The sequence below is a fragment of the Pseudomonas sp. AOB-7 genome, assembly GCF_003696305.1.
Taxonomy (GTDB): domain Bacteria; phylum Pseudomonadota; class Gammaproteobacteria; order Pseudomonadales; family Pseudomonadaceae; genus Aquipseudomonas.
Genome location: NZ_RFFK01000001.1, coordinates 390665 through 832993, shown reverse-complemented (window position 1 = coordinate 832993; position 442329 = coordinate 390665). Strand labels below are relative to the sequence as shown.

Here is a 442329-nt window from a genome sequence, read left to right as displayed (position 1 = left end):
CCTTGCGCGCGCGCTTGGTGGCAACGGGCTTGCCGGCACGCGGGGCCTTGCCGACCTTGGCTTCCGGGTCGAGCAGGGCAATGATGTCGCGCAGGGACTTCTGATATTCGCCCATCAGGGTGCGCAACTTGCCTTCGAATTCCAGTTCCTTTTTCAGCTTGTCGTCTTGCGACAGGTTCTTCAGGCGCTCTTGCAGCTCCTTGATGGCTTCTTCGGTGGCGCGGTATTCATTGATCAGCGACATGGACTTTACCTTGGCGTGAATAGGTTTAAAAAGTGAGCAGTGAGGCAATAATAGTCACGCACTTATAACAAGTAAACAGTGTCGGAGAAAATAGCCGTGGTGCACTGCAAGGTTTTGTAACCACGGGCTTTAATTTAAACCGGGTATTTCCGCGCTGGCCGAAGTTGCCTGTTTTTCCGCCGCCTCGATATTTTTCCGCGCCCGGTCAGGGGGCCACGGGTGCCCGGCCCTCCGCGCTACTGCAGTTTCCCCGGCTTGTCGCTAGAATGGCCGACTTTTGCGCCGTCATTGGGGGTTTGTATATGCGCACGTTCAGACTGGTCATCGCCTGCCCGGATCGCGTCGGCATCGTCGCCAAGGTCAGTAGTTTCCTGGCGACCTACAACGGCTGGATCACCGAAGCGAGTCATCATTCCGATACCCAGAGCGGCTGGTTCTTCATGCGGCACGAGATTCGCGCCGATTCCCTGCCGTTCGAGCTGGAGGGCTTCCAGCAGGCCTTCGCGCCGATTGCCCGCGAATTCTCCATGGAGTGGCGCATCACCGACTCGGCGCAGAAGAAGCGCGTGGTGCTGATGGCCAGCCGCGAGTCGCACTGCCTGGCCGACCTGCTGCACCGCTGGCACAGCGACGAGCTCGACTGCGCCATTCCCTGCGTGATCTCCAACCACGACGACCTGCGCAGCATGGTCGAGTGGCACGGCATCCCCTACTTCCATGTGCCGGTCGATGCACAGGACAAGGCACCGGCCTTCGCCGAGGTGGAGCGCCTGGTCAAGCAGCACCAGGCCGACGTCATCGTCCTGGCGCGCTACATGCAGATCCTGCCGCCGGCACTGTGCGCCGAGTACGCGCAGCGGGTGATCAACATCCACCACAGCTTCCTGCCGTCCTTCGTCGGCGCCAAGCCCTACCACCAGGCTTCGCTGCGCGGGGTCAAGCTGATCGGCGCCACCTCGCACTACGTCACCGAGGAGCTGGACGCCGGGCCGATCATCGAGCAGGACGTGGTGCGCGTCACCCACCGCGACGATATCGAGGAAATGGTGCGCCTGGGCAAGGACGTGGAGAAGATGGTGCTGGCGCGTGGGCTACGCTATCACTTGGAAGACCGGGTTCTGGTGCACGACAACAAGACGGTGGTGTTCGACTGATCTTGCACCGTGGGCCGAACCGATGCTCGCCAGAGGAGATCGCCCATGCTCAAGTCCATCAAGGTGCGGGACTACATGACCCGCCATCTGGTGACCTTCAGGTCGGATACCGATCTGTTCACCGCCATCAACCGCCTGCTGGAGCACCGTATCTCGGCGGCGCCGGTGGTCGATTCTCAGGGCCACCTGATCGGCCTGCTGTCGGAGGGCGACTGCCTGCGCGGCATCCTCTCCGGCGCCTACTACGAGGCCATCGGCGGCAACGTCAGCGCCTACATGACCGCCGAGGTCGAGACCATCTCGCCGGAGGCGGACATCATCGAGCTGTCCGAGCGCTTCCTGCGCGGTCGGCGTCGGCGCCTGCCGGTGGTCGAGGACGGTCACCTGATCGGCCAGATCAGCCGCCACGACGTGCTGCGGGCGGTCAAGGAGTTCGCCCAGCATGAGCAGGGCAAGCTGGAAGCCGGTTAGAGCCTGTTCAAAGTCTGCTGCGCGTCGGTACTGATGCGTTAAAAACAGGCTTGGAATGCTCATTTACAACTCGTAAAGTCGCCCGCGACTCCGACCGTTCCTCGCCTGTTTTGACCAGCCGAAGGCTGTTACTAGCGTAGCGCCTTGCATTGCTCTAGTTCGCGAGACTTTGAACAGGCTCTGAGTGAGGAGGACTTGATGAGCGATCCACTGGACAAGGCGACGTCCAAGGCGCCGCCGACCCTGGGCGAGGGCTGCGTGCGCCGCTACGACCCGGACGCCTTGAGCGAGGACGACGGCACCGAGTTCGCCGAGGCCGCCGAATTGTGGCGGCAGCTGCAGGAACAGGCGCCGCCTGAGCCTGAGCCATAACGACCAAGGGCGCCGTGGCGCCCTTGGTCTCGTTTCGCGTACTCAGATGCGGAAGCTGTCGACCAGTTGCTTGAGGCGCGCGGCCTGTTGCTCCAGGTCGCCGCAGGCGCGCAGGGTGGCCTGCAAGTTCTCCACGCCTTCCTGGTTGAGGGTGTTGATCTCGATGATGTCCATGTTCAGCGACTCGATCACCGAGGTCTGCTCCTCGGTGGCGGTGGCCACCGACTGGTTCATCCCGTCGATCTCGCCGATGCGCGCGGTGACCGTGCCCAGGCGTTCGCCGGCCTGGTTGGCGATCGCCACACTTTCCTCGCTGTAGCGCTGGCTCTCGGTCATGGTGGTGACCGACTCGCGCGAGCCGACCTGCAGCTCCTCGATCATCTTCTCGATTTCCTGCGCCGACTCCTGGGTGCGGTGCGCCAGGTTACGCACCTCGTCGGCGACCACGGCGAAGCCGCGGCCGGCCTCGCCGGCGCGGGCGGCCTCGATGGCGGCGTTGAGCGCCAGCAGGTTGGTCTGCTGGGAAATGCTCTTGATCACCTCGAGAATCTGGCCGATGTCCACGGTCTTGCTGTTGAGCATCTCGATCTTGGCGCAGGCGTCGCTGATCTTGTCCGACAGCTCGCTCATCGAGGAGATCGCCTGCTGCACCACCTTGCCGCCGTCCTCGGCCTGATGGCGGGCGTCGGAGGCCTGGGTCGAGGCGTCGGCGGCGTTACGCGCGATCTCTTGGGCGGCGGCACCCAGCTCGTTGATCGCCGCAGCCACGCTGTTGGTGCGGCTGGCCTGCTCGTCGGAGTTGGCCATCGACGAGTTGGAGGCGTTGACCACCAGCTTGGCCACCTCGTTGACCTGCACGGTGGCCGAGGACACCTCGCGGATCGAGCTGTGGATGCGCTCGACGAACTGGTTGAAGGCGCGCGCCAGGGCGCCGAACTCGTCGTTGGACTGGATCGCCAGGCGCTTGGTCAGGTCGCCCTCGCCCTGGGCGATGTCCTGCATGGCCTTGCCCATGGTGTTGAGCGGCTGCATCAGCACGCGGATCAGCACACCGAGCAGGGCGATGATCAGCACCACGGCGATGACGGTGGCGACTATGGCCGAGGCGCGGAACTCGGTGAGCATCGCGTAGGCCTTGGCCTTGTCGATGGACAGGCCGACGTGCCAGTCGACCGAAGGTAGGCCCTTGACCGGGGTGAAGGTGAGGATGCGGGTGTTGCCGTCTTGTTGCGCCTCGCTGAACTCGCTGCTGATGCGCGGAGTGTTCTGCGGGTAGATGTCCTTGAGGTTCTTCATCACCAGGTTCTTGTCCGGGTGCACCAGGATCTTGCCGTCGGCGCTGACCAGGAAGGCGTAGCCGATGCCGTCGAAGTCCAGGGCGTTGATGATGTCGACCAGGGTCTGCAGGCTGAGGTCGCCGCCGACCACGCCGGCCGGCTTGGCCGGGGTGGCGATGGTGATGATCAGCTCGCCGGTGGCGGCGTCGACGTAGGGTTCGGTGAGGGTGGAGCCGCCGGCGGCCATGGCATCCTTGTACCAGGGCCGGGTGCGCGGATCGTAGCCCTCGGGCATGTCGGCGTCCGGGCGCATGGTGAAGTCGGCGTTCTCGGCGCCCAGGTAGGTGAAGGCGAAGGAGGAGGTCAGCGCCTTCTGCTCCAGCAGCTTGACCACGCGATCCGGGCTGTTGTCGTTGACGATCGACTGGGCGGCGCTTTCCACCAGGAGGATGCGCCCGGACAGCCAGTTCTGGATGTTGCTGGCGGTCACGTCGCCCATTTCATGCAGGTAGCTCTCCAGGTCCGCACGGATGGCGTTGCGTTGCAGGTAATCGTTGTAGAGGGTGAACAGGGAGAAGGCGACTATCACCACCAGCGATGCTGCGAGCAGGATCTTGTGGCTGAACTGCAGGTTTTTAGTCATGTTGTCTTGCGTCCGGAAGGCTCTGGAACCAGTCTTGTGTTCCACGAAGCCGCCAGTGGGGCGGTTCGTGGGAGATTGTGGCGAAGGCAATTCGCCTTTGGTCTGATGCCTATGTCGGCATACCTGCAGTAAAGCTTTAACCCAGGGGATGGCAAAGATGCCTTTGATTTCGCAGTTCGTACTGGGCGCCGGCAGCGATGGCCAGCCCGTCGGCCAGCCGTTGCGCCTGGCCAACCGTCACGGTCTGATCGCCGGCGCCACCGGCACCGGCAAGACGGTGACCCTGCAGCGCCTGATCGAGACCTTCAGCGACGCCGGCGTGGCGGTGTTCGCCGCCGACGTCAAGGGCGACCTGTGCGGCCTCGGCGCTGCCGGTGCGCCGCAGGGCAAGGTCGCCGAGCGCATCGCCAGCATGGCCTGGCTGCAGCACCGGCCGCAGGCCTATCCGCTGTGCCTGTGGGACGTGCACGGGCAGAGCGGCCACCCGCTGCGCACCACCTTGAGCGAGATGGGCCCGCTGCTGCTCGGCGCCCTGCTGGAACTGACCGACAGCCAGCAGGCGGCGCTCTACGCCACGTTCAAGGTGGCCGACCGCGAGGGTTTGCTGCTGCTCGATCTGAAGGACCTCAAGGCGCTGCTCGGCCACCTCAAGGACAACCCGCAGGTGCTCGGCGAGGACAGCGCGCTGTTCACCAACACCTCGGCGCAGGCGCTGCTGCGGCGCCTGGCCAGCCTGGAGCAGCAGGGCGCCGAGGCGCTGTTCGGCGAGCCGGCGCTGCAACTCGAGGACCTGCTGCACCCCGATCGCGACGGCCGCGGCCGGGTTCACCTGCTCGACGCCAGCCGCCTGGTGCACGAAGCGCCCAAGGTCTACGCGACCTTCCTGCTGTGGCTGCTGGCCGAGCTGTTCGAGCAGCTGCCCGAACGTGGCGACGCCGACAAGCCGGTGCTGGCGCTGTTCTTCGACGAGGCGCACCTGCTCTTTCAGGGCACGCCCAAGGCGCTGCAGGAGCGCCTGGAGCAGGTGGTGCGGCTGATCCGCTCCAAGGGCGTGGGGGTGTACTTCGTCACCCAGTCGCCCAGCGACCTGCCGGACGACGTGCTGGCCCAGCTCGGCCTGCGCATCCAGCACGGCCTGCGCGCCTTCACCGCCAAGGAGCAGAAGGCGCTGCGCGCGGTGGCCGACGGTTTCCGCCCCAATCCGGCGTTCGACAGCCTGGGCGTGCTGACCGAGCTGGGCATCGGCGAGGCGTTGGTCGGCACCCTGGAGGAGAAGGGCACGCCGGCCATGGTGCAGCGCGTGGCCATCGCCCCGCCGCAGTCGCGCATCGGCCCGCTGAGCGAGAGCGAGCGCGCCGCCCTGGTGCGTCAGTCGCCGTTGGCCGGGCGCTACGACAAACCCGTCGACCGTGAATCGGCCTACGAGCTGCTCACCGCCCGCGCCGCCCAGGCCAGCGCCGAGGCGCCGGCCCAGCCGAGCGGACGGCAGAAGGCCGCGGCGCCGGAGCAGGGGCTGGGGCAGATAGCCGGCGAACTGCTCGGTGGGGCGATGAAGTCGGCGCTGCGCCAGGCGGCCAACCAGCTCGGGCGGCAGCTGGTGCGCGGGCTGATGGGGTCGCTGCTGGGCGGCAGGAGACGCTAGCCGGCGAGGGCAGGGTGGACAGGGCGAAGCCGGGTCCACCCTTTACCGGCGCGCCGGATAAGCCTGGCGGCATGTCCGGCCTGCGCAATCGCGGTAGTAGCGAAGCGGCGATGAAAGGCTAGTTCGGCAGAGGGCCTGGCACTATTCGCTGGCGGCGTCTTGCTTGTCCTGACGTTCTTTTTCGATCTTTTCGATTTCCTTATCGAAGGCCTGGTCGAGCAGGCTGGGTTTCTTGCGCCAAGGTTTGCGGTCGGGGTCCGGCTGCGCGGCGTAGGTGATGACTTCCCCGCCGTATACATCCTTGTAACGCTGCGCCTGGCGCTCGAGTTCGGCGCGCAGTTCGTCTTTCGTCACTGGGTTTACCTATATGGTCTGGCGATCGACCCGCATGACGCGTGAAGCACTCCGCTTCACTGCTGCGGTCAGGGATCAATCTAGGGTGCTGCTGATGGTTTCGTTCGGCGAATACTTTGCAAAGTGTCAGAGCTTGCAAGTTTCCCGTTCTTATTCAGTTACTTATGTGTATGTAACTTTTTATAAGTGAAGTTGCGAGAGGCAACTTGCGCGCCATTATCGCGAAGTGTCGGCGAATGTCCAGCGCTCAGTTATCGAGTGCCTGGTACTCCAGGCTGAACAGCAGCCGGCAACTTTGCCCCGGCGCCAGCAGTTGCAGGCCCGGGCGCCCCGGCAGGTGGTGGGCGTTGACCGGATGGCTGACCGGCTCGAAACAGAAGAAGTTCTGCTCCTGCGGGCAATACAGCAAGAAGAACTCGGCGCCCTCGGCGTGGCAGAGCAATTGATAGCCGGCCTCCGGCTGTACGATAAGCGCGCTGCCCGGCCAGCCAGTAAAGGCATTGTCCAGCGTCTGTGCCGGCAGGGTGGCAAGTTCGGCGAAGTTTCAGGCCGCGGGTAACTCGGCCAGTTGAGTGGAGAGTTTGTCGGCGTCGCACAGCCATACTTGCCAGGCCTGCGCTTGCAGGCGGGTATGTGCGGTGCGGGTGAGATAGGGATGCAGGCCGAGGCCGTACCAGGTCGGCCGCTCGCCGAGGTGGGTGGCCTGCAGGCGCAGGCTCAGGCGCCCGTCCGCCAGTCGCACCTGCAGGCGCGCGCGGTAAGGGGAAGGGCTGCAGGCTGTCCAGTTGCAGGGTGGCGCTGTCGGATGTCGCATCAACCAGCTGCCAGGCGCTCAAACGGGTCCAGTTGACCAGGCTGGCGCCCAGTTCGGGGGCCAGGGTCAGGCGGGTCAGGCTGTCGTGCCGGGTCAGCAAGGTGGTCGGCATCTGCCGCTCCGGTGTCGCTATTTGTCGGGAATTCATAGCGTCATCGTACAACTGCTGGGCTATGATTGCGGCTTAGCCGTCAGCCGAGAGCGCTCCTGCCATGGAAACCCCCAACGCCCAACCCCGCGCCCGCCGCAAGCACCGTAGTCTGGCCCAGGAGTTGGTGGCCGAGCTGTCGCAGCGTATCCGCGACGGTGCAATCAAGCGCGGCGAGAAGCTGCCCACCGAGTCGGCGATCATGGAGGAGCAGGGCGTCAGCCGCACCGTGGTGCGCGAGGCGCTGTCGCGGCTGCAGGCCGCCGGTCTGGTGGAAACCCGCCACGGCATCGGCACTTTCGTGCTCGACACCCCCAGCCCCAGTGGCTTTCGCATCGACCCGGCGACCATCGTCACCCTGCGCGACGTGCTGGCGATTCTCGAATTTCGCATCAGCCTGGAAGTGGAGTCCGCCGGCCTGGCCGCGCAGCGCCGCAACGAGGCGCAACTGAAGGCCATCCGCGAGGCGCTGGACGCGATCAGCGAGAGCGCGGCGCACGCCAGCGACGCGGTGTCGTCGGATTTCCAGTTCCACCTGCGCATCGCCGAGGCCACCGGCAACCGCTACTTCACCGACATCATGAGTCACCTGGGCACCAGCATCATTCCGCGCACCCGGGTCAATTCCGCCAGCCTGGCGCGCGACGACCAGGCGCACTACATGGCGCGTCTTGCGCGCGAGCACGAGCAGATCTTCGAGGCCATCGCCCGCCAGGACTCGGAGGCGGCGCGCGCCGCCATGCGGCTGCACCTGACCAACAGCCGCGAGCGCCTGCGTCAGGCGCACGAGGCCGCCGAGGCCGAGGCGCTGCACGGCTGAGCCATGGCTAGCGGCGGTAGGCCAGCAGGACGATGCCGCCGACCACGATCAGCCCGCCGACCACCTGCAGGGCGCCGAGCAGCTGATCGAGAATCAGCCAGCCGAACAGCATCCCGGCCACCGGCTCCATGTTCATCACCGGCGCGTTGCGCGCGATATCCAGGCGCGGCATGCATATGAACAGCACCGAAAACGCCGTGCCGTAGAGCAGTACCAGGCAGGCCAGGGCTACCCAGCCGACCGCTGCATCGGGCAGGCCGAGGCCACCGGGCAGGGCGCCGCTGGCGCCGGCCAGGGCCGAGGCGCTGAACACCACCGCCATGGTCAGCATGCTGCGCACCCGCCCGGGCATCGCCGACAGCCGGTGTTCAGTAATCCACAACGCAACGGCGAATACCGCCGCTGCGGTCAGGCTGAACGACACCCCTTCGATCCAGCGCGCATCGAGCTGGGCCTGACCGGCCAGGCGCGCCGGCACGTCCAGCACCAGCACCAGGCCGAACAGGATCAGGCCCATGATCAGCGCCGCGCGGCCGGTCGGTCGTGGGCCGCCGAGGGCCCAGGTGAGCAGCGCCAGGAGGATCGGCGAGAGGTTCACCACCAGCAGCGCCAGGCCCACCGGGATGCGCGCCACCGCCGAATAGATGCAGAAGCTCTGCACCGCGATCAGCAGCCCCAGCACCAGCTGCCAGCCCCAGGTCTGGCGGCTCAGGCGCAGCGAGTCGCGTTGCCACAGCACCAGGGCGGCGAGCACCAGCAGGGTCACCCCAGAACGGCAGAGGATCGCCAGCAGCAGGCCGGCGTAGTGGTCGAAGGCGATACGCGCGGCGATATGGTTGCCGGCGAAGGAGCAGGCCAGGGTGGCGAGGATCAGCGCGGCGATATGCCGGGGGAACGGGGCGGCGTGCATGGCGTGGCGTTACGTCCTTATAAAGCAAGAGCCGCCAGGTGGCGGCTCGGGGTGAATGGGGCAGGCCTCGCTTCCGCAGAACGGGAGTGGAGCGGGCGCGGGTTCAGAGCACCACGCTGGGTAGCCACAGCGAGATGGCGGGGATGTAGGTGACCGCCATCAGCACCGCGAACAGCGCGGCGTAGAACGGCAGCAGCGCTTTCACCGTGCTCTCGATGCTGACCTTGCCGATGGCGGCGCCGACGAACAGCACCGCGCCCACCGGCGGGGTGATCAGGCCGATGCCCAGGTTGACCAGCATGATCATGCCGAAGTGTACCGGGTCGACGCCGAAGGAGGTCACACCGGCAGCAGGATCGGCGTGAGAATCAGGATCAGCGGCGCCATGTCCATCAGCGTGCCCAGGGCCAGCAGCATGAAGTTGACGCACATCAGGATCACGTAGCGGTTGTCCGACAGGGTCAGGAAGGCCGTGGTGATCTTCGACGGAATCTGCATCAGGGTCATGATGTAGCCGAAGCTGGCGGCGAAGGCGATCAGGATCATCACGATCGACAGGGTGCGCACGGTGCGGTGCAGCATCTTCGGCAGTTCGCTCCACTTGTAGTCGCGGTAGATGGACATGGTCACGAAGAAGGCCCAGACCACCGCCACCGCGGCCGACTCGGTGGCGGTGAACACGCCGCTGAGGATGCCGCCGAGGATGATCACCATGGTCATCAGGCCCCACAGCGCCTCGACGCAGATCTTCAGCGCCTGGCGCAGCGGAATCACCTCGCCCTTGGGGTAGTTGCGCTTGCGCGCGAACAGCAGGCACAGCGCGGCCATGGTGAAACTGAGCAGCAGGCCCGGGCCGATGCCGGCGACGAACAGCGCGGCGATCGACACCGTGCCGCCGGCGGCCAGCGAGCGAACAAGGTGAGAAACGGCTGGGCACGCGCACCCTTCGTCTCTTGTGACCAATGTTGTATGACAACGTATCTCGCATGAATTCGGGCCAGCGCCCTGGGTAAGGTGCCCGGACTCCCGAGGGGCAGAGCATGAGTCGAGAAACTTCCGATTCGCGCGCCGCCCCTGATCGACGTGGCCAAGGTGGCCGGCGTGTCGCCCATTAGCCTGTCCCGCGCCCTGGGCTGTCCCGAGGTGGTCGGCTTCGGCGACCTGTCCTGCGCGGCGCACACCCATCCGCCGCTGACCACCGTGCGCATCGACGGCCTGCGCATCGGCCGCACCATCGCCGAACCGGCGCTGGTGCACCAGTCGTTGCGCCTGGATGTGGGGGCGAGGTGATCGAGCGGGGGAGTGGGTGAGGGGAGTCGAGCGAGGGGCAGTCGATAGCGCCCTCGATGGGCCCCCGCGCGCCCCAGGTTATTTGGCGGCCCAGTCTCCGATCAGCGGCTATTTAGCTTGATCGCAATAAGATCACCACACTGAACAGCTGAATTTGACCTGACAGTCGCGGGCCTCAAGGCAGGTAACTGTCAGATCAACTCACGATCACTGCAAATTAGCGACATCTGGTCCGCATGTTTCTGACAACGGCCAATTCTTTGCAGCCCGCAACCGCCTAAGACACCGGCATTGCCCGGTCAAAGATGCTGTTTTGATCGTCATCCTTTCCCGTAGTAAAAGCCGCTCCCTCAATGTGATAGACCGTCGGCTCTTCGGAAAAATATTCCTGCAGGCCGAGCATGAACAGCCGATGGTCTTCGCTCGCTTCGAAGCCCGGCGTGTGGTCCTCGAGTGAAGCCCAGCGCACGATCAGGTTGAACCGCTCGGGGCTTTCGATACCGGGCGCGAGCATGTGGCCGCCATACCCCTTGGCGCGGCGGAGCAAAGGTGCAACCTCGGCAAATGCGCGTTTGAAGGGTTCAATCTGTTCTTGGTGAACGGGCAGCAGTGCGATTTCATAAATCATTGCGGTATTCCTCTAGAGTAAGTTCGGCAGTTGCACCTATGCCCTTACGGGGCGAGCGAGGGCTCGACGGCAATCGCGATTTTTCCGCGAAGACCATTGTTGGGCGTCTCCAGCAGCGCGTGTGCGCTTGAAATGTCAGCGAGCGAATAGATCGCGCCAACATGCGGCCGCAGCTGGCCGCGCTCGACCAAGGCGCTCAGCTCATCGAGCTTGCCGCGGTTCTGGCGGGTGAAGACGAAGTGGTAACTGGCGTTCTTGCCCCAGGCCTGAATGAGGTTCTGCGGCTTGGCGATGTCCACGATCGAGACCACGCGGCCGAGCTGGGCGAGCGCGTCGGGGCTACGGGTCAAGGTGTCGCCGCCGATGGTGTCGAAGATCACATCGACGCCCTGGCCATCGGTTTCCCGCAGGATGGCGTCCACGTAATCCTCTTGTTCGTAGTCGATGACCACGTCGGCACCCAGCCCACGGGCGAACTCGAAGTTCGCTTCGCGCACGGTGGTGAACACCCGCGCGCCAATGGCCTTTGCCACCTGGATCGCGACATGGCCCACGCCACCCGCGCCGCCGTGGATCAGAATGCTTTCCCCGACCCGGAGCGATACACGCCCGACCAGGGCTTCCCATACCGTCCCGCCTACCAGCGTGAGGCTGGCCGCCTCGAGATGGCTCAGCGATGCCGGCTTCTTGCCGATGATGCTTTCGGAGGCGACGTGGTACTCGGCATAGCTGCCATCGCCTTCGAAGATTTGCGTGGTGTACCAGACTTCGTCGCCTGGCACGAAGCTCGTCACCCCTGGGCCGACGGCTTCGACGACGCCGGATACGTCATGCCCGGTAATGGCGGGGAGAGGCACGTAGTCGACATAGTCGCCCCGACGTACCTGGTAATCCAAGGGGTTGATGGAGGTTGCGTGAACCCGCACCAGCACTTGTCCTGCATCCGGCACCGGCTTGGGTACGTCACGCAGCTCGAACGATTGCGGGCCGCCGAATGAGTTGAGAATTTGCGCTTTCATGGTAGTTCCTCGTTTCTGGAAAAAGGGATATAGGGAATTTTCGATATATAGAGCCAAAGAATTAACGGGTCTTTCCTGCGATCTCTCTATCGTGAGCGCTTCGGTAAAAAGGGATATCGAGAATTATCGATGTTGTGCGTGAAAAAATTACAACTCTTTGCCTATGATCTCGGCCAGAGCACGGATGTTGGCTTCATTGCGCTTGTAGTAGGTCCACTGCCCAATACGACGGACTTCGACTAGTCCCACTCGCTGCAGCGTGGCAAGGTAATCGGACACTGTCGACTGCGACAGACCGACACCTTCCTGAATACTGCTGACGCAGACGCCCACGGTATGAACGTCCCCTTCATCCTGTGGAGGAAAGTTCTTCACCGGATCCTTCAACCCCTTGAGGATTTCAAGGCGGGTCGGATTTGAGAGGGCTTTGAATACATTGATCAGTTCCATGGCGCGATAATATCGAGATTCACCGATATGTCAATGCGAAAATCATCCGCCCGTCGGACGGCTAATCCCAAGGGGCCGCCTCCAGGGGCAGTCGAGTTGCGCAGCACATCCCAAATTGGCCAGCCTCTCGACGGGGGCTCGATCTGCACTCGCCTTTTACCGCCCGCTCGCCGTCGAGGTCATTACTGCGCCCGTCTGAATGAGGCTGACGCTCCCGCCTGTGAGAGCCTCAATCGTGCCAGCGAGGTGCCTTGGAACGGTTCAAGTTCGGTTCGACACGCCGATCGCCACCGGCGAGATGCTCACCAGCCCGGCCGAGCACAGGGAGTTCATCCGCCGGCGCGCCGCCGACTTCCTAATGCCCGATGCGCCACGGGTCGGCGGCAGCACCCCGTATCTGCGCATGCAGACCCTGGCCTAGCAGGCCGGCATGAGCTTGGCGCCGCATTTCGCCATGGAGCTGCGCGTGTACCAGGCGGCCAGCCATAGGCGTGAGCTCTGGGGTGGGCGATCAGGTGCGCAGAATGGCGTTGATCGCGCTGGGCTTGGGCCGCAGGGCGCTGAACATCTGCCAGAGGACGAAGGCCAGGGCCAGGCCGAGGAGGCTGCCGGCGATGGGGGTGGCGAAGAAGTCGGCGAAGTTGCCATCGGAGAGCATCAGGCCGCGGCGCAGGTTGGTCTCGGCCATCGGCCCGAGGATGAAACCGATGATGAACGGCGCCGCCGGCAGGCCGGCCTTGACGAGGCCGTAGCCGAGCAGGCCGAACAGCAGGATCGAGCAGACATCGAACAGGCGGCTGGACAGGCCGAAGGCACCGACCACGCAGAGCACCAGGATGATCGGCAACAGGATGTGCTTGGGCACGTCGAGCAGCTTGATGGACAGTCGCAGGCCGTAGAACTCCATGAACAGCATCATCACGGTGGCGACCAGCAGGGCGGCGAAGATGCTGTACACCAGCGGGCCCTGGCTGATGAACAGCAGCGGGCCGGGCTGGAGCTTGCTGGCGAGGGCGGCACAGACTTGCAGCACGCCGAGCAGGGTCAGAAAGCCGGCCCGCAGCAGGGGCGGGGTGGCGGTGTCGACGCCCTGGTGGTCGGGCAGTTGGTAGGCCATCACCTCACGGCTTTGCAGAACGGTGTGATTGCTGGCGAGGGTCTGGACGTCTACCAATGCGAACCCGAAGTCCCGGCCGCGTTGCTCGAGTTGGACAACGCGGTGCTGCTGCCGCATGTCGGCAGCGCTAGCGTCGAGACCCGCCAGCAGATGGCCGATCTGGTCCTCGACAACGTGCGTTGCTGTATCGCCAGCGGCCAGCTGCTGACGCCGCTGTAACCCATTCGCGTGACGGCGCCCGCCGCCACGCTTATCGCCGCAACGCCACAAGCGTAGCGGCCGCTTCTCCCGAAACCTCACCTGCAGCACCGGCGCGCCACAAGCGCGCCGGGTTTTTTCCTGCCTGCCATTCAGGCGAACCTGACCAGGTTCAGCGCCGGCAGCGGCCCACCGGGAAACTGCGCCAGCCGGCCCTGTTCGTTGCCGCCGAGGTCGAGGGCGAAGAAGCCCAGGCGCTCGATCAGCGCCGCCACCGTCACCTTGGCCGCGGTGTCCTCTCCGGAGACGAACAGCACGCGGCGGCCGCCCTCGGCCTGCGGGTCGCCAGTCAACAGCGCCGGTTGCAGGTGGTTGAAGGCCTTGACCAGGCGCGCGCCAGGCAGCAGATCGCCGACCACCGCGCTGGAGGCGCGGCCGCCCAGATCGACGGCCCGGAAGGTCGGCGCCTCGATGGGGTTGTTGGCGTCGATGACGATGCGCCCGTTCCAGGGCCCGAGGCCCTCCACCGCGCCGGCCAGCTTGGACCAGTTGACCGCGAGAAACACCAGGTCGGCGCGGGCCGCCTCTTCGCGGCTCACGGCCCTGACCTTGGGGCCGAGTCGCTCGACCAGCGCCGCCAGGCTGTCCGGCCCGCGGCTGTTGGCGATGACCACGTCGATGCCGGCAGTTGCCAGGGCCTGGGCGATGGCCGTGCCGATGGCGCCGGCGCCAATGATGCCGATGTTCATATAAAGCCTCCTGAAATTCTGGATCCCTCTCCCTGTGGGAGAGGGTTGGGGTGAGGGTAGTCGCGACTGGCTGCCGAGCCGGCGGCGTCAGGCGGTAAAGCCGCCGTCCACCAGCAGTTCGGCGCCGGTGACGAAGGCCGCCTGCGGGCTGGCCAGGTAGGCCACCGCGCTGGCGATATCGTGGCCTTCGCCGTAGCGGCCGACGGCGATATGGGGGCGAACGAAGTCGGCCACCGGGCCGTCGGCCGGGTTCATGTCGCTGGCGGTGGGGCCCGGGTGCACGGTGTTGACCGTGATGCCGCGCGGGCCGAGGTCGCGCACCAGGCCGCGGCTGAAGCCGGCCACGGCGCCCTTGGTGAGGGTGTAGGCCGAGGCAGTGGCGAAGGCGGCGTACTGCACCATGGAGCTGCCGATATGGATGATGCGTCCGCCCTGGCCCATATGCTTGAGCGCTTCCTGGGTGGCGACGAACAGGCCGGTGACGTTCACCGCGAGGATGCGCTGGAAGTCGGCGAAGGCGATCTCTTCCGGTGCGCCGAGCACGCTGATGCCGGCGTTGTTGACCAGGATGTCGACCTTGCCGAAGCGCGCGGCCACCTGCTGCACGGCGCTGCGCACCGCCTCGGGGTCGCCGGCGTCGGCGGCCAGGGCGATGGCCGTGCCGCCGGCGGCGAGAATCTCATCGACCACCTGTTCGGCCCGCTCGGGGGAGGCGTTGTAGGTGATGGCGACGCTGGCGCCATCGGCGGCCAGGCGCTTGGCAATGGCCGCGCCGATGCTGCGCGAGCCGCCGGTGACGATGGCGATCTGGCCGGAGAGGGGGAGGGTGCTGTTCATGGTTCGAGCCTCGATGTGTGGTTGGTGAGGCTATGAAACGCCTTTGCAGTTTTGCGCAGTAGCTGGTAATGGCTAGAATCACCTTCAAGCAATGCTTGAATATAGCTTGCGCACCCAATCGGCTCTGGTGCGCCATGCGCACCAGACCGGTAACAGCTCGCCCGCTACGCGACAGGAACCCCGTCCCATGGAAAGCCTGGCCAACCTCGAATCCTTCGTGCGCAGCGCCGAGCTCGGCAGCTTCTCCGCCGCCGCTCGGCGTCTGGCGCTGACCCCGGCGGCGGTGAGCCGCAACGTTGCCCAGCTGGAGCGCCACCTGGGCGTGCGCCTGTTCCTGCGCAGCACCCGCCGGCTGAGCCTGACCGAGGCCGGCGAGCGCTTCCTCGGCAACGTCAGCGGCGGCCTGGCGAGCATCCAGGCGGCCATCGCCGACCTCAGCGGCGCCGCCGGCGAGCCGGCCGGCACTCTCAGGCTCAGCGCCGCACCGGCCTTCGCCCGCGATCACCTGTTGCCGCTGATGCCGGCGTTTCTCGCTCGCTACCCGGCGGTGCTGCCGGACTGGCACCTGGACAATCGTCAGGTCGATCTGATCGGCGAGGGTTTCGACGCCGCCATCGGCGGCGGCATCGAGCTGGCCCCCGGGGTGGTGGCGCGGCGCCTGGCCCCGGCGCATCTGGTGACGGTGGCGGCGCCCGGCTATCTGCAGGGCCGCGCGCTGCCGCGGCACCCTGGCGAACTGGCCGAGTTCGACGGCCTGCTGATGCGTTCGCGGCAGAGTGGCAAGCTGCGCCAGTGGCAGTTGCGTCATGCCAGCGGCGAGGAAGCGGCGCTGAATCTGCGCCCGCACCTGCTGCTCGACGATCCCGAGGCGCTGCGCCACTGCGCGCTGCTCGGCATGGGCGTGGCGCTGCTGACCATGGCCGACGTCGCCGAGCACCTCGAGCGCGGCACGCTGCTGCGCCTGCTGCCGGACTGGCATGTCGATGCCGGGCCGATCTCGCTGTATTTCGCCAGCCAGCGCCTGCTGCCGGCCAAGACCCGCGCCTTCGTCGACTTTCTCACCGCGCACTTCGAGACCGAGCAACTGGCCCGACGTTTTTGTGCAACGCAGTGATCCGTGCTTGCCCTGTCCTGGTGGTCAGGCTCTACACTCTGTGGTTTTTCCGCAGGCAAGGACTCCACCGTGCAGTCGGTCATCTCCATTTCACAACTGAACAAGACCTACGCGTCGGGCCATCCGGCGCTGCAGGGCATCGACCTGGACATTCGCCAGGGCGAGATCTTCGCCTTGCTCGGCCCCAACGGCGCCGGCAAGACCACCCTGATCAGCATCATCTGCGGCATCGTCAATCCCGGTAGCGGGCAGGTGCTGGTCGGCGGCAAGGACATCGTCCGCGACTACCGCGCGGCCCGCGCGCAGATCGGCCTGGTGCCGCAGGAGCTGGTCAGCGACGTGTTCGAAACCGTCTGGGCGACGGTCAAGTTCAGCCGCGGCCTGTTCGGCAAGAAGCCCGATCCGGCCTACCTGGAGCAACTGCTCAAGGACCTGTCGCTGTGGGACAAGCGCAACGCCAAGATCATGGAACTGTCCGGCGGCATGAAGCGCCGGGTGATGATCGCCAAGGCACTGTCCCACGAGCCGCAGATTCTGTTTCTCGACGAGCCCACCGCCGGCGTCGACGTCGAGCTGCGCCGCGACATGTGGAACATGGTGCGGCGCCTGCGCGAGCGCGGCGTGACCATCATCCTCACCACCCACTACATCGAGGAGGCCGAGGAAATGGCCGACCGCATCGGCGTGATCAGCAAGGGGCGGATCATTCTGGTGGAGGACAAGCAGGTGCTGATGCACAAGCTGGGCAAGAAGCAGCTGAGCCTGCAGCTGCAGCAGCCGCTGGCCGGCGTGCCGGCCGAGCTGGAACGCTACGGCCTGGAGCTGGTCGACCAGGGCCATGCCCTGGTGTTCACCTTCGACGCCCAGCACGAGCACACCGGCATCGCCGAGCTGTTGCGCGACCTGGCCCAGCACGGCATCGACTTCAAGGACCTGCAGTCCAGTCAGAGTTCGTTGGAGGAAATCTTCGTGTCCTTGGTCAAGGAGTCGCGCGCATGAACCTCTATGCCATCAAGGCCATCTACCTGTTCGAGCTGGCGCGTACCTGGCGCACCCTGCTGCAGAGCATCGCCACGCCGGTGATCAGCACCTCGCTGTACTTCGTGGTGTTCGGCTCGGCCATAGGTTCGAGCATGACCCAGGTGCAGGGGGTGAGCTACGGCGCCTTTATCGTGCCGGGGCTGATCATGCTGGCGCTGCTCACCGAGAGCATCTCCAATGCCTCGTTCGGCATCTATATGCCCAAGTATTCGGGGAGCATCTACGAGCTGTTGTCGGCGCCGGTGTCCTACCTGGAAATCCTCGTCGGCTATGTCGGCGCGGCGGCGACCAAGTCGGTGATCCTCGGCATCATCATCCTGCTCACCGCGCGCCTGTTCGTCGACTTCGAGGTGCAGCACCCGCTGTGGATGGCGGCCTTCCTGGTGCTCACCGCGCTGACCTTCAGCCTGTTCGGTTTCATCATCGGCGTGTGGGCCGACGGCTGGGAGAAGCTGCAGATAGTCCCGGCGCTGATCGTCACGCCACTGACCTTCTTAGGCGGCGCCTTCTATTCGATCAGCATGCTGCCGCCGGCCTGGCAGACGGTGACCCTGTTCAACCCGGTGGTGTACCTGATCAGCGCCTTCCGCTGGAGCTTCTACGGCGTCTCCGACGTCAACGTCGGCCTCAGTCTGGCGATGATCCTGGGGTTTCTGGCGCTGTGCATTTTGCTGGTGGGCTGGATCTTCAAGACCGGCTACCGGCTCAAGAGCTGAGGTCGCCGGCAGGCACGCCGGGGCGCTGTCGGGAGGCGTCCCGGATTGCATCCGGGCTGCGGGGCTGATGCCAGCCGTATCGCGAAACGGAGGCTCGGCGCAGGGTGGATCGCGCTTTATCGATCCACCGCTGTGGTGGATGTAAAAAGCGACATCCGCCCTACGGAGCGAGGTGTGCCACGGGCGATCCAGGGCATCTGCAGATCGCCCACAAGCGGGCTCCTACCGGGCGAATCGGGGTGGCCCCTTATTTCACCCGCAACTCGCAATCGAAGGTCTTGGCCGGCGCCACGTCGGTTTCCCAGGGGCGCTGGTAGGTCAGCAGCAGGCGACCCTCGCCGCGCTCGCGGGTCTGGAAGCGCCAGGTGGATTTACCGGCGGCGCCGACCAGACCGGCGTCCTCCGGGTTGCTGTAGACCTCCGGGCCGAGGCTCTGCAACACGCTCTCGGCGCCGTCGCGCAGCACCCAGCGAAAGCCGGTGGTGGGATTGCTGGGCAGGCTGAGGATCAGTTGCTGGCCCAGGTCCAGGCTCAGCGGGCATTTGTTGCCCTGCTCCTGGGTCAGGGTCTGGGTGCTGGGCTTCTGCGCGCAGGCGGCGAGCAGGGCCAGGCTGGCGAGGGGCAGCAGGCGGAAGGCGGCGGTCATGACGGATTCCTGTCGGCGAAACGCCCCCAGCATAGCCGCATTGGCCAGGAGCAGGCCACCGGGTAGGTTGGCGCTGAGCGCAGCGAAGCCCAACAGGGAGCGCGCAGCGCTCCGCCCGACGATTCCTGCCGCCGCTTTTGCTTGAAGCTTGCCGCTTGCCGCTGCTTCTACTCGAACAACACCCTGGCCACATCGCTGTAGCGCCTGGCGAAATGCACGGTCAGGCCTTCCTTGAGGTAGTCCGGCAGCTCCTCGTAGCTGCCGCGGTTGGCCTCCGGCAGGATCAGTTCGAAGATCTTCTGTCGCCGCGCGGCGATCACCTTCTCGCGCACCCCGCCGATGGCCAGCACCTGGCCGGTCAGGGTCAGCTCGCCGGTCATCGCCACGCCCTTTTTCGCCGGTTGGTTGCGTGCCAGCGACAGCAGCGCGCTGGCCATGGTGATGCCGGCGCTGGGGCCGTCCTTGGGCGTGGCGCCTTCCGGCACGTGCAGGTGGACGAAGGCCTGGTCGAAGAAAGCCGGGTCGCCGCCGTACTGCTTCAGGTGCGAGCTGACGTAGCTGTAGGCGATCTCCGCCGACTCCTTCATCACCTCGCCGAGCTGGCCGGTGAGCTTGAAGCCGCGGTTGAGGGTGTGGATGCGCGTCGCCTCGATCGGCAGGGTGGCGCCGCCCATGCTGGTCCAGGCCAGCCCGGTGATGACGCCGGTGCCGGCCAGCAGTTGCTCGTTGCGAAACACCGGCATGCCCAGGGCTTCCTCCAGGTCCTTGGCACCGATGCGGATCTTCGCTTCGGGATCGTCCAGCAGTTTCACCACCGCCTTGCGCACCAGCTTGCCCAGCTGCTTCTCCAGCTGGCGCACGCCGGCCTCGCGGGCATACCCCTCGATCACCGCACGCAGCGCCGCGTCGCTGATGGACAGGCGCGCCTTGGGCACGCCGGCCTTGGCCAACTGCTTGGGCCACAGGTGGCGCTTGGCGATGGCCAGCTTCTCCTCGGTGATATAGCCGGACAGGCGGATCACCTCCATGCGGTCGAGCAGCGGCCCGGGAATCGAGTCGAGGGTGTTGGCGGTGCAGACGAACAGCACCTTGGACAGGTCCAGGCGCAGGTCCAGGTAGTGGTCGAGGAATTCGACGTTCTGCTCCGGGTCGAGGGTCTCCAGCAGCGCCGAGGCCGGGTCGCCCTGGTAGCTGGCGCCCATCTTGTCGATCTCGTCGAGCATGATCACCGGGTTCATCACCTCGGCTTCCTTGAGCGCCTGCACCAGCTTGCCGGGCATGGCGCCGATATAGGTGCGGCGGTGGCCCTTGATCTCCGCCTCGTCGCGCATGCCGCCGACCGAGAAACGATAGAAGGGCCGGCCCAGGCTTTCCGCGATGGACTTGCCGATGCTGGTCTTGCCCACCCCGGGCGGGCCGACCAGCAGCACGATGCTGCCGGCGATCTCGCCCTTGAAGGCGCCGACGGCGAGGAACTCGACTATGCGTTGCTTGATGTCATCCATGCCGGCGTGGTGCGCATCCAGCACCTTGCGCGCATGGGCCAGGTCGAGCTTGTCCTGGCCGTAGACGCCCCAGGGCAGGTTCGTGGCCCAGTCCAGGTAGTTGCGGGTGACGGCGTATTCCGGCGAGCCGGTCTCGAGGATGGCCAGCTTGTTCAGTTCCTCGTCGATGCGCTTGCGCGCCTGCTCGGGCAGGGTCTTGCCCTCCAGGCGGGCGCGGAACTCGTCGGCGTCGGCACTGCGGTCGTCCTTGACGATGCCCAGTTCCTGCTGGATCAGCTTGAGCTGTTCCTGCAGGAAGAATTCGCGCTGACGCTCGCCGATCTTGCGGTTGACCTCGGCCGACAGCTCGTTCTGCAGGCGCGCCACCTCGACCTCCTTGCGCAGCAGCGGCAGCACCTTCTCCATGCGCCTGAGCATCGGCACGGTATCCAGCACCTCCTGCAGCTCGGCGCCCGGCGCGGTGGTGAGGGCGGCGGCGAAGTCGGTGAGCGGCGAGGGGTCGTTGGGGCTGAAGCGGTTGAGGTAGTTCTTCAGCTCCTCGCTGTACAGCGGGTTGAGCGGCAGCAGCTCCTTGATCGCGTTGATCAGCGCCATGCCGTAGGCCTTGACCTCGTCGCGCGGGTCGGCCGGCGCCTGCGGGTACTCCACCTCGGCCAGGTACGGCGGCTTGCGACTGAGCCAGCCGCGGATGCGCACCCGCGCCAGGCCCTGGGCGACGAACTGCAGCTTGCCGCCGTCCTCGCTGGCATGGTGCACGCGCACCAGGGTGCCGTGCTCGGGCAGCTTGTCGAGGTCGAATTCGCCGCTGTCGCCGGGCGGGGTGTCGACGTAGAACACCGCCAGGCAGCGGTGGTCGGTGTTGCCGACGCGCTCCAGGGTCTTGCCCCAGGGCTGCTGGTTGACGATCACCGGCAGCACCTGAGCGGGGAAGAACGGGCGGTTGTGGATGGGGATGACGTAGAGCTTGTCCGGCAGGCGCTGGGCGGGCAGCACCAGGCTGGTGCCGTGCGTCTGGGCGCCTTCTGCGGCGGCGTCGGGGGTGATGTCCTGATCGTTCATGGAGCACCTTTGCTTGCACGTTAAGTGCTAGATGGGGCGGTGCTCGGGGTTTTTCAACGGCTCTGTTCAAGCGAGATTCAGGCGAATCCCCTGCAGGCGTTGCTCGATCAGCGGCGTGAGCAGGGCGAAGCAGTCGGCGGGGGCCAGGCGCACCTGCGGCGCGTCGATCAGCTCATGGCGCAGGCGCTCGAGCAGGGCGTGCAGCGGCTGGTCCTGGCCCTGTTCGTCGAGGCGCTCGCAGAGAAAGCGCATCTGCATCTGCAGGCCGGGCGGGCAGCGCGAGTAGTTGGCCGCGCGCACCGCCAGGCCGCGCAGGCGGGCGAGGTCTTCCAGGGCGCGGCAGGCCTCGCCGAGACCGCGGATGGCCGGGTGTTCGTGCTGGTAGAGGCGGTCTTCCAGCTGCTCGATGGCTTCCAGCAGGGCCTCGATCAGCTTGCTGTGCGCCTCGAAGTCGGCGGGCTTGCGCCGCAGCTGCGGCCAGTGCTGCTGCAGCGCCGGCAGCTGCAGGCTGGCGCCGGGCCAGTTCAGCCACAGCGCATCGAGCTGGCGGGCCAGGGCGTTGCGCTGACTGACGCTGGCGATGTCTTGCTGCGCGCCGAGGCCGCGATGCTTCTGCAGCGCCTGCAGCAGTTCCAGGCAGCGTTGCAGGGTCTGGCTTTCCAGTTGGCCCAGGGCCAGGTGATGGCGGCGTTCGGCGCGCTGGCTGAGCCAGTGGCCGAGGGTCAGCAGCACGGCGCCCAGGGCCAGGGCGATAGAGAGTTCCAGATTCATGGGGCCTCGCTTGGTTGAATCCGCTGGCTGAGCCATGTCGATTGGATCTCGCTCAAGCAACTCTCCTGCCAGCCGCCGGCAATGCCCGGATTGCCTGGGCACGGCGGCTGCGCCGCGGCGCCGGCTGTGCCCATTAATGGCGCCTGGGCGGATTTCGCTGCCCAATCTGGTGCGTGCGTTGGAAAAGGTGCAACCCGTCCGCTGGTCGTGGGTTGCGGCGTTTTTTGCGATTAAGGAGTAAAGTGCAACCCTTGTTTTGTGCCGCCAGTCTTTCGCGATGCTGCAAGCCCGAGTGATCCGCCTGGATGAACAGGCCCATGTCCATGCCCACGACCATCACCAGCTGGTGATGTCCCTGGTCGGCCGCGCCGAATTCGAGGTCGGCGGCCGCGGCGGCGAGGTGTGCCGCATGCGCGCCTGCCTGGTGCCGGGCGACGCCGCCCACCAGTTCGCCGGCATGGGCGACAACCGCATGCTGATCCTCGACCTCGACGAGCAGGACACCCCCAGCGAAGACCTGGAGTTGCTCCACCGCCTGTTCGAGACCCCGCGCTATCCGGCGCTGGACGTCGATTTCCAGCACCTGCTGAGTTATGCCGGCGCCGAGCTGGAACGCTACGGCAGCGACTCGATCCTGGCCCGTTCCCTCGGCGGCGTGCTGCTGCGCGCGCTGCACCTGCGCCTGTTCGGCGAGCAGCGCTGGCGGCCGCAGGGCAGCCTGGATCTGCAGCGCCTGGACAGCTATATCGGCGAGCACCTGGCGCGGCGCATCAGCGTCGCCGAACTGGCCCAGGTGATGTGCCTGAGCCCCAGCCATTTCCACGCCCAGTTCAAGGACAGCGTCGGCCTCACCCCGCACCAGTACCTGCTCAAGACCCGCCTCGACCGTGCCGCGCGGCTGCTGCGCGAGAGCAAGCTGCCGCTGGTGCGGATCGCCGAGGAATGCGGCTTCTCGAGCCAGAGCGCGCTGACCACGGCGATGCGCCGCTACCTCGGCCTCACGCCCAAGCGCCTGCGCAGCGAATAGCGCCGCTGCTGGCCAATTGCCGCTGGCCGGTTCGCCGCCGGCCAGCTAGGCTGTCATCTCAGTACGCCAAACTCGGTTGCCAGGACGGCATGTAATCCTGTGAACGTCCGGCCTTCGGCTCGGGCCAAGGTACGCGCATGACTGGTTGCAATTCCCGCCTGCTCCCCCTCGTTCTGTTCGCCGTTCTGGTCCTGCACGGCTCGGCGCATGCCGCGGCGCTGCAGGCCGAGCTGGTGGACGCCGCCGGCCAGCCCCTGGCCGATGCGGTGATCAGCCTGCGCGGCCCGCTGGACGCGCCCCAGCTGCCGTCGCCGGCGCGCATGGATCAGCGCAACAAGCAGTTCCTGCCCCATGTGCTGGCGGTGCGCACCGGTACCTCGGTGTCCTTCCCCAACAGCGACGACATCCGCCACCAGGTCTATTCCTTCTCGCCGGCCAAGCGTTTCGAGCTGCGCCTGTACCAGGGCACGCCGAGCGAGCCGGTGCTGTTCGACAAGCCCGGGCTGGTGGTGCTCGGCTGCAATATCCACGACTGGATGCTCGGCTATATCTACGTCACCGACGACCCCTGGTTCGCCGTCAGCGACGAGCACGGCCGCGCCGCCATCGCCGAGCTGCCGGCCGGGCGCTACGCCGTGACCCTGTGGCACCCGGGCAACCCGCAGCTGCTGCCGCAGGCCACCGGAGAGCTGCAGTTCGACGCCCAGGCGCCGAGCCAGCGTTTCGTCCTGGCCAGCAGCGGCCCCGCCGAGCCACCCGCGCCGCCGGCGCCGAGCGCGTTCGGCGAGGCCTTCAGGAAAGCCGCCGAAGATGCTGCGCAGTAGCTTCCAGGCGCGTATCGCCGGCGTCCTCGTCCTGCTGTTGCTGGTGGTGATCGGCGCCCTCTATGTCGCGGTGAAGGCCGCCACCGATGCCGCAGTGCGCGCCCAGGCGCAGGAGCAGCTGAACGTCGGCAGCCGGGTCTTCGAGCAACTGCTGGCGCTGCGCAGCGACCAGCTGCAGCAGGCCGCCCAGGTGCTGGCGGCCGATTTCGGCTTCAAGGACGCGGTGGCCAGCGGCGATGCGCCGACCATCCGTTCGGCGCTGGCCAACCAGGGCGCGCGCATCAACGCCGGCGCCGTGTTCCTCCTGGGCCTGGATGGCAGCCTGCAGGTGAGCACCGACCCGGGCATCGATGCCGAGGCGCTGGCCCGTCTCGACGGCCAGTTGCAGTTGCCGCGGCGCGACGGCCCGCGGCTGTTCCTGCTGCCCATCGGCAGGCAGATCTACCTGCTGGTGGATGCCACGGTGAGCGCGCCGCTGCCGATCGCCCGGGTGCTGATGGGCTTTGCCGTGGATCGCGAATTCGCCCTGCAACTGCGTGAGCTGACCCACCTGGAACTGAGCCTGGTGGCCAGTCGCGACGGCGCTGCGCCGACCTGGATCAGCACCCTGCCGGGCAGCGCCCAGGCCCTGCTGGAGGCGCAGATGGAGGCGGCCGGCGCGATGCCGCAGCGCCTCGACGACGGCAGCGAGCACTACTTCGGCCAGCACCTGCAACTGGCCAGCGGCTCCGGCTACCGGGTCGAGGCGCTGCTGCACAAATCCCTCGGCGAGGCCGAGGCGGCGTTCGCGCCGCTGGATCGACGCATCCTGCTGATCAGCCTGGGGGCCATGCTCGCCTCGCTGGTCGGCGCGCTGTTGCTGGCGCGCAGCGTGTCGCGGCCGGTGCGCGAACTGGCCGCTGCCGCCCAGCGCATCGGCCGCGGCGACTACCAGCAGCCGGTGGCCCTGGCCCGCAGCGACGAGCTGGGCCTGCTGGCGCTGGCGGTCAACGACATGCAGCGCGGCATCGCCGAACGCGAGCGGCAGTTGGCGCACAACGCCCTGCACGACGCGCTGACCGGCCTGCCCAACCGCACCCTGGCGCTGGAGCGGCTGGGCAGCGCGATCACCGCCGGGCGACCCACCGCGTTGCTGTACCTGGGCGTGGGCAACTTCGCCGCGATCAACGAGAGCTGCGGCCAGGGCGGCGGCGACCTGGCCCTGCAGCAGCTGGCCCGGCGCCTGCAAGCGACCCTGCGCCCCGGCGACAGCCTGGCGCGCCTGTTGGGCGACGAGTTCCTCCTGCTGCTGGAGCAGTGCGATGGCGACAGCGCGGTGGCCAGCGCCGACCGCCTGCACCAGCTGCTGCTCAAGCCGCTGCGCATCGGCACCCTGGACGTCGCCCTGGACTGCCGTATCGGCATCGCCGCCTACCCGGCCGACGGTGACACGCCGGACGATCTGCTGCGCCGTGCGCGCATCGCCATGCAGGACGCCGCCCAGCACCCCGGTCGCCTGCAGCTCTACCAGCAGGGCCGCGACGCCGCCCAGCAGCGGCAGATCCGCCTGATCCGCGACCTGCGCCACGCCGCCGCGCAGGGCCAGCTGCTGCTGCACTACCAGCCCAAGCTGGACATCCGCGAGGGCCTCGTGCGCCAGGCCGAGGCGCTGCTGCGCTGGCAGCACCCGCAGCTGGGCATGGTCTCGCCCGGCGAATTCATCCCGCTGGCCGAGCGCACCGGCAGCATCCAGCTGCTCACCGCCTGGGTCATCGAGGAGGTCATGCGCCAGCTGCAGGAATGGGACGGGCGCGGCGTCTGGGTGCAGCTGTCGCTGAACATCTCCACCGAGGACCTGCTCGACGCCGACCTGCCGGCGCGGGTCGGCGCGCTGCTGGCGCACTACCGGGTGGCGCCGGAGCAGCTGATCTTCGAGATCACCGAGAGCGGCGTGATGCTCGACCCCGAGCGCGCGCTGCAGGTGCTGCACGGCCTGCGCGGCTGTGGCATCGGCCTGTCGGTGGACGATTTCGGCACCGGCTACTCCTCGCTGGCGCAGCTCAAGCGCATGCCGGTGCAGGAGCTGAAGATCGACCAGAGTTTCGTGCGCGAGCTGGACGACCACAGCGAGGACTCGGTGATCGTCCGCTCCACCATCGAAATGAGCCACAGCCTGGGCCTCAAGGTGGTGGCCGAGGGTGTCGAACTGGCGCCCAGTCTGAGCCTGTTGCAGCGCTGGCACTGCGACACCGCGCAGGGCTACCTGATCAGCCGGCCGCTGGCCGCCGCGGCCTTCGAGGCCTGGCTGGCGCAACCCTACCGTTCCCCCCTGGCCAAGGTGCACTGAAACATGCGACTCGCCTGTCTGTCGGGTCTGTGCCTGTGCGCCGAGCTGGCCGCCGCCGGCGAAGGTCGCCTGCTGGCCACCGGCGGCGCCACCAGCCTGGAGGGAACCGCCGGCGGCGGGATCATGCCCTGGGCGGTGCTGGCCGGTTACGGCGAGCGCGGCGAATGGGGCGCGGACGTGTTCGCCACCCGCGTCGAGACCGGCGACTACCGCCTCGACGTGGCCGGTGTGGCGGCGGCCTACGGCAACCGCATCGAGCTGTCCTACGCGCGCCAGCGCTTCGACCTCGGCACCCTGGCGCGCGACCTGCACTTGCCGGACAACAGCCTCAGCCAGGACGTGCTCGGCCTCAAGCTGCGCCTGGCCGGCGACCTGATCTACGACCGCCTGCCGCAGATTGCCCTCGGCCTGCAGCACAAGCGCCAGCGCGACTTCCGGGTGCCCAGCCTGGTCGGCGCGCAGCGTCGCGAGGACAGCGAAGGCTACCTGGCGGCCAGCCGGCTGATTCTCGGCGGCGCCTTCGGCTACAACCTGCTGCTCAACGCCAACCTGCGCTACAGCCGGGCCAACGAACTGGGCCTGCTGGGCTTCGGCGGCGACCGCCGCGACCGCCATTCCTGGCTCAAGGAGGGCTCGGTGGCGGTGCTGCTGGATCGGCACTGGGCGGTGGGCATCGAGTACCGGGAAAAGCCCGACAACCTGAGTTTCGCCGGCGAGAGCGACTGGGCCGATCTGTTCGTCGGCTACTTTCCGAACAAGCACCTGGCCCTGGTGCTGGCCTACGCGCGGCTCGGCGAGATCGCCACGCTGGACCACCAGGACGGCGTCTACCTGTCCGTGCAGGGGAGTTTCTGAACATGCGCCTGGCCATGCTCTGCCTGCCGCTGCTGCTGGCGGCCTGCGCCCAGCAGGCGCCGCGCGACGACGGCCTGTACCGCGCCCTGGGTGCGGAGCCGGGTATCGTGCGGATAGTCGAGGGCATGCTGCTGGGCAGCGCGCGCGATCCGCGCATCGCCCGGCACTTTCTCGATATCGACATCGAGCGCCTGCGCGACAAACTCATCGAGCAGCTGTGCTTCGAGAGCGGCGGCCCCTGCGTCTACACCGGCGACAGCATGGAGGAGAGCCACAAGGGTCTGCGCCTGACCCCCAGCGATTTCAACGCCCTGGTCGAGCACCTGCAGGACGCGATGGACGCCGAGGGGGTGCCGACGCCGGCGCAGAACCGCCTGCTGGCGCGCCTGGCGCCGATGCGTGGGCAGGTGATCGACCGCTAGCGAGCGGGGCGCCCGGGTTCAGGCGTAGTTCTGCGGGCTGAGCTTGCGCTCGATCAGCTCGATGAGGATGTGCAGCACCTTGATATGCAGCTCCTGCACGCGGTCGGCGTAGTCGCCGCCGGGCGCGCAGATGCACACGTCCGCCAGGCTCTCCAGCAGCGAGCCGGGCTTGCCGGTCAGGGCCACCACCTTCACCCCCAGGGCCTTGGCCGCTTCGGCGGCCTTGACCACGTTGGGGCTCTTGCCGCTGGTGCTGATGGCGATCAGCACGTCGCCGGCGCGGCCATGGGACTCGATATAGCGCGAGAAGATGTGGTCGTAGCCGAAGTCGTTGGCCACGCAGCTGATATGGCTGGGGTCGCTGATCGACACCGCGGCGATGCCGGGGCGGTTGTTGCGGTAGCGCCCGGTCAGCTCCTCGGCAAAGTGCATGGCGTCGCACATCGAGCCGCCGTTGCCGCAGGAAAACGCCTTGCCCTTGGCCTCGAAGCTTTCGATCAGCAGCTCGGCGGCCTGCTGGATATTGCCCAGGGTCTGCTCGTTGGCGAGGAAGGCCTCCAGCGCGCGCTGGGCTTCCTGCAGGCTGTTGCGGATATGTTCGATCATCGCGGGGCTCGCTCTCAGGGCAATTCGGGGCTGGAGTAAAACGCACTCAGCACTTTCACCAGGTGCTCCAGGTCGTGGCTGCCGGCCAGTTCGCGGATCGAGTGCATGGCGAAGGTGGGCAGGCCGATATCGACGGTGCGTACGCCCAGCTGGCTGGCGGTGAGCGGGCCGATGGTGGAGCCGCAGGCCATGTCGCTGCGCACCACGAAGCTCTGCACCGGCACCTCGTTCTCCAGGCACAGGTGGCGGAAGAAGCCGGCGGTCTCGCTGTTGGTGGCGTAGCGCTGGTTGCTGTTGATCTTGATCACCGGGCCGGCGTTGAGCTTGGGCCCGTGGTTGCCATCATGCTTGTCGGCATAGTTGGGGTGCACGCCGTGGGCGTTGTCGGCCGACACCAGCAGCGAACGCTGGATGGTCCGCACGAAGGCGTCGCCCTCCGGCAGCACGCGGCGCAGCACCTGTTCGAGGAAGGGGCCGTCGGCGCCGCAGGCCGAGCAGGAACCGACCTCTTCATGGTCGGTGCAGACCAGCACGCAGGTTTCCTCGTCGCTGGAGTCGATCAGCGCCTGCAGGCCGGCGTAGCAGGACAGCAGGTTGTCCAGGCGCGCGCCGGCGATGAAATCCTGATTGAGGCCGACGATGGCGGCGCTCTGGGTGTCGTAGAAACTCAGCTCGTAGTCCAGCACCGCATCGGCATTGAAGTCGTGCTCCATGGCCAGCTGTTCGCTGAGCAGGGCTCGGAAGTCGGCGGTCTCGCTGCTGGCCAGTTGGGCGAGGATCGGCGGCAGCTCGTTCTGCGGGTTGATCGCCCAGCCCTGGTTGGCCTCGCGGTTGAGGTGGATGGCCAGGCTGGGGATCACGGCGATGGGCTGGTAGAAGTCGATCAGCTGGCTCTCGACCTTGCCGTCGCGGCGGTAGGTCACGCGGCCGGCGAGCGACAGGTCGCGGTCGAACCAGGGGGCGAGCAGGGCGCCGCCGTAGACTTCCACGCCGAGCTGGAAGAAGCCCTGGCGCTGCAGCTCGGGGTTGGGCTTGACCCGCAGGCAGGGGCTGTCGGTATGCGCACCGACCAGGCGAATGCCGCCGTCGACGGTCGGGCGCTTGCCGAGCTTGAAGGCGATCAGCGAGGAGTCGTTGCGGGTCACGTAGTAGCGGCCGCCGGCCTCGGTGTGCCAGGGCGCGCGCTCGTCGAGGTGGCGATAACCGGCCGCCTCCAGGCGCATGGCCAGGCTGGTGGTGGCGTGAAAGGGGGTAGGCGAGGCGTTGAGAAAGTCGATCAGGCCTTGGTTCAGTTCTTCGCGCATAGGGACTCCGGGCAACGATGGCGCGAGTTTACCAATTTGCCTCGGCCTGTGCCGGCTGCGCGCTCGTTTGCGCACGATAGTTCGCGTCTATCGCGCTACCGGTGCCGGTGATGCGCGCGGCCTGGGCGGCACCGCGACAGCCTGCGGGGCCTGGCCGGGGTGCATCGCCGTGATCGATGGCTTGCCCGATGGCTTTCCCACGCCAATACTCAGACGGCATCCACCGCGCCCATGGAGGGCCTCATGCGTTCGCTGCCTATCGTTCTGCCGTTGTTGTTGCTGGCCGGCTGCTCGTCCTTTCGCGGTGACCCGGAACATGTCCGCCCGGTGCCGGCCGAGCGTCTGCTGGCCTTTCAGGAGGCCCGCGCGGGCAGCGCGCAGATCGTCGTCAATCGCGACTTCGGCATGCTGGGCGGTGGCTGCTACGTGGCCATCGAAGTGGATCGCCAGGTCGCCGCGCGCATCGGCGTCGGCGAGGTGGCGACCTTCCAGGTGCGGCCTGGCACCCACGTGGTGGGCATCACTTTGGACAAGCAGGACGACACCCTGTGCAGCATGGGCCGCCTGCTGCGCGAGTTGGCGGTGCCGGTCAAGGCCGGCGAAAGCCATGCCTTCCGTATCGTCAGCCAGAACAAGGGCGGCTTCGATATCCTGCCCGAAACTCACTGACGCTGAGTCTGGCCTGGTGGACTCGGGGCGTTTTCTCGCGCTTCGCCAAGTTATTTGACTTATTGTTTTTTCCGATACTTCGTATAAGAGCTTTTCTTCTTATGCGATAAATAAATTGCGTGTGCGACCAGCGGACTTGTCGGTCGTGAAAACAGTCACCAAAATAAAAAGTTGTCGGGCGGGGTTATTTATCGCATTGACTTGATTGTCAAGGGCCGGTTCTCGGCGCAGCGTTCGGTAGCGTTACCCTATGCGCCAGCAGTCGGTCGATCTCGTTTTGTCCACGCCATTGCAGGCGCGGAGCAATCTCGGCAGCAGTAGTGCGGTATTTGCCGCAGGGGTTCGGCGGTACTCTCGTTTCCTGCGATAGGGCAGCTTGAGCAGTTTCCACGATATCCGGCCAGAACACGGATTGGGAAAAGGACAAAGGAGTCGTATGGCTCTGTAAAGTTCATGGGGCCGGTATAAGTTAATTAAACTTACAGGACGCAGAAGATGCATACCATCCGAAACACATTGGTTGTGATGGATGTAAAGCAACCTGAACCAATAATACTAAATAGAGCTAAGTTGATTGCCAGTTCCACCCAGTCTCACCTGCACTTGCTGATTTGCGACAAAAAGAATGACGCCGATGCCCATCTGCAGGCGGTGGTGGACGACCTACGCCGTGAGGGTTTCAGTGTCACTGGCGAACAGGCATGGAGCCCGTGCGAGCACCGCACCATCATCGCCGTACAGCAGGCTCAGGGTTGCGGGCTGGTGATCAAGCAGCACCGCCCGGACAACCCGCTGCTCAAGACCTTCCTGCCGTCCGAAGACTGGAAGTTGCTGCGTCACTGCCCCTGCCCAGTGCTGATCGTCAAGTCGGCGATTTCCTGGCTCGGCGGCAGCATCCTCGCGGCGATCGACGCCGGCAACGAGGACATCAGCCACCGGCTGCTGCACGCCGGGATCGTCGGCCACGGCTACGATATCGCCCGCATGACCGGCGGTACCCTGCACCTGATGTCAGCCTATCCCTGTCCGCAGCAGATGGCGGGGGATCCGGTGTACCAGGTCAAGGAGAGCATTCGCTCGATGTATGTGGAACACTGCAAGGCGCTGCAGGCCGAATTCAATATCGAGGACGTCCGCCTGCATATCGAGGAAGGACCGGCGGAGTCGCTGATCCCGGCCATTGCCAGGCGCTTCGAGGTGGCGCTGTGCGTGATCGGCAGCGTGGGGCGCAGCGGTCTGAGCGGTGCGCTGATCGGCAACACCGCCGAGACGGTGCTCGACAGCCTGGACTGCGACGTACTGGTGCTCAAGCCCGAGGATGTCCTCACCCATCTCGAGGAATTGGAGGCGCCGGTGGTGAATGTCGCGCTCAGCCAAGCGATCCACTCCTGGCCCTACAGTCACAGCCCAGCGGCGCAGGAGTCCCCCTCGACGCAGGCCGGCTGCGAGATACCGGCGCCGAGGGTGGCGGCTGCGTCTGTCAGATCACCAGAACTCTAGGGGGCGTTCCGCTCTCCAGTGCACGCTCGCCCCGGTCGGCGAGCGTAGCGACTGGCCATGGCCGAGCTTGCAGAGGCGCCGGGAGTAGGGGCGGGGAGAGCCATGCGCAGCGCTTGCCGGCCTGTTTATCCTGAGCCAGGATGCGGCTTTTGCCGGAACCGGGATCGCCATGCGCCGCCTGCCTTCGCTCACCGCCCTGCGTACCTTCGAGGCCGCCGCGCGCCACGCCCACTTCGGCCGCGCCGCGGCCGAGCTGTGCGTCACCGACAGCGCGGTCAGCCACCAGATTCGCCAGCTGGAGGAGCAGCTCGGTACCGCGCTGTTCCAGCGCGAGGGCCGTCAGGTGCGGCCGACGCCGCAGGCGCGGCGTCTGTTGCACAGCCTGCAGCAGGCCTTCGAGCTGATCGGTGAGGCCTGCGACGAGCTGCGCGACCCCGGCTCGCAGGCGCAGCTGCGCATCGCGGTGACCGTGGAGCTGGCGCAGAAGTGGTTGGTCGGGCGCCTGGCCGATTTCGCCGAACGCCACCCGCAGATCACCCTGCACCTGCACGAGCAGCCACTGGAGGCGCCCTTGCCCGGTGCCGAGATCGACTTGGCGATCACCTACGGCACCGGCCCCGAGGACGCCAGCGCCTATTTTGTGCGGCCGCTGCCGACCCTGCAGTTCTTCCCGGTGTGCAGCCCCGGCCTGTTCAACCAGCTGCCGCTCAAGCACCCGCGCGATCTCGCCCGCCACTGCCTGCTGCACGACGACCAGGACGGCAAGACCTGGACCGCCTGGTTGACCACCCACGCCGGCGACATCCAGCCGGCGCGCCACCTCTACCTCGGCCATGCCGGGCTGACCATGGAGGCCGCCGCGCGCGGCCAGGGCGTGGCCATCGGCGACAACCTGACCAGCGCCGAGGACCTGGCCAGCGGCCGCCTGGTGCGCCCGTTCGCCGCCCAGGTGGCCTCGCTGGGGCAGTACGCACTGGTCTGCGAGCGTCTGCGCCTGGACAAGCCGGCGGTGGCCAGCTTCATCGAATGGTTCACTGATCAGCTGGTCGACCTGTGAATTGAATTCAGCTATCCCGCGATAATCGTCATTGGTCGCGGCCGCTCTGCCGCGGGTACTGTCGGGTCACTTCCAGCCAATGAGAGACCCGCACCATGGCCCGTACCCTGACCTCCCTGCCCAAGGCCGACGGCTTCCGCCTGCCCGGCGAATTCGAACCCAAGGCCCGCTGCTGGCTCGGCTGGCCGGAGCGCCCGGACGTGTGGCGCAACGGCGGCAAGCCGGCGCAGAAGGTCTGGGTCGAGATCGTCAGTGCCATCGCCAGCAGCGAGCCGGTCACCGTGTGCGCCTCGGCGGCGCAGTACGCCAACGCCCGCCGCCAGTTGCCGGCCCAGGTGCGGGTGGTGGAGATGACCTGCAACGACACCTGGTTCCGCGACAGCGGCCCGGCCTTCCTGGTCAACGACGAGTCCGGCGAGGTGCGTGGCGTGGACTTCGAGTTCAACGCCTACGGCGGCCTCGACGGCGGCCTCTACTACCCCTGGGACAAGGACGACCAGATCGCCCAGAAGATCCTCGAGATCGAGGGCCTCGAGCGCTACCGCGCCCCCTTCATCGCCGAGATGGGCGGCATCCAGAGCGATGGCCAGCGCACCCTGCTGACCACCGAGCAGTGCCTGCTCAACCGCAACCGCAACGCCCACCTGGGCAAGGACGAGATGACCCGGCGCCTCTTGGACTACCTGGGCGCCGAGCAGGTGATCTGGCTGCCGCGCGGCTGCAAGTTCGATGAAACCGACGGCCATATCGACGACCTGGCCTGCTTCGTCCGCCCCGGCGTGGTGGTGATGCAGTGGACCGACGACCGCAGCGACCCGCAGTGGGAGATCTACCAGGAGGCCTACGACATCCTGCGCAGCACCCGCGACGCCCGTGGCCGCGCGCTTGAGGTGCACAAGCTGCCGCAGCCGCGCGTGCTGGAGTGGACGGCGGCCGAGGCCGAGGGCCTGGATCAGGACGACGCCACCCACACCCGTCAGGCCGGCACGCAGATCTGCGCCTCCTATATCAACTACTACGCCGGCAACTCGGCCATCGTCCTGCCGCTGTTCGGCGACGCCAACGACCGCATCGCCCAGGCCACTTTGGCCGAGCTGTTCCCCAGGCACCGGATCCTCGGTATCGAGAACTCGCGGGAGATCCTCCTCGGCGGCGGCAACGTCGCCTGCATCACCATGCCGCAGTACGCCGCGCCCCAGCGCCAGGAGGTGTAGCCATGCGTCTGTCCGCACTCTGCATTGCCCTCGGCTTGTCCGCCGCCGCGCAGGCGGCGGAGCCCGCCAAGCAGGTCAATCTGTATATCTGGAACGAGTACCTGGCGCCGGACACCCTGGCGTCCTTCGAGGCCAAGACCGGCATCCGCGTGGTGGTCGATCACTTCGATTCGCTGGAAACCGTGGAAACCAAGCTGCTTACCGGCGGCAGCGGCTACGACCTGGTGCTGACCGCCGGCCAGCACCTGAGCCGGGCCATCGCCAGCGGCGCACTGCAGGAGCTGGACAAGTCGCGCCTGCCGCACTTCGCCGGGCTGGATGCGGAGTTCACCGCACATATGGCCACCTTCGATCCGGGCAACCGTTACGCCGGGCTGTACGTCTGGGGCACCACCGGCTTCGGCTACCAGCAGGAGGCCATCGCCGCGCGCATGAGTGACGCGCCGACCGGCAGCTGGGCGATGCTGATGGACCCGGCCGTGGTGGCGCGCTTCGCCGACTGCGGGGTGAGCTTGCTCAACGACCCCAACGAGGTGTTCGCCGCCGCCTTCCGCTACCTGGGGTTGGATATCAACCGGCAGAACCTCGACGACCTCAAGGCCGCCGAGGCCCACCTGGCCAAGGTCAGGCCGCATATCCGCTACTTCGACAACGACCGCAATATCAGCGACCTGGCCAACGGCAACACCTGCCTGGCGATGGCCTGGAACGGCAACGTCGCCATCGCTGCGGCGCAGGCCGAGCAGGCCGGCAAGGACTACCGACTGAGCTACCGCATCCCCCGCGAGGGCGCGCTGATCTGGTTCGACGCCATGGTCATCCCGGCGGACGCACCGCACCCCGAGGCCGGCCTGGCGCTGATGGACCATCTGATGAGCCCCGAGGTGATCGGCGCCATCAGCAACAGCATCTACTACGCCAACGCGGTGCCGGCGGCCGACGCCTTCGTCGACCCGGCGCTGCTCGCCGACCCCGGCACCTACCCGTCGGCCGAGCTGCGCGCCACGCTGTACAGCAAGAACGACAACGGCCGCGAGTTCAACCGCGCCCTGACCCGCGCCTTCAGTCGGCTGAAATCGGGCAAGTAGCGGCCCCTCAGCGGCTCAGCGGCAGGGCGGCACCCATCAGCGCGAACAGGCCGCCGCAGCCGCGATTGAAGCCGCGGCCGCTGCGCTCCAGCCAGGGACGGATGCGCTGCGCCATGCGCGCCAGCAGGTATTCCACCAGGCCTTCGACCAGGGCGAAAGTCAGCGCCATCACCGCGAACTGTTGCCACAGGCTGCGCGCCGGGTCGAGGAACTGCGGCAGGAAGGCGCCGAAGAACAGGATCACCTTGGGGTTGGACAGCGCCGCCAGCAGGCCCTGGCGAAACAGCGCGGCGGCGGGTTTCTGCGCGCCCTGGCCGGCGACCGTCAGGTGCAGCGCCGGCGCCCGCCAGAGCTGGATGCCGAGCCAGATCAGGTAGGCGCCGCCGATCCACTTGAGCACCAGCAGGGCATCGGCCGAGGCCTTGAGCAGGGCGGCCAGGCCGAACATCGACAGGGCCATCAGCAGGGCGAAGCCGAGCACGCCGCCGAACACCGTCCAGCTGGCCTTGCGGTGACCGTAGAGCGCGCCGTGGGTCAGCGCCAGCAGGCCGTTGGGGCCGGGCGTCAGCGACAGGCCGATCACGGCGACGAGAAACAGCAACCAGGTATGCAGGGCCATGATGCGATCCAGGGCGGCGGGAAGGTGCTGCGAGTCTGGCCCAGCGCGCTTAGCGGGTAAAGGGAGGGCGGCAGGGTGTGAAGGTTTGCTGTAGTGGCACTTTGCTCGTGTCTATCGTCGCTTTATTGCACAAGCGTGCTAGATTTCAGTCGCCAATAAGAATAAATCGCCCCATTCGCGTGCCTGCCAGGGAGGCTTCTCATGTTCAGCCAATTCCATCTGCAAGCCGACCGCCTGATGCTCGGCGTGCTCTGGCTCATCACCCTGTATGCCTTCGGCCTGGCCTTCTGGCACGACACCTGGGCCGCCGCGCTGGTGATCGGCGGCGGCACGGCCTCGAGCCTGAGTCTGCTGTACCGGCTGATCGGCGGCAGCCGCGCCTACCGCTGCCTGATGGGCGTGGCCTTCATGGTGCTGGCCGCGCTGCATATCCAGCAGAGCCACGGCATGCTGGAGATGCACTTCAGCGTCTTCGTGCTGCTGGCCTTTCTGCTCTATTACCGCGACTGGCTGCCGATTCTCTGCGCGGCCGCGGTCATCGCCGTGCATCACGTGGTGTTCTTCGCCCTGCAGCAGGGCGGCGCCCAGGTCTGGGTGGTGCGCGGCGACGGCGGCTGGCCGGTGATCTTCATCCACGCCGCCTACGTGGTGGCGGAAACCCTGGTGCTGCTGGTACTGGCCGTGCACGGTGCGCGCGAGGCGGCGGCCAGCGAGGACCTGCAGCGCACCTCGGCGCACCTGCTGCGCGAGGGCGAGCCGGTCGACCTGGCCTACCGCAGCGGCGCCGGCAATCGCCTGGCGCAGCGCTTCAACCGCTTTCTCGGTTTGCTCGATCAACTGGTCAGCCGGGTGGTCGCCGCCGGCGGCGAGTTGCACGACACCAGCCGTCACCTGAGCCGCTCCACCGCCGAGCTGAACCAGTGCGCCGAGGCCCTGCTGGGGGCCACCGCGCAGATGGGCGGCGCCATCGAACAGCTGACCCAGGCCGTGGTGCAGGTCTCGGCGGATGCCGAGCAGGCCGCGCACACCGCGCAGCAGGCCGACCGCGACGCCAGCGCCGGGGCGCAGGCGATCGGCGCCACGCAGACCGGCATTCTCGAGCTGGAGCGCGACCTGCAGGGCGCCGCCGGGGTGGTGCAGGCCCTGGCCGACAGCAGCCAGCAGATCGGCCGGGTGCTCGAGGTGATCGGCGCGGTGGCGGAGCAGACCAACCTGCTGGCGCTCAACGCCGCCATCGAGGCGGCGCGCGCCGGAGAACAGGGCCGCGGTTTCGCCGTGGTCGCCGACGAGGTGCGCCAGCTGGCGCGGCGCACCCAGCAGGCCACCGGCGAGATTCGCGAGCTGATCGCCAGCCTGCAGCAGGGCAGCGCGCGGGCGGTGGCGGCGATGCAGGCCAGCCACGCCGGGGTGGCGCGCTGCGTCGGCTACACCGAGCAGACCGTCGACCTGCTGGGCAACGTGCACCGCTCGATCGAGGCCATCCAGTCCATCGGCGTGTCGACCCGCGAGCAACTGGCGGCGACCAGCGAGGTGGGGCGGCTGATCCAGCAGGTGCGCAGCATCGCCGACGACACCGCGCGCGATGCCCAGGAGGTGGCGCACGACAGCCAGCGCCTGGAGCAGTTGGCCGGTAACCTGGGCCAGCTGTGCAGCGAATTCCATGTCAGCGGCGCGGCGCCGGTGGTCGCCGATGTCGAGGTGGTCGCCAGCGCCGAAGGCTATCGCTTGCAGCCGGCCTGAGCCTCAGGCCGGCGCCGGCTCGAAGCTGTCGGCCCGCGCCATCCGCCACATGCGTTCGTAGAACTCGCCGCCGATCTGCCCGCCGAGCAGCTCGCCGGGGGCGAGGAACACGTGCTGCTGGGAAAACAGCTTGATCTCGGTGGCGGACATGCGCTGCACCAGGTGCTTGGCGTCGATCTGCGCGGGGTGCTCGAGGCCGGCGGCGGCGAGCATCTCGGCCAGCGCCTTGAGCGTGTTGCGGTGGAAGTTGTGTACCCGCTGGGCCTTGTCCTCGACCACCAGGGCGCGCTGGCGCAGCGGGTCCTGGGTGGCCACGCCGGTCGGGCACTTGTTGGTGTGGCAGCTCTGGCTCTGGATGCAGCCGATGGCGAACATGAAGCCGCGCGCCGAGTTGGCCCAGTCGGCGCCGATGGCCAGCACCCGGGCGATGTCGAAGGCGCTGACGATCTTGCCGCTGGCGCCGAGCTTGATCTGGTCGCGCAGCTTGCAGCCGACCAGGGTGTTGTGGACGAACAGCAGGCCCTCGCGCAGCGGCACGCCGAGGTGATCGGTGAACTCCAGCGGCGCCGCGCCGGTGCCGCCTTCCTTGCCGTCGACCACGATGAAGTCGGGCAGGATGCCGGTCTCCAGCATGGCCTTGGCGATGGCCATGAACTCCCAGGGATGGCCCAGGCAGAACTTGAAGCCCACCGGTTTGCCGCCCGAGAGTTCGCGCAGCCTGGCGATGAACTGCAGCAGCTCGATGGGGGTGGCAAAGGCGCTGTGGCGCGACGGCGAGATGCAGTCCTGGCCCATGGGCACACCGCGGGTGCTGGCGATTTCCGCGGTGACCTTGTGCTTGGGCAGGATGCCGCCGTGGCCGGGCTTGGCGCCCTGGCTGAGCTTGATCTCGATCATCTTCACCTGCGGATCGCAGGCTTGGGCGGCGAAGCGTTCGGGGTCGAACTGGCCGTCGTCGGTGCGGCAGCCGAAGTAGCCGCTACCGAGCTCCCACACCAGGTCGCCGCCGTGCTCGCGGTGGTAGGGGCTGATGCTGCCTTCGCCGGTGTCGTGGTAGAAGTTGCCGAGCCTGGCGCCCTGGTTCAGCGCGCGGATGGCATTGGCGCTGAGCGAGCCGAAGCTCATCGCCGAGACGTTGAACAGCGACGCCGAGTACGGCTGGCGGCACTGCGGCCCACCGATCGGCACGCGAAAGCTGCAGGGGTCGCTCAGCGGCGCCGGGCGCATGGAGTGGCTGATGAACTCGAAGCCGTTCTGGTACACGTCGCTCAAAGTGCCGAAGGGCTTGTCGGCGCCCTCGTTCTTGGCCCGCGCGTAGACCAGCGAGCGCTGCGCGCGGGAAAACGGCAGCTGCTCGCTGTCGCCTTCGAGCAGGTACTGGCGGATCTCCGGGCGGATGCCCTCGACCAGGTAGCGGATATTGCCCAGGATCGGGTAGTTGCGCCGCACCGCCTGGCGCGTCTGCAGCAGGTCGCCGATGCCGATCAGGCTGAGTGCGGCGGCGAGCAGGGTGAAGGGCCACAGCCATTCGTGCTGGAGAAAGGGCAGGCTGGCCAGGGTGAACAGCACACAGAAGGCGAAAAAGGCGTAGCGGCTGAGTAGCGAGAGATTCATGTGGGCTCCGGCGTCCTGATGGCGCAAAGCTTCACTCTAGACGCCTGGCGCCAGTCCGGGTCAAGTCCGATGTGCATCGCGGTGGCTGCGCCGGGCCATCGCGCGCGTTCCAGGCAACCCCCTGCCTGTCGGCAGGGGGCGGGGGTTCAGCGGTTGACGCTCTTGAAGTTGTCGTCCGAAGGCTCCTTGGTATAGGCGCCGAGGTCGTGCACCAGCTTCGTGCTGCCGTTCATCAAGGTGCCGATGCGGCTTTCGGCGGTGCGCGCCGAGGCGGCCTGGTTGCTGCTGCCGCTGATCGGCGGCGGGTTGAAGCTGAATGACCAGAGGTAGTGCCAGACGGCGGCATTGTGCTTCTCGGTCTGCTGGGTGGCGTTGAAGTACCAGGGCTTGAGTTCGGTGAACGCGGTCATGTTCATCAGGCCGGTATTGGCGTCGCCGACGAACACCGTGCTGGTCACCGCCGAGGTGCGGTACGCCTCGAAGATCACCCCCTTGCCTTTCAGTTCGCTGACGTAGCTGCGGCACACTTCTCCGACCCAGCGATTGTTCAGCCAGCTCTTGGCTTGATTGGAATAGAAGGGGTCGAGCAGGGCCACGCGCTTCGGCAGCAGGCGGCTGTTGAGGCTGCCGGCGCTGACCGCATCGCTGATTTTCTTGGTCAGGACGATGGCCAGCTGGTTGCCCAGGGAGTGGCCGAGCAGGCGGATGTTGTTGCCGCTGTAGCTGGCCAGGTTGGCCTTGTAGTGATCGAACAGCAGGTCGCCGGCCGACTTGTTCGGACCGCTGCTGTAGACCCCGCTGCTGTTGCGCCAGCGCATGCCGCGCGGGCCGCTGGCGCTCCAGATCTTGGCTTCGGCGTCCTTCACCTCGCCCTCGTCGGCGAACTGGTTCCAGTACAGGATGCCGACGTTGTAGCCGGCGACGAGCCAGGCATGGGCCAGGTCCAGGTCCGGGCCGCCGGCATCCTTGCGGTTGAAGGTTTCGCGGTTCTTCCTCTGGGTAGCGCCGTTCTGCCAGCCGTGGATGTAGATGACGGTGGGCTTGCTGTTGCTGAAATAGGCATTGCTCTGGCCGGGCACGGCTTTCTGCCAGCTGTCGCCGTAGCCGAACCAGTACAGACCATGATCGAGGTTCTGGAAGGTGCTGTCGGGGAAGACGCCGACGGCGGCCTGGGTCAGGGAAGAGAAGCCCAGTACGAGCAGCAAGAGGAACTGGCGCATGGCGGGACCTTTTATTGTTATGAGGTGCCAGCAGCCTATAGATTGTCGGACAATTTCGAATCGCCCAAACGGGTGAGCGCTCCGCGCTTGGCGCCGCTGTGTGCGCCATGGCCCGTTGTGCTCATCTTTGCCTCAATAGCCGTTCTATTGTCCGCTAAACGCTTGTCAGCAGAGCGGACGAAGGCCCTGTGCCTGTGGCAAACTCAGCGGCCAGTAGCAGAACGTGGCAGCGTTCGGCCAGCCTTTTTACCACTTGGCCCTGTTGGCCAAGGTTCAGCGCATAACCGGCCGCTGCTTGCGGTCGAGAACAAGAGGAATGACCGTGCATAACGTCGTGATCAGTGGTACCGGCCTGTACACCCCGGCCAACAGCATTTCCAACGACGAACTGGTGGCATCCTTCAATGCCTACGTGCAGCAATTCAATGCCGACAACGCCGAGGCCATCGCCCGCGGCGAGGTCGAGGCGCTGACCGAGTCGAGCAGTGCCTTCATCGAGAAGGCCTCCGGGATCAAGAGCCGTTTCGTCATCGACAAGGCCGGCATCCTCGACCCGCAACGCATGGTGCCGCGCATCCCCGAGCGTTCCAACGAGGACTGGGGCATCCTCTGCGAGATGTCCGTGGCCGCGGCCAAGCAGGCGCTGGAGCGCGCCGGCAAGACCGTCGCCGATATCGACGGGGTGATAGTCGCCTGCTCCAACCTGCAGCGTGCCTACCCGGCGGTGGCCATCGAAGTGCAGGCCGCACTCGGCATCGACGGCTGGGGCTACGACATGAACGTCGCCTGCAGCTCGGCCACCTTCGGCATCCAGGCCGCCACCAACGCGGTGCAGACCGGCCAGGCGCGGGCCATCCTGATGGTCAACCCGGAAATCTGCACCGGCCACCTGAACTTCCGCGACCGCGATAGCCACTTCATCTTCGGCGACGCCGCCACCGCGGTGATCATCGAGCGGGCCGACCTGGCCACCTCCCCGTATCAGTGGGACATCCTCGGCACCAAGCTGCTGACCCAGTTTTCCAACAACATCCGCAACAACTTCGGCTTCCTCAACCGCGCCGCGGAAGAGGGCGTGGGTGCCCGCGACAAGCTGTTCGTCCAGGAAGGCCGCAAGGTGTTCAAGGACGTCTGCCCGATGGTCGCCGAGCTGATCGCCGCGCACCTGGCGGAAAACCAGCTCAACGTTGGCGACGTCAAGCGCTTCTGGCTGCACCAGGCCAACCTCAACATGAACCTGCTGATCGCGCGCAAGCTGCTCGGCCGCGACGCCGAGCCCCACGAGGCGCCGGTGATCCTCGACACCTACGCCAACACCAGCTCGGCCGGTTCGGTGATCGCCCTGCACAAGCACCAGGACGACCTGGCGGCCGGCAGCCTCGGCGTGCTCAGCTCGTTCGGCGCCGGTTATTCCATCGGCAGCGTGATTCTGCGCAAGCGCTGATCCTGCCAACACGGCTGCGGTGCGCGCGGCGCACCCTCGGGGAGAGCCATGACGGACGGCGATCTGCTGGAGCGTCTACTGGCCGGCGAGCAGCAGGCCTACCGCGAGCTGGTCGCCACCTACCAGGGGGCGATGCGCGCGGTGGCCTACGCCATAGTCGGCAGTCGCCATGCCGACGAGGTGGTGCAGGACGCCTGGCTCGCCGTGGTGCGCAGCCTGGAGGGCTTCCAGGGCCGTGCCAGTCTGAAGACCTGGCTGCTGACCATCACCGCCAATACCGCCAAGACCCGCCTCAAGCACAATCGTCGCGAGGTGCTGCTCGATGACCTGCCGGGCCCGCACGGCAGCGTCGGCGAGGAGCGTTTCTCCGATGACGGTCACTGGCTGCTGGCGCCGCATGCCTGGCACCAGGACAGCCCCGAGGCCCTGCTCACCGAGCGCGAGCTGCGCGAGTGCCTGGACAAGACCCTGGCCAGCCTGTCCGAACTGCAGGCCAGCGTGCTGGTGCTGCGCGAGCGTCAGGGCCTGGAGCTGGAGGCGATCTGTAATCTTCTCGACATCTCGCTCTCCAATGTCCGCGTGCTGCTGCATCGTGCGCGCCTGAAAGTCTTCGCCACCCTGGAGCATTTCGAGGAGACCGGGCAATGCTGAACTGCAAGGAACTGGTGGCCCAGTCCAGCGATTTTCTCGACGGCCAGCTGAGCCTGCGCCAGCGCCTGGCGGTGCGTGCGCACCTGGCCATGTGCGTGCGCTGCCGGCGTTTCATTCGCCAGCTGAAACTGACCCAGGCGGTGCTGCGCCAGCTGCCCGACGCTGCCGTGCCTGAACTGGACGCCCTGGCCGCGCGCCTGGCCGAGGCGCGGCGCAGGGGCGACTGAGGGCGCCAGGCCCTCGTACCTGTGCTCAGCTGCAGACCCGCGCGATGGCGCTGGCCAACTGCTCCAGGCGGCCGGCATCCAGCCCGGCGACGTTGGCGCGCCCGCTGCCGACCATATACACGCTGAATTCCTCGCGCAGGCGCTGCACCTGCACGGGCGTCAGGCCGGTGTAGGAGAACATGCCGCGCTGCTCGGCGATATGCGCGAAGCGCTCGCTCAACCCGTGCGGCGCCAGCGCCTCGACCAGACCGCGGCGCAGGCTGGCCACGCGCAGGCGCATGCTCTCCAGTTCGTCCTGCCACAGGCTCCGGAGCTCGGCGTCGCCGAGAATCTCGGCGACCACCGCGGCGCCGTGGGCCGGCGGTGTCGACCACAGGTTGCGGGCGATCGAGGCCAGCTGGCTGCGGATATCGACGAGCTTGCCGGCATCGCCAGCGCAGACGATCAGCGCGCCGGTGCGTTCGCGGTACAGGCCGAAGTTCTTCGAGCAGGAGCTGGTGATCAGCAGCTCCGGCAGCTCGGCGGCGAACAGGCGTACGGCCCAGGCGTCCTGCTCCAGGCCGTCGCCGAAGCCCTGGTAGGCGAAGTCGATCAACGGCAGCAGCTCGCGTGCCTTGACCACCTCCAGCACGCGCTTGAAGTCGCGCGGGCCGAGGTCGAAGCCGGTGGGGTTGTGGCAGCTGGCGTGCAGCAGCACCACGTCGCCCTTGGGCAGCTGGGCCAGCGCCGCGATCATCGCCTCCACGTCCAGGCGGTTGTCGGCGCCGACGTAGGGGTAGTGGCCGACCTTGAGCCCGGCCTCGGCGAACAGGGTTTCGTGGATCGGCCAGGTCGGGTCGCTCAGCCAGATGCCGCGCCCCGGCAGGCAGTGGCGGATGAACTCGCCGGCCAGGCGCAGGGCGCCGGTGCCGCCGGGCGTCTGCGTGGCGCCGGCGCGCCGGCCGGCCAGCAGCGGCGAATCCGCGCCCAGCACCAACTGGCTGAGGCGTTCGGCGAAGGCCGCATCGCCATGGCCGCCGACGTAGGTCTTGGTCAGCTCGGATTTGATCAGACGCTGCTCGGCCAGCTTGACCGCACGGGGAATCGGCGTCAGGCCCTGGGCGTCCTTGTACACGCCGACGCCCAGGTCCAGCTTGGCCGGGTGGCGGTCCTGGCGATAGGCCTCCATCAGGCCCAGGATCGGGTCGCCCGGCACCCGGGCAACCTTGGCGAAATGGCTCACTTGCGACCCTCGGCAGCGGCGGCGAGCACGTCGGTACGCGCGGCCATGATGAAGTCGTTGCGGTGCAGGCCGCGCATCTCGTGGCTCCACCAGGTGACGGTGACCTTGCCCCATTCGGTGAGCAGGGCGGGGTGGTGGCCGACTTCCTCGGCGATGGCGCCGACCGCGTTGGTGAAGGCCAGGGCGTGGCGGAAGTTCTTGAACAGGTACACGCGCTCCAGCTCCATATGGTCGCCGCGCACCTCGATGTTCCAGTCCGGAATCTCGCGGATCAGTTCGGCCAGTTCTTCATCGGACACCTTCGGCGCATCGGCGCGGCAGGCTTCGCATTGGGCTTGGGCAAGGCTCATGGGTTTTCTCCTGATTTTTTGTAGCCCGGATGAAATCCGGGGTCATGTCTGCGGGCGATCCCGGATTTCATCCGGGCTACTCGCCCCAGAGTTCCAGGGTGAGCGTAGGTTGGTTAGGCCGCCTTGGGCGGAAACTTCGGCGCGTGCAGGCCCATCCGCATGGCCTGGTGCACCAGCGCCATGATGTCCTGGTGGGCCAGCTCGAACAGGCGCTTGAGCTCGGGCAGGACGAAATACAGCGGCTGCAGGATGTCGATGCGGTAGGGCGTGCGCATCGCCTCCAGCGGGTCGAAGGCCTGGTGCTCGGGCACGTCGGACAGGGCGTAGAGGGTCTCCTTCGGCGAGGAGAGGATGCCGCCGCCGTAGATGCGCCGGCCGGCCGGGGTGTCGACCAGGCCGAACTCGATGGTCAGCCAGTACAGCCGCGCCAGGTACACGCGCTCTTCCTTGCTCGCCTGCAGGCCGAGCTTGCCGTAGGTGTGGGTGAATTCGGCGAACCAGGGGTTGGTCAGCAGCGGGCAGTGGCCGAAGATCTCGTGGAAGATGTCCGGCTCCTGCAGGTAGTCCAATTCTTCCGGGGTGCGGATAAAGGTGGCCACCGGAAACTGCTTGCTGGCCAGCAGCTCGAAGAAGGTCTGGAACGGGATCAGCGCCGGCACCCGCGCCACGCGCCAGCCGGTGCTGGCCTCGAGCACCCGGTTGATCTCGCCGAGCTGTGGGATGCGCTCCAGCGGCAGGCCGAGCTGTTCGATGCCGTCCAGGTATTCCTGGCAGGCGCGGCCTTCGATCACCTTCAACTGGCGGGTGATCAGGGTGTTCCACACCTGGTGCTCGGCGTCGGGGTAGTGGATAAAACCGCTGTCGTCCGGTTCCCGGGCCAGGTACTGCGTGCCTTTCATCGATGCCTCCTGCGGGGGCTGTTGTTCTTGTCTTGGACAAAGAAGTAACCCGAGTGCGTGGACAGGGGCAGGGGCGGGCAGGGGGATGGGCGGCAGTGGAACGGGTTAACCCGTAAAGAATGGATTACGGCTTCGGCGAAATGGCCGGATATCGCCTTGTCGCTGCGCTAGGCTGTCACATATTCTTGACGAAAATTACGCCGCCCGCGTCGATTTTCTCCCGGGGCGGCCCATAACCAGCCTGATCCGAGCCTTGCTATGCGTATCAAAGTCCACTGCCAGAACCGCGTCGGCATCCTGCGCGACATCCTCAACCTGCTGGTCGACTACGGCATCAACGTCGCCCGTGGCGAGGTCGGCGGCGAGCAGGGCAACGCCATCTACCTGCACTGCCCGAACCTGATCAACCTGCAGTTCCAGTCGCTGCGGCCCAAATTCGAGGCCATCCCCGGGGTGTTCGGCGTCAAGCGCGTCGGCCTGATGCCCAGCGAACGGCGCCACCTGGAGCTCAATGCGCTGCTCGGCGCGCTGGATTTTCCGGTGCTGTCGATCGACATGGCCGGCAGCATAGTGGCGGCCAACCGCAGCGCCGCCCAGCTGCTCGGCGTGCGCGTCGACGAGGTACCGGGCATGGCGTTGTCGCGCTACGCCGAGGACTTCGACCTGCCCGAGCTGGTGCGCGCCAACAAGGCGCGGATCAACGGCCTGCGGGTGAAGATCAAGGGCGACGTGTTCCTCGCCGATATCGCCCCGCTGCAGAACGAGCACGACGACAGCGAGGCGCTGGCCGGCGCGGTGCTGACCCTGCACCGCGCCGACCGGGTCGGCGAGCGCATCTACCACGTGCGCAAGCAGGAGCTGCGCGGCTTCGACAGCATCTTCCAGAGCTCGAAGGTGATGGCCGCGGTGGTCAAGGAGGCGCGGCGCATGGCGCCGCTGGACGCGCCGCTGCTGATCGAGGGCGAGACCGGCACCGGCAAGGAGCTCTTGGCCCGTGCCTGCCACCTGGCCAGCCCGCGCGGCCAGTCGCCCTTTATGGCGCTCAACTGCGCCGGGCTGCCGGAGTCCATGGCCGAGACCGAGCTGTTCGGCTACGGCCCCGGCGCCTTCGAGGGGGCGCGCCCGGAAGGCAAGCTCGGCCTGCTGGAGCTGACCGCCGGCGGCACGCTGTTTCTCGACGGCGTCGGCGAGATGAGCCCGCGCCTGCAGGCCAAGCTGCTGCGCTTTCTGCAGGACGGCTGCTTCCGCCGCGTCGGCAGCGACGAAGAGGTCTATCTGGACGTGCGGGTGATCTGCGCCACCCAGGTCGACCTGTCCGAGCTGTGCGCCCACGGCGAGTTTCGCCAGGACCTCTATCACCGCCTCAACGTGCTCAGCCTGCATATCCCGCCGCTGCGCGAATGCCTCGACGGCCTGACGCCGCTGGTGGAGCACTTCCTCGACCAGGCCAGCCGGCAGATCGGCTGCGCGCTGCCCAAGCTGGCGCCGGCGGTGCTGGACAAGCTGGCTCACTACCATTGGCCGGGCAACGTGCGTCAGCTGGAGAACGTGCTGTTCCAGGCGGTGTCGCTGTGCGACGGTGGCACGGTCAAGGCCGAGCACATCCGCCTGCCGGACTACGGCGCGCCGCAGCCCCTGGGCGAGTTCTCGGTGGAAGGCAGCCTCGACGACATCCTTGGGCGCTTCGAAAAGGCGGTGCTGGAGCGGCTGTACCACGATCATCCGAGCAGCCGCCAGTTGGGCAAGCGCCTCGGCGTGTCGCACACCACCATCGCCAACAAGCTGCGTCAGCATGGGGTGGGCAAGGAATAGGCTAGGCCGCGCTCACCGGGCGGGGGATCAGAACGGCGCCGGGCACTCGAAGCGCATCCGCGCGCCGCTCTGCGGGTGGGTCAGGCTCAGCATGCTGGCATGCAGGCACAGGCGCTGATGGGCGGCCAGGGCCTGTTCGTGGGCATAGAGGCGGTCGCCCAGCAGCGGATGGCCGATGGACAGCATATGCACGCGCAGCTGGTGCGAGCGGCCGGTGATGGGGGTGAGCTCGACCCGGCACCAGTCGCCGCAGCGCTCGAGCACGCGCCAGTGGGTCAGGGCGTGCTTGCCCAGCTCATGGTCGACCACGTGGCGCGGCTTGCTCGGCGGGTCGTAGCGCAGCGGCAGGTCGATGCTGCCGCTATCGCCCTCGAGCTGGCCCCAGCACAGCGCGGTGTAGGCCTTCTCGGTCTCGCGGTCGTGGAACTGGCGCGACAGCTCGCGGTGGCTGTCGGCGTCGCGGGCCAGCACGATGATGCCGGAGGTTTCCCAGTCCAGGCGGTGGACGATGCGCGCCTCGGGGTAGCCGTTGTCCTGCAGGCGGGTGACCAGGCAGTCCTTGTTGTCATCGGCGCGGCCGGGCACCGAGAGCAGCAGGGTGGGCTTGTTGATCACCAGCAGGGCGGCGTCCTGGTGGAGTATTTCGATCTGGCTAAGGGGCATGGGGCGTTCGCAGCGGTCTTGTAGGAGCGAGCTCTGCTCGCGAAGTCTGCTGGCTACCGGCGTTCGCGAGCAGAGCTCGTGCCTACAGGTGCCTGGGACTATAAACGAACACGGCGGCCGAAGCCGCCGTGAACCGGGCCGGTAGCTATCAGCGATCCGGCAGGGTGATGTTGAGCTCCAGGATCGAGCAACTGCCCTGGTTCTCCAGGGCGACCTGGACCTGATCCGAGTCGATATTGACGTACTTGCGGATCACTTCGACCAGTTCTTGCTGCAGCGCCGGCAGGTAGTCCGGCTGGCTGCGCTGGCCGCGTTCGTGGGCGACGATGATTTGCAGACGCTCTTTCGCGATCGACGCCGGGGTTTCCTTTTTGCGTTCGCGAAAGAAGTCGAAAATATTCATTTAGCGAGCTCCGAATAAGCGTTGCATGAGTCCTTTCTTCTGCACGTCGAGGAAGCGATGCGGCACTTCCTTGCCGAGCAGGCGTTCGACCGCGTCGCTGTACGCCTGGCCGGCGTCGCTCTGCTCGTCGAGGATCACCGGCACGCCCTGGTTGGAGGCCTTGAGTACCGCCTGCGACTCGGGAATCACGCCGAGCAGACGGATGGCGAGGATTTCCTCGACGTCCTCGACGCCGAGCATCTCGCCCTTGGTCACGCGCTCGGGGTTGTAGCGGGTCAGCAGCAGGTGTTCCCGGATCGGCTCCTCGCCCTTCTCGGCGCGGCGCGACTTGCTCGCCAGCAGGCCGAGCATGCGGTCGGAGTCGCGTACCGAGGAGACTTCCGGGTTGGTCACGACGATCGCCTCGTCGGCGAAGTACATGGCCAGGTGCGCGCCCTTCTCGATGCCGGCCGGCGAGTCGCAGACCACGTAGTCGAAGTTCTGCGACAGTTCGCCGATCACCTTCTCCACGCCTTCCTGGGTCAGCGCGTCCTTGTCGCGGGTCTGGCTGGCAGCCAGCACGAACAGGTTCTCGATGCGCTTGTCCTTGATCAGCGCCTGGGTCAGGGTGGCTTCGCCGTTGACCACGTTGACGAAGTCGTACACCACGCGGCGTTCGCAGCCCATGATCAGGTCGAGGTTACGCAGGCCGACGTCGAAGTCGACGATGACGGTCTTGTGCCCGCGCAGGGCGAGGCCGGTACCGATGGCGGCGCTGGTGGTGGTTTTACCGACACCACCCTTGCCGGAAGTAACTACGAGGATTTTGGCCAAGGTGATTCACCCCAAGAAATGAAGAAAAAGCGGGAATCCGTAGGCTGTTATTGGGCTTCCGGATGCCTTTTTGTGTCCCTGAAAATTGGCCGCAGTATCCGTTAAAGGCGGGTGATGTTCAACACGTCACCCGACAGGCTGACATGCACCGCATCGCCCCACAGCGGGTCGCGGCGCAGGTCTTCGGCGACCTTGTAATGACCGGCGATCGACAGCATTTCGGCGCCCATTTGCTGACAGAAAATCCGTGCCTTGCCGTTGCCCTTGACGCCGGCCAGGGCGCGGCCGCGCATGGGCGCGTAAACGTGGATGTTGCCGTCAGCGAGAAGTTCCGCCCCGGCGCTGACCGGGGCCAGGACGATCAGGTCACCGCCCTGGGCGTAGACCTGCTGGCCGCCGCGCACCGGGCTGGTGATGATCTTGCTCGGCTTGTGTTCGGGTTCGGCCGGCTTCTCGACCTTCTTCGGTGCCGGGTCGAGCGGTCGTTCGCGCGCGCCGGAGGGCGGCAGCACCGGCAGGTCCATGGCCTCGGCGGCGGCGATATCGGCCTCGCGGCTGGCGCGGATGGCCAGGGTGCGCAGGCCGTGGTGGCGGCACAGGGCCATCAGCTCGGCCAGGTCCAGTTCGCCTTCGCCGTCCGGCAGTTTGTCCAAGGCCAGCACCAGCGGGGTGTTGCTGAAGAAGGCCGGGGCCTGGGCGACCTTTTCCGCGAGCTGCGCGTCGAGGCGGGCCAGGTCGTTGTGCGCCAGCTCCATCACGGTGATGGCGAGCATGCTGCCCTTGAGCTGGAACACGGGGTCTTGGGCGAGGAGATCGGCTTGGCTCATGGGAGGGCGATGGGCCTTGTGGCGAGTCGGAAAGTTGCCCGGACTTATAGCGACTCGAGCTGCAAGCCGCAAGCCGCCGACACCCTGGCTTCCGAGTCGGCGGGAAAACTGCGTTAGAATGCGCGGCTTTGCTCGTGCTCGGAAACCTTTCATGGATCGCCCACGCTTTCGCGCCTATTTCCTTCATCCGCGCTTCTGGCCGCTGTGGCTCGGCCTAGGTCTGCTGTGGCTGGTGGTGCAGTTGCCCTATGCGCTGCTGCTGAGGCTCGGGCGCGCGCTGGGCTGGCTGATGTACCGCACGGCCGGCTCGCGCCGGCGCATCGCCGCGCGCAACCTGGAGCTGTGCTTCCCGCAGCTGAGCGCGGCCGAGCGCGAACGCCTGCTCAAGGAGAACTTCGCCTCCACCGGCATCGCCTTCTTCGAGATGGCCATGAGCTGGTGGTGGCCCAAGGCGCGCCTGGCGCCGCTGGCGCACATCGAGGGGCTGGAGCACCTCAAGCAGGCGCAGGCCGAAGGCCAGGGGGCGATCCTGATGGCCGTGCACTTCACCACCCTGGAGATAGGCGCCGCGCTGCTCGGCCAGCGCCACACCATCGACGGCATGTACCGCGAGCACAAGAATCCGCTGTTCGACTTCATCCAGCGCCGTGGCCGCGAGCGGCACAACCCCGACGCCAGCGCCATCGAGCGTGAGGACATCCGCGCCATGCTCAAGGTGCTGCGCGCCGGCCGCGCCATCTGGTACGCGCCGGACCAGGACTACGGGCGCAAGCAGAGCATCTTCGTGCCGCTGTTCGGCATCCCCGCGGCCACCGTCACCGCCACCAGCAAGTTCGCCCGCCTGGGCAAGGCGCGGGTGATTCCCTTCACCCAGCAGCGCCTGGCCGACGGCAGCGGCTACCGCCTGGTCATCCACCCGCCGCTGGCGGACTTCCCCGGCGACAGCGAGGAGGCCGACTGCCTGCGCATCAACCAGTGGATCGAGCAGGTGGTCAGCGCCTGCCCCGAGCAGTACCTGTGGGCGCACCGGCGCTTCAAGACCCGCCCCGAGGGCGAGGCCAGGCTGTACGGGAAGCGCAAGTAGCTCGCCTATACTCGAATAAACCCCAGGATCTGCCCCGATGACCGTCATTGCCCGCCCCCACGAGCCTGTCACCGGGCTGATCCTCTCCGGCGGCGGGGCGCGGGCGGCCTATCAGGTCGGCGTGCTGGCGGCCATCGCCGACCTGCTGCCGGATGCCGCGCACAACCCCTTTCCGGTGATAGTCGGCACCTCGGCCGGCGCGGTGAACGCGGTCGGCCTGGCCTGCGGGGCGCTGCATTTCAGCGAGGCGGTGCGACGCCTGACCGCGGTGTGGCAGGGTTTTCACACCCATATGGTGTACCGCAGCGACTGGCCGGGGGTGCTGCGCCAGGCGGCGCGCTTCGTCGGCCACAGCCTGCTCGGCCTGGGTCGCGAGGTGCCGGTGGCGCTGCTCGACAGCTCGCCGCTGCGCGAGCTGCTGGCGCGCGAGCTGGATTTCTCCGGCATCGCCGCGGCGGTGCGCCATCGCCAGCTGCGCGCCGTGGCGGTGACCGCCTTCGGCTACGAGAGCGGCCAGGCGGTGACCTTCTACCAGGGCCGCGCCACCATCGACCCCTGGTTCCGCCACCGCCGCGTCGGCGTGCCGACCCGCCTGCAGCTGGAACACCTGCTGGCCAGCGCCTCGATCCCGCTGCTCTTCCCGCCGGTGAAGATCAACCGCGAGTATTTCGGCGACGGCGCGGTGCGCCAGTCGGCGCCGATCAGCCCGGCGCTGCACCTGGGCGCCAGTCGCGTGCTGGTGATCGGGGTCAGCGGCAACGCCCAGCTCGAGCCCAGCCAGCCGGCGCCGCGCCCGCTCAGCAATCGCCCGCCGAGCCTGGCGCAGATCGGCGGCCATCTGCTCAACAGCACCTTTATCGACAGCCTGGAAAGCGATATCGAGCTGCTCGACCGGCTCAACCAGTTGAGCGGCCTGGTGCCGACGGAGCATCGCCCGCGCGGCCTTGGCCTAAACCCGGTGGACGTGCTGGTGATCGCCCCGAGCCGGCCGCTGGATCAGATCGCCGCGCGCCACCAGCGCGAGCTGCCGCGGGCGCTGCGCCTGTTCCTGCGCGGGCCGGGGGCGACCAAGGCGGGCGGCGCCGGGGTGCTCAGCTACCTGTTGTTCGAGCCCGGCTACTGCAGCGAGCTGATCGAGCTGGGCTACCAGGACGCCATGGCGCGCAAGGCCGACCTGTGCGCCTTTCTCGGTCTGGCCGAGGTGGCGCAGCCGGCCTGACACTGCGCCGGATCAGGCCAGCACGCCGTCGCGGAAATCGCGCAGGGCCTGCTCGATCTCCTCGCGGCTGTTCATCACGAACGGGCCGTACTGCACGATGGGCTCGTGCAGCGGCGTGCCGGCGATCAGCAGCACCCGTGCGCCCCGGGCGCTGGCCAGATGCAATTCACCCGCGTCGGACAGCCGCACCAGGCGTCCGGCGCTGACGGGTTGCGCGCTGGCCTCGGGCAGTTCGAGCAAGCCTTCGTAGACGTACAGCATCACCCGCTGGCCGTCGGCCAGGCGCGGGGCGATCCGGCTGCCGGGCGGCAGGCGCAGGTCGAACAGCTGCGGCTGGGTGTGCGGGCGCTGCACGGCGCCGGCCTGGCGGAGCTGGCCGTCGTCGAACTGGCCGGCGATCACCACCACCTCGACGCCGCCTGCCGTGGTCAGGCGCGGAATCTCCTCGGCCGGAATATCGCGGTAGCCGGGGTCGCCCAGTTTGTCCCTGGCCGGCAGGTTGAGCCACAGCTGGAAACCGCGCATGGCGCCGGACTCCTGTTCGGGCATCTCGCTGTGGACGATGCCGCGCGCGGCGGTCATCCACTGCACGCCGCCCGTGCCGAGCAGGCCGACGTTGCCCAGGTGGTCCTCATGGCGCATGCGTCCTTCGAGCATATAGGTGATGGTCTCGAAGCCGCGGTGCGGGTGCGGCGGGAAGCCGGCGATGTAGTCGTCCGGGTCGCTGCTGGAGAACTCGTCGAGCATCAGGAAGGGATCGAAGCGCTCCAGGCCGGGGCCACCGATCACCCGGTTGAGGCGCACGCCGGCGCCGTCCGAGGCCGGCTGGCCGGGTTGGATGCTGAGGATGCGGCGGGCTTGGATCATGGTGTGGACTCCGTCGGTCGAGGCGATGGAGATCATGCTACGCCGATCTTGTCGATCAAATAGCGCAAGTTTTGCGGGCTATTGATCGATCTGTTCGATGTTTCAGTGGGCGGGGCAGGGGCTGGCCGGGCGGCTTTCGCCGGGCAGTTCGAAATCCTCGATCAGCTGGCAGATGGCCTGGCCGTCGGCCGCGCATTGCGGCCGCGCGGCCCAGTCGGCGAGGGCGCGCTGCATCACCCCGGCCAGGCGCTGGCATTCGGCGATATGCGCCTCGAGCGCGTGCAGGCGCTCGCCGAGCAGTTCGCGCACCTCGGCGCAGGGCTCGGCGCCGCTGTCGGCGCGGGCGAGGATGGCCTGCACGTCCTTGAGGCTGAAGCCCAGGCGGCGAGCGCGGGCGATAAAGCGCAGGCGCTTGAGGTCCTCGGTGGCGTAAAGCTGGTAGCCGTTGTGCGGATCGCGCCGCGGTTTGAGCAGGCCGAGGTCGGTGTAGTGGCGCACGGTATCGCCGCTGACGGCGGCGGCCTTGGCCAGTTGGGCGACGCGCATGCTGCACTCCTTCTGCTGGCGAGAGGCCGTCAGCTTAAAACCGCGGGGCGGCCCCGCGGTCAACGGGTTTATCCCGCTGCTCGGCGGCCTGTCATTCGGCAATCTTCAGCTTGCGCGACTCGTGATAGAAGTAGCGCAGCTTCTCGTACTCGAACGGCGAGTTGAGCTGGCCGTAGCGGAAGCTGGTGTGCGCCCGCTCGTCCACCGCGCGCAGCGCCGTGATGCCGGGGTTGCGGCTGCTGGCGTCGGCCACGTCGAGGTAGTTGACCGCGCTTTCCAGGCTGTAGTCCGCCACCAGCCCGCCGGTGTCGCGCAGGTTGGAGGGGCCGAGCAGCGGCAGCATCAGGTAGGGGCCGGCCGGCATGCCGTAGTGGCCGAGGGTCTGGCCGAAGTCTTCGCGCAGCCGGGGCAGGCCCATCCGGCTGGCCGGGTCCCAGATGCCGCCGATGCCGAGGATGGTGTTGAACAGCAGCCGCGCGGTGCTGTTCATCGCCCGCTGGCCCTTGAGCTGCAGCAGGCTGTTGGCCAGGGTCGGCACTTCGCCGAGGTTGCTGAAGAAGTTGTGGATGCCGCTTTCCACCAGGTTCGGGGTGACGTAGCGGTAGCCGTCCACCAGCGGCAGGAACACCCACTGATCGAAGCGGTAGTTGAAGTGGTAGACGCGGCGGTTCCACGACTCCAGCGGGTCGTACACCTGCAGGGCGTCGTTGGAGGCGCGTTCGAACTCCTGCTGATCCAGCCCCGGGTTGAAACGCAGGTGCTGCAGCGGGTTGGTGAAGCCGTCGGGGTCGGCGTGGTGTTCGGCCAAGGCCGGCCCGCTGCCCAACAGCAGGGCGATCAGAATCCAGTGCTTAGCCACGGAAGAACTCCAGCATGGCGTCGCTGTTGACGCGGTAGTTGAGGTTGCCGCAGTGCCCGCCGCGCGGGTACAGGGTCAGGCGCTCGCCGAAGGCGCGGCGCAGGAAGCCAATGTCGCCGGGGCCGAGGATCAGGTCGTCGGCGTTGTGCATCACCGCCACCTTGTCGCTGCCCTTGAGGTAGTCCTCCAGCGCATAGAGGCTGGCCGCATCGATCAGCTGGTTGAGGCTGCCGCCGTCGTAGCGGGCGCGCCACATCGGCACCAGCTGTTCGGCGATGTAGCAGTCGAAGTCGCAGCGCAGCGCCAGCTGGAAGAAGGGGGTGAGGCTGGTGCCCTCGCTGATGCGATAGCCCTGCGGGGTGATCAGGCCGCGGCGGTTGAGCAGGTCCGAGCTGAACACTATGTCGGCGGCGGCGAAGCGGAATACCGTGCCGATGAGCATGGCCATCTGCTCGTCGGAGAGCTTCTCCTTGGACTGCTGGAAGTCGTAGAGCATGGCCTCGTTGATATCCAGGTAACCCTTCTCGTTGAAGTAGCGGGTCAGCTTGCCGAGCACCAGGTCGTAGAAGTTGGTGCTGTTGTCGATACCCTCGACCTGGGTCTGCACCAGGCGGTCGAGGTTGGTGATCGAGGTGTAGAGGTTGACCGGCGGGTTGAGCAGCAGCACGCGCTTGAAGTCGAAGGCGCGGCGGGTTTCGTCGAGCTGGCTGACGAAGGCGGCGTGCAGGCCGCCGAGGCTGTAGCCGGTGAGGTGGAACTCGCTGACCTCGAGCTTGGGGTGCTGGGCGCGCACCGCCTGCATGGCGCGGTACAGGTCGTCGGCATCGTCCGGGGTGTAGCCCGGGGTGGCGAAGCGCGAGGCGGCGGCCATGAAGTCGTAGCTGGTCGGCGACGACAGCTGCACCACATGGAAGCCGGCGCCGTAGAACAGCTTCTTCAGGTATTCCGGGGTGCCGCTGGAATAGTGCGCACCGGTGCCGGCGATGATGAAGATCAGCGGCGCACGGCCCTTCTGCTGGGCCAGGCGGTACTGCAGCTTGGTCACCGGCCAGAAGTTCTTCAGCAGCTCGAACTCGCGATCCGGACGGATGCGCACGGCGTAGTCGCGCTGGTCGATGGCGTCGTCGGCGGGCAACGCCGGGCGCAGCTGCGGCGGGGTGGTGGCGATGGTCGCCTCGAACGGGTTGGCCAGCGGAAAGCCGTAGCTTTCGGCGTCCACGTCCGCCGCTGCGGCGGACGCACAGAAGACCAGGCCGCCGAGCAGGGCGGCGAGTCGGGCAAGGCTGGGCATGTGCAAGTCCCTTTTAGGAAGAGAACGTCTCGATTGAACAGCCCGCTTATGACAGCAATAGCTGGGGCAAAGTGCCAGAACCGCCGTTTATCGAGGCTGTCCGGCCAGCGCGTCCAGCGCCTCGCCGGTCAGCCGGTAGACGGTCCAGTCGTCCTGCGGCGTGGCTCCCAGGCCTTCGTAGAAGCCGATGGCCGGCGTGTTCCAGTCCAGCACCGACCACTCCAGGCGGCCGCAGCCGCGACTCACCGCCAGGCGTGCCAGCTCGGCCAGCAGCGCCTTGCCGAGGCCGGCGCCGCGGGCGGCGGGACGCACGTAGAGGTCTTCCAGATACAGTCCGGGACGGCCGAGGAAGGTGGAGTAGTTGTGGAAGAACAGGGCGAAGCCGGCGGCCTCGCCGTCCACCTCGCCGATCAGCACTTCGGCGAAGGGGCGCGGGCCGAACAGGTGTTCGGTCATCTGCAGCGGATCGGCGACCACCTGGTGGCTGAGCCGTTCGTACTCGGCCAGTTCCTGGATGAAGTCGAGAATCAGCGAAATATCGGCGGGTTGCGCGGGGCGCAGGCTCAGCTTGGACATGGCGGCTCCTTGTGGATGCTGCCGAGTATGCCGCGGGTGCCCAGGGCTCTGGCAAGTCGCCGATCAGACGTGGTGATGCAGCCAGGCATGCCTGGGAATGGCCGACTCGCGCTTCTTCGCCTCCAGGTGCGCCCAGAACTTCTCGTGGAAGTAGAAGCCCACCGAGTTGCACAGCGGCTCGACCGCCGCCACCAGGCCGCTGACCGCGACGCTGCCGGTCAGCGCGTAGGCCACGCCGAAGGCGATGCAGAAGTGCATGATGGTGAAGGTCAGGGTCTTGAGCATGCTGCACCTCGATGAGAATCGTTTCGCGTCGAGAGCAAGGCTAGTCCCCCTGTGCAGCCGGGGGAAATGCGGGCTGTGCATGGCTTCGATAGTCGAAGTGCATGAGCGGGATGTTATTGAGGGTTTTGCTCTATTTGTCTCGCGGCGCCGCGCCCTGCCAAAGAGGCGCGCGCCATTGACAGGAGGTTGTTGCATGCCGGTCCGCGATCGCCCTGGCTCCACCACGGCGCCGCCGCCGCGGGTGGTGAACTGATGCTGCTGCGCCTGGCCGCCGATGCGCTGGTGCTGCTGCACCTGGCCTTTATCCTCTTCGTGCTGGGCGGCGGCCTGTTGCTGCTGCGTTGGCCGCGCCTGGTCTGGCTGCACCTGCCGGCAGTGGCCTGGGGCGCGGTGGTGGAGTTGTGCCACCTGCTGTGCCCGCTGACGCCCTGGGAGAACCAGTTGCGCCGCGCGGCGGGGCAGGCCGGTTACGACGGCGGCTTCGTCGAACACTACCTGATCCCGCTGATCTACCCGGCCGGACTGACGCCGCAGATCCAGCTGTGGCTCGGCGCACTGGTGCTGCTGGTCAACGGCGCGGTGTACGGCTGGCTGCTGTGGCGCTGGAGACGCAGGCCGTAGCGCCGATTTGCCCTGCCTATTCATAAGCCTGATGAAGGGCAGGCGGCACTATTTCCTTCGCTACACTGCCAGCCATTCCAACCGGACATTGAAAAGGCAGGCCCGCTATGCAAAACCGCATGATGATTACTGGCGCCGGTTCCGGCCTGGGGCGCGAGATCGCCCTGCGCTGGGCGCGCGATGGCTGGCGTCTGGCCCTGGCCGACGTCAACGAGGCCGGCCTGGCCGAGACCCTCAAGCTGGTGCGCGAGGCCGGCGGCGACGGTTTCACCCGCCGCTGCGACGTGCGCGACTACAGCCAGCTGACCGCGTTGGCGCAGGCCTGCGAAGAGCAGTTCGGCGGCATCGACATCATCGTCAACAACGCCGGGGTGGCGTCCGGCGGCTTCTTCAGCGAGCTGTCGCTGGAGGACTGGGACTGGCAGATCGCGATCAACCTGATGGGCGTGGTCAAGGGCTGCAAGGCCTTCCTGCCGTTGCTGGAGCAGAGCAAGGGCAAGATCGTCAACATCGCCTCGATGGCGGCGCTGATGCAGGGGCCGGCGATGAGCAACTACAACGTGGCCAAGGCCGGCGTGGTGGCGCTGTCGGAAAGCCTGCTGATCGAGCTGCGTCAGCAGGAGATCGGCGTGCACGTGGTTTGCCCGTCGTTCTTCCAGACCAACCTGCTGGACTCCTTCCGCGGTCCGACCCCGGCGATGAAGGCGCAGGTCGGCAAGCTGCTGGAAAGCTCGCCGATCAGTGCGGCGGATATCGCCGAGTACATCCACGCCGAGCTGGCCAAGGGCAGCTTCATGATCCTGCCGCACGAGATGGGCCGCATGGCCTGGGCGCTCAAGCAGAAGAACCCGCAGGCGCTCTACGACGAGATGGCCAACATGGCCGACAAGATGCGCGGCAAGGCCAAGCCGGCGGGTTGACCGAAAGGTCAGTTAATTGCCGCTGCAGGCTTGCCCGAGCGGGCCTGCGGGGGTAGGGTGGCCGATCCGGCCTGCCTGCCGTTCTGACCTTGGATAATCCGTGAAACCAGTCCCTCGGGCCCTGCTGCTGGTGGCCCTGGTGCTGGCGGCGATCAACCTGCGCCCCGGCATCACCTCCCTCGCCCCGCTGATCGAGCGGATCGCCGCCGAGCTGTCGCTGAGCCGCAGCTTCATCAGCCTGACCACCGCGCTGCCGGTGCTGTGCATGGGCCTGCTCGCCCCGCTGGCGCCGCGCCTGGCGCTGCGCTGGGGGCTGGAGCGCACCATCGTACTGTGCATGGCGCTGATCGCCCTGGCCCTGCTGGCGCGTCTGGCGGCGCACCAGAGTGCGGTGCTGATCGCCAGCGCCATCGCCCTCGGCGCCGCCATCGCGGTGGCCGGGCCGCTGCTGTCGGGTTTCATCAAGCGCTATTTCGCCGGGCAGATGGGCCGTGTGGTGGGCTGGTATTCCCTCGGCATGGCCATCGGCGGCGCCGCCGGCGCGGTGCTCACCGCGCCGGCCACCGCGCTGTTCGGCGATGCCTGGCACCTCGGCCTGGCGGTCTGGGCGCTGCCGGCGCTGCTCGGCGTGCTGCTCTGGCTGTGCCTGCCCAACCAGCTCGGCGCCGGCGAAGCGCCGGAGGGCGGTCTGCCCTGGCGGCAGCCGCGCGCCTGGCTGATCAGCTGTTTCTTCGCCCTGCAGGCCGGGCTGTTCTATGCCCTGGCCACCTGGGTGGTGGCGCGCTACCACGAGGCCGGGCTGAGCCTGCTGCGCAGCAACTCGCTGCTCAGCCTCTCGATGCTGATGGGCTTGCCCAGCTCCTTCCTGCTGCCCTGGCTGGCGCAGCGCTTCGATGCCCGCTACTCGCTGCTGCTGGCTTGCGGCGTGCTGAGCAGCCTGAGCCTGGCGATGATCAGCTTTGCCCCGAGCGTGGTCCCCGAGCTCTGGGCGGTGCTGATCGGCTTCGGTCTCGGCGGCTCCTTCGCCCTGTCGCTGGTGCTGCCGCTGTACGAGGCCGGCTCGCCGCTGGCGGTCAGCCGCTGGACCGCGATGATGCTGTTCACCGGCTACGGCCTGGCCTGCATGACGCCGATACTCACCGGCCTGGCGCGCGACCTGTCCGGCAGTTACCGCCTGCCGTTCGCCGCGCTCACCGGCCTGGCCCTGCTGATGACGCTGATCGCCTGGCTGCTCGGGCGCAGCCAGCGGCGCCAGCGGTGAAGAATTCGCGCCAGTTCCTTTCTTGCCCGCCGGGGCTGTGTTAGAAGGCGGTCTGTTTTTCCTGGAGTGCCGGTGTGGAGTCCGAATCCATCGTCTATGGCTGCATCCGCGACTGGCCCTCGGATGACCCCGAGCTGCGTCGCCTGCGCCGCGAAACCAACCACGGCGTGCTGGCCGAACTGCCGGCCGGCGACCTCTGGCCCTTCCTCGGCCGCGAGATGTTCTCCTTCTGCGAGCAGCCCGGCGCCGGCCTGTACCAGACCCAGGTGATCCACTTCGGCGCCAGCTACGGCGCGGTGGAGTACGAGTGGAACCTGTGGATCGAGGCCTTCGAGGCGCTGCTCAAGCGCCTGTACTGGGCCAGTGCGGTGGTGCACCTGGAAACCGAGCTCAATGGCGTGCACACCTTCCGCTGGGAATCCGACAGCGGCTTTCACAGCCCCCAGGAGGGCGCCCTGCGCGTGCGTTGCGCCTGGGAACGCGAAGGCATGCTGCGCGGCTGAGGAGGCGAACGTGCTCAACTACCTGTGGTTCCTGCTCGCCGCACTGCTGGAGATCGCCGGCTGCTACGCCTTCTGGATGTGGCTGCGGCTCGACCGCAGCGCCTGGTGGATAGTGCCCGGGCTGCTCAGCCTGGCGCTGTTCGCGCTGATCCTGACGCGGGTCGAGGCGGCGTTCGCCGGGCGTGCCTACGCCGCCTACGGCGGGGTCTATATAGTCGCTTCGCTGGCCTGGCTGGCGCTGGTCGAGAAGACCCGGCCGCTGGCCAGCGACTGGCTGGGCGCGGCGCTATGCCTGGCGGGCGCCGCCATCATCCTGTTCGGGCCGCGCTTCGCGCCGTCCTGAACCGCGGGCCAGAGCGCTGCGCTGCTTATAGAGAATCGAAGTAAAAAAGTTCCGCTGTCATGAAATCTTTATATATTGGCAACTGAGCTGAAATAACCCCTCGCCAAGATTCCCCCCAGCACGAACGAGCCCTGCGCTCGGGTGTTTTCAACACTAAAAGTCCAACAGGGGAATTTCTCGATGATCCGTAAGCACTTCGCCGGTTTCGCAGCCAGCGCCCTGGCCCTGGCCGTTTCCGCCCAGGCTTTCGCCGGCACCGTCACCACCGACGGCGCCGATATCGTGATCAAGACCAAAGGTGGCCTGGAAGTAGCGACTACCGACAAGGAGTTCAGCTTCAAGCTCGGCGGCCGCTTGCAGGCCGACTATGGCACTTTCGACGGTTTCTACACCCGCAACGGCAACAACGCCGACGCCGCCTACTTCCGTCGTGCCTTCCTGGAGCTCAGTGGCACCGTCTACAAGGACTGGAAGTATGTGCTGAGCTACGACCTCGCCCACAACGCCGGCAACAGCGACGACGGCTACTTCGACGAGGCGTCGATTGCTTACACCGGCTTCAACCCGGTCAACCTGCGCTTTGGTCGCTTCGATCCGGACTTCGGTCTGGAGAAGGCCACCAGCTCCAAGTGGATCACCGCCATCGAGCGTTCCGCCATCTATGAAATCGCCGACTGGGTCAACGGCCACGAGAACGGCATGGGCGTGCAGGCCAGCTCGGTTCTGGGCAACATGGCCTTCCTGTCCGGTGGCGTCAGCGCCAAGGACAGCAACGACACCGACGGCGAGAGCGTCAAACAGTTCAACGTGCGCGGCGTGTTCGCGCCGATGGCCGAGGCCGGCAATGTCCTGCACCTGGGTCTGAACTACGCCAACCGCGGTCTCGACGATGTCGCCGCAGACGGCCGTATCCGTCCGCGTCTGACCGTGCGGGGCGTGTCCACCAACGGCGGCAACGACGCCGGTACCAACGGCAACCGCGCCACCTTTGGCGGCTTCCAGGGCGTGGCTGGCGACTTCGACAACGACGCGGCCTGGGGTGCCGAACTGGCCTACGCCATGGGCCCGTTCTCGGCTCAGGCCGAATACCTGGCGCGCAAGCTGAAGGCCGACCGTGCCGGTATTGAAGACGTCGAAGCCAACGGTTACTACGCTCAGCTGGCCTACACCCTGACCGGCGAATCGCGCGGCTACAAGCTCGACGGCGCGAAGTTCGACAGCATCAAGCCGGAGAACAAGCAGCTCGGCGCCTGGGAAGTCTTCTACCGCTACGACAACATCAAGGTCGAAGACGACAACGTCACCGTGGCCACCGCCACCCGCGAAGTGGGCGACACCAAGGCCAAGCTGCACACCGTAGGCGTCAACTGGTACGTCAACGACGTGGTCAAGGTAGCCGCCAACTACGTCAAGGCCGAGACCGACAAGATCACCAACAACGTGGGTGACGACGACGGCGACGCTTTCGTGATGCGCATGCAGTACGCGTTCTGATTCAACGCCGACTCTGCTCCTGTTTGAGCCCCGCCTGATGGCGGGGCTTTTTTGTTGCTCGCCACCCCTGGCGGCCATCCGGCGGGCCGGTGCCAGGCGAGGTTAAAAATGGCGCCCGGGCTTTTTTTCGCCCACGGCACAGGCCAGACTGCGCCCATGCCGATCATGACCCTGCACCGACTTGCCGACCTGGATCCAGCCAGCTGGGACGCGCTGCTGCCCGACGCCCAGCCCTTTCTGCGTCACGCCTTTCTCGGTGCCCTGGAAGACAGCGCCAGCGTCGGCGGGCGCAGCGGCTGGCAGCCGGCGCACCGGCTGTGGCTGGACCGGCGCGGCACGCTGCGCGCCGCCATGCCGGCCTACCTCAAGCAGCATTCCTACGGCGAGTACGTGTTCGATCACGCCTGGGCCGACGCCTGCCGCCGCGCCGGCATCGGCTATTACCCCAAGCTGCTCGGCGCGGTGCCCTTCTCCCCGGTCGGCGGCGCGCGCCTGCTCGGCGATCCGCAGGCCGCCGGGCAACTGCTCGACGCCCTGGCCGCGGGCCTGCCCGAAGAGGGCCTGTCGAGCCTGCACATCAACTTCACCGCACCGGCCTGCGACGCCCTGCTGCAGGGCCGCACCGGCTGGCTGGAACGCCTCGGCTGCCAGTTCCACTGGACGAACCGCGGCTACCGCGACTTCCAGGACTTTCTCGAGGCGCTGAGTTCGCGCAAGCGCAAGCAGCTGCGCAAGGAGCGCGAGCAGGTGGCGGGGCAGGGCATCGACTTCGACTGGCGCCAGGGCGGTGAGCTGAGCGAGGCGGACTGGGACTTCGTTTACCAGTGCTACGCCAACACTTACCAGGTGCGCGGCCAGGCGCCGTACCTGACGCGCGCCTTCTTCAGCCTGCTGGCCGAACGCATGCCCGACGCCATCCGCGTGGTGCTGGCGCGCCAGCGCTCGCGTCCGGTGGCCATGGCCTTCAGCCTGCTCGGCGGCGGCTCGCTCTACGGCCGCTACTGGGGCTGCCTGGCCGAGTTCGACCGGCTGCATTTCGAGACCTGCTTCTACCAGGGCATGCAGTTGGCCATCGACCAGGGCCTGGCCCGTTTCGATGCCGGCGCGCAGGGCGAGCACAAGCTGATCCGCGGTTTCGAGCCGGTGATCACTCGCTCCTGGCATTACCTCTGCCATCCCGGCTTGCGCGCCGCGGTGGCGGATTTCCTCGCCCAGGAACGCCCCGGCGTGCTGGCCTACGCCGAGGACGCGCGGCGCTACCTGCCCTATCGCCAGGGCTGAGGGCGTTAGCGCTGGCCGGCTCGAACGGCCGTTCGCCGGAAGTTCCCCGGGCTGGAGCTTTCTGTAAAAACTCCAGAGCTTTTTGCAAGAAGCCCGCGCCGCTCTGCCACTAAATTCCGCCCTTCACTTTTCGTCACGACCGTTTTCCGGCCGCGCCCATTGGTCAGACCAGCGATGCTGAGCTAGACCGATAACAGCGGCCAGCACGGTGGTGGCGCGATTCGGTGGCCGCAGGCGTCAGCCAGGGAGGTCAGGGAGGGTGCCCAGGCACTTGCCGATGCAGTGACGATGCGGTGGAGATCCCACAGCGCCGGTTTCTGCCCTTGCCTGTGCCCGCCAATGCGCCGGTGCGACGAGTGACAGAGAGCGGAGCCCGGCACTCGCCACGAGCGGGTGCGTTTTGCCATTCAGGGCATGGGCGGTCGCCGATGCCCGATAACAACAAACGAGAGGGGAGCCCCCCAATGACAGCTAGTACTCCAATGCTCGTCACCTTCGTGGTGTACATCGCAGCCATGGTGCTGATCGGCCTGGTCGCCTATCTGCGCACCAAGAACCTTTCCGACTACATCCTCGGCGGCCGCAGCCTCGGCAGTTTCGTTACCGCGCTGTCCGCCGGTGCCTCCGACATGAGCGGCTGGCTGCTGATGGGCCTGCCGGGCGCCATCTTCATCGCCGGTATCTCGGAAAGCTGGATTGCCATCGGCCTGGTCATCGGTGCCTACCTCAACTGGCTGTTCGTCGCCGGCCGTCTGCGCGTGCAGACCGAGCACAACGGCAACGCCCTGACCCTGCCGGACTACTTCACCAACCGCTTCGAAGACAACAGCCGCATCCTGCGCATCTTTTCCGCCGTGGTGATCCTGGTGTTCTTCACCATCTACTGCGCCTCCGGCGTGGTCGCCGGTGCCCGTCTGTTCGAGAGCACCTTCGGCATGAGCTACGAGACCGCACTGTGGGCCGGCGCCGCCGCTACCATCGCCTACACCTTCATCGGCGGCTTCCTCGCGGTGAGCTGGACCGACACCGTGCAGGCCACGCTGATGATCTTCGCCCTGATCCTCACCCCGATCGTGGTGCTGATCGCCACCGGCGGCGCCGATGCGACCTTCGCCGCCATCGAGCTGAACGACGCCACCAACTTCGACATGCTCAAGGGCGCCACCTTCGTCGGCGTGATCTCGCTGATGGCCTGGGGCCTGGGCTACTTCGGCCAGCCGCACATCCTGGCGCGCTTCATGGCCGCCGAGTCGGTGAAGGCCATTCCGGCCGCGCGCCGCATCTCCATGACCTGGATGATCCTGACCCTGGCCGGTGCCGTGGCCGTCGGCTTCTTCGGCATCGCCTACTTCGCCGCCCACCCGGAACTGGCCGGCCCGGTCGCCGAGAACCCGGAGCGGGTGTTCATCGAGCTGTCCAAGCTGCTGTTCAACCCCTGGATTGCCGGCATCCTGCTGTCCGCCATCCTCGCCGCGGTGATGAGCACCCTGAGCTGCCAGCTGCTGGTGTGCTCCAGCGCCCTGACCGAGGACTTCTACAAGGCCTTCCTGCGCAAAGGCGCCTCGCAGACCGAACTGGTCTGGGTCGGCCGCGCCATGGTGCTGCTGGTGGCGCTGATCGCCATCTGGCTGGCCGCCAACCCGGAAAACCGCGTCCTGGGCCTGGTGTCCTACGCCTGGGCCGGCTTCGGTGCCGCCTTCGGCCCGGTGGTGATCCTCTCCCTGGTGTGGAAAGGCATGACCCGTAACGGCGCCCTGGCCGGCATGCTGGTCGGTGCCACCACGGTGATCGTGTGGAAGAACTGGATCGGTCTGGGCCTGTACGAGATCATCCCGGGCTTCATCCTCGCCACCCTGGCGATTCTGATCTTCAGCCGCATCGGCAACGGCCCGAGCAAGGCGATGCTGCAGCGTTTCGACGAAGCGGAGAAGGAATACCAGTCGGTCTGATCCCCTGGCAGTGACGACACAGGCGGTGGTTGCCTCGGCAACCACCGCCTTTTTTATGCCTGCGCAGGAAACGGTAGGCGCGGTCTCATACGCCCATGGGGGCCTCGGCGAGGCCGCAGTCACACCGCTTCCCGGGACCGGATCGGCTTTCGTTGTCGGCCGCCTTTGGCTAAGGTGGCATCCCCCGTTCCCCGATCCCGTACAGGTTGCCCATGACCGCGAAAGACCCGCTCCACGGCCTCACCCTGCAGGCCATCCTCAGTGCCCTGGTGGAGCGTCTCGGTTGGGAGGGGCTGGCCCGGCATATCGATATCCGCTGTTTCAAGCACGAGCCGAGCCTCAAGTCCAGCCTGGCCTTCCTGCGCAAGACGCCTTGGGCGCGGGCCAAGGTCGAGGCGCTCTATCTGCAACAGTTCCAAGACCGCCCCTAGGCGCGAGCCGCGTCGGCAAGGCGGGCGGCGCGATGAGGCGTCACCGCCAGCTGATCTGCGGCGCGCTCTGCGGCGCCTGGCACAGGGTGGCGCTGCCCGGTTCCAGGTAGGGCGCGAGGATCGGCGCCATGCCCTTGAGCACCTGCACCGGCAGCGCCGAGGTGAAGGTGAATTTCTCCGCCTCGCGGCCGGGGACGAAGGCGGTGAGGGTGCCGTAGTGGCGCGGGCCGAGGAAGAAGACGAAGGTGGCGGTGCGGTTCATCGCCCGCGAGCTGAGCACCCGGCCACCGGCGCCGACGCTCTCGATGCGGTTGTCGCCGGTGCCGGTCTTGCCGCCGAGCGTCAGGCTGCGCCCGTCCTGCAGCAGGAAGCTGCCCTGCAGGCGCCGCGCGGTGCCGCCCTCGACCACCTGCGACAGCGCGCCGCGCAGCGCCGCGGCGACTTCCGAGGACATCACCCGCTTGGCGCCGCGGGTATTGCGCTCGACGCGCGTCTCGTAGGGGGTGGCGGCGGCGAAGTGCAGTTCCTCGATGCGCAGCACCGGCTGGCGGATGCCGTCGTTCTGGATGATGCCCATCAGCTCGGCCAGTGCCGCCGGGCGGTCGCCGGAGCTGCCGATGGCGGTGGCCAGTGACGGCACCAGATGGGCGAAGGGATAGCCGAGGTTCTGCCAGCGCCTGTGGATGTCGGAGAAGGCCTCCACCTCCAGCATGATGCGGATGCGGCTGTCGCGGGCGCTCTTGTGCCGGCTGCGGAACAGCCAGCCGTAGACCTCCTGGCGCTCGTCGACGCTGGCGGCGACGGCGTCGCCGAAGCCGGCCTGCGGGTTCTCGATGAGAAAGCCCAGCAGCCACAGCTCCAACGGGTGCACCCGGGCGATGTAGCCCTGGTCCGGCAAGCTGTAGGCGCCGGGGCCGTAGTCCAGGTAGAGGCGGGCGATGCGCTGGTCGGTCAGTTTTTCCTGCGGTACCTGGGCACGCAGGAAGGCGGCGAAGGTGGCCTCGTCGGCCTGCGGCATCAGGTAGCGGTGCACCGCGGCCAGACGGACCGAGGTCTGCCGCAGGCCGCTGAGGAAGGTTTCCAGGCGCTGCTGCTCCGCCTGGCCCTGGTACTTGCGCCAGAAGCGCAGGAGGAAGGTGCGCCCCTCGCGGTCGGCGAAGCTGCGCAGGTATTCCTCGCGGCGCGGGTCCTTGTCGTCCTTGAGCAGTTCGGCGCTGCTCTGGTAGGTGCTGTAGCGCACCAGGTCGCGCATCAGGCGGATGAACGGCAGGTTGATCGACTCGCGCAGGGACTCGCGCAGGGTCGGGATGCGGCCGTTGTCCTCGCGGCGGAAGTTGCCGAAGGTGTGCAGGCCGCCGCCGGTGAAGAAGCGTTCGTACGGGCTGGCGGAGTATTTGCGCTCCAGCGCCGCGTCGAGCATGGCCGGCAGACTGGCGCCGGGGTTGCCGCGCAGGTAGTCGATCGCCCAGCGGCTAAGGTTGTCCTGTGGGGCTATGTCCAGCGCGCGCAGCTCCTCGACGCTCTTGCCGGCATGCCGCTGGTGCAGCTCGGCGATCATCTCCAGGTAGGTGGCCAGCACCCGCAGCTTGGCGGTGGAGCCCAGCTCCAGCTTGCTGCCCTCGTTGATGTCGAACGGCTGGTCGGTGCTGTCGGTCTGCACCCGCACCCGGCTGCCGGTGGCGGTGCGCTCGAACAGGGTGAAGCTGTAGCGCACCTCGGCGGTCTTTTCCGGCGACAGCAGGCGTTCGCCGAACAGGCCGATCTGCCCGGCGAACTCCGGCTCGGCCAGGCGCTGCAGGTAGGCGCTGGCCTGCTGCTGCAGGTCGCGCTGCAGGGTGCTGCGGGCGGCCAGGTCGAGGCGGTCGAGGTCGTACAGCGGCATGCCCAGCAGGTTGGACAGGCGCGAGCGGGCCACGCTGATGCCCTTGTCGCTCTCTACCGGACGCAGGTTGGGTTCCAGCTGCCAGTCACGGTAGCGCAGTTTCTGCGCCAGGGCGGCGTCGCGCAGGGCGCCGTCGATCAGCCCGCCGCCGGCCAGCAGGCGGATATGGCTGTCGGTCAGCGCCTCCATCTCCTTGCGGCCCTGGGCCAGGTAATAGGATGGGCGGCGCTGGGCGATCATCAGCGACAGCACCTGGCGCAGCGCCAGACCGCGCTCGGCCAGGCTGGCCTCGGGGGTACGGGCCGGGTCGAGCAGGGCGTTGCTGCGCTCGAAATCGGCGCCGTACCAGATGCGCAGGCCGTCGGCCAGGCCGTGCACCTCGCCGTGCCCCGGCGCGGCGGACAGCGGCACGCTGTTGAGGTAGTCGCGCACGATGTTCCGCCGCGCCTCCAGGGTCTGCGGGCCCTGCTGATAGGCGCGCACGCTGGCGGAAATCATCTGCCGCAGCTTTTCCCCGGCCGACAGGGTCAGGCCGTCGGGCGAGTGGCGGTATTTCTCCAGCTGGGTGGCCAGGGTGCTGCCGCCGGCGGACTGATCCTGCACGTCGAGCAGCTTGCCCAGCTGCGACAGCGCCGCCATGGCGAAGCGCGGCCAGTCCACCGCCGGGTTGGCCAGCGGCTGCTCGCTGTCGAGCAGGTGACGGTTCTCGATGAACAGCAGGCTGCCCACCACCAGCGGCGGGATGGCGGCGAAGTCGGCATAGCCCTGCTGTGGGTAGCGGAACTGGTAGAACGGCGTGCCGCGGCAGTCGGCGATGCTCAGGCCGCTCTGGCTCTTCTCGACGAACGGCGGGAAGAAGCCGCGGCGGCTATAGGCCATCAGCGCCGGGGAAAAACGCGCCTGCTCGCTGATCAGGAAGTCGCGCTGCTGCAGGCGCTCGAGCATCAGCGGCAGGTAGGCGTAGCCCTGGCGCTTGTCGAACGGCCCGTCGCTCGGGTAGACGATGGCCGGGCTCGGCCCGGGCTCGACGCGATAATTCAGGCTGGCGGCGTAGCGGCTCAATTCGCGGGCCTGAAAGTGCGCACTGCGCAACTCGAAGGCGAGCAGGGCGGCGGCGAGCAGCACCAGCAGCGGTACCAGCAGGTAGGGCAGCAGGCGCCAGCGCCGCGACGGCGGACCCGGCGTCGGTTCGGTCGCCGCGATAGCGTCCGACGCAAGGTCGCGCTGCTGAGGATCGGATTGCCATAATGCGCCCATAATCCACCGGCCTGGCCTGTCAGCTCACGGAAATCCCCCGGGTGAGCGCCGCCAGAAGGCGGGTCACCGCGTTTGCCTGATATCAGCTTAGACGCTGGCGCAGCGTCTAGAATCCACTTCACCGCAAAAATGCAGGAAATCGCCATGCAGCGCGATCATCGAGAACAGCTTCAGCAGAGCTGGCAGGCCAACGCCGATGCCTGGGCTGCCGCGGTGCGCGAGCAACGCATCGAGAGCCGGCGGCTGGTCACCGATGCGGCGATTCTCCAGGCAGTGCTGGCCCTGGCACCCAAGCGGGTGCTGGATATCGGCTGCGGCGAGGGCTGGCTGTGCCGCGGCCTGGCCGAACACGGCATCGAGCCGGTCGGCGTGGATGCTTCGGCGCCGCTGATCGAGGCGGCCCGCGCCGCCTGCGATGGACGCAGCCAGTACCGGGTCTGCGGTTACGCCGAGCTGGACAGCCAGGCCGAGGCGCTGGGCCGTTTCGAGGTGCTGGTGTGCAACTTCGCCCTGCTCGAGGAGCCGCTGCAGCCGCTCCTGCACAGCCTGCACGGGCTGCTGGCGCCGGGCGGCAGCCTGCTGATCCAGACCCTGCACCCCTGGCGCGCCAGCCACGGCGAGGCCTATCGCGACGGCTGGCGGGTGGAGGACTTCGCCGGTTTCGGCGAGGGTTTCCAGGCCCCCATGCCCTGGTTCTTTCGCACCCTGCAGTCCTGGCTGACGCTGATCGGCGAGACCGGCTGGCGCCTGGAGTGGCTGCAGGAGCCGCTGCACCCGGAGAGCGTGCAGCCGGTATCGCTGCTGTTGCTGCTCAAGCCGCTCTGAGCATGGAGTTGTTGCTGAACCTCGACGTGCCGGACCTGGCGGCGGCCGAGGCCTTCTATACCCACGGCCTGGGCCTGCGGGTCGGGCGCCGGTTGTTCGCGGGCAGCGTGGTCGAGCTGCTGGGGGCCGCGGTGCCGCTCTATCTGCTGCACAAGGCGGCGGGCAGCGGGCCTTTCGCCACGGCGAGGACGGGGCGCGACTATGGCCGCCACTGGACACCGCTGCATCTGGATGTCGTCGTCGACGACCTGGACGTCGCCCTGGCGCGGGTCCTGGCTGCCGGCGCGCGTCAGGAGGGCACGATCAGCGAACAGGCCTGGGGGCGGCTGGCGTTGCTCAGCGACCCCTTCGGCCACGGTTTCTGCCTGCTGCAATGGCGCGGCGACGGCTATGCGGAGGTGTGCGATGAAAGAGTGCAATGACGGTAACCGATTGATTCCCTGCCTGCGTTACCGTGATGCCCCGGCGGCAATCGACTGGCTGTGCCGGGTGTTTGGCTTCGAGGCGCAACTGGTGGTGCCCGACGCGCAGGGCGGTATCGCCCACGCCCAACTGCGCCGGGGGCGCGACATGCTGATGCTCGGCTCGCCGGCCGACTCGCCCCACGGCCGGTGCATGCGCCAACCGGACCAGGCCGCTGGTTGTACCCAGTGCCTGTACCTGGTGGTGGAGGACGCCGATGCCCTGTATGCCCGGGTTCAGGCGGCCGGGGTGGAGGTGGTCATCGAGCTGCGCGACGAGGACTATGGTGGGCGCGGCTTCACCTGCCTGGATATCGAAGGGCATCTGTGGAGCTTTGGCACCTATGATCCCTGGCGGTCATGAACAGGAGGAGCAGTGACGATGCGTACGCTTGAGTTGGCCGGCACCCGGGTGCCGGTGATCGGCCAGGGCACCTGGCACATGGGCGAGGATCGCCGCCAGCGGACGCGCGAAGTGGCGGCCCTGCGCGAAGGCCTCGAGCTCGGCCTGCGGCTGATCGACACCGCGGAAATGTACGGCGAGGGCGGCGCCGAGGAGGTGGTCGGCGAGGCCATCGCCGGGCGCCGCGAGCAGGTCTTTCTGGTCAGCAAGGTCTATCCGCACAACGCCAGCCGCCAGGGCGTGCAACAGGCCTGCGAACGCAGCCTGCGGCGCCTGGGTTGCGAGAGCATCGACCTGTACCTGCTGCACTGGCGCGGCCAGCACCCCCTGCAGGAGACGGTCGTGGGCTTCGAGCGCCTGCGCGAGCAGGGCAAGATCGGCGCCTGGGGCGTGTCCAACTTCGATCTGGACGACCTGGTCGAGCTGGACGAGGCGGCTTGCGCCGCCAACCAGGTGCTGTACAACCTCGAGGCGCGCGGCATCGAGTACGACCTGCTGCCCTGGCAGCGCCGCGCCGGCATGCCGCTGATGGCCTATTGTCCGCTGAGTCAGGCCGGCGCCCTGTTGCGCGAGCCGGCGCTGAGCGAAGTGGCCGCGCGGCATGCCGCCACGCCGGCCCAGGTGGCGCTGGCCTGGACCCTGCGCCAGGGCGGGGTGATCGCCATTCCCAAGGCCGTGGAGGCCGCGCACCTGCGCGACAATGCCGCGGCGGCTGCGCTGGTGCTGAGCGAGGACGATCTGGCCCTGCTCGACGCGGCCTTTCCTCCGCCGCAAGGCAAGCAGGGCCTGCAGATGGTCTAGGCGCAGGGCGCGCGCTAAGGCTTGACGTACCAGTAGTCGTACCAGAAGCCCATGACCTTGGCCGGGTATTTCAGCTGGCCGAGGCTGCCGTTGTAGCGGGCCAGGGCGCGGCTGAGATTGCCGTTCTCGCGCTTGAGGTAGTAGGCCAGGATGGTGCAGCCGTAACGCAGGTTGGTGGCGTTGTCGGTGAGGTTGTCCTGTGGCCGGCCCAGTTCGGCCTTCCAGAAGGGCATCACCTGCATCAGCCCCTGGGCGCCCACTGAAGAAATGGCGAAACGGTCGAAGTGGCTCTCGGCGTGGATCAGGGCGATCACCAGGTCCGGACGCAGCCCGGCCTTGCTCGCCTCGGCGTGCACCAGGCGCAGCAGCGTCAGGCGCTGCTGGTCGTCGGGGACATAGCGGGTCAGGCGGGTGGACATGTCCAGCAGCCAGACCTCGGCATCGAAGCGGTCGGCGAAACTGTCGGCCTGGCTCACCGTGCGTTGCAGCAGTTCGCGCAGTTCCGGCTCGGGCGCCTGGCGCAGGTTGGCCTCGGCGGCACTGACGGCCAGCAGCAGCGCCGCCAGCAGCAGTCGAGGCAGGGGCACAGGCGCCTCAGTTCACCACGGGATCGGCGGCCAGGCGGCCGGCGTCTTCCAGCAGGGCCTTGAGGAAGGCTTCCTGCAGTTCCGGGTCGTTGCGGGTCAGTTCGATCAGGCTCTGCTCCAGCTCGCTGGCTTCTTCTTCCAGGCCCAGGTCGGACAGGCGCTTGACCCGGTGCACCCACTGCGCCACGTCGTCGTCCTCGAGGTCGTCGAAGATCAGGTCGTGGGCCTCGCGCAGCTTGCCGCGCAGGGTGTGGCTGACCAGCAGGCTGGCCTCGGCGCGGGTCTCGTCGCGCTCGTCCTCGACGCTGAGCAGGAGCATGCCGAGACGGCCGATATCCTGTTCGGTGAAGGGGCTGTCCAGCAGGTTCAGGCGTAGCACGCCGCTGCGGTCGGTGAGCAGCTCGAAGCTCTGCTCGCCGGCCAACACCCGCACCGGACGCTCGGCCCAGGGCAGGCTGGAATATTCCATGCGGCGATCCTGCTGGACCTCTTCGATGCTCGCCAGGTTCTGCTCGGCGCGGCCGTTGGACTCGACGTTCATGAAGGGGTTGAGCCCGGCCATGCCGTAGCTGATCCAGTCGCGCGTCGCGCTGTCCGGCAGGCTGCCGAGCAGCACCACGTTGAGCACGTTGGCGCCGATCCCGGCGACCACCGCCACCGCGCCCAGTGGCACCTCGTACAGCTCGCGCCAGGGCTGGTAGGGGGTGTAGCGGTCGTAGCGGCGGGTGACCTCGAAGGCGGTGACCTCGAAGTTCTTCTGATCATGCACGCGCACCCGGCGCTGGGGCAGTTCCAATACCTTGGGTTCGCCCACGTCGATCTGCAGCTGGTGGTCCAGCAGTTTGCGTTCGACGCGCTCCTCGTGCTCGCTGCGTTGCGGCAGCTGGTTGGCGCAGCCGCTGAGGAAGAGGGCGCCGCACAGGGCGGCGCCGATGAGGCGAAGGCTGTTGCTCGTGTGCATGATGTCTCGGTGCGGCGTGATCAGCGGCTGATACGGGCTTGCAGGAAGGGCAGGATGTCGGCCAGCGGCACGGCCTGGGCTTCGGTCTCGGCGCGGCTCTTGTATTCCAGGTTGCCGTCGGCCAGGCCGCGGTCGCTGACTACCACGCGGTGCGGAATGCCGATCAGCTCCATGTCGGCGAACTTGATGCCGGGGCTGGTCTTCTTGTCGCGGTCGTCCAGCAGCACCTCGAAACCAGCGGCGGTCAGCTCGGCGTAGAGCTTGTCGGTGGCCTCGCGGACCTGCTCGGTTTCGTAGCGCAGCGGCACCAGGGCGATGTGGAAGGGCGCCAGGGCGTCGTTCCAGAGGATGCCGCGCTCGTCGTTGTTCTGCTCGATGGCCGCGGCCACCACGCGCGATACGCCGATGCCGTAGCAGCCCATGGTCAGGGTGACCGGCTTGCCGTTCTCACCCAGGACCTGGCAGTTCATCGCCTCGCTGTACTTGGTGCCGAGCTGGAAGATATGCCCGACTTCGATGCCGCGCTTGATCTCCAGGGTGCCCTGGCCATCCGGGCTGGGGTCGCCGGCGACCACGTTGCGCAGGTCGGCCACTGCCGGCAGCGGCAGGTCGCGCTCCCAGTTGACGCCGAAGTAGTGCTTGTCCTCGATGTTGGCACCGGAGGCGAAATCGCTCATCAGCGCCACGCTGCGATCGACGATGCAGGGGATCGGCAGGTTGACCGGGCCCAGCGAGCCGGGGCCGGCACCGATGGCGGCGCGAATCTCGGCTTCGCTGGCCATCTGCAGCGGGCTGGCGACCTGCTCCAGGTTGGCGGCCTTGATCTCGTTGAGCTCGTGGTCGCCACGGACGATCAGGGCGATCAGCTTGCCTTCCTCGGCAGCGTGCACCACCAGGGTCTTGATGGTCTTCTCGATGGCCAGGCCGAAGCCCTGCACCAGGGCGTCGATGGTCTTGGTGTCGGGGGTGTCGACCAGGCGCATCGCTTCGGTGGCGGCGCCGCGCGCTTGCTCGCGCGGGATGGCCTCGGCCTTCTCGATATTGGCGGCGTAGTCGGAGACGTTGCTGAAGGCGATATCGTCTTCGCCGGACTCGGCCAGCACGTGGAACTCATGCGAGCCGGTGCCGCCGATGGAGCCGGTGTCGGCCTGTACCGGGCGGAAATTCAGGCCCAGACGGCTGAACACGTTGCAGTAGGCCTGGTGCATGCGGTCGTAGGTTTCCTGCAGCGAGGCCTGGTCGGCATGGAAGGAGTAGGCGTCCTTCATGATGAACTCGCGGCCGCGCATCAGACCGAAGCGCGGGCGGATCTCGTCGCGGAACTTGGTCTGGATCTGGTACATGTTGATCGGCAGCTGCTTGTAGCTGTTCAGCTCGTTGCGCGCCAGATCGGTGATCACTTCCTCATGGGTCGGGCCGACGCAGAAGTCGCGCTCGTGGCGATCCTTCAGGCGCAGCAGCTCGGGGCCGTACTGCACCCAGCGGCCGGACTCCTGCCACAACTCGGCCGGCTGGATGGCAGGCATCAGCACTTCCAGGGCGCCGGCGGCGTTCATTTCCTCGCGCACCACCTTCTCCACCTTGCGCAGCACGCGCAGGCCCATCGGCAGCCAGGTGTACAGGCCGGAGGCCAGCTTGCGGATCATGCCGGCACGCAGCATCAGCTGGTGGCTGATCACCACGGCATCGGAAGGGGTTTCTTTCAGGGTCGAGAGCAGGAACTGACTGGTACGCATGTTTGGCCGTTCTGTCGGTTGCTAGGGCTTGGAATAGGGCGGCATTGTACGGTGCCTGTACAGTGGCGTACAGGACGGGGCGCCGGCAGATCGGCCGCGTGCCTGCGCAACGACGGCGATAAGCGGGAGGTCGAGGTGGCGGGATTGACTGCGGGGGAGGTTCAGGCGCTGATTCGCGCGGGGCTGCCGATGGCCGAGGATATCGATCTGCACATCGACCGGCTGGACGGCGAGAGCGTGCTGGCGCGGGTGCCCTTTCAGGCCAAACTGGTGCGTCCGGGCGGCACCCTGTCCGGGCCGACCATCATGGCCCTGGGCGATGCGGCCATGTACGCCATGGTGCTGGGCCGCCTCGGGCGGGTGGAAATGGCGGTGACTTCTAACCTCAATATCAACTTCCTGGTCAAGCCCAGGCCGGTGGACCTGCTCGCCGAGGCGCGCATCCTGCGCCTGAGCCGCCGCCAGGCGGTGTGCGAGGTCTCGCTCTATTCGGCGGGCAATGAGGACGAGTTGGTGGCGCATGTAACGGGCACTTACGCGTTGCCGCTTTGAACGCTTCGGTTAATTGAAGTGCAAAGAAAAAGCCCGGCGAATGCCGGGCTTTTTTAACTAGCTATCGAATAACGCAGGAGTTACAGCACTTCCAGCGGGTATTCGACGATCAGGCGGAAGTCGTTCAGGTCGGAGCCGTATTCAGCGTTCTGCACGCTGTTGGCGCGCCAGATGGAGCTGCGGATGCGGAACGACAGGTCCTTGGCTGCGCCTTCCTGAACGACGTACTTGGTTTCGAAGTTGAACTCGTGTTCTTTACCTTCTTCATCGAAACCTTCGACGTCGATATTATCGCCGTAGATGTAGCGAGTCATGAAGCTCAGGCCCGGTACGCCGTACTCGGCCATGTTCAGGTCGTAGCGAGCCTGCCAGGAACGCTCGTCCTTGCGGTCGAAGTCGGAGTATTGAACCGAGTTGGCCAGCCAGATGGTGCCGCCGCCGTCCACGCCATAAGCATAGGCGGTGTCGCCGGAGGAGCGCTGGTGAGCGACGGTGAAGGTATGGGCGCCCAGCGAGTAAGCCGCTGCCAAGCTCCAGATCTTGTTGTCGACTTCGCCCGACAGTGCCTGGCCGTCATCCCTGGTGCGGTAGCCGTTGAAGTCGAAGTTCAGGGCCTGATCTTCTGCCAGCGGCAGGTTGTAATTCAGGTTGATGTACTGCTTCTTGAAGTGATCTTCGACGTCGGAAGCGTGAATGGCGCCGCTGAAGTTGTCGGTGAAGCTGTAGCTGGCGCCAACGATATTGGCTTCGGTCAGGGCGAAAGTGTCGCGATCGGTGCTGACCTGGCTGCTCATGGCGGTGAAGCGGCCGGCGGTCAGTTCCAGGCCTTCGATTTCGTTGCTGGTGATCAGCGTGCCGGTGGTGGTTTCCGGCAGGATACGGCTGTCGTCGGTGCTGAACACAGGGCTGGCAGTGAACATGTTGCCGTGCTTCAGGACGGTGTCGGAAATACGGAACTTGACGGCGCCGCCGACTTCGGTCTGGGTATCGTCACCACGGCCGTCGCCAGTGGTGTCGAACAAGCCATTGCTGTGGCGGCCGCGGCCGCTGTCGAGCTTGATGCTGCTCAGGGAGTGAGCGTCGAAACCGACGCCTACGGTACCTTGGGTGAAGCCGGATTCGTACAGCAGGCGAATGCCCAGGCCGGTTTCTTCGCGATAACCATTCTTGGCGCCGGTGACGCTGTTGAAGTTTGCGCCGCCATTCTTGAAATCGCGGTTCATGTACAGAACGCGATTGAAGATGTTGAAGCTGCTGTCTTCAATGAAGCCGTTGGATTCGGACTGGCTGGACGCCACTGCCATTTGGGAAGTGCCCGCGGCTACTGCCAGGGCGATTACGCTCCACTTCATCACTTGCATCGTGATTGCTCCTTTGGTTTAGAAGAGTTGCGCTGCCCATCTAATTATTGTATGGGCGGCTCTTTCTTTTTGTGTCGGCGCTAACTTATAGCACGCAGCCAATGTTGGCGATAGTTGCAATCTATTCGTTGCGATTTCTTCACAGCAGTGTCGCAAAGGCTTATGAAGGATGTCGCAAATCTGTAGTTCTGCACTTGCGTCCCGTTGCGCCGACTGGTTCCGCGGTTTGAGGTGCCGGATACCGCTGTTATTGACCCGCTGCGCGGCGTGCCGAGCATTGCCCAAACCGATAGCAAAAGTCGTGCTCAAAACCCCAGTTCGGCGTTAAAAGCTCGCTTTTGCCGGCGGCCAGGGGCGCTTTGGTCCAGGCCGAGCCGGCTCCGCCGCGGGTTCGCCGTGGCCGCGTCGACGCTTTGCGGCGAAGGCGGGCGAGGCGCCTTGAGGCCCTTGGCGGCCGTATCGGAAGCCGCGTGCGGTAACGTGCGGCGGCGATTATTACGGTAGGAAACAAAATGGTGCACGCCTGCGGTGCGCGTCGCGCCGAGCTGCCTTGCGCTGGTGCGTGGCGGCGGGGTGAATTGTCGCCGCCGGCCGCGTATGCTGCGCGCCCAGTGCGCCGAGCTGGTCCGGCGCTAAGCTTGGTTGATGGCTTGATGCGAGGAGAGTCGCCATGTTCGTCCTGGATTCGCGTTTGCAGCAGGACTGCCTGCTGATCGGGGACTTCCCCCTGTGTCGTCTGTTGCTGATGAACGATGCCCACTACCCCTGGTTCATCCTGGTCCCGCGGCGCGAGGAGGTCAGCGAATTGTTCCAGCTGGATGCCGCCGACCAGACCCGGCTCTGGCAGGAAACCACCCTGCTGGCCGAGAAGCTCAAGGACACCTTCGCCGCGGACAAGATGAACGTGGCGACCCTGGGCAACCTGGTCAGCCAGCTGCATATGCACGTGATCGTACGGCGTCGCGAGGATGCCGCCTGGCCGGCGCCCGTCTGGGGGCGGCAGCCGGCGCAGCCCTACGCCGAGGACCAGGTGCAGCAACTCAAGGACAAGCTGCGCCTGGTGCTGACCGAGGATTTCCAGTTCGCCGGAGAGGCGGCATGAGCCTCGAGGCGCGGGTCATGGAGCTGGAGAGCCGCCTGGCCTTCCAGGACGACACCATTCAGGCGCTGAGCGACGAGCTGGTCGAGCAGCACAAGCGTATCGAGCGCCTGCAACTGCAGTTGGCGGCCCTGGCGCGGCGTCAGGAAGAGTTGCACGGGCAGGCGGGCGTCGCCGAGGACGAGGCACCTCCGCCACATTATTAAGCCCAACAAAAAATCCCAGGGAGCGATTTTGGGCGTCGCGCAGCGACGGCCAGAAGGGGGGCGCCAGGGATGCCAGGCAACAAAAAGCCCGCGATGATCGCGGGCTTTTTGTTGCTGCGAGGCTCAGCGCCGTGCGGGGGCGGCGGCGATCACGTCTTCGGCCTGCAGGCCCTTGTCGCGCTGCATCACCGAGAACTCTACGCGCTGACCTTCGACCAGTACGCGGTGGCCTTCGCCGCGGATGGCGCGAAAGTGCACGAAGATGTCTTCGCCCGAGTCGCGGGAGATAAAGCCGAATCCCTTGGAGGTGTTGAACCACTTGACCGTGCCGGTTTCGCGGTCGTCTTGCTCGCTGGTCGCGGCGTGCTGACCAGGTTGCGCGCGCGGGCTGCGTTGACTGCTCTGGCGCGGCTGCGGGCGCAGCTGGCTGGTCAGGTGCAGCAGGGTGGCGACGACGGCGATCAGCAGACTCAGCCAGATGGCGGGTTGGCCGCCGATATTCGGCAGCGGCGCGAGCAGAATCAGGCCCTGAACCACGGCGGCGAGGATCAGTAGGGCCGATGCCAGACCCTGCAGCTGCTGGCGGGCTGCGCCGAGGTTGAGCGCTTGCTGCGGCGCGAGCAGTAGGTTGAGCAGGCCGATCAGAGCCAGGTAGGGGGCGTCGGGGGTGGCGAGGAATGTGCCGGAAAAACTGGGAACGGCAGACAGCAGCAGGGCGGCAAACCCTGTCACAAGATGGGCAATCTTCAACATCTTCGATGAACTCACTGATTGAATGACGACTTAGGGTGCTGCGGAGGCGGCAAGTTCGCCGTGGCCAGCTGGACGGCCATGGCGCGCGCCGATGTATTGCGTCGCGCGCGCCGCAGGACAAGAGCGCGGCGCGCGGGGCGTATTTAACAGCAAAGGCAGGGGCTTCTCAAATCAAGCGCTTAGCATGCTTTCGCCGGTGGCGGGGTGAACCTGGTTGCGGCCATTGCGCTTGGCCTGATAGAGCGCGTCGTCGGCGCGGGTGAGCAGGGCCTCGAGGGTGTCGCCGGCTTCGGCCAGGGCGAAACCGAAGGAGGCGGTGATGCTGTCGAGCACCTGGTCGGTGCGGCGCACCTTGACCCGCAGGGCCTGGATCTTGTGGCGTAGCTGCTCGGCGAAGTTGCGCACGCCGGCGAGGTCGGTGCAGCCGCGCAGCACCACGCAGAACTCCTCGCCACCGTAGCGGGCGGCGAAGGCGCGCGGCGGCAACAGCTCGCGCATCAGCTGGCCGACGTGCTGCAGCACGCGGTCGCCCAAGGGGTGGCCGTACTGGTCGTTGAACTGCTTGAAGTGGTCGATATCGAGAATCACCAGGGCCAGGCCCTCGTGCGATTCGTTCAGTGCCTGCTCCAGCAGGCGGGTGAAGGCGTGGCGGTTGAATACGCGGGTCAGGCTGTCGAGGGTGGCGGCCAGGTGCGCGCGCTCCAGCTGGCTGCGCAGGTGCTTGATCTCCTCCTGGGCGGCGCGTAGGCGATAGAGGAATTTTTCCTGCTGATCCTGCATCAGCTGGGTGCTTTCCTGCAGCTCGCTGAGCACGCTGGGCAGGTCGTCGATGATCGGCTCCTGCAGGGCGCTGAGTCCGTGGTTGAGACTGTGCTGGTAGTTCTGGCTGCCGATCACGCTGCGCGAGACGTCGCCTTCGATGTCGTCGACCAGCTCGATCACCTGTTGCTGGCCGGCGCGCGCCTCGTCCAGTTCGGCGCGGATGATGTAGTCGCGAAACAGCTTGACCGCGGTATCCGGCGGGAAGACGTCGAAATCTTCCACGGCCTTGTCCAGGCGGCGGTTGAGTTCCGGCTCGCTACCCTTGCTGTAGGTGTACCAGAGGGCGTAATGCACCGGGTTGGGGGCGATGGCGTGGCGCATCATCAGCGGCACCGCCTGTTTCAGCAGGGTCGCCGCTTCGCGGGTGTCTTCCGGGTAGAGCTCGAGAATGCTGGGGGATTTGGGCGGCTGACTCATATGCGTCACGAAACTCGGTGGCGAATGGCCAGAGCATAGAACAGGCGGGGGGCGACTGCCTAATGAAAAGGCCCGGATCACCGGGCCTCGGGGCGGGTCATGCGGCGAGCAGGCTGCGCAGCATCCAGGCGGTCTTCTCGTGCACCTGCATGCGCTGGGTCAGCAGGTCGGCGGTGGGTTCGTCGCTGACCTTGTCCAGCAGCGGGAAGATGCCGCGTGCGGTGCGCACCACGGCCTCCTGGCCCTGCACCAGTTGCTTGATCATGTCCTCGGCGCTGGGCACGCCTTCCTCTTCCTTGATCGACGACAGGCGCGCGTAGGCGGCGTAGGTGCCCGGCGCCGGGAAACCCAGGGCACGGATGCGCTCGGCGATGGCGTCGACCGCCAGGGCCAGCTCGTTGTACTGCCCCTCGAACATCAGGTGCAGGGTGTTGAACATCGGGCCGGTGACGTTCCAGTGAAAATTGTGGGTCTTCAGGTACAGGGTGTAGGTGTCGGCCAGCAGGCGCGACAGGCCTTCGGCGATGGCGGCGCGATCCTGTTCGGCGATTCCGATATTGATTTCCATAGGGTTTTTTCCTCTCAGGTGAGCCCGGGGTGTCGATCCCTAGTGTTGGGCGGAGCCTAACACGGGACCACTCGGGGCAATCTTGGCTTATGTCAATGAAAGCCATGTTTAGAAGCTATCGATAACTTGCGGTTCACTTTTTATGCAGAAGCTTGGCCAGCAGCCTGGGGTAGGCCGCCGGTAGCAGGCGTTGGACGCGGTCGAGAAAGCGCGCATCGCTGCCGATCAGGATGCGCGGCTGGCCGGCCTTGATCCCGGCGACTATCGCCTCGGCCGCCTGCGCGGCGCTGGTGCGCGCGAGCTTGTCGAAATTGTGGGCGGCGCGCTCGGCGTCCTGCGAGCCGTCGATGCCACGGTAGAAGCGCGCGGAACGGGCGATATTGGTCTTGATCCCGCCGGGATGCACGCAACTGACCGCCACGCCGCGGCAGGCGACCTCCTGGCGCAGGGCCTCGGTGAAGCCGCGCACGGCGAACTTGCTGGCGTTGTAGGCGCCCTGGGTCGGCAGGCTGATGATGCCGAAGATGCTCGACAGGTTGACGATGTGCCCGCTGCCCTGTCGCAGCAGGTGCGGCAGGAAGGCCTTGCTGCCGTGCACCACGCCCCAGAAGTTGATGTTCATCAGCCACTCGAAGTCGTCGTAGCCGAGCGCCTCGATGGTCTGCGACACGGCGACGCCGGCGTTGTTGACGATCAGGTCGGCGCCGCCATGTTCGGCCAGCACGCGGTCGGCGAAGGCGTAGACTGCCGCGCGCTCGGCGACGTCCAGGGCGTGGCAGCTGACGCGCGCGCCGCTGCCGCGCAGGGCCTCGGCGTTGCGTTCGAGCTGCGCCAGGTCGATGTCGGCCAGGGCCAGTTGGCAGCCTTCGGCGGCCAGGCGGGTGGCCAGGGCCTGGCCGATGCCGGAGGCGGCGCCGGTGATCACGGCGACCTTGCCGGAGAGAGAGTGCATGGTGGCTCCTTGCGCGCGATGGTTGTCCATGGAGGCCGGAGCTTAGCCACTCGGGGCGGGCCGGCACAACCGTTTCAGCCGTGGGCCAGGTTGGGGTTCTGCTGCAGGGTGCGGTTGAACACCTCGACCCAGTGCGCGCTGAACTGCTGGCCGGCGAGGTTGTTGATCTCCAGGATGGCGCGCAGCAGCGGGCGCTTGCTCAGGGTCTGGTGGGCGCGTTCGTGGGTGCGCGCGTCGAAGGCGTCGGCGATGTGCAGGATCAGCGCGCCGGGGCTGATCTCCGCCTCACGCAGGCCCTTGGGATAACCGCTGCCGTCGGCGTGCTCCTGGTGCTGCAGGACGATCTCCATGGCCGGCGCCCAGTCCGGCATGCGCCTGAGCAGGTCGCCGGCCAGGCGCGGATGGCCCTGCATCAGGCGGCGTTCCTCGCGGCTCAGGTCGGCCTGCTTGTGCAGCAGCTGCAGCGGCAGGAAGGCCATGCCCAGATCGTGCAGGCAGACCGCCGCCGCCAGCTGTTCCGGGCGCTCGGCCAGGCCGCCCTGGGCGTTGATGCTCAGGCTCAGGTCGAGCAGGCGCAGGTTGCGGCCTTGCCAGTAGCGCGAGCGCTGCTCGGCGGCCTGGGTCAGGGCGGCGAAGAACTGTAGGTCGGGGTGCGCGGCGATGCCGTGGTGGGCCAGCAGGGCGTCGGTCTGGCTCTGCAGCGGCGCGGGCGGGGCTTGCAGGTGGGTGCTGGGGTCCAGTCGCTGCAGCAACTGGCGGCGGATTTCCCCCTGCTGGCTCGCCGGTGCCATGGCCAATGCCTGCAGGGCCTGGCACAGCTGGTCGAGCTGGGCGGCGCCGAGGCGTGCGTTGGGGCCGCCGAGGGCCTGGTCGATCAGGGCGCGCAGGTGGTCGAGGGTCAGCAGCAGGATGTCGCCGAGCAGGCTGTCGAACGCCAGGCGTTCCTCGCGCAGGGCGCCGAGCACGTCTTCCATGGCCTGCGGCAGCGGCATCAGCGCATTGAGGCCGACGTAGCCGAGGTTGCCCTTGAGCGTGTGCACCAGGCGAAACAGCTCGCGCAGCCGCTCGCCGCTGCTGGGTGCGCGCTCCAGTTCGATCAGCAGTTGTTCGCAGCGCGGGAACTGCTCGGCGGCGTCCAGGCGAAAGTCATCCAGCAGGTCGCTGGAGAGGTCGGCGAGGCGGGGCAGGGGCATGGCGGTTCTCCGCGACGAAGGCGCCCTTCATTATAGAAGCCATCCGCCGGGCGGCTGCGCCCCGGCGATTTACCCTATATAATCCCGCTCTTTTCAAGACGGGGCGCGCGGCTGGACGCTCGCCGCGGCGTGGCCTCTGCCCAGTGCGCAGGGCGCCGCCTGACCAATCCAAGACCTTTAGAGAAGCGAACCACGATCATGATGCGCAGCCACTATTGCGGCCAACTGAACGAGAGCCTGGATGGCCAGGAAATCACCCTTTGCGGCTGGGTGCACCGTCGCCGCGACCACGGCGGGGTGATCTTCCTCGACATCCGCGATCGTGAAGGCCTGGCCCAGGTGGTGTTCGACCCGGATCGCGCCGAAACCTTCGCCAAGGCCGACCGCGTGCGCAGCGAATACGTGGTCAAGATCACCGGCAAGGTGCGCCTGCGCCCGGCCGGTGCGGTCAACCCGAACATGGCCAGCGGCGCCATCGAGGTGCTGGGCTACGAGCTGGAAGTATTGAACGAGGCCGAGACCCCGCCGTTCCCGCTCAACGAATACACCGACGTCGGCGAAGAAACCCGCCTGCGTTACCGCTTCATCGACCTGCGTCGCCCGGAGATGGCCGAGAAGCTCAAGCTGCGTTCGCGCATCACCAGCAGCATCCGCCGCTACCTGGACGACAACGGCTTCCTCGACGTCGAGACGCCGATCCTGACCCGCGCCACCCCGGAAGGCGCGCGCGACTACCTGGTGCCGAGCCGCACCCACGCCGGCAGCTTCTTCGCCCTGCCGCAGTCGCCGCAGCTGTTCAAGCAACTGCTGATGGTGGCCGGCTTCGACCGCTACTACCAGATCGCCAAGTGCTTCCGCGACGAAGACCTGCGTGCCGACCGTCAGCCGGAATTCACCCAGATCGACATCGAGACCAGCTTCCTCGATGAAAGCGACATCATGGCCATCACCGAGACCATGGTGCGCAACCTGTTCAAGGAAGTGCTGGACGTCGAGTTCGGCGAACTGCCGCACATGACCCTGGCCGAAGCCATGCGCCGCTTCGGCTCAGACAAGCCGGACCTGCGTATCCCGCTGGAGCTGGTGGACGTGGAGGACCAGCTCAAGGACGTCGAATTCAAGGTGTTCGCCGGCCCTGCCAACGACCCGAAATGCCGCGTCACCGCGCTGCGCGTACCGGGCGGGGCGAGCATGCCGCGCAAGCAGATCGACGACTACACCAAGTTCGTCGGCATCTACGGCGCCAAGGGCCTGGCCTATATCAAGGTCAACGAGCGTGCTGCCGGCGTTGACGGTCTGCAGTCGCCGATCGTCAAGAACATCCCGCTGGACAACATCAACGTCATCCTCGACCGTGTTGGCGCCGTCGATGGCGATATCGTGTTCTTCGGCGCCGACAAGGCCAAGATCGTCAGCGAGGCCCTGGGCGCGCTGCGCATCAAGCTGGGTCACGACCTCAATCTGCTGACCTGCGAGTGGGCGCCGCTGTGGGTGGTCGACTTCCCGATGTTCGAGGAAAACGACGACGGCAGCCTGACCGCCATGCACCACCCCTTCACCTCGCCGAGCTGCAGCCCCGAGGAGCTGGAGGCCAACCCGGCCGCCGCGCTGTCGCGCGCCTATGACATGGTGCTCAACGGTACCGAGCTGGGTGGCGGCTCGATCCGTATCCACGACAAGGCCATGCAGCAGACCGTGTTCCGCGTGCTCGGCATCAGCGAAGAGGAGCAGCAGGAGAAGTTCGGCTTCCTCCTCGATGCGCTCAAATACGGCGCGCCGCCCCACGGCGGCCTGGCCTTCGGCCTGGACCGCCTGGTGATGCTGATGACCGGCGCCAGCTCGATCCGCGAAGTGATCGCCTTCCCGAAAACCCAGAGCGCCGCCTGCGTGATGACCCAGGCCCCGGGCATCGTCGACAACAAATCGCTGCGCGAGCTGCATATCCGCCTGCGCGAGCAGGCCAAGGCCGAATAAGCCTGTACAAGAAGCCTGGATTGCCAGGCTTCTTCGTTTTGGGGGCGCCCCCCCGGCAATTGTTCAATGAAAGAAACGGAGTGAGTTATGGCTGGTCATTCCAAATGGGCCAATATCAAGCACCGCAAGGGTCGTCAGGACGCCAAGCGCGGCAAGATCTTCACCAAGCTGATCCGTGAACTGACGGTGGCGGCCAAGCATGGCGGGCCGATCCCGGCGGACAACCCGCGCCTGCGCCTGGCGGTGGACAAGGCGCTGACCGCCAACATGTCGCGCGAGGTGATCGATCGCGCCATCGCCCGCGGCGCCGGCAACAACGAAGCCGACAACGTCGTCGAGTTCAGCTACGAAGGCTACGCGCCGAGCGGCGTGGCGATCATCGTCGAAGTGATGACCGATAACCGCAACCGTACCGCCGCCGAAGTGCGCCATGCCTTCAGCAAGTGCGGCGGCAACCTCGGCACCGACGGTTCGGTGGCCTACATGTTCGAGCGCAAGGGCCAGCTCAGCTTCGCTCCCGGCGTGGATGAGGACGCCCTGATGGAAGCGGCGCTGGACGCCGGCGCCGACGACGTGGAGATGGGCGAGGACGGCTCGGCGCTGGTGTCCACCAGCTTCACCGAGTTCCACGCGGTCAACGAGGCGCTGGCGGCCGCCGGCTTCAAGGCCGACGAGGCGGAAATCGCCATGATCCCCTCGATCAGCGCGCCGATTGCCGATCTGGAAACCGCGCAGAAGGTGATCAAACTGATCGACATGCTGGAAGACCTCGACGACGTGCAGAACGTCTACCACAACGCGGAAATCCCCGACGAGATCATGGATCAGTTGGGCTGAGCCATAGGACAGGCCGTGAGCCGGAAGTCGCCGCGGGCACTTCCGGCTTTTTCATATCTGCCCGCCGGGCATCCGCTACTGGGTGACGGCGGCCCGTCGGCGCCCCTATACTCGCGCCCTGGATAAATAGACAGTGTGACGCCTGGCGCGTCATCGATGGAAAACAGGCATGACGCTGATTCTGGGGATAGATCCCGGCTCGCGCATCACCGGCTACGGCGTGGTGCGCGATACCGGCCGTGGCTGCGAGTACGTCGCCAGTGGCTGCATTCGCACCGGTGACGGGTCCCTGGCCGAGCGCCTGCAGATCGTCTTTCGCGGCGTCGGCGAGGTGATCCGCAGCTATGGGCCGGTGACCATGGGCATCGAACAGGTGTTCATGGCGCGCAACGCCGATTCGGCGCTCAAGCTCGGCCAGGCGCGCGGCGCCGCCATAGTCGCGGCGGTGGAGGCGGGGCTGGAGGTGGCCGAGTACACCGCCACCCAGGTCAAGCAGGCGGTGGTCGGTACCGGCGCGGCGGACAAGCAGCAGGTGCAGATGATGGTCATGCACCTGCTCAAGCTGACGCAGAAGCCGCAGATCGACGCCTCCGACGCCCTCGGCATCGCCCTGTGCCACGCCCACCATCGGCAGAGCCTGATTCCCCACGGCCTGGCCGGCGCCAAGCGGCGCGGCGGGCGCCTTCGTTTGTAATCTAATTAAAGGACAGCAGTGGTGATCGGACGTTTGCGCGGCACCCTGGCGGAAAAGCAGCCGCCGCATTTGCTTCTGGATGTAAATGGCGTCGGTTATGAGCTGGAAGTGCCGATGACCACCCTTTATCGTCTGCCCTCGGTGGGCGAGCCGCTGTGCCTGCACACCCACCAGGTGGTGCGCGAGGATGCCCAGCTGCTCTACGGCTTCTTCGAGAAGCGCGAGCGCGAGCTGTTCCGCGAGCTGATCCGGCTCAACGGCGTCGGCCCCAAGCTGGCCCTGGCGCTGATGTCCGGGCTGGAGGTGGACGAGCTGGTACGCTGCGTGCAGGCTCAGGACGCCGCGGCGCTGACCAAGGTGCCGGGCGTCGGCAAGAAGACCGCCGAGCGCCTGCTGGTGGAACTCAAGGACCGCTTCAAGGCCTGGGAAAGCATGCCGGCCATCGCCACCCTGGTGGTTGAACCTCGCGCCGGGGGGGCAGTCTCAAGCGCGGAGAATGACGCGGTGAGTGCCCTGATATCCCTGGGCTACAAGCCGCAAGAGGCCAGCCGGGCCGTGGCGGCCGTCAAGGAGGATGGTTTGACCAGCGAAGATTTGATCCGTCGCGCCTTGCGCGGCATGGCTTAGTGGAACCCTATCGATGATCGAAGCCGATCGCCTGATTACCGCCAGCCCGCGCGAGCGCGACGAGCAGCAGGATCGCGCCATCCGTCCGCTGAGGCTGGCCGAATACATCGGCCAGCCCGGCGTGCGCGAGCAGATGGAACTGTTTATCCAGGCCGCCAGGGGCAGGGCCGAATCCCTCGACCACACCCTGATCTTCGGTCCGCCGGGCCTGGGCAAGACCACCCTGGCCAATATCATCGCCCAGGAAATGGGCGTGTCGATCAAGAGCACCTCCGGCCCGGTGCTGGAGCGCCCGGGCGATCTGGCCGCGCTGCTGACCAACCTGGAGGCCGGCGACGTGCTGTTCGTCGACGAGATCCACCGCCTCTCGCCCATAGTCGAGGAGGTGCTGTACCCGGCCATGGAGGACTTCCAGCTCGACATCATGATCGGCGAAGGTCCGGCCGCGCGCTCGATCAAGCTGGATTTGCCGCCCTTCACCCTGGTCGGCGCCACCACCCGCGCCGGCATGCTGACCAACCCGCTGCGCGATCGCTTCGGCATCGTCCAGCGCCTGGAGTTCTACGGCATCGACGACCTGGCGACCATCGTCACGCGTTCGGCCGGCATCCTCGGTCTGCCCATCGAAGAGCGGGGCGCCTACGAAATCGCCCGCCGCGCCCGTGGTACGCCGCGTATCGCCAACCGCCTGCTGCGCCGGGTGCGCGACTTCGCCGAGGTGCGCGGGCGTGGCCATATCACCCGCGACATCGCCGATCAGGCGCTGAACCTGCTGGACGTCGACGAACGCGGCTTCGACCACTCCGACCGCCGTCTGCTGCTGGCCATGATCGAGAAGTTCGACGGCGGCCCGGTGGGCGTCGACAGCCTGGCCGCGGCCATCAGCGAGGAGCGCCACACCATCGAGGACGTGCTCGAGCCCTACCTGATCCAGCAGGGCTACATGATGCGCACGCCGCGCGGGCGGGTGGTGACCCGTCACGCCTACCTGCATTTCGGCCTGAACCTTCCCAAGCGCCTCGGCGAGCAGCCGGGCGCGGATCTCTTCGCGGTGAGCGACGAATGACGAAAAAATTGTTACCAAGCCGGATTGGCAAGCAGCAGGGCGAGGACTAGAGTATGCGCGCGCAAAACGGAGTCCAGCCGTTCAGCCACCGTTGCCGGGTCTATTACGAGGACACCGACGCCGGCGGTATCGTCTACTACGTCAACTACCTCAAATTCATGGAGCGGGCTCGCACCGAGCGTCTGCGTGAACTGGGTTATGCCCAGTCGGCGCTGGCCGGTGAGGGCCTGTTGTTCGTCGTGCATTCGGCCGAGGCGCGCTATCACGCGCCGGCGCGGCTGGACGACGAGCTGACCATCAGCGCCGAGGTAATCGAATTGAACCGTGTCAGCCTGCGTTTTCGTCAACAGGTCAGGCGGGCCGCGGATGCTGTGCTGCTCTGCGAAGGGCAGTTCCTGGTGGCCTGTGTGCGCGCCGACAACTTGAAACCCCGGGCCATCCCCGAATCCCTGCGCCATGCGTTCGCCGGGGTGCAGGCGCCGGGCCTAATTGCAGCAGGAGAGTAAGCGTGGAAGCCAACGCCAACGCCGTTGACCATATGTCGATGTGGAGTCTGATCAGTAACGCCAGTCTGGTGGTGCAGTTGGTGATGCTCACCCTGGTGGCCGCCTCGGTCATTTCCTGGGTGATGATCTTCCAGCGCAGCAATGCCATTCGCGCCGCCAAGCGCGCGCTGGATGCCTTCGAGGATCGCTTCTGGTCCGGTATCGACCTGTCCAAGCTGTATCGCCAGGCCGGCAGCAACCCCGACCCGGATTCCGGTCTGGAGCAGATCTTCCGCGCCGGCTTCAAGGAATTTTCCCGCCTGCGCCAGCAGCAGGGCGTCGACCCGGATGCGGTGATGGATGGGGTGTCGCGTGCCATGCGCGTGGCCATCTCGCGCGAAGAAGAGAAGCTGGAAACCGCGCTGCCGTTCCTCGCCACCGTCGGCTCCACCAGCCCCTACATCGGCCTGTTCGGCACCGTATGGGGCATCATGAACTCCTTCCGCGGCCTGGCCCAGGTGCAGCAGGCCACCCTGGCCACCGTCGCCCCGGGCATCGCCGAGGCGCTGATCGCCACCGCCATCGGCCTGTTCGCCGCGATTCCCGCGGTGATCGCCTACAACCGTTTCGCCGCCCGCGGTGAAATGCTGATCGGTCGTTACTACACCTTCGCCGACGAGTTCCAGGCCATCCTGCACCGCAAGGTGCACACCTCGGACGACTAAGACGCGCGCATAGGATAGGTGTTAGCCATGGCGAGAATTCGCAACAGACGCAAACCGGTCGCCGAGATGAACGTGGTGCCCTACATCGACGTGATGCTGGTGCTGCTGGTCATCTTCATGGTCACCGCGCCCATGCTCAACCAGGGGGTCAAGGTCGATCTGCCCAAGGTCAGCAGCGAGGCGCTGCCGCAGGACAACAACGCCCAGGTGCTGACCATTTCCATCAAGGCCGACAAGACCTACTACTGGAACATGGGCAGCGAGGTGGACGTCGACACCGAGCAGGAGCGTGCCTCGACCCTGGAACAGATGACCCAGGCGGTGTCGGCGATCATTGCCGAGAACCGTCGTCAGGGTAAGCCGGTGCAGGTGTTCGTGCGCGGCGACAAGTCGGTCGACTACGGCACGGTGATGGCCGCCATGGGCGGTCTGCAGCAGGCCGACGTGGGCAACGTCGGATTGATTACCGAGGCGCCCTGATGCAGCACAGCGAGCGTTCGCCCTCGGAAAGCTACTTCTGGCCCGTGGTCTGGGCCGTGGGTCTGCACGTCCTGATGTTTGCCATGCTGTTCGTCAGCTTCGCCTTCAGCCCCGAGCTGCCGCCGGCACGCCCGGTGGTGCAGGCCACCCTGTATCAATTGAAATCGCAGAGCCAGGCAACCACCCAGACCACCCAGAAGGTGGCGGGCGAGGCGCAGAAGACCTCGGCGCCGCAGTTCGAGACCGAGCGTCTGGAGCAGAAGAAGGCCGAAGAGCAGAAGCTGGTCCAGGCCAAGGCAGCGGAACAAAAGAAAGCCGAAGAGGCTCGAAAGGCCGAGGCAGCCAAAGCCGAGGCGGCGAAGAAGGCCGAAGCCGAGAAGAAGGCCGCCGAGCAGAAACGCCAGGCCGACATCGCCAAGAAACGCGCCGAGGAAGAGGCGAAGAAGAAAGCCGCCGAAGAGGCCAAGAAGAAGGCCGCGGCCGAAGAAGCGAAGAAGAAGGCAGCCGCCGAGGCGGCCAAGAAGAAAGCGGCCGAGGACGCCAAGCGCAAGGCCGAAGAGGCGCGGCGCAAGGCGGCCGAGGATCAGAAAGCGGCGGCACTGGCCGAGCTGCTGTCGGACAACGTGCAGAACCAGCAGGCGCTGGCCGAGACCCATGGTGACCAGGTGGCGGGCAACCTCGACGACCTGATCATCAAGCTGATCACCGAGAACTGGCAGCGTCCGATGTCGGCGCGCCGCGGCATGAGCGTCGAACTGCTGATTCAGATGCTGCCCGACGGCACCATCGCCAACGCCAGCGTGTCACGCTCCAGCGGCGATGCGCCGTTCGACAGCTCCGCCGTGGCCGCGGTGCGTAACGTCGGCCGTATTCCCGAAATGCAACAATTGGATCGCGCTACCTTTGACTCCCTGTACAGGCAGCGTCGCGTCATTTTCAAACCGGAGGATTGAGCGCTGTGAATACCCTGATTCGTATGGCCCTGTTGGGTCTGATCATGCTGGTCGGCAGCGTGCAGGCGGCCGATCCGCTGGTGATCTCCCATGGCGCCGACCGTGCCACGCCGATCGCCGTGGTGCCCTTCGGCTGGCAGGGGGGCTCGGTGCTGCCCGAGGACATGGCCGAGATCATCGGCAACGACCTGCGCAACTCCGGCTACTTCGAGCCGATTCCGCGGCAGAACATGATCAGCCTGCCGACCCAGGCCAGCGAAGTCATCTACCGCGACTGGAAGGCCCTCGGCGCCCAGTACGTGCTGGTCGGCAGCCTGGTGCCGAACGCCGGTCGCCTGCAGGTGCAGTACGCGCTGTTCAACGTCAGCACCGAACAGCAGGTGATGACCGGCAGCGTCGGCGGCGGTACCGACCAGCTGCGCGACATGGCCCACCATATCGCCGATCAGTCGTTCGAGAAGCTCACCGGGGTCAAGGGCGCGTTCTCCACCCGCCTGCTGTACGTCACCGCCGAGCGCTTCGGTGCCAACAACACCCGTTACACCCTGCAGCGTTCCGACTACGACGGTGCCCGCGCGGTGACCCTGCTGCAGTCGCGCGAGCCGATCCTGTCGCCGTCCTTCGCGCCCGATGGCCGGCGTATCGCCTACGTGTCGTTCGAGCAGCGCCGCCCGCGCATCTTCGTCCAGCATATCGACACCGGCCGCCGCGAGCAGATCACCAACTTCGAGGGTCTCAACGGTGCGCCGGCCTGGTCGCCGGACGGCAATCGCCTGGCCTTCGTGCTGTCGCGCGACGGCAACCCGGAAATCTACGTGATGGACATGGGCAGCCGGCAGATGCGCCGCATCACCAACCATTACGCCATCGACACCGAGCCGTTCTGGGGCAAGGACGGGCAGACCCTGTACTTCACCTCGGATCGCGCCGGCAAACCGCAGATCTACAAGACCAACATCAACAATGGGGCGGTGGAGCGGGTAACCTTCGTCGGTAACTACAACGCCAACCCGAAGTTGTCGGCCGACGAGAAGACCCTGGTGATGATCCATCGCCAGGATGGTTTCACCGTGTTCAAGGTGGCTGCGCAGGACCTGGAAACCAAGCGCCTGCGCATACTTTCCGACACAAGTTTGGACGAGTCGCCCACTGTTGCGCCCAATGGCGCCATGCTAATCTACGCCACCCGCCAGCAGGGCCGGGGAGTCTTGATGTTGGCGTCCACCAATGGACGCGTGAGGCTCCCTCTTCCTACCGCTCAAGGCGAAGTTCGAGAGCCTTCTTGGTCCCCTTACCTGAACTGATGCGGCGCTACACCTTTATTGCTTAACACAACTGGGGTTCATTAGGAGTTACATGATGGAAATGCTGAAATTCGGTAAGTTTGCTGCACTGTCCCTGGCTCTCGCCGTCGCTGTTGGTTGCTCTTCCAAAGGCGGTGACGCTGCTGGTGAAGGCGCAGTCGACCCGAACGCCGGTTACGGTGCCAACACCGGTGCCGTCGACGGCAGCCTGAGCGAAGAAGCCGCCCTGCGCGCTATCACCACCTTCTACTTCGAGTACGACAGCTCCGACCTGAAGGCCGAAGCCATGCGCGCTCTGGACGTACATGCCAAGGACCTGAAAGGCAACGGCGCTCGCGTCGTTCTGGAAGGCCACGCCGACGAGCGCGGTACCCGTGAGTACAACATGGCTCTGGGCGAGCGTCGTGCCAAGGCCGTTCAGCGCTACCTGGTACTGCAGGGCGTTTCCCCGGCTCAGCTGGAACTGGTTTCCTACGGCGAAGAGCGTCCGGTTGCCACTGGCAACGACGAGCAGTCCTGGGCTCAGAACCGTCGCGTAGAGCTGCGCAAGTAAGCTGCCATGCGTAATTGCCGCTGTATCCTGACCCTTCTGACGCTCGCCCTGCCGCTTGCGGCGATGGCGGAAGTTCCCGTACTGGAAAGCAGCTCCATACCGCAAGGCAGCAGCTATCCACCGGCGGGTTATGGTACGGCCGGCTCCTACGCCGGGGGCGGGGCGCAAGCCCCGGCCTCGGCGCAGGGTATGCTGTTCAACCAGCTCGAGCAGATGCAGCAGGAAATTGCCCAGCTGCGCGGCATGCTCGAAGAACAGCAGAACGAAATCCAGCGCCTCAAGCAGGAGAGCCTCGAGCGCTATCAGGATCTGGACCAACGCCTGTCTTCCGGTGCTGGCTCCGCTGCTCCCGCACAGAATTCCGCCGCTGGCGCGATCAACGCCAACGGTACCCCGACGCCGCCTGCCGCCCAGCAGCAGGCCAGCGCCGAGCCGGGTGATCCGGCCAAGGAAAAGCTCTATTACGACGCCGCCTTCGACCTGATCAAGGCCAAGGATTTCGACAAGGCGTCGCAGGCTTTCACCGCCTTCCTCAACCGCTATCCCAACAGCCAGTACGCCGGCAATGCGCAGTACTGGTTGGGCGAGGTCAATCTGGCCAAGGGCGACCTGCAGGGCGCCGGTCAGGCCTTCGCCAAGGTCAGCCAGGCGTACCCGAGCCATGCCAAGGTGCCGGATTCGCTGTTCAAGCTGGCCGATGTGGAGAAGCGCCTGGGCAACAACGACAAGGCCCGCGGCATCCTCCAGCAGGTCATCGCCCAGTTTCCCGGCAGCTCGGCCGCGCAGCTGGCCCAGCGCGATCTGCAGCGCCTGCCGTAACGGCCACGACCTTTCAAGAGCCCGCGCTAGGCGCGGGTTTTTTATGCTCGGCTGTCGTGCTGTAGGCTGTGCCGGCGCACTCCAATGGGCGATGGCGGGGGGAAATATCGGCCGCGGCGTTTTTCGTTTAGAATCGCCAGCCCTGCAACGGGTGCGAAGTTTCAGCTCGGCTGATGCCTTCGCCGTGCGGGGTAACCAATCGCTGCCGCTACGTGCGGCAAGCATCCCGATTCAACGCAACGGAGGCGGATGGCCTGTTTCGTCATCACGCCCGTGGCCACTATGCAAACAACCCTGCGCATCACCGAGATCTTCTACTCGCTGCAGGGCGAGACGCGTACCGCCGGCTTGCCGACGGTATTCGTGCGCCTGACCGGCTGCCCCCTGCGCTGCCAGTACTGCGACACTGCTTACGCCTTTAGCGGCGGCGAGCTCGTTGCGCTGGACGCCATCCTCGACCAAGTGGCGGCCTACAAGCCGCGCTACGTCTGCGTCACCGGCGGCGAGCCGCTGGCCCAGCCCAATTGCATTGCGCTGCTCGAGCGCTTGTGCGACGCCGGCTACGAGGTGTCGCTGGAGACCAGTGGCGCGCTCGACGTATCGGCCGTCGATCCGCGGGTGAGCAAGGTGCTCGACCTGAAGACCCCAGGCTCGGCCGAGGTGCAGCGCAATCGCTACGAGAACATCGACTGGCTGACCGCCAAGGATCAGGTCAAGTTCGTCATCTGCTCGCGCGAGGACTACGACTGGGCGGTGTCCAAGCTGATCCAGTATCGCCTCGAGGCGCGCGCCGGCGAGGTGCTGTTCTCGCCCAGCCACCAGCAGCTGGACGCGCGCGCGCTGGCCGACTGGATAGTGGCGGACAACCTGCCGGTACGCCTGCAACTGCAGCTGCACAAGATTCTCTGGAACGACGAGCCGGGACACTGAGGATGAACGACAAGAAAGCGCTGATTCTTCTCTCCGGCGGCCTGGACTCGGCCACCGTGGTGGCCATGGCCAAGGCCGAGGGCTACGCCTGCTTCAGCATGAGCTTCGACTACGGTCAGCGTCATCGCGCCGAGTTGCAGGCCGCCGAGCGCGTTGCCCGGCAACTGGGGGTGGTCGAGCATAAGGTGATCGGTCTCAACCTCAACGGCATCGGCGGCTCGGCGTTGACCGATGCATCCATCGCCGTGCCGGAAACCCCCGGCGAGGGCATTCCGGTGACCTACGTGCCGGCGCGCAACACGGTGTTCCTGTCCCTGGCCCTGGGCTGGGCGGAAGTGCTGGGCGCACGCGATATCTTTATCGGGGTCAACGCGGTGGACTATTCGGGCTATCCCGACTGCCGGCCGGAATTTATCGAGGCCTTCGAGCGCATGGCCAACCTAGCGACCAAGGCCGGGGTGGAAGGGCAGGGCTTTCGCATTCGCGCGCCGCTGCAGCAGCTGAGCAAGGGCGAAATCATCCAGGCCGGCATGCGCCTGGGCGTGGATTACACGCTGACCGTGTCCTGCTACCAGGCCGACGACGACGGTCGCGCCTGTGGCAAGTGCGACAGCTGCCGCCTGCGCGCCGCCGGTTTCGTCGCCGCTGGCGTACCCGATGCTACCCGCTACGTTTGAAAAAGTTTTCGCGAAGTGTTGATTTCCTGAATTAAATCAGTATCATGCGCCTCGCGTTGGGTCGTTAGCTCAGTTGGTAGAGCAGTTGGCTTTTAACCAATTGGTCGTAGGTTCGAATCCTACACGACCCACCAGATCGCAAAAGCCAGTCGCAAGACTGGCTTTTTTTTGCTCTCGGAAAAGCCCCTTGGCCGATGCTGCCCCGCCTGTGGCGATGGGCAGCCAGGGGGTATACTCGCAGCTCGCTCAAGAGCGCCGCAGGTTCGATGATATGACGCAGATTTCCGAACGCCTTCTGGTTCAAGCCCACCTCGATGCCAAACAGCCCAAGCCTCTGACCGCCGAGGAAGAGGCCTTCTATCGCCGTGAAATCGCCGCCGAGCTGAAGAAGCAGAACGCGGTGCTGGTGGCGCACTATTACTGCGACCCGGTGATCCAGGCGCTGGCCGAGGAAACCGGCGGCTGCGTTTCCGACTCTCTGGAAATGGCCCGTTTCGGCAACCAGCACCCGGCGCAGACCGTGGTGGTGGCCGGGGTCAAGTTCATGGGCGAGACGGCGAAGATCCTCAACCCGGAAAAGCGCGTGCTGATGCCGACTCTGGAGGCGACCTGTTCGCTCGATCTGGGTTGCCCGGTGGACGAGTTCTCGGCCTTCTGCGACCAGCATCCCGAGCGCACCGTGGTGGTCTACGCCAACACCTCGGCGGCGGTCAAGGCGCGTGCTGACTGGGTGGTGACCTCCAGCTGCGCCCTGGAAATCGTCGAGAGCCTGATGGACAACGGCGAAACCATCATCTGGGCGCCGGACAAGCACCTGGGCAACTACATCCAGCGCGAGACCGGCGCCGACATGCTGCTGTGGGACGGCGCCTGCATCGTGCACGAGGAGTTCAAGTCCAAGCAGCTGCTGGACATGAAGGCGCTCTACCCCGACGCCGCCATCCTGGTGCACCCGGAGTCGCCGCAGAACGTGGTCGAGCTGGCCGATGCGGTGGGCTCCACCAGCCAGTTGATCAAGGCGGCGCAGACCCTGCCCAATTCCACCTTCATCGTCGCCACCGACCGCGGCATCTTCTACAAGATGCAGCAGCTGTGCCCGGACAAGACCTTTATCGAGGCGCCCACTGCCGGCAACGGCGCGGCCTGCCGCAGCTGCGCGCACTGCCCGTGGATGGCGATGAACACCCTGGAGCGGGTGCTCACCGGCCTGCGCGAAGGCAGTGGCGAGATTCATGTCGACCCGGCGCTGATTCCCAAGGCGGTCAAGCCGCTCAAGCGCATGCTCGATTTCACCCAAGCCGCCAGGCTGAAGGTGGCGGGCAACGCCTGATACGCCCGTGCAACCCGACAAAGCCCGGCACATGCCGGGCTTTGTGTTTTCAGTAGCCTGGATGCAATCCGGGTCTACGCTCAGGCCGCCCAGTTGCCCGGCAGGTTGACGAAATTCAGCAGTTCGCGCAGCCGGCCGTGGTCGCGGCCGTTGAAGGCGAAGGCCAGGCGGGTCAGGTGGCACAGTTCGGGTTCGTCGCGTTCCTGCTCGCAGTAAGGCTGCTGGCTGAAACCGCCCTGTTTGCACAGGCCGGCGAACTCCCCCTGCAACTGCTTGAGCGCGGCGTCGCTGAGCGGGTGGTTGAGGCGCAGGACGAAGCTGTCCTTGAGCCAGCGGCTGGAGTGGAAGTTGCGGTAGAACTGGGCGATTTCCTCGGCGGCGTCTTCGGCGCTGTGCACCAGGCGCATTAGGTTGAGGTCGCTGGGCAGGATATAGCCCTTGTCCGCCAGTTCCTGCTGGAGAAATTCGATGGCGCGCTGCCAGTAGCTGCCGCCCGGCTGATCCAGCAGCACCACCGGCACCAGTGGGCTCTTGCCGGTCTGGATCAGGGTGAGTACTTCCAGCGCCTCGTCCAGGGTGCCGAAACCGCCGGGGCAGAGCACCAGGGCGTCGGCCTCCTTGACGAAGAACAGCTTGCGCAGGAAGAAGAAGTGAAACGACAGCAGATGCTCGCTGCCCTGCATGGTGGCGTTGGCGTTCTGCTCGAACGGCAGGGTGATGTTGAAGCCCAGGCTGTTCTCGCGTCCGGCGCCCTCGTGGGCGGCAGCCATGATGCCGCCGCCGGCGCCGGTGATGACCATCAGGTCGTAGCGCGCCAGGGTCGCGCCCAGCTCGCGGGCCAGGGTGTAGACCGGGTGCTCGGCCGGCGTGCGCGCCGAGCCGAAGACCGTGACCTTGCGCCGGCGCTTGAACTGTTCCAGGGTGCTGAAGGCGTGCTCCATCTCGCGCAGGGTCTGCAGCATGATCTTGGCGTCCCAGCGGTTGCGGTCGGCCTGGGCCATGCGGATCACGGTGGTGAGCATGTCGCGGTACAGCGGCAGGTTCGGGCTGTTGCCGGGGGCGGAGAGGGCGAGCAGCTCGTCCACTTTGCTGGCCAGGTCGATGCCACTGGTCTGGAAGTGACGTGACAGGTAATCGTCCGGTTCGTAGGGCATGCAGCGTCTCCTTGATCGAATCCGCTCGGCACCTCCAAGTCCCTGAAAGCCCGAGCCTTTTCAGAGTATGGACGTCTGCGGACGATGGCGGAAGGCGCATCGGGCGCGAGCGTCGCTGGCCGCGCCGGTCAGATGGCGATCTGCTCGCCCGGTTCGGGGATGTTGGCGATCCAGTTCAGCTGCTGGCGCAGGGCTTGCTGCAGCGCCTGCATCTTCTCCAGCTCGCCGTGCACCAGGTACAGCTCGGGGTGGTGCTCGAAATGGCTGGCCCAGTCGAGCAGCTGCGATTGCCCGGCATGCGCCGAGAAGCCGCCCAGGGTATGCACCTTGGCCTTCACCGCGATGCGCTGGTGCAGCACCTTCACCGTACTGGCGCCGTCGACTATCAGGCGGCCGAGGGTGCCCTTGGCCTGGAAGCCGGGGAACACCAGGTGGCAGTTCTCGCGCCAGAGGTTGTGCTTGAAGTGATGGACAATGCGCCCGCCGTTGCACATGCCGGCGCCGGCGATGATGATCGCGCCGCTGTTGATCCGGTTGATCGCCATCGACTCCTCGGCGCTGGGCGTACAGCGCAGGATCGGCAGCCAGTCCTCGACTCGCTTGACCCCCTTGGCGGCCAGCGCGGCACGATCCTCGGCGGCGAACTGGTCGTGGAAGCGGCTGTAGATGGCGTTGGCGCGGATCGCCATGGGGCTGTCGAGGAACACCGCCTGTTGCGGCAGGCGGCCCTCCTGGTAGAAGCGCCCCAGGTAGTAGATCAGGTCCTGGGTGCGGCCGACGGCGAAGGAGGGAATCAGCACGTTGCCGCCCTCGCGGTGGGCCTGCTGCAGGATCGCCGCCAGCTCCTCCAGGGTGTCCTCGCTACGGCGGTGGTCGCGGTCGCCGTAGGTCGACTCCATCAGCAGCACGTCGGCCTCGCTCAGCGTGGTCGGCGCCTGCATCAGCGGCGAGCAGGTATTGCCCAGGTCGCCGGAAAACACCAGATGGCGGTGCAGGTGGTGGTCCTCGATCTTCATCTCCACTATCGCCGCGCCGAGGATATGCCCGGCGTTATGGAAGGTCACCTGCACCCCTTTGGCCACCTCCACCGGCGTGCCGTAGGCGTGGGTGCGGCGCTGGCCGAGCGCCTGCTCGGCGTTGGCCAGGGTGTACAGCGGCACGATCGCCGGCTTGCCCTGGCGCGCGCGCCAGCGGTTCTCCCACTCGGCGTCCTTCTCCTGGAGAAAGGCGGCATCCAGCAGCATCAGTTCGAGCAGCTCGCCGCTGGCCTCGGTGACATGGATGGCGCCGCGGTAACCCTCGGCCACCAGGCGCGGCAGCAGGCCGCTGTGGTCGAGGTGGGCGTGGGACACCACCACCGCATCCAGGCCGCGCGGGTCGAAGGGGAAGGCGCTGCGGTTGCGGTCCTCCTCCTCGCGGCGGCCCTGGTGCATGCCGCATTCGAGCAGCACCTTGGCGCCGTCGCGGCTCTCCACCAGGTAGCAGGAGCCGGTGACTTGGCGAATGGCGCCGAGAAAGCTCAGTAATGCCATGATCCTCATCTCCAGTAGGCGACGGCCCATCTTGCCGAGCCGCGCGGACGATGCCGTTGATGCAGGTCAGTATGGTCGCTGGCGCGCCGTTCGTCCGGGCGAGCCGGCCATGGCGCGTCGTCTGATTTACTGGAGAGGTGAGGGCGCGTCGTCTGGCGCAGATGCACGGCGAGGAAAGGGAGGGGCAGGCATGCCCAAGTTGATCCTGGAGATAGATGTGGATTTGTACCGCCTGCTGCAGCAGGCGGCGCGTACCAATCAGTTGAGCCTGGAAGACGAATGCCTGCGTCGTCTGGAGGGTGGCGTGCGCCGCTCGCGCTATATGGAGGCGCTGCTCGCCGAACTGCGCGCCGACGACGCGCAGCGTCGGGCCGAGAAGGGCTGAAGGCTTACAGGCCGCAGTCGGCCCTGTCGAACTGCTCGGTGGTTACCGGGCGGTTGCTGCGGTATTCGCTGAACTGGTAGCGCAGCTGCGCGCCCTGGGCCAGCAGCTGGCGATAACCCGGGTTGCGGCACACGCTGGCGGCCAGCTGGGCGCGCACCGTGTCCGGATTGCCGCGCATCTGCGCGGCGTGGGCCGGCCGGACGCTGAGGTGGTTGATCAGGGTGTGGCCTTCGACGGTGTAGCCCTGATCGAGAATGTCCTCGTTGATCGCCCGCGGCGTACCCTCGCTGCTTTGCCGGGCGACCTGCTCGAGGGCGCGGGTCAGTTCGAGCTCCTTGAGCGAGGCGGCCTGGGCGGCGACGGGCAGGGCCAGGGCGAGGACGAGGGCGGTAACGCGGGACATGCGGATTCTCCTGAACGAGTGCGGGTTTTGACCCGCCAGGCGCGGCCGGGTTCAGCGCCTGGCGCATCATAGCCTGCCCGGCTTTGTTAAACTGCCGCGTTTTTTCTGTCGAGCCCTGTTCGTGGACCAGTCCCATCCCCCGCATGCCGTCGCCCGGCTACGCGCCGAGCGCCTGGCGCGCAGCGTGAAACCCTTCGTCGCCCGTGGCTCGCGAGCCGAGCGCTGCCCGGCTTGCCGGGTGCAGCCGGATTACTGCCTGTGCGCCTGGCGCCCGCGGGTGGAGGCGCATGCCGGCATGTGCCTGGTGATGCACGACATCGAGGCGCTCAAGCCGAGCAACACCGGCTGGCTGATCGCCGACGTGGTGGCTGACACCCACGCCTTCGGCTGGACGCGCACCGCGGTCGATCCGGCGCTGCCGGCGCTGCTCGCCGAGCCGCAGTGGCAGCCCTACCTGGTGTTTCCCGGCGAGTACGCCGCCCCAGAGCGGGTGGTGGACGAGGTGCATCTGGCGCCGGGCAAGCGGCCGCTGTTCGTGCTGCTGGATGCGACCTGGACCGAGGCGCGCAAGATGTTTCGCAAGAGCCCCTATCTGGACGCGCTGCCGGTGCTCAGCCTGACCCCGGCGCAGCTGTCGCGCTACCGCCTGCGGCGCTCCACCCGCGGCGAGCACCTGTGCACCGCCGAGGTGGCGGCCATGTGCCTGGAACTGGCCGGCGACGCGCAGGCCAGCGAGGCGCTGGACTGCTACCTGGATGCCTTCAGTCAGCATTACCTGGCGGCAAAGCGGCGCCTGCCGCTGGATCTGGACGACGAGCTGCACCAGCGCCTGGCGCATTTTCGCTGAGCGCGGCCGGCAGCGGCTTGGGCCACAGCTGGGCCAGGAGCATGCCGGCGAACATCAGCGCGCAGCCCAGGTAGCCACGCAGCGCCAGCACTTCGCCGAGCAGCAGGGCGCCGGCGATGGCGGCGAACACCGCCTCCAGCGAGAGGATGATCGCCGCGTGCGAGGCGATGGCGTGCTGCTGCGCCACCACCTGCAGGGTAAAACCGACGGCCACGCCGAACAGGCCGCCATAGAGGATGGCCGGACCGGCTTTGATAATGCCGTCCAGGGTCGCCGTCTCGAAGACCAGCGCCAGCAGCAGGCTGATCGCGGCGCAGGTGGCAAACTGGATGAATGCCAGACGCAGCGGGTCGTGGCGGCTGGCGAAGAAGCCCACCAGCAGCACGTGCACGCCCCAGACGAAGGCGCCGGCCAGTTGCAGCCAGTCGCCGGAGGCGACGGTAAAGCCTTCGCCGACGCTGAGCAGGAACATGCCGAGCACCGCCAGGCTGGCGCCCAGCCAGATGCCCAGGCCGCTGCGCTGGCCGATCAGCAGGCCGAGGATCGGCACGACTATGACGTACAGCCCGGTGATGAAGCCGGAGTTGGTCACGGTGGTGAACAGCAGGCCGACCTGCTGCAGGTTGATCCCCAGCGACAGCGCCAGGCCCATCACCACGCCGCCGAGCAGCAGGCCGCGGCTCAGCGGCGCCGCCGGGCGTCGGCTGCGCCGTTGCAGCAGGGCCAGCAGCGGCAGCAGCACCAGGCTGGCCAGGGCGAAACGCAGGCCGGTGTAGAGGAAGGGGCCGATGCTGTCCATGCCCAGGCGCTGAGCGACGAAGGCGCTGCCCCAGATCATCGCGGTGATCAGCATCAACAGGTCGGCGCGCAGGGCTTGGCTCGGCATGGCGGTGTCTCGGCGGGCAAAGCGGCGAATCGTGCCGCAAAGCGCGGCGCTTGACCACCCCGTCACGGCTCGGCATGCTGGGCGCCGCCGTCGCTCCGTGTGGGGAGCCTGCCACGTCGAGTGCGCGGGCTTGAGCGGGTCGTGCGGCGCCAGGCGCTGCCATAATCAATGCAGTGCACTCATAACAAGAACAGGATCTGCCAATGGCCGCCTACGAAATCCTGATTGCCGACGACCATCCGTTGTTTCGCAGCGCCCTGCAGCAAGCCCTGACCCTGGGCCTGGGGCCCGAGGTGCGGCTGGTGGAAGCCGCCAGCATCGCCGAGCTGGAAGGCCACCTGGCCGCCAAGAGCGACTGGGACCTGGTTCTGCTCGACCTCAACATGCCCGGCGCCTACGGCTTCTCCGGTCTGGTGCTGCTGCGCGGGCAATACCCGCAGATTCCCGTGGTGATGATCTCCGCGCAGGAGGAGGCCTCGGTGGTCAACCGCTCCCGCGAGTTCGGCGCCAGCGGCTTCATCCCCAAGTCCAGCCCGCTGGAAACCATCCAGCAGGCCGTGCGCCAGGTGCTCGACGGCGATACCTGGTGGCCGCCGTTGGCCGAGGAGGGCGCGCCGGTGTCGGCCGAGGCCAAGGCCGCCAGCGCCGGCCTGGCCAGCCTGACGCCGCAGCAGTTCCGCGTGCTGACCATGGTCTGCGAAGGCCTGCTGAACAAGCAGATCGCCTATGAACTGAGCGTCTCCGAGGCCACGGTCAAGGCCCACGTCACCGCCATCTTCCGCAAGCTCGGGGTGCGCACCCGCACCCAGGCGGCGCTGCTGCTGCAGCAGATGGAGTCGATTCCGGGTTAATGGCCCGGGCGGGCGCAAGCGTTCGCCGTGTAAGACGGTGGACAAGCTTGCGGCATGTCCACCCTAGGCAATCGACGGCAGGACGATCTGATCGCTGCGCGCCACCCCGACGGTGAGCGCGCGGCACTGTTCGAGAAACTCGCGCATGGCCGCGGTCTGGTACTTCTGCTTGTGCCAGATGAAGTAGAACTGCCGGCGCAGATCCAGCTGCGGCGTCTCCACCGGCACCAGGCTGCCGCGGCGGAAGGCGTCGCGCAGCGCCAGGCGCGAGATGCAGCCGATGCCCAGGCCCGACTCCACCGCGCGTTTGATCGCCTCGGTGTGTTCCAGCTCCAGGCGGATGTTCAGGCTGCGCGGGTGATGGCGCATGGCCTGGTCGAAGGTCAGGCGGGTGCCCGAGCCCTGCTCGCGGAGAATCCAGGCCTCGTGCGTGAGCTCCTCCAGCGTCGCCGTGCCGCGCGCGGCGAGGGCATGCTGCGGCGCGCAGAACACCACCAGTTCGTCCTCCACCCAGGGCTGCACCTCGATGTCCGGATGCTGGCAGTCGCCTTCGATCAGGCCCAGGTCCAGCTCGTAGTGGGCGATCTGCTGCACCACGTGGGCGGTGTTGTGCACCTGCAGCTTCACCCGGCATTCGGGGTGGCGTTGCATGAAACTGCCGATCAGCAGGGTGGCCAGGTAGTTGCCCACGGTGAGGGTGGCGCCGACGTTGAGCGAGCCGAAGCCGCTCTTGCCGCCGAGCAGGCGTTCGATCTCGCGCGCCTGGTCGAGCAGCGCCACCGCCTGCGGCAGCAACTGGCGACCCAGGGCGTTGAGCGCCAGGCGCTTGCCGGCGCGGTCGAACAGCTGACAGTCGGAGTGGCGCTCCAGCTCGGTCAGCGAGGTGCTGGTGGCCGATTGCGACAGCGCCAGCGACTCGGCCGCGCGCGAGACGCTTTCCTGCTGGGCCACGGCGACGAAGACCTGGAGTTGTCTGAGAGTAAATCGCATATCGATATAACCGATAACCTATATCTTGATAATCCACTTAACAGATATTCTGCGCCCGCCTAGAATGCCGCGCAATTCGTCTTTTTTGGTTCCCGTCCGCGCGAGGAAGTCCGCATGAGCAATATGAACGTCGAGCGTGTGCTCAGCGTCCACCACTGGAACGACACCCTGTTCAGCTTCAAGTGCACCCGCGACCCGGGCCTGCGCTTCGAGAACGGCCAGTTCGTCATGATCGGCCTGCAGCAGCCCAACGGTCGTCCGCTGATGCGCGCCTACTCCATCGCCAGCCCGAACTACGAGGAGCACCTGGAGTTCTTCAGCATCAAGGTGCCGGACGGCCCGCTGACCTCGCAGCTGCAGCACCTCAAGGAAGGCGACGAGATCGTCATCAGCAAGAAGCCCACCGGCACCCTGGTGCTCGACGACCTGCTGCCGGGCAAGCACCTCTACCTGCTGTCCACCGGCACCGGCCTGGCGCCGTTCATGAGCGTGATCCAGGACCCGGAAACCTACGAGCGTTTCGACAAGGTGATCCTGGTGCACGGCGTGCGCTACGTGAACGAGGTGGCCTACCGCGAGTTCATCACCGAGCACCTGCCGCAGAACGAGTTCTTCGGCGAGGCGCTCAAGGGCAAGCTGATCTACTACCCGACCGTGACCCGCGAGCCGTTCGAGAACCAGGGCCGCCTGACCGACCTGATGCGCAGCGGCAAGCTGTTCGCCGACATCGGCCTGCCGCCGATCAACCCGCAGGACGACCGCGCGATGATCTGCGGCAGCCCGAGCATGCTCGACGAGACCAGCGAAGTGCTCGACGGCTTCGGCCTGAAGATCTCCCCGCGCATGGGTGAGCCGGGCGACTACCTGATCGAGCGCGCCTTCGTCGAGAAGTAAGACCGCAGCGAAAACGACAAAGCCGCCCATTGGGCGGCTTTGTCGTTGTAGGGCCGTAGGGTGCGTCGTGCGCACCAAACCTTCATGGAAGCCCGGGGATGGCCCCCGGCGGCGTTACAGACGCTTGGCCTCGAGGATCAGCACCGGCTCGCGCGGCACGTTCTGGTGCATGCCGCGGTTGGCGGTGGGCACCTGGGCGATCTTGTCCACCACCTCCATGCCGCGGGTCACCTTGCCGAACACCGCGTAGCCGAAGTCGCGCGAGCCGTGGTCGAGGAAGGTGTTGTCCTTGTGGTTGATGAAGAACTGGCTGGTGGCCGAGTCGCGTACCTGGGTACGGGCCATGGCCAGGGTGCCGCGCACGTTGTGCAGGCCGTTGTCGGCTTCGTTCTTGATCGGCGTGTCGGTGTCCTTCTGCTGCATCTGCGCATCGAAGCCGCCGCCCTGGACCATGAAGCCGGGGATCACCCGGTGGAACTGGGTGCCGGCGTAGAAGCCGCTGTCGACGTACTTGAGGAAGTTGGCGGTGCTGATCGGCGCCTTGTCGGCGGCCAGCTCCACCTCGATCTCGCCGAGGCTGGTGGTCAGCAGCACCTTGGGATTGTCCGCCGCCAGCAGGCTGGTGGAGAGCAGCAGGGAACAGGCGGCGAAGGCGAGTTGCTTGAGCATGATGGTCAGTTTTCCTTGTTGGCGGTTTCTTCGAGAAAGGCGAGCAGGGCGCTGTTGAAGCGTTCGGGTTGATCCAGCGGGGTGGCGTGGCGCGAATTTTCGATCACCAGCAGGCGCGCGTCGGGCATTTCGGCGACGTACTCGCGCTTGCGTTCGACCGGGGTGTAGTCGCGGTCGGCGCTGATCACCAGGGTAGGACAGGTGATGCGGCTCAGGCGTTCCCGCACGCCCCAGCCGATGATGGCGTCGAGGCTGGCCAGGTAGGCGCGCTTGTCGTTCTGCGGCCAGCGCTCTTCGATCTTGCGTCGCAGTTCGGCCTGCTCCGGCCTGGGGAACAGCAGCTTGCCCAGGGCCTTGGCGATGGTCTCCAGGCTGAGCAGGCGCGACAGCGTCCAGCGCTTGCCGATTTCCAGCCAGTCGCGCGGGCTTTTCGCCTTCACCTCCGGGCCGCTGTTGACTATGGTCAGGCTGCGCAGCAGCTCCGGGCGGTCGACGCCGAGCTGGAAGCCGATCATGCCGCCCATGGAAATGCCCACCAGGTGCACCGGCGGCAGTTGCAGGTGCTCGATCAGCGCGGCCACGTCATCGGCGAAATCGGCGATGCGATAGGTCTCGCGCGGTTTGTCCGAGCGGCCATGGCCGCGCACGTCGAGCGCCAGCACGCGGTAGTGCTGGCTGAGCACGGGAATCTGGTACTCCCAGTCGCGGGTGCTCGAGCCCAGGCCGTGCACCAGCAGCAGCGGCGCGCCGTGGCCGTAGTCCTCGTAGTGCAGCTGGCAACCGTCGTTGTCGAAGTAGGGCATGGCCGGGGTCTCAGTTGGGCGACTGTGGGGCGGCGAAGGCGGCATCCAGGGGGGCGGCGTCGAAGTTCTTGATCAGCTCGATGAGAATCTGCGTGGCCGGGCCGAGCACCCGTTCCTTGTTGCTGTAGAGGAAGAAGCGCGGCTTGCGCGTGCCGCCCTGGGCCAGCGGCAGCGGCTTGAGCAAGCCCTCGTCCAGCTCGCGGGCGATCAGGTGGCGCGGCAGCCAGGCGAAGCCCAGGCCGCTGCCGACGAAGGTGCGCGCGGTGGACAGGCTGCCGACGGTCCAGCGTTGTTCGGCACCGAGCCAGCCGCTGTCGCGCGGCTGCACCCGGCCGCTGTCGCGGATCACCACCTGCATCTGGGTTTCCAGGTCCTGGAAGCTCAGCTCGCGCTGCAGGCGGTGCAGGGCATGTTCCGGATGGGCCACGGCGATAAATTCCACCTCGCCCAGTTCCTGCGGCAGGTAGCCGGTGATGTTGAGGGCGCTGATGGCCAGGTCGGCGGAGCCTTCGAGCAGCACCTCCTCGACGCCGGACAGCACCTCCTCGCGCAGGCGCACGCGGCAGCCGCGGCTCTGCGGCATGAAGGCCGACAGCGCGCGGACGATATTGGCGGTGGGGTAGGCGGCGTCCACCACCAGGCGCACCTCGGCTTCCCAGCCCTGCTCCATATGGTGGGCCAGGTCTTCCAGCTGGCTGGCCTGCTTGACCAGTTGCCGCGAACGGCGCAGCAGCACGTCGCCGGCCTCGGTGAGCACCGCCTTGCGCCCGTCGATGCGCAGCAGCGGCACGCCGAGCTGCTCCTGCATGCGCGCCACGGTGTAGCTGACCGAGGATTGCGAGCGGTGCAGCACCTCGGCGGCCTGGGCGAAGCCGCCCTGGTCGACCACCGCCTGTAGGGTGCGCCATTGATCCAGGGTTACACGGGGAGCCTTCATTGCTTTGTCCTGTCTCTGCCGGCAAACGGGTTCTATCGCCGGCGATATCCACCTACACTGGCGCTTCCCCGTTGGAGAGCGTCGATGAAAAAACTCTGCTGCCTGCTGTTCGTCCTGTTGCCGCTGGGCGCCCATGCCTACCCCATTGAGCTGGACAAGCAGCTCAACGGTGCCGAGGTGTCCGCCAGCACCCAGGAGATCGACCACAACATGGCGGCGCTGATGCTCTACAACTATGGTCAGAGCGAGGCCGAATGCACCGCGGTGTTCCGCAACGGCCCCGAAGCGCCGCGGACCCGTCGGGCCGCGCTGGCGCCGGGGGCGAACACCAATCTGACGGTCAAGTTCACCCGCAGCGTGATTCGCCTGCGTGTCAGCCTGACCTGTGGCCTCAAGTAAGCAGAGCCTAGTGCCGGGTCGTAGATAAATCAACTTTGTCGATATATGTAAGCGGATATTTGCGCTTTTTAATCGATAGTTGCGACTCTAATCTCTGCTCCATCGATCTCTACCCACCTCGATGGAGTCTCAAACATGTCCCGTGTTCTGGTTATCGAAAGCAGCGCCCGTCAACAAGGCTCGGTGTCCCGCGAGCTGACCCAGCAGTTCATCGCCAACTGGCAGGCCGCCCATCCCGCCGACCAGATCCAGGTACGCGACCTGGCCGCCGAGCCGGTGCCGCACCTGGACGCCACCCTGCTGGGCGGCTGGATGACCCCGACCGAGCAGCAGAGCGAGGCGGAGAAGGCCGCGCTGGCACGCTCCAACCAGCTCACCGACGAGCTGCTGGCCGCCGACGTGCTGGTGCTGGCTGCGCCCATGTACAACTTCGCCATCCCCAGTACCCTGAAAGCCTGGCTGGACCACGTGCTGCGCGCCGGGGTCACCTTCAAGTACAGCGAAACCGGCCCGCAGGGCCTGCTCAGTGGCAAGCGCGCCTTCGTCCTCACCGCCCGCGGCGGCATCTACGCCGGCAGCGGCCTGGATCACCAGGAACCCTACCTGCGCCAGGCGCTGGCCTTCATCGGCATCCACGAGGTGCAGTTCATCCACGCCGAAGGCCTAAACCTGGGCAGCGAGTTCAGTGCCAAGGGGCTGGCCCAGGCCAAGGCCAAGCTGGCGGCCGTGGCCTGATCGCGACTCCACTCTCCTGAGCGCCCGCATCCGGGCGCGTTCGCCGGCCGGTGCCCGAGGGTGCGGGCCGGCTTTTTCGTCTGATCCGGGGCAAAACCGGAGACATTCACGCGGATCCTCCCGGATTGCGACCGCAGTCCACCCTGTTCGCGGCTGAGGCCGCAGCGACGGATTGTCCGGCATGGGCGAACGCGCTAAGGTCGCCGCCTTAGTTGCCTGGAGCTCGCCGTGCGCTACCTGCTGATTGTGACCCTGCTGTGGGCCTTCTCCTTCAGCCTGATCGGCGAGTACCTGGCCGGGGCGGTCGACAGCTACTTCGCCGTGCTCAGCCGCATCCTCATCGCCGGGCTGCTGTTCGTGCCGCTGACCCGCTGGCGCGGCCAGGCGCCGGCCTTCGTGCGCGGCATGCTGCTGATCGGTGCGTTGCAGTTCGGCGTCACCTATGTCTGTCTGTACCTGAGCTTCAACCTGCTGACGGTGCCCGAGGTGCTGCTGTTCACCATCCTCACGCCGCTGCACGTGACCCTGATCGAGGACGCCCTCAATCGCCGCTTCAACCCCTGGGCGCTGCTCGCCGCGCTGGTGGCGGTGCTGGGCGCCGGGATCATCCGCTACGACGGCGTCAGCAAGGGGTTCCTGCTCGGCTTTCTGCTGCTGCAACTGGCCAACTTCACCTTCGCCGCCGGCCAGGTGCTGTACAAGCACCTGCTGTTGCGCCACCCCTCCAGCGAGCCGCAGTACCGGCGTTTCGGCTTCTTCTACCTGGGCGCGCTGCTGGTGGCGTTGCCGGCCTTCCTGCTGCTGGGCAATGCCGAGCGCCTGCCGAGCACGCTGCTGCAGTGGAGTGTGCTCGCCTGGCTCGGCGTGGTGGCCTCGGGCCTGGGGCTGTACTGGTGGAACCAGGGCGCCAGCCTGGTCGACGGCGGCACCCTGGCGGTGATGAACAATGCACTGGTGCCGGCCGGCTTGCTGGTCAATCTGCTGATCTGGAACCATGACGCCGATCTGCTGCGCCTGGCCCTGGGCGGTGCGGTGATCGTCGCCTCGCTGCCGCTGGCCGGCCTCGGCCGGGCGCGGCTACTGCAGGGCAGGGTGGCCTGATGCACCTGTCCGGGCGTGGGGTGGCGCTGTCGGTGGGCGCCTCGCTGCTGTTCGCCGTGCTGCCCGGCTACGTGCAACTGCTGGCGCCGCTGGACGGCATCCAGATCTTCGCCCAGCGCGTGCTCTGGTCGATTCCGGTGGTGCTGTTGCTGGTGCTGCTGACCCGCCAGGGGGCGCTGCTGCGCGAGACCTTCGCCCGCCTGCGCCGCGAGCCGTTGCTGCTGGCCGCCTGGCCGCTGGCGGCGGTGCTGATCGGCGTGCAGTGGGGGCTGTTTCTCTGGGCGCCATTGGCCGGGCGCATGCTTGAGGTGTCGCTGGGCTACTTCCTCCTGCCGTTGGCCATGGTCCTGGCCGGGCGGCTGTTCTACGACGAACGCCTGCGCCCGCTGCAGCAACTGGCGGTGGCCTGCGCCGTGCTCGGCGTGCTGCACGAACTGTGGCGCAGCCAGGCGTTCTCCTGGCTGACCCTGGTCACTGCGCTGGGCTACCCGCCGTATTTCATGCTGCGCCGCTGGATGCGCCTGGACGCGCTGTCAGGCTTCGTGCTGGAGATGCTGATGCTGGCGCCCTTGGCGATCTGGCTGATCGTCGCTTACGCCCCGGTGGGCGCCTTCGAGGAGCGGGCCGCGCTCTGGCTGCTGGTGCCCGGCATGGCGCTGATCGGCACCCTGGCCTTCGCCGCGATGATGGCTTCCAGCCGCCTGCTGCCGCTGGGGCTGTTCGGCATCCTCAGTTACGTCGAGCCGGTGCTGCTGTTCGGCGTGGCCCTGCTGGTGCTCGGCGAGTCCTTCGATGCCGGGCAATGGCTGACCTACCTGCCGATCTGGCTGGCGGTGCTGCTGGTCGGTTGGGATAGCGCCCGGCTGCTGCGCAAGCAGCAGCGCGGGCACTGATCAGGCGGCGCTGCTGCGCGGCATGGGAATCTGCGTCGGCTGGCTGGCCTGCTTCTTCACCTGGTAGTGCAGCTGCACCGTGCCGCTGTTGAAGCGCCGCTGGTCGCTCAGCACCAGGCTGCGCTCCATGCCGCTGGCCAGCAGCGGAATGCCGGCGCCGAGCAGGTGCGGCACCAGGTTGATCACCACCTCGTCGAGCAGGCCGGCGGTGTAGCAGGTGCCCGCCAGGGAGCTGCCGCCGACCAGCCAGATGCGCTGGAACTTGGCTTCCTTCAGCGCCGCCACAGCCTGCCCCGGCGTGCAGTGGGTCAGCTGCACCTCGGTCGCTGCACGCGGCAACTGGGAGCGGGTGAGCACCACGCAGGGCTTGCCCGGATAGGGCCAGGGCCCACCGCGCTTGAGCAGCGCCTCGTAGGTGCCGCGGCCCATCAGCAGGGCGTCGATGCTGGAGTAGAAGTACTGGAAGCTGTATTCCTCGTCCGGTTGGCGCTGGGCTTCGAACCAGTCGAGGCGACCATCGGGGCGGGCGATATAGCCATCGAGGCTTGAGGTGACGTGGTAGATCAGCGAGGGGTTCATCATGCCTCCGCAACAAAGCGTCTTAGCATTGGAGCGATGCGTAGGCGACAAGTTCGGCGGGCGCCGCGACCGCTGGTCGGCGGCGCCCGGGGCTCTGGTTTAGTCCAGCACGTTCCTCAATACCTCATAGACGATCCCGGTGGCGATTGCCACCAGCACCACGTCGCGGCCCACCTGTTTCCACTCGTAACCCTCGTAATAGGGCAGGCGCGCCGACAGACGGCTGTCGAAGTTCTTGGCGATGCCCGGCGGCAGCGGCTTGCCGCGGGCCAGGTTCTTGGCGATGCCGGGCGGCAGGGCGGAGGTCGGGCCGATCAGCTGGCGGTTGTCGCCGAGCACGATGCGCACCTGGCCGATATCCACGGTCGGGCCACGCAGGTCGATCTGCACCTCGTCGTGGCCGCCGCCATGCTTGCCCTTGCCCGGCGGCGGGCTGGCCAGCAGTGGCGAGGCGACCAGCAGCAGGCTGAGGCCGAGCGCGAGGGGAGTTCGGGTTATGGCAGGCATGGGTAGGGCTCCAGCAAAGGGGTGTGCCGATTAGAACGCCGCGGCCGGGGCGGTTCAAGCCTCCGGCGTCGGCGCCGTTGGCGATTGTGACGGCAGTCTTTGACTCAGCGCCTGCAGGCCCTGGCGCAGGTCGTTGCCGGCCGGCTGCTGGTACAGCGCCAGGTCGAACTCCGGCAGCAGGGCCAGCAGGTAGTCGAAGATGTCGCTCTGGATGCGTTCGTACTCCAGCCAGTTGGTGGTGCCGGTGAAGCAGTAGATCTCCAGCGGGATGCCTTCGGCGCCGGGTTGCAGCTGGCGCACCATGCAGGTCATGTCCTGGCGGATCTGCGGGTGACTCTTCAGGTAGGCCTCGGCGTAGGCGCGGAAGGTACCGATATTGGTCATGCGCCGGCGGTTGGCCGAGGGGCCGTTCTCGGCCTTGTGCTCGGCGTTCCACTGGCGCAGCTCGGCCTGCTTGTGGCCGAGATAGTCGGTGAGCAGGCGCACGCCGGCCAGGCGCTGTTCCTCGGCGGCGTCGAGAAAGCGCACCAGGCCGGCGTCCAGGTGCAGGCTGCGCTTGATCCGCCGGCCGCCGGCCTGGGTCATGCCGCGCCAGTTCTTGAACGACTCGGCCATCAGCCGCCAGGTGGGAATGGAGACGATGGTCTTGTCGAAGTTTTGCACCTTGACCGTGTGCAGGCTGATGTCCACCACGTCGCCGTCGGCGCCGACCTGGGGCATCTCGATCCAGTCGCCGACGCGCAGCGAGTCGTTGCTGGTCAGCTGCACGCCGGCGACGAAGGACAGCAGGGTGTCCTTGTACACCAGCAGGATCACCGCCGACATCGCGCCGAGGCCGGACAGCAGCAGCAGCGGCGAGCGGTCGATCAGGGTGGCGACTATGACGATGGCGGCGAACACGTACAGCAGCATCTTGGCCAGCTGCACGTAGCCCTTGATCGAGCGGGTGCGCGCGTGCGGGGTGCGTGCGTAGAGGTCGAGCAGGGCGTTGAGCAGGGCGCTGAGGGCCAGGGTCAGCGACAGCAGGGTGAAGGCCAGGGCCAGGTTGCGCAGGAAGTGCTCGGCCTTGTCGCTCAGCTCCGGCACCAGCACCAGGCCGAACTGCACCAGCAGCGACGGCACCATCTGCGCCAGGCGGTTGAACACCTTGTTGTGGCGCAGGTCCTCCAGCCAGAACAGCGCCGGCTGGCGTGCCAGCAGCTTGCTCGCATGCAGGATCAGAAAGCGCGCCAGGCGTCCGGCCAGCAGCGCCACCAGCAGCAGCACCAGCAGGCCGGTGATGGCGCCCAGCCAGGGGTACTGGTCGAAGTGGTTCCAGAGTTGCTCGGCCTGGCTCAGCAGCTGATCCGTATCCATGGGCGAAAACTACCTGTCGATGCTCGGGAAGGGGCCAATTAGACCATCCCCATGGCATGGGTTCGCAACCTCGGCGGCGCCGCGTTGCAAAGAAATTCGGCCGCGGCGGCGGAAACCGTTAGGCTATGCACCGTTTTGTCGATTTTTCGAGGTAGTGCCCCCGTGTTTGCCCAATTCGCCCTGCATGAACGCCTGCTGAAAGCCGTGGCCGAGCTTAATTTCGTCGAGCCCACCCCGGTGCAGGCGGCAGCGATTCCGCCTGCGCTGGAGGGCAAGGATCTGCGGGTGATCGCCCAGACCGGCAGCGGCAAGACCGCCGCCTTCGTCCTGCCGCTGCTCAACCGCCTGCTCGGTGATGGCAACTCGCAGCAGCGCGTGAGCATCCGGGCGCTGATCCTGCTGCCGACCCGCGAGCTGGCCCAGCAGACGCTGAAGGAAGTCGAGCGCTTCGCCCAGTTCACCTTCCTCAAGGCCGGCCTGGTCACCGGCGGCGAGGACTTCAAGGTGCAGGCCGCGATGATGCGCAAGATCGACATCCTGATCGGCACCCCGGGGCGCCTGATCGAACATGCCAACGCCGGCAACCTGCCGCTGAACGAGGTCGAGGTGCTGGTGTTCGACGAGGCCGACCGCATGCTCGACATGGGCTTCGCCGAGGACGCCCAGCGCCTGGCCGAAGCCTGCGGGCCGCACCAGACCCTGCTGTTTTCCGCCACCACCGGCGGCAATGGCCTGCGCGAGATGGTCGCCAAGGTGCTCAAGGCGCCGCAGCACCTGATGCTCAACAGCGTCAGTCAGCTCAACGAGGGCACCCGCCAGCAGATCATCACCGCCGACCACAACCATCACAAGGAACAGCTGGTCGACTGGCTGCTGGCCAACGAGACCTATGACAAGGCCATCGTCTTCACCAACACCCGGGTGCAGGCCGACCGCCTCTACGGCAAGCTGGTGGCGGCCGGGGTCAAGGCCTTCGTGCTGCACGGCGAGAAGGACCAGAAGGACCGCAAGCTGGCCATCGAGCGCCTGCGCCAGGGCGCGGTCAAGGTGCTGGTGGCCACCGACGTGGCCGCCCGCGGCCTGGACGTCGACGGTCTGGACCTGGTGATCAACTTCGACATGCCGCGCTCCGGCGACGAGTACGTGCACCGCATCGGCCGCACCGGCCGCGCCGGCGGCGAAGGGCTGGCGATTTCGCTGATCTGCCACGGCGACTGGAACCTGATGTCGAGCATCGAGCGCTACCTCAAGCAGCGTTTCGAGCGGCGCACCGTCAAGGAGCTCAAGGGCAGCTACCAGGGGCCGAAGAACCTCAAGGCCTCGGGCAAGGCCGCCGGCAGCAAGAAGAAAAAGACCGACAAGGACGCCAAGAAGGCTGCGCCCAAGCGCAAGTCCGGCCCGCGCCCGGCCGGCAAGCCCTCGGCGCTGGTCAGCGAGGACGGCCTGGCGCCGCTCAAGCGCAAGAAGCCGGCGGCGGAGTAACCGGGCAGGAATGCCATGCTGTGGGTGGCGCTTTAGCGGCTAGTCGCGGCTCAAGCCCCTCCCACGGGGTCATCCACCCCGACGAAGCCGCCGGTCTGGTGCTGCCACAGGCGCGCATACAGGCCGCCGCGGGCGACCAGCTCGGCGTGGCTGCCGCTCTCGACGATGCGCCCCTGGTCGATCACCACCAGGCGATCCATGCGCGCGATGGTCGACAGGCGATGGGCGATGGCGATCACCGTCTTGCCCTGCATCAGCTCGTCCAGGCTGTCCTGGATCGCCGCCTCGACTTCCGAATCCAGCGCCGAGGTGGCTTCGTCCAGCACCAGGATCGGCGCGTCCTTGAGCAGCACGCGGGCGATGGCGATGCGCTGGCGCTGACCGCCGGACAGCTTGACCCCGCGCTCGCCGACCTGGGCGTCCATGCCGCGGCCGCCCTGGCCGTCGTCCAGTTGCGGAATGAAGGTGTCGGCGCGGGCCTTGTGCGCCGCCTCCAGCAACTGCGCCTCGCTGGCGTCCGGGCGGCCGTAGCGCAGGTTGTCGCGGATCGAGCGGTGCAGCAGGGCGGTGTCCTGGGTGACCATGCCGATCTGCGCGCGCAGGCTCTCCTGGCTCACCGCGGCGATGTCCTGGCCATCGACCAGGATGCGTCCGCTCTCCAGGTCGTACAGGCGCAGCAGCAGGTTGACCAGGGTCGACTTGCCGGCGCCGGACGGCCCGACCAGGCCGATTTTCTCGCCGGCGCGCACGTTCAGGCTGAGCCCGGCGATCACCCCGCCGGCCTTGCCGTAGTGGAAGTGGATGTCCTCGAAACGCACCTCGCCGCGCTCCACCCGCAGCGGCTGGGCGCCCTCCCGGTCGAGCACCTGACGCGGCTGGACTATGGTGTGCATGCCGTCCTGCACGGTGCCGACGTTCTCGAAGATGCCGTTGACCACCCACATCACCCACTCGGCCATGTTGTTGATGCGCAGCACCAGGCCCAGCGCCAGGGCGATGGCGCCGGTGCTGATCGACCCCAGGCTCCACAGCCACAGCGCCAGGGCGCCGGTGGCGACGATCAGCACGCCGTTGAGGCTGGTGATGCTGACGTCGAGCAGGGTCACGGTGCGGGTCTGCTGGTGCACCTTGTCCAGCAGCTCCTGCATGGCCTCGCGGGCGTAGCCTTCCTCCTCGCGGGTGTGGGCGAACAGCTTGAGCGTCATCACGTTGCTGTAGCCGTCCACCACCCGGCCCATGACCTTCGAGCGCGCCGCCGAGGCGGCGGCCGAGCGCTGCTTGATGCGCGGCACGAAATGGCGCAGCAGCAGGCAGTAGCCGACGATCCAGGCCAGCAGCGGCAGGATCAGACGCACATCCGCGGCGGCGAACAGGTACAGCGCGCTGCCGGCGTAGACCACCACGAACCACAGCGCGTCGACCAGCTGCATGGCCGACTCGCGCAGGCTCGGCCCGGTCTGCATGATGCGTTGGGCGATACGCCCGGCGAAGTCGTTCTGGAAGAAGCTCAGGCTCTGCTTGAGCACGTAGCGGTGGTTCTGCCAGCGGATCAGGTTGGTCAGCCCCGGGTTGACCGCCTGGTTGGCCAGCAGATCGTGCAGGCCGAACACCAGCGGGCGCAGGAGCAGCGCCACCAGCAGCATCCACAGCAGCTCGCCGCGGTACTGCTGGAAGAACTCGGCGCTCGGCGTGCGTTGCGCCATGTCGATCAGGCGGCCGAGGAACTCGAACAGCGCCACCTCGATCACCGCGGCGAAGAAGCCCATCACCAACAGGGCCAGCATCAGCGGCCAGACCTGGCGCAGGTAGTGCAGGTAGAAGCGCACCAGCCCGGCGGGCGGCTGCACGTCCGGGCTGGGTTTGAAGGCGTCGATCAGCGACTCGAAACGGCGGAACAGCATCGCAGGCATCCTGCCTTGATGAAGAGGGCTCGATGTTAGCGCGAGCCCGTCTCACTTAGCAGGGGTTTCTCCAGTTCGCCGGCCCAGGCCAGTAGCGGAACGGGCAGCTGCGGCTGCCAGATGCGCTTGAGCAGCACCAGCAGGTGCTCGGGTTCGCCGCGCTCGAAGGGCAGCCGCTCGATGTGCCGGTGCACCTGCCACTGGCCGTCCTGCAGGCGGGCGAAGTCGAAGCGGAAGGGGTGGAAGCCGGTCATGCCCAGACGCAGGTCGGTGACGATCAGGCGGTCGCCGATCTGGTCGTAGCGCAGCACGCCGTCGGTGAACCAGGCCAGGCGCTGGTGCGCGGGCGAGTCGAGCAACTGCTCGCGCAGCTGTGTGCCGCGCGGCAGGCGCTGCAGCTGCGGCGGAGCGTCGTCGAACCAGCCGACCAGGGCTTCGTGGTAGTGCTCGCCGTCCAGCACTATGACCCGCCACAGCAGGCTGTTGAGCGGCGTCGGGGTGATGAACAGCTGCTCGGCGACGATGCCCTGGCGCGCCAGTTCGGCCTCCACCCGCTGCTCGGCCATGTATTTGCCGGCCAGGCTGAAACCGATATAGAGCGTGGACAGCGCCAGGGCCACGGCCGGCACCCGCCAGGCCTGTTCGCGCAAGCCGTTGAACAGGCCGACCACGACCGCAACCAGCAGTGGCAGGGTATACAGCGGGTCGATGATGAACAGGCTGGACCAGGCGGTGGGAATCGGCATCAGCGGCCAGAACAGCTGGGTGCCGTAGCTGGTGAAGGCGTCCAGCACGGGGTGGGTGAACAGAATCAGCCAAACGGTGAGCAGCAGGCGCCGCCCCGAATAGCCGGGGTGAGGCCGAAAACGCCTGGCCAGCCAGGTCAACAGCAGGGCCAGACCGCTGAGGACGAACAGCGAATGGCTGAAGCCGCGGTGGTAGGTCATGTCCGCCACGGCATCGCCGTAGTCGATGACCACGTCGAGATCCGGCAGGGTGCCGAGCATGGCGCCGTACAGCAGCGCCTTGCGCCCCTGCCAGCGGCCGAGCAGGGCGCCCTGGATGCTGGCGCCGAGTACGGCTTGGGTGATCGAATCCATCAGTTGAGCTCGCGTGAGGGCAGGTCGCTACGTTAGCCGAGGCCGTGGCCGAATGCCGCGGAGAAATTTCAAGCAAAGGTTACAGCGTCAGCGGCTATCCTGACGGCCTGAATCTCGCGGATCCAAGCCATGCTGATCGTCTCCAACGCCGTCCACCTGCCGCTCGAGGAAATCGAGCTGAGCGCCATTCGCGCCCAGGGCGCCGGCGGGCAGAACGTCAACAAGGTGTCCAGCGCCGTGCACCTGCGCTTCGACAGCCAGGCCTCGTCCTTGCCGCCGTTCTACAAGGAGCGCCTGCTGGCGCTGGCCGACAGCCGCATCACCGCGGACGGGGTGGTGATCATCAAGGCGCAGCAGTACCGCACCCAGGAGCAGAACCGCGCCGATGCCCTCGAGCGTCTGGCCGAGCTGATTCGCAGCGCCGGCAAGACCGAGAAGAAGCGCCGCCCGACCAAGCCGACCCTGGGCTCGAAGCAGCGCCGCCTGGACGGCAAGAGCAAGCGCGGGGCGATCAAGGCGGGGCGGGGGCGGGTGGATTTCTAGTCCGTCGTGGTGCGCGCTTGCTTCAACCGCGCCTGGCCAGATAGGCCTGATAGTCGGGAATGCGGTACTCGTGCTGCTGCTCCAGCAGGCTGCTGCTGAGCAGGTAGTCGGCGCTGCTCTCGTTGCACGCCACCGGGATGTTCCACACCGCGGCGACGCGCAGCAGCGCCTTGATGTCCGGGTCGTGCGGCTGCGGCTCGAAGGGGTCCCAGAAGAACACCAGAATGTCCACGCGCTGCTCGGCGATGCGCGCGCCGAGCTGCTGGTCGCCGCCCAGCGGGCCGCTGATCATGCTTTCCACCGGCAGCCCCAGGCGCTTGCTCAGCAGCAGGCCGGTGGTGCCGGTGGCGAGCAGCTCGTGATGCGCCAGCTTGTCGCGCTGGCGTTCGCACCAGTCGAGGAGAAAGCCCTTGCAGTGGTCGTGGGCCACCAGAGCGATGCGTTTGCGCGCCGGCAGGCTGGCGCTGGTGAAGCTGATACGGCTCATCGGCATTCCTCGGTCACATCAGCCGCGCCAGGGCCCGGCAGTTGTCCAGCATGCGGTTGGAGAAGCCCCATTCGTTGTCGTACCAGGCCATCACCTTGAGCAGCTTGCCGCTGGCCTTGGTGTGGTTGGCGTCGAAGATCGACGACAGCGGGTTGTGGTTGAAGTCGCAGGACACCAGCGGCAGGCTGTTGTAGCCCAAGACCGGCGACTGTTCGCTGGCGGCCTTGAGCAGGGCGTTGACCTCCTCGGCGCTGGTCTCGCGCTTGAGCTGCAGGGTCAGGTCAACCAGCGACACGTTGATCACCGGCACCCTGACGGCCATGCCGGTGAGCTTGCCGGCCAGCTCCGGCAGCACCAGGCCGACCGCTTCGGCGGCGCCGGTCTTGGTCGGGATCATCGACTGGGTGGCCGAGCGGGCGCGGTAGGGGTCGCTGTGGTAGACGTCGGAGAGGTTCTGGTCATTGGTGTAGGCGTGGATGGTGGTCATCAGCCCCTGCTCGATGCCCAGCTCGCGGTGCAGCACTTGAGCCACCGGCGCCAGGCAGTTGGTGGTGCAGGAGGCGTTGGAGAGGATCTGCATGGCCGGCGTCAGCACGCCTTCGTTGACCCCGTACACCAGGGTGGCATCGGCGCCCTTGGCCGGCGCCGAGATCAGCACCTTGCGCGCACCGGCGGCGAGATGGGCGGCGGCCTTGTCGCGCTCGGTGAACAGCCCGGTACATTCGAACACCACGTCCACCTGGTGGGCTTTCCAGGGCAGTTCGGCCGGGTTGCGGATGGCGCTGACGGCGATGCGGTCGCCGTTGACCCACAGGCTCTCGCCATCGGCCACCACCTCGCCGGCGAAGGGGCCGTGTACGCTGTCGTGGCGCAGCAAGTGGGCGTTCATGGCGCTGTCGCCCAGATCGTTGATCGCCACCACCTGCAAATGCTGGCGATAATCCTCGGTATAGAGTGCGCGCAGTACGTTGCGGCCGATACGGCCAAAACCATTGATGGCGATTCGCAGGGTCATGGTGAGGGTTCTCGTGATTTTGTTGTTGGAATTACAAGATTATTCGCATGAGACTAGAAATCAAGCCTTTTGAATGGCAGTATTTTGTTAAAACTACAAACAGACGCTAGCTGCTAGCCTGGAGACCCCCATGCACCCCCGCGTTGTTGAAGTCACCGACCGCCTGATCGAGCGCAGCCGCGCCACCCGCCAGCGTTACCTGGCGATGATCCGCGCGGCTGCCAGCGAAGGGCCGCAGCGCGGCAAGCTGCAGTGCGCCAATTTCGCCCATGGCGTGGCCGGTTGCAGCGGCCACGACAAGCAGACCCTGCGCCTGATGGACGCGGCCAACGTGGCCATAGTTTCTGCTTACAACGACATGCTCTCGGCGCACCAGCCCTACGAGCAGTTTCCCGAGCAGATCAAGCAGGCCCTGCGCGAGCTCGGCTCGGTGGGCCAGTTCGCCGGCGGTGTGCCGGCCATGTGCGACGGCGTCACCCAGGGTGAGCCGGGCATGGAGCTGGGCATCGCAAGCCGCGAGGTGATCGCCATGTCCACCGCCGTGGCGCTGTCGCACAACATGTTCGACGCCGCGCTGTACCTGGGCGTGTGCGACAAGATCGTCCCCGGCCTGCTGATGGGGGCGCTGCGCTTCGGCCACCTGCCGTCGCTGTTCGTGCCGGCCGGCCCCATGACTTCGGGACTGTCCAACAAGGAAAAGGCCGACGTGCGCCAGCGCTACGCCGAGGGCAAGGCCAGCCGCGACGAGCTGCTGGCGGCGGAGATGGCCGCCTACCACGGCCCGGGCACCTGCACCTTCTACGGCACCGCCAACACCAACCAGCTGCTGATGGAGGTGATGGGCCTGCACTTGCCGGGCGCCTCCTTCATCAACCCCGGTACGCCGCTGCGCGAGGCGCTGACCCGCGAGGCGGCGCGCCAGGTCACCCGCCTGACCAAACAGAGCGGCCAGTTCATGCCGATCGGCGAGATCGTCGACGAGCGCTGCCTGGTCAACTCCATCGTCGCCCTGCACGCCACCGGCGGTTCGACCAACCATACCTTGCATATGCCGGCCATCGCCCGCGCCGCCGGCATCCTGCTGACCTGGCAGGACATGGCCGAGCTCTCCGAGGTGGTGCCGACCCTGGCCCACGTCTATCCCAACGGCAAGGCCGACATCAACCACTTCCAGGCCGCCGGCGGCATGGCCCTGCTGATTCGCGAGCTGCTCGCGGCCGGCCTGCTGCACGAGGAGGTCAACACCGTGGCCGGCCGCGGCCTGTCGCGCTACACCCGCGAGCCCTTCCTCGACGACGGCCAGCTGGTCTGGCGCGACGGCCCCAGCAAGAGCCTGGAGGAGAGCGTGCTGCGCCCGGTGGCGCGGCCCTTCTCGCCGGAGGGCGGCCTACGCCTGATGCAGGGCAACCTCGGCCGCGGGGTGATGAAGGTCTCCGCGGTGGCCCCCGAGCATCAGCTGGTGGAGGCGCCGGCGCTGGTGTTCGAGGATCAGCTGGAGCTGGTCGAGGCGTTCAAGGCCGGCCAGCTGGAGCGCGATTTCGTCGCCGTGGTGCGTTTCCAGGGCCCGCGCAGCAACGGCATGCCCGAGCTGCACAAGATGACCCCCTATCTCGGCGTGCTGCAGGACCGCGGCTTCAAGGTGGCGCTGGTCACCGACGGGCGCATGTCCGGCGCCTCGGGCAAGATCCCGGCGGCCATTCATGTCTGTCCCGAGGCCTTCGACGGCGGCCCGCTGGCGCGGGTGCGCGACGGCGACATCATTCGCCTCGACGGCCACAGCGGCGACCTGCTGCTGAAGGTCGACGCGGCCGAGCTGGCGGCGCGCGAACTGGCCGCTGCGCCGGCGCCGGCAGCGGGCTGCGGGCGCGAGCTGTTCGCCTTTATGCGGCACAACTTCAGCAGCGCCGAGCAGGGCGCCAGCGCCTTCACCGCCAGCCTGGAGTCGCTGACGTGAAGCTGGCGCTGGTAGGCGATATCGGCGGCACCAACGCGCGCTTCGCCCTGTGGCGCGACGCGCAGCTCGATAGCGTGAGGGTGCTGGCCACCGCCGATTATCCGACCCCCGAGGCGGCCATTCGCGCCTACCTGCAGGGCCTGGAGCTGCCGCTGGGCGCGGTGGACTCGGTGTGCCTGGCCTGCGCCGGGCCGGTCGGCGGCGACGAGTTCCGCTTCACCAACAACCACTGGCGCCTCAGCCGCAGCGCGTTCTGCCGCGACTTGCAGGTGCGCGAGCTGCTGCTGATCAACGACTTCTCCGCCATGGCCCTGGGCATGACCCGCCTGCGCGAGGACGAGCGTCGGCCGATCTGCCCCGGCCAGGCGCAGGCCGGGCGCCCCTGCGTGGTGATCGGCCCCGGCACCGGCCTCGGCGTCGGCACCCTGCTGGCCACGGCCGGCGGCGGCTGGCAGGCGCTGCCGGGGGAGGGTGGGCACGTCGACCTGCCCATCGCCACGCCGCGCGAGGCCGAGCTGTGGCAGCTGCTGTATCGCCAGCTCGGCCATGTGCGCGCCGAAGACGTGCTCAGCGGCGGCGGTCTGCTGCTGCTGTACCGGGCGCTATGCCAGCTGGACGGCGCCGAGCCGCGCCTGGCCTCGCCGGCCGAGGTGACGGCGGCGGCGCTGGCCGGCGATGCGCTGGCCGGCGCGGTGATCGAGCAGTTCAGCGTCTGGCTCGGTCGCGCCGCCGGCAACCTGGTGCTCAGCCTCGGCGCGCGCGGCGGGGTCTATGTGGTCGGCGGCGTGGTGCCGCGTTTCGCCGAGCTGTTTCTGGCCAGCGGCTTCGCCGCGGCGCTGCGCGACAAGGGCTGCATGAGCCATTACTTCGACGGCATCCCGGCCTGGCTGGTGACCGCCGAATACCCCGGCCTGATGGGCGCCGGCGTGGCGCTGCAGCAGGCAGCGGGGTAGGGTGCGCCATGCGCACCGCTTCTGCGATCTGGTGCGCACGGCGCACCCTACGACAATAAGGACGGCGGACTATGAGCCAGCCCGGAAAATCCATTCTCCTGGTCGATGACGACGCGGAGATTCGCGACCTGCTACAGACCTACCTGAGCCGCGCCGGCTTCGCCGTGCGCGCCGCCTGCGACGGTGCCGGCTTTCGCCAGGCGCTGTGTGCCGAACCGGCCGACCTGGTGATTCTCGACGTGATGCTGCCCGACGAGGACGGCTTCAGCCTGTGCCGCTGGGTGCGCGAACACCAGCGTTTCGCCCTGGTGCCGATCATCATGCTCACCGCCAGCTCCGACGAGGCCGACCGGGTGATCGGCCTGGAGCTGGGCGCCGACGACTACCTGGGCAAGCCGTTCAGCCCGCGTGAGCTGCAGGCGCGGATCAAGGCGCTGCTGCGTCGCGCACAGTTCAGCCAGGTGGCGGGCGGCGAGGTGCTGGCCTTCGACCAGTGGCGGCTGGACATGGTCAGCCACCGCCTGTTCCATGCCGATGGCGAGGAGGTGATCCTCTCCGGCGCCGACTTCGCCCTGCTCAAGCTGTTTCTCGATCACCCGCAGCAGATCCTCGACCGCGACACCATCGGCAACGCCACCCGCGGCCGCGAGGTGATGCCGCTCGAGCGCATCGTCGACATGGCGGTCAGCCGCCTGCGCCAGCGCCTGCGCGACACCGACAAGCCGCCGCGGCTGATCCGCACCGTGCGCGGCAGCGGCTACCTGCTGGCGGCCCAGGTGACGGCGCAGCATGGCTAGCTGGCGGCGCTGGTTGCCGGTGCCGCGCTCGCTGCTCGGGCGCATGCTGCTGCTGACCCTGCTGGTGGTGCTGCTGGCGCAGGCGTTGTCCAGTTTCATCTGGGTCTCGCAGTTGCGCGCCAGCCAGATGGAGGGCCTGCTCACCAGCGCGCGCAGCCTGGCGCAGTCGATGGCCGCCAGCGTCAGCTACTTCCGCTCGCTGCCGATCGGCTACCGGCCGCTGGTGCTCGACCAGTTGCGCAACATGGGCGGCACGCGCTTCTTCGTCTCGCTCAACGACAAGCCGCTGCAGATGCAGGTGCTGCCGCCGACGCCGCGCAAGCGCGCGGTGCTCGAGGCGGTCGAGGCCACCCTGCGCGAGCGTCTGGGCAGCGGCCTGGACATCTCCCTGCAGTTCGTCAGCCCGGAGGACCTGCGCATCTTCAACAGCGGCCTGAAACTCGACGAGCTGCCGCGTTCTTGGGCGCACTACGCGCTGAGCCTGGAGCCGCTCAATCCGCCGGTACTGGTGACGCAGATCCGGATCGCCGAGGGCGAATGGCTGTACCTGGCGTCCTTGCTGCCCGAGCCCTATGTCGGCCTGGAGCAGCAGGGCCTGCCGGCGCAGCAGCTGTGGTTCATCATCCTCACCAGCAGTTTTCTGCTGCTGTTCATCGGCATTCTGGTGCACTGGCAGAGCCGTCCGCTCAAACGCCTGGCGCGGGCGGCGCGGGAAATGTCGCTGGGCAGCGAGGTCGAGCCGCTGGCCGAGGCTGGCGGCAGCGAGGTGGTCGAGGTCAGCCGCGCCTTCAACGCCATGCGCGAGCGCATCGGCCGTTACCTCAACGAGCGCAGCCAGCTGTTCAGCGCCATCTCCCACGATTTGCGCACGCCGATCACCCGCCTGCGCCTGCGCGTCGAGCTGCTCGACGACGAGGTGCTGCAGGCCAAGTTCGGCCGCGACCTGGACGAGCTGGAGATGCTGGTCAAGGGCGCGCTGCAGTGCGTCAAGGACACCGACATCCACGAGAACATCGAGCCGGTCGACCTCAATCACCTGCTGCACGGGGTGGTCGAGCCCTACCTGGGTAACGGTCGGGTCACGCTCGCCGGCAGCGCGCTGGCGCCCTATCCGGGCAAGCCGCTGGCGCTCAAGCGCTGCATTGGCAACCTGGTGGACAACGCACTGAAATACGGCGAGCGCGCCCACCTGCAGATCGAGGACGACGGCCAGGCCTTCGTCCTGCACGTCGACGACGAAGGCCCGGGGGTGCCGGAACAGCGCCTGGAGCAGGTGTTCGAGCCGCATTTCCGCCTGGCCGGGCAGCAGCAGGGCTACGGCCTGGGCCTGGGCATCGCGCGCAATATCGCCCACAGCCACGGCGGCGAGCTGAGCCTGCGCAACCTGCGCGAGGGCGGCCTGCGGGTGACCCTGAGTTTGCCCAGGTAGGGTGCGCCCCGCGATCCGCCCTGTGGGAGCAGCTTCAGCCGCAGACGCCGCGGCTCAGATCCCCTGGGGAATCTCTTCGCCGCCGAGGGCGCTGAACAGCTCGGGGAGGAACTCCACCAGGGTCATCATCATCAGGGTGAAGCTGGCGTCCTGCTGCGCCAGGGCGTCTTCGCCGCCATCCTGTTCGGCCTGCTCCTGGAGAATGTCCTCGAAGCGCAGGCGCTTGATCACCAGCTTGTCGTCGAGCACGAACGACAGCTTGTCCTGCCAGGCCAGCGACAGCTGGGTGACCTGCTTGCCGGTGGACAGGTGCAGCTGGATTTCCTCGCTGGTCAGGTCCTGGCGCTTGCAGCGCACCACGCCGCCGTCCTCGTGGGTGTCGCGCAGCTCGCACTCGTCGAGCACGTAGAAGCCCTCGGCGGCCTTCTGCGTCTTCAGCCAGTCGGTGAGGGTGGCGGTCGGCGCGATCTTCACCGACAGCGGGCGCACTGGCAGCGAACCCATGGCTTCACGCAGGGTGGAGAGCAGGTCTTCGGCCTTCTTGGCGCTGGCGCTGTCGACCAGGATCAGGCCCTGCCTCGGCGCGATGGCGGCGAAGGTGCCGGACTTGCGGATAAAGGCGCGCGGCAGGAAGGCCTGGACGATCTCGTCTTTCAACTGATCGCGCTCCTTCTTGTACACCTTGCGCATCTGGCTGTTCTCGATCTCGTCGACCTTCTCCTTCAGCGCGTCGCGCACCACCGAGCCGGGCAGGATGCGTTCTTCCTTGCGCGTGCCGATCAGCAGGAAGTCGCCGCTGACATGCACCAGCGGCGCGTCGGCGCCCTTGCCGAAGGGCGCGCTGAAGCCGTAGGTGGTCAGCTCCTGGCTGGCGCAGGGACGCGCCGGCTTGCTCGCCAGCGCGCTTTCCAGCGCGTCGGCATCGAAGGGGATGTCCTGGGTGAGGCGATAGACCAGCAGGTTACGAAACCACATGAGCGGGAGACTCTCCATTGGCGTGATGGTCGCGGGGCGGCGCTCGGGCAGCAGGTGGCGCGCCGCGACGCGACGGGAAGGGGGGCGGGTGGTCGCGAGATCGCGGCCTGGCCGCCAGCGCAAAGCGCGCATTATTCTCCCCTCGCGGGCTCAGGCCAACCCTGGCATCGGGCCAGCGGGAAAATTCCCGGGTCTCGCCTAAGTTCTTGCTGGAGCGATAGAAATTTTTTGCATCGGGGCTTGCCAAGGTGCAGATCGCTCTCTAGAATGCGCCCCACTTCGAGAGTGAAGGGTGATTAGCTCAGCCGGGAGAGCATCTGCCTTACAAGCAGAGGGTCGGCGGTTCGATCCCGTCATCACCCACCAACCTCGCAGTTACGCGCAGCGGTAGTTCAGTCGGTTAGAATACCGGCCTGTCACGCCGGGGGTCGCGGGTTCGAGTCCCGTCCGCTGCGCCATTCTTCTCCTCGCTCCATCCCCTCCTGTGACGCCTCTTCGGCATTCGCCGAAAACCTCAGAAAATTCCTTTGTTTGCTTGAACTTATGCGCATCGCTCGGCTCCTATGCCGTAGCCAGTGATCGCGGCGGACTGCTAAGCTCGCGCTTTCACACGACGGCCTTTGGGCGCATCTACAAGGAACAAGCATGAAACAGCATCGTTTGGCGGCGGCGGTAGCCCTGGTGGGCCTGGTGCTCGCCGGTTGCGATTCGCAAACCAGCGAAGTCGAACTCAAGACCCCGGCGCAGAAAGCCTCCTACGGCATCGGCCTGAACATGGGCCGCAGCCTGTCCGAGGAAGGCATGGACGATCTGGACTCCAACGCCGTCGCCCAGGGCATCGAGGATGCGCTGGCGAAGAAAGAGCCGCGCATCAAGGACGAGGACATGATCGAGGCCTTCTCCTTCCTGCAGACCCGTGCCGAAGAGCGCATGGCGGCACTAAACAAGGAAGCGGCCGAAGCCGGCAAGAAGTTCCTCGAGGAAAATGGCAAGCGCGAAGGCGTTGTCACCACCGAATCCGGTCTGCAGTACGAAGTGGTGAAGAAGACCGACGGTGCCCAGCCCAAGGCAACCGACGTGGTGACCGTGCACTACGAAGGCAAGCTGACCGACGGCAGCGTATTCGACAGCTCGGTCGCGCGCGGCAGCCCCATCGACCTGCCGGTGGGCGGGGTGATTCCGGGTTGGGTCGAAGGCCTGCAGCTGATGCACGTCGGCGAGAAGTACAAGCTGTACATCCCCAGCGAACTGGCTTACGGCGAGCAGAGCCCGTCGCCGGCGATCCCAGCCAACTCGGTGCTGGTGTTCGATCTGGAGCTGATCGGCATCAAGGAACAGGCTGCCGCGGAGTAACACCCGGCAGTTCGACGCAGCGCCCCGTCTCGACGGGGCGTTGCCGTTTCTGACGGTCGAGAAATCGACCTGTGGGGCTTGTGTTCGGTCGCAGGTGTTACGCTTATGCACATTATGGGAAGCATTCCTAACAAGACCCCGTTACACCGACAGGCTCATCAAGTCAATTTTCAAGTGATTGATTTTATTGAATTTTGTGGGCTGGGCAAAAAATACCCGATCTGTCCGCAGGCCGCATGCCACGGGGCTTTGATAAGCTTGTCGAACGCCTGTTAACAGGTTTATCCACAGCTTCGGTGGATAAGCCGAGCAAGCCCAGGCGGCGCCTGGGTTACGAGGAGGACCGATGAAAACTCCGTGGAAACTGGCGCGTTACCTGCCCATGGCGGCGCGTTTCCTGCGCGAGGGACGCCTGCCGGAACTGCTCCGCGTCCTGGGCGACAAGCGCACGCCGCAGGGTGCCCGCTTCGCCGGGCTGCGCGAGGATCTGCGGCTGTTGCGCGCGCTGTGCCTGGCCTGGCTGAAGGGCGATTACCGGCAGATCAGCAGCCAGGCGCTGCTGATGGTGGTGGCTGCCTTGCTGTATTTCCTCTCCCCGCTGGATGCCATACCCGATTGGCTGGTGGGGCTGGGTTTCATCGACGACCTGGCCGTGCTGGCCTGGGTGCTGCGTACCTGGCGCGGCGAGCTGGACGCCTTCAAGGCCTGGCGGGCAGCGCAGACGCCCGAGCAGCTGGCGCTTATCGAGCGCTTGCCGCCTGCGCCGCCGGCGAGTCCGCAGCGCTCCTGAGCGCCTCCTCCAGCCATTGCTCAATCCGGCCCTGGTCGCGCAGCTCCACCAGCAGCGCGTCCAGGCGTTCGGCCGCCACCGGCAGGTGCGGCCCGTAGGCGCAGTGCACCTGATAGCGCTGTACCACCCAGGGACTGAAATCCAGGCGCAGTTGCGGGTGCTGGGCGAGCTTGTAGGCCAGGTTGCGGCGCATGTCGATCACCGCATCCAGGCGCTGCTTGTCGAGCATCTGCAGGCTGGTGTCGAGGTCGCGCACGTCCTGACGCAGGATGCGCTGGTCGGCGAAGGCTGCCATCAGTGGTGCGCTGTAGACGTAGCCGAGGCTGGTGCCGAGCACCTTGCCATGCAGGCTTTGCAGGCTGGTCAAGGGCGCCGTGTCGCGGTGCTGCAACAGCACGTCTTCCTCCTCGTACAGCGGCGGCGACCAGTGCAGGCGCTGCGGCTCGCCGACCCACTCGGGGTTCGCGTTGCAGATCAGGTGCAGGCGGCCCTGCTGCAGGTAGGTTTCCAGGCGGTTGTTCGGCGTTTCGATGAATTCCACCGGCAGATCCAGGCGCAGCGCCAGTTCCAGGCCGAGGCGGTGGGCCAGGCCACGCTGCAGGCGCTGCTGCTCCACGCCCACATAGGGCATGGCGTCGGCCGGGCCATAACCCCAGCGCAGGCTGTCGGCAGCGCAGGGCAGCGCCAGCAGGCTGCAAAGCAATGCGTAGAGTCTGCGCAAAAGAAACTCCCCCGCCCAGTGGGCTCTAATGCCAAAGCAGTATAGATCACGCCCCTGGCGGCGGCCGCCTGTTAAGATGGCCGCTCGCAAGGAAAGCGCCGAGGTCGTCGGTGCTGCTTTCCAACGGAGAGAGTCATGACAGTGCAAATCATTGCCCGCGACGGCGAGCCGGAGTACGCCGTGCTGCCTTGGGCTGACTATCAGGCGCTGCTGCAGGCGGCCGGGCGTCAGGGCGAGGCCGAGTCGGTTCAGGCGGTCGCGCCGAGCCAGGGGGCGCGGCCGGCGCTGGCGCAGTTGCAGGCCCTGCGCGAGGCCAAGGGCCTGAGCGCCGAGGCGCTGGCACGCAGCGTGGGCATCAGCCCGCATTACCTGGCCATGATCGAGCGCGGCGAGCGTCAGCCCGACGCCGCCATCCTGCGCGCGCTGGCCTGGGCGCTGGAGCTGGAGGGCTGGTCTTGAGCGTACGCATCAGCCGCCAGCACTGGCAGGCCCTGCTCGACGAACTGGACGACGCCCGCCGTCAGCGCCACCTGCTGACCTACCGGGCGCTGATCGAGCGTCTGGAGCTGCCCACGCCGGCCATGCAGACCCTCACCGCCGCGCTGGAGCATCTGGCCGCGCTGGATGCCCGCGCCGAGCGCCCGCTGCGCAGCGCCCTGGTGATCAGCCAGGGCGCCAGTCGCCTGCCGCGTACCGGTTTCTTCGACTGCGTCACCCGCTTGGGGCGCTTCAGCGGCGCCCCCGACGGCGTCGCCGCGGCTTCCTGGCATGCCGCCGAAGTGGTGCGGGTGTTCGAGTTCGATTATCCCGCGGATGTCTAGGCTGCTCTGGCGGTTGCGTGCAGGCCTGGGCTACTGGCTGGCCCGGCGCCTGTTCCACTGGCCCTGGCTGCTGCGCCAGCCGCGGGCCTGGCAGTGGCTGCAGGGGCAGTACGCGCGCCAGGCCAAGCTGGGCGACGTGCCGGCGCAGAGTTTCTACGGGCATATCCTGCTGTTTCGCGGTCAGGGCCTCGGCGCGCGCGAGGAGGGGCTACGCCTGCTGCGCCTGGCGGCCGAAGGCGGCGACGGCAAGGCCGCATACCAGTTGGGCGTGCAGGCGCTGCAGGGCGATGACCGCCAGGCTCCGGACGGCCAGGCCGCGGCCCACTGGTGGGAGCTGGCATTCGCCGCCGGCCATCCGCTGGCTGCCGCTCGTCTGCACCGCCTGTACCGCGACGGCGCGCCCGGCTTGGCGGCCGATCCCGAGCTGGCCGAGCGCTATGCGGCGCCCGACGAGGCGAGCGACTCAGGCCGATAGCCGCTCGAGGACATGCAGGCTGTAGCCGGGCACCGCCTTGGCCTGGCGTTTGGCCTCCGAGGCCAGTTCGGCCAACTGCGCGGCGTCCAGGTTCGGGCAGTCCTCGGCCTGCAGGCATACCACGCCGATGGAGAGCGACAGCAGGGCGAATTCCTGGCGTTGGCCCTGGCGATTGTGCGTGCTGAAGCAGCCGGCCTGCAGGTGTTCTTCGCGGTAGAAGCGCCGGCACTGGCTCTGGAAATCCTCGATCAGGCGGCCGAGCCTGTCGCGCCAGTCGGCCGAGCCGAGCACCAGGAGAAAGTCGTCGCCGCCGATGTGGCCGACGAAGTCGCGCGCCGGGTCGACCCGCTCGCTCAGGCACTGCGCCAGGCACAGCAGCACCTCGTCGCCCCTGGCGTAGCCGTAGAGGTCGTTGAAGGGCTTGAAGCTGTCGATGTCGACGTAGCAGATCGCCGCCGTGCGCCCCTGTTGCAGCAGGCGGGTTAGGCACTGCTGGATCGGTACGTTGCCCGGCAGCAGGGTCAGCGGGTTGGCGTGGCGTGCCTGCTGCAGCTTCTGTTCGGTGATCAGCTTGAGCACGTCGATCACCCGGCCCAGGCCGAGGTAGCGGCCGTTCTGGGTGATGATGAAGTCTTCCTCGATGCGCTGGCGCGCGCGGCTGGTGAGCAGGCGGCTGACCTTCTGCAGCGATTGCGCCAGTTCCACGGCGAGAAAGTCCTGGCTCATCAGCCGACTGATCGGCTTGCGCGCGAACAGGTCGGTGGCGAAGGGCTTGAGCAGCGCGTCGGAGAGCGAATGGCGATGGACGATGCCGACCGGTTGGCGCTGCTCGTCGAGCACTGCCAGGGAGTTGAGGTTGGCCTGGACGCGGAAGGCTTCCAGCACCTCGGCGATGGCGGTGTGCTGGTCGACCGCCGGCTGTTCGTTCAGCAGTGCGCCGAGGTCGCGACTTTCGTCGCCCAGGCCGACCTGGCCGCCCTGCAGGCGCGGCAGCAGCTGGCGGGCATCGCGCGGCGGCTTTTCCTGCGGGCGGCTGAGCAGGTAGCCCTGCACCAGGTCGACGCCCATCTCGGCCAGCACGGCCAGTTCCTCGGCCAGTTCGATGCCTTCGGCGATCACCTGGGCGCGCGAGGCTTCGGCCATTTTCAGGATGGAGCCGACGAACTCGCGCTTGACCGTGTCCAGGTGGATGCCGTCGATGAAATGGCGGTCGATCTTCACGTAGTCCGGGCGCAGCTCGGACCACAGGCGCAGGCTGGAGTAGCCGGCGCCGAGGTCGTCGAGGGCGATGGAAAAGCCCATGGCGCGGTAGTGGTGCAGGGCGTTGTCGAGCAGGGCGAAGTCTTCGGTGGGCGACTGTTCGGTGAGTTCGATCACCACCTGGCTCGGCGGAATGCCGAACGCCTGCAGCAGTTGCAGGGTACGCCCCGGCTGGTGACTGGGATCGAGCAGGGATTCTGGCGAGACGTTGAGAAACAGCTTGCCCTCCAGGCCCTGGGCGCTGAAGCGCCGGCAGGCGCTCTTGCGGCAGGCCATCTCCAGCTCGCTCAGGCGGCCGGCGTGGCGGGCCACGGCGAACAGCGTCAGCGGCGAGTGCAGCGGGCTGTTGGAGGGGCCGCGGGTCAGCGCCTCGTAGCCGAGGATGCGCTGCTCGGAAAGCGAGACGATGGGCTGGAACAGGCTGTTGAGGTCGCCGTGAGCGAGGATGATCCCCAGTGCGCTCAACTGCTCGGTGACGGTCATGGTGGTCTCGATCTGGCGAAAAAACGAAAGGGTCGACTTTTGGCCGACCCTCGCATTTCACGACAGTTCGGTGACGTTATGATGACGTCCGACGATTTGTCTCAGAACCTGTTTACGATCTGCTGCGCTTCGGCCCTGCTGTGTTAAAAACAGGCTCGGATGCTCATTTATAGCTCGTAAACTCCGCTTCCTCGCCTGTTTTTGCCTTGCATGGCTCTAGCTCGCGAGATCGTAAAGCAGTTTCTCAGTGCAGCGCCAGGGAGGGATTCAGCCCCAGGTAGTCGAGCAGGATGCGCCCGGACTCGGCCAGGTAGGCGTCGTCTTCCGGGGTGCTCTTGTCGTCTTCCGGCGGTAGGGCGTCCTCGTCTTCCTTCTGCAGTTCCTTGAGCAGTTCCTCGCCCTTGGCCTGGCGGCGGTTGTTCTCCAGCTTCAGCTGCTTGGCCTCGACTTCGGCCTGGCGTGCGCGACGGGTGTGTTCGTTGAGGCTGACGCGGGTCTCGGCCATCAGCTGCTTGGCCAGGGTCAGGCGGTCGCGGGTAAAGACGAAGTCCGGGTCGTTGGCGGTGCGCCGGTCATGCCGGGTGGTCAGCTCGGCGAGGAAGGGCTTGATCGGATCCAGCTCGGGTTTGATCGCCGGGCGGATGCTGTCCCAGGGCAGGGCGGCGGGCAGGGCGCTCTCGCCGATGTCCTTGGTGTCCATCACGTCCGGGTAGAGGATGTCGGGGATCACCCCCTGGTGCTGGGTGCTCTGCCCGGAGACGCGGTAGAACTTGGCCAGGGTCAGTTTCAGTTCGCCGTGGTTGAGCGGCTGGATGGTCTGCACCGTACCCTTGCCGAAGGTCTGGCCACCGAGGATCAGCGCGCGGTGGTAGTCCTGCATGGCGCCGGCGAAGATTTCCGAGGCCGAGGCGGACAGGCGGTTGACCAGCACCGCCAGCGGGCCGGTGTAGTAGGTGCCGGTGTTCTCGTCGGCGAGCACATCGACGCGGCCGTCGGCGTTGCGCACCAGCACGGTGGGGCCCTGTTCGATGAACAGGCCGGTCAGTTCGGTGGCTTCCTGCAGCGAGCCGCCGCCGTTGTTGCGCAGGTCGATGACCACGCCGTCGACCTTCTCCGCCTTCAGCTCGCTGAGCAGGCGTTTGACGTCGCGGGTGGTGCTCTTGTAGTTCGGGTCGCCGGCGCGGAAGGCCTTGAAGTCCAGGTAGAAGGCCGGAATCTCGATGACCCCGAGCTTGTAGTTGCGCCCCTCGTGGGTCAGTTCGAGGACCTTCTTCTTCGCCGCCTGCTCCTCGAGTTTGACCGCCTCGCGAGTGATGGTGACCACCTTGCTGGTCTGGTCGCTGGGCGCGTTGCTCGCCGGGATCACCTCCAGGCGCACGGTGGAGCCCTTCGGCCCGCGGATCAGCTTGACCACTTCGTCCAGGCGCCAGCCGATCACGTCGACCATCTCGCCGTTGCCCTGGGCCACGCCAACTATCTTGTCCGCCGGGGCGATCTGCTTGCTCTTCTCCGCCGGGCCGGCCGGCACCAGGCGCACCACCTTGACGTGCTCGTTGTCGCTCTGCAGCACCGCACCGATGCCCTCCAGCGACAGGCTCATGTTGATGTCGAAGTTTTCCGCGTTGTCAGGCGACAGGTAGGTGGTGTGCGGGTCGTAGGTGGTGGCGAAGGCATTGATGTAGGCCTGGAACACGTCCTCGCCGCGGGTCTGCTTGAGCCGCGCCAACTGGTTGTTGTAGCGCTTGGTCAGCAGTTCCTGGATGTCCTTGGTGTCCTTGCCGGCGATCTTCAGGCGCAGCACCTCGTCCTTGACCCGCTTGCGCCACAGCTCGTCGAGCTCGGCGCGGTTCGCCGCCCAGGGCGCCTTCTCGCGGTCCACTTCGAGGCTCTCGTCGACACCGAAGTCGATCTTGTCGACGCCCTTGGCCAGCTCGGTCAGGGCGAATTCCAGGCGCTCCTGCAGGCGCACCAGGTGGCGGCGGTAGATGACGAAGCCGGGTTCGAGGTCGCCGCTTTTCAGCAGGTCGTCGAACTTGTTGCGCCACTGGTTGAACTCGGCGATATCGGCGGCGGTGAAGTAGCTGCGCGCCGGGTCGAGCAACTTGAGGTAGTTGTCGTAGATCTGCAGCGAACGCTCGTCGTTCAGCGGCGGCTTGTTGTAGTGGTGGCGCCTGAGCAGTTCCACCACGTTGAGGCTGGCAATCACCTGCTCGCGATCCGGCTGCAGGTAGTCCCAGTCGGCGGCACTGGTGGTCTTGGCCGCCAACGGCAGGGCACTGAGGCCGAGGACGAGGGCGAGGGCGGTGCTTGCGAGAGAGCGCTTCATGCTGATTCGACGTAGTGGCAGGTGATAACGCATATTAGGCCGTAATTGAGCGCGCCAGGTTCCGTTGGCGCCAGGCGGGAGGCCGACGGTCGACGTCGGGCCCGATTTCACTTCCACTATGGGGGCAGCATGAAGGCATTGCAAGGCGTCGAGGGGCGGGCACAGTGGCTGGAACAGCCGGCGCAGGCGTGCGACGTGGGGCAGATTCGGGTCAGGGTGGCCGCCGCCGGTCTCAACCGCGCCGACCTGCTGCAGCGCGCCGGTCTCTATCCGCCGCCGCCCGGCGCCAGCGAGGCGCTGGGCCTGGAATGCGCCGGGGTCATCAGCGAGGTGGGGCCGGGTAGCGCCTGGCAGGTGGGCGACCGCGTCTGCTGCCTGCTGGCCGGCGGCGGCATGGCCGAGGAGGTGGTGGTCGATGCCCGTCACGCCCTGCCGGTGCCCGAGGGGCTGAGTCTGGTCGAGGCGGCGGTGTTGCCGGAGGTCTATGCCACGGCCTGGCTCAACCTGTTCCAGCTCGGCGCCCTGAAGCCGGGCGAGAAGGTGCTGCTGCATGCCGGCGCCAGCGGCGTGGGGTCGGCAGCCATCCAGCTGTGCAAGGCATTCGGCAGCCCCTGCTGGGTCAGCGTCGGTTCGCCCGAGCGGCTGGCCTATTGCGAGGGGCTCGGCGCCCAGGGGGGCGTGCTGCGCGGCGACGACCTGCAGGGCCTGCGCGATTTTGGCCCCTTCGATGTGATTCTCGACCCGGTCGGCGGTCAGTACGCGACGCTCAACCTGGAACTGCTGGCGCGCGACGGGCGCTGGATCAACATCGGCCTAATGGGCGGGCGCGAAGCCAAGCTGGACCTGGCACAGGTGCTGGGCAAACGCATTCAGCTGATCGGCTCGACCCTGCGCAACCGCGACGACCAGTTCAAGGCCGACCTGTTGCGCGACCTGCAGCAGCAGGTCTGGCCGCTGTTCGTCGAGGGCCGCTTGAAGCCGCAACTGGAGCGCAGTTTTGCGCTCAAAGACAGCGAAGCGGCGTTCGAGACACTCGCCGGTAATCACGTTGCAGGTAAAATCGCGCTGCTTATCGATCCCGATCTTGTCTGAGCAAGAGCTCTAGCCCGCGTCTGGCGCGGGCTCGGCCAGCGATTGGCTGATTCAATCAATATCATGGCCGTAATCAATAAGCTTTTTTTCGTTAGGCCGCTAAGATACGCCCTGTAAATTTTCAACCCTCACAGAAACCTCAGAAGGAGTCAGAGATGTCCCTCATCAACACTCAGGTTCAGCCGTTCAAGGCCAACGCTTTCCACGCTGGCGAGTTCGTCGAAGTCACCGAGCAGAGCCTGAAGGGCAAGTGGTCCGTGCTGATCTTCATGCCGGCCGCCTTCACCTTCAACTGCCCGACCGAGATCGAAGACGCCGCCAACAACTACGCCGAGTTCCAGAAGGCCGGTGCCGAGGTCTACATCGTGACCACCGACACCCACTTCTCGCACAAGGTCTGGCACGAAACCTCGCCGGCCGTTGGCAAGGCGCAGTTCCCGCTGATCGGCGACCCGACCCACGCCCTGACCAACGCTTTCGGCGTGCACATCGCCGAAGAAGGTCTGGCCCTGCGCGGCACCTTCGTGATCAACCCGGAAGGCGTGATCAAGACCGTTGAGATCCACTCCAACGAAATCGCTCGCGACGTCTCCGAGACCCTGCGCAAGCTGAAGGCCGCTCAGTACACCGCCGCCAACCCGGGTCAGGTTTGCCCGGCCAAGTGGAAAGAAGGCGAAGCCACTCTGGCACCGTCGCTGGACCTGGTTGGCAAGATCTAAATCTGCCAGCTCCCTTTCCGGTCTGTCACAGGCCGGAAAGGACCAACTCTGCGCTGTTTGGGCCATCAACCGGCCCTTGTGGTGCCCGATGCCCGGGCGCGATCCGTCCGGGCATTTTATTGCCTGCCATTCAGGGCAGGCCACTCAGCGGGCTGTCGCAGCGCGACGTTAAAAATTGTTCCCGACAATCTTTTAATCGCCCCGAATTCTTGTCATTGAGGACTCTCCACCATGTTGGACGCCAATCTGAAAACCCAGTTGAAGGCCTATCTGGAAAAGGTCACCCAGCCGTTCGAGATCGTCGCGTCCCTCGATGACAGCGCGAAATCCCAGGAGCTGCTGGGCCTGCTCCAGGACATCGTCGGCCTGACCGACAAGATCACCCTGAAGACCGACGGCAGCGATGCCCGCCGTCCGTCTTTCGCCCTGAATCGTCCGGGCGAAGACACCGGCGTTGCCTTCGCCGGTATCCCCATGGGCCACGAGTTCACCTCGCTGGTGCTGGCGCTGCTGCAAGTGGGCGGTCATCCATCGAAGCTGGATGCCGACACCATCGCGCAGATCAAGAGCATCGAAGGCAAGTTCGAGTTCGAGACCTATTTCTCGCTGTCCTGCCAGAACTGCCCGGACGTGGTCCAGGCGCTGAACCTGATGGCGGTGCTCAACCCCAACATCCGCAACGTCTCCATCGACGGTGCGCTGTTCCAGGAAGAGGTCGAGCGTCGCCAGATCATGGCCGTGCCGAGCATCTACCTGAACGGTGAGGTGTTCGCTTCCGGCCGCATGGAAGTGAAGGAAATCCTCGCCAAGATCGACACCGGCGCCGCCAACCGCGACGCCGAGAAGATGAGCGCCAAGCCAGCTTTCGACGTGCTGGTGGTCGGTGGTGGCCCGGCGGGTGCATCGGCTGCCATCTATGCGGCACGTAAAGGCATCCGCACGGCGATTGCCGCCGAGCGTTTCGGCGGTCAGGTGCTGGACACCATGGCCATCGAGAACTTCATCTCGGTGAAGGAAACCGAAGGGCCGAAACTGGTGCGCGCCCTGGAAGAGCACGTCAAGGAATATGAAGTCGACGTGATGAACCTGCAGCGTGCGTCGGCTCTGGTACCGGCCAGCAGCGAAGGCGGCCTGCACGAAGTCAAATTCGAGAACGGCGCTTCGCTCAAAGCCAAGACCGTGATTCTGTCGACCGGCGCACGCTGGCGCGAAATGGGTGTGCCCGGCGAGCAGGAATACAAGGCCAAGGGCGTGTGCTTCTGCCCGCACTGCGACGGCCCGCTGTTCAAGGGCAAGCGTGTGGCGGTGATCGGCGGCGGTAACTCCGGCGTCGAAGCGGCCATCGACCTGGCCGGTATCGTCGCCCACGTGACCCTGCTGGAATTCGCCGACAGCCTGCGTGCCGACGCCGTACTGCAGAAGAAGCTGGGCAGTCTGCCCAACGTGACCGTGATCAAGAGCGCGCAGACCACCGAGGTCAAGGGTGACGGTCAGAAGGTCACCGGCCTGGTGTACAAGGACCGCACCACCGAGGAACTGCACAGCGTCGAGCTGGAAGGCATCTTCGTGCAGATCGGCCTGCTGCCCAACAGCGACTGGCTCAAGGGCACCGTGGAGCTCAACCGCTTCGGCGAGATCATCGTCGATAGCAAGGGCGCGACCAATATCCCCGGCGTATTCGCGGCTGGTGACGTGACCACCGTGCCGTACAAGCAGATCGTCATCGCCATGGGCGAAGGCTCGAAGGCATCGTTGTCTGCCTTCGATCACCTGATCCGCCATAGCTGATCGGTTGCTGCATGAATGAAAAAGGCCACCCCTAGGGGTGGCCTTTTTTGTAGTACGCCGTGCGTGACCCTTATTCATCGGTGCGCGGCGCATCCTACAGGGATGGCATCGCTCAGCGCTTCAGACCGCCCAGGGTCAGCGGCATCTGACGGTTCACATCCTTGTACAGCAGGTAGCGGAAGCGGCTCGGGCCGCCGGCGTAGCAGGCCTGCGGGCAGAAAGCGCGCAGCCACATGAAGTCACCGGCCTCGACCTCGACCCAGTCCTGGTTCAGGCGGTACACCGCCTTGCCTTCCAGCACGTACAGGCCGTGTTCCATGACGTGGGTTTCGGCGAAGGGGATCACGCCGCCCGGCTCGAAGTTGACGATGTTGACGTGCATGTCATGGCGCATATCGCTGATCTCGACGAAGCGCGTGGTGCTCCAGCGGCCTTCGGTGCCGGGCATGACGATCGGCTCGATGTCCTGCTCGTTGGTGACGAAGGCTTCCGGGTAAGGCACGCCTTCGACCGGCTGGTAGGCCTTGCGCAGCCAGTGGAAGCGCACGGCCTGGCTGCCGTTGTTGCGCAGCGACCAATCGCTCTGCGGCGGGATGAAGGCGTAGCTGCCCGGCCGCATGGCGTGCTGGGTGCCATTGAGGGTCAGGCTGAATTCGCCTTCGACGACGAAGATCACGCCTTCGGCACTGGCGTCCAGCTCCGGCTTGTTGCTGCCGCCGTTCGGGCCGACTTCGACTATGTACTGCGAGAAGGTCTCGGCGAAGCCGGTCAGCGGGCGGGCAATGACCCACATGCGCATGTTGTCCCAGAACGGCAGGTGGCTGGTGACGATGTCACGCATCACGCCTTTGGGGATCACGGCGTAGGCTTCGGTGAACATGGCGCGGTCGGTCAGCAGTTGCTCCTGACCTGGATGACCGCCATGGGGGGCGTAGTAGTAGGGCGATTTGCTCATCGAGAGATTGCCTCGGCGGGTGAATGGCGCAGGGATGGCTCCCGGCGCGGAAAATGGGCTCCCATGCACTATAGGAATTCGCGGCTGGATTCGGAAATTAAATAGTAGAATGCCTGCCAGTGGCTTTCATGATGGGTGGCGACATGCTCGATCCCGTGCTGTTACGCAGTTTTCTCGCCGTGGTGCAGACCGGCGGTTTCACCCGCGCGGCCGCCAGCCTGCACCTGACCCAGTCCACGGTCAGCCAGCAGGTGCGGCGCCTGGAGGAGCAGCTCGGCGCCGAGCTGCTCGACCGCAGCGGCCGCTACGTGGTGACCACCACCGAGGGCGAGCGCCTGCTGGGTTACGCCAACCGCATCGTCGCGCTGATGGATGAAGCGATGCTGGCGCTGGGGCAGAGCGCGGTGGAGGGCGAGGTGCGCCTCGGCGTACCGGACGACTTCGCCGCCAACAGCCTGACGCCTTATCTGGCGGATTTCGCCGATGCCCATCCGGGTATCCGCCTGGAGATCACCAGCGGCCTCAGTCATGACGTGTGGCGCGCGTTCAATGCCGGCGAACTGGATCTGGCGCTGATCAAGCAGCGCGCCGGCAGCGCCAAGGGCCTGGCCAGCTGGGCCGAGCCGCTGGCCTGGCTCGACAGCCGCGCGCGGCCGGTGCTGGCGCGCAACCCGGTGCCGCTGGCGGTGTTCCCGCCCAACGGTCTGTATCGCCTGGAAATGACCCACGCGCTGGACGCCATGGGCAAACCCTGGCGCATCGCCTATGTCAGCAGCAGCCTGCCCGGGGTCAGCGCCGCGGCCGAGGGCGGCCTCGGCCTGACCCTGCTGCCGCGCCGACTGATCAGCGCCGCGCACCGCGAACTGGGCGAGGCCGAAGGCTTCGCCCCGGTGACGCCGGTGGAGGTGGCGCTGCATGCGCGCAACCAGCTGCCCGGCTATGCGCGGGAGCTGGCGGCGGTGTTGATCGAGGCCTGCGAAGGCATCATGAGCCGCTAGGGGGCGCGACACCCTAGCGCCAGCTGAGAATCGGCCAGCCGGCCTGCTCGGCATGGGCGCGCAGGGTCGGATCGGGGTTGACCGCGAAAGGCCTGTCCACCAGTTGCAGCAGCGGCAGGTCGTTGCGTGAGTCGGAGTAGAAGCTGGCGCCGGCCAGGTTCTCGTTCTGCTCGGCGAGCCAGGCGTGTAGCCGCGTCACCTTGCCTTCGCGGTAGGTCAGCACGCCCTGGGTGCGGCCGCTGTAGAAGCCGTGCTGCTGTTCCAGGTCGATGGCCAGCACCTCGTCGATGCCGAAGCGCTCGGCAATGGCGCTGACCAGAAAGTGCGCGGAGGCGGAGATCACCAGCAGGCGGTCGCCGGCCTCGCGGTGGGCGGCCAGGGTGCGGCTGGCGTCGCTGTAGAAGATCGGCTCGATCACGTCCTCGACGAAGGGCTCGACCACATGGGCGACCTCCTCGGCCGTGCGCCCCACCAGCGGCGCCAGGGTGAAGGCCATGTAGTCCTCCATGGCCAGCTTGCCTGCCGCGTACAGGTGCATCAGCTCCTGTTCGCGGGCGATGAAGGCCTCGCCATCGGCCCAGCCCAGCTTGGTCATTTCCACTGCCCACAGGCTGGCGCAATCGCCGTGGATCAGGGTTTCGTCGAGATCGAAGATTGCCAGGGCCATCACGCCACCTCCCGGATCGCATCGGCGCCTATGGCCAGGCTGACGCTCTGGCCGTCGTGGTGCAGGTCGGCGGCAGAGCGGTTGAGCACGTCCACCAGCAGCTCCACGCCACGGGCCTCGACGCGGTAGCGGATCACGTTGCCGAGCAGGCTGTGGCTGCGAATCCGCGCCTCGATGCCGCCGTCGGCGAAGTGGATGGCTTCCGGACGGATCGCCACGCGGCTGCCGATCGGCTGGCCGAGCAGGCGGCTGGCGGCGTCGGCGTCGAGCAGGTTGTAGTTGCCGATAAAACCGGCGGCGAAGGCATCGGCCGGTGCGGTGTAGAGGGTTTCGGCGTCGCCGCTCTGGACGATCTGGCCGCCGTTCATCAGCACGATGCGATCCGACAGGACCAGCGCCTCTTCCTGATCGTGGGTGACGAAGATGGTGGTCAGGCCCAGCTCGCGCTGGATGGCGCGGATCTGCTCGCGCAGGTGCTTGCGGATGCGAGCGTCCAGCGCCGACAGCGGCTCGTCGAGCAGCAGCAGGCGCGGGCGGGTGACCAGCGAGCGGGCCAGGGCCACGCGCTGGCACTGGCCGCCGGAGAGCTGCTGCGGGTAGCGCCCGGCGTAGTCGCTGAGCTCCACCAGTTCCAGCACCTCGGCGACGCGCTGGCTGGCCTCGGCGGCTGGGACTTTCTGCATGCGCAGGCCGAAGGCGACGTTCTGTTGCACGGTCATGTTGGGGAACAAGGCGTAGCTCTGGAACACCATGCCGATGCCGCGTTTCTGTGGCGGCATGGGCACCAGGTCCTGGCCGCCCAGCAGGATCTGCCCGCCGTCGACCGCGGTCAGGCCGGCGATGCAGCGCAGCAGGGTGGACTTGCCGCAGCCGGACGGGCCGAGCAGGGTGATGAACTGGCCCTGGCCGATCTCGATGTTGATGTCGGTGAAGATGGGCGTGGCGCCGTAGCTTTTATGCAGGCCGCGGATATTCAGAAAACTCATTGGTCGTTCCTTATCAAGCAATCTGGGTTTCGCAAGCTCAACCCAGCCTAGGATTTGTCCTTGTTCAGACGGTTGGCCGCCCAGGTCATCAGCAGCACGAACATGAAGTAGGAAATCACCAGGGCGCTGCTGAAATGGCCGCTGTCGTTGCGCATGTTGTACAGGTACACCTGCAGCGTCTCGTAGCGGCTGCCCACCAGCAGGTTGGCGAAGACGAATTCGCCGAACAGGAAGCTGAAGGACAAAAACACCGAGACCATCAGGCCCTTGCGCAGATTCGGCAGCACCACCATAAAGGCCGCGCGCCAGGTGCTGGCGCCGAGCAGGTGGGCGGCGTCCATCAGGTCGCGCAGGTTGATCGCCTGCAGGTTGTTGGTGATGGCACGGTACATAAAGGGCAGGGCGATGGTGAAGAAGCAGCCGATCAGGATCCACGGCGTGCCGAGGATCGGCAGCGGGCCGGCGGCGAACAGCTGCATCAGGCCGACCGAGGACACCACCGGTGGAATGGCGAAGGGCAGCAGGATCAGCACGTTCATCACGGCGTCCAGCTTGGGGAAGTGGTAGTTGACCACGAACAGCAGCGGCAGGATCAGCAGCAGCGCCAGTGCCAGGGCAGCGATGCACACCAGCAACGAGCGGCCGAAGGCGGCGAGAAAGCGTGCATCGCTCCACAGCGTCAGGTACCACTTGAAGGTGAAACCGCTGGGCAGGATGGTCGCCGACCAGCTGGTGGACAGCGAATAGACCAGGGTGCCGAGCAGCGGCAGCAGCAGGATCAGAAACAGCAGGTAGACCACCAGCTGGTGGAACAGCGGCGAGCGTTTTTCAGCGGGCGACATGGTAGCTCCGGCGCAGCAGCCATTGGTGGACGACGGTGATCAGGGTCATCAGGCCGACCAGCACCATGGCCAGAGCGCTGGCCATGTTCGGGTCAAGGAAGATGTCGCCGGAGACCATCGCCGCGATACGGATCGGCAGGATATTGAAGTTGCCGGTGGTCAGCGCGTACACCGTGGCGTAGGCGCCCAGGGCATTGGCCAGGAGGATGACGAAGGTGCCGAGCAGCGCCGGGGTCAGCACCGGCAGGCCGATATGCCGCCAGAACTGCCAGGTGCTGGCGCCGAGCAGCTCGGCCGACTCGCGCCAGTCCTCGCGCAGGGCGTCGAAGGCCGGGTAGAGCAGCAGCACGCCGAGGGGAATCTGGAAGTAGGTGTAGAGCACGATCAGGCCGGTCTTGGAGTAGAGGTTGAAGTCCTCGATCACCCCCATCTGCTTGAGCAGGATGGTCAGCGCGCCGTTGAAACCGAGCAGGATGATGAAGGCGAAGGCCAGCGGCACCCCGGAGAAGTTGCTGGTCATGTTGGAAAACGCCATGACGAAATCGCGCAGGCGACTGCTGACCTGGCGCAGCGAGTAGCTGCCGATGATGGCGATGACGATGCCGAACAGGCTCGACCAGAACGCGACCTCCAGACTGTGGCGCATGGCCTGGCGGTAAAAGGCCGAGGAGAAGGCCTGCTGGAAGTTACCCAGGCCCCAGCCTTCGGCAGTGTTCAGGCTGTTGCTCGCCACCCAGGCCAGTGGCGCGATCTGGAAGGCGAAGAAGAACAGGGCGAAGGGCACCAGGCACAACAGCGCCCAACCCTTGCTGGAAATGGTGGACTTCATGCGAGCAGCTCCCTGCACCAGGCTTTGTCGTGGGCTGCGCCGAGCAGCTGGCAGACGGTGCCGCACAGCTCGGTCTGCTGCGGGCGGGCTGCCGGGTCGAGGCTGAAGGCGCTGCCAAGCACGATCAGCGGCACTTCGCGCTCCTCCGGCAGCAGGCCGTTGTGGCTGCGGTCGGCGTTCATGCCATGATCGGCGGTCACCAGGATCTGGTAGCCGGCGTCGAGCCAGGTCTGGATGTACTCGGCCAGCAGCACGTCGGCCATGCGCGCGGCGTTGCGGTACTGCGGGCTGTCGAGGCCGTGCTTGTGGCCGGCGTCGTCGATGTTCATCGGATGCACCAGCAGCAGGTTGGGGCTATGGCGCTGGCGCAGGCTGTCGGCATCGGCCAGCAGGTGCGAATCCGGGTAATGGTCGGCGTAGTAGAAGTGGCCGTGCTGGATCGGCAGCGACTCATCGCTGGTGTGGCGATCGCGGGCGGCGACGAAGGGCGCACGGTTGTACAGCTCGCTGACCCAGTGATAGGCCGCGGCGGCGGTGCTCAGGCCGGCGTCACGGGCGTAGTGGAAGATGCTGCGCTGATTCGACAGACGCACCACATCGTTGTGCACGATGCCGCTGTCGATGGGCGCCACGCCGGTGAGGATGCATTCGTAGAGCGGGCGGGACAGTGCCGGCAGTGCGCAGTCGAGCTTGTACAGCGCAGCGCGCCCGGCCTGGCAGTAAGCCAGCAGGTGGCCCAGCGCATGCTGGGCCACCTGATAGCTCAGGCCATCCAGTACCACCAGGATGACGTTGTGCTTCATGGGGTTCTCTCGTTCGGTCGTAGCCCGGATGCAAGCCGGGGAGCATTCGACGCCTGCCCCGGATTGCATCCGGGCTACGTATCAAAGGTGGCGCGGCCGCATCAATTCATATTGATGATCACGTGCTCCTGCCACAGACGCGGCAGGGCCTTGGAGGTGGCTTCCCAGGCGGCGGCATCCTTGATCGGCTGGACCTTGGCGTACTGCTCTTGCGGCAGCAGCTTGGCCTGCACCTCGGCCGGCAGTTCGATGTGCTCGGCGCGGATCGGACGGGCGTTGCCCTTGGCCAGGTTGATCTGCCCGGCGTCGCTCAAGATGTATTCGCGGGTCAGCTTGGCGGCGTTGGGGTTCTTCGCCCACTTGTTGATAATGGTGCTGTAGCCGGAGATCACCGAACCGTCGGACGGGATCAGCACCTCGAAGCGCTCGGGGTCGATCTGGTCGCGGTAGGACAGGCCGTTGAAGTCCCAGACGATGCCGACTTCCACTTCACCCTTTTCCAGGGTCTGGATGGTCGGGTTGGCCAGCGACAGGCGACGCTGCTTGGCCAGTTCGCCATAGAAATCCAGCGCCGGTTGCACGTTGCTCTCGTTGCCGCCCATGGCGATGGCAGCGGCCAGTACGCCGTTCACGGCTTGCGCAGCGGTGCTCACGTCACCGGCAGAGACCTTGTAGGTGCCGGTCTTGAGGTCGGCCCAGGAGCGCGGAATGTCCTTGACCAGTTGCTTGTTGACGATGAAGGCGATGGAGCCGGTGTAGGCGAGCATCCAGTGACCGTCCTGGTCCTTGGCCCAATCCGGAATCTGCGCCCAGGTGCTCGGTTTGTACGGCTGGGTCACGCCCTGCTGCACGGCGATGGGGCCGAAGGCGGCGCCGACGTCGCCGATATCGGCGGTGGCGTTTTCCTTCTCGGCGGCGAACTTGGCGATTTCCTGCGCCGAGCTCATGTCGGTGTCCTGGTGCTTGAGACCGTAGAGGCGCGCGAGGTCAGCCCAGGTGTCTTTCCAGTTGGCCCAGCTGTCGGGCATACCCACGCTATTCACCGCGCCCTCGGCGCGTGCAGCCTGTTCCAGTGCCTGCAAGTCGGTGCCTTCGGCCATGGCGGAGGTCGCCAGGGCGATGGCCGAGCCCATCAGTGAAGCCAGCAGCAGTTGTTTCATCGGAAACTCCTTTGCATGAGAGTGTTGGTCTAGATCAGCAAGACCTGAGCCAATCTAGGCGCCTTCAATGACAGTTTTATGTCGGGTCGCCGGGGGCAGATGTCTAGGCTTGACCGGCTGGCGCGCTCAACAAGCGTAGACCATGGCTAAGTAACTGATTTCGCGGCCTGCGGACCTTGGCGGCGGTGGCATGCGGCGTGCTTGCAGCAGGGTTGTCATCTGCCGGTCATCTAGACTGCCTAGGCTGGTAAGCCGTCCGAGCACAAGACTTTTGCCCCGCGATGGGGCTGGACTAGTCCATAAGGGGAACAATTGATGCGCGAAGAAGCGCCGCGGGCCGTCACCGTCATCTGCCGCGCGTTGCAGGAGCAGATCGACCGCGGCCTGCTGCCCTCCGGTAGCAAGCTGCCGGCCGAACGCAAGCTCAGCGAACTGTTCGACACCACCCGCATCACCCTGCGCGAGGCGCTCGGCCAGTTGGAGGCGCAGGGCCTGGTCTACCGCGAGGAGCGCCGCGGCTGGTTCGTCTCGCCGACGCGGGTGGCCTACAACCCGCTGGTGCGCACGCACTTCCACGCCATGGTCGCCGAACAGGGGCGAGTGCCGGCCACCGAAGTGCTCAGCGCGCGGTTGATGCCGGCCAGTGCGCAGATCTGCCAGGTGCTGGAGCTGCCGGCGCTGTCCAGCGTCTACCAGGTGTGCCGCGCGCGGCGCATCGACGGGCGCCTGGTGCTGTACGTCGAGCACTACCTGAACCCGGCCTATTTCCCCGGCATTCTCGAGTTCGACCTGACCCGCTCGCTGACCGACCTCTATGCCAGCGAGTACGGCATCCACTACGGCCGCGTGCGCTTCGACATGGTGCCCACGGCGCTGCACGCCGAAGCCGCGGCCAGCCTCAAGGTGGCGCCGGGCAGCCCGGCGCTGCGCATTACCCGGGTCAACCGCGACCAGCACGGGCGCATCATCGACTGCGACCTGGAGTTCTGGCGCCACGACGCCATCCACGTCAGTGTCGAAGTGCCGGAGTAGGGGGCGCCGGTACCCCAGGGGCTACGGCTTGCGCGCGATCAGCACGGCGCGGGTCGGCGCCGGCAGGCCTTCTACGGTGCGGCTGTGGTCGGCCGGGTCGAGGAATTCCGGTAGCGACTGGAAGCGCATCCACTCGGTGGCGCGTTGTTCGTCCACCGAGGTGGTGCTGACGTCCACGCAGCGCACGTCCTCGAAGCCGGCGCGGCGCAGCCAGCGCTGCAGCGCCGGTACCGAGGGCAGGAACCAGACGTTGCGCATCTGCGCGTAGCGATCCTCGGGGACCAGCACCTGTTCGGCGTCGCCCTCGACCACCAGGGTTTCCAGCACCAGCTCGCCGCCCTTGACCAGCGCGTCCTTGAGATCCAGCAGGTGGTCGATGGGCGAGCGACGGTGGTAGAGCACGCCCATGGAGAATACCGTGTCGAAGCCCTGCAGCTTGGCCGGCAGTTCCTCGAAGGCCAGCGGCAGGTGCCACACCGGTTGCTCCGGCAGGTAGCGCTTCATCGCCAGGAACTGGCAGAGGAACAGCCAGTTGGGGTCGATGCCCACCACGCTGCCAGCCCCGGCGCCGAGCATGCGCCACATGTAGTAGCCGTTGCCGCAACCGACATCGAGGATGCGCTTGCCGGTCAGATTCAGATGTGGGGCGACGCGCTGCCATTTCCAGTCCGAGCGCCATTCGGTGTCGATGTGCACGCCGAACAATTCAAAGGGGCCCTTGCGCCAGGGAATCAACCCCTGCAATGCAGCTTTCAATTGTGCGCGGCTGGCCTCGTTGCAGGCGCCGCCGAAGGCAAAGCGCTGCGCCAGCTCCACTTCGCTCACTGTCACTGACGGCAGCGCCTGCACGGCGCCGTACCAGCGCGCCAGATCGCCGTGCCCTATGGCCAGCTTGGTATCGAGCTGACCGGGCAGATCGGCCGCCCAGTCCTGCAGCGCCGTGCCGGCCAGTTGAGCCTGCAGGGCGTCGAGGTCCAGATCGCGCATCATGGCAGGGCCACCAGCGAGGCGAAGTTCAGGCACTGGAACCAGGGCACCACCTGGCTGAAACCGGCGGCCAGCAGGCGCTTGCGGTGCTGCTGGAGGCTGTCCGGCAGCATCACCTTCTCGATGGCGCTGCGCTTCTGCGCGATTTCCAGTTCGCTGTAGCCGTTGGCGCGCTTGAAGGCGACGTGCAGCTCGGTGAGCAGCTCGTGCTCGGCGGCGTCCTCGAAGCGCAGCTTTTCCGAGAGGATCAGCGCGCCGCCCGGCAGCAGCGCCTGGCGGATGCGCGTGAGCAGCTCCAGGCGCCGCTCCGGCGGGACGAACTGCAAGGTGAAGTTGAGCGTGACCAGCGAGGCGGGTTGCAGCTCGAAGGCAAGAATGTCCGCCTCGATCACTTCCGCCGGCAGCAGTTCCTGGAACATGGCGTCCTGCGCTTGCAGGTACTCGCTGCAGCGCGCGACCATGGCCGGCGAGTTGTCCACCGCGATCACCTTGCAGCCATCGACGCGCACGTGGCGGCGCAGCGCCTGGGTCACCGCGCCGAGCGAGGCGCCGAGGTCGTACAGCAGGGTGTGTGGCTGGGCGAACTGACCGGCGAGTACGCCGATGTTCTCGACTATGGTCGGGTAGCCGGGCACCGAGCGCTTGATCATGTCGGGGAACACCCGCACCACGTCCTCGTTGAAGACGAAATCGGGCACCTCGGCCAGCGGCTGGGCGAATAGACGGTCGGGTTCTTGGCTCACGGGCGGTCGCAACGGGCAGCGGAAAAGGCCGGCATTTTAGCCAAGAGCGCGGCCGGGCTGAACAGGCACTACTTCAACTGGTCGGAAAAGAATTCGCCGGCGCCCTGCAGCGGGCCCAGCGGGTTGCGCTTGACCTCCAGGCGGCGGATGTTCGGCTCGCCGTTGCTGACCTTGTGCACCAGCTTGTCGTCGACCAGCACGAACACCGCGCGGAACACCCAACCCTGCAGCTCGCGGTTCTTGCGAAAGTTCAGCACGTCGGCCCAGAAGCTGCCGACCCGCTGGGTATCGGTCTTGGTGAACTCGAAGGCGTAGCCCACGCAGCGGTCCTTGGCCTCCAGGCAGCGCACCAGGCCGTCCGGCAGGTAGGCGATGGGCACGTTGGGCTGGACGAACATCAGCCGCACATCGATGAACGAGAGCATCTTGCCATTGCCATGGGCCAGCGGGTCGAAGCCCAGGGAAAACAGTTCGGCGCGGTCGGTCAGCCCCGGCACCGCCTGCGAGTAACGCATCTCGGCGTCGAGGTAGTCGCCGAAGGGCGACAGCGATTCGGCCCGTTCGCTGGGTAGCAAGCTGCCGCAGCCCGCCAACCCGGTCGTCAGCAGAATCAGCCCGACCGCCCGCCCGATGACTACCATATCGCTCACCCTGAAGTGGACTGCTCTGTAACTCCTATAGTCGATTTATGCTCGGCCTGCCGGCCCGTCCGCGGAACGGTTCAGGTGCGTCGATCGAAGGCCGAAGCGGTGATCCCCCATTGCCCCAGCCAGTAGGTCAGGATGATGGCATAGGGCGCGGCGGCGAAGCTGGCGACGAAGCGATCGATGCCGATCAGGCTGTCGGACAGCACGAACAGCGCCGCGCCGGCGGCGGCCAGATAAGTCGAGTGCGGCTGCAGCTCGGGGTTGCCGAGGCGGGCCAGGGCGCGCCACAGCATCAGACTGATGACCAGGGCGTAGCAGGCCACCGGAATCAACATCGGGCCCAGGCCGCTGGCGGCCAGCACGGCGAACATCGCGCCGCCGGCGCCGAGCGCCAGCAGCAGGGCGGGCAGGGCCGGGCGGCGGGTGTCGGAGAAGTAGGCGCGCAGGTAGGCCAGGTGGCCGAGGAGGAAGGCGCCGAGGCCGAACACGAACAGATCGCCCGGCCAGTCCAGCAGGATGTCACCGGCCAGGGAGCACAGCAGGCCGATGCCGATCCAGCGCCGGTAGGTGCCGGCCGGCGCCTGGCGCAGCCAGAGCAGCAGGGCGATCACCGGAATGCCCTTGGTCAGCAGGCTTAGTTGCGCATCGCCGCTGATCCGGCCGTAGAGAAAGATCGCGGCTCCCGCCAAGCCGAGCAACAACCAGCGCATAGTGAGGCTCCATCCAATGATCGAATGGCCGGCACTATGCCGGGCAGGCGTGGCGCTGCCAATGCGCAGCGTGCCAGGCCGAGTGGCGGATCGTGCCGCCGCTCGACCATTGCCCGCTTAGCGGGCATTGTTGAGCCTCGTCGTCGCCATGGAGGCTGTTGCAATGGATACACCCAGCGAGATCGGCGCCCTGATCGAACGCCTGTATCGCGAGGAGTCGCGCCGCGTGCTGGCGACCCTGATCCGCCTGCTGGGCGACTTCGACCTGGCCGAGGAGGCGCTGCACGAGGCCTTTCGCGTGGCGGTGGAACAGTGGCCGCAGGAGGGCGTGCCGGCCAATCCGCGCGCCTGGCTGGTGTCGACCGGGCGCTTCAAGGCGATCGACAACCTGCGCCGCCAGCGTCGTTTCCAGCCGCTCGACGAGCAGGCCGAGCTGCCCGACGAGGCGCCGCTGGAGGAGGGCGAGCTGCTCGAAGACGACCGTCTGCGCCTGATCTTCACCTGCTGCCACCCGGCGCTGGCCAGCGATGCCCAGGTGGCGCTGACCCTGCGCGAGGTGTGCGATCTGACCACCGAGGAGATCGCCCGTGCCTTTCTTGCCAGCCCCGCGACCCTGGCCCAGCGCATCGTCCGCGCCAAGAGCAAGATCCGCGATGCACGGATTCCCTACGAGGTGCCGGGGCGCAGCGAGCTGCCCGAGCGCCTGGAGGCGGTGTTGCGGGTGGTCTACCTGGTGTTCAACGAGGGCTACTTCGCCAGCTCCGGCGATTCGCTGACCCGCAGTCAGTTGTCCGACGAGGCTATTCGCCTGGGGCGGTTGCTGGCGGAGTTGCTGCCCGAGCCGGAGGTGCAGGGGCTGCTGGCGCTGATGCTGCTGCACGAGTCGCGCCGCGCCGCGCGCAGCGGCGTCGATGGCGAGGTGATTCTGCTCGAGGCGCAGGATCGTGGTCTGTGGAACCCCGAGCTGATCGCCGAGGGCGAGGCGCTGGTGCTGCAGGCCCTGCATTCGCGACGCTTCGGCCCATACAGCCTGCAGGCGGCGATTGCTGCGGTGCATGCCGAGGCGCCGAGCCTGGAGGCGACCGACTGGGTGCAGATCGTCGGCCTGTACGACGAACTGCTGCGCCTGACGCCCTCGCCGGTGATCGAGCTCAATCGCGCAGTGGCCCTGGCCATGCGCGACGGGCCTGAGGCGGGGTTGGCGCAGGTCGACCGGCTGCTGGCGGCCGGCGAACTGGACAATTACCACCTGGCCCATGCCGCCCGCGCCGACCTGCTGCGCCGCCTGGATCGCCGCGAACAGGCGCGTGCCGCCTACCGCCAGGCCCTGGCGCTGGCGCAGCAGGGGCCGGATCGGCAGTTTCTGCAGAAGAGGCTGGAGGAGTTGGAGGCACGCGAGGCGGACGACATGCCGTAGGGGCGCGCGGGGCCGCCTAGGCTTTGCGCACCATTTGCCACAGTTCGTCGCCCGGATAGGCATAACAGGTGGCGGGCATTGAACCCTCACCCCAACCCTCTCCCAGAGGGAGAGGAGCTTTTCAGCACTTAACCGGCCACCAGCACGCGAATCGCTTCCAGACGCAGGGCGGCCTTGTCGAACATCGCCAGGCTCTGCTCGCGCTGCTGGCGCAGGGCCTCGATCTCGCTGTCGCGCACGCTGGGGTTGACCGCCTGCAGGGCGACCAGACGCGCCAGTTCCTCGTCCAGCTCGGCGATCAGGCGGCGCTTGGCCTCGGCCACTCGCTCGACGTGGCGCGGCATGACCTTGGCTTCGGCGTCGTTGAGCTGCTTGGTCAGCACGTCGCGCTGGGCCTGGACGAACTTGTTGGCGCTGGCGCGCGGCACGCTTTCCAGCTGGTCATTGAGGGTTTCGAAGCCGACCTTGGCGGCCAGGTCGTTGCCATTGGCGTCGAACAGGCAGCGCAAGGCGGCCGGGGGCAGGAAGCGGCCCAGTTGCAGTTTGCGTGGGCCGACCACTTCGCTGACGTAGAGCAGCTCCAGCAGCACGGTGCCGGGCTTGAGCGCCTTGTTCTTGATCAGCGCCACCGCGGTGTTGCCCATCGAGCCGGACAGCACCAGGTCCATACCGCCCTGCACCATGGGGTGTTCCCAGGTGAGGAACTGCATGTCCTCGCGGGCCAGGGCCTGGTCGCGGTCGTAGGTCACGGTCACCGCCTCGTCGTCGCCGAGCGGGAAGCTGGCGTCCAGCATCTTCTCGCTGGGGCGCAGGATCAGGGCGTTGTCGGAGTGGTCTTCGCTGTCGATGCCGAAGGCGTTGAACAGCTCTTCCATGTAGATCGGCAGGCTGAACTGGTCGTCCTGCTCGAGGATGGCTTCGACCAGCGCCTCGCCTTCACCGGCGCCACCGGAGTTGAGTTCCAGCAGACGGTCGCGGCCGCTGTGCAGCTCGCCTTCCAGGCGAATGCGCTCGGCGGTGGCCTCGTCGATCAACTGTTGCCACTGGCCGTCGTCGCCGCTTTCCAGCAGCGGCAGCAGGCGCGGGCCGAACTGGTGCTGCAGGGCGTTGCCGGTGGGGCAGGTGGCGAGGAAGGCATTCAGCGCCTGGTGATACCACTGGAACAGGCGCTCCTGCGGGCTGTTCTCCAGGTAGGGCACATGGAGCTGGATACGGTGCTTCTGACCGATGCGGTCGAGACGGCCGATGCGCTGTTCGAGCAGGTCCGGGTGGGCCGGCAGGTCGAACAGCACCAGGTGATGGGCGAACTGGAAATTGCGGCCTTCGGAGCCGATCTCCGAGCAGATCAGCACCTGGGCGCCGAATTCTTCGTCGGCGAAGTAAGCGGCGGCGCGGTCGCGCTCGAGGATGCTCATGCCCTCGTGGAACACCGTGGCCGGGATGCCGGAGCGCACGCGCAGGGCGTCTTCCAGATCCAGGGCGGTCTCGGCGTGGGCGCAGATCACCAGCACCTTGTATTTCTTGAGCATCTTCAGCGTGTCGATCAGCCACTCGACGCGCGGGTCGAAGCGCCACCAGCGCTGCTCCTCGTCCACCTCGTCCTGGGCCTGGTAGCCGACTTCCGGGTACAGCTCGGCATGCTCGCCGACCGGCAATTCCAGGTACTCGATCGGGCAGGGCAGCGGGTAGGGGTGCAGCTCGCGCTCGGGGAAACCCTGCACCGCGGCGCGGGTGTTGCGAAACAGCAGACGACCGGTGCCGTGGCGGTCCAGCAGCTCGCGTACCAGGCGCGCGCGTGCGGCTTCGTCGCCGCCGTCGATGGCATCCAGCAGCTCGCGGCCCTCGTCGCCGAGGAAACCGCCGATGGCGTCGCGCGCCTGGGCGCTGAGCTTGCCGTGGTCGAGCAGTTCCTGCACCGCCTCGGCCACCGGACGGTACTGGCCGCTCTCGGCGCGGAAAGCGTCCAGGTCATGGAAGCGCGCCGGATCGAGCAGGCGCAGGCGGGCGAAGTGGCTGTCCTGGCCGAGCTGCTCGGGGGTGGCGGTGAGCAGCAGCACGCCGGGGATGACTTCGGCCAGTTGCTCGACCAACGAGTACTCGGCGCTGGCCTGTTCCGGGTGCCAGACCAGGTGGTGGGCTTCGTCGACCACCAACAGGTCCCAGCCGGCGGCGAATAGCGCGTCCTGGGCCTTCTCGTCGTCCTTCAGCCACTCCAGGGCGACCAGCGCCAGCTGGCAATCCTCGAAGGGGTTGCTGGCGTCGCTTTCCATGAAGCGCTCGGCGTCGAACAGCGCCACGTCCAGGTTGAAGCGCCGGCGCATCTCCACCAGCCACTGGTGCTGCAGGTTCTCCGGCACCAGGATCAGCACGCGGCCGGCGCGGCCGGAGAGCAGCTGGCGGTGGATCACCAGGCCGGCCTCGATGGTCTTGCCCAGGCCCACTTCATCGGCCAGCAGCACGCGCGGGGCGATGCGGTCGGCCACCTCGCGGGCGATGTGCAGCTGGTGGGCGATCGGCTGGGCGCGCGCGCCGCCCAGGCCCCACAGCGAGGATTGCAGCAGGCGGCTGTTATGCTCCAGGCTGTGGTAGCGCAGGGCGAACCAGGCCAGCGGGTCGATCTGCCCGGCGAACAGGCGGTCGCTGGCCAGGCGGAACTGGATGAAGTTCGACAGCTGCGTCTCCGGCAGGGTGACGCTCTGGTGCTGACCGTTGAGGCCGTGATAGACCAGCAGGCCGTCGATGTCCTCGACTTCCTGCACGGTGAGCTTCCAGCCCTCGAAATGGGTGATCTCGTCGCCCGGGGCGAAGCGCACGCGGGTCAGCGGGGCGTTGCGGGTGGCGTACTGGCGCGTCTCGCCGGTGGCCGGGTAGAGCACGGTGAGCAGGCGGCCGTCCTCGGCGAGGATGGTGCCCAGCCCCAATTCCGCCTCGCTGTCACTGATCCAGCGTTGCCCCGGTTGATACTGCATGCCTGTCTCCCCGCGTGAAAAAGCCGGCTATGGTAACGGATGCGCTGCCCGGGCCAAAGCGGCCATGGCACTTATGCCGTTCGACTCAGTCGAAAGTGTAGCGAGCGCCGCCTAAAGTCGCGGCTTGCGGGGCCGACAGCCTGACCAAAGGAGGTGCGATTACGTGTTACCACCTATCCCCCACAGCCTGGTGCCGGTCACTGCCTCGCAAGACGTGATCAAGCCCAAGCCCGAGATTCCGCCGGTGACGCCAGCCGAGGCCAGCGCCAAGGAAAGCGCGCTGAACCTGGACAAGCGCCACCCGCAGGAAACCGAGGAACTGCTGCGCGAAGAGCAGCGCCGCCGTCAGCGCCGCGGCTACACCCCCGAACAGCTGGCCGCGGCCGAGCCGGAGGAGGTGGAGCAGGCGCTGGGCGATCTGCCGCGCCAGGGATTATGGGTGGATGTGGAAGTCTGACAGACTGGCCGCCTGTGTCTTTCTCCGAGTCTGATCATGCTGTTTGCCGATTCCTTGCCCGAGCTGGCCGATGCCGAGCTGGACTACCAGCCGGGTTGGGTCGACGCCGCCGTGGCCGATGCCTGGCTCGCCGCCTTGGTGGACGAGACGCCCTGGCAGCAGCCGGAGCTGTTCATCCATGGCCGTTACCACCGCGTGCCGCGCCTGACCGCCTGGTACGGCGAGCCCGAGGCGCGCTATCGCTATTCCGGCAAGCTTCACCAGCCGCTGCCCTGGACGCCGTTGCTCGATGAGATTCGCCGGCAGATCGTGAGGGCCGTAGGCCAGCCGCTTAATGCCGTGCTGCTCAACTATTACCGCGATGGCCAGGATTCCATGGGCTGGCACAGCGATGCCGAAGCCGAGCTGGGGCGCAATCCGCTGATCGCCTCGCTCAACCTCGGCGGCAGCCGGCGCTTCGACCTGCGCCGGGTCGGCAGCACGCGCATCGGCCATTCGCTGACTCTGGAACACGGCTCGCTACTGGTCATGCGCGGGCCGACCCAGCATCATTGGCAGCACCAAGTGGCGAAGACGCGCCAGCCCTGCGCGCCGCGTCTGAACCTGACCTTCCGCCTGATCCGGTTTCCGCTATGAGCAACGACGACAAGCTGATCGACTTCGCCGCCGAACGCGGCAAGCGCATCCACGACCTCAACGACAAGCGTCTCGACGAGATGCGCCAGGCCTTCGAGCAGGCCCTGCCGCTGGCCAAGGCGAAGAAGAAGTCCAAGGGCAAGCCGAAAAAACGCTGAAGCCTCCTGCCCCTTTGCCGTCCTGGGCGGCGCTGCCGCCGTGTCCGCTCGCTCCGTGCCCCTCGATTGCTTGACCTGGATCAGTGTTGCCGCCTCCGGGGCGGCGGCCGCCGTCGCGCATTGACCCAGATCAATTGTCCTCCCGCCGCCGCTGGTAAGGTGCAGTCATCCCAGACAGGCAGGCACAACAGGAGGCAGCCATGTTCGTCGATACAGTGGTTCTCGCCGGAGTCGGCACGGTTGTTCTGATGGTCGCCTTTTTCGGCGGGGTCGGTTACTTCATCTGGAAGGATTCGCACAAGCGCAAGCCAAGCTGATCTTTTCGGTTTACAGGGCACGCAAGGCAATTCGGGCGACTTCGGTCGCCCTTTTTTATGGGCGTGCGTCGGGTGGGGCTGGACGCAAACTGCGTAGCTAGCTAATAATTAGCTTGTTTCGTAGGGCGCTATGACGCTCGTCTACGCTTTCCTCGCCCAGTCCTTGAAGCCGATTCCATGCGCGATGCCCTGCTGGCCTTCGTGGCGCCCAGTACCCAGGCCCTTCAGTTTGCGATCAAGACCCTGCTGGGCGGCGGCCTGGCGCTGTGGTTCGCCTTCCGTTTCGATCTGCCGCAGCCGCAGTGGGCGTTGATGACCGCCTTTATCGTCGCCCAGCCGCTGTCCGGCATGGTGGTGCAGAAGGGCCTGGCGCGCCTGCTCGGCACCCTGGTCGGCACCGTCATGGCGGTGCTGCTGATGGCGCTGTTCGCCCAGGCGCCCTGGTTGTTCCTGCTCGCCCTGGCGCTCTGGCTGGGGCTGTGCACCGCCGCCTCGAGCATGCTGCGCAGCGCCTGGAGCTATGCCTTCGTGCTGGCCGGCTACACCGTGGCGATCATCGGCTTGCCGGCCATCGACGCGCCGCTGACGGTGTTCGATCAGGCGGTGGCACGCTGCACGGAAATCTGCCTGGGGATTGTCTGCGCCACCGCGGTCAGCGCGGTGCTCTGGCCGCAGCGGGTCGAGCGCCAACTGGTGCAGCAGGCGCGAAGCGCCTGGCAGGCCGGCTCGAGCGCCGCGGCCTCGGCGCTGGTCGGCGAGGCCACGGCGCGCCAGGGCCTGCTCGAGGTGCTGGGGCGCATCGTCGCGGTGGATGCCCAACGCGAGCACGCCTGGTTCGAGGGCGCTCGCGGCCGCCAGCGCGCCCGTGCCTTGCGTGCGCTGTGTCGCGATCTGCTCACCCTGTTGCGCCTGGCGCGCGGCGTGGCGCGTCAGTGGCGGCAGTTGAGCGAGGCCGAGCGCCACGCCCTGGCGCCCTGGCTGGAGCGGGTAGGCGAGCAGCTGGCAGAGGGGCAGGCGCAGCAATTGCCGGCGCTGGCCGAGCAACTGCGCCAGGCCGCCGAGGCGCCGACGCTCAGCGCGGTGCAGCGTTTGTGCCTGGAGCGCCTGGCGTTGCTGGCGCTGCGCCTGGATACCGCCAGCCAGTCGCTGGCGGCGGTGGAGCGCGGCGAGAGCGGGCAGGCGTCGCCGGCGCTGTCCTGGCACAGCGACTGGCAGACCGCTGCGGTCTATGGCGCGCGCAGCGCCCTGGCCTTTCTGGCGCTGGCGGCGTTCTGGCTGGCGACCGGCTGGACCGCTGCCAGCGGCGCCTTGCTGTTGGCCTGCGTGGTCTGCAGCCTGTTCGCCAGCCGCGAGAACGCCGCGCAGATCGGCCTGCTGTTCATGCGCGGGATCTTCTATGCGCTGCCGCTGGCATTCGTCGTCGGGCAGCTCCTGCTGCCGCAGCTCAACGGCTTCGCCATGCTCGCTCTGGCCCTTGGCGTACCACTGTTCTTCGGCGCCCTGGGCATGGCCAAGCCGGCGCTGGGCGCCACCGCCACCTCGTTCAGTCTGCATTTCATCGTGCTCTGCGCGCCGCAGAACGACATGCACTACGACGTCGCCTTCTTCCTCAACGAGGCGCTGGCCATGCTGATCGGCGTCGGCTGTGCGGTGCTGGCGTTCAACCTGATCGGCGTGCGCAGCCCGGCCTGGCATGGCCGCCGTCTGCTGCGCGCCACCCTGCAGGACCTGGCCCGGCTCACCCGTCTGCCGCTGACCGGGGCCGAGAGCTGGTTCGGCGGGCGCATGGCCGACCGCCTGCTGCAACTGGCGCGGCACTATCCGGCGCTGCCCAGCCAGAGCCGCAGCCGTTGGGACGACGGGGTCGCCAGCCTGGACCTGGGCGATGAACTGCTGCACCTGCGCGCCTGCCTGGCGGCGGGCGACCGCGCGCTGGGCCTGGCCGAAACGAATTTTCTCGATCATCTGCGCCGACAGCTGTTGCTCGGCCCGGCGCCGTCGCGGGGCGCTGCCCTCGATGCTGCGCTGGACGACTTGCTCCAGGCCCTGCGCGGCGCGCCGCCGAGCATCGACCGGCGTCTGGCCGAGGCGGCCCTGCTGCAGCTGCACGGCGGCTGGCAACACTGGTGCGGGCAACAAGGAGAAGCCCATGGGCTTGCGTGAATGGGCGCTGGGCGGGGTGCTGCTCAGCCCCATGCTGCTTTATGCGCTGCTGGCGCTGCTGCTCACCGGCGCGCTGCGCCTGGCCCTGCAGCGGCTCGGTGTGGCGCGCTGGATCTGGCACGAGGCGTTGTTCGACTGTGCCCTATATGTCTGCGTGCTGGCGGCGCTGGTCGCCGTGTTGAGTTGATCAAGGAGATGTCCATGCGTGCGAGCATTCGCCTCGGCCTCACCCTGAGCCTGGTGGCGGCGGCCCTGCTGGCCGGCGCCTGGCTGTGGCAGCACTACCTGTATTCGCCCTGGACCCGCGACGCGCGGGTGCGCGCCGAGGTGGTGACCCTGGCCCCGGATTTGGCCGGCTGGGTCACGCAACTGAAGGTGCGCGACAACCAGCGGGTGGCGGCCGGCGAGCTGCTGCTGAGCCTGGATCGCGAGCGCTATCAGGTGGCCCTGGAACAGGCCCAGGCGGTGGCCGAGACGCGGCGCCAGCAACTGCTGCTGCGCGAGCACGAGGCCAGCCGTCGCGTGCGCCTGGGGCCGCAGGCGATCAGCGCCGAGCTGCGCGACAACGCCCAGATCAGCGCCGAGATCGCCCGCGGCGAGTATCGTCAGGCGCAGGTGGCGGTCAAATCCGCCGAGCTGGACCTGGCGCGCAGCGAGGTGCGCGCACCGCGCGCCGGCCAGGTGACCAATCTGCGCCTGGCCGAAGGCAACTACGTCAAGGCCGGCGAGCCGGTGCTGGCGCTGGTGGACGAGGCGTCGTTCTATATCCAGGCCTATTTCGAGGAGACCAAGCTGCCGCGCATCCGTGTCGGCGCGCCGGTGGACATCTGGCTGATGGGCGGCGACCAGCCGTTGCGCGGCGAGGTGGAGAGCATCAGCCGCGGCATCACCGACCGCAACGCCAGCCCGGACGGCCAGCTGCTGGCCGACGTCGAACCGACCTTCAACTGGGTACGCCTGGCGCAGCGGATTCCGGTGCGGATCAAGCTCGACGAGCTGCCCGAGGGCCTGCTGCTCAGCGCCGGGATGACGGCCAGCGTGCGGGTGGCGCAGTAGCCTGGGGCGACACCGGCGGCCACCGCGTACCGTCCGGCCAGCGGAACCCGGTGCCCGGGCGGCAGCTCTATACTCAAGCCAGGTCGTGCATGAGTCGGAGGCAAGCCGTGCCAACGTCGCGTTCCACCCACCAGGAACACCTGTGCCTTAACCGTGCGTTGCGCACTTTGAGCGGCTGCAACCGGGCGCTGCTGCGCGCCGAAAACGAAGCCAGCCTGCTCCAGGAGATCTGTCGGGTCATAGTCGAGCAGGCCGGTTACCGCCTGGCCTGGGTCGGCCGCGCCGAGCACGATCCGGCGCAAACCGTCACCCCCCTGGCCCATGCCGGGGTCGAACGGACCTACATCGACTCGCTGAATATCTCCTGGGGCGACAACGAACGCGGCCACGGCCCCTCCGGCACCGCGATCCGCACCGGCCAGCTGAGCCTGACCCACAACCTGCTGACCGACCCGAACACCGCGCCCTGGCGCGAAGGCGCCATCCAGCACGGCATCGCCTCGGTGATGTCGCTGCCGCTGCGGGTCGAAGGGCGGATCTTCGGTGCCCTCGGCATCGGCGCGCCGGAACCCGATGCCTTCGGCCCGCAGGAAATGGCGTTGCTCAGCGAGGCCGCCGAGGACCTGGCCTTCGGCCTCGAGACCCTGCGCGGCAAGGCGCGTCGCATCCAGGCCGAGCAGGAGATCCAGCGCCTCAATCGCGCCCTGTCGACGCGGGTGGCGGTCAACCATGCGCTGATCCACGCCGACGCCGAATCCGCGCTGCTCAAGGAAGTCTGTCGGGTACTGGTGGTCGACTGCGGCTACCGCCTGGCCTGGGTCGCCTATCGCCAGGAAGACCCCGCCGAGCCGGTACGCCAGGTCGCCTACGCCGGCGACGATCACGGTTTCCTCGCGCGGGCCGAGGCCTGGGCCGCCAGTGCCGAGGGCCAAGCCTACATCCAGCGAGTCGATGCCCGGCTCGAGGGCGGCCGGCCACTGGTCATCCGCAACCTCCCCGAGGAGCCGGTGGACGGGTTCCTGAGAGACGAGGCCAAGGAGCACGGCTTCGCGGCGACCATAGTGCTGCCGCTGCGAGTGGACGACCGGCTGATCGGCAAGCTGGTGATCATGGCCGCAGCGAGCGACACCTTCGACGAGCAGGAGGTCGAGTTGCTGTTCGCCACCGCCAACGATCTGGGCTTCGGCATCGCCACCCTGCGCACCCGCGATCGGGCGCTGCAGGCCGAGGCGACCATCAGGCGCATGGCCTATGCCGACGAGCTGACCGGCCTGCCCAACCGCCTGCGCCTGCGCGAGTTACTGGAAGCTGCGATCGCCGAAGCCAAGCAGGAACACCGGGCGCTCGGTCTGTTGCAACTGGAGGTCGGGCGCAACCAGGCGATCAACGAAACCCTCGGCTATCGCGAAGGCGACCGCCTGCAGCAGGCCATCGCCGCCCGCCTGGTACAGGCGGTGGGCGCCGGCAACAGGCTGGCGCGCATCGGCGAAAGCGAGTACGCCGTGCTGATGCCCAGCGGCGGCGCCGAGCAGGCGTCGCAACTGGCGCAGAAGATCCTGGTGGCGCTGTACGAACCGATCGACCTGAGCGGGCTGCTGCTCGATACCCGCGCCAGCATCGGCATCGCCCTCTATCCCGGCCACGGCACCGATCCGGACGCCCTGATCCGCCGCTCGGCCAGCGCCATGGATCAGGCCAAGCGTTCCAGCACCGGCTATGCGCTGTTCCAGGGCGGGATGGACCGCGAATGCGCCCAGCACCTGACCCTGATGAGCGAACTGCGCCGGGCGATCGACGGCAACCAGCTGCTGTTGCACTATCAGCCGAAACTGCAGATCGCCACCAACAAGGTGTGCGGCAGCGAGGCCCTGGTGCGCTGGCAGCATCCGCAGCATGGTTTGCTGCCGCCCAACGACTTCATCAAGCTGGCCGAGAGCGCCGGGCTGATCACCCCGCTCACCTACTGGGTGCTCGATGCCGCGCTGGGCCAGAGCTACGCCTGGCGCGAGGAAGGCGACGAGCGACCGGTTTCGGTCAACCTGTCGGCCCACGACCTGCGCGACCCCAAGCTGCTCGAACGCATTCGCGGCACCTTCGCCACCTGGGGCGCCGAGCCGAACTGGGTCGAATTCGAGCTGACCGAAAGCGCGCTGATGGACGATCCGGTCGCGGCGCTGGAGACCCTGACCCAACTGAAGAACCTCGACACCCGGCTGACCATCGACGACTTCGGCACCGGCTACTCCTCGCTGGCTTACCTGCAGAAGCTGCCGGTGGATTCGCTGAAGATCGACCAGTCCTTCGTCACCCGCATGCTCAGCGACGACGATGACTCGGCGAAGATCGTGCGCTCGATCGTCGAGCTGGCGCACAACCTCGAGCTCGAGGTGGTCGCCGAAGGCGTGGAGAACCAGGAGACCCTGACCCGTCTGGGCAACTTCGGTTGCGACATCGCCCAGGGCTTCTCGATCAGCCAGCCGCTGCCCGGCGACAAGTTCCGCGCCTGGGAAGCCCTGTCGGCCTGGCACTGAGCAAGCCCCCTACGACCGGCGTATTTCCCGTGGGGCGCAGCGAGGCTCGGCATCGGTTTCGCGGCCGAGACCGCTCCGGCGGCAGCACTGCGTGGCCGCCCCCTTCAGCCAAGCATCAGGCCCGTTCGACCCGCGCCGGCGTGCGGCGCATCAGCACCCTGCCGTGGCGGATTGATACCAGCGCATGGCCCTGACTGCGCAGCATCTCATAATCGTCCGGCGCCGAGAGGATCAGCAGGTTGGCCGGACGGCCCACTTCCAGCCCATACCCTTCACCCAGGTTCAGCGCGCGCGCCGAGTTGTCGGTGATCAGGTCCAGGCTGCGCTTGAGGTCGTCGTAGCCGAGCATGTGGCAGATGTGCAGGCCGGCTTCGAGGATGCGCAGGATGTTGCCGTTGCCCAGCGGGTACCAGGGGTCGACGATGGAATCCTGGCCGAAGCAGACGTTCATCCCGGCGCGGTCGATCTCTGCCACGCGGGTCAGGCCCCGGCGTTTCGGGTGGCTGTCGAAGCGGCCCTGCAGGTGGATGCTCTCGGTGGGGCAGGAGACGAAGCTGATGCCGCTCAGCTTCAGCAGGCGGAACAGCTTGGAGCAGTAGGCGTTGTCGTAGGAGCCCATCGCCGTGGCGTGGCTGGCGGTGACCCGCGCGCCCATGCCACGTACGCGGGCTTCCTCGGCAAGCACTTCGAGAAAGCGCGAGTTGGGGTCGTCGGTCTCGTCGCAATGCACGTCCACCAGACAGCCCGTGCGTTCGGCCAGGTCCATGAGGAACTTGATCGAGGCCACGCCCTGGTCACGGGTGTTCTCGAAGTGCGGGATGCCGCCGACCACGTCGGCGCCCAGCGCGATGGCCTGTTCCATCAGCGCGCGGCCACCCGCGTACGACTCGATGCCCTCCTGGGGGAAGGCGACGATCTGCAGGTCGATCAGCTGGCGGGTTTCCTCGCGCACTTCGAGCATGGCCTTGAGCGCGGCCAGGCTCGGGTCGGTGACGTCGACGTGGGTGCGCACGTGCTGGATGCCGTGGTCGACCAGCATGTCGATGGTCTTCTTGGCGCGCGTCTTGGTGTCTTCATGGGTGACCAGCGCCTTGCGCTCGGCCCAGCGCTCGATGCCCTCGAACAGCGTGCCGCTCAGGTTCCAGGTCGGCTCGCCGGCGGTGAGGGTGGCGTCGAGGTGGATATGCGGTTCGACGAAGGGCGGCACGACCAGGTTGCCGGCGGCGTCCAGGTCGCCTTCTGCTATGGGATGCAGGGCGTGCTGGGCGTCGATGGCGGCGATACGCGCGCCGTCCAGGGTGATGCGCTGCAGGCCGTCGCGGCCGCGCAGGCGGGCATTGTGGATGATCATAGGGGCGGGCTCCAGGGGCGGCGGTCAGCCTGGCGGCTGAGGGTGGCGCATAAGGTGCCGAGCAGGGGCTCGGCACCGGGTCCCGGCATTTGGCAGGCCGTCAGCCGATGCTCACCTGCGGCATGGCCGGCATGGTCACGGTCTGCTCGCTGGCCGGCGCCAGCACTTCGGCTTCGCCGTCGACCACCTGCTTGCCGTCCTGGTTGAACACGCGGGTGGCGATGCGCACGCGGTTCTTCGGCAGCTTTTCCAGCACTTCCAGCTGCACCGTCAGGCTGTCGCCGAGCTTCACCGGGCGGGTGAACTTGAGCTGCTGGCCGAGGTAGATGGTGCCCGGGCCGGGCAGGCGGCAGGCGATCGCTGCGCTGATCAGCGCGCCGCTGAACATGCCGTGGGCGATACGCTCCTTGAACAGCGTCTCGGCGGCGAAGGCGGCGTCCAGGTGCACCGGGTTGTTGTCGCCGGAAACGGCGGCGAACAGCTGCACGTCGCGCTCTTCCACCCGCTTCTCGAAACTGGCCTGCTGGCCGACTTCGAGGGCGGCATAGGGGATATTGGTGACCTGGGTCATGGGGACTCCTTGCGAGGTTGCCGACTGTGGCTCAGCGCCTGCTGCAGCCAGTCGATCAGGTGGGCGGTGACCTCGCCGCGGTTGCTCTCGTTGAGCAGCTCGTGGCGGGCCTCGGGGTAGATCTTCAGTTGCACGTCCTTGATGCCGGCCTGGCGCAGGGCATTCGCCAGGTGGCCCAGGCGCTTGCCGTCGCTGACCGGGTCGCGCGCGCCGCCGATCACCAGCAGCGGCAGGTCGGCGTCGATCTGCGCCAGGTTGGCCGGCGGGGTGATCTGCTGCAGGCCGTCGAGCAGGTCGCACCACAGCTGGGTGGTGCAGACGAAGCCGCACAGCGGGTCGGCGACGTACTTGTCCACTTCGGCCGGATCGCGGCTGAGCCAGTCGAAGGCGGTGCGGTTGGGCTTGAACGCCTTGTTGAACGAGCCGAAGGAGAGCCAGTCGATCAGCTTGCTGCGCCCCTTGGGGCCCAGGCGCCAGCGCTCGAAGCCGGCGATCAGCCGCGCGATGCGGTATAGCGCCACTGGTTGGTAGTTGGAGCCGGACAGCACCGCGCCCTGCAGGCTGCAGCTGTGCCCCATCAGGTAGGCCATGCCGATGTAGCTGCCCATGCTGTGGCCGAGCAGGAAGATCGGCGCCTGCGGATGCTGCTGACGGATATGGTGGTTGAGGGTGGCCAGGTCGCCGACCACCTTGTCCCAGCCGCCTTCGTCGGCGTAGTGGCCGAGCGTGCCGTGCGCCGCGCTCTGGCCGTGGCCGCGCTGGTCCAGGGCATAGAGCGCCACACCCGCCGCCACCAGCGCCTCGGCCAGGCGCGCGTAGCGCAGGCTGTGCTCGGCCATGCCGTGGGCGAGCATGACCACCGCCCGCGGCGGCTGCTCGGCATGCCAGTGGTTGACCTGCAGCGGCTGGCCGTCGCTGGCGTTCAGGGTGAATGCGTCGTGGCGCATGGCGAATCCTTGTGCCGGAAGTTGGCCGCATTGTGCACCGCGCACCGTGCGGCGCAAAGCCTGTCAGGGATTGGCGCTGTGGCGCCGCAGGATCTGCATGTATTCGCCGCTGGCATGCAGGTCGCGCAGGCCCTGCTCGAAGATCGCGCTCCAGTCGGTTTGCCCCGGCTGCGCCGGGACGAAGCCCACCAGCAGCGGGATGCGCTCCAGGGCGCGGCCGTGCCAGCGCAGCTGGCCGTGCAGTTGCGGGTCGCCGGCGATCAGGTATTCGCCGACCCGGCGCTCCAGCAGCACCAGGTCGAAACGCCCGGCGTGCAGCTTGCGCAGGTTGCTGATGTCGTCCACCGCTTCCTCCAGCACCAGCCCGGCGTCGAGGATGCGCTGCGGGTAGCCGTAGCCGCGGACGATGCCGAGCTTCTGCCCGGCCAGTTGCTGCAGGCGCTGGAAGCGCAGCTCGTGGCCCTGGCGGACGAACAGGCCGAGTTCGCTGTAGAACAGCGGGCGCGAGGCGATCAGGCCTTCTTCGCCGATCTCCCGGGGCCACAGCGCCAGCGCGCCCTGGTAGGTGCCGTTGCGCAGTTCGGCGCGCACCCGCGCCCAGGGCAAAAAATCGATGTGCGCCGCGTAGCCGCGCAGGGCGAAGGCGCGGCGGGTGAGGGCGACGATGCTGCCGCCGTCGTCCAGTTGCTGCGAGGCGTAGGGCGGGTACTCCAGGGTGGCCAGGCGCGGGCCGGGCTCGGCCTGGGCCAGGGCGCAGGTCAGCAGGAGTAGGCAGGCGAGTAGGGCGAGTGGCGGCATCGAGTTCGAGTTCGGGCTGGAGCGCTCATCATAGATGTTGCGCAACGAAAGTGCCGGGTGGGCTGCGAGATTCAGCCCATCAATGACGCCTTCGAGCTATTTGCGCAACGGCGCCGAGCTGCTACTTTCCGGGCAGTCCCGCAGCGCGGGCCAGACCATTTCAGGGGAAGAGGACAACAACAATGCAACCTGATTTCTGGAGCGACAAACGGCCGGCCGGCGTGCCCAACGACATCGACCTGGCCAGCTACAAGTCGGTCATCGAGGTGTTCGAGCGCTCGTGCAAGAGGTTCGCCGACCGCCCGGCGTTCAGCAACCTCGGTGTGACCCTGACCTACGCCGAGCTCGATCGCCTGTCCGCGGCCTTCGCCGCCTACCTGCAGAAGCACACCGACCTCAAGCCGGGCGAGCGCATCGCGGTGCAGATGCCCAACGTGCTGCAGTACCCCATCGCCGTGTTCGGCGCCATGCGCGCCGGGCTGATCGTGGTCAACACCAACCCCCTGTACACCGCGCGCGAGATGCGCCACCAGTTCAAGGACGCCGGCGTGCGTGCGCTGGTCTACCTCAACATGTTCGGCAAGCTGGTGCAGGAAGTTCTGCCGGACACCGAGATCGATTACCTGATCGAAGCCAAGATGGGCGACCTGCTGCCGAGCCTCAAGGGCTGGCTGGTCAACACTGTGGTGAAGAAGGTCAAGAAGATGGTGCCCGACTACCATCTGCCCCAGGCCATTGCCTTCAAGCAGGTGCTCAAGCAGGGCCACGGCCAGGCGCTGACCCCGGTCAAGGCCAGCCATGACGACATCGCCGTGCTGCAGTACACCGGCGGCACCACCGGGGTGGCCAAGGGCGCCATGCTCACCCACGGCAACCTGGTGGCCAACATGCTGCAGGTCGACGCCTGCCTGTCGCAGCTGGGCGACGACGGCAAGCCGCTGATGAAGCAGGGCCAGGAGATCATGATCGCGCCGTTGCCGCTGTACCACATCTATGCCTTCACCGCGAACTGCATGTGCATGATGGTCAACGGCAACCACAACGTGCTGATCACCAACCCGCGCGACATTCCCGGCTTCGTCAAGGAACTGGGCAAGTGGAAGTTCTCCGCGCTGCTGGGGCTGAACACCCTGTTCGTCGCGCTGATGGATCACCCCGAGTTCAGGAACCTCGACTTCTCCAACCTCAAGGTCACCAACTCCGGCGGCACCGCCCTGGTCAAGGCCACCGCCGAGCGCTGGCAGGCGATGACCGGCTGCACCGTGGTGGAAGGTTACGGCCTCACCGAGACCTCGCCGGTGGCCAGCACCAACCCCTATGGCGACAAGGCGCGCCTGGGCACCGTGGGCATCCCGGTGCCGGGCACGGCGTTCAAGGTGATCGACGACGACGGCAACGAGATGCCGCTGGGCGAGCGCGGCGAGCTGTGCATCAAGGGCCCGCAGGTGATGAAGGGCTACTGGCAGCGCGAAGAAGCCACTGCCGAGGTGCTCGACGCCGAGGGCTGGTTCAAAACCGGCGACATCGCGGTGATCGACCCGGACGGCTTCGTGCGCATCGTCGACCGCAAGAAGGACATGATCATCGTCTCCGGCTTCAACGTGTACCCCAACGAGATCGAGGACGTGGTCATGGCCCACCCGAAAGTCGCCAGCTGCGCGGCCATCGGCGTGCCGGACGAGAAATCCGGCGAGGTGGTCAAGCTGTTCGTGGTGCCGCGCGACGGCGGCGTCACGGTCGAAGAGCTCAAGGCCTACTGCAAGGAAAACTTCACCGGCTACAAGGTGCCCAAGCACATCGTGCTCAAGGACGCCCTGCCGATGACCCCGGTGGGCAAGATCCTGCGTCGCGAACTGCGCGACATCGCCTGAGCCGCAAGCTCCTCCGTCGTTCCGGCGGAGGAGCTCCCGCCTTCCATGCCGTGACGGCATTCCATTTGTGGTGATTTGGTAACCGAGCGGATGAGGTTCGGACGCCTTTCATCGAGCGCAATCCCCCTTCGCGCCCGCCCAAGACATCGGCGATGTGCGCTGCAATAGGCGAGCTAGAGGCGCTGCCTGGTTTTCAGGCGGGGTGAACTGCTTGTGACCGGTCGGTCTATTTTAGTCACTTTTATAACTGCGCGGCCCAGGTTGGGTGCTGGTCGGCCTTTGGCAAAGCTGCTACTCTCGGCGCGCTTTCGGGGCGTCTGGCCCATGGAAAAGCGAGCTAAACACACAACAAACAACCGCCTGCGCGCGGTGAAGATCAGCTGTTGCTTAGGAGTGGGCTTCCATGACCGAAAACTTCTGGAAGGACAAGTATCCCGTTGGGGTTGCTGCCGAAATCAATCCCGACCAGTACCCGAACATCCTCGCGGTGCTGAAGGAGTCCTGCCAACGCTTCGCCGACAAGCCTGCTTTCAGCAACCTGGGCAAGACCATCACTTACGGCGAGATGTACCAGCTCTCCGGTGATTTCGCCGCCTACCTGCAAAAGCATACCGACCTCAAGCCCGGCGACCGCATCGCCGTGCAGCTGCCCAACGTGCTGCAGTACCCCGTGGTGGTGTTCGGCGCCATGCGCGCTGGCCTGGTGGTGGTCAACACCAACCCGCTGTACACCGCGCGGGAGATGGAACATCAGTTCAACGACTCCGGCGCCAAGGCGCTGATCTGCCTGGCCAACATGGCCCACCTGGCCGAGCAGGTGGTGCCCAAGACCGGCGTCAAGCACGTGATCGTCACCGAAGTCGGCGACATGCTGCCGACCTTCAAGCGCCTGCTGGTCAATGCCGTGATCAAGCACGTGAAGAAGATGGTGCCGGCCTACCACCTGCCGCAGGCGGTCAAGCTCAACGACGCCCTGGCCAAGGGCCGCGGCCAGAGCTTCAACGAAGCCAGCCCGAGCAACGCCGATATCGCCGTGCTGCAGTACACCGGCGGCACCACCGGCGTGGCCAAGGGCGCCATGCTCACCCACCGCAACCTGGTGGCCAACATGCTGCAGGTCAAGGCGCTGATGGGCGCCAACCTGGACGAAGGCTGCGAGGTGCTGATCGCGCCGCTGCCGCTGTACCACATCTACGCCTTCACCTTCCATTGCATGGCGATGATGCTGATTGGCGGCCACAACATCCTGCTGACCAATCCGCGCGACCTGCCGGCGGTGGTCAAGGACCTGGCCAAGTACCGTTTCACCGGTTTCGTTGGCCTCAACACCCTGTTCGTCGCCCTGTGCAACAACGAGGAGTTCCGCAAGCTGGACTTCTCCAGCCTGAAGGCCACCTTCTCCGGCGGCATGGCCCTGCAGCTGGCCACCGCCGAGCGCTGGAAGGAAGTCACCGGCTGCGCCATCTGCGAAGGCTTCGGCATGACCGAAACCAGCCCGGTGGCCACGGTCAACCCGTTCAGCGCCATCCAGCTCGGCACCATCGGCATTCCGCTGCCTTCGACTCTGTGCAAGATCATCAACGACGAGGGTCAGGAACTGGCCATCGGCGAGATCGGCGAGCTGTGCGTCAAGGGCCCGCAGGTGATGAAGGGCTACTGGCAGCGCCAGGAAGCCACCGACGAGATCCTCGACGCCGACGGCTGGCTGAAGACCGGCGACATCGGCCTGATCCAGGAAGACGGCTACCTGCGCATCGTCGACCGCAAGAAGGACATGATTCTGGTGTCCGGTTTCAACGTCTACCCGAACGAACTGGAAGACGTGCTGGCGACCCTGCCGGGCGTGCTGCAATGTGCCGCCATCGGCGTGCCGGACGAGAAATCCGGAGAGGCGATCAAGGTGTTCGTGGTGGTCAAGCCGGGCGAGAGCCTGACCAAGGAGCAGGTGATGGAGCACATGCGCGCCAACCTCACCGGCTACAAGGTGCCCAGGGCCGTCGAGTTCCGCGACGTGCTGCCGACCACCAACGTCGGCAAGATCCTGCGCCGCGAGCTGCGCGACGAAGAGCTGAAGAAGCTGGGCAAGAAGTGATTCGCGCCAGTTGATGAGAACGCCACCTTCGAGTGGCGTTTTTTATTGGGCACCCTACTGGGGAAACATGGTCAGCCCTGCACCTGTTGCGCCCCGCGCCAGGCCACCAGCAGCACGCCGCCGACGATGCACAGGGCGGCCAGCAGCATCGTCAGGCTGCCCCGCTCGCCGAGCAGGCCGATGGCGATGGCTGCGCCGACTATCGCCGCGACCGAACCGATCTGGCTGAGAAACACCGCGCCGGCCAGTTTCTGCAGGACGAAGAACAGCGCATAGATGGCGGCGAACAGCAGCATCTGCGCGATCAGCAGGATGATTGCCGTCACGCTGTCCAGGCGCGGTGAGAACTCGATGCCGAACAATCCCATGGGCACCAGCAGCGCGGCGCCGCCGAGCAGCATGCCCGGCGCCAGCGACAGCGGGCTGGCGCCGCTGGGCCAGTAGCGCGAGCGATAGACATTGCCCAGTGCCAGGAAAACCGGCACGCAGAGCGCGGCCAATACCCAGAGCATCGGGCTGTCGCCGCTGTTGAGTTTGCCGAGCGCCAGCAGCAGGCTGCCGAGCAGGCCGACGCAGATGCCCAGCAGGCGGATACGGCTGAGACCTTCCATGCGCAGTGCCAGGGCCAGCAGATAGGTGATCAGCGGTGGAAAGGCCAGGCACATCGAGGCGAAGCCGGCACCGACATGGCTGATCGAGCTGAACAGCAGACCGTTGGGCAAGGCGATGCTCAGCAGCCCCGAGCCCAGGTAATAGCGCTGCAGGGGCGGGCTCAGGCCCGGCCGCTCGCCGCGCAGCCAAGCAAACAGGAGCAATAGTAGGCCGCCGCCGATCAGGCTCCAGAGCAGGTAGGCCATGGGTTGCCAGCCGGCATTGCCGGCCAGCTTCACCAGGTTGCCGGTCAGCCCTAGCAGGGCGCCGATGGCCAGAAGCAGGGCCAGGGCCGGAAGCGGCCGGAAGTGGGTGCCTGTCATGCAGATGCCTCCTTGGTGGGGAATACGCTACGATGGCAACATTCTTTTTGAAAAGTATCTTGATGGCAAGATAAATTGGAGGCGACATGCACGATCGCGCACAACTGGCTGCCGAGCAGTGGCAGCAGCAGCGCCCCGATCTGGACGGATTTTCCATGGCGGTTATCGGCCGTCTGGGCGAACTCAACCAGATAATCAGTCGTGATCATCTGCTGCCGTTCTTCGCCGAGCACGGGCTGCAGGCCGGCGAGTTCGACCTGCTCGCCACCCTGCGTCGGGCGGGCGAGCCCTTTGCGCTGATGCCCACGGCACTGTACGAGAGCGCGATGATTTCCTCGGGCGGCATGACCAGCCGTATTGATCGCCTGGAAAAGGCTGGGCTGATCGAGCGGCGCAAGCATCCCAGTGACCGCCGCGGCGTGCTGGTGGCACTGACCACGGCCGGTTTCGAACTGATCGACGGCATGCTCGCCGCCCACGTGGCCAACCTGCAGCGCGTGCTCTCAGGATTGACCGCCGACGAGCAGCGGGCGTTGCATGAATTGACCGGCAAGCTGCTGGCGGGACTTGGTCCGCGAGCGGAGGATTGATGTGCTGTGCTAGTACCCATCGGCGGACCGTTTGCTAATGCCATGAGCGGCCGCCCTACGCGGGCGTGGCGCAATCTGCGACAATCGCCGGCTGATTTCCCGACGACAGACCCAGCACGGCTCCGATGACCGACGCCAGCCTCAGCTTCGACCAACTGCACAAGAACCTCGACCAGGCCCTGCAGGCCGACCGCCATCGCCTGCGCCGGCAACTGCACGAGCTGCAGAAAAAACCGGACGAGGCCAAGCTGGCGCAGTGGCTGGAGCGCTTCCAGGCGTCCTGCGCCAAGGTGCTGGCGCGCCAGCGGAGCGTACCGCCGATGCGCTACGACGACGCGCTGCCGATCGCCGCCAAGCGCGACGAGATCAAGGCCGCGCTGGAGAAGAGCCAGGTGGTGGTGATCGCCGGCGAGACCGGCTCGGGCAAGACCACCCAGTTGCCGAAGATCTGCCTGGAGCTGGGCCGCGGCGTGCACGGCCTGATCGGTCACACCCAGCCGCGGCGCCTGGCCGCGCGCAGCGTGGCGACAAGGGTGGCCGAGGAGATCGGCACCAAGCTGGGCGAGCTGGTCGGCTACCAGGTGCGCTTCGAGGATCAGAGCACCGACAGCACGCTGATCAAGCTGATGACCGACGGCATCCTGCTGGCCGAGACCCAGCACGACCGCTTCCTGGAAAAGTACGACACCCTCATCGTCGACGAGGCGCACGAGCGCAGCCTCAACATCGACTTCCTCCTCGGCTATTTGAAGACCCTGCTGCCGCGTCGGCCCGACCTCAAGCTGATCATCACCTCGGCGACCATCGACCTGGAACGCTTCTCCAAGCATTTCAACGATGCGCCGATCATCGAGGTGTCCGGCCGCACCTACCCGGTGGACACCTGGTACCGGCCGCTGGCCGCCGAGGTGGACGAGGAGGGCGAGCGCCTGCTCGACGACCTCTCCATCGACCAGGGTATCCTCGCCGCGCTGGACGAGATCGCCGCCCATGAACGCGAGGTCGGCAAGCGTCCTGGCGACGTGCTGGTGTTCCTGCCCGGCGAGCGCGAGATCCGCGAGGCCGCCGAGGTGCTGCGCAAGGCCAACCTGCGCCACACCGAGGTGCTGCCGCTGTACGCACGACTGACCCCGGCCGAGCAGCAGAAGATCTTCGCGCCGATGCCGGGACGCAAGATAGTGCTGGCCACCAACGTCGCCGAGACCTCGCTGACCGTGCCGGGCATCCGCTACGTGATCGACAGCGGCACCGCGCGTATCAGCCGCTACAGCTACCGCGCCAAGGTGCAGCGCCTGCCCATCGAGCCGGTGTCGCAGGCCAGCGCCAACCAGCGCAAGGGCCGTTGCGGGCGGGTCGAGCCGGGCATCTGCATCCGTCTGTACAGCGAGGAGGATTTCCTCGGCCGCCCGGAATTCACCGACCCGGAAATCCTCCGCACCAACCTGGCAGCGGTGATCCTGCAGATGCTGCACCTGCGCCTGGGCAGCATCGAGGACTTCCCCTTTATCGAGCCGCCAGACGGCAAGGCCATCAGCGACGGCTTCAACCTCTTGCAGGAGCTGTCGGCGGTCAATCGCGAAAGCCAGCTGACGCCCATCGGCCGCCAGCTGGCGCGCCTGCCCATCGACCCGCGCCTGGGCCGCATGGTGCTCGAAGGCGCCAAGCAGGGCAGCCTGGAGGAGATCCTCATAGTCGCAAGCGCTCTATCGGTGCAGGATCCGCGCGAGCGGCCGATGGACCGCCAGCAGGCCGCCGACCAGGCGCACGCGCAGTGGAAAGACGTGGACTCGGATTTCGCCGCGCTGATCAACCTCTGGCGCGGTTTCGAGGAGCAGCGTCAGGCGCTGGGCGCCAACCCGCTGCGCAGCTGGTGCAAGAAGAACTTCCTCAACTACATGCGCCTGCGCGAATGGCGCGATGCGCACCGCCAGCTGGTGCTGATCGTCCGCGAGCTGAAGCTCGAAGGCGAACGCGGCATCGGTCGGAGCGGCCTCAGCCGCGAACCACAGCCGGCGGACAGCAAGGCCCCGCAACCGACCAAGGACACCCGCGTCAACGCCATCGCCCGCCAGCAGGCCGAGGTCAGCGAGGCGGCGGTGCGGGCGAAGAACTACGCCGCCGTGCACAAGGCCATTCTCGCCGGCCTGCTCAGCCAGATCGGCCAGAAGACCGAGGACGGCGACTACCTCGGCGCGCGCCAGCGGCGCTTCTGGATTCACCCGTCCAGCGTGATCGGGCGCAAGAAGCCCAACTGGGTGATGGCCGCCGAGCTGGTGGAAACCACCAAGCTGTTCGCCCGCATGGTGGCCAGGATCGAGCCGGACTGGATCGAGCCGCTGGCCGGCCATCTGGTGAAGAAGAACTATCTGGAGCCGCACTGGGAGAAGAAGCGCGGCCAGGTGGTGGCCTTCGAGCAGGTCACTTTGTACGGCATGATCGTGGTCGCTCGCCGCCCGGTGCACTACGGCCCCATCGACCCGATGGTTTCGCGCGAGCTGTTCATTCGCGAGGGCCTGGTGCGCGGCGAGATCAACAGCCGGGTGCGCTGCCTGACCGCCAACCGCCAGTTGCTCGAACGCCTCGACGAGCTGGAGGCCAAGTCGCGCCGCCGCGACATCCTCGCCGATGAAGAGACCTTGTTCGGCTACTACGACGCGCGCATCCCACAGGACATCTACCAGACCGCCAGTTTCGAGGCCTGGTACAAGAAGGGCAGCGCCGCCGACGCCGGGCTGCTGATCATGCGCGAGGAGGACGCCCTGGCGCGCGACGCCAAGGACGTCACCGCCGCGCAGTACCCGGACAATTTGCGCATCGGCGAGCTGCAACTGCCGCTGAGCTACCACTTCGAGCCCAACCATCCGCGCGACGGCGTGACCCTGCGCGTGCCGGCGCCGCTGCTGCCGCAACTGCAACCCGAGCGCCTCGAATGGCTGGTGCCGGGGCTGCTGGAAGCCAAGTGCATCGCCCTGGTGCGCGGCCTGCCCAAGGCGCTGCGCAAGAACTTCGTGCCGGTGCCGGACTTCGTCGGCGCGGCGCTGGACAAGCTGGTGTTCGGCCAGGGCTCGCTGCCGCAGGCGCTGGGCCAGGAGCTGCTGCGCATGACCGGCGTGCGGGTCTCCGACGAGGCCTGGGCCGAGGCCGCTGCCGGGCTGGAAAACCACCTGAAGATGAACATCGAGGTGGTCGACGCCCACGGCAAGTTCCTCGGCGAAGGCCGCGACCTGGCCGAGTTGACCGCGCGTTTCGCCGAGGCCAGCCAGGCCGCGCTGGCCATCCCGCAGCAGAGCGACAAGCCGAAAGCGGTGGAGGCCAAGGCCTTCGCCGAGGTCGCCGAGAAGGCCCAGCAGAAGATCGCCGGCCTCTCCATGACCGTCTACCCGGCGCTGGTGGAGGAGGCGGGTGTGGTCAAGGAAGGGCGCTTCCCGACCCAGGCCGAAGCCGACTTCCAGCACCGCCGCGCCCTGCAACGTCTGCTCCTTCAACAGTTGGCCGAGCAGGCCAAGTTCCTGCGCGGCAAGCTGCCGGGGTTGACCGAACTGGGCCTGCTCTACCGCGAGATCGGCCGCGTCGAGGCGCTGGTCGAAGACATCCTGCTGGCCAGCCTGGACGCCTGCATCCTCGATGGCGAAGCCAGCCTGCCGCGCGACGGCGCCGCCCTGGCGCAACTGGCCGAGCGCAAGCGCGGCGACTGGACGGCCCACGCCGAACGCATCGCCCGCCAGGTGCTGGAGATCCTCAAGCTGCACCATGGCCTGCAGAAGCGCTTCAAGGGCAAGATCGACCTGGCCCAGGCCATGGCGCTCAACGACATCAAGCAGCAGCTGGCGAACCTGGTCTATGCCGGTTTCGTGCGCGAGACGCCGGGCGAGTGGCTCAAGGAAATCCCGCGTTACCTCAAGGCCATCGAGCAGCGCCTGGACAAGGTCGGCGCCCAGGTGCAGCGTGACCGCGTATGGACCGGCGAGCTGAGCGGCTACTGGCAGCAGTACCAGGCGCGTGCGGCCAAGCACGCCCAGGAAGGCAAGCGCGACCCCGAGCTGACGCTGTATCGCTGGATGCTGGAGGAATACCGCGTGTCGCTGTTCGCCCAGCAGCTGGGTACGAAGATGGCGGTGTCGGACAAGCGCCTGAGCAAGCAGTGGAGTCAGGTCGAGGCCTGATGCCGAGAGGGCAGAGCCCGCCCAATCACAGTCGAGAGTTGTCAGTCATGTTCGAAATCACCCCCATCGATCCCGAGCACTACCGCCAGCAGACCCGCCGCAGCACGCTGCTGATCGCGGTCATCTTCCTGACGCTGGCCATGCTCTGCGCCACCGCCAGCACCCAGCTGTTCGGCACGCCCGGCGGCGACAATTTCCGCTGGAATCTGCTCGGCGTGCTGGCCGGCCTGGGCCTGACCGTCGCCTTGGTGCGCCTACAGCTGTGGTCGCGGCCCTTGATGACGGCGGCTGCATACGGCTGGAGGCTCAAGCGCAGCCTGATGCGCGTGACCAATGTCATGCACCACGTAAAAGCCGGCGTGGCCCAGGGCGACGCCAGCGCGATGAAGCTGCTGCGCTTCTATCACCTGGGTCTGACCCAGATGCACCAGCTCGACGGCAACTCCAGCGAGCTGAGCCAGATGGTGCGCGAGATCGACGCGCACCGCGAAGCCATGCAGGCGCAGGGGCTGGAACTGGAGCAGAACCGCCTCGATCCGGCCTGGCTGGAGCGGGTAAAGGGCTTTGCGGCCACGCGCTAAGAGCTGCTACTGGCGTTAACCCCAGGTTCAGCCTGACGCGACGACGTCTCGTCGGCGTTGTCGCACGCGCTGGCCGTGGCGCTTTGCCATCCACCCGCGCTTTCCCTAGACTCGGGCATATCGGTCCCCCTGTAGTCCCGAGAGTCGCCTTTGACGCTATCTGCAGTTCGTCCCCCGCTGGCTCGCCCAGGCGCCCTGCGCCGCTTCCTGCTGCTGCTTACGCTGTTGCCGGGGCTGGCCGGGGCGAACTGCGAACTGTCGCTGCGCTGGGATCACGACCCGCCCTTCAGCATGGAGCTGGAGGACGGCTCGGTCGGCGGCATCTATATCGACCTCAATCGCGCGGTGTTCGCCCGCCTGGGCTGCCAGGCGCGCCTGGTACGCCTGCCCTGGGCCAGGGCGCTGCTGGAGCTGGAGCAGGGCCGCCTCGACGTCCTGCCCGGCGCCTTCCGCAAGCCGGAACGCGAGGCCTACGCGCACTTCTCCGGCGTCATTCTCGAGCCGTCGCGCAATATCCTCTTCCTGCGCCGCGATGCGGCGCAGCGCTGGCCGCTGGATAACCTGCTGCAACTGCGCGACACGCCGCTGCGCCTCGGCGCGCAGATCGGCGTGTCCTACGGGGCGGACTACCAGACGCTGATGGCCGACGAGGCCTTCGCCAGCCGCGTGGTGCTCAGCGCCACTCGTCTGAACCTCTGGCAGATGGTCGCCCGCCGACGTATCGACGGCCTGATCGCCGACGAACACTCTGGTCGTTTCGAACTGCAGAGCCTGGGGCTGAGCGAGCATATCCGCCCGACCGCCGTGGTGGTGTCCAGCGACGCGGCGGAGGTGGCCTTCAGCAGGAAGAGCGTGCAGCCCGAGTTCGTGCAGAACTACGCCGCCGTCCTGCGCAGGCTGGTGGAGGACGGCAGCTACACCCGCATCGAACAGCGCTACCTGGGCCCCTGAGTGCGCGCGGCCATCGGCGCTGCACTGTCGGGCATGGCCCGATAAGGGCGATCACGACATCTGGCGCCGACCCTCCCGGGCGCAACCGGCTATTTGCTGGTCACCAGCACCCTGACCAGCCTCTGGGTCAGCGGCGCCACCAGCAGCACGGTAGGGAAGGCGAACAGCCAGGCCGTCAGCCAGGCGCTCAGCCAGAGTGTTGCGAACTGCGGCGCCAGTCCCGTGGCGCGCAGGGTGGCGATGCCCGAGACCAGCAGCGACATCAGGCCGGAAAGGATCAGGGCGAACAGCAGGGGGGCGTATTTCGGCGAAATCATCGAATGTTCTCCAGTGGTGGTGCCGGCACGCAGGCTCGGCGGGGTTGGGGCGAAGGTGTGGCTCAGGCCGGCAGTGCGGCCAGCAGACTGGCGCTCAGGTACAGGCCGAGGCCGAACACGCCATGGGTGGCCAGGCTTTTCAGGCAGTTCTTCAGCGGCGTCGGCGTGTGGCGCGAAACGATGCCGGCGCCCATCGCCGGCTGGATCAGCAGCAGCGGCACGGCCACGGTGACCAGGCCCAGCGCCAGGGCCGGCAGTAGTGAGGGACGCGCAGCCCAGCCCGGACCGGTGAGAACCAGCAGCAGGGCGGCGAAGAAGATGCCGGTGGCGTAGTGGACGAGCCAGCCCAGCGCCAGTTCGCCGCGAACCGGCGCCGTCCTGGCGATGGCGGCGTGACGGACCCGGCCGCGCAGCAGGTGGCCGACCCAGCGACCGACCAGGGCGAAACTCAGGGTGGCGATGCCCAGGCGCCGCAGGAGCAGCAACCAGGCGTCCATCACCAGGGTGGCGCCGGCGCCTATGGCGAATATCGGCAAGAGATCGTGCAGTAACGGGTTCATTTTGGGGCCTCACTCGGGTTGACCATTACTGGCTTCGATGTGAGGCTACAAGTTCAAGTGAACTTGAAGTCAAGGGGTGTGCATGGATATCGCCGAAGTCGCCAGGCGTTCCGGTCTGCCAGCATCGACGCTGCGTTTCTACGAGGAGAAGGGCTTGCTGCGGGTGCTCAACCGGCAGGGCGAGCGGCGCCGTTTCGCCGCGCAGGTATTGGATCAGCTGGCGCTGATCTCCCTCGGCCAGTCCGCCGGGTTCAGCCTGGACGAGATCCGCAACATGTTGACCAGCCATGGCGAGCCGCAAATCGATCGCCAGGCGCTGTTGGCCAAGGCCGACGAGATAGACGCCAGCATCAAGCGTCTGCGCGCCATGAGCCGGGGTCTGCGGCATGCCGCGGCCTGCCCGGCGCCGAGCCACGCCGACTGCCCGACCTTCCAGCGCCTGCTCAAGGCTGCTGCCGCCGGCGCCCATGCGCGCAAGACCGGTAGGAAGAAAGCACGCTAGTGCGTTGCCTGCGCTGCGTCGCAGCCATGACCCCGGCGCGCAGGGCCTGGGCGTAGCGGGGCCAGCCTAGGCCGGCCCCCACAGGCTGATCTTGCTCGAGCCGGCGATGTTGCTGCCGTAGTTGCTGTCGGTTTTCTCCGAGTTGTTGGCGGCGGTGCCCCAACTGCCGTGCTTGACGATGGCGAAGGCATGGCCGATGCCGGTGCCGCCGAAGTTGTTGGCCCCCGAGTTGACGGCGAAGTAGCGGCCATCCGCCAGCGTGCTGAGGCGGGGCTTGAGCGACAGCCAGGACTCGTCCAGAGCGACGTTGGCCAGCGGCAGCTGCGCGACGATGGTGGCGATGGCGTTGTCGTACTGCAGGGCGCTGGCGTTGCCCACCCAACCCCTGGCGATGAACAGGTTGACCGCCGCGTTGACGCCGATGCCGAGGGTGCGGGAGAAGGCCATGGCCACGCAGTTCTGGTGGTAGGGCAGCATGCCGCCGGCCGGCGAATGGTTGTTGAGGGCGACGTTCTGAATCAGGGCTGAAACCATCGCGGGTACCTCCTTGTAGGGGGAGCGGAGACAGGGCATGGGCCCGTCATGCAGCCTAGTCGCTGTCCGCGCGTTGCTCCCGGCGTGGCGATATGCGGCAGTGCGCCTCGCCTGTCCCGTCGCTGCTGGAGCGGGGCGAGTGGTCTCCCTGCCTGGGCGGCAGTGGTTTTGGGCGCCTCAGTGCAACCTGTAGCGCGCCAGGTCGTCCCTGCTCAGCAGGCGCAACTGGCCGGGGGCGGCGCGGTAGATGTCTTCGGCCAGGCCGATATCGACACCCATCTCGCGCAAGTAAGCGGCCGGGCTGAACGGCTGACTGCCGTGGGCGGCCTGCGCCTGGGCCGAGTCGCCGGCGGCGAAGGGCGGGCGACGCAGGGCGACGTGACCCTTGACGATCTTGCGCTTGCCGGCCGCCAGCAGGTAGACGCAGCTGCCCTGGCAGACCCCATCGGACGGCACCAGCGCCTCGAAGCCGGTCTCGCGCAGCAGGCGGCCCATGCGCATCGCCTCCGGGGCGCTGCCACCGATGCTGTCGAGCAGGACGATCTTGCGGCTGTAGCTGCCCGGATGGGCACGCAGGCCCTGCAGCAGTTTCTCGTAGTCGCCGGGGGCGATCTCTTCGGAAATCTTCGCCGCCAGCAGGCCGTCCCGCGCCTCGACCTCGACCCGGGCCTGCGCGCCGAGCGCGGCGAGGGCGAGGCTGCAGAGGAGGAGGGGGCGAAGCAGGCGCGGATTCAAGGGCGACTCGATGGGCAAGGGCGGTTGGCGTTGGCGACAGAAGATACCTGCCGCTGGCGCGCCGTGCTAGCTCGCCGCCGGCTCGGCGGGCGCCGTCGCGACCCGCTGCGCCCGCTGCACATGCCAGGCCCAGGCGAACAGGCCGAGGCCGAGCACGGCGGTGGCCGCGCCGATATAGCCGGTGACCGTCCAGCCCAGGCCGGCGCCGATGGCCAGGCCGCCGAGCCAGGGGCCGAGGGCGTTGGCGATGTTGAAGGCGGCGTGGTTGGAGGCCGCGGCCAGGGTCTGCGCGCCGGTGGCCACGTCCATCAGGTGGGTCTGCAGCGCCGGGCCGAGGGCGATCATGGTGCCCAGGGCGAAGATCGCCGGGGCCACGCTCCACACCGATTGCGCTGCCAGCGGCATCAACAGCAGCACCAGCGCGCTCCACAGCAGGATCCAGGCCACCGCCTTGAAGCGCAGGCGGTCGAACAGCCAGCCGCCGGCGCTGTTGCCGACGATGCAGCCGGCGCCGAAGAGCGCCATCGCCAGCGGAATCCAGCCCGGTTGCACGCCGGTCACCTGCAGCAGGGTGGGCGCCATGTAGGCGAACACGCAGAACATCCCGGCGAAGCCGATCGAACCGATGGCCATGGCCAGCCAGATCGGCGCGCGGTTGAAGGCACGCAGCTCGCCGATCGGGCTGGAGCGTTGCTCGTTGCGATCGGTCGGCAGGAAGATCGCCACCATGGCGATGGTGGTGATGGCGATCACCCCGACCAGGGCGAAGGCGTAACGCCAGCTCAGGCCCTGGCCGAGCCAGGTGGCCAGCGGGTTGCCGATCAGGATGGCGACGGTGAGACCGGCCAGCACCCGGCTCACCGCCTTGGCCCGCTTGTGCGGCGGCGCCATGTTCGCCGCCACCAGCATGGCGATGCCGAAGTAGGCGCCATGCGGCAGGCCGGCGACGAAGCGGAACAGCATCAGCGACAGGTAGTCCGGGGCCAGGGCGCTGGCGAAGTTGCCGAGGGCGAAGCAGCCCATCAGCAGCAACAGCAGGATGCGCCTGGGCAGGCGCGCACCGAGCAGTGCGAGGATCGGCGCGCCGACCACCACGCCGAGGGCGTAGGCGCTGATCACGTGGCCGACCTGCGGCTCGCTGATGCCCAGGTCGGCGGCGACGTTGGGCATCAGGCCCATGATGGCGAATTCGCCGGTGCCGATGGCGAAGCCGCCGAGGGCCAGGGCGAGTTGAATGAGAAGGATCGCGCCAGGCGACAGGTTGGTCGCGGCGGTGGCGGCGTGGTCGTTCATGAATAACCTTGGGCGGGGAGGGCAAACGGCCGGCGCATTATAGGCCCCCGACAGCGCGTCGGGGGATTGGCAATGGCTCTAGATCGGCGCTTTCGTCGAACTCGGGGAGCGTCAGCCGCGCGCGGGGATCTTCAGGCCGCGCTGTACGGCGGGGCGGGCGAGGAAGGCCTCGAGCACGCGGCGCACGTTGGCGAAGCGCTCGAACTCGACCAGCTCGCCGGCCTCGTAGAAGCCCACCAGGTTGCGTATCCAGGGAAAGGTGGCGATATCGGCGATGCTGTATTCGCTGCCCATGATCCAGTCGCGGCCTTCGAGGTGCTGGTCGAGCACGCCGAGCAGGCGCTTGCTCTCCGCCACGTAGCGGTCGCGCGGACGCTTGTCCTCGTAGTCGCGGCCGGCGAAGCGGTGGAAGAAGCCGAGCTGGCCGAACATCGGGCCGACGCCGCCCATCTGCCACATCAGCCACTGGATCGCCTGATAGCGCGCACCGGCAGCCTGCGGCAGCAGCTGGCCGGTCTTCTCCGCCAGGTAGAGCAGGATGGCGCCGGACTCGAACAATGCCAGCGGCTCGCCGTTCGGACCAACGGGGTCGAGGATGGCGGGAATCTTGTTGTTCGGGTTGAGCGAGAGAAACGCTTCGCTGAACTGGTCGTTGCTGTCGAAGCTGACCAGATGCGGCTCATAGGCCAGGCCGGTTTCCTCCAGCATGATCGACACCTTGACCCCGTTGGGCGTGGGCAGCGAGTAGAGCTGCAGGCGCTCGGGGTGCTGGGCGGGCCATTTGCGGGTGATGGGGAACTGGGCGAGGTCGGTCATGTGAACTCCATGGCGGATGGGACGGCGACGGGATGCGGGCGATCAGAACACGCAGGGTGCGGGCGAGGGAAATCGATCCTGCTGCTAATGCCCATCGACCCGGGCGATGCCGGCAGGTTCCCGATGCTCGGGCCGGGTATGGGCGCCAGCGTTGCGCCGGTCAACCGCCGGTTTCCTAAGCGCCGGCGAGGCGGGACATGGGGACGCGAGCCATACGGCGGTGAAGCGCCGGTTTCCTGGGAGCGGGCTAGGCGGTATGGTGCGAGCTTTCCTCCACCCGGCACGGAGCCCATCGGCATGAGTCTGCACGGTACCTACGATCCCCAGAACATCTTCGCCCAGATCATTCGCGGCGAAGCGCCCTGCTACAAGCTGTACGAAGACGACGAGGTGCTGGCCTTCCTCGACCTGTTCCCGCAGTCCTACGGCCACAGCCTGGTGATTCCCAAGCGCGCCGCCGCGCGCAATATCCTCGAGATCGACGAGGCCAGCCTGGCCAAGGTGATGGCCGTGGTGCAGAAGCTCACCCGCGCCCTGGTCGAGGAGCTGGAGCCGGCCGGGGTGCAGGTGGCGCAGTTCAACGGCGCGCCGGCCGGGCAGACGGTGTTCCATATCCATATGCACGTGATCCCGCGCTTCCCCGGCGAGCAACTGGGCATCCATGCGGCGAACAAGGCCGATCCGGCTGAGCTGGAAGCGCTGCAGGCACGGCTGGTCAAGCGTCTGCGGGGTTAATCGTAGGGGTGCCGCGCGCCCTGCGTCGCGACAGCGCGGCGCGTCAATCCATCTGGCCGCCGCGCCAGGCCGCGACCACTCGATTCCGCAACGCCTGCCGGTCCTGCAACTGCTCGACCGCCCGCTTGGCCAGCTCGCTCCAGTAGGGATCGACCTCGGCTTGGGCCGCCGACAGGCGCGAGGCCAGATTGGCCCAGGCCGGCGGCAGGCGCGGTGGATGGGCGGCGAAGCCGCCGTCACGGTCGCGCGCCAGGTAGCGCACGTGGCGGATGCCGGCCAGCAGGATGCGGCCATGGCACATCAGGCAGGGCTCGAGGCTGACGTAGAGGGTCAGGCCGCTGCGGTCGAGCTGCGGGTGCTCGGCTTCGAGCTGATCGAGCACCTGCATCTCGGCATGCGCGGCGCTGGCGTAATGCCCGGCGAACACCTGATTGCGGCCGCTGCACAGCAGTTCACCGGCGTCATCGACCAGCACTGCACCGACCGCGTAACAGCCTTCTTCCAATGCCAGCAGCGCCTGCTCGCAGCACAGCCTGGCCCAGGTATCTTCGGCACGGGTAACCGCTGGCGCCTGCTGCAGCAGGGCAAGGTGCTCGGGCTTCATCGCAGCCTTCCGGGATGGGACGATAGACAGTATGACCGCTCGCGCCGCCGGCGCTGCCCTACGACCATGGTGCAATAGGCGCCTGGGGGCGAAGACGGCGACACTGCGTCCGTCCCGATCCTGCGTGGTTTGGGTGCAAGCGTTTCTACATTCCTCTCCCGGAATGTCTTGAATGGGCGGGCGACCTTCTGGTCGCCCTTTTTTTGTCGCCGAAGAATGCCGGGAAAGCCGCTCAAGACCATGGTCTTAGAGCGGTAAGACCATGGTCGAATGGCCACACGAAGGGTCGGGGGATACAAAAGGCAGCATAAAAAAACAACTCGCCATCGAGGTATATCCATGAGTGCTGCGTCTCTTTATCCCGTGAGCCCGGAAGCGGCCGCCAGGACCCTGACCGACGAGGCCACCTACAAGGCCATGTACCAACAGTCGGTGGTCAACCCCGACGGTTTCTGGCGCGAGCAGGGCAAACGCCTCGACTGGATCAAGCCCTACACCAAGGTCAAGCAGACCTCCTTCGACGATCACCACGTCGACATCAAGTGGTTCGCCGACGGCACCCTCAACGTCTCCTACAACTGCCTGGACCGTCACCTGGAAGAGCGGGGCGATCAGGTGGCGATCATCTGGGAAGGCGACGACCCGGCCGAGCACCAGGAAATCACCTACCGCCAGCTGCACGAGCAGGTGTGCAAGTTCGCCAACGCCCTGCGCGGCCAGGACGTGCACCGCGGCGACGTGGTGACCATCTACATGCCGATGATCCCCGAGGCGGCGGTGGCCATGCTGGCCTGCGCACGCATCGGCGCCATCCACTCGGTGGTGTTCGGCGGCTTCTCGCCGGAGGCCCTGGCCGGGCGCATCATCGACTGCAAGTCGAAGGTGGTGATCACCGCCGACGAAGGCGTGCGCGGCGGCAAGAAGGTGCCGCTGAAAGCCAACGTCGACGACGCGCTGACCAACCCGGAAACCCACAGCGTGCAGAAGGTCATCGTGGCCAAGCGCACCGGCTCGGCGATCAAGTGGAACCAGCATCGCGACATCTGGTACGAAGACCTGATGAAGGTCGCCGGCAGCGTCTGCGCGCCGAAGGAAATGGGCGCCGAGGAGCCGCTGTTCATCCTCTATACCTCCGGCTCCACCGGCAAGCCCAAGGGCGTGCTGCACACCACCGGTGGCTACCTGGTGTATGCCTCGCTGACCCACGAGCGGGTGTTCGACTACCGCCCGGGCGAGGTGTTCTGGTGCACCGCCGACATCGGCTGGGTCACCGGCCACACTTACCTGATCTACGGCCCGCTGGCCAACGGCGCCACCACCCTGATGTTCGAGGGCGTGCCGAACTACCCGGACGTCACCCGCGTGGCGAAGATCGTCGACAAGCATAAGGTCAACATCCTCTACACCGCGCCGACCGCGATCCGCGCCATGATGGCCGAGGGCAAGGCCGCCGTGGCCGGCGCCGACGGCTCCAGCCTGCGCCTGCTCGGTTCGGTCGGCGAGCCGATCAACCCCGAGGCCTGGCACTGGTACTACGAGAACGTCGGCCAGAGCCGCTGCCCGATCGTCGACACCTGGTGGCAGACTGAAACCGGCGCCTGCCTGATGACCCCGCTGCCGGGTGCCCACGCGATGAAGCCGGGCTCCGCCGCGCGGCCGTTCTTCGGCGTGCAGCCGGCTCTGGTGGACAACCTGGGCAACATCATCGAAGGGCCGGCCGAAGGCAACCTGGTGATCATCGACTCCTGGCCGGGTCAGGCGCGCACCCTGTACGGCGACCACGACCGCTTCGTCGACACCTACTTCAACACCTTCAAGGGCATGTACTTCACCGGTGACGGCGCGCGCCGCGACGAGGACGGCTACTGGTGGATCACCGGCCGGGTCGACGACGTGCTCAACGTCTCGGGGCACCGCATGGGCACCGCCGAGGTGGAAAGCGCCATGGTCGCCCACCCGAAAGTCGCCGAGGCCGCCGTGGTCGGCGTGCCGCACGACATCAAGGGCCAGGGCATCTACGTCTACGTCACCCTCAACGCCGGCGAGGAGGCCAGCGAGCAGCTGCGTCAGGAGCTGCGCAACTGGGTGCGCAAGGAAATCGGCCCGATCGCCACCCCGGACGTGATCCAGTGGGCGCCGGGCCTGCCCAAGACCCGCTCGGGCAAGATCATGCGCCGTATCCTGCGCAAGATCGCCACCGCCGAATACGATGCTCTCGGCGACATCTCCACGCTGGCCGATCCCGGCGTGGTGCAGCACCTCATCGACACGCATCGGCAGATGCAAGCCGCCTGCGCCTGATCGGCAACGGCAACCCGAAAGCCCCGCCCGGCCACAAGCCCGGCGGGGCTTTCGTTTTGGGCGGGGTTCACCTTCGCCGACGGTTTTTGCAGGGGCGGCGAAGGCTTGGTGCGGACTTGCCAGGGAGCGCGATAGGCAAGGGCTAAGTTGTACATAGATAATGTCTTGTACAATTATTGTATCGATATGCATAATGGCGCTATGCCATTTTGCGCTGGCCATCGCCACCGGTGCCTTTTCCTGCCGGCGCTCCGAGCATCGCCGAGGGCCGTCAGCCCCGGCGCACTGTCTGCCCCTTGCGACTCAGAGGTCTCCATGTTTGCCAATCTCAGCATTTCCCAGAAGCTGTATGCGGGTTTCGGCGTCGTCCTGCTGATCATCCTGATTCTGGTGTTGTCGACCTGGCGCGGTTTCGCCGAGGTCGACAGCTCGGTCAAGCGCAATATCCACACCTACGATGTGCTCAACGCGTCGGCCTCGCTGCTGACCAGCCTGATCAATATCGAGACCGGCATGCGCGGTTTCGCCATCACCGGCGGCGAGCAGTTTCTCGCTCCGCTGAACGAGGGCGAGCGCAGCTTTCAGCAACACCTCGCGCAACTGCGCCGTCTGACCGCCGACAACCCCAAGCAGCAGCAGCGCCTGAGCCAGTTGCAGGCCCTGCACGATCAGTGGGAGCGCGAGGACATCCACGGCAATGTCGAGCTACGCCGCCAGGTGGTGGCCGGTGCGCAGTCGATGGAGGCGGTCATCGCGCAGATCAGCGCGGGGCGCGACAAGGCCAAGATGGACGCCATGCGCCAGCTGCTGGCCGATCTGCAGGCCGAGGAGAACGGTCTGCTCGCCCAGCGCAACCTCGCCATGCAGGCGGCCAAGTCGTCGTCGCTGGCAATTCTGCTGAGCGGCGGGCTGATTGCCGCGGTGCTCGCCATCAGCGTCGCCTTCGCCCTGTCACGCAGCATCGCCGGACGTCTGCAGCCGGTCGTCGACGTGGCGCGCAGCATCGCCGAGGGGCGTCTCGATACGCGCATCGAGCGCGCCGGCCGCGACGAGATCGGCGTGCTGCTGGACGCCTTCGCCACCATGCAGGAGCGCCTGCGCGAGATGATCGGGCAGATCCGCAGCGGCGCCGAGCAGCTGGTCGGCGCCGCACAGAACATCTCCAGCGCCGCCAGCCAGCTGTCGGTGTCCACTCAGGAGCAGTCCCACGCGGCGTCCAGCATGGCCGCCACGGTGGAGGAGCTGACCGTCAGCATCAACCATGTCGCCGACAACGCCAACGAGGCCCACAGCCTGTCCAGCGAGTCGGGTCGGCAGTCGTCGGAAGGCGGTACGGTGATCCAGCACACCCTGTCGAGCATGCAGCGCATCGCCGACACCGTGCAGGGCGCGGCCGCGCAGATCGGCGAGCTGGGCCAGCACTCGGACCAGATTTCCTCCATCGTCAACGTGATCAAGGAGATCGCCGACCAGACCAACCTGCTGGCGCTCAACGCGGCCATCGAGGCGGCACGGGCCGGCGAGCAGGGGCGCGGTTTCGCCGTGGTGGCCGACGAGGTGCGCCTGCTGGCGCAACGCACGGCCAATTCCACCCAGGAGATCGCCGAAATGATCAAGAAGATCCAGAACGGCACGCGCAATGCGGTGGGCAACATGGAGGTCGGCGTGCAGCAGGTCAGCAGCGGAGTGGAGCAGGCCAGCCAGGCCGGCAACGCCATCGTCAGCATCCGCGAAGCTTCGGGGCGCGTGGTCGGCGTGGTCGACCAGATTTCCCTGGCGCTGCGCGAACAGACCGTGGCCAGCCAGGACGTGGCGCGCAATGTCGAGCGCATCGCGCAGATGTCGCAGCAGAACAGCGAAGCGGTGGCGGACACCTCGCGTACTGCGCAGGCCCTTCAGCAGCTGGCGCTGTCCCTGGAAAAACAGGTGGCCTCCTTCCGGCTCTGATGGCGCGGAGCAGGCTATCCTTCGTCCGTCGGCCGCGGCGGTTCGCCGCCTGAGCCGAGGCGTTGCGCTTTTGTCAGTTACGAAGTGCCGGGCTCCCGCGACGGGCCCGCGCCAACGGTGGTCTTCGCCCCTGACCAGGATGCTCCCATGAACAGTGACAGCCGGAGTTTCTTCCCCCAACCCTTTCGCCCGCTCGGCTGCGCCGAGTGCCGCAACCCAGAGGCGCTGGGGTTCGACTTCACCATGGCCTTTCAGCTGATTCTGGATGTCGAGGAGCGGCGACCCTTCGCCTACGAGGCACTGGTGCGCGGCGTCAACGGCGAGTCGGCGGGGGAGATTCTCGGGCGGGTCAACGATGGCAACCGCTATCGCTTCGACCAGGCCTGCCGGGTCAAGGCCATCGAGCAGGCGGCTCGTCTCGGCCTGCACGAACTTCCCGATTGCCTGCTCAGCATCAACTTCCTGCCCAATGCGGTGTACCGCGCCGAGACCTGCATCCGCGCGACGCTGGAGGCGGCCAGGCGTTTCGAATTCCCCCGCGAGCGGCTGATGTTCGAGGTCACCGAGGGCGAGCAGATCCACGATGCCGAGCACCTCAAGCGGATCTTCGCCGAGTACGGCCGGCAGGGCTTCACCACCGCCATCGACGACTTCGGCGCCGGCTACTCCGGGCTCAACCTGCTGGCCACCTTCCAGCCGCATATCCTCAAGCTGGACATGGTGCTGACCCGCGGCATCGACCAGGACCCGGTGCGCCAGGCGATAGTCGCCGGCATCGTCCTGGTGGCCCGGCGGCTGGGCATCCGCATCATCGCCGAAGGCATCGAAAGCGCCGGCGAGCGCGACGCACTGATCGAACTGGGCATCCGCTACATGCAGGGCTACCTGTTTGCCCGGCCGCAGCTCGGCGCGCTCAGCCGGCCCTGAGCTGGGCACCAGGAAAAACGCCCCGCCGGCCGGGGGCCGAGCGGGGCGTTGTCGCGGCAGGCGGGGCTCAGAGCGCGCCGAATACCTTCTTCGCCAGGCTGGTGGCGGCGCCGGCCGGGTTCTGGCGGATGTTCGCTTCCTGCACGGCAATCATCTCGAACAGGCCGTTGAGCGCCTGCTCGGTAACGTAACCTTCCACCGTGCTGCTTTTGGCGTCGACCACGCCGAAGGCCGCGGCCTGGCCAGCGAAGGCGTTGTACTGCTGGGCCAGGCCGACCTGGTCGGTGGCCTGCTTGACGATGGGCAGGAACTTGGCGCGGATCTGCTCGCGGCTGCTCTGGTTCAGGTACTGGGTGGCGGAGTCTGCGGGGCCGGCGAGAATCGCCTTGGCATCGGTCAGGGTCATCTTCTTCACGGCGTCTACCAGCAGCGCCTGGGCCTGCGGCACGGCGGCTTCGGCGGCCTTGTTCATGCTCGCCTCCAGCTTCTCGACCTGGGCGCCCATGCCCATCATCTTCATGGTCTTGGCGGCCTTGCCGAGGTGGCCCGGCAGCTCGATGCGCACGTCCGGGTTGTCGCTGAAGCCGCCGGGCGTGCCGAGCTGCTTGACCGCCACCTGGGCGCCCTGGATCAGCGCGTCCTTGAGGCCGCCGCTGGCGTCCTGCTGGCTCAGGTCGGAGAGGGACAGGGCGAAGGCGCTGGCCGAGAGCAGCAGGGCGGCGGCGACTGTGGTGAGGCGAAGCATGGTGGTCTTCCTTGTGCGGGTGAGAGTGGGGCCAGCTTAACGGCTGCTGCAGGGCCTGCTCAACGCAGGGCGTCGACGCGGATGCGCAGCCGCTCCTTGGTGGATCAGGGCTTCAGACCCCGGCGGCGGCAAGAGGTTGCCTGGCCCGGCCATCGCCCTGCACGACGCGGCAGTGGGCAACGGCATTCGCGGCTGGCTATGATCCTAGCCCATGACTTCCCTGCCACCGCTTCGTCATCCCTGCCCAGCGGGCGTCTGCGACTGTCGGCGCGAACAGTTGCTGGACGCGCCGGGCGCCGACACGCGCATCCTGCTGCTCACCCGTCAGGAGGAGCAGCGCCTGCTCGAGCGCCTGGAGAACCTGCAGAGCCTGGAGGAACTCGAGCGCTTGCAGCAGCGCATGTTCGAGCAGCTCGGCATTGGCCTGCATATCGCTCCCGGCCATGGCGAGGTGCGCAGCATGCGCGGCATCGGCTTTCGCTTCGACGAGCAGCCGGGCCTGTGCCGCAAGACCCGCCAGGCGATCCCGGCGGCGATCCGCCGCGCCCTGGAGAAGCGTCCGGAGATCGCCTGGCGCCTGCTCGATGCGCACGATCTGTTTCGCGACAGCTGAGGCCACCCGTCTCGCCTCCAGGCGCGCGAGTGAACTCACGGCGCTCGCCCCGGTCTTTCTCCTGTCGGCCCGCCGGGGCGGCGCGGGTGGCCATTGGCCGGCTGGCTGAAGGCCTCCTCAGCGCGGCCCCGGTACCTCCGCTGCAGCCCATGGCGCTGCCTGTGGCCGACCTCGCACCGCGCCCGCCCGGCGGGCTTCGTTTTCGTCGCCACGTGAAGATCGCCCATGTCCCTATCCCGTCATTTCCCCGTTATCTCGACTCGACCCTTCGCCGCCTGTCTGTTCGGCGGTCTGCTGGCGCTCGCCCCTGTGGCGCAGGCCGAGGAGGCCGGCAATGCGCGCTGGGTCAGCGACAGCCTGAACACCTACGTGCGCAGCGGGCCGACCGACGGTTACCGCATCGTCGGCACGCTGAGTTCCGGGCAGAAGGTCGAGCTGCTGCGCAGCCAGGGCGATTACAGCCAGGTGCGCGCGGAGAACGGCAACGCCGTGTGGATTCCCAGCCGCGATCTGCAGGCCGTGCCCGGCCAGGCCGAGCGCCTGCCGCAGCTGGAGCAGCAGGTGGCCGAGTTGTCCGCCGAACTGAAAGGCATCGACGACGCCTGGAAGGCCCGCGTGCAGGGCATGCAGGAGACCCTGGACTCGCGCAAGCAACTGATCGACGAGCTGCAGGCGGCCCGCAGCGCGCTGGACAGCGAGCTGACCACGGCCCGCGCCGAGTTGCGCGATGCCCAGGCGCAGCTGGGCGAGGAGCAGCAGCAGGTGCTGATGCGCTACATGGTCTACGGCGGCGGCATCGCCGGCGCCGGGCTGCTGCTCGGGCTGATCCTGCCGACCATGCTGCGGGTCAAGCGCAAGCGCAACGATCAGTGGTTCTGAGCCCGGCTCAGGTGCGCGCCGTCAGGTGCCGGGCGATGCCGCTCTGCAACGGCCGCAGCCCCTGCGCCAGGCGCAGCCCGGCGCCGCGCAGCAGGCGCACGGGCAGGCGGTCGTCGGTGTACAGCTCCACCAGCAGATTGGTGGCCTGGTACAGCGGCCAGGTGGCCAGGCGCTGCCGGCGTTCGTAGCGCGCCAGCAGATCGCCCGCGCCGAGGTCCTGGCGCTTGTGCTGCGCGGCCAGCAGCAGTTCGCTCAGCCGCTGCACGCTGCCCAGGCCGAAGTTGAAGCCATGCGCGGTGACCGGATGCATGCCCACGGCGGCGTCGCCGATCAGCGCGCAGCGCCGGCCCACCATGCGCCGCGCGTAGGCGCCGATCAGCGGGTAGGCGTGGCGGCTGCTGACCAGCCGCATGGTGCCCAGGCGGCGCTCGAAGCGCCGTTCCATCTCCCGGGCGAAGGCCGTCTCGTCGAGCCCTTGCAGGCGTTCGATCTGCCGTGGCGGCAGGGTCAACACCACCGACGACTGGCGGCCATTGAGCGGCAGCAGGGCCAGGGTCTGGCCGTAGCCGAACCACTCCCAGGCCACCTGCTGGTGATCGCGCTCGTGCTGCATGCGGCACACCAGCATGCTCTTGCCGAAGTCCTTGAGCTGGGCGCCGATGCCGAGCTGGCGGCGGGTCTCCGAGAAGCGGCTGTCGGCGGCCACCAGCAGACGGGTTTTCAGTAACTGACCGTCCTCAAGAACCAGCTCCACCTCGCGTTCGCGCTGGCAGATGGCGCGCACGCTCGCCTCACAGCGCAATTGCACATCGGCGCATTCGCCCACGGCCTGGTAGGCGGCCCGGCGGATCGCCTGGTTGGCCACCAGATGCCCGAGGCGCTCGGCGCCGGCCTGCTCGGCGCGGATCTGCAGGGCGAACAGCGAGGGGCCGTCGAACACCTGGGCGTCGCGCAGCTCGGCGATGGCCTCGGCCGGCAGGCGCGCCCACAGGCCGAGGCGTTCGAGCAGCGCCTGCGAGGCCCGGGTCAGAGCGATCTCGCGACCGTCGAAGGCCGGCGCTGCCAGCGCCTGCTCGGCCTGGCGCTCCAGCACCACGACGGCCAGGCCCTGGCCGGACAGGGCGCGGGCCAGGCACAAACCGGCCGGGCCGGCGCCGATGATGGCGACATCGAAGATCATGCTGCTGCGCTCCGTGCGGATTCGGGAGCGAGTGAGTCTAGGCGGGGGCGTGGCGGCAAATATTGTCCCGGGTCATGCCGAGCGGCGGTTTGCGCCATAGCGAAATCCTAGCCCGTGATCCGAAGGCGAACCCGCAGGCCGCCCCTTGTGGGTATGTCGCTCAATCAGTACGCACGGGCTCCCCGGAGGACGTGCTGTGGAAAATCGCGCAGCGTTTCCACATTCCCTTGCCGGGGTCATGGCGCTGCAGGGCAAGCTGCGCGTTGCCCACCCCAGGCCTTGTCAGCGATTGGCGACTGCCCGGTTTGCCTGACACTGCTGCTTCGCCAGGTCGGCGTGCAGGCCGTTCAGGCGCTGCCGCAGGCGGCTGAGCTGGGGCTCGTCGGCCTGGGCGAGCAGGTCGGCGAACAGGTCGACCAGCGCCTGGCGACTGGTCGCATAGCTGGCCTGGTAGGCCTGGGTATGGAAGCTTTCGCGCTGTTGCAGCAGCGCGCGCATGCGCGCCTCGAACGCCTCGCCGCGACGCACCTCGAGGGTTTCGCGTAGCGCCTGCTGCCAGGCCAGGCGGTTGTCCAGCCAGACCCGGTTCTGCGCCCCCAGGCTGGCGGCCCAGGCCTCGACGCGGGCGCTCTGCGTGGCGCTCAAGTCGCCGAACCAGGGCTGCAGGCGCTGGTTCATGCGCTCGGCGCGTTGGGCGATCTGCTGCGGCAGCGGCGGTTCGACAAATTCTTCGCGCAGCTTGGCGTTCTGCTTGTCCAGCGCCTCGAACAGCTGCTCGACCTGGCGCGGGCTCAGGCCACGCAGCAGCTGCACGCTGCTCGGGGTGATTTCCACGGCGATGCGCTGCAGGGCCTGGTCGAAGGCCTGCAGTTGCGCGGCCAGCGCCTCGCTGTCGGGGGCGTCCAGCAGCGCCTGGTTGGCCTCCAGCCAGTCGAGGTAGCGCGGCAGCTCGACGCGGCAATGCCAGGCCAGGTGCTGCTGCACTTGCGGCTTGAGCCAGGCGCGCTGCTGCTCGTCGAGCGCCAGGTAGTCGTCCAGCTTCCACGGGATCAGCCAGTCCAGATTGCGGTAGGCCAGGTCGACCCGGCTGCAGGCGCCGAGCAGCAGGGCCAAGGCCAGCAGCAGAAGCAGGGGCTTGCGCAGCGACATGAGCGTGCTCTCTCGAGGGCGGAGACCTTGAGCCTAATGCCAGACGGGCAGGGCGCAAGAGGGCGGAAATATCCGCTTAAGAGTTCAGCGTTTCCTAGGGTGTGTCGCGCCCCGGCCATTCATCGCCCGCGTTGCGGCGCAGGGCGCTCCCTACAGATAAAAAAACCGCCCCGAAGGGCGGTTCCGCTTGCATCGGCCGGGTTCAGCCGCCGAGGTAGGCGTCGCGTACCTTGGGATCGCTGAGCAGGTCGCTGCCGCTGCCCTGCATGACGATATGGCCGTTCTCCAGCACATAGCCGCGGTCGGCCAGCTTCAGCGCCTGGTTGGCGTTCTGCTCGACCAGGAAGATGGTCACGCCGTCTTTGCGCAGCTGTTCGATGATGTCGAAGATCTGCTGGATGATGATCGGCGCCAGACCCAGCGACGGTTCGTCGAGCAGCAGCAGCTTGGGCTTGCTCATCAGCGCACGGCCGATGGCGAGCATCTGCTGCTCGCCGCCGCTCATGGTGCCGGCGCGCTGGGCGAAGCGTTCCTGCAGGCGCGGGAACAGCTGCAGGACCTTGTCCAGCTGCTCCTGGTTGTCGCCCTTGCTGCCGAAGAAGCCGCCCATGGCCAGGTTTTCCTCGACGGTCAGGCGGGCGAACACGCGGCGGCCCTCCGGCACCACCGCGATGCTCTTGCGCATGATGTCCGGCGTGTCCATGCCGACCAGTTCCTCGCCCATGTAGCGGATGCTGCCGCTGGTGGCACGCGGGCTGCCGCACAGGGTCATCAGCAGGGTCGACTTGCCGGCGCCGTTGGCGCCGATCAGGGTGACGATCTCGCCTTTCTGTACCTCGATGCTGACCTCGTGCAGGGCCTGGATCTTGCCGTAGAAGGTGGAGACCTTGTTGAAACTGAGCATGGTTAGGCTTCCCCCAGGTAGGCTTTGATCACGTCCGGATTGTTGCGGATCTGCTCCGGCGTACCGTCGGCCAGGGGGGTGCCCTGGTTGATCACGTAGATGTGGTCGGAAATGCTCATCACCAGCTTCATGTCGTGCTCGATCAGCAGCACGGTGACGCCGTGCTCGTCGCGCAGCACGCCGATCAGCTGCTTGAGGTCCTCGGTTTCGCGCGGGTTGAGACCGGCGGCCGGCTCGTCGAGCATCAGCAGGCGCGGGCGGGTCATCATGCAGCGGGCGATTTCCAGGCGGCGCTGCTGACCGTAGGCCAGGGTGCCGGCCGGGCGGTTGGCGAACTCGGTGAGGTTGACCCGCTCCAGCCAGTGCGCGGCGAAGTCCATCGCCTCGCGTTCGCTCTTGCGGAACGCCGGGGTCTTGAACAGGCCGGACAGGTAGTTGGTGTTGAGGTGGCGGTGCTGCGCCACCAGCAGGTTCTCCACCGCGGTCATGTCCTTGAACAGACGCACGTTCTGGAAGGTGCGTACCACGCCCTTGCGCGCGATCTTGTGGCCCGGCAGGCCCTCGATCTGCTCGCCGTCGAGGCGGATGCTGCCGCCGGTGGGCTGGTAGAAACCGGTCAGGCAGTTGAACACCGTGGTCTTGCCGGCGCCGTTCGGGCCGATCATGGAGACCACCTGTTTTTCCTTGACGCTCAGGCCCACCTCGTTGACGGCCAGCAGGCCGCCGAAGCGCATGGTGAGGCCGCTTACTTCGAGAATCGCGCGGCTCATTGCTTCAACTCCAGGTGGGGACGCTGCATGGGCAACAGGCCCTGCGGACGCCAGATCATCATCAGCACCATCAGGGCGCCGAACATCAGCATGCGGTATTCGTTGAACTCCCGCGCCAGTTCCGGCAGCAGGATCATGACGATGGCCGCGAGGATGATCCCCAACTGCGAACCCATGCCGCCGAGCACCACGATGGCGAGGATGATCGCCGACTCGATGAAGGTGAACGACTCCGGCGACACCAGGCCCTGGCGCGCGGCGAAGAAGCTGCCGGCGAAACCGGCGAAGCTGGCGCCGATGGTGAAGGCCGAGAGCTTGATCACGGTGGGGTTCATGCCCAGCGCGCGGCAGGCGATCTCGTCCTCACGCAGCGCTTCCCAGGCGCGGCCGATCGGCATGCGCAGCAGACGGTTGATCACGAACAGGGTCAGCAGCACCAGCAGCAGGGCGATCAGGTAGAGGAAGATCACCTTGTTCACCGAGTTGTAGGCGATGCCGAAGTACTCGTGGAAGGTCTGCATGCCCTCGGCGGCGCGGCGGTCGAAGGACAGGCCGAACAGGGTCGGCTTGTCGATGCCGCTGATGCCGTTGGGGCCGCCGGTGAGCTCGGTCATGTTGCGCAGCAGCAGACGGATGATCTCGCCGAAGCCCAGGGTGACGATGGCCAGGTAGTCGCCGCGCAGGCGCAGCACAGGGAAGCCGAGGATGAAGCCGAAGAACGCCGCCATCAGGCCGGCGATCGGCAGGCACACCCAGAAGCCCAGGCCGTAGTAGTGCGACAGCAGCGCGTAGCTGTAGGCGCCGACGGCGTAGAAGCCGACGTAACCCAGGTCGAGCAGACCGGCCAGACCCACCACGATGTTCAGGCCGAGGCCGAGCATCACGTAGATCAGGATCAGCGTGGCGATGTCCACCGCGCCGCGCGAACCGAAGAACGGCCAGGCCAGGGCGACCAGGATCAGGCCCATGATCGCCCAGCGCTGGGTCGAGGGCAGGGTGAGGAAGTTGCTCGCCTTGCTCGGCATGCTCGGCAGCTTGGGCGCGTGGGCCCAGGCGGCGCCGAGCTGGGTGCGGAACAGTTGCCAGAAGAACATGGCGATGGCGCAACCGGCGATGGTCCACAGCACGGCCGGGCTGGCACCCTGCACCTGCAGCTTGATGCCGACGGTGGTCAGCTTCAGGCCGAGCACCGGGTAGGCCACGGCCAGCACCAGCAGGGCGCTGAAGAAGGCGGTCTTTAGGCGATTGCTCATGGAGGGCGCACTCATACTTTTTCAACCTCCGGACGGCCGAGGATGCCGGTCGGGCGGAACAGCAGCACCAGCACCAGCAGGCTGAAGGCCACCACGTCCTTGTACTGGTCGCCGAAGATGTCGGCGCCGAAGGCTTCGGCCACGCCCAGTACCAGGCCGCCGAGCACGGCGCCGGGGATGCTGCCGATGCCGCCGAGCACCGCGGCGGTGAACGCCTTGATCCCGGCGAGGAAGCCCAGGTGCGGGTTGATCACGCCGTACTGCATGCCCAGCAGCACCGCGGCCACGGCGGCCAGGGTGGCGCCGATGACGAAGGTCAGGGCGATGATGTTGTTGGTGTTGATGCCCAGCAGGTTGGCCATCTTCAGGTCTTCGGCGCAGGCGCGGCAGGCGCGGCCGAGGCGCGAGCGGGAGATGAACATGCTCAGGCCGACCATCACCACGAAGGTGACGACGAAGATCAGCACCTGCATGTAGGAGATGACCACGCCGTTCATGGCGCTTTCACCGAAGATGAAGTTGCCTGGCAGCAGGTTGGGAATGGCCTTGTCCTTGGAGTCCTGGGCCAGCAACACCTCGTTCTGCAGGAAGATCGACATGCCGATCGCGGAGATCAGCGGGATCAGGCGGTTGCCGCCGCGCAAGGGGCGGTAGGCCACCCGTTCGATGCTGTAGCCGTAGGCGCTGGCGACGATGATGCTGGCGGAGAACGCCGCGATCATCACGATGGGCAGACTGTCGAGACCGAACATGGCGAGTCCGGCGATCACGATGAAGGCTACGTACGAGCCAATCATGTAAACCTCGCCATGGGCGAAGTTGATCATGCCGATGATGCCGTAGACCATGGTGTAGCCGATGGCGATCAGGGCATAGGTACTGCCAATGGTGAGTCCATTGATCAGCTGTTGAAGGTAGTGGTAAAGATCAGGCATTGCCTAACTCCTGGGCCCTGCGTAAAGCGGCGCTTGTGACGCAGCGCAAGACCGGAATTCTTCTAATAAACAAAGCCCACTGCGGCTGCAGTGGGCTTTGGGTTCAGGCGGGACTGTTACTTGGCTTCGGACTTGGTGCCGTCCTGGTGCCATTCGTAGACCACGAAGCTGAAGTCCTTCAGATCGCCCTTCTCGTCGAAGGCGAGGGTGCCGGTCGGGGTGTCGAAGCTGTTGGCGCGCAGGGTTGCGGCCACTTCGGCGGTGTCGGTGCTGCCGGCTTTCTCGATGGCTTCGGCAATCACCTGCACAGCGGCATAGGCCGGGAACACGAACGGGCCGCTCGGGTCTTCGTTCTTGGCCTTGAAGGCCTCGACCAGCGCCTGGTTTTTCGGATCCTGGTCGAAGGACTTCGGCAGGGTCACCAGCAGGCCTTCGGAGGCCGGGCCGGCGATGGCCGAGATTTCCTTGTTACCCACACCTTCCGGGCCCATGAACTTGACGTCCAGACCCTTCTCCTTCGACTGGCGCAGCAGCAGGCCCAGTTCCGGGTGGTAGCCGCCGTAGTAGACGAAGTCGACGCCGGCTTGCTTGAGCTTGGCGATCATCGCGGAGAAGTCCTTGTCGCCGGCGTTGATGCCTTCGAACAGGCCGACCTTGATGCCCTTGCCTTCCAGGGTCTGCTTGACCGCGGTGGCGATGCCTTCGCCGTACTGCTGCTTGTCGTGAATCACGGCGACGTTCTTCGGCTTGATGCTGTCGGCGATGAAGTTGCCGGCGGTCGGGCCCTGCAGGCTGTCCAGGCCGATGGTGCGGAACACCAGTTCATAGCCGCGCGCGGTGATGTCCGGGCTGGTGGAGGCCGCGGTGATCATCAGGATGCCTTCGTCTTCGTAGATGTCGGAGGCCGGTTGAGTGGAGCTGGAGCAGAGGTGGCCGACCACGTAGGAGATGCCGTCGTTGACGATCTTGTTGGCCACGGCGACGGCCTGTTTCGGGTCGCAGGCATCGTCGTAGACCACGCCTTCGAGCTGGGCGCCGTTCACCCCGCCGGCCTTGTTGATCTGCTCGATGGCCATCTTGGCGCCGATGAATTGCATCTCGCCGTACTGCGCCACGGCACCGGTCACCGGACCGGCCAGGCCGATCTTGATGGTGTCGGCTGCCATCGAATAGCTGGCCGCCCCCGCCAGAGCCATTGCCGCAAACAGTTTGGAAATCTGCTTAGTAGCCTTGTTCATGAGTGCTCCACTCTTATGTTTTTCGTTGTTGTAGTTCTTGCGGCCGAAGCTGCAGAACCGGGTCCGTTACCCCGGTCATGCCCCCGGCAACTGTACCGGAACAGTGTAGAGCGCGGATTTGCGCCTTGAAAAGCCGGCAGCTGGAGGCGAATCGCGGGGGTGTCGCTAAATTGCAAGGTATGTACAGAAAAACGGCGTGTCCCCAGTCGCTCAGCGAGCGTCCCGCGGTTGCCTGAAGAGTTGCCGGCGCTATCATTGCGCGCCTGCACTCATCGCCATCGACACGGGGCACACCATGACGGATCAATCTAGCACCCTCTATGCCAAGCTGCTTGGCGAAACCGCGCCGATTCGCTGGCAGGAACTGCAACCCTTTTTCGCCCGGGGTGCACTGCTCTGGGTCGAGGGCAGCGAGGATCTGGTGGCGATCGCCGAGGCCGTGGCCAGCAACGACCAGGCGCGGGTCGCCGAGTGGATGGCCCGTGGCCAGCTGGGCAAGCTGGAGGATGCCCGCGCCGAGGACCTGCTGGCGCGCGACCCGCAGCTGTGGGCGGTGGTGGTGGCGCCCTGGGTGCTGGTGCAGGAGCGGGCGACGCCCGCCAGCGTGCACTGAAACGGCGCGCTGCAGCGGCGCGATAGCCGGTCTAGACTGTCTCGGCGTTCCCGCGCGGAACGCTCAGACCCGTTACTAAGGAGTGGTGCCATGTTCGAACCCGGTCACCTGCATCGCCGCAATCCGCCCGGTATGGCCGGGCAGCCGAGCTATTCCATCGACTTCTATTACGAGGTGCGCCAGGACCCCAAAGAAGGCGCCATGCTGCACGGTCGCCTGGTCGGCGAGATCGACGGCAAGGCCTTCGAGGAAGTGTTCGAGATGCACCGCGACACCGCCTTCAACTTCGCCAGCGTGATCTCCCGGCTGGTGGTCAAGCACGGCCTGCACGCCAACGCCAGCCCGATCATGCGCGGGCACAAGGAATACGACGCCATCTTCGAGGACATCCGCAGCAAGCTGCACGCCAAGCCGGGCGAGGCGGTGAACCTCGATCATCTGGAGCAGGACGGGCTCTGAGCACCTACTGGCCGAGCGTTGTTCTTCATGCCCATCGCCGAGAACCTGATCGCCTTCACCCTCGCCGCCGCGCTGCTGACCCTGACGCCGGGCATCGACACCGCGCTGGTGCTGCGCACCGCCGCGGTCGAGGGGCGCCGGCAGGCGTTGCGCGCGGCGCTGGGCATCAACGCCGGCTGCCTGCTGTGGGGCGCGGCGGTGGCCTTCGGCCTGGGCGCGCTGCTGGCGGTTTCCGAGTTCGCCTACAACCTGCTCAAGTATTGCGGCGCGGCCTATCTGGCCTGGCTCGGGCTGAACCTGCTGCTGCGCCCGCGCAGCTCGCTGGCCCTCGCGCAGGCGAGCGGCAAACCCGACGCCAACTGGTTTCTGCGCGGCCTGCTGGGCAACCTGCTCAACCCCAAGGTGGGGATCTTCTACGTCTCCTTCCTGCCGCAGTTCATCCCCCAGGGCCAACCCCTGATCGCCTGGACCTTCGTTCTGGTGGGCATCCATGTGGCGCTCGGCCTGATCTGGGCGCTGGCGCTGATCGGCGCCACCCAGCCGCTCGGCCACTGGCTGCGGCGCGCGGCGGTGATCAGGTGGCTGGATCGCAGCACCGGGCTGATCTTCTTGCTGTTCGCCGCGCGCCTGGCCTTGAGTCGACGCTGAAGCGCTATCCTGTGCCCTCGCGACCAAGAACCAGGCGGTGACGATGGACCGGTTTCAGGAAATGCGGGTGCTGCTGGCGGTGACCGAGGCCGAGAGCTTCGCCGGCGGCGCCAAGCTGCTGGGCATCTCGCCGCCCAGCGTGACCCGCGCGGTCGCCGCGCTGGAGGCGCGTCTCGGCACCCTGCTGCTGGCGCGCAGCACGCGCAGCCTGCGCCTGACCGAGGCCGGCCAGCGCTATGTCGAGGACTGCCGGCGCATCCTGCTGGAGCTGGAGGAGGCCGAGGAGCTGGCCGCCGGCGGCAGCGTGCGCCCGCGCGGGCGGCTTACCGTGACCGCGCCGGTGATGTTTGGCGAGCTGTTCCTGATTCCACGTATCGCCCAGTACCTCGACACCCACCCGGACGTGGAGGTCAACGCGCTGCTGGTCGACCGCGTGGTGAACATGCTGGAGGAGGGCATCGACGTCGCCGTGCGCATCGGCTCGCTGCCCGAGGGCGATCATCCGGCGCTGCAGGTCGGGCAGATCCGCCCGGTGGTATGTGCCGCGCCGGCCTTTCTCGACCGTGTCGGCCGCCCGCGTCATCCGGATGAGTTGCGCGATGCACCCATCGTCATGTCCAGCGCCAGCAACCTGCTGTCGCACTGGCAGTTCATCGGCGCCGACGGGCCCTTCGGTTTCATGCCGCGTCCACGCTTTACCGTCAGCTCCAACCAGGCGGCGATCGGCGCCGCACGCCTGGGTTGGGGCTACACCCGCGTGCTGTCCTACCAGGTGGCCGAGGCGGTGGCGCGCGGCGAGATCGAACTGGTGCTCGAAGCCTTCGAACCACCGGCCCTGCCGGTGCACATCATTCACCAGGGCGGGCGCCAGGTGTCGGCCAAGGTGCGTACCTTCGTCGACCACTGCGCCGCCAGCTTTCGCGCCGATCCGGCCCTGCGCGCGGCCGGCGCACCACCCGCAGCATGAGCCATCACCGTGAAATGCAGGTGTTCCTCGCCGTGGCGCAGGCCGGCAGCCTGGCGGCGGCCGCCAGGGCGCTGCAGCTGTCGCAGGCCACGGTGATGCGTACGATTGCTGCGCTGGAGAGCCGTCTGGACAGCACCCTGCTGTTGCGCGGTCCGCGCGGCGTCAGCCTGAGCCCGGCGGGTGCGGCTTTCGCCGACAGCTGCCAGCGCATCCTGCAGCGGGTGGAGGAGGCCGAGCGCTCCGTGACCGGCCTGCACGCCAACCCCGCCGGGCAACTGACCCTGGCCCTGCCGCTGCTGATGACGCATCAGGTGCTGACGCCGATTGCCGTCGACTACCTGGCAGCCTTTCCCGAGGTGAGCCTGGCCACCCTGGCGCGCGAAGAGCCGCCCAGGTTGCTGGAGGAGGGCATCGACCTGGCCGTGGTGGTCGGCCATCTGCCCAGTTCGTCCGGCTTCGCCGTGCCGTTGGGGTGGGCGCGACCGCTGGTCTGTGCGGCACCTGCCTATCTGCAGCGCTGGGGCTGGCCCGCCAACCCGCAGGCTTTGCACGCGCACCGCACCATCGCTCGCTCTTCGACCGGGCATGCGGGGGAATGGCGCTTTGTGGACGGCGCGGTGAAGCTCGCGCCGCGGCTGACTTGCAGCACGCCGCAGGCGGCGATCCGCGCGGCGCTCGCCGGTTTTGGCCTGACCCGCTGCCTGAGCTACGAGGCCTATCAGGAGTTGCAGAGTGGGCAATTACAGGCGGTGCTGAAAAACTTCGCTACAGCGCCCGTGCCGGTGCAGCTGTATTACCGCGAGGGGCGCCGGGCGGCGGCGCGGGTGCGCAGCTTCCTCGACTTTGCCGTACCGCGCCTGCGCGCCCACCCGGCCTTTCAGGTCTGAGCTGATTGCGGAAAATGAAATAGTGGATTGCCAATAGTGGTGATTCTTATCGGGGTTGGATGGAGTGAACATGGCCCCCATCGTCGCGAAGGCCAGTTGTCTCGCGGAGACCTAAGCCCACCTCGAAGGAGTCATCGCATGTCCCGTCCCGCCATCAAGCTGTACAACTTTCCCCGTTCCGGTCACGCCCACCGCGCCGAACTGATGCTGTCGCTGCTGCAGTTGCCCACCGAGCTGATCTTCGTCGATCTGGCCAAGGGCGCGCACAAGACCCCCGAGTTCCTCGCCCTCAACCCCTTCGGCCAGGTGCCGGTGATCGATGACGGCGGCACCGTCGTCGCCGACTCCAATGCCATCCTGGTCTACCTGGCCAAGCGCTACGGCAACGACGACTGGCTGCCGCAGGAGCCGGCCGCCGCCGCACGGGTGCAGCGCTGGCTGTCGGTAGCCGCCGGGCTGGTGGCCTTCGGCCCTGCCGCCGCGCGCCTGGTCACCGTATTCGGCTACTCGTTCAACAGCGAAGAAGTGATCAACCGCGCCCACGCGCTGTTCACCGTGATGGAAGGCGAGTTGGGCGAAACCCCGTTCCTCACCGGCGACAAGCCGAGCATCGCCGACGTGGCCAACTACTCCTACATTGCCCATGCGCCGGAGGGCAACGTCTCGCTGGAGCCCTACCCGAATATCCGCGCCTGGCTGGCACGCATCGAGGCGCTGCCGGGGTTCGTGCCGATGCCGCGTACCGCCGCCGGCCTGCAAGCCTGAGTCACCGCCAGCTGCCAGGTTTACCCGGCGGCTCCTCTCGTGGAGGGCAGAACATGCAACAGCTTCCCAGCCATCGGCACTCGCCCTGGCACGCCGGTGAAAAGCAATTGCAGGAGAAGGTCGGCGTCGCCGAGCGCATGGAAGTGCTCGGGCAGAAGGTGATCCGCGACCATATGCCGGACCAGCATCGCGACTTCTACCGGCAACTGCCCTTCATGATCGCCGGTGCCGTGGATGGCGCAGGCCAGCCCTGGGCCACCCTGATCGAGGGCGAGGAGGGCTTCGTCACCTCGCCCGACCCGCGCCGGCTGGCGTTCGATCTCGCCGCCATGGCGCTCGACCCGCTCGACCCGGCCACCTCTGGCCTGGGCGCCGGCGAGGCCATCGGCCTGCTGGGTATCGAGCTGCACACGCGGCGGCGCAATCGCATCAACGGCCATATCCGCCAGGCCTCGGCGCAGCGCCTGGACATCGATGTGGAGCATTCCTTCGGCAACTGCCCGCAATATATCCAGCTGCGTGAATACAGCCGCTCTCCGGCTGGACGGGGTAGCGCGCGTCACGACGCCAGCGAGCTGGATGCACGCAGCGCGGCAATGATCCGCGGCGCCGATACCTTCTTCGTCGCCAGCTACGTCGAGCACGACGATGGCCGTCGTTCGGTGGACGTTTCCCACCGTGGCGGGCGCGCCGGTTTCGTGCGGGTAGAGGGCAATCGCCTGACCATTCCCGACTACGCCGGCAACCTGCACTTCAATACCCTGGGCAACCTCAGCGTCAATCCGCGCGCCGGCCTGCTGTTCGTCGACTTCTCCACGGGCGACGTGCTGCAGCTGGCCGGCCGCGTCGAGATCATTCTCGACAGCCCGTTGATCCAGGCCTTCGAGGGCGCCGAGCGGCTGTGGACCTTCGACGTCGAGCAGGTGGTGCTGCGCCCGGCGGCGGCTTCGCTGCGCTGGACCTTCCATGAGTACGCGCCGACCAGCCTGATGACCGGCACCTGGGCGCAAGCCGATGCGCGTCTGCGCGAACGCGAGCAGCGTAATCAGTGGCAGCGCTGGCGGGTACTGAGTCTGCAGCAGGAGAGCAGCGATATCCGCTCATTCGTGCTGGCGCCGGAGCAGGGCGCCGCACCGAGTTTCGCCGCCGGCCAGCACCTGCCCATTCGCATCAGCAGCGCCGCGGGCGAAACCCTGCTGCGCACCTACAGCCTGTCCAGCGCGCCGTCGGATGGCGTCCTGCGCATCAGCGTCAAGGCGCAGGGCGTGGTGTCGCGGCATCTGCACGAGCAGGTTCAGGTCGGGGATGTGCTGGAGGTGCGTGCGCCGCTGGGCAGCTTCACCCTCAACAGCGACACCCATCGGCCGCTGGTGCTGATCGGCGCGGGTGTCGGCATCACGCCGCTGCTGTCGATGCTGCGCGAACAGGTGGCGCTGGGGCGGGGCAGGCGCATCCATTTCTTCCAGGGCGCACGCACGCTGACCGACCTGCCGTTCCAGGCCGAGCTGCGCGAGCTGGTGCAACGTGCCAATGGCCTGCTCCACATCCACCGTGCCCTCAGCGCACCGGGCAGCGATGCCGTGCTCGGGCGCGACTACGAGCAGCAGGGACGTCTCGATCTGGCGCAGATCAAGGCGGCCCTGGCGTTCGACGACCATGACTTCTACCTGTGCGGCCCGGCCGCCTTTACCCAGGCGATCTACGACGGCCTGCGCGACTTGAATGTCGCCGACGCGCGCATCCACGCCGAGGCGTTCGGCCCCTCGACGCTCACGCGCCGCACGGACGGCCAGGCCGCCACCTTGGTGCAGCCGCCAGCGGCGAGCGAGCCGGTGCCGGTGTACTTCACCGCCTCGGCCAAGGAGGCGCGCTGGACGCCAGGCAGCGGCAGCCTGCTGGAGCTGGCGGAAAGCCGCGGCTTGAGCCCCGAGTTCAGCTGCCGCGGCGGTTCCTGCGGCACCTGCAGGACGCGTCTGGTCAGCGGCCAGGTGCACTACCCGAATCCGCCCGCCGAACTGCCGCAAGACGACAGCGTGCTGATCTGCTGCGCCGTGCCGGCGCAGAGCGAAGGCGGTACGCAGCCGCTGGTGCTGGATCTCTGAGGAGGCAGGCGAGATGAACGGGCAAACCCATCCCGCTCCCAGCTGGCGCGACAGCGCCCAGGCCACGCGCCACTCGTACTGTGCTCAGAGCGAGGTCGAGGCCGGGTATCTGCTGCCGCAACTGCTGGTTTCGGCGGAAATACCGACGTGCCGATCCTCCGTTTCGGCATTGGCGCGCTTATGGCGATGGCTGGCCGGGGGCAGCGCCAGTGCGCTGTCGTAGGGCGCGGTGTGTTCCACCCATCCGCTCGCTGGCGGTGCGCACGACGCACGCTGCGGGCCAGTAAGCGCCGGACCATTGCGAGCCGGTTCAGAGGCGCGATCGCCATAACCAGCCCGCCTGGGACGGCCTGTTAGCCGTTGGCCAGACCACGCCGCGCCATCCAGCGACGGTACTGACGGGAGCGCCGCATATCGCTCAGCTGCTGCTGGAGCAGCGCCCACAGCGGCGATACCCGCGGGTGGGTGTCGCGGCCCTGGCTCAGCTTGCGTAACTGGTGCTTGACCACGGCCATGTTGGCCAGCGACGCCAGCACCTTGTTGCCCCAGGTGATCGGCGGCAGCTGCGGCGCGTTGTGCTGCCCGCGCTGCCAGTCGCGCGGCAGGTTGGGGTCGATGGCCAGGGCGGTGCCGATGCCGACCATCTCGACGCCGCTGGCCAGCACCTGCTCGGCGACGGGCGCACGGCGGATGCCGCCGGTGACCATCACCGGCATGCTTGCCAGCGCACGAATCTCGCGGGCGAACTCCAGAAAATAGGCCTCGCGGGCCAGGGTGCGGCCGTCGCGGGCCTCGCCCTGCATGGCCGGCGCCTCGTAGCTGCCGCCGGACAGTTCGACCAGGTCCACCTTCAGCTCGCCCAGCAGCCTGACCACCTGCTGCGCGTCGTCGGCGCTGAAGCCGCCGCGCTGGAAATCCGCCGAGTTGAGCTTGACCGCCACCGCGAAGCCCGGCGCCACCTCGGCGCGCACCGCCTTGACGATCTCTAGCAGCAGGCGCGCGCGGTTTTCCAGCGAACCGCCCCATTGGTCGCTGCGCCTGTTGGTCAGCGGCGAGAGGAACTGGCTGAGCAGGTAGCCGTGCGCCGCGTGGATCTGCACGCCGCTGAAGCCGGCCCGTTCGGCGAGGCGGGCGGTGCGGACGAAGCGCGCTATTGCCTCGTCGATCATCGCCTGGGTCATCGCCAGCGGGGTGGCGAAGCGCTTGGACAGCTTGCCCAGCTCCAGCGCCACCGCCGAGGGTGCCCAGGTCGGCTGGCCGAGGTTGGCCTGCATCTGCCGGCCGGGGTGGTTGATCTGCAGCCAGAACTGCGCGCCCCGAGCACGACCGATGCGCGCCCAGTGCTCGAACCTGGCCAGCTGCGCATCGTCCTCCAGCACCACGCCGCTCGGGCCGGTCATGGCGCGGCTGTCGACCATCACGTTGCCGCTGATCAGCAGGCCGGCGCCGCCCTCGGCCCAGGCCTGGTAGAGGCGCAGCAGCTGTTCCGACGGCGCGTGCTCGGCGTCCGCCATGTTCTCCTCCATCGCCGCCTTGGCGATGCGGTTGGGGATGGTCGAGCCGTTGGGCAGGACAAGGGGGGCGAACAGGTTCATGGGGCGCTTCCTCGGCTGAAAGTGAGGCGACCTTAACCTTTAAGCTCACTTTAATGTCAATGAGCATTTGCACGCGATTCGCCCTGTCCATCGTCACCAACAAGCCCGGCACGCCAACCTGGGGCCGATCAGCCTGGTCGGCCAGTCGCTGTCCAAGGACTTCTGGGGCCAGGTGCTCAAGCTGCCGGTCAATACCGAGCTGGCGCGGGTGCGGGGCGTGGTCGGCTACAACCTGTCGAAGTGGCTGACCGCCATCGATTGTCGCGAGACCGGCAAGCGCCTCGTCTTCGAGATCGCCGACAGCGAAACCGGCAGGCTCGACCTCGTCTTCGAGGTGGAGAAGCTCGCCGAGCTGTCCAACGAACCCGAACTGGTGACCAACAGCTTCATCAATATCGGCCACGACGGCGAGCTGGCCTATGGCTACGCCGTTTCCCGGCAGCTGCGCCATGCCTCCAACTCGAACGCGGATTCGGTGAGCCTCAAGCTCGGCGATGGCAGCCTGTCGAGCTACATCGCGTCGCTGCAGCTGGGCAGGATGATGAAGGACGCATACGTGCCGGACTTCCAGAGCGCGCTCTATGCGCCCGAGCCCCTAGCGCAGATGCTGCGGTGAAAGGTTGGGTGGGCCGTGCGTCAGCCATCAACGGCTGGTGCGCGCGGCACCCCCCAGGCGATTGCAGCCTCAGGCGCGCTGGCCGGTTTTGCCGGCGCGTTTGGGCATCTCGCTGGTCTCGCCCAGGTTCATCTTCGACAGTACCCGCTTGGCGTTGGCCGCGCAGTCGAGGTCGTCCGGTTTGCTTTCGATTTCGTCGATCAACGCCAGCAGGTGCGTCTTGCTCTGCGCCAGGCGTTGTTCCAGTGTCTCGATGTCATGCACCTTGGCGTGCAGGGTGTCGAGCAGTTTGCTGTGCTCCCACTGCGACAGGTCCTGCGGCAGCAGCGTGCGCAGCTCGTCGAGGCTGAAGCCGGCCTGCTGCGCCGTGGTGATCAGGTTCAGCACCAGCACCGCCTCCTGCGGATAGCTGCGATAACCGTTGGCCTGCCGCTCCACCAGCCTGAGCAGGCCGATGCTTTCGTAGAAGCGAATGCGCGAAGCCGCAAGGCCGGTGCGCTGCGCCAGTTCGCCGATTTTCATAGCTGTGCTGCCCCTGTGCTGCAAGCCGGTTAAAGGTTTAAGCCCAACGTTAACCTTTAACTCGGCAACCGGCAGCACTGGCTCGCAAGGCTGCCAGCTCGTGCCTTTGCTTCGCGGGCGCGTCCTGGTTGTCCAAACGCCGGGACTCAAGACTTCAGCGCCGCCTCGATCTGTGCGATATCGATCTTGCTCATGCCCATCATGGCCTCGAACGCACGCTTGGCCGCCGCGCGATCGGGGCTGGCGATGGCGGCGGTGAGGACACGCGGGGTGATCTGCCAGGAGATGCCCCATCTGTCCTTGCACCAGCCACAGGCGCTGGCCTGGCCGCCGTTGTCGATGATCGCGTGCCACAGACGATCCGTCTCGGCCTGGTCGTCGGTCGCGACCTGGAAGGAGAAGGCCTCGTTGTGCCGGAACGCCGGGCCGCCATTGAGCCCGAGGCAGGGGATGCCCATCACCCTGAACTCCACCGTCAGCACATCGCCCTGCTTGCCGGCGGGGTAGTCGCCGGGGGCGCGATGCACGGCCAGCACGGCGCTGTCCAGGAAGGTCTCGGCATAGAAGGTCGCGGCTGCCAGGGCGTCGCGGTCGTACCAGAGGCAGATGGTGTTCTTGCTGGTCATCCTGAGTCTCCCGCCATGGGTTGAGACTCAGGAGTCTAGACGGCAGTGGGGCTGGCTTGTGTTTGCCTGGTTCGTCGTTACGGCTGCGGCTCTCTTATCCAGAATCTCTGAAACGGATCGAACGGGTGGTGCTTGCCGTCGTAGCGGATGGTCGTGCTGACCTTGCGAAGCGTGGGCGCCTGCCGGCCTGCACGAACATGAGCAGTAACCCTCAGATCGGCGTAGCCCTGGGCTTGCTTCGGCCCAAGGCCCAGCGTCGGGTCGGCCTGCTCCGATTCAAAACCGCTGTCCGGCACACAGGACATGCCCTGCGCTCGTGAGGAGTGGTTTTCGCCCCGTAGCGGTCCCTCGATCCCGCCGATAAATCTGCTTTCTGCTGGTATTGTGCAGAACCAGCTGCGCCTGGGCGGTCAGTCTGAAAAGCATGCAAGTCAATTTCTGTGGATAAGAGCATGAATAAACTATCTGAAATGCATGCTTTCGTGGCTGTAGTGGACACCGGGAGTATTTCCGAGGCCGCTCGTCGTTTGGGCACGGCCAAGTCGATGGTTTCTCAGCGCATTCAGCAACTGGAGAAACGTCTAGGATGCATCCTGCTGGAGCGTGGTCGGCAGACTCGCCTGACCGAGTCGGGTGAGGTTTTTTACCGTCATTGCACCGCAATTCTCGCCGATATAGAAAATGCCGAGAATGCAGTTCTGACGTCCCAGTCGAGTGTCCGCGGAGATCTGCGTATTGCAGCCCCGATGGCGTTCGGTATGCGATATCTGACGCCGCTTTTGGCGTCTTTTGCCAAGCAATATCCTGAGTTGTACTTGGACGTTGAGTTCGACGACCGGCGCGTCAACTTGCATGAAGAGGGCTTCGATGCGGCGGTGCGTATTGGTGAGTTACCGGACTCTTCGCTGGTGGCCAAAATCATCACACCCAACCGCCATATCATCTGTGCCAGCCCTGACTATCTGAATGCACATGGCACGCCACAGCTACCGCAAGACCTCGCTCAGCATTTCGCCTTGCTCTACGTTAATCGCGAACCACACGGCATGTGGACGCTACCGGTGAATGACACATTGGAGTCATTTCGCGTGCGCTGCCGGATGCGCACCAACTGTGGTCACCAACTCATGGAGGCGGCGAAAGCAGGCCTCGGGCTGGCTATATTGCCCACCTTTCTGGCCGCGCAAGCCATCGTGGACGGTGAACTGATAGAGGTGTTGGAGCCTTATGCCCCGCGAGGAGGCAATATTTCTGTGGTCTACCGTCAATCGCAAAAAAACTCGCCCAAGCTTCACGCGCTGAGCAGCTTCCTTAGCGAGCAGATCGGCAACCCGCCCATTTGGGATCAGATGCTGGCAACCAGTTCGCAATCCCGGCAGTGAGTCGTTCGAGAAAAACGAAACACCGATTCGATTTTTCCAGGCTTATGGCGAGGGTCTCTCCGACTTATCCTTTTTTCAGCTGAGCGCGCTATTCGCGTCTGACAGGAAAAGGATCGGTGTCGATGTTCCATACCGCTCGCCGTGTCGTGGCTGCCAGGGTGTATTCGGCTAACCCGCACTGGGCACTGGCTTAGCGCGTATTGGCAGGCCGGTAAAGGCTTATGGCCAGGCTACCGTTCAGAGCAACGATTATGAGATTGCCTGAAATTGCAGGTGCGAGAGTCAGTCACTGCGTTCACCCCGGTCCTCGAGCAGGCATTGGCCTGGTAATCGAAGCAATGGGGGAGAGTGTTCGTGAAGCGCTCGGCTTTCGCCCTGTCTATCGACTTGAGCCGTGGCCGGCGTAGTTGATCAGCCCTTGATCATGGCTCCGGTGCTATCCGTTAACCCTGCGCCGCCCTGGCGGCTTCTCCGGAGCAGGCCCGCTCTACGCATCCATACTGACTGGAACCGTGTGATGTCACGCTCACTCGTTTCGGTCCTCTCATTTGCTGGCACAGATCAATCGAGCCGCTCAAAACAATAATCGAGGCCTCCTGCAATGGCGATCAGCTACAGCTCAGGGATCAAGCATTCGGACTTTCAGGACCTGAGTGAACAGATTCGCTTTCAAAGCACAGAAGGCAAGATCTGGTTCGGCGAGCAGCGCATGTTGCTGATGCAGGTGTCGGCGATGGCTAATTTCCGCCGGGAACTCATCAATAGCCTGGGGATCGAGCGCGCCAAGGGATTCTTCCTGCGACTCGGCTACCAATCCGGACTAAAAGACGCCGAAATGGCCCGCAAGCTGAGGCCGAACAGTCCGGAGCTGGAAATGTTCCTGGTTGGTCCGCAGTTGCACTCCTTGAAGGGCATGGTCAATGCGAAGCCCATTCAGCTGGAAGTGGATCAGGAGGCCGGCCATTTCTACTGCGAGCTTGAGTGGATTGATTCCTTTGAGGTCGAGAGCTGCCTGACCGAGGTGGGCCTGATGGATGAGCCCGTCTGCTGGTCCTTGCTGGGCTATGCCTGTGCGTACAGCTCCTCGTTCATGAAACGCGAAATCATCATCCAGGAAACCAGCTGTCGCGGGTGCGGCGATGAGCGCTGCATCATCATTGGCAAACCCGCCGAGCAATGGGAAAACGCCGCGGAATTCAGACGCTACTTTCAAGCCGATCCGATCATCGAGGAGCTGTATGAACTGCAATCGCAGATCAGTTCGCTGCGCACATGTCTGGAGAAGCAAGAAGGCCAGTACTACGGTATAGGACGCTCTCCTGCCTACATGAAGGTCTGCAAGACGATCGACAAGGCAGCCAAGGGCAAGATCTCAGTCCTGTTGCTCGGAGAAACCGGCGTCGGCAAGGAGGTAATCGCACGGAGCGTGCATCTTCGCAGCGAGCGCGCCGAGCAAGCATTTGTAGCGGTGAACTGCGCTGCCATTCCGCAGGACCTGATTGAAGCCGAATTGTTTGGCGTTGAAAAAGGCGCTTATACCGGCGCCAATCAGACCCGCCCGGGGCGCTTCGAGCGCGCCAGCGGCGGGACCATCTTTCTGGACGAAGTGGTAGAGCTGACCCCCAGAGCGCAGGCGACCTTGCTAAGGGTGCTGCAAGAGGGGGAGCTCGAACGTGTGGGTGGCTCTCGGACCCATAAGGTCGATGTGCGAGTCATTGCTGCCACCAATGAGAGCCTCGCCGATGCAGTCGAGGCGGGCCGGTTTCGCGCGGATCTTTATTACCGCCTGAATGTGTTTCCAGTTCAGGTCCCCCCGCTGCGCGAGCGGCTCGAGGACCTGCCGCTGCTGGTCGAGCACTTTCTAAGCAAGTTTCATCTGCAGTATCACAAGCGCACGCTAGGTCTGTCAGACAAGGCTCTGGAGCTGTGTCTCAGCTACGCGTGGCCGGGAAACATCCGCGAACTGGAGAATGTGATCGAGCGCGGCGTCATCCTCACTGACAGCAATGAAACCATAGGGCAGGACGCTCTTTTTGCGGTCTTTCCAAAGGCAGGCAATCTGCATGGTGATCGTCTCAATGCCGATGGCGCGCTGGTTCAGGCTGAAGACACGGAAAGCGCAGCCGATTGGGTCACGCAGATCTTCGAACGAAACATAAGCCTGGAAGCGGTAGAAGAGCAGCTGATGCGACGGGCAATGGACCTTGCTCAGCAAAACGTTGCACAAGCCGCTCGAATCCTCGGGTTGACTCGACCTGCGCTGGCCTATCGTCTCAAGAAAAGTGGCATCCTTGATGAGGATGCGACTGAGTGAGTTCGCTTGCCTTCACGGATGGATCAAATTGATTGCGAAGTTTTTGTGACATTAACCAAATAATCAATGCGCTGCCATGATTTATCAAATGATAAATTACGCCGCTCTTCGATAAATAATGGACTTGATCAGAATTTCTTCCGTTACAAGCCTATCTTGCTGATAAATATGGGTTTTCTATAAGTTTTTCGGCGATGGCATACCCTTTGCTGAAGCACTGCCAGTTGCCGAGTACTCACCAGCACTTGGCGACGTACTAGGACTCATGCATCACAAACGGTAGTTAACGGAGAAGCTCATGAACATCCCCAAAATCAAGTCGCTGTTTGCAGCAATCACGCTCGCTGCGTGCATTGTGACTGTTACTCCCGTGGTAGCGCAGTCAACTAGCGAAGCACAGTCTGCGGCTTCGCTTTCGGTAGTCATGGAGTTCCTGGCCAATACTGCGCCCGATAAGGTTGAGGCTGCTGCCGAGAAGCTGGCGGCTCCCGACGCCACTTATGTTTCTCTCAACTTCGATAACCCGGAGTTAAGGAAAATCATGCCTTGGACGGGCACAAACAAGGGGCCGAAAGCCTTTAGTTCATTGTTCATGCAGGTCCAGGACTACTGGAAAATCGAAGACTTCACCATCAGCACCAAAATCTCCTCCGGAGAGGATGTGGCGATTTTCGGTAAGTTCACCTATCGGTCCGTGGCAGTCGACCAGGTATTCACGTCGCCGTTCTCCATCCATGCCAAGGTGCGTGATGGCAAGATGACCTATTTCCAGTTCATGGAAGATACCTACGCGTCTGCCAGCTCCTTCCGACAGTCTGGCGCCTGGACTGTGAAGACCTCTGCGAACGCAGCCCCCTTTACGGTGGCCGCGGATTAACGATTTCGATCGCGAGGACCAAGCCTTGTGCCGGCATCCCGGAGAGCGAAAGCACTCCTGGCGTGCCGGCAGATGGCGCCCGGAGGGGAGAACCCATCATTGCCAACCTCTCTCTACGCGTCAGGACAGGGTCCGATACTTCACACCAGGCAACACGCAGGAGTTAGCCATGAATATTCATACCCCGCACACCTCCCGACATGCGTTGAATTGGGTCGGTGGCGAGTGGATGGGCGCGGATACGATCCGTGGATCCATCAACCCTGCCACCTATGAGGTCATAGGTACCTATGCCGAAGGGGGTGTTGAAACCGCCGAAGCGGCCATCGCCGCGGCGAAACGCGCCATGCACGAGACCGATTGGGTGCACGATCGCAAGCTGCGTGCGCGCGTGCTCGACAACCTTGCAGACGCGTTCGAACGCAATCGGGGCGAGCTCATCAAGATCCTCTGCACCGAAAACGGCAAGATTCAACGCGAGGCCAGCTTCGAAGTCGATCTCTGCGCGCCGTCACTGCGATATTTTGCCGGTATCGCGCGCACTGAGGCCGGACGGGTCGTGGACTCCAAACCGGGCAGAATCGCGATGATGATGCGCCAGCCGATGGGCGTGGCGGGAATCATCGTGCCTTGGAATTCCCCGATAATCCTGACGGTACGATCACTCGCACCTGCGTTGGCGGCCGGCTGTGCGGTAATCGTCAAGGTGCCGGGCAAGAGCGCGCAGATCGCCTCGGCCCTGTCCAAGATCTTCAGCAACGTAACGGCACTGCCCCGCGGCGTGATTAATGTCTTTACCGACGAGACTGGCGATGGCGCCAAGCATCTCGTCGCCTCGCCGGAGGTGCCGATCATCAGCTTTACCGGTAGCACTGGCACCGGCAAGGCGATCGCGCTCAGCGCCGCACCGCACTTCAAGCGCGTTGGACTGGAGCTCGGTGGTAAGACGCCATCGATCGTGTTCGACGATGCCGATCTCGATCTCGCGCTACCCATCTTGGAAAAGTCAGTGACGGTGTTTGCGGGCCAGTTCTGTGTGACGGGGCAGCGGGTGATCGTGCAGGAAGGGATCGCCGACGAGTTTCGCAAACGCTTTGCCGAACGCCTGCGCGCGGTAAAGGTCGGGCCTGCGGCAGACCTGTCGAGCGACATGGGCCCGATGATCGACCGCGAGAACGTCGAGCGCGTCGATAACCTGGTTGAGCGCGCCATTGCTCAGGGCGCGCAGACCATTGTGCGAGGTGGTCCGGCGGTCGAAGGCAGGCTGTCGAAAGGCGCGTTCTTTCGCCCCGCGTTTCTCGAGGTGAGCGATCCGACGATGCCGATCGTCCAGGACGAGACGTTCGGGCCGGTGGTCACCATGCAGAGGTTTGCGACGGAACAGGAAGCCGTTGCGTTGGCCAACCACAGCATCTATGGCCTGGGAGCGAGCATCTGGACGCGCGATCTCTCCAAAGCGCTGCGGATCGCGCCCCGGATCGAAGCGGGTATGGTCTGGATCAACGAGTGGGGCGCACTCGGCGAAGACACCGAGGAGGGCGGCTCCAAGCAGTCGGGGCTCGGCCGCCTGAATGGTGTGGCTGCGATCGAGGATTTCACCGAGATCAGAACGATCACGCTCAACCCAGGCCTGATGGATGCCCACGTATAGGCAACGCATTCAAACACAATGATTCCGATTGCCTAAAAACCGAGGAAACAAAAATGAGCAAAATCACCAATATCCTCCTGGCAGCCAGCGCGGCATTCGCCACCTTGGCGGCAAACGTCAGCCTCGCCGAGGTCACCACGGCACATGCCAATAGCTACATCGCGACCGAGGACGGCGTGCAGCTGTACTACAAGGATTGGGGGCCGAAAAACGGTCAAGTCGTTACATTCAGCCATGGCTGGCCGCTGAACTCGGACAGCTGGGAAGCACAGATGCTGTTTCTGGCCGACAAAGGCTACCGGGTGATCGCCCATGACCGTCGTGGCCATGGCCGTTCCAGCCAGCCTTGGGAAGGCAACGACATGGATCACTATGCCGACGATCTGGCGGCCGTGATTGAGACCCTGAATCTTAAGGACGTCACCCTGGTCGGTTTCTCCACTGGTGGCGGTGAGGTGGCTCGCTACATCGGGCGCCACGGCACCAGTCGCGTGAAAAAAGCGGTGCTGGTCGCAGCCGTCCCGCCATTGATGCTCAAAACCGAGAGCAATCCCAACGGCGTGTCGATGGAGGTGTTCGATGGCCTGCGCAAGGCCTCATTGGACAATCGCTCGCAGCTTTACCTCGACATCGCGTCTGGACCTTTCTTCGGCTTCAACCGGGAAGGTGCCACCCCATCGCAGGGCCTGATCCAGTCGTTCTGGGTACAAGGTATGCAGGCTGGCCACAAGAATACCTATGACTCCATCGCGGCATTTTCAGCCACCGATTTCCGTGAAGACCTGAAGAAGTTCGACGTGCCGACTCTGGTGATTCACGGTGATGACGACCAGATCGTGCCTGTGGAGACCTCGGCGAAGGCTTCGGCAGCCCTTATCAAGGGCGCTAAGCTGATTATTTATGCCGGCGCGCCACACGGCTTGGCCGACACCCACAAGCAGCGCCTGAATCAGGACCTGTTGGATTTCTTGCAGAAGTAAGCCAGCAAGCATCCCGGCCGATTCGTCTCCATGTGCTGCCGAGGTTGCTGAGTTAATCAGCGCCCCCATGACCCGGTGCCGCATCTATAAACAGCACGTTATCCAGAGGAAATGGCAATGGCTAAAGTTTTAGTGCTCTATCACTCCATGTATGGCCACATCGAGACCATGGCGAACAAGGTCGCCGAAGGTGCCCGCAGCGTTACGGGAACGGAGGTTGTGATCAAACGGGTTCCTGAAACGATGAGTCCGGAAGCCTTTGCCGCGGCAGGCGGCAAGACGAATCAAAGTGCCTCAGAGGCATTGCCGTCAGACCTGGCCGATTTCGATGCCATCATCTTTGGCACCCCGACGCGCTTCGGCAACATGTCCGGACAAATGCGCAACTTCCTCGACCGAACAGGCGGGCTCTGGGCCCAAGGTGCTCTGGCAGGAAAGGTCGCCAGCGTGTTTACCTCAACCGGAACGGGCGGTGGCCAGGAGATGACCATTGCCTCCACCTGGACCACGTTGGCCCATCACGGAATGATCATCGTGCCGATCGGCTATACCACCCCAGCGCTGTTTGATGTCTCCAAGGTAGGAGGAGGTACTCCCTACGGTGCCTCTACCATTGCCGGTGGCGACGGTTCCAGGCAGCCAGATGAGCGTGAGCTGGAAATAGCACGTCATCAGGGCGAACACGTTGCTCGGATCGCATCAAAGCTACACGGCTAGAGCGAGAAGTACCTAGCCCCATAATGACCGAACGGCCCTTGACTCGACCGGTGGCACGCATCGATGCGCGCCGCTGGATCGATAGGGCCAAGGCTTTGAGCAGAGTATCCAACATGAGCGAGACGCAACCTGAAGCCGTAACCCTGGTGGTGCGCCATCAGGTTCGCCCAAACCACGTGCCGGGCTACGAGACCTGGTTGCGTCGCATCATCGCCACGGCCAACCAATGCCCCGGCCACCTCGGGGTGGACGTGATGCGTAGCTGGCGACCCGACGTGGCACAGTTCACATGCGTGCTGCGCTTCACCAGCTTAGAGCAGCTGCAAAACTGGATTCGCTCAGAACAAAGGCGCCAGCTAGTAGCCGAGGTCGTACCGCTTCTTTGCGATGGCGACCAGTTGGAGATCGCTCAAGGCAAGGATTTCTGGTTCGTACCGGAAACCGTTCAAGCACCTCCGCCACGCTGGAAACAAAGCTGCATAACCTTTCTCGTGATTCTGCCTCTGAGCCTGCTGATGCCGCTGCTTTGGCAACCGCTGTTCCAGCTTGTTCCCTGGCTCGGCGGTTACTTGCTGAGCAATGCACTCATCACTCTAAGTATCGTCCTGCTCGTGGTGTACCTGCTGATGCCCATGGCCACGCGCGCCTTTGGCGTCTGGTTGAGGTCTCACGACCATGAGAGGAACGATCCTGAGTCAGGATATTCACGATGAACGTCGCCGCAGCATCTGCGCTGCCGGCGGTTTGCTCGGCCCCGCCGGCGCCATCTGGTCCGCCTTGCGCCTTCTGCCGTCACCTTCAAGCTTGGCTCCGCTGGCCGTGCCGCTGATGCCTGGCCGGTAGCCGTCGTATCCGGGCAAAAGAGTCCCTGTGCACCAGCACGACCCTGGGCGCCGCAGCAATGTGCAAGTGAATAATCGCCAAGGCTACCGGAGCACGCTCGGCTGTTCCTGCTTCGCCTTTTGACCTTTGCCAGCCAGCGGTGAGCATCCATGAGAGGACTGCTGGGCTGTGCAGGGTAGTCAGGGGGTGAAGCTCACCACCGCCTATCAACGTTCAAATGATGAAGCAGGAACGACTTGGTTTCTTCATAGCGCCACTGCGCGCCGCTGCCTCATAAGCTCAGCAACTGGCTGTTTCGCGTACCGCAATTGAGAAATCTGCTATTGGGCACTACGACACCCCGGTGTAGACCTGAGGCCTGCTCCGGGGAATTGATTCACATCGATTAGATAGAGCACAGCGCACGGGCACCGTGTGGCTCATTACTTGCGCCTTGAGAGAGGACGAAAGCGTACTGCTCCAGCCCACCTCGCATCAAACGAATCCCGGCTTAGCGCAGCGTGCATGCTGCGAGCAAATCTTGCTGCAGCATGCAGCGCCGTTCAAACGGGTTTTCGCTGATCGTTAATCAAGAGGAAACGAGTCTCTCGTAGTCCGAGAAGGGCTTGAGCGCGCAATATTGCACGTGTAGCAGATTCTCTTTGACGTAAGGCAGCGCCTCGATGTATTCACGAGCCTCTTCAAAGGTCGCGGACTCCAGCTCAAACGCTGCACCGGGACCAGCGGCCAGCCCATGGACTGCGCGAACAATACCGTCAGCGAAGCCTTGCCAAACGTGCACTACCTCCGGTTTCGCCAGTCGCTTGAAGTCCTCTGCCGCTCCATCAGCACGGCGAGTCAGAATTACGAAGGTTTTCATAACGCCCCCTCCGCTTCCAACTGCTGCCGCTGGGGTGTTTCACCATAAGCAACGTGCGCCATTAGGCCGGTCTGGCCGACGGCCACATGCGGTTTAAGCTCGTTGCGGGGAGTGTAATCTCCTCCGTTTTGGGGCCGGAAGGGTATTGGCGCGTCTGTGAACAAATCCTCGAGACGGGTGCGCCAAGCCTCTTTGGCTGTGGTAGCACCTGCGGCGGTCAAGTTGCCAGTGCCGTATATGGCGAACGTAGGCAGCACATCGAACCCAGGAAAGTAGAGCGAGCCGTGCGTGATCGGAAACAGCAATTGCTCAAGTGGTCCGTTGATACCGCGCGGCGAGTAGTCTTCTGCGGGGCCGCCGACAGCGACCGACAACATGGCCCGCTTGCCCTTGAAGGCCCCGTCACCATAGCGGTAGGTGTTGCCAGCGTCCTTGTAGCCGTGGGCGAGTCCGGCTGCCCAGACGCGATCTATCCATCCCTTCATGATGGCCGGCATGCCGTACCACCAAAGTGGAAACTGGAAGATGACAGCATCTGCCGCTAAAACCTTGGCTTGCTCTGCCGCCACGTCAGGGCTTTGGCGGCGATGACGATAGGCGTGGGCGGACTCTGCGCCGAACGACAGCCGCTGAGGGTTGGCCCGCTCAGGAAAGTCGTGCTCGTCGAACGTTGCTTTCCAGCCCATGGCATATAGATCGGATTGCAGGACCTCGTGCCCTTGTGCAGTCAAGCATTCAACAGACACATCCACCAGTTGCCGCGTTAGCGACGAAGGCTCGGGATGGGCATAGATGATCAGTACTCTTTTCGACATGAAGGACCGCTCCGCTGTGATGTCGCTGGAGTGTCGCGGGGCTCGGACCATCTGTGAAATCGCAAAATTTTCCTGCTAGCATAAGTTCGATGGATACCAGACGCCTTGATCTCAATCTGCTTGTGACGTTGGAGGCCCTTCTCATCGAGCAGAACGTGACTAGGGCGGCTGCCCGTCTGCATTTGAGCCAGCCAGCGGTCAGCGCGCAGTTGAGCCGCCTGCGCGACGTCTTCAACGACCCTCTTCTGATCCCCGCGCAGCGTGGAATGACCCCCACCGTCAAAGCCTTGGAGCTGCTCGTCCCGCTTCGCCAAGCACTTGACCAAGTAAGGGCCACCGTAACTACTCACCTGAATTTCGAGCCCGCGACGGCGAGCCTGACGGTATCAATCGCCTGCACGGATTACGTGCAGGCGGCCTTGATCAAGCATCTCGTTGTCGCCATGCGGCGCGAAGCGCCGGGTGTCCGTATCGCACTGCGCATCCTGGACGTGCCACAGCTGGAGCTGCAGATGACCCGCGGCGAGGTGGATCTGGCCGTGATAAACATGAACGGGGCTCCGCCCGCACTGCGCTCGCAACACCTCTATGATGAGAGTTACGTGCTGATCGGGCGCCGTGGGCATCCAAGCCTGCGCGCGGACCTGACGGTGGAAGAGTTCGCGCAGCTGGAACATGTCGTGGTGTCACTACGCGGCGGAGGCTTCTCTACCTCGGTGGATAACGCCTTGGTAGCGCGGGGGCTGCGGCGTAATGTAGTTCTGTCAGCCTCGTCATTCCTTCCGGTGCCGGAGTTGGTCGCGCAGTCGGATTGTGTGGCCTTGGTTCCACGTCGTCTCGTAGAAGGTCGTGGCGAGCAGCTGCTGTGCGTAGCTCCCCCATTGCCGGTGGAGGGTTTTGCGATTGGCATGTTCTGGCATGAGCGGTCGGATGGGCACGCCGGCTTCCGATGGGTGCGTGAGTTCATCGCTCTCGTAGCCGATTCTCGGGCATCTATGCGAACAGGGTAGAACCCGGTTCAACTGAATCGCACAGTCTGGCTGGGGAGTTAGTCGCATTATTTAGAATGCGACCTCACGTAGCTCGCGCAGTCTCTGGTATTCGCGGCAGACATGTCTTCAAACTTGAAATAGTTGGCCGGTTGCTGCCTGTTACCTCTGCCTCCCCCAAACACTCAACCCATTCACCGCCAGCATCAGCACCAGCATGGCGAGGACCACCTTGGCCGCGCCCGGGCTTCCTGGAACAGGCTGAGCGATATATGGAGCATCTGCCCGAGGCCACCGGCTGAACATCGCCCCTGGCAAGCTTGGACGGATGCCCACCGAGCTCTATCGCTTATCGTTGTATATCGCCTCCAGCCACGATAGCGACGACGTGCTGGTAGTCGCCTGGGGCCTCGCCCTGAAACAGCTGCGCGAGTAGGGTGAACTGGGGCGAATCCCGCGTCGCTACGAGCAAGCTGGCGGGCAATAAACCTCCATGAGAGCGCGCTTTTCGGAGAAAAGATTGGGCCTTTGATCGGGCAGCGAAATGTTGTCTGCCAGCGCTCGCGGCTCGGCCGGGCCGGGCTACGCTTGATAATCGAGCGGGATGTCTTGTCATCGGCTTGCGCCCGGGGCGCTCGTGCCTTCCACGCAGTGCGAGGCGATTCCCGCTGACCAATCGGGCGGCACTGCGCCCTTGAGGTTCAATCAGGCGAGGAGGGGCAGCGATGAGCATCTTGCGAATGGGCATGCTGGCATTGATGGTATGCGTGCCGCTGACGACGTTATCGAACATTGCTCGCGCCGACGAGGTGCCGCTGGTTACCGGCGAGCAGTGGGTGCGGTCGTCGGAGCAACTGAAGAAGGTTTATCTCATCGGTATCGCCAATGCCTACCATCTGGAAGCGGCCTACCATGCATCGAACCCTCCGACCGATGATCAGAGCATGATCCCTCGTTTCGGCAAGGGCTTGAAGGGGCACACCCTCGACTCCGTGCGCGAGGGCCTGAACCAGTGGTACGCCGCCAACCCTGACCGCGTGAAACAACCCGTCATCGAGACCATCTGGTTCGAGATGGTCGTCCCCGGCCTTCAGTAGAGCAGGTAGCGGACATGAACATGAAGTGGCTTCTATCCTGTGTCGCCATCATCACTGCAGCGGCAGTGATTGGCTGTACCTCCATGACCTCCCAGCAGCAGGGAACCCTCAGCGGCGCGGCCATAGGTGCTGCGGCGGGGGCCGGTATCGCCGCCATTTCCGGCGGCAACGGCTGGACCGGAGCGGCGATTGGCGCCGTCGCCGGTGGAGTGGTCGGCAACATCAAAGGCGGCAAGCAGCAGAAGTAGGCGGGGCGGTTCCCACCGCGCAGCTATGCATCGGCCGCAATACGCCTGTGCCTCTTAGCGGGCGTTGCTCGTGCTGCATGCCGACGGTAGCGGACCGGTTCGAGGCTAATGGGCGGCCTGCTATTGCTTGTCGCGAGCGCCATCTGTGGCCCGAGTGTCGACGACGATGGCGCAAGGGCGCTTCGCACGCCTGGTGACGGTGCGCCGTGTGCTCAGGCGCTGACCCATCTCTGCCGCGCCCAACCACTCAGGCTGTCCACTGCCAGCACCAGCACCAGCATGGCGAGGATTATCGTGGCCGCCTGGGCTTCCTGGAACAGGCTGAGCGACACGTAGAGCATCTGCCCCAGGCCACCGGCACCGACGAAGCCGAGCACGCTGGCCATGCGAATGTTGTTCTCCCAGCGGTACAGCGTATAGGCCACCAGTTGCGGCCAGACGCCGGGCAGGGTGCCGTAGCAGAAGGCAGTGATGCGCCCGCCGCCGCTCAGGCGGATGGCTTCGGCCGGTTCGCGCGGGGTGTTTTCCAGCGCCTCGGCGAACAGCCGGCCGAGCACGCCGGCGGTGTGCAGGGCCAGGGCCAGGGTGCCGGCGTTGGGGCCGAGGCCGGCGGCCAGCACCATCAGCGCGGCCCACACCAGTTCGGGGATGGCGCGCAGGGCGTTGAGCAGCAGGCGTGTGGCATGCAGGGCAAAGCCGCCGAAGCGCCCGGCGGCCGGCAAGGCCAGGGCCAGGCCGAGCAGGGCGGCGAGCAAGGTGCCGATGGCGGACATGGCCAGGGTTTCCAGGGCGCCGCGGCCGATGGCCTGCAGGTGCGCGGCGGAGAAGTCCGGCTGCATAAAGCCGCCGGCGTACCTGGCCATCTGCGTCAGGCTGTCGCCACCGACCAGGCCGGCCAGGTCGATGCCTAGGTAGAGGAAGGAAGCGATCACCGCGGCGATCAGGGCGGCGAGCAGAATCAGGTTGCCGGTTCTCATAGCAGCCTCGCGCGCAGCAGGCGGCTGAGCTGGTCGGCCAGCAGCACCAGGGCGAGGAACACCAGCAGCATGCTGGCGACCTCGCCGCCGGCGAACATGCGCATCGACAGGTCGATCTGCTGGCCGAGGCCGCCGGCGCCGACGAAGCCCATCACCACCGAGGCGCGGATCGCGCATTCCCAGCGGTACACGGTGTAGGACAGCATCTCTCCCGCAGCATTGGGCAGCACGCCGTAGGCGAAGGCGCTCAGGCGGCCACTGCCGGCCAGCAGCAGGGCGCGGCTGGGGCGGGCGTCGACCGACTCGAAGATCTCCGCGTAGACCTTGCCGAGCATGCCGGCGTAGGTGATGGCGATGGCCAGCACCCCGGCGGTCGGGCCGAGGCCGACGGCGCGGACGAACAGCAGCGCCCAGACGATCTCCGGCACGCTGCGCAGGAAGATCAGCAGGCCGCGCACCGGCCAGCGCGCGAGATTCGCCCACCAGGCCGGACGGCCGCCGCGGTGCAGCGCCGACAGCGACAGCGCGCGGCTGGCCAGCAGGGCCGCAGGCAGGGCGATCAGCAGCGCCAGGCTCATGCCGGCGGTGGCGATGGCCAGGGTTTCCAGGGTGGCGCGGCCGAGCAGGGCGAGGAACTCGCCGTCGTGCGCCGGCGGCCAGAAGTCGGCAAGGAAGTTGCCCATGCTGCGGGCGTTGTCGCCGTCGAACAGCACGCCCAGGTTCAGCTCGCTCAAGCCGAGCCCCGGCCACAACAGCAGCAGCGCCAGCAGGGTGATCAGCAGCCGCGGCAGGGCGGCCGGGTCGCGCGGGGAGCGGCTCAGCATCGCGGGATCTGTACCGTGAGCGGCTGCACCGGCAGCGAGGCCGGCAGCGGCTGCAGTTGTTCGTTGGCGTACAGCGCCTCCAGCGCCGCCGGCTCGATGGCCGCCGGCGGCAGGTCGAAGACGATGCGCCCGTCGCGCAGGCCGATCACCCGCGGGAAATGTGCCAGGGCCAGCTCCACCGCGTGCAGGCTGGCCAGCAGGGTCATGCCGCGGCTGGCCGCCTCCTGGTTGAGCACCGCCAGGGTGTGGCCGGCCAGCACCGGGTCCATGGCCGACACCGGCTCGTCGGCGAGTATCAGCTGTGGCGCCTGGTACAGCACGCGGGCGATGCCGACCCGTTGCAGCTGGCCGCCGGACAGCTGGTCGCAGCGCTGGAACAGCTTGTCGGCGATATCCAGGCGCGCCAGGGCGGCCTGGGCGCCGGCGGCGTCGAGCGGGTGCAGCAGGTTGAGCAGGCCCTTGGCCAGCGGCCACTGGCCGAGCTTGCCGGCCAGCACCGCGGTGACCACCCGTTGCCGCGGCGGCAGCGGCGGTGCCTGGTGGATCAGGCCGATGCGCGCGCGCAGGCGTTGGCGGGCGCGGTTGCCGAGGCGCCAGGGATCTTCGCCGAGCAGTTCGAGCTGGCCGCTGCTGGGCGCCAGGTTGCTCGCCAGCAGGCGCAGCAGGCTGGTCTTGCCGGCGCCCGAGGGGCCGATGATGGCCACCCGTTCCCCGGGCGCCAGGCTCAGGTCGATGCCGTCGAGCGCGCGCGTGCCGTCGGCGTGGGTCAGGCCCACGCCGCGCAGGGCGATGCTCACTTCAGCAGGCCGGCGGCGCGAGCGGCTTCCTCGATGCCAGCGTAGTTCTCGACCTTGGTCTCGATAAAGCGGCTGGCGGCCTGCAGCTCGAGGATGGCCTTGTGCTCGGGGTTGGCCGGGTCGAGGGCGAGGAAGGCAGCCTTGATCTTGCCTTGCAGCTCTGCGTCGAGGTTGCCGCGCACGGTCCAGTTGTAGTCGTAGTAGGGCGGGGTGGTGGCGATCACCTTGACCTTGTCGACGTCGACCTTGCCGGCGGCGACCAGCTTGTCCCACACGCTGGCGTTGAGCACACCGCCGTCGGCCTTGCCGGCCTGGACCCAGGCGGCGGTGGCGTCGTGGGCGCCGGAGTAGGCGATGCGGCTGAAGAAGTCTTCCGGCTTGATGCCGTCCTTGAGCATGAAGTAGCGCGGCATCAGGCTGCCGGAGGTGGAGGACACCGAGCCGAAGGCGAAGGTCTTGCCCTTGAGATCCTGCAGCGATTTCACCGCCGGGTCGGCGCTGATGATCTTGCTGGTGAACTGCTCGTCCTCGGCGCGCTGCACCAGAGGCACGGCGTTGCCGGTCTTCAGGCGCGTCTGGACGAAGGTGAAGCCTCCCAGCCAGGCCATGTCGACGCGGTCGGCGGCCAGCGCCTCGACCACTGCGGCGTAGTCGGCCACCGGGACGAATTCGACTTTCATCTCCAGCTGCTGTTCGAGGTAGGCGCCCAGCGGCTTGAACTTGCGCAGCAGTTCGGTGGGGGCTTCGTCGGGGATGGCCGAGACCTTGAGGACCTCGGCGGCCTGGGTGAAGACGGCGGAAACGGACAGGGCGAGGCCGGCGGCGAGCGCCAGGGTGTGCTTGAGCATGACGGGTTCTCCGGTTCAATAGCGGGGAAAGCGCGCGGAGTATAGTGAGCCGAGGGCCAGGATGCAGCAGGCTTGCGCTGCCGCCGGCCTGACTCTGTGGTTAAGATGGCGTTTTTCCCCTGTTTCAGGAGCTGCTCGATGACCGCTACGCTGCCCGCCCTGGCCTTCGCCGGGATCGGCCTGATGGGCCTGCCGATGACCCGCCGCCTGCTCGCCGCCGGCTACCCGCTGACCCTGTGGAACCGCTCGACGGACAAGTGCGCGCCACTGCTGGCGCAGGGCGCGCACCGGGTGGAGACGCCGGCCGAGCTGTGCCGCGAGGCCAATGTGGTGATGCTCTGCCTGGCCAACACCGAGGTGGTGCGCGAGGTGGTGTTCGGCCCCGGCGGCATAGTCGAGGGCGCGCGGCCCGGCCAGCTGCTGGTGGATTTCTCCAGCCTGGAGCCGGCCGCCACCCGCGAGATGGCGGCGGAGCTTCAGGCGCGCACCGGCATGCGCTGGGTCGATGCGCCGGTGTCCGGCGGCACCCCCGGCGCCGAGGCCGGCACCCTGGCGATCATGGCCGGCGGCCGCGAGGAGGATGTGGAGCGGGTGCGGCCGATTCTCGCCCACCTGGGCCAGCGCCTGACGCGCATGGGCGAGGTGGGCGCCGGCCAGGTGACCAAGGTGTGCAACCAGATGATCGTCGCCTGCAACGCCCTGGTGATCGCCGAGGTGGTGGCCCTGGCGGAGAAGGCCGGGGTCGACGCCAGCCTGATCGCGCCGGCGCTGGCCGGCGGTTTCGCCGACTCCAAGCCGCTGCAGATCCTCGCCCCGCAGATGGCCGAGAGCCGCTTCGAGCCGGTCAAGTGGCACGTGCGCACCCTGCTCAAGGACCTCGACACCGCGGTCAAGCTGTCGCGCGAGCAGGGCAGCGCCACGCCGATGAGCGGCCTGGCGGCGCAGCTGATGCGCCTGCATGGCAGCCAGGGCAATCTGCAGCGCGACCCGGCCACTCTGGTCGAGCTGCTGCGCGGGAGCGAGGCATGAAGATCGCCGCCAATCTGTCGCTGCTGTTCACCGAGCTGCCGCTGCGCGAGCGTATCCAGGCGGCCGCGGCGGCCGGTTTCGACGGCGTGGAGATCCAGTTTCCCTACGAGCTGCCGGCCATCGCCCTGCAGGAGGCGCTGGCGCGTGCCGGCCTGCCCTTGGTGCTGATCAACCTGCCGGCCGGCGACCTGATGAGCGGCGGCGCTGGCCTGGCCGCGGTGCCGGCGCGTCAGGCCGAGTTCGACGCCGCCCTGCAGCAGGCCCTGACCTACGCCGCCATGGCGCGCCCGGCCTGCGTCAACGTGCTGCCCGGGCGCCTGGCCGCGGGCGTCAGCCGCGAGCAGGCACTGGATTGCCTGGCCGCCAACCTGCGCCAGAGCGCCGAGGCCTTCGCCCTGCTCGGCATCCGTGTGCTGGTGGAGGCGATCAACCCCATCGACATGCCGGGGTTCCTGATCAACACCCCTCAGCAGCTGGACGAGCTGCTGCGCGCGGTGAATCACCCGAATCTCGCGGCGCAGTACGACCTCTACCATATGGCCCGTCAGGAGCTGGACCTGGTCGCCGGCATGCGCCTGTTGGCCGGGCGCATCGGCCACGTGCAGTTCGCCGACTGCCCCGGCCGCGGTGCGCCGGGCACCGGCGAGCTGGCCTTCCTGGCGTTGCTGCGTGCGCTGCGCGAGAGCGGCTACGGCGCTTGGCTGGGGGCGGAGTACAAGCCGGGCGAGGCGGGTACCCAGGCCAGCCTGGGCTGGTTGCAGCCGTTCAGGGAGTACGCGGGCGGTGTTTGAATGGCGCTTTTCCGCGTCGCCGCTAAAGCCCCTCCCACCGTATCTGTGCCGCTGATGTAGGAGACGCTTCAGCGGCGAGCTTTTTTGGCTCGGCGTGTTTCGGTCGATAGGACGGAGCCCGGATGCACTCCGGGGATGGCTGGCGCTAGAACCGTGTGCCCACCCGCTCCAGCGGCCGGTAGTGCGGGGGGAACAGGCTGACGATCTCTTCCAGCGGCAGCGGCTTGCTGAACAGGTAGCCCTGCACCTGATCGCAGTCGCGCTCCTGCAGGAAGGCCAGTTGCTCGCTGGTTTCCACGCCCTCGGCCACCACCTTCAGGCGCAGGGCATGGGCCATGGCGATGATCGCGTGGACGATCTCGCGGTCCTGGCTGGAGGCAGCGAGGTCCTGGATAAAGGAACGGTCGACCTTGAGGGTGTCCAGCGGCAGGCGGCGCAGGTAGGCCAGGGACGAATAGCCGGTGCCGAAATCGTCGATCGACAGGCTCACGCCCAGGGCGCGAATGCTATCCAGCAGGCCGATGGCGCGGTTGATATTGCTCAGCAGCGCGCTTTCGGTGACCTCCAGCTCCAGGCTCTGCCCCGGGCAGCGGCTGTCGTGCAGGATCTGCGCGATGCGTCCGGGCAACTGGTCGTTGCCCAGGTTCAGCGCCGAGCAGTTGACCGCCACCTTCAGTCCCGGATAGCCCATCTCGTCCAGGCTGCGCAGGTCGTGGCAGGCGCGGCGCAGCACCCAGTCGTCGAGCTGGTCGATAAAGCCGTTGGTCTCGGCGATGGCGATGAAGCGCTCCGGGGTGAGCAGGCCGTTCTGCGGGTGGCGCCAGCGCACCAGCGCCTCCAGCTTGTGCAGGGCGCCGCTGCGCAGGTCGATGATCGGCTGGTAGAACAGGGTCAGGCCGTTGTCCTGTTGCAGCGCCTGGCGCAGGTCTTCCTCCAGTTGCAGCTCAAACGAGGCCTTCTGTTTCAGGTGCGGGTTGAAGAAGTGCACCACGTTGCGTCCGCTGCCCTTGGATTGGTACAGCGCCAGGTCGGCATGCTTGAGCAGCTCGTCGGCGCCGCCACCATCGCGCGGGAACAGGCTGATGCCGATGCTGGTGGTCATCACGATCTTGCGCCCGGCCAGCTCTATCGGTTCCTTCATCTGCTCCAGCAGACGCTGGGCCAGGACGCGCGGCGCGGCGTTGCTGTCGAGGCTGGCGACCACGCAGAACTCGTCGCCGCCGAAGCGGGCGATCAGGTCGCGTTCGCGCAGGGCGCCGCGGATGCGCTGGGCGACCACCCGCAGCAGGTCGTCGCCGGCGGCGTGGCCGAGGGTGTCGTTGATCCGCTTGAAGTGATCGATGTCGAGGAACATCACCGCCAGGCCGCGGCCGACTATGGCGTGTTCCTCCAGGGTGGCGGCGAACACCCGGTTGAAGCCGCGGCGGTTGAGCAGCTCGGTCAGCGGGTCGAAGTGCGCCGCCTGTTCCAGCGAGGCCTTGGCCTGGTCGAGCTGCGCCAGCAGGTGGTTGACCCGCTGCAGGTCGCGCTCCTTGTCGTCCAGCTTGCGGTTGGCCCAGGAAGCCACCAGGCTCAGGGCGACCACCGCCAGGGTGATGACGGCCACGCTCAGCCCCAGCTGCAGGCTGTTGTCGGCGCCCTGCACCTCGAGCGTGGCGCCTTGCGGCACCACCAGGTGCAGCGCCGCCATGCCGGTGAAATGCATGGCGGTGATGGCGGCGCCCATCACCAGCGCGGCCGAGTACTTCAGCCAGTGGCGGTAGGGTGCGCTGCTGCTGCGCCGATGATGGGCCAGCAGCTGCGCGGCGAGGCTGGCGCCGATGGCGATGACGATGGACAGGGCGAACAGCCCGCCGTGGTAGTAGGCCTGCGCCGTCGAGCGCATGGCGGCCATGCCGCTGTAGTGCATGGCGGCGATGCCCAGGCCGATGATCGCCGCGGCCAGGGCGCGGCGGCCGAGGCCGGCGTCGCGCTGGGCCATGCAGTAGAGGGCGAGCAGGGCGGCGGCCAGGGCCACCAGCAACGACAGCAGGGTGGTGGCCAGGTCGTAATGGATGGCCAGCGGCGCGCGGAAGGCCAGCATGCCGATGAAGTGCATCGACCAGATGCCGCCGGCCAGGCACAGCGCACCGACCAGGCCCCAGGCCAGGCGCATGCCGCGCTGCGGCACCTGGTCGAGGTGTTCGACTATCGCCAGAGTGCCCAGGCTGCCGGCCGTGGCGACCAGGTAGGCGAGCACCGTCAGCCAGGGATCGTGGCTGCAGTCCAGCAGCAGCTGGCCCTGCTCGGGCAGCTGCGCGAGAAACCGAATCGACCACCCATCCATAGCCACCCCCCGCAGTGCAGCCCCGACGCCCTCCTCAGTCAAGCACAAACGTGCCAAGTCAGTCGCTTTTACCGTAATCGTTGAGCGAGATCACCCGAGTCTTGCCGATGCGGTGGCGGTAGATCTCGCGCAGGTACTTGATCGCCTGCTTGACGCTGCCGCGGCTCAGGCGGATGTCGTTGATCGAGACGAACTTGTCGGCGTCGTGGATCAGCTCGCGGTACTTCTTCTCGTACATCGGTTTGATCGCGTACCAGTTGGTGTCGAGGATCTTCGCCGGGTCCTCGTGCTCGTTGAGCATGGCATCGAGCTTGGCCTCGTCGAAGTGCTCGGCGACGATGAAATCGAGCATGGCGTCGTCCAGGCTGTCGTCGAAGCGGTACTGGTCGCGGGCGAAGCAGCGCTTGATGTAGGCGACGATCAGGGTCAGGAAGTCGTCCGACAGGCACGGGCTCTTGACGATCAGGGTGGTCAGCGACAGGTTGGCCGAGGCGCCGATCACCAGGGCATAGCGCTTGAGCGTGGTGTTGGGGAAGAGGTTGTTGAGGTGGGTCTTGAGCCGGTTCAGGTCCATGTAGGACAGCTTGTAGTCCTTGGGCAGGGAGACGATGGACACCACCGAGGAGCAGTTCTTGAAGAAGTGCAGCTCGCTCAGCTGCGTCGCGTCGTAGCCGCTGGCCTTGTACTGCTCCAGGGCCTGGCGATAACGCTTGGACTCGATCGGCAGCAGGCTGATGCCCTCGATGGCCTGGGTCACCTTGTTGAAGTGCGGCAGGTCGATGGAGCGGAAGAACAGGTCGTCGATGTTCAGCCGCGGCGCGTGCTGCTCCTTGTCCAGCACGCGGAATTTCTCCGAGAGCTGCGCCGGCTGTTCGGGCACCACGGATTCGGCGTAGGCCACCGCCACCGGTCCGGCCAGGCTCATGAACAGGTCGTTGGCGTCGAGGCGGATGGTCTCGCCGATGTCGATGCCGGCGCGCCGGAAGTAGTTCTGGTCGTAGTCGCCGGTGACCGCCTGGGCGGTGAGGATGTTGAAGATCTGCTGCGAGATGTACTGGTTGGCGTGGCGCTCCATGGCGGTCACGTCGATGTTGTGGATGCTGCCGTCGCCGCTCTCCTCGGCGTAGCGCATGATGTCGTTGGAGATCAGCATCATCGCGTTCCACGGGCGGATGCGGCGCATCACGCTCTCGGCGCTGCTCTGCTCGTTGTCGAAGTTGTAGGAGAAGTCCCATTCCTCGGCCAGGTACTTGCACAGCAGGCGCCCGGCGTTGATGTGCAGGGCTTCGGACATCTCGCTGCGCTGGTCGGAGATGTTCGGCAGGATGCAGATGCCACTGGTGAAGATCGGCTCGAAGACGAAACCGTGGTCGCGCTGCGCCTCGTCGTCCACGTTGGCCTTGCTGTCGAAGGTCTTGCTCATGTAGGCGAACTGCTGCGCCAGGCCGAACTCCGAGGCCATGCCCGAGCCGGTGCCGCCGCCGGCGCTGAAGATATAGAAGTACAGGCGCGACTGGTTGGCCTTGATCCCGCAGGAGTCGATCAGGTAGCTGTGGATGAATTTCCAGTCTTCGTTGGAGAAGCGCTGGGTGTCCTTGTTGAGGATGATCTTGGCCAGGTACTGGCCGAGGATCGGCGCGTTGCCGGCGCCACCGGCATGCACCTCGGACAGGTCCATGATCTTCATCTTGCTGTAGTCGTCGAGAAAGCCGCTCATCTCGCCCTTGCGCGAGAAGCGGATGCGGCCCTCGATGTCCTTGTCCAGGTCGCCGAGCATCACCAGCGGCTCGATCAGGAACACCGGCTTGCTGCTCTTGTGTGGGGCGCGCAGCAGGTTGCTGCGAATCCAGCGGCTGGGCCGCGAGGCCTGCTCGGCAGCAGCGGTGGCCTCGCTGTGGAACTCCTCCAGGTAGAACTGGCGGGCGTTGTACACCAGCGAGGCGACGTCCAGGGCGATGTTCGAGCCGCAGCGGCCGAGGCCGATCAGACACACCGAGGGGAACTGCTGGATGCGGCTCGACTCGCCCTCGTCCAGTGGCTCGCCCAGGGGGAAGACCAGGTTGCGCAGGCCGTCGAGGTTATCGAGGATGCGCTCGATGTCGCGCTCGGTGAAATACAGGTACTGCTCGCCGGTATCGCCGTGCACCGGCAGCGCGAGCGGAGCGGGCGGCACCAGCAGGGTGTCGGCGAGATCGGCCAGGGTGGCTTCCTTGGCGGCGGCAACGGCGTCTTTCTTGGTTTTCATCGGTGACAGTCCGGCGAGTCGGTGGGGTATTGGCCATTGGCCATGAATTGGCCAGCACCATGGTTCTAGCACGGAATAAAGCGCTTCGCATTATTCCAGCTGGATATGGACGATTTTTTGGCGTCAACGCCCCATCGATGTGCATAAATCCAGCGAATAGTCGCAGACAAGCCGCGGCAAAGCCTCTAGATTGCCCCTCACCCAAGGTTCGGCCGGTGCTGCCAAGGTAGGCGCCACCGCGGTAGGCCCGACGTGGACAACAACAAGAGAGATTGCCATGCAGCCCAACCAGCAAGCGTCCAACGCCTGGCGCATCCTGTTCCTGCTATTCCTCGCCAACCTGTTCAACTTCTTCGACCGCACCATCCCCGCCATCATCATCGAGCCGATTCGCCTGGAATGGGGCCTCAGCGACCTGCAGCTGGGGCTGATCGGCACCGCCTTCACCATCGTCTACGCCCTGGCCGGGGTGCCGCTGGGGCGCATGGCCGACACCGGCGCCCGGCGCAAGATCATGGGCTGGGGCCTGGCCGCCTGGAGCGGGCTGACCGCGCTGAACGGCATGGCCTGGAATTTCTGGAGCTTCCTGCTGATCCGCATGGGCGTCGGCATCGGCGAGGCCAGCTACGCGCCGGCGGCCAACTCGCTGATCGGCGACCTGTTCCCGGCGCACAAGCGCGCGCGAGCCATGGGCATCTTCATGCTCGGCCTGCCGCTGGGGTTGCTGCTGGCCTTCTTCACCATCGGCGCCATGGTCCAGGCCTTCGACAGTTGGCGCGCGCCCTTTCTGATCGCCGCCGTGCCGGGGCTGATCCTCGCCCTGTTCCTGTTCTTTATCCGCGAGCCGGCGCGCGGTGCGGCGGAGAGCACCCGGGTCAGCAGCGCGCCGGTGGACAAGCCGCTGCGCAAGGTGCTGGCGATCCGTACCTTCTGGTGGCTGGTGCTGGCCGGGCTGGCGTTCAACTTCGCCTCCTACGCCTGCAACTCCTTCATGGTGCCGATGCTGCAGCGCTACTTCGGTCTGCAGTTGCAGGATGCGGCAATGGCCACCGGGGTGATAGTCGGGCTGACCGGCCTGCTCGGCCTGACCCTGGGCGGCTGGCTGGCGGACAAGGTGCACCAGCGCTGGGCCAATGGCCGTCTGCTGTTCGCGGCTTTCAGCATGCTGCTGGCCTGCCTCTGCACCGCCTGGGCGCTGAGTGCCGGGCGCATCGACACGGCGCTGTTCGTCGGCGTGTTCAGCCTCGGCTGGCTGTTCTCCTACAACTTCTACACCTGCGTCTACACGGCGATCCAGGACGTGGTCGAGCCGCGCCTGCGCGCCACCGCCATGGCCCTGTTCTTCGCCGGCCTGTACCTGCTCGGCGGCGGCCTCGGCCCACTGGCGGTGGGCTGGCTGTCGGATCACTACGCCCAGGCGGCCATGCACGCGGCCGGCGCCAGCGAGATAAGCGAGGCGTTCAAGGCCGTCGGCCTGCACGACGCCATGCTGCTGATTCCGGTGGCGCTGTTTCTCACCCTGCTGGCGCTGCTGCAGGCCGCCCGCTGTTTCCAGCAGGATGCGCTGCGCATGCGCGAGGGGTTGGCTGGGGCTGCTTTGGCTTGATCGCGGGATGGTGCGCGCGGCGCACCCTACGGGAGTAGGGGCGCCGTGTGAGCTTCGGGGGGAGGGTGCGCCATGCGCACCCATCTCAGGGCACCAGCAGGATCTTGCCGTCGCGCTCGCCGCTGGCGGCCGCGGCCACGGCGTCCTTGATATGGGCCAGGTCGTAGGTGGCGGCGACGCGGGTCTTCAGCTTGCCGCCGGCGATCAGCTGCACCAGCTCGCCGAACACCTTCATCTGCTCGGCCGGCGTGGCCTGCTGGAACCACTTGGCCAGCCAGAAGCCGCGCAGGGTGACGTCGCGGAACACGAAGGAGGCCGGCGATACCAGGCACGGCTGGCCGCTCATCATGCCGTAGTTGACCAGCACGCCGCCGTTGCACAGGGTCGCGGCGATATGGTCGGTGCTGGCGCCGCCCACCGCATCGATGCCCAGGCGCACGTCGGCGCCGCCGGTAGCCGCGCGCACGCGCTTGGCCAGGTCGGGGCCGTCCACCAGCACCAGATCGCCGCCTTCGGCCTCGACGCCGGCCACCGCCGATTCGCGGCGCACCACGTTGATGGTCTTGAAGCCGCGCAGCTTGGCCAGCTGGATCAGGTAGCTGCCGACGCCGGAGTTGGCGGCGTTCTGGATCACCCAGTCGCCCGGCTTGAGGTCGACGAACTCGCTGAGCAGCAGCGAGGCGGTCGGCGGGTTGACGGTGAGCATGGCCAGCTGCAGCGGGTCGGCGTCCGGCAGCGGGATCAGCTTGTCGGCTGGCGCATTGAGGGCGCTGACCCAGGTACCGCAGCCCACCGGCAGCAGCACGTTCTGGCCGACCTTGAGGTTGCCGACGCCCTCGCCGAGCGCTTCGACCCGGCCGACGCCCTCGTTGCCGCCGATGGCCGGCAGCGGCGGCAGCATGCCGTAGGCGCCGGTCAGGGTCAGCACGTCGGAGGGGTTGATCGGCGCGGCCAGCACCTTGACCCGCACCTGGCCGGCGGCCGGCGCCGGCAATTGCAGCTCGACCGCTTCGATCACGTCCTGCGGCACCGGGCCGCGTTGCTGGTATTGGGCTTTGAGCATGATGATTCTCCTGGGGCAGGCGCAGAAATGCGTGGAGCCAGTCTAGCCGCGCGCGGGCAAAGCGGAATGAATCGCCGTGCATCCACTCTGGTGATGGGCGGCCGGCGCCGTCTATGCTCAGGGCTCGTTCGAGTCAGGGACGTGGCATGTACAGATGCTGGGTAGGCGTGCTGTTGCTGTGGCTGGCCGCGGGGGCGTGCGGCGAGACGCTGCGCGTCGGTTTCGGCACGCACAAGCCGCCCTACGTGTTCGAGGGCGAGCCGCGCGGTCTGGAATACGAGCTGGTGGACCGCGCCGCGCGCCTGGCGGGGTTCGACATGGCGGCCTACTACGCGCCCATGGAGCGCCTGCACCTGATGCTGCGCCGCGGCGAGATCGACGCCATCACCACCACCAACGAACGCAGCGGCGTCGAGGCCTTCTACTCGGACATCTATATCCACTACCACAACGCCGCCGTCGCCCTGGCCGCGCGCGGCTACCGCATCGAACGCATCGCCGACCTGGGCGGCTACTCGGTCAGCGCCTTCCAGCGCGCCCGCCTACTGCTGGGCGCGGAGTTCCAACGCATGGCCGAGGGCAATCCGCGTTACCGCGAGGAGGCCCTGCAGATCAACCGCAACCGCCTGCTCTACAGCGGCCGGGTCGAGGTGGTGATCGGCGATCCGCGGATCATCCAGCATTTCAATCGCGAGGTGGCCGAGCAGGTCGACGTCAGCCAGCCGCTGGCCTGGTACCCGCTGTTTCCCCCCACCGCCTACCGGGTCGGCTTTCGCCTGGAGGCGCAGTGCCAGCGCTTCGACCAGGGCCTGCGCCAGTTGCAGTTGCGCGCGAGCGGTGCTTATCAGCTGATCGAGCGTCGCTACCTGAGCGACTGAAACCTGGCGAAACCTTTTGCGGGGCTGTCTCGACCCTACCGCTGTAGCACTATGCGGACTCGTTCCGCGACTCGCATGGAGGAGCCCCGATGTTGCGTCCACACCTGCTTGCCAGCCTTGGCCTGGCAGTGCTGCTGAGCAGCCAGGCGAGCCTGGCCGAGTCCCGCCAACTGCCCAGCGAGCTGGGGCAGCTGCAGATCGAGACCGTTGCCGAGGGGCTGGCCAACCCCTGGGGCCTGGCTTTCCTGCCGGATGGCCAGGGTTACCTGGTGACCGAGCGCCCCGGGCGCCTGCGCCGGATCGCTCCGGACGGCGCCTTGTCGGCGCCGCTGGGCGGCGTGCCCGAGGTGTTCGCGGTGGGCCAGGGCGGTTTGCTCGACGTGGTGCTGTCGCCGGATTTCGCCGCCGACCGTCTGGTCTACCTGTCCTACGCCGAGGCCGGTGACGGTGCGGCCGGCACGGCGGTCGGACGCGGCCGTTTGTCCGCCGATGCCACGGCGCTGGAGGGCTTCGAGGTGATCTTCCGCCAGCAGCCCAAGCTGTCCAGCGGCACGCACTTCGGCTCGCGCCTGGTGTTCGACCGCGACGGCCACCTGTTCATCGCCCTCGGCGACAACAACCAGCGCCCCACCGCGCAGGCGCTGGACAAGCTGCAGGGCAAGCTGGTGCGTATCCATCCCGACGGGCGCATTCCGGCGGACAATCCCTTCGTCGGCCGGGCCGGCGCCCGTGCGGAAATCTGGTCCTACGGCCACCGCAACCAGCAGGGCGCGGCGCTCAACCCCTGGAGCGGCCGCCTGTGGAGCCACGAGCACGGCCCGCGCGGCGGCGACGAGATCAACATCCCCGAGGCGGGCAAGAACTACGGCTGGCCGCTGGCGACTCACGGCATCAACTACTCGCTGCTGCCGATTCCCGAGGCCAAGGGCGAGGCCGTCGCCGGCACCGAGCCGCCGCACCACGTCTGGGAAAAATCGCCGGCCATCAGCGGCATGGCCTTCTACGACGCCGAGCGTTTCCCGGCCTGGCGGCACAACCTGTTCATCGGCGCGCTGGCCGGCCAGGCGTTGATCCGCCTGCAGCTCGACGGCGACAAAGTGGTGCACGAGGAGCGTCTGCTGCAACCGCTCAAGGCGCGCATTCGCGACGTGCGCCAGGGGCCGGACGGCTTTCTCTACGTGCTGACGGATGCGAGCGACGGACGACTGCTGCGCCTGGGGTTGGCGCGCGAGTAACGCGGGGGAGGGGGATGCCGGGTGCGCGCTGCGCACCCGCGGGCATTACTTCTTGCTGATGGTGATCTGCCGGGTGCCGCCGTAGGTCTGGCCGCTGACGCCCTTGGCGATCTGCTGGATCTCGCCGCCGCCCTGGAGGAAGGCCGCCACCTGGGCCTCGATGGACTCGCGGGTTTCCACGGCAGGGGCCGGCTTGCTGACTTTGCTGGTGGACGACTTGACGCGCAGGGTGGCCATGACCTTATCTCTCGACGATGGGCGGTCGGCCATTGTGCCTGATCGGGGCGCCGCCTGCTCGCCTAATCGTCTGGGACCGCTCTGGCGGGGCCGCTCGTCGAGGCCCTGGATGCCGGCTAATCGCTTGTTTTCAAGGCACTTAAAGCACTTCTCGACCGGCTGTCGATTAACCGCGCGAGCAACCCTGGCACAGCCGAACTCGGGTAGAATGGCCGGCTGTTTTGGCGAGGTGGAACGCGATGGCCTTAATCGGGCGGATGAATTCTTTGCAGGTGGTCAAGCACACCGACTTCGGTCTGTACCTGGACGGCGGTGCGGACGGCGAAATCCTCCTGCCCAAGCGCTACATCCCCAAGGGCGCGCCGAGCGAGGTGGACGACTGGCTCAACGTGTTCCTCTACCTCGACAGCGAAGACAAGCTGATCTCCACCACCCTGAAACCGAAGATCCAGCTCGGCGAGTTCGCCAGCCTCAAGGTGGTGGATATCAACCGCATCGGCCTGTTCCTCGACTGGGGCCTGGCCAAGGACCTGCTGTTGCCGCACTCCGAGGAGAAGCGTCCGCTGCAGCTCGGCGATTACTGCGTGGTCTACCTCTACCTGGACAAGCGCACCCGCCGCCTCACCGCCACCGCGCGTCTGGACCGTTATCTGGACAAGACCCCGGCCAATTACCAGGTGGGCCAGGAGGTCGATCTGCTGGTGGTCGAGCGCAGCGACCTGGGCTTCAAGGCCATCATCAACGGCCAGCACTGGGGCCTGATCCACAAGAATGAACTGTTCAAGTTCGTGCGCAACGGCATGCGCGAGAAGGGCTATATCAAGGAAGTGCGTGCCGACGGCAAGATCAGCCTGAGCCTGCAGCCGGTGGGGCGCGAGGCGGCCAGCGGCCTCGGCGAGCAGATTCTCGAACGCCTGCGCGCCCAGGGCGGCAGCCTGGCGCTGGGCGACAAGAGCCCGCCCGAGCTGATCGCCGAACATTTTCGCGTCAGCAAGGGCAACTTCAAGAAGGCCATCGGCGGCCTGTACAAGCAGGGCCTGATCCGCATCCACGACGACCGCATCGAACTGCTCGACAGCTGAGCCGCCAGCGGCTTGAGTCGCGCCGCGCCAACTCGCATAATGCCGCCGTCTTCCGCCGGTGTAGCTCAGTTGGTAGAGCAGCGCATTCGTAATGCGAAGGTCGCAGGTTCGACTCCTGTCTCCGGCACCATCCAACCCAAGGGCGTGCAGCGATGCAGGCCCTTGGCGTTTTCGGGCGTAGAATGCCGGGAACCTTGGTTCTGCCTGTGAGGTGCCCATGTTGCTCCGACTGCTGCTGCCGATCCTGCTCTGTGCATGGGCCTTGCCTTCCTGGGCCGATGTCACGCAGCCGATCCGGGTGATTCCCAAGAGCTATGTCAGCCCCGGCGCCAGCGGCAGTGTGTCTGGTTCGGCGCATTTTCAGCAGTACGATCTCTATGGCGGCCAGCGTCTGCCACAGGCGCCGCTGCGCGAGGAGAGCCGCTACGGCAGCCATGCCAGCGAGGTACGCGGCGGCATTCGGCAGAGCATCGAGTATCCCGGCGGTTTGCGTCTGGAACTGCAACCCGGCAGCGGCAGTTACCAGCAGCAGCGCAGCCGCTGAGCGCGGTCGGCCTTGCCGGGCGGGCGGGCGTGGCGTCAGCGCCGGCGCTCCGCGGCGTGGTGGGCGGCGGTCCCTTGTGGTGCGGGTTCGTTGCGGTCGATGACCACGCGGTTGCGGCCGCCGCTCTTGGCTTGATAGAGGCACTCGTCGGCGCGTTGCAGCCAGCTTTCCCAATGTTCGCCGCTGCGCAGGATGGCGCCGCCGATGGACACCGTCACCGGCCCGCCGGGGCTTTCCAGTTCACTCTCGACGCGCTTCAGCAGATGCTGGGCGGCGGCATGCAGGCCGTCGAGTTCGGTGTTGGGCAGCAGCAGGAGAAATTCCTCGCCGCCGAAGCGGAACAGGCGGTCTTCCTTGCGCGAACAGCGCTTGACCAGTTCGACGAAGGCCACCAGCACCTGGTCGCCGATGTGGTGGCCGAAGCGGTCGTTGATCTGCTTGAAGTGGTCCAGGTCCATCACCAGCAGGCCGAAGCTGTCGCTGTGGCGGCGGTGGCTGGACATGGCGATCTTCAGTTCCTCGTTCATCGCCCGGCGGTTGCGCGCGCCGGTCAGCGGGTCGTGGATGGCCAGCAGTTGCAACTGGTCGCGCTGGGTGCGGGTGCGGACGGCGAAGATGAAGCTGAGCACGCTGGCCATCATCCCGGTGACCAGGAAGGAGACCATCTGGTAGTGGCTGTCGAACACGCTGCCGGGCACCAGCAGGGCGTGCGCCACCAGGCAGGCGAGCACCAGGGCGGTGGCCAGCAGGGCCTTGCGGGGGGTGACCATGAAGAAGTTGAAGAGGATCAGCGGGTAGATCCAGAACAGGCCGTTGACCCCCAGGTTGATGGCGATCAGCGTGGCGCCGATGGAGAACACCGTGGCCAGGTAGATGCCCGGTTTGACCGTGTCGCGGGTGCGCCAGGCGTAGAACACGGCGAACAGGGTGGAGAGCACGATGATGGTGTCGGCTATGCCCACGAGGTAGTTGCCGTGCAGCAGGCGGTACACGGCGTAGGGTGAGATGCCCAGGACGCCGAACAGGCCCATCAGGGTGATGATCGACAGCTGGAAATCTTCGCGCAGGCGCTTGAGCAAGCGGGCAGTCTTGATGGCCATAAGCGTTCTTGTCGTTGTTATGTAGCAAGCATGCAGAGCTTTGACCGCTTATGGCAAGGGTAGATCCTGAGCAAAGTGCCAGCATTTGCGCCAGGCCGACGAGTCGCTCCGGCGCTTGAGGCCGGTTTGGTTAACCGCTGCGCATTTGCAACCGGCTGGCCGGTGACAGTTCGCCAGCGCCGCCGCATCATGGGCCGCCCGCCATCAGTTCAAGGATCTGCGCGTGTCCCAGTCATCGCCTCCATCCGTGGTATTCGCCGCGCAAAGCGTCGCCGGCCAGGTGCGCACGCACAACGAGGACGCCCTGGCCTGTCGCCCCGAGCTCGGTTTATGGGCGCTGGCCGACGGCATGGGCGGCCACGAGCGCGGCGAGGTGGCCAGCGCCCTGGCGCTGCAGGGCCTGATCGAGGCGTTGCAGCAGGGCGCCGAGCTGGCCGCGGCGGTGCACGCCGCGCACCGGGCGATTGCCGACGCGGCGGGGCCGGGCGCCGGGGAGGCGAGCATGGGCAGCACCCTGGTGGCGGTGCGCCTGGCGGGCGATGGATTCGAACTGGCCTGGGTCGGCGACAGCCGCGCCTATCGCATCGGCGCCGAGCGGATCGAGCAGCTCAGCCACGATCACAGCTGGGTGCAGGCCATGGTCGACGCCGGCCAGATGAGCGCCGAGGAGGCGCGCCAGCACCCGCGGCGTAACCTGATCCTGCAGTGCCTGGGTCAAGGCGAGCAGGCGCCGGAGGTCGGCCTGCTGCACGCCCGGCTGGCACCCGACGAACTGCTGCTGCTGTGCAGCGACGGCCTCACCGGCGAGCTGGACGACGCGGCGATCCAGCGCTGCTGCGCCGAGGCCGAGACCCTGGAGGCGATGGTCGAGCAACTGGTGGGGCTGGCCAATAGCCATGGCGGCAGGGACAATATCAGCTGCATCGTCCTGGGCCTCGCCCCGGCTGCCGAACCGCGCGAGGCGCCGCCCCGCGGCCTGCTGCGCAAACTGTTCAAACCCCGTCAATCCTGAGCGCCAGTCCAGCCGCATGAGTCAGCCTCCGATCAGCGTACCCGGTTACAGCATCCACGGCCGCCTGGGCAAGGGCGGCATGGCCGAGGTCTACCTGGCCACCGAGCAGGCGCTGCAGCGCCAGGTGGCGCTCAAGGTGCTGCTGCACCGCGAGGACCAGGCCTTCACCCAGCGCTTCATCCAGGAAGGCCATATCGTCGCCTCCCTGCAGCATCCGTCGATCATCACCATCTACCGCATCGACCAGCTGGCCGACGGTCGTCACTTTCTCGCCATGGAATACCTGGCCGGCGGCGACCTGGCCCAGTACAAGGGCCAGCGCCTGGAGCCGGCGCGCGCCCTGCGCATCGTCCGGCAGATCGCCAGCGCCCTGGCGCTGGTGCACGACCGCGGCCTGGTGCACCGCGATATCAAGCCCGGCAACATCCTGTTTCGCGACGACGGCACCGCGGTGCTCACCGACTTCGGCGTGGCCAAGCAGCTGCAGCTGGACAGCGAGCTGACCCAGTCCGGCATCGCCGTCGGCAGCCCGGCCTACAGCAGCCCGGAACAGGCGCAGTGCCAGGCGCTGGATGCGCGCAGCGACATCTACAGCCTCGGCGTGATCCTGCTGGAGATGCTGACCGGGCATAACCCCTTTCGCGGCGCCAACTACACCCAGACCCTGATGAACCAGTTGCAGCTGCAACCGCCGCCCCTGCCCGAGCCGCTGGGCGAGTGGCAGTGGCTGCTCGAGCGCATGCTGGCCAAGGACCCGGAGGATCGCTTCGCCGATTGCCACGTGCTGCTGGCCAGCCTCGACGAACTGCAGGACGCCGAGCAGGATCACACCCGCCTGAGCCCGGCGCTCGGGCCGGCGCCGCGCAGGGCCAAGCGTCGCTGGCTGCCCTGGGCCCTGCTCGGTGTGCTGCTGCTCGGCGCCGGCAGCGCCGGCGGCTACTACTGGCAGCTGCAGCAGCGCCTCGCCGGGCTGCTCGCCCTCGGCGAAACGCGCCTGAGCGAAGGCCAGCTGCTCGCCCCGGCGCAGGACAACGCCGACTACTATTTCCGCCAGGCGCTGGCCCTGGATGCCGATAACGCCCAGGCCGCCGACGGCCTGCAGCGGGTGTTGCAGGCGCGCATCCAGCAGTACCTGGAACTGGCCGAGCAGCGCCTGGGGGAGGGCCTGCTGATCCTGCCCGAGGACGACAGCGCGGTGCACTACTTCCGCCAGGTGCTTGGCTGGGAGCCGGACAACCTGCTGGCGCAGGCCGGGATCAACCGCGTGGCGCAGCGCTTCATCGAGCAGAGCGAGGCGGCCTATGCGCGGCGCGAGTACAACCTGGCGCTGGAGCAGATCAAGCAGGGGCTGGAGGCCGAACCCGACAACGAACGCCTGCTGGCGCTCTACGACGGCCACCAGCAGCGCGTGCGCAGCAGCCAGGCGGCGAGCCGGCCGCGCAGCGCGCCGCCAGCCCAGCAGAATCCGATCGAACGTTTGCTGAACAACCTTTTCGACTGATCCGAGGCGCCCGAGATGCTCAGATTGCAGTTCCTGGATAACCGCCAAGCGCCGGTCTGGCTGACCGAAGAACGCCTGACCATCGGCCAGGACAGCCGTAACCAGCTGGTGCTCGGCGATGCCGGGATCGCCAGCTTTCATGCCGAGATTCGCCAGGATCACGGTTACTACTACCTCAGCGATGCCAGCCAGGGCGCGACCTACGTCAACGACCAGCGCATCGGCACGCGCTTTCAGCTGCGCGACGGCGACCGCGTGCGTCTGGGCGGCGTCGAGCTGCTGCTGGTCGACCCGGCGAAGAGCGCGGCGCGTCCCGAGGTCGCCGCGCCGCGCTGGTTCCTCCAGGTGATCCAGGGCGAGCACCAGGGGCGCAAGTTCCATATCCACGGCTCGATGACCTTCGGCCGCTCGAGCAAGTGCGAGCTGTGCTTCGGCGACCCGGAGCTGTCGCGCCGGCACTGCGAGTTCTTCCTCAAGGACGACGTGCTGGAGGTCAAGGACCTGGCTTCGGCCAACGGCGTGACGGTCAACCAGCAGAAGGTCAGAACCGCCGTGCTGCAGCCGGGCGACCAGTTGAAGATGGGCTCGGTGAGCCTCTTGGTGATCGGGCCGAAGGTCAGCCTGAGCGAGACGCCGGACGAGGATGCCACCCAGTTCATGCGCGTGGCCGACCTGCCGCCGGCGTTGGCCGCCAAGGCCGCTGGCGGTGCCACGCAGATCGCGCCGGTACCGCAGGTGGCGCGCGCCAGCGCCAAGGCCGCGCCGGCGGCGGCCAATCCGCTGCGCGCCGCTCAGGCCAGGACGGCGCCCGCCACCGCGGCGCCAGCGGCCAGCGCCAGCAGGCTATGGCTGGGCGGCGCCTTGCTGCTGCTGATCGGCGCCGGCCTCGGCGCCGCGTCGATGCAGCTGCTGGGCTGAGCCGAAGGGGACACCCTTGGCATCGGTGGTACGCCGCCCGGGTTGGCGCGCGTGCCTCAGGCCGGCGCCAGGCGCCGGCGTTCGGCGCGGATCTCCGGCAGGTCGCTGCGCCGCAGGTAGAGGCGCAGCGCCTCGCCGAGGTTGACCCGCTCGTCGATGCGCTGCTCCTGCAGCCAGGCCAGGCTCTGGCGATCCAGGCGCATCAGGCCGTCTGCCTCGGCGTGCCAGACGTATTCGCAGGTCGGGGTGATGGTCTCGGCCGGCACGTCGAGGCCGAAGCTGTCCTCGGAGAAACGCAGCAGGTACTGGCCGGTCTTGGCGTTGAAGCCGACGAAGCCCTGCAGCTGGTCGGCGGCCTGGCAGATCTGGGCGGAGCTGATACTCATGGCAAACCTCGGGTTGCTGTGGGTTTGCACGCAAAACTAAGGGTTCTGGTTATCGGCGCAGCCTAGCGCGTGGCCGCGTGGCCGCGCGTTGCCGTGGATCAACAAAGGCGCGCGGCCAGGGCGGGCAGCACCTGCTCGCGCAGCAGCGGCGCCAGCTCGCCGTCGAAGGGCTGGCCGGCGGCGTACCAGCGCAGTTCCTCCAGCTCGGCCGCCGGTTGTACCGCGTGGGGCAGGGCGGCGTGGAAGATCTCCGCCTGCAGCCAGGTATCGGCCTCGTTGGCGGCGCTTGCCTGGAATCGGCCGAGCGGGTGCAGCGCCGCGTAGTCCAGCTGCAGTTCCAACTCTTCATGCAGTTCGCGGCGCAGGGCGGCCAGGGCATCCTCGCCGGCTTCGCGCTTGCCGCCCGGCAGCATGAAGAACCGGGTGTTGCGCTTGCGCACCAGCAACAGGCGGCCCCGTTGGTCGAACAGGCAGGCGGCGGCGATATGCAGGGTGGTGTTCATGGCGGGTGTCGCGAGTGTCGAGCAGGTGAGACCTCTGTCCCCTCGCCCATCAGTGGGTGAGGGGGCAAAGTGCTTAAGCGAGCGGAATCAGCCGGCCAGGCCGACGTAGACATTCTGCACGTCGTCGTGGCCGTCGATGGCTTCGAGGAAGGCTTCGACTTCTTCCAGCTGCTCCGGCGTCAGGCTGCTCACCGGGTTCTTCGGGCGGTAGCCGAGCTTGGCCGAGTTGACGGTGAAGCCCTGCTCCGGCAGCGCCTTGCACACGGCGTCGAGGTCGGTCGGCTCGGTGATGAACAGGGTCGCGCCCTCGTCATCGGGAACGAAGTCCTGGGCGCCGGCTTCGATGGCGGCCAGTTCCGGGTCGGCGCCGTCTTCGGTGCTGGCCTCGATCAGGCCGACGTGGTCGAAGTCCCAGCTCACCGAGCCGGAGGCGCCGAGCTGGCCCTTGCGAAACAGCACGCGGATCTCGGCCACGGTGCGGTTGACGTTGTCGGTCAGGCACTCGACGATCAGCGGCACCTGATGCGGGGCGAAGCCTTCGTAGAGGGTGCGCTCGTAGTTGATCACCTCGCCGGACAGGCCGGCGCCTTTCTTGATCGCGCGCTCCAGGGTGTCCTTGGGCATCGAGGCCTTCTTCGCCTGATGCACGGCCAGGCGCAGCTTGGCGTTGGTGTCCGGGTCGGCGCCGTTACGCGCGGCGATCATGATTTCCTTCACCAGCTTGCCGAAGATCTTGCCTCGGGCATTGGCGGCGGCTTCTTTGGGTTTGGCTTTCCACTGGGCGCCCATCTGGGGTCTCCTGGCCGATAGGTGAGACGGCGTCGCGGCGCGGGGCGGCCGGACGATCGGTTAGGCTGCGGATTCTAGTGCCTTGCGGCGCCGGCGGCACGCGCAATTTCCCGGATGGCGTTGGCGGCGGGGGAAGCGCCGGCGCAGCGGTTCTGCGCCGGCAGGCTGGGGCTCAGGCGTTGGGCGAGTGGCTGCCGAGCAGGGTCTGGCCGTGTTTCTTCTCGCGTTTGGCCATGCGTTTCTCGTGTGCCGTTTTCAGCGGCTTCTTCTTGCCTTCTTTGTGGGAATCCATGCTCTTGCTCATGGTCGTGTCTCCGGGAAGTTGGTCATTGACTGGGTAAATGCATTCGGGTCACTACCACCTCCTCGGCCCCTGCAGCCGGCTGTCATGCGTTATCGCCTTTCAAGCATAGCTGGCGGGCAACACCCTGTTGCGAATCGGCGACGGTCGTCGCGTGCGGCTTCTCTATGCTTGGCCTGTGTCGCCGTGACGCGTTCGAGGAGGTCGCCATGTCCCTTTTCCTGCATCGTTTCGCCACCGCGCTGGGCCTGCTGGTGCTGCTGGGCGGCGCCCCGGCGCTGGCGCACGCGGACGCCTTGCGCATCGGCATCATCGGCACCGGTAATATCGGCGGCGCGCTGGCGCGGCTGTGGGTCGAGGCGGGGCACGAGGTGATGATGTCCTCGCGTCATCCCTAGCGTCTGCAGCCGCTGGCCCTGGAGCTGGGCGAGCGCGCCCGGGTCGGCACCCCGCGCGAGGCGGCCGAGTTCGGCCAGGTGATACTGCTGGCGGTGCCCTACGCCGCCACGCCGCAGATCGGCCGCGACCTTGCCGGCGAACTGGCCGGCAAGGTGCTGCTGGATGCCGGCAATCCGCGCCCGGAACGCGACGGGCCGATGGCCGAGGAGGCCCGCGAGCTGGGCGCCGGCCTGGCCTCGCAGCGCTTTCTGCCCGGCGTGCGCCTGGTGCGCGCGTTCAACGCCATTTCCGCCCACAACCTGCGCAACCAGGCCCATCGCAGCGGCGAGAAACTGGCCATCCCGCTGGCCGGCGATGACGAGGCGGCGCTGGAGGTGGCGGCGCGCCTGGTGACCGATGCCGGTTTCGATCCGGTGATAGTCGGGCCGCTGGCCACGGCCAAGCGCTTCGACTTCGCCAGCGGCATCTCGGCGCGGATGCCGACGGCGCGCGAGTTGCGCGAGATCCTCGGGCTGTAGCTCCTGCGGACCGAATCCCCCGCAGCGCCGCCAGCGTCGCGGCTGAGGTCGCTCCTGCAGGGGCGATGAGGGCTACAGATTGCGCCAGATCAGCTGCACGCCGGCCAGCAGGATGCCCAGCCGGGCGATGCGGTAGAACCACTGGTGGTTGACCCGCGACTGCAGCCACAGGCCGCTCCACACGCCGAGCGGCACTATGGGCGCGAGCATCAGGCTCAGCAGCAGGTTGTCCCGGCTGAACTGGCCCAGGGCGGCGTAGGGCAGCAGCTTGGCCGCGTTGGTCAGCAGGAAGAACAGGTTGATGGTGGCGACGAAACGCAGCTTGTCCAGCTGTTGCGGCAGCAGGTGCATCATCACCGGCGGCCCGCCGGCATGGGCGACGAAGCTGGTGAAGCCGGCCAGGCTCGACAGCAGGGTGCCGCGGCCCTTGTGCAGCGGCCGCGGCGCCTGGTTGCCGGCGAGCAGGCCGAGGGCGACGAAGCCCACCGCGATCACCCCGATCAGCAGGCCGATGCTGCGCTCGTCGAACAGCTCGAAGGTCAGCGCACCGATGACGATGCCGATCAGCGCGCCGGGCAGCATCACCCTGAGGTTGGCCGCGTCCCACTTGCCCCAGTAGGCCTTCAGCCCCACCACGTCGGCCAGGCAGAGGATCGGCAGCATGATCGCCACCGCCTGCTTGGGCGAGGTGGCCAGCGCCAGCAGCGGCACGGCGATGCCGCCCAGGGCGCCGCCGAAGCCGCCCTTGGACAGCCCGGTGAGGAAGATCGCCGGCAGGGCGAACAGGAGGAAGTCGGACAGGCTCATGGCAGCGGCCGCGGCGAAGGAGGGCGCAGGGTAGCAAAGGGCGCGGCGCGGCAGAACGGCCAGCGGCACAGGACGGGCGATCAGCGCACTGTGTGGCGTTTTTCCGCGCTCACTGTGTCTGCCGCGCAGGCTATGTGCTTGTTCTAATGGCCGCTCCCTGACCGCGAGGATTGCCCCATGTCGCCCAAAGATCTGCTGCTGGCGCTGCTGGTGATAGTCGTCTGGGGCCTGAACTTCGTGGTGATCAAGCTCGGCCTGCACGAGATGCCGCCGATGCTACTCGGCGCGCTGCGTTTCCTGCTCGCCGCCTTTCCCGCGATTCTCTTCGTGCGCCGGCCACAGGTGCCGCTGCGCTGGCTGCTGGCCTACGGCCTGACCATCTCGCTGGGCCAGTTCGCCTGCCTGTTCTACGCCATGCATGTGGGCATGCCGGCCGGGCTGGCCTCGCTGGTGCTGCAGTCGCAGGCCTTCTTTACCCTGTTCTTCGCCGCGCTGCTGCTGGGCGAGCGCCTGCGCGCGAGCAACCTGCTGGGCCTGCTGGTGGCAGCCGCCGGGCTGGCGTTGATCGGCCTGCAGGGCGGCCAGGCGATGACCCTGGCAGGCTTCGCCCTGACCATTGGCGCCGCCGCGATGTGGGCGCTGGGCAATATCGTCACGCGCAAGCTGGGCCGGGTGAACCTGGTCGGCCTGGTGGTCTGGGGCAGCCTGGTGCCGCCGCTGCCTTTTCTGGGGCTGTCGCTGTGGCTGGAAGGGCCGGCGGCGATCGAAAGCGCGCTGCGCGGCTTCGGGGTGGAGGCGCTGCTGGTGCTGGCCTACCTGGCGTTCGCCGCGACCATTCTCGGCTATGGCCTGTGGAGTCGCCTGCTGTCGCGCTACCCGGCCAGCCAGGTGGCGCCGTTCTCGCTGCTGGTGCCGGTGGTGGGCATCGGTTGCGCGGCGCTGCTGCTGGGCGAACGCCTGGGCGCGCTGCAACTGGTCGGCGTGGCGCTGGTGATGGGTGGGCTGCTGATCAATGTGTGGGGCGGCAAGCTGCTGGAGCGGCTGCGCCTGTGGCGGGCGCAGGGGGCGGCGGGGCTGGAGTGACGGCGTCGGCCGGGGGCCGACGCCAGCGCCGCGCGGATCAGTCCTGGCGGCTGGTGACTTCCAGCAGGTGGTAGCCGAACTGGGTCTTCACCGGGCCCTGGACCACGCCGACCGGCGCGCTGAACACCACGGTGTCGAACTCCTTGACCATCTGGCCCGGGCCGAAGGAGCCCAGGTCGCCGCCGTTGCGGCCGGACGGGCAGGTGGAGTTGTCCTTCGCCAGCTGGGCGAAGTCGGCGCCGCCTTCGATGGCGGTTTTCAGTTCGTTGCACTTGTCTTCGCTGGCAACCAGGATGTGACGGGCAGTGGCGCGGGCCATGGGAATACCTCCGTTTGATTGAGGGGCAGAGCCTAACCGAATCGACCGGCCAAGCAAACGCCGCTGCCGCCTGTCCTGTGTCTGCAGCCTGTCGACTAAACTGTTGTCCAATGGCCTAGCCGCGGGCGGCGGGCTTGTGGCACCCACTTTCAGGAGGTCCGGATATGAATACCTTGACCATCGAAGGCTGGCGTAAGGGCAACGGTGAGCAGAAATCCACGCCCATCGGCACCTTTCACTTCCGCGTCAGCGAGGCCGATCACCTACGCCTGGAACGCGCCGAGGAAGAGCTGCAAAAGAGCGGCGGCAAGGACATGATGGTCGATGCCGACATGGCGGCGATGGAGCTGGTCACCCCGGCCGAATGCGGCCCGCTGTCCGATTGCCAGTGGCGGGTCTACCTCAGTGGCGAAGACCGTCGCGGCCAGTTCCACCTGGTCGGCCACCGCGCCAGCGACGGCAGCCTGGTCTACAGCAACGCGGTGATGGTCGACCAGCTCGGCTGATGCCGCCGCGGCCCGCGCTGCCGGATCGCCTCCGGCAGCGCGATGCCTTCACTGCTGCAGCCAGGCCTCGGCTTCCGCCTCGCGGATCGAGTCGAATGCCTTGATCGTCAGGCCGGGAATCAGCGCGCCTTCCATTTGGCTGGCGGTACGCAGCCACTGCTGATCGGCCACCACCGCCACGCGGTCGAACTGGCGGATAAAGCGCAGCAGCTGCGGGATGCGCGCCAGCTCGACGCCCACCGCGCCCAGGGTCGGCCACTCGAAGTTGCCGATGCGATAGAGCATGCGCCCGTGCTCGATACCTTCGGCGGCCTGGGTCAGCTCGTCGAGGGCGGCGCGCATGGCGTCGCTGTCCAGTTTGCCGGCGAAGTCCACATCGAGGCGCTGGTCGCCGTTGCGGGTTACCTTGAACATGGCGGTTCCTCCGTGAGGGATGGGACTATCACCATACGCCCCCTGGCGGCGCAGGGTAATGGGGCGGCCGATAAGCGCGCTGCGCCGCCGCCGGGGGGTAGGCCTGGACGGCGGTAATCGCGCATCATCTGTGCCGTCGGCTTGTTAAGGAGAGTTCCATGCGCTTGTCCCTTTCTGCACTGGTTCTGGCACTGGGCCTGTTCGCCGCGGCGGCGCAGGCGGCCGAGGAGGGTGCGCTGGTCGAGGCGATCAACGCCTATCGCGGCGAGGTGCAGCGCTGCGGCGTGCACGCCTCCGAGCCGTTGCCGCCGCTGGCCAGCGATGCGCGTCTGCTGCTGCCGGCGGCCGGCACCGGTGATCTGCAGCAGGCCTTGAGTGCGGCGGGCTATCCGCTGGTCAACGTGCAGGCCATCAGCCTGTCCGGCCCGCGCGATGCGCAGGCGGCGATGCAGGCGCTGGCGGAAAGTTTCTGCCGGGTGCTGCTCGACCCGCAGTTCGTCGACATCGGCGTCAGCCGCGCCGAGCGCGACTGGCGCATCGTCCTGGCGCGACCGCTGCTCAGCGGCCGCCTGGGCGATTGGCAGGCCGAGGGGCAGAAGCTGTTGGAACAGATCAACGCCGCCCGTGCCCAGGCGCGCCAGTGCGGCGGCCAAAGCTTCGTCGCCGCCGCGCCGCTGGCCTGGAACGCCGAGCTGGGCAGCGCCGCCGAAGCGCACAGCCGGGCCATGGCCAACGGCAACTTCTTCGCCCACCAGGGCCGCGACGGCCGCACCCCCGGCGACCGCGCCGAACTGGCCGGTTATGCCGGCGGCCAGATTGGCGAGAACATCGCCGCGGCGCTGGATACGCCGGCCAAGGTGGTCGAGGGCTGGCTCGCCAGCCCCGGGCACTGCGCCAACCTGATGCACCCGCAGTACCAGGACCTCGGCGCGGCCTACGCCAGCGACCCGCAGAGCGACGCGGGGATCTACTGGACGGCGCTGTTCGGCGGGCGCTGAGCCGGGGCTCAGTGGACGCCGAACACCTCGGCCAGATGCTGCTGGTAGCGGGCCACGTCGCGCTCGATATCCGGCTGCTTCATCACGTCGGTGCTGAGGAAGGTCGGCAGGGCAGTCATGCCGAGGAACTGGTTGGCCTTGTGGAAGGGGAAGTACACCGCGTCCACGCCCTTGCCTTCGAAGAAGTCGCTGGGGTCGTCGAAGGCCTGCTGCGGGGCGTTCCAGGTCAGCGACAGCAGGTACTGCTTGCCCTGCACCAGGCCGCCGCTGCCGTACTTCTGCGAGGCGTCGGAGCGGGTGCGGCCGTCGTTGGCGTAGAGGCTGCCGTGGCCGGCGGTGAACACCTCGTCGAGGTACTTCTTCACCGTCCAGGGCGCGCCCATCCACCAGCCGGGCATCTGGTAGATCACCACGTCGGCCCAGAGGAATTTCTCCACCTCTTGCGCGACGTCGTAGCCGCCATCGATGAAGGTGGTCTTGATATCGAACCCGGCGCGGTCGAGGAAGGCCGCGGCGGCCTCGTGCAGGGTGGCGTTGTACTGGCCGTTGGAATGGGCGAACTGCTTGCCGCCGTCGAGCAGAAGGATGTTTTTCATGGCTGTCTCCGCAAAAGAATGGCGGCAGGTTAGCGGCGCACCCGCGCGGGAAACAGAGTGGGTCAGGCAAATGATTGTTGAGTGAAAGGCACGAATGCCCGGATTTATACTGCGTTAGAGTGCGGCAAACAACGCTTTTGCAGGAGGTCTTGCATGCACGCCTTTATCCTTCACGCCCACACCAGACCGGAGCAGGCCGAGGCCTTCGAGCGCCTGTTCCGCGCCCATGTCGAGCCCAGCCGCGCCGAGCCCGGCTGCATCGAGTACCACATGCTGCGCGACGCGCAGGACCCCACGCTGTTTATCTTCTACGAGGTCTGGGCGTCGCCGGAGGCGTTCGCCGAGCACACGGCGCTGCCGCATATGCGCGCATTCCACGAGAAGCGCATGGACTACCTGCGTCGTGATTTCGAGGTTCGCCAGATCGAGATGCTTAGCCCGGCGGGTGCAGCGCGCGCCTAGTTCGCGATCTGTAGGAGCCAGCTTGCTGGCGACTGTTGTGGTAGCCCGGAGGCAATCCGGGACATACAGGCGCATTCCCCCCGGATTGCATCGGGGTTATCGGGGAACAGGCGAGGCCGGGCTCAGTGGCTATAGCCCGGCTTTTGGCGGATGGTCTTGAGCAGGTCGTCCGGGCTGATCTGGCCGACCACCTGGGTGGCGGCGCTGCCAGGCTGCGGCAGGCCGAGGATATGCCCCTTCATCTTGCCGACCACGTGCATCTCGCACGGCTTGCAGTCGAACTTCAGGGTCAGCACCTCATCGCCGTGGATCAGCTGCATCGGCGCGACGCGGGTTTTCACGCCGGTGACGCCCTTGGCCTGCTTGGGGCACAGGTTGAAGGAGAAGCGCAGGCAGTGCTTGGTGATCATCACCGGCACCTCGCCGGGCTCCTCGTGGGCCTCGTAGGCCGCGTCGATCAGCTGCACGCCGTGACGATGGTAGAAGTCGCGGGCCTTCTGGTTGTAGACGTTGTAGAGGAAGCTCAAATGCGCCTCCGGATAGACCGGCGCAGGAATGGCTTCGGCCTTGCGACTGCCGCGCGGATGGGCGGCGACGCGCGCCGCGGTCAGCGCCTCGATGGCCTCGCGGCGCAGCGCCTTGAGCTGCGAGTTGGGCACGAAGAAGGCCTGCGGCGCGTCCAGGGTCACGCCCTGGGCATGGTAGATGGTGGTGCCGAGCTGGGTGAGCAGGTCGCGCAGGCCGTCCAGCGCCTGCTCCGGCTTGTTGGCCGGGCCGAAGGGGCCGGGCAGGGCGACCTCGACGCTGACGCCTTCCTCGCTGGTGGCGGTCAGTTTCAACTGCTGCTCGCGCAGCTCGGCCTGCCAGCTGACGCCGATACGGCGTTCGGCGCTGGTACGTTGCAGCGCCTGCTGCCAGTTGTGGTCGAGGTTGCGCGACAACGGATGATTCGGGCGCAGGCGGAAAAGCCCCTCGGGCATCTCGTTGGGCTCGACGCGGTAGCGGTAGCGCTTCTCGCCTTCTTCCTCGAACTCGCCTTTTAGTTCGGCGATATTGGCGCGAAAACCCACCACCTCGCGCTTAACCAGCACGTTGAGGCCGTCGCCGTTGGACAGTGGCTCATGGGTGACGGCGATCAGGTCGCGCTTGCCCACCTTCTCGACATGACCAACGGAGAGCCCGGTAAAGGTCGGCGAGTCGAAGGCGCCGATGTCCACCTTGCGCTCGGTGACGAAATAGTCGGTGCTGCCGCGGTGGAAGGTCTTGTCCGGATCGGGCAGGAAGAAGTGCGCGGTGCGGCCGCTGGAGGCGCGGGCCAGGTCCGGGCGATCCTCGAGGATGGCGTCGAGCTCCTTGCGGTAATGGGCGGTGATGTTCTTCACGTAGCCCATGTCCTTGTAGCGCCCCTCGATCTTGAACGAGCGCACGCCGGCCTCGACCAGGGCGCGCAGGTTGGCGCTCTGGTTGTTGTCCTTCATCGACAGCAGGTGCTTCTCGTAGGCGATAACCCCGCCTTTTTCATCCTTGAGGGTGTAGGGCAGGCGGCAGGCCTGCGAGCAGTCGCCACGGTTGGCGCTGCGCCCGGTCTGCGCGTGGGAGATGTTGCACTGGCCGGAGAAGGCCACGCACAGCGCGCCGTGGATGAAGAACTCGATGGCCGCGTCGGTGGCCTCGGCAATAGTGCGGATTTCCTGCAGGTTCAGCTCGCGCGCCAGCACCAGCTGGGAGAAGCCGGCCTGATCGAGGAACTTGGCCCGCTCCAGAGTGCGGATATCGGTCTGGGTGCTGGCATGCAGCTCGATCGGCGGAATATCCAGCTCCATCACCCCCATATCCTGCACGATCAGCGCATCCACACCGGCGTCGTAGAGCTGGTGGATCAGCTTGCGCGCCGGCTCCAGCTCGTCGTCGTGGAGGATGGTGTTGAGCGTGGTGAACACCCGCGCGTGGTAGCGGCGGGCGAATTCCACCAGCTCGGCGATCTCGCTCACCTCGTTGCAGGCGTTGTGCCGCGCGCCGAAGCTCGGCCCGCCGATGTAGATGGCGTCGGCGCCATGCAGGATGGCCTCGCGGGCGATGGCCACATCGCGGGCAGGGCTGAGCAGTTCCAGGTGGTGTTTGGGCAGGGACATGGCGTTTTCTTTTATCCGGCGGCACGGGCAAGGCGCGCATTGTAGCCGCCTGCCGGGCGCAGGGCACGCCGAGCTGCCGGGTGGTGGAGCCCGCCGTGGCGACGGGCTCTGAAACCTGGGGCCTTACTGGCGCGGAGCGGGGCTGGTAGCGGCTGCGGCCGACCAGACGCGGTAGCGCACCTCGACATCTGCCGGGGCGTAGATCACCAGCGGCAGCTTGCTGTTGTAGCGCACCAGCATGGGCTCGCCACCGACCTGGACGAAGGCCGGCTTGCGGCTGCCGTCGGGGCAGGCCATCAGGGTGCTGACCGCCGGGCCGACCTGGCCCAACTGGTAGTAGTTGTAGCCCCAGCCTTCGACCGTCTTCTCCTGCCACTGGCCGCCGAGGCGCTGCTGGTTGCAGTCCACCTCCAGGGTCTTGCCGGCGATCAGTTCCACCTTGTGCTCGGCCTCGTTGGCCTGCGCCGGCAGCTCGATGACATGGCGGGCGTAGCCGTCGGCGGCGGCCGGGTAGGGCTTGAGTGCCTCGGGCGTGGCGGCGCAGGCGGCCAGCGGCAGGGCGCAGGCGAGGAGGGCGATCAGCGGCAGTGGGTTCGCGTTCATAAGAGTCCTTGCTTCACAGGCCTTGTGGGCCGTCCGTTGAGGGAAAACCGCCGGGGCGGCGGCGCAGCACAGACCCTTCTGGATAGGCGAAGTTCCGGAGCTTGGCAAGACGGCTGGTCAATCGCACAGGGTTTTCCGCCGCGCAGTGCAATGGGCGCCTCGTGCGGCCTGGCGCGCCTCGTGAGCGTGGCCGCCGGCCGGCGGCGGATAAAAAAAGACCGGCTGATTGGGCCGGTCTTTTTCTGGCTGCAGTGGCGTTGTCGTCATGCGCTGGTCTCGATCATCAGGGGCGCTGGATCAGGCCACGCGGCGCTCGATCAGGCGATCCGAACCACCTTCGGCGACGCGGTTCTCGATCAGGCGATCCGAACCACCTTCGGCGACGCGGTTCTCGATCAGGCGGTCCGAGCCACCTTCGGCGACGCGGTTCTCGATCAGGCGGTCCGAGCCACCTTCGGCGACGCGGTTCTCGATCAGGCGGTCCGAGCCACCTTCGGCGACGCGGTTCTCGATCAGGCGGTCCGAGCCACCTTCGGCGACGCGGTTCTCGATCAGGCGGTCCGAGCCACCTTCGGCGACGCGGTTCTCGATCAGGCGGTCCGAGCCACCTTCGGCGACGCGGTTCTCGATCAGGCGGTCCGAGCCACCTTCGGCGACGCGGTTCTCGATCAGGCGGTCCGAGCCACCTTCGGCGACGCGGTTCTCGATCAGGCGGTCCGAGCCACCTTCGGCGACGCGGTTCTCGATCAGGCGGTCCGAGCCACCTTCGGCGACGCGGTTCTCGATCAGGCGGTCCGAGCCACCTTCGGCGACGCGGTTCTCGATCAGGCGGTCCGAGCCACCTTCGGCGACGCGGTTCTCGATCAGGCGGTCCGAGCCACCTTCGGCGACGCGGTTCTCGATCAGGCGGTCCGAGCCACCTTCGGCGACGCGGTTCTCGATCAGGCGATCCGAGCCACCTTCGGCGACGCGGTTCTCGATCAGGCGATCCGAGCCACCTTCGGCGACGCGGTTCTCGATCAGGCGATCCGAGCCACCCTCGGCGACGCGGTTCTCGATCAGGCGATCCGAGCCACCTTCGGCGATGCGGCTTTCGATCAGGCGGTCGGCACCGCCCTCGGCGACAACAGGTTGGGCGGAAGAAGCGGCGAATACGTTGGCTGCCAGTACGGAGAAAGCGAAGCTGAGGATGAGTTGGCGTTTCATGGTGGTGTGCTCCGGGGTGGTTGCTGCTTGGGTATGGAGCAGATGGTACGCAGGTGAATTTTTAAGAGAACTTCATTGACCTGATGGTAACTATCGATGCCGGCAATGGTCGGCGGCACATCCCTGGCGTCGGCCTGACAAGGCATCCTCGGCCCCGTCGCCGGCGGATCTCGCCTGGACAAGCGGCGCTCGGTGCCAGCGTCACGTCGCGGACGGCGAGCTAGACTGACTGCATTCGGGCTCGGGCTGCCGTGCTCGGCATGCCGGGGCGCTCCCGGCCAGGAGGCGGCGGTGGATAAACGGCAAAGGCCTGGCGCCGGCCTCACACGGCGTCACTTTCTCTATGGCGGCGCCGTGCTCGGCGGTGGCCTGCTGGCCGCGCCGGCCCTGGCGCAGCAGCTCTGTCGGCCCACGACCGGCGATATCCTCGGCCCCTATTACCGCTTCGGCGCGCCATTTCTGGCGCAGCTGGCCGGGCCGGAAGAGGCGGGCGAACGGCTGGTGGTCAGCGGCACGGTGCTCAGCGCGGACTGCCGCACGCCGATCGCCAACGCCCTGATCGAAGTCTGGCAGGCCAACGGCGCCGGCCTGTACGACACCCAGACCCCGGGCAACTACACCGACAAGGGCCGCTTTCATCTGCGCGGCATGCTCTACACCGACGCCCAGGGGCGCTACCGCATCGAGACGGTGATGCCCGGGCGCTACCCGGTGCCGCCGAACCTGCCGGGGCTGGAGCAGTACGGCGGGATCACCCGGCCGGCGCATATCCACTTCCGGGTGATGGAGGCGCTGCACGTGCCGGTGACCCTGCAACTGTACTTCGCCGGCGACCCCCATATCGCCGAGGACCCCTGGGCCAGCCAGCACCCGGACAACGTCATCGCCCTGGGGGCGGATGGCCAGGGCCGGCGCGGGACATTCGATATCGTGCTGGCCAGGGGGTTCTAGACCGCGCAGCGCCGCAGGCGGTGCATCTGTCAGCCAACTCGGAGGTGTGGCATGGGCCGGATCAGCAGTTGCGAATTGCTCGAGTGGCAAGCGGCGGGGCGCAGTTTCACCCTGCTGGATGTGCGCCGCGAGGCGGCACGGCTGACGGATGCGGCCGCCATCCCCGGCGCGCACTGGCATGCGCCCGAGACGCTGCTCGCCTGGAAGGATTCGGTGCCGCGGGATAGGCCGGTGGTGCTCTATTGCGCCCATGGCCGCGAAATCAGCCAGGGCATCGCCGCCACCCTCGAAGCGATGGGGCTCGATGCCCGCTACCTGATCGACGGCTTCGCCGGCTGGCGCGACGCCGGTCGGCCCACCGCGGCCCTGTAGCGCTCGGGCTTGCAGCCAGCGCTACCGCTCGCCGCCCTGCCGGTGCTTCCGGTGGCCGGCTTGGGCTATGATGCGCGCCCTCGAATCACCCGGTCCCACCCCAGGTCAGCATGTCCGGCAACGCCCTCTATACCGACCTGTCGGGTTACTACGATCTGCTCTGCGCCGATATCGACTACCAGGCGCAGAGCCACTGCGTGCATCGCCTGCAGCAGCTGTTCGGCAACGGCGGCACGCGCCACCTCGACCTGGCCTGCGGCACCGGCCCGCATGTGCGGCATTTTCTCGACGCCGGCTATGCGAGCGGCGGCCTCGACATCAATCAGCCGATGCTCGATAGAGCCGCCCTGCGCTGCCCGGAGGCACGCTTTGCCCGGCAGGACATGTGCGGCTTCAGCGCGGACGAGCCGCTGGACCTGATCACCTGCTTTCTCTACTCCATCCACTACAGCGCCAGCATCGAGCGGCTGCAGGCCTGCATCGCCAGCGTGCATGGCGCCCTGGCCGTCGGCGGGCTGTTCTGCTTCAACGCGGTGGACAAGCACAAGATCGACAACGCCTCGTTCGTCTGCCACAGCGCCGAGCATGCCGACGGCCAACTGCGCTTCGGCTCCGGCTGGCACTACCAGGGCGAGGGCGAGCGGCAGACGCTGAGGTTGCGTATCGAACGAACGGTGGCTGACGCGACCCAGGTCTGGCACGACGAACACCCCATGGTGGCGGTGAGCTTCGCCGAGCTGCAGGCGCTGCTGGCGCCGTACTTTGAGGTGCAGGTGCTGGAGCACGACTACCAGAAGCTGCTGCCCTGGGACGGCGCCTCCGGCAATGCGCTGTTCGCCTGCGTCAAGCGCTGAGGCCGCGCAGCGTTTTCCACCGGCGTGCCCACTGCGCCGATCCCCGCGCGGCGGCAAGACGAGACTTCCCGCGCAAAAGCCGGATAATGGCGGCCATTTCGTCTCGCTGCTGTCTGGTACCCCGCATGGAAATCAAGGTCAACTTTCTCGACAACCTCCGTCTCGAAGCCAAGTTCGATGACTTTACGGTGATTGCCGACCAGCCCATCCGCTACAAGGGCGATGGCTCGGCGCCGGGGCCGTTCGACTATTTCCTGGCCTCCTCGGCGCTGTGCGCGGCCTATTTCGTCAAGCTCTACTGCCAGACCCGCGACATCCCCACCGACAATATCCGCCTGTCGCAGAACAACATCGTCGACCCGGAAAACCGCTACCAGCAGATCTTCAAGATCCAGGTCGAGCTGCCGGCGGACATCTCCGAGAAGGATCGCCTGGGCATCCTGCGTTCCATCGACCGCTGCACGGTGAAGAAGGTGGTGCAGGCCGGCCCCGAGTTCGTCATCGAGGAGGTGGCCAACCCGGACGCCGATGCCCAGGCCCTGCTGATGCCGGCGCTGACCGCAGGCCCGGGCACGCGCATCCTCGGCAAGGACCTGCCGCTGGAGCAGACCATCGCCAATATGTCGGGCATCCTCGCCGAACTGGGGATGAAGATCGAGATCGCCTCCTGGCGCAACATCGTCCCCAACGTCTGGTCGCTGCATATCCGCGACGCCCAGTCGCCGCTGTGCTTCACCAACGGCAAGGGCGCCAGCAAGGAGAGCGCGCTGGCCTCGGCGCTGGGCGAGTTCATCGAGCGGCTGAACTGCAACTTCTTCTACAACGACCAGTTCTGGGGCGAGGAAATCGCCAACGCGCCCTTCGTGCACTACCCCAACGAGCGCTGGTTCAAGCCGGGGCCGAAGGACGCGCTGCCGGAAGAGATCCTCGACGAGCATTGCCTGGCCATCTACAACCCGGACGGCGAGCTGCGCGGCTCGCACCTGTACGACACCAACTCCGGCAACAAGGCGCGCGGCATCTGCTCGCTGCCCTTCGTGCGCCAGTCCGACGGCGAGACGGTGTACTTCCCCAGCAACCTGATCGAGAACCTGTACCTCAGTAACGGCATGAGCGCCGGCAACACTTTGGTCGAGGCGCAGGTGCAGTGCCTGTCGGAAATCTTCGAGCGCGCGGTCAAGCGCGAGATCCTGGAGAACGAGCTGGCCCTGCCGGACGTGCCACAGCAGGTGCTGGCCAAGTACCCGGCCATCCTCGCCGGCATCCAGGGTCTGGAGGAGCAGGGCTTTCCCGTGCTGGTCAAGGACGCCTCGCTCGGCGGTGAATTCCCGGTGATGTGCGTGACCCTGATGAACCCGCGCACCGGCGGCGTGTTCGCCTCCTTCGGCGCGCACCCGAGCTTCGAGGTGGCGCTGGAGCGCAGCCTCACCGAACTGCTCCAGGGGCGCAGCTTCGAGGGCCTCAACGACCTGCCGCAGCCGACCTTCGAGAGCCAGGCGCTGACCGAGCCGAACAACTTCGTCGAGCACTTCATCGACTCCAGCGGCGTGGTGTCCTGGCGCTTCTTCAGCGCCAGGGCCGACTACGAGTTCGTCGAGTGGGACTTCTCCGGCCACGGCGAGGACTCCAACGCCCAGGAGGCCGCGACCCTGTTCGGCATCCTCGAAGACATGGGCAAGGAGGTGTATATGGCGGTGTACGACGACCTCGGCGCCAACGCCTGCCGCATCCTGGTGCCGGGCTACTCGGAAATCTACCCGGTCGAGGACCTGATCTGGGACAACACCAACAAGGCGCTGCTGTTCCGCTCCGACATCCTCAACCTGCACAGCTTGAGCGACATGCGCCTGAGGAGCCTGCTCAAGAGCCTGGAGCAGTGCGAGGTCGACGACTACACCGACATCACCACCCTGATCGGCGTCGAGTTCGACGACAACACGGTATGGGGCCAGCTGACCATCCTCGAGCTCAAGCTGCTGATCTACCTGGCGCTGAACAAGTTCGACGAGGCCAAGGAGCTGACCGAGGCCTTCCTCCAGTACAACGACAACACGGTCGAGCGCGGCCTGTTCTACCAGGCGCTCAACGTGGTGCTGGAAGTGCAGCTGGACGACGAGCTGGACATGGCCGACTTTGAGCCCAACTTCCGCCGCATGTTCGGCCACGAGCGGATGGACGCGGCCATCGGTTCGGTCAATGGCAGCGTGCGGTTTTATGGCCTGACCCCGACCAGCATGCAGCTCGAAGGCCTCGACAAGCACCTGCGCCTGATCGACAGCTACAAGAAGCTGCACGCGGCGCGGGCCAGGGCGGCTGGACTGTAACACCAAGGGACTTGAGGGGGAGCTGAACACGCGCTACGAACGATCATGCCGAGCCTGGCGTAGGGTGGATGACGCTCTTTTCATCCACCATTGGGGCGGCGGTAATCGGGCGTCCTGGTCATGTAGAGTGGAAAACCGCGCGGCGTTTTCCACCACAGCCCTTCATTCCCCAAAGCCCTGATCCTCAGGCGAGGGGCCTACGCACCAGTCCCTGTCGTAAATCCCCATTGCCACCGCCCGGTGAAAGCTCGAATAGGGCCAGTTCGCCAGGCGCTCGACGTGGCCGTGTTTCAGCGGGTTGTAGTGGATGTAATCGAAGTGGCGCTGGTAGTCCCGTTCGTCGCGGATCAGATGTTCCCAATAGCGCCGCTGCCAGATGCCACGTTCCCCCCGTCTGCGCTGCGTCGCAGTGGTGGGTTCGGTGGCCGGCAAGCGTTTGGCGAAGGCGAACTTGATCACCTTCCAGCGCAGGGCAAAGTCGGCATCGTCGGGTGGCAGCGTCCACAGGCAGTGCATATGCTCGGGCAGTACCACCCAGGCGTCGATATGGAAGGGATGACGTGCCCGAGTAGCGCGCACCGTCTCGCGCAACAGGTCGATTTCGCGAATCAGCAGATCGCTGCTGCGATCGCGCAGTTTGACGGTGAAGAAGTAGGTGGCGCCGGGAGCGAGGGCGCGGCGGTAGTCGGGCATGGCGGCTCATCCTTGAGCGGTGGGATGCTTGAACCATGGTGGACAAGCTTCGCGTTGTCCACCCTGCGAACTATTTGACGCTGTCCAGGCGTTTGTCGGTGAACACGCAGACCACCCCGGCGCGGTTGTGCATCACCTCGTGGTTGAAGTCGCAGTAAGCGGCAGCAACGCTGAGCGCCGCTTGCTCGCTGATCAGCTGGTCGTTGTCCGGGCGGAACCAGGCCATCTGCCCGGCCTTGCAGCGCTCGGCCTGCGGATCGGTGTTGTAGATGCACAGCTTGTTGGTGACATCTTCCTGTTCCTTGTCGAAGCAGGCCGTCAGGGAAAGAGCGGCAGCGCTGAGCAGGCAGAGGCGGGTGAGGGTATGCATGTGGGGCTTCTCCGCAGTGATTAAGTCGTGCGGCTTAGGGGAGCAAAGGTGCAGAAGGTTCCCTAGGCCGATTGCGCCGAGTGTGCGGGTGAGAATCCCGTCGTTGTTCGAGCCGGCGCCGAGTGTTGCCCGGCGCCGTTGTCTGGAGTCTCAGGCCGGTTCCGCGACCCGCTCAGTCTGCAACTCCCGCTGCAGTTCCACCACCAGCGCATCGACCCGACTCAGCGCCTGCGCCACCGAGGTGGCCAGCAGCTCGCCGCCCACTTCCTGGCCCTCGATGGCGATCTGGTGCACGCGGGTGATGCCGATAAAGCCGAGGGCGGTGATCAGGCTCGACTCCAGGTGGTTCATGTGCGCCATCGCCCCGCCGGCGTCGAAGCCGACCCCGCCGCGGGCGCTGAGGATCACGGCGTGCCGCGGCCGGTCGGACAGCAGCGGTACATAGGGATCGAGCGGCTTGCTGGCGTCGAAGGCCACGGTTCTGTCGGTGCGCACTATCTGGTCGATCCAGGCCTTGAGCGCGGCCGGCATGCTGAAGTTGTACAGCGGCGCGCCGATCACCAGCACGTCCGCGGCGATCAGCTCGTCGATCAGCCGGTCGCTCTCCGCCAGGGTGTCGCGCATCCACGGCTCGCGCTGCGGCTCCGCGGTGAAGGCGGCGGCGATCCAGTCGTGGTCGATGAAAGGTGGCGGGTTCTGGCCGATGTCGCGGTAGGTGAGGCTGTCCTGTGGGCGGCGGGCCCGCCACTGGCCAACGAAGTGCTGGCTGAGGTGGCGGCTGTGCGAGCCGTGCAGGTCCTTGCCGGCGAGGCCGGGGCGGGCGCTGGCGTCCAGGTGCAGGATGTGGGGCATGTCGCGTCTCCTTTACGAAGTTGAACTCATCTGTGTTTCGCAGCAGAATCAGGCTAAGTTGCGCCTGCATTGGCGACAAACGACGATTATTTTCCGTTACGGATGAGAAGGGTTCATGTATGGCGCAGCGCTGGTTACCTTCGCTATCGGCCTTGCGGGCCTTCGAGGCGGCCGCGCGCCACGAGAGCGCCAAGCGCGCCGCCGAAGAGCTCTCGGTGACCGCCACGGCGATCAGCCACCAGATCCGCGCACTGGAGGAATCGCTCGGCGTCGCGCTGTTTCTGCGCAAGCCCAGGCAGCTCGAACTGACCGCCCAGGGCCGCGAGCTGCGGCAGACGCTGGAAACCGCCTTCGACAGCATCAGCGCCACGGTCGAACGGCTCAGCGCGGTGCCCAGTCGCCAGGCCATCACCCTCAGCACCACGCCCGCGGTGGCGATGCGTTGGCTGCTGTCCTGGGTCTGCCTGCTGCGCGAGGCCCACCCGACCATCGACCTGCGCATCCACGCCTCGCACGAGCCGGTGGCGCTGGATGGCGTCACCGCGGACATCGCCATCCGCTACGGCGACGGCCGCTGGCCGGGGCTGGTGGCGGAGAAGCTGTTCGACAACAGCTTCATCCCCACCTGCAGCCCGCTGCTCGGCCTGCACGATGCCGCCGAGCTGCCCAGGCATTCGCTGATCCACTTTCGCAACCAGGCCGCGGTTTCCTCGCCGCTGGACTGGGCCCTGTGGCAGAAGCAGGCCCAGGTGCCGGGGCTGGACGTCAACGCCGGGCTGGTCTTCTCCGACGAGACCCACGCCGTCTCGGCCGCCATCGGCGCCCAGGGCGTGGCGCTGATGAGCCGCCAGCTGATCGAGGACGAGCTGAGGGAAGGGCGCCTGGTGCAGCCCTTCGGCCCGGAAATTGAGGGCAAGCCGTTCTTTCTGGTGTACCCGGAAAGCCGCAGGAACGATCCGACCATACGGGCGGTGAGGGATTGGGTGATGGCGGTGCCGGGTGGGTTGTGTACCTTGTAGGCTGCTGAGTTAGGGACGCTCCGAAATAGTCGTCATTGCCGCGCAGGCGGGACAGCGGCTTTATCGCTGAACAGCGCTTGCGCTGGCCCGAAGGGGAATAATCCAGAACTTCCGGAGTAACTGGGCTCCCGCCTTCGCGGGAGTGACGGTATATCGCCTTTCCAGAACTTCCCTAGAGGTGACTTTGGTAGTGCAAGGGGGGGCGATTTTTCATCCGCCATTTGGGGGATGGCTATCCCTTTACGCCTTTCGCCGCATCCATGCGGCTCACCCCCTGCGCAACGATTCCGCTCGGCCTCCTGAAGGGGCGTTTGGCGTCGTCTGCGAGATTGTGGATGGAAAAGCAAAAGCCGAATGCGACAGTTATTGCCGGAGGTGGTTTGGTTATCACGGTGGACAAGCTTTGCGTTGTCCACCCTACAGGACCGCAATCCTGTGTTCGGGCGTCCAGATCGTAGGGTGGATGACGCTTTTTTCATCCACCATCAGCGGTTATCCGGGCTACTCGCTTTCTCCCACACGCGGAGCGTGGGAACGATTCATGAGATACGGAGCGCAGCGGAGTAACAGCCGAAGGCTGGCCCGAAGGACGAGCGAAGCGAGTCAAGTGACTCGCCGTAAGGGCGAAACAAGTATGCGAGGGTGGCGGAGAAAATAAATTTCCCTTTTTCTTTCCTGTGCTACAGCGGGTGTTGTGTTAGTTTTGCTATGTATAAAAGTTCTTCAATTAGCGCTCGATAGATTATGCGAACATTCTTGATGTCGCTTTTTCGGCAGTTATATGTTATACGGTGCGCTGATAGGTTGCCGAGCTCCCGATAGGAGTCAATGTCTTTCTTTGATTCGGGAGATAGACCGATTTCTTTTCTTGACGTTGCTTTGTTGATTAGTGTCTTCAGGTTGTTGTAATTGCCTTCTTGGTCTTTGGCTTGTTCGCCTAGCCCAGTTTCTTCGAAGCAATGAATTAGTAGTATTTCTAACAGGCGCCTCATCATGAGGGAGCAGGCATCAAATAAATTGTTTTCGTAGCATGAGTTTATTTGTTGAGCAATTTTTATCAGGTAAGGTCTTTTGGTGTTCGTGAAAAGTATTTCTGGAAGGATCGAGTCGTCAGAAATAATTTCTTCGATGTCTGTTATGTCTGGAATCTCAAGCTTTATTTCGCTTCGTCTTTTAGGGGCTAGGCGAAAAGAGTTTTCTTGAGCTCCTTTAACAAACGACCGTGATTTTCTAATCTTCGATAGTAGACGGCTTGAGTTTGGTCGGGCAAAGCCTAGCGCAGTTAATACTGCGCTAAGGTCTTTTGCTTCAATCTCAGATTGATCCTTGTTTTCCGAAAAGTAGAAAGCGAGATATTCAGCTTTCTCAAGCTCAGTTCTGTCGTGTAGTTTTGCGATATTGGCGAAAACTTCTAGCTTCAAGGGCTAGGTTCCTATTCGTTGGACTTGCCATTCAACTGTGCTAGCAGTTTTCCAGCCTCTTCTACACCTGGAATAGTCAGCTTGCATGTTTTGGATGAGGAACCTTTTTTCCCATCCAGAAGAATAAATTCCTTTGCGTTTTTAAGGATTCCGGCGAAGTTTGAAGCGTCAAGACAGCTTTGTTCTTGGCAAAGCTGTCTGATTTCTTGCATGGGGACTTCGTTAATGCCTAGAGACCGTTTTCCCCAAAGGTAGACCAGTGCAGCATTAACTGTTTTTTTCGCAAGAGTGCCGCCGGGGATCCGTTTAAGCACCCTGACCTGATCGCCCTCCATATGAAGAACCCGATTGTACGTATCTGATGGATTCGCGGATGCAGGCTCTTCTTCTGTTGGCGCCTCTAGCAGAAGTTGGGGGCGCGGGGGCGACGGTTGATGCCCAACGATGGGGGCGTCAACCGTTCTCCTCGTCAAAGTGTCCAAGATGGCTTCTTTGAAGCTATTGATTTGCTCGGAGACGAACCCTTCGGAACCAGTAATCTCAAAGATTCCGTCACGGATAGAAAGATGAAACCTGGCTTCGTTACTACTCACTTGCTATTCCCTCAGTAAATGCTAGGTACAAGGCTCGCGGTCAATCGGCCCGTCTTCGTTACTCAATCCCAGCTCAACGCCCCACCAGTCTGATACTCGATCACGCGGGTCTCGAAGAAGTTCTTCTCCTTCTTCAGGTCCATGATCTCGCTCATCCACGGGAAGGGGTTGGTGGTGCCCGGGTATTCTTCCTTCAGGCCGATCTGGGTCAGGCGGCGGTTGGCGATGAACTTGAGGTAGTCCTCCATCATCGCGGCGTTCATGCCCAGTACGCCGCGCGGCATGGTGTCGCGGGCGTATTCGATCTCCAGCTGGGTGCCCTGCAGGATCATCTGGGTCGCTTCGTCCTTCATCTGCGCGTCCCACAGATGCGGGTTCTCGATCTTGATCTGGTTGATCACGTCGATGCCGAAGTTCAGGTGCATGGACTCGTCGCGCAGGATGTACTGGAACTGCTCGGCGACGCCGGTCATCTTGTTGCGGCGGCCCATGGAGAGGATCTGGGTGAAGCCGCAGTAGAAGAAGATGCCTTCCAGCACGCAGTAGTAGGCGATCAGGTTGCGCAGCAGTTCCTTGTCGGTCTCCACGGTGCCGGTGTTGAACTGCGGGTCGGAGATGGCGCGGGTGTACTTCAGGCCCCAGCTGGCCTTCTTCGCCACGCTCGGGATCTCGTGGTACATGTTGAAGATCTCGCCTTCGTCCATGCCGAGCGATTCGATGCAGTACTGGTAGGCGTGGGTGTGGATCGCCTCTTCGAAGGCCTGGCGCAGGATGTACTGGCGGCATTCGGGGTTGGTGATCAGGCGGTACACGGCCAGGGCCAGGTTGTTGGCCACCAGGGAGTCGGCGGTGGAGAAGAAGCCGAGGTTGCGCATGACGATGCGGCGCTCGTCCTCGGTGAGGCCGTCGGCGCTCTTCCACAGGGCGATGTCGGCGTTCATGTTGACCTCTTGCGGCATCCAGTGGTTGGCGCAGCCGTCGAGGTATTTCTGCCAGGCCCAGTCGTACTTGAAGGGCACCAGCTGGTTGAGGTCGGCGCGGGCGTTGATCATGCGCTTCTGGTCGACCTGCACGCGGGCGGCGGAGCCTTCCAGTTCGTCCAGGCCTTCCTGGATGTCGAGCTGGTCGAGCGCGGCCTTGGCGCGGGCGACCGCGGCGCTGTCGTCGGCGGCGACGGCGCGGGCTTCGTGGGCGGCGGCGTCGCCGGCCTGGTCGAGCTTGTCGAGGCTCAGGTCCGCGACCTGCGGGTTGTGCTTGCTTGCGGCGGCTGCTTCGGCGCCGTCTTCCTTGTCGAATTCATCCCAGCTCAGCATGGCTTGGCTCCTGCGTGAGGGCCGGTGAAAGGCCGGCCTGTATGGATATACAGATGTTTTGATTATGTTCCGTTGCGTACAGCGCGCAAGGGCAAAACGGGTACCGCTGGTCAGGGCGGCGGCGGGTGGCCTGCCGCTCTGGCCGGTGCCCCTCGACCCGGTGGGGAGAAGGGGCGGGAATTGGTGGGGAGGGGCTGTTCTGGTTGCTGTAGCAGCGGGTCGTTCCGCGAGATGCGCGGCTGAAGCCGCTCCTACAGGGCGCAATAGAACAGCTTTTTCCTCTCCCTAACCCTCTCCCGCAAGCGGGAGAGGGGATGTCGCTATAGAGCTTTATCAGACCTTCGAGCGCGTAGCTGAGCGAGTGAGCGCTAGGCGCCTGGTAGGTCGGAGCCCCTGAGCGTACGACTGTACGTGATGGGGGCCGACCTGCCAGGCAACAACGCGCGCGCCGCTCAGATCCGCGCGTCTGCCATCACTGACAAGCTTCGCAGTCCGGCTCGTCGATGGCGCACGCCTTGGGTACCGGGGCCGGCGCCGGGGCGGCTTGCTCCGGGGCCTTGGCCGGTGCGGCGCTAAGGCCGCTGTCGCCACCGCTGGACACCGCGTTGAGCTTGCCGGTGTTGATGGTGGACTTCTCGGTGCTGGTGGCGGCCAGGGCACGGAGGTAGTAGGTGGTCTTCAGGCCACGGTACCAGGCCATGCGGTAGGTCACGTCCAGCTTCTTGCCGCTGGCGCCGGCGATGTACAGGTTCAGCGACTGGGCCTGGTCGATCCACTTCTGGCGGCGGCTGGCGGCGTCGACGATCCACTTGGTCTCCACTTCGAAGGCGGTGGCGTAGAGGTCCTTGAGGTCCTGCGGGATGCGCTCGATCTGCTGCACGGAGCCGTCGTAGTACTTCAGGTCGTTGACCATGACGCTGTCCCACAGGCCGCGGTTCTTCAGGTCGCGCACCAGGTAGGGGTTGATCACGGTGAACTCGCCGGAGAGGTTCGACTTCACGTAGAGGTTCTGGTAGGTCGGCTCGATCGACTGCGACACGCCGGTGATGTTGGCGATGGTCGCGGTCGGCGCGATGGCCATGATGTTGGAGTTGCGGATGCCTTTCTGCACGCGCTCGCGCACCGGCGCCCAGTCCAGCGACTCGGTCAGGTCGACGTCGATGTACTTCTGGCCGCGGGCCTCGATCAGGATCTGCTGCGAGTCGAGCGGCAGGATGCCCTTGCTCCACAGCGAACCCTCGAAGGTGGAGTAGGCGCCGCGCTCGTCGGCCAGGTCGCAGGAGGCCTGGATGGCGTAGTAGCTGACCGCTTCCATGGACTTGTCGGCGAAGTCGACGGCGGCATCGGAACCGTAGGGGATGTGCTGCAGGTACAGCGCGTCCTGGAAGCCCATGATGCCCAGGCCGACCGGGCGGTGCTTGAAGTTGGAGTTCTGCGCCTGCGGCACGCTGTAGTAGTTGATGTCGATGACGTTATCGAGCATGCGTACAGCGGTCTTGACGGTCTTCTCCAGCTTGGCGGTGTCCAGCTTGCCGTCGACGATGTGGTTGACCAGGTTCACCGAACCCAGGTTGCACACGGCGATCTCGTCCTTGTTGGTGTTCAGGGTGATCTCGGTGCACAGGTTGGAGCTGTGCACCACGCCCACGTGCTGCTGCGGGCTGCGCAGGTTGCACGGGTCCTTGAAGGTCAGCCAGGGGTGGCCGGTCTCGAACAGCATCGAGAGCATCTTGCGCCACAGGTCCTTGGCGGCGATGGTCTTGAACAGCTTGATCTTGCCGTACTCGCAGAGGGCTTCGTAGTACTCGTAGCGCTCCTCGAAGGCCTTGCCGGTCAGGTCGTGCAGGTCCGGCACTTCGCTCGGGCTGAACAGGGTCCAGGGGCCGTCGTCGAACACGCGCTTCATGAACAGGTCGGGAATCCAGTTGGCGGTGTTCATGTCGTGGGTGCGGCGGCGGTCGTCGCCGGTGTTCTTGCGCAGCTCGAGGAATTCCTCGATGTCCATGTGCCAGGTTTCCAGGTAGGCGCACACCGCGCCCTTGCGCTTGCCGCCCTGGTTGACCGCCACGGCGGTGTCGTTGACCACCTTGAGGAAGGGCACGACGCCCTGGGATTTGCCGTTGGTGCCCTTGATGTAGGAGCCCAGCGCGCGCACCGGGGTCCAGTCGTTGCCCAGGCCGCCGGCGAATTTGCTCAGCATGGCGTTGTCGTGGATGGCGCTGTAGATGCCCGACAGGTCGTCCGGCACGGTGGTCAGGTAGCAGGACGACAGTTGCGGACGCAGGGTGCCGGCGTTGAACAGGGTCGGGGTGGACGCCATGTAGTCGAACGAGGACAGCAGGTTGTAGAACTCGATGGCGCGGTCTTCGCGGTTCTTCGGCTCTTCGATGGCCAGGCCCATGGCCACGCGCATGAAGAAGATCTGCGGCAGCTCGAAACGCACGCCGTCCTTGTGGATGAAGTAACGGTCGTACAGGGTCTGCAGGCCCAGGTAGGTGAACTGCTGGTCGCGCTCGTGGTTGATCGCAGCGCCCAGCTTGGCCAGGTCGTAGCCCTTGAGCTTGGCGTCGATCAGCTCGAACTCCACGCCCTTTTCCACGTAGGCGGGCAGCGCCTTGGCGTACAGCTCGGCCATTTCGTGGTGGGTGGCGCTGGCGGCCACGCCGAGGAAGCTCAGGCCTTCGGCGCGGATGTTGTCCATCAGCAGGCGGGCGGTGACGTAGCTGTAGTTCGGTTCGCGCTCGACCAGGGTACGGGCGGTCATCACCAGGGCGGTGTTGACGTCCTTCTCATTGACGCCGTCGTAGAGGTTTTTCAGGGTCTCGCGCTCGATCAGTGCGCCGTCGACTTCGGCCAGGCCTTCGCAGGCTTCGCTGATGATGGTCTGCAGGCGGCCCATGTCCAGCGGCTGCAGGCTGCCGTCGGCGGCGGTGATGCGGATGCTCGGGTGCGGCTGGGCGATTTCGCCGGCGCTGGCGTTCTTGCGCTTGGCGGCCTGGGCTTCGCGGTAGATCACGTAGTCGCGGGCGACCTTCTGCTCGCCGGCGCGCATCAGGGCCAGTTCGACCTGGTCCTGGATCTCTTCGATATGGATGGTGCCGCCGGACGGCATGCGGCGCTTGAAGGTGGCGGTGACCTGCTCGGTCAGGCGCGCGACGGTGTCATGGATACGCGACGAGGCGGCGGCGGTGCCGCCTTCCACTGCGAGGAACGCCTTGGTGATGGCCACGGTGATCTTGTCGTCGGTGTAGGGGACGACGGTGCCGTTACGTTTGATCACGCGCAGCTGGCCGGGCGCGGTGGCGGCCAGATCCGGGGTGGAATCGGCGCCCTGCGGCACGCTGGCCGGCGAGTTCTCGCGAGAAGTGTCGGTATGCATGAGATTCTCCACGTTTCTAGTTTATTTAGGCACGGCAAAAAAGTCCGTGCTCATTCCATTGTCGAACCCCATGTGCGGAAAGGCCGCCCATGGAGGGGAAGTACCATTTTGGTGCGAAGGCGCATGTGGCTGACCAGCTCCTGGGCTTCCTTGTATGCGGGGGGTGGTCATTGATACCTGACCACAATCCCTAGTGTTCTGCTGTAACGAAAGCACTCACACAGATGACGCTAAAAAATCCGCAGCTGCGCACTTGGGCTATGTCAGCGTTCAGTGCTGTCGGTGACGGAGAAGAGCTGCACTTTGCGTGCCGGAAAAGTCTCCTTGTGAGATGCCTTTAGAGGAAAGGCATGTCCGTGATGAAGACAAGCTAGACCCTACATATGGTGTTAAAAGCCTAACTGGGCACGCAATGTAGTGGTTGATCCGGGTTCTGGCAAGGCGAGGAGGGAAGGTTTTTGCTGCCGCTGTGGATAAGTCTGTGGGTAGGTCTGTGGATCATGCTGTGAAAAGATTTATGGGGGAGCTGCACGCTCTGGCCTATCCAGTGCGCCATGCCGCTGGTCGCAAATTTTCTGCCGATTTGGCTCGATCACAGAGATTAGCCAAACACAATATCTAGTGTTTCACATGTCGGTTCATATGCTCCTTGAGCACCTCGGTTGGCTACAATGCCGGCATTTTCCGGTCGCGGCAGTCGAGAGAGGATGAGGGCGTGGAGCAAGAAGCGTGGCAGATCCTGATTGTCGAGGACGACCAGCGCCTGGCGCAGTTGACCCGTGAATACCTCGAAGGCAACGGCCTGCGCGTGGCCATCGAGGCCGACGGCGCCCTGGCGGCGGCGCGGATCCTGGCCGAGCAGCCGGACCTGGTGATCCTCGACCTGATGCTGCCCGGCGAGGACGGCCTGAGCATCTGCCGCAAGGTGCGCGCCGGCTACCCGGGGCCGATCCTGATGCTTACCGCGCGCACCGACGACATGGACCAGGTGCTGGGCCTGGAGATGGGCGCCGACGACTACGTGTGCAAGCCGGTGCGCCCGCGCGTGCTGCTGGCGCGCATCCGCGCCCTGCTGCGGCGTCGCGAGGGCGTCGAAGCCGAGCGCGACGAGGGCGAGCCGCGGCGCCTGCAGTTCGGCCCGCTGGCCATCGACAACGCCATGCGCGAGGCCTGGCTGGGCGAGCAGGGCATCGAGCTGACCAGCGCCGAGTTCGACCTGCTCTGGCTGCTGGCGGTCAACGCCGGACGCATCCTCTCGCGCGAGGAAATCTTCACCGCCCTGCGCGGCATCGAGTACGACGGCCAGGACCGCTCCATCGACGTGCGCATCTCGCGCATCCGGCCGAAGATCGGCGACGACCCGATGCACCCGCGGCTGATCAAGACGGTACGCAGCAAGGGCTACCTGTTCGTCGCCGAGGCGGCGCAGGCCATGGCATGAACTCCATCTTCCTGCGCATCTACGGCGGCATGCTGGCCGCCCTGGTGCTGGTGGCGCTGCTCGGCGTCGGCACCCTGCACCTGGTCAACGAGGTGCGCGCCGACCAGTACCGCGAGGGCCTGGCGCGCGGCACCTTCCGCCTGATGGCGGACAACCTGGCGCCGATGAACGAAGTGGAGCGCAAGCGCGCCCTGGCGGTCTGGTCGCGCCTGCTCGGCATCCCGCTCAGCCTGCAGAGCCTGGATCAGGCGCAGCTCGACAGCAGCGCGCGCAACCGCCTGCAGCGCGGGCAGATCCTGGTGCAGCAGACCGGGCCGCACTCGGCCAAGGTCCACGGCCTGCTCAGCGAGGACGAGCCGCTGCTGCTGACCGGCGAGATCCAGCAGATCAGCGAGCAGCTGGCGCGCGCCACCAACTACCTGCTGATCGACGAGCTGATCCGCCACCCGGTGGACGAGCAGCCCAGGCGCCTGGCCGAGCTGAAGGCGGCCAAGCAGTTCGGCTTCGACCTGCGCCTGGTGCGCCTGCAGGACGCCGGCCTCGACCTCGACCAGCGTCGCCGCATCGACGAGGGCGACACGGTGATGGCCCTCGGCAAGGGCGGCGACTCCATCCACGTGTTCTCCGGCATAGTCGATACGCCCTGGGTGCTGGAGATCGGCCCGCTGTACCAGATGAACCCCTACCCGCCGCAGCTGCTGGTGCTGATCGGCGCCCTCGGCCTGAGCCTGATCGGCCTGATCGTCTACCTCCTGGTGCGCTCGCTGGAGCAGCGCCTGCGTGGCCTGGAGGGCGCCGCCACACGCATCGCCAGCGGCCGCCTGGACGCCCGCGTGCCGGCCCGCGGCGCCGACTCGGTGGGGCGCCTGGCGAGCAGTTTCAACGCCATGGCCGAGCACCTGCAGAGCTCGCTGAGCATCCAGCGCGAGCTGGTGCGCGCGGTGTCCCACGAGCTGCGCACGCCGGTGGCGCGGCTGCGCTTCGGCCTGGAGATGATCGCCGATGCGGGCAGCGAGACGGCACGGCGCAAGTACATGGACGGCATGGACAGCGATATCCAGGACCTCGACAAGCTGGTCGACGAGATGCTCACCTACGCGCGCCTGGAGCAGGGCTCGCCGGCGCTGAACTTCCAGCAGGTCGAGCTGCAGGCGCTGATCGACCAAGTGATCGAGGAGCTGGCGCCGCTGCGCGCCAGCGTGCGGGTCGAGCGCGGGGCGACCCTCAGCGTGCAGGAAGACGGCACCTGCTGGGTCGAAGCCGAGCCGCGCTACCTGCACCGGGCGCTGCAGAACCTGGTGAGCAACGCCATGCGCTACGCCGAGTCGCGCGTGCTGATCAGCTGCCAGGTGGGCCACAAGCGCTGCCGCATCGACGTCGAGGACGACGGCCCGGGCGTGCCGGAGGAGGCCTGGGAACGGCTGTTCAGCCCCTTCCTGCGCCTGGACGACAGCCGCACCCGCGCCTCCGGCGGACATGGCCTGGGGCTGTCCATCGTGCGGCGGATCATCTATTGGCACGGCGGCCGCGCGCAGATCGGTTGCAGCGCCAGCCTCGGCGGCGCGCGTTTCAGCCTGGTGTGGCCGCGGCGTCAGGGCGAGTAGGGCGGCGGCCGGTGCTGGGCCTGGTGCGCACGGCCTAGGCGGCCCCGCGACAGCCTGCGAGCCGCGCACCGTTATCCATCAACAGCTTTGGATGCCCCGCATAGCAGGGGGCGCCGCGCGCACCGCTTATAAGGCAGGTACGGCCACCAGGCTCAAAACCTTGCCCTCGAACAGCACGAACTGGCCGTCCAGCTCGGCACCGGCGCGCCAGTCCGCGTTGAGGTCGAGCAGTAGGCGCAGGCGCGCGCCGTCCTGATCCAGGTCGAGCACTTCGGCATCCTGGAAATAGAAGCGGGTCAGGGTCAGCGGGTAGAGCGCCTTGAACAGGCTTTCCTTGAGCGAGAAGCTCAGGCCGATGCGCTGGGCGCGGGCCGCGTCGTCCAGGCCGTCGAGGTGCTCCAGCTCTGCCGGGGTGAGGATCTCGCCCTGCAGGCGCAGGGCGCGCTCGACGGGCAGCTGCTGCTCCACGTCCAGGCCGATGGCGCGCCACTGCCGGGCATGGCCGACCAGCGCTGCGGCCCAGCCGTCGCCGTGGGTGATGGAGCCGGTTACGCCGCCTGGCCACTGCGGCGCACGGTCGGCGCCGACGGCCGGCACGCAGGCCACGCCGGTCAGGCGTCGCAGCGCCTCGCGGGCGCACAGGCGGCCGGCCAGGTATTCGCTCTGGCGCTTGGCCACGCCGCGCACCGGGGCGATCTCGCAGCGGGCGAAGTCGTCCGCGGCCAGTCGCGCCGGGTCGAAGCGGGTGCTGATCAGCCGCGTGCCGGGCAGCGGGCGGGGCAGCGGGTCGTGGTCGTCGAGGGGGCTGCAGCAGGCGGGGTGGTAGGCGTTCATGGCGCGATTGTGCCGCGGCGCGGACCGCCCAGTCATCCGCCGTTTACATTTCTTTGCAGGCAGGTAACAAAGCTAAACGGACGCTGCCCGGGGCTTTTGTCAGACTGGCCAGGCATTCCCCAGGGAGTGCAGGTGAGGTTGTAGTCAGTGCCTGGCACTGACGTTTTCTCCGAGTTCGAGAACGGTAGCCCGATTGGGCTGCCGTTTTTTTTGGGCGCTGCGTAGGGTGGATCACGCTTCACCGATCCACCGCTCTGGTGGATGTAAAAAGCGACATCCACCCTACGGCCTCCACCTCATGGCGCCGGGTGGTTATCGCCATCGCATTTGCCCTGTGGCTTTCGCCGGGGCAATTGCAGTCAAATGCCTGTGCGGGCAATCCGGCCCCGCGAGGACCATGGACGATGACCCAACAATCGCAATTCGCCCTGCTCGGCAAGAAGCGCTTCTTGCCGTTCTTCCTGACCCAGCTGCTTGGCGCCTTCAACGACAACATCTTCAAGCAGTCGCTGATTCTCGCCATCCTGTTTAAGCTCAACACCGGCGCCGACCGCGATCTGCTGGTCAACCTCTGCGCGCTGCTGTTCATCCTGCCGTTCTTCCTGTTCTCCGCCCTCGGCGGCCAGTTCGGCGAGAAGTTCGCCAAGGACGCCTTGATCCGCAAGATCAAGCTGGCCGAGGTGTTCATCATGCTCGCCGGCGCCGCCGGGGTGCTGCTCGACAGCCTGCCCTTGATGCTCGCCGTGCTGTTCGCCATGGGCACCCAGTCGGCGCTGTTCGGCCCGGTGAAGTATTCGATCCTGCCGCAGCACCTGAAGGAGGAGGAGCTGGTGGGCGGCAACGCCCTGGTGGAGATGGGCACCTTCCTGGCCATTCTCGCCGGCACCATCGGCGCCGGGGTGATGATGGCCAGCAGCAGCTACGCGGCCATAGTCGCCGGTTCGGTGGTCGGCGTGGCGCTGCTCGGCTACCTGGCCAGCCTCGGCATCCCGCGTGCGGCGGCGGCGATGCCGACGCTGCCGCTGGACTGGAACATCCTGCGCCAGTCCTGGCTGATCATGAAACTCGGCCTCGGCCAGCGTCCGGCGGTGTCGCGCTCGCTGGTGGGCAACTCCTGGTTCTGGTTCCTCGGCGCCATCTACCTGACGCAGATTCCGGCCTACGCCAAGCAGTGGCTGCACGGCGACGAGAGCGTGGTGACGCTGATCCTCACCGTGTTCTCGCTCGGCATCGGCCTGGGTTCGATGCTCTGCGAACGCATGAGTGGGCACAAGGTGGAGATCGGCCTGGTGCCGTTCGGCTCCATCGGCCTGACCCTGTTCGGCATGCTGCTGTGGTGGTTCTCCGGCGGTTTTCCCCAGGGCGCCGCGCCGCACGACTGGCTGGCGCTGCTGGGCCATGGCCAGGCCTGGTGGATTCTCGGCTGCATTCTCGGCATCGGCCTGTTCGGCGGCTTCTATATCGTGCCGCTGTATGCGCTGATCCAGTCGCGCACCGCCGAGCACGAGCGGGCACGGGTGATCGCCGCCAACAACATCCTCAACGCGCTGTTCATGGTGGCCTCGGCCATAGTCGCGATCCTCTTTCTCAGCGTCGCCGGGCTGTCGATTCCGCAGCTGTTTCTGGTGGTGTCGCTGATGAACGTGGCGGTCAACAGCTACATCTTCAAGATCGTCCCCGAGTTCAGCATGCGCTTCCTCATCTGGCTGCTGGGCCATTCGATGTACCGGGTCGAGCACAAGGGGCTCGACGCCATCCCCGACGAGGGCCCGGCGGTGCTGGTGTGCAACCACGTGTCCTTCGTCGATGCGCTGCTGATCGGCGGCGCGGTGCGGCGGCCGGTGCGCTTCGTCATGTACTACAAGATCTACGACCTGCCGCTGCTCAACTTCATCTTCCGCACCGCCGGCACCGTGCCGATCGCCGGGCGCAACGAGGACCTGCTGATCTACGACGCGGCGTTCAAGAAGATCGCCGAGTACCTGCGCAACGGCGAACTGGTGTGCATCTTCCCCGAGGGCAAGCTGACCGGTGACGGCGAACTCAACGAGTTCAAGGCCGGCATCGAGCGCATCCTCGAGGAGAACCCGGTGCCGGTGATTCCCATGGCGCTGCGCGGGCTGTGGGGCAGCTTCTTCAGCCGCGACCCACGCAAGGGCCTGTTCAAGCGCCTGTGGTCGCGGGTGTGCCTGGTGGCCGGCGCGCCGCTGGCGCCGGAGCTGGCGCGGCGCGAGGCGTTGCAGGCACAGGTGGCGGAGTTACGTGGCGATTGGCGGTAGCGAACGCTCGTGTGGGAGGGGCTTTCGGCTCGGGCATCCTGCTTCGCAATCCACAGGGATGTGGTGAATGCCGCAGCCCGTAGGGAACGGGCGCGGCGCTACCTCCTGCATCCATGCAGTCGTAGCCGCGATTCGCCGCCAAAGCGCCTCCCACGGAGCCGGCGCCCTCAATGGCTCAACTTGAGCCCGACCAGGCCGCAGAGAATCAGCGCCACGCTGGCCAGGCGCAGCAGCGCCATCGATTCGCCGAACAGGACGATGCCGGCGATCACCGTGCCCACCGCGCCGACGCCGGTCCAGATGGCGTAGGCGGTGCCCAGCGGCAATTCCTTCATGGCCAGGCCGAGCAGGCCGAGGCTGATGACGATGGCGGCGACGGTGAGCAGGCTGGGCAGGGGACGGGTGAAGCCGTCGGTGTATTTCAGGCCGACGGCCCAGCCGACTTCGAACAGGCCGGCGAGCAGCAGAATGATCCAGGACATGATGACCTCCAGTGGGGACTGAAGGGGCCGTCCCCGGGATGGTTCATCGCCGTTGCGGCAATGCGGAGGTCGTCCTCGCGTCGTGCAGTATTCTGCACATCTTCGAGGCCGGGGCAAGCTGCCCCGGATCAACGGAAGTTTTTGATTCAGCTGGCGCTTTTATCGGAATCCTGACTCATCCGACGATAAACCGTGGCCAGCAGCGGGCCGGACAGGTTGTGCCAGACGCTGAACAGCGCGCTGGGCACCGCCGCCAGCGGGCTGAAGTGGGCGCTGGCCAGCGCCGCGCCGAGGCCGGAGTTCTGCATGCCGACCTCGATCGACAGGGTCTTGCGCTGCGCCAGCGGCATGCCGAACAGGCGCCCGGCCAGGTAGCCGAGCCCCAGGCCGATGCCGTTGTGCAGCATCACCACCGCCATGATCAGCAGGCCGGATTCGGCGATCTTGCCCTGGCTGGCGGCCACCACCGCGGCGACGATGGCGACGATGCACACCACCGAGATCAGCGGCAGCACCTCCACCGCGGTCTTCACCCGTTCGCCGAGCAGGCGCTGGGCGATCAGGCCGAGGACGATGGGCAGCAGCACCATCTTGAGAATCGAGACGAACATGGCGCCGAACGACACCGGCAGCCATTCCGAGGCCAGCAGCCAGATCAACGCCGGGGTGGCGAGCGGGGCGAGCAGGGTGGTCACCGCGGTGATCGACACCGACAGCGCCAGATCGCCGCGGGCGAACCAGGTGATGACGTTGGAGGCGGTGCCGCCGGGGCAGCAGCCGACCAGGATCACCCCGACGGCGATTTCCGCCGGCAGGCCGAAGGTCTGGCACAGCACCCAGGCCACCGCCGGCATGATGCTGAACTGCGCCAGCACGCCGAGCAGTACCGCCAGCGGGCGCCGCGCCACTTCCCTGAAGTCCGCGCCCTTGAGGGTCAGGCCCATGCCGAACATGATCAGCCCGAGCAGCGGTACTATCCACGCCGTCACCGGCAGGAACCAGCTCGGCTGGAAGAACGCCAGCACGGCGAACAGCAGCACCCAGAGGGCGAAACTGTTGCCGATAAAGCGGCTGAGGGCGATCAGTGCATGCATGGAAGTGCTCCCCGGCAGTGGTGCAAAGCCGACAAGCCTACCAGCCCGCGGGGCGGCCCGCTTATGTAACCATTCGGTGACCTTTCTTCATCCCTTCGTTACCCGCCGTGGCCAAGGCCGTGGTTAGACTCGATTCCAGCGCAAGCACCACGACTTGCCCGCGAATAACAACAACAAGGTGTCTCTTCCCATGAAAGCGATCTCTCGCCTGACCACCGCCATTTCTCTCGCTGCCCTGTTGCCCCTGTCCGCCTCCGCCGGCGAAGTCGAAGTGCTGCACTGGTGGACCTCCGGCGGCGAAAAGCGCGCCGCCGATACCCTGCAGAAACTGGTCGAAGCCCAGGGCCACAGCTGGAAGGACTTCGCCGTCGCCGGCGGCGGTGGCGAAGCGGCCATGACCGTGCTGAAGACCCGCGCCGTGTCCGGCAATCCGCCTGCCGCCGCACAGATCAAGGGCCCGGACATCCAGGAGTGGGGCGAGCTGGGCCTGCTCGCCGATCTCAACGGCGTCGCCACCGAGCAGAACTGGGACGGCCTGCTGCCGCCGCAGGTGGTCGATGTGATGAAGTACCAGGGCGACTACGTGGCGGTGCCGGTTAATGTGCACCGGGTCAACTGGTTGTGGATCAACCCACAAGTGTTCGCCAAGGCCGGCGCCACGCCGCCGACCACCCTCGACGAATTCTTCGCCGCCGCCGACCAGCTCAAGGCGGCCGGCTTCATCGCCATCGCCCATGGCGGCCAGCCCTGGCAGGACGGCACCGTGTTCGAGGGCCTGGCCTTCAGCATTCTCGGCGCCGAGGGCTTTCGCCGGGCCTTCGTCGAGCAGGACCGCGCCACCCTGACCGGCGACAAGATGGTCGAGGTGTTCGCCGCCCTGCAGAAGCTGCGCGGCTACATCGACGCCGATGCCGCCGGGCGCGACTGGAACAGCGCCACCGGCCTGGTGATCGACGGCAAGGCCGGCATGCAGATCATGGGCGACTGGGCCAAGAGCGAATGGACCGCCGCCGGCAAGGTCGCCGGCAAGGACTACCAGTGCCTGGCCTTCCCCGGAACCCAGGGCAGCTTCGCCTTCAACATCGACTCGCTGGCCATGTTCAAGCTGAGCGACGCCGACAACCGCAAGGCCCAGGAAGACCTGGCGCGCACGGTGATGGGCACCGAGTTCCAGGAGTTCTTCAACCAGAACAAGGGCTCGATCCCGGTGCGCATGGACCAGGACATGAGCAGCTTCGACGCCTGCGCGCAGAAGTCCATGGCCGACTTCAAGGATGCCGCCGCCGGCGGCGGTCTGCAGCCGAGCCTGGCCCACGGCATGGCCGCCTCCAGCTACGTGCAGGGCGCGGTGTTCGACGTGGTGACCAACTTCTTCAACGACCCCAAGGCCGACCCCAAGCGCGCCGCCCAGCAGCTGGCGGCGGCGATCCAGGCGGTGCAGTGAGCGCTCGGGCCGCCTGGGCGGCCCTTCCCCCAGGGCGGGCGTAACCCGCCGGTTTCAAGCCTGTGATCCCAGGCGCATGCCCTCAAGCCTGCGCCACGGGATCGGCCGCGCCGCGTTTCCCTCTCTCAGGGGCAATGGGGCCGACCGCGCAACCTGCAACAACGGAGTGATCCATGAGTTCAAACGCAGTATTCGCCAAAGCGTCACCGCTGGATGCCCTGCAACGCTGGCTGCCCAAGCTGGTGCTGGCGCCGAGCATGGTCATCGTGCTGGTGGGCTTCTACGGCTACATCGGCTGGACCTTCCTGCTCTCGTTCACCAACTCGCGTTTCATGCCCAGCTACAACTTCGTTGGGCTGCAGCAGTACGCGCGGCTGTGGGACAACGACCGCTGGTGGGTGGCGAGCCAGAACCTGCTGATGTTCGGCGGCCTGTTCATCGCCATCAGCCTGGCCATCGGCGTGCTGCTGGCGGTGCTGCTGGATCAGCGCATCCGCCGCGAAGGCTTTATCCGCACCATCTTTCTCTATCCCATGGCGCTGTCGATGATCGTCACCGGCACCGCCTGGAAGTGGCTGCTCAACCCCGGCCTGGGCCTGGACAAGCTGCTGCGTGACTGGGGCTGGGAGGGCTTTCGCTTCGACTGGTTGGTGGACCCGGAGCGCGTCGTCTACTGCCTGGTGATGGCCGCGGTGTGGCAGTCCTCGGGCTTCGTTATGGCGCTTTTTTTGGCTGGTTTGAGAGGGGTGGACCAGTCGATCATCCGCGCCGCCCAGGTCGACGGCGCCAGCCTGCCGAGCATCTACCTGCGCATCGTGCTGCCGAGCCTGGGCCCGGTGTTCTTCAGCGCGCTGATGATCCTCGCCCATATCGCGATCAAGAGCTTCGACCTGGTCGCCTCGATGACCGCCGGCGGCCCCGGCTACGCCTCCGACCTGCCGGCGATGTTCATGTACGCCCACACCTTCACCCGCGGCCAGATGGGCCTCGGCGCCGCCAGCGCGATGCTGATGCTCGGCGCGGTGCTGGCGATCCTGGTGCCCTACCTGTATTCCGAACTGCGAGGCAAACGCCATGACTGATTCCGTCCTCGATGCGCGCCTGGCGCCGCGACCGGCGCGCCGGACCAGCGCCTTCAGCCTCAGCCGCCTGGCCATTCACGCCACCCTGATCCTGGCCTGCGCGGTGTACCTGGTGCCGCTGCTGGTGATGCTGCTGACCAGCTTCAAGACCCCGGACGATATCCGCACCGGCAATTTGCTGTCCTGGCCCGACGTACTCACGGTGATCGGCTGGGTCAAGGCCTGGGACGGCGTCGGCGGCTACTTCTGGAACTCGGTGAAGATCACCATCCCGGCGGTGCTGATCTCCACCCTGCTTGGCGCGCTGAACGGCTACGTGCTGGCCATGTGGCGCTTTCGCGGCTCGCAGCTGTTCTTCGGCCTGCTGCTGTTCGGTTGCTTCCTGCCGTTCCAGGTGATCCTCCTGCCGGCGTCCTTCACCCTCGGCCAGCTCGGCCTGGCCAACACCACCGAAGGCCTGGTGCTGGTGCATGTGGTCTACGGCCTGGCCTTCACCACGCTGTTCTTCCGCAACTTCTACGTGAGCATTCCCGAGGCGCTGGTGCGCGCCGCGCGCCTCGACGGCGCGGGGTTCTTCACCATCTTCGCGCGCATCCTGCTGCCGATGTCGGTGCCGATCATCATGGTCTGCCTGATCTGGCAGTTCACCCAGATCTGGAACGACTTCCTGTTCGGCGTGGTGTTCGCCAGCGGCGACACCCAGCCGATCACCGTGGCGCTGAACAACCTGGTCAACACCAGCACCGGGGCCAAGGAATACAACGTCGACATGGCCGCGGCGATGATCGCCGGGCTGCCCACCCTGCTGGTCTACATCCTGGCCGGAAAATACTTCCTGCGCGGCCTCACCGCCGGCGCCGTCAAAGGTTGAGGTAATAACCATGGCTACCCTCGAACTGCGCAACGTCAACAAGTCCTACGGCAGCGGCCTGGCGGACACCCTGAAGAACATCGAACTGGCCATCGACTCCGGCGAGTTCCTGATCCTGGTCGGCCCCTCCGGCTGCGGCAAATCCACCCTGATGAACTGCATCGCCGGCCTGGAGGAGATCAGTGGCGGGGCGATCCTGGTGGACGGCGCCGACATCAGTGGCATGAGCCCGAAGGATCGCGACATCGCCATGGTATTCCAGTCCTACGCGCTGTACCCGACCATGACGGTGAAGGACAACATCGCCTTCGGTTTGAAGATGCGCAAGTTGCCGCCGGCCGAGATCGAGGCCGAGGTGGCGCGTGTGGCCAAGCTGCTGCAGATCGAGCACCTGCTGGGCCGCAAGCCCGGCCAGCTGTCCGGCGGCCAGCAGCAGCGCGTGGCCATGGGCCGGGCGCTGGCGCGGCGGCCGAAGATCTACCTGTTCGACGAACCGCTGTCGAACCTCGACGCCAAGCTGCGCGTGGAGATGCGCACCGAGATCAAGCTGATGCATCAGCGCCTGAAGACCACCACGGTGTACGTCACCCACGACCAGATCGAGGCCATGACCCTGGGCGACAAGGTGGCGGTGATGAAGGACGGCATCATCCAGCAGTTCGGCACCCCACAGGAGATCTATAACGACCCGGCCAACCAGTTCGTCGCCAGCTTTATCGGTTCGCCGCCGATGAACTTCATCCCGCTGCGCACGCAGCTGCGCGACGGCCAGTGCTTTGGCCTGCTCGACTCTGGGCAGGCGCGCTGCGAGCTGCCGCTGGGCGCGGCGGCGGAGCTGGAAGGGCGCGAGCTGATCCTCGGCGTGCGTCCCGAACAGATTCAGCTGGCCGGCGCCGCTGCGGCGCTGCCGAGCCTGCGCGCCGAGGTCGAGGTGGTCGAGCCCACCGGCCCCGACACCCTGGTGTTCGTCAGCCTCAACCAGACCAAGGTGTGCTGCCGCCTGGCGCCGGACGCCGCGCCGCAGGCCGGCGCCAGCCTGGACCTGCAGTTCGATCCGGCGCGCGTGCTGCTGTTCGACGCCGCCAGCGGTGAGCGCCTGCGCCCGGGAAAGCGCCAGGCCACTGAGGGCAAGGTGGCGCAGTTGAAGAGAGGGTGAGCCGCGCCGCGGTATCGACGCGCCTTCTCCCGTAGGGTGTCGCGGGGCCGCCCAGGTCTTGCGCATCAACGAACCCGCCACTGCGGCGGTTAAGCGCAGTACTTCACACAATAAAAACAATCAGGAGCAACGATGAAGACCACACCGCAAGCTGCCTTTCACCCGCTCGGCCTGGGCGGCCCCGCGATACCCTGCCTGCTGGCCTTGGCGCTGGCCGCCCCTCAGGTGCAGGCGCTGGAGTTCACCGGCTATATGCGCAGCGGCGCCGGCGGTTCGGAGAACGGCGGCACCCAGTCCTGCTTCCAGCTGCCTGGCGCGCCCTCCAAGTACCGCCTGGGCAACGAGTGCGAGCAGTACATCGAACTGGACCTGCGCCAGGACCTGCTGACCCTGGACGACGGTTCGGTCTTCAGCATCGAGGGCATGGCTCAGCTGTACAACCAGTACGGCCACACCCCGAAGTTCACCGGCGACTATGGTTTCGCGCGGATGAACCAGATGTACGCCGAGTGGAGCAAGGTGCCGGCGCTGAACGGCGGTTCGCTGTGGGCCGGACGCCGCTTCTACAAGCGTAACGACATTCATATCAGCGACTTCTATTACTGGAACCAGAGCGCCACCGGCGCCGGTATCGAGGACTTCGAGTACGGCGGCCTGAAGTACAGCTACGCCTTCTCGCGCAAGGACAGCTACTTCCAGGAGCCCTATATCAACCGTCATGACTTCAACGTCGCCGGCTTCAAGGTCAACCCGGGCGGCGAGCTGGAGCTGGGCGTCAGCTACATCGACAAGCCCGACAGCACCGGCGCCAACAGCGGCTGGGCGGTCACCGCGCAGCACAAGCAGAGCGACTTCCTCGGCGGCGTCAACACCTTCGCCCTGCAGTACGGCCGCGGCCCGGGCACCGGCCTGGGCTATACCGGCGACGTCACCCTGGATCGCGACAACAAGAGCTGGCGCCTGGTGGAGTTCTTCGACTGGCAGGCCACGCCGCGCCTCGGCGGCCAGGTGCAGTTCGTCTACCAGAAGGACACCCGGCCCGACGGCGACGACCAGGACTGGCTGTCGGTGGGCGGGCGCACCAGCTACGCCTTCACCGAGCAGTTCAAGCTGGTCGGCGAGCTGGGTCACGATCAGGTCGACGCCACCGGCGGCACGCGCAAGCTGACCAAGTTCACCATCGCCCCGACCTGGTCGCCGGCCGGTCCCGGTTTCTGGGCGCGCCCGGAGTTTCGCCTGTACTACACCTACGCCAGCTGGAACCGCGCGGCGCAGCAGGCGGCCAGCCAGTTGGCGGCCGGCTCGGCGCTGTCCGACAGTGGCGCTTTCGACACTGCGCGTCACGGCTACAACTTCGGCGTGCAGGTGGAGCACTGGTGGTAAGCGCCTCGCGCCCGCTCGGCGCCGGCGGCGGCGGCGCCGAGCTGCACCCGCTGGCCGGGCTCTTTGCCGAGCCCGGCCAGGCGCGCCAGCGCTGGACGGTGCGCCAGGGGCGCGAGCTGCTGTTGCTCGAACACCCTCTGTTCCAGGCGGCGTTCAGCCGTCAGGGCGCGCAACTGCTGCATTTTCAGCCGCGCGGCCAGCGGCCCTGGCTGTGGTGCGCCGGGCACTGGCCGCAGGGCGCGGCGATTCGCGGCGGGGTGCCGATCTGCTGGCCCTGGTTCGGTCGCCATCCCAGCGAGAGCGGCTGGCCGTCCCACGGCTGGGCCAGGTTGAGCGAGGACTGGCAACTGCTGAGTTGCGACTGGGGCGAGCAGGGCGTGCGGCTGCTCTGGCAGCTCGAGCTGTGCGACTGGACGCTGCGTCTCGAGGCCGAACTGGGCGAAACCCTGGCGCTGCGCCTGGTGACCCGTCATCAGGACAGCGAGCCGTGCCGGCTCAGCCATGCGCTGCACGCCTACTGGCGCATCAGCGACGTGTCGCGGGTGGCGCTGCTCGGCCTCGACGGCGCCGCCGGCCATGACCTGCTGGCGCGCGCCGACTGCCGCCAGGAGGGCGAGCTGCGCATCGAGGACGGCTGCCACCGCATCTTCCGCCACGCCGGCCTGCTGCAGCTGCAGGACCTGCCCTGGCAGCGGCGCCTGGCCATCGACACCCGCGGCGGCGCCAACAGCGTGGTCTGGCATCCCGGCAGCCGGCCGCTGACCGAGGTTGGCTGGAACGAGAGCCTGGGCTTTCTCTGCGTCGAAGCCGCCAGCTGCGGCCCCGACAGTTTGTGCCTGCAGCCGGGGGAGGAGGGGGTGCTGAGCTTGCGCACGGGCCTGGTTTGAGGCCATTCCCGGATGGCATCCGGACTAGGGGCTAACGGCCGTATCCGTTGGGCGGCGGTGCGCACCCTAGGATGGCGCCGATACGCCAGTCTCCGGGTATGGCGTGGCGAATCCTGGGGCGCCCGGGGCCGCCTGGGTCGTGCGCACCACCCCTCTCCCGCCTATTCGCTGACCTGCCAGTCGTGCGCCTGCTGCTGCGCCTGTTCCAGCTCGGCGCGCCAGGCGTCTGCGCTGCGGCCTTCGAGCAGTTTCCAGCGCTGCAGCTGGGAACCGCATTCGTCCAGGCAGCGTTGTAGCCAGGCGATGCGCTGCAGGGTCAGCGGCGTGCAGGTCTGGCCGCCCAGATCGTCTTCCAGGTCGCTCAGGTGCGAGCGTCAGGCCTCGCGCAGGTACAGGCCATCCAGGCCGTCGCGCAGCGCCGTGCGCCACTGGTCGATAATGCCATCCAGCCAGGCCAGCACCGTGGCGCTGGCGCCGCGGGTGCTCAGCTCGCGATGCAGGCGCTGGTAGCAGTCCAGGGCGATGCGCTTTTCCAGCTCCAGCGCGGCCAGGGCGGCGCTCTGCCCGCGCCGGTGCTCCAGGCGCAGCAGATGGGCGTAGTAGCAGCGCGTCTCGAAGCGCTCGGCGCCATGGTGCTGCGGGCTCAGCAGGCCGTTGCTGTTGAAGCTGTGCAGCGGCTCGAAGCGGTACATATAGCCGAAGTCGAATAGGCGGATGCGGCCGTCGTCGAGCAGGTTGCCGGGGCACAGGTCCCACTCGAAGAAGCCCAGCTGCAGCAGCGCCCGCAGGCTGTCGAACAGCTGCAGCAGGCGCCGCTCGTCCCATTCGTCGATCGCCTCGCCGGCGATCCAGGGCGACAGCAGCAGGCCCTGGCGGTAGCTGGCGTAGCGGGTCTCGACGATGCCGGCCAGGGCCTCGCCCCAGTCCGCCTGGCGCTTGAGCGCCTGCAGTTCGCCGCGGCGCTGCACTTCGTTGAGAAAGGAGGTCTGACCGTCGGGGTTGCGCACCTTGCACGGGGTGCGTGCGCGCTTGAGCGTCCACAGCCGGCCGCCGGCTTCGAGCTGGTAGACCTCGGCGGTCAGCCCGCCGGCGAAATGGCGGCGCACCCAGGGGCTGTCTGGGCGGGTGGCCAGCAGCTGGTCGAGGGGCAGCGGGCAGTCGGCGGGCGAGCCCACCGCGAGTTCGGCGCCGCTGGCGGCGAAGGCCAGCTGGCTTTGGCGACGCTGTTGTTGCGGGGTCATGGCGATACCCTGAGGCGAGGAGGGAGGCCAGCATTGCAGCGCGCCGCCGGTCTGCGTGACAGGCGCAGAAGGGGCAGGGGTGCATACTTTTTTCAGGGAGGCGCTGGCAGACTACGCCCCCGCTTCTACGCCCTCGAGAGCGCGACCGGGGAGGATGTGGTGCTTGCCCTTTCGGTCGAGGATGACCGGGCTGGCAGAGCGCTCACCGGCTCGCCGCGGTTGTGGATCAAAAACAAGAAGCCACGAGGACAACAAGACATGAACAAGACGCTGCTCAGCGCCGTCGCCATCGGCCTTGCCGCCACCCTGAGCCATTCCCTGCCGGCCCAGGCCGCCATCGAGGAGGGCAAGCTGGTCATCTGGATCAACGGCGACAAGGGTTACAAGGGCCTGGCCAAGGTCGGCGAGCGTTTCACCGCCGACACCGGCATCGCCGTCGAGGTGGCTCATCCGGACAGCGCCACCGACAAGTTCCAGCAGGCCGCCGCCACCGGCAACGGCCCGGACATCTTCATCTGGGCCCACGACCGCCTCGGCGAATGGGCGCAGAGCGGGCTGATCTCGCCGATCACCCCCAGTGCCAAGACCCAGGGCGAGATCGAGGATTTCGCCTGGGACGCGGTGACCTACGGCGGCAAGCTGTGGGGCTACCCCATGGCGGTCGAGGCCATCGGCCTGCTCTACAACAAGGCGCTGGTGCCGACTCCGCCGGCCAGCTTCGACGAGGTGCTGGCGCTCAACGCCGAGCTGGCCAAGGCCGGCAAGCGCGCCATCCTCTGGGACTACAACAACACCTACTTCACCTGGCCGCTGCTGGCCGCCAACGGCGGCTACGCCTTCGCCGCCGCCGAGGGCGGTTACGACACCCGCCGCACCGGGGTCAACAGCGCCGGCGCCAAGCAGGGCGCGCAGACTCTCAAGGCGCTGATCGACGCCGGGGTGATGCCCAAGGGCGCCGACTACAGCGTCGCCGAGGCGGCCTTCAACAAGGGTGAGTCGGCCATGTTCATCAGCGGTCCCTGGGCCTGGGCCAACGCCAGGAAGAGCGGCATCGACTTCGGCGTGGCGCCGATTCCCGCGGTCGGCGACGCCCCCAGCCGGCCCTTCAGCGGGGTGATGGCCGCCGCGCTGAACGCCGCCAGCCCCAACCAGGCGCTGGCCGTGGAGTTCCTCGAGAACTACCTGCTGCAGGTCGAGGGGCTCAAGACCATGAGCGCCGACGTGCCGCTCGGCGCGGTGCCGAACAAGGCCTATATGGCCGAGCTGGCCAGCGACCCGCTGATCAAGGCCACCTTCGACAACGCCCAGCTCGGCCAGCCGATGCCCAACGTGCCGGAGATGGGCGCCTTCTGGTCGGCCATGGCGCCGGCGCTGAGCAACATCACCTCCGGTCGGCAGACCGTGGACGCCGCGCTGGACGACGCTGCCAAGCGCATCGCCAAGTGAAATCCGGTCGCCGTCGACGCCTGGCGTCGGCGGCGGCCCCGCTCCGAGGCTATAACCCTGATGTCCGTCGTCAATCTTTCCGCCGCCGTGGCCGCTACGCCCATGAAGCTGTTTTCCCTGCCATCCCTGCGTGCCGGCCTGCGTTGGAGCCTGTGGGGCCTGTTCAATGCGCTGGCGCTGTACCTGGTGGTGGCGCTCTACGCCCAGCAGCAGCTGGCCTTCGCCCTGCTCGGGCTGGTGGTCACCGGCATCGCCAGTTACGTGTTCATTAGTCGCCGCGCCTACGCCCATCGCTATATCTACCCGGCGCTGGCGGGCATGCTGGTGTTCGTCATCTTCCCGCTGCTGTACACCGTGGGCATCGGCTTCACCAACTACAGCGGCAGCAACCTGCTGAGCTTCGAGCAGGTGCAGCGCTACCACCTGCGCCAGACCTACCTGGCCGGCGAGCGCTACGCCTTCAGCCTGCACCGCGATGAGGCCGGCGAGCTGCGTCTGCGCGTCGACAAGGGCGAGCGCGGCGTGTTTGTCTCGGCGCCGCTGGCCGGCGATGCGGCCGGCGAGCCGCTGGCGCTGAGGGCCGAACGCGAACCCGGCGAGCTGGGCGCGGCACTGGCGCTGCGCGAGGTGATCCAGCGCCGCGCCGAGCTGGAACAGTGGGTGCTGCGCGGCAGCGACGGCGAGCTGCTGCGCCTGTACGGCCTGCGCGAGGTGGCGGCGGTCAAGCCGTTGTACCGCCTGCTGGAGGGCGGCGACCTGCTCAACACCCGCAGCAACGAGCGTCTGGAGGCCGACCATGCCACCGGCTTCTACCTCGACAGCCATGGCAACAAGGTGGCGCCGGGCTTCACCGTATTCGCCGGCACCAGCAACTTCGCCAAGGTGCTGACCGACCCGAGCATCCGCGGCCCCTTCCTCGAGATCTTCGTCTGGACCGTGGCCTTCGCCGGCCTCACCGTGCTCTTCACCCTGGCCGTCGGCCTGGTGCTGGCCAGCCTGCTGCAGTGGGACCTGGTGCGCGGCAAGGCGTTCTACCGGCTGATGCTGATCCTGCCCTACGCGGTGCCGGCGTTCATTTCCATCCTGGTGTTCCGCGGCCTGTTCAACCAGAACTTCGGCGAGATCAACCTGTTGCTCAACGGCCTGTTCGGCCTGCGCCCGGACTGGTTCAGCGACCCGACCCTGGCCCGCTCGATGATCCTGATGGTCAACACCTGGCTGGGTTATCCCTACATGCTGCTGCTGTGCATGGGCCTGTTGCAGGCCATCCCGCGCGACCTCTACGAGGCCTCGGCGATGGATGGGGCGACGCCTCTGGACAACCTGCTGAAGATCACCCTGCCGCTGCTGATCAAGCCACTGGCGCCGCTTTTGATCGCCAGCTTCGCCTTCAACTTCAACAACTTCGTGCTGATCACCCTGCTGACCCGCGGCGGCCCGGACATCATCGGCGCCACCACCCCGGCCGGCACCACCGATCTCTTGGTGAGCTACACCTACCGCATCGCCTTCCAGGACTCCGGGCAGAACTTCGCCCTGGCGGCGGCCATCGCCACGCTGATCTTCCTGGTGGTGGGCGCGCTGGCCTGGCTCAACCTGAAACTGTCGAAAGTCAAAGTCTGAGGACCCCGCCATGGCGATGGTGCAACCGAAATCCGTGAAATACCGCCTGTGGCTGACCCATGCCGGTCTGCTCGGCTTCATCGCGCTGATCGTCTTCCCGCTGCTGATGGTGGTGTCGATCAGCTTCCGCGACGGCAACTTCGCCACCGGCAGCCTGTTGCCGGACAACCCGACCCTGGAGCACTGGTCGCTGGCCCTCGGCATTCCCTACCAGCACGCCGACGGCTCGGTGACCCAGCCGCCGTTCCCGGTGCTGACCTGGTTGTGGAACTCGGTGAAGATCGCCTTAATCAGCTCGGCGCTGATCCTGCTGCTGTCGACCACCAGCGCCTACGCCTTCGCCCGCCTGCGCTTCGCCGGCAAGGGGCCGATCCTCAAGGGCATGCTGATCTTCCAGATGTTCCCGCCGGTGCTGTCGCTGGTGGCCATCTACGCCCTGTTCGACCAGCTCGGCAAGCACGCCGGCTGGCTCGGGGTGAACAGCCACGGCGCGGTGATAGTCGCCTCGCTCGGCGGCATGGCCCTGCATATCTGGACCATCAAGGGCTACTTCGAGAGCATCGACGCCTCGCTGGAGGAGGCCGCCATCGTCGACGGCGCCACCACCTGGCAGGCCTTCGTGCACATCCTGTTGCCGATGAGCGTGCCGATTCTCGCCGTGGTGTTCATCCTCGCCTTCATCACCAGCATCACCGAATACCCCATCGCTTCGGTGCTGCTGCTGGACGTGGACAAGCTGACCCTGTCGGTCGGCGCCCAGCAGTACCTGTACGAGCAGAACTACCTGTGGGGCGACTTCGCCGCCGCCGCGGTGCTCTCCGGCCTGCCGATCACCCTGGTATTCCTCTATTGCCAGAAGTGGATAGTCGGTGGGCTGACCGCGGGGGGCGTGAAGGGGTAGTGCCGTAGGGTGTAGCGGGGCCGCCTAGGCAGTGCGCACCAGGGTAACCACGTTTTTTGGTGCGCACGGCGCACCCTACGGGTTAGGCGTGATCAGCCGCAGGACGGTTGAAACCCGCCGCCCCGATACCGATGTAAGCTTCGCCAAAACCCGGACAACGATAAATAACGGGAGAGGATCATGACCACAGCGGCGCGTCCGCCCCTGCCCCTGATACCGGCCAAGCTGGCTGCGCCGGCGCTGCATCCCGGCCTGCTGCCGCGGCCGCGCTTCGACGAGTGGCTGCAGCGCCTGCCGCAGGTGCGCCTGGCCGTGCTGCAGGCGCCCAGCGGCTTCGGCAAGACCGTGCTGGCCAGCCAGTGGGCGGCGGCCTTCGCCGGCGCCGTGGCCTGGCTCAACCTCGACGGCAACGACAACAGCCCGCGGCAGTTCGGCCGCTACCTGCTCAACGCCCTGCATCGCCAGCTCGACGAGGGTTGCCCGCAGTGCGTCAATCGCGCCGAGCAGGGCGACGACGGTCTCGACGGCCTGTTCACCCGCCTGCTCGCCGAGCTGCCGGCCGAGCACCCGCCGCTGCTGCTGGTGCTCGACGAGTTCGAGGCGCTGCGCAACCGCGAGGTGATCGCCGCGCTGCGCTTCTTCCTGCGCAACGCCCCCGACTGGCTGACCCTGCTGGTGTGCAGCCGCGGTCTGCCGGATCTCGGCGTTGCCGAGCTGCGGGTCAAGCGCCAGCTGCTGGCGCTGGACGCCGCGCAGCTGGCCTTCGAGCTGGACGAGGTGCAGGCGCTGCTGGAGCTGGGCCTGCCGATCGCCATCAACCGCGAGCAGGTCGAGCGCCTCAACCGGCGCATCGGCGGCTGGCCCTGCGCGCTGCAGCTGACCCTGCAGGAGGTGCAGACCGGGCGCGGCATGGACCTGTTTCTCGAGGCCCTGCAGCTCGGCCATCCCTATATCCGCGACTACTTCCGCGAGCAGGTGCTCTACGGCCTGGACGGCGCCACCCAGGATTTCCTCCAGTCCACCTGCCTGCTCGAGCGCTTCAGCGCGGCGCTGGCCGACCGCCTGACCGACAGCTGCAACGGCCGCGAGATGCTCGAAACCCTGGAACGCAGCGGCCTGTTTATCCAGGCGGTGGATCCGCTGCGCCAGTGGTTCGCCTACCATCCGCTGTTCGCCAGCTTCCTGCGCAACGAGCTGTCCACCCACCAGCCGCAGCGCGTCGCCGAACTGCACCTGCGCGCCGCCGAGGCGCTGCTGGAGGAGAAGATGGCCGAGGAGGCCGCGCGCCATGCCCTGCTGGCGCGCGACCCGCAGCGGGTGGCGCAGATCCTCGAGGCGCATGGCCGGCATTTCTACCGCCAGGGCCGTCTGGAACTGCTACAGCGTTGCCTGGCGGTGCTGCCGGAGAGCCGCGTGGCCGAGTCGCCGCTGTTCACCCTGCTGCAGGCCTGGGCCTCGCAGAACCAGTACCAGAGCGATCAGGTCGAGCGCTGGCTGCAGGCCGGCGAGGCGGCGCAGCGCGAGCATTACAGCGCCGAGCAGTGGCAGCGTATCGAGGCCGACTACCAGGCGGTGCGCGCCCAGGTGGCGATCAACCAGGGCGATCAGCAGCGCGCCATGGCCTTCGCCCGCCAGGCGCTGGCCTTCGAGCCGCTGACCATGCGCACCTCCAAGGTGGCGGCGATGTCGGTGCTGGCCGAGGCGCACTTCGTCCAGGGCGAGCTGGCCAAGGCCCAGCAGCAGCACGAGGAGACCGTGCGCCGCGCGCAGCAGATCAACGCCTCGCACCCGGTGCTGTGGAGTCTCGGCCAGCTGTCGGAGATCGCCGTCGCCCAGGGCCATCTGCAGAAGGCCTACAACCTGCAGGAGCGGGCGCTGCAGTACATCGAGCAGGAGCAGTTGCCGGTCACCCCGATCATGGAGTTCATCCACCGCGTGCGCGGCCAGGTGCTGCTCGAATGGCACCACCTGGATGCGGCGGAGCAGTGCGCCCTGCAGGGCCTGGAGATCCTCGATGCGGTGGGCGATCACTGGTTTTTGCAGTGCTACGTGCTGCTCGCCCGCGTCGCCCATGCGCGCGGCCAGCAGAGCCAGTGCGCCGACTACATCGGCAAGCTGCAGAGCCTGCTGGCCGGCGACGACTACCATATCGACTGGCAGGCCAACGCCCATGCGGCGATGCTCACCTACTGGGACTCGACCCAGGACAAGGACAGCATCCGCCAGTGGCTTGCCACCGCGCCGCCGCTCAAGCCGGGGGCCAACCACTTCGCCCAGGGCAATGCGCGCAACCACGTGCGCGCCTACCTGGCGCTGAACCAGGGCGAGCGCGCGCTGCCGATCCTGCGCCAGCTGCAGCTTGACGCCGAGCGCCATCAGCTGGTGATGGACCAGAACCGCAACCATATCCTCCAGGCCCTGGCCTTCTGGCAGCGCGAGGAACGCCAGAGCAGCCTCGATCACCTGCACCAGGCGCTGACCCTGGCCAGCGGCACCGGCGCCATCGGCAGCTTCCTGCGCCTGGGCAAGCCGCTGATCGCCATGCTCAAGGCGCTGCAGCACGAGCGCCGCCTCGACGAACTGGAGCAGCAGCGCGCCGAGCGCCTGATCCAGCTGGCCCAGCAGCAGCGCGATTTCAGCCGGGCGATCCGCATCACCCTCGACGAGGCGGTGATCCAGGACATCATCAACCGCCCCGACGTGCCCGAGCTGATCCGCCACTCGCCGCTGACCCGGCGCGAATGGCAGGTGCTCAGCCTGATCCACGCCGGGCTGGCCAACGAGCAGATCGCCGAGCACCTCAACGTCGCCCCGACCACCATCAAGACCCATATCCGCAGCCTCTACCAGAAGCTCGCCATCACCCAGCGCAGCGAGGCGGTGCAGCTGGCGCGCAGCCTGCTGAGCAAGATCCAGGGCGAGTAGGGAATACCGCAGGGTGCGCCGTGCGCACCGCTGCGGGGTCGGGATAGCCGTCATATCTGTTGTTGCTTCGATAGGCGCGGGTAGCCTGGGCGGCCCCGCGACAGCCTGCGGCCTGGCCTCGCGCGCAGGGTTTCCATCCGCAAAACTCCTCCCCCTTGCCGGCCGCCAGCTACGCCGGCGAAAACCCCGCCGGGGAGGATGTGACGCGCAGCACCCTTGCCTAGAGTGGTAAGCACACCACGAACAACAAAAGGCTTTGCTGTATGGCTGTTATCCGCAAGGACTGGTGGCGCGGCGGCGTCATCTACCAGGTCTACCCACGCAGTTTTCTCGACAGCAACGACGACGGCGTCGGCGATCTGCCCGGCGTGCTCGCCAAGCTGGACTACATCGCCAGCCTCAACGTCGACGCCATCTGGCTGTCGCCGTTCTTCACCTCGCCGATGAAGGACTTCGGTTACGACGTCTCCGACTACCGTGGCGTCGACCCGCTGTTCGGTACCCTCGACGACTTCCGCGCGCTGGTGGCGGCCGCCCACGAGCGCGGCCTGCGCATCATCATCGACCAGGTGCTCAACCACTGCTCCGACCAGCATCCCTGGTTCGCGGAGAGCCGCAGCAGCCGCACCAACCCCAAGGCGGACTGGTTCGTCTGGGCCGAGCCGAACCCGGACGGCACGCCGCCGAACAACTGGCTGTCGGTGTTCGGCGGCTCGGCCTGGAGCTGGGACGGCCGGCGCAAGCAGTACTACCTGCACAACTTCCTGGCCAGCCAGCCCGACCTCAACTTCCACTGCGCGGCGGTGCAGCAACAGCTGCTCGACGACATGCAGTTTTGGCTGGAGCTGGGCGTCGACGGCTTCCGCCTGGACGCCGCCAACTTCTACTTCCACGACCAGGCGCTGCGCAGCAATCCGCCGAACCTGGACATCCGCGAGGGCGGCATCGGCGTGCGCGCCGACAACCCCTACGCCTACCAGCGTCACCTGTACGACAAGACCCAGCCGCAGAACCTCGACTTCCTGCGCCGCCTGCGTGCGCTGCTGGAGCGCTACCCCGGCACCGCCACGGTGGCGGAGATCGGCTGCGACGACTCGCTGCGCACCATGGCCGCCTACACCAGCGGCGGCGACACCCTGCACATGGCCTATTCCTTCGACCTGCTCACCGCCCAGTGCAGCCCGGCCTTTATCCGCCACACCATCGAGAGCATCGAGCGCGAACTCAGCGACGGCTGGCCCTGCTGGTCGGTGGGCAACCACGACGTGGTGCGGGTGATGAGCCGCTGGGCCCTGGCCGGCGAGGAGAGCCCGGCGCGTGGTTGCCTGCTGATGGCGCTGCTGCTGTCGCTGCGCGGCAGCGTGTGCCTGTACCAGGGCGAGGAACTGGGCCTGCCCGAGGCCGAGCTGGCCTATGAGGACCTGGTCGACCCCTATGGCATCCGCTTCTGGCCCGAGTTCAAGGGCCGCGACGGTTGCCGCACGCCGATGCCCTGGAGCCGCGACGGCGCCCACGCCGGCTTCTCCAGTGAGCGGCCCTGGTTGCCGCTGGACGAACGCCACCGCGCCCTGGCGGTGGACGTGCAGGAGGCCGACGCGGCCTCGATGCTCAACACCTACCGGAGCTTCCTCGCCTGGCGCCAGGAGCAGCCGCTGCTGATCGAGGGCGAGATCCAGGTGCGCCACCACGACGACGACCTGCTGGTGTTCGAGCGACGCCTGGGTGAGCAGGCCTGGCTGTGCCTGTTCAACCTCGGCGCCCGCGAGCGGCGTTACGACTTGCCGCTGATGGTCGAGCCGTTGGATGCGGTGCCGGCCAGCACTGCCGAGTTCCTCGGCAGCTGGGTACACTTGCCGGCCCACGGCTTCGGCTTCGCCCGCCTGCTGGGCTAGGGCCCCTGCGTTTGCAGGAGCCCCGGCTCCTGCAGGTTTATCAAGCTTTCCGGCCGGGCCGAGTCCATCGCTGCCCGGCCCCGTTCGAGAGGCATCCCATGGCCAGCCTTACCCTGCGCAACATCTGCAAGCACTACGACGGCACCGCCATCACCCGCAACATCGACCTGGACATCGCCGACGGCGAGTTCGTGGTCTTCGTCGGCCCCTCCGGCTGCGGCAAGTCCACCCTGCTGCGGCTGATCGCCGGGCTGGAGGAGATCAGCTCCGGCGAGCTGCTGATCGACGGCCAGCGGGTCAACGAGCTGCCGCCGATGGAGCGCTCGGTGGGCATGGTGTTCCAGTCCTACGCCCTCTACCCGCACATGACGGTGGCGGAGAACATGGCCTTCGGCCTCAAGCTGGCCAAGGTGGGCAAGGCGCAGATCCAGCGCAAGGTGGAGGAGGTCTCGCGCATCCTGCAGCTCGACGCGCTGCTCGAACGCAAGCCCAAGGACCTTTCCGGCGGCCAGCGCCAGCGCGTGGCCATCGGCCGCACCCTGGTGCGCGAGCCCAAGGTGTTTTTGTTCGACGAGCCGCTGTCGAACCTCGACGCCTTCCTGCGCGTGCAGATGCGCATCGAGATCTCGCGCCTGCACCAGCGCCTCAAGGCCACCATGGTCTACGTCACCCACGACCAGGTCGAAGCCATGACCATGGCCGACAAGATCGTCGTGCTCGAAGCCGGGCGCATCGCCCAGGTCGGCGCGCCGCTGGAGCTCTACCACTACCCGCGCAACCGCTTCGTCGCCGGCTTCCTCGGCTCGCCGCAGATGAACTTCCTCCAGGTGCGCGCGCTCAGCGCCAGCCGCGAGGCGGTGGAGATCGAACTGCCCGGCGGCTACCGCATGCAGGTGCTGGTCGACGGCACCGGCGTCGAGTCCGGCGAGCAGCTGACCCTGGGCGTGCGCCCGGAGCACTTCGTCGCGAGTGAGCAGGCCGACTTCGCCTTCTACGGGCAGATCAGCGTGGCCGAGCGCCTGGGCGATCACAACCTGATCTACCTGAGCCTGGAAGGGGTGGAGCACATCATCACCCTGCGCAGCGACGGCGACCGCCGCGTGGCGGTGGGCGAGACCTTCGCCGCCGGACTGATGGCCAACAAGTGCCACCTGTTCCGCGCCGACGGCCAGGCCTGCCCGCGGCACTACCGCGAGCCGGCGATCTACGGCTGAACGGGCACGGCATCGGGCGCTGGTGCGCTCGGCGCACCCCAAGGGTTAATCTGCGCGACTCATAGTCCTGCGCACAAGGAGCCGCCATGCAGTTGATCGGAATGCTCGACTCACCCTACGTCCGCCGCGTGGCGATCTCCCTGCAGCTGCTCGAGCTGCGCTTCGAGCACCGCGCCCTGTCGGTGTTCAGCACCTTCGACGAATTCCAGCGGATCAACCCGCTGGTCAAGGCGCCGACCCTGATCTGCGACGACGGCACGGTGCTGATCGACTCCGGCCTGATCCTCGACTACGCCGAGACCCTGGCCGCGCCGCGCAGTCTGATGCCGAGCGCGCTGGCGCCGCGCACGCAGGCGCTGCGCCGCATTGGCCTGGCCCTGGCCGTCTGCGAGAAGAGCGTACAGGTGGTCTACGAGCACAACCTCAGGCCGCGCGAGAAACTGCACCAACCCTGGCTGGAGCGGGTGACCGGCCAGCTGCACGCCGCCCTGCAGGCGCTGCAGGACGAGTGGGAAGGGCGGGTGCCCGAACTGAGCGAGGCGAACATCGACCAGGCCGCCGTCAGCACGGCGGTGGCCTGGCAGTTCGCCGTGCAGATGCTGCCCGAGTTGATCGACCCGGCGCGCTACCCGGCGCTGGTCGAGCTCTCGACCCGCGCCGAACGCCTGGCGTCCTTTCGCGCGGCGCCCCACGGGCTGGGGACCTGCAGCGACTCGGCTTGATACCCGGTGCGACGGGGATGTCGCCATGGTCGATGGGGGGCGGGCAAGGAGCTATGGGAGCGGGGGGCTTGGTCCAGAACGGGTTGTCAGCGCCTGCAAACTGGCCAGAGGCCTTAATGAAGGTTTCTACAAAGCGGTGGCGACTCAACAGCGAGCGCTAGCCGACTGAACAAGCAGGCCAGTGCTCGCCGCAACTCGGCAGCCAGTCACAGCGCAACCGTGCAGCCAATCCAGTCAGAGGCGATGTTCACCTCTCGTTGGATCGCTGCAGCAGCACGCCCAGCCCTGTGATGCCAAGTAGCACTGCTGCCAGTATCAGATTGATCGGGATCCCCAACTCACGCAAAGATTCGCTGGCATATACGTCTGTACCAGGGATTAGGTAGGCCACGAACAGACCAGGCCAGAAGCTTGCCGGTGCCAGTGCGGAAGCCCACACCTGGCCACGCCTCAGCGCGGCCAGGGAAAACAGGCTGACCAGCACCAGGGTGGTGAACTGCATGCCGATATGAAATCGCGCATGGCCTGGCCAATCCGGATTGAACAAGTGGCTAGCGTTGAATACGTCGGCGATGGCCACTATTGCCACGGTGGCGACAATAGCGAAACCAAGCATGGCTTTACCAAGCGATGAGCGAGTCATGATGGACGGCCTCACAGGCTCGGATAATCAATGAAGCCCGCATCCTCGCCGCCATACAAAGTGGCTCGGTCGGCTTGAGCCAGTTCGGCGCCTCGGGCAAATCGCTCCGGCAGGTCTGGATTGGCCACGAATGGGGTGCCGAACGACACTAACGCGGCCTCGCCGGCTTTGAGGGCCGCCTCGCCACCCTCTGCGTCATAACCACCGTTGGCGATCAATGGGCTGTTTATTTGCGGACCGAAAGTTGCCAGTACGTCACGCGGCCAGTGGGGGAAGTTGTCCAGCGGAAACAGTGCGCGCATCAGGTGCACATAACCGGGCTGCAGCTTATTTAACTCACCAATCAAGTAGCTGTAGAGCGCCAGTGGATCGCTGTCGATCATGCCGTTGAACGGAATCACCGGCGACAGCTTGATCCCCACGCGAGTGGAGCCCCACACCTCGATCAACGCCTGCATCACTTCGAGCACGAAACGGCTGCGCTTGGCGATGCTGCCGCCGTAGGCGTCGGTACGCAGGTTGGCCGAGTCCACCAGAAACTGGTTCGGCAGATAGCCGAACGCGGCATGCAACTCGACACCGTCAAAACCGGCACGCTTGGCGTTTTCCGCGGCGCGCTGGTAATCGGCGATGACCGCCTGGATTTCGCTCAAGCTCAGTGCGCGCGGCACCTCGTAATCCTGCATGCCGTCCAGGGTGAAGTGCTGTTGCCCCTGAATCGCGACCGCCGAGGGTGCCACCGGCAGCAGGCCGCCGCGCACACTGGAGTGGCCGACCCGGCCGGTATGCCAGAGCTGCGCGAAGATCTTGCCACCTGCCGCATGCACCGCCGCCGTCACCTGTTGCCAGGCGGCAATTTGCTTCTCGCTGTAGAGGCCGGGAGTCAGCGGACTGCCGACGGCATCTGCCGAGATATTGATCGCCTCGCTGATGATCAGCCCGGCACTGGCTCGCTGGGCGTAGTAAGTGGCCGTGGACGCCCGCGGCACCCCGGCAGCATCGGCTCGTGAGCGCGTCATCGGCGCCATCACCATGTGGTTGCGCAGATCAAGATCATGTAAGCGAGTCGGGCTGAGCAATTGAGCGGTCATGGGAAAGTCTCCAGGTTCACGCAGAGGGACATCAGGCGTGAACGGATCATCCGGCCCAGCATGTATAGGATAAAGTCACGAAATCAGGAATGATTGCTCCACCAATGGAGCAATGGAGTGCTGGATGAAGCTGCTCAATGACATGGCCCTGTTCGTCGAGGTGATCAAGGCCAACAGCTTTCGCGGCGCCGCCGAGGCGCTCGGCATACCCAACTCCACGGTCTCGCGGCGCATCGCCGAATTGGAAAGACGTATCGGCCTACGCCTGCTCAACCGCACTACACGGCGTATCGAACTCACCGAAGGCGGTCGTCTGTATTTCGAGCGCTGCCGGCGTATCGTCGACGAGGCGCGCCTGGCCCATGAAGAGATTTCCGAGCTTGTGGACAACCCGAGCGGCCTGATCCGCTTGTCCATGCCCATCGACTTCGGGGTGGTCTACCTGGCACCACTGTTGGCCGAATTCGCCGAGCGCTACCCGCAGATCCGGTTCGACTTGGACCTCACGCCCAAGCGCCTGGACCTGATCCGCGACCCGGTTGATCTGGTGATTCGTATCGGCGCCCTGCCTGACTCACAGTTGATTGCCCGGCCCCTTGGCACCCTGCAGCGCAGCCTCTTTGCCAGTCCGGGCTACCTGGCCCGGCATGGTGTGCCGGACAGCCCGGCAGCACTGCTGCAGCATGAGTGTCTGCGCATGCTTGATGCACCCTGGGTACTGCACGATACCCAGCAGAGACTTAGCGTGGCGGTAGAGGGGCGCTACTTGCTAAACAACATCGGCATGCTGCGTCGCCTGGCCCTGCTCGGCCAGGGAATCGCCATGCTGGTGGACGAAATGATCAGCGAGGATCTTGCCCAAGGCCGCTTGCATCGCGTACTGCCCGACTGGAAGGCGGAGGCCCTGCCGGTTTACGCGATTACCGAGACGCGTCTCGTGCCGGCCAAGGTGCGGGTGTTGATTGATTTCCTCTCGGACCAGTTCAACCGTGGCTGAAGGAAGCCAGCTGCATGCGCTTTGGCAATTGCTTGGCAAGAAAGCCGACCTGAGTCGCCTCGACTTTCTCAGTCACAGACCTTCAACCTCTATCCTCAGTTTTTGAACGACCAGTTCCGTCCGACTAGACAGTGGCCATTCGGCACGGTGTATCAGCCACAGAGTGTCCTCGACCAATCGTGGCCCCCTGATGACCTGGATACTGTCTGGACGTTGAAAAGCCAGACGTGCATAACGTGGTAACACAGTAAAGCCTAAACCTCGCGCTACAGGTTCAAGGATCAGACCAATCTGGTTGGTAAAGCCACGACAGGGGAGACTGCCGACGCCTGGTGCTTCAGGGAAGTAACGACTGAGCAGACGACTACCCATGGCTCGGCCGTCAGGGTGATCGATGAAACCTATGCGTTGCAGATCCTCCCAGCCCTCGACACGCTCTGAGGCTGGCGCGATTAGCTCCAATGGCTCCTCGGTGAAACGGCTCACGCAGAGGCGAGGGTCATCAGGCTTGAGTGTGACCAAGCCCAACTCGAAGCGATTTTCCAGTACGGCTTCGAGCACCTCTCTATCCGGGGCAAAACGTTGACGAATGATCAGACCGGGATTCGCCTGCTGCAAGTTCAGCAGCATGGGATAGAGGGCCAGCCCGATGCTGCCGGGACAGATCAAACCGATCTCTCCGCGCTGGTCATCATGCTCGGACAGGCGCTTGTGCAGACGCTGGTCGGCCGCGCTAACCTCCTCGCAATACTCCAGTAGCGCACGCCCGGCGGGAGTTAGTTCGAGCTGGCGAGGACGGCGTATCAGCAATGGACCGAGCCGTTCCTCAAGCTTCTGTACATGTTGACTGACAGCGGCCTGGGTCAGGTCCAGGTACTCGGCGCAGCGTGTGAAATTGCCCTGCTCAACCAGGGTCGCGAAGGTACGTAGCCACTGCGGACTAAGCATAACGATCTCTTATCAGGGTGATAATCTGGCGATAGTTTTTATTATGGCTACACCTTCCTAGACTAACCACAACCCAATCAGCAAGAGGTACAGGTTATGTCGCTCGTCTACCCGCGTAGCTTTTCTCATATCGGCCTATCAGTCACCGATCTAGACGCCGCCGTGAAGTTCTACACAGAAGTCATGGGCTGGTATCTGATCATGCCGCCGACCACGATAAGCGAGGATGATTCAGCAATCGGAGTCATGTGTACCGATGTATTCGGTGCCGGCTGGGGTTCGTTCCGTATTGCGCACCTGTCCACAGGCGATCGGATCGGCGTAGAGATTTTTGAGTTTCGTAATGCCGAAAGGCCACAGAACAACTTCGAGTACTGGAAGAGCGGTATCTTCCACTTCTGCGTCCAAGATCCAGACGTAGAAGGGCTGGCCGCCAAGGTAGTTGCTGCGGGTGGTAAGCAGCGCATGCCAGTACGCGAGTACTTCCCGGGTGAGAAGCCCTATCGCATGGTTTATATGGAAGACCCATTTGGGAACATTCTAGAAATCTATAGTCACAGCTACGAACTGATTTATTCGGCTGGGGCTTACCAGTAATGGCTGGCGGCCCAGTTGCAGAGAGCCTGGGCCACAGCATGCCTAATGATATCGGGCGGTTCCGGCCCTTGATGATGGCTCTTTGCGCCCGTCAGATCGGATGGCCAACGTCGCCAGCATCCGCATGCGCCTGGTTGCCAGCCATCAGTCCACGCACCGGTGCGCGCGGCTCCTGTTACGGGGTTATGCTCGGCGCTTCGTTGATGGTTCGGAAAGGATTGCGCCATGCACGCCCCGTCGTTTTTATCCACGGCCTGATCGGCAGCCTGCAGCTGCCCGAGCTGAGTGCCGCCTTCGCCCCGTGGCGGGCGTTGGCGCCCGATTTGCTCGGCTACGGCGCGCAGCGCCAGGTGCCGGTCGAGGCCATCGATCTGCCGGCGCAGGTTGAGCATCTGTATCGCGTGATCGAGGAGCAGTTGCCGGGAGAGGCGGTGCATCTGGTCGGTCATTCGGTGGGCGGGGCGGTCGCCATGCTGTTCGCCCAGGTCCATGGCGAGCGGGTGCGCAGCCTGGTCAGCGTCGAGGGCAATTTCAGCCTGTGTGAAAAGGGGGCAGATTTATTTATCGGGATCACTGTCCGCTTTTGGCCGGTTGCAGTCAGTGGCCACGGGCAGCCATGCCTCGGCATCTTTTCACTGGCTAGGGGCGGTATAGCGACCTCGCTGGTAGGTATACCTGCCCAGCCCTGGTGGAGCCTGCTGGGCGGTTTGCTGGGCGCCAGCGCGCTACTTTGCTATGTGGTACTTGCGCCCAAGATCGGCTTGTCCGCCTTGCTTCGTCTGGCTATTCCTCGTCATTGGTTATCGATCAGTTGGGGCTGTTGGGAACAGTTGAGAGGCCGGTGTCGCTCATCAAGCTGGGCGGAACGATGGTGATTCTGACAGGTCTGGCCATCGCTCTTTTCGGTGCCAGATGGTCATCGCTTATCCCCAGCTGAGTGCCTCCGCTTTCACTTTGTTTCGAATACCACCTCCGCAAGCACCAGCCCACAGCCAATTCATGAGGGCTTAGGTGTGGATGAAAATGACATACCCAAAGGGTTGCGTTCGGCCAGGTCGCGACGGCCTAGAGCGGTCAACTCTGGGCCGGTACACTGGAGTCTAACTGAGGGTTGGAGGGCTCTATAAAAGCCGGGCCGATTCAGTGCGCGTGTCGAGCCTTCTGCCAAACCGCTATGGCGAGATTCGCAGTAGCTGATTTATGACTCCCGGAGACCGTCTCTTATGAAACAAAGCTTGCCGCCGCTCAATTGGTTGCGGGCGTTCGAATCGGCGGCTCGCCACCTCAACTTCACCCATGCTGCAGAAGAGCTCAGCCTGACACAGGCCGCGGTGAGTCAGCAGGTCAAGGGGCTGGAAGTGAAGCTGGGCGCCGTGCTTTTCAAGCGCCTGCCCAGGGGGCTGGAGCTCAGCGAGGCCGGCCAGGCGTACCTACCGGCGGTTCATGAGGCCATTGAGCGCCTGGCCGCTGCCACCGATGAGATATTTGGCCAGGGGCACCGCAAGGTGCTGACCGTGCGCGTCAATCTGGTTTTCTTCATCCATTGGCTGGCGAGGCGTTTGCCCGAGTTTCGCAAGCAGCACCCCGAGATCAACCTGCATATCACCAGCAATATCTGGGTCGGCGACACCGACGTCGAGGCCGACCTGGAAATTCGCCACGGTCAGGGTAAATGGGCAGGTCTGAAAGCCGACCGATTGACCTGGGACTCTCTGGTGCCGGTGTGCTCACCGTCGCTGGCGACCGAGTCGAAACCACTGAACACGCCCGAGGATCTTGCGCGCCACGAATTGCTGCATGTTCTGGGGTACGAGGAAGGCTGGGGTTACTGGCTGAAGAAGGCCGGAGCAGATCGCGTGGATTCATCACAGGGGCTGCAGTTCGATACCTTGATCTCTGCTTTGAGGATGGCCGAACTGGGGCAGGGCGTGGCTTTGGCGCGCTCGTCCCTGGTCGAGCACATGCTCACTCAAGGCGCCCTGATTGCGCCCTTCGAGCAGCGCTTCACTACCCAGGAGGCCTTCTACCTGGTGTACTCCCCGCTTGCCACGGCGAACCCTCAGGCCCTGGCTTTCATTACCTGGCTGGTCTCACAGGCCCAGGCAGCGCATCTCGAAAACTGAGTTTCACCTGGCGCCTAGCGCGCCAGGCCTGCCTATCCTCCCAGATCCTTTCCTCGCAATCACGGGCGATACCAGAGCCTGCTTAGTCATAAGTAGGTTTATCCAGCCATAAAAAAAATCGTGTCATAGGGTTTTTTTTTATTGCTTTTCGCCTTTCGCCATTTTTCCCAAAGTACGACCCCAAGGCGTCGCCAGCTCCTCCGGTAAAGCAGGGGCTTGGTGTGTCGACGATCACTCACAACAACAAAAGCCCGCACTGCAGCGGGCTTTGCAAGCGATGGTGAATCATGGGACAGCTCAGCCAACTCCCCCTCAATGGCGTCAAGGTCATCGACTTCGGTCAGTACATCGCCGGGCCCGCCGTGGCCATGATCCTTGCGGATCTCGGCGCCACGGTCATCCATATCGATCCCCCCAGCGGGCCATTGTGGGACAGCCCGGCCAACGCCGTACTCAACCGCAACAAGCACTGCCTGCAGCTCGACCTCAAATCTGCCCAGAGCCTGCAAGACGCCAAGGCACTGATCGCCAGTGCCGACATCCTGATCGAGAACTTCCGCCCGGGCGTCATGCAGCGCCTGGGGCTGGATTTCACCGAGTTGCGCCGCCAGCGCCCCGAGCTGATCACGCTGTCCATCCCGGGCTTTGCCAGCAACGACGAGTTGCGCCGCGACTGGCGCGCCTTCGAGTCGATCATCGCGTCGGCCTCCGGGGTGTTCACCGACATGGGGCAGAACCGCGTGCTGATGGGCATCAACCCGAGCTTCTCGCCGCTGCCGCTGGCGTCCTCCTACGGCACCATGCTGGCGGTGTCCGCCGTGGTGCTTGCCCTGCAGGCGCGGCAACGCAGCGGCCTGGGCGATGAAATCGAGGTGCCCCTGGCCTCCGCGGTGATGGAGGGCCTGTCGTACAACTCGATCAAGATCGACGGCTATCCGTTGCGCTACAAGACCCTGCGCGAGAAGGAAATCGAGCGCCGGCGCGCCGAAAACTTGCCGATGAACCTCAGCTACGCGGATCTGCAGGAGTACCTCGATCCGTTCTACCGCACCTACGAATGCGCCGATGGCCGCAAGTTCTATGCGGTCTGTCCCTCGCATCGCTCCCACGCCAAGCGTTGCCTGCAGGCCATGGGGCTGTATGAGGAAATGCTCGCCGCCGGCCTGCCCAAGGTCGAAGACCCTTATCTCCCGATAGCGCAGTGGGAGGGCGATGCCTCGCTGGGTGTTTATCCGCTACCGGCGCACTGGGCCCAACGCATCTCGGCGCGAATGAAAGAAGTGTTCCTCACCAAGACTGCCGCCGAATGGGAAAAGATCTTCGGCGAAGGCCAGTTCCCCGGCGCCCCGCATCGCTCCACCCAAGAATGGCTGCACGATGAACACGCCAATACAGCCGGCCTGGTGGTCGAGGTCGACGACCCGCAATACGGCCGGATGAAGCAGCCGGGTGCAATCACCTGGTTGGAAGACAGCGCCGCCTTGATGCTGGCGCCCAGCCCGCGCCGTTCGGTCAGTGTCACTGAGGCCCTCGCTACGCTCGCAGAATGTGCCCCGGTGGCGCTCCCGGCGCCGGCCGAGAAGGCCGGCGGCTGGCTGGACGGGGTGCGCATCCTCGACCTGACCAACGTCATCGCTGGCCCGCACTCGGCTTCGTTCCTCGGCCGCTTCGGCGCCGATGTGATCAAGCTCGACCCGGCCACCCCCAACTATGACCCCTGGAACACCGTAGTGTTCGGCATGTCCTCGGCGCGCGGCAAACAGAGCATTCTGGTCGACCTGAACCAGGGAGATGGTCGCGAGGTGTTCAACACGCTGGTGCGCTCGGTGGACGTCATCGTGATGAACGCGCCTGATCGCCAACTGGCGCCCCTGGGCCTTGATGAAGCAAGCCTGCAGGCAGTGAACCCCGGGGTGATCTTCTGCCAACTGGACTGCTTTGGCGGCCCGCGTCGCGGCCCGCGTACCGATTACCTGGGCTACGACGACCTGATTCAGGCCACTACCGGCATCATGCTGCGTTTCGGTGGTGGTATGCAGACCCCGGAAGAGCATGCCCACGTCGGTACCATCGACGTCATGTGTGGCTTCGCCGCCGCTCTGGGGGTCGCCGCGGCGCTGTATCGCAAAGCGGCAACCGGTCAGGTCAGCCGTGCCCGCACCTCGCTGGCGTCGTTGGGCAACCTGGTGCAGATCCCCTTCTGCTTCGACTATGCGGGCAGGGGCCCCTTCAATGAGCCCTCCGGCCGTGATGCGGTGGGGTACAGCGATCTGTCGCGTTTCTACCGTACCGCCGACCACTGGCTGTACCTGGACAGCAGCGAGCAGGAACTGGAGCGTCTGGAGCGTATCCCCGGTCTGGCGGGCATCACCGCTGCCGATGACCGAGCGGCCTTCCTTAGCCAGGCGCTGGCCTCAGAAACGGCCGCCACCTGGCAGCAGCGCCTGCACGCCGCCGATATCGCCGCAGTAGCGCCGGACAACCTCGACAGCCTGCGCCAACGCTACAGCCGTCCGGCTGACGGCCGCCCCGGCACCGACAACGGCAGCTATTCGTTCAGCGTCTATGCCGATCACCCGAGCGGTCATTGCGTCACTCAGTTGGATCCCTACGCGATCCGGCCACGCCATGCGCCCATCCGCGCCCTGGCGCCGGCCGAGAAGTTCGGTGCATCGACCCGCCGCGTGCTGCAGGAATTCGGCTACAGCCAAGCCCAGATCGACGCGCTGATCGAGCGCAACTGCATCAGCGAAAGCTGGAGTGAGGAGTATCTGCCGAGCTAACCGCCCGGTGCCAGTTGTCGCCCTGGCAGGCCGCTGCCCAGCAGGCCAGGGCGATTTCCCCTGAAACGACCTTATGAGAAGCATCATGAATAACAAATACAAGAAAGCCACACCCGATGTTCATCGCCCTCTCTTCGACCGGCAGCGCTTTGGCGCCGAGCGATACGACGGATAACCCGCAATCCGTTTCCGCGCACTACGGCTCCCGGTGCCCGCTTAACGCGCGCCACCGTAGCCAGCCTACAAGAGGAGATTTTCGCGATGAGTAACATTAACCACGGCTCGGCCCTAGACGGGCGAGTATTCTGGCCTTCGATTGCCGTTATTCTCGGCATCACCATTCCCCTGGTCCTGTTTCCCGAGTCTGGAAACCTGGTCATCAAGCAGCTGTTCGGCTTCGCCACCGGCAGTTTCGGTTGGCTCTATCTGATCGCTGGCCTCGGCGCGGTGGTGTTCCTGCTGTGGCTCGCCCTGGGGCGCTACGGCCAGGTTCACCTCGGCCGTGCCGAGGACCTACCCGAGTTTTCCTACTTCAGCTGGGTCGCCATGATTTTCTGTGGCGGTATCGGTATCGCCATCGCCAATTGGGCCTGGGTCGAGCCGATCTACTACTTCGATAGCCCGCCGCTAGGCATCGCAGCCAAAAGCAAGGAAGCGGCCGAGTGGGCGCTGGCCTACGGGCAGTTCCACTGGGGCCTGACGCCCTGGGCCTTCTACTGCCTACCGGCGATTCCTATTGCCTACTCCATGTACGTTCGCCGTCAGCCAGGAGTGCGCCTATCAGTAGCAGCCCGAGGACTACTGGGCGACAAGGCCAACGGTTGGATGGGTACCTTGCTGGATACCGTGGTGGTTTTCGGCATCGTCGGCGGTGTAGGTACCTCGCTGGGGTTGGCAGTACCGCTGGTTTCGATGTTGGCTTCCGACGTTCTCGGCCTGCAGCCCTCCTTCGGCCTAGACATGCTGATTCTCGGCCTGTGGACCGCCTTGTTCGGCATGAGCGTGTGGTACGGCCTGAGCAAAGGCATCAAGATCCTCAGTGACATCAACGTCTATCTGGCGGTGCTGCTCCTGCTGTTTGTCCTGGCCATCGGTCCAACCCTGTTCATCATCAACGGCTGGTCCAATAGCGTCGGCCTGATGGTCAACAACTTCGTGCAGATGAGCCTGTGGACCGACCCTGTCGCCAAGGGCAGCTTTCCCCAGGACTGGACCATCTTCTACTGGGCCTGGTGGATCGCCTATGCGCCCATGATGGGTCTTTTCGTTGCGCGCATCTCCCGTGGTCGTACCATCAGGGAACTGGTGTTCGCCGAGCTGATCTGGGGCAGCCTGGGTTGCTGGGTGTTTTTCGCGGTGTGGGGTGGCTATGCCCTCGACCTGCAGCTCTCAGGGGCACTGGATGTCAGCGCCATTCTCAACCAGCAGGGTATTCCCGCCACTGTCCTGGCGATCCTGAAGACCATGCCCATGGCCGAGTTGGTTATCGCGGTCTTCGTTCTGCTGTGCTTCGTCTTCCTCGCCACGACTCTGGATTCGGCGGCCTACGTGCTGGCGTCGGTCACCTCGCGCGAGCTGTCCGGTTATGAGGAACCACGCCGCTGGATTCGCATCACCTGGGCGCTGCTGCTGGCGGTGGTTGGCATCGGCCTGATCAAGGTGGGCGGGCTCAAGGCGGTGCAAACCTCCACCATTATCGTGGCCCTGCCATTAATTCCGGTACTGGGCGTCCTCGCATGGTCGCTGCTGCGCATGCTCAATCAAGACTTTGGCAAGCGCCTGACTTCACCGACGCTGATCGTCGATAGCGTGGCTCCGACCAGCCAGAGCGGACCGGCCCATGGGAGTCCTGGCTATGCCTATGGCGCAGCCCCTAATCCCGCGGCACCTATGAGTTCCGACCAATAGCGTAAACGCCGGGCACCGTCACTGCCCGCGCTACACCAGACATTTCTCAGACAACGCATGGGATGGCCTAGCAGGTCCCAGGGGTCCTCTCATGCCTACACAACCTGGAGTGCACATGACCAATCAAGTGATACTGCCCCGCATCATGCAGTTAGGCGCCGGTGCCAGCGAGGCCATCCCGAACGTGCTGAGCAGTCTCGGCTGTTCGCGCCCGCTGCTGATCACCGACAAGATGATGGTTCAACTGGGGTACGCCGGACGTATTCAGGCCGCCCTGGCTGCAAGCGGTCTGAAGGCGGACATTTTCGCCGACACCGTTCCCGAGCCTACGGTCGATTCGATTCGGGCCGGGGTGGAGAAGGCGCGCGCAGGCGATTACGACAGCATCATCGCCTTGGGTGGAGGTAGCCCAATCGACAGCGCCAAGGCCATCGGCATCCTGGCCAAACTGGGCGGCGAAATGCGCGACTACAAGTTTCCGCGCAACGTCACCGAGACCGGCCTGCCGATCATCGCGGTGCCCACCACGGCTGGCACCGGCTCGGAGGTGACCCGGTTCACCATTATCACCGACGAGCAGAACGACGAGAAAATGCTCTGCGTCGGCATCGGCTTCATGCCCGTCGCCGCACTGGTCGATTACAGCCTGACGCTCAGTCTGCCGCCGCGTGTCACCGCCGATACCGGCCTCGATGCCCTGACTCACGCCATCGAGGCTTATGTAAGCCAGAAGGCCAACCTCTATAGCGACAGCCAGGCCCTGGCGGCCATGCGCCTGATCGCTCCGAACCTGCGCCGCGCCTACCATGACGGCTCCGACAAGGCCGCCCGCGAGGCCATGATGCTGGGCTCGACCCTCGCCGGCGTCGCCTTTTCCAGCGCTTCGGTGGCACTGGTGCATGGCATGAGCCGGCCGATCGGCGCCTTCTTCCATGTACCCCATGGCCTGTCCAACGCCATGCTGCTGCACAGCGTGACGGCCTTTTCCATCCCCGCCGCTGCCGAGCGCTACGCCGACTGTGCGCGGGCCATGGGGGTCGCCACCGGGCAGGACAGCACCGAGCAGGCCAACGCCAAGCTGCTCGCCGAACTACAGGCGCTCAATGACGAGCTGCAGGTTCCGACCCCGGAGCAGTTCGGCATCGACCGCGAGCGCTTTTTCCAACTGATGCCGACGATGGCGCAGCAGGCGCTGGCATCCGGCTCGCCGGGCAACAACCCGCGCGTGCCCACGGTTGGGCAAATGATCGAGCTCTACCGCAGCCTCTGGTAGGCCCCATTTCCCAACGTTCAGGCAGCGGCTCTGCGCCCTGTCGCTCACTTCTGAGGAGTCACCCAATGAACACAGTAGGACACCTGATCAACGGCCGGATCATCAACGACGCCGCCCGTCTGCAGGACGTGTATAACCCCTCCACCGGCGAGGTCAGCAAGCAAGTGGCCCTGGCTGCCAAGACCACTGTCGAGCAGGCCATCGCCGCCGCCGAAGCGGCCTTCCCGGAATGGCGCAACACGCCGCCGATCAAGCGCGCGCGGATCATGTTCCGCTTCAAGGAGCTGCTGGAGCAGAACGCCGAGCGCATCGCCCAGATGATCGGTGAGGAGCACGGCAAGATCGCCCATGACGCGCTGGGCGAGCTGCAGCGCGGCATCGAAAACGTCGAGTACGCCTGTGGTGCCCCGGAGCTGCTCAAGGGCGAGCACAGCAAGAACGTCGGCCCGAACATCGACTCCTGGAGCGAGTTCCAGCCGCTGGGCGTGGTGGCCGGCATTACCCCGTTCAACTTCCCGGCGATGGTGCCGCTGTGGATGTTCCCCATGGCCATCGTCTGCGGCAACTGCTTCGTGCTCAAGCCGTCCGAGCGCGACCCCAGCTCGACCCTGTTCATCGCCCAGCTGCTGCAGGAAGCCGGTCTGCCCGATGGGGTGATGAACGTGGTCAACGGCGACAAGGAAGCGGTCGACACCCTGCTTGGCGACCCGCGCGTGCAGGCCGTCAGCTTCGTGGGTTCGACGCCGATCGCCGAGTACATCTACAAGACCGCCAACGCCAACGGCAAGCGCTGCCAGGCCCTGGGCGGAGCGAAGAACCACGCCATCGTGATGCCCGATGCCGACATGGACAACGCTGTCAATCAACTGCTGGGGGCTGCCTTTGGCTCCTCCGGCGAGCGCTGCATGGCGCTGTCCGTGGCCGTCGCCGTGGGCGATGCAGCCGCCGACACGCTGATCGAGAAGATGCAGGCTGCCATGCAGTCGCTGAAAGTCGGCGCCTACTCGGACAAGAGCAACGACTTCGGCCCGGTGATTACCAAGGCCCATCAGCAGAAGGTGGTCGGCTACATCGACAGCGCCGAGGCACAGGGCGCGACGATCGTGGTCGATGGCCGCAACCCGCAGGTGGCGGGGCACGAAAACGGCTTCTTCGTTGGCGGTACGCTAATTGATCGGGTTAGCCCCGACATGCTCAGCTACAAGGAAGAGATCTTCGGCCCGGTGCTGCAGGTCGTACGGGTCGACAGCATGCAGGCCGCGATGGATCTGATCGATGCCCACGAATACGGTAACGGTACTTGTATCTTTACCCGTGATGGCGAAGCGGCTCGTTACTTCTCCGACAACATCAAGGTCGGCATGGTCGGCATCAACGTGCCCCTGCCGGTGCCCGTGGCCTATCACAGCTTCGGCGGCTGGAAGCGTTCGCTGTTCGGTGATCTGCACGCCTACGGCCCGGATGCCGTTCGCTTCTACACCAAGCGCAAGACAGTCACACAGCGCTGGCCGTCGGCAGGGGTGCGCGAGAGCGTCTCGTTCTCCATGCCAACGATGAAGTAACGCCGGTCGCTTAATACTCCACCAGAGCTGCACCTCCTTGATATCAGCGGGGCAGTTCTGGAGGAGCTACACATTGAATCGCCTCAGATTTTGTAGAGACCTCCAAGCCTCAATTAATGTCTTTTTAGCCACTGAAGAACCGTCCGCTTTTGGCCGGTAGCTGCCTCTCACGAGCGGCTGCAACCGGCCAATAGCGGACGGTCAGCTCCTAGTTAGGATTCCATCTCTTCGCGATAGAGAACCATCCCGGCGTGGTAGAGCACACCATCACGGAACTCGCCATCTGCGGTGAAGCCGGTATCGTCCACGTATTCGATATGGTCGCCCTCAAGCCAGTAGCGCCCCTGATAGGCACTTTTCTTCTTGCCGCGGGCCTCGTCGTAACGGCCACCGGCAAGCAGCTCGTGACGAATGCGGCCATCCGCGGTCACCCACATGCCAACGTACTTGTTCTGATCTCCCGACGGTTTCGCCATTTCGCTGATCCTCTGTTGGGGAAAGATGCGACTTGCCTTGCCTGGTATTGCGATGCAGCTGCGCGAGCCTGCGCGCAAGCTGGCCTCGCAGAAGGCCAGCCGCGACGTTGCTCAACCGTCAGAAGGGGCTCGCCGTGGGCCGCACGATCAGCTCGCTGACGTCTACGTCCGCGGGCTGTTCGACGGCATAGGCGATTGCTCGAGCTATGGCCTCGGCAGGGATGGCGATCTTGCGGAACTCCACCATTTCGGCGCGACCGCCCTCATCGGAGATGCTGTCAGCCAGCTCGGATTCGGTTACGCCAGGTGCGATGACGGTCACCCGGATGTCGCCGCCGACCTCCTGCCGGAGGCCCTCGGAAATGGCTCGCACGGCGTACTTGGTCGCACAGTAGACAGCCGCGGTCGGACTGACGGCGTATGCACCAATCGAGGCGATGTTGATGATCTGCCCGGCGCGTTGCTGCTGCATCAGCGGAAGCGTCGCTGCGATGCCGTGCAGCACCCCACGAATGTTGACATCGATCATGCGGTCCCACTCGTCCACCTTGAGAGCTTCGAGTTTGGAAAGCGGCATTACGCCCGCGTTGTTGATCAGGACATCGACCCGACCGAAGCGCGTGACGGTGAAGTCAATGAAGTCCCGGACGTCTTCTCTGCTGGTCACGTCGAGGGCCCGAAACGCGGCGGTCCCACCGGCTACCTGAATCTCGCCTGCAATCTGCTCGAGACGGTCAGTGCGCCGAGCACCCAGCATCACCTTCGCTCCGCGGCTGGCCAGCAGCCGTGCAGTGGCTTCACCAATACCGCTGCTGGCGCCAGTAATGACGATGACCTTGCCTTCAACATTCTTCATGGTCTTTTCCTCTCCGGTTCACTGTTCACCCGCAAGTGGGCCTGGAAAAAGATTAGGGTTAAGGGACTGGTAGTCGTTAATCGATTACTGCGCAGTTATTGCCTAATCCTGCATAAGTGCCGTTACTGGCTCACCAGCTCATAAGGCTTTTGCTCCCGTGCTGACCTAAGGGCTATTGCCCACCAGTTCAGTAGAACCAACATGCGTGCCATGGGAATTCTTGCCTGATCCGACAGACGACAAGATCCATTCTCATCCAATAGCGCCCACGGATTGGGCAGTGTGACTACGCTGCAGATGGGAACGGCGTGCTGCCCCGCCAGGACCTGGCGAAGCTGAGCTATGGCGTTCATGCCACCCGATTCACCGCCATAGCCAATGAAGGCCACCGGCCTGGCCTGCCAGCGAATCGTCGCCTGGTCGATGAAGGCCTTCAGTTCGGCGGAGTAACCATGGCTTTGTTCCGACGCGAGGATCAGGAAGGCATCGGCCCTGGCGAGTTGACCAAGCGCTGCTCGCTGCTGAGAGGTATCGAGCAGGCAGCAGTCGAATTCGGCGCGTTGCGCTATAACCACCGAGGCCCATCTCGCCAACGCAGGGCCGATCGCTTCTTCATCGTTTCCTTCGTAAATCAGGACCAGTTTGACCTTGCTGTTCATCGCATCCTCCCGACACATTTCCGCTTGCGGTGGCACGTCTGTTGCTGAATTTCGAGGTTCAGCTCGGGCTCTGGGAAACAGCGTAAGAGCGATGATCCGGCCGATATAGCCGGTCCTCAGGCATACCACTTGTGACGTGAATTCATATGAGACGGCTAGACATAAACTGCTTCGCCGAAATGAGCGTCTTCGTCAGGGTCGTCGAGGACGGCGGTTACACGGCAGCGGCCAAAAGCTGCGCGATGAGCCCCTCGGCGGTGAGCAAGCTGGTTTCTCGTTTGGAGAGCAGGCTCGGCGCCCGCCTGCTCAATCGCTCGACACGTCGACAACTGCTGACCCCCGAAGGGGCAGCCTTCTATGAGCGCTGCCTGACCATCCTGGCCGCTCTCGATGAGGCGGAGCAGGAGGCTGCAGCCAGCTCGGCGCCTCAGGGAATCGTGCGGGTCAACTGCAACGTGGACATCGGCCGACTGTATCTGCTGCCGCTGCTGAACGAGTTTCTCGAGCACCACCCAGGGGTCTCGGTAGAGGTGTACCTGAGCGACGAGGTCGTTGACCTGATCAGCTCCCGCGCGGACGTCGCGATCCGCAGTGGCCCGCTCAAGAACTCGAACCTGGTCGCCAGACGTTTGGGGGAGACTCGGACCCTGATCGTGGCATCGCCTGCCTATCTCGAAGCGCACGGCACCCCGCAGGTGCCGTCGGAGCTCGCGGCCCATAACTGCTTGGGGTTCACCTTCAGCCAGCCTTCCATGGAGTGGGGCCTCAGGGAAAAGAATGGCGAGGCGATCTCTGTGCCGGTGGCGGGCAACGCTCGAGTCAGTGATGGCAACGGCGTTCGCGACCTGGCGCTCCTGGGGCTCGGCCTCGCGCGCGTCGGCTTCTGTCAGGTCGAGCAGGATCTGGCCGCAGGCAGGCTTCTGCCGGTGCTGGAGGATTACCTGCCCACGGTGAAAACCGAGGTCCACGCGGTCTACGTGGGGCAAGGGGGGCGGTTGCCCACCAGGGTCAGAGTGTTCATGGATTTCCTGGCGGCCCACCTCACTATCCGTTGAGCGGATGACTGCTCCGCTTGCTGGCACCAGCCATCCCCGCGTCACGGCGCCTCGCAAGTTCGACCACAACCCGTCGCCATTCGAGTCCGTGGTCGTCGGACCTCGTGTCCCAGGCGCATCAAAAGCCGCGCAGATGCCCGGCTTCTTCTGGCCGCAATTCCCCGACAGGGTGGGCAGGCTCGCGACAGCAAAGGCGCCGGGACTGCGGGAGTCTGGCGCTCCATTGTTCAAGCAGAGGAGGCGGGCATGCGCCGCTATCAGAAAACCGACTTTCCGCTGGTCGAAACCCGACGTCATCTCGAGACGGGCCCGATAGTCCTGGTCACCTCCAGTTGGCGAGGTGAGCGCAACATCATGACCATGGGTTGGCACATGATGATGCAGTTCAGGCCTGCGCTATTCGGTTGCTACATCTGGGAAGGCAACCATAGCCATGAGCTGATCCGCCGAAGCCGGGAATGCGTGATCAACGTACCGACCGCCGACCTGGTCGAGGCCGTCGTCGCCGTGGGCAACAGCTCGGGCAGATCCTCCGACAAGTTCGCAACCTGTGGCCTGACCGCGGCGCCTGCAACGCGGGTGAAGGCGCCCCTCATCGACGAATGCTACGCAAGCTTCGAGTGCCGCTTGGCCGATGACAGCCAGATTGACGAGTACGGTCTGTTCATCTGGGAAGTCGTCAAGGGGCATGTGGCCTCGACCGTCACCGAGCCGGCCACGTTGCACTACCAGGGGCGAGGACAATTCCGCGTGGCCGGTCGAACCCTGGATCTGAGTGAGCGCTTCTTGCCCCAGAATCTCTGAGATCTGGGGTGGCTCAGGTTTGCCGATAGGCGCTGGGGGTGACGCCCACCTCCCGGCGAAACACTTGCGAGAAATGGCTCGGGCTGGAATACCCGACCTCCAGCCCAATGTCGATGACGCTGCGGTCGGTCTCGAGCAGCAGACTCCGGGCGCGGTTCATGCGCAGACGGATGAAATACTGCGAGGGTGAAAGGCCGGTGGCGCGTTTGAACATCCGGCTGAAGTAGTATTCGCTGAGGTCCGCGATCTGAGCCAGGTAGGCCAGGCTGAAATCTTCGGCAAGGCGCTCGTTCATCGCCTCGACCACACGGCGAAGCTTGTACGCCTGCAGCGCATTGGCTCTACGAGTTGGGCTGTGCGGATCCAGGTAATTGCGTACCAGATGCACCGCGAGCGCCTGGGTCAGGCAATTCACCACCAGGGCACTGGGTTGGTGTTCGTCGACCAGCTCTTTGCGTATCTGCTGCAGCATGGCGGTCACCCGCTCATCGCGGGCACCGGAGATATCGCGAAAGGTTACCGACCTTTCCTGATCGCCCAGCACCTCGCGTGCAGCCAGATCGATCAGCGGCAAACCCAGATAGAGGTGCATCACCTCGAAGCAATCGGCGCCGTGGGTTTGCCAGCGCATCTCATAGGGTTCGCTGGTGCTGGTCAGGAAGAAGTCGCCGACCTGTACCTCTGCCGCCTGCCATTGCCCGCCGAGTGAACGCTCCTCGACCCTGGCCGATCCGGCCAGAACCAGCACCAGCAACGGCTCCACAACCGCAGGGACCAGAACCGGGTCGGTAACGGTGTGATGGCTGTACAGCTGCATCACGGCGTCCTGCAACTGCGGGCGCGCCGGCAATAGGCGAGGCTTGCCCGGTAGGTGCTGCGGCATCGATTCGGCGGCGATGCGTTGCTGACCGCTGGCAGCGCGCTCGTCAGATTCGAGAGGGCCCACAGGTTCTCCATCGGCGATGCCCCGCGCAGGGGGCGGCACCGTTAGGGTAACGCAGCGCGCCGTTTTCGAGCAGGTTGCAGCGCTCGGTCCACCAGCCCGACTCTGGTGCGTCCAGGGCGATCGCAGCCCTGGCCGGATCGAGGCATGCGTGGCTGGAAGCCGGCTTGCCGTTTTCGACGCGCACGAACAGAACATAAGCCTGTTGATAGATTCGTCCCTTCAGCCTTGATCTCAGCGCTCGCCAGCGCAGGGGGCCGGCCCTGAATCATTTCTCTTCCCTCGAACGTTGATCCCATCTTATCCCGGGCTCAACGACAGGCCGTGAACACTCGCTTGCCCACAGGGAAATACAGGCGCAGCAGCCCTTCTCCAACAGGACCAGTTCAGCGCAAAACTCCGACATTGCCGGCAATTACCCCAAAGCCCGACTCATGGCATTGCGAGACAGTGAGCCTGTCGAAAACGACAGCGCCTGAGGGTGCTGGGCCGCGAATTTCTCGCTGGCTCGTGACGAAGGAGATCACCATGACTGTTATCAACAACACCGTTATCCAAGAGGTCGCCGGCAAAGTTGCACTGGTTACCGGTGCAGCCAGCGGTATCGGCAAGGCCATCGCACTGATGCTGCACGCGAGGGGAGCCAAGGTCATCGCCGAGGACCTTAACCCTGCCGTTGAGGAGCTCGCTCGCCCAGGGCTGGTGCCGCTGGTGGCTGACATCACCGAGGACGGAGCCGCCGAGCGCGCCGTCGGGCTGGCTGTGGAGAAGTTCGGCCGGCTGGACATCCTGGTCAACAACGCCGGCATCATCATCAACAAGCTGGTGATCGATATGACGCGCGAAGACTGGGAGCGTATCCAGGCGGTGAACGCCACCGCGGCCTTCCTGCATTCCCGCGAGGCGGTCAAGGCAATGATGCCGAACAAGTCGGGCGCCATCATCAACATCGCCTCCTACGCCTCCTACTTCGCCTTCCCGACCATTGCTGCGTACACCGCCTCCAAGGGCGCGCTGGCTCAGCTGACCCGCACCCTGGCACTCGAAGCCATCGAGCACGGCATCCGGGTCAATGCCATCGGCGTCGGCGACGTCATCACCAACATCCTCAACGACGTGGTCGAGGATGGCCCGGGTTTCCTGGCGCAGCATGGCGAGGCCGCCCCCATCGGCCGTGCGGCTCAACCGGAGGAGATCGCCGAGGTGGTGGCATTCCTCGCCTCGGATCGGGCCAGCTTCATCGTCGGATCGGTGGTCATGGCAGATGGCGGCATGACCGTTACGGCCGGTTGATCCAGCGAAGATGGCGACCAGTGCCAATCGGCACTGGTCGTACCGTCCAGCCGGAGAGTCCGCTAATGGTCGCGCCTGTCGCGGCCAAAGGATATCGGGCGCTTCCGGCCCTTGATGATGGCTCCTTGCGCCCGCCAGATCGGATGGCCAGCGTCGCCAGCATCCGCATGCCCTGGTTGCCCGTACCGGTGCGCACGGCGCCCGTTACGGGGTTATGCTCGGCGCTTCGTTCCATGGCCCAGAAAGGATTTCGCCATGCAGACTCCCGTCGTCTTTATCCACGGCCTGATCGGCAGCCTGCAGCTACCCGAGCTGTGCGCCGCTTTCGCTCCGGGGCGGGCGTTGGCGCCCGATCTGCTCGGCTACGGCGCGCAGCGCCAGGTGCCGGCCGAGGCCATCGATCTGCCCGCGCAGGTCGAGCATCTGTATCGCGTGATCGAGGAGCAGTTTCCCGGCGAGGCGGTGCATCTGGTCGGTCATTCGGTGGGCGGGGCGGTCGCCATGCTGTTCGCCCAGGCCCATGGCGAGCGGGTGCGCAGCCTGGTCAGCGTGGAGGGCAATTTCAGCCTGGACGACGCCTTCTGGTCGGCGGCGGTGGCGCGTATGTCGGCGCTCGAAGCCGAGGCAATGCTCGATGGTTTTCGCGCCGATCCGGGCGCCTGGCTGGCGCGTGCCGGGGTCGCCGTCGATGCTCGCAGCCTGGGTATAGCCGAGCGCTGGCTGGCCCAGCAGCCGGCCAGCACGCTGCAGGCCATGGCCTGTTCGGTGGTGGCGCTGACCGCCCCGGACGGCTATCGCGACGGCCTGCGCCGGGTCTTCGCCAGCCATCCCGTGCATCTGCTGGCTGGCGCCCGTTCGCGCGCCGGCTGGCACGTGCCGGCCTGGGCCGAGCAGGCCGCCGCCAGCCAGACGCAGATCGCCGACGCCGGCCACCTGCCGATGCTGGAGCGGCCGCAGGCCTTTCTCGACGCGGTGAGGCGCGCCTTGCAGCTGGCCTGACATTTTTTTCCGATCACTGTCGATTCGTCCATCGCCCGCTCGACTAGTCTTCAGAACCCCAGCCATGGGTTCAGTGTCAGCCGTAGGGAGACCCCTGCGCTACTTCGACTCGAACAAGGAGAAAGGCGATGCGTTTCATGGTGATAGTCAAGGCCACCGCGGATTCCGAAGCCGGTGTGATGCCCAGCGAGGAGCTGCTGGCGGCGATGGGGCGCTACAACGAGGAACTGGTGGAGGCCGGCGTGATGCTCGCCGGCGAAGGTCTGCAGCCCAGCAGCAAGGGCGCGCGGGTGCGCTTTGCCGGCAGTCAGCGCACGGTGATCGACGGCCCCTTCGCGGAAACCAAGGAGCTGATCGCCGGCTTCTGGATCTTCCGGGTGGCCTCGCTCGCCGAATGCATCGAGTGGGTCAAGCGCTGCCCCAACCCGATGCCCGGCGATTCCGAGATCGAGATCCGCCAGATATTCGAGGCCGAGGATTTCGGCGAAGAGTTCACCCCCGAATTGCGCGAGCAGGAAGACCGCATTCGCGCGCGCATCGGTATTGAAAACTAAGGAGAGTGCTGTGATGAAGATTCATACCTATCTGATGTTCGACGGCCAGTGCGAGGCCGCCTTCAACCGCTACGCGGAAGTTTTCGGCGGCCAGCTGGAGATGATGCGCTACGCCGACAGCCCGGAGGATATGCAGGTTCCGGCCGAGTACCAGCAACGCATCATGCATGTGTGCCTGACGGTCGGCGACCAGTTGCTGATGGCCTCCGACAATCTGCCGCAGTACCCCTATGAGGGCATCAAGGGCTGTTCCGTTTCGCTGCAGGTGGACAACGTGCCCGAGGCCGAGCGCCTATACGCCGCGCTGTCGGCTGGCGGTTCGGTGCAGATGGAGTTGCAGGCCACCTTCTGGGCCACGCGTTTTGCCATGCTCACCGACCGTTTCGGTGTGTCCTGGATGATCAACTGCGCGGTGGATAGCCAGCAGGGTTGAGCCGGACCGAGGCCGACCGGGTCGGCCCCGCGTCACCTCGGGCGGTGTCGGCCCGCGCATGTCGCGGGGCGCGCTGCCCGCCTGGCCCCCAGGTCGCCTGAAAACCGCGCGAAGCAGCCGAGGTCTAAGCTCAAGACAGGGCCGGCAAGAGGGCTTCGCGATGAAACTGCGCTATCTGCTGCTGGTGGGCCTGGCGGTGCCGCTGACGGCCTGCAGCGTGCACGTCGGCGGGCACCGTCCGCCTCCGTACTATGCGCCACCACCTCACGTCGAGTGGCGCTGGGATCCGGGTATCGACGCCTATGTGGTCATCGGCTGGCCGCACCTGTACTACCGCGACCACATCTATTACCGCTGGCACGACAACCACTGGTATTCCTCCGGCCGGCACGACGGCCCCTGGGCCAAGGGACCCAAAGGCGTGCCGCCTGGCCTGAACAAGAAGTACGGCAAGCCGGGACGCGGCGGTGGGGGGTACTGAGCCGGGGAGACGCGCGTTTTCCGGCGCACCCTATGGAGGGTGTCGGCCATCCGTAGGGTGGCGCGCGGTCGCCTGGGCCGTGCGCAGCAACGGATTCAACCGGCCAGCTCCAGCACCTCGCTTTCCTGCAACGGTTCGACCCCGGCGAGAAACTCCTCGCCCCAGCGGCGGATGTCGTTGAAGCAGACGATATCGAACAGCTCGCGCAGACGGGCCTGGGCCTCGCTTGCGGGCAGGTTCAGCGCCAGGTAGCAGGTCTGCGCCAGGTCGGCCGGATCGTGCGGGTTGGTCAGCAGCGCGCCCTTGAGCTCGGCCGCCGCGCCGGCGAACTCCGACAGCACCAGCACGCCACGTCCACCGAGCAGGCCTTGCGCGGCGACGAACTCCTTGGCTACCAGGTTGAGGCCATCGCGCAGCGGGGTGATCCACATGACATCGGCCATGGCGTACCAGGCGCTGACTTCCTCGAAGGGCAGGCTGCGGAAGAAGAACTGCAGCGGCGTCCAGCCGATGCGGGCGAAACGGCCGTTGATGCGACCGACTGCCTGTTCGATCTGCGTTTGCAGCTCGTCGTAGATGGTCATTTCCTTGGCTGCCGGCACGCACACGCTGACCAGGGTGACCTTGCCCAGCAGCTCCGGGTTGTCGGCCAGCAGCCGCTCGTAGGCGTTGAGCTTTTCCAGGATGCCCTTGGTGTAGTCGAGGCGCTCCACCGAGAGGATCAGCTTCACGCCCTGCATCTCCTCCCGCAGGTGGGCCATCAGCTGGCGAATCTTTGGCGCTTCCAGGGCATTGCGCACACGGTCGATGTCCAGGCCCACCGGATGCGCGCCGAGCCTGACCTGGCGGGTGCCGGTGTCCAGCGCGGTGGTCATGCGCTCCAGACCCACGGCGCAGCCATAGGTGATGAAGCGCGGCGCGCAGCTCTGCCGCTCCAGGGTCTTGAGCGGGAACACACCACGGGCGACGTCGACGAAGTTCTCCACCTGACGCGGAATATGAAAGCCGATGTAGTCGCACTGCAGCAGGCTGCCGACGATCTGCCGGCGCCAGGGCAGCACGTTGAACACGTCGGCCGAGGGGAAGTAGGTGTGGTGGAAGAAAGCGATGCGCAGGTCCGGGCGCAGCTCGCGCAGGTAGGCTGGCACCATCCACAGGTTGTAGTCGTGCAGCCAGACGATGGCGCCTTCGGCGGCCTCCAGCGCCGTGCGTTCGGCGAAGGCGCGGTTGACCTTGAGGAACACCTGCCAGTCGTCCTCGTTGAATATCGCGCGTTCCCAGAACGTATGCAGGGTCGGCCAGAAGGCTTCCTTGGAGAAGCGCTTGTAGAAGATGTCGACTTCTTCCTTGCTCAGCTTGACCCGCGCGGCGGTGAGCTTGGGATAACGTTCGGCGTCCACCGTGGTGTGGCTGTCGAACGGCTCATCGCCGTCCTCGTGTACGGCCCAGGCCACCCAGGAGCCGGGACGGCCGTCGCCGAAGAAGCTGAGCAGGGTGGGAATGATGCCGTTGGGCGAGGTGGGGCGGCGACGCTGCAGCTTGCCGGCGGCATTGCGGTATTCCTCATAAGGCAGGCGGTGATAGACCATCACCAGTTCGGCCTTGCCCGGTTGCGCGGCCTGGCGACGTTCGGCTGCGATGCCGTGCTCGCCGAGAAAGCCGAAATGGGCGAAGGCTTCGAGAATGCCGCCGCAGCCAGGGCGGCTGGCATGCAGGGTGCGCGAGTGGTTGGCGGTGGCTTCCAGCAGTGCGGTTTCCGACTGGCCGACGCATACACCGTGGAAACTGGCGCTGAGCATGGACAGGTCGTTGAGCGTATCGCCGGCTGCCAGTACCTGGTCGTGGTCCAGCTCCAGCCAGTCGGCCAGGGCCTGCAGGCTGCTGCCCTTGTTCACGCCCTTGGGCAGGAAGTCCAGGTACAGCTCGGCGGAGTACAGCAGGTCGCAGCCCAGCTCGTCGGCAATTTCGCGCAGCGCCGGGTTGGCCGCCTGTTCAGGCGTGCAGAAGTAGGAGCAGCGGCGCGCCTGCGGCACGTCCTGACGCTCCAGGCCGAACGGCTCGATGACGCTGGCTACCTGGGTTTCGCCGGGCCAGCGGGCATCGACCACGCTTTGCAGCTGTTGGATCGGTTGCAGGCTGTCGCCATGCACCAGAGTCGCGCCGACGTCGGCGATGATGTAATCCGGCTGCGGCAGCGTCGGGTCGGCCAGCAGCGGCAATACCGCCTCCAGGCTGCGCCCGGTGACATAGGCGAGCTTGATCTCGGGGTGGGCGGCGATGGTCTGATAAAGGCTCAGGCGATCTTCGGGGTCGCCAGCGAGAAAGGTTCCATCCAGATCGGTAGCTAATAGCATCGTTGTTTCTCCAGAAGTGGCCGCTGCGGTTTGGCGCGAATGCGCGCGGCCGACGGGCCGGGTTTCTGGCTGCTTGGGGTAGGCTCAAGGCCTTGCCGAAGCAGCCTTTAAGAACCCGTCCAAAGACTGCTGCGCGTCGGCCATGCTGCGTTGAAGTCGAGCTCAGAATGCTCATTTACAGCACGTAAACTCCGCTTCTTCGCTCGACTTCGCCTTGCCTGGCTCTAGCTCGCGAGTCTTTGAACAGGTTCTATGACTTCAGGACTGAATCGTCTCCTCCGTCGAATCATGGGGCGGCGCATCGGGCATCAGCTCCAATACCGTGGGGCTGGTGCGCAGCATGGGCGTGAAGTGCGCGGCGTCGCCGCTGACCAGATCGCTGACATGGCGCAGCCGGTAAAAGGTGTAGGCGGCCAGCAGGCCGAGGGTGCAGGCGAAGTACAGCGGCAGTGCGCTGGCACCCAGCTGCTCCATCAGCAAGCCGGCCAATAGCGGCCCGCACACCGAGCCGATGCCATTGACCATCAGTAAGCTGGCGGAGCCGGAAAGAATCTCGTCGCTGTGCAACTGGTCGATCAGTTGCGCGACGGCGATGGGGTAGATGGCGAAGGCCAGGCCGCCCCAGATGAAGATCGCGCCGAGCAGCAACGGGCCGGCTGGCAGCAGGCTCATGATCAGCGCCAGGGCGACTGCCAGTATCACCACCCAGAGCAGTACCTGGCGCCGGTCGTGGCGATCCGAGTAGATACCGATGGGCCATTGCAGCAGGGCGCCACCGAGAATGGTCGCGGTCATCAGCAGACCGACGCCGGAGGTATCGAAGCCGGCCAGGCTGGCGTAGACCGGCGCCATGCCCCAGAAGCCGCCCATGGCAAGGCCGGAGAGGCCGGCGGCGACTATCGCCAGCGGCGCAATATTCCATAGTTGGCGCAGGTTGCTCGGCGGCGTTTCCGGCAGGCTCGGCTGTGCCTGACGGGTGAGGGTAATGGGCATCAACGCGGCGCTGATGAGGATGGCGGCGATGGCGAACAGGGTGAACTGCACCGGGTCGGCCAGGTGCAGCAGTTGCTGGGCCAGCGCCAGGGCGCCGAGGTTGACCGCCATGTACACGGCGAACACCTGGCCGCGCTTCTCGTTGGGTGCCTGGGCGTTGAGCCAGCTCTCGATGACCATGTACAGCGTCACCAGCGCCAGGCCATAGAGCACCCGCAGACCCAGCCAGACCCAGGGATTTATCAGCAGCAGATGGAGCAGTGCGGCGATGGCAGCCAGTGCGGCACAACAGGCGAACGCGCGAATATGCCCGATGCGCTTGACCAGCGGAGTCGCCAGCCAGGTACCGAGGAGGAACCCAACGAAGTACCCGGACATGATCAGTCCGAGCATCGTGGTGGAGTAGCCTTCGGCGACGCCACGCAGGGTCAGTAGGGTGTTGAGCAGACCATTGCCAAGCAGGAGTAACGCGACCCCGCTCAGCAATGAACTGATGGGGGCAATCAGGGACCACATGGCGAACTACCCTAGGGGACTGTGCCGGTGATGGCAAGCAGGAAGTACGCCAATGAATAGCTGGGTAATTAATTAAGTTGTTGAAATATAAAAAGTAAATTTATCGACAAAAGGTCCATGGATTTTTTCTGCATGTGGCGGCGCACCCTGGCGGTGCAGGGCTCGGCCGATAGTCCCGGCGTGCCGCGAGCGGTGTTTCCTGCATGGGCCCGGAAAAAAGAGCCGGCGGCGCTGTAACGCCAGGCAGGCCGCCCCGTCCATTTCAGCGAGGGTGCCAATCCGGCCCCACGCAGGAAAACTTCTGGAGAATTGCCATGAAACAGCTCAATACCCTGACCGCCACCCTGGGCGCCGCGCTGCTCACGTCCGTCGCCTTCACCGCTCAGGCGGCGGGCAATCCCTTCGCCGCCGAGGAACTCGCCAGCGGCTACAGTCTGGCCGCGCACGAGAAGGGCCATGAGGGCAGCTGCGGCGAAGGCAAGTGCGGCGGCGAGATGAAGGCCGAAGGCGAGGGCAAGTGTGGCGAGGGCAAATGCGGCGGCGAGATGAAGGCCGACGGCGAAGGCAAATGCGGCGAGGGCAAGTGCGGCGCCGAGAAGAGCGAATAAGGCAGGGAACGGGGGACGGATCATGCAGGCTCGTTTCGTCAGCGGCGCCGGCCTCGGCTTGCGTCGTGGCCTGCTCGCCGCCTTGCAGGAGGACGGGGCGAGCGGTGCGGACTTTCTCGAAGTGGCGCCGGAGAACTGGATCGGCGTCGGTGGGCGCCTGGGCAGGCAACTGCGCGCGCTCAGCGAACGCCGGCCGCTGCTCTGCCATGGCCTGTCCCTCAATCTCGGCGGCTTCGCGCCGCTGGACCTGGAGCTGCTGCGGGCCATCAAGGCATTTCTCGATGCCCATGGCGTGCTCGGCTACAGCGAGCACCTGTCGGCCTGTGCCGATCACGGCCAGCTCTACGACCTGATGCCGCTGCCGTTCTCCGAGGAGTCGGTGGTGCGCATTGCCGAGCGCGTGCGCATCGTCCAGGACTTGCTGGAGCGGCCGCTGATCATCGAGAACGTCTCGGCTTACGCGCAGCTGCCGGGCGAGCTGGACGAGGCGAGCTTCGTTCGCGCGGTGCTGGAGCGCGCCGATTGCCAGCTGCTGCTGGACGTCAACAACCTCTACGTCAACAGCATCAATTTCAACTTCGATGCCCAGGCTTATACCGCCGCGCTGCCGAGCGAGCGCATCGCCTACCTGCATGTGGCCGGGCATTACGACCAGGCCGCCGATCTCAAGATCGACACCCACGGCGCGCCGGTGATCGACCCGGTGTGGGCCTTGCTGGCGCATGCCTACGCGCGTCACGGCGTGCGCCCGACGCTGCTGGAGCGCGACTTCAACTTCCCGCCGCTGGCCGAGCTGTACGCCGAGTTGGCGCAGATCCGCCGCCTGCAGGACGCGGCCGCGGGCGCGCGCAGGTACGGCACATGAGCGGCGTCGACCATCAGCGCGCCTTCGCCGCGCGCATCCGCCAGCCCGAGGCCGAGCCCCTGCTGCCCGGCATCGCGGCCGAGCGCATGGCGGTCTATGAAGAGCTGTTTTTCAACAATATCGAGGGTTTCGTCAGCGGCGCCTTCCCGGTGCTGCGTTCGCTGTTCGACGAGGCGCGCTGGCGCTCGTTGCTGCGCGCCTTTATCGCCGCTCACCGGGCGACGACGCCCTATTTTCTTGCGATCAGCCAGGAGTTTCTCGCCTGGCTGCAGCAGGGCTACCGGGCGCAGGCGGGTGATCCGCCGTTCATCCTCGAGCTGGCGCACTACGAATGGGTGGAGCTGGCGCTGGACGTCAGCGAGGCCGAGCTGCCGGACCGCGGCTGGTCGCCCCTGGCCTGGCCGCTGGCCTATGCCTGGCCGGTGCAGCGCATCGGCCGCGACTACCGCCCCGAGACGCCCCCGGCCGAACCCAGCTGCCTGCTGGCCTGGCGCGACGGCCAGGACAGGGTGCGCTTCATGCAGCTGGCGCCGTTCGCCTACCGCCTGGCGCTGCGTCTGCAGGCCGGCGAGGCGCCCGCTGCCGCGCTCGCGGCCCTGGCCGCCGAGCATGGCCTGGTCGCCGATGGCGACTACCTCGATAACGCCCGCGCGCTGCTGGACGACTGGCAGCGGCGCGCCATCTGGTTTCCTTCCACCGAGGACTGACCCTCATGCTCGCCGTGCTCAATCGATGCCAGGATGCCCTGGATGCCACCCGCCGCCTGGATTTTCTCGGCCCGCTGCTGCTGCGCCTGTACCTGGTGCCGGTGTTCTGGATGGCCGGTACGCGGAAACTCCAGGATATCGACGCCACCGCCGCCTGGTTCGGCAACCCGGACTGGGGCCTGGGCCTGCCGTTTCCCGAGCTGCTGGCCTGGGCCGCGGCGCTGAGCGAGGCGGGCGGGGCGATTCTGCTGCTGTTCGGCCTGGCGGTGCGCTGGGTGAGCATTCCGCTGATGGTGACCATGCTGGTGGCGATCTTCGCCGTGCACTGGCCCTATGGCTGGCAGGCCATCGCCGACCCCACGGCGCCCTTCGCCAACGAGCGGGTGCTGGCGGCGGCGGAGAAACTGCAGCGGGCACGGGCGCTGCTGCGCGAGCACGGCAACTACCAGTGGCTGACCGGCAGCGGCCAGTTCGTGGTGCTGAACAACGGCATCGAGTTCGCCGCCACCTACCTGGCGATGCTGCTGGCGCTGTTCTTCGGCGGGGCGGGGCGCTGGCTGAGCCTGGATTACTGGCTGGCGCGGCGCTGGCGGCGGCGGGCGCGGATCGACGGCGGGGCCTAGCCCGGGTGCAATCCGGGGCGGCGATGGTCGGGCTTCGCTGCGCTCGGCGCCAACCTACTCCTGGCGTAGTTCGACCAGCCATTCCTTGGGCACGTCGCGCTTGAGCGCCAGCTGGCACTGCTGGCTGTCGGGGTCGAAGACGATCACCGCCTCGCCCTTGTCGAGGGCGCGGCGCACCCGTTGCACGCGGGTTTCCAACGGGGTTTCGTCGCCGTTGTCGGTGCCCTCGCGGGTGACGAAGTCCTCGATCAGCGCGGTGAGGGTATCGGCTTGCAGCAGGTGAGCGGGGATCAGCACGGCAGGAAGGCTCCAGTCAAACGGCGCCCATGCTAGCGCGCGCGTCAGGCACTGTGCACCCGGAGAAAGCGCTCCAGGGTGCTGTAGAGCAGGCCGCTGTCCAGCGGTTTGCCGAGAAAGTCGTCCATCCCGGCGTCCAGGCCGTGCTGGCGGTGTTCGTCGAGGATATGCGCGGTCAGCGCGACGATCGGCACCGCCGCCAGCTGCTGGCTGCGCTCCAGGCGGCGGATCTGCCGGGTGGCCTCGAAGCCGTCCATCAGCGGCATCTCGCAGTCCATAAGGATCAGCTGGATGGCACCGGGGTCGCGGCCGTACTCGGCGACCGCGGCCTGGCCATCGGTGACCAGGCGCACGCTGTAGCCGCGTTTCTTCAGGAAACCCTGGACCACCAGCTGGTTCACCGGGTTGTCCTCGGCCACCAGGATGCAGGGGGCGTCGTGGTTGTCGCTGCGTATCTCTCTGAGCAACTGATGTACCTGTGCGCGGGGTTCTTCGTAGAGTTCGCCCAGCGCCTGGCGCAGGGCGTTGACCGCCATCGGCTGGGCCAGGTGCTGCAGGCGCAGGCCCTGGCTGGCCGGCAGCACCTGGCAGGCTTCGGGCGGGCAGACCAGCAGCACGCGCTGCTGTGGCTGCAGCTTGGGCCGCAGCGAGTCGAGCCAGTGGTTGACGCTGCCCGGCCAGGGCGCCATCAGCACCAGCAGCGGCGGCGCGGCGAAATCCTCCAGGTAATCCAGCAGGCGTTCCGGGGTCTGGCAGCGTTCGGTGCGCATGCCCCAGCGCCCGAGCAGGCGGCTGGCGGCGTCCAGGCCGAGGCCGTCGAGCGAGGCGAGCAGGGCGGTGCGCCCGGCCAGCAGGCGGCCGAGTTCGTCGGGCGCCTCGGCCGCGCTCAGCAGCGGAATGTCGAAGGCGAAACGGGTGCCCTGGCCGGGGGTGCTCTGCACCTCGATGCGGCCGTCCATCATCTCCACCAGCTCCTTGCTGATGGCCAGACCCAGGCCGCTGCCGCCGTAGCGGCGGGTGGTGCTGGAGTCGCCCTGGGCGAAGGATTCGAACAGCTGGGCCAGGGCCTGCTCGCTGATGCCGATGCCGCTGTCGCTGACGGCGAACACCAGGTGTGGCTGGCCGTGGCTGTCGCTGCGGCGGCTGACGCTGATCGCCACGTGGCCCTCGGGGGTGAATTTCAGGGCGTTGCTGAGCAGGTTCATCAGCACCTGCTTGAGCCGCGTCGGGTCGCCCTGGATGCGCCGCGGCACGCCGCCTTCGAGGCTGACGTAGAGGCGCAGGCGCTTGTCCAGAGCCTGGCCGGTGAACAGGCTGAGGGTCTCGGAGATCAGGTCTTCCAGGTCGAATTCGATCTGCTCCAGGCTGAGCTTGCCGGACTCGATGCGGGCGTAGTCGAGGATGTCGTTGATCACCGCCATCAGCGAGCTGCCGGAGCTGGAGATGGTGTCGACGTAGAAGCGCTGGCTGCGATCCAGCGGCGTCTCGCGCAGCAGCTGCAGCATGCCCAGCACGCCGTTGAGCGGGGTGCGGATCTCGTGGCTCATCTTGGCCAGGAAGCGGCTCTTGGCCTGGCTCTCGAACTCGGCCTGCTCGGCGGCGCGGCGCGAGCGGAAGCCTTCCTCCTTGAGCAGGTTGATGCGGTCGGCCAGGCCGATGGACAGGGTGATCAGCTCGATGGTCACGCCGATCTTCACCACCGTGGCGCCGAACACGCCGAACACTTCCAGGCCCAGCGAGCCGGTGGTGGCCTGGATGAAGGCGAACAGCAGGATGGCCCAGGCCAGGGTGTAGTAGGAACCGTAGCGCACGCCGCGGCGCCAGACGTAGACGCCGGTGAGCAACAGGATCAGCGACACCAGCGAGACGGTGACGCTGGCCAGGATGTTCCAGGCGGAAAGGCCGATCAGCGGTGCCGATAGCAGGATGCCGGCGCAGGCCAGCATCAGCAGGCGCAGGCCGGTGTCCAGGCGCGGGAAGTACTGGCGCGCGTGGAGGAAGTGGCGGCTGAACTGGATGGCGGTCAGGCAGTGCAGGTACATCAGGATGTAGATGCTCACCGACTGGAAGGCCACGTGCTCGGGCAGCAGCTTGAACAGCATGCCGTCGAAGCAGGCGGCGAGCAGGCCGACGTTGAGGTTGTAGGCCAGGTACCAGAGGTAGGCGGCTTCGCGCAGCGACAGGTAGAGGAACAGGTTGTAGCAGAACATGGCGAACAGCACGCCGTAGAACGCGCCGTTGAAGCCCATGAGGTTTTCCTGGGCCACCGCGCTGGCGCCGTAGGTGCTGAAGAACAGCGGCACGAACACCGTGCTGGTGGTGTCGACGCGCACCAGCAGGGTGCTGACGCCGGGCTCCAGCTGCAGCGGGAACCAGAAGTTGCGCACCTGCACCGGGCGCTGGGAGAAGGCGTAGCGGTCGCCACTTTCCTGTTCCAGGCGGCGGCCGTCGGGGCCGACGAGGAACACCTGTAGGTGGTCGAGCAGCGGGTAGTTGACCTCCAGGTAGCCGCCCAGCTCCCGCGTCAGGCCGTTGACCAGGCGCACCTTGAACCACCACACCGAGGCGTTCTTGCCTTGGTTGGCATGCTCGCCCGTGATGCGGCGGAAGGCGTCGTCGTCCAGCGCCAGTACCTGGTCGACGCTCAGCTGGCCGCCGACGTCCTCGTAGTAGCCGGTGTAGGGGCCGAGGGAAAGGCGCAGGTCGTCGCTATCCAGCGGCGCGGGTGGCAGGGCCCAGCTCGGGGACGTCAGCCAGAACAGCAGCAAAGCCAGGCACAGACGAGGCATCCGGAAACCTCAGTAGGCCACCAACAATGGCCGGGAATCATGTCCAACGTCGCGTCGCGACGGCCCGAAGGGTGACCGCCAGGGATGGCTGGCGGTTGCAGCGGGGGCGCTCGCGGCCCCCGGGGTTCTTTCGCGCCACTTTGCCCGGATGCGCGGGCCCCTTCAAGCGTCCTTGTCGTGCTGGCCGAGCAGGCTGTCCACCGGCGGGACGCGCGTCTCGCTTTCCATCTGCGCGTCGTGTTCGAGCTGGTGGCTGAAACGCTCCAGCGAGCCCTGCGCCGGCTGCGCGTCGCTGGCGAACACCGGCGGGCTGAGCAGGTAGGCAGTGAGCAGGCGGCTGAGCGCCTTGAGGCTGTCGATATGGGTGCGCTCGTAGCCGTGGGTGGCGTCGCAGCCGAAGGCCAGCAGCGCGGTGCGGATGTCGTGGCCGGCGGTGACCGCCGACTGCGCGTCGCTGTGGTAGTAGCGGAACAGGTCGCGGCGCACCGGGATTTCCTGCTCGGCGCCCAGGCGCAGCAGCTGGCGCGACAGGTGATAGTCGTAGGGGCCGCCGGAGTCCTGCATGGCCACGCTGACCGCGTGTTCGCTGGACTGCTGGCCGGGTGCCACCGGGGCGATGTCGATGCCGACGAACTCGCTGACGTCCCAGGGCAGCGCGGCGGCGGCGCCGGAGCCGACCTCCTCGGTGATGGTGAACAGCGGGTGGCAGTCGATCTCCGGTTGCAGGCCGTGCTCCTTGATGGTCTTCAGCGAGGCCAGCAGGGCGGCGACGCCGGCCTTGTCGTCGAGGTGGCGGGCGCTGATATGGCCGCTCTCGGTGAATTCCGGCAGCGGGTCGAAGGCGACGAAATCGCCCACCGAGATGCCCAGCGACTCGCAGTCGGCGCGGGTGGTGGTGTAGGCGTCGAGGCGCAGCTCGATGTGGTCCCAGCTGATCGGCAGGTTGTCCACCGCGGTGTTGAAGGCGTGCCCGGAGGCCATCAGCGGCAGCACGCTGCCGCGCAGCACGCCCTGGTCGGTGAACACGCTGACCCGGCTGCCCTCGGCGAAGCGGCTCGACCAGCAGCCCACCGGGGCCAGGCCGAGGCGACCGTTGTCCTGCACCTCGCGGACGATGGCGCCGATGGTGTCGAGGTGTGCCGACACCGCGCGGTCGCAGCGCTCGCAATCGCTCTGGCGGCCCTTGAGGGTGGCGCGGATGGTGCCGCGGCGGGTCAGCTCGAAGGGGATGTCGAGGTCGTTCAGGCGCTCGGCGACGTAGCGCACTATGGTGTCGGTGAAGCCGGTGGGGCTGGGGATGGCGAGCATCTCCAGCAGCACCTTCTGCAGGTAGTCGAGGTCGGGTTCGGGTAGTTGCGGCATATGGACTCCTCGGCGTTGCCATTGCCCCTCGCCCGTTTACGGGAGAGGGGGGCGGGGGAGAGGGCTACCGATCAGCGCTCAGCTGATCACCTGGCTCAGCGGGAACAGCAGGTCGACGAAGCGTTCGGCGGTCGGCTGCGGTTCGTGGTTGGCCAGGCCGGCGCGTTCGTTGGCCTCGATGAACACATGCTGCGGCTGGTCGGCGGCCGGCACCAGCAGGTCGAGGCCGACCACCGGGATCTCCAGGGCGCGCGCGGCCTTGATCGCCGCCTCGCGTAGGCTCGGGTGGAGGATCGCGGTGACGTCCTCCAGGGTGCCGCCGGTGTGCAGGTTGGCGGTCTTGCGCACGGCCAGGCGCTGGCCGGCCGGCAGCACGCTGGCGTAGTCGAGGCCGGCGCCGTGCAGGGTGCGCAGGGTTTCGGCGTCCTTGGGAATGCGGCTTTCGCCGCCGGTGGCGGCCTGGCGCCGGCGGCTCTGCGCGTCGATCAGCGCGCCGACGCTGTGGCGGCCGTCGCCGATGATCTCGGCCGGGCGGCGGATGGCCGCGGCGACCACCTCGTAGCCGATCACCAGCACGCGCAGGTCGTGGCCTTGGTGGAAGCTTTCCAGCAGCACGCGCTGGTCGAACACGCGGGCGCGCTCGATGGCGTCCTGCACCTCGCCCGGCGTGCGCAGGTCGACCGCCACGCCCTGGCCCTGTTCGCCGTCCACCGGCTTGACCACCAGGGCGCCGTGTTCGGCGAGAAAGGCGGCGTTGTCCTCGGCGCTGCCGGCCAGGCGCTGCGCCGGTACGGCGAGGCCGGCGCGCGACAGGGCGCGGTGGGTCAGGCGCTTGTCCTGGCACAGGGTCATGCTCACCGCGCTGGTCAGGTCGCTCAGCGATTCGCGGCAGCGGATGCGCCGGCCGCCCTGGCTCAAGGTGAACAGCCCGGCCTCGGCGTCGTCCACCTGCACCTCGATGCCGCGGCGCAGCGCCTCGTCGACGATGATGCGCGCATAGGGGTTGAGCTCGGCCTGCGGGCCGGGGCCGAGGAACAGCGGCTGGTTGATGCCGTTCTTGCGCTTGAGGCTGAAGGTCTGCAGCTCGCGGAAGCCGAGCTTGGCGTAGAGCTGCTTGGCCTGCTTGTTGTCGTGCAGCACCGACAGGTCGAGGTAGCTCAGGCCACGGCTCATGCCGTGCTCGATCAGATGACGGACCAGCACCTCGCCGACGCCCGGGCGGCTGCATTGCGGGTCGACCGCCAGGCACCAGAGGCTGCTGCCGTTCTCCGGGTCGCGGAAGGCGCGCTGGTGGTTGAGGCCCATGACGCTGCCGATCACCGCGCCGCTGTCCTCGTCCTCGGCCAGCCAGTAGGTGGGCCCGCCTTCGTTGTAGGGGGTGAGTTTCCCCGGCTCGATCGGCAGCATGCCGCGCATCTGGTACAGGCAGTTGATCGCCTGCCAGTCCGCCTCGTTCTGCGCGCGGCGGATGCGGTAACCGCGAAAGCCGCGGCGCGCCGGCCGGTAGTCGGTGAACCACAGGCGCAGGGTGTCGGAGGGGTCGAGGAACAGCTGCTGCGGCGCCTGCGCCAGCACCTGGTGCGGGGCGGCGACGTACAGGGCGATATCGCGCTCGCCGGGCTGCTCGTCGAGCAGGGCGGCGGCCAGTTCGCCGGCATCCGGGTAGGTGTGGCCGATCAGCAGGCGGCCCCAGCCGCAGTGCACGGCCAGCGGCTGGCTGGGCGGGGCGTTGTGATCCTCGGCCAGACGCGCCTGCAGGCGTTCGTAGGAGGGCGTCTGACCGCGCAGCAGGCGTTGGTTGTAGGCAGTGGTGCGCATTGGAATGGTCCTTTGCTGTCTGCAACGCCCGGATCGGATCCGGGCGTGAATGGAGTCGCGACAACCCCGGATTGCATCCGGGCTACGGCTGTGCCGGAGCGTAGGGTGGATGTCGCTTTTCACATCCACCCTAGGCGTTTACAGGCCTTGCTCGCTCAACCACAGGTTGAGCGCCGCCAGCTGCCACAGCTTGGAGCCGCGCAGCGGCGTCAGCTGGCCCTGCGGATCGGTCAGCAGCTGGTCGAGCATGGCCGGGTTGAACAGGCCGCGATCCTGGCTGGGGTCGAGCAGCAGGTCGCGCACCCAGCCCAGGGTGGCGCCTTCCAGGTGCTTGAGTCCGGGCACCGGGAAGTAGCCCTTGGGTCGGTCGATCACCTCGCCGGGGATCACCTGGCGTGCCGCTTCCTTGAGCACGTGCTTGCCGCCGTCCGGTAGCTTGAAGCGCGCCGGAATACGCGCCGACAGTTCCACCAGGCGGTAGTCGAGGAACGGCGTGCGCGCCTCCAGGCCCCAGGCCATGGTCATGTTGTCCACCCGCTTGACCGGGTCGTCGACCAGCATCACCGTGCTGTCCAGGCGCAGCGCCTTGTCCACCGGCGCGACGGCGCCGGGGGCGGCGAAGTGCTGGCGGACGAATTCGCCGGCCATGTCGCCGGTCAGCCACTGCGGCTGCACGCAGGCGGCGTACTCGTCGTAGTCGCGGTCGAAGAAGGCCGCGCGGTAGGCGGCGAAGGCGTCGTCGGCGCCGTCCACCTGCGGGTACCAGTGGTAGCCGGCGAACAGCTCGTCGGCGCCCTGGCCGCTCTGCACCACCTTGCAGTGCTTGGCCACCTCGCGCGACAGCAGGTAGAAGGCGATGCAGTCGTGGCTGACCATCGGCTCGCTCATGGCGCGGAAGGCCGCCGGCAACTGCTCGATGATCTCGTGCTCGTCGATGCGCAGCTGGTGGTGGCGGGTTGCGAAGCGTTCGGCGATCAGGTCCGAGTACTGGAACTCGTCGCCACGCTCGCCGCCGGCATCCTGGAAGCCGATGGAGAAGGTCAGCAGATTCTCTACCCCGGCCTCGCGCAGCAGGCCGACCAGCAGGCTGGAGTCGACGCCGCCGGACAGCAGCACGCCGACATCCACCGCGGCGCGCTGGCGGATCGACACCGCCTCGCGCATGCCGTCGAGCACGCGCTCGCGCCAGTCTTCCAGGGTGAAGGGGATTTCCTCGCGCTGCGGGCCGAACTCCAGCTGCCACCAGCTCTGCTGCTGGCAGTTGCCGTCGGCGTCGATGCGCAGCCAGGTGGCCGGCGGCAGCTTCTCCACGCCGGCGAGGATGGTGCGCGGCGCCGGCACCACGGCGTGGAAGTTCAGGTAATGGTTGAGCGCCACGGGATCGAGGGTCCTGGCGATATCGCCGCCCTGCAGCAGGGCGGGCAGCGAGGAGGCGAAGCGCAGGCGCTCGCCGGTGCGCGACAGGTACAGCGGCTTGACGCCGAGGCGGTCGCGAGCGATGAACAGACTCTGCTTGTCGCGCTCCCACACGGCGAAGGCGAACATGCCGTTGAGCTTGGGCAGCAGTTTTTCGCCCCAGGCGTGGTAGCCCTTGAGCAGCACCTCGGTGTCGCCGCCGGAGAAGAAGCGGTAGCCCAGCTCTTGCAGTTCGGCGCGCAGCTCGGGGTAGTTGTAGATGGCGCCGTTGAACACCATGGACAGGCCCAGGTCGCTGTCGATCATCGGCTGGCCGGAGGCTTCGGCCAGGTCCATGATCTTCAGGCGGCGGTGGCCGAGGGCGACGGGGCCCTGGCTGTGGAAACCGTGGGCGTCGGGGCCGCGAGGGGCCAGGTGATGGGTGATGCGCTCGACGGCCGCGAGGTCCGCGGGGCGTCGATCAAAACGTAGTTCTCCAGCTATTCCGCACATATTTTCCTTACCGGTATTGCCGTTGGGGAGGGGCTCGATGGTGGCCGAGCCTTTTACACCAAAACAAAAAAATGCTTTTATGTCAAAGTTTATGGTGCGATATATAGGTATGTATGAGCGATAAAAAAGTTCCTACTGAAATGGATTTGTCATCCGTGCTGGCCTTCGAAATGCCCCTGTTCCAGGCCTTGCGACGGCTGCAGCAGGCGGGCGAGGTGCACGCCAAGCGCCTGGCCCGTTTCGGCGGGCTGACGCCCATGCAGCTGCTGATCCTGCAGGTGCTGGCGAGCGAGACGCGACTGACCGCCAGCGCCCTCAGCGGGCGGGTCAGCCTGACCGCGGCGACCCTGTCCGGCATGCTCGACCGCCTGGAGGAACGTGGCCTGCTGCAGCGTCAGCGCGACGACCAGGATCGCCGCCGCCAGTGGCTGCTGATCAGCGACGCCGGCCGCGAGCTGATCCAGCAGGCGCCGTCGCTGCTTCCGCCGGAGTTCAACCGGCGCTTCGCCGCCCTGGCCGACTGGGAGCGCCACAGCCTGACTGCCGCGCTGCTGCGCGCCGCCGAGCTGTGCGGGGAAATGGATTGAGGCGGCGCTGGAAAACCGCTTTTTCCAGAAAAAATTCAAGCAGGGTGTTGACTTAGCGTCGTCGCCTGCATAAAGTGCGCGCCTCGCTAAGGCACATGGGTGGTTAGCTCAGCCGGGAGAGCATCTGCCTTACAAGCAGAGGGTCGGCGGTTCGATCCCGTCACCACCCACCATAGCGAATTCGGACGCAAGTCCGGCCGACGCGCAGCGGTAGTTCAGTCGGTTAGAATACCGGCCTGTCACGCCGGGGGTCGCGGGTTCGAGTCCCGTCCGCTGCGCCATTTTTCTCCGGTTCGAGCATGCTCGGGCCGAGATGGCAAACCCTAAGAGGTGCCATCAGATGCAACACTGCTTTATGAAACAGAGTTCCTTGGACGCAAGTCCAGCCGACACGCAGCGGTAGTTCAGTCGGTTAGAATACCGGCCTGTCACGCCGGGGGTCGCGGGTTCGAGTCCCGTCCGCTGCGCCATATACGGAAACCCGCTGATCGCAAGATCAGCGGGTTTTTTGTTGCCTGCCGTTCATCGCGGCCACCCTGGCACGACGGCAACATGTGCTGGCGGCAAATGTTCCTGCCCGCGGCTTTTCGTCATCTTGTCTTCATCCCGCCGTTCTAGCCTGATGGGCATGTTTCTTGTTTATCGTTGAACGGGTCATGCGGGAGGAACGAGCGATGGACGATTATCAGGAAGAACTGCTGGAACTGAGCGCCCTGGAGCAGGATGCGGTGGATGGCGTCGAGGACGCCACCGAGCTCTAACGGGCCATGGCGCCCCGCAATGGGGCGCCGGCCAGGCGGCTGCCGCTCGCTCTCGTAGCCCGGCTTTCATCCGGGCTACCCGCGCTCAGCGTGAAAGAGCGTCCAGCACCTGGCCGATGGCCGTTTCCAGTCCGGCGATGGGCGCGTCCTGGTTGTCTTCGATCACCACCAGACGGCTGCCGCCGTCGCTGATCGCCTTGGCCAGCTCCGCCGAGGGCTGGCGTGGGGCGAGCACGGCGGCGACCTCGTTGTCCCGCAGCTCGGCGCTCAGTTGCGCCAGGGTCTCGGCCGTCCATTCGGCGTCTTGCGCCACGCTCAGTTCGATGCGGTCGAGGTTGAGGCCGCCGATCAGGTAATCGAAGTGATCCGACAGGCTGGCCACGCCGAAGTTGTCCAGTTCGGCCAGGCGGCTTTCGCTGGCGGCGCTGAGCTTGAGCAGGCGCTGCTTGAGCGTCGCCAGGTTGGCCTCGATCTGCGGCTTGGCCTGCGGCGCCAGGCGGCCCAGGTCGGCGGCGATCACATCGGCCATGCGCCCCAGGTTGTTGATGTTGAGCCAGGGCTGGTTGGCCAGGGCGTCGCCGCCGTCGCTGCGCAGGGCGACGCCGGGCAGGGCGCCGTCCACCGGGCGCGCGCCGTCGACTTCGACGATGCGGATATTGCTGCGCCGCGCCAGGGGGTAGAGCGGGTCGTCCGGCCACAGCGAGCGCAGGGCGATCACCGCGTCGGCGTCGCGCGCGGCCTTGTCCAGCGCGCCCGCCCCGCGGCCGGCGAAGTACGAGGGTTGGCGGCTGGCCGGCAAGTTGGCCGGCGCGGCGCGTTGCAGTTGCACGGCGCTGCCGTCGAGCAGGCTGGCGCCGAGGCCGTAGGTGATCGGCAGGCTGGCGAGAATGCGCACGGGTTGCTGTTCGGCGTGCAGCGGGCCGGCGAGCAGGGCGCAGGCGGCGAGGGCGAGGCTCAGGCGTTGCAGGGTCATCCCAGGTTCCCTTTCAGGCTAGGCAGGATGCCGCGGGCGATGGCGGCGAGGGCGAAGGCGAGGCCGGCGACCATGATGATCGCGGCGCCGGAGGGGATCGGTAGTTCCAGGGCTATCGGCAGGAAGATGCCGGCCAGGGTGCTGCAGGTGGCGATCAGCACCGACAGCCAGAAGAAGCCCTTCAGCGACTGGCTGAGCAGGCGTGCGGCGGCCGCCGGGATCACCAGCAGGGCGCCGACCAGGATGGCGCCGATGACCTTGACCGCGGCTACGGTGACCAGCGACACCAGCATCACGAACAGGTAGTCCAGCGGCTTCACCGCGACGCCGCGCACGCTGGCCAGCTGCGGGTTGAAGCTGGCCAGCATGATGCGGTTGTACAGCGGCAGCGCCAGGCCCAGCACCAGCAGCGAGACCAGCGCCAGCACCGCCAGGTCCTGGGCGTTGACCGTCAGCACCGAGCCGAACAGCACGTTCTCCAGGATATGGATGTTGATCTTGCCGGCGAGCACCAGCAGCAGGCTGGCGCCGACCGCCAGCGACACCGAGAGGAACACCCCGATCAGGGTGTCCGGCGCCAGGCCGGTGCGGTTGCGCAGGTAGTTGAGCAGGATGCCGAACAGCAGACAGTAGCCGAACAGGCTGCCGTAGGGGCCGGTGTAGGGTTCGCCGAGCAGTATGCCGATGGCCACCCCGGTCAGCGCGGCGTGGCCGACCGCCTCGGAGAAGAAGGCGAAGCGCTTGACCACCACCAGGGTGCCGAGGCCGCCGAGCACCGGGCCGATCAGCAGGCCGGCGAGCAGGGCGTTGACCACGAAGCCGTAGGCCAGGGCCTCGGGCAGGTAGCCGGCGCTGGCCCAGGCCTGGATCGCCAGGCGGATGTCTTCGAAACTCATGACGAGGCCTCTTGCTGGCGCGGATGGCTGGAGAACAGTTCGAGCAGGCGCTCGGGGGTCAGCACCTGCTGCGGCGCATCGTCGAACAGCACGCGGCGGTTGAGCCCGGTGACGCGGTCGGCGAGACGGCCGACGGCCTGCAGGTCGTGCTCGATCCACAGCACCGTGGTGCCGGCCTGGCGCCAGTCGCGCAGCAACTGTTCGAACACCTGCACGCCGGGCTCGTCCAGCGCCGACATCGGCTCGTCGAGCACCAGCAGCTGCGCCTCGGGCACCAGGCCCTGGGCCAGCAGCACGCGCTGGCGCTCGCCGCCGGACAGCGCGCCCATGCGCCGCTTGCGCTTGTCGAGCATGCCGACCCGCGCCAGCGCCTGTTCGATGGCCGGGGCGTGACGCCGCGACAGGCCGAGGAAGGCCGGGCGGCGCTGGCACATGGCGGCCATGAAGTCGTCCACCGTCATCGGCAGGCCGCGGTCGAACTCCAGCGCCTGCGGCACGTAGCCGATGGTGCCGGGGCTGGCCGGCCAGTGCAGGCGCAGCTCGCCCTGGTGCGGCATCTGTCCGAGCAGGGTCTTGATCAGCGAACTCTTGCCGCCGCCGTTGGGGCCGACCAGGGCGTGCACGCTACCGGCGCGCACCTGGAAGCTGACGTTGTCGAGGATACGCGTGCGGCCGAGCGCCAGCTGCACCGCGTCGAACTCGATGGCCGGGCCGCTCGGGCGCGGCAACGCGTTCTCCAGTGCACTCATGCGCCGGAGTCCCGAATCGCCCGCACTACGGTGTCGAGGTTGTGGCGCATCTCTTCCTCGTATTTCTGCGGGCTGTAGTCGCCGTAGGAGATATGGGTCAGGGCGTAGAGCTTGACCCCGGATTCGCGCTGGATGGTGTCGACGTAGCTGGAGGGGAAGTCCATCTCCGAGAAGATCACCTGCACGTCGAGGTCCTTGAGCTGGTCGATGGTCTTCTTCAGCTGGCTGGGGCTGGGTTCGATGCCGTGGGCCGGTTCGACCACCGCGGTGACCTCCAGGCCGAACTCGCGCAGCAGGTAGTCGTAGGCGCCGTGGATGGTGGCCACCCGCAGCTCGTTGCCCGAGGCGGCGCTGAGCTGGCTCAGTGCCGTCGCGCGCAGGCCGCGCAGGCGCTTGCCGTAGGCGCGGGCGTTCTGGCTGTAGTACCTGGCGTTGTCCGGGTCGAGCTTGCCCAGCTCGCGGGCGATGTTGTTGATCTGCGCGATCGAGGCGCTGATGGAGAGGAAGGTGTGCGGGTTGACCACCTTGCCGGCGCCGCGCGCGGCCTGGCCGGTGGCGGCCAGCAGCGGCACGCGGGCGTTGGCCTCGATCACAGGAACGTCCGGCTTCTCGCTGGCGGCGATCATGCGGTCGGCGAAGTCATCGTGGCCGACGCCGTTGAGTACCACCACGTCGAGACCGCCGATGCGCTTGATGTCCTCGGCGCGCGGCTCGTAGGCGTGCGGGTTGAAGCCGGCCGGGATCAGCGGCACCACCTCGGCGCGGTCGCCGACTATGTTGCTGACGTAGCTGTAGTAGGGGTGCAGGGTGATGCCGATGCGCAGGCGCTGGCCGTCGGCGGCCTGGGCCAGGGCCGGCAGCAGCGCGGCGCCGAGCAGCAGGCCGCCGAGCAGGCGGCGCAGGGGGGCGGAGAGGGTCATCTGCGGGTCTTCCAAAGGGTCAGTGGCGATGCTGGCGGGTGACGCCGGCGTCGTAGTGGGTCACCACCTGCTGCCAGCCGGCGGCGCTCAGGGCGTCGTCGTGCAGCGCGGTCGGCGGCGTGGCGGCGCTGCGCTGGAGCCAGATGGTCGGCGTGTCGCCGCCGGGCAGCAGGAGGAAGGCGCCGGCCACCGCGGCGTCGCCGCTCAGGCCCAGGTAGGCGCTGCGCTCGCCGAGCTGCAGCAGTTGCCAGCGATGGCCGCCGCGCTTGCTCGCGCTGGCGTCGGCGACGAAGGGCGGCAGGCCCTCGTCGGCCAGGGCCTGCGGGCTGGGCAGGGCCTGCAGCTCGCCTTGCAGCAGGAGGATTTCGTCGTACGCCACGCCGAGGTCGGTGTGGATGCCCTGCTCGGCGGCATTGAGGTCGCGGCGGGCGTCAAGCTGGTGCCCGGCGACCTCCTGCTGCGGCGCCGGCTCGCTGCGCCAGACGATGACCAGCGCGGCGAGGGCGAGGATCGCCAGGCTGAGCAGCAGCACCTGCAGGCTCTCGTGGCCGGCGCCGGCCGGGCGTACCACCTGGGTGGTCATGGCGCGGCAATTTCCGTGTGGTCGATCTCCACCACGTGGCCGGGGCCGGCGTCGAACAGCACGTAGAACTCGCCGTCCGGGCGCTTGAAGCTGAGCCGGGAATCCTCGCCGAGCTTGCCGGGCACCAGCACCTCTTCCTCGTAGCTGATCACGTCGAGGGTCACGCCCGGGGCGCCGCTGCCGTCGGAGAAGCCGCCGGTGCAGACGATTTCCTCGCCGTCGCCGGCTTCGCACTGGCAGATCGGGTTGTGCGCCAGGGCCAGGGGGGCGAGCCCGACGCCGAGGACGAACAGGCCGATACGCAGGGTGGGGGTCATGGTTTGCCTCCTTGTTGCTTGAGCCAGGCGAGGGTCGTCGGCGACGCCTCGGCCAGGGGAATGGATGCCTGGTGCACCGTGCCGTCCCAGCCTTCGGCTGTGATCCACAGCTCGGCGTCGGGCTTGGTGCGCGGCGGTACGGGAATGCTGGCGCCCATGCGATAGGGGCTGCCGAAGAACAGCCCGCCGGCGGCGCGCAGGCTGCGCGGCTTGCCGATGCGCAGGTAGGTGGCCTTGACCTGCTCGCCGCAGCCCTGGCACAGCGCGGCGTTGAACGCCTTCATGTAGCCGGCCGGGCCTTCCAGCTGCGGCGGCAGATTGCGGAACTCGGCCAGGCGCAGGCTCCAGGGGCCGACCTGGACTTCGCCGATCTCGCGCTCGCCCAGGCCGCTGTCGCCGCGAAACAGCGCCACGTCGTGGAAATACTTGGGCATGAAGCCCAGCGGAATCAGGATCAGCAGCGCATTCAGGTGGAAGCGCCACCTGTGCCACCAGCGGCTCAGGGCAGAAGGCGCCGGGGCGGCGGTTGTGGCCTTGCTCATGGACGACCCTCCGAGACTTCGGCGATGGCGATGGGCGCCGCCCGGGTCGGCCGCGGGGCGCGTCTGACCACTGCGGCAGTGGCCTGCACGGTGCGTTTGCTCCAGATCAGCAGACCGCTGAGCACCATCATGCTCAGCAGCAGGCCGAAGAAGCACCAGATCAGCTTGACCCACAGGCCACCGAAGTCGCCGACGTGCAGCGGGCGCATGGACTCGGTGACGAATTCCAGCGCGGAGCGGTCGTCGAGCAGGCGCTTGGCGTCGATCTCGCCGTTGTAGGGGTTGACCGTCACCGACTGGAACATCAGCGGATACCAGCCGCGACCCGAGACGGTGATGTGGCCATAGGCATAGATGGGCAGGTCGATCGAGCTGGCCTCCAGGCTGGGCACGGCGCCCTGGGCGATGCTCACCGCCTTGTCCAGGTCGATGCGCGGCACCTCCCTGGCGCTGGCCGCCAGCGGCACCTCCTCGCGGCTCACCACCGGCGGCACGCCCTCGGTGGAGATGGAGATGTGGAAGTCGAACAGCAGCGCGCGGATCAGGAACCAGATGCCGGTGATGGATATCACCGCGATGAACCAGATCGACCAGATGCCGGACAGGCGATGGAAATCGCCCCAGAAGATCCGCGCGCCCTGGCCCACGCGCAGGCGTGGACGGAAGAAGCCTTTCCAGAATTTCTTGTAGACCACCAGCCCGGTGATCAGCGACAGCAGCATCGGAATGCCGGTCAGCGACACCAGGTACCAGCCCCAGCTGAAGCCGTTGGTGAAGGGCACCAGCCACCAGCCGTGCAGGGCACGGGTGAACTGGCGGAAGTCGAACTGCGGGCTGATGCCCTGGATCACCCCGGTGTAGGGGTTGACGTAGATCATCGGCGAGCTGCCGTCCGGGTAGCTGACCCGGGCGGTTAGGGCGAAGTGATCCTCGTCCGGGCGCTCGATGCTCTGCACCACCAGTTCCGGCTCGGCGCGCTGGATCGCCGCCAGCACCTGGCCGTAGCTGAGCCGCTCGGCGTCGTCCGACGGCTTGCTGGCGCGCACGTCCGGGTTGGCCAGCCAGACGATCTCCTGGCTGACCGTGGCCAGGGTGCCGGTGACGCAGATGATCAGCAGGAAGAACCAGACCGGCAGAGCCAGCCAGCTATGGACGAGAAACCAGAGTCTGGAGCGGGATTTCTTGGACATGGTCGCGGGGTCGTTGGCGCGCGCGGCGGGCCGGCGCGGAATGAATGGAGTAAGAAGCGACCGCAAACGCGGATGAAAAGGATTCTAAGTTGCAAACGATTGGCGATCAAGGTTGCCGTGCGCGATCAGCCCGCTCGGCGTTGCGCGCGCCGGTAGTCGCCGGGCGTTTGCCCGAGCCAGCGCTTGAAGGCGCGCTGGAAGGCTTCGGCGGAGGCGAAGCCGAGCAGGTAGGCGATCTCGCCGAAGGCCAGCTCGGTGTCGCGGATATAGGCCATGGCCAGATCGCGGCGGGTGTCGTTGAGAATGGCGCGAAACTGCGTGCCTTCCTCGGCCAGCTTGCGCCGCAGCGTCCAGCTCGGCAGTTGCAGGCGTCTTGCCAGCTCTTCCAGGTCCGGCTCGCGGCCGTGCAGCAGCGGGCCGAGCAACTGGATCACCCGTTCGCGCAGGCTGCGGGTGCGGGTCAGTTGTTCGCGTTCGCGCTCGCACAGTTCCAGCAACTGCTGCCAGGTGCCGGGGCAGTGCTCCGGGTTGCCCTGGGCCAGGCTGGCGGCGCTCAGGCGCAGGCGGTTGGCGCCGGCGGCGAACTCCACTGGGCAGCCGAACAGTGCCTCGTAGCGCTCGGCATAGACCGGCGCAGGGAACTCGATCTCGACTTTCTCCAGGGCCACCGGGCGACCGATCACCTGGCTCAGGTTGCTCTGCCAGCCGGCCAGCACCGAGTCGACCACGAAGCGGTTGTAGGCGTTGTACGGGCTGATGGAATAAAAATGCAGCCAGGCGCCGCGGCCGTCCTCGACCAAGCCCGAGCTGCCGCGGTAGTTGGCCGCGTACAGCGCCTCGAAGTCGGTCAGCACGCGCGCCGCCGCGCCCAGGTTGGGCGCCTGGGCGGCGCAGATACCGGCCAGACCGACCTGGCCGAGGCGGCTCAGGCGGCCCATGTCCAGGCCCAGTGCCGGGTCGCCGCACAGTGCGATGGCGCTGTGGCCCAGGCGCATGAAACGCGGGATCGACAGGCGTACGCGCGGCTCGCTCAGGCGCGCGGTGTCCAGGCCGAACTGCTCGAGCAGCGGCTGCGGGTCGTGCCCGCGTTCGCGCAGGGCTGCGGCCAGGGCCTGGGTGAAGCCGACCGAGAGGTCGCCGAGGCGAACGCGCGAGGCTTTCATAGCCACAGGTTGAGCAGTTGCGCGCCGCGGTCCTCGGCGCCCTGTTGCACCTGACCGGCGTCGAACGCCAGCCCCGCAGCCTGGCCGCTGCGCTCCCACAGGCGGCCGCGCAGGTGCACCTGGAGGCCGGCGCGTACGCCGTCGGCGTGCAGGTGCCGGGCCAGCTCGGCGCTGTGGCCGGCGCCTTCCAGGTCGCCGGGCATGGCCAGCAGCTCGACCTGCTGGCCGACCAGGGCGGCGCGACTGGCAGCCTGCCGGGCGTCGTCGCCGAGCAGCACGCCGAGGCGTCCGGCCGGTGTGTCGAGCACCTGCAGCGCCGCGCTCGGTGCGGCGCTCACGGCGCCTGCGGCAACGGCCTGGCGCTGCGGCTGGCCCAGCGGATTGCCGGCGCGGTCGAACACCAGGCTGACGTTGTACAGCGGCCCGCGGCCCACCTCGAGGCGGCCCAGCTCGACGCGCGGCTCGGGCAGGACGATGGAGCCGGCCACCAGGGTGATGCCGTAGTCGCGGGCCAGGCCGCCGAACAGCTGCTGGTAGTCCTGGGCCATGGCCCTGGCCTTGGTGCGCAGCAGGGCGTCGTCCAGGCGCGCGTCGCCCTCGGCGGCCAGCAGGGCGCGCAGGAAGGCCAGCGGGTTGCTCGCCGCCAGCCAGCGCAGGGCCTGGCGCCGATCCGCGGCGCGGTACAGCTCGTCCTTCTCGCCCACCGCCAGCAACCAGGTGCCGATATGTGCCGGCAGCACGACTACGGTGCGTTCGCTGAGCAGGCCCAGGTCGCGGGCCTGGTCGAGGTAGGCGGCCAGTTTCAGGCGCAGGCGGCCGAGGCTCTGGTAGTCGGCGGCGAACAGCTCGGGCTGGATGCCCAGCAGGTTGCCGCGCGGGCCGGGTTGGCCGCGGTCGAGGGCGAGTCGGCTGCGCAGGTCGGACAGGTAGTGGCCGCTGGGGCGCTGCTCGCACCAGTGGGCGTAGCTGCCGAGGCCGGCGAGCAGGGCGAGGGACAGGACGCTGAGGATCAGTAAACGCATGGCGGGGCTTTCGTTGGAGTTGCGCTGCAGGTTAGGTCGATTGGGCGGGCCTGCCAAGTCAGCTTGCTCATTTCGATCATTATCTTGTCAGTTTCGATCATTGAGCCGGGCTGGCGGGCTCTTTATCGTCTGGCCCCATAACCGACCGCGTGACCATGAGACCGCGGCAATCCGTGAACTGCACCGCGATGTGGAGAATTCCATGACTGCTCGTTACCCGCACCTGCTGGCCCCGCTCGACCTCGGCTTCACCACGCTGAGCAACCGCACCCTGATGGGCTCCATGCACACCGGCCTGGAAGAGAAGCCGGGCGGCTTCGAGCGCATGGCGGCCTATTTCGCCGAGCGCGCCCGCGGCGGCGTCGGCCTGATGGTCACCGGCGGCATCGGCCCGAACGAGGAGGGCGGTGTGTACGCCGGCGCGGCCAAGCTGAGCACGGTCGAGGAAGCGGAGAAGCACAAGGTCGTCACCCAGGCGGTGCACGAGGCCGGCGGCAAGATCTGCATGCAGATCCTGCATGCCGGGCGCTACGCCTACAGCCCCAAATCCGTCGCGCCGAGCGCCATCCAGGCGCCGATCAACCCGTTCAAGCCGCGCGAGCTGGACGAGGAGGGCATCGAGAAGCAGATCCAGGACTTCGTCAACTGCGCCGCCCTGGCCCAGCAGGCCGGCTACGACGGCGTCGAGATCATGGGTTCGGAAGGCTACTTCATCAACCAGTTCCTGGTCGCCCACACCAACCAGCGCACCGACCGCTGGGGCGGCAGCTACGAGAACCGCATGCGCCTGCCGGTGGAGATCGTCCGTCGCGTGCGCGAGGCGGTCGGGCCGAACTTCATCATCATCTATCGCCTGTCGATGCTCGACCTGGTCGAGGGCGGCAGCACCTGGGACGAGATCGTGCTGCTGGCCAAGGCCATCGAGGCCGCCGGCGCCACCCTGATCAACACCGGCATCGGCTGGCACGAGGCGCGCATCCCGACCATCGCCACCAAGGTGCCGCGCGCGGCCTTTACCAAGGTCACTGCCAAGCTCAAGGGCGAGGTGTCGATCCCGCTGATCACCACCAACCGCATCAACACCCCGGAAGTAGCCGAGCAGGTGCTGGCCGAGGGCGATGCCGACATGGTGTCGATGGCCCGTCCCTTCCTTGCCGACCCGGACTTCGTCAACAAGGCCGCCGAAGGCCGCAGCGATGAGATCAACACCTGCATCGGCTGCAACCAGGCCTGCCTGGACCACACCTTCGGCGGCAAGCTGACCAGTTGCCTGGTCAACCCGCGCGCCTGTCATGAGACCGAGCTGAACTATATCCCCACTCAGCAGGTGAAGAAGATCGCGGTGGTCGGCGCCGGCCCGGCCGGACTGGCAGCGGCGACCGTCGCGGCCGAGCGCGGCCACAGCGTGACCCTGTTCGATGCCGCCGGCGAGATCGGCGGCCAGTTCAACGTGGCCAAGCGCGTGCCGGGCAAGGAGGAGTTCTTCGAGACCCTGCGTTACTTCAAGCGCAAGCTGGAAACCAGCGGCGTCGATCTGCGCCTCAATACCCGCGTCGGCGTCGACGAGCTGGCGAGCGGCGGTTTCGACGAGATCGTCCTGGCCACCGGCATCGCCCCGCGCACCCCGGAGATTCCCGGTATCGAACACGCCAAGGTGATCAGCTACCTGGACGCCATCCTCGAACGCAAGCCGGTCGGCCAGCAGGTCGCGGTGATCGGCGCCGGCGGCATCGGTTTCGACGTTTCCGAGTACATCACCCACCAGGGCCAGGCCACCAGCCTGGACCGCGAGGCGTTCTGGAAGGAGTGGGGCATCGACGGCGCGCTTGAGGCGCGCGGCGGCGTCGCCGGTATCGCGGCTCAGCCGCACCCGGCGGCGCGCCAGGTGTTCCTGCTGCAGCGCAAGAAGTCCAAGGTCGGCGACGGCCTGGGCAAGACCACCGGCTGGATCCACCGCACCGGGCTGAAGAACAAGAACGTGCAGATGCTCAACTCGGTCGAGTACCTCAAGGTCGACGACGCCGGCCTGCATATCCGCATCGCCGGCGGCGAGCCGCAGCTGCTGCCGGTCGATACGGTGATCGTCTGCGCCGGCCAGGACCCGCTGCGTGAGCTGCAGCAGGGCCTGGAGGACGCCGGCCAGCGCGTGCACCTGATCGGCGGCGCCGACGTGGCGGCCGAACTGGACGCCAAGCGCGCGATCAACCAGGGCTCGCGCCTGGCCGCCGAGCTCTAAGCAAGAAGACGCCCCGCCTTGTGCGGGGCATTTTGTTTGTGGCCGACAATAACAAGGAGAAGCCCGATGTCCCTCGAAGCCCAACTGCAGCCCGCCGCCGCGGCTAGCCTGCAACGCTGGCACCAGCTTATCGCCGCCAAGGACCTGGGGCCGCTGCCGGAGTTGCTGCACCCGCAGGCGGTGTTTCGCTCGCCCATGGCGCACACCCCCTACCCGGGCGCGCAGGCGGTCAACCTGATCCTCAATACCGTGCTCAAGGTGTTCGAGGACTTCGCCTACCACCGCGAGCTGGCCACGGCCGACGGCCTCAGCGTGGTGCTGGAGTTCAGCGCCAGGGTCGCTGGCCGGGAGCTCAAAGGCATCGACATGATCCGTTTCGACGAGACCGGCAAGATCGTCGAGTTCGAGGTGATGATCCGCCCGATGAGCGGCCTGCAGGCGCTGGGCGCGGAGATGGCGCAACGCCTGGCGCCCTTTCTCGCCGCGGCCAAGCACTGAAATCCATCACAGTTTTGTTTTGCGGCTCGTCGCACTCTGCTGGGCGGCTGGTCGAGTGCCAAGCCCGTCACATTGCTGCGGCGGGTTTTTCCCCTAGACTTGGCTGAACAATGGACGGCGCCGGCAGCTCAGGCCTGACAAGGCCTTGTCGGCAGTCGTCCGTGCGCGCAGATGCCACCCGCGTTGGTCCAGAGGGAAGCCGATGAGAATGCAGAACAAGCCGCAGATGGTGGAAGCCGTGATGTTCTTCAGTGAACGCGGTATCTGCAAACAGATGCTGTTCCCCGAGTTCGAGGCCCTGCTCGACGGCGTGGTCAACATGCCCGAATTCGCCGACCAGCAGATGCGCGTGGCCTTCGTCACCATCAACCCGCGCCTGCTGGTCAAGGCGGCGGTGTTCTTCTACCTGGACTTCAACGCGGACGGCAGCCCCGACAAGGGCTGGAACATCCCCCTGCAGCACCTGGCCGAGCGCGCCGGGCGTGGTCCCGACCTGGGCGCCGGCCCCATCCGCCTGGCCTGCCGCAGCCAGTGCCCGGTGTCCTGGCACCAGATGCACCTGTGGGACCCTAGCCTGGCGCCGGGGCAGAACGATCTGGTGCTGCTGCGCGATGCGGTCAAAGGCAATAAGCTCGGGCTGCTGGTGGAAGACGAGAATGCCCAGGCGGTGGTCGCCGAGCGCCTGCAGATGGCGTCCGAGGACAAGTGGTACGCCCCCGATCCGGCCAAGGAAGTGGCCGATCAGTTGGCGCAGAAGATGGATCAGGAACACCGCCTGAAGACCGCCCAGCTGATCAAGCAGCAGCGCCTGCGCATCAGCAGCCTGAGCCAGCAGCACGAGGAGGAGCTGGCCAAGGCCAAGTTGGCCAGCGAGGAGCAGGGCAGGCACCTGCAGGCGCAGATCCAGGGCCTGCAGCAGACGCTGCGCCAGCAGGAGGAACTCAACGCCAGTCTCAAGGCGCAGCTGGCCGCCCAGGCCGAGAGCTTCCAGGCCAGCCGCGAAGAGCTGTCCGAACAGCTGCGTGCCCTCGAGCGCCACGGCCGTACCGAAGGCGACATCCTCCGCGCTCAGTTCGACGGCGAGCTGCAGGCCAAGGTTGCCGCGGCGGTGGTGGAGTACAAGGAGCAGATCGCCATCCGCGACGTCGAGCTGGCCTACCGCAACGAGCAGGATGCCCAGCTGCAGCAGGAGAATGCGCGACTCAAGCGCGAGCGCGACGAGTTCGCCAGCCAGGGCGGCGACCAGGTGCTTGAGCGCCTGGCCAAGCTCGGCGTGGTGTTCGTGGTCTACCATCCGGGCGCCGGTCACCTGACCATCCCGCTGCAGGACGTCGCCCGCTACCAGGACAACCCCATGGCCTATGCCGCGGCCAAATGCTTCGTCTCCGAGCCGCAGTACCGCCAGTGGCTGGCGCACTATCAGCAACCGACCTGCGATGCCAGCCTGCCCAGCGGCGAGCGCTGCGCCCTTCCCATCGACCGGATCGACTCGCCCAGTCGCTTCAACGCCGGCGACTCCAACTGCTGCGCGCGGCACAAGGCGGGTAGTCGCCTGCGTACCGTCGGCTGACCTTGGCCCTGCAATTCCCCGACTGGCGCCCGCAGGCGGCGCTGCAACCCGTGCATCTGGACTGGCTGGACGCGGCCGGCATCGAGCTGGCCTGCCTGCGTCTGGAGCTGATCGACCCGCTGGTGTCCGGCAACAAGTGGTTCAAGCTCGCCCCGCACCTGCAGGCCGCCGCTGCCGGCGGCGCAGCCGGGGTGATCAGCCTGGGCGGCGCCCATTCCAATCACCTGCATGCGCTGGCTGCGGCCGGCAAGCGTTTTGGCTTTGCCACCGTCGGCCTGCTGCGCGGCGAGCCGCAGCAGACGCCGACCGTCGTTGATCTGCAGGCCTGCGGCATGCAACTGCACTGGCTGGGCTACGGCGGCTACCGGGCGCGGCATCAGGCGGATTTCTGGCAGCCCTGGCTGCAGCGCTACCCGCGCTTTCATCCGGTCGACGAGGGTGGCCTGGGCCTGCTCGCGGCCGAGGGCTGCAGCGGCCTGGTGCAGATGGCGCGGGCGCAGCTGGCCGGTCTCGACTGGGACGACTGCGACGGCTGGTGGCTGGCCGCCGGCACCGGCACCACCCTGGCCGGCCTGGTGCTGGGCGAGGCGGGCCGCTGCCCGGTGTACGGCGCCCTAGCAGTGCCGGGTAGCCATGGTGTGGCCGCGCAGGTGAGCGCGCTGTTGCGCCAGGCCGGTCGCCCCGATCGGGGCTATCGGCTGATCGAGGCGGCGCGCGGCGGCTTCGCCCGCATCGACGACCCGTTGCGCGAGTTTATCCTGCGCAGCGAGCGGGCCAGCGGTCTGCTGCTGGAGCCGGTCTACACCGGCAAGGCGTTAATGGCGTTGCGCCAGTATGTCGAGGGCGGTTACCTTGCCCCCGGCAGTCGCCTGATCTTCGTCCATACCGGCGGTCTGCAGGGGCGGCGCGCACTGATGGGCGCCGCCGCCGACTACACTGCGGTCTGACCAGCGGAGCCTGGAATCCCCCATGAGTGAACCTCTCCACCCCGAACAGCTGCGCAGCCTGACCCCGCTCAACGTGCTGTCCGACCAGCAGTGGCGCGAGTTGCGCAGCCAGTTGGTGCCGCAGCCCCTGCTGGCCGGCCAACTGCTGTTCCGCCAGGGCGATCAGGCGCGCATGACCTACTACCTGCTGGCGGGCGAGCTGCAGTTGCAGGGCGCCGACGGCCAGGTGCAGCGTCTGCGGGCCGGCAGCGAGGCCAGCTGCCATCCCTTGTCGCCCAGCCTGCCGCGGTTGCACGAGGCGCGCGCGCTGAGCGACGTCAGCGTGCTGGCCATCGACAGCGCCACCCTGGACCGTCTGCTGACCTGGCGCCTGGCCTACCAGGACCTGCTGCTGGCGCTGCAGCAGAGCGGCGCGGACGTCGAGTGGCTGGAGCGCCTGCTGGACAACCCGCTGTTCGCCAAGGTGCCGCCGGCCAACGTGCAGAACATGCTCGGCCGCCTGCAGCGCGTCCAGCTCCCGGCCGGCAGCCGCGTGCTGGAGGAGGGCGCGGCGGGCGATTGCTGCTTTTTCCTCGAAAGCGGCCGTGCCGAGGTGATCCGTGGCGCCGGCGGCGATAGTCAGGTGCTGGCCGAGCTGGAGGTGGGCGCCTGTTTCGGCGAGGAGGCGCTGCTGGCCGACCGGCCGCGCAACGCCACGGTGACCATGCTCGAGGACGGCAGCGTGCTGCGCTTGGATCGCCAGGAGTTCTTCGCCCTGCTCAAGGCGCCGGTGGTGGCCGAGGTGTCCCTCGGCGAAGCGGCGCGCCTGCTGGCTCAGGGCGCGCAGTGGCTGGACGTGCGCCTGCTCGAGGAATACCAGCAGGCGCATGCGCCGCAGGCCCTGCACATGCCGCTGCAGCTGTTGCGCCTGAAGGCGCGTCTGCTGGACAAGGCGCGCACCTACCTGTGCTACTGCGACAGCGGCAAGCGCAGCGCCAGCGCGGTGTTTCTCCTCGCCCAGCTGGGTTACAGCGTCTACGCCCTGCGCAACGGCCTCGATGGCCTGCCGGCGGTGCAGCGCGACGCCCTGCTGTGCGAGAGCGGCGCCGGCTACCTGGCGCGTTCGGGCGGGCGCATCGAACGTAGCCGCTGAGCTGACGGCGGGGCGGTTGCGGCGCGCATGCAATCCGCGGAGGGCCGCAACCTGTCCCGGATTGCAGCCGGGCTACGGGCTGTCGACCGCCTGGGGCTCGGCCTGGCCCGGCCACTGGTCGCCGACCAGAAAGATCCGCTGCACTTCCTGCCAGCTGCCGTCAGCGGCTTCTTCCAAACTTACCAGTAACTGCGCGCCGGCCTGTGCCGGCAGGGCATCCAGCCATTGCTGCAGGCGTTCGCCCGACCAGCGCTGCTCGGCGTCCACCCGCGCCGGGGCCAGCCAGGCCAGGCGCGGCAGCGGCTGCCAGACGCTCGGCGGCTGCTCGCGGAGGAAGGCCGGCCAGTCGCGGCGGTGCAGCCAGCGTCCGCGCAGGTGCTGCGGCGAGGCGCCGCGCGGCGCGGCGCAGGTCTGCGCCCAGGGATAGAACAGGTAGCCGCCGAGCCACAGGGCGGCCTGGGTGTCGCCCAGTCGCAGGGCGTTGAGCGTGCTGCGCGCCTCGCGCCGCGAGGACAGCGGCAGCTGGCGCTGGCTGAGGTGGGCCAGCTTGAGGTCGAGGCGGTCGTGGCTGCCGGGGCCGAGCCACTGCGCGGCGTCGCCGCCGTCTTCGGCGGGCGGGCCGAGGTAGAACTTCACCGCCAGCTCCAGGTGGTGCTCGCCCTCGGCGTCGCGCAGCAGCAGGTCGAGCTCGCCCAGGGTCTGGCCGCTCTGGCGGATCGGCAGGTTGGCCGCCAGCACCTCGATATCCGGCGCGCCATGCAGGGCGAACTGCCACAGGCGTTCGTAGTACAGGCCCAGGCGGCGCACCGGATTGCCGGCCAGCCAGGCGCTCAGCTCGCCGTCGTCGCGGTCCAGCCGGCGCAGCCAGTCGGCCAGCAACGCCGGCTGGGTGCCCCAGCGGCTGGCCTGCAGCGGGTGGCGCTGCGGTTTGGGCGTCTGCCCGAGCAGCGGCGGCGACAGCAGCACCCAGGCCAGGTCGCGGACGGCGGGGCGGTGCAGGTGGCGGGGCAGATCGTGGAGGACATCGAGCGGGCTCATGTAAGCGAGCATAGCCCAGTGCGGTGGGCGGTTTGCTGCGGCCTCGGCCTTTGACCGATAATCGCCGTCTCTCCCTTCTCAAGTCTGGCGGGCATCCCATGGAGCAATTTCGCAATATCGGCATCATCGGGCGCCTCGGCAGCACGCGGGTGCTGGAGACCGTCCGCCGACTCAAGCGTTATCTCATCGACCGCCACCTGCACGTGATCCTCGAGGACACCATCGCCGAGGTGTTGCCCGGCCACGGCCTGCAGACTTCCTCGCGCAAGATGCTCGGCGAGGTCTGCGACCTGGTGATAGTGGTCGGCGGCGACGGCAGCATGCTCGGTGCGGCGCGCGCGCTGGCCCGGCACAAGGTGCCGGTGCTGGGGATCAACCGCGGCAGCCTGGGCTTTCTCACCGATATCCGCCCCGACGAGCTGGAGTTCAAGGTGGCCCAGGTGCTCGAAGGCCAGTACCTGACCGAGAACCGCTTCCTGCTCGAGGCCGAGGTGCGTCGCCACGGCGAAGCCATCGGCCAGGGCGATGCGCTCAACGACGTGGTGCTGCACCCGGGCAAGTCGACGCGGATGATCGAGTTCGAGCTGTTCATCGACGGCCAGTTCGTCTGCAGCCAGAAGGCCGACGGCCTGATCGTCGCCACCCCGACCGGCTCCACCGCCTACGCGCTGTCGGCCGGCGGGCCGATCATGCACCCCAAGCTCGACGCCATAGTGGTGGTGCCGATGTACCCGCACACCCTGTCCAGCCGGCCGATCGTGGTGGACGGCAACAGCGAGCTGAAGATAGTGGTGTCGCAGGACCTGCAGATCTACCCGCAGGTCTCCTGCGACGGTCAGAACCATTTCACCTGCGCGCCGGGCGACACCCTGCACGTGGCCAAGAAGGCGCAGAAGCTGCGCCTGATCCATCCGCTGGATCACAACTATTACGAGGTCTGCCGCACCAAGCTGGGCTGGGGTAGCCGCCTCGGGGGGCACGACTGAATGTCCCTCGACCCCCATCGTGGTTACGACCTGATCGGTGATATCCACGGCTGCGCGCGCACCCTGGAGCGTCTGCTGGAGCAGCTCGGCTATCGCCAGCAGGGCGGCGTGTGGCGCCATGCCTCGCGCCAGGCGATCTTCCTCGGCGACCTGATCGACCGCGGCCCCGGCATCCGCGAGGCCCTGCACCTGGTGCAGGCCATGGTCGCGGCCGGCCAGGCGCTGTGCATCATGGGCAACCACGAATTCAACGCCCTGGGCTGGAGCACGCCGGCGCCGCCGGGCAGCGGTCGGCAGTTCGTCCGCGAGCACAGCCCGCGCCACCAGCGCTTGATGCGCGAGACCCTGGCGCAGTTCGAGGCCTATCCGCAGGAATGGCGCGAGTTCCTGCGCTGGTTCTACGAGATGCCGCTGTTTCTCGATGCCGGGCGTTTTCGCGTGGTGCATGCCTGCTGGGACAGCGGCCTGATCGAGCCGCTGCGCGCGCAGTTCGCCGACGGCTGCATCGACGAGCATTTCGTCCAGGCCTCGGCGGTGCCCGGCAGCTTCGCCAACCTAGCCCTGGATCGCCTGCTGCGCGGCACCGACATGCGCCTGCCGCACGGCCTGACCCTGACCAGTGACGACGGCTTCACCCGTTCCTATTTCCGTACCAAGTTCTGGGAAGAGAATCCCGAGACCTACGGCGACATCGTCTTCCAGCCCGACGCACTGCCCGAACTGGCGGCGCAGACGCCTTTGACCGAACTGCAGAAGGACGAGCTGCTGCGCTACGGCGCACACGAGCCGTTGCTGTTCGTCGGCCACTACTGGCGCCGCGGCAAGCCGGCGCCGATCCGCGCCAACCTGGCCTGCCTGGACTACAGCGCGGTGGTTGGCGGCAAGCTGGTGGCCTACCGCCTGGACCAGGAGCAGCGCCTGGAGTCGGGCAAGTTCGTCTGGGTCGACGTGGATCCCGCGGAGGCGCCGCGATGAGTGCCGTGGCCGTGCTGCGCCTGCCGCTCGCCGCCGATCTGAGTGGTTTCGTCGCCCTGCTGCGGCGTCTGCAGGTGCCGCACCGGGTGATCGAGGAGGGCGGCGAGCAGGTGCTCTGGGTGGCCGGCGAGGAGTTGGCCGAACAGGTGCGCGAGCTCTATGCACGCTACCCGGATGGCGATGCCGCCGGCGTGGTTGCCGAACCCGTCGCGCCGGAGCGCGAGGGCATATTGCTGCAACTGCGCCGCAGTCCGCTGACTGGCGCCGTGCTGCTGCTGACTTTCATCGTTTTCGCCGTGACCGCGGCCGGGGAGAACTTCGCCGCCATCCGCTGGCTGAGCTTCGTCGACTTCCGTATCGACGGCGAGCACATCTATCTGACCTATCTGGATGCCACCTTGGGCAGCGGTCAATGGTGGCGCCTGATCACGCCGATGCTGATCCACTTCGGTTGGTTGCACCTGGCGATGAACAGCCTGTGGTACTGGGAGCTGGGGCGGCGCATCGAGTTTCGCCAGGGGGCCATCGGCCTGCTCGGGCTGACCCTGTTGTTCGGCCTGGCATCGAACTTCGCCCAATACTGGTGGGCCGGGCCGTCGTTGTTCGGCGGGTTGTCCGGCGTACTTTATGGCTTGCTCGGGCATTGCTGGATCTACCAGCGTCTGGCACCGAACGCTGCCTATCGACTGCCGCCCGGCGTGCTGGTGATGATGCTGGCCTGGCTGCTGATCTGCATGACCGGCATCTTCGAGTTGTTGCAGTTCGGCGCCATCGCCAATGCTGCGCATGTCGGTGGCTTGCTCACCGGCTGCCTGACCGGGCTGCTTGGCGGTATGCTGGCCCGACGTAGCGCTTGATTCGACTTTTTGACCTGTAGGGCGGGTGCAACCCGCCAGCTCGGCGTTTTGGCGGGTTTCACCCGCCCTATGTTTTACTTGGAGAGCTGTATGTCGTCCTTTCTCGATGCGATTGAAAACATCACCCCGGAAATCTACGAGAGCCTCAAGTTGGCCGTGGAAATCGGCAAGTGGCCGGACGGCCGCAAGCTGACCCAGGAACAGAAAGAGCTGAGCCTGCAGGCGATGATCGCCTGGGAAATGCAGAACCTGCCGGAAGAGGAACGCACCGGTTACATGGGCCCGCAGGAGTGCAGCAGCAAATCCGAGCCGGTACCCAATCTGCTGTTCAAGTCCTCGGATACCCTGCACTGATGAGTGAATTGGGACGTGGCTCGCTGAGCAAGATGAAGGCGCATTTGGATGCGCCAGTGCAATACGCCTTCCGTCTTGGCGACGAAGAAGTACCGGTCAACCCGCTGGTGGGCAAGCACCTGCGCCTGGAATACCTCGGCGCCATCCATTGCACGCACTGCGGGCGCAAGACCAAGACCAGCTTCAGCCAGGGTTATTGCTACCCCTGCATGCAGAAGCTGGCGCAATGCGACGTCTGCATCATGAGTCCGGAGCGCTGCCATTACGATCAAGGCACTTGCCGCGAGCCGAGCTGGGGCGAGCAGTTCTGCATGACCGATCACATCGTCTACCTGGCCAACTCCAGCGGCGTGAAGGTCGGCATCACCCGTGCCAGTCAGGTGCCGACGCGCTGGATCGACCAGGGTGCGACCCAGGCGCTGCCCATCCTGCGCGTGGCCACCCGGCAGCAGTCCGGTTTCGTCGAGGACCTGTTGCGTAGCCAGGTGGCGGACAAGACCAACTGGCGCGCGCTGCTCAAGGGCGATGCCGTGCCGGTCGATCTGCTGGCGATTCGCGAGCAACTGTTCGATAGCTGCGGTTCGGGCATCACCGAGCTGCAGCAACGCTTCGGCCTGCAAGCCATTCAGCCGCTGAGCGCAGCCGAAGTGCTGGAGATTCGTTACCCCATCGAGGCCTACCCGGCCAAGATCACCAGCTTCAATCTGGACAAGCAGCCCCTGGCCGAAGGTACTCTGCTCGGTATCAAGGGCCAGTACCTGATGTTCGATACCGGCGTGATCAATATCCGCAAGTACACCGCCTATCAGTTGGCCATCCACGAGATTGCCGCCTGACACCCGATTGCCACCGGCGCCCAGGGCGCCGCAGACGAGAGGCCAAGAGCCATGCGCACCGAACAATCCAAGACCATTTACCTCAAGGACTATCAGGTTCCCGATTACCTGATCGACGAGACCCACCTGACCTTCGAGCTGTTCGAGGATCACAGCCTGGTGCACGCGCAACTGGTCATGCGTCGCAACCCCGACGCCGGCGCTGGCCTGCCGAAGCTGGTGCTGGATGGTCAGCAGCTTGAACTGCTGGAGCTCAAGCTCGATGACAGCGAACTGGGCGAGGGCGACTACACGCTGACCGACAGCCACCTGACCCTGCAGCCGACGCAGGAACGCTTCGTGGTCGACAGCAGTGTGCGCATCCACCCGGAGAGCAACACCGCGCTGGAAGGCCTGTACAAGTCCGGCACGATGTTCTGCACCCAGTGCGAAGCCGAGGGCTTTCGCAAGATCACCTTCTACCTCGACCGCCCGGACGTGATGAGCAAGTTCACCACCACTGTCAGCGCCGAACAGCATGCCTACCCGGTGCTGCTGTCCAACGGCAACCCGATCGCCAGCGGCAGCGAGGAGGGCGGTCGTCATTGGGCCACCTGGGAAGACCCGTTCAAGAAGCCGGCCTACCTGTTCGCCCTGGTCGCTGGTGATCTCTGGTGTGTGGAAGACAGCTTCACCACCATGAGCAGCCGCGAAGTGGCGCTGCGCATCTACGTCGAGCCGGAGAACATCGACAAGGTGCAGCACGCCATGGACAGCCTCAAGCGCTCGATGAAGTGGGACGAGGAGGTCTATGGCCGTGAGTACGATCTGGACATCTTCATGATCGTCGCGGTCAACGACTTCAATATGGGCGCCATGGAGAACAAGGGCCTCAACATCTTCAACTCCAGCTGCGTGCTGGCCAAGGCCGAGACCGCCACCGACGCCGCCCACCAGCGGGTCGAGGCGGTAGTGGCGCACGAGTACTTCCACAACTGGTCGGGCAACCGCGTGACCTGCCGTGACTGGTTCCAGCTGTCGCTCAAGGAAGGCTTCACCGTGTTCCGCGACAGCGAGTTCTCTGCCGACACCCACTCGCGCACCGTCAAGCGTATCGAGGACGTGGCCTACCTGCGCACCCACCAGTTCGCCGAAGACGCCGGCCCCATGGCCCACCCGGTGCGCCCGGACGCGTACATGGAAATCTCCAACTTCTACACCCTGACCATCTACGAGAAGGGTTCGGAAGTGCTGCGCATGATTCACACCCTGCTCGGGCCGGAACTGTTCCGCAAGGGCTCGGATCTGTACTTCGAGCGTCACGACGGCCAGGCCGTGACCTGCGACGATTTCGTCAAGGCCATGGAAGATGCCAGTGGCATCGACCTGACCCAGTTCAAGCGCTGGTACACCCAGGCCGGCACGCCGCGTCTGGAAGTCAGCGAAGCCTATGACGATGCGGCGCAGACCTACAGCCTGAGCTTCCGCCAGAGCTGCCCGGCGACGCCGGGGCAGAGCGAAAAGCTGCCGTTCGTGATTCCCGTGGCGCTCGGCCTGCTCGATGCCCAAGGCGTTGAGTTGCCACTGCGCCTGCAGGGCGAGGCTGCCGCGCAGGGCACCAGCCGCGTGCTGTCGGTCACCGAGGCCGAGCAATGCTTCACCTTCGTGGATGTCGCCGAGCCGCCGCTGCCGTCGTTGCTGCGCGGCTTCAGCGCACCGGTCAAGCTGCATTTTCCCTACGACCGCGACCAGCTGATGTTCCTCATGCAGCACGATTCGGACGGCTTCAATCGCTGGGAAGCCGGCCAGCAGCTGTCGGTGCAGGTGCTGCAGGAGCTGATCGGCCAGCAGCAGCGCGGCGAGACCCTGCTGCTGGATCGGCGCCTGGTCACGGCGCTGCGCACGCTGCTCGAGGACGAAGCGCTGGATCAATCCATGGTCGCCGAGATGCTCTCGCTGCCGGGCGAAGCCTATCTCACCGAGATCAGTGAAGTAGCGGACGTCGAGGCCATCCACGTCGCCCGCGAGTTCGCCCGCAAGGAGCTGGCCAGCGCGCTGTTCGAGCCACTGTGGGCGCGCTACCAGGCCAACCGCGAAGTGTCCAAGGTCACCCCCTATGTCGCCGAGGCCGCCCACTTCGCCCGCCGCAGCCTGCAGAACATCGCGCTGTCCTATCTGATGCTCAGCGAGAAGCCCGAGGTGTTGGCGGCCTGCGTCGACCAGTTCGAGAACGCCGACAACATGACCGAGCGTCTGGCCGCGCTGGCCGTGCTGGTCAACTCGCCGTTCCGGGAAGAGCAGGGCAAGGCCCTGGCCATGTTCGCCGACTTCTTCAAGGACAATCCGCTGGTCATGGATCAGTGGTTCAGCGTGCAGGCCGGTTGCCCGCTGCCGGGAGGCCTGGAGCGGGTGCATGCTCTGATGCAGCACGAAGCCTTCACCCTGAAGAATCCGAACAAGGTGCGCGCATTGATCGGAGCCTTCGCCAACCAGAACCTGATCAACTTTCACCGCGCGGACGGGGCGGGCTACCGCTTTCTCGCCGACCAGGTGATCGCCCTCAACGCCCTCAACCCGCAGATCGCCTCGCGCCTGCTGGCGCCACTGACCCGCTGGCGCAAGTACGGCGCCGCCCGTCAGGCGCAAATGCAGGCCGAACTGCAGCGCATCCTCGCCTCCGGCGAGCTGTCCAGCGATGTCTACGAGGTGGTGAGCAAAAGCCTGGCCTAAGACGGGTTCTGCTGCACAAGAAGTGTTACCAGTCTCTGGCTGGTAACACTTTTTTGTTACTCAAAGAAATATGCCCTTCGCCTGTTATGCATTTGCACACTTAAGTTAGGGTCTTGGCCCTTGACTGAGTGGCGCTCTTGCTTGCGCGAAAACCCACGCGAGACCTCTAGCAAGGGGCATAAAGCGTCGGATCGTAGGACAAAAGACGCCACCGGCCAGGCGAATAGCTGACAGATTGGTCAGTGAATGATCAGTCACCGAAGGAAACACCGCCGATTGTCTAACTAGCGCCTTTGCGCTGATACGCCCGTTTGAATTGGCACCATGGTTGCAGTGCAGGACGGGATTCGGCCCCACGCCGCTGTGCCAGGGGCCGCTGCAATGCATTGGCGCAAGCCAAAACAAGCCGTCGTCAGTACGGCATATCGCCGTCCCGCCTGCGGGATCGCCCAAAAGAATGATCTGTCCACGGAGTAAAGTCTCGATGGAAATTAAGTCCCGCAAGCCCGTTCTGCGATTTGCCCCGGCCACCGCCGGCTTCGCGTTCGCTGGCGTCCTGCCGTTGCTGGTTGCCGCCCAGGTTCAGGCGGTGGAGTTCAGCTTCGCCGACAATGAAATCACCGGTTCCATCGATACCACCGTGTCCTACGGCCAGCTGTGGCGCGTGCAGGGCCAGGACAAGAGCAACAACGACATCAACACCAACGACGGCAACCGCAACTTCGATACCGGCCTGGTTTCCGAAGTGTTCAAGATCACCACCGATCTGGAAGCCTCGTATCAGAACTACGGCGTGTTCGTGCGCGGCACCGCGTTCTACGACACCCAGATCATGGACAAGCGCAACGACTACTACGGCGCCAACGATCCGGCCCAGCCGAGCCAGAATTTCCCGCGCGACGACAGCTTCACCTACGAGACCCGGCACAAGGCCGGCCGCGATGCGCAGATCCTCGATGCCTATGTCTACGGCAACTGGGACGTGGGCGATATGCCGGTCTCCGGCCGTCTCGGCAAGCAGGTGTTCAACTGGGGCGAAGGTCTGTTCTACCGCGGCGGGGTGAACACCACCAACCCGGTCGACGCCGCCAAGTTCCGCCTGCCCGGTTCGGAAGTGAAGGAAGTGCTGGTGCCGGTCGAGGCGCTGAGCTTCAACCTCGGCCTGACCGACAATCTGTCGATGGAAGCCTTCTACCAGTGGAACTGGAAGGAAACCGCGGTCGACCCGGTGGGCACCTATTTCTCCGAGACCGATCTGTTCGCCGATGGCGGCAATACCGCCTACACCACGGTCGATGCACTGTCCAATCCGCTGTTCCAGACCGTTTACAACGGCGCGGTGAATGGCGGTTTCGCCGGTCTGCCGGCTAATTTCGGCGGCTTGCAGGGCACCAACTATCTGGACAGCAACGGCGTGATCAAGGTGGCCAACGTCGGCTCCGACATCAATGCCAAGAACGATGGCCAGTTCGGCGTCGCCTTCCGTTATATCGCCGAAGAGCTCAACTCCACCGAGTTCGGCTTCTACTTCGTCAACTACCACGCCAAAGAACCGACCATCTACGCCGATATCAACTCCACCTACGCCGGCCTGAATATCGATCAGCTGGCCAGCCTGGGCAGCCTGCTGGGCGTCAGCGCCACCAGCTACGACGATCTGGTCAGTCAGGCCGCCAGCAACCCGGCCGCGGCTACCGTGCTGGGCCTGGTCAACGGCGCCGCCGCCGTGGACGTGGCCAACCAGGTCAACGCCCGCCGCGAGTACGCCGAAGATATCCGCATGTACGGCATGAGCTTCAACACCACGGTCGGCGAGGCCTCGGTGTTCGGCGAGCTGTCCTACCGGCCGAACCTGCCGATCGGCATCGCCACCACCAACGACCTGCTCGGCGACCTGCTCGGCCAGGCCGCCCACCTGTCTGCCGGCCGCCCGGTGAACATCGGCGGTCAGATGGTCGATATCGACGATCAGATCCACAACTCCACCCGCGTCGAGGCCTTCAACACCTCGCTGGGCACCATCTACAACTTCGGTCCGTCGCTGGGCTTCGACTCGCTGTTCGGCGTCGCCGAGCTGGCGTCCGAGCACGTGCGCGGCGACAGCCTGCAGTACGTCGATTACCAGGGCAACGTGCGCTACTACGCCGGCCGGCCGAACAACTCCTACGTTTCTGGCTATGACCGCGACGACCAGATCAACAAGAACGCCTACGGCTACACCCTGGTCATGTCCGGCACCTGGAACGACGTCTACGCCGGCGTCAACCTGTCGCCGTTCGCCGTGTTCAAGCACGACTTCGAGGGCAACTCGCACCAGACCGGCAACTTCGTCGAAGGCCGCATGGCCTACACCGTCGGCATGCGCGCCAGCTACCTGAACAGCCTGGAAGCCGAGATCCAGTACACCGAGTTCTACGGTGCCGGGCAGAACAACGGTTCGCGCGACCGCGACAACGTCGGCGTCAACGTCAAGTACTCCTTCTAACGATCCTGTCCACGATCTGCTGCGCGTCGGCTAAACGGCGTTGAAAACGACCTCGGAATGCTCATTTACATACGTAAACTCCGCTTCCTCGGCCGTTTTCGCCACCGTTTATCTCTAGCTCGCGAGATCGTAAACAGGCTCTAAAGACCCATAACCAGAAAAACAGCCGGGCGCCGCAGGGCGTTCGGCCAGACTCTTCACGGAGAATTACCATGCTGAACAAGCACAGGCTGATGGCCGTAGCCGTTGCACTGGCGTTTTCCGCCGGCACCGCACTGGCAGCCGTTTCCCCGCAGGAAGCCGCCAAGCTCGGCGATACCCTGACCCCCTTCGGCGCCGAGAAGGCCGGCAACGCCGCCGGCACCATCCCGGCCTGGACCGGCGGCATCACCCAGGCGCCGGCCGGTTACACCCGCTCGGGCCAGCACCACGTCAATCCGTTCCCGGAAGACAAGCCGCTGTTCACCATCACCGCGGCCAACCTGAGCCAGTACGAGGCCAACCTGACCCCGGGTCAGATCGCCATGTTCAAGGCCTATCCGGAAACCTACCAGATGCCGGTGTACCAGACCCGCCGCTCCGGCTCCGCGCCGCAGTGGGTCTACGACAACAGCATCAAGAACGCCACCAGCGCCAAGCTGGCCGATGGCGGTAACGGCTTCAGCAATGCCTATGGCGGCATCCCGTTCCCGATTCCGCAGAACGGCGTCGAGGCGCTGTGGAACCACATCGCCCGCTACCGCGGCACCTACATCGTGCGCCGCGCCTCGGAAGTGGCGGTGCAGCGCAACGGCGCCTACTCGCTGGTGACCTCGCAGCAGGAGGCGATGTTCAAGTACTACATGCAGAACGGCTCCTTCGCCGATCTGAACAACATCATGTTCTACTACCTGTCGTTCACCACCAGCCCGGCGCGCCTGGCCGGTGGCGCCACCCTGGTTCACGAGACCCTGGATCAGGTCAAGGAGCCGCGTCAGGCCTGGGGCTACAACGCTGGCCAGCGTCGCGTGCGGCGTGCGCCGAACCTGGCCTACGACACCCCGATCGCTGCCGCCGACGGCCTGCGTACCGCCGACGACACCGACATGTTCAACGGTGCGCCGGATCGCTACGACTGGAAACTGGTGGGCAAGAAGGAAATCTACATCCCCTACAACAACTACCAGGTCACCAGCCCGGACGTGAAGTACAAGGATCTGCTGCAGGTCGGCCACCTCAACCCGGCGCTGACCCGCAACGAGCTGCACCGCGTCTGGGTGGTGGAAGGTACGCTGAAGTCCGGCGCCCGCCACATCTATTCCAAGCGCACCCTGTTCCTCGACGAGGACAGCTGGCAGGCCGCGGTGGTGGATCAGTACGACGGTCGCGGCGAGCTGTGGCGCGTATCCATCGCCTACCTGAAGAACTACTACGACCTGCCGACCACCTGGTCCGCGCTGGACGTGTTCCACGATCTGCAGGCGCGTCGCTACCACGTGCAGAACCTGGACAACGAAGAGAACAACACCATCGACTTCAGCCAGGCGATTCCGGACGACGGTTATTTCAAGCCGGCCGCCCTGCGTCGTCGCGGCACCCGCTAATAGTCGTGTAGTCTCACGCGAAGGCCGCTACAGTAGTAGCGGCCTTTTCGTATCAGCTCGGCGAATGGGCCGTGCTCAAGCGGCTGCGGCCTTAACAAAACATAACGTCGCGCCGATTGTCAGGGCTTTCCGAAGCTCGCTAGGATGAGCGGCCTGCTAATCAGGCAGTACCGCCTATAACAATAAGGGGGAAGGTATATGAGTGAGCCCGTCATGCGGCGCACCCAGTCCGGTCTGGCGTCCATCCTGGCGCGCAAACCGGCGCTCCGTGTCCATTCGCCGCTGGCCAAAGCGCTCTCGCTGTGCAGTGTGCTGTCCGTGTTGAGCTTCGCCGCCGCGCCGCTGCAGGCCGAAACCTCGGCTGCCGCAGAGGCCGGCTATGCCATCGAGTCGCCCCAGGCGGTGCACAGCCTGCTGCTCGATGTGGTCAACACCGGCAAGCGCCTGGTCGCCGTCGGCGACCGCGGCCATATCCTTTATTCCGACGACCAGGGACAGAGCTGGACGCAGGCCAAGGTGCCCAGCCGGCAGATGCTCACCTCGCTGTTCTTCGTCGATGCGCAGCATGGCTGGGCTGTCGGCCACGACGCGCAGATCCTCGCCACCAGTGACGGCGGCCTGAGCTGGACCAAGCAGTTCGAAGACCTCGAGCGCGAAGCGCCGCTGCTGGACATCTGGTTCAAGGACCTGCAAACCGGCTACGCCATCGGCGCCTACGGCGCGCTGCTGGAAACCAGCGACGGCGGGCAGAACTGGGAAGACGTCAGCGACCGCCTCGACAACGAAGATGCCTATCACCTCAATGCCATCACCTCGGTGAAGGATGCGGGGCTGTTCGTCGTCGGCGAACTCGGTCAGATGTTCCGTTCCGCCGATTGGGGACAGACCTGGGAACGCATCGAGGAGCAGCCCTACGATGGCTCGCTGTTCGGCGTGCTCGGCACCGACCAGGCCGGCACCCTGCTGGCCTACGGCCTGCGCGGCCACCTGTTCCGCTCCACCGATTTCGGCGACAGCTGGCAGCAGATCGTCATCAACACGCCGAACAACGGCCCGCTGGAGTTCGGCCTGGCCGATGGCACCCTGCTGGCCGACGGCAGCATCGCCGTGGTCGGCCATGGCGGCACCGTGCTGCGCAGCACCGACCATGGGCAGAGTTTCAGCCTGATCAACCGTCCCGACCGCATCTCGCTGGCCGGGGTAACTGCACTGGATAACGGCAACCTGATCCTGGTGGGGCAGGGCGGCGTTCACCTCGCCGCCGCGACCGGCGCCGATCTGGGCCAACAATAACAAGCCGGGAGCCTTTGCATGACCAAGCATCAACAAACGCCTGCCTCTTTCCTCGAGCGGCTGATTTTCAACAATCGCCCGGCGGTGATCCTGATCTGCCTGCTGATCAGCCTGTTCCTGTTCTACCAGGCCGCCCAGGTACGCCCGCAGACCAGCTTCGAGAAGATGATTCCGCTGGGTCACCCCTATATCCAGAAGATGCTCGAGCACCGTAACGACCTGGCCAACCTGGGCAATACGGTGCGCATCTCGGTGGAAGCCACCGAGGGCGACATCTTCAGCAAGGAATACATGGAGACCCTGCGGCAGATCCACGACGAGGTGTTCTACATCCCCGGCGTCGATCGTTCCGGCCTCAAGTCGCTGTGGAGCCCCAGCGTGCGCTGGACCGAAGTGACCGAGGAAGGCTTCGCCGGCGGCGAGGTGATTCCGCAGACCTACGACGGTTCCGTGGAAAGCCTGGAGGACCTGCGCAGCAACATCCTCAAGTCCGGACAGATCGGCCGCCTGGTGGCGAACAACTTCAAGTCGAGCATCATCGACGTGCCGCTGCTGGAGTCCTACCCGGACCCCAACGACCAGAGCAAGCTGGTGTCCTTGGACTACCAGAAGTTCTCCCACGAGCTGGAAGAGAAGATTCGCGAGAAATACCAGGCGCAGAACCCCGACGTTAAGGTGCACATCATCGGCTTCGCCAAGAAGGTCGGCGACCTGATCGACGGCCTGTTCGGCGTGGCGCTGTTCTTCGCCGTGGCGATCGGCATCACCTTCGTCCTGCTGCTGTGGTTCACCCACTGCTTCAAGAGCACCCTGGCGGTGGTCATCACCACGCTGATCGCGGTGGTCTGGCAGCTCGGCCTGTTGCATACCCTGGGCTTCGGTCTCGACCCCTATTCGATGCTGGTGCCGTTCCTGGTATTCGCCATCGGCATCTCCCACGGGGTGCAGAAGATCAATGGCATCGCCATGGCCTCGGGTGAGGCGACCGACGCCCTGTCCGCCGCGCGCATGGCCTTCCGTCAGCTGTTCATCCCCGGCCTGGTGGCGCTGCTGTCCGACGCCGTGGGCTTCGTCACTCTGCTGCTGATCGACATCGGCGTGATCCGCGAACTGGCCATCGGTGCCTCGATGGGCGTGGCGGTGATCATCCTGACCAACCTGATCCTGCTGCCGGTAATGATTTCCTACATCGGCATCAGCAAGAAGGCGGTGAAGATCAGCCGCGAAGAGGCAGCCAAGGACCATCCGCTGTGGCGTGCCATCTCCAACTTCGCCCACCCGATGGTGGCGCCGATCTCCGTGGTGGTCGCCGTGGTGGCCCTGGCCGGCGGCGTCTGGTACGGGCAGAACCTGAAGATCGGCGACCTCGACCAGGGCGCCCCGGAACTGCATCCAGACTCGCGCTACAACCTGGACAACGACTTCGTCATCCGCAACTACTCGACCAGCTCCGACGTGCTGGTGGTGATGATCAAGACTGCCACCGAAGGCTGCTCCACCTATCCGGCCCTGGCCGCCATGGACGAGCTGATGTGGCAGATGGAGAACACCCAGGGCGTGCAATCGGCCATCTCCATGGTCACCGTGTCCAAGCAGGTGATCAAGGGCATGAACGAGGGCAACCTGAAATGGGAAACCCTGTCGCGCAACCAGGACGTGCTGAACAACTCCATCGCTCGTGCCGAAGGCCTGTACAACGCCGATTGCTCGGTGGCGCCGGTGCTGGTGTTCCTCGAGGACCACAAGGCCGAGACCCTGTCGCGTGCCGTGGCCGCCGCCGAGGCGTTCGCTAAGCAGCACAGCAGCGACGAGCTGCAGGTGGTGCTGGCGGCCGGTAACGCCGGTATCGAGGCGGCCACCAACGAGGTGATCGCCGCGTCCGAGACCACCATGCTGATCGCGGTCTACGCGGCGGTGAGCATCATGTGCCTGCTGACCTTTCGTTCGCTGGCCGCGACCCTGTGCGTGATCCTGCCGCTGGTGCTGACCTCGATCCTCGGCAACGCCCTGATGGCCTACATGGGCATCGGCGTCAAGGTCGCCACCCTGCCGGTGATCGCCCTCGGTGTGGGCATCGGCGTGGACTACGGCATCTACATCTACAGCCGCATGGAGACCTACCTGCGTCAGGGCCTGTCGCTGCAGGACGCCTACTACGAGACCCTCAAGTCCACCGGCAAGGCGGTGCTGTTCACCGGCGTGTGCCTGGCCATCGGCGTGGCGACCTGGATCTTCTCGGCGATCAAGTTCCAGGCCGACATGGGCCTGATGCTGACCTTCATGTTCCTCTGGAACATGATCGGCGCGATCTGGCTGCTGCCGGCCCTGGCCCGCTTCCTGATCAACCCGGAGAAGCTGCGCGCCAAGGGCTGATGCCTGACCTGCAGCAAAAGAACCGCGGCCCTTGGGCCGCGGTTTTTTTATGGCGCTGGGGTGCGCCGCGCCGCAGGGCGGATAGGCCGCCAGGCTCGTCCGTCAACCGGGGGGCGCTGGCGAAGGCACGCGCTGGCGCCGGTAGCCCGGATGAAATCCGGGGCCTTCGCCGGCAGCCGGTTCCGATGGATACGGGGGGGACGTCCTGCGTTGGCGAACTACCGACAACGGCTGCCGATCAAGGGTGGACGGCTACAGCGGATAAATGCCCGATAGCCGGTGCGCGCGGCGCACCCTACCCAAGCCTGCCTGCGATCGACCCTGGCGGCGCCGTGCGCACCCGCAATATCGCCGTCAGCGTGGGTAGAGCGGCGGCAGCGCGCTGCTTTCCTGCGTGGCGGTGCTCGGTTGCTGGGCGGCCGGCAGGTTGCGGATCGCTTTCCACAATTCCTCGCCCTGCCACTGCTGGCCGGTCTCGCTGTACAGCGCGCCGTTGAGGCCGTCGAGGGCGTCGGACAGCGGCACGTAGCGCGCCGCCATGTCGGCCAGGGTTTCCGGCTGCTGGCGCGCCCAGGCGTCGAGGGCGTGGCGGGTGGTCTGGGCATCGCCGACCAGGCAGGCGCGCTTGAGGTCGTCGAGCAGGGTGCGCGGGCTCGGGCCGCTTTGCGCGGCGCGTTGGATCGCCGGCTGGCGCCGGGCGTGCCACCACAGGCCGAAACCGAGCAGGCTGGTGCCGGCGAGCAGGGCGCAGGCCAGCTGCCAGGGCCACAACGGCGGGCCTTCGAGCACCTGCGTGGTCACCACGCTAGGGCTGGCCGGCTCGTCGCTGTGCAACTGCGGGTTTTCCGCCACCTGCAGGGTGCGCGCGGGCAGGGCGGTGCGTTCCAGGCTGTCGGTCTGGGTGTTCCACCACAGCACCTCCAGCGCCGGCAGCTCGAAGCTGCCGCTGCGGCTCGGCACCAGCGCCTCGCGGTCTTCGCGGCTGCCGATGATGCCGGTTTCGCTGCGCTGGTCGCTGAGCTGCGGCTGATCCGGATAACGGCGCAGGCCGTCGACCTGGGTGGCGGGCAGTGGCGGCAGCTGGGCGCTGGACAGGCCATCGACCTTGAGGATCAGGCGGCGGGTCAGCGACTCGCCGACCCGGCTCTGTCCCGGCTGCGGGTTCCAGGTTTCCGCCAGGCCCAGGGCGCGTGCCGGCAGCCAGGGGGCGTCGGCCGGGTACTCGGCCGGCTTGGCTTTGACCTGCAGCGGGATGTCCGGCGATTTGACCCGCGACACCTTGCCGGCGCGCGGGCCGAAGGGCAGGAAGTCGTCGCCGCGCGAGCGGTCGACCAGGGTGGCGCTGAACACCTGACCGGGGATGCTCAGCTCGCCGCTGCGCTGCGGGTAGATGGCGTACTGCAGCTCGATCACGCCGTGGCGCACGCCGCCGATGGTCTTCTCGTAGGTGCGCGGCTCGCCCAGTTGCTCGATGCGTGCATCCTGCATCTGCAGCGGGGTCAGGCTGCTGTCGTCGTACATCGACACCGAGTGGTAGATGCGCAGGGTCAGCACGGCCTGGGCCTGCACGTAGACGCTGTCCTGATCCAGGCTGGCGTCGATGAACACCGGCGCCAGCTTCTCGCCGTTGCCCGGCTCGCCGGTCGCCTGCACCTGCAGGGTGATGGGCAGGGTTTCGGCATCTTCCAGGCGGATCGGCGGGATCACCACCTCGCCGCTGTGTTTGGGTTGCAGGGTGAGGATCCAGCGCGTGGCGGCGCGCGGCGTGTCGCCGAGGTTGCTCAGGCGGTTGACCTGGCGGCTGCCGAGGATTTCGAAGTGCTCGTCCAGCGGACTCAGGTCCGGCCGGCCGAAACGGGTCGGGTCGGTGGACTCGAGGGTCAGCACCACGGTCTCGCCTTCGTTCAGGCGGGTGCGGTCGACGCTGGCGAAGAAGGCCTCGGCGCTGGCCTGGCCGGCCAGCAGGAGAAGGAGCAGCGTGGCTAGACGCTTCATCGGGAGGGTTCCTGACGCTGTTGCTGTTCGTACCAGAATTTTCGCCGCAACAGCTCGGCCGGGTCGTCCGGAATCTGTCGCAGCCATTGTTCCAGCGCTTGCTGGCGCTCGTCGGCCGAGCCCAGCTGTTCTTCCGCCAGCGGGCCTTCGGCGGTGCCGGTATCCGCCGCTGCTTCGTCGCCCGGCGCTGTCGAGGCGGCGTTGTCGTCACTCTCGCCCGGCTGCGGCTCGCCGTTGTCGCCCGCTTCGTCCGGGCGGTTCGCTTGCGCCGGTTGGCTCGGCGGCGGCTCGGCAGCCTGGCCGGCCGGGGCCTCGTTGGGCTCGCCGCTGTCCGCCTCCTGGCTCGGCGGTGGCGCTTGCGCGTTGTCGCCGGACTGCTGCTGCGCTTGGCGCTGGCGCAGCGCCTCCTCGACCAGGGCCTTGTTGTGCTGCGCCGCGCTCAGCTCGGGCTGGCGCTCCAGCGCCTGCTCGTAGGCGTCCAGCGCCGCCTCCAGTTCGCCGCCCTTGGCCAGGGCGTTGCCACGGTTGTAGTGGTCGGCGGCGCCGTCGCCCTGGGCGAAGCGCTCGGCGGCGGCGGCGTAGTCGCCGGCCTCGTACAGCGCCTTGCCCTGCCACTGCGGATCGGCGAAGCGCTGCGCCGCCTCGGCCGGGCGCTGCGCCTGGAGCAGGCGCTGGCCCTGCTGGTCCGGGCGCAGCCACAGGTCGTCGAACGTCACGGCCTGGCTGGTCTGCGGCGGCAGCATCAGCAGCAGGGGCAGACAGAACAGCCAGCCGCGCCGCCCGGCGCAGGCGGCCAGGAGCAGCAGCGGCAGCAGCAGCCAGTAGCCCTGGTCGATCCGCGCCTCGAGCTGGGTCGGCTCGCCGGCGGCACGCAGCGCCTGCGGGCCATCGAGCAGGCCGAGGCGGCGCAGGTCGTCGTCGTCGAGGCGGGCCTGGGCGTAGCGGCCGCCGTGGGCCTCGGCGACCTCGCGCAGGCCGGGCGTGTCCAGGCGCGGGATGAGGATGGCGCCGCGCTCGTCCTTGAGGAAGCTGCCGTCCTCCTGCACCACCGGCGCGCCTTCGCGGCTGCCGATGCCGAGGATCAGCAGCGGCGTGGCACGGCGTTCCAGCGCCTGGCGGATGCCGCTGCGTTCCTCCTCGTCGAGGGCGCTGGTGATCAGCAGCAGGCGGCCCTGGCCCAGTTGCGCCTGCTCGAGCAACTGCAGGCCGCGCGCCACGGCCAGATCGGCGCGCCGACCCGGTTCGGGCATCAGCGAGGGCTTCAGCGCTTCGAGCAGGTTGCGGCTGGTGGCCAGGTCGTCGGACAGCGGCACCAGGCTGTGCGCGCTGCCGGCGTAGACGATGATCGCGGTCTGCGCGTCGCGCCGGGCTTCGAGCAGGTCGAGCAGCTTGCGCCGGGCCTGTTCCAGGCGGTTCGGCGGGCCGTCCGCGGCGAGCATCTGCGGCGTCAGTTCGATCAGCACCAGCAGCGGGTCGGCCGGTTTCTGGTTGCTCTGCTCGACGCGCTGCCAGCTCGGCCCGAGCAGCGCCAGCACGGCCAGCAGCCAGGCCAGGCCGAGGGCCAGCCAGGGCAGCCGGCTGCCACGGCCGTTGCCGCCCGCCAGCAGGGTCTGATGGAAGGCGGCCGGCAGCAGCAGTTGCCAGCGTCCGCTCTGCCGCTCGCGGTGCCACAGGCGCCACAGCAGCCAGACCAGCAGCGGCACCAGCAGCAGCCACAGCGGGCGCAGCCATTGCGGCCAGAGCAGGCTCATGCCCGCCTCCGCAAGCGTTGCGGCAGGTCCGGCCAGAGCGTGCGGCTGGCCAGCAGCAGGCTGCCGAGCAGTGTCAGGGCCAGCGGCCAGGCGTACAGCGCCCGGGCCGGGCGGGCCAGGGTGGGTTGCTGGGCGACCGGTTCGAGACGGTCCAGGGTCAGCTCGATCTGGCTCAGCTCGGCCTGGCTGCGCGCGCGGAAGTACTCGCCGCCGGTGGCGTCGGCGATGGCGCGCAGGCTGGTTTCGTCCAGGTCGAGGGTGCTGAAGCCGAGCGCACCGAGCACGCCGCTTTGCTGCGGATCGGCGCCGATGCCGATGGTGTAGATGCGCACGCCTTCCTCGGCGGCCAGTTGTGCGGCGGTCAGCGGTTCGATCTCGCCGCCGTTGTTGGCGCCATCGGTGATCAGCACCAGCACGCGGCTCTGCGCCGGGCGCTGGCGCAGGCGCTTGACGGCCAGGCCGATGGCGTCGCCGATGGCGGTGTTCTTGCCGGCGATGCCGATCAGCGCCTCGTCCAGCCAGGTGCGCACCGTGTGGCGGTCGAAGGTCAGCGGCGCCTGCAGGTAGGCCTGGCTGCCGAACAGGATCAGGCCGACCCGATCGCCGCGGCGGTCCTCGATGAAGTCGCCGAGCAGGCGCTTGACCAGTTCCAGGCGGCTGATCGGCTCGTCGTCCCAGAGCATGTCGGCGTAATCCATGGAGCCGGAGACATCCACCGCCAGCAGCAGGTCGCGGCCGCTGGCCGGCAGCGGCAGCGGCTCGCCGACCCATTGCGGGCGGGCCGCGGCGCACAGCAGCAGGAGCCAGAGCAGGGCCAGCGGCGCCTGCTGGCGCCAGCTCGGCAGGCCGGCGCGGGCGCGGCGGCCGCTGAGCGCCTGCAGCTCGTCGAGAAAGGTCACGCGCAGCGCCGCGTCGCCGCTGTCGGCGGCCGGCAGCAGCAGGCGCAGCAGCCAGGGTAGTGGGGCGAGGGCGAAGACCCAGGGCCAGGCGAACTCAAACATGCTTGCGAATCCAGGTGGCGACGGCCTGCTCGAGCTCGTCGATGGCCTTGTCGCTGAGCGTGCACTGCGGCTTGTAGGCGCCTTCGACCAGCACCATCCAGCGCGTCAGGCCGGCGGCCGGGCAGCGGTTGTCGAGGAAGGCCAGCCAGGCGCGACTGCTCAGCACGTGGCTGTGGCTGTCCGGATAGCGTTCGCGGCACAGGCGCTTGAGCAGGGCGTTGAGCTGCTGCAGCCAGGGCCCGGCCGGGGCGCCGTCGTAGGGTTTGCGCAGTTGCGCCAGCTCCGCCAGGGCGGCCTGGCGCAGCGGCTCCAGCGGTGCCTCGGCGCGCACCTGGCGGCGGCGGACGCGCCAGCGCCGCAGCAGGCGCCACAGGCCCCAGCCGGCCAGCGGCAGCAGCACGGCCAGCAGCCACCAGCCGGGTGCCGGCGGCCACCAGGGCACCGGCGGCGGGTCGATCAAGGGCTGCAGCTGGTCGAGCGGATTCATGGCGCCTTCCTCGGGCGCAGGGCGCTGAGCAGTTCCTGCAGCTGTTCGATCAGCTCGACCTGGGTACTCAGCGGCAGCAGCGGCACACCGAGCTTCTGCGCCAGGCGTTGCCAGCGCGCCTCGCGGGCCTGCGCCTGGGCGCGATAGGCCTGGCGCAGGTCGCCGTTATGGGTGTCGAGTTCCAGCAGCGCGCCGCCCTGGGTGAAGCGCAGCAGGCCGGCGGCCGGCAGGGCGTGGTCGAGCGGGTCGGACAGCGGCAGCAGCAGCAGGTCGGTGTGGCGGGCGAGCAGGGCCAGCTGCTGCTCGGCGTTGTCGTTCAGCGCGCGCTCGTCGCACAGCACTATGACCAGGCTGCCGGGGCGCAGCACCTCGCGGGCGCGGCGCAGGGCCAGGCCGAGCGTGTCGCGCGCGGCGCCGGGCGGAGCGTCGGGGCCCAGCGCCTGGTTGGCGCGGGCCAGCAGGTTGAGCAGTTGCAGCAGGCTCTGCTTGCTGCGCCGCGGCTTGACCTCGTGGTGCTCGGTGTCGGCGAACACCAGGCCGCCGATGCGGTCGTTGTGCGCCAGCGCGGCCCAGCCGACCAGCGCCGCGGCGCGGGCGGCGAGCACCGACTTGAAGCACTGCCCGGAGCCGAAGAACAGCCGCTGGCTCTGTTCGGCGAGGATGAAGATGGGCCGCTCGCGCTCCTCGTGGAACAGCTTGGTGTGCGGTTCCTGGGTGCGCGCGGTGACGCGCCAGTCGATGTTGCGCACGTCGTCGCCGGCCTGGTAGACGCGCACCTGGTCGAAGTCGACGCCGCGCCCGCGCAGCTTGGAGTGGTGCAGGCCGATCAGCGGGCTGCGCCGCGCCGGGGTGGAGAACAGCGGCACCTCATGCACGCGATGGCGCATCTCGATCAGCTCGGCGAGATCGAGGTGGATGGCATTGGCGCCGGCGGGGCTGGACATGGTCTAGGGGGCGTTCCCGGATTGCATCCGGGCTACGGCAGTGCGGCCAGGGGTGCGCATTCAGGCCACCGCCACCACGTCGAGGATGCGCTGGATCACCCGGTCCTGGTCGATGCCCGAGGCCTCGGCCTCGAACGACAGGATGATGCGGTGGCGCAGCACGTCGAACAGCATCGCCTGGATGTCCTCGGGGCTGACGAAGTCGCGTCCGGCCAGCCAGGCGTGGGCGCGTGCGCAGCGATCCAGGGCGATGGAGCCGCGCGGGCTGGCGCCGTAGGCGATCCACTCGGCCAGTTCGGGGTCGAACTTGGCCGGGGTGCGGCTGGCCATCACCAGCTGCACCAGGTATTCCTCCACCGCGTCGGCCATGTACAGGCCAAGGATTTCCTTGCGCGCGGCGAACACCGCCTGCTGGCTGAGCCGGTGCTCCGGCTTGGTCTCGCCGTGCAGCGCCTCGCCGCGCGCCTGGGCGAGGATCTTGCGCTCCACCGCAGCGTCGGGAAAACCGATCTTCACGTGCATCAAAAAGCGGTCGAGCTGGGCTTCGGGCAGCGGGTAGGTGCCTTCCTGCTCGATGGGGTTCTGCGTCGCCATCACCAGAAACAGCGGCGACAGGTCGTAGGTCGAGCGGCCCACCGAGACCTGGCGCTCGGCCATGGCCTCGAGCAGCGCCGACTGCACCTTGGCCGGGGCGCGGTTGATCTCGTCGGCCAGCACCAGGTTGTGGAAGATCGGCCCCTGCTGGAACACGAAGCTGCCGGTCTCCGGGCGGTAGATCTCGGTGCCGGTGATATCCGCCGGCAGCAGGTCGGGGGTGAACTGGATGCGGTGGAACTCGCCCTCGATGCCTTCGGCCAGTTCCTTGATCGCCTTGGTCTTGGCCAGCCCGGGGGCGCCCTCGACCAGCAGGTGGCCGTCGGCGAGCAGGGCGATCAGCAGCCGTTCGATGAGTTTTTCCTGGCCGAGGATCTGGGTTGAAAGAAAATGTCGCAGCGCGACAAGCGCCTCACGGTGTTCCATCGTTAAGCTCATCCGGCGAGAGTGACCGGCGAGTCGAAGACTTCGCCGGGGTTCTGGGACCGCCACTTTAATGCAATCGCGGTCACCTAGACTAACGTTGATCCATAACCTTGTGGCGACGGTCACCCCCACCTCTTCACGCCCCCAGTCGAAAATGGAGCACAACCATGGCGTTCTTTACGGCGGCCAGCAAAGCCGACTTCCAGCATCAACTGCAAGCGGCGCTGGCGCAGCACGTGAGCGAGCAGGCGCTGCCACAAGTGGCGCTGTTCGCCGAACAATTCTTCGGCATCATCGCCCTCGAGGAGCTGACCCAGCGGCGCCTGTCCGACCTGGTCGGCTGCACCCTGTCGGCCTGGCGCATGCTGGAGCGTTTCGATCACGGCAAACCGCAGGTACGCGCGTTCAACCCCGACTACGAGAAGCACGGCTGGCAGTCGACCCACACCGCGGTGGAGATCCTGCATGGCGATATCCCGTTCCTGGTCGACTCGGTGCGCATGGAACTGAACCGTCGCGGCTACAGCATCCACACCCTGCAGAACAGCGTGTTCAGCGTGCGCCGCGACAAGAACGGCGAGCTGCTGGAGATCCTGCCCAAGGGCAGCCAGGGCGAGGGCGTGCTGCAGGAAGCGCTGATGTTCCTGGAGATCGACCGCTGCGCCAGCGCCGGTGAGCTGAAGACCCTGGAGAAGGCCATTCACGAGGTGTTCGGCGACGTGCGCATGAGCGTCGCCGACTTCCAGCCGATGAAGGCCAAGGCCCGCGAGCTGCTGGCCTGGCTAGACCGCGCCAAGCTCAAGGTGGACAAGGCCGAGCTGGACGAGGTCAAGGTGTTTCTCGGTTGGCTGCTGGACAACCACTTCACCTTCCTCGGCTACGAGGAGTTCACCGTGACGCCGAGCGCCGACGGCGGCACCCTGGTTTACGACGAGAAATCCCTGCTCGGCCTGTCCAAGCGCCTGCGCAGCGGGCTCAAGGCCGAGGAACTGCACATCGAGCCGGAAGCGGTGGCCTACCTGCGCGAGCCGCAGCTGCTGTCGTTCGCCAAGGCCGCCGTGCCCAGCCGCGTGCACCGGCCGGCCTACCCGGACTTCGTCTCGATCCGCGAGCTGGACGCCAAGGGCAATGTGGTCAAGGAATGCCGCTTCATGGGCCTGTACACCTCGGCGGTGTACGCCGAGAGCGTGTGGAACATCCCCTATATCCGCCGCAAGGTGGACGTGATCAAACAACGCTCCGGCTTCGACAGCAGCGCCCACCTGGGTAAGGAACTGGCCCAGGTGTTGGAAGTGCTGCCGCGCGACGACCTGTTCCAGACCCCGGTGGACGACCTGTTCGCCACCGCCCTGGCCATCGTGCAGATCCAGGAGCGCAACAAGATTCGCGTGTTCCTGCGCCGCGACCCCTACGGCCGCTTCTGCTACTGCCTGGCCTACGTGCCGCGCGACGTCTACTCCACCGAAACCCGGATGAAGATCCAGCAGGTGCTGATGGAGCGCCTGCAGGCCACCGATTGCGAGTTCTGGACCTTCTTTTCCGAGTCGGTGCTGGCGCGGGTGCAGTTCATCCTGCGCGTCGACCCGAAGAACAAGACCCAGATCGACCCCGTGCGTCTGGAGAAGGAAGTCATCCAGGCCTGCCGCTCGTGGAAGGATGACTATGTCAGCCTGATGGTGGAAAGCCTCGGCGAGGCCCAGGGCACCAACGTCCTGGCCGAGTTCCCCGGCGGCTTCCCGGCCGGCTACCGCGAGCGTTTCGCCCCGCACTCGGCGGTGGTGGACATGCAGCACCTGCTCAGCCTGAGCAACGACAAACCGCTGGTGATGAGCTTCTACCAGCCGCTGGCGCAGGGCGACCAGCAACTGCACTGCAAGCTGTACCACGCCGACACGCCGCTGCCGCTGTCGGACGTCCTGCCGATCCTGGAGAACCTCGGCCTGCGCGTGCTCGGCGAGTTCCCCTACAAGCTGCGCCGCGTCGACGGCCGCGAGTTCTGGATCCACGACTTCGCCTTCACCTACGCCGAAGGCCTCAACGTCGACATCCAGCAGCTCAACGACACCCTGCAGGACGCCTTTATCCATATCGTCGGCGGTGATGCCGAGAACGACGCCTTCAACCGCCTGGTGCTGACCGCCGCCATGCCCTGGCGCGACGTCGCCCTGCTGCGCGCCTACGCGCGCTACCTCAAGCAGATCCGCCTGGGCTTCGACCTGAGCTACATTGCCGCCACCCTGGTCAACCACGCCGATATCGCCAAGGAGCTGGTGCGCCTGTTCCGCACCCGCTTCTACCTGGCGCGCAAGCTCGCCGCCGAGGACCTGGAAGACAAGCAGCAGAAACTCGAGCAGGCCATCCTCGCCGCCCTGGACAACGTCGCGGTGCTCAACGAAGACCGCATCCTGCGGCGCTACCTGGACCTGATCAAGGCCACCCTGCGCACCAACTTCTACCAGGCCGACGCCAGCGGCGCGGCGAAGAGCTATTTCAGCTTCAAGCTCAACCCGCGAGCGATTCCGGAGATTCCGCGGCCGACGCCGAAGTTCGAGATCTTCGTCTACAGCCCGCGCGTCGAGGGCGTGCACCTGCGTTTCGGCGACGTCGCCCGCGGCGGCCTGCGCTGGTCGGACCGCGAGGAGGACTTCCGCACCGAGGTGCTCGGCCTGGTCAAGGCGCAGCAGGTGAAGAACGCGGTGATCGTGCCGATGGGCGCCAAGGGCGGCTTCGTGCCGCGCAAGATGCCGGTCGGCGGTAGCCGCGACGAGGTACTGGCCGAGGGCATCGCCTGCTACCGCATCTTCATCAGCGGCCTGCTCGACATCACCGACAACCTCAAGGACGGCGCCGTGGTGCCGCCGGTGAGCGTGGTGCGCCACGACGCCGACGACCCCTACCTGGTGGTGGCGGCCGACAAGGGCACCGCGACCTTCTCCGACATCGCCAACGGGATTGCGGCGGAATATGGTTTCTGGCTGGGCGACGCCTTCGCCTCCGGCGGCTCGGCCGGTTACGACCACAAGGGCATGGGCATCACCGCCAAGGGCGGCTGGGTCAGCGTGCAGCGCCACTTCCGCGAGCGCGGCATCGACGTGCAGAAGGACAGCGTCACGGTGATCGGCATCGGCGACATGGCCGGCGACGTGTTCGGCAACGGCATGCTGCTGTCGGACAAGCTGCAGCTGGTGGCCGCCTTCAACCACCTGCACATCTTCATCGACCCCAATCCGGACGCGGCCAAGAGCTTCGCCGAGCGCAAGCGCCTGTTCGATCTGCCGCGCTCGAGCTGGGCCGACTACGACGCGGGGCTGATCTCCGAGGGCGGCGGCATCTTCCTGCGCAGCGCCAAGAGCATCGCCATCAGCCCGCAGATGAAGGCGCGCTTCGATATCGCCGCCGACAAGCTGGCGCCGACCGAGCTGCTCAATGCGCTGCTCAAGGCGCCGGTCGACCTGCTGTGGAACGGCGGCATCGGCACCTACGTGAAATCCAGCAAGGAAAGCCACGCCGACGTCGGCGACAAGGCCAACGACGCCCTGCGCGTGGACGGCTGCGAGCTGCGCGCCAAGGTGGTGGGCGAGGGCGGCAACCTGGGCATGACTCAGTTGGGGCGCGTGGAATACGGTCTCAATGGAGGAGCGAGCAACACCGACTTTATCGACAACGCCGGCGGTGTGGACTGCTCCGACCACGAGGTCAATATCAAGATCCTGCTCGGCGAAATCGTCTCCGCCGGCGATATGACCGAGAAGCAGCGCAACAAGCTGCTGGTGGAGATGACCGACGACGTCTCCGAGCTGGTGTTGGGCAACAACTACAAGCAGACCCAGGCGCTGTCGCTGGCCGAGCGCCGCGCCCGTGAGCGGGTCGGCGAGTACAAGCGCCTGATGAACGCCCTGGAGGGCGCCGGCAAGCTGGACCGGGCGCTGGAGTTCCTGCCCAGCGACGAAACGCTCAACGAGCGCGCCGCCAACGGCCAGGGCCTGACCCGGCCGGAGCTGTCGGTGCTGATCTCCTACAGCAAGATCGACCTCAAGGAATCGCTGCTCAAGTCCCTGGTGCCAGACGACGACTACCTGGCGCGCGAGATGGAGACCGCCTTCCCGGCGGTGCTCAGCGCGAAGTTCGGCGACGCCATGCGCCGCCATCGCCTCAAGCGCGAGATCGTCAGCACGCAGATCGCCAACGACCTGGTCAACCATATGGGCATCACCTTCGTGCAGCGCCTGAAGGAGTCCACCGGCATGAGCGCGGCCAACGTCGCCGGCGCCTATGTGATCGTCCGCGACCTGTTCCGCCTGCCGCACTGGTGGGCGCAGATCGAGGCGCTGGACTACAAGGTGCCGGCCGAGCTGCAGCTGCAGCTGATGGACGAGCTGATGCGTCTGGGCCGCCGCGCCACCCGCTGGTTCCTGCGCAGCCGACGCAACGAGCTGGACGCCGCCCGCGACGTGGCGCACTTCGCGCCGCGCATCGAGGCGCTGGTCGGGCGCCTGGACGAGCTGCTCGAAGGCCCGGCGCGTGAGCAGTGGCTGGCGCGCTATCAGAGCTTCGTCGAGGCGGGTACGCCGGAGGAACTGGCGCGCGTGGTGGCCGGCACCAGCCACCTGTACACCCTGCTGCCGATCATCGAGGCGGCGGACGTCACCGGCAAGGACGCCAGCGAGGTGGCCACCGCCTACTTCGCCGTCGGCGGCGCGCTGGAGCTGTCCTGGTACCTGCAGCAGATCACCGGCCTGCCGGTGGAAAACAACTGGCAGGCGCTGGCCCGCGAAGCCTTCCGCGACGACCTCGACTGGCAGCAGCGTGCGATCACCGTGTCGGTGCTGCAGATGGCCGACGGCCCGCAGGAGATCGAGGCGCGGGTGGCGCTGTGGCTGGAGCAGCACCACCGCCTGGTCGAGCGCTGGAAGCTGATGCTGGCCGAGCTGCGCGCGGCCACCGGCACCGACTATGCCATGTACGCGGTGGCCAACCGCGAGCTGATGGACCTGGCGCAGAGCGCCTGAGCCATCCGCTGAAATGAACAAGCCCCGCCCAGTGCGGGGCTTTTTCATTCAGGTGGTGTGAGCTTTGCGTAGCCTGGGTTGAGCGCAGCGATACCCGGGATAGGGCGCTTTACATGACGTGTAGCGTCGTAGGGTGGATCACGCTTCACCGATCCACCATCACGCCGCCCCGGTGGATGAAAAAGCGTCATCCACCCTACGCAGGGGAGTGCGATCAGCGCAGCATCTGCTCCACCAGGCGCTTTTCCTCGGCCAGCTCGCGCTGACGGGCGTCGAGGCGCGAGGCCAGCTGGAAGTTGTTGCTGGCGCGGCGCTTGGCGAAGTCGAGCTGTTCGATGGCCTGGTTGTAGTCGCCGACCAGGGCGAAGAACTCGGCGCGGGCCTGGTGCAGGCCGATGGTGTTGCCGCTCAGGCCGCGCACCTCGGCGACCTGGTACCAGACGTCCGGATCCTTGGCGCGGTTCTTCAGCAACTCGTCCAGCGCCCGTTCGGCCTCGCGGGTGCGCTGCTGCTTGAGCAACAGGTCGATATGCGCCTGCTGCAGCGGGTAGTTGCTGGGATACAGCGCGAACATGCGCTCCTGGCGCCGCTGTGCGGCGTCCAGGTGGTTCGCGGCCATGTCCAGTTCGATCTGCGCCAGGTTGTAGACGATATCCTCCGGCGCCTTGCTCAGCAGGGGCGCCAGGGTCTGTCCGGCTTCGCCGAGCTGGCCGGTTTTCATCTGCGCCAATGCCAGGCCGTAACGCGCGGCGTCGAGGCCGGGGTTCTCGTCGAGCATGGCGCGAAAACGCTTGGCCGCCACCCCCGGGGTTTCCTCGTAGGTCAGCTGCACGCGGGCGCGCATCAGCTGGTAGCGCAGGCTGTCTTCGCGGCCCTGGGCCGGGTACTGCTCGGCGCGGTTGCGGGTATCGGCGATACGCGATTCGGACACCGGGTGGGTGAGCAGGAATTCCGGCGGCTTGGCGTCGTAGCGGTACTGGCGCATCAGCCGCTCGAACATCAGCGGCATGGCGCGCGGGTCGTAGCCGGCCTTTTCCAGGTTGAGCAGGCCGATACGGTCGGCCTCCTGTTCGTTCTGCCGGGAGAAGCGGCGCTGCTCCTGAATCGCCGCTGCCTGGGTCGACATGATCGCCGCCATGCCGGCATCACCGGCGCCGGCCGCCGCCGCGACTATGCCGGCGAGCATGGCCGCCATCACCGGCAGCTGCATGCGTTGCTGGGCCTCGACGCCGCGGGCGAAGTGGCGCTGCGACAGGTGCGCCAGTTCGTGCGCCATCACCGAGGCGTATTCGGCTTCGGTCTGCGCATAGAGGAACAGGCCGCCGTTGACCCCGATGATCCCGCCGGGCGCGGCGAAGGCGTTCAGTTGTGGGCTGTTGAGCAGCACGAACTCCAGGCGGCGATCCTGCAGCTGGCTGGTTTCCGACAGGCGATAGACGCTGGTCTCGACGAAGTCCTTGAGCTGCGGGTCGTCTAGCTGGGCCACCTGGCCGCGCAGCAGGCCCAGCCAGGCGCGGCCGAGCTGGTGTTCCTGCTGCGGCGAGACGATCGAGGAACTGGCGTCGCCCAGCGACGGCAGGTCACTGGCTCCGATCTGGCCGGCGAACAGGCAGGCGAGCGTCAACAGGGTAGGGCGCAGAAAAGTCATGCACTCAAGGCTCTCAGGCGGCAAAGGCGTTACTGTAGCCGGCCAGCTGCGGCGCTGGCCAGGGTTCTTCAGCCTTGGGTATCCTAGCCGCCTTTATGGAGTAGACGATGACAGACGTACCGGCCTTCGATGCCGAATTGGATGCCTGCGGGCTGAACTGCCCGCTGCCCTTGCTCAAGGCCAAGCTCGAGCTCAATCGCCTGGCCAGCGGCGCGGTGCTCAAGGTCAGCGCCACCGACGCCGGCTCGCAGCGCGATTTCCGCGCCTTCGCCAGCCTGGCCGGGCATGCCCTGCTGCACGAAGAGGTGGAGGGCGGGGTGTATCGCTACTGGCTGCGCAAGGCTTGAAACCGCTGTAGCGGCTTGAAACATATGCGCTGTCGCCGTTTGTTGGCCGTGCACGTCATTTTTCATGCGTCTGGCGTATGAGTGAGCCGGTATTGTCCCGGGTTAAGGAATTCTGATGGTCAAGGTTTTACGCGATTGGCTGCACCGCTACTTCTCCGACGAGCAAGCGGTGGTGCTGGCGGTGCTGTTGGTGCTCGGTTTCGCCGTGGTGCTGACCCTCGGCGGCATGCTCGCGCCGGTATTGACCGGCCTGGTACTGGCCTTCCTGATGCAGGGCCTGGTCAACGGCCTGGAGCGCCTGAAGGTGCCGCAGGTGCTCGCCGTGTGGCTGGTGTTCGCCCTGTTCCTGGGCGGCCTGACGGTGTTTCTGCTGGTGCTGATGCCGCTGCTCTGGCAGCAGCTGAGCACCCTGTTCAACGAGCTGCCGCGGATGGCTGCGGAGTGGCAGTCGGTGTTCCTGCTGCTGCCGGAACGCTACCCGAACCTGATCACCGACGCGCAGATCGTCCAACTGATCGACAGCATGCGCGGCGAGGCCGGCAAGTTCGGTCAGTGGGCACTGTCGTTCTCCCTGTCCAGCCTGCCGATGCTGGTCAGCATCATGATCTACCTGGTGCTGGTGCCGATCCTGGTGTTCTTCTTCCTCAAGGATCGCGAACAGATCGGCCAGTGGTTCCGTGGCTACCTGCCGCGCGAGCGCGCGCTGATCACCCAGGTGGCGCAGGAGATGAACCAGCAGATCGCCAACTACATCCGCGGCAAGTTCATCGAGATCATCATCTGCGGCGTGGTCACCTATATCGCCTTCGCCTACCTGGGCCTCAACTATGCCGCGCTGCTGGCGCTGCTGGTCGGCCTGTCGGTGGTGGTGCCCTATATCGGCGCGGTGGTGGTGACGGTGCCGGTGGCGCTGATCGGCCTGTTCCAGTGGGGCTGGAGCGACCAGTTCCTCTACCTGATGGTGGTCTACGGCATCATCCAGGCGCTGGACGGCAACGTGCTGGTGCCGCTGCTGTTCTCCGAGGCGGTCAACCTGCACCCGGTGGCGATCATCTGCGCGGTGCTGCTGTTCGGCGGCTTGTGGGGCTTCTGGGGAGTGTTCTTCGCCATCCCGCTGGCGACCCTGTTCAAGGCGGTGCTCAACGCCTGGCCGCGGATTGAGCCGGTGTCTGCCGAGTGAGAGACAAATAGAGCACGGACGGAAAAAAGGCCGCAATTGCGGCCTTTTTCGATAGCGGTGAGGGTCAGGCCTTGTGCAGGGCCTCGGCTGCCGCCAGCACCTCGTCGACATGCCCGGCGACCTTGACGCTGCGCCACTCCTGGCGCAACACGCCGTCTTTGTCGATGAGGAAGGTGCTGCGCACGATGCCCATGTATTCCTTGCCGTAGTTCTTCTTCAGCTGGTACACGCCGAACTGCTCGCACAGCTGGTGATCCGGGTCGCTGATCAGTTCGAAGGGGAACTCCTGCTTGCACTTGAAGCTTTCGTGCTTCTTCAGGCTGTCCATCGACACGCCGAAGATCTGCGTATTGGCCGCCTGGAACTGGGCGAAGCGAGCGCGGAAGTCCAGGCCCTCGGTGGTGCAGCCCGGGGTCGCGTCCTTGGGGTAGAAATACAGCACGACCTGCTGGCCCTTGAGGTCGGACAGCTTCACCTGCTTGCCGCTGGTGGCCTCGGCCTGGAAGTCGGCGACGGCTTGGTCGATGGCGACGGTCATGGGAGCTCCTTGAGGTTGGCTGTCAGGGATTCTGCGGGCGCCAGGGTTCGATCAGCGCGTCCAGGTTGAGGGCGTCGGCGAAGTCGAGGAACTGGTCGCGCAGCCAGCTGATCTGGGTGCCGGCCGGCAGGGTCACGGTCAGGGTGGCGTTGAGCATGGTGCCGCCGGTCTGCGGCGCCTGGTAGGTGTCGCAGGTCAGGCTTTCCAGCTCGACGCGGTGGTCGATGAAGAACTGGCACAGCTCGTTGAGGATGTCCGGGCGGTATACCGAGCTGACGTAGGCGACGTAGGGCAGGGCCTGCGGGCGCGCCTCGGCGGCGGCACTGCGGATCAGGTTGACCGAGAAGGCGTTTTTCTTCGCCAGCAGCGGCAGACTCGACTCCAGGCGCGCCAGCGCGTCCCAGCTGCCGGAGACCTGCAGCACCAGGGCACTGAACTCGCCGTGGCGGCTCAGGCGCGTGCTGACCACCGCGCAACGGTTCTCGTGGCAGGTGCGGCACAGCAGGTTGGTCAGCGCCATGGCGTCGGGGCCGAGGGCGCTGATGAGGAGAAATTGTTCGCGAACGAGAGGGGTGGACATGCAGCCTTCCTAAAGCGATGAACGGTCGGCGAGCGACAGCCGTCGACCAAAGGTAGCAGGTTAGCGAAAAGCACCGCCCAGGGGAATGCCGGCAAGCGCTTCCCGCGTGCGGCGAGACGGCCGTGCACGGCCTTGTCCGTTGCTTGTGCAGGACTGGTGGCGCCAGTACCATTACGGCTCAATTTTTCCGGCAGGAGCGGTTGCATGATTGCGGGCAGTATGGTGGCACTGGTCACGCCCATGGATGCGCAGGGTGGTCTGGACTGGGAGGCCCTGAGCAAATTGGTGGATTTCCACCTGCAAGAGGGCACCAATGCCATCGTCGCGGTCGGCACCACCGGTGAATCCGCCACGCTGGAAGTGCCCGAGCACATCGAGGTGATCAAGCGCGTGGTCGACCAGGTCGCCGGGCGGATTCCGGTGATCGCCGGCACCGGCGGCAACTCCACCCGCGAGTCGGTTGAGCTGACCCGCGCGGCCAAGGACGTCGGCGCCGACGCCTGCCTGCTGGTCACCCCCTACTACAACAAGCCGACCCAGGAAGGCCTGTACCTGCATTTTCGCCACATCGCCGAAGCCGTGGCCATCCCGCAGATCCTCTACAACGTGCCGGGCCGCACCGTCTGCGACATGCTGCCGGAGACCGTCGAGCGCCTGTCGAAGATCGACAACATCATCGGCATCAAGGAAGCCACCGGCGACCTGCAGCGCGCCCAGGACGTGCTGGATCGGGTGAGCAAGGACTTCCTCGTCTATTCCGGCGACGACGCCACCGCGGTGGAACTCATGCTGCTGGGCGGCAAGGGCAACATCTCGGTCACCGCCAACGTCGCCCCGCGCGCGATGAGCGAGCTGTGCGCCGCCGCCATGCGCGGCGAAGCCGCCATCGCCCGCGCCATCAACGACCGCCTGATGCCCCTGCACAAGGCGCTGTTCATCGAATCCAACCCGATTCCGGTGAAATGGGCGCTGCACGAAATGGGCATGATGGGCGACGGTATTCGTCTGCCGCTGACCTGGCTCAGCCCGCGCTGTCACGAACCGCTGCGCCAGGCCATGCGCCAGTGCGGCGTATTGGTTTAATCGAGGAATTTTACGCATGAAGCGACTGGCCGGATTGTCCGCCCTTGCTCTGATCGTCTCCAGTACCAGCGGCTGTGGCTGGCTCTGGGGTGAAGAAGGCTACTTCCGCGACCGCGGCAGCGATTACCTGGAAGCGCGGCAGACCGCGCCGATGCAACTGCCGGCCGATGTTCAGGCCAAGCGTCTCGACCCGCTGCTACCGGTGCCGGCGCAGGTGGCCAGCTCCGAGGCCAGCGGCAAGTTCGAGGTGCCGCGCCCGCAGAGCCTGCAGGTGCGTGCCGACGAACGCGAATTCAGCCTGCAGCGTAGCGGCGAGTCGCGCTGGATCGTGGCCCAGCGCGTGCCGGCCGAAGTCTGGCCGCTGGCCCGTCAGTTCTTCGAGGACAACGGTTTCCGTATCGCCGACGAACGCCCGCAGACCGGCGAATTCACCACCGCCTGGCAGCGTTTCGACGAACTCTCCGCGAGCATGGCGCGGCGCCTTAGCAGCCGCGTCTCCGGCGTCGCCCCGGATGCCGAAACCCGCGTGCGGGTGCGTATCGAGCCGGGCGTGCAGCGCAACACCAGCGAAGTCTTCGTCACCAGCGCCGAGCGTCCGGCCGGCAGCACTGCCGACGTCGCCTTCGCCGCGCGCAGCGGCAACGCCAGCCTGGAAGCCGCGCTGCTCGACGAAATGCTGGTGAGCATGGCGCGCAGCGTGGAGCAGGGCGGTTCGGTGTCGCTGCTCGCCGCCCGCGACTTCGATGCGCCCAGCCGCGTCAGCCTGAGCGAGGACGGCAACGGCAACCCGGTGCTCAACCTCGGCGCCGACTTCGACCGCGCCTGGTCGGGCGTCGGCCGTTCGCTGGAGCTGGCCGACGTGCGCGTCGACGACCTCAACCGCAGCCTCGGCCTGTACTACATCAACCTGGCCGAAGGGGCTCAGGTCAATGAGGAGAAGCCTGGCTTCTTCGGCCGCATGTTCGGCAGCGAGCCGAGCAAGGAAGAGCTCGAAGCCCGCGCCGAGCGCTACCAGGTGCGCCTGACGCCGGTTGGCGACGGCGTCCAGGTCACCGTGGAAAAAGACCTCAACACTATTGCCCCGGCCGATGTCTCGCGCCGCGTGCTGAGCCTGATCCAGGACAACCTCGGCTGATCGGCGCTCGCGCCACCTGCCGATAACCGATAGGCGAAACCCTCCAGGGGTTTCGCCTGTTTTGTTTGCCAGAAACGGAAATGCCGACATGAGCACACCCACCACCCTGAGCCTGAAGAAGATCTACTCGGGCAAGGTCCGCGACCTCTACGAAATCGACGACAAGCGCATGCTGATGGTGGCCACCGATCGTCTGTCGGCCTTCGACGTGATCCTCGCCGAACCTATCCCGGAGAAGGGCAAGATCCTCACCGCCATCTCCAACTTCTGGTTCGACAAGCTGGCCGGCCTGGTGCCCAACCACTTCACTGGCGACAAGGTCGAAGACGTGGTGCCGGCCGCCGAACTGCCGCTGGTGGAAGGCCGCGCGGTGGTCGCCAAACGCCTCAAACCGGTGGCCGTGGAAGCCATCGTGCGCGGCTATATCGTCGGCTCCGGCTGGAAGGAGTACCAGAACAGCGGCACCGTCTGCGGCATCGCCCTGCCGGCCGGCCTGAAGGAAGCGGCCAAGCTGCCGCAACCGATCTTCACCCCCTCGACCAAGGCCGCCGTCGGCGACCATGACGAGAACATCAGCTTCGCCCAGTGCGAAGCCATCATCGGCGCTGAGCTGGCCGCCCAGGTGCGCGACACCGCCATCGCCCTGTACAGCGCCGCCGTCGAATACGCCGCCACCCGCGGCATCATCATCGCCGACACCAAGTTCGAATTCGGCCTGGACGAAGACGGCACCCTGACCCTGATGGACGAAGTGCTGACCCCCGATTCCAGCCGCTTCTGGCCGGCCGACAGCTACGTCGAAGGCAAGAACCCGCCCAGCTTCGACAAGCAGTTCGTGCGCGACTGGCTGGAATCCACCGGCTGGAACAAGCAACCGCCGGCCCCGGCGGTGCCGGCCGAGGTGGCGCAGAAGACCGCCGACAAATACCGCGAAGCCCTGACCCGCCTCACGGCCTGAGGCCCAAGGCGAACGCTACAGCAAGGCCGGGCATCGCTCGGCCTTTTCACAAGCGCCTGATAGCACAAGAAAATTTTTCAAAATAAGCTTCGCCAAAGCGCATTCAGCTGTTATCATGCGCGCCGCTTGGGAAGATGCCGGAGTGGTCGAACGGGACGGATTCGAAATCCGTTGTGTCAGCAATGGCACCTAGGGTTCAAATCCCTATCTTCCCGCCATATATAAAACCCCTGAAGCTTTCAGCCTCAGGGGTTTTTGCTTTTCAGCGCCTAGCCCTGATTTGTCAGCCTGCCCATTTCTGTGAAACAAACCGCGCAATCGAGGGTTGGCACAGTGCCACTGTCTGCACTACTCTCCGGTCACCGGGCTAACGAAGTGGCCAACAGGCAGGATGCTGACCCCATACACTTCGTTAGCTCGGTATTCGATTTTCCCGTCGTGTGCAGCCTGCGCACGAACAAGACAAAGCCCTCGCTCGGAGGGCTTTGTCGTTTTGCTGCGGCGCGCGTTGCGTTGGCCGTCGAATAAAAGGCGTCCGTGCCGTCTCTCCATCCCCGCCCTTAGTCCTATCTGTTGCTTAGCCTAGGCGATAACTGGCGCTTTGCCATTATTTTGTTGGGCATCGCGGCGGCGGTCCTGGGCATAGCGTTGCAGCACCCACTGGCCGGCGGGGCGGGCGTGCAGTTGGTCGAGCAGGGCCTGGGTCTCGGTGTCGTGGCCGGCGATGTCGGCCCAGGGCGTGCCGGCTGGGGTGAACAGCGGGGCGAACAGCGCCGCGGCGGCGACATCGGCCAGGCTCAGGCGCTCGCCCACCAGGTAGCGCGCTGGGTCGCCGTCGGTCAGGCGTTCGATCAGGTCGAGCCCGGCGAGCAGTTCGGCCTGGGACTTGGCCACGCGCTCGGGCGTTACGCCGTAGAGCTTCTGCACGCCGTTGATCAGCACCGGCTTCATCAGGTCGCGCAGGCCCAGCAGCGGGCGGTAGACCTTGAGCATGGCGTGCATCACTGAGTCCCACTGGCGAATCTGTCCGTACAGCCAGCGGCGCACGTGCACGCCGAGGCGGTCGAAGCCTTCTTCCAGCTCCAGCACTTGGCGACGTTGTTCGGCGTCGTTTGGCAGCAGGGCGTGCTCGGGGTAGTGCTCTTCCAGATACAGGGCGATGGCAGTGGAGTCGCCGATGGTGCGCTCGCCGTCCTGCAGGATGGGCAGGGTGGCGATGCCGGCCAGGCGCTGGCTCTTGAGCCGGTGCAGGCCGGGGAAGAGGTTGTCGACCCGGTAGTCGAGGCCCTTGTGCTCCAGGTGCCAGCGGGTCTTCTCGCAGTAGTGGGAAATGGGGAACTGGTAGAGGGTGCGCATGGCGGCTCCTTGCAAGTGAGCTGCCGAGTGTAGGGGCAAAGCGCCTGACCACCCAGTCGAGTGGCGCGCGCCAGGCTTTGGTTGGGCGCCCCGCCAATGCGGCGGGGCGCTTGGCTCAGTCGGTGCGTTGCAGCTGCACCTTGTCGGGCTTGGCCGCGATCAGGTGTTCGGGCAGGTCGAGCAGGTCGGTGTCGTAGGTTTCCAGTGGCGGCGGGCGACGTTCGAAGCGGGCGCCGAGCACCAGCAGGCAGGGCGTCAGCAGCAGGGTCAGCGCGGTGGCGAAGGCCAGGCCGCCGGCGATGGCGCTGGACAGCTGGGTCCACCACTGGGTCGAGGGGGCGCCGAAGCCCAGGCTCGGGCTGAGCAGGTCGACGTTGACGCTGAGCACCATGGGCATCAGGCCGAGGATGGTGGTCACCGCGGTCAGCAGCACCGGACGCAGGCGCAGGCTGCCGGTTTCCAGCGCTGCCTCGCGCGGCTCCAGGCCCTGGCGGCGCAGCTGGTTGTAGGTGTCGATGAGGATGATGTTGTTGTTGACCACGATGCCAGCCAGGGCGATCAGGCCCATGCCGACCATGACGATGCCGAACGACTGGCCGTTGATCAGCAGGCCCATCAGCACGCCGGCGGTGGACAGGACGATGGCCGACAGCACCAGCGCCGCCTGGTAGAGGCTGTTGAACTGGGTGACCAGGATGATCGCCATGAGGAAGATGGCGACGACGAAGGCGGTCATCAGGAAGGTGGCCGCCTCGCGCTGGTCGGCGTCCTCGCCGGCGAACTGCACCTTGACCTCGGCCGGTACCTCGCCGAGCGCCTCGCGCAACGCCTTGAGCCGTTCGTCCAGGCGTGCGCCCTCGGCCAGGTCGGCCTGCAGGGTGATGGTGCGGTCGCCGTCGACCCGGCGCAGGGTGCCGACCTTGGGCGCCGGCTGCAGGTCGACGAAGTTGCTCAGCGGCACCTGGCCGGTCGGCGTGCTCAGGGTCAGGCGGCCGAGCTGGTCGAGCGAGCGCCAGTTGCCGGGCAGGCGCACGCGGATGTCCACCTCGTCGGTGGCGTCCTCGGGGCGGTAGGTGGCCAGCTTCAGGCCGTTGGTGATCATCTGCACCGCGTTGCCGACGCTGAGCACGTCGGCGCCGAAGCGCGCGGCGGCCTCGCGGTCGACCTTGATTCGCCATTCGATGCCGGGCAGGGCGCGGTCGTCCTCGATGTCGACGAAACCGCCGAGCCTGTGCATTTCGCCGCGGATGCGCTCGACCCACTGCTCGCTCAGCGCCGGGTCCATGGCGCTGATCTGCAGCTTGACCGGCTTGCCGTCGGTGGGGCCCTGTTCCTGCTTGCGGAACTCCAGCACCACGCCGGGGATGTCGGCGGTGCGCCGGCTCATCTCGGCGAGGATGTCCTTGGCCGGGCGACGCTGGTGCCAGTCGACGAACTGGAACTGCAGGGTGCCGATCACGTCGGCGCCGAGCTGGCCGTCCGGCTGGGCCAGGGAGCGCGCGTACAGCGCCTTGACCTCGCGCATGCCGAGCACCTGGCGTTCCACCTGCTTGAGCAGGGTGTCCTTCTCCTGTACCGACAGGTCGCCGCGGGCACGCAGCCAGATCTGCGCGCTTTCCGGCTCGACCTCGGGGAAGAATTCCACGCCGTGGTTGAAGCGGCCGTAGCCGACGTAGATCAGCGCGATCAGCGCGAGCATGCCGAGCAGGGTCAGGCCGGGGCGCCGGAGCAGCTTTTCCAGCAGCCGGCGGTAGGCGCTGCCGGCGCGGCTGGCGTGCTGCGCCTGCGGTTGGGCCGCGCCGCCGGTGACGGCGCCGAGCACCGGCAGGAACACCAGGGCCATGGCCAGCGAGGCCAGCAGACAGAGGATCACGGTGGCCGGCAGGTACTTCATGAACTGGCCGACCACCCCGGGCCAGAACAGCAGCGGCAGGAACACCACCAATGTGGTGGCGGTGGAGGCTATCACCGGCCAGGCCATCCGCGTGGCGGCATTGGCCCAGGCCTGGCGCGGGTTCTGGCCCTGGTGCAGGTAGCGGTCGGCCAGCTCGGAGACGACGATGGCGCCGTCCACCAGCATGCCGGCGACCAGGATCAGGCTGAACAGCACGACGATATTGAGGGTGAAACCGAGCATCCAGATCAGCAGGATGCCGCTCAGGAAGGCGCCGGGAATGGTCAGGCCGACCAGCAGCGCCGAACGCAGGCCCATGCTCGCCACTACCAGGATCAGCACCAGGACGATGGCGGTCAGCACGTTGTTGAGCAGGTCGCCGAGCATGCTCTGCACTTCCTGCGACTGATCCATGATGTAGCTGACTTCCACGCCCGCCGGCAGCAGCGGTTTGGCCTGCTCCAGCAGCGCCTTGACCTGCTCGATGGTCTCGATGATGTTGGCGCCGCTGCGCTTGGACACCTCCAGGACGATGGCCGGCTGGCCGTTGATGCGGGCGAAGCCGGTGGGGTCCTTGAAGGTGCGGCGGATGCTGGCGACGTCGGCGAAGGTGACCACGCTGCCCGCCACCACCTTGATCGGCATGCTCATGACGTCTTCGAGGTTCTCGATCACCCCCGGCACCTTCATGCTCATGCGTCCGGCACCGGTGTCCAGGCTGCCGGCGGCAACCAGGCGATTGTTGCGGCTGACCAGGTTGAACAGCTCGTTGTAGTCGATGCCATAGCTGTCCAGCACCTGCGGGTCGACGACGATTTCCAGCAGGTCTTCGCGGTCGCCGCCGATCTCCACCGACAGCACCTCGGCGATGCCTTCGATGTTCTCCTTCAGGCGCCGGGCGATGTACACCAGCTCGGTCTCGGCGATCGGGCCGGACAAGCCCACCGAGAGCACCGGGAACAGCGCCACGTTGACCTCGTTGACGGTCGGCTCGTCGGCCTCCTCGGGCAGCTTGCTGCGCGCGGTATCGACCTTCTCGCGCACGTCGGCCAGGGCCACCTTGGCGTCGAAGCCGGCGTCGAACTCCAGGGTCACCGAGGCATGCCCCTCGCTGGATACCGAGCGCATTTCCTTGACGCCCTCGAGGCTGCGCAGCTCCTGTTCCAGAGGACGCACCAGCAGGCGTTCGCCGTCTTCCGGGCTGATGCCTTCCAGGGTCACCGAGACGTAGATGATCGGGATCGCCACGTCCGGGTTGGACTCCTTGGGAATGGCGATATAGGCGACCAGCCCGCCGAGGATCAGGAAGGCCAGAAACAACAGGCTGGTGCGGCTGCGATCCAGTGCCGCGGCGATCAGGGCGTGCATCTCAGCTGCCCTCTGCGGCGAGTTGCGTGCGTACCTGCTGGCCCGGCTCGACGAAGCCCTGGCCGAGGGTGATCAGCGCCACCTTCGGCGGCAGGCCGCTGACCCAGGCGCCCTGGTTGTCGACGCTGATCAGCTGCACCTGGGTGAACTCCACGCGCTGCTCCTGGTTGACCCACTTGACCCCGTGGCGGCCGGTCTGGTCGAGGCTGAGCAGGGCCGGGGACAGGCGATGGGCCAGGGCCTCGCCGGTCTGGATATGCAGGGTGGCGCTGGCGCCGGCCAGGCGCAGGCCGGCGGGATTGTCCACCTTGACCTCGATGCGGAAGCTGCGCGAGCCGGGGTCGGCGGCGGCGGCGATAAAGTGCAGCTCACCTTCCAGTGTGCGGCCGTCGAGCAGCTCGACCTTGACCGGCTGGCCCAGCTGCAGCTGGGTCACCTGCTGCTGGGCGATCTGCGCGCTGACCTTGAGGCGGTCGATGTCCACCAGGGTCAGCAGGCTCTGCCCGGGCTGGACGAAATCGCCCAGCTCGACCTGGCGCTGGTCGTAGATGCCGGCGAAGGGCGCGACGATCCGCGTGTTGCGCAGCTGCAGGCGGGCGCTGTCGAGTTCGGCGCGGGCCTTGGCCAGCTCGCTCTCCAGGCGCATCAGTTCGTTGGCCGAGATCAGGCTGCGTTCGCGCAGGCGCTTGGCCGCGCTCACGTCGCTCTCGCGCTGGCGCACGTCGGCCTCGCTGCGCGCCACCTGGGCCGGGCGGTCGTCCGGCGACAGGCTCAGCAGCAATTGTTCGGCGGCGACGCGGTTGCCCTTGTCCTGATCCAGGCGCTGCACGCTGCCGCTGACCTGGGCGCGCAGCTCGACCCGGCGCCAGGCCTCGATCTGCCCCTGCACCACGTGCTGGCGTTGCATCGGCTCGGCCTGCAGCCACTGCACCTCGACCCGCGGCAGCTCGGCGGCCGCGGCCGGTTGGTCGGCCGTGGCCTCGTCGCGGGCGGCGAAGCGCTCGCCGCTGAGCAGCCAGAGCAGCAGCACCAGGATGATGAGGACGGCGATGATCCAGGGGCGTTTGCTGAGTTGGGTGAACATGGCGGGTTACTCGCTGAATGCGGGCGCTGGATGCAGCGCGGCGGCCTGACCCTGCAGGCCGGCGATGATGAAATCGGTGACGCGCTCGAAGTAGGCGTCCAGGGCAATCGGCTCGGCCCAATGGGCGAAGCCGCCGGAGGCGATGCGTGCCATCACCCCGTTGACGCAGGCCTCGACGCCCCACAGCAAGTGCTGGCAGTCGGCCGGCGATAGCTCGAGCTCGGCGAAGCTGGCCTGCAGCAACTGGTTGAACAGCGCCAGGTACTGGCCCTCAAGTTCGAGAAACTGCTCGCGGTAGGGCGGCTCCAGGCGTTCCTGAAAGGCCGGACGGTCGCACAGCAGGCACAGCTCGGCCTGCAGCGGGTCGGCCAGCAACTGCTCGAAGGCGCGGCGAATCACCCGGCGCATGGCCTGCGGCGCCGGCGCCTGCTGGGCGACGGCGCGCAGTTCGCCCAGATGCTGGCGTGAGCGATCCAGCACCAGGCGCGCGTAGAGCGCCTCCTTGCTGGGGAAGTGCTTGTACACCGTGCCCTTGCCGATGCCGGCGTGGCGGGCCACCTCGGCGATGGTGACGCGATCCCAGGACTGCTCCTGGAATAGCTGGCGGGCGGCTTCGAGCAGGGCGTTTTCCCGTTGCTGGAAGAGGTGATCCTGGTAGCGCATGGACTGTCCGCGGCGAGTTGTGACCGGCGGTCATGCTATGACTGCTGGTCACATCGAGCAAGTCGAGAGTTGTAACCGGGCTTGGCCGAGGCGGTGCGATGCCCAGCGGTTGTCGCAGGGCGCAGAGGGCTGAGGTAGCCTTGAGCCCGGTCAATTGCCGCCGACCTGGCGGCGCACTAGACTGCCTGGCATGAACGCCATGGCCCGCCTCTATCTGGTCTTGCTGCTGACGCTGGTGCTGCCCCTGCAGTCCCTGGCGGGCCTCCTGCCGCAGGGCGATCCCTGCCCGATGAGCCAGGGCAGCGGCCAGCCGGGCGACTGCTGCGACGACGAGGCGATGGCCGCTGGCGATCAACTGTGCGCCGAGATGTCGCAGTGCTCCAGCGCCGGAGCCTCGTTGCTCGGCAGCCAGCCGCCGCGGATGGACGGGCTGCTCGCTCCCTCGCGGCTTGCCTGGCAGGCTCTCGCCGATCCCCTGTCACGACCTTCGCTCGCGCCCTGGCGTCCGCCCCGGGCCTGATTCCCTCGCCAACCTCGATGCCCTCCGTGCAGCCCGGCTGCCGGCGGGGGGCTGTGCGTCCCGCGGACGCTGGTTTTCGACAGGAATCGACCGATGTCCATTGCCTATTCGCGCCTCGGTCCGCTGCTGGCCGGCGCCGTGTTGGCCAGCCTCGCCAGCATGCCGAGTCTGGCCCTGACCCTGGAGCAGGCCCTGCTCCTGGCCGGGCGTGAAGCGCCCAACCTGATGGCGCGCGCCGCCGAACTGGAGGCGGCGCGCCAGGCCGCCGTGCCCGCCGGCGAGCTGCCCGATCCGAAACTGCTGCTGGGCCTGCAGAACCTGCCCATCGAAGGGCAGGAGCGCTGGCGCCTGGATGCCGAGTCGATGACCATGCGCATGCTCGGCGTTATGCAGGAGGTACCCAACCGCGCCAAGCGCAGCGCCCGGGTCGAGCTGGCGCGGGCGGGCATCGACTCGGCCGCGGCCCAGGAGCAGGTCGAGCGCCTGCAGGTGCAGCGGCAGACCGCCCAGGCCTGGATAGTCGCCCAGGCCCTGGAGCAGCGCCTGCAGCTGTTCCAGGAGTTCTATGCGGAGAACCGCCTGCTCGAGCGGGCGGTGCAGGCGCGCCTGGCCGGCGGCCGCGGACCGAGCGCCGACAGCCTGGCGCCGCGCCAGGAGGCCCTGGCCCTGGCCGAACGCGAGGACGAGTTGCAGCAGCAGCGCAGTCAGGCCCGCGCCGTCCTGCGTCGCTGGGTCGGCGCGGCGGCCGACGAGCCACTGCGCGGCCCCTTGCCCGACTGGCCGGTGGACGAGGCGCGCTACCGCCATGCCTTGCCCCAGCACCCCGAACTGCAGGCCTTCGTCCCGCAGACCCGTGAGGCCGAGGCCCGGGTCAAGCTGGCCGAAGCCGACAAGCGCCCCGACTGGAGCTGGGAACTGGCCTATCAGCAGCGTGATCGTGCCTTCGGCGACATGCTCTCGCTGCAGCTGAGCATCGACCTGCCGGTGTTCGCCGGCAGCCGGCAGAACCCGCGCATCGCCGCCCAGCGCGCCGAGCTGCTGGCCCTGGAGGCCGAGCGCGAGGCGTTGCTGCGCGAGCATGCCCTGCAGCTGGCCATGGAACTGGCCGAGCACCGTCGCCTGCAGCGCGCCGTGGAGCGCAGCCAGGAGCAACTGCTGCCCCTGGCCGAGCAGCGGGTACGCCTGAGCCTGGCCGACTACCAGGCCGGGCGCGGCGAGCTGAGCGAGCTGATCGCCGCCCGCCGCGAGCGGGTGGAGGCGCAGTTGCGCCATCTGGACTTTCTCGAACAGCGGGCGCTGGTCGCTGCCCGCCTGCATTTCGCTTACGCCAATCATCAGGAGCGTGACCAATGAGCCCTTCACCGATCCAGGCCCTGGGCCTCGTCGTCCTGATTGCCGTCGGCGCGGCCAGCGGCTACTGGCTTGGCCGCCAGCAGCATGCACAACCGCCCGTGGCGGCCGACAGCGAGCGCCCGGTGCTCTACTGGTACGACCCCATGTACCCGCAGCAGCGCTTCGAGCAGCCGGGCAAGTCGCCCTTTATGGATATGGACCTGGTGCCGCGCTACGCCGATACGCAGGCCGGCGATGCGCCGAGCACGGCCATGGCGATCGACCCGCGCCTGACCCAGAACCTCGGCATGCGCCTGGCCCGCGTGGTGCGCGGGCCGCTGCATGGCGAGCTGGATGCGGTCGGCAGCCTGGGCTTCGACCAGCGCGACGTGGCCCTGGTGCAGACGCGCAGCGCCGCCTTCGTCGAGCGGGTCTACCCGCTGGCGCCCGAGGACCTGCTGGCGGCCGGCGCGCCGCTGGTCGATCTGCTGGTACCCGACTGGCTGGCGGCGCAGGAGGAATACCTGGCCCTGCGCGATCTCGACCAGCCGCCGCTGTTGGCCGCGGCGCGCCAGCGCCTGCAACTGGTGGGCATGCCGGCGGCGCTGATCGCGCGCCTGGAGCGCAGCGGCCAGGTGCAGCGGGTGTGGACGGTGACCAGCCCGATTGCCGGGGTAGTGCAGGAGTTGCAGGTGCGCGAGGGCATGACCCTCAGCGCCGGGCAGAGCCTGGCGCGGATCAACGGCCTACAGCGGGTCTGGCTGGAGGTGGCGCTGCCCGAGGCGCAAGCCAGCGCGATCGAGCCCGGCCAGCCGGTCGAGGTGTTGCTGCCGGCCCTGCCGGGGGAGAGTATCGGCGGCCGTATCGAGGCGCTGTTGCCCGAGGCCAACCTGGACAGCCGCACCCTGCGCCTGCGGGTGGTGCTGGACAACCCCGAGGGCCGCCTGCGCCCCGGTATGAGCGCGCGGGTGCGCCTGCAGCACAGCCAGGGCAGCGAGACCCTGCTCCTGCCCAGCGAGGCGGTGATCCGCAGCGGTCGGCGCAACCTGGTGCTGCTGGCCGAGGGCGAGGGCCGCTACCGGCCGCTGGAAATCCGCATCGGCCGCGAGCAGGGCGACCAGGTCGAAGTCCTCGAAGGCCTGAGCGAGGGCCAGCAGGTGGTGGTTTCCGGGCAGTTCCTGCTGGATTCCGAGGCCAGCCTGCGTGGCCTACTGGCCCAGGAACTGGGCCAGCCGGCGGCCGAGGTCAAGCTACAGCCGGCCCTGCATGAGGCCGAGGGGCAGATCGACGCCATCGAGGCCGATGGTCTGCTGCTCACCCATGGCCCGTTCAAGACCCTGGGCATGCCGGGCATGAGCATGTTCTTCCCGGTGGCCGATGCCGCCCTGCTGCAGGGCCTGCAGCCCGGCCAGCGGGTGCGCGTCGCGGTGCGCGAAAGCGATGAGGGGTTGCTGATCGAACGGATTCAGCCGCTGGCAGCCGCCGAGCATGGCGACCAGGAGGTACAGCCATGATCGCCGCGCTGATTCGCTGGTCCCTGGCCAACCGCCTGCTGGTGCTGCTGGCCACCCTGTTCGCCACCGCCTGGGGCGTCTGGGCGGTGCAGAACAGCGCCATCGATGCCCTGCCGGACCTGTCCGATACCCAGGTGATCATCCGCACGCCCTATGTCGGCCAGGCGCCGCAGATCGTCGAGAACCAGGTCACCTATCCGCTGGCCAGCGCCATGCTCTCGGTGCCGGGTGCCAGCGCGGTGCGCGGCTTCTCCTTCTTCGGCGACAGCTTCGTCTATGTGCTGTTCGAGGACGGCACCGACCTGTACTGGGCGCGCTCGCGGGTGCTGGAGTACCTCAGTCAGATCCAGGAACGCCTGCCGGCCGGGGCCAAACCGGCGCTGGGACCGGATGCCACCGGGGTCGGCTGGATCTACCAGTACGCCCTGGTCGACCGCAGTGGCCAGCACGACCTGGCGCAGCTGCGCGCCCTGCAGGACTGGTTCCTCAACTTCGAACTCAAGGCCCTGGCCAACGTCGCCGAGGTGGCGAGCATCGGCGGCATGGTCAAGCAGTACCAGGTGCTGCTCGACCCGATCAAGCTGGCCAGCCGCGGCATCACCCAGCAGCAGGTGGCGGCGGCCATCGGCGCGGCCAACCAGGAAAGCGGCGGCAGCGTGCTGGAACTGGCCGAGGCCGAATATATGGTGCGCGCCTCCGGCTACCTGCAGAGCCTCGCGGACTTTCGCGCCATCCCCCTGCGCCTGGACGCCGGCGGTGTGCCGGTGACCCTGGGCGAGGTGGCGCATATCCAGCTCGGCCCGGAGATGCGCCGCGGCATCGCCGAGCTGGATGGCGAAGGTGAGGTGGTCGGCGGCGTGGTGATCCTGCGCAGCGGGGCGAACGCGCGCAGCACCATCGCCGCGGTCAAGGCCAAGCTCAGTGAGCTGCAGGCCAGTCTGCCCGAGGGCGTGGAGATCGTTACCACCTACGACCGCAGCCAGCTGATCGACCGCGCGGTGCGCAACCTGGGCGAGAAGCTGGTGGAGGAATTTATCGTCGTGGCCCTGGTGTGCCTGGCCTTTCTCTGGCACCTGCGCTCCTCCCTGGTGGCCATCGTCTCGCTGCCGCTGGGGGTGCTGATTGCCTTTATCGTCATGCAGCAGCAGGGCATCAACGCCAACATCATGTCCCTCGGCGGCATCGCCATCGCCATCGGCGCCATGGTCGACGCGGCCCTGGTGATGATCGAAAACGCCCACAAGAAGCTCGAACACTGGCATGCCGAGCACCCGGACCAGCAGCTCAAGGGCGAGCGGCACTGGCAGGTGATAGGCGCGGCGGCGCTGGAGGTGGGCCCGGCGCTGTTCTTCAGCCTGATGATCATCACCCTGTCGTTTATCCCGGTGTTCACCCTGCAGGCCCAGGAGGGCCGCCTGTTCGGCCCCCTGGCCTTTACCAAGACCTACGCCATGGCCGCCGCGGCCGGGCTGTCGGTGACCCTGGTGCCGGTGCTGATGGGCTACTGGATTCGCGGGCGCATCCCCGACGAGCGGCGCAATCCGCTCAACCGTGGCCTGATTCGGATCTACCAGCCGGCCCTGGAATGGGTGCTGCGCTTTCCCAAGGCGACCCTGGGGCTGGCCCTGCTGGTGTTTCTCAGCGCACTGTGGCCGGCCAGCCAGCTGGGCGGCGAGTTCCTGCCGCCGCTGGACGAGGGCGACCTGCTGTATATGCCCACCGCATTGCCCGGCTTGTCCGCGCAGAAGGCCGCGCAGCTGCTGCAGCAGAGCAACCGCATGATCAAGACGGTGCCCGAGGTGGCGCGGGTATTCGGCAAGGCCGGGCGCGCCGACAGCGCCACCGACCCGGCGCCGCTGGAGATGTTCGAGACCACCATCCAGTTCAAGCCTCGCGAGCAATGGCGCCCCGGCATGACCGCGGAAAAGCTGGTGGAGGAGCTGGACCGCGCGGTGCAGATACCGGGGCTGGCCAACCTGTGGATCCCGCCGATCCGCAACCGTATCGACATGCTCGCCACCGGCATCAAGAGCCCGATCGGGGTCAAGGTGGCCGGCAGCGACCTGGCGCAGATCGATGCGGTGACCCAGGCGGTGGAGCGGGTGGCGCGCACGGTGCCCGGGGTCAGTTCGGCGCTGGCCGAACGCCTCACCGGCGGGCGCTATATCGATGTCGATATCGACCGCGTGGCGGCCGCCCGCTACGGCCTGAATATCGCCGAGGTGCAGGCGCTGGTGGCCGGCGCCATCGGCGGGATGAACGTCGGAGAAACCGTGGAGGGCTTGGCGCGCTTTCCCATCAACCTGCGCTACCCGCGCGAGTGGCGCGATTCCCTGAGCCGCCTGCGCGAGCTGCCGATCTACACCCCGGTGGGCAGCCAGATCACCCTCGGCACGGTGGCGCGCATTGCCATCAGCGACGGCCCGCCGATGCTGCGCAGCGAGAATGCGCGGCCCTCCGGCTGGGTCTATATCGACACCCGCGGCCGCGACATGGCCTCGGTGGTAGCCGACCTGCGCCAGGCCATCGCCGAGCAGGTGCGCCTGCAGCCGGGCATGAGCCTGAGCTTTTCCGGCCAGTTCGAGTTTCTCGAACGGGCCAATGCGCGGCTCAAGCTGGTGGTGCCGGCGACCCTGCTGATCATCTTCGTGCTGCTCTACCTGTGCTTCTCGCGACTGGACGAGGCGCTGCTGATCATGGCCACCCTGCCGTTCGCCCTGACCGGCGGCGTCTGGTTCCTCTACTGGCTGGACTACAACCTGTCGGTGGCCACCGGGGTGGGCTTTATCGCCCTGGCCGGGGTGGCGGCGGAGTTCGGCGTGATCATGCTCCTCTACCTGCGCAACGCCTGGGCCGAGCGCCAGGCGGCCGGGCAGGGCACGCCGGCGGCTTTGCTTGCGGCGATTCGCGAGGGCGCGGTGCAGCGGGTGCGGCCCAAGGCGATGACGGTGGCGACCATCATCGCCGGCCTGCTGCCGATCCTGCTGGGCAGTGGCAGCGGCAGCGAGATCATGAGCCGCATCGCCGCGCCCATGGTCGGCGGCATGCTTAGCGCGCCGCTGCTGTCGCTGCTGGTGCTGCCGGCGGCCTACCAGCTGTTGCGCCTGCGTGAGGTGCGCTAGGGTGCGCCGTGCGCACCGGGGCCAGCAGTGAAAGGCGGTGCGCCCATGCAGCGAGCTTCCCAGGAGGGGCCATGAAGACACAGGGGCATATTGCCTGGGCCGGCCAGGCCTGGATCGGTCCTGGAATCGGCCTGTTTCTCGGCCAGGCTGGGCACAACCAGGCGCACCGGCATATGGCCGTGCAGCTGGCCATCGGCCTGGATGGGGCCGTGCGGGTATGGGCCGCCGACGAGGCGCTGTGCGCGCAGGTGGTGGCGATTCGTGCCGGCACCCTGCACCGCATCGAGGCCGGCCGGCTGCTGTCGGTCTATCTCGACCCCTTCTGCGCCGAGGCCCGCGCCCTGGGCCTGAGCGAGCCGCTGCAGGGCCTCGAACTGGGCGAACCAGGCCCTCTGCTGCAGGCCCTGCAGCGGGGAGAGGGCGATGTGACCGAGTTGCGCCAGGCGCTGGGCCGTTATCTGCAGCTGCCGCCCGCGGCGTCCCTCGACCCGCGCCTGGCGCGGCTGCTGCCGCTGCTGGACGATCCCGACCATGACCTGCGGAGGCTGGCGCAGCAGGTGCACCTGTCGCCCAGCCGTTTCTCCCACTGGTTCAGCTCCAGCTGCGGCCTGCCGCTGCGCAGCTACCGCAAGTGGCACCGGCTGATCCGCGCCCTGCAGGCCATCGCCCAGGGCCATAACCTGACCACCGCGGCCCATGCCGCCGGTTTTGCCGATGCCGCGCATTTCTCCCGCAGCTTCCGCAGCCTGCTGGGCCTCGACCCATCCTCGGCCCTGGCCCGGGTGCAGCTGCACTCAGCGGAGCACTAAGCACAGCATCCGCTATTGCTCGGCAGCTTAGCCGTTTTGTTCAAGCGCCCCGAACCTCGCCGGCTGCACAGTGGCCCCAGTCACTTGCGAGGAGTTCGCCATGTCCGATATCCCCACCCCATTCAAGCTGCTGATCCGCTGGGGTAGCTATCCGTTGATCTTCGGCGGCAGCGCCATCCTGCTGCTGAGCCTGTTGCAGCGCGGCATCCCGGCCTGGCCGGCGAGCCTACCGATCGTCGCCCTGGCGCTGCTGGCGGTGGCCCTGCTGGAGCGCCTGCAGCCCTTTCGCTGCAGCTGGCTGGAGGACCATGACGACAGCCTGACCGATGCTATCCACCTGCTGGTCAACCTCGGCCTGATCCAGCTCGGCAGCCTGCTGCTGGGGCTGTTCGGGCCCTGGTTGAGCTTGGAGCTGTTTCCCCGGCACTGGCCCTGGTGGGCGCAGCTGCTGCTGGTGGCGGCGCTGATCGACTGCAGCCTGTACCTGATGCACCGCGCCAGCCACCGCTTCGCCTGGCTGTGGCGGCTGCATGCCCCGCACCACAGTGCCGAGCGCCTGTACTGGGTCAATGGCGAGCGTCGCCATCCCCTGAGCGCGCTGCTGCTGGCCGGTCCCGGTCTGGTGCTGCTGGCCCTGCTCGGCGCGCCGGCGCAGCTGTGCGCCACCTGGTTCGCACTGCTCACCGTGCACCTGGCCTTCCAGCACGCCAATCTGGACTACGACCTGGGGCCGCTGCGGCGCCTGCTGGCGGTGGCGCAGATGCACCGCTGGCACCACAAACGCGACTTCGAGGACGCCCAGGTGAATTTCGGCGAATTCCTGCTGCTCTGGGACTGGCTGCTGGGCAGTTACCACGACAGCGCCGAGCGCCTCGGCGAGGCCGAGGTCGGGCTGCGCGAGCGGGGCTACCCCAGGGGCTACCTGGGGCAGTTATGGCAGCCGTTTCGCCGGGCGTCGCAGGAGTAGGGTGCGCCCCTATGCCGGCGGCGAACGACGGTGCGCACGTCGCACCCTACGTGGCTCCGGCGGCCAACCGGAGCCGCGTCGGCTCACTGCCCGTTCGCCATCGACTGGTTTTCCAGCATCTGTTCCATCATCTGCATCATGTCCTGCATGTTCCGGTGCATGTCTTTCAGGCATTGCTGCTGCATGGGCGCATCCTTGGCCATCGGGCATTGGCTCTGCTGCATGCGCTGGTTCATCATGCCCATCTGCGAACGCATGGCCTGGCGGTGTTCGCTGCGGATTTTCTGCCGCTGCTGAGGGTCGGTGGTGCCGTGCATCTGCCGCATCATGTCCTGCATCTGCGACCAGTCCATCATCATGCCCTGGCCCATGCCTTGTCCCATGGGCATGCCTTGCTGGTTCTGCGCCAGCTGCTCCGGATGATGGGCCTGCTCGGCGAAGGCCGAGGCGGTGAGCAGGGTGCCGGCCAGAGCCAGAGCGGTCAGTGCGTTGCGTGAAGTGGTGTTCATGGTGATGCTCCTGCGTGGTTTACGGGGTGTGGCGAAGGCTGCCCAGGCGTACACGCTTGAGCAGAGCGGAATTGACGATCACCGACAGCGATGACAGGGCCATGGCGGCCGCCGCCAGGATCGGGTTGAGCAGGCCGAAGGCTGCGATGGGAATGCCGATGCTGTTGTAGACGAAGGCCCAGAACAGGTTCTGCTTGATCTTGCGCATGGTCGCGCGCGACAGCTGAATCGCGGCCACCACATCGCGCACGTCGTCGCGGATCAGGATGATGCTGCCGGTCTCCTTGGCCACGTCGGAGCCCGAGCCGATGGCGATGCCGATCTCGGCCGCGGCCAGGGCCGGGGCGTCGTTGACCCCGTCGCCGACCATGGCCACCACCTGGCCCTCGCCCTGTAGCTGGTGGATCACCGCGACCTTGTCGTCCGGCAGCACCTCGGCGATCACCCGGCCGATGCCGACCTGGCGCGCCACCGCCTCGGCGGTGCGCCTGTTGTCGCCGCTCAGCAGGACCACCTGGATACCGTCGGCCAGCAGCGCCGCGACCGCTTCGGCCGCCTCCGGCTTGACCGTGTCGGCCACGGCGATCACCCCGAGCAGGCGCTGCTCGACGCCGACCAGCATGGCGGTCTTGCCATCGGCTTCCAGGGCGACCAGAGTCGCCTCGGCCTCTGCGCTGGCGATCCCCTCGCGGGCGAACAGGCGCCGGTTGCCCAGCCAGACGGTGCGCCCTTCGACCGTGCCGGCGATGCCATGGCCGGCGATGCCCTCTATCCCACTGGCCTTCGGCAGGTGCATGCCGCGCTGGCGGGCGGCACGCACGATGGCCGCGCCCAGCGGATGTTCGGAGCCGGATTCGACGGCGGCGGCCAGTTGCAGCACCTCGTCCTCGACGGCGCCGCCGAAGGCTAGCAGGTCGGTCAGCTCGGGTTCGCCGCGGGTGATGGTGCCGGTCTTGTCGAACACCACGGTGGAGAGTTTCTCCGCCCGCTCCAGCACTTCGCCGCCGCGGATCAGGATGCCGTTATCGGCGCCCTTGCCGACCCCCACCATCAGCGCGGCGGGGGTGGCCACGCCGAGCGCGCAGGGGCAGGAGATGATCAGCACCGCGATAAAGGCCATCAGTCCCTGGGGAAAGCTGCCGGCCAGCCACCAGCCGAACAGCGCCAGGAAGGCCACGCCGACCACTGCCGGGACGAAGTAGGCGGTGACCTGATCGGCCAGGCGCTGGATCTGCGCGGTGCTGCCCTGCGCCTCTTCGACCATCCTGATGATCTGCGCCAGCGCCGTGTCGGCGCCGATCCGGCTGGCCTTGAAGCGGAACACCCCGCTGCGGTTGAGGGTGCCGCCGATCACCGCGCTGCCCGGGCGCTTGTCCACCGGCATCGATTCGCCGGTCAGCATCGACTCGTCGACGCTCGTCTGGCCTTCGCTGACCTCGCCGTCGGTGGGAATCTTCTCGCCGGGCTTGACCACCAGCATCTCGCCGACCATGACGTTTTCCACCGGCAGGTCGACTTCCTCGCCGTCGCGGAGCACATGGGCGATGGCCGGCTTGAGGTCGAGCAGGCGGCGCACCGCGGCCGAGGATTTCTTCTTGATGATCTCCTCCATGTAGCGGCCCAGCAGGACGAAGGCGATGATCACCGCCGAGACCTCGAAATAGACCTCGCGCTCGCCCACCTTGACCGGCAGCACCTCGGGAAAGAACAGCACCGCCACGCTGTAGAAGTAGGCCACCGAGGTGCCCATGGCGATGAGGAAATCCATGTTGATGTTGCGCGTGCGGATGGCATTCCACGCGCCCTTATAGAAGCTCCAGCCGCCGATGAACTGCACCGGCGTCACCAGCAGGAACAGCCACATGCCCCAGGTGAAGAACGGCAGCGCGTCGAACGGCACCCAGCTCATCAGCATGGCGCCGGTGGCCAGGCCGATAAAGGCGCCGGCGCGCAGCAGGGCCAGCGCCAGCACCCCGGTCAGGGCGATGGCCACGCGGGTCTGCATGGCTTTGAGTTCGGCCTCCGGCGACTCGAAGGTGCGCACGCAGCTGTCGCTGCAGAAGTAGTAGGTGCGCCCGCCGCGCTCGCGCGACAGCGCCGTGGCCTTGTCCACCATCATCCCGCAGATCGGGTCCTTGGCCAGTTGTCGGCCTGCGCTCGTCGGCGTGGCGGCAGCCGGCGCATGGCTGTGCTGGCAGGGCTGGGCGGCGCTGCCGGCGACGTAGCGCGGCGCATCGCGCAGGAACTCCTCGCGGCAATGCGCCGAGCAGAACCAGTAGCGGGTGCCGGCGAACTCGGCGCTGGCACTGGCCGCGGTAGGGGCGACGGCCATCCCGCACACCGGGTCGAGCACCTGTTCCTGGCCATCGGGCGCTGCCGTGGGCTGCGGCATGGGCAAGTGGTTCATGGTTGCTTCCTCGTGTCCGCGGCGGCGTGCGGGCGGGCCGTTGGCCAGGGCAGGAACGCCGGGGTGGCGTCGCGGTAGCGGCGATAGGTCTCGCCGAAGTGCACGAGCATCTCCTGCTCCTCACGCCTGGCCAGCTGCACGTACATCAGCAGCAGGACGGGGAGCATCAGCAGGGTCAGCAGGGTCGGCCACTGCAGCAGAAAGCCCAGCATGATCAGGGCGAAGGCCAGGTATTGCGGATGGCGAACGCGCGCGTAGGGGCCGCTGTCGGCCAGCTCGCCGGCCTGCTGCGCGCGATACAGCACGCGCCAGGCGCTGGCCAGCAGCCAGAAACCGGCGAAGATCAGCAGGTTGCCGAGGATATGCAGCGCGCCGAAGTGCGGATCGCCCTCTAGGCCCAGCAGGCTGTGCCACAGATGGCCGGCCTCGTGGGACAGCGGGTCGAGCTGCGGGTAGCGGCTCTGCAGCCAGCCGGCCAGCAGGTAGAGGGTCAGCGGCGCGCCGTACATCTCGACGAACAGCGCGACGATAAAGGCCGCGAAGCTGCCGAAGGTACGCCAGTCCCGCGCGCTGCTGGGCTTGAAGAAGCTGAAGGCGAACAGGATGAACACCAGTGAGTTGACTATCACCAGGCCCCACAGGCCGTAGGCCGAGCTTGTATGTTCCATAGGCTGTGCCTCCTGCTCAGTGGTGGTCGTGCGGGCCGTCTTTATCCCGACCATGGCCGCGGTGCATAAACAGATGCAGCAGCGGGCAGAGCAGCAGGATCAGATAGGGCAGGGCACCGAGCAGATGGGCTTCGTGCTCCTCCCAGAGGAGGAACAGGGCGATGGCGCCGAACAGCAGCAGGGCCGGCCAGAAACGCCAGGTAGTGGCCGCGGGGGCCGGACGCAGATCGTGAGACATGACGGACTCTCCAGGAATCGGAGGGAGCTTGCCGGCACGGCGAATGACCGGCGCGGGCAGGCTGCGCATTGCACTGGAAGAGGCGGGGTTACTCGTTGAAGCGCTGCAGTTGCAGGTGCAGGGGTGGCGGGAAACCGGGCGCGTGCGCGCAGGGGACGAGACGCAGCAGGCGGCCGCGCAGCCTGTCGGGCAGGGCGAGCAGGCCGGGCATGGCGATCAGCGCGGCCAGTGCCAGCAGCGACAGCAGTTGGTTGAAAAGGATGGTCTGCAGGGCGCTGCAGCTGTCGTCCAGCGCGCCGGCCTCAGCCGCGCCATGGCCGTGGGTGGTCTGCAGGAACGTGGCCGCTTCCTCGAGATTGAGAACGCTGGCCGATTCCTCGCCCAGCTGCTCATCCAGATGGACGTGGCTGCCGACATGGACGAGGGAGCAGCCGAGAAACAGCACGAGCCACAGCACCGCCAGGGGGCCGGCAAACCTCGAATGGCGCTGGCGCAGGGCTTGGATCATGGCGCGGGCCGCAGGTGGGTGAAAGTATTGTCAGTAAAGACCCGCCGCGTACGAGGCGCCTTGATCCAGATCAATGTCGCCGCTGGCCGTCAGCGCGCCACGCTGACCCCTTCCAGGCTGGCGAAGGAGGTGTCCTTGGCGGTCAGCAGGAAGTCGCGCATAAAGGGCGCATCCAGCATGTCGCTGCGGATCGCCGCATAGAGCGTGGCGAACAGGCCCTTTTCGCCCAGGCGCTTGGCGCTGACGTAGCCGCGCGAGCTGTACTCGTGCAGCGCCCAGTTGGGCAGGCCGCAGACGCCGCGGCCGCTGGCCACCAGCTGCATCATCATCACCGTCAGCTCCGAGGTGCGCACCTGCGCCGGCTCGACGTCGGCCGGTTCGAGGAAACGGGTGAAGATGTCCAGACGGTCGCGCTCCACCGGGTAGGTGATCAGGGTTTCGCTGGCTAGGTCCTCGGGCTGGATATAGGCCTTGCTCGCCAGGCGGTGCTGGTTGGCCACGGCGAGCATCGCCTCGTAGGTGAACAGCGGCACGTAGGTGATGCCGGCCAGCTCGATGGGATCCGAGGTCACCACCAGGTCCAGGTCGCCACGCGCCAGCGCCGGCAGCGGGGCGAAGGAGAAGCCCGAGGCCAGGTCCAGCTCCACCTCCGGCCAGGCATCGCGGAACTGGTCGATGGTCGGCATCAGCCACTGGAAGCAGCTGTGACACTCGATGGCCATATGCAGGCGGCCCGCGGTGCCACCGGCCAGGCGCGCCAGATCGCGCTCGGCACCGCGCAGCAGCGGCAGGGTGGCGTCGGCCAGCTGCAGCAGGCGTAGGCCGGCGCTGGTGAAGCGCACCGGCTTGGTCTTGCGCACGAACAGCTGCAGGCCGAGGCGTTCCTCCAGCTCCTTGAACTGGTGCGACAGCGCCGACTGGGTCAGGTGCAGGCGCTCGGCGGCCTCCACCAGGCTGTCGGTTTCGCGCAGGGCGTGCAGGGTTTTCAGATGGCGTAGTTCGAGCATGGCGGACTCACGGAACCTAGAGTGGATGACACTGTGTGTATCCACCGCCGGCGCGCGCCGCTCGATGGTGGATGGGGAAAGCCTCATCCAGGCTACATGAGTAATTCTATAGTTCAATACAAATATCTTGAGTTTGTCTCACTCGATGCGGATGCCGAGAATAGCGCCATTCCGATTTCCCTATGGAGCGTTCTGACATGGCCCTGTCCCATTCCCTCGGTTTTCCCCGTATCGGTCGCGACCGCGAACTGAAGAAAGCCCTCGAAGCCCATTGGCAAGGCACGCTCGACGAGACCGGTCTGCGTGCGGTCGGTCAGCGCCTGCGCGCCGAGCACTGGCAGCTGCAGAAGGACGCCGGCATCGAGCTGCTGCCGGTCGGCGACTTCGCCTGGTACGACCAGGTGCTCGGCCATTCCCTGGCGCTGGGCGTGATCCCCGAGCGCTTTCGTCCGGCCGCCGGCAAGCCGGGCCTCGATACCCTGTTCGCCATGGCCCGTGGCGCCGTTGGTAACCAGAGCGGCCACAGTTGCTGCGGCGGCGCCCACGCCCAGGAGCTGACCAAGTGGTTCGATACCAACTACCACTACCTGGTGCCTGAGTTTGCCGTCGACCAGCAGTTCGCCCTGAGCTGGGGACAGTTGTTCGAGGAAGTGGACGAAGCCCATGCCCTCGGTCACGCCGTCAAGCCGGTGCTGATCGGCCCGTTGACCTACCTGTGGTTGGGCAAGACCAAGGGCAGCGACTTCAACAAGCTGGAGCTGCTCGAACGCCTGCTGCCGGTCTACGGCGAGATACTCCAGCGCCTGGCCGCCCAGGGCGTGGAATGGGTGCAGATCGACGAGCCGATCCTCGCGCTGGACCTGCCGCAGGACTGGAAGAACGCCTTCGAGCGTGCCTACAACCTGCTGCAGCGCGAGCCGGGCAAGAAGCTGATCGCCACCTACTTCGGCGGCCTGGGGGACAACCTCGGCCTGGCCGCCAATCTGCCGGTGGACGGCCTGCATATCGACCTGGTGCGCGCGCCGGAGCAGTACCCGACCATCCTCGATCGCCTGCCGGCCTACAAGGTGCTGTCGCTGGGCGTGGTCAACGGCCGCAACGTCTGGCGCTGCGACCTGGACAAGGCGCTCGAGCTGCTGCGCCATGCCCACGAACGTCTGGGCGAGCGCCTGTGGGTGGCGCCGTCCTGCTCGCTGCTGCACAGCCCGGTGGATCTGGAACGCGAGGATCAGCTGGACGCCGAACTGAAGAGCTGGCTGGCCTTCGCCGTGCAGAAATGCCGCGAGGTCGCGTTGCTCGGCCAGGCGCTGGAGACGCCACAGGCGGCCGAGGTGCAGGCCGCGCTGGCGCAGAGCCGCGCGGTGCAGGCCGCCCGCGCCGCATCAAAGCGCATCCACAAGGCCGAGGTGCAGGCGCGCCTGGCGGCGATCCGCCCGCGTCATGCCCAGCGTCAGTCGCCCTTCGCCACGCGTAGCGCCAAGCAGCGCGCGCACCTGCAGCTGCCGCCGTTGCCGACCACCAGCATCGGCTCCTTCCCGCAGACCGCCGCCATTCGCCTGGCGCGCCAGGCGTTCAAGGCCGGCAAGCTGAGCGCGGCCGAGTACGCCGAGGCCATGCACAGCGAGATCCGCCACGCCGTCGAGGTGCAGGAAAACCTCGGCCTGGACGTGCTGGTGCATGGCGAGGCCGAGCGCAACGACATGGTCGAATACTTCGCCGAGCAGCTCGACGGCTACGCCTTCACCCGTTTCGGCTGGGTGCAGAGCTATGGCTCGCGCTGCGTCAAACCGGCGGTGATAGTCGGCGACCTGAGCCGTCCGCGGGCGATGACGGTGGACTGGATTCGCTATGCCCAGGGTCTGACCGCCAAGCCGATGAAGGGCATGCTGACCGGGCCGGTGACCATGCTGATGTGGTCCTTCCCGCGCGAGGACGTGCCGCGCGAGGTGCAGGCGCGCCAGCTGGCCCTGGCCATCCGCGACGAAGTGCTGGACCTGGAGGCGGCCGGCGTCAAGATCATCCAGATCGACGAGGCGGCCTTCCGCGAGGGCCTGCCGCTGCGTCGGGCCGCCTGGCGGGGCTATCTGGACTGGGCGACCGAGGCCTTCCGTCTGACCGCCAGCGGCGTGCGCGACGAGACGCAGATCCATACCCACATGTGCTACAGCGAGTTCAACGACGTGATCGAGTCCATCGCCGCCATGGATGCCGACGTCATCACCATCGAGACCTCGCGTTCGGACATGCAGCTGCTGGAGGCCTTCGAGCGCTTCGCCTATCCCAACGAGATCGGCCCGGGCGTCTACGACATCCACTCGCCGCGCGTGCCGGACAGCGCCGAGATGGCCGGCTTGCTGCGCAAGGCGGCCACGCGCATCCCCGTCGAGCGGCTGTGGGTCAATCCGGACTGCGGCCTGAAGACCCGCGCCTGGCCGGAGACCGAGGCGGCGCTGGTCAATATGGTCGCCGCCGCCAGGCAGTTGCGCGCCGAACTGGCCTGATCGGCGCTTCGCCCTGTCGGTTTGCCTGCGTTGGCGTTCCATGGGAGCCAGGGGCGTTGGGCTTCGTCGCAGGCTGCTCGACCCAACCTACGTCCGTAGGTTGGCGCTGAGCGCAGCGAAGCCCAACGCGGAGCCGCAGGGCGACCGCTCGTCTTCCTTCATCAAATTGTCATCGTTGTGTGGCAGCGCTCGCGAACGACTATCACCAGACTCGCGGTTCAGTGGGGTTCTGCGTTTCCGGTGTTTTCATGCGTCTATTTATTTTCCTGGCGGCGCTGCTGTGCGGCCTGCCGTCCTGGGCGGCGACTCGCTGCGAGCTCGAGCAACCGACCCGTTACGCGGACGTCGGCGACGTGCGCCTGGCCTACCAGAGCATAGGCAGCCAGCGCGACCCGGCGTTGCTGCTGGTCATGGGCCTGGGCGGGCAACTGATCCACTGGCCCGACGAGGTGGTCGAGCGCCTGTGCCAGCAGGGTTTTCGGGTGATACGTTTCGACAACCGCGATGTTGGCCTGAGCAGCTGGCGGCAGCCAGCGCCGACCATCAACCTGGGCTACGAGGTGCTGCGCTACCGCCTCGGCCTGGCGCCGGGCGCGCCTTACCGGTTGCGCGACATGGCCGACGACGCCCTGGGTCTGATGGACGCTCTGGGCGTCGCGGCTTTCCATGTGCTGGGGGCGAGCATGGGCGGCATGATCGCCCAGCACCTGGCCGACCTGGCGCCAGCGCGGGTGCTCAGCCTGACCCTGGTGATGACCAGCTCCGGCGCCCAGGGCCTGCCGGCACCGGACGAGTCGCTGCTGCGCCTGCTGGCGCGGCGCGAGGCGGGCAGCCGCGAGGCGGCGCTGCAGCAGCAGGCCGACCTGCTCGCCGCACTGGGCAGCCCGGCGGTGCGCGACGACCGTGCGCTGTTGCTGCAGCAGGCGCAGCTGGCCTACGACCGCGCCTTCAACCCCGAGGGTGTGCAGCGTCAGCTACTGGCGATCCTCGCCGAGCCGAGCCGGGTGGCGCTGCTGGGTCGCCTGCGGGTGCCGACCCTGGTGGTGCACGGCACCGCCGACCCGCTGCTGCCGGTGATGCACGGCGTGCACGTGGCGGCGCATATCCGGGGGGCCGAGCTCAAGCTGATCCCGGGGCTGGCCCATCGCTTTCAGGAGGCATTCAAGGAGCCGCTGCTGGCCGCGGTGCTGCCGCATCTGGCCGCGCACCGGCTGGATCTGGGGCTGGCAAGGCTTTGAAGATCGGCGAGCGTTTCCACTCGTTTGCACGATTTCAGGGGCGATTCGCGTAGCCGGTGGGGAAATCGCCGGCAAGCCAAATCATCAGCAAGCAGGCTCGAAGCGGCTAGGGTGCGGATCAGCGGGAGACGTTCAGAGTTCCTGATCCCGCTGGACTGTGCGGCGTTGCAGGTTGCCGATATGGTCGTTGCTATGGCGCAGCAGCTTGTTGGCCATGTTCACTCGATCGATATAGCGGGCTACAGCCAGTTCGGCGTCGTGGCGGGACGCAAAAGGCCCTTCCAGGGTGCCTTCTCGGGTCGAAAAGAAATATTGGCCGTTGACGGAACTCAGGCGGGAGCTGCGGTAATGCGTCCCAGGTTGGGCGTCGAGGCTGCGTTGACCGAACATAAAAAGGCTCTCCATCTACAGAGGCTGGATGATTTGAGTCTACTGCGCGCCTTGCGCCCTGCCGAGCGAAGCGACCAGTGGTCGAGGTTGTCGGCCTGATTGGTGCTTTTTGTCGATTTTTCCAAGATTTTGACGCCGGAAGTCTGACATTTTCAGAGGGAGGGCGGTACAGTTGTGCCGTGCAACGCCGCCTAACTGTTACTGTGCCGGTTGCGGTCCGCCTCCTAGAATGGCGCTTTGCGGCCCGAGCGACTTGCCGGGTCGCCCGCTTCGAGGTCGCCATGCATATCTCCTCCGGCCGTTGGCTCTACGGCCTGCTGCTCGCCCTGACCACGTCCGTGCTCTGGGGCATCCTACCGATCAAGCTGAAAGAAGTGCTGCAGGTGATGGACCCGGTCACCGTCACCTGGTACCGCCTGCTGGTGGCCGGCTCGCTGCTGTTCGCCTACCTGGCCGCGTCCCGCCGGCTGCCGCGCTTTCGCCCGCTGGGGCGCAAGGGCGCCTGGCTGCTGGCGTTGGCCATCGCCGGACTGACCGCCAACTACGTGCTGTACCTGGTCGGTCTCAATCTGCTCAGCCCCGGCACGACGCAGTTAGTGATCCAGGTGGCGCCGATCCTGCTGCTGGTCAGCAGCCTGTTCGTCTTCCGCGAGCGTTTCAGCCTGGGCCAGGGCATCGGCCTGGCGATCCTGCTGCTGGGCTTCGTGCTGTTCTTCAACCAGCGCCTGGGCGAGCTGCTGACCTCGCTCACCGCCTACACCGCCGGCGTGCTGATCGTCCTGGCGGCGGCCTTCGTCTGGACCTTCTATGGCCTGGCGCAGAAGCAGCTGCTGACCCTGTGGAACTCGGTGCAGGCGATGATGGTGATCTACCTGGCCTGCGCCCTGCTGCTGACGCCCTGGGCGCAGCCGCTGCAGGCGCTCGAGCTGAGCCCGTTGCAGGGCTGGCTGCTGCTGGCCTGCTGCCTCAACACCCTGGTCGCCTACGGCGCCTTCGCCGAGGCGCTGGCGCACTGGGAGGCCTCGCGGGTCAGCGCCACCCTGGCCGTCACCCCGCTGGTGACCTTCGCCTCGGTGGCCGTGGCGGCGAGCTGGTGGCCGGATCACGTGCAGCCCGAGCAGGTCAACTGGATCGCCTACGGCGGCGCCCTGCTGGTGGTGCTGGGCTCGGCGTTGACCGCGCTGGGGCCGTCGCTGCTGGCCGGGCTGCGCGCACGCAAGGCAAGGCGGCTGGCCAGGGCGTAGGGGGCGCCGCGCGCACCAGGAGCCGGCAATCCAGGCCAGCGCTACGCGCTGCCTAGGCCTTGACCCCCAGCGCCTCGGCCTTGCGCAGCCAGGCCTGGCGCTGCTCCTCGCTGGACGGTCGCACCGGGGCGAATTCGGCCAGGCGGCGGGTCTTGATCCCGCAGAAACCGAGGATGGTGCGCACCATCTGCCGGTGCGCCGGCGCGCCGTAGACCCAGCGGAAGTACCAGGGCGGGGTGTCCAGGGTCACCAGCAGGTCGGCGCTGCGCCCGCTGAGCAACTTGTCCCACAGCTGCGAGCGGTGGCGGTACTTGAAGGCGAAGCCGGGCAGCAACACCCGGTCGAAGAAGCCCTTGAGCAGCGCCGGCAGGCCGCCCCACCAGACCGGGTAGACGAACACCAGGTGCTCGGCCCAATGGATCAGGCGCTGCGCCTCGAGCAGGTCGGGCTCCAGGTTCTGGCTCTGGTCGTAGCCGTCGCGCAGGATCGGGTCGAACTGCAGCTCGCCCAGCTTCAGCTGGCGCACCACATGGCCCTGGTCGCGCGCGCCCTGGGCGTAGGCGGCGCCGAGGGCATGGCACAGGCTTTCGCGCTTGGGCGTGCCGAAGATCATCAGGATGCGTTTGCCGTCGCCTTCCAGCGGCGTGGCGCCGCTCTTGCCCTCAGTCATGTTTGCCGGCTCCGAGCATGTCCTGCGGCCGCACCCACTGGTCGAACTGGGCGTCGTTCAGATAGCCCAGTTGCAGCGCCGCCTGGCGCAGGGTGCTGCCCTCGGCGTAGGCCTTTTTGGCGATCTCGGCGGCCTTGTCGTAGCCGATATGCGGGTTCAGCGCGGTGACCAGCATCAGGCCGTTCTCCAGGTGCGCGGCCATTTGCACGGCATCCGGCTGCAGCTCGGCGATGCAGTGCTGCTGGAAGTTGCGGCAGCCGTCGGCGAGCAGGCGGATCGACTGCAGCAGGTTGTGGATGATCACCGGCTTGAACACGTTGAGCTGCAGGTGGCCCTGGCTGGCGGCGAAGCCGATGGTGGCGTCGTTGCCCAGCACCTGGCAGGCGAGCATCGACAGCGCCTCGCACTGGGTCGGGTTGACCTTGCCGGGCATGATCGAGCTGCCCGGCTCGTTGGCCGGCAGGCGCACCTCGGCCAGGCCGGCGCGCGGGCCGGAGCCGAGCAGACGCAGGTCGTTGGCCAGCTTCATCAGCGCCACGGCCAGGGTCTTCAGCGCGCCGGAGAGCTGCACCAGCGGCTCGTGGCCGGCGAGGGCGGCGAACTTGTTCGGCGCGCTGGTCAGCGGCAGGCCACTCAGCGCGGCCAGCTCGGCGGCGATGGCCTCGGCGAAGCCGGGTGGGGCGTTGAGTCCGGTGCCCACCGCGGTGCCACCCTGGGCCAGTTCGCATACCGCCGGCAGGGCGGCGCGGGTGGCCGCCTCGGCGTAGCCGAGCTGGGCGACGAAGGCCGACAGCTCCTGGCCGAAGGTGATGGGGGTGGCGTCCATCATATGGGTGCGCCCGGTCTTGACCAGGTGGGCGTGGCGCTGCGCCTGCTCCTGCAGGCCGTCGCGCAGCTCGGCGATGGCCGGCAGCAGGCTGTGCCTGACCGCCTGCGCCGCGGCGATGTGCATGGCGGTGGGGAAGCAGTCGTTGGAGCTCTGCGCACGGTTGACGTGATCGTTGGGATGCACCGGGCTCTTGCCGCCGCGCGTGCCGCCGGCCAGTTCGTTGGCGCGGCCGGCGATCACCTCGTTGACGTTCATGTTGCTCTGCGTGCCGCTGCCGGTCTGCCACACCACCAGGGGGAACTGCGCATCGTGGTCGCCACCCAGCACCTCGTCGGCGGCCTGTTCGATCAGCCGGGCGATATCCGCCGGCAGCTCGCCGCTGCGGCTGTTGACCCGCGCCGCGGCCTTCTTGATCAGCGCCAGGGCGTGCAGCACCGCCAGCGGCATGCGCTCGGTGCCGATGGCGAAGTTGATCAGCGAGCGCTGCGTCTGCGCGCCCCAGTAGGCCTCGTTGGGGACTTCGATGGGGCCGATGCTGTCGGTTTCGGTGCGGCTCATGGCGATCTCCGGGAGTAGGACGGCTGGCAGTTTAGGCCGTTGCGTCGGGCACTGGTTCCGCGGATTTTCTATCGCGACCATTACCAGCGGGCGTGGGTCGCGCCGAGCCAGCCGAGGGCGCCGTCCACCGGTACCCGCTCGCCCTTGGGACCGCGCAGCACGCCGTCGTAGCGACCGAACCACTGCTGGGTGTCGGCATGGAAGGGGCCCAGCTTGGGGCAGGCGCGGTGCAGCTGGCGCGGGCTGAAACGCAGCGCCACGCGCTCGTCCGCGCTGTCCAGGCGCCAGGGTGCCAGCGGCGCGTGGGCGCTCTGTTCGATGCTCAGCGGGCTGTCCAGGCGCTGCAGTTCGCCGCCGAACCACAGGGCGTTCTCCGACAGGCCGCTGTATTCCAGCCAGCCGGAGCCGAAGTTGCCGGCGATGCCGCCCGGTGCGGCGAAGGCAGCGCGTTGCCAGTGGCTGTTCAGCGGCCACACGCCGCGGCCGAAATCCAGGGCGGCGAAGCTCTGCCCGGGGGCGCAGCTGTACTGCTTGCGTCCCAGCTGCAGGCTGCCGGCGGCGGGTAGGCCGAGCTGGCGGCTGGTGGCGTGGAAGCCGCCGCCCTGCAGCGGCGCCACCAGGTTGACCGATTGCAGGTGGGCGGGGCGCTGGATGTCCAGCGCCACCTGCAGCGGCTGGCCGCCGATATCCGGGGCGGCGGCGGTCAGGCGCAGGCGGCCGGGATGCTCGTCGATGCGCAGTTGCAGGCGCGGGTGGTTGAAGGCGTGGCTTTCCAGCGGCAGGTCGGGCAGCTGGCAGCCGAAGGCGAAGGGGCGCAGCTGGGTGTGGGCGACGGCCTGGCCGCTGTCCAGGTCGAGGAAGTAGGCGGCGCCGTAGCCCAGGTAATCGAGGTCGGCCAGGGTCAGCGCGAGCATCCACTGCGGGGTGGTGATGCACCAGTGGTTCCAGCGTTTGCGCCGGCCCAGGTGGCCGCGCAGGGCGCAGTGCACCTGCGGTCGGCTCGACCAGCCGATGGCTTCGGCCAGCAGCCGACCCTTGCTGTCGCACAGCGGCTGGGGGGGAAACTCGGCGGGGCTGGCGAAACTGGTCATCGGGCACGTCCATGTGTGTGCGCAGGCTGGCGATCAATTGCCGGGGCGAGGAGTGCGCACGCCATTCGAATCGGGGGCGCACAGCATGCCGAGCACGTTCAAGCATGGGCAAGTGCTGGCATTTTGGCAACTGACCAGCGGGTGCGGCAGTGCGCAGGGGTTTTGTGCGCTGGCGCACGATGCGGCCGACTTGAGGTAAACCGGGCTTGGGCACAAAATGCCCCCAGCGCAGTCTACCCAGACTCACCCGTCACCCCCGGAAGCCTTCCCATGCCTCATCTATTCAAGCTGTGCACCGCCGTTCTGCTCAGTGCCTCGGCGTCCCTGGCCCTGGCCGATGCCGCCAGCCATGCCGCCGATGCCGAGCGTTTTCTCAAGCTGGCACATGCCGACAAGCTGACCGTGCCGGTGTATGGCCAGGTGCAGCAGATGTTCGCCCAGCGCTTCGCCCAGGCACCGGGCGGCAAGCAGGCGCTGCTGGAAAGCTATCAGGCCAAGGCCAATGCCGCGCTGGACAAGGCGGTGGGCTGGGACAAGCTCAAGCCGGACATGGTCAAGCTCTACACCAGCAACTTCGACGAGCAGGAGCTCAAGCAGCTGATCGCCTTCTACGAGTCGCCGCTGGGGCAGAAGGTGCTGCAGAAGATGCCGACCCTCACCGCACAGTCCGCACAGATCACCCAGAGCAAGCTGGAAACCGCCGTGCCGGAGGTGAACAAGCTGCTGGCCGAGATGAGCGACGAGCTCGGCGTGAAACAACCCTGATGGAGCCCACGATGTCCAAGCAAGACCTGATCGTCGCCGCGCTGGCCGATCTGCAGCCCGAACACCTCGCGGTGCTGGACGAGAGCCATATGCACAGCCGCGGCCTGGAGACCCACTACAAGGCGGTGATCGTCAGCCCGGCGTTCGCCGGCCTGAACGCGGTCAAGCGGCATCAGAAGGTCTACGCCACGGTCGGCGAGCTGATGGCGCAGATCCATGCCCTGGCCCTGCACACCTACACCCCCGAGGAGTGGGCGGCGCAGGGCGTGGCGCCGGCCTCGCCGACCTGCCGCGGCGGTCATTGACCCGGGCCGGATGAACGCCGGGGCCTCCCCGGCTATCGCTGCGCTCGACCCAGGCTGCGGAGCGTTGCAGCCGGGCCAGGCGACAGGCTGTCGCGCCTTGTCGCCAACTCGCCCCGGCGCTTCGCGGCTTTGTTACAATCCGCCTCGCGCCGGCCCACGCCGGCGCTTTCGTTTGGCTTCTCGATCCGGCGAGTTCGCGCCGATCGAGCCCCAGTCCGCCCTTTACGTGGGCGACTACTGAAGGACATTCCATGACTGACAAGATCGTCGTCGCGGCGCTGTACAAGTTCGTCTCCCTGCCGGAATACCAGGCGCTGCGCGAACCCCTGCTGCAAACCCTGCTCGATAACGGCATCAAGGGCACCCTGCTGCTCGCCGAAGAGGGCATCAACGGCACCGTCTCCGGCAGCCGCGCCGGCATCGATGCGTTGCTTGCCTGGTTCGCCGAGGACGCCCGTCTGGCCGATATCGACCACAAGGAGTCCTACTGCGATGAGCAGCCGTTCTATCGCACCAAGGTCAAGCTGAAGAAGGAAATCGTCACCCTCGGCGTGCCGGGCGTCGACCCCAACCAGCGCGTCGGCACCTACGTCGAGCCGCAGGACTGGAACGCCCTGATCAGCGACCCCGAGGTGCTGCTGATCGATACCCGCAACGACTACGAGGTGGCCATCGGCACCTTCGAGGGCGCCATCGACCCCAAGACCAAGTCGTTCCGCGAGTTTCCCGAGTACATCAAGGCCCACTTCGACCCGCGCCAGCACAAGAAGGTGGCGATGTTCTGCACCGGCGGCATCCGTTGCGAGAAGGCCTCCAGCTACATGCTCGGCGAGGGCTTCGAGGAGGTCTATCACCTCAAGGGCGGCATCCTCAAATACCTGGAGGAAGTGCCGCAGGAAGATACCAAGTGGCAGGGCGACTGCTTCGTCTTCGACAACCGGGTGACCGTGCGCCACGACCTGACGGAAGGCGACTACGACCAGTGCCACGCCTGCCGCACGCCGATTTCCGTGGCGGACCGCCAGTCCGAGCGCTACAGCCCCGGCGTCAGCTGCCCGCATTGCTGGGACTCGCTGCCGGAGAAGACCCGTGAAGGCGCCCGCGAGCGGCAGAAGCAGATCGAGCTGGCGCGCGCGCGCAACCAGCCGCATCCTCTGGGACGCGACCCCCGCCAACTGAACGAGGCCTGACCATGGCAAGCCGCCTGCTCTACGTGATGGACCCGATGTGTTCCTGGTGCTGGGGTTTCGCCCCGGTGGCCGAGGCCCTCGCCGAGCAGGCCGCAGCGGCCGGCGTGCCGCTGCAGCTGGTGGTCGGCGGCCTGCGCCGCGACCAGGGGGCCATCGACGCCGCGGCGCGGGTGCGTTACCTGGGCTACTGGCAGGCGGTCAACGCCAGCACCGGACAGCTGTTCGACTTCGAGCGCGGCCTGCCCGAGGGCCTGGTCTACGACACCGAGCCGGCCTGCCGCGCCCTGGTCACCGCGCGCAGCCTCGACGCGGCCAGCGCCTGGCCGCTGCTCAAGCTGATCCAGCAGGCCTTCTACACCGAGGGCGTCGACGTCACCCAGGCCGGCGTGCTGGTGCAACTGGCCGAGCAGGCCGGCATTCCGCGCATCGAGTTCGCCGAGGCCTTCGACAGCCAGGCCATGGTTGATGCCACCGCCGCCGATTTCAGCTGGGTGCAGGATCTGGGCATCGCCGGTTTCCCCACCCTGCTGGCCGAGCGCGACGGCCAGCTGGCGCTGCTGACCAACGGCTATCAACCGCTGGAGGTGCTGGCGCCGCTGCTCGGCCGCTGGCTGGAGCGCGCCGCCCATGCCTGATCGGTTGAGCTGGGCAGAAATCCGTCGCCTGGCCCTGCAGCACAAGAAAGCGCTGATCCTCGCCAACCTGGTCGCGGTGCTGGCCACCCTGTGCAGCGTGCCGATTCCGCTGCTGCTGCCGCTGCTGGTCGACGAGGTGCTGCTGCACGACGGCGACGCCGCGCTCAAGGTGATGGACAACTTCCTGCCGGCCAGTTGGGAGACCGCCGCCGGCTATATCGGCCTGATGCTGCTGCTGACCCTGCTGCTGCGCGGCTCGGCGCTGATCTTCAACGTGCTGCAGGCACGGCTGTTCGCGCGGCTGTCGAAGGACATCGTCTACCGCATCCGCATGCGTTTGATCGAGCGGCTCAAGCGCATTTCCCTCGGCGAGTACGAGAGCCTCGGCGGCGGCACGGTCACCACCCATCTGGTCACCGACCTGGACACCCTGGACAAGTTCGTCGGCGAGACCCTCAGCCGCTTCCTGGTGGCGGTGCTGACCCTGGTCGGCACCTCGGCCATCCTGATCTGGATGCACTGGCAGCTGGCGCTGCTGATCCTGCTGTTCAACCCGCTGGTGATCTACGCCACGGTGCAGCTGGGCAAGCAGGTCAAGCACCTGAAGAAGCTCGAGAACGACAGCACCGGCCGCTTCACCCAGGCGCTGACCGAGACCCTCGACGCCATCCAGGAGGTGCGCGCCGGCAATCGCCAGGGCTATTTCCTCGGCCGCCTCGGTGGGCGGGCACGCGAGGTACGCGACTTTGCCGTGGCCTCGCAGTGGAAGAGCGATGCGTCGAACCGCGCCAGCGGCCTGCTGTTCCAGTTCGGCATCGACGTGTTCCGCGCCGCCGCCATGCTCACCGTGCTGTTCTCCGACCTGTCCATCGGCCAGATGCTCGCGGTGTTCAGCTACCTGTGGTTCATGATCGGCCCGGTGGAGCAGCTGCTCAGCCTGCAGTACGCCTTCTACGCCGCCGGCGGCGCACTGACGCGGATCAACGAGCTGCTGGCGCGGCGCGACGAGCCGCAGTACCCGGGCCGCGTCGATCCGTTCAAGGGTCGCGACACCGTCGGCATCGAGGTGCGCGGGCTGACCTTCGCCTACGGCGAGGAGCCGGTACTGGATCGCCTCGATTTGTCCATCGCCCCCGGCGAGAAGGTGGCCATAGTCGGCGCCTCGGGTGGCGGCAAGAGCACCCTGGTGCAGCTGCTGCTGGGGCTCTACACGCCGCAGGCCGGCAGCATCCGCTTCGGTGGCAGCAGCCAGGAGGAGATCGGTCTGGACTGCGTGCGCGACAACGTCGCGGTGGTGCTGCAGCACCCGGCGCTGTTCAACGACACGGTGCGCGCCAACCTGTGCATGGGCCGCGAGCGCAGCGACCAGGCCTGCTGGCGCGCGCTGGAAATCGCCCAGCTGGCGCCGACCATCCAGGCGCTGCCGCAGGGCCTGGACAGCGTGGTCGGGCGCAGCGGCGTGCGCCTGTCCGGCGGCCAGCGTCAGCGCCTGGCGATTGCTCGCATGGTATTGGCCGAGCCCAAGGTGGTGATCCTCGACGAGGCCACCTCGGCGCTCGACGCCGCCACCGAATACGCCCTGCACGAGGCGCTGGCGCAGTTCCTCAACGGCCGCACCACGCTGATCATCGCCCACCGTCTGAGCGCGGTGAAGCAGGCCGACCGCGTGCTGGTGTTCGATGGCGGCAGCGTCGCCGAGGACGGCGACCACCAGCAGCTGATCGCCGACGGCGGCCTGTACGCCAAGCTCTACGGGCATCTGCAGCGCTGAGGCGCCGGCGCGTTGTCCGCCCGGCAGGGCACAGCTGATTCAGGGGGATCGGGGTGCGTGGCCGAGGCTTTACCCATCCACCGTTGCGCGCTTCAGCCTCGGCGCGGCGCCCCGATCCACTACGCATGCTCTTCCTCGGCCTCGCCGCGGCAGCTCGTCTGGCAGCCTGGCGAACCGCTCTGGCAAGAAAACCTTACGCATTTGCAGGTCTTGCCAGGCCGCATTCCCTGGTTTTTCAGGGTGTAAGGAAAACTTGCCAATACCTCGCTGAGATCGCCCCAACCGGGCGGTTGCGCCGCCTTGTTCGCCGTCTGCCATCGGGTTGTCATGGGTTCATTCAAACGCGCCTCACGGCGCAGCCCACAACAACAACGAGGAGGCGAAATGACCGCCGTGGCCAAGATCGAGCAGCACAACCCCATCGGTACCGACGGCTTCGAGTTCGTCGAGTTCACCGCGCCCAACGAAGAAGGCATCGCCCAGCTGCGCCAGCTGTTCACCGCCATGGGCTTCACCGAAACCGCCAAGCACCGCTCCAAGCAGGTCTGGCTGTTCCAGCAGAACGATATCAATTTCGTCCTCAACGGCAGCCCCACCGGCCACGTCCGCGCCTTCGGCGAGAAGCACGGCCCCAGCGCCTGCGCCATGGCCTTCCGGGTCAAGAACGCGGCCCAGGCCGCGGCCTACGTCGAGCAGCAGGGCGCCAAGCTGGTCGGCAGCCACGCCAACTTCGGCGAGCTGAACATCCCCTGTGTGGAAGGCATCGGCGGCTCGCTGCTGTATCTGGTCGACCGCTACGGCGACAAGACCATCTACGACGTCGACTTCGAATACATCGAAGGCCGCAGCCCCAACGACAACGCCGTCGGCCTGCAGCAGATCGACCACCTGACCCATAACGTCAAACGCGGGCAGATGGACGTCTGGTCCGGCTTCTACGAGCGCATCGCCAATTTCCGCGAGATCCGCTACTTCGACATCGAAGGCAAGCTCACCGGCCTGTTCTCCCGCGCCATGACCGCGCCCTGCGGCAAGATCCGCATCCCGATCAACGAGTCGGCCGACGACAAGTCGCAGATCGAGGAATTCATCCGCGAGTACCACGGCGAGGGCATTCAGCACATCGCCCTGTCCACCGACGATATCTACGCCACCGTGCGCCAGCTGCGCGCCAACGGCGTGGACTTCATGACCACCCCGGACACCTATTATGAAAAGGTCGACAGTCGCGTCGCCGGCCATGGCGAGCCGCTGGAGTTGCTGCGCGAGCTGAATATCCTGATCGATGGTGCGCCGGGCGACGACGGCATCCTGCTGCAGATCTTCACCAACACGGTGATTGGCCCGATCTTCTTCGAGATCATCCAGCGCAAGGGCAATCAGGGCTTCGGCGAGGGCAACTTCAAGGCGCTGTTCGAATCCATCGAGGAAGACCAGCTGCGTCGCGGCGTGATCTCCGAGGAGTGATGCCATGAGCCGTAAATGGATCAGCTTTCCCCTGCGCGAGGGCGAGTGCTCGCGTCAGGCGCACTGCGACCTGCCGCAGGGCACCTACGAGCGCGAGATGGGCCGTGAGGGCTTCTTCGGCCCCACCGCGCACCTGCACCACAAGCATCCGCCGACCGGCTGGATCGACTGGGAAGGCCCGTTGCGCCCGCACGCGTTCAACTTCAACGACATCCCCAGCGAGCGCGACTGCCCGCTGGCGGCGCCGCTGACCCTGCACAACGCCGATGTGAAGCTGCGCGTCTGGCGCACCCACGGTGCCATGCGCCACCTGGTGCGCAACGCCGACGGCGACGAGCTGCTGTTCGTCCACGAGGGTGCGGGGCACCTGTACTGCGACTTCGGCCATCTGGAATATCGCGACGGCGATTACCTGCTAATCCCCCGCGGCACCGCCTGGCGCATCGAGGCCAGCACGCCGAGCTACTTCCTGCTGATCGAGAACAGCGATGGCGCCTACCAGCTGCCGGACAAGGGCCTGCTCGGCCCGCAGGCGATCTTCGACCCCGCCGTGCTCGATCATCCGCGGCTCGATGAGGCGTTCAAGGCGCAGCAGGACGAGAACACCTGGCAGATCAGGATCAAGCGGCGCAACCAGATCAGCACCGTGACCTACCCCTACAACCCGCTGGACGTGGTCGGCTGGCACGGCGACAACACCGTGGTGCGGCTGAACTGGCGCGACATTCGCCCGCTGCTCAGCCATCGCTATCACCTGCCGCCGTCGGCGCACACCACCTTCGTCGCCAACGGTTTCGTGGTCTGTACCTTCACGCCGCGCCCGGTCGAGTCCGACCCGGGCGCGCTCAAGGTGCCGTTCTTCCACAACAACGACGACTACGACGAAGTGCTGTTCTACCACCGCGGCAACTTCTTCAGCCGCGACAACATCGAGGCCGGCATGGTCACCCTGCACCCCTGCGGCTTTCCCCACGGGCCGCATCCCAAGGCGCTGAAGAAGAGCCAGGAGGACCCGGCGACCTTCATCGACGAGGTGGCGGTGATGATCGACACCCGCCGCGCCCTGGAAGTGGCCGATGCCGCCGCTGCGGTGGATGTGGCCGAGTACGTCAACTCCTGGCGCGCGCCGGGTACCCAAGGTTGAACCTGTAGGAGCCGGCTTGCCGGCTCCTATGCCAAGAACGGAAATCGCATATGAAACTCGCATCACTGAACCAGGGCCGCGACGGCGTGCTCGTCGTGGTCTCCCGCGACCTGGCCCGCGCCGTGCGCGTGCCGCAGATCGCCGCCACCCTGCAGGCCGCGCTGGACGACTGGGCCGTGGCCCGGCCCAAGCTGGAGGCGGTCTACCAGCGCCTCAACGACGGTCTGGAGCAGGGCGCCTTCGCCTTCGATCAGGCCGCCTGCCACAGCCCGTTGCCGCGCGCCTATCACTGGGCCGACGGCAGCGCCTACGTCAACCACGTCGAGCTGGTGCGCAAGGCGCGCGGCGCCGAGATGCCGGAATCCTTCTGGCACGACCCGCTGATGTACCAGGGCGGCGCCGACAGCTTTATCCCGCCGCACAGCCCGATCCGACTGGCCGATGAGGCCTGGGGCATCGACCTGGAAGCCGAGCTGGCGGTGATCACCGACGACGTGCCGATGGGCGTCACGCCGGCCGAGGCGGGCGGGCATATCCGTTTGCTGATGCTGGTCAACGACGTGTCGCTGCGCAACCTGATCCCCGGCGAGCTGGCCAAGGGCTTCGGCTTTTACCAGAGCAAGCCGTCGTCGAGCTTCTCGCCGGTGGCGATCACCCCGGACGAGCTGGGCGAAAGCTGGAAGGATGGCAAGGTGCATCGGCCGCTGGTTTCGCATATCAACGGCGCGCTGTTCGGCCAGCCGGATGCCGGCGTGGACATGACCTTCAACTTCCCCACCTTGGTCGCCCACGCCGCCAAGACCCGCCCGCTGGGCGCCGGCACCATCATCGGCTCGGGCACCGTGTCGAACTACGACCGCAGTGCGGGTTCTTCCTGCCTGGCGGAAAAGCGCATGCTGGAAATCGTCGAGTCGGGCGAGGCGAAAACGCCGTTTCTCAAGTTCGGCGACCGGGTGCGTATCGAGATGTTCGACGCGGCCGGCCAGAGCCTCTTCGGCGCCATCGATCAGGTGGTGGAACAGTACGACGCCCGCTGATCCCTTGGAGCGTTTCGAGAGGAATCCGAGATGTTGAAGCTCTATGGCTACTGGCGCTCCAGCGCCGCCTACCGCGTGCGCATCGCCCTGAACCTCAAGGGCCTGGCCTATGAGCAGGTGCCGGTGCACCTGGTCAAGGACGGCGGTCAGCAGCACGGCGCCGATTACCGCGCGCTGAACCCGCAGCAGCTGCTGCCGCTGCTGGTGGACGAGGAGAACGGCGGGGTGCGCATTGCCCAGTCGCTGGCGATTCTCGAGTACCTGGAGGAAATCTTCCCGGTGCCGGCACTGCTGCCGGCCGACCCCGCCGAGCGCGCGCATGTGCGGGCGCTGGCGCTGCATATCGCCTGCGATCTGCATCCGCTGAACAACCTGCGCGTGCTGCAGTACCTGTCCGCCGAGCTGGGCGCCTCTGACGAGGCGAAGAACGCCTGGTACCAGCACTGGGTCGCGCTGGGACTGGCGGCGGTGGAGGAGGGCCTGGCGCCGTTCGACGGGCGCCTGTCGCTCGGCGCGCGGCCCGGTTATCTGGAAGCCTGCCTGATCCCGCAGCTGTATAATGCGCGGCGTTTTAACTGTGACCTTGCCGCGTACCCACGCATTCTCGCCCTGGCGGCGCGCTGCGAACCCCTGCAGGCCTTCCAACAGGCCGCACCGGAGGCGCAGCCCGACGCCCAGTGAGCCCGGCTGGCCTTGCCTGCCGTGCCCAGGCGAACCCGGCTCGATAAAAGCCTTGCATTCCGCTGCGCCACAAGCGCGGCGGGTCCGATTCCGTCACAGATAAAAACAAACAGGTGACGCATGACCCGTGAAAAACCGAAGAACCTCTGGCTCTCGCGCTGGGGTTTCATCCTCGCTGCAACCGGCTCGGCCGTAGGCCTGGGCAATATCTGGAAATTCCCCTACATCACTGGCGAATACGGCGGCGGCGCCTTCGTGCTGATGTACCTGGCCTGCATCCTGGCTATCGGCATTCCGGTGATGATGACCGAGATCGCCCTCGGCCGCCGCGGCCGCGGCAGCCCCATCGACGCCATCGGCCGGGTGGTCCGCGAGAACGGCGGCAACCCGCTGTGGAAGGCGGTCGGCGGCATGGCCATGCTGGCCGGTTTCATGATCCTGTGTTTCTACGTGGTCGTCGCCGGCTGGGCCTTCGCCTACACCTGGAAGATGCTCGACGGCTCGCTGGCCGCCAGCAGCGTCGAGGCGCTCGGCGGGGTGTTCGCGGCGCACAATGCCAACCCCTGGCAGCTCGGCGGCTGGAGCCTGCTGGTGGCGCTGCTGACCCTGTGGATCGTGGCCAAGGGCGTGCAGCAGGGCATCGAGAACGCGGTGCGCTGGATGATGCCGGGCCTGGCCCTGATGCTCATCGTGCTGGTCGGCTACGCCTTCACCAGCGGCAGTTTCAGCGCCGGTTTCGACTTCCTGTTCCATTTCGACGCCTCGAAGATCACCGGCGAGGCGCTGCTGGCCGCATTGGGTCATGCCTTCTTCACCCTCAGCCTGGCCTCGGGCGCCATCCTCACCTACGGCTCCTACATCCCCGACGGCCAGTCCATCGCCCGCACCACCTTTATGGTGGCGATCTGCGACACCTGCGTGGCGCTGCTCGCCGGCCTGGCGATCTTCCCGATCATCTTCGCCAACGGCATGAGCCCGAGCGCAGGGCCGGGGCTGATCTTCATGAGCCTGCCGCTGGCCTTCCAGCAGATGCCGCTGGGTACCGCCTTCGGCGTGCTGTTCTTCGCCATGGTGTCGATCGCCGCGCTGACCTCGGCGATCTCCATGATCGAGGCCACCGTCGCCTACCTGAACGAGAAGCACGGCATCAGCCGTCTGCGCGCCGCCGTGGTTTCCGGCGCGGTGCTGCTGCTGATCAGCCTGCTGGCGATGCTCTCGTTCAACCTGCTGGCCGGCTGGACGCCGCTGGGCAAGAACCTCTTCGACTGGCTGGACTACCTGACCTCGCGCTGGATGATGCCCTTGGGCGGCATCTGCATGGTGATTCTCGCCGGTTATGTGCTGCGCGGCGAGATCATGCGCGACGAGCTGAACCTGCCGCCGGCCGGCTACGCGCTGTGGCTGTTCATGGTGCGTTACGTCAGCCCGGTGCTGATCCTGGTGGTGTTCCTCCATGCGCTGGGCTGGCTGCTGTTCGACCCGGTGGCGCAGTGGTACTGGATCGCCGGCGCCATCGGTCTGCTGGCGGTGGCCGGCGAGGTGCTGCGACCGCGGGTGATGCCGGTGCTGGCCGGGCGCTGAGTCCTCTGCGCGCATCCAGGCGCAGCTCCGCAAGGGCTGCGCCTTTTTGCGTCTGGCCAAAGCGGTGGGGGCGCCGTGCGCACCGACGCCAGGGCTAATTGCCGCATACCCATGCCTGGCGGAAATCCGCCAATAGTCCGGCGTCAATAAGCGGATCGTTGCCGAATCGGCGGGGCGCCCGCCGACGGCAGGCTCCGCTCGGCAATCCGCTCTTGGCCAACTGCCAGCACTCAAGCCTCTGCCCGTGTCGGCCGATGTGCTGTCACAGGTCTGGCACAAGGGTTGCCTAGGCTATCGACCAGGTCGCGCTCACGAGGTGCGACCCTAATAAGAAGAACCTGGAGTTGCCCTGTATGTTCGAGCCTGCCGCACGTCTGTTCGCCAACCTTGCCGTCGGCAAGAAATTACTCATCGGCTTCGGTCTGGTGCTGTTGCTCACCGCGGCGATGACCGGCAGCGGCTTTCTCGCCGTGCAAGGGGGGTTGCAGGGGCATGCTCAGGTCGGCCAGCTGGCGCAGGTGAATCAGGAGATTCTCCAGGCGCGGCGTCTGGAGCGCAGCTTCGCCATCGAGTTGAGCCCGCAGAGCGCCGAGCGGGTGCGCGCCAGCCTGACCCAGGTGCAGGGCATGCTGGAGCGCCTGGCGCAGGGCTCCGCCGCGGTCGAGGGCACGCGCCTGCAGACCATGCAGCAGGCGGTCGCCGAGTACCTCAAGCAGTTCGACAACTACGTCGAGCAGCAGGACCGGGCGCGCGAAGCGCGGCAGGACATGCGCAACGCCGCCACTGAGGCGCGCGATCAGTTCGAGGTGATCGAGCTGGACATGTACGACGCGGTGCGCGAACTGCGCCTGCAGGGCGACAAGCTGCGCGGCAGCGATCCGCTGACCCTGGCCGAGACCGCCTCCGGTCTGAGCAAGCGCATGCTCGATCTGCGCGGTCACGAGAGCCTGTACATCATCGACGGCTCCGCCGAGGCGCTGGAGGAGTGGGAGTACGTCAGCGAAGACCTGCAGACCGTGGCCCGCAGCCTGATGATCTGGCTCGACGACGAGCAGAAGGCGGCGATCGAGACCGCGCTGCAGGCGCTGACCCTGTATCAGCGCTCCTTCCTCTACTACCAGCAGTTGCGCGAGCAGAACCTGGCGACGGAAAACGCCATGATCGAGCGTGCGCGCTCGGTGGTGGACCTGGCCGAGGCCGCCCAGGCCGGCGCGGAGCAGGCCATGCTCGACGACAGCCGACGCTCGCTGGTGCTGCTCGGCCTGATGGGCGCCGCCGCGGTGGTGCTGGGGCTGTGCGCCGCGCTGCTGATCACCCGCCTGATCGTCGTGCCGCTGCGCCAGAGCGTGGGCTTCGCCCAGCGTATCGCCGCGGGCGACCTGAGCCAGGACATTCCCCAGCAGCGCCGCGACGAGGTCGGCCAGCTGTTCGCCGCCATGCAGGGCATGACCCTCAGCCTGCGCACCCTGGTCGGCCGCATTGGCGGCGGGGTGGGGCAGATCGCCGCCGCCGCCGAACAGCTCTCGGCCATCACCGCGCAGACCAGCGCCGGGGTGCAGACGCAGAAGCTGGAGACCGAGCAGACCGCCACCGCCATGCACCAGATGGCCGCCACCGTGCAGGAAGTCGCGCAGAACGCCGAGCAGGCCTCGCTGGCGGCGCGCGACGCCGACCGGGAGGCGCAGCAGGGCAACCGCGTGGTGCAGCAGGCAGTGGATCAGATCGACGGCCTGGCCAGCGAGGTGGAGCAGTCCGCCGAGGCCATCGCCGCGCTCAACCAGGAAAGCGCGCGCATCGGCAGCGTGCTCGAGGTGATCCGCAACGTCGCCGAGCAGACCAACCTGCTGGCGCTCAATGCCGCCATCGAAGCCGCCCGCGCCGGCGAGCAGGGCCGCGGTTTCGCCGTGGTCGCCGACGAGGTGCGCGCGCTGGCCAAGCGCGCGCAGGACAGCACCGAGGAAATCGAGAGCCTGATCGCCGGCCTGCAGCGCATGGCCAAGGGCGCCGTGGAGCAGATGGACAGCAGCCGCGAGCTGACCCGGCGCACCGTCGAGCTGGCGGGCGAGGCGGGCGATGCCCTGGGGCGCATCACCCAGGCGGTGAGCACCATCGAGCAGATGAACCAGCAGATCGCCGCCGCCGCCGAGGAGCAGAGCGCGGTGGCCGAGGCGATCAACGAGAGCGTCACCCGGGTGCGCGACATCGGCGAGCAGAGCGCCACCGCCAGCGAACAGACCGCCGCCTCCAGCGCCGAACTGGCGCGCCTGGGCGTGGAGCTGCAGGAGCTGGTGCGGCAGTTCCGTACCTGAGTCGTGTCACCGCAGGGGCGTAGCGCACGCCACGTGCTGGAGGGCATTCGCAAGAGCGGTGGCAGTGGCTGCCCGAGTTGTGCCCAGCACCGGTAACGGAGGCGCGGTGCGCACGTGCGCACCATCTCGGCGGGTGTGGCTACCGCGAAAGCCGCAGCGAGTGGGGGGCTCCGCGAGCGCCAGCTCGGGCCGCACGGCGGTGCGCGCGGCGCACCCTATTGCGCCAGCTGGCGCAGATAGTCCAGTACGTCGGGGGCGCCGGCCAGGCGCAGGCCTTCGCCGAGGGCGGTGGCCTGGGGATGTTCCTTGGGCAACAGGAGGAATTCCGGCGCGCCGGCGGTCTTCAGCAACGACAGGCGCGCATAGGGCAGGCCGTTATCCAGCAGCAGGCCCATGAAGTGCGGGTCGCTCCAGGCTTCGCCCGGCATGGCCAGCACGTGGTAGCGCAGCTGCAGGTTTTCCAGCCCGCTGGCGCTCAGCCGGTAACGGGTCAGGTTGGCCGGCAGCAGCACCTCCAGGCCGCGCCTGCGGGCATAGACGATGGCTCCGGCGAAGGCTTCGCCCTGCTGCTCGCCCGCCCAGAAGGTGCGGGTGCCGTGCCAGCCGGCCTGACGCAGCTCGACGGCTTCGCCGGCGAGAAAACGCGGCAAGGCCTGGCTGATGGTCTTGACGAAATCCTTGTAGCTGATGATGCGCACCTGCTTGCAGTGCTCGCTCGCCGCATAGTCCTCGAAACTGGCGTAGCCGTGCTGGCTGCTCGCGTTGCAGGCGAAGCCGTCGACCAGGCGCAGGTCGAAGGCTTGCAGGTGTTGGCGTTCGGTCGTCACCACCTGGGTCAGGGCGGCATGGGCCTGGGCCTTGTCTTCCTGCACCGGGCCTGAGAGTGCACCGCGTGGCAGGTCGACCAGGCGCTGCAGGGGCGGGCCCTCGTGCCAGCAGATGCTTGTCCCGGGTGGCGGCAGCACCCGGAACGGCAGGCGCAGCGCGCTGGCCCGGGCGAATATCTGCCGCGAGCCGCGACCGATCAGCCCCAGGCGTTGGGCCAGAGCGGTCAGGCGGGTGCTGAGGGTCGAGGGCTCGGACAGGCTCATGGCCAACAGGTAGCTCCAAGGGCGTCTACAGCAGTGTGGCAGACGCCGGCAGCTCCTGCTTGCACGGCGCCGCGCGACGCGTCAGCGGCGGCGAGGTGGGTCTGTGGCAAAATAGCCGCATTCATTTGCGAGGGTGCCTCCATGCCCAGCTTGGTGCTGGATATTGCGTTATCGGCCGAACGGTTGCAGGCCGTCTACCGTGGCCATGCCAACCGGATTATGGCGCAAAGCCGCGACGGCCGCCGCGTCAGTTTGCCGGCCCACCATTTGCGGCCCTATCTGACCCATGAGGGGATCTATGGTTCCTTCGTACTGGAGTTCAGTACCGCCGGCGAGCTACTGAGCTTACGCCCTTTGCCCTGATCCGGCGCACCCGCCTCGCGCCGGTGGGCCGCGCGCGGCTATAATCGCCGGCCTGCCCACCCTCATCTATCGAGCTAAGCCTGCCCATGTACTCCCTGGCCCGCGAGCTGCTGTTCAAACTGTCCCCGGAAACCTCCCACGAGCTGTCCATCGACCTGATCGGCGCCGGCGGCCGTCTGGGCCTCAACCGCCTGCTGAGCAAGGCGCCGGCCAGTCTGCCGATCACGGTGATGGGCCTGCAGTTCGCCAACCCCGTGGGCCTGGCCGCCGGTTTGGACAAGAATGGCGACGCCATCGACGGCTTCGCCCAGTTGGGCTTCGGCTTCGTCGAGATCGGCACCGTCACCCCGCGGCCGCAGCCGGGCAACCCCAAGCCGCGGCTGTTCCGCCTGCCGGAGGCCGAGGCGGTGATCAACCGTATGGGCTTCAACAACCTGGGTGTCGACCACCTGCTGCAACGGGTGCAGGCGGCGAAGTTCAAGGGCGTGCTGGGGATCAATATCGGCAAGAATTTCGATACCCCGGTCGAGCGTGCGGTGGACGACTACCTGGCCTGCCTGGACAAGGTCTATGCCCACGCCAGCTACGTCACGGTCAACGTCAGTTCGCCGAATACCCCCGGCCTGCGCAGTCTGCAGTTCGGCGACTCGCTCAAGGAACTGCTCGAAGCGCTGCGCCAGCGCCAGGAGAACCTGGCCCAGCAGCACGGCAAGCGCGTGCCGCTGGCGATCAAGATCGCCCCGGACATGAGCGACGAGGAAACCGCACTGGTGGCCGCGGCGCTGCTGGAGGCGGGAATGGATGCGGTGATCGCCACCAACACCACTCTCGGCCGCGAAGGCGTCGAAGGCCTGGCCCATGGCGACGAGGCCGGCGGGCTGTCGGGTGCGCCGGTGCGCGACAAGAGCACGCATATCGTCAAGGTGCTGGCTGGCGAGCTGGGCGGGCGTTTGCCGATCATCGCGGTCGGCGGCATCACTGAGGGCAGGCATGCGGCGGAGAAGATCGCCGCCGGTGCGAGCCTGGTGCAGATCTATTCGGGATTCATCTACAAGGGCCCGGCGCTGATTCGCGAGGCGGTGGATGCCATTGCGGTATTGCGCAAATAAAGAGGGCTCCCGAAGGAGCCCCTGGGCTTGCGCCCGCCGCCCGGAGGGGGTCGGCATGGTGAAGTCGGAAGTGATCCTGATCAGCCGACAGCGTGAAGTTCGTTGAGTCGATGAATACCGGCGGTGCCGGTCAGCCCATCCCAGTTGTCGCCGCGGCCCTCGCGCCAGCCATTGAGCCAGGCTTGACGTACCGAAGGCAGGGTGAAGGGGCAAAGTTCGCGGGATTTACCATTGATGCCGTACTGATAGCCGCGCAAAAAAGCTCGTTCTAACGGATCACGCTTAAGTCTTCTCATAGGGTGTTGCCCTCACTGTTGACTGTTATGTCCCGTTGGCCTTGTGGCAAGGCCGGGCAGAGAGTCTTCTGCCTGCGAAAGTTCGCTGCCGGCGTGGCGAACTTTCTATGCCCTCGCCGTTGCAGCGAAAGCCTTGAGTAGTGTTCTAACGAATGCGCTGGGGCCTGTGAATGATCGATTTGTCATAAGGGCGTAACCTAAACGAGGGTGAGGCCATAAGGGCGCTGGGCATATGTCCAGCGTCTTCCGGCCAGGCGCCGTGGGGCCTGGCTGCAGGCGGCAGTGGCGTCATTGTGCTAGTGCAAATGAGACTGCTTGCTTATTCCGACGAAGGGTCGCGATGTGACGTTTTGTCACTTATTTTGAGTCGAGGCGCGCAGGTCGCGCCTCCCTGATTGCCATAGGCACTGGAAAGTCCATGTCGGATCGTTACGAAATCGTTCTCACCTGCCCCAAGGGGCTCGAAGGCCTGCTGCTGGAAGAGGCCAAGGCACTGGGCCTGGAGGAGGCGCGCGAGCAGACAGCCGCCGTGCGCGGCCAGGCCGAGCTGGAGACCGCCTACCGCCTGTGCCTGTGGTCGCGCCTGGCCAACCGCGTGCTGCTGGTGCTGGCGCGCTTCTCCATGAGCAACGCCGACGACCTCTACGAGGGCGTCAAGGCGGTGGACTGGCGCGATCACCTGGAGCCGGCCGGCAGCCTGGCGGTGGAGTTCAGCGGCCATGGCTCGGGCATCGACAACAGCCACTTCGGCGCGCTCAAGGTCAAGGACGCCATCGTCGACCGCCTGCGCACCAGCAGCGGCGAGCGCCCCAGCATCGACAAGCTCAACCCCGACCTGCGCGTGCATCTGCGTCTGGAGCGCGGCGAGGCGATCCTGTCCCTGGACCTGTCCGGGCACAGCCTGCACCAGCGCGGCTACCGCCTGCAGCAGGGCGCTGCGCCGCTCAAGGAAAACCTCGCCGCTGCGGTGCTGATCCGCGCCGGCTGGCCGCGCATCGCCGCCGAGGGCGGGGCCCTGGCCGACCCCATGTGCGGCGTCGGCACCTTCCTGATCGAGGCGGCGCTGATGGCCGCCGACATCGCCCCCAACCTGCGCCGCGAGCGTTGGGGCTTTTCCAGCTGGCTCGGCCACGTGCCGGCGCTATGGAAGAAACTGCATGCCGAGGCCGAGCAGCGCGCCGCCGCCGGCCTGGCCAAGCCGCCGCTGTGGATTCGTGGCTACGAGGCCGACCCACGGTTGATCCAGCCTGGGCGCAACAACGTCGAGCGCGCCGGCCTGTCCGACTGGGTGAAGATCTATCAGGGCGAGCTGGGCAGCTTCGAGCCGCGTCCGGACCAGAACCAGAAGGGCCTGGTGATCAGCAACCCACCCTATGGCGAGCGCCTGGGCGATGAGGCCAGCCTGCTGTACCTCTACCAGAACCTCGGCGAGCGCCTGCGCCAGGCCTGCCTGGGCTGGGAGGCGGCGGTGTTCACTGGCGCGCCGGAGCTGGGCAAGCGCATGGGCCTGCGCAGCCACAAGCAGTACGCCTTCTGGAACGGCGCATTGCCCTGCAAGCTGCTGCTGATCAAGGTGCAGACCGAGCAGTTCGTCACCGGCGAGCGACGCGGACGCGAGGAGGCGGAGCCTGCGGCCGAGGCAGCGCCGCAGGCACGCCTGTCCGAAGGCGGGCAGATGTTCGCCAATCGCCTGCAGAAGAACCTCAAGCAACTGGGCAAGTGGGCGCGCCGCGAGGGCGTGGAGTGCTACCGCCTGTACGATGCCGACATGCCCGAGTATGCCCTGGCGGTGGACCTGTACCGCGACTGGGTGCACGTGCAGGAATATGCCCCGCCGCGCTCGATCGATCCGGACAAGGCCCAGGCGCGTCTGCTCGACGCCCTGGCGGCGATTCCCCAGGCTCTCGGCGTGGCGCAGAATCGGGTGGCGATCAAGCGCCGCGAGCGGCAGAGCGGCAGCAAGCAGTATCAGCGCCAGGCCGCCCAGGGCCAGTTCATGGAGGTCAGCGAGGGCGGGGTCAAGCTGCTGGTCAACCTCACCGATTACCTGGACACCGGGCTGTTCCTCGATCACCGTCCGCTGCGCCTGCGCATTCAGCGCGAGGCCGCCGGCAAGCGCTTTCTCAACCTGTTCTGCTACACCGCCACGGCCACCGTGCATGCGGCCAAGGGCGGCGCGCGCAGCACCACCAGCGTCGACCTGTCGAAGACCTACCTGGACTGGGCGCGGCGCAACCTGTCGCTCAATGGGTTTTCCGACAAGCACCGCCTGGAGCAGGGCGACGTGATGGCCTGGCTGGCCGAGGATCGCAACGACTACGAGCTGATCTTCATCGATCCGCCGACCTTCTCCAACTCCAAGCGCATGGAGGGGGTGTTCGACGTGCAGCGCGACCACGTCGAGCTGCTCGACCTGGCCATGGCGCGCCTGGCTCGCGGCGGGGTGCTGTATTTCTCCAACAACTTCCGCAAGTTCCAGCTCGACGAGGGGCTGGCGGCGCGTTACCAGGTCGAGGAGATCAGCGCGCAAACCCTCGACCCCGACTTCGCCCGCAACCCGAAGATCCACCGCGCCTGGCGTTTCAGCGCGCGCTAGCGTGAGGTTGTCGGGCCTGCGTAGGGTGGATGACGCTCTTCTCATCCACCATAAGTGCATCGCCGGTGGATGGGTAAAGCGTCATCCACCCTACGCCCCGCCCACAGATCTTCAGCGCTTCGGCTGTTTGTAGGTCTCCAGCAGCACCTGGTCGAGGATCGAGGTGGCGCCCCAGGGTTTGGGGTCGTTGAGGATCGCCACCACCGCCCAGTCCTGACCGTTGCTGTCGCGGCTGTAACCGGCGATGGCGCGCACGTTGTTCAGGGTGCCGGTCTTGATATGCGCCTCGCCCACCAGCGGGGTGCGGCGCAGGCGCTTGCGCATGGTGCCGTCCAGCGCCACCAGCGGCATCGAGCTGCGGAACTCGGCGGCGTAGGGGCTGCGCCAGGCGGCCTGGAGGATGGCCGCCATCTCCCGCGCGCTGATGCGTTCGGCGCGCGACAGGCCGGAGCCGTTCTCCATCACCAGGTGCGGCGCGGTGATGCCCTTGCGTGCCAGCCAGCTGCGGATCACCCGTTGCGCGGCCATGGCATCGTCCTGGTCGGCGGCGGTGCGAAACTGCGCGCCGAGGCTGAGGAACAGCTGCCGGGCCATGGTGTTGTTGCTGTACTTGTTGATGTCGCGGACGATCTCCACCACGTCCGGCGAGTAGGCGCGCACCAGCAGGCGAGCCTTGTCCGGCACTTCGGCGAGGCGATCCTTGCCGAGGATTTTGCCGCCCAGCTCCTGCCAGATGCCGCGAACTGCGCCGGCGGCGTAGCTGGGGTGGTCGAGCAGCGACAGGTAGGTCTGCGCGCTGCAGCCGTCGGCCAACTGGCCGCTGACGATCAGGGTGGTGCCGTCGTACTGCTTCACGGCGTTGTAGCGCACGTCGGGCCAGGCCGGGCAGGGGCCGGCCTTGAGCAGCTTGACCTGGTTGTCGATGCGCACCGTGGCGATCGGTGGATCCATGGCGACCTGGACCTTGCCGCCTTCGGCGCGGGTGATGAAACGCTGCGCCTTGAGGTTGACCAGCAGCGAGTCGGGCGCCACCAGGAAGGGCTTGTTGGCGTCGCCGCCGTCATCGTTGAAGGCCGGCAGTTGCGGCGCGACGAAGAAGCTGCGGTCGAGCACCAGATCGCCCTGCACCTGACGCACGCCGTTGAGGCGCAGATCGCGCAGCAGCAGCCAGAGCTTCTCCATGTTCAGCTTGGGATCGCCGCCGCCCTTGAGGTAGAGGTTGCCGTGCAGCACACCGTCCTTGACCGGGCCGTCGGCGTAGAACTCGGTCGTCCACTGGTGGTTGGGGCCGAGCAGCTCCAGCGCGGCGTAGGTGGTCACCAGCTTCATGGTGGAGGCCGGGTTGACCGAGACGTCGGCATTGAACTGCAGGCCGCCGCCCTGGCCGGCCAACGGCAGGGTCACTACCGCCAGCGAGTGGTTGGAGATCTTGTTGGCCTTCAGTGCCTGCTCGACCTTGGCCGGCAGGGCGCCGCCGGCGGCGTGGCAGGTGAGGGCGAGGGGCAGGAACAGGGCGCTCAGCGCCAGTTGGCGAAACCGCTGGATCATGATGAAAAACCTTGCGCACTGAGGCGGCAACTGCGACGGGGCGGATCGGCTCGTTGGTCAAGCCGCGAGCGAGGGCGCTCGAATAACTGAAGTCAACGACAGCCAGCCGCCGGGAAAAGTTGCCGCACATTATGCCGCAAGGTGGCAGGGCAGCGAGCGACAAGTCGGGCGATCTGCTAGAGTGCCGCGCGTTATTACTTTTGAGGATTGTTTCATGGCGACCAACCGTTCCCGCCGTCTGCGCAAGAAGCTCTGTGTCGATGAATTCCAGGAGCTGGGCTTCGAGCTGACCCTGAACTTCAAGGCCGACCTGAACGACCAGACCGTCGATGCCTTCATCGACCAGTTCCTCGCTCAGGCCATCGCCGGCAACGGCCTGGATTACGTCGGCGGCGAAGACTACGGTCTGGTCTGCCTGGCCAAGCGCGGCTCGGTCGACGAGGCGCAGCGTAGTGCCGTCGAGGCCTGGCTGAAGGGCCGCGACGAGCTGCAGGGCTTCGAGATCAGCCCGCTGCTGGATGTCTGGTACCCGGAAAACCCGATCAACCAGGCGTGATCCGCGTTCGGCGCCGGGTTCTCCGGCGCCGCCTCCCCCGGATCAGCCGTTCGGCCGATCCGGGCCACGGCCGTCAGGCCAGCCCCGCCTTCTCCAGCAACGCCTGCTCGTCCACCGCATCGATCTGCTCGGCCAGCATGAACCGCTCGGCATAGTGCCGGTAGATGCCGGCGCGGATGAACAGGGCGAACAGCGGCGGGTCGATGTGCGCGCCCTTGCACATGCCGACCATGATGTTCAGCGCCTCCGACAGCGTCTTGCCCTTCTTGTAGGGGCGGTCCACCGCGGTCAGCGCCTCGAAGATATCGGCAATCGCCATCATCCGTGCCGGCAGGCTCATCTCGTCGCGCGTCAGGCGCTTGGGGTAGCCCGTGCCGTCCATCTTCTCGTGGTGGCCGCCGGCGATCTCGGCGACGTTCTGCAGGTGCTTGGGGAATGGCAGCCGGCCGAGCATGAGGATGGTCTGCACGATGTGGTGGTTGATGATGTAGCGCTCCTCGGCGGTCAGGGTGCCGCGGGCGATGCTCAGGTTGTGCAGCTCGCCGCGATTGAACTTGTGCGGCGGCACCTCCAGCTTGAAGCCCCAGGGGTTGTCCGGCGCGATCAGCTCCTGTGCCGGGCGCTCGATCAGGTGTTCGACCTTGTCCGCCAGCAGCGCTTCTGCCACCGGCAGGCTGGGCGCCGGGCTGCGCTGCTGACGCTTGGCTTCCTCCCAGGACACACCCAGGCGGTCGTCGAGGGTGCGTAGCCAGGTGCGTTCGGCGATCTGCTTGAGGCGCGCCTGGTCGGCCTCGGCCATGGCCTCGCCGCCGAGGTTGGTGCGCGCGACGAAGGCGAACTCCTCGTCCAGCTCGTTCAGCAACTGGTCGCGCAGCGCCGCCAGCGCGGCGTCTTCGCCACCCTCGGCGCGGCCCCGCCAGTAGGCGATCCAGGCGTCGCGCTTGAGCACCTCGAAGCGCATGCGCACCTCGTGGATGCGGTCGTACAGGGTCTCCAGCTTGGTCGCCTTGTCCACCACGTATTCCGGGGTGGTGACCTTGCCGCAGTCGTGCAGCCAGGCGGCGATATGCAGCGCCTCCCATTCCTCGTCGCTGGGCCGGTAGTCGCGAAAGGCCGGCTCGTCGCTGTCGGCGGCGGCGCGGGCGAGCATCAGGGTGATTTCCGGCACGCGCTGGCAGTGGCCGCCGGTGTAGGGACTCTTGGCGTCGATGGCGCCGGCGATCAGCTGGATGAAGGCGTCGAGTAGCTGCTTCTGCCGGGCCAGCAGGCGCTGGCTCTCGATGCACAGCGCGGCGCTGCCGGACACCGCGTCGACGAAGGCCAGTCGTTCCGGGCGCAACATGCTGTCGTTGCCGTCGCCGTGGTCGCGCTGCAGCAGCACCAGCACGCCGACGGTGTCGCCCTGGCGGTTGTGCAGGCCGGCGGCAATCAGGTGCAGGCGCGGGCTGTCCAGCGCCGAGAGCAGGCCGCGGAAACTGCCGGCCTGGTCGAAGCCCAGGGACATGGCGACGCTGGCGCCGCCGCTGGCCGGCCCGCGCAGCCAGTCGGGCAGCGCCGCGTCGTCCAGGGCGAAACCCTGCAGGCCCAGCTCGTCCAGGCCATGGGCTTGGCCGTCGAGCACCAGGCCCTGGGGTTCGAGGCGGCCGCTGTCGGCGTCGAGCAGGTAGATCACCCCGCCCTGCGCCTCGCTGATCGCCACCGTGGCGTCCATCACCCGGCGCAGCAGGGCGTCGAAGCGGGTTTCCGCGGAAAGGCTGGCGGCGATGTCGAGGAAGCGGCCGAGGGTGTCCTTCATCCGCGTCATCGACACCGCCAGCTGATCGACTTCTAGGATCGGCGAACGGCCGCTGGCCGGGTGGTCGAAGTCGAAGCGGCGAATCGCCTCGGCCTCCTGCACCAGCGCGCGCAGCGGCTTGACCACCAGACGCGAGGCCAGCCAGCCCAGCGGCAGGCACAGCAGCAGGGTGGTGAGGGTGATCAGCGCGCCCTGCCAGCGGATGCGGTAGGCATCGGCGAGCAGCTCGCGCTCGGGCACCAGCAGCGCCAGGTGCAGGCCCTGCGGGCCGCCTTCCTGGATATGCCGGTGGGCCATGGCCCAGCGCTGCTGGGCCAGCACCACGGTGCCCTGGTCCTGTTCGTTGAGTTCGCCGTCGAGCAGCTCGCCCAGCACCGGGTTGATCTCGCGCACCTTGACCAGGCGCCTGCTGTCGCCCTCGACGCGGATCAGCCGGCTGCTGTCGGGGTAGGCCACGGCGTTGCCCTCGGCGTCGGCCAGTACCAGGTCACTGTTGGGGGTGACGCGGTGGGCGGCGAGGGTGGCGGACAGGTCGGCCAGGGTCAGATCGGCGCCGAGCACCGCAGTCAGGCCGCTGCGCCGGGCCAGGGTGGTGCCGACCTCCTCAGTGGAGAAGAACACATAGGGCGCGGTGGTGATCTGCCCGCCGTCGCCGCGGGCGCGCTTGTACCAGTCGCGGCTGCGCGGATCGTAGCTCTCCTTGAGGCGCTGGCGGCGGCTGATCTGGTTCAGCGAGCCGTCGTAGAACAGGTAGTAGGCTTCGGTGCCGGTGGCGCTGCGGTCGATCGACCAGATCTGGTAGGCGGCACCCGGCGGTGCGTCGAAGCGCTGCTTGAGGGCGTCGCTGCGCAGCGGGCGGACCATGAAGAAGTCGCCGTCGTCGTAGCCCAGGTACAGCGAGCCGAGCTTGGGGTTGTCGCGCAGGGCCTGGACGAAGGGGCGCAGCAGAGCCAGGCGGGTGTCCAGGTCGTCGCCCTGAGTGGCCGGGTCGAGGGTCAGCAGGCTGAGCAGGTGGCGGATCGGCCGGTAGGTGCTGTCCAGGTCCTGCTGCACGTCGTGCTGGATGCGCTCGAACAGCTTGGCGCTGCTGGAGACGATCATCTGACTGGTCTGCTGGTAGTTGAACAGCCCCAGCACCACGCCGGTGAGCAGCAACAGGAGGGTGAACAGGGCGCTGATATGGACGTGTAACGGGAAGCGACGCTCGCGCGGAACGGCGGTCTTGGGCATCGCACTTCACTCCTTGGGTGGCGCTGCGGGCAGAGCAAGCATAGTGAAGAGTGGCCGGGCCTGCTTGGTCGTCGGCAGCCAGCGTGCTTCTGGTGCGCGCGGCCTAGCGGGCCCGCAACACTCCAGGCGTCGACGTTACGGCGATTGCTGCCCCTGTTGCAGCTTGTGCGGCTTGCTCAGTTGCAGGCGCAGGCCGTGCACCAGCAGGGCCACGGTCAGGGCCAGGGCGACGCCGATCAGCGCGTTGAGCAGGCGCACCTCGGCCAGGTGCCAGTCCTGCGCCAGGCTCTCGGCCAGCAGCACGAAGCACAGGCTGGTCTGCAGCACGAACAGGCCGTAGTGGTTGGCCTGCAGGGCGCGGCTGAGGATCACCAGCGGCAGCAGGGTCATCACCATCAGCGGCGGGTTCTGCAGGCTGTGGCCGAAGGCGATCAGCAGGCCGGCCGCGGCCAGGCTGGCCAGGCTGGCCTGCAGGGCGCGTACCAGGCTGCCCTGGAACTCCAGCTGCAGGGTGGTGATCACCGTCAGGGTCAGCCAGTAGCCGCGCGACAGGCCGGCCAGGTTGACGATCAGCCCGGAGGCGGCGAACGCCAGCACGCAGGCCAGCGCATGCAGGCGCCACTGCTGGCGCGGCAGGCGCTGGGCGTGGCGCTTGAGCACCTTGAGAATACTGATGAAGCGCGGCATGTACGGCCACATGCGCAGCCCGTGCAGGCCGCGCAGGCCGAAGGCCAGCAGCATCACCCAGAGCCCGCCGAGGATGAACAGCATGGCCACCGCATAGGGGTTATGCAGATTGCCGACGCCGAACTGGCCCTGGCCCAGGCACAGGCAGATGGCCAGGCCGATGCCCAGCTTGCCGGCCTCGCTGCCGAAGCGCTGCAGCCAGGCCAGCAGCAGGCCGAAGGCGGCGAAAATACTGAGGCTGACCAGCGGATGGCTGGCAGCCCAGAAGCCCAGGCCCGCGCTGCAGGCGCCGAGGCCGGTGAGCAGCAGCATGCGCAGCATGCCGAAGCGGTGCAGCGGGTTGGCCTGCGCGGCCTGGAAGGCGCCGGCCGAGGCCCAGAGAAAGCCGCTGTGGGCGGTGAACAGGCCGAGCAGCAGGGGCAGGGCGCAGCCAAACCCGGCGACCAGCGCCGGGCCCCAGGCCGGCGGCCCGGCATGCCAGGTGAAAGTGCTGCGGATCAAATTCTTCATAGGCCTGTTACACCGGGCTGGAACGCCCGGTCATCTCCCTCGCCATTTCCGTAGCGTAGCTGTCGGTCATGCCGGCGATAAAGTCGATCACCCGCATGAAGGAGCGGTACAGCGGCCAGCTCGGGTCGGGCGCATTGTTGCCGAGCAGGTCGAGGATGCGTCGGTGCTTGAACGACGGCGCGCGTCCGCCGTGTTGCTCCAGGGCGGCGCCGCAGAAGGCGTTGAGGAGGATTTCCAGGGTGGTGTAGGCGCCGATCTCATGCAGGGTCTTGCGTTTGTCGTGGAAGATCTTCTCGCGGGCCAGCGACTTGGCGCTCTGCACGCAACGCTTGGCCGCACCGTGCATATGTTCCACCAGGTCGCCCTGCAGGCAGCCGGCGAGCAGGTCGCGCTGCTGCTCGACGAAGGCGCCGGCGGCGGCGTTGGTCAGGTGTTCGATGGCCTTGCCGCGCAGGATCGCCAGCTTGCGCCGGCGCGAATCCTGGGGTCCAAGTTGACGGTAGGTTTCCGGAATATCGTCGCCAACCAGGTCGAGCAGCAGCGCCTCGACCTCGGCGTAGTCGAGCAGCCCCATCTCCAGGCCGTCTTCCAGGTCGATCAGGCCATAGCAGATGTCGTCGGCCGCCTCCATCAGGTACACCAGCGGGTGGCGCGCCCAGCGCTGCGCCTCCAGCTGCGGCAGCTCCAGCTTGGCGGCGATCTGCTCGAGCAGCGCCAGCTCGCTCTGGTAGCAGCCGAACTTGTGCTTCTTGTAGCCCTGGGCCTCGGCATGGCGCGCGGTCCAGGGGTACTTGAGATAGCTGCCGAGGGTGGCGTAGGTCAGCCGGGTGCCGCCGTCGAACTGGTGGTATTCCAGCTGGGTGAGCACGCGAAAGCCCTGGGCGTTGCCCTCGAAACTGAGAAAGTCGGCGCGCTCGGCCTCGCTCATGGCGTCCAGCCAGCCCCGTCCGGCGGCCTGCTGGAACCAGTGGCGGATGGCGTCCTCGCCGGAGTGACCGAACGGCGGGTTGCCGATGTCGTGGGCCAGGCAGGCCGACTGCACGACCATGCCCAGGTCGCTCGGTGCGCACCAGTCGGGCAGCTCGTCGCGCAGCATCTCGCCGACGCGCATGGCCAGCGAGCGGCCGACGCAGCTGACTTCCAGCGAGTGGGTCAGGCGCGTGTGGATATGGTCGTTGCTGCTCACCGGGTGCACCTGGGTCTTGCGCCCCAGGCGGCGGAAGGCGCCGGAGAAGATGATGCGGTCGTGATCCTTGTGGAAGGGGCTGCGGCCCAGTTCCGCAGAGCTGGGAGCGGGTTTGCCGAGACGTTCGCGGGTGAGCAGGGTGTGCCAATCCAAGGCCGATCCTCTCCGGAGATGAACAGAGCCCTAGCTTCGGCGTTCGCGCCGCGCGGCGCAAGCCGGGCGCGTGCTTCGCGGTTCTGCATGGCAGGTGGCTTTGGGGCGGTTGCATGAGGCGCTGCAGCCCAGGCATGGCGCGGGTACAGATCCTTCTTTGAGGGGATTCATTATTTACATATGTTTGTCGCGTCTATGCGCTTTTATTCTGGTGCGTGACGATTCTCTGTCTGTTTGCTGGAGTTGGACTTAAGTTAGGGTTGGGGTGGTTGGTTATTTGACAGTGGCTGGCGAAGGTGAGGGCGCTGGTTGCCGTGATTGAGCGTTTTGCCGCTTGGGAGAATGCCATGGACAGCTATTCGACCTGGCGTACCCTGCGCCCCGTTTGGACGAGGTGCTTCTGGCAGCTGTTCCACGCCCCTCCCTTTATCTGCTGATTGCCCGCGCAGCGCCCCTGCTGGAGCCGAGTCGACTCGCTCCGGTGCACCTGCCCATCGGCTGGTGTGGTCGCTGGCAGCTGTTCCGGCCCGGATGCCAGGTCGAGTCGACCCAATTTCAGGCGGACGGGTTCATTGCGCCTGCACGCGGGGCCGTATGCCTGCGAATAGTGGACGCACGAACATCAAGCCGGTATGGCCGAGTCAAGGACCGGGTGAGGTGCAAGAGGTCGCCACGCCCGTCGATCGGTCCACGGCGCCGCCGGGCCGTTGTCGCGGCGCGGCTTTCTCCATAGTGCGGCGCTGATCCTGGCGACCATTCCCTGGCAGGAGTTCCTGCCCGACCGGCCACCACTGCTTTGCGGCAAGCGCTCGATCCGCCGCCCGCCGAGCTTACCAACGCCGTTGCCGGTGAGGCCGGGCATCCGGCGCATCGGCGCTGGGCTCAGTTCGGCCGGCCGGCCGAGCACTACGAGTTGCAGGCTGCGCAGCGCGAGGGCTGGGTGTTCAATCCGGCCTATCCGCCGCAGCCGGTCTGGACCTATCAGGCCGCCTGACCGAATCTGCCCGTGCTGAGCCCGGTGGTGCATTCGCACTAGGGCGATCCGCCAGCCTTCGGCGACCGCCGTTTCGACCCCAACGACATGCTCTACTACGACCAGGTCAGCCCCGGGGCATCCCCGGCGACAAGGTGGTGGTCATCGGCAAGATCGAGCCATTGCTGCGGGTGGCGCGGCGCAAGGCTGTGTTCAACATCTCCGACCGTACTGTCTCGTGGGGGGGGGATGCGTTTGCGCGACTACAAGGGCAAGTACGTGATGCGCTGCCACAACCTGACCCACAAAGACCACTCGATGATGCTGCGTTGTGAGATCGTCTGAGCCAGCCGGAGGTTTGCCATGAATACGCGAAGCAAGGTACTGGCAGCGCTCGGCGTCGCCGCGTTCGGCTGGAGCAGTCTGCAGTTCATCCACCCGGCCTTCCTGAACCTACTGCGCAAAAGATTTTGAACAGTTTCTCAGAGGCCGGCGGCGTCGATGTCCACCAGCAGCAAGCGGCGGCCGTGGTCGATGAACTGCCCAGCGGTCAGGCAGTACTGGTTGCTAGTGGCGTCGCGGTAGGTGGTGGACAGGGTCAGGCGGCGCTCCTCCCAGCCCTCGGCGAGCAACTGGTAGAAGTAGGGGCGCCACGACCAGTTGTGGCCCAGGTAGCGGTCGTCGCTGTGCCAGGCCTGCTGGCGCCATTCCAGGTTGGGGGTGAGCTGGGTGCCGTGGCGGTCGCACTGGTAGATGCGCAGCAGCCAGGGGTAGTGATCCGGCGCGCGCAGGCGGGCGGCCGGCGCGCCGCTCTCGGCCCACGGGCGCAGCTCGTGCATCAGCTCCGTCAGTTGCTGGCGCAGGGTCATCAGCCGCGCGCGCTCGGCGAGCTTGTGCTGCACGTAGCTGTCGCGCAGACGGGCGAAGCGGCCGGCGAAGGCGTCGCTGGCGAACAGCTCGCGGGCAGGCTTGGCGAACAGGAAACCCTGGACGTAGCGGGCCCCGCATTCCAGGGCGAAGTTGAGCTCCGCTTCGGTTTCCACGCCCTCGGCGATGATCCAGCAGCCGGTCTTTTCCGCCATCTGCGCCAGCGCCTTGACCACCTCGCCGCTGGGGCCGCCGCGGGCGGCGGCCTGGAACAGGCGCATGTCCAGCTTGAGGATGTCCGGCTGCAGCGCCAGCACCCGGTCGAGTTGCGAGTAGCCGGCGCCGAAATCGTCGATGGCGATGCGCGCGCCGGCCTCGCGGTAGCGCGCCACCACGTCCGGCAGGCGTTGGCTGGCGCCGCCCAGTTCGGTGATCTCGAAGACGATGCGCGCCGGGTCGATGCCGCTGCGCTGCAGTTGCAGCAGGCTGGGCAGCGGCTGCGCCGGACGCAGGCGGCTGATCCAGCGCGGCGAGATGTTGAGGCTGAGAAACCAGTCCGCAGGCGCCTGGTGAAAGCGCGCCAGGGCATCCTCGCGCACCTGGCGGTCGAGGCGGCGCAGCGCCGCCGGCGGGGTCTTCGGGTCGGCGAACAGCGGGCCGGCGGAATGCGCCTGGCCGTTGGCGTCGCGCAGCCGGGCGAGCGCCTCGACCCCGGCGATGCGGCCGGTGGCGGTGTCGATAAAGGGCTGGAAGACGGCGAAGGGCTGTCCGTCGATCACCTGGGTGTCCTTAGCTGCGAGCATTGGGCCGCCACCGAGGCGGGCGGATCGCTCGATCTAGCAAGATCGCGGCCAGCCCAGGTCTAGACCAGCGGCATTCAGGCCTCGGCGGTGGGGCGGCGGCGCCGCAGCAGCGGGGCGACGATCAGCGCCAGGCGCAGCCAGCGCCGCCAGCCACGCTTGCCGCCGAGCAGGCCGGCCAGGGCCAGGGCGCCGCCGGCGAGCCAAAATGGTGCGCTGCCCTGACGCAGGCGCAGGCCGTAGTCGCGCGCCTGGCGCAGCGGCTGGCTGAGCTGCAGCGCTTCGTGGCGCAGCTCCTGGCGGTGCATCTCCAGGCGCATGCGCAGCACCGCCTTGCGCAGCTGCCGGCGCGAGGCGCCTTTGGGGAGGGGGGGCAGGCTCATGGCAGCAGTTGCTCGCGGTCGCGTTGCAGTTCTTCCAGGCTGGCGGCGAAGGGCGGCTCGGCGCGCTGCAGGCTGAGGGCCAGCCAGGCGCCGCTGGCCAGCAGGCCGGCGGCATAGAACAGGCACAGGCCGACGGCCACCGCCAGGCGGTGGCTGTCCCAGTAGAGGATCAGCAGCAGCGCCGACAGGCCGATCAGCAGCAGCAGGGCGAAGCCCAGGCACAGGCCGCCCAGCAGCAGGGCGCGCAGGGCCTGGTTGCGCTGGTCCTCCAGTTCGTGGCCGAGCAGCGCCAGATGGCCCTGCAGAAGGCCGAGCAGGGCCGCGCCGAGGCGGCGGGGGGAAGGGCCGCTCATGGCGCGCGCTCAGCGGCGGCTGAGCAGCAGGCCGAACAGCAGGCCCACCGCAGCCGCCAGGCCGAGTGCGCGCCAGGGGTGCTTGTGCACGTAGTCCTCAGTGGCGTCCACGGCGATCTTGCCCTGCTCGCGCAGGCCGGCTTCGGCGCGGTGCAGGGTCTCGCGAGCGCGGCCGAGGCTGTTGCGGATATCGTCGCGCAGCGCCTCGGCCTGTTCGCCGGCGAGGCTGGCAGTGTGCTGCAGGAGTTTTTCGGTGTCGCTGACCAGGGCCTGGAAATCTTCCAGCAGGGCATCCTGGCTGCTCGGGGTGGCGTTTTTACGGGGCATGGAGCGCGTCCTCTGCGTTGGGCATGTAAGGCTTACGAGTGCGTCGAGGCTCGAGGGTTCCGCAAGGGTAGTCGGTAAATGGCCAAGGGCCAGGCTGGTATAGCGCTTGCATTGTGCTGGTGCGCGAAGTCTCGGAACTGCCCCGTGTTGGGGCTTTTCCGGTCTGGGTCAGGAAGGCCGGTCGCAAGCCTAAGTTATTAATTAATAAGAAATTAGTACCAAGGAGCCAGAATCGAGCGGCGCCATTTCGGGGCCGTGGCCTGGCGCTTTATGTGGGCATGGCGGTACGAGTGGCTGCATTGTGGTGCGCGCCGGCTTGTCGATGCCTTGCTTTGGTGCTTTTTCCCCAACGCCGGAGTTTTCTTCGCAGATGGAAAACATCAACAGCGCCGTGGAAACCCTGATCCACGGCTCCAATACCCTGTTCATCCTGCTCGGCGCGATCATGGTGCTGGCCATGCACGCCGGTTTCGCCTTCCTCGAAGTGGGCACGGTGCGGCAGAAGAACCAGGTCAACGCGCTGTCGAAGATCCTCTCGGACTTCGCCATCTCGGCGCTGGCCTATTTCTTCATCGGTTACTGGATCGCCTACGGGGTGACCTTCCTCGAGCCGGCGGCGGTGCTGACCGAGAACCATGGCTACGGCCTGGTGAAGTTCTTCTTTCTGCTGACCTTCGCCGCGGCCATCCCGGCGATCATCTCCGGCGGCATCGCCGAACGCGCCAAGTTCGGCCCGCAGCTGTGCGCCACGGCGCTGATCGTGGCCTTCGTCTACCCCTTCTTCGAGGGCCTGATCTGGAACGGCAACTACGGCCTGCAGGCCTGGCTCCAGGCGCGCTTCGGCGCCGGCTTCCACGACTTCGCCGGCTCGGTGGTGGTGCACGCCATGGGCGGCTGGCTGGCGTTCGGCGCGGTGCTGCTGCTGGGGCGGCGCAACGGCCGCTATCGCGACGGCAAGCTGGTGGCCATGGCGCCGTCGAACATTCCCTTCCTCGCCCTCGGCTCGTGGATCCTGATCATCGGCTGGTTCGGCTTCAACGTGATGAGCGCGCAGACCCTCGACGGCGTCAGCGGCCTGGTGGCAGTCAACTCGCTGATGGCCATGGTCGGCGGCACGGTCGCCGCGCTGCTGGTCGGGCGTAACGACCCGGGCTTCCTGCATAACGGCCCGCTGGCCGGCCTGGTGGCGATCTGCGCCGGCTCCGACCTGATGCACCCGGTCGGCGCCCTGGTCACCGGCGCCATCGCCGGCGCGCTGTTCGTCTGGGCCTTCACCGCGACCCAGGTGAAATGGAAGATCGACGACGTGCTCGGCGTCTGGCCGCTGCACGGCCTGTGCGGCGTGTGGGGCGGCATCGCCTGCGGCATCTTCGGCCTGGAGGCCTTCGGCGGCCTGGGCGGCGTCAGCCTGGCCAGCCAGCTGATCGGCACCGCGCTCGGCGTGCTGGTGGCGCTGCTTGGCGGCTTCCTGGTCTATGGCGTGCTCAAGGCGCTGCTGGGCATTCGCCTGAGCCAGGAAGAGGAATACAACGGCGCCGACCTGTCGGTGCACAAGATCGGTTCGATCAACCTCGATTGAGCCTCGCGCCGCCGGCAGCCCCTGCCGGCGGCGCGCCTTTTGGCGCTACGGCGCCACTCGCTGCAGATCCAGCACGCAGATGCGCCCCGGCTCGGGGTAGTGCCAGTGCACGTCCAGGTCCCACAGGCGCGCGCCGTAGCGGCGCTCGGGCTCGGGCTGCTGGTAGGCCGGGCGCGGGTCCTGCGCCAGGCATTGTTCGATCAGTTCCACCAGCGGTTCGCCCAGGCGCAGGGCGTGCGCCTGCGCCTGCTGCAGCGCCTCGGCCTGCCAGGCCACCGGGATCAGTTGCGGCGCACCCTCGGCCATGGCGTTGCGCGCCTCGGGCAGGCAGTCGGCGTAGGGCACGTAGGGCTTGATATCCAGCACCGGGGTGCCGTCGAGCAGGTCGATGCCGGACAGGTGCAGGCGGCCCGGCTCGACCCGCTCCAGGCGCACCACCGACTGGCCGATGCCGTTGGGCCGGTGGGTGGCGCGGGTGCTGAACACCCCGACCGCCTGGTTGCCGCCCAGGCGCGGCGGGCGCACCTTCAGCCGCGGCTGCTGCTCCAGCGCTTGGTGGAAGAGAAACAGCAGCCAGACATGGCTGACCTGCTCCAGTCCCTGCACCGCGTCGCCCTGGTCGAACGGCGGCAGCAGCTCCAGCACGCCGCGCGCGGCCGGCGCCAGCTGCGGCTGGCGGGGGATGGCGAATTTTTCCTTGAAGCAGGAACGGACGAAACCGATCGGGGAAACGCTGTAGGTCATGGCGGCGGCATACGGGTCGGGGGCGGCCATGTTAACCCAGGGGCTCAGCCGAACAGCAGCCACAGGCCCCAGGCGATCAGCAGCAGCCCGCCCAGGCGCGCCAGCCACAGGCCCTGCGGCAGGCACTTCTCCAGCAGCACCCAGGCGCCGAGCGCCGCCACCCACAGCAGGTTCATCACCCCCACCACCAGCAGCAGGCCCATCAGCGCCCAGCAACAGCCCAGGCAGTAGCCGCCATGGGCCAGGCCCATGCGCAGGCCGCCGAGCGCCCCGTCGCGCCAGTTGCCGAGGAAGAACTGCAGCGGCCCGCGGCAGCGCGTCAGGCAGGCCGCCTTGAGCGGCAGCCACTGGTAGAGGCCGGCGCCGAGCAGCAGTAGCGCAGTGAGCTGAGTACTGGCGCTGCGCATCGTGTTGTGCACCAGGCTGAGCTGTTCCAGCCACCACTGCAGCGCGGTGGCGGCAATGGCGAAGACGCTCCACACCAGCAGATAGGCCAGGGCGAACAGCGCCACGGCCAGGTGCCGCCGCGGGGTGGCCAGGCGCCCGCGCAGCAGCGCCTGGTAGAGCAGCAGCGTGGGCAAGGCGCCGGGCAGCATCATGGCGACCATCATCACCGCCCACATGGCGAGCATCAGCAGGGCATCGCCCGGACTCCAGGGCATCGGCATGCCGCTCATCGCCGCATCCGCCATGCCGCCCGGCGCGCTCATGGTCAGGGCCATGCGCTGCAGCGCCAGCCAGGCGAGCGCGATCAGCGTCAGCAGGCACAACAGCCACAACGCCTGTTCCGCCGTCAGCGGGCGGCGAGGTACAACCGCGTTCAGGGCTGCACACCCTGGCCGGTGAAGTGCACTCGGGCCAGGTGGCTGTGGCCGCCGCTGGACTCCAGGTGCAGTGCGGCGTGGGTGCTGTGGCTGCCGCTGGCCATCTCCGCTTCGAGGAACTCGAAGCCCTCCGGCAAGACCAGGCGTGCCCGCTGCGGCCTGCCGTCGACCGGGCTGCGGATCGGTTCGCCACTGGCCTGCAGCACGCCGGGGATGTGCAGCGTGGCGAGGCGCGCGTCGACATCGATGCTGAGTTCGATGGGCACGAACAGCGGGTCGAACACCTGGCTCAGGGTGGTGCTGAAGACCTGGAACACATTGGCCCCGGGCTCGCTTTCCTGGCCGGAGAGGATGGTCAGCAGCGCCTGACGCTGCGCGGCGTCGGCGCGCTCGTCGATAAACAGCTGGACGCTGCCGTTACCCTTGTGGATGGCGCCGGGCCAGGCGAAGGTGGCGGCCCAGCACAGGCCGTCCAGGGGCGTGGCCTGGAAATGGCCATGGGCGATGCGCATCGCCACCACCGCCTCGCAGTTGCCGTGGGTGGGCGGGGCGCTGAACTGGCAGGGACAGCCCCAGTTGCAATTGCAGGAAATGAATTCGACGCCTTGCAGGCGCCAGTCGAGGGTGGCCATGAGCGGTCTCCTTCACCTCGAAGGTGAGTCAGATCCCCCATGGCTAATGCTAGTCGAGCATGGCCCGGCGCCGGCAGGCGCTGACCAAAGGCGCTTCGCTAGTCGATCACCCGGCAACCGGCGTCGCGAAAGGGCCCGGCGAAGCGCACCCAGCCTTCGCCGGGGCTGACCTGGGCGCAGGTCAGGTGGCCGTCGGCCTTGCTCTGCCAGAGAAAGAACGGTGCCGGCGCGGCCAGGCAGGCGGCGCTCAGGGCGAGCAGGGCGGTCAGTAGCAGCGTACGCATGGCGATGGTCTCCGCAAGACGAGAGGCAAACCCTAGCATGGTTGTCAGAAGCGTTCCTTCTCGCCCAGGTAGCGCCACTGACCGAGCGGCAGCTTGGCCATGGGCACGCCGCCGATGCGGATGCGCTTCATCGCCAGCACCGTCAGCCCCAGCGCCGCGCACATCTGCCGCAGCTGCTGCGGCTGCGGGTTCTTCAGGGCGAAACGCAGGCGCTGCTCGCTCTGCCAGCTGGCCTTGCACGGCGGGAACTGCACGCCCTTGTGCAGCAGGCCCTTCTTCAGGCGCTCCAGGCCGTTCGGCGCCAGCTCGCCGCTGACCTCCAGCAGGTATTCCTGTTCCAGCTTGTGGCCGTCCTCGCGCAGCTTGCGTTGCGTGCGCCAGTCCTGGCTGAGCACCACCAGGCCGCTGGCGCCGACCTGCAGCGGCAGGCTCTGCTCCTGGCGGAGGAAATGCCCATGCAGCACGCGCTGTGTGTGCGGGTCGTCGCTCCAGTGGTTGACGGCGGCCAGCGACTGCTGGATTCGCGCGTTGTCGGCGTCGGCCGCGCAGTTCAGCAGCAGGGTCACCGGCTCCACCGGATCGAGGCTGGCCTCGGGGTGCAGTTCGACGCGCTGGCCCTCGACCTTGAACTGCGGCGCCTCGACCACCTGGCCGTCGACGCTGACCCAGCCGCCGGTGATGTACAGGTCGGCCTCGCGCCGCGAACAGCCGAACAGTTCGATGACGCGTTTGGACAGGCGGACGGGTTCGCTCA

The 442329-nt window shown here is 66.7% G+C and carries 411 protein-coding genes, 8 tRNA genes and 12 pseudogenes (2 of these 431 only partly in view); 237 read left to right on the top strand and 194 right to left on the bottom strand.

Annotated elements, in window-relative coordinates; all coding sequences use genetic code 11:
* On the bottom strand, positions 1 to 244 hold the 5' portion of the coding sequence (mvaT, locus tag EA796_RS04045) for a histone-like nucleoid-structuring protein MvaT (RefSeq protein ID WP_021442678.1). Its footprint begins 131 nt before the window's first position; only the first 244 of its 375 coding nucleotides appear in the window; it begins with the start codon at positions 242 to 244; its stop codon lies beyond the left edge, outside the window.
* 302 nt (positions 245 to 546) lie between these two features.
* Here mvaT and purU point away from each other — a divergent pair, with 302 nt between their 5' ends.
* The 3 genes from purU to EA796_RS23275 all read left to right on the top strand — a co-directional run bounded on the left by purU (position 547) and on the right by EA796_RS23275 (position 2241).
* Positions 547 to 1398, top strand: a complete 852-nt coding sequence (gene purU / locus EA796_RS04040) for a formyltetrahydrofolate deformylase (protein ID WP_021442679.1) — start codon at positions 547 to 549, stop codon at positions 1396 to 1398.
* A gap of 45 nt (positions 1399 to 1443) precedes the next feature.
* A complete protein-coding gene (locus EA796_RS04035; RefSeq protein ID WP_021442680.1) occupies positions 1444 to 1869 on the top strand; it encodes a CBS domain-containing protein in 426 nt (141 codons plus the stop codon).
* Positions 1870 to 2067: 198 nt separating this feature from the next.
* Complete coding sequence (locus EA796_RS23275) at positions 2068 to 2241, top strand: hypothetical protein (protein ID WP_021442681.1); 174 nt, start codon at positions 2068 to 2070, stop codon at positions 2239 to 2241.
* A 42-nt stretch (positions 2242 to 2283) separates the two neighbouring features.
* Here EA796_RS23275 and EA796_RS04030 read toward each other — a convergent pair whose 3' ends face one another.
* Complete coding sequence (locus tag EA796_RS04030; protein WP_122107606.1) at positions 2284 to 4161, bottom strand: methyl-accepting chemotaxis protein; 1878 nt, start codon at positions 4159 to 4161, stop codon at positions 2284 to 2286.
* A gap of 157 nt (positions 4162 to 4318) precedes the next feature.
* On the opposite strand from EA796_RS04030, the gene EA796_RS04025 reads away from it, so the two are divergent.
* The gene (locus tag EA796_RS04025; protein WP_122107605.1) at positions 4319 to 5803 is read left to right on the top strand and encodes a helicase HerA-like domain-containing protein; all 1485 of its coding nucleotides are present in this window, start codon (positions 4319 to 4321) and stop codon (positions 5801 to 5803) included.
* Positions 5804 to 5944: 141 nt separating this feature from the next.
* Here EA796_RS04025 and EA796_RS04020 read toward each other — a convergent pair whose 3' ends face one another.
* Complete coding sequence (locus tag EA796_RS04020) at positions 5945 to 6157, bottom strand: hypothetical protein (protein ID WP_122107604.1); 213 nt, start codon at positions 6155 to 6157, stop codon at positions 5945 to 5947.
* A gap of 247 nt (positions 6158 to 6404) precedes the next feature.
* Positions 6405 to 7083: pseudogene (locus EA796_RS04015) on the bottom strand (aldose 1-epimerase).
* Positions 7084 to 7183: 100 nt separating this feature from the next.
* On the opposite strand from EA796_RS04015, the gene EA796_RS04010 reads away from it, so the two are divergent.
* Positions 7184 to 7939, top strand: a complete 756-nt coding sequence (locus EA796_RS04010; RefSeq protein ID WP_021444899.1) for a FadR/GntR family transcriptional regulator — start codon at positions 7184 to 7186, stop codon at positions 7937 to 7939.
* Positions 7940 to 7946: 7 nt separating this feature from the next.
* On the opposite strand, the gene EA796_RS04005 is transcribed toward EA796_RS04010, so the two are convergent.
* Both EA796_RS04005 and EA796_RS04000 read right to left on the bottom strand, forming a co-directional pair.
* Entirely contained in the window at positions 7947 to 8849 is a 903-nt protein-coding gene (locus EA796_RS04005) for a DMT family transporter (RefSeq protein WP_122107603.1), read from the bottom strand.
* Positions 8850 to 8952: 103 nt separating this feature from the next.
* Positions 8953 to 9761, bottom strand: a pseudogene (locus EA796_RS04000) (TRAP transporter large permease); the annotation flags it as partial.
* 189 nt (positions 9762 to 9950) lie between these two features.
* Here EA796_RS04000 and EA796_RS03995 point away from each other — a divergent pair.
* Positions 9951 to 10139, top strand: coding sequence for a hypothetical protein (locus EA796_RS03995; protein ID WP_371921448.1), 189 nt, complete (start codon positions 9951 to 9953; stop codon positions 10137 to 10139).
* 277 nt (positions 10140 to 10416) lie between these two features.
* On the opposite strand, the gene EA796_RS03990 is transcribed toward EA796_RS03995, so the two are convergent.
* The 3 genes from EA796_RS03990 to EA796_RS03980 form a co-directional block, all read right to left on the bottom strand.
* On the bottom strand, positions 10417 to 10767 hold the full coding sequence (locus tag EA796_RS03990; protein WP_122107602.1) for an antibiotic biosynthesis monooxygenase: 351 nt from the start codon (positions 10765 to 10767) through the stop codon (positions 10417 to 10419).
* Positions 10768 to 10811: 44 nt separating this feature from the next.
* Entirely contained in the window at positions 10812 to 11786 is a 975-nt protein-coding gene (locus tag EA796_RS03985; protein ID WP_122107601.1) for a zinc-dependent alcohol dehydrogenase family protein, read from the bottom strand.
* Between the two features lie 147 nt (positions 11787 to 11933).
* Positions 11934 to 12236, bottom strand: coding sequence for a helix-turn-helix transcriptional regulator (locus tag EA796_RS03980; protein WP_021445912.1), 303 nt, complete (start codon positions 12234 to 12236; stop codon positions 11934 to 11936).
* Between the two features lie 268 nt (positions 12237 to 12504).
* Here EA796_RS03980 and EA796_RS03975 point away from each other — a divergent pair.
* A pseudogene (locus EA796_RS03975) lies at positions 12505 to 12738 on the top strand (enolase C-terminal domain-like protein); the annotation flags it as partial.
* Between the two features lie 9 nt (positions 12739 to 12747).
* Here EA796_RS03975 and EA796_RS03970 read toward each other — a convergent pair.
* A pseudogene (locus tag EA796_RS03970) lies at positions 12748 to 13239 on the bottom strand (tripartite tricarboxylate transporter permease); the annotation flags it as partial.
* A 90-nt stretch (positions 13240 to 13329) separates the two neighbouring features.
* Here EA796_RS03970 and EA796_RS03965 point away from each other — a divergent pair.
* Positions 13330 to 13572: an NAD(P)-dependent oxidoreductase gene (locus EA796_RS03965; protein ID WP_371921455.1), complete on the top strand. Its 243-nt coding sequence runs from the start codon at positions 13330 to 13332 to the stop codon at positions 13570 to 13572.
* 131 nt (positions 13573 to 13703) lie between these two features.
* On the opposite strand, the gene EA796_RS03960 is transcribed toward EA796_RS03965, so the two are convergent.
* Both EA796_RS03960 and EA796_RS03955 read right to left on the bottom strand, forming a co-directional pair.
* Entirely contained in the window at positions 13704 to 14324 is a 621-nt protein-coding gene (locus tag EA796_RS03960) for an NADPH-dependent F420 reductase (RefSeq protein WP_371921454.1), read from the bottom strand.
* A gap of 63 nt (positions 14325 to 14387) precedes the next feature.
* Positions 14388 to 15137, bottom strand: coding sequence for a 3-oxoacyl-ACP reductase family protein (locus EA796_RS03955; protein WP_122107598.1), 750 nt, complete (start codon positions 15135 to 15137; stop codon positions 14388 to 14390).
* Positions 15138 to 15324: 187 nt separating this feature from the next.
* On the opposite strand from EA796_RS03955, the gene EA796_RS03950 reads away from it, so the two are divergent.
* The 3 genes from EA796_RS03950 to EA796_RS03940 all read left to right on the top strand — a co-directional run bounded on the left by EA796_RS03950 (position 15325) and on the right by EA796_RS03940 (position 18008).
* Positions 15325 to 16251, top strand: a complete 927-nt coding sequence (locus EA796_RS03950) for a LysR family transcriptional regulator (RefSeq protein WP_122107597.1) — start codon at positions 15325 to 15327, stop codon at positions 16249 to 16251.
* A 69-nt stretch (positions 16252 to 16320) separates the two neighbouring features.
* Positions 16321 to 17250 (top strand): ABC transporter ATP-binding protein, encoded by a 930-nt coding sequence (locus EA796_RS03945; protein WP_122107596.1) that lies wholly within the window; start codon positions 16321 to 16323, stop codon positions 17248 to 17250.
* A complete protein-coding gene (locus EA796_RS03940) occupies positions 17247 to 18008 on the top strand; it encodes an ABC transporter permease (protein WP_021446366.1) in 762 nt (253 codons plus the stop codon). The genes EA796_RS03945 and EA796_RS03940 overlap by 4 nt, the downstream gene beginning before the upstream one ends.
* A gap of 247 nt (positions 18009 to 18255) precedes the next feature.
* Here the strand turns inward: EA796_RS03940 and EA796_RS03935 are convergent, their stop codons facing one another.
* From EA796_RS03935 to EA796_RS03925, 3 genes are all read right to left on the bottom strand, one after another.
* Positions 18256 to 18654, bottom strand: a complete 399-nt coding sequence (locus EA796_RS03935; protein WP_122107595.1) for a protease inhibitor I42 family protein — start codon at positions 18652 to 18654, stop codon at positions 18256 to 18258.
* A 167-nt stretch (positions 18655 to 18821) separates the two neighbouring features.
* On the bottom strand, positions 18822 to 21218 hold the full coding sequence (gene lon, locus EA796_RS03930; protein ID WP_122107594.1) for an endopeptidase La: 2397 nt from the start codon (positions 21216 to 21218) through the stop codon (positions 18822 to 18824).
* 66 nt (positions 21219 to 21284) lie between these two features.
* Positions 21285 to 21989 carry a hypothetical protein gene (locus tag EA796_RS03925; protein WP_021446369.1) on the bottom strand — a complete coding sequence of 235 codons (705 nt, stop codon included), beginning with the start codon at positions 21987 to 21989 and terminating at the stop codon, positions 21285 to 21287.
* A gap of 277 nt (positions 21990 to 22266) precedes the next feature.
* Here EA796_RS03925 and EA796_RS03920 point away from each other — a divergent pair, with 277 nt between their 5' ends.
* From EA796_RS03920 to EA796_RS03900, 5 genes are all read left to right on the top strand, one after another.
* Positions 22267 to 23016 (top strand): AraC family transcriptional regulator, encoded by a 750-nt coding sequence (locus tag EA796_RS03920; RefSeq protein WP_031304255.1) that lies wholly within the window; start codon positions 22267 to 22269, stop codon positions 23014 to 23016.
* A gap of 137 nt (positions 23017 to 23153) precedes the next feature.
* Entirely contained in the window at positions 23154 to 23840 is a 687-nt protein-coding gene (locus tag EA796_RS03915) for a methylamine utilization protein (RefSeq protein ID WP_122107593.1), read from the top strand.
* Positions 23827 to 26166 (top strand): bifunctional diguanylate cyclase/phosphodiesterase, encoded by a 2340-nt coding sequence (locus EA796_RS03910; protein WP_122107592.1) that lies wholly within the window; start codon positions 23827 to 23829, stop codon positions 26164 to 26166. Before EA796_RS03915 ends, EA796_RS03910 begins: the two co-directional genes overlap by 14 nt.
* Before the next feature lie 3 nt (positions 26167 to 26169).
* Positions 26170 to 27021 carry a DUF3034 family protein gene (locus tag EA796_RS03905; RefSeq protein WP_122107591.1) on the top strand — a complete coding sequence of 284 codons (852 nt, stop codon included), beginning with the start codon at positions 26170 to 26172 and terminating at the stop codon, positions 27019 to 27021.
* Between the two features lie 2 nt (positions 27022 to 27023).
* A complete protein-coding gene (locus EA796_RS03900) occupies positions 27024 to 27443 on the top strand; it encodes a group 1 truncated hemoglobin (RefSeq protein WP_021442098.1) in 420 nt (139 codons plus the stop codon).
* Positions 27444 to 27461: 18 nt separating this feature from the next.
* On the opposite strand, the gene lpcA is transcribed toward EA796_RS03900, so the two are convergent.
* The gene (gene lpcA / locus EA796_RS03895; protein WP_122107590.1) at positions 27462 to 28049 is read right to left on the bottom strand and encodes a D-sedoheptulose 7-phosphate isomerase; all 588 of its coding nucleotides are present in this window, start codon (positions 28047 to 28049) and stop codon (positions 27462 to 27464) included.
* A gap of 14 nt (positions 28050 to 28063) precedes the next feature.
* On the bottom strand, positions 28064 to 29353 hold the full coding sequence (locus tag EA796_RS03890) for a M18 family aminopeptidase (protein WP_122107589.1): 1290 nt from the start codon (positions 29351 to 29353) through the stop codon (positions 28064 to 28066).
* Positions 29354 to 29596: 243 nt separating this feature from the next.
* On the opposite strand from EA796_RS03890, the gene EA796_RS03885 reads away from it, so the two are divergent.
* The 5 genes and pseudogenes from EA796_RS03885 (at position 29597) to EA796_RS03865 (ending at position 34881) form a co-directional block, all read left to right on the top strand.
* Positions 29597 to 30022: a 3-isopropylmalate dehydratase gene (locus EA796_RS03885; protein ID WP_122107588.1), complete on the top strand. Its 426-nt coding sequence runs from the start codon at positions 29597 to 29599 to the stop codon at positions 30020 to 30022.
* Between the two features lie 495 nt (positions 30023 to 30517).
* A pseudogene (locus EA796_RS03880) lies at positions 30518 to 31372 on the top strand (universal stress protein); the annotation flags it as partial.
* 319 nt (positions 31373 to 31691) lie between these two features.
* Entirely contained in the window at positions 31692 to 32579 is an 888-nt protein-coding gene (locus tag EA796_RS03875; protein WP_122107586.1) for a LysR substrate-binding domain-containing protein, read from the top strand.
* Between the two features lie 95 nt (positions 32580 to 32674).
* Positions 32675 to 33793 carry an agmatine deiminase gene (gene aguA / locus EA796_RS03870; RefSeq protein ID WP_122107585.1) on the top strand — a complete coding sequence of 373 codons (1119 nt, stop codon included), beginning with the start codon at positions 32675 to 32677 and terminating at the stop codon, positions 33791 to 33793.
* 2 nt (positions 33794 to 33795) lie between these two features.
* Entirely contained in the window at positions 33796 to 34881 is a 1086-nt protein-coding gene (locus EA796_RS03865; protein ID WP_122107584.1) for an extracellular solute-binding protein, read from the top strand.
* A 7-nt stretch (positions 34882 to 34888) separates the two neighbouring features.
* On the opposite strand, the gene EA796_RS03860 is transcribed toward EA796_RS03865, so the two are convergent.
* Complete coding sequence (locus EA796_RS03860) at positions 34889 to 35500, bottom strand: LysE family translocator (protein ID WP_021442106.1); 612 nt, start codon at positions 35498 to 35500, stop codon at positions 34889 to 34891.
* Between the two features lie 201 nt (positions 35501 to 35701).
* Between EA796_RS03860 and EA796_RS03855 the strand changes: the two genes are divergently transcribed.
* Complete coding sequence (locus tag EA796_RS03855; protein WP_122107583.1) at positions 35702 to 37240, top strand: methyl-accepting chemotaxis protein; 1539 nt, start codon at positions 35702 to 35704, stop codon at positions 37238 to 37240.
* 3 nt (positions 37241 to 37243) lie between these two features.
* On the opposite strand, the gene EA796_RS03850 is transcribed toward EA796_RS03855, so the two are convergent.
* Complete coding sequence (locus EA796_RS03850) at positions 37244 to 38854, bottom strand: FMN-binding glutamate synthase family protein (protein WP_122107582.1); 1611 nt, start codon at positions 38852 to 38854, stop codon at positions 37244 to 37246.
* A 146-nt stretch (positions 38855 to 39000) separates the two neighbouring features.
* Positions 39001 to 40074, bottom strand: a complete 1074-nt coding sequence (locus EA796_RS03845; protein WP_122107581.1) for a hypothetical protein — start codon at positions 40072 to 40074, stop codon at positions 39001 to 39003.
* Between the two features lie 322 nt (positions 40075 to 40396).
* Here EA796_RS03845 and EA796_RS03840 point away from each other — a divergent pair, with 322 nt between their 5' ends.
* Genes EA796_RS03840 through EA796_RS03830 form a run of 3 tightly spaced genes read left to right on the top strand, consistent with a single transcriptional unit; the run spans position 40397 to position 42396 of the window.
* The gene (locus EA796_RS03840; RefSeq protein ID WP_122107681.1) at positions 40397 to 41518 is read left to right on the top strand and encodes a beta-ketoacyl-ACP synthase III; all 1122 of its coding nucleotides are present in this window, start codon (positions 40397 to 40399) and stop codon (positions 41516 to 41518) included.
* A gap of 48 nt (positions 41519 to 41566) precedes the next feature.
* Complete coding sequence (locus EA796_RS03835; RefSeq protein ID WP_021443647.1) at positions 41567 to 42169, top strand: RNA polymerase sigma factor; 603 nt, start codon at positions 41567 to 41569, stop codon at positions 42167 to 42169.
* The gene (locus EA796_RS03830; RefSeq protein WP_122107580.1) at positions 42163 to 42396 is read left to right on the top strand and encodes an anti-sigma factor; all 234 of its coding nucleotides are present in this window, start codon (positions 42163 to 42165) and stop codon (positions 42394 to 42396) included. Before EA796_RS03835 ends, EA796_RS03830 begins: the two co-directional genes overlap by 7 nt.
* A 25-nt stretch (positions 42397 to 42421) precedes the next feature.
* On the opposite strand, the gene EA796_RS03825 is transcribed toward EA796_RS03830, so the two are convergent.
* The 3 genes from EA796_RS03825 to phhA form a co-directional block, all read right to left on the bottom strand.
* Complete coding sequence (locus EA796_RS03825; protein ID WP_122107579.1) at positions 42422 to 43618, bottom strand: amino acid aminotransferase; 1197 nt, start codon at positions 43616 to 43618, stop codon at positions 42422 to 42424.
* Positions 43615 to 43968, bottom strand: a complete 354-nt coding sequence (locus EA796_RS03820; protein ID WP_003241907.1) for a 4a-hydroxytetrahydrobiopterin dehydratase — start codon at positions 43966 to 43968, stop codon at positions 43615 to 43617. Before EA796_RS03820 ends, EA796_RS03825 begins: the two co-directional genes overlap by 4 nt.
* Before the next feature lie 113 nt (positions 43969 to 44081).
* The gene (phhA, locus tag EA796_RS03815; RefSeq protein ID WP_021443224.1) at positions 44082 to 44867 is read right to left on the bottom strand and encodes a phenylalanine 4-monooxygenase; all 786 of its coding nucleotides are present in this window, start codon (positions 44865 to 44867) and stop codon (positions 44082 to 44084) included.
* 258 nt (positions 44868 to 45125) lie between these two features.
* Here phhA and EA796_RS03810 point away from each other — a divergent pair, with 258 nt between their 5' ends.
* On the top strand, positions 45126 to 46679 hold the full coding sequence (locus tag EA796_RS03810; RefSeq protein WP_122107578.1) for a sigma-54-dependent transcriptional regulator: 1554 nt from the start codon (positions 45126 to 45128) through the stop codon (positions 46677 to 46679).
* Between the two features lie 27 nt (positions 46680 to 46706).
* Here the strand turns inward: EA796_RS03810 and EA796_RS03805 are convergent, their stop codons facing one another.
* The 4 genes from EA796_RS03805 to minC all read right to left on the bottom strand — a co-directional run bounded on the left by EA796_RS03805 (position 46707) and on the right by minC (position 49385).
* Entirely contained in the window at positions 46707 to 47342 is a 636-nt protein-coding gene (locus EA796_RS03805; protein ID WP_122107577.1) for an RluA family pseudouridine synthase, read from the bottom strand.
* A gap of 148 nt (positions 47343 to 47490) precedes the next feature.
* The gene (gene minE, locus EA796_RS03800; protein ID WP_021443221.1) at positions 47491 to 47745 is read right to left on the bottom strand and encodes a cell division topological specificity factor MinE; all 255 of its coding nucleotides are present in this window, start codon (positions 47743 to 47745) and stop codon (positions 47491 to 47493) included.
* The gene (gene minD / locus EA796_RS03795) at positions 47746 to 48558 is read right to left on the bottom strand and encodes a septum site-determining protein MinD (RefSeq protein ID WP_021443220.1); all 813 of its coding nucleotides are present in this window, start codon (positions 48556 to 48558) and stop codon (positions 47746 to 47748) included. It abuts the gene before it with no gap.
* 101 nt (positions 48559 to 48659) lie between these two features.
* The gene (gene minC / locus EA796_RS03790) at positions 48660 to 49385 is read right to left on the bottom strand and encodes a septum site-determining protein MinC (protein ID WP_122107576.1); all 726 of its coding nucleotides are present in this window, start codon (positions 49383 to 49385) and stop codon (positions 48660 to 48662) included.
* Positions 49386 to 49536: 151 nt separating this feature from the next.
* Here minC and EA796_RS03785 point away from each other — a divergent pair, with 151 nt between their 5' ends.
* Entirely contained in the window at positions 49537 to 50469 is a 933-nt protein-coding gene (locus EA796_RS03785; RefSeq protein WP_122107575.1) for a lipid A biosynthesis lauroyl acyltransferase, read from the top strand.
* Positions 50470 to 50506: 37 nt separating this feature from the next.
* Entirely contained in the window at positions 50507 to 51688 is a 1182-nt protein-coding gene (locus EA796_RS03780; RefSeq protein ID WP_122107574.1) for a patatin-like phospholipase family protein, read from the top strand.
* A 12-nt stretch (positions 51689 to 51700) separates the two neighbouring features.
* Here the strand turns inward: EA796_RS03780 and EA796_RS03775 are convergent, their stop codons facing one another.
* From EA796_RS03775 to EA796_RS03750, 6 genes are all read right to left on the bottom strand, one after another.
* Positions 51701 to 52555, bottom strand: coding sequence for a pirin family protein (locus EA796_RS03775; RefSeq protein WP_122107680.1), 855 nt, complete (start codon positions 52553 to 52555; stop codon positions 51701 to 51703).
* Between the two features lie 102 nt (positions 52556 to 52657).
* On the bottom strand, positions 52658 to 53101 hold the full coding sequence (locus EA796_RS03770) for a MerR family DNA-binding protein (RefSeq protein ID WP_122107573.1): 444 nt from the start codon (positions 53099 to 53101) through the stop codon (positions 52658 to 52660).
* 91 nt (positions 53102 to 53192) lie between these two features.
* On the bottom strand, positions 53193 to 53960 hold the full coding sequence (locus EA796_RS03765) for a VacJ family lipoprotein (protein ID WP_021443875.1): 768 nt from the start codon (positions 53958 to 53960) through the stop codon (positions 53193 to 53195).
* Positions 53953 to 55251, bottom strand: a complete 1299-nt coding sequence (locus EA796_RS03760) for a serine/threonine protein kinase (RefSeq protein WP_122107572.1) — start codon at positions 55249 to 55251, stop codon at positions 53953 to 53955. The genes EA796_RS03765 and EA796_RS03760 overlap by 8 nt, the downstream gene beginning before the upstream one ends.
* A gap of 87 nt (positions 55252 to 55338) precedes the next feature.
* Positions 55339 to 55827 (bottom strand): GNAT family N-acetyltransferase, encoded by a 489-nt coding sequence (locus tag EA796_RS03755; protein ID WP_122107571.1) that lies wholly within the window; start codon positions 55825 to 55827, stop codon positions 55339 to 55341.
* A 63-nt stretch (positions 55828 to 55890) separates the two neighbouring features.
* Positions 55891 to 56112 (bottom strand): DUF2061 domain-containing protein, encoded by a 222-nt coding sequence (locus tag EA796_RS03750; protein ID WP_122107570.1) that lies wholly within the window; start codon positions 56110 to 56112, stop codon positions 55891 to 55893.
* Between the two features lie 252 nt (positions 56113 to 56364).
* Here EA796_RS03750 and EA796_RS03745 point away from each other — a divergent pair, with 252 nt between their 5' ends.
* The 9 genes from EA796_RS03745 to EA796_RS03705 all read left to right on the top strand — a co-directional run bounded on the left by EA796_RS03745 (position 56365) and on the right by EA796_RS03705 (position 64915).
* Complete coding sequence (locus tag EA796_RS03745; RefSeq protein WP_122107679.1) at positions 56365 to 56733, top strand: DUF2784 domain-containing protein; 369 nt, start codon at positions 56365 to 56367, stop codon at positions 56731 to 56733.
* Positions 56734 to 56840: 107 nt separating this feature from the next.
* Positions 56841 to 57653 carry an SDR family oxidoreductase gene (locus EA796_RS03740; protein WP_021443870.1) on the top strand — a complete coding sequence of 271 codons (813 nt, stop codon included), beginning with the start codon at positions 56841 to 56843 and terminating at the stop codon, positions 57651 to 57653.
* Between the two features lie 100 nt (positions 57654 to 57753).
* On the top strand, positions 57754 to 58914 hold the full coding sequence (locus EA796_RS03735; protein WP_122107569.1) for a CynX/NimT family MFS transporter: 1161 nt from the start codon (positions 57754 to 57756) through the stop codon (positions 58912 to 58914).
* A 74-nt stretch (positions 58915 to 58988) separates the two neighbouring features.
* The gene (locus EA796_RS03730; RefSeq protein WP_122107568.1) at positions 58989 to 59417 is read left to right on the top strand and encodes a hypothetical protein; all 429 of its coding nucleotides are present in this window, start codon (positions 58989 to 58991) and stop codon (positions 59415 to 59417) included.
* 10 nt (positions 59418 to 59427) lie between these two features.
* Positions 59428 to 59760, top strand: a complete 333-nt coding sequence (locus EA796_RS03725) for a YnfA family protein (RefSeq protein ID WP_122107567.1) — start codon at positions 59428 to 59430, stop codon at positions 59758 to 59760.
* Between the two features lie 180 nt (positions 59761 to 59940).
* Positions 59941 to 61254: an OprO/OprP family phosphate-selective porin gene (locus EA796_RS03720; RefSeq protein ID WP_021444563.1), complete on the top strand. Its 1314-nt coding sequence runs from the start codon at positions 59941 to 59943 to the stop codon at positions 61252 to 61254.
* Positions 61255 to 61410: 156 nt separating this feature from the next.
* Positions 61411 to 62535: a GNAT family N-acetyltransferase gene (locus EA796_RS03715; RefSeq protein WP_122107566.1), complete on the top strand. Its 1125-nt coding sequence runs from the start codon at positions 61411 to 61413 to the stop codon at positions 62533 to 62535.
* A 464-nt stretch (positions 62536 to 62999) separates the two neighbouring features.
* Complete coding sequence (gene putP / locus EA796_RS03710; RefSeq protein ID WP_122107565.1) at positions 63000 to 64484, top strand: sodium/proline symporter PutP; 1485 nt, start codon at positions 63000 to 63002, stop codon at positions 64482 to 64484.
* Positions 64485 to 64696: 212 nt separating this feature from the next.
* On the top strand, positions 64697 to 64915 hold the full coding sequence (locus EA796_RS03705) for a VF530 family DNA-binding protein (protein WP_021445059.1): 219 nt from the start codon (positions 64697 to 64699) through the stop codon (positions 64913 to 64915).
* 40 nt (positions 64916 to 64955) lie between these two features.
* On the opposite strand, the gene EA796_RS03700 is transcribed toward EA796_RS03705, so the two are convergent.
* Positions 64956 to 68054, bottom strand: coding sequence for a transglycosylase domain-containing protein (locus tag EA796_RS03700; RefSeq protein ID WP_122107564.1), 3099 nt, complete (start codon positions 68052 to 68054; stop codon positions 64956 to 64958).
* A gap of 144 nt (positions 68055 to 68198) precedes the next feature.
* Between EA796_RS03700 and EA796_RS03695 the strand changes: the two genes are divergently transcribed.
* Genes EA796_RS03695 through EA796_RS03680 form a run of 4 tightly spaced genes read left to right on the top strand, consistent with a single transcriptional unit; the run spans position 68199 to position 70544 of the window.
* The gene (locus tag EA796_RS03695; RefSeq protein WP_031303464.1) at positions 68199 to 68879 is read left to right on the top strand and encodes a bifunctional 2-polyprenyl-6-hydroxyphenol methylase/3-demethylubiquinol 3-O-methyltransferase UbiG; all 681 of its coding nucleotides are present in this window, start codon (positions 68199 to 68201) and stop codon (positions 68877 to 68879) included.
* 2 nt (positions 68880 to 68881) lie between these two features.
* Positions 68882 to 69301: a VOC family protein gene (locus EA796_RS03690; protein ID WP_122107563.1), complete on the top strand. Its 420-nt coding sequence runs from the start codon at positions 68882 to 68884 to the stop codon at positions 69299 to 69301.
* Complete coding sequence (locus EA796_RS03685) at positions 69285 to 69704, top strand: VOC family protein (RefSeq protein WP_122107562.1); 420 nt, start codon at positions 69285 to 69287, stop codon at positions 69702 to 69704. The genes EA796_RS03690 and EA796_RS03685 overlap by 17 nt, the downstream gene beginning before the upstream one ends.
* Before the next feature lie 18 nt (positions 69705 to 69722).
* On the top strand, positions 69723 to 70544 hold the full coding sequence (locus EA796_RS03680; RefSeq protein WP_122107561.1) for an aldo/keto reductase: 822 nt from the start codon (positions 69723 to 69725) through the stop codon (positions 70542 to 70544).
* 14 nt (positions 70545 to 70558) lie between these two features.
* Here the strand turns inward: EA796_RS03680 and EA796_RS03675 are convergent, their stop codons facing one another.
* The 3 genes from EA796_RS03675 to EA796_RS03665 are packed head-to-tail and all read right to left on the bottom strand — an operon-like array spanning position 70559 to position 73828.
* Positions 70559 to 71131, bottom strand: a complete 573-nt coding sequence (locus tag EA796_RS03675; RefSeq protein WP_122107560.1) for a lytic transglycosylase domain-containing protein — start codon at positions 71129 to 71131, stop codon at positions 70559 to 70561.
* A 7-nt stretch (positions 71132 to 71138) separates the two neighbouring features.
* Positions 71139 to 72092 carry a hypothetical protein gene (locus EA796_RS03670; protein WP_122107559.1) on the bottom strand — a complete coding sequence of 318 codons (954 nt, stop codon included), beginning with the start codon at positions 72090 to 72092 and terminating at the stop codon, positions 71139 to 71141.
* Positions 72093 to 72112: 20 nt separating this feature from the next.
* A complete protein-coding gene (locus EA796_RS03665) occupies positions 72113 to 73828 on the bottom strand; it encodes a proline--tRNA ligase (protein ID WP_122107558.1) in 1716 nt (571 codons plus the stop codon).
* Between the two features lie 144 nt (positions 73829 to 73972).
* On the opposite strand from EA796_RS03665, the gene EA796_RS03660 reads away from it, so the two are divergent.
* Positions 73973 to 74380: a PaaI family thioesterase gene (locus EA796_RS03660; RefSeq protein ID WP_031303460.1), complete on the top strand. Its 408-nt coding sequence runs from the start codon at positions 73973 to 73975 to the stop codon at positions 74378 to 74380.
* Positions 74381 to 74460: 80 nt separating this feature from the next.
* Here EA796_RS03660 and EA796_RS03655 read toward each other — a convergent pair whose 3' ends face one another.
* Positions 74461 to 75741: an OprD family porin gene (locus tag EA796_RS03655; protein ID WP_122107557.1), complete on the bottom strand. Its 1281-nt coding sequence runs from the start codon at positions 75739 to 75741 to the stop codon at positions 74461 to 74463.
* Between the two features lie 670 nt (positions 75742 to 76411).
* On the opposite strand from EA796_RS03655, the gene EA796_RS03650 reads away from it, so the two are divergent.
* Together EA796_RS03650 and EA796_RS03645 are read left to right on the top strand one after the other, a co-directional pair.
* A complete protein-coding gene (locus EA796_RS03650; protein ID WP_122107556.1) occupies positions 76412 to 76843 on the top strand; it encodes an HIT domain-containing protein in 432 nt (143 codons plus the stop codon).
* Complete coding sequence (locus EA796_RS03645; protein ID WP_021445047.1) at positions 76840 to 77046, top strand: SlyX family protein; 207 nt, start codon at positions 76840 to 76842, stop codon at positions 77044 to 77046. The genes EA796_RS03650 and EA796_RS03645 overlap by 4 nt, the downstream gene beginning before the upstream one ends.
* A gap of 123 nt (positions 77047 to 77169) precedes the next feature.
* Here EA796_RS03645 and EA796_RS23270 read toward each other — a convergent pair.
* The 6 genes and pseudogenes from EA796_RS23270 to EA796_RS03620 all read right to left on the bottom strand — a co-directional run.
* Positions 77170 to 77388, bottom strand: a pseudogene (locus tag EA796_RS23270) (cold-shock protein); the annotation flags it as partial.
* Between the two features lie 99 nt (positions 77389 to 77487).
* A pseudogene (locus EA796_RS23550) lies at positions 77488 to 77799 on the bottom strand (cold shock domain-containing protein membrane protein); the annotation flags it as partial.
* A 171-nt stretch (positions 77800 to 77970) separates the two neighbouring features.
* Positions 77971 to 79038 carry a GGDEF domain-containing protein gene (locus EA796_RS03635; protein ID WP_122107554.1) on the bottom strand — a complete coding sequence of 356 codons (1068 nt, stop codon included), beginning with the start codon at positions 79036 to 79038 and terminating at the stop codon, positions 77971 to 77973.
* A 97-nt stretch (positions 79039 to 79135) separates the two neighbouring features.
* A complete protein-coding gene (locus EA796_RS03630) occupies positions 79136 to 79606 on the bottom strand; it encodes a Dps family protein (RefSeq protein WP_021445044.1) in 471 nt (156 codons plus the stop codon).
* Between the two features lie 133 nt (positions 79607 to 79739).
* Entirely contained in the window at positions 79740 to 80558 is an 819-nt protein-coding gene (locus tag EA796_RS03625; protein WP_122107553.1) for an SDR family oxidoreductase, read from the bottom strand.
* Between the two features lie 74 nt (positions 80559 to 80632).
* Positions 80633 to 81751: an HD domain-containing phosphohydrolase gene (locus EA796_RS03620; RefSeq protein WP_122107552.1), complete on the bottom strand. Its 1119-nt coding sequence runs from the start codon at positions 81749 to 81751 to the stop codon at positions 80633 to 80635.
* Between the two features lie 198 nt (positions 81752 to 81949).
* Between EA796_RS03620 and aspS the strand changes: the two genes are divergently transcribed.
* The 16 genes from aspS (at position 81950) to nadA (ending at position 95205) form a co-directional block, all read left to right on the top strand.
* A complete protein-coding gene (gene aspS / locus EA796_RS03615; RefSeq protein ID WP_021445491.1) occupies positions 81950 to 83725 on the top strand; it encodes an aspartate--tRNA ligase in 1776 nt (591 codons plus the stop codon).
* An 87-nt stretch (positions 83726 to 83812) separates the two neighbouring features.
* Entirely contained in the window at positions 83813 to 84562 is a 750-nt protein-coding gene (locus EA796_RS03610) for a YebC/PmpR family DNA-binding transcriptional regulator (RefSeq protein ID WP_021445490.1), read from the top strand.
* 169 nt (positions 84563 to 84731) lie between these two features.
* Positions 84732 to 85256 (top strand): crossover junction endodeoxyribonuclease RuvC, encoded by a 525-nt coding sequence (gene ruvC, locus EA796_RS03605; protein ID WP_122107551.1) that lies wholly within the window; start codon positions 84732 to 84734, stop codon positions 85254 to 85256.
* Positions 85257 to 85277: 21 nt separating this feature from the next.
* Positions 85278 to 85883, top strand: a complete 606-nt coding sequence (ruvA, locus tag EA796_RS03600) for a Holliday junction branch migration protein RuvA (RefSeq protein ID WP_122107550.1) — start codon at positions 85278 to 85280, stop codon at positions 85881 to 85883.
* Positions 85884 to 85896: 13 nt separating this feature from the next.
* On the top strand, positions 85897 to 86949 hold the full coding sequence (gene ruvB / locus EA796_RS03595) for a Holliday junction branch migration DNA helicase RuvB (protein WP_122107549.1): 1053 nt from the start codon (positions 85897 to 85899) through the stop codon (positions 86947 to 86949).
* Positions 86950 to 87002: 53 nt separating this feature from the next.
* Complete coding sequence (gene ybgC, locus EA796_RS03590; protein WP_122107548.1) at positions 87003 to 87455, top strand: tol-pal system-associated acyl-CoA thioesterase; 453 nt, start codon at positions 87003 to 87005, stop codon at positions 87453 to 87455.
* Between the two features lie 32 nt (positions 87456 to 87487).
* A complete protein-coding gene (tolQ, locus tag EA796_RS03585; RefSeq protein WP_031303639.1) occupies positions 87488 to 88159 on the top strand; it encodes a protein TolQ in 672 nt (223 codons plus the stop codon).
* A gap of 27 nt (positions 88160 to 88186) precedes the next feature.
* Positions 88187 to 88639, top strand: coding sequence for a protein TolR (gene tolR / locus EA796_RS03580; RefSeq protein ID WP_021445484.1), 453 nt, complete (start codon positions 88187 to 88189; stop codon positions 88637 to 88639).
* Positions 88636 to 89592 (top strand): cell envelope integrity protein TolA, encoded by a 957-nt coding sequence (gene tolA / locus EA796_RS03575; RefSeq protein ID WP_122107547.1) that lies wholly within the window; start codon positions 88636 to 88638, stop codon positions 89590 to 89592. The genes tolR and tolA overlap by 4 nt, the downstream gene beginning before the upstream one ends.
* 5 nt (positions 89593 to 89597) lie before the next feature.
* Positions 89598 to 90896, top strand: a complete 1299-nt coding sequence (tolB, locus tag EA796_RS03570; RefSeq protein ID WP_021445482.1) for a Tol-Pal system beta propeller repeat protein TolB — start codon at positions 89598 to 89600, stop codon at positions 90894 to 90896.
* Positions 90897 to 90951: 55 nt separating this feature from the next.
* Entirely contained in the window at positions 90952 to 91449 is a 498-nt protein-coding gene (pal, locus tag EA796_RS03565; protein ID WP_003241687.1) for a peptidoglycan-associated lipoprotein Pal, read from the top strand.
* A 6-nt stretch (positions 91450 to 91455) separates the two neighbouring features.
* The gene (gene ybgF / locus EA796_RS03560; RefSeq protein ID WP_122107546.1) at positions 91456 to 92268 is read left to right on the top strand and encodes a tol-pal system protein YbgF; all 813 of its coding nucleotides are present in this window, start codon (positions 91456 to 91458) and stop codon (positions 92266 to 92268) included.
* 282 nt (positions 92269 to 92550) lie between these two features.
* Positions 92551 to 93198: a 7-carboxy-7-deazaguanine synthase QueE gene (gene queE, locus EA796_RS03555; protein ID WP_031303636.1), complete on the top strand. Its 648-nt coding sequence runs from the start codon at positions 92551 to 92553 to the stop codon at positions 93196 to 93198.
* 2 nt (positions 93199 to 93200) lie between these two features.
* Complete coding sequence (gene queC / locus EA796_RS03550; protein ID WP_122107545.1) at positions 93201 to 93875, top strand: 7-cyano-7-deazaguanine synthase QueC; 675 nt, start codon at positions 93201 to 93203, stop codon at positions 93873 to 93875.
* Between the two features lie 58 nt (positions 93876 to 93933).
* A tRNA-Lys gene (locus EA796_RS03545) sits at positions 93934 to 94009 on the top strand.
* Between the two features lie 137 nt (positions 94010 to 94146).
* Positions 94147 to 95205 (top strand): quinolinate synthase NadA, encoded by a 1059-nt coding sequence (gene nadA, locus EA796_RS03540; RefSeq protein WP_021445478.1) that lies wholly within the window; start codon positions 94147 to 94149, stop codon positions 95203 to 95205.
* 80 nt (positions 95206 to 95285) lie between these two features.
* Here nadA and EA796_RS03535 read toward each other — a convergent pair whose 3' ends face one another.
* Positions 95286 to 96359 (bottom strand): LOG family protein, encoded by a 1074-nt coding sequence (locus tag EA796_RS03535; RefSeq protein WP_021445477.1) that lies wholly within the window; start codon positions 96357 to 96359, stop codon positions 95286 to 95288.
* Between the two features lie 128 nt (positions 96360 to 96487).
* Positions 96488 to 97891, bottom strand: a complete 1404-nt coding sequence (locus tag EA796_RS03530; RefSeq protein ID WP_122107544.1) for an MBL fold metallo-hydrolase RNA specificity domain-containing protein — start codon at positions 97889 to 97891, stop codon at positions 96488 to 96490.
* 190 nt (positions 97892 to 98081) lie between these two features.
* Between EA796_RS03530 and EA796_RS03525 the strand changes: the two genes are divergently transcribed.
* Positions 98082 to 98276, top strand: a complete 195-nt coding sequence (locus tag EA796_RS03525) for a hypothetical protein (RefSeq protein ID WP_021445475.1) — start codon at positions 98082 to 98084, stop codon at positions 98274 to 98276.
* 4 nt (positions 98277 to 98280) lie between these two features.
* On the opposite strand, the gene EA796_RS03520 is transcribed toward EA796_RS03525, so the two are convergent.
* Complete coding sequence (locus tag EA796_RS03520) at positions 98281 to 98679, bottom strand: quorum-sensing-regulated virulence factor family protein (protein WP_021445474.1); 399 nt, start codon at positions 98677 to 98679, stop codon at positions 98281 to 98283.
* A 121-nt stretch (positions 98680 to 98800) separates the two neighbouring features.
* Between EA796_RS03520 and EA796_RS03515 the strand changes: the two genes are divergently transcribed.
* On the top strand, positions 98801 to 99526 hold the full coding sequence (locus EA796_RS03515) for a tRNA-uridine aminocarboxypropyltransferase (RefSeq protein WP_122107543.1): 726 nt from the start codon (positions 98801 to 98803) through the stop codon (positions 99524 to 99526).
* Here EA796_RS03515 and EA796_RS03510 read toward each other — a convergent pair.
* Positions 99441 to 100412, bottom strand: coding sequence for a DMT family transporter (locus EA796_RS03510; RefSeq protein WP_256679074.1), 972 nt, complete (start codon positions 100410 to 100412; stop codon positions 99441 to 99443). The genes EA796_RS03515 and EA796_RS03510 overlap by 86 nt on opposite strands.
* A gap of 203 nt (positions 100413 to 100615) precedes the next feature.
* Here EA796_RS03510 and erdR point away from each other — a divergent pair, with 203 nt between their 5' ends.
* On the top strand, positions 100616 to 101263 hold the full coding sequence (gene erdR, locus EA796_RS03505; protein WP_021445471.1) for a response regulator transcription factor ErdR: 648 nt from the start codon (positions 100616 to 100618) through the stop codon (positions 101261 to 101263).
* Positions 101264 to 101326: 63 nt separating this feature from the next.
* Here erdR and EA796_RS03500 read toward each other — a convergent pair whose 3' ends face one another.
* The gene (locus EA796_RS03500) at positions 101327 to 102253 is read right to left on the bottom strand and encodes a LysR family transcriptional regulator (protein WP_031303633.1); all 927 of its coding nucleotides are present in this window, start codon (positions 102251 to 102253) and stop codon (positions 101327 to 101329) included.
* Positions 102254 to 102367: 114 nt separating this feature from the next.
* Here EA796_RS03500 and fpr point away from each other — a divergent pair, with 114 nt between their 5' ends.
* Positions 102368 to 103147: a ferredoxin-NADP reductase gene (gene fpr, locus EA796_RS03495; protein ID WP_021445469.1), complete on the top strand. Its 780-nt coding sequence runs from the start codon at positions 102368 to 102370 to the stop codon at positions 103145 to 103147.
* Between the two features lie 114 nt (positions 103148 to 103261).
* Here fpr and EA796_RS03490 read toward each other — a convergent pair whose 3' ends face one another.
* Genes EA796_RS03490 through EA796_RS03480 form a run of 3 tightly spaced genes read right to left on the bottom strand, consistent with a single transcriptional unit; the run spans position 103262 to position 105556 of the window.
* Positions 103262 to 103816 carry a peptidylprolyl isomerase gene (locus EA796_RS03490; RefSeq protein WP_122107542.1) on the bottom strand — a complete coding sequence of 185 codons (555 nt, stop codon included), beginning with the start codon at positions 103814 to 103816 and terminating at the stop codon, positions 103262 to 103264.
* Between the two features lie 5 nt (positions 103817 to 103821).
* The gene (locus EA796_RS03485; protein WP_122107541.1) at positions 103822 to 104619 is read right to left on the bottom strand and encodes an alpha/beta fold hydrolase; all 798 of its coding nucleotides are present in this window, start codon (positions 104617 to 104619) and stop codon (positions 103822 to 103824) included.
* A gap of 10 nt (positions 104620 to 104629) precedes the next feature.
* A complete protein-coding gene (locus tag EA796_RS03480; RefSeq protein ID WP_021445466.1) occupies positions 104630 to 105556 on the bottom strand; it encodes a LysR family transcriptional regulator in 927 nt (308 codons plus the stop codon).
* Positions 105557 to 105640: 84 nt separating this feature from the next.
* On the opposite strand from EA796_RS03480, the gene EA796_RS03475 reads away from it, so the two are divergent.
* The 4 genes from EA796_RS03475 to rarD all read left to right on the top strand — a co-directional run bounded on the left by EA796_RS03475 (position 105641) and on the right by rarD (position 108684).
* Positions 105641 to 105955, top strand: a complete 315-nt coding sequence (locus EA796_RS03475) for a hypothetical protein (RefSeq protein ID WP_021445465.1) — start codon at positions 105641 to 105643, stop codon at positions 105953 to 105955.
* A 135-nt stretch (positions 105956 to 106090) separates the two neighbouring features.
* Positions 106091 to 106690 (top strand): FMN-dependent NADH-azoreductase, encoded by a 600-nt coding sequence (locus EA796_RS03470; RefSeq protein WP_122107540.1) that lies wholly within the window; start codon positions 106091 to 106093, stop codon positions 106688 to 106690.
* A gap of 228 nt (positions 106691 to 106918) precedes the next feature.
* Positions 106919 to 107791, top strand: a complete 873-nt coding sequence (locus EA796_RS03465; RefSeq protein ID WP_122107539.1) for a carboxylate/amino acid/amine transporter — start codon at positions 106919 to 106921, stop codon at positions 107789 to 107791.
* A complete protein-coding gene (rarD, locus tag EA796_RS03460) occupies positions 107791 to 108684 on the top strand; it encodes an EamA family transporter RarD (protein ID WP_021445462.1) in 894 nt (297 codons plus the stop codon). The genes EA796_RS03465 and rarD overlap by 1 nt, the downstream gene beginning before the upstream one ends.
* On the opposite strand, the gene EA796_RS03455 is transcribed toward rarD, so the two are convergent.
* From EA796_RS03455 to EA796_RS03445, 3 genes are all read right to left on the bottom strand, one after another.
* Positions 108685 to 109263, bottom strand: a complete 579-nt coding sequence (locus tag EA796_RS03455; RefSeq protein WP_021445461.1) for a dihydrofolate reductase family protein — start codon at positions 109261 to 109263, stop codon at positions 108685 to 108687.
* Between the two features lie 99 nt (positions 109264 to 109362).
* Positions 109363 to 109770, bottom strand: coding sequence for an anti-virulence regulator CigR family protein (locus EA796_RS03450; RefSeq protein WP_122107538.1), 408 nt, complete (start codon positions 109768 to 109770; stop codon positions 109363 to 109365).
* A gap of 54 nt (positions 109771 to 109824) precedes the next feature.
* The gene (locus tag EA796_RS03445; protein WP_122107537.1) at positions 109825 to 111126 is read right to left on the bottom strand and encodes a mechanosensitive ion channel family protein; all 1302 of its coding nucleotides are present in this window, start codon (positions 111124 to 111126) and stop codon (positions 109825 to 109827) included.
* 141 nt (positions 111127 to 111267) lie between these two features.
* Between EA796_RS03445 and EA796_RS03440 the strand changes: the two genes are divergently transcribed.
* Complete coding sequence (locus EA796_RS03440; RefSeq protein ID WP_178082529.1) at positions 111268 to 112608, top strand: DEAD/DEAH box helicase; 1341 nt, start codon at positions 111268 to 111270, stop codon at positions 112606 to 112608.
* A 50-nt stretch (positions 112609 to 112658) separates the two neighbouring features.
* On the opposite strand, the gene EA796_RS03435 is transcribed toward EA796_RS03440, so the two are convergent.
* Both EA796_RS03435 and EA796_RS03430 read right to left on the bottom strand, forming a co-directional pair.
* A complete protein-coding gene (locus EA796_RS03435; RefSeq protein WP_122107536.1) occupies positions 112659 to 114509 on the bottom strand; it encodes an ABC transporter ATP-binding protein in 1851 nt (616 codons plus the stop codon).
* Between the two features lie 35 nt (positions 114510 to 114544).
* Complete coding sequence (locus EA796_RS03430; RefSeq protein ID WP_122107535.1) at positions 114545 to 115609, bottom strand: metal-dependent hydrolase; 1065 nt, start codon at positions 115607 to 115609, stop codon at positions 114545 to 114547.
* 129 nt (positions 115610 to 115738) lie between these two features.
* Here EA796_RS03430 and arfB point away from each other — a divergent pair, with 129 nt between their 5' ends.
* The gene (gene arfB, locus EA796_RS03425) at positions 115739 to 116152 is read left to right on the top strand and encodes an alternative ribosome rescue aminoacyl-tRNA hydrolase ArfB (protein ID WP_021445455.1); all 414 of its coding nucleotides are present in this window, start codon (positions 115739 to 115741) and stop codon (positions 116150 to 116152) included.
* A 22-nt stretch (positions 116153 to 116174) separates the two neighbouring features.
* Here the strand turns inward: arfB and EA796_RS03420 are convergent, their stop codons facing one another.
* The gene (locus EA796_RS03420; RefSeq protein ID WP_122107534.1) at positions 116175 to 116639 is read right to left on the bottom strand and encodes a methylglyoxal synthase; all 465 of its coding nucleotides are present in this window, start codon (positions 116637 to 116639) and stop codon (positions 116175 to 116177) included.
* 13 nt (positions 116640 to 116652) lie between these two features.
* A complete protein-coding gene (gap, locus tag EA796_RS03415) occupies positions 116653 to 117654 on the bottom strand; it encodes a type I glyceraldehyde-3-phosphate dehydrogenase (RefSeq protein WP_122107533.1) in 1002 nt (333 codons plus the stop codon).
* A 130-nt stretch (positions 117655 to 117784) separates the two neighbouring features.
* On the opposite strand from gap, the gene edd reads away from it, so the two are divergent.
* The 4 genes from edd to EA796_RS03395 all read left to right on the top strand — a co-directional run bounded on the left by edd (position 117785) and on the right by EA796_RS03395 (position 122787).
* A complete protein-coding gene (gene edd, locus EA796_RS03410) occupies positions 117785 to 119608 on the top strand; it encodes a phosphogluconate dehydratase (protein WP_122107532.1) in 1824 nt (607 codons plus the stop codon).
* Positions 119605 to 120561: a glucokinase gene (locus EA796_RS03405; RefSeq protein ID WP_122107531.1), complete on the top strand. Its 957-nt coding sequence runs from the start codon at positions 119605 to 119607 to the stop codon at positions 120559 to 120561. Before edd ends, EA796_RS03405 begins: the two co-directional genes overlap by 4 nt.
* Before the next feature lie 71 nt (positions 120562 to 120632).
* Positions 120633 to 121358, top strand: coding sequence for a response regulator (locus tag EA796_RS03400; protein ID WP_021443528.1), 726 nt, complete (start codon positions 120633 to 120635; stop codon positions 121356 to 121358).
* A 19-nt stretch (positions 121359 to 121377) separates the two neighbouring features.
* Positions 121378 to 122787 carry an ATP-binding protein gene (locus EA796_RS03395; RefSeq protein ID WP_218567624.1) on the top strand — a complete coding sequence of 470 codons (1410 nt, stop codon included), beginning with the start codon at positions 121378 to 121380 and terminating at the stop codon, positions 122785 to 122787.
* Positions 122788 to 122841: 54 nt separating this feature from the next.
* Here the strand turns inward: EA796_RS03395 and rdgC are convergent, their stop codons facing one another.
* Positions 122842 to 123762: a recombination-associated protein RdgC gene (gene rdgC, locus EA796_RS03390; RefSeq protein WP_122107529.1), complete on the bottom strand. Its 921-nt coding sequence runs from the start codon at positions 123760 to 123762 to the stop codon at positions 122842 to 122844.
* Positions 123763 to 124052: 290 nt separating this feature from the next.
* Here rdgC and EA796_RS03385 point away from each other — a divergent pair.
* The 4 genes from EA796_RS03385 to EA796_RS03370 all read left to right on the top strand — a co-directional run bounded on the left by EA796_RS03385 (position 124053) and on the right by EA796_RS03370 (position 125905).
* A tRNA-Val gene (locus EA796_RS03385) sits at positions 124053 to 124128 on the top strand.
* Positions 124129 to 124143: 15 nt separating this feature from the next.
* Positions 124144 to 124220 (top strand) — tRNA-Asp (locus tag EA796_RS03380).
* Between the two features lie 187 nt (positions 124221 to 124407).
* Positions 124408 to 125115: an FKBP-type peptidyl-prolyl cis-trans isomerase gene (locus EA796_RS03375; protein WP_021443525.1), complete on the top strand. Its 708-nt coding sequence runs from the start codon at positions 124408 to 124410 to the stop codon at positions 125113 to 125115.
* A 346-nt stretch (positions 125116 to 125461) separates the two neighbouring features.
* A complete protein-coding gene (locus EA796_RS03370) occupies positions 125462 to 125905 on the top strand; it encodes a YkvA family protein (protein ID WP_122107528.1) in 444 nt (147 codons plus the stop codon).
* Here EA796_RS03370 and EA796_RS03365 read toward each other — a convergent pair.
* On the bottom strand, positions 125856 to 126626 hold the full coding sequence (locus EA796_RS03365) for an ABC transporter substrate-binding protein (protein WP_256679073.1): 771 nt from the start codon (positions 126624 to 126626) through the stop codon (positions 125856 to 125858). The two genes, EA796_RS03370 and EA796_RS03365, sit on opposite strands and share 50 nt — an antisense overlap.
* A 135-nt stretch (positions 126627 to 126761) precedes the next feature.
* Between EA796_RS03365 and EA796_RS03360 the strand changes: the two genes are divergently transcribed.
* From EA796_RS03360 to EA796_RS03350, 3 genes are read left to right on the top strand one after another with little or no spacing between them, the layout of a single operon-like run.
* Positions 126762 to 127085 (top strand): helix-turn-helix domain-containing protein, encoded by a 324-nt coding sequence (locus tag EA796_RS03360; protein WP_122107527.1) that lies wholly within the window; start codon positions 126762 to 126764, stop codon positions 127083 to 127085.
* The gene (locus EA796_RS03355; protein WP_122107526.1) at positions 127082 to 127447 is read left to right on the top strand and encodes a hypothetical protein; all 366 of its coding nucleotides are present in this window, start codon (positions 127082 to 127084) and stop codon (positions 127445 to 127447) included. The genes EA796_RS03360 and EA796_RS03355 overlap by 4 nt, the downstream gene beginning before the upstream one ends.
* A complete protein-coding gene (locus EA796_RS03350) occupies positions 127440 to 127922 on the top strand; it encodes a sel1 repeat family protein (RefSeq protein ID WP_122107525.1) in 483 nt (160 codons plus the stop codon). The genes EA796_RS03355 and EA796_RS03350 overlap by 8 nt, the downstream gene beginning before the upstream one ends.
* Here EA796_RS03350 and EA796_RS03345 read toward each other — a convergent pair.
* Complete coding sequence (locus tag EA796_RS03345) at positions 127911 to 129665, bottom strand: bifunctional diguanylate cyclase/phosphodiesterase (protein WP_122107524.1); 1755 nt, start codon at positions 129663 to 129665, stop codon at positions 127911 to 127913. The genes EA796_RS03350 and EA796_RS03345 overlap by 12 nt on opposite strands.
* Before the next feature lie 244 nt (positions 129666 to 129909).
* Positions 129910 to 131991, bottom strand: coding sequence for a carboxy terminal-processing peptidase (locus EA796_RS03340; RefSeq protein ID WP_178082527.1), 2082 nt, complete (start codon positions 131989 to 131991; stop codon positions 129910 to 129912).
* Positions 131992 to 132120: 129 nt separating this feature from the next.
* On the opposite strand from EA796_RS03340, the gene EA796_RS03335 reads away from it, so the two are divergent.
* From EA796_RS03335 to ahpF, 3 genes are all read left to right on the top strand, one after another.
* Positions 132121 to 133083, top strand: a complete 963-nt coding sequence (locus EA796_RS03335) for a zinc-binding dehydrogenase (RefSeq protein ID WP_122107522.1) — start codon at positions 132121 to 132123, stop codon at positions 133081 to 133083.
* A 155-nt stretch (positions 133084 to 133238) separates the two neighbouring features.
* Entirely contained in the window at positions 133239 to 133802 is a 564-nt protein-coding gene (gene ahpC, locus EA796_RS03330) for an alkyl hydroperoxide reductase subunit C (RefSeq protein ID WP_021442365.1), read from the top strand.
* 231 nt (positions 133803 to 134033) lie between these two features.
* Positions 134034 to 135590 (top strand): alkyl hydroperoxide reductase subunit F, encoded by a 1557-nt coding sequence (gene ahpF / locus EA796_RS03325; protein WP_122107521.1) that lies wholly within the window; start codon positions 134034 to 134036, stop codon positions 135588 to 135590.
* 112 nt (positions 135591 to 135702) lie between these two features.
* Here the strand turns inward: ahpF and EA796_RS03320 are convergent, their stop codons facing one another.
* On the bottom strand, positions 135703 to 136545 hold the full coding sequence (locus EA796_RS03320; RefSeq protein WP_122107520.1) for a bifunctional allantoicase/(S)-ureidoglycine aminohydrolase: 843 nt from the start codon (positions 136543 to 136545) through the stop codon (positions 135703 to 135705).
* A 143-nt stretch (positions 136546 to 136688) separates the two neighbouring features.
* Between EA796_RS03320 and EA796_RS03315 the strand changes: the two genes are divergently transcribed.
* A complete protein-coding gene (locus tag EA796_RS03315; RefSeq protein ID WP_122107677.1) occupies positions 136689 to 137543 on the top strand; it encodes a LysR substrate-binding domain-containing protein in 855 nt (284 codons plus the stop codon).
* A gap of 13 nt (positions 137544 to 137556) precedes the next feature.
* Here EA796_RS03315 and EA796_RS03310 read toward each other — a convergent pair whose 3' ends face one another.
* The 6 genes from EA796_RS03310 to EA796_RS03285 form a co-directional block, all read right to left on the bottom strand.
* Positions 137557 to 138210: an HAD family phosphatase gene (locus EA796_RS03310; protein ID WP_122107519.1), complete on the bottom strand. Its 654-nt coding sequence runs from the start codon at positions 138208 to 138210 to the stop codon at positions 137557 to 137559.
* The gene (locus EA796_RS03305; RefSeq protein ID WP_122107518.1) at positions 138210 to 139196 is read right to left on the bottom strand and encodes an ABC transporter ATP-binding protein; all 987 of its coding nucleotides are present in this window, start codon (positions 139194 to 139196) and stop codon (positions 138210 to 138212) included. The genes EA796_RS03310 and EA796_RS03305 overlap by 1 nt, the downstream gene beginning before the upstream one ends.
* Before the next feature lie 47 nt (positions 139197 to 139243).
* A complete protein-coding gene (locus tag EA796_RS03300; protein WP_122107517.1) occupies positions 139244 to 140038 on the bottom strand; it encodes an ABC transporter permease in 795 nt (264 codons plus the stop codon).
* Positions 140025 to 140867, bottom strand: a complete 843-nt coding sequence (locus EA796_RS03295) for an ABC transporter permease subunit (protein WP_122107516.1) — start codon at positions 140865 to 140867, stop codon at positions 140025 to 140027. Before EA796_RS03295 ends, EA796_RS03300 begins: the two co-directional genes overlap by 14 nt.
* Positions 140864 to 141670, bottom strand: coding sequence for an alkaline phosphatase family protein (locus EA796_RS03290; RefSeq protein WP_122107515.1), 807 nt, complete (start codon positions 141668 to 141670; stop codon positions 140864 to 140866). Before EA796_RS03290 ends, EA796_RS03295 begins: the two co-directional genes overlap by 4 nt.
* Before the next feature lie 101 nt (positions 141671 to 141771).
* On the bottom strand, positions 141772 to 142830 hold the full coding sequence (locus tag EA796_RS03285) for an ABC transporter substrate-binding protein (protein WP_017677903.1): 1059 nt from the start codon (positions 142828 to 142830) through the stop codon (positions 141772 to 141774).
* Between the two features lie 315 nt (positions 142831 to 143145).
* Between EA796_RS03285 and EA796_RS03280 the strand changes: the two genes are divergently transcribed.
* Positions 143146 to 143862, top strand: coding sequence for a UTRA domain-containing protein (locus EA796_RS03280; RefSeq protein WP_122107514.1), 717 nt, complete (start codon positions 143146 to 143148; stop codon positions 143860 to 143862).
* A gap of 21 nt (positions 143863 to 143883) precedes the next feature.
* Here EA796_RS03280 and cmoB read toward each other — a convergent pair whose 3' ends face one another.
* The 4 genes from cmoB to EA796_RS03260 all read right to left on the bottom strand — a co-directional run bounded on the left by cmoB (position 143884) and on the right by EA796_RS03260 (position 146949).
* Positions 143884 to 144852 carry a tRNA 5-methoxyuridine(34)/uridine 5-oxyacetic acid(34) synthase CmoB gene (gene cmoB / locus EA796_RS03275; protein WP_122107513.1) on the bottom strand — a complete coding sequence of 323 codons (969 nt, stop codon included), beginning with the start codon at positions 144850 to 144852 and terminating at the stop codon, positions 143884 to 143886.
* A complete protein-coding gene (cmoA, locus tag EA796_RS03270; protein ID WP_122107512.1) occupies positions 144849 to 145592 on the bottom strand; it encodes a carboxy-S-adenosyl-L-methionine synthase CmoA in 744 nt (247 codons plus the stop codon). The genes cmoB and cmoA overlap by 4 nt, the downstream gene beginning before the upstream one ends.
* 68 nt (positions 145593 to 145660) lie before the next feature.
* Positions 145661 to 146233, bottom strand: coding sequence for a hypothetical protein (locus EA796_RS03265; protein ID WP_021445687.1), 573 nt, complete (start codon positions 146231 to 146233; stop codon positions 145661 to 145663).
* A gap of 80 nt (positions 146234 to 146313) precedes the next feature.
* Entirely contained in the window at positions 146314 to 146949 is a 636-nt protein-coding gene (locus EA796_RS03260; protein ID WP_021445688.1) for a lysoplasmalogenase, read from the bottom strand.
* Positions 146950 to 147112: 163 nt separating this feature from the next.
* On the opposite strand from EA796_RS03260, the gene EA796_RS03255 reads away from it, so the two are divergent.
* On the top strand, positions 147113 to 148366 hold the full coding sequence (locus EA796_RS03255; protein WP_122107511.1) for an RNA polymerase sigma factor: 1254 nt from the start codon (positions 147113 to 147115) through the stop codon (positions 148364 to 148366).
* A gap of 128 nt (positions 148367 to 148494) precedes the next feature.
* On the opposite strand, the gene rapA is transcribed toward EA796_RS03255, so the two are convergent.
* A complete protein-coding gene (gene rapA, locus EA796_RS03250; protein WP_122107510.1) occupies positions 148495 to 151335 on the bottom strand; it encodes an RNA polymerase-associated protein RapA in 2841 nt (946 codons plus the stop codon).
* A gap of 163 nt (positions 151336 to 151498) precedes the next feature.
* Here rapA and EA796_RS03245 point away from each other — a divergent pair, with 163 nt between their 5' ends.
* From EA796_RS03245 to EA796_RS03220, 8 genes are all read left to right on the top strand, one after another.
* Positions 151499 to 151792, top strand: a complete 294-nt coding sequence (locus tag EA796_RS03245) for a hypothetical protein (RefSeq protein WP_021445691.1) — start codon at positions 151499 to 151501, stop codon at positions 151790 to 151792.
* Positions 151793 to 151828: 36 nt separating this feature from the next.
* On the top strand, positions 151829 to 152428 hold the full coding sequence (locus EA796_RS03240; RefSeq protein WP_122107509.1) for an alpha-ketoglutarate-dependent dioxygenase AlkB: 600 nt from the start codon (positions 151829 to 151831) through the stop codon (positions 152426 to 152428).
* Positions 152425 to 152586, top strand: a complete 162-nt coding sequence (locus tag EA796_RS23265; RefSeq protein ID WP_178082526.1) for a hypothetical protein — start codon at positions 152425 to 152427, stop codon at positions 152584 to 152586. The genes EA796_RS03240 and EA796_RS23265 overlap by 4 nt, the downstream gene beginning before the upstream one ends.
* A gap of 200 nt (positions 152587 to 152786) precedes the next feature.
* The gene (ccoM, locus tag EA796_RS23545; RefSeq protein ID WP_021445694.1) at positions 152787 to 152903 is read left to right on the top strand and encodes a cytochrome c oxidase subunit CcoM; all 117 of its coding nucleotides are present in this window, start codon (positions 152787 to 152789) and stop codon (positions 152901 to 152903) included.
* A gap of 177 nt (positions 152904 to 153080) precedes the next feature.
* Positions 153081 to 155066, top strand: a complete 1986-nt coding sequence (locus EA796_RS03235; RefSeq protein WP_122107508.1) for an FUSC family protein — start codon at positions 153081 to 153083, stop codon at positions 155064 to 155066.
* Positions 155053 to 155253 (top strand): DUF1656 domain-containing protein, encoded by a 201-nt coding sequence (locus tag EA796_RS03230; RefSeq protein ID WP_122107507.1) that lies wholly within the window; start codon positions 155053 to 155055, stop codon positions 155251 to 155253. The genes EA796_RS03235 and EA796_RS03230 overlap by 14 nt, the downstream gene beginning before the upstream one ends.
* A gap of 14 nt (positions 155254 to 155267) precedes the next feature.
* Positions 155268 to 156122: an efflux RND transporter periplasmic adaptor subunit gene (locus tag EA796_RS03225; protein WP_122107506.1), complete on the top strand. Its 855-nt coding sequence runs from the start codon at positions 155268 to 155270 to the stop codon at positions 156120 to 156122.
* A gap of 107 nt (positions 156123 to 156229) precedes the next feature.
* Positions 156230 to 158653 (top strand): EAL domain-containing protein, encoded by a 2424-nt coding sequence (locus EA796_RS03220; protein WP_256679072.1) that lies wholly within the window; start codon positions 156230 to 156232, stop codon positions 158651 to 158653.
* 115 nt (positions 158654 to 158768) lie between these two features.
* Here EA796_RS03220 and codA read toward each other — a convergent pair whose 3' ends face one another.
* The 4 genes from codA to EA796_RS03200 all read right to left on the bottom strand — a co-directional run bounded on the left by codA (position 158769) and on the right by EA796_RS03200 (position 162320).
* Entirely contained in the window at positions 158769 to 160004 is a 1236-nt protein-coding gene (gene codA / locus EA796_RS03215; RefSeq protein ID WP_122107504.1) for a cytosine deaminase, read from the bottom strand.
* Between the two features lie 100 nt (positions 160005 to 160104).
* On the bottom strand, positions 160105 to 160575 hold the full coding sequence (locus EA796_RS03210) for a MaoC family dehydratase (protein ID WP_021444428.1): 471 nt from the start codon (positions 160573 to 160575) through the stop codon (positions 160105 to 160107).
* Positions 160572 to 161522, bottom strand: a complete 951-nt coding sequence (locus EA796_RS03205) for an alpha/beta hydrolase (protein ID WP_122107503.1) — start codon at positions 161520 to 161522, stop codon at positions 160572 to 160574. The genes EA796_RS03210 and EA796_RS03205 overlap by 4 nt, the downstream gene beginning before the upstream one ends.
* Positions 161523 to 161585: 63 nt before the next feature.
* Complete coding sequence (locus EA796_RS03200; RefSeq protein ID WP_122107676.1) at positions 161586 to 162320, bottom strand: ABC transporter substrate-binding protein; 735 nt, start codon at positions 162318 to 162320, stop codon at positions 161586 to 161588.
* A 182-nt stretch (positions 162321 to 162502) separates the two neighbouring features.
* Here EA796_RS03200 and fadD2 point away from each other — a divergent pair, with 182 nt between their 5' ends.
* Together fadD2 and fadD1 are read left to right on the top strand one after the other, a co-directional pair.
* Entirely contained in the window at positions 162503 to 164191 is a 1689-nt protein-coding gene (gene fadD2 / locus EA796_RS03195; RefSeq protein ID WP_122107502.1) for a long-chain-fatty-acid--CoA ligase FadD2, read from the top strand.
* Between the two features lie 403 nt (positions 164192 to 164594).
* Positions 164595 to 166283: a long-chain-fatty-acid--CoA ligase FadD1 gene (gene fadD1, locus EA796_RS03190; RefSeq protein WP_122107501.1), complete on the top strand. Its 1689-nt coding sequence runs from the start codon at positions 164595 to 164597 to the stop codon at positions 166281 to 166283.
* 71 nt (positions 166284 to 166354) lie between these two features.
* Here fadD1 and EA796_RS03185 read toward each other — a convergent pair whose 3' ends face one another.
* Positions 166355 to 167257 (bottom strand): DMT family transporter, encoded by a 903-nt coding sequence (locus tag EA796_RS03185; RefSeq protein WP_122107500.1) that lies wholly within the window; start codon positions 167255 to 167257, stop codon positions 166355 to 166357.
* Positions 167258 to 167343: 86 nt separating this feature from the next.
* Between EA796_RS03185 and EA796_RS03180 the strand changes: the two genes are divergently transcribed.
* The 4 genes from EA796_RS03180 to EA796_RS03165 all read left to right on the top strand — a co-directional run bounded on the left by EA796_RS03180 (position 167344) and on the right by EA796_RS03165 (position 173542).
* On the top strand, positions 167344 to 167847 hold the full coding sequence (locus EA796_RS03180; protein WP_021444434.1) for a MarR family winged helix-turn-helix transcriptional regulator: 504 nt from the start codon (positions 167344 to 167346) through the stop codon (positions 167845 to 167847).
* A gap of 125 nt (positions 167848 to 167972) precedes the next feature.
* Positions 167973 to 172010, top strand: a complete 4038-nt coding sequence (gene hrpA / locus EA796_RS03175; RefSeq protein WP_122107499.1) for an ATP-dependent RNA helicase HrpA — start codon at positions 167973 to 167975, stop codon at positions 172008 to 172010.
* Between the two features lie 47 nt (positions 172011 to 172057).
* Entirely contained in the window at positions 172058 to 172591 is a 534-nt protein-coding gene (locus EA796_RS03170; protein ID WP_122107498.1) for a DUF3087 domain-containing protein, read from the top strand.
* 150 nt (positions 172592 to 172741) lie between these two features.
* A complete protein-coding gene (locus EA796_RS03165; protein WP_256679071.1) occupies positions 172742 to 173542 on the top strand; it encodes an ABC transporter substrate-binding protein in 801 nt (266 codons plus the stop codon).
* Positions 173543 to 173631: 89 nt separating this feature from the next.
* Here the strand turns inward: EA796_RS03165 and EA796_RS03160 are convergent, their stop codons facing one another.
* Positions 173632 to 173859: a DUF2798 domain-containing protein gene (locus tag EA796_RS03160; protein ID WP_021444438.1), complete on the bottom strand. Its 228-nt coding sequence runs from the start codon at positions 173857 to 173859 to the stop codon at positions 173632 to 173634.
* 62 nt (positions 173860 to 173921) lie between these two features.
* On the bottom strand, positions 173922 to 174419 hold the full coding sequence (locus tag EA796_RS03155; RefSeq protein ID WP_122107497.1) for a DUF2938 domain-containing protein: 498 nt from the start codon (positions 174417 to 174419) through the stop codon (positions 173922 to 173924).
* An 82-nt stretch (positions 174420 to 174501) separates the two neighbouring features.
* Between EA796_RS03155 and EA796_RS03150 the strand changes: the two genes are divergently transcribed.
* Entirely contained in the window at positions 174502 to 174921 is a 420-nt protein-coding gene (locus EA796_RS03150) for a helix-turn-helix domain-containing protein (protein WP_122107496.1), read from the top strand.
* A gap of 66 nt (positions 174922 to 174987) precedes the next feature.
* On the opposite strand, the gene EA796_RS03145 is transcribed toward EA796_RS03150, so the two are convergent.
* From EA796_RS03145 to EA796_RS03130, 4 genes are all read right to left on the bottom strand, one after another.
* Positions 174988 to 175455: a hypothetical protein gene (locus EA796_RS03145; RefSeq protein ID WP_122107495.1), complete on the bottom strand. Its 468-nt coding sequence runs from the start codon at positions 175453 to 175455 to the stop codon at positions 174988 to 174990.
* A 177-nt stretch (positions 175456 to 175632) separates the two neighbouring features.
* Positions 175633 to 176190 (bottom strand): hypothetical protein, encoded by a 558-nt coding sequence (locus EA796_RS03140; protein WP_122107494.1) that lies wholly within the window; start codon positions 176188 to 176190, stop codon positions 175633 to 175635.
* A 66-nt stretch (positions 176191 to 176256) separates the two neighbouring features.
* Positions 176257 to 177483, bottom strand: a complete 1227-nt coding sequence (locus EA796_RS03135) for an MFS transporter (RefSeq protein WP_122107493.1) — start codon at positions 177481 to 177483, stop codon at positions 176257 to 176259.
* Between the two features lie 111 nt (positions 177484 to 177594).
* A complete protein-coding gene (locus EA796_RS03130) occupies positions 177595 to 178299 on the bottom strand; it encodes a glutathione S-transferase N-terminal domain-containing protein (RefSeq protein WP_122107492.1) in 705 nt (234 codons plus the stop codon).
* 297 nt (positions 178300 to 178596) lie between these two features.
* On the opposite strand from EA796_RS03130, the gene EA796_RS03125 reads away from it, so the two are divergent.
* Positions 178597 to 179034, top strand: coding sequence for an HIT family protein (locus EA796_RS03125; protein WP_021441945.1), 438 nt, complete (start codon positions 178597 to 178599; stop codon positions 179032 to 179034).
* Positions 179035 to 179077: 43 nt separating this feature from the next.
* Here the strand turns inward: EA796_RS03125 and EA796_RS03120 are convergent, their stop codons facing one another.
* Positions 179078 to 179638, bottom strand: a complete 561-nt coding sequence (locus EA796_RS03120; RefSeq protein ID WP_122107491.1) for a nucleoside deaminase — start codon at positions 179636 to 179638, stop codon at positions 179078 to 179080.
* Positions 179639 to 179977: 339 nt separating this feature from the next.
* Between EA796_RS03120 and acs the strand changes: the two genes are divergently transcribed.
* The 4 genes and pseudogenes from acs to EA796_RS03105 all read left to right on the top strand — a co-directional run bounded on the left by acs (position 179978) and on the right by EA796_RS03105 (position 184813).
* Entirely contained in the window at positions 179978 to 181939 is a 1962-nt protein-coding gene (gene acs, locus EA796_RS03115) for an acetate--CoA ligase (RefSeq protein WP_031302567.1), read from the top strand.
* A gap of 186 nt (positions 181940 to 182125) precedes the next feature.
* A pseudogene (locus EA796_RS23620) lies at positions 182126 to 183031 on the top strand (CHASE3 domain-containing protein); the annotation flags it as partial.
* A complete protein-coding gene (locus tag EA796_RS23615) occupies positions 183023 to 183886 on the top strand; it encodes a methyl-accepting chemotaxis protein (RefSeq protein ID WP_371921453.1) in 864 nt (287 codons plus the stop codon). The pseudogene EA796_RS23620 and the gene EA796_RS23615, both read left to right, overlap by 9 nt.
* Positions 183887 to 184033: 147 nt before the next feature.
* Positions 184034 to 184813, top strand: coding sequence for an EAL domain-containing protein (locus EA796_RS03105; protein ID WP_021441949.1), 780 nt, complete (start codon positions 184034 to 184036; stop codon positions 184811 to 184813).
* A gap of 67 nt (positions 184814 to 184880) precedes the next feature.
* On the opposite strand, the gene EA796_RS03100 is transcribed toward EA796_RS03105, so the two are convergent.
* Positions 184881 to 185558 carry a DUF4197 domain-containing protein gene (locus tag EA796_RS03100; protein ID WP_122107489.1) on the bottom strand — a complete coding sequence of 226 codons (678 nt, stop codon included), beginning with the start codon at positions 185556 to 185558 and terminating at the stop codon, positions 184881 to 184883.
* 211 nt (positions 185559 to 185769) lie between these two features.
* Between EA796_RS03100 and EA796_RS03095 the strand changes: the two genes are divergently transcribed.
* Positions 185770 to 186171: a hypothetical protein gene (locus tag EA796_RS03095; protein WP_021441952.1), complete on the top strand. Its 402-nt coding sequence runs from the start codon at positions 185770 to 185772 to the stop codon at positions 186169 to 186171.
* A gap of 225 nt (positions 186172 to 186396) precedes the next feature.
* Positions 186397 to 187050, top strand: coding sequence for a TIGR04211 family SH3 domain-containing protein (locus tag EA796_RS03090; RefSeq protein WP_122107488.1), 654 nt, complete (start codon positions 186397 to 186399; stop codon positions 187048 to 187050).
* 7 nt (positions 187051 to 187057) lie between these two features.
* Here the strand turns inward: EA796_RS03090 and ubiM are convergent, their stop codons facing one another.
* The 7 genes from ubiM to EA796_RS03055 all read right to left on the bottom strand — a co-directional run bounded on the left by ubiM (position 187058) and on the right by EA796_RS03055 (position 194479).
* Positions 187058 to 188230 carry a 5-demethoxyubiquinol-8 5-hydroxylase UbiM gene (gene ubiM, locus EA796_RS03085; protein ID WP_122107487.1) on the bottom strand — a complete coding sequence of 391 codons (1173 nt, stop codon included), beginning with the start codon at positions 188228 to 188230 and terminating at the stop codon, positions 187058 to 187060.
* A 282-nt stretch (positions 188231 to 188512) separates the two neighbouring features.
* Positions 188513 to 189379: a DUF6279 family lipoprotein gene (locus EA796_RS03080; RefSeq protein ID WP_256679070.1), complete on the bottom strand. Its 867-nt coding sequence runs from the start codon at positions 189377 to 189379 to the stop codon at positions 188513 to 188515.
* Positions 189380 to 189581: 202 nt separating this feature from the next.
* On the bottom strand, positions 189582 to 190283 hold the full coding sequence (locus EA796_RS03075) for an ABC transporter ATP-binding protein (RefSeq protein WP_021442915.1): 702 nt from the start codon (positions 190281 to 190283) through the stop codon (positions 189582 to 189584).
* A gap of 2 nt (positions 190284 to 190285) precedes the next feature.
* On the bottom strand, positions 190286 to 191053 hold the full coding sequence (gene livG / locus EA796_RS03070) for a high-affinity branched-chain amino acid ABC transporter ATP-binding protein LivG (RefSeq protein ID WP_021442916.1): 768 nt from the start codon (positions 191051 to 191053) through the stop codon (positions 190286 to 190288).
* Complete coding sequence (locus EA796_RS03065) at positions 191050 to 192306, bottom strand: high-affinity branched-chain amino acid ABC transporter permease LivM (RefSeq protein WP_122107486.1); 1257 nt, start codon at positions 192304 to 192306, stop codon at positions 191050 to 191052. The genes livG and EA796_RS03065 overlap by 4 nt, the downstream gene beginning before the upstream one ends.
* An 11-nt stretch (positions 192307 to 192317) precedes the next feature.
* Complete coding sequence (livH, locus tag EA796_RS03060; protein ID WP_021442918.1) at positions 192318 to 193241, bottom strand: high-affinity branched-chain amino acid ABC transporter permease LivH; 924 nt, start codon at positions 193239 to 193241, stop codon at positions 192318 to 192320.
* Between the two features lie 116 nt (positions 193242 to 193357).
* Positions 193358 to 194479, bottom strand: a complete 1122-nt coding sequence (locus tag EA796_RS03055; RefSeq protein WP_021442919.1) for a branched-chain amino acid ABC transporter substrate-binding protein — start codon at positions 194477 to 194479, stop codon at positions 193358 to 193360.
* 295 nt (positions 194480 to 194774) lie between these two features.
* Here EA796_RS03055 and EA796_RS03050 point away from each other — a divergent pair, with 295 nt between their 5' ends.
* From EA796_RS03050 to EA796_RS03020, 7 genes are all read left to right on the top strand, one after another.
* Positions 194775 to 195092 (top strand): DUF2288 domain-containing protein, encoded by a 318-nt coding sequence (locus tag EA796_RS03050; protein WP_122107485.1) that lies wholly within the window; start codon positions 194775 to 194777, stop codon positions 195090 to 195092.
* Between the two features lie 90 nt (positions 195093 to 195182).
* A complete protein-coding gene (locus EA796_RS03045) occupies positions 195183 to 195551 on the top strand; it encodes a DUF5064 family protein (protein ID WP_122107484.1) in 369 nt (122 codons plus the stop codon).
* 27 nt (positions 195552 to 195578) lie between these two features.
* Positions 195579 to 196199, top strand: a complete 621-nt coding sequence (locus EA796_RS03040; RefSeq protein WP_122107673.1) for a LysE family translocator — start codon at positions 195579 to 195581, stop codon at positions 196197 to 196199.
* A 43-nt stretch (positions 196200 to 196242) separates the two neighbouring features.
* On the top strand, positions 196243 to 197166 hold the full coding sequence (locus EA796_RS03035; protein WP_122107483.1) for a LysR family transcriptional regulator: 924 nt from the start codon (positions 196243 to 196245) through the stop codon (positions 197164 to 197166).
* Positions 197163 to 198053, top strand: a complete 891-nt coding sequence (locus EA796_RS03030) for a LysR substrate-binding domain-containing protein (protein ID WP_031303441.1) — start codon at positions 197163 to 197165, stop codon at positions 198051 to 198053. The genes EA796_RS03035 and EA796_RS03030 overlap by 4 nt, the downstream gene beginning before the upstream one ends.
* 138 nt (positions 198054 to 198191) lie before the next feature.
* Positions 198192 to 198818 (top strand): glutathione S-transferase family protein, encoded by a 627-nt coding sequence (locus EA796_RS03025; protein WP_122107482.1) that lies wholly within the window; start codon positions 198192 to 198194, stop codon positions 198816 to 198818.
* A gap of 53 nt (positions 198819 to 198871) precedes the next feature.
* A complete protein-coding gene (locus tag EA796_RS03020) occupies positions 198872 to 200920 on the top strand; it encodes a pyridoxamine 5'-phosphate oxidase family protein (RefSeq protein WP_122107481.1) in 2049 nt (682 codons plus the stop codon).
* A 353-nt stretch (positions 200921 to 201273) separates the two neighbouring features.
* Here EA796_RS03020 and EA796_RS03015 read toward each other — a convergent pair whose 3' ends face one another.
* Entirely contained in the window at positions 201274 to 202515 is a 1242-nt protein-coding gene (locus EA796_RS03015; RefSeq protein ID WP_122107480.1) for an NADH:flavin oxidoreductase/NADH oxidase family protein, read from the bottom strand.
* An 80-nt stretch (positions 202516 to 202595) separates the two neighbouring features.
* Here EA796_RS03015 and EA796_RS03010 point away from each other — a divergent pair.
* A pseudogene (locus EA796_RS03010) lies at positions 202596 to 203131 on the top strand (acetoacetate decarboxylase (ADC)); the annotation flags it as partial.
* Positions 203132 to 203200: 69 nt separating this feature from the next.
* On the opposite strand, the gene EA796_RS03005 reads toward EA796_RS03010, so the two are convergent.
* The 3 genes from EA796_RS03005 to EA796_RS02995 all read right to left on the bottom strand — a co-directional run bounded on the left by EA796_RS03005 (position 203201) and on the right by EA796_RS02995 (position 204584).
* Complete coding sequence (locus EA796_RS03005; protein WP_122107479.1) at positions 203201 to 203653, bottom strand: MerR family transcriptional regulator; 453 nt, start codon at positions 203651 to 203653, stop codon at positions 203201 to 203203.
* A gap of 146 nt (positions 203654 to 203799) precedes the next feature.
* Positions 203800 to 204279: a VOC family protein gene (locus EA796_RS03000; RefSeq protein ID WP_122107478.1), complete on the bottom strand. Its 480-nt coding sequence runs from the start codon at positions 204277 to 204279 to the stop codon at positions 203800 to 203802.
* 77 nt (positions 204280 to 204356) lie between these two features.
* On the bottom strand, positions 204357 to 204584 hold the full coding sequence (locus tag EA796_RS02995; RefSeq protein ID WP_256679069.1) for a hypothetical protein: 228 nt from the start codon (positions 204582 to 204584) through the stop codon (positions 204357 to 204359).
* A 147-nt stretch (positions 204585 to 204731) separates the two neighbouring features.
* On the opposite strand from EA796_RS02995, the gene EA796_RS02990 reads away from it, so the two are divergent.
* From EA796_RS02990 to EA796_RS02960, 7 genes are all read left to right on the top strand, one after another.
* Complete coding sequence (locus tag EA796_RS02990) at positions 204732 to 205661, top strand: LysR family transcriptional regulator (RefSeq protein ID WP_122107477.1); 930 nt, start codon at positions 204732 to 204734, stop codon at positions 205659 to 205661.
* Positions 205662 to 206262: 601 nt separating this feature from the next.
* Complete coding sequence (locus tag EA796_RS02985) at positions 206263 to 207975, top strand: sigma-54-dependent Fis family transcriptional regulator (protein WP_122107476.1); 1713 nt, start codon at positions 206263 to 206265, stop codon at positions 207973 to 207975.
* A gap of 298 nt (positions 207976 to 208273) precedes the next feature.
* Positions 208274 to 208852, top strand: coding sequence for a nuclear transport factor 2 family protein (locus tag EA796_RS02980; RefSeq protein ID WP_021445005.1), 579 nt, complete (start codon positions 208274 to 208276; stop codon positions 208850 to 208852).
* 169 nt (positions 208853 to 209021) lie between these two features.
* Positions 209022 to 210503: an aldehyde dehydrogenase family protein gene (locus EA796_RS02975; RefSeq protein ID WP_122107475.1), complete on the top strand. Its 1482-nt coding sequence runs from the start codon at positions 209022 to 209024 to the stop codon at positions 210501 to 210503.
* Between the two features lie 53 nt (positions 210504 to 210556).
* Complete coding sequence (locus tag EA796_RS02970) at positions 210557 to 211483, top strand: alpha/beta fold hydrolase (protein WP_122107474.1); 927 nt, start codon at positions 210557 to 210559, stop codon at positions 211481 to 211483.
* Positions 211484 to 211600: 117 nt separating this feature from the next.
* Positions 211601 to 212200 carry an NAD(P)H:quinone oxidoreductase gene (wrbA, locus tag EA796_RS02965; RefSeq protein ID WP_122107473.1) on the top strand — a complete coding sequence of 200 codons (600 nt, stop codon included), beginning with the start codon at positions 211601 to 211603 and terminating at the stop codon, positions 212198 to 212200.
* A 113-nt stretch (positions 212201 to 212313) separates the two neighbouring features.
* Positions 212314 to 212913 carry an antibiotic biosynthesis monooxygenase gene (locus EA796_RS02960; protein ID WP_122107472.1) on the top strand — a complete coding sequence of 200 codons (600 nt, stop codon included), beginning with the start codon at positions 212314 to 212316 and terminating at the stop codon, positions 212911 to 212913.
* Positions 212914 to 213611: 698 nt separating this feature from the next.
* Here the strand turns inward: EA796_RS02960 and EA796_RS02955 are convergent.
* The gene (locus tag EA796_RS02955) at positions 213612 to 213902 is read right to left on the bottom strand and encodes a hypothetical protein (protein ID WP_122107471.1); all 291 of its coding nucleotides are present in this window, start codon (positions 213900 to 213902) and stop codon (positions 213612 to 213614) included.
* On the bottom strand, positions 213899 to 214717 hold the full coding sequence (locus tag EA796_RS02950; RefSeq protein ID WP_122107672.1) for an NAD(P)H-dependent oxidoreductase: 819 nt from the start codon (positions 214715 to 214717) through the stop codon (positions 213899 to 213901). The genes EA796_RS02955 and EA796_RS02950 overlap by 4 nt, the downstream gene beginning before the upstream one ends.
* Before the next feature lie 89 nt (positions 214718 to 214806).
* Here EA796_RS02950 and EA796_RS02945 point away from each other — a divergent pair, with 89 nt between their 5' ends.
* The 3 genes from EA796_RS02945 to EA796_RS02930 all read left to right on the top strand — a co-directional run bounded on the left by EA796_RS02945 (position 214807) and on the right by EA796_RS02930 (position 217051).
* Complete coding sequence (locus tag EA796_RS02945) at positions 214807 to 215727, top strand: LysR family transcriptional regulator (RefSeq protein ID WP_122107470.1); 921 nt, start codon at positions 214807 to 214809, stop codon at positions 215725 to 215727.
* 704 nt (positions 215728 to 216431) lie between these two features.
* Positions 216432 to 216803, top strand: a complete 372-nt coding sequence (locus tag EA796_RS02935) for a hypothetical protein (protein ID WP_178082525.1) — start codon at positions 216432 to 216434, stop codon at positions 216801 to 216803.
* 14 nt (positions 216804 to 216817) lie between these two features.
* Positions 216818 to 217051: a YMGG-like glycine zipper-containing protein gene (locus EA796_RS02930; RefSeq protein ID WP_256679068.1), complete on the top strand. Its 234-nt coding sequence runs from the start codon at positions 216818 to 216820 to the stop codon at positions 217049 to 217051.
* A gap of 212 nt (positions 217052 to 217263) precedes the next feature.
* Here EA796_RS02930 and phnE read toward each other — a convergent pair whose 3' ends face one another.
* Genes phnE through EA796_RS02910 form a run of 4 tightly spaced genes read right to left on the bottom strand, consistent with a single transcriptional unit; the run spans position 217264 to position 220497 of the window.
* Entirely contained in the window at positions 217264 to 218028 is a 765-nt protein-coding gene (phnE, locus tag EA796_RS02925; protein ID WP_122107469.1) for a phosphonate ABC transporter, permease protein PhnE, read from the bottom strand.
* Positions 218025 to 218852 (bottom strand): ABC transporter permease, encoded by an 828-nt coding sequence (locus EA796_RS02920; RefSeq protein WP_122107468.1) that lies wholly within the window; start codon positions 218850 to 218852, stop codon positions 218025 to 218027. The genes phnE and EA796_RS02920 overlap by 4 nt, the downstream gene beginning before the upstream one ends.
* Complete coding sequence (locus EA796_RS02915) at positions 218846 to 219649, bottom strand: phosphonate ABC transporter ATP-binding protein (RefSeq protein WP_122107467.1); 804 nt, start codon at positions 219647 to 219649, stop codon at positions 218846 to 218848. Before EA796_RS02915 ends, EA796_RS02920 begins: the two co-directional genes overlap by 7 nt.
* Positions 219646 to 220497, bottom strand: a complete 852-nt coding sequence (locus EA796_RS02910) for a putative selenate ABC transporter substrate-binding protein (protein WP_122107466.1) — start codon at positions 220495 to 220497, stop codon at positions 219646 to 219648. Before EA796_RS02910 ends, EA796_RS02915 begins: the two co-directional genes overlap by 4 nt.
* 138 nt (positions 220498 to 220635) lie before the next feature.
* Here EA796_RS02910 and EA796_RS02905 point away from each other — a divergent pair, with 138 nt between their 5' ends.
* Positions 220636 to 221526: an NAD(P)-dependent oxidoreductase gene (locus tag EA796_RS02905; RefSeq protein WP_122107465.1), complete on the top strand. Its 891-nt coding sequence runs from the start codon at positions 220636 to 220638 to the stop codon at positions 221524 to 221526.
* Positions 221523 to 222317, top strand: a complete 795-nt coding sequence (locus EA796_RS02900; RefSeq protein WP_122107464.1) for a hydroxypyruvate isomerase family protein — start codon at positions 221523 to 221525, stop codon at positions 222315 to 222317. The genes EA796_RS02905 and EA796_RS02900 overlap by 4 nt, the downstream gene beginning before the upstream one ends.
* A gap of 145 nt (positions 222318 to 222462) precedes the next feature.
* On the opposite strand, the gene EA796_RS02895 is transcribed toward EA796_RS02900, so the two are convergent.
* Positions 222463 to 224643, bottom strand: coding sequence for a bifunctional diguanylate cyclase/phosphodiesterase (locus EA796_RS02895; RefSeq protein ID WP_122107463.1), 2181 nt, complete (start codon positions 224641 to 224643; stop codon positions 222463 to 222465).
* A gap of 58 nt (positions 224644 to 224701) precedes the next feature.
* Positions 224702 to 226888 (bottom strand): hypothetical protein, encoded by a 2187-nt coding sequence (locus tag EA796_RS02890; protein WP_122107462.1) that lies wholly within the window; start codon positions 226886 to 226888, stop codon positions 224702 to 224704.
* A 277-nt stretch (positions 226889 to 227165) separates the two neighbouring features.
* Here EA796_RS02890 and EA796_RS02885 point away from each other — a divergent pair, with 277 nt between their 5' ends.
* A complete protein-coding gene (locus EA796_RS02885) occupies positions 227166 to 228494 on the top strand; it encodes an MFS transporter (RefSeq protein ID WP_122107461.1) in 1329 nt (442 codons plus the stop codon).
* A gap of 85 nt (positions 228495 to 228579) precedes the next feature.
* Here EA796_RS02885 and EA796_RS02880 read toward each other — a convergent pair whose 3' ends face one another.
* On the bottom strand, positions 228580 to 229557 hold the full coding sequence (locus tag EA796_RS02880) for a zinc-dependent alcohol dehydrogenase family protein (protein ID WP_122107460.1): 978 nt from the start codon (positions 229555 to 229557) through the stop codon (positions 228580 to 228582).
* 146 nt (positions 229558 to 229703) lie between these two features.
* Between EA796_RS02880 and EA796_RS02875 the strand changes: the two genes are divergently transcribed.
* Together EA796_RS02875 and EA796_RS02870 are read left to right on the top strand one after the other, a co-directional pair.
* Complete coding sequence (locus EA796_RS02875) at positions 229704 to 230435, top strand: ABC transporter substrate-binding protein (RefSeq protein WP_122107459.1); 732 nt, start codon at positions 229704 to 229706, stop codon at positions 230433 to 230435.
* Positions 230436 to 230524: 89 nt separating this feature from the next.
* Positions 230525 to 231670, top strand: a complete 1146-nt coding sequence (locus tag EA796_RS02870) for a PQQ-dependent sugar dehydrogenase (RefSeq protein WP_122107458.1) — start codon at positions 230525 to 230527, stop codon at positions 231668 to 231670.
* Between the two features lie 45 nt (positions 231671 to 231715).
* On the opposite strand, the gene EA796_RS02865 is transcribed toward EA796_RS02870, so the two are convergent.
* The gene (locus EA796_RS02865) at positions 231716 to 231907 is read right to left on the bottom strand and encodes a hypothetical protein (RefSeq protein WP_021441765.1); all 192 of its coding nucleotides are present in this window, start codon (positions 231905 to 231907) and stop codon (positions 231716 to 231718) included.
* Positions 231908 to 232146: 239 nt separating this feature from the next.
* Here EA796_RS02865 and EA796_RS02860 point away from each other — a divergent pair, with 239 nt between their 5' ends.
* The 3 genes from EA796_RS02860 to EA796_RS02850 all read left to right on the top strand — a co-directional run bounded on the left by EA796_RS02860 (position 232147) and on the right by EA796_RS02850 (position 233533).
* Positions 232147 to 232989, top strand: a complete 843-nt coding sequence (locus EA796_RS02860; protein WP_122107457.1) for a S1 RNA-binding domain-containing protein — start codon at positions 232147 to 232149, stop codon at positions 232987 to 232989.
* A gap of 54 nt (positions 232990 to 233043) precedes the next feature.
* A tRNA-Thr gene (locus tag EA796_RS02855) sits at positions 233044 to 233119 on the top strand.
* A gap of 87 nt (positions 233120 to 233206) precedes the next feature.
* Positions 233207 to 233533 carry a hypothetical protein gene (locus EA796_RS02850; protein ID WP_122107456.1) on the top strand — a complete coding sequence of 109 codons (327 nt, stop codon included), beginning with the start codon at positions 233207 to 233209 and terminating at the stop codon, positions 233531 to 233533.
* Positions 233534 to 233568: 35 nt separating this feature from the next.
* Here the strand turns inward: EA796_RS02850 and EA796_RS02845 are convergent, their stop codons facing one another.
* A complete protein-coding gene (locus EA796_RS02845) occupies positions 233569 to 234633 on the bottom strand; it encodes a diguanylate cyclase (protein ID WP_122107455.1) in 1065 nt (354 codons plus the stop codon).
* 223 nt (positions 234634 to 234856) lie between these two features.
* Here EA796_RS02845 and EA796_RS02840 point away from each other — a divergent pair, with 223 nt between their 5' ends.
* Genes EA796_RS02840 through EA796_RS02830 form a run of 3 tightly spaced genes read left to right on the top strand, consistent with a single transcriptional unit; the run spans position 234857 to position 238064 of the window.
* Entirely contained in the window at positions 234857 to 235645 is a 789-nt protein-coding gene (locus EA796_RS02840; protein WP_122107454.1) for a PP2C family serine/threonine-protein phosphatase, read from the top strand.
* A gap of 16 nt (positions 235646 to 235661) precedes the next feature.
* Positions 235662 to 237146 (top strand): serine/threonine-protein kinase, encoded by a 1485-nt coding sequence (locus EA796_RS02835; protein WP_122107453.1) that lies wholly within the window; start codon positions 235662 to 235664, stop codon positions 237144 to 237146.
* A 15-nt stretch (positions 237147 to 237161) separates the two neighbouring features.
* Complete coding sequence (locus tag EA796_RS02830; RefSeq protein ID WP_122107452.1) at positions 237162 to 238064, top strand: FHA domain-containing protein; 903 nt, start codon at positions 237162 to 237164, stop codon at positions 238062 to 238064.
* 56 nt (positions 238065 to 238120) lie between these two features.
* Here the strand turns inward: EA796_RS02830 and EA796_RS02825 are convergent, their stop codons facing one another.
* The 3 genes from EA796_RS02825 to EA796_RS02815 form a co-directional block, all read right to left on the bottom strand.
* A complete protein-coding gene (locus EA796_RS02825; protein WP_122107451.1) occupies positions 238121 to 238450 on the bottom strand; it encodes a DUF2025 family protein in 330 nt (109 codons plus the stop codon).
* 98 nt (positions 238451 to 238548) lie between these two features.
* Positions 238549 to 238953 carry an NUDIX domain-containing protein gene (locus EA796_RS02820; protein ID WP_122107450.1) on the bottom strand — a complete coding sequence of 135 codons (405 nt, stop codon included), beginning with the start codon at positions 238951 to 238953 and terminating at the stop codon, positions 238549 to 238551.
* Positions 238954 to 239040: 87 nt separating this feature from the next.
* A complete protein-coding gene (locus tag EA796_RS02815; protein ID WP_122107449.1) occupies positions 239041 to 239742 on the bottom strand; it encodes a YebC/PmpR family DNA-binding transcriptional regulator in 702 nt (233 codons plus the stop codon).
* A 468-nt stretch (positions 239743 to 240210) separates the two neighbouring features.
* On the opposite strand from EA796_RS02815, the pseudogene EA796_RS02810 reads away from it, so the two are divergent.
* Positions 240211 to 240960, top strand: a pseudogene (locus EA796_RS02810) (NADPH-dependent F420 reductase).
* A 72-nt stretch (positions 240961 to 241032) separates the two neighbouring features.
* On the opposite strand, the gene EA796_RS02805 reads toward EA796_RS02810, so the two are convergent.
* Entirely contained in the window at positions 241033 to 241767 is a 735-nt protein-coding gene (locus EA796_RS02805; RefSeq protein WP_122107669.1) for a sulfite exporter TauE/SafE family protein, read from the bottom strand.
* Positions 241768 to 241944: 177 nt separating this feature from the next.
* Between EA796_RS02805 and EA796_RS02800 the strand changes: the two genes are divergently transcribed.
* Positions 241945 to 242850, top strand: coding sequence for an EamA family transporter (locus EA796_RS02800; protein WP_122107448.1), 906 nt, complete (start codon positions 241945 to 241947; stop codon positions 242848 to 242850).
* 37 nt (positions 242851 to 242887) lie between these two features.
* Here the strand turns inward: EA796_RS02800 and EA796_RS02795 are convergent, their stop codons facing one another.
* On the bottom strand, positions 242888 to 243169 hold the full coding sequence (locus EA796_RS02795) for a peptidylprolyl isomerase (protein ID WP_021445077.1): 282 nt from the start codon (positions 243167 to 243169) through the stop codon (positions 242888 to 242890).
* A 164-nt stretch (positions 243170 to 243333) separates the two neighbouring features.
* Between EA796_RS02795 and EA796_RS02790 the strand changes: the two genes are divergently transcribed.
* On the top strand, positions 243334 to 243675 hold the full coding sequence (locus EA796_RS02790) for a hypothetical protein (RefSeq protein WP_021445078.1): 342 nt from the start codon (positions 243334 to 243336) through the stop codon (positions 243673 to 243675).
* 48 nt (positions 243676 to 243723) lie between these two features.
* On the opposite strand, the gene EA796_RS02785 is transcribed toward EA796_RS02790, so the two are convergent.
* A complete protein-coding gene (locus EA796_RS02785) occupies positions 243724 to 244089 on the bottom strand; it encodes an STAS/SEC14 domain-containing protein (RefSeq protein ID WP_021445079.1) in 366 nt (121 codons plus the stop codon).
* A gap of 158 nt (positions 244090 to 244247) precedes the next feature.
* Between EA796_RS02785 and EA796_RS02780 the strand changes: the two genes are divergently transcribed.
* Positions 244248 to 245087 carry a CAP domain-containing protein gene (locus EA796_RS02780; protein WP_122107447.1) on the top strand — a complete coding sequence of 280 codons (840 nt, stop codon included), beginning with the start codon at positions 244248 to 244250 and terminating at the stop codon, positions 245085 to 245087.
* Between the two features lie 8 nt (positions 245088 to 245095).
* Here EA796_RS02780 and EA796_RS02775 read toward each other — a convergent pair whose 3' ends face one another.
* The gene (locus EA796_RS02775) at positions 245096 to 245683 is read right to left on the bottom strand and encodes an NAD(P)H-dependent oxidoreductase (protein WP_021444528.1); all 588 of its coding nucleotides are present in this window, start codon (positions 245681 to 245683) and stop codon (positions 245096 to 245098) included.
* Between the two features lie 153 nt (positions 245684 to 245836).
* On the opposite strand from EA796_RS02775, the gene EA796_RS02770 reads away from it, so the two are divergent.
* Positions 245837 to 246145 (top strand): putative quinol monooxygenase, encoded by a 309-nt coding sequence (locus EA796_RS02770; RefSeq protein WP_122107446.1) that lies wholly within the window; start codon positions 245837 to 245839, stop codon positions 246143 to 246145.
* 122 nt (positions 246146 to 246267) lie between these two features.
* Here EA796_RS02770 and EA796_RS02765 read toward each other — a convergent pair whose 3' ends face one another.
* From EA796_RS02765 to EA796_RS23540, 3 genes are all read right to left on the bottom strand, one after another.
* Positions 246268 to 248277: a U32 family peptidase gene (locus EA796_RS02765; protein ID WP_122107445.1), complete on the bottom strand. Its 2010-nt coding sequence runs from the start codon at positions 248275 to 248277 to the stop codon at positions 246268 to 246270.
* A 123-nt stretch (positions 248278 to 248400) separates the two neighbouring features.
* The gene (gene eco, locus EA796_RS02760; protein WP_122107444.1) at positions 248401 to 248880 is read right to left on the bottom strand and encodes a serine protease inhibitor ecotin; all 480 of its coding nucleotides are present in this window, start codon (positions 248878 to 248880) and stop codon (positions 248401 to 248403) included.
* A gap of 297 nt (positions 248881 to 249177) precedes the next feature.
* Entirely contained in the window at positions 249178 to 249591 is a 414-nt protein-coding gene (locus EA796_RS23540; RefSeq protein ID WP_371921452.1) for a phage infection protein, read from the bottom strand.
* 786 nt (positions 249592 to 250377) lie between these two features.
* On the opposite strand from EA796_RS23540, the gene EA796_RS02750 reads away from it, so the two are divergent.
* From EA796_RS02750 to EA796_RS02735, 4 genes are all read left to right on the top strand, one after another.
* Positions 250378 to 251037 carry a twin-arginine translocation signal domain-containing protein gene (locus EA796_RS02750; protein ID WP_122107443.1) on the top strand — a complete coding sequence of 220 codons (660 nt, stop codon included), beginning with the start codon at positions 250378 to 250380 and terminating at the stop codon, positions 251035 to 251037.
* Between the two features lie 51 nt (positions 251038 to 251088).
* Positions 251089 to 251409: a rhodanese-like domain-containing protein gene (locus EA796_RS02745; RefSeq protein ID WP_021446310.1), complete on the top strand. Its 321-nt coding sequence runs from the start codon at positions 251089 to 251091 to the stop codon at positions 251407 to 251409.
* Between the two features lie 110 nt (positions 251410 to 251519).
* A complete protein-coding gene (locus EA796_RS02740) occupies positions 251520 to 252263 on the top strand; it encodes a class I SAM-dependent methyltransferase (RefSeq protein ID WP_122107442.1) in 744 nt (247 codons plus the stop codon).
* A 125-nt stretch (positions 252264 to 252388) separates the two neighbouring features.
* Positions 252389 to 254587, top strand: a complete 2199-nt coding sequence (locus EA796_RS02735; protein ID WP_122107441.1) for an OsmC domain/YcaO domain-containing protein — start codon at positions 252389 to 252391, stop codon at positions 254585 to 254587.
* Between the two features lie 162 nt (positions 254588 to 254749).
* Here the strand turns inward: EA796_RS02735 and EA796_RS02730 are convergent, their stop codons facing one another.
* The 3 genes from EA796_RS02730 to EA796_RS02720 form a co-directional block, all read right to left on the bottom strand.
* Positions 254750 to 255280 (bottom strand): transposase, encoded by a 531-nt coding sequence (locus EA796_RS02730; RefSeq protein WP_122107440.1) that lies wholly within the window; start codon positions 255278 to 255280, stop codon positions 254750 to 254752.
* Positions 255281 to 255350: 70 nt separating this feature from the next.
* Positions 255351 to 255650 carry a hypothetical protein gene (locus tag EA796_RS02725; RefSeq protein ID WP_122107439.1) on the bottom strand — a complete coding sequence of 100 codons (300 nt, stop codon included), beginning with the start codon at positions 255648 to 255650 and terminating at the stop codon, positions 255351 to 255353.
* A gap of 150 nt (positions 255651 to 255800) precedes the next feature.
* Positions 255801 to 256502: an FMN-dependent NADH-azoreductase gene (locus EA796_RS02720; protein WP_122107438.1), complete on the bottom strand. Its 702-nt coding sequence runs from the start codon at positions 256500 to 256502 to the stop codon at positions 255801 to 255803.
* A gap of 119 nt (positions 256503 to 256621) precedes the next feature.
* On the opposite strand from EA796_RS02720, the gene EA796_RS02715 reads away from it, so the two are divergent.
* The gene (locus EA796_RS02715; protein WP_122107437.1) at positions 256622 to 257521 is read left to right on the top strand and encodes a LysR substrate-binding domain-containing protein; all 900 of its coding nucleotides are present in this window, start codon (positions 256622 to 256624) and stop codon (positions 257519 to 257521) included.
* A gap of 680 nt (positions 257522 to 258201) precedes the next feature.
* Here EA796_RS02715 and EA796_RS02710 read toward each other — a convergent pair.
* The 4 genes from EA796_RS02710 to EA796_RS02700 form a co-directional block, all read right to left on the bottom strand.
* Complete coding sequence (locus EA796_RS02710; RefSeq protein ID WP_122107436.1) at positions 258202 to 258942, bottom strand: DUF4145 domain-containing protein; 741 nt, start codon at positions 258940 to 258942, stop codon at positions 258202 to 258204.
* Positions 258943 to 258953: 11 nt separating this feature from the next.
* Positions 258954 to 259535 (bottom strand): hypothetical protein, encoded by a 582-nt coding sequence (locus EA796_RS23025; protein ID WP_147459025.1) that lies wholly within the window; start codon positions 259533 to 259535, stop codon positions 258954 to 258956.
* A gap of 62 nt (positions 259536 to 259597) precedes the next feature.
* A complete protein-coding gene (locus EA796_RS02705; RefSeq protein WP_122107435.1) occupies positions 259598 to 260848 on the bottom strand; it encodes a ribonucleotide-diphosphate reductase subunit beta in 1251 nt (416 codons plus the stop codon).
* A gap of 472 nt (positions 260849 to 261320) precedes the next feature.
* Entirely contained in the window at positions 261321 to 264227 is a 2907-nt protein-coding gene (locus EA796_RS02700; protein ID WP_122107434.1) for a ribonucleoside-diphosphate reductase subunit alpha, read from the bottom strand.
* Between the two features lie 715 nt (positions 264228 to 264942).
* Between EA796_RS02700 and EA796_RS02695 the strand changes: the two genes are divergently transcribed.
* Complete coding sequence (locus EA796_RS02695) at positions 264943 to 265668, top strand: winged helix-turn-helix domain-containing protein (protein ID WP_122107433.1); 726 nt, start codon at positions 264943 to 264945, stop codon at positions 265666 to 265668.
* Positions 265665 to 267272, top strand: a complete 1608-nt coding sequence (locus tag EA796_RS02690; protein WP_122107432.1) for an ATP-binding protein — start codon at positions 265665 to 265667, stop codon at positions 267270 to 267272. Before EA796_RS02695 ends, EA796_RS02690 begins: the two co-directional genes overlap by 4 nt.
* 126 nt (positions 267273 to 267398) lie before the next feature.
* Here EA796_RS02690 and EA796_RS02685 read toward each other — a convergent pair whose 3' ends face one another.
* Positions 267399 to 268106 (bottom strand): 4'-phosphopantetheinyl transferase, encoded by a 708-nt coding sequence (locus EA796_RS02685; protein ID WP_122107431.1) that lies wholly within the window; start codon positions 268104 to 268106, stop codon positions 267399 to 267401.
* A gap of 404 nt (positions 268107 to 268510) precedes the next feature.
* Between EA796_RS02685 and EA796_RS02680 the strand changes: the two genes are divergently transcribed.
* Positions 268511 to 270385: an MFS transporter gene (locus EA796_RS02680; RefSeq protein WP_021442939.1), complete on the top strand. Its 1875-nt coding sequence runs from the start codon at positions 268511 to 268513 to the stop codon at positions 270383 to 270385.
* A 167-nt stretch (positions 270386 to 270552) separates the two neighbouring features.
* Here EA796_RS02680 and sugE read toward each other — a convergent pair whose 3' ends face one another.
* Both sugE and EA796_RS02670 read right to left on the bottom strand, forming a co-directional pair.
* Positions 270553 to 270867 carry a quaternary ammonium compound efflux SMR transporter SugE gene (gene sugE, locus EA796_RS02675; protein WP_021442940.1) on the bottom strand — a complete coding sequence of 105 codons (315 nt, stop codon included), beginning with the start codon at positions 270865 to 270867 and terminating at the stop codon, positions 270553 to 270555.
* Between the two features lie 146 nt (positions 270868 to 271013).
* Positions 271014 to 271961, bottom strand: a complete 948-nt coding sequence (locus EA796_RS02670; protein WP_122107430.1) for a bile acid:sodium symporter family protein — start codon at positions 271959 to 271961, stop codon at positions 271014 to 271016.
* 190 nt (positions 271962 to 272151) lie between these two features.
* Here EA796_RS02670 and EA796_RS02665 point away from each other — a divergent pair, with 190 nt between their 5' ends.
* From EA796_RS02665 to EA796_RS02640, 6 genes are all read left to right on the top strand, one after another.
* Positions 272152 to 273405 (top strand): ABC transporter substrate-binding protein, encoded by a 1254-nt coding sequence (locus tag EA796_RS02665; RefSeq protein ID WP_122107429.1) that lies wholly within the window; start codon positions 272152 to 272154, stop codon positions 273403 to 273405.
* Between the two features lie 173 nt (positions 273406 to 273578).
* Positions 273579 to 274487, top strand: a complete 909-nt coding sequence (locus tag EA796_RS02660; protein WP_122107428.1) for a carbohydrate ABC transporter permease — start codon at positions 273579 to 273581, stop codon at positions 274485 to 274487.
* Positions 274480 to 275358 carry a carbohydrate ABC transporter permease gene (locus EA796_RS02655; RefSeq protein WP_178082524.1) on the top strand — a complete coding sequence of 293 codons (879 nt, stop codon included), beginning with the start codon at positions 274480 to 274482 and terminating at the stop codon, positions 275356 to 275358. The genes EA796_RS02660 and EA796_RS02655 overlap by 8 nt, the downstream gene beginning before the upstream one ends.
* A 10-nt stretch (positions 275359 to 275368) precedes the next feature.
* On the top strand, positions 275369 to 276514 hold the full coding sequence (locus EA796_RS02650; RefSeq protein ID WP_122107427.1) for an ABC transporter ATP-binding protein: 1146 nt from the start codon (positions 275369 to 275371) through the stop codon (positions 276512 to 276514).
* Between the two features lie 252 nt (positions 276515 to 276766).
* Positions 276767 to 277897 (top strand): carbohydrate porin, encoded by a 1131-nt coding sequence (locus EA796_RS02645; RefSeq protein WP_256679094.1) that lies wholly within the window; start codon positions 276767 to 276769, stop codon positions 277895 to 277897.
* The gene (locus EA796_RS02640; protein ID WP_122107425.1) at positions 277891 to 278784 is read left to right on the top strand and encodes a D-hexose-6-phosphate mutarotase; all 894 of its coding nucleotides are present in this window, start codon (positions 277891 to 277893) and stop codon (positions 278782 to 278784) included. Before EA796_RS02645 ends, EA796_RS02640 begins: the two co-directional genes overlap by 7 nt.
* Positions 278785 to 278945: 161 nt before the next feature.
* On the opposite strand, the pseudogene EA796_RS02635 reads toward EA796_RS02640, so the two are convergent.
* Positions 278946 to 280025, bottom strand: a pseudogene (locus tag EA796_RS02635) (hypothetical protein).
* Positions 280026 to 280283: 258 nt separating this feature from the next.
* Here EA796_RS02635 and malE point away from each other — a divergent pair.
* The 7 genes from malE (at position 280284) to EA796_RS02600 (ending at position 290748) form a co-directional block, all read left to right on the top strand.
* The gene (gene malE / locus EA796_RS02630; protein ID WP_122107424.1) at positions 280284 to 281471 is read left to right on the top strand and encodes a maltose/maltodextrin ABC transporter substrate-binding protein MalE; all 1188 of its coding nucleotides are present in this window, start codon (positions 280284 to 280286) and stop codon (positions 281469 to 281471) included.
* Between the two features lie 102 nt (positions 281472 to 281573).
* The gene (malF, locus tag EA796_RS02625; protein WP_371921451.1) at positions 281574 to 283094 is read left to right on the top strand and encodes a maltose ABC transporter permease MalF; all 1521 of its coding nucleotides are present in this window, start codon (positions 281574 to 281576) and stop codon (positions 283092 to 283094) included.
* 10 nt (positions 283095 to 283104) lie between these two features.
* Complete coding sequence (gene malG, locus EA796_RS02620) at positions 283105 to 283995, top strand: maltose ABC transporter permease MalG (protein WP_122107422.1); 891 nt, start codon at positions 283105 to 283107, stop codon at positions 283993 to 283995.
* A gap of 180 nt (positions 283996 to 284175) precedes the next feature.
* A complete protein-coding gene (gene malT / locus EA796_RS02615; protein WP_122107421.1) occupies positions 284176 to 286920 on the top strand; it encodes an HTH-type transcriptional regulator MalT in 2745 nt (914 codons plus the stop codon).
* A 263-nt stretch (positions 286921 to 287183) separates the two neighbouring features.
* A complete protein-coding gene (locus EA796_RS02610; protein ID WP_122107420.1) occupies positions 287184 to 288812 on the top strand; it encodes an alpha-glucosidase in 1629 nt (542 codons plus the stop codon).
* Positions 288813 to 288910: 98 nt separating this feature from the next.
* Positions 288911 to 290026 (top strand): maltose/maltodextrin ABC transporter ATP-binding protein MalK, encoded by a 1116-nt coding sequence (gene malK, locus EA796_RS02605; protein WP_122107419.1) that lies wholly within the window; start codon positions 288911 to 288913, stop codon positions 290024 to 290026.
* An 86-nt stretch (positions 290027 to 290112) separates the two neighbouring features.
* Positions 290113 to 290748: a glutathione S-transferase gene (locus EA796_RS02600; RefSeq protein WP_122107418.1), complete on the top strand. Its 636-nt coding sequence runs from the start codon at positions 290113 to 290115 to the stop codon at positions 290746 to 290748.
* 247 nt (positions 290749 to 290995) lie between these two features.
* Here the strand turns inward: EA796_RS02600 and EA796_RS02595 are convergent, their stop codons facing one another.
* Together EA796_RS02595 and EA796_RS02590 are read right to left on the bottom strand one after the other, a co-directional pair.
* On the bottom strand, positions 290996 to 291391 hold the full coding sequence (locus EA796_RS02595) for a hypothetical protein (protein WP_122107667.1): 396 nt from the start codon (positions 291389 to 291391) through the stop codon (positions 290996 to 290998).
* Positions 291392 to 291402: 11 nt separating this feature from the next.
* Positions 291403 to 292482, bottom strand: a complete 1080-nt coding sequence (locus tag EA796_RS02590; RefSeq protein WP_122107417.1) for an alkene reductase — start codon at positions 292480 to 292482, stop codon at positions 291403 to 291405.
* A gap of 124 nt (positions 292483 to 292606) precedes the next feature.
* On the opposite strand from EA796_RS02590, the gene EA796_RS02585 reads away from it, so the two are divergent.
* The gene (locus EA796_RS02585) at positions 292607 to 293479 is read left to right on the top strand and encodes a LysR family transcriptional regulator (protein ID WP_122107416.1); all 873 of its coding nucleotides are present in this window, start codon (positions 292607 to 292609) and stop codon (positions 293477 to 293479) included.
* 72 nt (positions 293480 to 293551) lie between these two features.
* On the opposite strand, the gene EA796_RS02580 is transcribed toward EA796_RS02585, so the two are convergent.
* The gene (locus EA796_RS02580; protein WP_122107415.1) at positions 293552 to 294427 is read right to left on the bottom strand and encodes a LysR family transcriptional regulator; all 876 of its coding nucleotides are present in this window, start codon (positions 294425 to 294427) and stop codon (positions 293552 to 293554) included.
* Between the two features lie 96 nt (positions 294428 to 294523).
* Here EA796_RS02580 and EA796_RS02575 point away from each other — a divergent pair, with 96 nt between their 5' ends.
* The 7 genes from EA796_RS02575 (at position 294524) to EA796_RS02545 (ending at position 304673) form a co-directional block, all read left to right on the top strand.
* The gene (locus EA796_RS02575) at positions 294524 to 295024 is read left to right on the top strand and encodes a lactoylglutathione lyase family protein (RefSeq protein WP_122107414.1); all 501 of its coding nucleotides are present in this window, start codon (positions 294524 to 294526) and stop codon (positions 295022 to 295024) included.
* Between the two features lie 185 nt (positions 295025 to 295209).
* The gene (locus tag EA796_RS02570) at positions 295210 to 295899 is read left to right on the top strand and encodes an alpha/beta fold hydrolase (RefSeq protein ID WP_122107413.1); all 690 of its coding nucleotides are present in this window, start codon (positions 295210 to 295212) and stop codon (positions 295897 to 295899) included.
* A gap of 348 nt (positions 295900 to 296247) precedes the next feature.
* Positions 296248 to 297147 carry a transcriptional regulator GcvA gene (gcvA, locus tag EA796_RS02565; protein ID WP_122107412.1) on the top strand — a complete coding sequence of 300 codons (900 nt, stop codon included), beginning with the start codon at positions 296248 to 296250 and terminating at the stop codon, positions 297145 to 297147.
* A gap of 287 nt (positions 297148 to 297434) precedes the next feature.
* Complete coding sequence (locus tag EA796_RS02560; RefSeq protein WP_122107411.1) at positions 297435 to 299930, top strand: CoA transferase; 2496 nt, start codon at positions 297435 to 297437, stop codon at positions 299928 to 299930.
* 261 nt (positions 299931 to 300191) lie between these two features.
* Complete coding sequence (locus tag EA796_RS02555) at positions 300192 to 301838, top strand: BCCT family transporter (RefSeq protein WP_122107410.1); 1647 nt, start codon at positions 300192 to 300194, stop codon at positions 301836 to 301838.
* Positions 301839 to 301953: 115 nt separating this feature from the next.
* Positions 301954 to 303111 carry an iron-containing alcohol dehydrogenase gene (locus EA796_RS02550; protein ID WP_122107409.1) on the top strand — a complete coding sequence of 386 codons (1158 nt, stop codon included), beginning with the start codon at positions 301954 to 301956 and terminating at the stop codon, positions 303109 to 303111.
* Positions 303112 to 303176: 65 nt separating this feature from the next.
* Positions 303177 to 304673 (top strand): CoA-acylating methylmalonate-semialdehyde dehydrogenase, encoded by a 1497-nt coding sequence (locus EA796_RS02545; RefSeq protein WP_122107408.1) that lies wholly within the window; start codon positions 303177 to 303179, stop codon positions 304671 to 304673.
* A gap of 212 nt (positions 304674 to 304885) precedes the next feature.
* Here the strand turns inward: EA796_RS02545 and EA796_RS02540 are convergent, their stop codons facing one another.
* From EA796_RS02540 to EA796_RS02530, 3 genes are all read right to left on the bottom strand, one after another.
* Positions 304886 to 305149: an Atu4866 domain-containing protein gene (locus EA796_RS02540; RefSeq protein ID WP_003239677.1), complete on the bottom strand. Its 264-nt coding sequence runs from the start codon at positions 305147 to 305149 to the stop codon at positions 304886 to 304888.
* A 118-nt stretch (positions 305150 to 305267) separates the two neighbouring features.
* Positions 305268 to 306005 (bottom strand): SDR family oxidoreductase, encoded by a 738-nt coding sequence (locus EA796_RS02535; RefSeq protein WP_122107407.1) that lies wholly within the window; start codon positions 306003 to 306005, stop codon positions 305268 to 305270.
* Positions 306006 to 306127: 122 nt separating this feature from the next.
* Positions 306128 to 306664: an NADPH-dependent FMN reductase gene (locus EA796_RS02530; RefSeq protein ID WP_122107406.1), complete on the bottom strand. Its 537-nt coding sequence runs from the start codon at positions 306662 to 306664 to the stop codon at positions 306128 to 306130.
* Between the two features lie 146 nt (positions 306665 to 306810).
* Here EA796_RS02530 and EA796_RS02525 point away from each other — a divergent pair, with 146 nt between their 5' ends.
* Together EA796_RS02525 and EA796_RS02520 are read left to right on the top strand one after the other, a co-directional pair.
* Positions 306811 to 307719, top strand: a complete 909-nt coding sequence (locus EA796_RS02525) for a LysR family transcriptional regulator (protein ID WP_122107405.1) — start codon at positions 306811 to 306813, stop codon at positions 307717 to 307719.
* A 246-nt stretch (positions 307720 to 307965) separates the two neighbouring features.
* Complete coding sequence (locus tag EA796_RS02520) at positions 307966 to 308523, top strand: flavin reductase family protein (RefSeq protein ID WP_122107404.1); 558 nt, start codon at positions 307966 to 307968, stop codon at positions 308521 to 308523.
* A gap of 13 nt (positions 308524 to 308536) precedes the next feature.
* Here EA796_RS02520 and EA796_RS02515 read toward each other — a convergent pair whose 3' ends face one another.
* Complete coding sequence (locus EA796_RS02515; protein WP_122107666.1) at positions 308537 to 309406, bottom strand: helix-turn-helix domain-containing protein; 870 nt, start codon at positions 309404 to 309406, stop codon at positions 308537 to 308539.
* A 588-nt stretch (positions 309407 to 309994) separates the two neighbouring features.
* Between EA796_RS02515 and EA796_RS02510 the strand changes: the two genes are divergently transcribed.
* The 5 genes from EA796_RS02510 (at position 309995) to EA796_RS02490 (ending at position 313226) form a co-directional block, all read left to right on the top strand.
* Complete coding sequence (locus EA796_RS02510; RefSeq protein ID WP_021444272.1) at positions 309995 to 310759, top strand: SDR family NAD(P)-dependent oxidoreductase; 765 nt, start codon at positions 309995 to 309997, stop codon at positions 310757 to 310759.
* 255 nt (positions 310760 to 311014) lie between these two features.
* Positions 311015 to 311758: an alpha/beta fold hydrolase gene (locus EA796_RS02505; protein ID WP_122107403.1), complete on the top strand. Its 744-nt coding sequence runs from the start codon at positions 311015 to 311017 to the stop codon at positions 311756 to 311758.
* Between the two features lie 128 nt (positions 311759 to 311886).
* A complete protein-coding gene (locus tag EA796_RS02500) occupies positions 311887 to 312312 on the top strand; it encodes a YciI family protein (protein WP_021443521.1) in 426 nt (141 codons plus the stop codon).
* Positions 312313 to 312325: 13 nt separating this feature from the next.
* Positions 312326 to 312745, top strand: coding sequence for a VOC family protein (locus tag EA796_RS02495; protein ID WP_021443520.1), 420 nt, complete (start codon positions 312326 to 312328; stop codon positions 312743 to 312745).
* Positions 312746 to 312905: 160 nt separating this feature from the next.
* A complete protein-coding gene (locus EA796_RS02490) occupies positions 312906 to 313226 on the top strand; it encodes a hypothetical protein (protein ID WP_021443519.1) in 321 nt (106 codons plus the stop codon).
* Positions 313227 to 313321: 95 nt separating this feature from the next.
* Here EA796_RS02490 and ggpS read toward each other — a convergent pair whose 3' ends face one another.
* Both ggpS and EA796_RS02480 read right to left on the bottom strand, forming a co-directional pair.
* Positions 313322 to 315580: a glucosylglycerol-phosphate synthase gene (ggpS, locus tag EA796_RS02485; protein WP_122107402.1), complete on the bottom strand. Its 2259-nt coding sequence runs from the start codon at positions 315578 to 315580 to the stop codon at positions 313322 to 313324.
* Positions 315581 to 315838: 258 nt separating this feature from the next.
* Positions 315839 to 317089, bottom strand: a complete 1251-nt coding sequence (locus EA796_RS02480) for an MFS transporter (RefSeq protein ID WP_122107401.1) — start codon at positions 317087 to 317089, stop codon at positions 315839 to 315841.
* Between the two features lie 314 nt (positions 317090 to 317403).
* Between EA796_RS02480 and EA796_RS02475 the strand changes: the two genes are divergently transcribed.
* The 4 genes from EA796_RS02475 to EA796_RS02460 are packed head-to-tail and all read left to right on the top strand — an operon-like array spanning position 317404 to position 319892.
* The gene (locus tag EA796_RS02475) at positions 317404 to 317697 is read left to right on the top strand and encodes a hypothetical protein (RefSeq protein WP_021443516.1); all 294 of its coding nucleotides are present in this window, start codon (positions 317404 to 317406) and stop codon (positions 317695 to 317697) included.
* A gap of 22 nt (positions 317698 to 317719) precedes the next feature.
* Positions 317720 to 318562 (top strand): DUF692 domain-containing protein, encoded by an 843-nt coding sequence (locus EA796_RS02470; protein ID WP_122107400.1) that lies wholly within the window; start codon positions 317720 to 317722, stop codon positions 318560 to 318562.
* Positions 318559 to 319269: a DUF2063 domain-containing protein gene (locus EA796_RS02465; protein WP_122107399.1), complete on the top strand. Its 711-nt coding sequence runs from the start codon at positions 318559 to 318561 to the stop codon at positions 319267 to 319269. The genes EA796_RS02470 and EA796_RS02465 overlap by 4 nt, the downstream gene beginning before the upstream one ends.
* A 5-nt stretch (positions 319270 to 319274) precedes the next feature.
* Entirely contained in the window at positions 319275 to 319892 is a 618-nt protein-coding gene (locus EA796_RS02460; RefSeq protein WP_122107398.1) for a DoxX family protein, read from the top strand.
* A 54-nt stretch (positions 319893 to 319946) separates the two neighbouring features.
* On the opposite strand, the gene EA796_RS02455 is transcribed toward EA796_RS02460, so the two are convergent.
* The 5 genes from EA796_RS02455 to EA796_RS02435 all read right to left on the bottom strand — a co-directional run bounded on the left by EA796_RS02455 (position 319947) and on the right by EA796_RS02435 (position 328066).
* Positions 319947 to 320189 carry a YheU family protein gene (locus EA796_RS02455; protein ID WP_021445222.1) on the bottom strand — a complete coding sequence of 81 codons (243 nt, stop codon included), beginning with the start codon at positions 320187 to 320189 and terminating at the stop codon, positions 319947 to 319949.
* A gap of 44 nt (positions 320190 to 320233) precedes the next feature.
* A complete protein-coding gene (locus EA796_RS02450; protein ID WP_122107397.1) occupies positions 320234 to 322978 on the bottom strand; it encodes a hybrid sensor histidine kinase/response regulator in 2745 nt (914 codons plus the stop codon).
* Between the two features lie 162 nt (positions 322979 to 323140).
* Positions 323141 to 324340: an osmoprotectant NAGGN system M42 family peptidase gene (locus EA796_RS02445; RefSeq protein ID WP_021444346.1), complete on the bottom strand. Its 1200-nt coding sequence runs from the start codon at positions 324338 to 324340 to the stop codon at positions 323141 to 323143.
* Between the two features lie 78 nt (positions 324341 to 324418).
* Positions 324419 to 326158, bottom strand: a complete 1740-nt coding sequence (gene ngg / locus EA796_RS02440; protein ID WP_122107396.1) for an N-acetylglutaminylglutamine synthetase — start codon at positions 326156 to 326158, stop codon at positions 324419 to 324421.
* Between the two features lie 138 nt (positions 326159 to 326296).
* Positions 326297 to 328066, bottom strand: a complete 1770-nt coding sequence (locus EA796_RS02435) for an N-acetylglutaminylglutamine amidotransferase (RefSeq protein ID WP_031303123.1) — start codon at positions 328064 to 328066, stop codon at positions 326297 to 326299.
* A 113-nt stretch (positions 328067 to 328179) separates the two neighbouring features.
* On the opposite strand from EA796_RS02435, the gene EA796_RS02430 reads away from it, so the two are divergent.
* From EA796_RS02430 to EA796_RS02415, 4 genes are all read left to right on the top strand, one after another.
* Positions 328180 to 328653, top strand: coding sequence for a MarR family winged helix-turn-helix transcriptional regulator (locus EA796_RS02430; protein WP_122107395.1), 474 nt, complete (start codon positions 328180 to 328182; stop codon positions 328651 to 328653).
* A 97-nt stretch (positions 328654 to 328750) separates the two neighbouring features.
* Positions 328751 to 328826 (top strand) — tRNA-Val (locus EA796_RS02425).
* A gap of 31 nt (positions 328827 to 328857) precedes the next feature.
* A tRNA-Asp gene (locus EA796_RS02420) sits at positions 328858 to 328934 on the top strand.
* Positions 328935 to 329046: 112 nt separating this feature from the next.
* Positions 329047 to 329123: transfer RNA gene (locus tag EA796_RS02415), tRNA-Asp, on the top strand.
* Positions 329124 to 329499: 376 nt separating this feature from the next.
* On the opposite strand, the gene EA796_RS02410 is transcribed toward EA796_RS02415, so the two are convergent.
* The 10 genes from EA796_RS02410 to EA796_RS02365 form a co-directional block, all read right to left on the bottom strand.
* Positions 329500 to 330387: a metal ABC transporter solute-binding protein, Zn/Mn family gene (locus EA796_RS02410; protein ID WP_122107394.1), complete on the bottom strand. Its 888-nt coding sequence runs from the start codon at positions 330385 to 330387 to the stop codon at positions 329500 to 329502.
* On the bottom strand, positions 330384 to 331283 hold the full coding sequence (locus EA796_RS02405) for a metal ABC transporter permease (RefSeq protein ID WP_122107393.1): 900 nt from the start codon (positions 331281 to 331283) through the stop codon (positions 330384 to 330386). The genes EA796_RS02410 and EA796_RS02405 overlap by 4 nt, the downstream gene beginning before the upstream one ends.
* Complete coding sequence (locus tag EA796_RS02400; RefSeq protein ID WP_122107392.1) at positions 331280 to 332032, bottom strand: metal ABC transporter ATP-binding protein; 753 nt, start codon at positions 332030 to 332032, stop codon at positions 331280 to 331282. The genes EA796_RS02405 and EA796_RS02400 overlap by 4 nt, the downstream gene beginning before the upstream one ends.
* The gene (locus tag EA796_RS02395; protein WP_122107391.1) at positions 332029 to 332952 is read right to left on the bottom strand and encodes a metal ABC transporter substrate-binding protein; all 924 of its coding nucleotides are present in this window, start codon (positions 332950 to 332952) and stop codon (positions 332029 to 332031) included. Before EA796_RS02395 ends, EA796_RS02400 begins: the two co-directional genes overlap by 4 nt.
* Before the next feature lie 19 nt (positions 332953 to 332971).
* Entirely contained in the window at positions 332972 to 333535 is a 564-nt protein-coding gene (locus EA796_RS02390; protein ID WP_122107390.1) for a DUF6162 family protein, read from the bottom strand.
* On the bottom strand, positions 333532 to 333852 hold the full coding sequence (locus EA796_RS02385; RefSeq protein WP_021444579.1) for a hypothetical protein: 321 nt from the start codon (positions 333850 to 333852) through the stop codon (positions 333532 to 333534). Before EA796_RS02385 ends, EA796_RS02390 begins: the two co-directional genes overlap by 4 nt.
* The gene (locus tag EA796_RS02380) at positions 333849 to 334394 is read right to left on the bottom strand and encodes a thiamine pyrophosphate-binding protein (RefSeq protein WP_122107389.1); all 546 of its coding nucleotides are present in this window, start codon (positions 334392 to 334394) and stop codon (positions 333849 to 333851) included. The genes EA796_RS02385 and EA796_RS02380 overlap by 4 nt, the downstream gene beginning before the upstream one ends.
* Positions 334391 to 335584 carry a PepSY domain-containing protein gene (locus tag EA796_RS02375; RefSeq protein WP_122107388.1) on the bottom strand — a complete coding sequence of 398 codons (1194 nt, stop codon included), beginning with the start codon at positions 335582 to 335584 and terminating at the stop codon, positions 334391 to 334393. Before EA796_RS02375 ends, EA796_RS02380 begins: the two co-directional genes overlap by 4 nt.
* 125 nt (positions 335585 to 335709) lie before the next feature.
* Entirely contained in the window at positions 335710 to 336747 is a 1038-nt protein-coding gene (locus EA796_RS02370) for an AraC family transcriptional regulator (RefSeq protein ID WP_122107387.1), read from the bottom strand.
* A complete protein-coding gene (locus EA796_RS02365; protein WP_122107386.1) occupies positions 336744 to 337769 on the bottom strand; it encodes a carbon-nitrogen hydrolase family protein in 1026 nt (341 codons plus the stop codon). The genes EA796_RS02370 and EA796_RS02365 overlap by 4 nt, the downstream gene beginning before the upstream one ends.
* Positions 337770 to 337971: 202 nt before the next feature.
* On the opposite strand from EA796_RS02365, the gene EA796_RS02360 reads away from it, so the two are divergent.
* From EA796_RS02360 to EA796_RS02340, 5 genes are all read left to right on the top strand, one after another.
* A complete protein-coding gene (locus tag EA796_RS02360) occupies positions 337972 to 340005 on the top strand; it encodes an NADPH-dependent 2,4-dienoyl-CoA reductase (RefSeq protein WP_122107385.1) in 2034 nt (677 codons plus the stop codon).
* Between the two features lie 66 nt (positions 340006 to 340071).
* Positions 340072 to 340503 (top strand): nuclear transport factor 2 family protein, encoded by a 432-nt coding sequence (locus EA796_RS02355; protein ID WP_021444514.1) that lies wholly within the window; start codon positions 340072 to 340074, stop codon positions 340501 to 340503.
* 202 nt (positions 340504 to 340705) lie between these two features.
* Positions 340706 to 342073 carry a chromosome partitioning protein ParA gene (locus EA796_RS02350; RefSeq protein ID WP_122107384.1) on the top strand — a complete coding sequence of 456 codons (1368 nt, stop codon included), beginning with the start codon at positions 340706 to 340708 and terminating at the stop codon, positions 342071 to 342073.
* Positions 342074 to 342081: 8 nt separating this feature from the next.
* Complete coding sequence (locus EA796_RS02345) at positions 342082 to 343020, top strand: 1-aminocyclopropane-1-carboxylate deaminase/D-cysteine desulfhydrase (RefSeq protein WP_371921450.1); 939 nt, start codon at positions 342082 to 342084, stop codon at positions 343018 to 343020.
* 22 nt (positions 343021 to 343042) lie between these two features.
* On the top strand, positions 343043 to 344152 hold the full coding sequence (locus EA796_RS02340; protein ID WP_122107383.1) for a cyclic nucleotide-binding domain-containing protein: 1110 nt from the start codon (positions 343043 to 343045) through the stop codon (positions 344150 to 344152).
* Between the two features lie 72 nt (positions 344153 to 344224).
* Here EA796_RS02340 and EA796_RS02335 read toward each other — a convergent pair whose 3' ends face one another.
* Positions 344225 to 345190: a DUF1853 family protein gene (locus tag EA796_RS02335; protein WP_122107664.1), complete on the bottom strand. Its 966-nt coding sequence runs from the start codon at positions 345188 to 345190 to the stop codon at positions 344225 to 344227.
* 98 nt (positions 345191 to 345288) lie between these two features.
* Between EA796_RS02335 and EA796_RS02330 the strand changes: the two genes are divergently transcribed.
* From EA796_RS02330 to EA796_RS02285, 10 genes are all read left to right on the top strand, one after another.
* Positions 345289 to 346176, top strand: coding sequence for an NAD(+) kinase (locus EA796_RS02330; protein ID WP_021445926.1), 888 nt, complete (start codon positions 345289 to 345291; stop codon positions 346174 to 346176).
* Positions 346177 to 347151: a metallophosphoesterase gene (locus tag EA796_RS02325; RefSeq protein WP_122107382.1), complete on the top strand. Its 975-nt coding sequence runs from the start codon at positions 346177 to 346179 to the stop codon at positions 347149 to 347151.
* On the top strand, positions 347148 to 348008 hold the full coding sequence (locus tag EA796_RS02320) for a rhomboid family intramembrane serine protease (RefSeq protein WP_122107381.1): 861 nt from the start codon (positions 347148 to 347150) through the stop codon (positions 348006 to 348008). Before EA796_RS02325 ends, EA796_RS02320 begins: the two co-directional genes overlap by 4 nt.
* 90 nt (positions 348009 to 348098) lie before the next feature.
* The gene (locus EA796_RS02315) at positions 348099 to 348362 is read left to right on the top strand and encodes a YeaC family protein (RefSeq protein WP_017679055.1); all 264 of its coding nucleotides are present in this window, start codon (positions 348099 to 348101) and stop codon (positions 348360 to 348362) included.
* Positions 348362 to 349198, top strand: coding sequence for a DUF2797 domain-containing protein (locus EA796_RS02310; protein ID WP_075748594.1), 837 nt, complete (start codon positions 348362 to 348364; stop codon positions 349196 to 349198). Before EA796_RS02315 ends, EA796_RS02310 begins: the two co-directional genes overlap by 1 nt.
* A gap of 51 nt (positions 349199 to 349249) precedes the next feature.
* Positions 349250 to 351907, top strand: a complete 2658-nt coding sequence (gene pepN, locus EA796_RS02305; protein ID WP_122107380.1) for an aminopeptidase N — start codon at positions 349250 to 349252, stop codon at positions 351905 to 351907.
* A gap of 484 nt (positions 351908 to 352391) precedes the next feature.
* Complete coding sequence (locus EA796_RS02300; protein ID WP_122107379.1) at positions 352392 to 354392, top strand: DUF1302 domain-containing protein; 2001 nt, start codon at positions 352392 to 352394, stop codon at positions 354390 to 354392.
* Positions 354393 to 354604: 212 nt separating this feature from the next.
* Positions 354605 to 355975, top strand: coding sequence for a DUF1329 domain-containing protein (locus EA796_RS02295; protein WP_122107378.1), 1371 nt, complete (start codon positions 354605 to 354607; stop codon positions 355973 to 355975).
* A 198-nt stretch (positions 355976 to 356173) separates the two neighbouring features.
* Entirely contained in the window at positions 356174 to 357268 is a 1095-nt protein-coding gene (locus EA796_RS02290; protein WP_256679065.1) for a YCF48-related protein, read from the top strand.
* Between the two features lie 18 nt (positions 357269 to 357286).
* Positions 357287 to 359641 carry an RND family transporter gene (locus tag EA796_RS02285; RefSeq protein WP_122107376.1) on the top strand — a complete coding sequence of 785 codons (2355 nt, stop codon included), beginning with the start codon at positions 357287 to 357289 and terminating at the stop codon, positions 359639 to 359641.
* Between the two features lie 354 nt (positions 359642 to 359995).
* On the opposite strand, the gene EA796_RS02280 is transcribed toward EA796_RS02285, so the two are convergent.
* Genes EA796_RS02280 through EA796_RS02255 form a run of 6 tightly spaced genes read right to left on the bottom strand, consistent with a single transcriptional unit; the run spans position 359996 to position 366839 of the window.
* Entirely contained in the window at positions 359996 to 361636 is a 1641-nt protein-coding gene (locus tag EA796_RS02280; protein WP_122107375.1) for a BatD family protein, read from the bottom strand.
* Complete coding sequence (locus EA796_RS02275; protein ID WP_122107374.1) at positions 361633 to 363387, bottom strand: VWA domain-containing protein; 1755 nt, start codon at positions 363385 to 363387, stop codon at positions 361633 to 361635. The genes EA796_RS02280 and EA796_RS02275 overlap by 4 nt, the downstream gene beginning before the upstream one ends.
* Positions 363384 to 364388 (bottom strand): VWA domain-containing protein, encoded by a 1005-nt coding sequence (locus tag EA796_RS02270; protein ID WP_122107373.1) that lies wholly within the window; start codon positions 364386 to 364388, stop codon positions 363384 to 363386. Before EA796_RS02270 ends, EA796_RS02275 begins: the two co-directional genes overlap by 4 nt.
* A complete protein-coding gene (locus tag EA796_RS02265; RefSeq protein WP_122107372.1) occupies positions 364381 to 364875 on the bottom strand; it encodes a DUF4381 domain-containing protein in 495 nt (164 codons plus the stop codon). The genes EA796_RS02270 and EA796_RS02265 overlap by 8 nt, the downstream gene beginning before the upstream one ends.
* On the bottom strand, positions 364872 to 365819 hold the full coding sequence (locus tag EA796_RS02260; RefSeq protein WP_122107371.1) for a DUF58 domain-containing protein: 948 nt from the start codon (positions 365817 to 365819) through the stop codon (positions 364872 to 364874). The genes EA796_RS02265 and EA796_RS02260 overlap by 4 nt, the downstream gene beginning before the upstream one ends.
* A 60-nt stretch (positions 365820 to 365879) precedes the next feature.
* Positions 365880 to 366839, bottom strand: a complete 960-nt coding sequence (locus EA796_RS02255; protein WP_122107370.1) for a MoxR family ATPase — start codon at positions 366837 to 366839, stop codon at positions 365880 to 365882.
* Positions 366840 to 367006: 167 nt separating this feature from the next.
* On the opposite strand from EA796_RS02255, the gene EA796_RS02250 reads away from it, so the two are divergent.
* The gene (locus tag EA796_RS02250) at positions 367007 to 371848 is read left to right on the top strand and encodes an NAD-glutamate dehydrogenase (RefSeq protein WP_122107369.1); all 4842 of its coding nucleotides are present in this window, start codon (positions 367007 to 367009) and stop codon (positions 371846 to 371848) included.
* Between the two features lie 214 nt (positions 371849 to 372062).
* Here the strand turns inward: EA796_RS02250 and EA796_RS02245 are convergent, their stop codons facing one another.
* Positions 372063 to 373496: a M48 family metalloprotease gene (locus EA796_RS02245; RefSeq protein WP_122107368.1), complete on the bottom strand. Its 1434-nt coding sequence runs from the start codon at positions 373494 to 373496 to the stop codon at positions 372063 to 372065.
* 107 nt (positions 373497 to 373603) lie between these two features.
* Between EA796_RS02245 and EA796_RS02240 the strand changes: the two genes are divergently transcribed.
* Positions 373604 to 373843: a sulfurtransferase TusA family protein gene (locus EA796_RS02240; RefSeq protein WP_021444960.1), complete on the top strand. Its 240-nt coding sequence runs from the start codon at positions 373604 to 373606 to the stop codon at positions 373841 to 373843.
* Positions 373844 to 373958: 115 nt separating this feature from the next.
* Positions 373959 to 375023 carry an AI-2E family transporter gene (locus EA796_RS02235; RefSeq protein ID WP_122107367.1) on the top strand — a complete coding sequence of 355 codons (1065 nt, stop codon included), beginning with the start codon at positions 373959 to 373961 and terminating at the stop codon, positions 375021 to 375023.
* 64 nt (positions 375024 to 375087) lie between these two features.
* On the opposite strand, the gene EA796_RS02230 is transcribed toward EA796_RS02235, so the two are convergent.
* Together EA796_RS02230 and EA796_RS02225 are read right to left on the bottom strand one after the other, a co-directional pair.
* Entirely contained in the window at positions 375088 to 375561 is a 474-nt protein-coding gene (locus EA796_RS02230) for a peroxiredoxin (protein WP_122107366.1), read from the bottom strand.
* Positions 375562 to 375583: 22 nt separating this feature from the next.
* Positions 375584 to 376141, bottom strand: a complete 558-nt coding sequence (locus tag EA796_RS02225) for a glycine cleavage system protein R (protein WP_021444963.1) — start codon at positions 376139 to 376141, stop codon at positions 375584 to 375586.
* A 204-nt stretch (positions 376142 to 376345) separates the two neighbouring features.
* Between EA796_RS02225 and dapA the strand changes: the two genes are divergently transcribed.
* The 4 genes from dapA (at position 376346) to EA796_RS02205 (ending at position 379535) form a co-directional block, all read left to right on the top strand.
* A complete protein-coding gene (gene dapA / locus EA796_RS02220; protein ID WP_021444964.1) occupies positions 376346 to 377224 on the top strand; it encodes a 4-hydroxy-tetrahydrodipicolinate synthase in 879 nt (292 codons plus the stop codon).
* 16 nt (positions 377225 to 377240) lie between these two features.
* On the top strand, positions 377241 to 378359 hold the full coding sequence (gene bamC / locus EA796_RS02215) for an outer membrane protein assembly factor BamC (RefSeq protein ID WP_122107365.1): 1119 nt from the start codon (positions 377241 to 377243) through the stop codon (positions 378357 to 378359).
* 88 nt (positions 378360 to 378447) lie between these two features.
* The gene (locus tag EA796_RS02210; RefSeq protein ID WP_122107364.1) at positions 378448 to 379317 is read left to right on the top strand and encodes a phosphoribosylaminoimidazolesuccinocarboxamide synthase; all 870 of its coding nucleotides are present in this window, start codon (positions 378448 to 378450) and stop codon (positions 379315 to 379317) included.
* A 128-nt stretch (positions 379318 to 379445) separates the two neighbouring features.
* Positions 379446 to 379535, top strand: a tRNA-Ser gene (locus tag EA796_RS02205).
* Positions 379536 to 379899: 364 nt separating this feature from the next.
* On the opposite strand, the gene EA796_RS02200 is transcribed toward EA796_RS02205, so the two are convergent.
* The 4 genes from EA796_RS02200 to EA796_RS02185 all read right to left on the bottom strand — a co-directional run bounded on the left by EA796_RS02200 (position 379900) and on the right by EA796_RS02185 (position 385682).
* Complete coding sequence (locus tag EA796_RS02200) at positions 379900 to 380673, bottom strand: glutathione S-transferase family protein (RefSeq protein ID WP_122107363.1); 774 nt, start codon at positions 380671 to 380673, stop codon at positions 379900 to 379902.
* Positions 380674 to 380788: 115 nt separating this feature from the next.
* On the bottom strand, positions 380789 to 383935 hold the full coding sequence (locus EA796_RS02195) for an efflux RND transporter permease subunit (protein WP_122107362.1): 3147 nt from the start codon (positions 383933 to 383935) through the stop codon (positions 380789 to 380791).
* Between the two features lies 1 nt (position 383936).
* The gene (locus tag EA796_RS02190; protein WP_122107361.1) at positions 383937 to 385019 is read right to left on the bottom strand and encodes an efflux RND transporter periplasmic adaptor subunit; all 1083 of its coding nucleotides are present in this window, start codon (positions 385017 to 385019) and stop codon (positions 383937 to 383939) included.
* Between the two features lie 6 nt (positions 385020 to 385025).
* The gene (locus tag EA796_RS02185; RefSeq protein WP_122107360.1) at positions 385026 to 385682 is read right to left on the bottom strand and encodes a TetR/AcrR family transcriptional regulator; all 657 of its coding nucleotides are present in this window, start codon (positions 385680 to 385682) and stop codon (positions 385026 to 385028) included.
* Between the two features lie 190 nt (positions 385683 to 385872).
* Between EA796_RS02185 and EA796_RS02180 the strand changes: the two genes are divergently transcribed.
* From EA796_RS02180 to EA796_RS02155, 6 genes are all read left to right on the top strand, one after another.
* Entirely contained in the window at positions 385873 to 386202 is a 330-nt protein-coding gene (locus tag EA796_RS02180; RefSeq protein ID WP_122107359.1) for a hypothetical protein, read from the top strand.
* Positions 386203 to 386295: 93 nt separating this feature from the next.
* The gene (locus EA796_RS02175) at positions 386296 to 387555 is read left to right on the top strand and encodes a TolC family protein (RefSeq protein WP_122107358.1); all 1260 of its coding nucleotides are present in this window, start codon (positions 386296 to 386298) and stop codon (positions 387553 to 387555) included.
* Positions 387552 to 389048, top strand: a complete 1497-nt coding sequence (locus EA796_RS02170) for an efflux RND transporter periplasmic adaptor subunit (protein ID WP_122107357.1) — start codon at positions 387552 to 387554, stop codon at positions 389046 to 389048. The genes EA796_RS02175 and EA796_RS02170 overlap by 4 nt, the downstream gene beginning before the upstream one ends.
* Entirely contained in the window at positions 389045 to 392170 is a 3126-nt protein-coding gene (locus EA796_RS02165; RefSeq protein WP_122107356.1) for an efflux RND transporter permease subunit, read from the top strand. The genes EA796_RS02170 and EA796_RS02165 overlap by 4 nt, the downstream gene beginning before the upstream one ends.
* A 71-nt stretch (positions 392171 to 392241) precedes the next feature.
* Positions 392242 to 392979: a helix-turn-helix domain-containing protein gene (locus EA796_RS02160; RefSeq protein WP_122107355.1), complete on the top strand. Its 738-nt coding sequence runs from the start codon at positions 392242 to 392244 to the stop codon at positions 392977 to 392979.
* Positions 392980 to 393079: 100 nt separating this feature from the next.
* Positions 393080 to 393946, top strand: coding sequence for a sterol desaturase family protein (locus EA796_RS02155; RefSeq protein ID WP_122107354.1), 867 nt, complete (start codon positions 393080 to 393082; stop codon positions 393944 to 393946).
* 83 nt (positions 393947 to 394029) lie between these two features.
* Here EA796_RS02155 and EA796_RS02150 read toward each other — a convergent pair whose 3' ends face one another.
* From EA796_RS02150 to metR, 6 genes are all read right to left on the bottom strand, one after another.
* A complete protein-coding gene (locus tag EA796_RS02150) occupies positions 394030 to 394455 on the bottom strand; it encodes a hypothetical protein (RefSeq protein WP_122107353.1) in 426 nt (141 codons plus the stop codon).
* 19 nt (positions 394456 to 394474) lie between these two features.
* Positions 394475 to 396862: a heavy metal translocating P-type ATPase gene (locus EA796_RS02145; protein ID WP_122107352.1), complete on the bottom strand. Its 2388-nt coding sequence runs from the start codon at positions 396860 to 396862 to the stop codon at positions 394475 to 394477.
* Positions 396859 to 397530 (bottom strand): isoprenylcysteine carboxylmethyltransferase family protein, encoded by a 672-nt coding sequence (locus EA796_RS02140; protein WP_122107351.1) that lies wholly within the window; start codon positions 397528 to 397530, stop codon positions 396859 to 396861. Before EA796_RS02140 ends, EA796_RS02145 begins: the two co-directional genes overlap by 4 nt.
* 16 nt (positions 397531 to 397546) lie before the next feature.
* Positions 397547 to 397768 carry a DUF2933 domain-containing protein gene (locus tag EA796_RS02135; RefSeq protein WP_122107350.1) on the bottom strand — a complete coding sequence of 74 codons (222 nt, stop codon included), beginning with the start codon at positions 397766 to 397768 and terminating at the stop codon, positions 397547 to 397549.
* Between the two features lie 88 nt (positions 397769 to 397856).
* Positions 397857 to 398276, bottom strand: a complete 420-nt coding sequence (locus EA796_RS02130) for a hypothetical protein (RefSeq protein WP_122107349.1) — start codon at positions 398274 to 398276, stop codon at positions 397857 to 397859.
* Positions 398277 to 398365: 89 nt separating this feature from the next.
* A complete protein-coding gene (gene metR, locus EA796_RS02125) occupies positions 398366 to 399283 on the bottom strand; it encodes a transcriptional regulator MetR (RefSeq protein WP_122107348.1) in 918 nt (305 codons plus the stop codon).
* Positions 399284 to 399480: 197 nt separating this feature from the next.
* On the opposite strand from metR, the gene metE reads away from it, so the two are divergent.
* Together metE and EA796_RS02115 are read left to right on the top strand one after the other, a co-directional pair.
* Complete coding sequence (metE, locus tag EA796_RS02120) at positions 399481 to 401784, top strand: 5-methyltetrahydropteroyltriglutamate--homocysteine S-methyltransferase (RefSeq protein ID WP_122107347.1); 2304 nt, start codon at positions 399481 to 399483, stop codon at positions 401782 to 401784.
* Between the two features lie 248 nt (positions 401785 to 402032).
* Positions 402033 to 403022: an alpha/beta fold hydrolase gene (locus EA796_RS02115; protein ID WP_122107346.1), complete on the top strand. Its 990-nt coding sequence runs from the start codon at positions 402033 to 402035 to the stop codon at positions 403020 to 403022.
* Positions 403023 to 403154: 132 nt separating this feature from the next.
* Here the strand turns inward: EA796_RS02115 and EA796_RS02110 are convergent, their stop codons facing one another.
* Complete coding sequence (locus tag EA796_RS02110; protein WP_122107345.1) at positions 403155 to 403412, bottom strand: DUF6316 family protein; 258 nt, start codon at positions 403410 to 403412, stop codon at positions 403155 to 403157.
* A 281-nt stretch (positions 403413 to 403693) separates the two neighbouring features.
* Here EA796_RS02110 and EA796_RS02105 point away from each other — a divergent pair, with 281 nt between their 5' ends.
* Positions 403694 to 404656 carry a DMT family transporter gene (locus tag EA796_RS02105; protein WP_122107344.1) on the top strand — a complete coding sequence of 321 codons (963 nt, stop codon included), beginning with the start codon at positions 403694 to 403696 and terminating at the stop codon, positions 404654 to 404656.
* A 52-nt stretch (positions 404657 to 404708) separates the two neighbouring features.
* On the opposite strand, the gene EA796_RS02100 is transcribed toward EA796_RS02105, so the two are convergent.
* From EA796_RS02100 to EA796_RS02090, 3 genes are all read right to left on the bottom strand, one after another.
* Entirely contained in the window at positions 404709 to 405326 is a 618-nt protein-coding gene (locus tag EA796_RS02100) for an NAD(P)H-dependent oxidoreductase (protein WP_122107343.1), read from the bottom strand.
* A complete protein-coding gene (locus EA796_RS02095; protein ID WP_122107342.1) occupies positions 405319 to 406713 on the bottom strand; it encodes a class II fumarate hydratase in 1395 nt (464 codons plus the stop codon). The genes EA796_RS02100 and EA796_RS02095 overlap by 8 nt, the downstream gene beginning before the upstream one ends.
* An 80-nt stretch (positions 406714 to 406793) precedes the next feature.
* The gene (locus tag EA796_RS02090; RefSeq protein WP_122107341.1) at positions 406794 to 407804 is read right to left on the bottom strand and encodes a DUF2804 domain-containing protein; all 1011 of its coding nucleotides are present in this window, start codon (positions 407802 to 407804) and stop codon (positions 406794 to 406796) included.
* Between the two features lie 270 nt (positions 407805 to 408074).
* Here EA796_RS02090 and EA796_RS02085 point away from each other — a divergent pair, with 270 nt between their 5' ends.
* The 12 genes and pseudogenes from EA796_RS02085 to EA796_RS23605 all read left to right on the top strand — a co-directional run bounded on the left by EA796_RS02085 (position 408075) and on the right by EA796_RS23605 (position 420689).
* Positions 408075 to 408569, top strand: coding sequence for a DUF2059 domain-containing protein (locus EA796_RS02085; RefSeq protein ID WP_021443246.1), 495 nt, complete (start codon positions 408075 to 408077; stop codon positions 408567 to 408569).
* A gap of 11 nt (positions 408570 to 408580) precedes the next feature.
* Entirely contained in the window at positions 408581 to 408874 is a 294-nt protein-coding gene (locus tag EA796_RS02080) for a BolA family transcriptional regulator (protein ID WP_021443247.1), read from the top strand.
* Between the two features lie 251 nt (positions 408875 to 409125).
* Positions 409126 to 410064 (top strand): rhodanese-related sulfurtransferase, encoded by a 939-nt coding sequence (locus EA796_RS02075; protein WP_122107340.1) that lies wholly within the window; start codon positions 409126 to 409128, stop codon positions 410062 to 410064.
* 2 nt (positions 410065 to 410066) lie between these two features.
* Positions 410067 to 410699, top strand: a complete 633-nt coding sequence (locus EA796_RS02070) for a DsbA family protein (protein WP_122107339.1) — start codon at positions 410067 to 410069, stop codon at positions 410697 to 410699.
* A complete protein-coding gene (locus EA796_RS02065; RefSeq protein WP_031302575.1) occupies positions 410692 to 412470 on the top strand; it encodes an ABC transporter ATP-binding protein in 1779 nt (592 codons plus the stop codon). Before EA796_RS02070 ends, EA796_RS02065 begins: the two co-directional genes overlap by 8 nt.
* 384 nt (positions 412471 to 412854) lie before the next feature.
* A complete protein-coding gene (gene hppD / locus EA796_RS02060; RefSeq protein ID WP_021441977.1) occupies positions 412855 to 413937 on the top strand; it encodes a 4-hydroxyphenylpyruvate dioxygenase in 1083 nt (360 codons plus the stop codon).
* 4 nt (positions 413938 to 413941) lie between these two features.
* Positions 413942 to 415081 carry a homogentisate 1,2-dioxygenase gene (locus tag EA796_RS02055; RefSeq protein ID WP_122107338.1) on the top strand — a complete coding sequence of 380 codons (1140 nt, stop codon included), beginning with the start codon at positions 413942 to 413944 and terminating at the stop codon, positions 415079 to 415081.
* A 50-nt stretch (positions 415082 to 415131) separates the two neighbouring features.
* Positions 415132 to 416118, top strand: a complete 987-nt coding sequence (locus EA796_RS02050; protein ID WP_122107337.1) for a fumarylacetoacetate hydrolase family protein — start codon at positions 415132 to 415134, stop codon at positions 416116 to 416118.
* A gap of 30 nt (positions 416119 to 416148) precedes the next feature.
* A complete protein-coding gene (maiA, locus tag EA796_RS02045) occupies positions 416149 to 416799 on the top strand; it encodes a maleylacetoacetate isomerase (protein ID WP_122107336.1) in 651 nt (216 codons plus the stop codon).
* A gap of 120 nt (positions 416800 to 416919) precedes the next feature.
* Positions 416920 to 418380, top strand: a complete 1461-nt coding sequence (locus EA796_RS02040) for a sodium-dependent transporter (protein WP_122107335.1) — start codon at positions 416920 to 416922, stop codon at positions 418378 to 418380.
* A 353-nt stretch (positions 418381 to 418733) separates the two neighbouring features.
* Positions 418734 to 419831, top strand: a pseudogene (locus EA796_RS23610) (HAMP domain-containing protein); the annotation flags it as partial.
* Positions 419817 to 420689 (top strand): methyl-accepting chemotaxis protein, encoded by an 873-nt coding sequence (locus EA796_RS23605; protein WP_371921449.1) that lies wholly within the window; start codon positions 419817 to 419819, stop codon positions 420687 to 420689. The pseudogene EA796_RS23610 and the gene EA796_RS23605, both read left to right, overlap by 15 nt.
* A gap of 215 nt (positions 420690 to 420904) precedes the next feature.
* Here the strand turns inward: EA796_RS23605 and EA796_RS02030 are convergent, their stop codons facing one another.
* Positions 420905 to 421780, bottom strand: coding sequence for a DUF6685 family protein (locus EA796_RS02030; protein ID WP_021441971.1), 876 nt, complete (start codon positions 421778 to 421780; stop codon positions 420905 to 420907).
* 141 nt (positions 421781 to 421921) lie between these two features.
* On the opposite strand from EA796_RS02030, the gene EA796_RS02025 reads away from it, so the two are divergent.
* The gene (locus EA796_RS02025) at positions 421922 to 422143 is read left to right on the top strand and encodes a DUF2835 domain-containing protein (protein ID WP_031302573.1); all 222 of its coding nucleotides are present in this window, start codon (positions 421922 to 421924) and stop codon (positions 422141 to 422143) included.
* 86 nt (positions 422144 to 422229) lie between these two features.
* Entirely contained in the window at positions 422230 to 423252 is a 1023-nt protein-coding gene (locus EA796_RS02020) for a quinone-dependent dihydroorotate dehydrogenase (protein WP_122107333.1), read from the top strand.
* Positions 423253 to 423332: 80 nt separating this feature from the next.
* On the opposite strand, the gene rmf is transcribed toward EA796_RS02020, so the two are convergent.
* Entirely contained in the window at positions 423333 to 423548 is a 216-nt protein-coding gene (gene rmf, locus EA796_RS02015; RefSeq protein ID WP_003244273.1) for a ribosome modulation factor, read from the bottom strand.
* Positions 423549 to 423966: 418 nt separating this feature from the next.
* Here rmf and rlmKL point away from each other — a divergent pair, with 418 nt between their 5' ends.
* Positions 423967 to 426144, top strand: coding sequence for a bifunctional 23S rRNA (guanine(2069)-N(7))-methyltransferase RlmK/23S rRNA (guanine(2445)-N(2))-methyltransferase RlmL (rlmKL, locus tag EA796_RS02010; RefSeq protein WP_122107332.1), 2178 nt, complete (start codon positions 423967 to 423969; stop codon positions 426142 to 426144).
* A gap of 111 nt (positions 426145 to 426255) precedes the next feature.
* Here the strand turns inward: rlmKL and dacB are convergent, their stop codons facing one another.
* Positions 426256 to 427692 carry a D-alanyl-D-alanine carboxypeptidase/D-alanyl-D-alanine-endopeptidase gene (gene dacB, locus EA796_RS02005; protein ID WP_122107331.1) on the bottom strand — a complete coding sequence of 479 codons (1437 nt, stop codon included), beginning with the start codon at positions 427690 to 427692 and terminating at the stop codon, positions 426256 to 426258.
* A 214-nt stretch (positions 427693 to 427906) separates the two neighbouring features.
* Here dacB and EA796_RS02000 point away from each other — a divergent pair, with 214 nt between their 5' ends.
* Positions 427907 to 428248 (top strand): YggL family protein, encoded by a 342-nt coding sequence (locus tag EA796_RS02000; RefSeq protein WP_122107330.1) that lies wholly within the window; start codon positions 427907 to 427909, stop codon positions 428246 to 428248.
* Between the two features lie 73 nt (positions 428249 to 428321).
* Here EA796_RS02000 and EA796_RS01995 read toward each other — a convergent pair whose 3' ends face one another.
* The 3 genes from EA796_RS01995 to EA796_RS01985 all read right to left on the bottom strand — a co-directional run bounded on the left by EA796_RS01995 (position 428322) and on the right by EA796_RS01985 (position 433809).
* Positions 428322 to 431273, bottom strand: coding sequence for an HD domain-containing phosphohydrolase (locus tag EA796_RS01995; RefSeq protein WP_122107329.1), 2952 nt, complete (start codon positions 431271 to 431273; stop codon positions 428322 to 428324).
* Between the two features lie 135 nt (positions 431274 to 431408).
* Positions 431409 to 432470, bottom strand: coding sequence for an FUSC family protein (locus EA796_RS01990; protein ID WP_122107328.1), 1062 nt, complete (start codon positions 432468 to 432470; stop codon positions 431409 to 431411).
* Between the two features lie 7 nt (positions 432471 to 432477).
* The gene (locus EA796_RS01985) at positions 432478 to 433809 is read right to left on the bottom strand and encodes a deoxyguanosinetriphosphate triphosphohydrolase (RefSeq protein ID WP_021446203.1); all 1332 of its coding nucleotides are present in this window, start codon (positions 433807 to 433809) and stop codon (positions 432478 to 432480) included.
* Between the two features lie 796 nt (positions 433810 to 434605).
* Here EA796_RS01985 and EA796_RS23260 point away from each other — a divergent pair.
* A complete protein-coding gene (locus EA796_RS23260; protein ID WP_178082522.1) occupies positions 434606 to 434803 on the top strand; it encodes a hypothetical protein in 198 nt (65 codons plus the stop codon).
* 228 nt (positions 434804 to 435031) lie between these two features.
* Positions 435032 to 435127: a multicopper oxidase domain-containing protein gene (locus EA796_RS23255; protein WP_178082521.1), complete on the top strand. Its 96-nt coding sequence runs from the start codon at positions 435032 to 435034 to the stop codon at positions 435125 to 435127.
* Positions 435128 to 435264: 137 nt separating this feature from the next.
* On the opposite strand, the gene EA796_RS01975 is transcribed toward EA796_RS23255, so the two are convergent.
* The 4 genes from EA796_RS01975 to EA796_RS01960 all read right to left on the bottom strand — a co-directional run bounded on the left by EA796_RS01975 (position 435265) and on the right by EA796_RS01960 (position 437512).
* On the bottom strand, positions 435265 to 436428 hold the full coding sequence (locus tag EA796_RS01975) for an EAL domain-containing protein (RefSeq protein WP_122107663.1): 1164 nt from the start codon (positions 436426 to 436428) through the stop codon (positions 435265 to 435267).
* A gap of 98 nt (positions 436429 to 436526) precedes the next feature.
* Entirely contained in the window at positions 436527 to 436832 is a 306-nt protein-coding gene (locus tag EA796_RS01970; RefSeq protein ID WP_122107327.1) for a hypothetical protein, read from the bottom strand.
* Positions 436829 to 437185 carry a phage holin family protein gene (locus tag EA796_RS01965; protein ID WP_122107326.1) on the bottom strand — a complete coding sequence of 119 codons (357 nt, stop codon included), beginning with the start codon at positions 437183 to 437185 and terminating at the stop codon, positions 436829 to 436831. Before EA796_RS01965 ends, EA796_RS01970 begins: the two co-directional genes overlap by 4 nt.
* A gap of 9 nt (positions 437186 to 437194) precedes the next feature.
* Positions 437195 to 437512 carry a YqjD family protein gene (locus EA796_RS01960; RefSeq protein WP_021442523.1) on the bottom strand — a complete coding sequence of 106 codons (318 nt, stop codon included), beginning with the start codon at positions 437510 to 437512 and terminating at the stop codon, positions 437195 to 437197.
* 370 nt (positions 437513 to 437882) lie between these two features.
* On the opposite strand from EA796_RS01960, the gene EA796_RS01955 reads away from it, so the two are divergent.
* Positions 437883 to 439091 (top strand): ammonium transporter, encoded by a 1209-nt coding sequence (locus tag EA796_RS01955; RefSeq protein ID WP_122107325.1) that lies wholly within the window; start codon positions 437883 to 437885, stop codon positions 439089 to 439091.
* Positions 439092 to 439136: 45 nt separating this feature from the next.
* Here EA796_RS01955 and tsaA read toward each other — a convergent pair whose 3' ends face one another.
* The 5 genes from tsaA to EA796_RS01930 all read right to left on the bottom strand — a co-directional run.
* Positions 439137 to 439835 (bottom strand): tRNA (N6-threonylcarbamoyladenosine(37)-N6)-methyltransferase TrmO, encoded by a 699-nt coding sequence (tsaA, locus tag EA796_RS01950; protein WP_122107662.1) that lies wholly within the window; start codon positions 439833 to 439835, stop codon positions 439137 to 439139.
* A gap of 44 nt (positions 439836 to 439879) precedes the next feature.
* The gene (locus tag EA796_RS01945; protein ID WP_256679063.1) at positions 439880 to 440614 is read right to left on the bottom strand and encodes a DUF2182 domain-containing protein; all 735 of its coding nucleotides are present in this window, start codon (positions 440612 to 440614) and stop codon (positions 439880 to 439882) included.
* A 41-nt stretch (positions 440615 to 440655) separates the two neighbouring features.
* Positions 440656 to 441291 (bottom strand): DUF1326 domain-containing protein, encoded by a 636-nt coding sequence (locus EA796_RS01940; RefSeq protein ID WP_122107323.1) that lies wholly within the window; start codon positions 441289 to 441291, stop codon positions 440656 to 440658.
* A 98-nt stretch (positions 441292 to 441389) separates the two neighbouring features.
* Entirely contained in the window at positions 441390 to 441575 is a 186-nt protein-coding gene (locus tag EA796_RS01935) for a hypothetical protein (protein ID WP_021442518.1), read from the bottom strand.
* A 44-nt stretch (positions 441576 to 441619) separates the two neighbouring features.
* A protein-coding gene (locus tag EA796_RS01930; protein WP_021442517.1) for an rRNA pseudouridine synthase crosses the window boundary here: on the bottom strand, positions 441620 to 442329 show its 3' portion. The gene runs 1 nt beyond the window's last position; the window shows 710 of its 711 coding nt (coding positions 2-711); the start codon is cut by the window's right edge — 2 of its three bases fall inside, at positions 442328 to 442329; it ends in the stop codon at positions 441620 to 441622.

Excerpts from the sequence above, each read along its gene's own strand:
- EA796_RS03630 (WP_021445044.1), bottom strand. The coding sequence starts at position 79,606 with ATGGAAATCAATATCGGAATCGCCGAACAGGATCGCGCCGCCATCGCC.
- sugE (WP_021442940.1), bottom strand. The coding sequence starts at position 270,867 with ATGTCCTGGATCATTCTGCTGCTCGCCGGCCTGTTCGAAGTCGGCTGG.
- EA796_RS02910 (WP_122107466.1), bottom strand. The coding sequence starts at position 220,497 with ATGCTCAAGCACACCCTGGCGCTCGCCGCCGGCCTCGCCCTGTCCGTT.
- pal (WP_003241687.1), top strand. The coding sequence starts at position 90,952 with ATGGAAATGCTGAAATTCGGTAAGTTTGCTGCACTGTCCCTGGCTCTC.
- EA796_RS02085 (WP_021443246.1), top strand. The coding sequence starts at position 408,075 with ATGCCTCATCTATTCAAGCTGTGCACCGCCGTTCTGCTCAGTGCCTCG.
- EA796_RS02185 (WP_122107360.1), bottom strand. The coding sequence starts at position 385,682 with ATGCGCTACCAGGATCACCTCTTCCAGCAACGGGAAAACGCCCTGCTC.
- EA796_RS03830 (WP_122107580.1), top strand. The coding sequence starts at position 42,163 with ATGCTGAACTGCAAGGAACTGGTGGCCCAGTCCAGCGATTTTCTCGAC.
- fadD2 (WP_122107502.1), top strand. The coding sequence starts at position 162,503 with ATGCAACCTGATTTCTGGAGCGACAAACGGCCGGCCGGCGTGCCCAAC.
- EA796_RS02070 (WP_122107339.1), top strand. The coding sequence starts at position 410,067 with ATGGCAAGCCGCCTGCTCTACGTGATGGACCCGATGTGTTCCTGGTGC.
- EA796_RS23265 (WP_178082526.1), top strand. The coding sequence starts at position 152,425 with ATGAGCAACGACGACAAGCTGATCGACTTCGCCGCCGAACGCGGCAAG.
- EA796_RS02050 (WP_122107337.1), top strand. The coding sequence starts at position 415,132 with ATGAAACTCGCATCACTGAACCAGGGCCGCGACGGCGTGCTCGTCGTG.
- EA796_RS02680 (WP_021442939.1), top strand. The coding sequence starts at position 268,511 with ATGACCCAACAATCGCAATTCGCCCTGCTCGGCAAGAAGCGCTTCTTG.
- EA796_RS02310 (WP_075748594.1), top strand. The coding sequence starts at position 348,362 with ATGAGTGAATTGGGACGTGGCTCGCTGAGCAAGATGAAGGCGCATTTG.
- EA796_RS03400 (WP_021443528.1), top strand. The coding sequence starts at position 120,633 with ATGAGCCAGCCCGGAAAATCCATTCTCCTGGTCGATGACGACGCGGAG.
- EA796_RS03095 (WP_021441952.1), top strand. The coding sequence starts at position 185,770 with ATGACTTCCCTGCCACCGCTTCGTCATCCCTGCCCAGCGGGCGTCTGC.
- EA796_RS02470 (WP_122107400.1), top strand. The coding sequence starts at position 317,720 with ATGCAGGCTCGTTTCGTCAGCGGCGCCGGCCTCGGCTTGCGTCGTGGC.
- metE (WP_122107347.1), top strand. The coding sequence starts at position 399,481 with ATGGCCCTGTCCCATTCCCTCGGTTTTCCCCGTATCGGTCGCGACCGC.
- ccoM (WP_021445694.1), top strand. The coding sequence starts at position 152,787 with ATGTTCGTCGATACAGTGGTTCTCGCCGGAGTCGGCACGGTTGTTCTG.
- EA796_RS02955 (WP_122107471.1), bottom strand. The coding sequence starts at position 213,902 with ATGAAAACCTTCGTAATTCTGACTCGCCGTGCTGATGGAGCGGCAGAG.
- EA796_RS03280 (WP_122107514.1), top strand. The coding sequence starts at position 143,146 with ATGCGCGAAGAAGCGCCGCGGGCCGTCACCGTCATCTGCCGCGCGTTG.
- EA796_RS02495 (WP_021443520.1), top strand. The coding sequence starts at position 312,326 with ATGAAGATTCATACCTATCTGATGTTCGACGGCCAGTGCGAGGCCGCC.
- EA796_RS02445 (WP_021444346.1), bottom strand. The coding sequence starts at position 324,340 with ATGCCGCAACTACCCGAACCCGACCTCGACTACCTGCAGAAGGTGCTG.
- EA796_RS03015 (WP_122107480.1), bottom strand. The coding sequence starts at position 202,515 with ATGAACCTGTTCGCCCCCCTTGTCCTGCCCAACGGCTCGACCATCCCC.
- EA796_RS02270 (WP_122107373.1), bottom strand. The coding sequence starts at position 364,388 with ATGTTTGAGTTCGCCTGGCCCTGGGTCTTCGCCCTCGCCCCACTACCC.
- EA796_RS04025 (WP_122107605.1), top strand. The coding sequence starts at position 4,319 with ATGCCTTTGATTTCGCAGTTCGTACTGGGCGCCGGCAGCGATGGCCAG.
- EA796_RS02780 (WP_122107447.1), top strand. The coding sequence starts at position 244,248 with ATGCGCTTGTCCCTTTCTGCACTGGTTCTGGCACTGGGCCTGTTCGCC.
- EA796_RS03500 (WP_031303633.1), bottom strand. The coding sequence starts at position 102,253 with ATGCGATTTACTCTCAGACAACTCCAGGTCTTCGTCGCCGTGGCCCAG.
- EA796_RS02880 (WP_122107460.1), bottom strand. The coding sequence starts at position 229,557 with ATGCTCAAAGCCCAATACCAGCAACGCGGCCCGGTGCCGCAGGACGTG.
- EA796_RS02075 (WP_122107340.1), top strand. The coding sequence starts at position 409,126 with ATGACTGACAAGATCGTCGTCGCGGCGCTGTACAAGTTCGTCTCCCTG.
- EA796_RS01965 (WP_122107326.1), bottom strand. The coding sequence starts at position 437,185 with ATGAGCGGCCCTTCCCCCCGCCGCCTCGGCGCGGCCCTGCTCGGCCTT.
- EA796_RS03265 (WP_021445687.1), bottom strand. The coding sequence starts at position 146,233 with ATGGTAGTCATCGGGCGGGCGGTCGGGCTGATTCTGCTGACGACCGGG.
- EA796_RS02515 (WP_122107666.1), bottom strand. The coding sequence starts at position 309,406 with ATGCCGCAGCACCTACCGGGCAAGCCTCGCCTATTGCCGGCGCGCCCG.
- EA796_RS03920 (WP_031304255.1), top strand. The coding sequence starts at position 22,267 with ATGCTGCAAGCCCGAGTGATCCGCCTGGATGAACAGGCCCATGTCCAT.
- putP (WP_122107565.1), top strand. The coding sequence starts at position 63,000 with ATGACAGCTAGTACTCCAATGCTCGTCACCTTCGTGGTGTACATCGCA.
- rapA (WP_122107510.1), bottom strand. The coding sequence starts at position 151,335 with ATGCAGTATCAACCGGGGCAACGCTGGATCAGTGACAGCGAGGCGGAA.
- EA796_RS03845 (WP_122107581.1), bottom strand. The coding sequence starts at position 40,074 with ATGCGCCAGTTCCTCTTGCTGCTCGTACTGGGCTTCTCTTCCCTGACC.
- EA796_RS03485 (WP_122107541.1), bottom strand. The coding sequence starts at position 104,619 with ATGCCCTACTTCGACAACGACGGTTGCCAGCTGCACTACGAGGACTAC.
- EA796_RS04030 (WP_122107606.1), bottom strand. The coding sequence starts at position 4,161 with ATGACTAAAAACCTGCAGTTCAGCCACAAGATCCTGCTCGCAGCATCG.
- EA796_RS02235 (WP_122107367.1), top strand. The coding sequence starts at position 373,959 with ATGGTCAAGGTTTTACGCGATTGGCTGCACCGCTACTTCTCCGACGAG.
- EA796_RS03770 (WP_122107573.1), bottom strand. The coding sequence starts at position 53,101 with ATGCGCGTCGCCCAACTGGCCAAGGCCGCCGCCGTCAGCGGCGATACC.
- EA796_RS02540 (WP_003239677.1), bottom strand. The coding sequence starts at position 305,149 with ATGGCGAAACCGTCGGGAGATCAGAACAAGTACGTTGGCATGTGGGTG.
- EA796_RS02945 (WP_122107470.1), top strand. The coding sequence starts at position 214,807 with ATGGATACCAGACGCCTTGATCTCAATCTGCTTGTGACGTTGGAGGCC.
- EA796_RS02650 (WP_122107427.1), top strand. The coding sequence starts at position 275,369 with ATGGCTACCCTCGAACTGCGCAACGTCAACAAGTCCTACGGCAGCGGC.
- EA796_RS02385 (WP_021444579.1), bottom strand. The coding sequence starts at position 333,852 with ATGACCCCCACCCTGCGTATCGGCCTGTTCGTCCTCGGCGTCGGGCTC.
- minC (WP_122107576.1), bottom strand. The coding sequence starts at position 49,385 with ATGAGCCAAGCCGATCTCCTCGCCCAAGACCCCGTGTTCCAGCTCAAG.
- phnE (WP_122107469.1), bottom strand. The coding sequence starts at position 218,028 with ATGAGAACCGGCAACCTGATTCTGCTCGCCGCCCTGATCGCCGCGGTG.
- EA796_RS03160 (WP_021444438.1), bottom strand. The coding sequence starts at position 173,859 with ATGATTTCGCCGAAATACGCCCCCCTGCTGTTCGCCCTGATCCTTTCC.
- ruvB (WP_122107549.1), top strand. The coding sequence starts at position 85,897 with ATGATCGAAGCCGATCGCCTGATTACCGCCAGCCCGCGCGAGCGCGAC.
- EA796_RS23615 (WP_371921453.1), top strand. The coding sequence starts at position 183,023 with ATGCAGGAGCGCCTGCGCGAGATGATCGGGCAGATCCGCAGCGGCGCC.
- livG (WP_021442916.1), bottom strand. The coding sequence starts at position 191,053 with ATGAGCCGCGCGATTCTCGAAGTAAGCGGCCTCACCATGCGCTTCGGC.
- EA796_RS02610 (WP_122107420.1), top strand. The coding sequence starts at position 287,184 with ATGGCTGTTATCCGCAAGGACTGGTGGCGCGGCGGCGTCATCTACCAG.
- EA796_RS02900 (WP_122107464.1), top strand. The coding sequence starts at position 221,523 with ATGAAGATCGCCGCCAATCTGTCGCTGCTGTTCACCGAGCTGCCGCTG.
- EA796_RS03950 (WP_122107597.1), top strand. The coding sequence starts at position 15,325 with ATGGAAAGCCTGGCCAACCTCGAATCCTTCGTGCGCAGCGCCGAGCTC.
- EA796_RS02230 (WP_122107366.1), bottom strand. The coding sequence starts at position 375,561 with ATGACCGTCGCCATCGACCAAGCCGTCGCCGACTTCCAGGCCGAGGCC.
- rarD (WP_021445462.1), top strand. The coding sequence starts at position 107,791 with ATGCACCTGTCCGGGCGTGGGGTGGCGCTGTCGGTGGGCGCCTCGCTG.
- EA796_RS02260 (WP_122107371.1), bottom strand. The coding sequence starts at position 365,819 with ATGTCCAGCCCCGCCGGCGCCAATGCCATCCACCTCGATCTCGCCGAG.
- rlmKL (WP_122107332.1), top strand. The coding sequence starts at position 423,967 with ATGTCGGATCGTTACGAAATCGTTCTCACCTGCCCCAAGGGGCTCGAA.
- EA796_RS01990 (WP_122107328.1), bottom strand. The coding sequence starts at position 432,470 with ATGAAGAATTTGATCCGCAGCACTTTCACCTGGCATGCCGGGCCGCCG.
- EA796_RS02825 (WP_122107451.1), bottom strand. The coding sequence starts at position 238,450 with ATGAGTATCAGCTCCGCCCAGATCTGCCAGGCCGCCGACCAGCTGCAG.
- EA796_RS02170 (WP_122107357.1), top strand. The coding sequence starts at position 387,552 with ATGAGCCCTTCACCGATCCAGGCCCTGGGCCTCGTCGTCCTGATTGCC.
- EA796_RS02800 (WP_122107448.1), top strand. The coding sequence starts at position 241,945 with ATGTCGCCCAAAGATCTGCTGCTGGCGCTGCTGGTGATAGTCGTCTGG.
- EA796_RS02315 (WP_017679055.1), top strand. The coding sequence starts at position 348,099 with ATGTCGTCCTTTCTCGATGCGATTGAAAACATCACCCCGGAAATCTAC.
- EA796_RS02320 (WP_122107381.1), top strand. The coding sequence starts at position 347,148 with ATGAGTGCCGTGGCCGTGCTGCGCCTGCCGCTCGCCGCCGATCTGAGT.
- rmf (WP_003244273.1), bottom strand. The coding sequence starts at position 423,548 with ATGAGAAGACTTAAGCGTGATCCGTTAGAACGAGCTTTTTTGCGCGGC.
- EA796_RS03050 (WP_122107485.1), top strand. The coding sequence starts at position 194,775 with ATGACGGATCAATCTAGCACCCTCTATGCCAAGCTGCTTGGCGAAACC.
- EA796_RS03645 (WP_021445047.1), top strand. The coding sequence starts at position 76,840 with ATGAGCCTCGAGGCGCGGGTCATGGAGCTGGAGAGCCGCCTGGCCTTC.
- EA796_RS02360 (WP_122107385.1), top strand. The coding sequence starts at position 337,972 with ATGACTGCTCGTTACCCGCACCTGCTGGCCCCGCTCGACCTCGGCTTC.
- codA (WP_122107504.1), bottom strand. The coding sequence starts at position 160,004 with ATGATCATCCACAATGCCCGCCTGCGCGGCCGCGACGGCCTGCAGCGC.
- EA796_RS03290 (WP_122107515.1), bottom strand. The coding sequence starts at position 141,670 with ATGAAGCACAACGTCATCCTGGTGGTACTGGATGGCCTGAGCTATCAG.
- EA796_RS02555 (WP_122107410.1), top strand. The coding sequence starts at position 300,192 with ATGAGTAACATTAACCACGGCTCGGCCCTAGACGGGCGAGTATTCTGG.
- wrbA (WP_122107473.1), top strand. The coding sequence starts at position 211,601 with ATGGCTAAAGTTTTAGTGCTCTATCACTCCATGTATGGCCACATCGAG.
- EA796_RS03690 (WP_122107563.1), top strand. The coding sequence starts at position 68,882 with ATGGAGTTGTTGCTGAACCTCGACGTGCCGGACCTGGCGGCGGCCGAG.
- ubiM (WP_122107487.1), bottom strand. The coding sequence starts at position 188,230 with ATGATCTTCGATGTCGCCATCATCGGCGCCGGCCCGGCCGGTTTGTGC.
- EA796_RS02405 (WP_122107393.1), bottom strand. The coding sequence starts at position 331,283 with ATGAGTTTCGAAGACATCCGCCTGGCGATCCAGGCCTGGGCCAGCGCC.
- EA796_RS03940 (WP_021446366.1), top strand. The coding sequence starts at position 17,247 with ATGAACCTCTATGCCATCAAGGCCATCTACCTGTTCGAGCTGGCGCGT.
- EA796_RS03045 (WP_122107484.1), top strand. The coding sequence starts at position 195,183 with ATGTTCGAACCCGGTCACCTGCATCGCCGCAATCCGCCCGGTATGGCC.
- EA796_RS02325 (WP_122107382.1), top strand. The coding sequence starts at position 346,177 with ATGTCCCTCGACCCCCATCGTGGTTACGACCTGATCGGTGATATCCAC.
- EA796_RS02155 (WP_122107354.1), top strand. The coding sequence starts at position 393,080 with ATGTCCGATATCCCCACCCCATTCAAGCTGCTGATCCGCTGGGGTAGC.
- EA796_RS02285 (WP_122107376.1), top strand. The coding sequence starts at position 357,287 with ATGACCAAGCATCAACAAACGCCTGCCTCTTTCCTCGAGCGGCTGATT.
- EA796_RS03745 (WP_122107679.1), top strand. The coding sequence starts at position 56,365 with ATGCTGCTGCGCCTGGCCGCCGATGCGCTGGTGCTGCTGCACCTGGCC.
- EA796_RS03310 (WP_122107519.1), bottom strand. The coding sequence starts at position 138,210 with ATGGCCCTGGCAATCTTCGATCTCGACGAAACCCTGATCCACGGCGAT.
- EA796_RS02330 (WP_021445926.1), top strand. The coding sequence starts at position 345,289 with ATGGAGCAATTTCGCAATATCGGCATCATCGGGCGCCTCGGCAGCACG.
- EA796_RS02150 (WP_122107353.1), bottom strand. The coding sequence starts at position 394,455 with ATGAACACCACTTCACGCAACGCACTGACCGCTCTGGCTCTGGCCGGC.
- EA796_RS03680 (WP_122107561.1), top strand. The coding sequence starts at position 69,723 with ATGCGTACGCTTGAGTTGGCCGGCACCCGGGTGCCGGTGATCGGCCAG.
- EA796_RS03520 (WP_021445474.1), bottom strand. The coding sequence starts at position 98,679 with ATGTCCCGCGTTACCGCCCTCGTCCTCGCCCTGGCCCTGCCCGTCGCC.
- nadA (WP_021445478.1), top strand. The coding sequence starts at position 94,147 with ATGACGCAGATTTCCGAACGCCTTCTGGTTCAAGCCCACCTCGATGCC.
- EA796_RS02820 (WP_122107450.1), bottom strand. The coding sequence starts at position 238,953 with ATGAACACCACCCTGCATATCGCCGCCGCCTGCCTGTTCGACCAACGG.
- EA796_RS03905 (WP_122107591.1), top strand. The coding sequence starts at position 26,170 with ATGCGACTCGCCTGTCTGTCGGGTCTGTGCCTGTGCGCCGAGCTGGCC.
- fpr (WP_021445469.1), top strand. The coding sequence starts at position 102,368 with ATGAGCAATATGAACGTCGAGCGTGTGCTCAGCGTCCACCACTGGAAC.
- EA796_RS04035 (WP_021442680.1), top strand. The coding sequence starts at position 1,444 with ATGCTCAAGTCCATCAAGGTGCGGGACTACATGACCCGCCATCTGGTG.
- EA796_RS02195 (WP_122107362.1), bottom strand. The coding sequence starts at position 383,935 with ATGCACGCCCTGATCGCCGCGGCACTGGATCGCAGCCGCACCAGCCTG.
- EA796_RS03345 (WP_122107524.1), bottom strand. The coding sequence starts at position 129,665 with ATGACCGTCACCGAGCAGTTGAGCGCACTGGGGATCATCCTCGCTCAC.
- EA796_RS02690 (WP_122107432.1), top strand. The coding sequence starts at position 265,665 with ATGAACTCCATCTTCCTGCGCATCTACGGCGGCATGCTGGCCGCCCTG.
- EA796_RS03820 (WP_003241907.1), bottom strand. The coding sequence starts at position 43,968 with ATGAGCCTTGCCCAAGCCCAATGCGAAGCCTGCCGCGCCGATGCGCCG.
- EA796_RS02370 (WP_122107387.1), bottom strand. The coding sequence starts at position 336,747 with ATGAAAGCCTCGCGCGTTCGCCTCGGCGACCTCTCGGTCGGCTTCACC.
- malE (WP_122107424.1), top strand. The coding sequence starts at position 280,284 with ATGAACAAGACGCTGCTCAGCGCCGTCGCCATCGGCCTTGCCGCCACC.
- EA796_RS02705 (WP_122107435.1), bottom strand. The coding sequence starts at position 260,848 with ATGCTGAGCTGGGATGAATTCGACAAGGAAGACGGCGCCGAAGCAGCC.
- EA796_RS03715 (WP_122107566.1), top strand. The coding sequence starts at position 61,411 with ATGCCGATCATGACCCTGCACCGACTTGCCGACCTGGATCCAGCCAGC.
- EA796_RS02475 (WP_021443516.1), top strand. The coding sequence starts at position 317,404 with ATGAAACAGCTCAATACCCTGACCGCCACCCTGGGCGCCGCGCTGCTC.
- ybgC (WP_122107548.1), top strand. The coding sequence starts at position 87,003 with ATGCGCGCGCAAAACGGAGTCCAGCCGTTCAGCCACCGTTGCCGGGTC.
- EA796_RS03170 (WP_122107498.1), top strand. The coding sequence starts at position 172,058 with ATGTTCGAAATCACCCCCATCGATCCCGAGCACTACCGCCAGCAGACC.
- EA796_RS02210 (WP_122107364.1), top strand. The coding sequence starts at position 378,448 with ATGAGCACACCCACCACCCTGAGCCTGAAGAAGATCTACTCGGGCAAG.
- EA796_RS03135 (WP_122107493.1), bottom strand. The coding sequence starts at position 177,483 with ATGAACGACCACGCCGCCACCGCCGCGACCAACCTGTCGCCTGGCGCG.
- pepN (WP_122107380.1), top strand. The coding sequence starts at position 349,250 with ATGCGCACCGAACAATCCAAGACCATTTACCTCAAGGACTATCAGGTT.
- EA796_RS03980 (WP_021445912.1), bottom strand. The coding sequence starts at position 12,236 with ATGGAACTGATCAATGTATTCAAAGCCCTCTCAAATCCGACCCGCCTT.
- EA796_RS03025 (WP_122107482.1), top strand. The coding sequence starts at position 198,192 with ATGTCCCGTCCCGCCATCAAGCTGTACAACTTTCCCCGTTCCGGTCAC.
- EA796_RS02660 (WP_122107428.1), top strand. The coding sequence starts at position 273,579 with ATGAGTTCAAACGCAGTATTCGCCAAAGCGTCACCGCTGGATGCCCTG.
- EA796_RS02560 (WP_122107411.1), top strand. The coding sequence starts at position 297,435 with ATGGGACAGCTCAGCCAACTCCCCCTCAATGGCGTCAAGGTCATCGAC.
- EA796_RS02790 (WP_021445078.1), top strand. The coding sequence starts at position 243,334 with ATGAATACCTTGACCATCGAAGGCTGGCGTAAGGGCAACGGTGAGCAG.
- EA796_RS03005 (WP_122107479.1), bottom strand. The coding sequence starts at position 203,653 with ATGAAAATCGGCGAACTGGCGCAGCGCACCGGCCTTGCGGCTTCGCGC.
- EA796_RS02570 (WP_122107413.1), top strand. The coding sequence starts at position 295,210 with ATGCTCGGCGCTTCGTTGATGGTTCGGAAAGGATTGCGCCATGCACGC.
- EA796_RS02830 (WP_122107452.1), top strand. The coding sequence starts at position 237,162 with ATGCTCAGATTGCAGTTCCTGGATAACCGCCAAGCGCCGGTCTGGCTG.
- EA796_RS02390 (WP_122107390.1), bottom strand. The coding sequence starts at position 333,535 with ATGACCACCCAGGTGGTACGCCCGGCCGGCGCCGGCCACGAGAGCCTG.
- EA796_RS03900 (WP_021442098.1), top strand. The coding sequence starts at position 27,024 with ATGCGCCTGGCCATGCTCTGCCTGCCGCTGCTGCTGGCGGCCTGCGCC.
- EA796_RS03065 (WP_122107486.1), bottom strand. The coding sequence starts at position 192,306 with ATGAGCAATCGCCTAAAGACCGCCTTCTTCAGCGCCCTGCTGGTGCTG.
- EA796_RS02065 (WP_031302575.1), top strand. The coding sequence starts at position 410,692 with ATGCCTGATCGGTTGAGCTGGGCAGAAATCCGTCGCCTGGCCCTGCAG.
- EA796_RS03525 (WP_021445475.1), top strand. The coding sequence starts at position 98,082 with ATGCCCAAGTTGATCCTGGAGATAGATGTGGATTTGTACCGCCTGCTG.
- EA796_RS03665 (WP_122107558.1), bottom strand. The coding sequence starts at position 73,828 with ATGCGTACCAGTCAGTTCCTGCTCTCGACCCTGAAAGAAACCCCTTCC.
- EA796_RS02920 (WP_122107468.1), bottom strand. The coding sequence starts at position 218,852 with ATGCTGAGCCGCTCCCCGCGCGACCCGGCCGCCCTGCCGCGGCTGCTG.
- EA796_RS03480 (WP_021445466.1), bottom strand. The coding sequence starts at position 105,556 with ATGAAGGCTCCCCGTGTAACCCTGGATCAATGGCGCACCCTACAGGCG.
- EA796_RS02250 (WP_122107369.1), top strand. The coding sequence starts at position 367,007 with ATGGCGTTCTTTACGGCGGCCAGCAAAGCCGACTTCCAGCATCAACTG.
- eco (WP_122107444.1), bottom strand. The coding sequence starts at position 248,880 with ATGAACGCGAACCCACTGCCGCTGATCGCCCTCCTCGCCTGCGCCCTG.
- EA796_RS03755 (WP_122107571.1), bottom strand. The coding sequence starts at position 55,827 with ATGTCCAAGCTGAGCCTGCGCCCCGCGCAACCCGCCGATATTTCGCTG.
- EA796_RS02585 (WP_122107416.1), top strand. The coding sequence starts at position 292,607 with ATGAAGCTGCTCAATGACATGGCCCTGTTCGTCGAGGTGATCAAGGCC.
- EA796_RS03530 (WP_122107544.1), bottom strand. The coding sequence starts at position 97,891 with ATGGCATTACTGAGCTTTCTCGGCGCCATTCGCCAAGTCACCGGCTCC.
- EA796_RS02165 (WP_122107356.1), top strand. The coding sequence starts at position 389,045 with ATGATCGCCGCGCTGATTCGCTGGTCCCTGGCCAACCGCCTGCTGGTG.
- EA796_RS03655 (WP_122107557.1), bottom strand. The coding sequence starts at position 75,741 with ATGCAAGTGATGAAGTGGAGCGTAATCGCCCTGGCAGTAGCCGCGGGC.
- EA796_RS03750 (WP_122107570.1), bottom strand. The coding sequence starts at position 56,112 with ATGCTCAAGACCCTGACCTTCACCATCATGCACTTCTGCATCGCCTTC.
- EA796_RS02435 (WP_031303123.1), bottom strand. The coding sequence starts at position 328,066 with ATGTGCGGAATAGCTGGAGAACTACGTTTTGATCGACGCCCCGCGGAC.
- EA796_RS03320 (WP_122107520.1), bottom strand. The coding sequence starts at position 136,545 with ATGAGCAAATCGCCCTACTACTACGCCCCCCATGGCGGTCATCCAGGT.
- malG (WP_122107422.1), top strand. The coding sequence starts at position 283,105 with ATGGCGATGGTGCAACCGAAATCCGTGAAATACCGCCTGTGGCTGACC.
- EA796_RS02480 (WP_122107401.1), bottom strand. The coding sequence starts at position 317,089 with ATGTGGTCCCTGATTGCCCCCATCAGTTCATTGCTGAGCGGGGTCGCG.
- EA796_RS03155 (WP_122107497.1), bottom strand. The coding sequence starts at position 174,419 with ATGAACCCGTTACTGCACGATCTCTTGCCGATATTCGCCATAGGCGCC.
- edd (WP_122107532.1), top strand. The coding sequence starts at position 117,785 with ATGCACCCCCGCGTTGTTGAAGTCACCGACCGCCTGATCGAGCGCAGC.
- EA796_RS03885 (WP_122107588.1), top strand. The coding sequence starts at position 29,597 with ATGCGTTCGCTGCCTATCGTTCTGCCGTTGTTGTTGCTGGCCGGCTGC.
- EA796_RS02110 (WP_122107345.1), bottom strand. The coding sequence starts at position 403,412 with ATGTTCGGTCAACGCAGCCTCGACGCCCAACCTGGGACGCATTACCGC.
- EA796_RS02040 (WP_122107335.1), top strand. The coding sequence starts at position 416,920 with ATGACCCGTGAAAAACCGAAGAACCTCTGGCTCTCGCGCTGGGGTTTC.
- EA796_RS02395 (WP_122107391.1), bottom strand. The coding sequence starts at position 332,952 with ATGACCCTCTCCGCCCCCCTGCGCCGCCTGCTCGGCGGCCTGCTGCTC.
- EA796_RS02030 (WP_021441971.1), bottom strand. The coding sequence starts at position 421,780 with ATGAGCCTGTCCGAGCCCTCGACCCTCAGCACCCGCCTGACCGCTCTG.
- EA796_RS02975 (WP_122107475.1), top strand. The coding sequence starts at position 209,022 with ATGAATATTCATACCCCGCACACCTCCCGACATGCGTTGAATTGGGTC.
- EA796_RS02870 (WP_122107458.1), top strand. The coding sequence starts at position 230,525 with ATGTTGCGTCCACACCTGCTTGCCAGCCTTGGCCTGGCAGTGCTGCTG.
- EA796_RS03435 (WP_122107536.1), bottom strand. The coding sequence starts at position 114,509 with ATGCTGTTCCGCCGTTTCGAGTCGCTGATCGACGCCTTCAAACCCAGC.
- EA796_RS03080 (WP_256679070.1), bottom strand. The coding sequence starts at position 189,379 with ATGTCGCTGCGCAAGCCCCTGCTTCTGCTGCTGGCCTTGGCCCTGCTG.
- EA796_RS23255 (WP_178082521.1), top strand. The coding sequence starts at position 435,032 with ATGCGTTTGCGCGACTACAAGGGCAAGTACGTGATGCGCTGCCACAAC.
- EA796_RS02745 (WP_021446310.1), top strand. The coding sequence starts at position 251,089 with ATGGGCCGGATCAGCAGTTGCGAATTGCTCGAGTGGCAAGCGGCGGGG.
- gcvA (WP_122107412.1), top strand. The coding sequence starts at position 296,248 with ATGAAACAAAGCTTGCCGCCGCTCAATTGGTTGCGGGCGTTCGAATCG.
- EA796_RS02805 (WP_122107669.1), bottom strand. The coding sequence starts at position 241,767 with ATGAGCCTGTCCGACTTCCTCCTGTTCGCCCTGCCGGCGATCTTCCTC.
- dacB (WP_122107331.1), bottom strand. The coding sequence starts at position 427,692 with ATGATCCAGCGGTTTCGCCAACTGGCGCTGAGCGCCCTGTTCCTGCCC.
- EA796_RS03805 (WP_122107577.1), bottom strand. The coding sequence starts at position 47,342 with ATGCCCCTTAGCCAGATCGAAATACTCCACCAGGACGCCGCCCTGCTG.
- EA796_RS03200 (WP_122107676.1), bottom strand. The coding sequence starts at position 162,320 with ATGCCGCCACTCGCCCTACTCGCCTGCCTACTCCTGCTGACCTGCGCC.
- EA796_RS02410 (WP_122107394.1), bottom strand. The coding sequence starts at position 330,387 with ATGACCCTGCAACGCCTGAGCCTCGCCCTCGCCGCCTGCGCCCTGCTC.
- lpcA (WP_122107590.1), bottom strand. The coding sequence starts at position 28,049 with ATGATCGAACATATCCGCAACAGCCTGCAGGAAGCCCAGCGCGCGCTG.
- EA796_RS03635 (WP_122107554.1), bottom strand. The coding sequence starts at position 79,038 with ATGAGTCAGCCGCCCAAATCCCCCAGCATTCTCGAGCTCTACCCGGAA.
- EA796_RS03075 (WP_021442915.1), bottom strand. The coding sequence starts at position 190,283 with ATGCTCAGTTTCAACAAGGTCTCCACCTTCTACGGCAAGATCCAGGCC.
- arfB (WP_021445455.1), top strand. The coding sequence starts at position 115,739 with ATGCTGATCGTCTCCAACGCCGTCCACCTGCCGCTCGAGGAAATCGAG.
- phhA (WP_021443224.1), bottom strand. The coding sequence starts at position 44,867 with ATGAAAGGCACGCAGTACCTGGCCCGGGAACCGGACGACAGCGGTTTT.
- EA796_RS02850 (WP_122107456.1), top strand. The coding sequence starts at position 233,207 with ATGTTGCTCCGACTGCTGCTGCCGATCCTGCTCTGTGCATGGGCCTTG.
- EA796_RS01995 (WP_122107329.1), bottom strand. The coding sequence starts at position 431,273 with ATGCCCAAGACCGCCGTTCCGCGCGAGCGTCGCTTCCCGTTACACGTC.
- EA796_RS02985 (WP_122107476.1), top strand. The coding sequence starts at position 206,263 with ATGGCGATCAGCTACAGCTCAGGGATCAAGCATTCGGACTTTCAGGAC.
- EA796_RS03090 (WP_122107488.1), top strand. The coding sequence starts at position 186,397 with ATGTCCCTATCCCGTCATTTCCCCGTTATCTCGACTCGACCCTTCGCC.
- EA796_RS03255 (WP_122107511.1), top strand. The coding sequence starts at position 147,113 with ATGGATACACCCAGCGAGATCGGCGCCCTGATCGAACGCCTGTATCGC.
- EA796_RS02520 (WP_122107404.1), top strand. The coding sequence starts at position 307,966 with ATGCGCCGCTATCAGAAAACCGACTTTCCGCTGGTCGAAACCCGACGT.
- EA796_RS02770 (WP_122107446.1), top strand. The coding sequence starts at position 245,837 with ATGCACGCCTTTATCCTTCACGCCCACACCAGACCGGAGCAGGCCGAG.
- EA796_RS02730 (WP_122107440.1), bottom strand. The coding sequence starts at position 255,280 with ATGCCCGACTACCGCCGCGCCCTCGCTCCCGGCGCCACCTACTTCTTC.
- EA796_RS01935 (WP_021442518.1), bottom strand. The coding sequence starts at position 441,575 with ATGCGTACGCTGCTACTGACCGCCCTGCTCGCCCTGAGCGCCGCCTGC.
- EA796_RS02535 (WP_122107407.1), bottom strand. The coding sequence starts at position 306,005 with ATGAAGAATGTTGAAGGCAAGGTCATCGTCATTACTGGCGCCAGCAGC.
- EA796_RS03370 (WP_122107528.1), top strand. The coding sequence starts at position 125,462 with ATGAAAACTCCGTGGAAACTGGCGCGTTACCTGCCCATGGCGGCGCGT.
- EA796_RS03225 (WP_122107506.1), top strand. The coding sequence starts at position 155,268 with ATGCGTGCGAGCATTCGCCTCGGCCTCACCCTGAGCCTGGTGGCGGCG.
- EA796_RS03955 (WP_122107598.1), bottom strand. The coding sequence starts at position 15,137 with ATGAACAGCACCCTCCCCCTCTCCGGCCAGATCGCCATCGTCACCGGC.
- EA796_RS03860 (WP_021442106.1), bottom strand. The coding sequence starts at position 35,500 with ATGGCCCTGCATACCTGGTTGCTGTTTCTCGTCGCCGTGATCGGCCTG.
- EA796_RS03350 (WP_122107525.1), top strand. The coding sequence starts at position 127,440 with ATGTCTAGGCTGCTCTGGCGGTTGCGTGCAGGCCTGGGCTACTGGCTG.
- EA796_RS03420 (WP_122107534.1), bottom strand. The coding sequence starts at position 116,639 with ATGAGCCGTATCAGCTTCACCAGCGCCAGCCTGCCGGCGCGCAAACGC.
- ruvC (WP_122107551.1), top strand. The coding sequence starts at position 84,732 with ATGACGCTGATTCTGGGGATAGATCCCGGCTCGCGCATCACCGGCTAC.
- EA796_RS03935 (WP_122107595.1), bottom strand. The coding sequence starts at position 18,654 with ATGACCGCCGCCTTCCGCCTGCTGCCCCTCGCCAGCCTGGCCCTGCTC.
- EA796_RS03915 (WP_122107593.1), top strand. The coding sequence starts at position 23,154 with ATGACTGGTTGCAATTCCCGCCTGCTCCCCCTCGTTCTGTTCGCCGTT.
- EA796_RS02725 (WP_122107439.1), bottom strand. The coding sequence starts at position 255,650 with ATGCATACCCTCACCCGCCTCTGCCTGCTCAGCGCTGCCGCTCTTTCC.
- EA796_RS03300 (WP_122107517.1), bottom strand. The coding sequence starts at position 140,038 with ATGTCGCCCGCTGAAAAACGCTCGCCGCTGTTCCACCAGCTGGTGGTC.
- EA796_RS03315 (WP_122107677.1), top strand. The coding sequence starts at position 136,689 with ATGCTCGATCCCGTGCTGTTACGCAGTTTTCTCGCCGTGGTGCAGACC.
- EA796_RS02905 (WP_122107465.1), top strand. The coding sequence starts at position 220,636 with ATGACCGCTACGCTGCCCGCCCTGGCCTTCGCCGGGATCGGCCTGATG.
- EA796_RS02670 (WP_122107430.1), bottom strand. The coding sequence starts at position 271,961 with ATGCATGCACTGATCGCCCTCAGCCGCTTTATCGGCAACAGTTTCGCC.
- EA796_RS02835 (WP_122107453.1), top strand. The coding sequence starts at position 235,662 with ATGAGTCAGCCTCCGATCAGCGTACCCGGTTACAGCATCCACGGCCGC.
- EA796_RS03295 (WP_122107516.1), bottom strand. The coding sequence starts at position 140,867 with ATGAAGTCCACCATTTCCAGCAAGGGTTGGGCGCTGTTGTGCCTGGTG.
- gap (WP_122107533.1), bottom strand. The coding sequence starts at position 117,654 with ATGACCCTGCGAATCGCCATCAATGGTTTTGGCCGTATCGGCCGCAAC.
- EA796_RS03185 (WP_122107500.1), bottom strand. The coding sequence starts at position 167,257 with ATGACAGGCACCCACTTCCGGCCGCTTCCGGCCCTGGCCCTGCTTCTG.
- EA796_RS03035 (WP_122107483.1), top strand. The coding sequence starts at position 196,243 with ATGGACCGGTTTCAGGAAATGCGGGTGCTGCTGGCGGTGACCGAGGCC.
- EA796_RS02290 (WP_256679065.1), top strand. The coding sequence starts at position 356,174 with ATGAGTGAGCCCGTCATGCGGCGCACCCAGTCCGGTCTGGCGTCCATC.
- EA796_RS03705 (WP_021445059.1), top strand. The coding sequence starts at position 64,697 with ATGACCGCGAAAGACCCGCTCCACGGCCTCACCCTGCAGGCCATCCTC.
- EA796_RS03910 (WP_122107592.1), top strand. The coding sequence starts at position 23,827 with ATGCTGCGCAGTAGCTTCCAGGCGCGTATCGCCGGCGTCCTCGTCCTG.
- EA796_RS03760 (WP_122107572.1), bottom strand. The coding sequence starts at position 55,251 with ATGCCCAGCCTTGCCCGACTCGCCGCCCTGCTCGGCGGCCTGGTCTTC.
- EA796_RS03240 (WP_122107509.1), top strand. The coding sequence starts at position 151,829 with ATGCTGTTTGCCGATTCCTTGCCCGAGCTGGCCGATGCCGAGCTGGAC.
- EA796_RS02255 (WP_122107370.1), bottom strand. The coding sequence starts at position 366,839 with ATGGAACACCGTGAGGCGCTTGTCGCGCTGCGACATTTTCTTTCAACC.
- EA796_RS03125 (WP_021441945.1), top strand. The coding sequence starts at position 178,597 with ATGAGTCTGCACGGTACCTACGATCCCCAGAACATCTTCGCCCAGATC.
- EA796_RS02510 (WP_021444272.1), top strand. The coding sequence starts at position 309,995 with ATGACTGTTATCAACAACACCGTTATCCAAGAGGTCGCCGGCAAAGTT.
- tolR (WP_021445484.1), top strand. The coding sequence starts at position 88,187 with ATGGCGAGAATTCGCAACAGACGCAAACCGGTCGCCGAGATGAACGTG.
- EA796_RS03230 (WP_122107507.1), top strand. The coding sequence starts at position 155,053 with ATGGGCTTGCGTGAATGGGCGCTGGGCGGGGTGCTGCTCAGCCCCATG.
- aspS (WP_021445491.1), top strand. The coding sequence starts at position 81,950 with ATGATGCGCAGCCACTATTGCGGCCAACTGAACGAGAGCCTGGATGGC.
- EA796_RS03130 (WP_122107492.1), bottom strand. The coding sequence starts at position 178,299 with ATGACCGACCTCGCCCAGTTCCCCATCACCCGCAAATGGCCCGCCCAG.
- EA796_RS02490 (WP_021443519.1), top strand. The coding sequence starts at position 312,906 with ATGAAACTGCGCTATCTGCTGCTGGTGGGCCTGGCGGTGCCGCTGACG.
- EA796_RS02580 (WP_122107415.1), bottom strand. The coding sequence starts at position 294,427 with ATGCTTAGTCCGCAGTGGCTACGTACCTTCGCGACCCTGGTTGAGCAG.
- EA796_RS02240 (WP_021444960.1), top strand. The coding sequence starts at position 373,604 with ATGACAGACGTACCGGCCTTCGATGCCGAATTGGATGCCTGCGGGCTG.
- EA796_RS03210 (WP_021444428.1), bottom strand. The coding sequence starts at position 160,575 with ATGACCCAGGTCACCAATATCCCCTATGCCGCCCTCGAAGTCGGCCAG.
- acs (WP_031302567.1), top strand. The coding sequence starts at position 179,978 with ATGAGTGCTGCGTCTCTTTATCCCGTGAGCCCGGAAGCGGCCGCCAGG.
- EA796_RS03305 (WP_122107518.1), bottom strand. The coding sequence starts at position 139,196 with ATGAGTTTTCTGAATATCCGCGGCCTGCATAAAAGCTACGGCGCCACG.
- EA796_RS02575 (WP_122107414.1), top strand. The coding sequence starts at position 294,524 with ATGTCGCTCGTCTACCCGCGTAGCTTTTCTCATATCGGCCTATCAGTC.
- EA796_RS02105 (WP_122107344.1), top strand. The coding sequence starts at position 403,694 with ATGCATATCTCCTCCGGCCGTTGGCTCTACGGCCTGCTGCTCGCCCTG.
- EA796_RS02140 (WP_122107351.1), bottom strand. The coding sequence starts at position 397,530 with ATGGAACATACAAGCTCGGCCTACGGCCTGTGGGGCCTGGTGATAGTC.
- EA796_RS02655 (WP_178082524.1), top strand. The coding sequence starts at position 274,480 with ATGACTGATTCCGTCCTCGATGCGCGCCTGGCGCCGCGACCGGCGCGC.
- EA796_RS02720 (WP_122107438.1), bottom strand. The coding sequence starts at position 256,502 with ATGCCCCACATCCTGCACCTGGACGCCAGCGCCCGCCCCGGCCTCGCC.
- ybgF (WP_122107546.1), top strand. The coding sequence starts at position 91,456 with ATGCGTAATTGCCGCTGTATCCTGACCCTTCTGACGCTCGCCCTGCCG.
- aguA (WP_122107585.1), top strand. The coding sequence starts at position 32,675 with ATGGCCCGTACCCTGACCTCCCTGCCCAAGGCCGACGGCTTCCGCCTG.
- EA796_RS02430 (WP_122107395.1), top strand. The coding sequence starts at position 328,180 with ATGAGCGATAAAAAAGTTCCTACTGAAATGGATTTGTCATCCGTGCTG.
- EA796_RS03720 (WP_021444563.1), top strand. The coding sequence starts at position 59,941 with ATGATCCGTAAGCACTTCGCCGGTTTCGCAGCCAGCGCCCTGGCCCTG.
- EA796_RS02145 (WP_122107352.1), bottom strand. The coding sequence starts at position 396,862 with ATGAACCACTTGCCCATGCCGCAGCCCACGGCAGCGCCCGATGGCCAG.
- EA796_RS02950 (WP_122107672.1), bottom strand. The coding sequence starts at position 214,717 with ATGTCGAAAAGAGTACTGATCATCTATGCCCATCCCGAGCCTTCGTCG.
- queE (WP_031303636.1), top strand. The coding sequence starts at position 92,551 with ATGCAAACAACCCTGCGCATCACCGAGATCTTCTACTCGCTGCAGGGC.
- EA796_RS02340 (WP_122107383.1), top strand. The coding sequence starts at position 343,043 with ATGAGTGAACCTCTCCACCCCGAACAGCTGCGCAGCCTGACCCCGCTC.
- fadD1 (WP_122107501.1), top strand. The coding sequence starts at position 164,595 with ATGACCGAAAACTTCTGGAAGGACAAGTATCCCGTTGGGGTTGCTGCC.
- livH (WP_021442918.1), bottom strand. The coding sequence starts at position 193,241 with ATGCCTGATCTTTACCACTACCTTCAACAGCTGATCAATGGACTCACC.
- EA796_RS02400 (WP_122107392.1), bottom strand. The coding sequence starts at position 332,032 with ATGAGTGCACTGGAGAACGCGTTGCCGCGCCCGAGCGGCCCGGCCATC.
- purU (WP_021442679.1), top strand. The coding sequence starts at position 547 with ATGCGCACGTTCAGACTGGTCATCGCCTGCCCGGATCGCGTCGGCATC.
- EA796_RS03360 (WP_122107527.1), top strand. The coding sequence starts at position 126,762 with ATGACAGTGCAAATCATTGCCCGCGACGGCGAGCCGGAGTACGCCGTG.
- EA796_RS03100 (WP_122107489.1), bottom strand. The coding sequence starts at position 185,558 with ATGCTTCGCCTCACCACAGTCGCCGCCGCCCTGCTGCTCTCGGCCAGC.
- EA796_RS02500 (WP_021443521.1), top strand. The coding sequence starts at position 311,887 with ATGCGTTTCATGGTGATAGTCAAGGCCACCGCGGATTCCGAAGCCGGT.
- EA796_RS03780 (WP_122107574.1), top strand. The coding sequence starts at position 50,507 with ATGACCGTCATTGCCCGCCCCCACGAGCCTGTCACCGGGCTGATCCTC.
- EA796_RS02055 (WP_122107338.1), top strand. The coding sequence starts at position 413,942 with ATGAGCCGTAAATGGATCAGCTTTCCCCTGCGCGAGGGCGAGTGCTCG.
- EA796_RS02160 (WP_122107355.1), top strand. The coding sequence starts at position 392,242 with ATGAAGACACAGGGGCATATTGCCTGGGCCGGCCAGGCCTGGATCGGT.
- EA796_RS02180 (WP_122107359.1), top strand. The coding sequence starts at position 385,873 with ATGAACGCCATGGCCCGCCTCTATCTGGTCTTGCTGCTGACGCTGGTG.
- EA796_RS03865 (WP_122107584.1), top strand. The coding sequence starts at position 33,796 with ATGCGTCTGTCCGCACTCTGCATTGCCCTCGGCTTGTCCGCCGCCGCG.
- ggpS (WP_122107402.1), bottom strand. The coding sequence starts at position 315,580 with ATGCTATTAGCTACCGATCTGGATGGAACCTTTCTCGCTGGCGACCCC.
- EA796_RS02960 (WP_122107472.1), top strand. The coding sequence starts at position 212,314 with ATGAGCGAGACGCAACCTGAAGCCGTAACCCTGGTGGTGCGCCATCAG.
- EA796_RS03990 (WP_122107602.1), bottom strand. The coding sequence starts at position 10,767 with ATGATTTATGAAATCGCACTGCTGCCCGTTCACCAAGAACAGATTGAA.
- EA796_RS02275 (WP_122107374.1), bottom strand. The coding sequence starts at position 363,387 with ATGAGCCTGCTCTGGCCGCAATGGCTGCGCCCGCTGTGGCTGCTGCTG.
- EA796_RS23605 (WP_371921449.1), top strand. The coding sequence starts at position 419,817 with ATGCAGGGCATGACCCTCAGCCTGCGCACCCTGGTCGGCCGCATTGGC.
- EA796_RS02200 (WP_122107363.1), bottom strand. The coding sequence starts at position 380,673 with ATGCGCACCCTCTACCAGTTCCCCATTTCCCACTACTGCGAGAAGACC.
- EA796_RS03740 (WP_021443870.1), top strand. The coding sequence starts at position 56,841 with ATGCAAAACCGCATGATGATTACTGGCGCCGGTTCCGGCCTGGGGCGC.
- EA796_RS03850 (WP_122107582.1), bottom strand. The coding sequence starts at position 38,854 with ATGAATCTCTCGCTACTCAGCCGCTACGCCTTTTTCGCCTTCTGTGTG.
- malT (WP_122107421.1), top strand. The coding sequence starts at position 284,176 with ATGACCACAGCGGCGCGTCCGCCCCTGCCCCTGATACCGGCCAAGCTG.
- EA796_RS03105 (WP_021441949.1), top strand. The coding sequence starts at position 184,034 with ATGAACAGTGACAGCCGGAGTTTCTTCCCCCAACCCTTTCGCCCGCTC.
- hrpA (WP_122107499.1), top strand. The coding sequence starts at position 167,973 with ATGACCGACGCCAGCCTCAGCTTCGACCAACTGCACAAGAACCTCGAC.
- EA796_RS03445 (WP_122107537.1), bottom strand. The coding sequence starts at position 111,126 with ATGGATACGGATCAGCTGCTGAGCCAGGCCGAGCAACTCTGGAACCAC.
- EA796_RS02795 (WP_021445077.1), bottom strand. The coding sequence starts at position 243,169 with ATGGCCCGCGCCACTGCCCGTCACATCCTGGTTGCCAGCGAAGACAAG.
- EA796_RS02775 (WP_021444528.1), bottom strand. The coding sequence starts at position 245,683 with ATGAAAAACATCCTTCTGCTCGACGGCGGCAAGCAGTTCGCCCATTCC.
- EA796_RS03620 (WP_122107552.1), bottom strand. The coding sequence starts at position 81,751 with ATGCCCCTGCCCCGCCTCGCCGACCTCTCCAGCGACCTGCTGGATGAC.
- EA796_RS02970 (WP_122107474.1), top strand. The coding sequence starts at position 210,557 with ATGAGCAAAATCACCAATATCCTCCTGGCAGCCAGCGCGGCATTCGCC.
- EA796_RS03040 (WP_122107673.1), top strand. The coding sequence starts at position 195,579 with ATGCCCATCGCCGAGAACCTGATCGCCTTCACCCTCGCCGCCGCGCTG.
- EA796_RS03260 (WP_021445688.1), bottom strand. The coding sequence starts at position 146,949 with ATGCGCTGGTTGTTGCTCGGCTTGGCGGGAGCCGCGATCTTTCTCTAC.
- EA796_RS02365 (WP_122107386.1), bottom strand. The coding sequence starts at position 337,769 with ATGCGTTTACTGATCCTCAGCGTCCTGTCCCTCGCCCTGCTCGCCGGC.
- erdR (WP_021445471.1), top strand. The coding sequence starts at position 100,616 with ATGGCCGCCTACGAAATCCTGATTGCCGACGACCATCCGTTGTTTCGC.
- EA796_RS02875 (WP_122107459.1), top strand. The coding sequence starts at position 229,704 with ATGTACAGATGCTGGGTAGGCGTGCTGTTGCTGTGGCTGGCCGCGGGG.
- EA796_RS02990 (WP_122107477.1), top strand. The coding sequence starts at position 204,732 with ATGAATAAACTATCTGAAATGCATGCTTTCGTGGCTGTAGTGGACACC.
- EA796_RS03510 (WP_256679074.1), bottom strand. The coding sequence starts at position 100,412 with ATGCCGAGCCAAGCCCTGCGCGCCGACCTGTTGATGCTGATCACCGCG.
- EA796_RS02995 (WP_256679069.1), bottom strand. The coding sequence starts at position 204,584 with ATGTCCTGTGTGCCGGACAGCGGTTTTGAATCGGAGCAGGCCGACCCG.
- EA796_RS02135 (WP_122107350.1), bottom strand. The coding sequence starts at position 397,768 with ATGTCTCACGATCTGCGTCCGGCCCCCGCGGCCACTACCTGGCGTTTC.
- rdgC (WP_122107529.1), bottom strand. The coding sequence starts at position 123,762 with ATGTGGTTTCGTAACCTGCTGGTCTATCGCCTCACCCAGGACATCCCC.
- EA796_RS23275 (WP_021442681.1), top strand. The coding sequence starts at position 2,068 with ATGAGCGATCCACTGGACAAGGCGACGTCCAAGGCGCCGCCGACCCTG.
- cmoB (WP_122107513.1), bottom strand. The coding sequence starts at position 144,852 with ATGATGCGCGATCTGGACCTCGACGCCCTGCAGGCTCAACTGGCCGGC.
- EA796_RS02595 (WP_122107667.1), bottom strand. The coding sequence starts at position 291,391 with ATGACTCGCTCATCGCTTGGTAAAGCCATGCTTGGTTTCGCTATTGTC.
- EA796_RS02505 (WP_122107403.1), top strand. The coding sequence starts at position 311,015 with ATGCAGACTCCCGTCGTCTTTATCCACGGCCTGATCGGCAGCCTGCAG.
- EA796_RS03030 (WP_031303441.1), top strand. The coding sequence starts at position 197,163 with ATGAGCCATCACCGTGAAATGCAGGTGTTCCTCGCCGTGGCGCAGGCC.
- EA796_RS02895 (WP_122107463.1), bottom strand. The coding sequence starts at position 224,643 with ATGGATGGGTGGTCGATTCGGTTTCTCGCGCAGCTGCCCGAGCAGGGC.
- lon (WP_122107594.1), bottom strand. The coding sequence starts at position 21,218 with ATGAACGATCAGGACATCACCCCCGACGCCGCCGCAGAAGGCGCCCAG.
- malF (WP_371921451.1), top strand. The coding sequence starts at position 281,574 with ATGAAGCTGTTTTCCCTGCCATCCCTGCGTGCCGGCCTGCGTTGGAGC.
- EA796_RS02280 (WP_122107375.1), bottom strand. The coding sequence starts at position 361,636 with ATGAAGCGTCTAGCCACGCTGCTCCTTCTCCTGCTGGCCGGCCAGGCC.
- EA796_RS03685 (WP_122107562.1), top strand. The coding sequence starts at position 69,285 with ATGAAAGAGTGCAATGACGGTAACCGATTGATTCCCTGCCTGCGTTAC.
- EA796_RS02935 (WP_178082525.1), top strand. The coding sequence starts at position 216,432 with ATGAGCATCTTGCGAATGGGCATGCTGGCATTGATGGTATGCGTGCCG.
- EA796_RS03875 (WP_122107586.1), top strand. The coding sequence starts at position 31,692 with ATGCGCCGCCTGCCTTCGCTCACCGCCCTGCGTACCTTCGAGGCCGCC.
- EA796_RS03775 (WP_122107680.1), bottom strand. The coding sequence starts at position 52,555 with ATGATCCAAGCCCGCCGCATCCTCAGCATCCAACCCGGCCAGCCGGCC.
- EA796_RS02175 (WP_122107358.1), top strand. The coding sequence starts at position 386,296 with ATGTCCATTGCCTATTCGCGCCTCGGTCCGCTGCTGGCCGGCGCCGTG.
- EA796_RS03455 (WP_021445461.1), bottom strand. The coding sequence starts at position 109,263 with ATGAACCCCTCGCTGATCTACCACGTCACCTCAAGCCTCGATGGCTAT.
- EA796_RS01970 (WP_122107327.1), bottom strand. The coding sequence starts at position 436,832 with ATGAGCCTGCCCCCCCTCCCCAAAGGCGCCTCGCGCCGGCAGCTGCGC.
- EA796_RS02265 (WP_122107372.1), bottom strand. The coding sequence starts at position 364,875 with ATGAATCCGCTCGACCAGCTGCAGCCCTTGATCGACCCGCCGCCGGTG.
- EA796_RS02885 (WP_122107461.1), top strand. The coding sequence starts at position 227,166 with ATGCAGCCCAACCAGCAAGCGTCCAACGCCTGGCGCATCCTGTTCCTG.
- EA796_RS02735 (WP_122107441.1), top strand. The coding sequence starts at position 252,389 with ATGGAAATCAAGGTCAACTTTCTCGACAACCTCCGTCTCGAAGCCAAG.
- EA796_RS02080 (WP_021443247.1), top strand. The coding sequence starts at position 408,581 with ATGTCCAAGCAAGACCTGATCGTCGCCGCGCTGGCCGATCTGCAGCCC.
- EA796_RS02815 (WP_122107449.1), bottom strand. The coding sequence starts at position 239,742 with ATGGGCGCCCAGTGGAAAGCCAAACCCAAAGAAGCCGCCGCCAATGCC.
- EA796_RS02000 (WP_122107330.1), top strand. The coding sequence starts at position 427,907 with ATGGCGACCAACCGTTCCCGCCGTCTGCGCAAGAAGCTCTGTGTCGAT.
- EA796_RS01955 (WP_122107325.1), top strand. The coding sequence starts at position 437,883 with ATGGAAAACATCAACAGCGCCGTGGAAACCCTGATCCACGGCTCCAAT.
- EA796_RS02335 (WP_122107664.1), bottom strand. The coding sequence starts at position 345,190 with ATGAGCCCGCTCGATGTCCTCCACGATCTGCCCCGCCACCTGCACCGC.
- ahpF (WP_122107521.1), top strand. The coding sequence starts at position 134,034 with ATGTTGGACGCCAATCTGAAAACCCAGTTGAAGGCCTATCTGGAAAAG.
- EA796_RS02645 (WP_256679094.1), top strand. The coding sequence starts at position 276,767 with ATGCGCAGCGGCGCCGGCGGTTCGGAGAACGGCGGCACCCAGTCCTGC.
- EA796_RS03020 (WP_122107481.1), top strand. The coding sequence starts at position 198,872 with ATGCAACAGCTTCCCAGCCATCGGCACTCGCCCTGGCACGCCGGTGAA.
- metR (WP_122107348.1), bottom strand. The coding sequence starts at position 399,283 with ATGCTCGAACTACGCCATCTGAAAACCCTGCACGCCCTGCGCGAAACC.
- EA796_RS03430 (WP_122107535.1), bottom strand. The coding sequence starts at position 115,609 with ATGGATTCGATCACCCAAGCCGTACTCGGCGCCAGCATCCAGGGCGCC.
- EA796_RS02355 (WP_021444514.1), top strand. The coding sequence starts at position 340,072 with ATGTCCCTCGAAGCCCAACTGCAGCCCGCCGCCGCGGCTAGCCTGCAA.
- EA796_RS03340 (WP_178082527.1), bottom strand. The coding sequence starts at position 131,991 with ATGAAGCGCTCTCTCGCAAGCACCGCCCTCGCCCTCGTCCTCGGCCTC.
- ngg (WP_122107396.1), bottom strand. The coding sequence starts at position 326,158 with ATGCGCACCACTGCCTACAACCAACGCCTGCTGCGCGGTCAGACGCCC.
- EA796_RS02590 (WP_122107417.1), bottom strand. The coding sequence starts at position 292,482 with ATGACCGCTCAATTGCTCAGCCCGACTCGCTTACATGATCTTGATCTG.
- EA796_RS03890 (WP_122107589.1), bottom strand. The coding sequence starts at position 29,353 with ATGCGCGAAGAACTGAACCAAGGCCTGATCGACTTTCTCAACGCCTCG.
- EA796_RS02685 (WP_122107431.1), bottom strand. The coding sequence starts at position 268,106 with ATGAACGCCTACCACCCCGCCTGCTGCAGCCCCCTCGACGACCACGAC.
- EA796_RS02245 (WP_122107368.1), bottom strand. The coding sequence starts at position 373,496 with ATGACTTTTCTGCGCCCTACCCTGTTGACGCTCGCCTGCCTGTTCGCC.
- EA796_RS02450 (WP_122107397.1), bottom strand. The coding sequence starts at position 322,978 with ATGCCTCGTCTGTGCCTGGCTTTGCTGCTGTTCTGGCTGACGTCCCCG.
- EA796_RS03785 (WP_122107575.1), top strand. The coding sequence starts at position 49,537 with ATGGATCGCCCACGCTTTCGCGCCTATTTCCTTCATCCGCGCTTCTGG.
- EA796_RS02665 (WP_122107429.1), top strand. The coding sequence starts at position 272,152 with ATGAAAGCGATCTCTCGCCTGACCACCGCCATTTCTCTCGCTGCCCTG.
- EA796_RS02295 (WP_122107378.1), top strand. The coding sequence starts at position 354,605 with ATGCTGAACAAGCACAGGCTGATGGCCGTAGCCGTTGCACTGGCGTTT.
- EA796_RS03470 (WP_122107540.1), top strand. The coding sequence starts at position 106,091 with ATGTCCCGTGTTCTGGTTATCGAAAGCAGCGCCCGTCAACAAGGCTCG.
- EA796_RS02525 (WP_122107405.1), top strand. The coding sequence starts at position 306,811 with ATGAGACGGCTAGACATAAACTGCTTCGCCGAAATGAGCGTCTTCGTC.
- EA796_RS02460 (WP_122107398.1), top strand. The coding sequence starts at position 319,275 with ATGCTCGCCGTGCTCAATCGATGCCAGGATGCCCTGGATGCCACCCGC.
- dapA (WP_021444964.1), top strand. The coding sequence starts at position 376,346 with ATGATTGCGGGCAGTATGGTGGCACTGGTCACGCCCATGGATGCGCAG.
- EA796_RS03835 (WP_021443647.1), top strand. The coding sequence starts at position 41,567 with ATGACGGACGGCGATCTGCTGGAGCGTCTACTGGCCGGCGAGCAGCAG.
- EA796_RS04010 (WP_021444899.1), top strand. The coding sequence starts at position 7,184 with ATGGAAACCCCCAACGCCCAACCCCGCGCCCGCCGCAAGCACCGTAGT.
- tolQ (WP_031303639.1), top strand. The coding sequence starts at position 87,488 with ATGTCGATGTGGAGTCTGATCAGTAACGCCAGTCTGGTGGTGCAGTTG.
- EA796_RS03695 (WP_031303464.1), top strand. The coding sequence starts at position 68,199 with ATGCAGCGCGATCATCGAGAACAGCTTCAGCAGAGCTGGCAGGCCAAC.
- EA796_RS03650 (WP_122107556.1), top strand. The coding sequence starts at position 76,412 with ATGTTCGTCCTGGATTCGCGTTTGCAGCAGGACTGCCTGCTGATCGGG.
- EA796_RS02225 (WP_021444963.1), bottom strand. The coding sequence starts at position 376,141 with ATGTCCACCCCTCTCGTTCGCGAACAATTTCTCCTCATCAGCGCCCTC.
- EA796_RS02100 (WP_122107343.1), bottom strand. The coding sequence starts at position 405,326 with ATGACTGAGGGCAAGAGCGGCGCCACGCCGCTGGAAGGCGACGGCAAA.
- EA796_RS03375 (WP_021443525.1), top strand. The coding sequence starts at position 124,408 with ATGAAACAGCATCGTTTGGCGGCGGCGGTAGCCCTGGTGGGCCTGGTG.
- EA796_RS02465 (WP_122107399.1), top strand. The coding sequence starts at position 318,559 with ATGAGCGGCGTCGACCATCAGCGCGCCTTCGCCGCGCGCATCCGCCAG.
- EA796_RS02860 (WP_122107457.1), top strand. The coding sequence starts at position 232,147 with ATGGCCTTAATCGGGCGGATGAATTCTTTGCAGGTGGTCAAGCACACC.
- EA796_RS02545 (WP_122107408.1), top strand. The coding sequence starts at position 303,177 with ATGAACACAGTAGGACACCTGATCAACGGCCGGATCATCAACGACGCC.
- EA796_RS03180 (WP_021444434.1), top strand. The coding sequence starts at position 167,344 with ATGCACGATCGCGCACAACTGGCTGCCGAGCAGTGGCAGCAGCAGCGC.
- EA796_RS03535 (WP_021445477.1), bottom strand. The coding sequence starts at position 96,359 with ATGCCCTACGAACCGGACGATTACCTGTCACGTCACTTCCAGACCAGT.
- EA796_RS02130 (WP_122107349.1), bottom strand. The coding sequence starts at position 398,276 with ATGATCCAAGCCCTGCGCCAGCGCCATTCGAGGTTTGCCGGCCCCCTG.
- EA796_RS02980 (WP_021445005.1), top strand. The coding sequence starts at position 208,274 with ATGAACATCCCCAAAATCAAGTCGCTGTTTGCAGCAATCACGCTCGCT.
- EA796_RS02845 (WP_122107455.1), bottom strand. The coding sequence starts at position 234,633 with ATGGCCATCAAGACTGCCCGCTTGCTCAAGCGCCTGCGCGAAGATTTC.
- EA796_RS02530 (WP_122107406.1), bottom strand. The coding sequence starts at position 306,664 with ATGAACAGCAAGGTCAAACTGGTCCTGATTTACGAAGGAAACGATGAA.
- EA796_RS03985 (WP_122107601.1), bottom strand. The coding sequence starts at position 11,786 with ATGAAAGCGCAAATTCTCAACTCATTCGGCGGCCCGCAATCGTTCGAG.
- EA796_RS03610 (WP_021445490.1), top strand. The coding sequence starts at position 83,813 with ATGGCTGGTCATTCCAAATGGGCCAATATCAAGCACCGCAAGGGTCGT.
- malK (WP_122107419.1), top strand. The coding sequence starts at position 288,911 with ATGGCCAGCCTTACCCTGCGCAACATCTGCAAGCACTACGACGGCACC.
- EA796_RS03150 (WP_122107496.1), top strand. The coding sequence starts at position 174,502 with ATGGATATCGCCGAAGTCGCCAGGCGTTCCGGTCTGCCAGCATCGACG.
- EA796_RS02890 (WP_122107462.1), bottom strand. The coding sequence starts at position 226,888 with ATGAAAACCAAGAAAGACGCCGTTGCCGCCGCCAAGGAAGCCACCCTG.
- EA796_RS02550 (WP_122107409.1), top strand. The coding sequence starts at position 301,954 with ATGACCAATCAAGTGATACTGCCCCGCATCATGCAGTTAGGCGCCGGT.
- EA796_RS02350 (WP_122107384.1), top strand. The coding sequence starts at position 340,706 with ATGAGAATGCAGAACAAGCCGCAGATGGTGGAAGCCGTGATGTTCTTC.
- tsaA (WP_122107662.1), bottom strand. The coding sequence starts at position 439,835 with ATGACCTACAGCGTTTCCCCGATCGGTTTCGTCCGTTCCTGCTTCAAG.
- EA796_RS03670 (WP_122107559.1), bottom strand. The coding sequence starts at position 72,092 with ATGCACACGAGCAACAGCCTTCGCCTCATCGGCGCCGCCCTGTGCGGC.
- EA796_RS03285 (WP_017677903.1), bottom strand. The coding sequence starts at position 142,830 with ATGAAACAACTGCTGCTGGCTTCACTGATGGGCTCGGCCATCGCCCTG.
- EA796_RS01940 (WP_122107323.1), bottom strand. The coding sequence starts at position 441,291 with ATGGCCACCCTCGACTGGCGCCTGCAAGGCGTCGAATTCATTTCCTGC.
- maiA (WP_122107336.1), top strand. The coding sequence starts at position 416,149 with ATGTTGAAGCTCTATGGCTACTGGCGCTCCAGCGCCGCCTACCGCGTG.
- EA796_RS03145 (WP_122107495.1), bottom strand. The coding sequence starts at position 175,455 with ATGGTTTCAGCCCTGATTCAGAACGTCGCCCTCAACAACCATTCGCCG.
- EA796_RS02095 (WP_122107342.1), bottom strand. The coding sequence starts at position 406,713 with ATGAGCCGCACCGAAACCGACAGCATCGGCCCCATCGAAGTCCCCAAC.
- EA796_RS02375 (WP_122107388.1), bottom strand. The coding sequence starts at position 335,584 with ATGTCCAAGAAATCCCGCTCCAGACTCTGGTTTCTCGTCCATAGCTGG.
- EA796_RS02785 (WP_021445079.1), bottom strand. The coding sequence starts at position 244,089 with ATGTTCAAGGTAACCCGCAACGGCGACCAGCGCCTCGATGTGGACTTC.
- hppD (WP_021441977.1), top strand. The coding sequence starts at position 412,855 with ATGACCGCCGTGGCCAAGATCGAGCAGCACAACCCCATCGGTACCGAC.
- EA796_RS03450 (WP_122107538.1), bottom strand. The coding sequence starts at position 109,770 with ATGCCTGCCATAACCCGAACTCCCCTCGCGCTCGGCCTCAGCCTGCTG.
- bamC (WP_122107365.1), top strand. The coding sequence starts at position 377,241 with ATGAAGCGACTGGCCGGATTGTCCGCCCTTGCTCTGATCGTCTCCAGT.
- EA796_RS02700 (WP_122107434.1), bottom strand. The coding sequence starts at position 264,227 with ATGCATACCGACACTTCTCGCGAGAACTCGCCGGCCAGCGTGCCGCAG.
- EA796_RS02300 (WP_122107379.1), top strand. The coding sequence starts at position 352,392 with ATGGAAATTAAGTCCCGCAAGCCCGTTCTGCGATTTGCCCCGGCCACC.
- EA796_RS03475 (WP_021445465.1), top strand. The coding sequence starts at position 105,641 with ATGAAAAAACTCTGCTGCCTGCTGTTCGTCCTGTTGCCGCTGGGCGCC.
- EA796_RS02090 (WP_122107341.1), bottom strand. The coding sequence starts at position 407,804 with ATGACCAGTTTCGCCAGCCCCGCCGAGTTTCCCCCCCAGCCGCTGTGC.
- EA796_RS02740 (WP_122107442.1), top strand. The coding sequence starts at position 251,520 with ATGTCCGGCAACGCCCTCTATACCGACCTGTCGGGTTACTACGATCTG.
- ahpC (WP_021442365.1), top strand. The coding sequence starts at position 133,239 with ATGTCCCTCATCAACACTCAGGTTCAGCCGTTCAAGGCCAACGCTTTC.
- EA796_RS02930 (WP_256679068.1), top strand. The coding sequence starts at position 216,818 with ATGAACATGAAGTGGCTTCTATCCTGTGTCGCCATCATCACTGCAGCG.
- EA796_RS01960 (WP_021442523.1), bottom strand. The coding sequence starts at position 437,512 with ATGCCCCGTAAAAACGCCACCCCGAGCAGCCAGGATGCCCTGCTGGAA.
- EA796_RS02380 (WP_122107389.1), bottom strand. The coding sequence starts at position 334,394 with ATGAGCAAGGCCACAACCGCCGCCCCGGCGCCTTCTGCCCTGAGCCGC.
- EA796_RS03700 (WP_122107564.1), bottom strand. The coding sequence starts at position 68,054 with ATGGGCGCATTATGGCAATCCGATCCTCAGCAGCGCGACCTTGCGTCG.
- EA796_RS02115 (WP_122107346.1), top strand. The coding sequence starts at position 402,033 with ATGCGTCTATTTATTTTCCTGGCGGCGCTGCTGTGCGGCCTGCCGTCC.
- queC (WP_122107545.1), top strand. The coding sequence starts at position 93,201 with ATGAACGACAAGAAAGCGCTGATTCTTCTCTCCGGCGGCCTGGACTCG.
- EA796_RS02865 (WP_021441765.1), bottom strand. The coding sequence starts at position 231,907 with ATGGCCACCCTGCGCGTCAAGTCGTCCACCAGCAAAGTCAGCAAGCCG.
- EA796_RS02715 (WP_122107437.1), top strand. The coding sequence starts at position 256,622 with ATGGCGCAGCGCTGGTTACCTTCGCTATCGGCCTTGCGGGCCTTCGAG.
- EA796_RS02020 (WP_122107333.1), top strand. The coding sequence starts at position 422,230 with ATGTACTCCCTGGCCCGCGAGCTGCTGTTCAAACTGTCCCCGGAAACC.
- EA796_RS03000 (WP_122107478.1), bottom strand. The coding sequence starts at position 204,279 with ATGACCAGCAAGAACACCATCTGCCTCTGGTACGACCGCGACGCCCTG.
- EA796_RS03120 (WP_122107491.1), bottom strand. The coding sequence starts at position 179,638 with ATGAAGCCCGAGCACCTTGCCCTGCTGCAGCAGGCGCCAGCGGTTACC.
- EA796_RS03490 (WP_122107542.1), bottom strand. The coding sequence starts at position 103,816 with ATGCTCAAGCAACTCGCCTTCGCCGCCTGTTCCCTGCTGCTCTCCACC.
- EA796_RS03235 (WP_122107508.1), top strand. The coding sequence starts at position 153,081 with ATGCGCGATGCCCTGCTGGCCTTCGTGGCGCCCAGTACCCAGGCCCTT.
- EA796_RS03625 (WP_122107553.1), bottom strand. The coding sequence starts at position 80,558 with ATGCACTCTCTCTCCGGCAAGGTCGCCGTGATCACCGGCGCCGCCTCC.
- EA796_RS04005 (WP_122107603.1), bottom strand. The coding sequence starts at position 8,849 with ATGCACGCCGCCCCGTTCCCCCGGCATATCGCCGCGCTGATCCTCGCC.
- minE (WP_021443221.1), bottom strand. The coding sequence starts at position 47,745 with ATGAATATTTTCGACTTCTTTCGCGAACGCAAAAAGGAAACCCCGGCG.
- EA796_RS03055 (WP_021442919.1), bottom strand. The coding sequence starts at position 194,479 with ATGAACAAGGCTACTAAGCAGATTTCCAAACTGTTTGCGGCAATGGCT.
- EA796_RS02600 (WP_122107418.1), top strand. The coding sequence starts at position 290,113 with ATGCAGTTGATCGGAATGCTCGACTCACCCTACGTCCGCCGCGTGGCG.
- EA796_RS03205 (WP_122107503.1), bottom strand. The coding sequence starts at position 161,522 with ATGCGCCACGACGCATTCACCCTGAACGCCAGCGACGGCCAGCCGCTG.
- EA796_RS03810 (WP_122107578.1), top strand. The coding sequence starts at position 45,126 with ATGCGTATCAAAGTCCACTGCCAGAACCGCGTCGGCATCCTGCGCGAC.
- EA796_RS02025 (WP_031302573.1), top strand. The coding sequence starts at position 421,922 with ATGCCCAGCTTGGTGCTGGATATTGCGTTATCGGCCGAACGGTTGCAG.
- EA796_RS02190 (WP_122107361.1), bottom strand. The coding sequence starts at position 385,019 with ATGTTCACCCAACTCAGCAAACGCCCCTGGATCATCGCCGTCCTCATC.
- EA796_RS03335 (WP_122107522.1), top strand. The coding sequence starts at position 132,121 with ATGAAGGCATTGCAAGGCGTCGAGGGGCGGGCACAGTGGCTGGAACAG.
- EA796_RS03925 (WP_021446369.1), bottom strand. The coding sequence starts at position 21,989 with ATGAATCTGGAACTCTCTATCGCCCTGGCCCTGGGCGCCGTGCTGCTG.
- EA796_RS02765 (WP_122107445.1), bottom strand. The coding sequence starts at position 248,277 with ATGTCCCTGCCCAAACACCACCTGGAACTGCTCAGCCCTGCCCGCGAT.
- EA796_RS03855 (WP_122107583.1), top strand. The coding sequence starts at position 35,702 with ATGTTCAGCCAATTCCATCTGCAAGCCGACCGCCTGATGCTCGGCGTG.